The following is a 461,373-nucleotide window of genomic DNA, read 5'->3' as shown; positions in this document are numbered from 1 at the left end:
AATTCAATGCTTCGTGCTACTCTTCCATCAATAGGGCTTGAAAGATTATTGCTGGAGACCGATTCTCCATATCTTGCTCCGGTTCCCAGACGCGGCAAGCGGAACGAAAGTTCATATATGGTATATACTGCTCACGTTGTAGCAGATTCACTGGGGATTGATATTAACGAAGTTGCATCCGCTACTACCGCTAATGCGGAGAAACTGTTCTTAATGTAACGACTAATTTCTTATTGTCATCGTTTAATTGATATGAGAAACTATTTATTGTCATTGCTCTTTTCCCTGCCTTTATTGCTGAGTGCCCAACAGCAACAGGAGTGGGTGCTTGTTAATATACCGGTAGCCTGCATTAGAGAGGGGAGCAGTCATGCTTCAGAGATGTCGTCTCAATCCATAATGGGCACACCAATGAAAGTTCTTGAGGACAATGGCAGTGAATGGCTTAAGCTTGAAGGTCCGGACGGATACACTGGTTATATGAACATATCGAGTGTCAAAAGGCTCAGCGACACCGAGATGCAGAATTGGAAAAATTCATCAAGACTTGCTGTCACATCAATGTCAGAGGTCAAGGTTATCAGAGATACTTTAATTTCTTCTCCCAGGAATACAGTAACAGAACTGGTGAACGGCTCGATTGTAAACGGCAAAAAGAGTAGGGGACGGTTCAGTCATGTCACACTGCCTGACGGAAGGGATGGATGGGTATCTACGGACTGTGTAAGCAGTATTGAAGATTGGGCGTCACAACCATTCGAAGCTCAAAAGATACTTGACCGATGCTATTATCTATACGGAGCCCCTTATCTGTGGGGGGCATGCTCGACAAAATCGGTGGATTGCTCCGGACTTGTCAGGGTGGCTTACTATGGAAACGGAATCCTTACATTACGTGATGCACGCCAGCAGATAAATATCGGACGACGAATAGAGCCGGAGGATATTTCATCACTTCGTCCAGCCGATCTATTGTTCTTCAGTGCCACTCCTGACGGAAGAATATCACATGTTGCATTATATGATTCCGAAGGAAAATATATCCATTCCTCAGGCAGAGTAAAGTGTAATTATATGCGGGCTGATGACTCGGATTTTTCAGCAAGGGTGTATCGTGGAGCATCAAGAATCGAAGGAGAAATCTCGTCAGAAGGAATTTGGCAAATCATAAATCATCCATGGTACTTTTGATACAACGTTAAAATCCAAAAACAATGATAACTTTCATAATCTGCCTTTCACTTCTTATCATAGCATATTTTACATATGGCAGCTATCTTGAACGGCTCGCCGAAGCTGATGATGCAAATGTGACTCCTGCCATAAGAATGGAGGATGGTGTTGACTATATAAAGCTTCCGCGCTGGAGGGTATTTTTGATACAGTTGCTTAACATTGCCGGTACAGGACCGATATTTGGAGCCATACTCGGCGCATGTTTCGGTCCCGTAGCATTTTTATGGATCACTCTCGGTTGCATATTCTTCGGTGCCATGCATGATTATCTGTCGGGAATGCTGATACTCCGCCATGATGGAAAGAGTCTTCCGGAAGTCATAGGAGAGTATCTTGGAATGGGTACGCGAGCAGTGGTAAGAGTGTTTTCCATCGCACTTCTTGTTCTTGTCGGAGCTGTGTTTATCCTTAGCCCGGCACAACTTCTCTCTACGATGGTAAGCGACGTCACTCAGCAGGTATGGGTCTATATAATACTCGCGTATTACATAATAGCCACATTGCTTCCGGTGGATAAAGTCATTGGCAAGATTTACCCATTGTTCGGTGTTGCATTAGTCGCTATGGCTGCCGGACTTCTTGTTGTCCTTCTGTCAGGAGAATACGAAATTCCAGAACTTACCACTTTCCATAATTTCCAACTTGACCCTGAGGCACTTCCGATTATACCGACATTGTTTATTACCATAGCTTGCGGTGCCATATCCGGATTCCATGCCACACAGTCACCATTGATGGCAAGGTGTGTGGCAAGCGAGAAGAAATGCAAGTCGGTGTTCTACGGCTCGATGATTTCAGAAGGTATCATCGCCTTGATATGGGCGGCGATAGCCATGGCATTTTTTCATGGGCCGGCGGCACTTGGAGAACAATTGTCAGCACATGGAAATAATGCAGCTTGGGCTGTCGATGTGATATCCAATACCACTCTTGGCAAGGTGGGTGCAATTCTTGCCCTTCTCGGTGTTGTTGCAGCCCCGATAACATCGGGTGATACGGCTTTCCGTGGTGCAAGGCTTATAATTGCCGACATTTTCAGTTATAATCAACGTCCAATCCTTAACCGCATGATTGTATGCATACCTCTTTTTATAATCGGATTCGGAATCACTTTAGTCGAGTTCGGTGTGGTATGGAGATATTTTGCATGGGCTAATCAGACTCTTGCTGTATTCACACTGTGGACCATATATGTATGGCTTGTGCGCAGGAAGAAAAACTTTTGGGTAGCTTTGATCCCGGCTATTGTTATGACATTCATATCCACTTACTTTGTGTTTCTCTCACCTCAGTTCATGGGTGTCACCGATAAGTTGATATCAGCTCCTTTAGGAGTAATCTCGACAATTGTGATTACATTTTTCGCATATAAGAAAGCTTATAAAAATAATCCAGAATGACTATACTTAACACAACATATTACGTTCATGAAACTGTAGATGCTGAATTCCGCAGATGGGTGACAGATGTCTATTTCCCTTCAGCCCTCAATATCGGAGGACTTGTCAAGCCTGTTTTTGCGAGGATATCCATGCCGCCACAAGAGGGTATGTCAGGTTATGCTGTGCAACTGATGGCTGAAAATAAAGAGACTGCTGAACTGTGGCATGACAATCATGCTGCTGATCTGCGTGCAAAGCTCTCAGGTCTGATGGGAGAAAAAATGCTGTTTTTCACCACTTACATGGAGATTCTCAATCCGTAATGGACGTAAAGGATTTTGACAAAATCATCATAGGAATTGACCCCGGCACCAATGTCATGGGCTATGGTGTTCTTGGGATAAAAGGGAAGAAACCGATGCTTATTGCATTAGGTGTTATAAAGTTAAGCAATTTTGAAAGTCATTACCTGCGTCTGCGTAGGATTTATGATCGAGTATTGGGACTTGTCGAACAATATCTTCCTGATGAAATGGCAATTGAGGCTCCATTCTTTGGCAAGAATGTTCAATCGATGCTCAAGCTTGGACGAGCTCAGGGGGTCGCTATGGCAGCCGCCTTATCGCGTGATATTCCGATAGTAGAGTATGAGCCGAGAAAAATCAAGATGGCAATCACAGGCAACGGAGGTGCCTCAAAAGAACAAGTCAGAGAAATGCTTCGACGCATTCTTTCAATACCTCTATCACAGCTTGATGAACTTGAACTTGATGCGACAGATGGTCTTGCCGCCGCTCTCTGTCATTACTACGAATCCTCAAAGCCCGCAATAGCTGCCGGACCGAAGTCCTGGAAAGATTTTATAGCTAAGAATCCCGATAAAGTGAAGATGTGATTTATCTGACTCCTATCTTTTTGCCTATATGGGATATAACTTTCTTCATATGTATAAAAAGGGTAGGGAGGAGACCATAATAATGCGACATGATGTTGAATCTCTCAATAAGAGATGCGACATGATGTTGAGTTGTTGTCCCCCCATGCAGGAAATCGATTACAGTCTCATTCAGGTAATAGTTGCGGTGTGAACGTTGAAGGCATCTGATACACCACTCATAATCGGCAGAATACCTGATGCGAGTATCATAATTATTGGTGATTTTTCGAAGTACACAGAATGCCTGGTGACATACAAGCATTCCATCTTTAAAACTATCAAGGGTCAACACTTCAGGGGCTAGTAAATGTCGGTCGCCCAGGCGGTTGCGATCTTTGTCAACAATGTCGGTCTGACCATATACAATACCCGGATAATCATTATCCATAATGGCATCGGCAAGGTGTTCGAGAGTCTCTTTCGAATGAAACGAGTCTCCTGCATTAAGAAATATTACATAATCACCTTGAGCCAATCCAAGTCCTTTATTCATTGCATCATATATGCCACGGTCCTTTTCTGAAACAATTTCAGTGTTATTGATATTCGCGTCTTGAACTATCTTGACAGTTGCATCGGATGATTTACCATCTATAATGATCAATTCATAGAGATGACAAGTCTGTTCTTTAATGCTTTTGAGCGTTGCGGGAAGAACATCCTCAGCATTATATGTAACTGTGATGATAGAAAACAGCGGTTGCATATAGTAAATTTTTGAAATGATAAGTAACTTTCTGACAAAAATATATTAAATAATATAATTATCCAAATATTTGGATAATTATTCAGCCAATAGGAGTATCATTAAAAGAACGCATTTGACTTTCTCATAATCAGTATTATGTTAAATAGAATTTTAATATATTTATTCTGTCCGCCTATCCCACTGTGTCATTCGTTCTTAAAAAGACTTAATTTGAGGGTGCTGTATTGCATATTATTGTAAAATAGACTACCTTTGACCCAACTATTGTTTCGACTATTCATTATATATTATATATATAACAGCGCGTAATGGACGCACCAGAATTAGATTATACAGAAATAGCTCCGTATGACGATTCGCAATTTGCCGAGCGAGTTGCAGAGATGGTCAAGGAACCGGGATTTGAACATGCTGTCAGATGGGTCCTGCCCGATGTAGATTATGAACAGTTTGTCAGCCTTCTTCGCAGCACTCGCACCAAGAAGGATTTTCAGATAAATATAATGCAAAAGTTCCTTGAGGAGCTTGAAGCGCACACCTCTGCAGGAATAACAATGTCAGGACTTGAGAATGTCAAGCCGGAATTGTCGTATGCTTTTGTTTCCAATCATAGAGATATAGTACTTGATGCATCATTCATAAATCTCTGTTTCCTGAGACACGGAATGAGAACGTCAGAAGTAGCAATCGGTGATAACCTACTGATATACGACTGGATAACGCATCTGGTAAAACTTAACGGCAGTTTTATCGTCAAACGTAATCTGCCGGCTCGCCAAGCTCTTGAAGGAGCAAAACAACTTTCGGCATATATCCACTATGCAATCACCGGCAAACATGAGAGCATATGGATAGCCCAGCGTCAAGGCCGTGCAAAGGATTCGAGCGACCATACTCAGGAGAGTGTCATAAAGATGCTGGCACTTGGTGGTCAAGGCTCTGTGTCAGAGAGACTTGCTGAACTAAACATATTCCCGGTGTCTATATCCTATGAATATGACCCTAACGATTATTTAAAGACTCGCGAGTATCTGTTGAAGCATAGAGATCCAGCCTTTAAGAAAAGCCAGCATGATGATCTGTTCTCCATGGAGACTGGTCTTATGGGCTATAAGGGCCGGGTGCATATAGCATTTTCATCCTGCATATCCTCCCTTATTGAAAGTATTTCTGCCGATACCGATAAGCAGGAAGTATATCGCAGAGTGTGCCATAGTATCGATTGCGGAATACACGGAGGATACAAGATATTCCCTATCAACTATGTGTCCTATGATCGAGCTTTCGACAGTGATATGTACTCTGACAGATATTCTTCTGAGGAGGCCGCAAAAGTGACAGCTTATATAGAAGGACAGCTTGATAAGATAGATGTTCCTGATATAACTGTCCAGGAGCGGAACTTTATGCGCACTTATATGTATACAATGTATGCAAATCCTTTGCGCAATAAATTGATTGCTGCCGGATATTGCTGATGTTTTCATAACTCTCCCCTACTCCCCCTCTTTTGATTTCACTATGCGTATCCCTTGGATTCCACTCCTCTTCTTTTTAGTAATAAGTGTTTTTTCAGACGTATACATATATAGAAGTCTGTGCCAAAGATTACGGAACAGGCTTCTTGGCAGCGTCCAATTATGGTCATCAGTCTTTTTTTATATTCTGTTGATAAGTGCTGTCTCTCTTCCTCGCCGTGAAGGTGACAATTCAATGTTGCTTTCCGTAATGTGGATGATGTATGCGTTCCTATCAGTTTATTTCGCAAAATATATATTTGTTGCTATTGATCTGTTAGCCAATATCCCACGCCTTTTTAAAAAGAAGAGGATCAGGCTTGTATCCATGCTTGCAACATTGTTGGCAGTTGTTGCATTCGTGGCTATGTGGTGGGGGGCATTGATCAATCGATTCAATATTGATGTTAAAGAAGTGGATATCCCCACATCCGATCTTCCAAAAGGGTTTGATGGATACCGTATAGTGCAGATATCTGATTTTCATACAGGAACTTATGGCAATGATACGACATTTGTGGCAAAGGTTGTTGATACTATAAATTCGTTGGATGCCGATCTGGTAGTGTTCACAGGGGATATTGTAAACTCTCGTTCGTCGGAATTAGCTCCGCATGTCAAACCGCTTAGCCGATTGAAAGCTAAAGACGGTGTATTTTCCATAATGGGTAATCATGATTATGGAGACTATGCAGATTGGCCATCAAAAGCGGCAAAAGATTCAAGCATACAATATCTTAAGGATCTTCAGTCGTCAATGGGATGGCGTATGCTCAATAATTCATCTGTAAAAATATTTCATGGCGGAGACTCTATAGCAGTCATTGGGGTTGAAAATATCGGAGACCATCCGTTTCCGATATACGGATCGTTGACAAAGGCATATCCTACACCGGAAGATTCGGTTTTCAAAGTGCTTTTAAGCCATAATCCTGCGCATTGGAACGACTCTATATCAGGTAACAGTAGAATAAATATACCGTTGACTCTTTCCGGACACACACATGCCATGCAGATGGAGATTGCCGGTGTGTCTCCTGCCGTATGGCGTTATTCAACCTGGGGAGGGTTGTATGCCGACGCCGACTCTGTTCACCGTATGTATGTCAACATAGGTGTGGGCACAGTAGGATTTCCCTCCCGCATAGGGGCAAATCCTGAAATAACAGTTTTAAAGCTAATTAAAAAATAGGTCTTAACATAATCACACACACAATTACTCATTCCGATGGTAAACGTACATGCTAATATAATCACCAAAGAATTTGGCAGTTATCTGCGTAAACATATCGCAGCGTGCTTGCGACTGCTTGACGAAGGTGCTACTGTGCCATTTATATCCCGTTATCGCAAGGAGGCGACAGGAGGAATGGACGAGGTGACAGTATATAACATAAAGAAGCGACATGAAGCTCTTTTCGAGATAGAAAAGAGAAAAGAATATATTCTTCAAGTGATCCGGGAGCAGAACGCTCTGACAGCTGAAATGGAATCAAGAATCGAGGAGACTCTTGACCCGGTAGTACTTGAGGACATTTTTTTGCCATATAAGCCGAAACGCAACACCCGAGCACAGGCTGCAAGAGCTCTTGGACTGGAGCCTTTGGCTAAAATGATAATGTCACAATCGTCCGAATCATCTCCCGAAATTATGGCAATGAAATTTGTCAAGGGTGATGTCAAGGATACATCAGAGGCATTGTCAGGGGCTTCTGACATTATAGCGGAATGGGTTAGCGAAAGTGAGAAAGCAAGAAGCATAGTCAGGTCACGTTATCAGCGTTCTGCCACCATATCATCAAAAGTAGTCTCCGGAAAAGAGACCGAAGGAGCGAAATATCAGAACTATTTCAGCTTTTCCGAACCGCTCCGCACATGTAACTCTCATCGTTACCTTGCAATCAGAAGAGCTGAAGAGGAAGGCATACTTAAGGTGAGCATTTCTATCGACGATGATGAGATGATGGATCGTCTGAACCGGATGTTTGTGCGCAGCACTGCATCCGCAGCTGTAGCAGGAGTCGTGAAGGCTGCTGTAAAAGATGGCTACAGAAGGTTGATGCGTCCTTCGATAGAAAATGAGATAGCCGGTGTGACAAAGGAGAAAAGTGATGACGGAGCAATACAGATGTTTGCCAATAACGTGCATCAACTACTTATGTCTCCGCCACTTGGACGTAAGCGCGTTCTCGCCATTGATCCCGGTTATCGTACCGGATGTAAGGTCGTGGCCCTTGACGAGCAAGGCAATCTATTGTGTCATGATGTGGTCTACCCCACTCCACCTGCAAACGATTTCGTTGGCGCGGGTGATACATTATGTTATATGGTTGACCGGTATAGGATCGACGCCATAGCTGTAGGCACAGGCACCGGCGGCAGAGAGACAGAAAGATTCCTACGCGATGTGGTGTTCCCTCGCCGCGTGCAGATATACATGGTCAATGAGCAGGGAGCTTCGATATATTCAGCATCAGATGTGGCGCGAGAAGAATTCCCAAATGAAGACGTGACAGTGCGCGGAGCAGTATCGATAGGCCGACGTCTGCTTGACCCACTTGCCGAATTGGTAAAGATTGATCCAAAAAGCATTGGCGTAGGTCAGTATCAGCATGATGTAAACCAGAATCGGCTCAAGGAATCTCTTGATCATGTAGTTGAGTCATGTGTAAATTCTGTGGGGATCAATGTCAACACTGCATCACGCCAGTTATTGAGCTATGTGTCGGGTATAGGTCCTACTCTTGCTGCCAATATCGTTAAATACCGTGCTGAAAACGGACCTTTTGCAACACGTTCGGAGCTTATGAATGTACCTCGAATGGGCGATAAGGCATTCCAGCAATGCGCAGGCTTCCTGCGTATTCCTGACTCCAAGAATCCTCTCGACAATACAGCTGTTCATCCTGAACGATATGCATTGGTCGAGCAAATGGCTATGGATGTGAATGCTGATGTTGAACGTCTTACCCGCGACAGGAATCTGCTTCATAAAATCGAACTTGACAAATATATAACCAAGGAAACAGGACTGCCGACACTGACTGATATAATACTTGAGTTAGAGAAGCCTGGTCGCGATCCGAGAGAGGCTGTAGAAGAAACCGTTTATGACGATAATGTCAGGAAAATCGGTGATCTGCATATTGGTCAGGAACTCAGCGGAAAGGTAAACAATATAACCGCATTCGGAGTATTTGTGGATCTTGGCATGAAGGAAAACGGTCTAATACACATCTCTCAATTGAGTGACAAATATGTGTCATCACCGTCCGAATTGGTGTCGATAGGTCAAAGGATCAAAGTCAAGGTGATTGATATTGATGTGGCACGCGGACGCATAGCATTAACAATCAAAGGAGTAAGTCAATCATAAATAATACCGTAATATGGATTATCCAGCATCCTGCACTATCGGATTGGGGAGCAATACTCCTGACAGGGAGTCGCAAGTGAATCAGGCTATAGAACATCTGTGTGGCTATCTGTCAAAATGCAGTGTGTCATCTATATACGAATCGGAGGCTTTCAATGGCAAGGATGCACCGTATCTAAATGCTGTGATTCATGGGATCTCACCTGTAGGCAGTGCCGCTCTTATAAAATATCTGAAAGAATGGGAATTGCTTCAAGGTCGAAACAAAAACTCAAAAGCAGAGGGAGTGGTCACAATAGACCTCGACCTTGTGATATATGATATGAGAATACTCCGCCCGAAAGACTTTGAACGTCACTACTTCAATAAAGGATATCGTGAGCTGCTTGCCAACGGTTCATTCCAGGATGAATAAAATAAGAAACAGAATATGGCTGTAATACTTAATATCGAAACTTCAGCAGCTTCTACTTCTGTGGCTTTGACCGCAGAAGGGATGGTACTCGCCCATCAGGAAGATATGGATGGCCGTAATCAGGCTGCATTGCTTAGTGATTATGTAAAGTATTGTCTTGATTTCGCTGCTGAAAAGGAAATAGCTCTTGATGCTGTGGCAGTTTCCATCGGACCTGGAAGTTATACCGGACTTCGTATCGGATTGTCTGAGGCAAAGGGACTGGCTTATGCCCTTGATGTGCCATTGATCGGAATAGACACACTCAAATTGCTTGCATGCCAGGTGATGTTCACTAAAGAAAATCTTGTGGGTGATGAAATTTTTGTGCCTATGGTGGATGCTCGACGTATGGAGGTGTACACCTGTGCCTATAACTTCTCACTCGAACCATTGATGGAGAGAATGCCTTTGATTCTTGACGAAAACTCATATGAGAATATTCTTGAGATGGGCAGGACTGTCCTGTTTTTTGGAGACGGAAGTGACAAGGCAAGGACTGTTATCAATGCGGTGAATGCTGAATTCATTCCTGATATACGACCTCTTGCCATAGATATGATAGCACTCAGTGAGCAGGCTTTTGCTCGTCGTGATTTCATCGATACCGCTTATAGCACCCCATATTATATCAAGGATTTCCAGGCGACCAAACCCAAAAAGAATATTTTTGGTGAAAGTTGTTGATTGTTGTAACATTGTGTAAAGTTCACTTATGAGCGAGGATTTCAGCAGATTGAGACTGAAATATCACGGAGATAAACGGATGCTTCGGGAGATATTGCAGATGGAGTGTCGCCATAAGTGCAGCAAAAAACTGTCAGCCACCCTGTCGGAGCTCCCTGATTTTGAATTTCCCTCAATAGCATTGGCTGAGATGTCGACATCAGACGATGTTGCAGACGTACATTCCTCAATGGTGAGAGCCGGAGACCGTATCCTTGACATGACAGCCGGACTCGGAATTGATGCATTGCATTTTGCGAAAAAAGGATGCGATGTGACAGCTATAGAGATTGACAAGGATGCTGCTGATGCACTATGCAATAATATCCGCTCTTTAAAGCGTGGCAATATACAGGTCGTTCATGGCGATTCCGTAGAATGGCTGAAAACAACCCAAGAGCATTTTGATGTGATTTTTATAGATCCGGCACGCAGGGATAGTTCTGGAAGACATTTTCTTTTCAGCCAGTGTTCACCTGATATTACTGCAATTCTGCCTTGCATGTTCGCTCGATGTGACAGGATTATAGTAAAAGCCTCACCAATGATAGATATCAAGTCGGCAATAGGTGAATTAGGCATAGGTAATTGTAATATCGTCGTGATCGGCAATAACAAGGAATGTAAAGAGGTGGTATTTGATATAGACCGAAATAACGCCGTTTACAATACCGAATGCGTCACAATAGGCAGGCAGTGCTACACTCTATCTGGCAAAGATACAACCACCAACCTATACGTAGCTCCCGAGCCAGGAAAGGTTCTTATGCAGCCCTACCCTGCCGTGATGAAAGGAACAGGAGGAAATATTGCCGGGTATGACAAGATGCATCCATTTACGCATCTCTATATTTCCGATGAGTCTATTTCCGCTTTCCCTGGATTACAATATAAAATAAAAGATGTTCTCCTTTTTAATAAAGAGAACATCCGAAGATTCAGGAACGATTATCCAAAAGTCAATGTCGTGACCCGAAATTTCCCATTGTCAGCACCTGATCTGGTCAAGAAACTGAAAGTTCGTGAAGGAGGTGACATCACAGTGTTCGGGGCGACTGTGTTTGATGGGTCCAAGGTGTTGATTGTAACAGAATCGCCTATACAACTTCAAGGTTAGCGTTAAGACGCTGACGGACTACCTCGTATATAGCGACACCAGCTGCTACTGACACATTGAGAGATCCGATATTACCGAACATAGGTATACCTACGCGAGTTTCACATTGATCAAGAGTTGCTTCTGAGATACCGGTGTCCTCTGCACCCATTACGAGTGCTACAGGTCCGGTATAATCACCCTCCACATAGTTCATATCGGATTTCTCTGTCACGGCGGCGACATTATAACCATTCTCTTTAAGGAATTTTACAGCCCATGCTGTTGATCCGACTCGGCATACCGGGATATGATGTAATGCTCCGGCTGATGTCTTTATAGCGTCACCGCCAACTGACACACTGCCATGTTGCGGAATGACGATGGCATCAACTCCTGCACATTCGCAAGTCCTGGCGATCGCGCCGAAATTACGCACATCAGTTATGCCGTCAAGCACTACAATGAAAGGGAGCATGCCAGCTTCATACAGTTCCGGAACGAGATGTTCAAGACGATGATAAGTTATCGCCGACATCATTGCGATCACACCCTGATGATTCTTGCGTGTAATACGGTTGATACGCTCCAATGGCACGCGCTGCATCACCACATGGTTCTGCCTGGCAAGTCCGATTAATTCTGCGGCAAGCTCCCCTTGGAGATCCTTGGCTATGAATATCTTGTCAATCTCTTTACCGGCTTCGATAGCCTCCATCACGGCACGGATGCCATATATGTAATCTGATTTTTCCATCTTGATGTGATTTTAACTGTTTAATAATGAAATGGCTGCTTGACGTGCTGCGTCATCAACCGTTGCTCCGCCAAGCATCTCGGCAATAGCGTTTACACGCTGTTCAGGCGTAAGCTGGTTTATACGGGTGTGGGTTGCATGGTCATCATCCTCTTTGTACACTCTATATTGCGTATCACCCTTGGCTGCAACCTGAGGTAGATGAGTAATGGTGGTGACCTGTATAGATTTGGATATCTCTCGCATCATAAGAGCCATACGATTGGCTACATCACCGGAGACTCCGGTGTCAATCTCGTCAAACAAAATGCTCGGAAGTGACATACGCGATGCTATTATAGTCTTTATGGAGAGCATAAGACGAGATATCTCGCCTCCTGACGCTGTAGCACCAACAGGCATTAAATTCTGGTTCTTATTGAATGCGACCATGAACTGAACGGAGTCAATTCCGGTAGGTCCCATATCAGCGGGGTCGACAACGACATCGACTTGAAGATTCTTCATGCCCAAAGGCATTGCCGTATCTCTCAGATGTGCTGAAAACTTCTTGGCTTCCTCCTTTCTTGAGTTGGAGATTTCGACCGCAGTCTCTTTTGCAAGGGCTTTAGCGCGGCGTGCTTCCTTCTCAAGTTCAGCTACCATATCGTCACTGTTGTCAAGCTCGCGAAGCTTTGCACGAAGATTATCACGCAGGATCAACAACTCATCCCCATTGTTCAGATGATGCTTATGGCAAAGAGAATAGATACTGTTAAGACGCTCCTCGACAGCTTCAAGTCTTCCGGGATCAGCCGCGAGTCGCTCATTTACATTTTCAAGAGAAGATGCAATGTCAGATATCTCAATTTTAGCCGATTCCAGACGTGACGGCACGTCATCCTCTTCCGATAGAACTCCATCCAGCTCATCGCAAGCATCGATGGCTGTGTCAATAAGATCGACAGCATTAGTGTCATCGCCTGTAAGAGAGGCGATCGCCCTGTCAAGTGCATTCTTTATAGCAGTGAGGTTAGTAAGTACCTCACGTTCATTCTCCAATTCTTCCTGTTCACCTTGAGATAGCGCAAGCTCTTCGAGCTGCTCCAGTTGGTAACGTGTGAATTCTTCATCCTCTTTACTTTTCTCCACGCGCTGTCTCATAGCCTTGAGGCGACGAACAGCGTCACGCAAAGAATTGTATCTTGAGGAGTACTCTTTGAGACGGTGTTCATTCCCGGCAAGTGTGTCTATCACCATGAGCTGAAATTCAGGAGTAGCAAGGAGCTGATTCTGATGTTGTGAATGAATATCTATCAGCCGCATAGCTACTGCCTGCAGCTTGGAAAGCGGCACAGGAGAATCATTGACAAAGGCGCGTGACCGGCCTGCCGGAGCGACTTCTCTACGTAGGATGCAACGCTCGTCATCCCACTCTATATCAGTTTGCAGACAATAATCCTTCAATGCATCGTAACCATCCACCGTGAACACAGCTTCAATTATGCTCTTGCTGGATGGGTCAGCTACCACACGAGAATCAGCACGTCCGCCGAGTATCAGGGACAGTGCTCCGAGTATGATTGATTTACCGGCACCTGTTTCACCTGTAATGACGTTAAATCCTTCATGAAACAGGATGTCAATGCGGTCAATCAGCGCGTAATTTGATATGTGAAGAGATTCGAGCACAATTATATGAGGATTAGTTATTTTTCAGGTTCTTTGATTTTTTGCAGCCTGTCATGTTCGGTAGGATATATCTCGGATAGTAATCCGAAAGCATGACGCCGTTCTTCGGCTGTGGATTTTGAATAGATATTTACAAGCTCATCAAGTTTTGCATCCTTGAACATCGATAGCCCTACCGACATAGGCGAGATTCGGTATATCTCCGTCAATATGTCAAGCGAACGGTCAATGGAACTTCGTCCCTTATCAGGGCTTACCGACATCTGATCAAGTCCTTGCATATGATAGGTGTAGTACAACTCACGAATTCTACGGACTGACTGATCTGTGAATGATGCAAGCACGGCGGAACGATTTTTGGTGTTCTCAAACGCTTTCCATCCGCTCTCACCTGATGACTGAGCCTGATGAACTATTGTTGCCACCTTGTCGAAATAAGGGTCTCCGCCATGTAATGAAAAACTGTCAAAATCGACTGCCAGAATAAGGTAGACATAGAAATTCAATATCTGGGTGAGCTGATTTTCCATCTGGCTCTCATTGTACACAAGCGGATCATTCTCAATGTAATTGAAATCGATTTTTGTGTCTCGAAAGTTTATCAGTGTAGTAGTGTATGATGAGTTATACACTGGACGTATCGCCTGGATCTGTAGATCCCCCACCATCTTTCCATCTGATGGATTATATTCGGAGATGGTAAAGAACATTGAGCATTCAATTCTTTCATTCGGTGAGAATTGTGTGGCAGTCCACTTATTGGTGTTCACATACTCATTGACAGCATTTTGCAGAGCCTCGAATACCGACTTGTTAGTGCCCTCAATCTGAGACGCGTTCACTTCCACACGGCAATTCAACTCCTGTGCTGTTGACGCAAGAGAAAATGCTATGAGCAGAGAGGCTATAAGTGAACGCATCGTGATTGATCAGACCTTTCCGAGAATTTTCAATATTTCATCTATGATATCACCGGCGACTTCCGATTTGTCTTTTAGCGGGAAATCTGTGCGAGATTTGTCCGACCTGATTATAGACACTTTATTGGTGTCAGTTCCGAAGCAAGCTCCTTTATCTCGCAGAGAATTGAGAACTATCATGTCAAGATTCTTTCTTGTAAGTTTTTCTGATGCATTAACAGCCTCATTATCGGTCTCAAGAGCGAATCCTACAAGCACTTGTTCCGGGCGTTTCTCTTTTCCAAGAGTTGCTGCTATATCAGGATTCTTCACAAGGGTTATTGTGGGAACATCCTGTTTTTCGCGCTTGATCTTATGATCGGAAGGATTGGCAGGTGCATAGTCAGCAACAGCGGCACACATTATAGAAATGTCGGATGTCGGGAACACTTTTTGGCATTCATCAAGCATTTCACGAGCTGATTCGACGCTGACCACATTAATGTTAGAGGATTTGGCGGATAGTGCTACCGGACCGGACACCAATGTGACGTTGGCTCCGCGCGATGCGCATTCCTCTGCCAGAGCATACCCCATCTTGCCGGAAGAATAATTTCCAATAAAACGTACCGGATCTATTTTCTCATATGTAGGTCCTGCTGTTATCAGAACACTTTTTCCGGAAAGGTCGGATGTCCTATCAAAATAGCGTTCAAGATACGCTAATATATTCTCAGGCTCCTCCATTCGCCCTTTCCCTTCCAGTCCGCTTGCAAGATAGCCGCTTGCAGGTTCGATAATATTGTTGCCGTATGATTTCAGAAGCGACAAATTGGCTTGTGTTGAAGGATGGCACATCATATCCAGGTCCATTGCCGGAGCTAAGAATACAGGACTTTTGGCAGAAAGATAAGTGGTGACAAGCATGTTGTCGGCAATTCCATGTGCCATTTTGCCGATTGTAGAGGCTGTTGCCGGAGCTATCACCATACAGTCAGCCCACAATCCGAGATCGACATGAGAATGCCACTCTCCGGTATTGGCGGTAAAAAATTCACTGACAACAGGCTTTTGGCTCAATGCTGAAAGAGTTACAGGTGTGATAAACTCCTTCCCTGCCGGAGTGATCACTACCTGCACTTCTGCACCAGCCTTTATAAACAGTCTGAGAAGCGACACGCTTTTGTAGGCAGCTATGCCACCGCATATGCCTAATACGATATGTTTTCCTGCAAGTGAACTCATTTGATTCTAAGCCGTATGCGGGTGAAACAATCCTTGGTGTTCTGTGCAAAGTCACTCTTCATTATCCAGTCATAGTAGCTCGGTTCCTTACGTAGTATCTCCTCCGCTATTTTGCCTTTGTACTTACCGAAGTTGATCACCTCCTTATCATCATCATTATATATCAACCGCCCCATAAAGTCGACATTACGGTTCATCTGAGAGAATTTGCTTAATTCCTCAATATCATTTGGGAGATCATCATAATGGTCGAGCTGCGATTTAAGCACTTCGAGAGTAGCTCTGGTATCTGCATTGGCGGAATGTGCACCATCAAGTTCCTTTCCGCAATAGAAACGGTATGCCGCAACAAGGGTGCGCTGTTCTTTCTTGTGAAAGATCGTCTGAACATCCACAAATCGAGCCTTTGAGAAATCGAATTTAACACCTGCACGCTGAAACTCCTGATCCAACATAGGGATGTCAAATCTATTGGAATTGAATCCGGCAATGTCACATCCTGTCATCTCATTGGCAAGGGATCGGGCTATCTGACGGAACATAGGTTCATTGGCCACATCTGCATCAGTGATATGATGCACAGCTGTAGCCTCGGCAGGAATGGGTATACCAGGATTCACTCGCCTCGTTTTCTCAATTTCCTCTCCTGACGGAAGAACTTTTATCATAGATATCTCCACGATGCGATCGTGCATGATGTCTATGCCTGTGGTCTCAAGGTCAAAGAATATTATTGGCTTCTTTAAATTGAGCTGCATTGTTTTACCAAAATTAGAATTCCTGTACATTCATAGGCATGAGCAGCATTGTGAGCTTAGTGTCAGCCTTATCCTCGGTAGGAACAATCACAGCAGGTCGGGATGGATCCGCAAGACGGAAGATAATGTCGTCGGTCCAAAGCACTGATGCAAGTTCAGTAAGATAGCTTGAGCTGAAACCTACAATCATCTCATTGCCATTGAATTCTGCTTCAAGAGTCTCGTAGCCTGAGGTATTGTATTCGTTGTCGGATGCCTTGATGGTAAGTTTGTCAGGTGTTACGCGGAACTTTATGAGTCCATGACCCTCATCTACAAAAAGACTCACACGGCGAACCGCGGTTGTGAACTGATGACGATTGATAGATAAGGTGTAAGGATTGTTCTCAGGAATCACGCGTGTATAATCCGGGAAGCGACCCTTTACAAGACGGCTGTCAAATGTGAATGTATCAGTCTCGAAAGTCACTCCGCGCTCAACGTCAAGAGTAACTGTGACCTCTTCATCTTTACTGAACACTGAACGGAATACATTTGTGGACTTGTTTGGAAGGATGAACGACCCTTCCACTCCTGCCTGAATGCTCTGATCCTCAAATTTCACAAGTTTGTGAGTGTCAGTAGCAACAAACACAAGACGATCAGGCTTGATGTCCCAATACACACCTGTCATCTGGGGACGCAACATATCAGTACCTGCGGCAAATGCTGTGAATTCAAGTCCACGAAGAAGTGACGCTCCGGAAGTCTTGAATGTCATCGATCCTTCCTGAGGCGTCTTTTTAAGATTGGGGTATTCATTCCCGGGAAGACCCATGAACTTGTAGGAGCCATTAGGATGAGTCATCTCTATCGAGAGAGTGGAGTCGTTGACATTAAAATTGAGTTCCTGTTCAGGCATGACTCTCAGCAACTCTACCACTCGGCGAGCATCTATACAGAAATCACCTTCACCATCCACATCCATGATAGGGATTCTGGCACACAGGGTATTCTCTCCGTCACAAGCAGTGATAGTGAGCGTATTCCCTTTTATCGAAAAGAGAAAGTTGTTAAGGATAGTAATCGCATTCTTAGCATTGATCACCTTGCTCACTGCGGAAGCAAACGAATGAAGCGTCTTGCTTGGTACCGTAAATTTCATATTTCAGTAGTGTTATTATTGACAAAGCGTGAAAAAGGCATGCCTTTTAAATCACAAAGGTAGACATTTTTTAGATAATGTGCAATACGGTATTTTCAACACTTCGGAAATGCCCCGGAATAAGATAAAACAATAATGACAACACATCACATAACTAAAAAATTACCTCTATGCATTATTGTCAATAGTGATATTTTTTACTAATTTTGACGAAGAATCCGCCGAATGTGCAAATAATGTGAACTTATTGAGTCAAATGATGCAGGTTAATTGTTCCAATCATAATGACACATTTGGCGTCACTATCAATATGAAGCACTATATCACGATCATTATAATGCTGCTCGTTGCAGCTATGTCAACATCGGCTGCGACACGCAGACCAAAGAAAAGAAACAAGAAGGCACCCAAAGTCACTCGCGTGGTAAAAGCAGATCCACGGACATCCGGTCCATTTGTGGTGCGCACTGATGCCCCAGAGGCTCCTTATGGTCTTGACGGCATAAATATCGCATTGTGGCCAAGCCACGGACGCTATTATGATGTAAAGGAGGAACGCTGGATGTGGCAGCGTGGCAGGCTGATGGGTACAGTGGAGGACCTGTATTCCCAAAGCTATGTCTATCCATATCTTGTGCCTATGCTTGAAAATGCCGGGGCATATGTTATGTTGCCGCGAGAAAGAGACACATCCACAATCGAGGTCATAGTGGATGCTGATGGAGGTGAGGCTCAAAACGGATATTCCGAAAAGAATGGCAGCAAAATGTGGAGTGATGCTGTTGGAGTTAAAGGCTTTGGCTATGTTGACAAAATATTATCAGGCACTGATAACCCTTTCAAAAAAGGGACCTTAAGAAAAGCAGCTACAGTAAACGACATAAAAAAGGCTTCTTCTGCCTCTTGGACTGCTGATATTCCTGAGGAGGGAGAATATGCCTTATATATCAGCTATGCATCTCTTCCAGAAAGTGCGCGTGATGCCCATTATACAGTAAATTCGCTCCGCGGCTCAGAAGAATTTCAGGTCAACCAGACTATGGGTGGAGGAACATGGGTCTATTTAGGCACATTCCCATTTGCACAAGGCAAAACAACCGTAGTGGAACTGAATAACATTTCGAATGAGAACAACAAGGTAGTGACTGCCGATGCCATCAAGATTGGCGGTGGAATGGGCAATGTCAGACGCGGTAGCGGAATGTCAGCCGATATAAGCGGGTACCCTAGATTTACTGAAGGTGCGAGATACTGGTTGCAATGGGCTGGAATGCCTGAAAGTGTCTATTCCATAACCGGAGGAGAGAGTGACTACGAAGATGACTACAAAAGCCGTGGGATGTGGGTCAACTATCTTGCCGGAGGTTCTAAGTCATTGCCTGGACAGAAAGGGCTCGGGATACCTGTGGACCTTTCATTTGCTCTTCACACCGATGCCGGAACTACGTGTGATGATGTCACCACTGTAGGAACTCTCCCTATTGTTTCCACTGCCGGCTCACTGGGCAACGGTAAAAGCAAGAAAACGTCGATGACATATGCCAATATGGTTACCGATCAGATTATCGATGACATATGGCAACTGTACGATCCTCAATGGACACGCAGGAAACTACGCAACAGATCATACCATGAGGCACGTGAGCCATTGGTACCGGCTATGCTCCTGGAACTGTTGAGCCATCAGAACTTTGCAGACATGCGTTATGGTCTCGATCCGAACTTCAGGTTCGATGTGAGCCGAGCAATATATAAAGGGATGCTTAAGTATCTGCACAAGACCTCCGGGACTCCTTATATAGTGGAGCCTCTTCCTGTTAAGGATTTTTCAATCAAAGGTCAGGATGGGAACTACACTCTTTCCTGGATCCCGACCGATGATCCTCTGGAACCCACAGCAAAGGCTAAATATTATATTGTATATGAAAGGATAGATAACGGAGCATTTGTGGAGCTTGCCATAACCGATGACACTTATCTGTCTGTCACTCCGAACGACAATAGCATATACAGCTACAAAATTGTCGCAGCTAATGATGGGGGTCTTAGTTTCCCATCTGAAATACTTGCATTGTGCGATATTCCAGGTGGGAAAGACCAGGTGACAATAGTCAATGGTTTCACCAGAGTGTCCGGTCCTGCCGAAATATATCGTGACGGACATATCGGATTCGATTATGAAGAAGATTATGGTGTTCCATACATAAAGGATATACTTTTTACAGGTGCCCAGACCGAGTTCCGTCCTTCTGAGCCATGGAAGTCAAATGACGCTCCTGGTCATGGGGCAAGCAGGGCGGTATACGAGACAGAGATAATAGCCGGCAACACTTTCGATTTTGTGATGCTTCATGGAGAGGCTGTAAAGGCGGCAGGGCATTCATTCGTGTCATCGAGTGTAGGCGCATTCATAAAGTCGATAGATCATCCTCATATAATTGACCTAATACTTGGCAAGCAGAAAGAGATAACAGTAGGAGCCAATAGCAAGCTCCGATATAAACCTTTTTCATCGGAGCTAAAACAAAGGCTTCGTGAGATGTGTGATGCAGGGAGTTCATTGTTTGTCAGCGGAAGTTATATCGGCTCAGACCTCTTCGACAACAAATATAGCATGACGGCGGTTTCTCAATCAGACAGGGAATTCGGACACAGCATTCTCGGCATTGATTGGCGACAGGCTAAAGCGACAATAACCGGGCAGGTCACTGAAGTGAGATCGCGTTATCCCCAGTTCAACGGCAGGTTCAAATTCAACTTCAACCAGCAACTGTCATCCGACTGTTATGCCGTGGAATCACCGGAGTCATTCAATCCGGTGTCGACAAATGACGGAGCTGTGATATTACGCTATAGTGAAAATGATTATGCAGCCGGAACTGCTTATGCCACAAACTCGCATAAAGCCGTTGTGATCGGTTTCCCATTTGAGACAATTCTTGAAAAGGATGCTCGGGAAAAACTGATGCGACAGATACTTGACTTCTTCACAAATCAGACTGAAACCTTATCTGCCCGCGAAAAGCTAAAGATAGTTGTCGGCACATTGCTGGCTCCTGAAGAGGAATACTCATTGCTGCCTGGAGCATTCGGTGCTGAGGATTGGACCTCAGGGATCAAGGAGTCGGCTGAATTGGCAGAACGAAGCCCACACAGAACAAGAAAAAGAAAATCTTAAATATAATACCAACTCATTAGACACCTACTTCTTGCAATGGAAAAAGACAATATCAGGCATTCATTGTTGTCATCTTACCGGATGCGCCTACTGGCATCCGGTGATGAGGAATATATTATAATCCCATTGAGCAGTTGTGCATATGTTTTTAACCACAACGGTCTCGAAAGGATGCGAAAGGTTCTTGAACAGTCCAACGCTCCATTTATTTATAGCGACTATATCGAGCAAGGTGAGCTACGTCGACTCATACCATGGCAGGAAGGATCATTACGCGATGACTTTGATTTTGGAAAAATTGTATTGGTGAAATCAGTGGAAATGAGGAAGGCTATCGCACAAATGAGTGACGATTTCGAAGCAGCCGGATGGTATGACCTGCGTCTTCGTCTCACACGTAGGAATGCTCCGATATACTGTCCTGAGCCATTATACACAATCGAAGAAAAAACATTATCAGATGGGTCTGAGGAATCACATTTCGCATATGTAAATCCACGTAACCGGACATCGCAAATAGAGATGGAAAAGGCGGTCACCAACCATCTTAAGGCGATAGGAGGATATGTCAGCATAAAAGATAAAACCAAGGTTGACATAACCCAAGGAATATTCCCGGTCGAGGCAAGTGTGATAATCCCGGTAAAGAACCGCCAACGTACCATCGCTGACGCTATAGAATCAGCGTTAAGTCAAAATACCGATTTTTCATTTAATGTTATCGTTGTAGACAATCGCAGTGACGACGGCACGTCCGAAATACTTTCTGAATATGCTAAAAAGTCCCCAAAGGTAAAAACAATAAGCACATCTCGCCTGCCATATCATTACATTGGCATAGGAGGATGTTGGAATCTTGCGATAAGATCTGAATATTGTGGACGTTTTGCTGTTCAGCTCGACAGCGATGACGTATATAGCGGCACCGACACCTTGCAAAGAATCGTAGATACGTTCCGTTCGCAAGGATGCGCAATGGTTATCGGGTCGTACACGCTCACTGATTTCAATCGCAATATTCTGTCTCCCGGACTTATCGATCACTCCGAGTGGACAGATGAAAACGGAACCAACAATGCACTTCGTATCAATGGGCTCGGAGCTCCTCGTGCATTCTTCACGCCAATAGCACGTGAAATAGGTTTTCCAGACGTTTGTTATGGCGAAGACTATGCCATGGGATTGGCTATAAGTCGCAAATATCTTATAGGAAGAATATATGAATCCCTTTATTTATGCAGAAGATGGGAGGACAATACCGACCATGCATTAAGCCGTGACAGGATCAATAACAACAATTATTATAAGGATCACATCCGTACACTTGAACTTAAAGCACGACAGTCATGCCAGAGATAATAGCGGAAAACAGATTGGAGGAATCACCATGCGATCTGTTCAATAAACAGCTTGACGAATGGCAGCTGTTTATCGCCAATTATAATAAATACCGTGAAGCCTGTTTTGGTAAAATCATCTTCGATAATGTGCCATGGAAAGCAGGAAAGATTTTATTGAATTACAGGAAAGGATCCATAACTGCTGATCTAAAGGCAATAGGTAACGGCGAAAGACCATGTTTCCTATGCAAGTCGGCACGTCCTGAGCAGCAACGCTGGATTGACTGGGAAGATTACGAAATACTTGTGAACCCCTACCCTGTTTCATCTATTCATTTTACAATTGCATCCAAGAAGCATGCACCACAAATTCTTGATGACAGAATTGTGGATATGGTAAAGCTCACAAGAATATTCCAAAATGGATGTGTGTTTTACAATGGTGCAAAATGTGGTGCGTCAGCTCCTGATCATATGCACTTCCAGGTTGTTGACACAGCTATATCTGATAACTTCACTTCTGATCTGAAATGTTTTGATGAGGGACCAGCGATAGGTGACAGCAAGATATATATGCCTCACGAGGATACTACGCCATTTGGCTACTACCTTATGGAAATCAACTCTGACAAGGACATAATTCCGATATATAAAACAGTTGTTGACAGCCTACCTGTCAATGGTGATTCCCCTGAACCTATGATGAATGTAATCGCATTCAGGATGGGAGACACGACGCGTGTCGTGGTGATACCTCGTAAAAAGCATCGACCGTCAATCTACGGCTCAGAAGCTGGAATGATGCTGATCAGTCCGGCATCGATTGAAATGACCGGAACATTTATCACATCCCGACATGAAGACTTCGACCGTCTGGATAATGAATTAACACAAATGATCTATAATGAGGTCGGCTATACTCACGATGAATTTATGGATTTTAAAACTCGGTTGCAATCATGAATGAGCCATATGTATCAGTAGGGGTTTTGTCAGGTAAATCCATTAAATTCACATTAAAAGGTATATATTCAACCGATGATGTTGCGATTGTGACTGGCGAACAGGAAGCTACGCTGTCGGATTCCGGGATTGCCATTGTATGGAACGGGAAAAATTACACCTCAATAGAATTCACCCCGACATCATATGATGGTGACTCCTTTGAATTGGAGGATGTTGTAATCGGTGTGGATTTCCATTGGCAAAGGAAAGAGAGACAACAGTTCAGAGGCTCTATACGTCTAATAGTTTCTGATGGGAATCTCACAGCTGTAAATATAGTGAAAGTAGAGGATTATCTCATCTCAGTAATCTCAAGCGAAATGAGTTCAACCTCCTCTCTGCCGCTTTTACGTGCTCATGCTGTCATATCGCGGTCATGGTTGTTGGCTCAGATGAGACATCGCAGCACTCCTCGTGTTGACTCTTTTAGACGAAGTGACACAGAGATCACACGTTGGTGGGATCATGATGACCATAACGATTTTGATGTCTGTGCTGACGACCATTGCCAGCGTTATCAAGGTATATCCAGAGTAAAAGGCTCAGCTGCCCATGAAGCTGTTGATGACACCTGCGGAATGGTCCTGATGTTTAACGGCGAGTTGTGCGATGCGCGATTCTCTAAATGTTGCGGCGGGGTGTTCGAGGAATTTAAATCTTGCTGGGGGGATATACACCTGCCCTATCTTGTAGCGGGACGAGACACTGTCAACCCTGTTAAATATCCCGACCTTACAGAAGAGAATGAGGCAAGAGAATGGATATTATCTTGTCCGGCATCATTTTGCAGTAACAATGATGAGCACATCCTTTCGCAGGTCCTTAACAATTACGATCGTGAACGCAATGATTTTTACCGTTGGACAGAAGAGATTACTCAAGAAAAGATAATAAGGCTTCTAAATGAACGCAGTGGTATAAATGTCGGAGAAGTAATTGACCTTATACCGTTGCAGCGCGGCACGTCAGGACGCATAATCCGGTTACGAATTATCGGAACTGAAGGAGAAATCGTGATTGGAAAGGAACTTATGATAAGGCGTACTCTTTCTGAATCACACCTGCTCAGTTCGGCATTTGTTGTCGACCGGCATTTTAAAGATGGAGGCAATGTGCCTGATTCGTTTATCCTTCATGGAGCGGGATGGGGTCACGGAGTGGGTCTATGCCAGATCGGAGCTGCTGTAATGGGAGAAAAAGGCTACACATTCGATGAGATTCTACGGCATTATTATCCTGTGGCATCAATTGTAAAATTATACTGAAAATATGAGTAAATCAATCAATTCCACTTGCGCCAAGCGGTCACCATGGGCGTGGGTGCCTACACTATACTTTGCTCAAGGGCTTCCATATATCGCGGTGATGACCCTCTCTGTGATAATGTACAAAAGATTGGGTGTCTCCAATACCGACATAGCCCTTTATACAGGGTGGCTTTATCTGCCATGGGTTATAAAACCGTTCTGGAGTCCGTTTGTCGACATAATATCAACCAAACGCCAATGGGTCATCATTATGCAATGGTTTGTGGCAATAGCTTTTGCCGGGATAGCGTTTGCATTGCCAGTGCAGTTTTTCTTTAGTCTTACACTTGCTGTGTTTTGGCTCGTGGCATTCGTGTCGTCCACTCACGACATTGCTGCCGACGGCTACTATATGCTGGCACTTACGGAACATGAACAATCATTTTATGTGGGCATACGCTCCACATTCTATCGTATAGCATCAGTTGCCGGACAAGGAGCTCTTGTCGTGGTGGCAGGATGCATTGAAGAGAGCACCGGAGATATCCCTTTTGCATGGGGAGTGGTATTTTTTGTACTGTCTGCCATGTTTCTGTTTTTTGCCGTTTATCATTCCTGGGCTCTTCCCAAGGTGGAGATCAGAAACACAAAAAGGAATTACACTTTTAATGATGTGACAAAAGAATTCGTAAGAATTTTTGTCGCCTTTTTCAGAAAGAAGCAAGCCGGACTTGCGATCCTCTTCATGTTACTGTATCGGTTGCCTGAAGCGCAACTTATAAAGCTAATAAATCCTTTTCTTCTTGATGCAAGTTCCATCGGGGGGCTTGGCCTTTCCACATCAGAAGTAGGAATTGTGTATGGGACTGTAGGAATTATAGGATTGACGGCAGGAGGTATTATTGGTGGCATATTGGCTGCAAAAAAGGGATTGCATTATTGGCTTAAACCTATGGCATGGAGCATGTCGCTCACCTGCCTGACTTTTGTATATCTCAGTTGGGCAAGTGAGCCGAGCCTGCTGACAATAAATACATGTGTGTTCATCGAGCAGTTTGGTTACGGATTCGGATTTACAGCCTATATGCTCTATCTCATATATTTCTCAGAAGGAGAATTCTCTACGGCACACTACAGTATCTGCACAGGTTTCATGGCTCTTGGCATGATGCTGCCAGGTATGGCTGCCGGTTGGATACAGGAAACCATCGGATACCGTTATTTCTTTATTTGGACAATGATATGCTGCATTGCTACTATCGGCGTCACATATTTGCTGAAGATCAATCCGGAATTCGGGAAGAAACATTGAACGACTTAACTCATGCCGGTGTTATTCTATGATATACCAACGGCTTAAATACATATGAACATGATGTCTTTATTAATGGGCAGCGTTGCGCTCTTAGCTGTTGCAGGATCATGCTCCCAAGCTGTCTCTGAACCTACATCACCTGTGGCGGAAACAGTGCTGGCGACTGGCAATGCAATAGTGGTACGACCCGGAATTGAAGTGCTTGCCGAAAACGGATTCAAACAGTTGCAAGGCAAGCGTGTCGGACTGATCACAAATCCTACCGGAGTTGACAATAACCTGCGCTCTACCATAGATATTCTTGCTGAGGCACCAGGTGTAAGACTTACTGCGCTGTTTGCTCCGGAACATGGTGTGAGAGGTGACTATGTGGCAGGAGCTTCTGTTGCAAATGATGTTGACAAAAAGACTGGTGTACCGGTGTATTCTCTTCACGGCCGAACAAAGAAACCTACCCCAGAAATGTTGAGAAATGTCGATATTCTTGTATATGACATTCAGGATATAGGATGCCGCAGCTATACATTCATATCCACGATGGGATTGGCTATGGAGGCAGCCGCCAATGCAGGAAAAGAGTTTATGGTGCTTGATCGTCCGAATCCTCTTGGAGGAGTGCGAGTCGAAGGGAATCTTGTGGAGAAAGGAAGGGAATCTTTTGTAGGACAATACCCGATACCTTATATATATGGGCTCACTCCGGGAGAGCTTGCAGAGTATCTAAATAATGAAGGTCTTTTAGGTGCCGGTGTATCCGTTGATCTGACGGTGATACCGATGGATGGGTGGCAACGCAACATGACATTTTCTCAGACCGGGATGCCCTGGGTACTCCCCTCTCCTCATATACCGACTACAGATGCGGCTCTGCTTTATCCGGCTACAGGTATCATGGGCGAGTTGAGTTATGTGTCAATCGGTGTCGGATATACTCTTCCTTTCAGCCTTGCGGCCGCCCCATGGATCGATGCACAGAAACTATCCGAACGATTGAATGACATTGGCATTCCCGGAATCGAATTTCGACCGATATACTACAAGCCATTCTATGGTCAGTTCAAGAATGATAATGTTGCCGGAGTGCAGGTTTATATAAAAGATGCAGCCAATGCCCCTTTGAGTATAATCCAGTTCTATGTTATGCAGGAACTGGCTTCCATGTATCCTTCCCATAAGGCTTTTGCCACAGCCGCCCCTTCAAGGGTAAGAATGTTTGATCAGGTGTGCGGATCTGCCAAGGTCCGTCAACTTTTCACTAAACGTTACAAGGTTGACGATATGATCGATTTCTGGGAGCAGGATGCCCGACAATTCAAAGAAAAATCATCAAAATATTATATCTATAAATGATCCTGATATTTGACAGCGGGAGCACCAAGACTACGGTTGCAAAGGTCAGTGATTCCGACACCTTAGCCGAGTTTATACCTCTTTCAAGAGGCATCAATGCCATGACCGTAAAGAATGGGGAGCTAAAAGGCTTGATCTCAGAATGTGATGCGTTGCTCAGTGATGCTGAGCATGTGGGTGAGGTATATTACTATGGCGCAGGCTGTGCTACCGATGAGGCATGTGAAAGGATAAGGACAGACCTGTCATTGTTATTCCGTAATTCAAGGATTGAAGTCTCCTCCGATATGCTCGGTGCTGCCCGGGCTGCATGCGGTAATTCAGCAGGGATTGTTGGCATTCTCGGCACAGGTTCTAACTCCTGCCTGTATGACGGCAGGGATATAGTAGAGAATGTCTCCCCACTCGGATACATTCTCGGTGACGAAGGGAGCGGTGCCGTTCTTGGAAGATTGTTTTTAGGGAGATTACTAAAAGGTCAATTCTGTAATGATGTGTTAAAAGACTTTAAGAATGATTGTTCTTTCAGTATCCCTGAGATAATTACACAAGTTTACAGAGAGTCACGTCCCAACGCGTTTCTCGCTTCCTTCGCTCCATTCATTCTGAAATGTTGCCGCTATCAGGATGTCAACAGATTTGTTATCGATGAATTTCGAAGATATATACGGTACAATCTCTTGAATTACACCGGATTCGGCGTACTCCCTGTGAATTTTATAGGCTCTATTGCTGAAAATTTTCACTCTCAGTTGTCAGAAGCAATGCAGGCAGAGAAAGGTGTCATGGGGCGTGTGATACAGTCTCCGATATCAGCTCTTGCACATTTTCACAGCCACGCCCTCTGAACTAATTTTAACAAAAGATTTAATTGGGCTTGAATTCTGGCGAAAAAAACACTATCTTTGCATAGTTTTTGGGATGCAACAGAGCACTCGAAGATTCAAAGTTTATAAATTAATATCCTAATATATTATCCAATCAACACAATGAAAAGAGTTTATACGTTTGGAGATGGCAAGGCCGAGGGTAATGCCTCAATGCGCAATCTCCTTGGTGGCAAGGGTGCTAACCTTGCTGAAATGAACCTTTTGGGAATGCCTGTTCCCCCCGGTTTCACCATCACCACCGAAGTATGTACCGAATACACACAGTATGGACGTGACGAGGTTGTCAGCCGTCTTGAGGATGAAGTAAAGGCAGCCATCGCTCATGTTGAGAATCTTACCGGCAAGAAGTTCAATGATCCTGCCAATCCCCTTCTCGTATCAGTTCGTTCAGGCGCGCGCGCTTCAATGCCCGGTATGATGGACACCGTCCTCAACCTCGGCATGAATGACGAGACTGTGGCTTCTCTCGCAGAAAAGAGTGGCAATCCTCGTTTCGCATGGGACAGCTACCGCCGTTTCGTTCAGATGTATGGCGACGTGGTTCTCGGCATGAAGCCCAAAACCAAGACCGACATCGATCCTTTCGAGGAGATCATGGATAAGAAAAAAGAGGAAAAGGGCGTTAAGCTTGACACAGAACTTGACGTAGAGGATCTCAAAGACCTCGTTAAGCTCTTCAAGGCTGCTGTAAAGGAATATACAGGCAAAGACTTCCCCGATAATGCCTGGGAGCAGCTTTGGGGTGGCATCTGTGCTGTATTTGACAGCTGGATGAACGAGCGTGCAATCCTTTATCGTCGTATGAACCAGATCCCTGAGGAATGGGGAACTGCCGTTAACGTTCAGGCTATGGTGTATGGCAACATGGGTGATAACTCCGCTACTGGCGTTGCTTTCAGCCGTGATGCAGCAACTGGCGAAAACATGTTCAACGGTGAATACCTTATCAACGCTCAGGGCGAGGATGTCGTAGCCGGTATCCGTACTCCTCAGCAGATCACTGTTGAGGGCTCACGCCGTTGGGCTGCCCTTCAGGGTATCTCAGAGGATGTCCGTAAGGAAAAATATCCTTCTCTTGAAGAGGCAATGCCTGTATGTGCCGCTGAGCTCATTGCTATTGCTAACAAGCTTGAAAGCTATTATAAGGACATGCAGGATATGGAGTTCACTATCCAGGATGGAAAACTTTGGATGCTCCAGACTCGTAATGGCAAGCGTACAGGTGCCGCTATGGTGAAGATCGCCATGGACCTTTTCCGTGCAGGAGAGATTGACGACAAGACTGTCCTTATGCGCATGGAGCCTCAGAAGCTCGACGAACTTCTTCACCCTGTATTTGACAAGGCTGCCCTCAAGCGTGCCAATGTTGTAGCAAAGGGTCTCCCCGCTTCACCCGGTGCAGCTTCAGGTCAGATCGTATTCTCCGCAGAGGAGGCTGAATCATGGGCCGAGAAGAAACGTAAAGTCATCCTTGTCCGCATCGAGACCTCTCCCGAGGACCTTCGTGGCATGGCTGTTGCTCAGGGTATTCTCACAATGCGTGGCGGTATGACATCTCACGCTGCTGTGGTTGCTCGTGGTATGGGCAAGTGCTGTGTGTCAGGCGCAGGTGAAATCCGCGTTGACTACAAGGCCAAGACTGTAGAAATGGCAGGAAAGACCTATAATGAAGGTGACTGGATCTCTCTCAACGGTTCTACCGGCGAGGTTTACGACGGTCAGGTACCCACTGTTATGCCTGAACTTGGCGGTGACTTCGGTCAGGTAATGAACTTTGCCTCCAAATACACCCACACTCTCGTTCGCACAAATGCCGACACTCCACGCGATGCCAAGCAGGCTCGTTACTTCGGTGCTCAGGGTATCGGTCTGTGCCGTACAGAACACATGTTCTTCGAGGGCGACCGTATCAAAGCTGTTCGCGAAATGATCCTTGCAAGCGATGTAGAAGGTCGTCGTGCCGCTCTCGCTAAATTGCTCCCCATACAGCGTGGTGACTTTGAAGGCATATTTGAAGCTATGGACGGCTTCGGAGTTACCATCCGTCTCCTCGATCCCCCATTGCATGAGTTCGTGCCTCACCAGACAGCCACCCAAAAGGAGCTTGCCGAGCAGATGGGCATCACTCTTGAAGAGGTAAAGGCAAAGGTAGACTCTCTCGAAGAGTTCAACCCGATGCTCGGACACCGTGGTTGCCGTCTTGGCATCACCTATCCTGAGATCACTGAAATGCAGGCTCGCGCTATTATCGAGGCTGCTCTTGCAGTGAAGGCTCGCGGTATTGATGTTCATCCCGAAATCATGATCCCCCTTGTTGGCTCACTCAAGGAGATCCAGAATCAGGCAAACATCATCCACTCCACAGCTACTAAGGTATTCGAAGAAACCGGCAACACTGTAGCATACAAAGTCGGCACAATGATTGAAGTTCCTCGTGCTGCTCTTGTGGCAAATCAGATTGCTGAGGTTGCCGAATTCTTCTCATTCGGAACAAACGACCTCACACAGATGACATTCGGCTTCTCTCGTGACGACGCTCCCAAATTCCTTAAGTTCTATAAAGAGAACGGCATCATTAAGACAGATCCATTCGAAGTTCTTGATCAGGAAGGCGTAGGTCAGCTCGTAGAGATGGGTGTCAAGAAAGGTCGTGCTACCAACCCCGATCTCAAAGTCGGTATCTGTGGTGAACATGGCGGCGAACCTTCATCTGTTAAGTTCTGCGCTAAGCTTGGCATGAACTATGTATCTTGCTCACCTTTCCGTGTGCCCATCGCCCGCGTAGCAGCGGCCCAGGCAGCCATAGAAGATTAATCCTTAGTAACTGAAATCTAACAATTAGGTCGTAACGCCTTGCTTTGCAGGGGTTACGACCTAATTCACTATTAAACCTCTCGTTCATTTGTACACATAAATCGAGCAGAATAAACGGAAATGTTTAGAAATAGCTTAGACTTTTCACCCCCTCTGCTTAGAGCGTGTTTAGAGCAATGTTTAGAGTAAATAATCAGCCGTAAGTCTCTGATTAATAAAAAAAGCCCAAAGGCATTAAATATTAATCAAACATTAAATAAGAGAACTATGGCAACCCTAAGACCATGCGTTCAGAAGCAACGCTCAGACGGATTCTATCCAGTCTATATCTGGGTAATCCAAAACAGGAAACCCGGGTATATCAAAACCGACAAGATTGTAGAACCTTCAGCGGTCTCCAAGACTAAAGAAATTCGTGACAATGAAGTCCTGCGCTATTGCACCCAGCTCATATCCGAGTACAATCGTCGTCTAAATCTTCAGGACACCTCATTATGGAGTGTCAAGGAGGTCATTTCATTTCTCCAGACTCAGGAGAGTGACGCAAGTTTCACTGACTATGCCAAACTCCATATTGACCGCATGATCAACAGCGGTCACGACCGCAATGCCAAGAACTATAAAATGGCAGTCCAAAGTCTTAAAAGCCTGAAATGTTAAAATTCGAGCGGTTTTGTGTTTTCAGCCGCTTTTTTATGTGTTAAAAACAAATCAATCGGTTTGTTTTTCGGATTATTTCGCTAATTTTGGGGTCATGGAATCTATAGCCGGGAAATTATGGATAAGATACTAAAACAACGTGGCAGCATCGTCCTGCATAAAGACAGGTACAACGGTGAGGAGTGCATCCGGGTGGACTACACGGACAGCCAAGCCATAACCCTGCTGCTGGCACAGGACACCGACGTGGCTGCGGTCGTGGACGGCTCCGGCTACATTCCAGCCACCGTTTTCCGCCTTCTATGACCGCTATTCTCCGCACGCCTATATTGACTACAGCCGTGTATATGTACGCCATCCCAAGCCAAAACGGGAATATGTGCTGCCGAAAGGCTATCTTGAACTGCTGGAACAGAAGCGTTACAGCCCTTCGACCGTCAAGACCTACAAGGCTTATTTCAGCGACTTCATGGAATATCACAAGGGGCGTAACATCGACCGTCTGAAAGTGCCGGACATCAACAAGTACATACTCTATCTTGTGAACGAGAAGAAAATCTCGGTGTCGCAACAGAATATGCGCATCAACGCCATCAAGTTCTACTACGAGCAGGTGAAAGGCGGCAAACGGCAATACTACGGTGGCATCACCCGTGCCAAAGAGTACAAGAGCCTGCCCGAAGTGTTGAGCCGCAACGAGGTGCGGCGCATTCTTTCATGCCTTGCAAACCGCAAGCATCGCTGTATGATTTCGTTGATTTATTCCGCAGGATTGAGAAGGAGCGAGTTGCTTAACCTCACTCCGCAGGATATTATGAGCGAACGTATGCTGATTCGCATTATGGGCAAGGGCAAAAAATGCCGCTACTCGCTGCTGTCGGAGAAGGTATTGTGCGAACTTCGGGAATATTTCAAGGAATATCGCCCGCAAAAATGGCTGTTCGAGGGCGAAACACCCGGAGAGCAATATTCGGCAAGTGCATTGGTGAAAGTGTTGAAGGAAGCCGCCGATCGAGCCGGCATCAAGCACCGGGTACACGTACACATGCTGCGGCACTCTTTCGCCACCCATTTACTGGAGCAGGGTACGGACCTGAGAACCATACAGGAGCTTTTGGGACACAACGACATCAAGACTACGAGCATCTACCTTCATGTTACAAGTGCCCACAAGTCGAGCATACCGAATCCGCTTGATTCATTGGATAACACATAATGTGCAACTGTTAAATTGCAGAACCGGAAATGAAAAATAAAGGCAACATAACAAGACCGCCAGTCAGTAGTATGCAAATCTACTGTATATTGATATCCGCATTGTTGTCGGTAGTTCGGGTGTACGCTTCGACTACAGCAGACTCTGTGTATTTCCACATAAAGGCTGACACGATGCGGGAGATCCGTGCGGGACAAGTGGTGGAACTGACGTATGCGCTGGTCAATGCACAATTCGATTCGGTTTCTCCTCCGGTATTCAACAGCAGCATTGAAGTGATAGAAGGTCCGAAGTCACATGAAGGCAGTAGCTACGCCATTATAAACGGAGTGGGAAGAAAGAGCCGTGAAAGCGGATTCAGTTATATTGTGCAGTTCAGACAGAGCGGAGAGGTCGAACTCCCTTCCGCATCCGTAAAGGCAGGCAACCGGACATATACCACCCCGGAATGCCGTGTAACCGTACATCCTGCCGTAGTGGATATGAACAAACTGAAATGCAGTTTGAAGGTGGAACGTATGGCCGGCGGTTACGCAAAATACTGTGCCACGCTGACCTGCAATGCCTGTCCCGACCAGAACCCGCCACTGCTGTCCATCAACGGGAAAATATTCCGACCTACCCGCAAGTCCTTTTCAATTTCCAACGGCAAGGAAGAATACGTTTACGAGTATTTCTTTAACGATGACAGTTATGAGGTGTCCTGCGAGGAGCTGACCTTTGGTGGCAAACCATATTCCGTCAAACCGAAAAAAGGCAAATTAGCCGGTGCGGACTTCCTTATTGCCATCGTGGTTACAGGCGCATTGTTCGAGTTGGCATGGTGGCTTGCTTGCAGACGTCGCTACCGAGAGGATAAGGATGCCCTTCTTGCCGAATTCGTGTTGGAAAAGAAGGCTCTGCCTCTGACTGTAAGCTGGGCGTATACCCATTATGGCGTATCGCACACGCTATTGCTTTTTTCCGTGCTGTTTCTTGCCACAACGGGAGTTGCGATCTATACAGACAGTCTGTTCATGTCTGTCTTTTTCTGGCTCGGTATTGCGTTTGTGCCGCTTGCTTATCTGTCATATCGCCACCAGCGGCGCAAGCTGGATTTCCAAAGCATACCGACCACGCTGGACGAGCAGGCGATTTACGACAGGATATATAATCTGGCGGCAACTTATGACTGGGATGTTGATCATTACGGTGAGGACTGCATCGTGGCGCATACCAATCCCGCCATCTGGCATCTGACATGGGGAGAGCAGATTTTCATCGTGTTCGACAAAGGACAGGTATGGGTCAACAGTGTGAATGACCTGAACAAGCGTACTTCGCCATTCTCGTTCGGTTATGCCAAACGGAATGTTCGAAGAATAAGGGACGCACTGACACAGAGTGCAGCTATTAGAGATTAGGAAACACACCTGTCGGGTGTCGTTTACCAAAACAAACAACACCTATAGGTGATCTTATAAATACATTATAAGCAATAGTACACCAAATTATGAACGAACAAGTACAAGAACATTTTAGCTGTGCTGATTGGCTCCTAATACCTGCATCCGTTAGAAAAGATGTTGCAGACATATTGGGGCTAACCCTTTTGTCTGATAATGAGCAGTGGGATACCAACTCTATACTTTGTACTACTTATGAAAATGCAGACAATTATCTTAATGACCTTTTACCGAGGGTTGATAAGATATTGATTTCGCCTGTCATTAACGGATATTATATCATTGAAGGAAAATGTTTACGATATATTTACGAAACATTGGGTAAAAGGCTTTCGGCAAAATGTGGTGTCTATTACTTCTCGATAGATTTATGGGAATATCGTTACGCTTATGGCTATTATGAGAGTAGCCAAGAAAAGCGTTTCTATTGTGCCGAATTAGATGCTATCGGAAATCTACAAGAAGAAGACAGAGGGTGTGTATTGAGTTGTGAAAATGATGCAGAAAACCATATCCCAAAAGTAACGATTGAGGATGAGCAAATTCCTAACTCTTGGTTTCTTCCTTTAGGTATTATGTTCAACTTAGGGATAACGGATGCAGAGATACAGCAAGCTCTTAGTAAACTATGCAGCATTTATAGGCTGAATAGCACAGATGCTAAAATGATAAGGAATATAGTAACAGAAAAATTTAGCTTATAACAAGGTCGAGATAACAGCTAAACGCTGTTCCTCACCAACCCATTATTCGCAATAGCAAATGGAGAAAGAAGAAAACTACATATCAAATCTTGATTGCTCGCTTTGGCGAGTTGATGATTTGGGGCTATATGCCGCCAAATCCCCTATCCATATCAATTCTTTGGGCGGGAACTTCGATGTGTGGTTTGATATGGATGGCGAGAGTTTTCCTACCGACAAACAGCTTACTGCATGGACGGAATTTTGCAATGTAAATCCAATGGATATGAAAGAAATGATAATGAATGGTCTTATAAAATTGGCAGATAAAATGGATGCTCTGCCCAATGATGTAGAACTGGAGTATGGTCCAATATATAAGCCAATAGTAATTTCAAGAAATGTCAAACGCTCTGTTGAAGTCATTAAGCATAGTGAAAGACCATTAGGAAAAATGGCAAAATCCACCTTAAAATGCAGTTCGGTTGTTGTGCCGTTACAAGATAAAGCACCAGTTAGATTCATTGTAATGAACTTTGAAATTGGTCATCGTCCTTATGAAATGGAAGCTGTTTTTTGTAATGAAAAGATGCTTATGGTTGGTGAAAACTCTGGCGTTTGGACTCGCCTTGAATGGATAAATGAATTTAATATTCCAAAGTTTAATATTGAAACGGCATTACATCCATATTGGCGACCTGAATAATATGCGAATAACAAGCACCTGTTCCGCCTACGGCGGCAAGCTGCAAACCATTAACAACAAAAGAATTATGGGAATGTTAGGAGTTTACATGTTGGCTGATGAAGCAACAATAGAAAGGCTTTCAAATGATGAAGATTTATTTGAAGCTGTTGAAGAATATGGAGATGAGTCAACAACTATTGCCTATGATATTGATAAGTTATGGGATGGGCTTCATTTCTTACTAACTGGAGTGTCCGCACAAGAAACAATTGAAAATGATCCTTTAAGTGAAGCCATTGTAGGCACTAAAATTTTCGACTGTGAAGATTTTATAGCATATACATACCCTAATCATATTAAGGACATTGTTGATGCACTAAACAAGGCAGATATAGAGGTTCTTATAGAAAGTATGGATTTATCCAAGTTTAGAAAAGCTAAAATATATCCAAATATCTGGGTGAAAAAAGATGAAAAACAACTAAAAGCGGAATTGAAAAAAGAGTTTCTGAATTTGAAAGCCTTTTACGAAAACGCATTAAACTCCCAAACTGGAGTTTTAGTAAGTATTTACTAACGATGTTGTTAACGAGCACCTATTCCGCCTAAACGGCGGCAAGCTGCATCCCATTAGCTGTAATAGAAGCATGAAAAAGATTATTTTCTACATATCGGCAATTCTGTTTTGCTTGCCTATACAAGCACAACAGCCTTTCTTCGGTGTCATTCAGGATGCGGACGGATATGTAAATGTACGTGATACAAGTGGAACAGTAATAGGCAAATTATTGGATAATCATGTGTTTGTCGATTGGGATGCACAAAAGAGCCATAAAGAATGGCATAGCGTAGAATATGGAGCAGAAACGGGCATAACCAAGACTTGCCCGAATGGAAATACCCATACAGGAGAAATCCATAAAAGCCGCATCCGTTATTTGGCAGATTTGCCACAGTTGAAGAAACAGCCGCAAAGCACAGATAAATGCCTTGTATATGCCAACGACACATTAACCATAAAGATAATCTTCCAAAAGTTTAATCCACAAAAACATGCCATTGTTTATGATTTGGAAGCAGGCTTTGTTCGGAGTATTGACGGTTGTTCTGACTTGACAGGCATAGATGATAATATTCCGCATGAAGAATACGCATCTGTCACCGTCAAGCACCCTGCCGGAATATTGGAATTTCCAACAGCATACATAACACATCTATACGAACCGAGCCGAAACAATGTTGTCGTGGCATTGGGTAAAGGAAACTCACTGTTCATCAGCACGCAGAACAGTGACGGTGCAGGCGGATATTATGCCGTATGGACAGTAGAAAATTATCTTGTTAAAAGTCTGTTTGTGTTACATGACTTTTGACTAAAATACAGCTAACAACGCAGGATAACGGACAAGCCGTTCCCTGCTATCCCATTAGTCACAACTTGCGATAACTTATAAATGATAACAGCATGAACAAAGACATTATAGTAACAGAGGATGAAGATGTTAAAATCATCTTTCATTTCAAAGTGTTTTGCGAACTATTGAAAGAGTGCATATCTATATATGGAAATACTACCATAGAGAATGCACTGCAACTGGTTAAAGACTTTCATCCTTTACAACAGCCAATAAGCACAACTGATGATGTTGTTTTCTTTTCTCACGAAAACATTTATCATTGGGCAATGCTTGCTCTATATGGTGAAACGTATTGGCTTACACATCCCGAATGCGAAAAGCTTCTTGATAGTTATGAGAAATGGATAGAAAGTGCTTTAGCCCGATATGCTTTGGATGACTGTTATGAATTTATAAGCAAGAATAATAACGTGACTAACAAAGCGTGATAACGCCTAACGGCGTTCCCCGCTATCCCATTAGTTGTAATATGAGAACGATAATAATACTTTATATTTTATGCTTGCTTTCACCTTATACTTTCGCACAAAGCTGTAAGGCAACTATTCAAACAGAGATTGATGCAATAAACGAAATGCCTTTGTGGATTGCATACCTTGTGCCTTTGGATAGTTTGGGAGAGGTGATAAATAATGAATATATGGAATTTAATCAAGTTCATTCGTACAAAATCTTAGATGATGGTCAAATAAAGAATGCGAATGTATTGTTCACTATGTATTTCGATAGAGATAACAAAATAAGAAAAGTATTTAAGCGATGGGCTGACGGGGGTGCATTGCATAGTATCGCATATTATAATTCTAATGGGCGATTGATATATGGAGCATATAATAAAGGTGATGAAACTCACGGAAAGTTGTATGCTGACGCTTCGGGTTTTCACATAGAGCATTTTCCTGATGAAAACGAATGTAAGAATTGTTTTGAAACATACCTATTCTTATCCACAAAATGTATAGAAGCTCAATATAATATAATATTACAGAGCCTTCCAAATGCTAAAAGGACGAATTTTACGCCACAAGTTGGAGATAGTGCCATACTATGCAGTTCTTACATTTATTCTTTACCTAATGGAGAAAAAACTATCAAAGGCGAAGATGGCATAGCAGTCAAATTTGGAATGCCTGTTGTTATAAGCAAATTAACAAATGGCTGGTGCCGAATAAATTCCATTTTTAATGCTCCTATAGGTTATATACCTATTCAAGACATTGAAATCATTAAGTAAATATAGTAAACAACTAACAAGGTCGAGATAACAGCTAAACGCTGTTCCTCACCAACCCATTAACATCAATAACACTAATAAGTATGAGAACGAAAATTTATTTAAGAACGCTGCTGATAGCCTTTGTTACCATATTGGGACTGACAGCTTGCATGAATGAAGATGAGCCAAAGGACATCACAAAAGAAGTAACGATGTATGTTTCTTCTGAAACTGGAATTATGTATGATTTATTTGATTCGGAAGGAGAATTTCCGATAGAATGTATGCTCGTCAAGGAGCAGGGAGAGGATGAATATCGTCCTTTGGCATTCTGCGGTATTCAGGGCTTCGAATATGAGAAAGGCTATGAATACGATTTGCGTGTCAATAAGACAACTTTGGCAAATCCACCAGCAGACGGTAGCATATACAAATATCAGCTTGTTCGGGTCGTAGAGAAAAGACTGGTCGGTAACCCAAACGAAGCTGAATAATGCGTACAATATGATGTTAACGAAGCAGGGTAACGGCAAGCCGTTCCCTGCTAACCATTAGTAGCGAAAAATGAGACAATGAAATTAATAAAAGAAAAGATAAGAAATGATGGGTTCTATTCAGTCGGATTCAATCCATTAGTTAAACAATACATAATGACAGTCACTATCTGCCATTGGTTTTGGTATGAACGATATTATCTTATCAGTGAAGAAGAGTATGGATGGTTTGATAGTGCGATTCAAAAACTGGATGATTTAGCCAATGATTGTTATAAACAAGGAATTAATCATCCACGCTTCTATTGTTCTGAATTAGAACGAGAGAATACAACTGAACAAGCTATAACTCTTAAAACGCTACTAACAAGCGAATGAACTGCCCTAACGGTCAGTTATTCGCCAACCATTAGCATCGAAGAATAAGAAAAATATAATATGAAGATATTTAGTACAGCACCAGAAGGAAATGAACTTGCAGAAGCTGTTGGAGTTGATTATATAAAATTCTCCATTTCAATGATGGATGAATTTATTGATTGGATGAAAACAACCAAAGAGCCTTCTCAGCCAATATTGGCAATTATTGATATGCTGGTAATACTGGCAAAGAAATACCCCATTGATGCTAATCTGTTAATTAAAAAAGAGAAAGTTCAAGAATGGAAAAATGTTTTTAACGATTGGTTTGAACGTTGTAGCAGTAGAATTCCTGCCAAGTTTAGAAATGGAATTAAAGCAAATGGTGATGAACTTTTTAAAGAATTAGAACAATATGGACATTAATAATTTTGCAGCGGCTATTGAACCTTTCTTTTGGGTTGAACATGAATCAACAATTTCGGTATGTCTGACTGTTGGCGAGTATAAAACGGAAATCTTTCAATCAAGAGAAGATGAAGGATTTGAAGGTAATGGCTACGACTGGGAGTCACTGGCTCGTGTCTTTATTGACGAACAAGCACCAGAGCTATCCGAAAGCATTGACTTCGATTCGGAAGGAAGTATGTTCTGTGCTTATTCAAGTGATAAAGAGGCTTTAAGAAAGTTCATCTTACAGTTTAAAGAAGCATGTGAAAATAAAAAATTAATAATGGACTTATTCTCCCATGCTGAATTGGATTAAAAGAACGATGCTAACAAGCACCTGTGCCGCCTATAACGGCGGCAAGCTGCATCCCATTAGAAACAATTAGTGCGCATGAAATACAGCGAAGCCATAAAGTCATTGATAAGAAAGGGCTTGGATGAAGTCAACCATTCAAGTGCAGGGCATCTGTCCTTATCAACAAGACGTAAGATTCTACAAGCTATCAATGAACCCTGTATCATTGGAAGAATAAGTATTTTATGCGCATTGAAAGTATATCCGATATGGAATGACCTTTTCAGGGATGATACTGATATAATCGGACTGATTACAAAAACGGAGAAATATCTGCTTGGACAAACGAGTAAAAAGGATTTGTTGAAAGATGCCGACCATTTAGACATGTTTGCTGATTATTACATGGAAGATGATATAACAGCCTCGTTTGCTGCCAAGGTAGCTGTTCATGCAGCCTATGATGCCAGTTCAGATGAAGACATGGTTATTAGTGATTACGATTCCGATGAAGAAGTGGAAAACCCGGACGAATGGGATCCGGCATTCCTTGCAAGTTTAGTATATAATGACGGTATTGTTGATTTAGGTTTTATTGATGACGAACGCAATAAAGAGTTTTGGAGCTGGTATCTTACCGATTGCATCGAAACTGCTTGTGCGAATGACAGACTGCCATATCTTGCTTTCGCAAACAAAGCAACAGAAGTCATCTTGACTTTTTGAGTCTGTTAATGTGTTTAAGAAATATCACATGGAATGCCAGGAGATTCCACCCTTTCCAGCTGGAAACCGTTTTGTCGAAACGATTGAGCACGGATCGGAAAGAGTCCATCCAGGCATTTGTCCTCTCAATGCTATATCTGAGAGACAGGAGTTTTCTGTCCAAAAGATATTTCTCATCGTTTTTGGTATGATTGTTGAAATCTACATTAGCAATGACTCCGGCACTGTCACATTTTCTTCTGAAATCGTGACAGTCAAATCCGGCATCGGCATTGAGGAAAAGGCCGTCAATGGAAATTCCTGCGTTATCCATCATGCCAAAAATCTGGTCAAGCGACGTTCCAATCTCATGAACATCATGGTGCTTGCCGGATTTTGGCTCAGACATAGCCACCGGAATGCCCTGGCGGTCAGTAATAAATATGACATTGGTGGTCTGAGCCACTTTATGCGCTGCTCCACCTACTTCCTCTCCTCCGCGTCGTGCCACGGTATGGCTGCCGTCAAGGTCGGCACTGGAGAGGTCTATCATGTCGCGATTGCGTCCAAGCAGCGATTCCCAACTTTTTTGCCACGAACCGTCCTTGCACCACTGCCGAAACTTCCCAAAGATTGTTTTATAATGGAGGACTACTTCGGTGAATATCGCCATAGTGGGAATCATGTGCCATTGGCAGCCTGTCTTGAGCTTGTACAATATGCACTGGATGACCTCGCAAAGGTCTCCCTTGCATGTGTAGCCTCGTTTGGCGGTTGTCAGATACGGCAGGATTTCCATTCTTATGGTGTCTTTATCTATGAGTTCTATCAATTCAAGGAGTGTTTAGGTGTGTTTTTTCTCATTACACTTAACACTCCTTACTGTATTTTGTATGTTTAAAATAAGTCAAGATGACCTCACATTATCTGTCAAATACATTCCTTATCGTACACAACTATGCCCATTTTATAAAGGCTTGATTTGCATTAAACATCCGGAATCTCAATTCTTTCTCCAAGGAAATGCGGCTTTTTGCCAAACCATATATCAAGCATCATCTTGTCTCGTGCAAGCCATTCACGAAGAGCGAGACGAATACGGACCAATCGACCGGCTTTTATCGGAGCTGATATCGCAATAGCATCTATCCCATTGGACTCTGCCAAATACAATGCCCGGGAATTATGATCAGTCTGTGATATTATAGTCAATGAGTCGCAACCGAATATTTCCTTAGCCCTGACAACTGAGTCCAGAGTACGGAATCCGGCAAAGTCAAGAACAATCCTGTCGGAAGGAACGCCATTAGCGATAAGAGAATCACGCATAGCAGTCGGCTCATCATACCCCTTTGAGTGATTGTCTCCGCTGGCAAGAATATAGTCTGCTTTACCGGCACAATAAAGTTCTGCCGCAGTTTTTATTCGAGTGGAAAAATATGTGTTTGGACGCCCAAGTCTATTCAATGGATTTGTCCCAAGCAATAGCGCAACCTTGTTGCGAGGAATTAAACTGACATCAGTATATAGCCGATGCTGAGTAACTTTCTCAACTCTCACATTGACATATACAGTAAAGGCTATTCCTAAAAACATGAACACGGAAATGCTCAGCACAATCCGTTTGATCATAGTTCTTAGACAGGATTTATTGCCCATAAACGTTTATATTATAAGACCGGAATTAGTTGACTGATGGAAAACCCAGAGTCAGATGCCACCTGTGGACAAGATTGATTTGACCCCATCAGACAAACTCTTCAGAGAACAAAAATAAATTGTTTTCAGGGGGCAGATCAATCTTATCCACAGGTGGCATCCGACTTGGGTTTTAATATCATAAATTATATTCTATTCAAAATAAGAAAGCCGTACTACGCACAGCACACCATGCTTTAACTCCTCCATCCTCAGCCTCTGCATAAATAGTAGCGTCCCCGACTCCTACCGCTTCTATCCAACCGTCAGAGTCCACAGTTACCACATCTGGGTTAGAAGAATACCAAATGACATTTTTATTTGTTGCATTTTCAGGATGTACAGTGGCCTTAAGTTGATATTTATTCATTGGACGCATACCATATAAATAGTAGTTAGAAAGAGTTACACTAGTAACGGAAACCTCAGAGACACTAATATGGCATTTTTTTTAATCCATTAGACCCATTCGCAAATGAAATTGTGATACACGCTTCTCCCGCTCCAACTAGTTCTATAGGTATTTCACAATAAGAGTATTCAAACTTGTGGGTAAATTCGTTATGCTTAGTATGCCAATTCGTTTGGCCATCAGGATTCGGGGGAAAACATTCTATCAACTTAACTTGTGCGACTTCATCATTATCGCTCTCTACTGATAAATAAAACAAAGACGATGGTGTATAGTTAGTTGATGTTGCCATTAAATTATATTTTGATTGCGCCTTTAAGACAAATATACTTTGAGACGTATTCTGAAATGATAATTGTTCATCACTAATCTCAAAATCGACATCATCCGGGCCGAGGACTCTAACCCTACACATTGACAATGTCCCCCCTGTTGTCTCGTCTATAATCCGCACGTTTGTCTCTCCAGGAGAATAGCCTAGTATGTCGACTCTGCCATTTTCGTTGTTTAAAAATGCACCGACAACAGTGCCATCATCAGCTCGGCATATACAGTTGCTAAAATCCCCATAGCTATCATAAACAGAGATAATTGTCCCATCACTTGTTACTATTTGCACCTCACTTTGAGCAAACTGCACTACTCGCTCATCTTTACAGCCCGCTACTACCATCAGTACCATCATCAACCATATAAGTAAAAACTTTTTCATGTTGTTATTCAGATTTATATCCATCGTCCTTCTAATGCCATACTGTTATCTACATTAAAATGCCTCCTTTATGGGTGTGAGTATATTGATAGTTTTTCCCATTCCATGTGTAGTCTATGATAAACTTCCATCCGTCAGCCATAAAGGTGTTCCCATGTGAATTTCCATGATTGACTGTCACATATTTATTTGTATATTCAATACATGATATGTTTGGCGTTTCACCGAATTTAAGATAGTTATTTTCATCTACCAATAGGATTGAATTAATATAAATTTTTTGAGTAGAATTTGTATTAATATTGAGTCTTAGATAGCTATAAAATCCAGATGATGTGCTGCCTTCGGTTCCTTGTGATGAGAAAATTTTGATACATTGATCAATTCCAAACACTTCAACTGAACAGGAACCTTCAAATTCTCCATCAATAGTTTTGGCAACAATTATAGCAGTGCCTAAAGCTACACCTTTAACATTTCCACTACTATCTACATTGGCTATTTCAGGATTGAGTGAGGTCCAAACTATTGAGGTATTTGAGGCATCAATCGGCTTTACTGATGCTTTTATTTTTACAGTTTCACCTAAAAGCACACTTGCATTGCTTTGACACTCTATTCCTGTAACAGCTTTAGGATTAACAGTAATTTCGCATTTGTCTGAAATGTCTGTTCCTGGCACAACAGCTTTTATGGTAACACTTCCTATTGAGACAGCAGTTATTATCCCTTCGTCAGTGACAGTTGCCACTTTTTTATTAGAAGTTTCGGCTCAAATCGAAATGCCGGTGCATGAATTTTTGGAAAAGAGTTAAATTTGCGGTATGAAAACCGCAGATGCATTCTGGCAATTCCTGCCAGAAGGATTGGACGAACTGTTTGAGATGGTCAAGTTTGAAAAGACAGACCAGTCCTACGACATATGGCTTGACGAGAAGAAGAAACTGTCGGATGAGGATTTCCGCAATCCTAACATTGTGGCACGTGGATACACGGATTACGTTACAGTGCAGGACTATCCGATGCGCGGCAGACCGGTGTTCCTGCACATGCGCAAGAACAAATGGTGGGACAAAAAGACCAACGAGATATTCTCATATAACCTGGAACTGCCCAACGAGGAGAGGACACGACTCAGCGCCGAGTTCGTGGCTTTTTTAAAAGACGAAGGTGGAGACGACGGCATTGTCGATTAAGCATATAGCGCAGATGTACTGCGTCAACGGCAAATATTTTGCCGAACAGTATCGCAACAGGATAAGCGGTTATACCGAATGGCGTGAGGCCGAACTCGGTTGCGGCTTCTACTTCAACGCTAACAATATCGGCCCGTACATGAGTCTTGACGAAACCTGCCTGAGCAACGGCGAGGTATGGACTTTCCTCACGAACAAGGACGGACACGGCGGCCGTGGGACGCTGGCGGCGGCCATCCCCGGCACAAAGAGCGATGAGATAACCACAATCCTCATCGGAGCCATGGGTAAATCGGTCAGACGCAGGGTAAAAGAAGTGACCTGCGATCTGTCGCCCTCGATGATGCTGATAGCCGCCGAGGTATTCTACAACGCCCACGTCGTTAACGACCGCTTCCATGTGCAGCAGGTCTATAACGAGGCTGTCGACGAAATTCGCATAGACATCCGCCGACAGCTCATTGCCGAAGACAACAGCCGTGACAAATCAGAGCCTCCAATTACATATTCCAACGGCGAGACCATGCGCCAGATCCTTGCCCGCAGCAAGCACACCCTGATGATGTCGCAGAACAAATGGACTGACATACAGCGTCATCGCGCAAACATTCTGTTCAGACACTATCCGATACTGAAAGCTGCATACCATCTGGCTATGGAACTGCGCCAAATCTTCAACGCAAAGATATCACCCACCAAAGCAATGGGTCGGATGAACAAGTGGTATGAAAAAGTAATGGCATTGGGCAACAACAACTTCCGCTCTGTCATCAGGACGTTCAAGAACCACGCCCCGACTATCCTCAATTATTTCCGACGTCGCGCAACTAATGCCTCGGCCGAAGCCTTCAACTCCAAAGTGAAAATCTTCCGCTCGCAGATGCGTGGCGTAAGAGACCGAAACTTCTTCATCTTCCGTCTCGTCAAACTCTACGCCTAAACTTTAACATTTCAGCTCTCGAATTTTAACAAATGCACCGGAATTTCGGCTTGACCCGAAGTTTCCCATTTTTTTCTTTGTTTGTGGTGTTGAATGGTTCTATTGTCGCATAAAGTTCTACGCTCTCTCCGATGATCATATTTAGATTATGTTCACTTAATACAACAGAAGAGGCTTTTATTGGGGATACGGTAATTTTGCAAGATGCAACAAATTTACCATTGTATGAAAGTGATATATCTACCTTTCCAACAGACACAGCTGTCACAATTCCATTTGATACGGTTGCAACATCGTTATTAGAGCTTTTCCAAACAGCTTTATCCATTTCGATATTGCCACTCTCAATAACAACCTGTAAAACAGATGTTTCATCTACTCGTAGAATAATAGAGCTTTCTTTGAACTTTGCTCTTAATGGTTCTTTTGGTTCGTCATCGCTGCAAGCTGTGAATGCTATGGCAGGAAAGAGTATTGCCATAAGCAAGAAAAGTTTTTTGATTTTTTCCATTATTATTGATTTTATTGTTAAATCAAAACGCGCACGAATTTTTGTCCAAAAGTACGACATTTTTAGCTATTAACAGATGTTGATTAACAATATTAACATCAAAAGAGCAACAATCAAGCTATTTAACCACTTGATTATTACCCTTTTAACTTTGAGCCGCGAGCGGGGCTCGAACCCGCGACCTTTTCGTTACGAATGAAATGCTCTACCGACTGAGCTATTGCGGCTTTATTGCTTTCGGCAGTGCAAAGTTAAGCATTTTTTCTTAATTGTGTACTGCCGAAGCGATATTTTTAAATCGTCTGTTTGCTGAATGAGAAATCAATTTTGGCGTTCTCAAAATCAAGCTGCACCATCACAGGTTCGGTCACATATGGCGATATCGAACTTATACGGGCGGTTGATGCTGTTGAATATCCGTAATAATAGTACGAATAATAGTCTGAAGAGCTTGCCGACGGATAATAGGACACATTCACAGGACATATCACAAACTCTTCGTCGTCTGCCGTAACCTCTCCGCGCTTGATTATATCGTTGATGTAATTAAGCATTGAAGAGAAATCGTATTTCTTAGAGTTCGAATCATATGTGGCATAGAATGACGACATATTGTCGTTGACACTGAGTGCCGAGAAGAATTTCTCTTTCTGCGATTTCTTCACCATAAGAATATATGGAGGCGGTGCTATCCCATAGTCATTTTCAACCTCTACAGCCGGAATAGAGAACGACAGGGAGTTTACTATGGCAAGCTCTCCGGTCTGCTCCTTATATTTCTTCAATATCTCACGAGCAGGGAATTTGAATTCCACATCATAACCCAATGGTCCCACAAGTATCGATTTGCCGGAATTGGCAAGTGATGAGAGCTTAGGGCTCATTTTGTAGGAGATATTATTGTTGGTATATACCTCGGGGGTCACTGCCATATATGCACCTACATGTTTGATGATAGTATCGCGAGGATTATCAGTGCCCTCCCCTATGCGATGAGTGGAATGGTAATACACCTGGATAGAGTTGTTGCTTATTCTTGTTACTCGACCTGATCCGAACGATGTGGTGATATACAGGCCAGGAAACCATTTCGCAAACTCTTTTGGCGAAGACAGAGTCTGCGGAGACCTCTTATAAAGATTATACAGATCAATGCCTATCTGCCTGGGCAGATCCACTACAATCTGCTTGTACACACTCCCCTCCGAGTCAACGCCTCTGTCGGGTGAGCCATCAAGCAACGCCGAATAGGACACAGAACCTATCGGATTAGGATCATACATCCCGGCAGGATTGAAGTTACTTTCCATGTCGGTTGGCAATTGCTGCGTAAGCGGATATACTGAAAGACCCATGGGAACCACTGAATCACCTGCAAATCCTCCTTTATACATAAGGAGCAACAGTTTTACGGAATCAACATCATTTGCCGTAGTATTGGTGGTGTCAATATTAGCCGCAGGCATATACTGGCACACTATATCGGATGAGAATTCTCCATATCCTTCAGCGTTAAGCCTTCCGAGAAGCTGAAGGATAGTCCTTGAATGTACTGACGTGACCGGGTCCGAGACACCTGTCGTAGAGAATGACGAGTCATATACAATCTCCACTTCGTCCTCTACCAATGAGCTGCCAGCCTGAGTGGTGGAGTCCTCGCATGACTGTGCCATAATAGAAGCAAGCCCTACGGATATAAGCGGGAAAATGCGTTTCATGTTTCTGAGTATCGATCCGGGACTAATCCGGATCTGTTCTGTTCGTTGATTTCGTACTAAGTTAAAAGTCATCTTCACCGTCCCCTATTAGGCTTCGGTAAAACTCGACCTGTTTCTTTTTGCGTTCCTCCTCAGGGATGTATTCCAAAAATGGCTTACCTGACTGCTTAGCATATTCTATGAGTGCCGGATCAACATCTTCAGTGACCTGCATCACTGCATCAGAATAGTCTATTGCGAATTTGTTGAGGGTGATATAATCTACCGGAGCTCCGGATATAGCGGACAGATTTTCGGCAGAGAACTCGTTCTGTTCAAGCTTCTCCACAAAACGAGGGTCAAGAGCACCATCAAACTTCTCGGGCTGCAATGCATATACAATCTTGGCAGACCGGAATGTCGGATCGTCAGCATATTTGGTGCGCAGATACAACGGAGCAAGAGCCGATACCCATCCGCTGCAATGTATCACCGAAGGTTGCCAACGTAATTTCTTTACCGTCTCCATCACACCGGCAGTGAAGAACATAAGCCTCTCATCATTCTCCTCAGGGATAACTTCTGTCTCAAGCCCCTTCTCCGGAAGCGGATGGAAATAATCATCATTATCGATGAAGTATACCTGCATACGCGATGGTAATAGCGTAGCCACCTTAATTATTAAAGGGTGGTCGTTATCGTCAATCATTAGATTGAGGCCAGAAAGACGTATCACTTCGTGCAGCTGATTGCGTCGCTCATTGATGCACCCATATTTAGGAGTGAAGATCCTTACTTCGAATTCTCTGCCATGAATCGACTGCGGTATCTCGCATCCGAGCTTCGACATAGGTGTGTCAGGTACGTAAGGTGAAACCTCCTGTGAGATGAATAAAACTTTTTTTGCCTCCATTTGGATGGTTAATGCTGTTTAGAAAGGATGCGGGTATAATATTCCGCGTTACAAAGTTATAAAAAATTCCCGAAACGACAGCTATTTCAGCCGTCAAAAAGCTATGGGTTTCATGTTTATTAAAATTTATGCATTAATTTGGCTGTTTTTACGCAATATTTTATTAACTTTGCACGTTAATTGTGCGTTAAGTAAGACATGAGACAATTAAAGATCACCAAATCAATCACCAATCGTGAAAGTGCCTCGCTCGACAAATTTCTTCAGGAGATAGGTCGCGAGGAGCTCATCTCCGTTGAGGAGGAGGTAGAGCTGGCTCAACGCATTCACCAGGGTGACCAACGCGCTCTCGACAAGCTCGTTCGTGCCAACCTACGCTTCGTTGTATCAGTGGCAAAACAGTATCAGAATCAGGGACTAAGCCTCCCCGACCTCATCAACGAAGGCAATCTCGGCTTGATTAAAGCGGCACAGAAGTTCGACGAGACACGCGGTTTTAAATTTATTTCCTACGCTGTGTGGTGGATACGTCAGTCCATCCTCCAGGCATTGGCTGAGCAGAGTCGTATTGTGCGACTTCCTCTCAACCAGGTAGGGTCCCTCAACAAAATAAGCAAAGCTCTGTCAAAGTTCGAGCAGGAGAATGAACGCCGCCCCTCACCGGAGGAGCTTGCCGAGCGTCTCGACGTGCCTGTCGACAAGATTGCTGACACTCTTAAAGTATCCGGCCGCCACATATCGGTCGATGCTCCGTTTGTGGAAGGAGAGGACAACAGTCTCCTTGATGTGCTCACCAATGACGACTCCCCTATGGCTGACTCGACACTCACTCAGGAGTCGCTTGCCAAGGAGGTGGACCGCGCACTCAAGCAGCTCCACGACCGAGAGAGAGAGATTCTCAAGATGTTTTTTGGCATAGGCTGCCAGGAAATGACCCTTGAGGAGATCGGAGCCAAGTTCGATCTAACCCGTGAACGTGTGCGCCAGATCAAGGAGAAAGCCATACGTCGGCTTAAGGGTCAGAAGAGCCATTTGCTTAAAGCTTATCTCGGACAGTAATATATATTGTCCGGGAGTCATAAAGGCGCAAAACATCAATACTCTTTCTCTAAATTGAGGGGATATTGTGTTTTGTGCCTTTTATCATTTCAATGATTCATCACAATCGCCTTAGATACAATCACTATGATACCATCCTTAATCGCAGCCGTGCTCTCATCGCTTGCTGTGACAGTAACAAATCCACTGCCTGAGTCACGCCAGGATGTCCCTGTGGTAATTTCAATCCCATCTTCTGCCGGTGAAGTTCGTTCAATAACAGTTCCGGAAATGCCCGATGTACCATATCAGCTTGATGATATGAATGCCGACGGAATCCCCGATGAACTGGTGCTGCTTCTTGACATGAAACCCAGCGAGACACGTCGTTTCAAAGTGAGATTCTCTGCAAAGGATGCCGATACGGATCTCACGCCAGGGACCTATGCTTATATAAGACTTAACGACAAGAATAAAAAGTATCCCAAAATCTCATCCATAACATATCCCGGAGATGTCGATAACCGCCAGATGTACAGCAGCATCTATGGTCATGGAGCTGTGCTTGAAGGATTATACAATGCCATCAGAGTGTATATGGACAACCGTCAGAGCATAGATCTATATGCCAAGAACCATCCGCGTCTTGAACTTGACTCAACCGGTTTCTATACAACACGTAAACAGCTCGATCAGGGATACGGCAGAGATATTCTCTGGGCCGGCACATCGGTAGCAATGGGCTCATTCCGAGGATGGAACGGCTCAAGACCTGTGACAATCGACACAGTCACCACCCGCGGTCAGCGAGTAGTAACCACCGGACCGCTCCGTTCCGTGATAGAGGTACAGGATAAAGGCTGGATATATAATGGCACTCCAATTGATATGACCCAGCGGTATACAATATACAAGGGTCATCGCGACTATGATGTTGAAATAATTCTGAAAGGAGCACCCAAGGGGGCAGTATTTGCCACAGGCATACAGAAAATAATGAACAATAATAAAGGGTTCATCACCCCTCAGGGACTTGCAGGGAGCTGGGGCGACAATCTGCCCGACAAGAATATGCCAGAGGTGACCGACACATTGGGACTTGGAATTTCAGTTCGTGAGCCTTATCTGGCAAAAACTCTTGAGGACGATGTCAATTATCTAACCCTCCTCACTCCGGATACGAAAGGGAAAATCCGTTATACCATAACAGCCGCCGCACTCCGCGACGAGACATCACCACGCTCATCCAAGGAATGGTTCGCATACCTTAAAAAATGGCGTCGCGGGCTTGATGCTCCGGTAAAAGTAACTGTTGCCAAAACCACAAGAAAGAGATAAATAGTCATAACCATGAAACTTTTAACAACATTATTTATTACCACATGCCTGACTGTGATGCCGGCTGTCGCAGCAGAGCCCTCCGATACTGTAACAGTATTCATGATCGGAGATTCCACAATGGCAAACAAACCTCTTAAAAAAGAGAATCAGGAACGTGGCTGGGGGCAGATGCTTCCGGTATATCTGCAAGGAAAAATCAAAGTTGACAATCATGCGGTAAACGGACGCTCAAGCAAGAGTTTCATTGATGAAGGCCGATGGGACAATGTGATGTCATTAATCCGTCCGGGAGATTATGTAATAATCCAGTTCGGACATAATGATGAAAAAATAAAGAGCCCGGATCGTTATACCATTCCCGGGAGCACATTTGACGACAACCTGCGCCGATTCGTAAACGATACAAAAAGCAAAGGAGCGACACCTATCCTCATGAATTCCATTGTCAGACGTAATTTCCCTCCACAATCGATGATCGATGTGGCATCCGAAAGTGATGACAAGCAGAAAGAATGGAAAGGGAATTACCCACAGGAGGGAGTGATACTTATTGACACTCATGGGGCATATCTTGATTCACCCCGCAATGTGGCAAAAGAGACCGGAACGACATTCATCGACATGAACAAGCTCACTCATGAACTTGTGCAGAATTTAGGTCCCAACAATTCTCGCGACCTATTTATGTGGATACCTGCCGGCACATACGAATTCTGCCCCAAAGGGAAGATAGACAACACCCATCTCACTGTTATCGGCGGTCTTATGGTGTCACGTCTCGCAGTGAATGCTCTTGCCAAACAGGTGCCTGAGCTTCGCAGATACATCCGTCCCGAGATATATAACCTAAACAAGTAATCCATATATGAACAGACTCATAACATCTGTATCCCTGGCTATTTCATTTGCCTTGGCACAAGGGGTTTCTGCAAAGGACTACATCATCACATCTCATGGCGTAACAAACGACAGCACCAAGATTCAGACTGCTGCATTTCAGAAAGTAATCGATATGGCCGAGGCAGCAGGCGGCGGGCGCATAATTGTTCCGAAAGGAACATACCTCACCGGCGCGCTCTTCTTCAAGCCCGGCACAACACTACATATTGAAGATGGGGGATGCATAAAAGGCTCCGATGAGATAGAGAATTTCCCATTGATACCATCCCGAATGGAGGGACGAAGCATATACTACTATGCGGCTCTGATAAATGCCTATCATGTGGACGGCTTTGCAATCACAGGTCCTGGCATGATCAACGGCAACGGACTTAAATATTGGAAACAATTCTGGGCTCTTCGTGCCGAACGTGCCAAAATCAAAGAATCCTGCACCAATCTTGAGGTTCATCGTCCGAGGCTGGTGTTCCTATGGGGCTGTGACAACGTAAAACTCAGTGGTCCCACATTGTGCAACTCGCCATTCTGGACTACACATCTGTATCAGTGCAATGATGTAATTATTGAAAATTGCCGCATCACCGCTCCTCGCGAACCGGTAAGAGCCCCATCAAGCGATGCCATTGATCTTGATGTATGCTCCAATGTCATTGTCCGCGACTGCTATCTGGATTGTGATGATGACGGTGTGTGCATCAAAGGAGGGAAAGGAGTCTACGCCAATCGATCTGCCGAGAATGGTATTGTAGAGAATATTCTTGTGGAACGTTGCACATTCGGCCCTAACCTTCATGGCACTCTCACCCTTGGAAGCGAATGTGTTCATGCACGCAACATCGAAGTGCGAGACTGCCATGTAAATACCGGCACTGCAATACTTCGATTGAAAATGCGTCCCGACACATATCAGATATATGAGAACATTACAGTCAAAAATATAACCGGGTCAAGCGGCACCGTAATTGACATGAAGCCTTGGAAACAGTTCTTCAACCTTGAAGGGTCTTCCGAAAAGCCTTATGGCATTGTGCGAAACATCCTTATCGAAAATGTAGATGTCAAAGTAAAAACATTGGGTGTGATTGCCGGGAATCCATCGGACACTGTGAGCAATTTCATCATGCGAGATGTTAAGGTTGAAGCAAGCAATCCCGGATTCGAATGTATTTATCCTGGAGTAAAACTTGAAAATGTCACAATAAACGGAAAACAGATCGAAAATCCGACAAAATAAAAACATTCGCTACACCTGTAATGACAACAGCAGTTCAGCAGTTTATTAGAAAGCACCTCGCTCAGTCCTGCCGCATCCTTGTGGGATTGAGCGGAGGTGCTGATTCCGTAGCTCTGCTTCTCGCACTGAAGGAGGCTGGTGCACATTGCATAGCCGCACATTGCAACTTTCATCTTCGCGGAGAGGAAAGTGACCGCGACATGAAACACTGCATGGAGCTTTGCGACAGAATCGGGGTGAAACTCCTCATCAAACATTTCGATGTCACAGCACGCCGTGCCGCCACTGCTGAATCGCTCGAAATGGCATGCCGCGCCCTGCGTTACGATTGGTGGAACGAACTGATCGCCTCCGGCACATGTGATTACATTGCTGTAGGACATCACAGGGAAGACAATGTGGAAACATTCTTTATCAATCTGTTGCGTGGAAGCGGCATAAACGGACTGAAAGGGATGCTACCTGTCAACGGCAACATCATACGTCCGCTACTGAAAACATCCCGTGCCGATATAGAGAAATATGTGTCTAAAAAAGGGTTCTCATGGGTCGATGACCACACCAATTTTGAGAATGAGTACAAGCGCAACAAACTCAGGAATATCATTCTGCCTGAGATAGAAAGATTATTCCCCGGCGCGACTGATGCAATGGTGAAATCTCTTGATATTCTTCGTGACAACTACACTTTATATCGAACATATATTAATGAAAAAGCACGGAAATACATTCTTGCGAATGGAAGTATCGACGTGTCAGGAATAGTTAATTCCGAAGCGCAGCATTCCACTCTACTATATGAGATGCTTTCGCCAAAAGGGTTCACCCCTTCCCAGATAGAGAATCTCATAAAATGTTGTGACGGTACTTGTGTAAATGCTCAGTCGGGGCAACTCTTTGTAACCCCATCCTGTCCATTTGTTCTTGAGAGAGGAATACTCTCAGAATACTCCGAAAAACATAATATAAAAAAGGAGGAAAGATTTCGGGACCTTATATCACCGGCACTAAAGGTATCGACACTGACAACAAATGAATTCAATTCCCTAAAACAAAAAAGGCTACTGAAACCTGATTCTATATATCTGGATTCCAACGTCATGAACGGTTCTCCCGAATGGTGTCTACGCACATGGCATAAAGGCGATCGTCTATCCCCATTCGGCATGAAAGGCTCGCGCCTTGTCAGTGACATATTCAAGGATGCAAAATTCACACAAGCCCAGAAAGACTCCACTCTCCTACTCTTCCGCAACGACGAACTGATATGGATAGCTGGAGTACGTGCTTCAAGGCATTTTCCAATCACAGAACAGACCCAATCGGTAATACAAATAAAATTGCGCTGATAATGGAGATAATCATAAAAGGTATGGTCTGCCATCATTGTATCGAGGCTGTGGAGCGCGTACTGAAATCAGCCGGCCTTACCACAGAGAACATCACTTTAGGACGTGCGCAAATCAAAGAAAACCTGGATGGTGCAGCCCTTGACATGCTTGACAATCTGCTTGAACATGAAGGATTCTCACGTATACTCGATACAGAATCCCAATTGGTGGAACGCACAAAACAAGCTGTGATAAAGCATATCCGCGAGCCTCACGAATGCCGACTGAACCTGTCCAAGTGCCTTGAAGATACTCTTGCCGCGCCATATGACACTATAAGCCGAGTATTCTCCTCACATGAAGGCAGGACACTTGAAAAATACCAGATGGCACAACGTGTAGAGTGGGTGAAAGAGCTTCTTGGATATGGGCAGATGACAATCTCAGAGATTGCCGACCATACCGGATATTCCAGTGTGGCACATCTTTCCCGCCAATTCAAAAATATAACAGGGCTTACTCCCTCGGAGTACCTGCGCACTTCTATGAGCCGGAAGGGGCTAAATGAAGTATAGGCTTCTCATTGATTCTATTGGAGATATGTCACTCTCGTTATTCTTAGCACAGCGTTTGTCGCTCAAGTCATCCCGAAACAACGGATCGACCGGAATTCTGATTGCTATCATCGGTATCACTTTATCGGTGATAGTGATGATCGTATCCATATCGGTAATGATGGGGTTCCGCCATGAGATAAGACAAAAGGTAATAGGATTTGATTCACAGATGTCAATAGGAGTCAAGACTGGAGCAGACACCGATGCATCGGTACTTATTTCAAACGATGATCTGAAAACTACCCGCGAGATACTCCCCTCTTCAGCATCGGTCTCTCTCTCTGTACGCCAACCTGCCATAATCAAGACTCCGAAAAATTTTTCCGGCTCCATAATAAAGGGGGTTGACAATAATTACGACTGGTCTTTCCTGCGGTCCAATCTTGTCGAAGGAATTATACCTGACTACAGCTCTGATTCTACAATGTATCATATTATGGTATCAAGGACCTTGGCAAATACTTTGGAACTTGAACTCGGGCAGAAAGTCGATACATATTTCCTTGGCAATGGTGCCTATCGTGCACGACGGCTGAAAATCGCCGGAATATATGACACTCATTTCAGTGAGTATGACCGTAACATGGTGTTCGGCTCTCTTTCGATGCTACAGCAGGTGGCGTCTGTGCCTGACACATGCGCCACTATAGCCGAGATAAACGGTCTGCCTGACGATGAAACTATTGACAATCTGTCGGCAAAACTTTCGAAAGCCTATCTTGATCGACTGTATGCAGGAAGTACCGATCGTGTATATTCCATCGTGAATATACACGACACAGCAGCACTGTATTTCAACTGGCTTGCCCTCCTTGATACAAATGTTAAGGTGATATTGACACTCATGTCATTACTGACCATACTGACCCTTATTTCTTCATTATTTATACTTATATTGAGACGTGTCAGCATGATAGGCATTCTTAAAGCGATCGGTGCATCCAACAGACTGGTGCGCAGCACATTCATTCTTCTTGCTGTAAGAATACTCGCTCGCGGTTTGCTTTTTGGCAATATAATAGGCATCGGATTCCTGTACATTCAGAAAACGACAAGACTGATACCTCTGAATCCCGACTCATATTATCTTGATCATGTACCGGTAATGATTGACTGGACATCGATACTGCTTCTCAATGCCGGAATAATAGTGTTGTCTTTTATTGTATTGCTATTGCCTTCAGCAATTGTCACAACTATTCCTCCGTCAAAAGCAATCAACTATGAATAAAAATCTATAAAGGACAACACTCCTTATGAATGAGGCTCGCAGAGTGTTGTCCTTTATTTTTCGCGGTAGACAGTATGGTTACCGACTTGATTTTTTTGAAATGATCTTCTTTAGTTTGGAAGGAGTGAGAGTATCGGGATAGTCTGAGAAGTTAAGACGAAGAGCGCATCCTTCCCGGAATCTGCTGCAACCGAATGCTGTATGCCCTTTTATAATATGCCCATGATGACACATAGGACATTCCACCTGTTCGAATTTTGTAACGCGAGGTGCGCGAGGCTTGGTGGGTTTAGGAGCATTCCCAACTGATGATGCACCTCCGGAAGCTTTTCCGTTTTGAGAGTCAGCCACTCCGGTATTTATCTTACTGTTGGAATTGTCGCTCAGCACATTTATCACAATCTCATTCATCAAGGTCTTAAGTTCTTCAATAAACTGAGGTGCGGAGTAATCCCCCCGCTCGATCCGACGGAGCTTATTCTCCCATATGCCTGTAAGTTTGGCACTCTTTAGCAGTTCTTCCTTAATCGTATTTATAAGATCTATACCTGCCTGTGTTGCCATTATCGATTTGCGGGTTCGGCTGATATATCTGCGCTTGAACAAGGTCTCGATGATTGCTGCGCGTGTTGACGGACGTCCTATTCCGTTCTCTTTCATGGCATCACGCAACTCCTCATCATCAACTGTCTTTCCTGCCGATTCCATAGCTCGCAGAAGTGTTCCTTCCGTATAATATTTCGGCGGCTGGGTAGTCTTTTTCTGTAGCGACGGTTCCTGTGGACCAGACTCCCCTATTGTGAATTCGGGAAGCAGCTTGTCATCACCGTCATTTGCCTCATCCTTTTCATCTTTAGAACCTTCATATACGGCTCTCCATCCCGGAGAAGTTATCACTTTGCCTGTGGCCTTGAATCCCTGAGATTCTACCGAGCCCATAACAGTAGTTGTCATGAACTGGCAGTCCGGATAAAACACTGCAATAAATCTGAGAGCTATCAGATGATATAATTTTCTCTCGTCACCAACCAAAACAGATGGTGATTGCCCCGTAGGGATAATCGCATGATGGTCTGTAACTTTTGAATTATCAAAGACCTTTTTGTTTTTTGCAATCTTCCCTTGGAGCAGCGAAGAAGTAAGTGTGGCATAAGGAGTCATCTGCGAAAGAATGCCTGGCACCTTAGGATATATATCCTCGCTAAGATATGTAGTATCGACGCGCGGATAAGTTGTCACCTTCTTTTCATACAGGCTTTGTATGAGCCGGAGTGTCTGATCGGCAGTCCAGCCCCATTTCTTATTGGTCTCAACCTGTAAAGATGTCAGGTCAAAAAGACGAGGAGCCGATTCCCGACCCTGCTTCTGCTGTACATCCTGAATGGTCATTTCTTTGCCACACAATGCAGCAAGAGCCTCTTCCGCCTCTTCGATAGAACTGAAACGGCCGGCTGTGGAATTGAAAGTCACATCGCGATACAATGATTTCAATTCCCAAAAATCTTCCGGTTTGAAATTCTCTATCTCGAAATGACGCTGCACAATCAATGCAAGTGTCGGGGTCTGCACCCTGCCTATTGACAGGACATTCCCAGGAGAGGAGTACTTAAGGGAATAAAGCCTGGTCCCATTCATGCCCAATATCCAGTCGCCTACAGCACGAGAAAGCCCGGCATAATACAGATTGTCAAACTTCTGTTGTGGTTCAAGTCTGGAGAATCCCTCTCGTATAGCATCGTCAGTCAAAGATGATATCCACAGACGGCTCACCGGACATTTCACTCCAGCCTTCTGCATCACCCATCTCTGTATCAGTTCTCCCTCCTGTCCGGCGTCACCGCAGTTGATTATCTCATCAGCCTGAGCGGCAAGGGTCTCTATCACGTGAAACTGTCGTTCATAGGATGCTTCCGGAATAAGTTTTATCCCAAATTTCGCAGGGATCATCGGTAATGACCCAAGCGACCATCGTTTCCATCCGTCAGTATAGTCATGCGGTTCTTTTAGCTGACATAGGTGGCCGAAAGTCCAGGTGACACAATAGTCTCCACCTGAATAATACCCATCGTTACGCACATTCGCGCCAAGGATCTTAGCTATATCCTTGGCGACACTTGGTTTCTCCGTTATGCAGAGTTTCAATTATTTTCGTGTTAAGTTAGTAACTGATTCACCGCGAGGAGTGGCGAGGTGGAGGTGGGCAAACTTGAATTGTTTCATCGCCGGAAAGTCTATCTCAACAAGTATACATCCGTCATCCTCCCATTGAAAATAACGCTTGAAATCTACACCATCGATATCGTTTCCATTATAGATCTGTTTACCCGATTTGAGTATTGCGGAATCAACACGATTGGACGTGTGAGGTGTTCCTGTGAATTTTCCGTATATCCGTGTAAGATCATTACGGAAGTCTATGCTGTCAACCACAACGGCAAGCGTCGCATCCGGAGTTGATGCATACCTCTTTACTACCTTGGCGTTCAATGGCATAGCCAATGCCATTGCCCCTGCTATTATCATTGAAATACACTTCATAGTCGAAATCGCTTTATGTCAGAAAATTGACTGACAAATGCAAAGGTACTCAAAATAATTGAAGTTGTTTGCATAATCGGACACCTATTTTTCGTAAATATGCCGTAAAATCCGCTCTAAGAGGCTGAAATAACTGAACTTCAATAGGATTTGTTAGTAACCCTTTTCAAATCGGGTCATTTTTGACAATAGCCGACAATCGTCAAATTGACCCTTTGAGCTAAAAACATTTCCTAAAAATTGTCCGAAATATGGCAATCTTGAACGCAGTTATTGTGCCGGCGAAAGTCCTCAAGGGTGGTCGGCATAAGGTCAGAATCTCAGTGGCGCACAATGGAGAAACTCGCTACATAGTAACTGACATCACAATCGAATCCCTCAAAGAGTTTAAGAATGGCTCAATAGTCAAAAGACCGGATGCAGCCATTCTCAATACCAAACTCCGTGGTCTTCTACAACGCTATCAAGGCGTGATCGATGATTTGGCATACACAAACGGTCTGACCTGCTCGGAACTCGTTTACCAAATCAAAAACGCAGGAAATTATAAGCACCGCACCCTATTATCGATCTACGAGGAGTATATGGATAACGCCCACATCAAGCCGGGAACATACAAGGGCTATGTGAACATCTGGAAAACTATCAGCGGGCACCTCAGCGAGAAGATGCTTGTTGAGAACATTACACACGGGACAATCCTGGGACTCGACAAGTATCTCCGTGAACGCGGGCTGAAACCCACTACTGTTCGCAACTATCTCGTGTTCCTGATGGTCTTGCTAAACTATGCCAAGCGATGTGGCTATGTGCAGTTCCGAGTGGACCCCTTTGCCGGATATGAGTTGCCAAAGATGGAGGTTCGCCAATCTTGGCTTTCCGTAGATGAGGTAAGAAAAATCCGGGACATAGAGAGCGTTAAGCCTAACATCATGAAATGCCGGGACCTCTTCATGCTCTCATACTATCTTGGCGGTATCAACATGATTGATCTGCTCAACATCAATTTCAATGAGCAGACCGACACAATCCACTACGTTAGGACAAAGACCGAGAATCGCCCAAAGATGAACAAGTTTGTAGAGTTCCGTATTCCAGACGAGGCTAAGGATATTATTGCCCGTCACAAGGGCACCGATGGTTTCATCCGTGTAACGGAGTTTCAGAGAAAATCAAACTGTCATTACTTCTTCGATGTCAATATGCCCAAGTTGGCAGAGATAACGGGCATCAAACAACTCATATTCTACTCGGCGCGAAAATCATTCAGCCAGCACGCCTTTGACCTCGGCATCAGTGAGAGTGTCATTGACTATATCCTGGGCCATAGAGTTGACAAAGGCGGCACCTCTCTTTACGCCTATATCTCGGTAACGCCTGATAAAGCTACAAAAGCCGTGCGACAGGTGTTGGATAATCTGAAATAAAGTGTTAACTTTGCATTATCAATAAGTTCTTTCCATCTGAAAGGTCTTATTGGTTTGACTTTGGCGGAGGGGTGGTTCCCTCCGCTTTTTTATTAACCCATCAATTCAATCAGCCATGTTTGACACTCCCTCCACAAGCAATGAATTTGACAAATACGATGAGCCGAGGCTCCACATGGAGAGGTTGCTGAAAGCTCACCTTGTAGAGTTTGACATCTCCCTACGCATCCTTTGCCCTCTTGAAAAAGCAGGAATCAGAACACTCGGCGATTTGGTAAATCAAACCGCCAAAGGGTTGAGAAAAATTAATCAACTCGGCAGGATCTCAGTTGAGACGCTTGAAAAATTCCTCGCCTATCACGGTCTATCACTCGCCAAATAAAAAAGGGCTGCCATCTCGACAGCCCGGAGCGTCACACATCATCAATTTACATCATCAAAGACGCTCCACTACCAATTACTAACGACATTCTTAAAAGTTCGCATAGCAAAAGAGCCGCGTTTCACAACGTGGCTCTTTTCACACATAATCAAAATTGCTATAAGCATTTCCTAATGGCAGTAATCAAAGGCTTTCGTAGAATCCAGCCTAAAGAAATCAAAACTAATCCCACAAGATACCAGAACGCATCAAGCCGGAACGATTCCCATTTTGAGAAATCACGCTCGATATACACCGGCTCGGGATAAGGAACAGGCACCTCTCTGACTGTTGCCTCGGTGTTGTTGGTCTTTGTATCCTTGACAGGCACCGGCACATCGGCTTTCAGTTTCTGCTCCTTGTTCTTGATCGAGTGGCCGAGTGTACCATCTTCATTTATCCAAGCGTCGGACTCGGCGAGAGATGTTTCAAGGTGGCTCGTGCTATCCGGCACTACCTGCTTTGCTGATTCCATCGGAACCGGCACCTCAATGGTAACGGTATCAATCCTGACGGTCTCGATATATTCAATCCTGACGCTATCCGTATTGTTGACAATGACGGGCGTTGAGGGTAACATCTGCTTAGATGAGTGGCACCCGGAAAGCATGAGAGAGGCAAGTGATACCACGATTATAACAAGGTTCTTCATCGGCTCATACTTTGAAAAGATGTTTGTACTCCGGGATAGCGTCAAAGCACGGACAGCCTTTGATATACTCAAACGGCTCAATAACTCCATTGCCGTTGAGGTCGGGCGATGTATCGCGGTGCCCGATGATGCGCTTAATTGTCGGATACTCGGCAATCAGTCGCTTGCAGAGTGATAGGATTGCTGCTTTCTGGGCCGGTGTTCTTGTGTCCTTTATCTTCGTGCCGTTGGTGTCCGCTTTGTCAAGACCGCCGGCATAGCAGATGCCGATGGAGCGTGCATTATGATTGACCGCATGGCATCCGCGCACGTTTATGGGGCGGCACTCCTCTATTGTTCCGTCAAGACGGATATAGAAGTGATATCCGATGTAAAGTGTCTTCCCGGTCTTGGAATCAACATAGGTTGAGAACTTGCGCGCTTTGTGGGCGGCATTGACCGAGTCGCTTGTGAAGTTCACGCCCTCTTTGGTGGCGGAACAATGGAGAATAATCTCGTCGATGAGACGGGACATAGGCACCTCCGATGTTGAATAGCCCAACTTGCTCCAGGTCTTGGGGCCGGCTATCCCATCGGGAGTCAGTCCATATTTCCTTTGATAGTCCTTCAAAGCGGTTTCCGTTTTTGCACCGAAAACACCATCTTCGCTCAGACCGCAGTTGCAGGCTTTGTTCAATGCCTGCTGGAGCTTCTTCACATCATCGCCCCGGCTACCTTTCTTGATTGTAGTCATATTATTCAGTTTTAGATTTGATTTCGGACAGGTCTATGTCAAAGTGCCGCTCGGTCTTATCGACAACGATGCGCTGAAGAAGTTTCGCCCACTTTGCGCCGTTACAACTGGACTCGTTCTCAAGGATGGACCACAACTGCCAAAAGCATATCGCTCCGGCTGCCACTTTGGTAAGGTCGATAGGCAAACCATCGGTGATGTGCTTCTGCATGAGAAACGCCATGATGATAAGAGCCCATGCTTTCAACACCGTCATTATGACCTTGCCGAAATGTTGAGATTTGAATTTTTTGCCGTCGTCGCTCACTCTTTCGGGATGAGCTTTTCTGGCTCGTTTGGATAGTTGCCAGGCGGTGAAACAGTCGGCGAATATCATAAGGGTGCAAATGATGAGATATGGCAATGTTGGTTCAAGTATTGCTACTATGGCTCCAATAGCCGTGAACACCCAGCGGAGAAATTCAGAGATATGGTTCATGTCTTAAAGATTTAATGTTTCAGTAATGTGAAAAGGGAGCCAAGTGTCGCACCGACAACCGAACCGAGAGCATCGGCACCTATGTCTGACCAATCCCATTTGTTTCCTATGGCACATTTATCACCATACTCCTTGCCGACACCGATAGCCATGCCAGCGATAAAACCGGCGATCCATGCGTTGTGATATTCCGCATTAAACTCTATGGCTGATGCTGTGAATGATACTACGGCGCAAGCCGAGAAATGTTTGATTTTATCGTTGGCTATCTTCATAAGTCTTATTTTTGCCCAAAAGTAAGTGAATAAGCCACTCATTCAACGAATTGCCGAAAAACCGACATAAGCAAAACACCTTAAATCGCCCTATTTAAGCGACTTGCAAAAAAAGCGAGATGGCACGAACCTTTCGATTCGCACCATCTCATGCACATACTCACTAATATATTACACTAATTCAAAAATCAAGACATAGAATAAATTGACCAGCATCCCGACCTCAAAGGCATATACGAGATACCTCCGCTTGAATAGTCCTACAATCCCTCCGGTAATCCCGAAATATGGAAAATATCCCATTGCTATCACCCATGCCAATAGAGCAGCACACATAATTATGGCAGAGGTATAATGTACCGGGCCATCAAGACCATCACGATACTTAGGACTTGCGGCAACAAACATGGCACCTGCCATAAGCAGGAACACAAGGAACTGAAACCTCTCCGGCGTAATCTCAAACATCGGCGCGATAATGAGCCCGGCACAAACTCCGAGAGTAAGTGGGAACATCCACCCGTTTGCCATTCCGTAATAAATCGCGCTCAATGATTCGGGATGCTTATGCCTCAACGCATAGCCGATAATCAATGCCGCAAATAAGACAGCCGAAATAACGACACTGGCTATCATAACTCCGGCAGGCTTATGTTCGCAACCGGGAATAATGCCAACGCCTCGGCTTTGTACGCCCAACACTCGGCAAGACACTGCTTGATGAATCGGTAACAGCCCATATAGAAATCATCAATATCTTCAAATGTCTTGAAGTCGTAGAGGTACAAGTCGAAATCGCCGCCAAACTTGAATGTTTCCGGCAGAGATTCCCCGTTGGTATCACGGGCAATGTTCCGGGCTGTCTCGTAGTTGCTCTGATTCTCCTTAGACAACCACACGGGCATACCTTTGAATGTATGGCCGGAGAGGATTTTATCATCGCACATCTTGTTCAGAGCATCGAAGATGTCGCTGATAATCTCCTCATTTGTCGGCTTCTTGGTGTATTTTTTGCGGAGGTTGAAGCCGTTTTCATCTTCTTCATTGTCTTTCCAGAACCCGAAGAACACCTCCCATTTGTTGCGGCCGATAGAGTATAAGCCATCTTGCCGCTCTTTGGCGCCGTATATCTTTTTCATTGCAAAATGATTTTTGCGCTAATATACAACGAAAAACGGCAGGTTGAGCCAAATGACCGAAAAGCTGATTCTTAGGTAAACTTGTATTTTACTTTGTTTCCGTCAAATACCTCGCTTTGGATGATGGTCTCAAATGGAAATCCGTCAACGTCGCGAACTTTTTCGAGTATCTGTTTCATCTCTTCGGAGGAGGTGAAGAATTTCATCCAAGTTCCCGTCTGCGGGTCGCGGCACGATACGATATATCGGTCTTTGCCGTAGCCGGTTTCCTGCCCGGATACGAACTTGTGAACCTCGATGGTCTTATTCTGGAGGGCGGCGAGTCTTACGACATTGCCGGGGAGCATTTCCTTTCCGTTTGCGGGAGTATAGGAAATTCCCATCTCTGAAAATTTTTGCATTTGATGATGTGTTAATTTGAAATATAAATGCTTGCAGTCAGCATGGCAAGCCATACCCTTGAAAGAGCCTATGATTTTTTGTCGGCGCTTTCGAGATTTAACCTTAGCCAGCTTCCGGGCCGCATTTTGTTTCGTTCTCTTACGGAGCAGGGTGTGAGTCGGATAATGAACATAACCAACCATATCAAGACCATCCGTAAGCGGTCTAACCGCCTCGTTAGGTTTGACAGTCAAACCGAGTTTTGCCATCTCCTCAACATAGACATCCCGCAACTGCCAGAGCCGTTTCTTGTCATTGCCCCCGATTGCAGTATCATCGCAATAGTTGTAGTAGAGATATCTGACCTCGACACTCCCATCCTCATTTGATATGAAATATCGTTCTGCCATAGAGAGCATCTTATGGTGGACCGGCGAAATAAAGAGATTTCCGAAAGTCTGCGATGAACGCAATCCTTTTGAAAGTCCTTCGGGGAGCAGCGTTATGAAACTATCAAGAATCGGAAGCAGAACGGAGTCACTGATGTATTGCCGGATTACGCATTTCATCCGCTCCTGGCTTATACTGTCGTAATAATGGGAAATGTCATTTTTATAATAGTGGGTAAACAGTCCCGGCACCGCCTTAATATCATCCTCAATAATATGGTGCATCCAGTGCATACCCCTTCCTTTGATAGAGGCTCCCGTATTGTGAATCAGTGAGGGATAAGTGTATTTCTCAACCACCACCATTATACAATGGCATCCGACACGCTTTGGGACTTTAGGTGCCTGGCACTCCCGCTCTTTAGGTCCATCCTTAACCCGTAGTGTCTTTACATCTTTCAGCGTGATCCTAAAAGAGCCATCGGCAATCTGCCTTTTCAGAGTGCCGATTATAGCATCACGCACTTTCGCCGCATAAATCTGTTGTTCCAGATATGCGGCGTATTCTTCGGGAGTATTAAAATCATACTCCGTCTTTGGCTCCTTGTCGGGAGCATATTTGGCCCGTTGCTCTTTGCTCTCCAAATGGCTGATTACATAATCATAGCCACTATACATATTGGAGTCGCTGACAATCTCTGGGATAAGATTATCAATTGGATACTGAATCTCCATGACGCGCCTTCAGGGCTCTTCGTTATGTTCCGGCTTTCTGCTTGCGCGAGGGTTGCCGAGGCTCTAACCTCTCGTCTCTTTCATTGCCCAGCACGTGGACGTTGCAGTGTGGCGATTTATATAATAAGAGCGGTTAACCCGCCCATGATTATAGTCCTTAATGTCAGCCGCACGCCGTAGTTCGTGTTCGAGTTCGTCCCGGCGTTATTCGCATTCGAGTACGCGAGACCGCCATTCGCATTCGCGTTGTTGCTCGACCGCAGAGGGACACGGCATTGAGGTTATCTACCTTTTGGGTACAAAATTACTAAAAATCGGTCAATTAGAAAAATCAAAATTTATCGACCCGCCAGAGGCGGGATAAAGAGAGAGGGAGCAGCCTCCCGTTGGTCGGCTCTCCCTCTGTCGTTTTTTCGCAAAACGCGCTCTGCGTTTTACGCTGCCTCGTCGTCGAACACGCACTCGCCTCTGAAGGCCAGCCGCACGCCGCAGCTCGTGACCGAGACCGTCCCGGCGTAATTCGCAACCGAGTACGCGAGACCGCCACCCGCATTCGCGTTGTCGCTCGACCGCAGAGGGACACGGCATTGAGGTTATCTACCTTTTGGGTACAAAATTACTAAAAATCGGTCAATTAGAAAAATCAAAATTTATCGACCCGCCAGAGGCGGGATAAAGAGAGAGGGAGCAGCCTCCCGTTGGTCGGCTCTCCCTCTGTCGTTTTTTCGCAAAACGCGCTCTGCGTTTTACGCTGCCTCGTCGTCGAACACGCACTCGCCTCTGAAGGCCAGCCGCACGCCGCAGCTCACGCCCGAGTACGTCCCGGCGTTATTCGCAGCCGAGTCCGCGAGACCGCCATGCGCATACGCGCTGTAGCCCGACCGCAGAGGGACACGGCTTCGCCCGGCTGTGTACCAATGGCCGTCGGAATAGTTCTCGTTGTATTTGCTTGTGTCAGTGGTACAGCGAGAGGCTATCATGTCGCAATAGCGGCCATGTTTGACACGGGCGACACACATTCCGTTGGTATCCGTGATACCCTGCACGACACGCTCCGTCTTAGTGAGCGGATTATAGATATGCCACTTGGCGTCAATCGGGAACGCTGCAACCTCTGCATATCGCTGGCGGCGCATTTCTACAAAGCTCGGCACATTGACCGCTACATTGTCCTGCCACTCGGAGTTACAGCCGACATAGTTCTGAATGCCGAAGATGATATTGCCTGTGTTACCGCCATTCCAGCGTCTGGTCACGTTGCCGTAGGCGTTCATGCCGTTGGCACCGGTGGAATATCCGGAACCGCAACCATAACCGCACACTGCCTGAACATCGCGATCACCTATGATGCCGAGAACAAGGTTATCAATGTCAATTCTCATCTCGTAGTCGATGCTGTAAAAACCGGGGCCGCGCATACGACACAGATTGATGAGGTTGGCGGCGGAACCCGTCATAGTTGATGAGGGTACCGTGGCGTTGGTAAGATTACCATCGTTATCATACTGCCAATCGGGATTGATGGTATTGTTGTTCTCGCCTCGCTTGGTAACGGCACCGCTGATTGAGCGGGCGCGCATAAGAGAGTCAAGTGTCATACCATACACGCCTACGAGTTCACGGATGGCAGGGTTGTCAAGGGAGCCACCGATATACACCCAATCGGGTTCTATCGCCTCGACTGCCGAGCTGTCAACGGCTATCGCCTCCAGATTGTCAAATCCGACAGGTGATGTAAACACGATTTTGACCGCTCCGTTAGGAACATCCGTATAGACATACTCGCCGTTCACAAAGTCGAACAGTGCGGCACCGACGCTCATGTTGAACTTCTTGATAACCTTTCCATCTTCTCCGACAAACACGGCACCAATCATGGCGTTGTTGACTCCGGGCCAGCGGACTTGTTTCATACCCGCAACATCAAGTTCGTAGACATTCATGTTGGGGTTGTCGGTAATCTCATAATCTCCGCCGGCAACAACATTGTCGGTGAAGATTGCGGCAAGAGATTTTACCATAATATCGGCAAGATGCTTGCGGTTCACCCTTGTTGCGGTTGAGATGGGTTCATTCGGACATGAGCTGATGAAGGTGTGCTTCTCCTGAGTCTTGAAGTCGTTGACACCCTTACGCCAATGGGGGTAAATGTCTTTCATGATGTCGAAACCCTCACCTGCAAGGTCGGCCGGGTCATAATCCGTGCCGTCTTTCATCTTGCCATAATCGGCATCGCTGATTTGGCGGAGGTGCATTTTGCCATCACGGGAGTTGAACGTGGCTTTGTAGGCGTGGCTCAGTTCTTCGATTTTCGCCCAGTGGCCGGGAACGGTGTAAGCATTGCCGAACTTGTAGCCCGTGCTGTCATCCATGTTGGTTATATTCTCGGTGTCGTTCTCAAAATCTGAAAAGCAGATATGAGAATACTGTGAGTTGATAACCTCCAATTCGGGGAAGTAGCGGTTGAGGCTATTGAGTCCGGCGAGACCGTCGCTATCCTCTTCCTTGATGAGTTCTGTAAGAATCCATCGGCCGATCACACCTGAACACTGATTGCTTTCCTCATAGGCGGCGCCGGAGGCATCAAGACCTATGGCACCGGAATTGCGGAGCAGTCGCAGAACGGTAACGGATGCCGTTACGTTCACATCGGGTATTCGTACCTCTCGGATGGCACCGGCGCGGGCCACATCAAGCAGAAGTGTCTCGGTGTCGATATACTTGCTACCCTCAACCCAAAGGCGCGTGATACTGCCGACACTTTCAATGGTAAGACCGCCGGGGAAAGAGAGGTTAGGCAGGTTGACGAGTTCAAGCGATGTCATTGTAGCCGGGAGTGTCAGCGTCTCAATCGGGGAAGTCTGTGCAAGGTTACACGTTGTCAGCTCCGTATTGTTGGCGATGATGCTTTCAACACGAGGGCATCCGCTTGCGTCGATACTCGTAGCCGTTGTGAGGCTGACATCAAGCACACGCAAGAACGGCAAATCGCCAAGAACTATTGAACCGAGGGGGTTAAAGCCGTTAAGCGAGGTATTTGCCGAGTGTTTGTTACCGCCAAGGATAATCTCTTCGGCAAGTTCCAGCTTGCTCAAATCGTCAAAGTGGAACGCAAGCGACATCTCTGACAGGTCAATGCGACTCATTCGCCCGGGATTGTAGATGTAGAGCAGCGCACCCGAATCGTGTGCAAAATCAGTAAAAGCATGGCTCTGACCCGCCTCGAGATAGACGGTTTCAGACAACTGACCGCTCGCATCATTACCTATACCGAAGTAGCCCGTAGCGGCTGCCGTGATATAGATTTTGGATTTAGAGGAAATTGCCGACACACGACCGCTGAGGGGATTGGTGAAGAAATCGCCGGTCTGATAGTAACCGTCGCGGATTGCCCAACGCTGCTCGATGAATCGGGGTAGCGATGTCAAGCCGAGACCATGCAGGGCATAGAAGTATGGCATATTGGCAAAGTGTGTCTTGTCAATATACTTTGATTCGCAATCATAGGTCGCTATGGTCTTGGGCCAGAACATCAGACGGCTCTCTACAAAGAAATACATTGCGCCATCCGGTGAGAATGGAGCCATTGTCTTTCCGCCAATCTCGGCTGTCTGATTGCGCATTCGGTTCACAACGCTCTTTAAGGAGATTGTCGTTACTCCGAGATCGTTGCTATTCCAGCACTCTTGCTGACGGTCGATATTGTTGAACAGCACGGAGCCATAACCCATGTAGGGGTTAGTGTATCCGGTAGCCTCATCAGTCATCTTGTTGGGGTCAACCTCCGCATCAATATCGCGTCCACCGTCGTTGTCTGCTCCGTTGCAAGTATCGCAGTCATACACTTTATTGAGATACATTCGGGTTGGCTCCATGTTGCGGTAGCCGGAGTAAACGCCATTCTCAACAGAACACCCATCTTCAAGGAAGAACATAGGCTGCATATTCTTTGCACGCTGATCGACGGCGGCGAGATAGTCGGTGAACGCGGTGTATGCCATAGCCGACTCCAGCGACATATAGCGATAGGCGTTCTCCTTCCATATCTTCTCCCATCCCGTTACTTTAGAATAGTCGCATGAATCAAAGAACCTGAGCATATTGAACAGGTCGTAAGGAACCTTTTTGCCGAGTGCCAGGTCTTCCTGAAGCTGATCATCATCGACCATACACTCAAAGTAGTATGTCCAAGCCGGGTATTCAGTGGCAGCGAGTCCGAGTTTGTTCACCCATGAGGATTTCTGCGTAGTCGGTTTCATCATATCCTCGACAGTGTTTACACCCTGCCACCAGTCCATTCCGGCATACTGCAACAGTTCATAACCCGTCACGGGGTTAAGAACATCTCCAGTAACGACCCATTTCCCGTTTACTTGCTTCATTGAGCCGGTTGAACGAGTCCATGCTCCGTTCTTGTAGCGATATATTGCATAATCTCGACCGCAATACTGAGATATGAGATACACGTTTCCGTGTGCCTTTTCAGTATTGGTTTCGGGGTCTGCCTTGAATCGCGCCTCTGTCTGGGCAAGAGTCTCATCGGGTGTACCGAAATACTCCACAAAATCACCGTAGTTAAGACATCCGAGGTTGTAGCCGGGTGTGTCCTTGAATCCAAGAGCCACCTGCTCGCCCTTATCCTCTTTCCAATTACCACGAGCCTGAAACCAAGCATCCTGCAAGGTGTCTGTCGTTGCACGGAAATAAGCGATGGGGTGATTCTTTGTGGAGTGATCCATCTGAATACCCGTGAGTATATCACCGTCTCCGAGGTCTTGGGTACCGTCAAAGGCGCGTTGCGCCGGCGTGAGGTAAGATGAGCCGAGGGAGCGGAACGTGGCGTTCATGAGGTCGCAAACGCCACAGTCATTCGCCATCGAGCTGTCAGAGTAGTCTTTCTTTACTGTGATAACATCGACAAAATGCCCGGTCTCGTGAACGAATACTTTGTTATGCTTGGCGGCAAGTATCGCCTTACGGCCGAGTTCGGTGCTGTCATCGGGATTCAGCAGAGTTACAGTCGCCTTGAGTCCCGTGGTCTTGTTCTTCTTATTGAAGTTGAATCGGTCATTCTTCTCCGGGCGTTGTGCCGAGGTGGTACCCTGCCGACGCCAAAGAACATTTATCGCCTTAAAGTTACATTCCGGGTGCTGTGGATTGTAGTAGTAAAGCGTGCAGGCGAATTGGTCAGAGGTGGAAGTTCCGCCGTTGAGGGCATAGTCAAAGTTGTTGAACGTGGTCTGATCTGCAACAATGACATAGTAAGGCATACCTTTTGCCGCCATGAGCGACATAGAGGGTTTGCCGGTGGTATCAAGCACATTCTCTTTGTCATACTCGGCAATCATGGCGGTAACATTACTCAGTTTGCAGAGGTAGTTACGGAACGCCTGCAACCATTCCATGTAACTTGAATAAGGCATGATGTAGTTGAGGTTGAAATCGCCATTGGCAGAGTTGAACGTGATGTTCTTGCTTTGGCGGAGTGCGCTTGTACCGGGCTGATAACCGATGGCGGCACATTCCTCACCATTGACATACAGTTTGACAAAGGAATAGTTGATACCCTTGTAGGTAACATACTTTGTGCCGGGTTCCACAACAACGGCAACAGTGATCTTCTCACCACATTTGAATCCGACGCGCTGCTGCTTGGGTGTTCCGTTAAGGACACTGAGGACAATCTCATTGCCGCGAATATAGAAACCCACACCGGCTGTCGGGTCATAGCACTCACAGAGCATAGCGTTCTTATCCTTGATACTCTTTGTAGAGAACGCTAACTGGATTGCGGCTCCGGCAGTCTCCAAAGCGGCAGATGAGAACGGTGCATAAGGAATCTCAGCGGTTACATTCTCTGCAATACGGCATACCGTTTCGCCAAGAACATTGACAAAACCATTGGAGTTATAGTTACAGCCGTTCAGAGTCATCTCATAGCCGTTGTCAATGATTCTGTGGTCGGTCTCGGTGTTGCTTCTGGTGGAGAAATCAAACGAGAACAGCGCACCCTCTTTCAAAGATGCGTCGATAGCAGACCCCTCAACGGTAAGCGTGATAGTTTCACTTTTGCTTGCTCCGCTCCGGGCGTACACATCAAAGCTCTTTGAGCCGTCGGTGGCATATCCTTGTATCTGCTTGCTCACATTGTAAGGCTGACCGATGGGACAATTGACGGTGGTCGCAATATGCCCGTCAATCATCACCTCTACCGGAGTATTGGTCTTGCCGGGAGTATATGCCGCCACATCGACAGATATTGAATCGTACAGGCGCACTTTGCCCTCAGTGCGATCATCGTAACGCATTACGACAATAGGCGTGGCGTTGGTGGAATCAACACACATCACGGCGGTATACACCATATTGCCGACAACGCCGGACGCAAGGTCTTTGCCTTGAATACGGATTGGATATGCACCGTGTTCCAGACGCTCTCCACCTCCGAATACATTGCACGGATTGATGGATATGTTGTGGGAGTACGAATCAACAACAGTGGCCGTGCCGAGTGTACGCCACTCACCGTTGTAGAACATCTCGGTAGTAACGAGAATACCGAGGCGCGTTGACACGTTGTTCTCAAACTTATACATCGGCAGACTCTTGTCTCGGTTAACGCCTACTTCCAGTGCGGTTGATGTTGAATAGTTGAGGGTCTGTATGCAGGTGCAGGTAACATCGACAGCGGTAACGGTGATGGTCTTGGTTCGGCGGTTGCCATCGGCATCGGTAGCCTGAATGATGAAATCTCGGCTCGATGCTGATGTGATGAAGTCGGTGAAATCAAACTTGAATTTCAAGTCGGCGGCACTCGTTGATGAACGCTCGTTCTTAACCTCGCTCCAGAGTTCAATGTTGGTCACGGGGTCAATGATACTGATGGTTCGGATTGTTCCGAGAACCTCATCCTCGCCATCGTAACTTACGCTCTTGATAGCAACCATAAGTGAAACCTCACTGCCGAAAGCACCCCATACCGCCTGATCGCAGTAGATTGTAAGTGTGCTGCCGCTTGCTGTTCCGGCCCCGTTGCTCTTCGGAATCTTGATGCTGTCGCCTATGGGGTTGCCAGCTTTGCTCACACCCTGGATTATATAATCCGTCGGGTCGGGAACCATTTCAAGACCGGCGAACTGGTTTTGTTGAATCTCGTAGGCCCCGCCGGTGGATAGTGCGTCTTTGCCATCTTTCTCCGGCGTGTCTGAGGTTTCCACCTTACCGCCTCCGCCATTGCCGAAGTCAACCCATTGGGCCTCATTGGTTGCGGTAAGGTCGGTCAACGCACCTTGATATTGCTTGGTCTCCCAAACAAAGGGGTTGGAACTCCGGCGATAGGTTATGACCATACCCTCCTTACGATAGTCTATGCCTGTGGTCTCTTTGAGGTCGAGCAGAGCCTGAATCGCAAGTGAGAGGGTGTAATCCTTATCCTCACATACCGCATTGATGTTGACAAACGGCTCCGAGCCTGCCGACATTCCGGCAAGATCGAGCCAATTATCTTTGTCAAGAACATCGTTGGCATCAAGTGTAAGACCGATATATTTGTAGCTTTTCCATGAGCCTTTGGCTATGGCGAAAGTTATATCCATACCGATTTTTGCTTTGCCCTGGGCTAATACAGCGGCAGGGGCATAGTATTTATCGGTTGAATCGTTGAGGGTGTAGAAGATTTTTTCCGGGTCAGGTGTCGGCAGTTCGGCAGTAAGGTTATAGACATTGCCGACGGATGCGCCCCCGACCTTAACGAGATTCTCTCCATCAAAGCGGTAGAGGTCGTTTGCAAGACGGAAAATTCTATCTTCACGGATTTTTTGGAACCCGTGGAAAGTGGTGTTGTAGTCGGTAGGATGATACCCTTCTGGAAATTTGTTTGACCACATACAGCAGGTGCCTCCCTCATTGGCAGGATAACGGCGATACCAAACGCCGGTGCTTTGGTCAGGGTTGTCCTCATAGAATCCGTCAAAGGGTAATATACCGATATTATTGACACGCATGGACTCATTTTGAACTTCATCACGGGTGTCCTTTAAATCTTCTTGAAGCTGTGCGCCCTCATCACCGGGAAAAGCGGTGCTTGCAGTGTGTCCAAGTGCAAGGTCAGAGCCAATGGTTACGAGTTCAGAACCGCTCCAACGGAAGGTCTTGTTGTCCGAGGTGCAGGTGTAAATCTTGCCTCCTTCGGGCACACGACCTGCGGCTGTGCCTGTTCCATAGGCATCAGCGTCGAGCCAGTTGTTGTAGTATGTGAACTGCGTGAGAATGAGGCTTGCGCCACCGTTTTGAATCTGCCAGTAATCCGACACATTGATTTGCTGTTGGAGGGTTCCACCTTCAACAGCGGGAGTGGCGGCATTCAGATTCTTGATGGGGCGTTTGATAATTCCCCATTGAGTATTATCTGAAACAGCAACTTTCGACACTGCGAGAAGGAATACGTCGTTGTCGGTGTCATACACTACCATGCAACCTGCGTCGGTCGATTTATGGATTGAAGATGCCATTTGCGAAGTAACGCCACTTACCATAGCGTTAAACTCTACGACATCATCTACGAAGCCGGGAAGGTTGGCGGCAGGCACCTTTGCATTGGCATCAAGTGGAGCAATACCATTAGGGGCACCAATCTTATCGGATAGTGCCGTAACGCTTGACTGAGCGGACTCGGCCTTAGATTTGGCGGTATTGGCCGTATCTTTGGCTGCCTGGGCGGTGTCGTATGCGCTCTGTAACTTTACTTTGTCGGCGGCAGTCATCAATCCTGCTTTGCTTGTGGTCGCAATCGGGATCGATGTCGTGATGGCCTTGCCTACCGACGAGATAGAGAGTGTGGCGGTACTTTCGGCAACTGTTATAGATACCGATTTCAACTCACACTTGTTGATGAGGGTTTTGAGAGAGTCTTGTTCCGATGAGGATAAAGACGCTATCAAATCCCGGAGCACCTTGTACGTTACTCTCTTTCCTCCGTTTATCTCAAAACTATCGGTTTCGCTCAACGAGGTTACGGGCGTGAGCTGGTCGATAGTCCGTGAGTTGGTACGGATTGATGAAAGCACGGCACTGACGATGCTCTGCTGTTCGTCTGGAGTGATTGCCATACTTAATAAATTAATCTGTTAATAGTTGAAGAAGTTGCTCTATAATTGGTGTCATCAACGCGGCGCATGGCGGCGTGATTCCTTTGTTCGATTACGGGGTCAAGGTTGGTTGACTGCTGGAGAGTCTGATTGAACACAAAACTGTTCACGCCCTCCAACTGCACGGTCAGTTCCGGCACATTAGCCTCTTTTCGGCTGTACTTAATACCATCGAAATAGACATGGGAGCAGATGAGTATTCGGTTCAGCATTTCGCCAAACCATACGGGAACACCCATACTGCCTCCGAGAGTAAATCTTTTCTGCGTTGACTCCAGACCGAACAACTGCGATATGTCGGCCTGGGGGGTCACGAACTGCTCGCTCTCCACACCGAAAGTCCAATTGCTATCTTTGAATCCTCCTGGGACTCGGAAATCAAAGAAATACTGCATCCCGTCAATAAAGAACACTGCGTCTTGACGCTGGCGGTTGTTCCTCATCGAATACTGAATCAGTGTTGTCTTATCCAATATCAGAGGGTCATCGGTAACTCGAAACACCTCACTACGACCGACACCCATTATATTTACTGAATAATAGCCGGTCGACAATGAGATTGTTGTGAACCTCAGAGTAACAGTGTCGTTTATGTCCCACTGATTGAACTGAATTTGATGCAGGACCGCTCCGTCCGGCTCACTTATAATCTGGGCGACAACGGTATCATTACGCCCTCCTATGAGCTGCAAGAGTATCTGGTCAGTAGTGGCGAATGTCTGAATATATTCGCTATCTATCCCATCAGCCTTTCGTTTGATGAAAAACAGCGGAGTGAAAGGGCTTACTATCATAGCTCAATATCTTTTACGATTAGTTCGTATTTTACGGCCTCATTCGTGGCATATTTGAATGTGGCATCTTTTACAAATCCCCTATACAGGATACCATTACTTTCAATTTCTATGAGATTGTTTTCAGATGCCGGTTCATCAATTTCATCAGTTGTAAATGATACTCTACCACACGTCATCAAAGGAGCATCAAGATCTATATCTTCAGACATAGCTCGGCCATCTATAACAATAGAGCTATTCCCCATGCTCGAAGCAAATTCAAGATGAAGATGCTTTGCCTGTATTCCTATAAATCCGGCATTTGCCTGGATACAAGCTATTGGAGAAAATGCGCCATTGAATACCATATCAGATATAGTATTTTCTATTCTAATGGTTCTATCCGGAATAAGTAACCCATTCTCACTTTTAGAAAGCACAAAGAAAACATCCTTATCACTTGACGAGTCTGTAGTATCCTGCCCACGCTTCTGAACGGCGAACTCAATACCATAGCAATCTGCTCGATATTTACTGATGAGACTAAGTTTCTTATCGTTAACAGTATGGCCGGTGGAGTAAGTATTATTGAAGTTAAACTCATCACGCCCATTGAAGCCTTCATAATCCTGCTTTTCGTATCCGATAGTAATTGCCGAATAAATCGAACTTGAATCAACAGAATACGAGACATCCCGAACGTTGTTTATTCTCATAGTTGAGGCGTCAGATTTAAACAGCTCAGAACGGTGGATAAAATTGATTACTTGGTTATCACAAATAGCCATTTCAACATTTCCATCATATATGTGAAGATTATAATTACTGTCGAAATAACACCCTTCTTTATCTTCTCCTATAAAAATGGTGTCCAAACGAGCTTTACCGGTTTTCGGGTCGTTATACGCATCACTGCCTTCCCATTTAGTGTAGTAATTGTTGCCACCGTCAGAATTGTAATCACCCAAAACAGCGCAGTATGGAGTCCCCTGTATTATCACAACTTGGGTTCCTGGCTCGACCGGGCACATCGTATGCAGAAGATTATCATTTGCGGAAATCGGCCATGAATTGTAGAATATTGACTGCTTTCTTTTGAATTGTGCCTTTGTGCGCGGGCCAAGACAATATGTATAACCGAATACTGTTTGCATCCAGTCTACAAACTCTGTGAATGATGAGTATATCTTTGCATCACCAATTCCACGAACACTCTCAGCCGCTAAAAGATACGTATTGGCAAGGCGATTATCGAAATCACTAAATGTTACACCAACATTAACCTTACCCATGCTAATACGATTGAGAATTTTTTCGCAAAAATCAAGAGGCCGTATTACATCAATTTCAGCACTTTTTCCTATTCCGCCCCAAGAAATCTCAATTTTCTGGTCGAGCATTAAAATCCAAAAAGGCCCAGGGCGAGAACCTAAACCGGGATTCGCCTCAGCTCCAATCCAGATTTTATCACCTTCCTTCAAGTCAACCGAATAGGTGTATTCGGGAATTTGCCGCATATATTCATCTGAAGACATCTTTGAATCCATCCATATGAATAAATTATCCTCGGATGTAGACGCCTCATTGACCCACCATTTCCAGATAGTATTTGTTTGTTTAACAAATGCTGTTGCGCCAAGTGTAGCTGGCGTTAGTATTGGCAGGTCCCCAGGTTTATCATATTCGCCTCTATATGTTATCAAGAAACTTTGGCTGCATAATGGACCTATTTTAGTAGTCACATCATTACTTGTTTTGTAAATTGTTACTCCAAAGTTTGCGGGTTGACAAGCATTAATCATATCTATTGCAATACCTCCCTTTATTGTAATAGTGACATCTGTTTTTGCTGATACCATATAGCTACCATCATCTGTGGTTTGGTCATTATACAGTAACTTTTCGTTGACAAGCACATTTTCTGTAATAATGTTTACAGGTATCCTATAAACAACACCCAAAGCACCAGGAACAGATAACTTCATAGTTGAACTATCATCGATTGTTTCTCCAATAACCTGATATGATACAACTTCTGTCATAGGAATACGGTCATAGTTTAACTGCGATGCTATTGGAATATCACTACCGACTCCAAACTCATACTTGGTACTCTTGTTTGCTTTGATGAGAGCGGCAAGACTATTGTCTACGCAGTTGACTTTTAGGATATTGTTGTCCCATACTATGGTTGAGAAATCAATTGGAGCTGCAAATCGTTCTTCCCACACCCAACGGTCTGTAATGGTATAAAGATATAGAGTTGCAACAGCATTGAATCCATCTCGGAGATACAAGGCCATCAACATATCGTATGCATCGCCAACAAACTCAAACTGCGATGAGAACGAGCGAGTGACACCACTAAAATCTGCACGCTTGTAAGCACACCGAACCTCATCCCAATTCTTAATACATTCATTAGGAATCTCGGTCCTTTGGCCGTCTATTTCTATAAAATATTTCGTGAGCATAGTTTTGGTCTTTTCGCAAATGTAAGCCAAAACATCGCCGGCTCAGCCAAACGGCTCAAATTCTGCCAAATGACAAAAGCGCATAACTCACTTTAACTCTTTGAGTTTGTGAATTATGCGCCCGAAGTTGCCCTGAAAGCGACTTTTACTATGGGAGCATCGGAGAGGGGCAAATCACCACATTGCCGCAGATGTAATCGCCACTCCACAATGCTCGGTGGAGGTCGGCAATTCCGGTGGCTATCGGATTGTACTCTTTATCAAATTTGCCCTCTTCGTTGACAATCATAATCTGGTTTTTGGTGAGGTGTACGATCTCAATATAGCCCTCGACATGAGCCTGAGCCTCTTCAAGCTCAAAGGTTTCCCCGTTCTCGGGGAAGATTTCGTTTATATCTCCCCCGACGGTGATAAGGTAGGCTTTGGCAGGTTGCAGTTCCATCAGATTGCGCAGATTAGATTCTCTACTTTGAAACAGCGGAATCCGTTCTTTTCGGTGTCAAAGTAAGCCATAGTCTTGTAAGACGGTTTGGTTACTTTCTTACCACCGAGTGTGGCACCGGCAGGTACATTTCTGAGAGTGCCCACAGCCTTACGGATAGAGCCGTCGGCTTTGGTGTAGTAGAATGTTACCACGCCCTCGCGCATGGCTTTCGCGAGGCGGTAGAGCTGCCACGCTTTTATCATGCAGATGCGCCACGCCTGCTTGGTGGCTTTCCAGAGTTGCCATGCATACTTCATCACTCTCACGCGGAAATTATTTTTCTTTTCCATAATTAAGGGGTTTATTGGTTTGACTTTTAGTTGGTTATTGTTTTATTTTCTGATGTAAAGTTAGCCATTATTTACAAGAGACACAAACAGAATGACCACCATTTAGCGTCTGATTTTCACCATTTTACCACCTTAACATTTACTGACATTTTAGCCGTCAAGAGCCTCACGGAGCATCTTGCGCCCGGCTGAAACTCTGCTCTTGACAGTTCCGACAGGTATGCCGATTCTCTCGGCTATCTCATCATAACTATATCCTTTGGCATATAGAAGAACACACTCAATACAACATGACTTACGCCCGCAATCACGGACTATCGATAGGATGCTGTTCACAGAAGCTCTCTGGTCGGCATAATCATTCCCCGTGTATGGGTCATATTCATCATATCCGGTAAAGAGAACACAACGGCGGCGGTTGTACTGCGTAATGTAGGTGTTCTCCATAATGGCTAATGCCCACGGCTTAAAACTCATTCCGGGGTTAAACTTCCGGGCTTGGCTCAGACATTTGTAGATGGTCTCACTTGCGAGATCATCGGCATCAAACTCGTCGGCATAGTATCTTCGTGCTTTTCGTCGTATCCATCCGGCGTGTTTTACAACAAGGTCTTCGATGTTCATTACTCCGGGAATTTGGAGTTGAACATTCTTCTTGTTAAATCACGCTCTTGCTCGCATTGAGTTCTCAACTTGCGGGCGGTACGGTGGAGGCGTTCAATTGCCATATCCATATCCGGCCGACGGTTGAGCTGCTGGCGGATGATTAACAACTCGGACAGGATTCTGTCACATTTCCTTTCTACTCGGTCAAGCCTCGACGGGCGGCGCTTATAACATTGATTACGTTTCGTCATAACACTTTGCGGTTTTGCAAGGGGTTACTAACGAACCGTTCTAAAGTGCGGTCAACCTTGAAAAAAAGAGCCTGCTATTATGAATGACAAGCTCTCATTAGGTTACAGGGGGCGGTGCTTACTTCTTTTTCAAGGCTCCACGCATCGCCTTGACTTCTCTGTTATGTTGGTCAACAAGATGGGCATATACAGTGGCCTTCATAGTGGATGTATCAATCTGGAACTTGAAATGAGCCATCAACATGGCAGTCTGTGTGTCGAATACCCGGCGGAAATTGATTGACCCCGGCTTGTCTTTCTTGCTCTCGTTTTCGATTTTCTCGATAGTGCTTTTAGCTCTTTCAAGACGTGATTTTATTTCTGCTGTAACCCTTTGGTCATTCATAGAATTTGCATTAATACCATACTCTATTAACACCTCACGGGCGCGGTCATGTTCATTCAATGAAACAAGATTCCGGCACATCTGAAATACCACAACCGACATCTTAGCCTTTATTAGTTCCTCTATGGTGGAGAGGTAGGAACTAACTCCGGCTTTATCTACAATCTCCTTGTATTCAAACACTATGTTGCGCATTGCAACAACAAGCACCGCCTCATTTACGACTTCTCGCTTGCCAATCAGCACACTTGTATCTCCACAAACGAGATCGACGAACTGGCCGACGGTTAATTGTTCAAGTCTCTCTATCATATTTTACTCTTAAAAAATTCGTAGTTGGTAAGGTAAGAATCGCAGTGTTGCTGTCGTGTCTGGCACTTAATGAGGTAGATGAGTTCAGACACACCTCTACGGATAGCGGAATCATCATAGACCCGGGAGGTCGGAGTCTTGTCCGAACCCACGGGCATCATCAACAAACCTGCCGGATTATCATCATAGTCTGTTACACTTGGAATGACAATGGCTCCCTCTGGCATATTAACAAGTGTAGGTTTGTCGGGGGTCAGCCATGCACCACCGTTGAACAATACAACTTCTGAACGACCACCATCACCGACAATGGCTGGGCCACCTCGGTGATAGTCCGTACCTTTGGCATACTTGGGTATGGGTGTAGCAAGAATAGTCGCGATTTGGATGGCACCCATCGCACCGGCGATTGCGGCCAGTACCAAGTTGGGCAGTGCGTGGGTTATCGCCAAGGCCGTTGCGATTCCGGCCTGAGCCAAACTATTGGCCTTTTCCCATACTGCCTGTTTGTGTTTGAGCTGCTGTTTTTTCTTCTCCAGCTCTTCATTCTTTTTGGCTGTCTGGGCCTCGGCCGCTCTCTTGCGGGCCTCGCCCTCCTCTTGGGTGATCACCTTTTTATTGACAAGTTCGGTAATCCTCTCCTGTTCTTTCTCTCCGGCTTCCGTATTAGCCTCTTGCTCCTCCTCTAATTTTTCAATCTGCCCGTCGAACAGAGTGTTTACGAGGTCGCTGATGTTGCCGATTGCATCGGATGCAACTTGGAGCCAGTTCTGAAGATTGGCTTTGCGCTTTTCTCTCAACCTCTCATCATCGGCTATCTGCCTATCGACGCTCTCGGAATTGGCATCGGCTATCTGATTTGCCAAATCAATCTTAGCCTTTGCAAGTTCCTGCTCCCATTTCAGCCTATCCTCGGCCGATAAGTTTTCAAGGTTGAGGATTTCCTCTATCATCTTGATAGCAGCCTCGCCAGCCTTTTGAGAATACTCAACCTCCAGGGCGTACAAATCATTTTCAAGATTCCGCTTGATTTCCTCTTGTTTGGCGGCATTACCGGCGGCAAGAGCCATCTCCTTTGCATAGCGTTCTTTGAGCGCGTTTACAGCATTGGAATACTCCTGATTGCGTGTGATTTCCTCAACGCCATAGCGCTCGGTAATCTTATCAGCAAGATTGTTGGCATATTCCTCTTCAAGTTCAAGACGCTCCTTGTTGAACTTGTCATTGATGAGGGCAACATCGGCGCCGGTTTTCTCGGCGGCTTTGAGTTCGGCGGCGCGTGTAGCCTCCAATTGGGCCAACTTCAAATCAAGCTCCTCCTTACTGCCTTCCTCAACGGATGCGAGGCGGTTTTCAAGATTGATTTTAGCAAGTTCTGTCTGATACTTCAATTCACAGTCGGCTAACGCTTTCATCATCTGCTCGACAAGAGCCACTCGGAGTTGTTGTTCTTGTGCGCTATTGCCAGTGATCGCATCAATCTTTTTCTTGAAATTAAGACGTATTAATGCTAAATCCTTTTCGTGTCCATCCTCCATAGCCTGAATCTTTGCATCTTCCAAATCATGGAGAATCTTCAACTGTTCCTTTGCTGCCTTCTCAGCATCTTTAGCGACTTTTTCGCGTGCTTTCTTATCTTCGGCAGATTCTTTAGGCGTGTAGTTGGGATCACCTTTGGGCTTGCTGGCAGGGGTAGAAGATGTTTGCACATTGGCTTTAACATCAAGTGTAACCTCTTCCATCTGCCCGTCAAGGGTCTCCCGAACCGCGTCTTCGGTATTCTTGCGAATCTCCTTGACCATACTTACAAAGTTGTCTTTGAAAGCATTTAATCCTTTCTGGTATCCGGCTTTGATTTTATCCAAATCAAGATTGAACACACCCTCGATGATGTCTCCAAGAGCCTTGAATCCATCAATGATTTGAGTAAGGACAAACTTAACAGTAGCCCATATCGTTTTGAACGAGTTTACTATTGAGTTGAATATGGCCCGGACTGCGATGGATTTATTGTAGAGTCTGACAAACCAATTAACAATATCAACGCACCCTTCGATTATCTTGACTATGCCATTGTTGATGAAGATTTTCGCGCTTGTTGTCATTGACTCAAAGGAGCCACCGGTGGCATCAAATACCGAAGCGATAGCATTTTCAAGTTCTATCTGACTCTTCAACTGCTCATCCTGAAGTCGGCCGAGTTCTCCGGCACGGTCTTTTACATTGTCAAGATTGGTGTCAATGTCTTTAAGGGTTAATATATACTGCAAACCAGCATCCTCGCCGGGACCGCCGAAGATGTCTGCCAATGCGGTTCCGACTTCAGAAGATGATTCTGGAAACTCTGCAAGTTTCTCGGAAACCTCTTGCATGATGTCAAAGGTGGTCTTACTTCCATCTGCCAATGCTTTTTGTGCTTCTTTGGAAGAAATACCAATCGCATCAAGAGCCTCGGCAGTGGCCTTGGTCATCTCTCTTATGCGGAGATTACCCTCTTTTATGACATCAATACCCTTATCAGAATAAATACCCGCTTGATTGGCTTGCGTAGTAATGGCAACAAATTCGCTTGCCGAGATTCCCGCCTCCTTGAAATAAGCAGGGTATTCCTTGACGTTCTCCAAAAACTCTCCGTTGACATCGGCGCCGGCGGCAAATCCGTCTTCCATCAGTTTGAGTGATTCCTGAACGGAAATGCCGAATTGCTTTGACATAGCATTGGCCGCCTCAAGCACCTCTTTGAAATCTTTGTCATAGGATTCCGCTACTGCCTGAACCTCATTTCGCACGGCTTTCAGTTCTGAACCAGACAAACCGGTAAAATCCTTAGTCAACTTAGTTGCCTCAACAAGCCCTTTATTGTAGTCATACCACCATTTGAATCCGGCGGCAACTCCAACTATGCCGAGAAATGCAAGCACCCAAGGATTAGACAATAGCCCCATCAGAGTATTCCCAAGAGCCTTTGCTTTAGTTCCAAGTCCATCAATAACACCTCCGGCATTGGTTTTACTGAGACCTTGAAGAGACTCTCCGAAATTGGTATTTATACCAACAAGACCTAATAACTCGTCAGCAGCATCCTTGTTGGCTTTTGTCCTTTCTTCGGTGGCATTTGTCTGCTCTTGTATGGCGGGCGTATTTTCTCTGATAAGTTGAGTGTTGTCTGCTATCTTTTTATTGAGCCTTTCAATGGTTGCCTGAGCATCATCGCTTGAAAGATCGACATGCTTTAACGCCTCTTGAAGTCTTTTGTTTTGAGCTTCGGCTTCGGCTATTGATGTTGCATCTTTGTCAATAATATCGCTGACATCTGACAGGCTGCGTTTGTTCTCTTCAATCTTTTCGTTGAGTTGCGCTAAAGTCTGCTCATAGTTCTCATCAGAAGTATTCAACATCCTTTTAGCATCTTCCAAAATCTTAGTTTGGTCGATGAGGTCTTGCGTGGTACGTGCCTCCTGATTCATAGCCGCAATGAGACTGTCTGTGGCGACAACTCCATTTTGTCCGGCTATGGCATAGTTGCCGACATTCCTCTGAAACTCGCCCATATCTGCGGCAAGATCCTTTAGGTGTGCGTCGAGATTCTGTATCAATGCTTCAAGTTCCTTGCCATCTTCAGTATAACGAGCCTCAATGCTCATCTCCTTATATGCCTTTTTCATCAGTTCCAAACGCTGGGAGAGTTGAACATAACTTCCCTCTACCTGCGTGTTGGCTTTTTCCTCGGCAGTCATTATCTGATTTAGACGAGCCTTCTCCTGGCGCAATGCACGATGCTCGGCAACTAACTGCTCTTGTTTTTTCATAAGAGCGTCAATGTCGGCACCTTCTTTACGCATAGCCTTCTCGTTTTCCTTTTGCGCTGCTACATTGCTTTTTATTTGAGAATCAATTTTAACTAACTCCTCCAACTGTCGTTGGTAACTGCCGTGCATATGGTCAATAATGTTCTTGACCTTTTCATGTTCGGTGTATGCCGCACGCTGAGTCTTATTGACACGCTCCTGCTCCATCAACTGCCGGGAAATGGTGTTGGTGGTATTAGCCACTACCTGCCTCTGCTCGGCAAGAGCGGCATTAAGGCGTTCAGTGGCTAAAGTCGCCTCTTTGGTTTTCTCGACAAGCAGTTTCTCCAGCTTGTCAATATCCCCGACAACTTTCACGTTCACATCAACGCCTTTTGCCAATTCCTTTGCCGTATTGGTATAGGTCGTGAGCAGCGTCTGGATCTCGGTATTGAGTTCCTTGATTTTGTCGATTGTCTCCTGGGGGACAAGGTCGGTTATCTTTGTTTCGCTCATCAGAATGGCGTTATATATTCTACAATCGGTTTCCCAATCTCAGACTCTGCCGAGATTGACGCGAACCCATAGGTGCCGTCATCATTCTTGTAGATGATAGCGGTGTTACCCTCCATCTTGGCCCACGCTTTTGCTAATCTGCGGAATCGCTCTAACTCCTGACCCATCCGCTTATGTTCACACGCACAACTCATCGGTATCCACAATCTTTGAAAAATGAATCTATTGCCGGGAGCATATAGGTAGTGTTGAAATAACTGATGGCTGTCGGTCCCATATTCAGTATCTCATCACCATATTTGGCTACGATTGACGGGCCATCGCCATTGCCGGGATCTACTACAAGAACATCACCTTTGCGAGTGGCTGTAATCTCTGAATAGAATTTACCGTTGATGAAAAGGTTGGGAACATCATCAGGGCGCGGTGGTAATCCGAGCATGGTTCCGGCCACTGGCGGAGTTATGCTGTATTTCCACGCCTTGTAATCTTTGGCTCTGTGATACCATGTTCCCTCCTCCTCAAAGTATGGGTCATTGTCGTATGTCGGTGAGAGGTGCTTACCCTCCCCGTCAACACCGCTATACAACTGCTCCGTAACAGCACGGAGAACGATGCCGGAATTGTCATCAAGGCATTTGATACACGCCTCTTCAAACCCATCGGCAATCTTTCCGATTATCTTTGCTACTTCTTCAATGCCCATGTCCTGAAAGTAAGGGCGGAGATGATAACACCCCCGCCCGGTTGATTTGTTATTTATCGGCTTTATGCTTGGTCTGCTTGGCAGGCTTGTTGATGAGGTCGTAGACCTGACCGAGCATCTTCTTTCGGGTTGCCTCATCCCGATCGAGCCAAAAGAGATTGATGTGCCGGGACTCAAATTCATCCCGGCTCATCTTCTTTATCTCTTCTTCTACAAAATTGACACGCTCGAAAATCATGCTACCTGCTCGATTCCTTTGATGTCGTTCTCATACAGCACGGAGGGCGACTTGAGGCGGATGTCGGCGCCGCTTGTAGATGCGATTGTGAGAGTCTGCGTTGTATCGTCATAGGTCAGTGCGGAGGTGGCACCACTTACAACGGTGTTGCCGGCGGCGGCGATAAGGGGACCATAGATGCCAGTAACATCATATCCGCCCACATCTTCAAAGAGCTTGTAGGCATTGCCGGATGTAGCAGACTTCTCCATCCGGACATTGGTCAGACCGAGGACACACTTCTGGGGGTTGAAGTCGAGCTGCACGAAATCGAAGTCAGTGATAGCACGCTTGGCGTTCTCGTGCGCGAAAGTAACGGTCATGGTAGCCTTTGCCGATGAGGTGTTGAACGGCGTGGAATCGCCATAGACAGCGGTCATGGGATAACCGGCGAGTGTGTCGGTGCCGTCCTTCAGACCGAACAGCATATTGTTGTCGTCGAAGAAGTAGGCATCCCACTGCTGATTGTAGGTTCTGGTAAGAGCCGCCATCAGTTCCGGGAAGAACTTGTTAAGGGTGAATGTGTCCTTACGGGCACTTACGCCGGTGGGAGCCTCGCCGTCATAGCCGTTGGCTGCTGTCTGGATTTCGCCGCCGTTCTTGGCATATTCAGTGAAACGGACAATACCGAAGATACGGTCCGGGCGGTCGGCATGAACCATCTGCTCCAGCTTTTCGGCGGTGAGGTCGGCGGGCAACTTGGTGCCGGGGGGAACGAGGATGGCACCTTTCATGTTCTCGAAATCGGGCGGACACTTAGACACACCCGTGTTGAGTTGTGCGGAATCGCACGTTCTAAGTTTTCTCATTATTTTCTACAATTTGGGAGTTTGACTTTTAATTCAAGATTGCTGATATTAATGGCATCAATGGGTTCGCTCACTTCTTCCCCGGTGCCCGTGTGCGCCCCATATCTGCCATAAGAGTAGTTTTCAGAGTATTCATGTGCGACATGCTCATCATAGCCAAAATCAAATCTGCCATCTTCTTTGAGGGCTTCAAGGAATCTGTTATAAATCGGTCGAAGAATGTTCTTGAACGATGTCTCCAGACGCTGTTCATTGCTCCATTTTTTATCGGATGAACAGGCAATGAGTATCCTGACTTTCGCCTTGCTATGATAATCCGGGGTATTGCGCTGCTCATTGAACGGGCAGAACAAGGCGATCATCGGAAACTTCATCTCGGCTCCTCTCGGCGACTTGCTCAAATCATCGAGTTTGTCTTTGACATATTGGGCATTGCCGAAAACATAGTGAATGGGCGGACAAGGAATCTCTTTGACTACACCTCTCGGCATTACGACCGTGAGCGTGCAATCGACAGCGGTTTCCTTAACAACATCCGCAATTATCTCTATTATTTCCCGGCTCTTGCTCATAGATTGAACTGATTGATTTTGGTAAGCATTTCACTGTCGATGCTTATGCCGGCCATTGTGCAGTCGGAAGACGCACACCACTCGGCAAAGCGTCTGTGCTTATTCACCATCGTATTCCAGATATTAACCTGACGGACAATCGGTGCTACATACTCGTTGGCGCATTTGAGCCTGACAAGACCCGATACTGTGCCTTGCGTATTCGTGTCGCGGAGGATATGGAAGAAAACATAGTCTGCAAATGAATCGCGCAGACAATCACACACTGCATCTAACTTGTCGTTGTGTGTGGGCTTCTCATCCTCATCGAGACACACGAGATATGCGTTGACCTTATTGCCGATTGTCTTGCCGAGCATGGCAACAAGATAATCCTCCTGGTGCTCGGCTATAAAGGCTTCTATCGTGTCGTTGACCTCTGCCGCATTAGAATGTGGCAGAGTGCCAAGCGTGGCATTAGCGTTTAAGATATGCCTCGCTCCTTTGGTGAAATAAGAACAGTCTATAAGCATCTTTACTCTGATTTTTTAGATCGCTTGGATGTCTTTTTGGCGGGCGCTGCTTCCTTAGCATCATCCTCCGATACATCTTTGGTGTCATCGCTTACAGGGGTTTTATCATCTGCGTCGAGGTTCACCTCCTGCATATCTTCAACCTCAATGTGCTTGTTATCCATCGCGGCGGGTTCTGAATCTATGTTAGCGTTTTCCGGGGTGTTGGGAACGCTTTCCGTGAGATTTTCACCGATTTCAGCCGTATTTTCGGCTGTTTCGCTGATTTTGGGAACGATAATGCCGAATTCGGCAAGACGCCCGGCAATCTCTTCGGGGATGGTCTGACCACCCTCTACGGCTATCGACACAACAAGGCCGGCGAGTTCGGCAAGCCTATTCTTTTCGGCGATTAACTGAACACGCTCTTCGCCAAGTGCGCTGTGGCTTTCTATGAGAGTTTTGACGCTATACTCATCGAGAGCCGTTTCCGGCTCAGCCGGGGTGATGGAAATCACGCCTCGGCTGATACGGATACGGTTTTCGCGGAGTATCTTGTCAACTTCCTTAGATTCGCCTTTCAAGATATACGCTGGCATAGGCTTAGTCTTTGGCAAGTGCGGTGATGAGGTCGGCGATTTGGCCGAAAGAGAACGCCCAGGGACATTCGACGAGCAGGATGAGCTCTTCCTGGCAGATGAGAACCACCTGATTCTTGAGCTTGCAGTTCACGTCGTCGGCCCATTCAAGGGTCATGGTGGTGTAGTCAACAATCTTGGCTCCGTTGCGGAAGTCGCCGAGGAAGTAGTGCCCCATCGGGATGTCGGTGTTGGGGACAACGGTCAGGTTGCCGACGCGGAGGTTGCCGTTGGCATCGCGGACCACATCGAGGCGGTTGCCGTCGGTAGCCTTCTCGCAACAGATGGCGGTGATGGTAAGGGGGTTCAGCGCGAGGATGGTCGGGCGGAACTGGGCATAGGTCATGACGGCGACGGCTGCCTGAAGAGCATCCATGCTGTTGGGGGTCTCGATGCTCTTGTAGAGTCCGTTGCGCACATCTGCCTTCATCGCGGCGGCGTCTGCCTTGTTCTGCTCATCGGTGGCACCATCCTTGAGTTTGGCACCACGAAGCAGGAGCGTTGTGTCGTTCTGGCGGATCACGTCGAAAGTGCCGTTGAGGTCGGTGCTTGTTACGGCACCTGAAACGACAATCTTGAATCCGTCGCGGAGGAGGTCATAGGGCTTCTCCAGATGGATAAGAACGCCGTTGCCTACTGCTTCGATGGATTCGATACCGCCGGCCGGGATGCTGACGATGTTGTCGTTGAGGATATTCTCGACAGGTGTTACACCCTCGTAGGTTGTGATACCTTTGAGGTTGTCGCCGGAGCCGTCGCCGAAGAGCAGACCGAAGTCCTCGTTGTTGCGGACAGCCTCGACAGCCATGTTGAGAATGAACGAGCGGATGTAGACGCGGCTCTTGAGCATACGCTTGGAGATACGGAAGTGAGTACCGGCGCGCTTCACCTCGGCACTCTTCTCACGAATCTTGACCATAGATTCGGGGAGCATACCGTTCTCCGACACATAGCGGGCATTGCGGTCTACTTCGTAGATTTCCTGATAGGCGATTGAGGTCTGTTCGGGATCGCCGGTGAGAACAACTGCATAATCGCGGATATGAGCCTGCTTGTCGCGGGCCTGAGTAACTACATCGTTGCTCTGACCGGTGAGCATAACGTGGCTGTCGCCGGTGTAGTTCTGCGTGAGGGAAATGTCTTTGAGGACAAAGCCCTTTGCCGATGCGCCGTGCTGGAAAGCGAACTTCTGGAACGATTCGGAGTCATACATCTCATTGAACGACTCGTCGAACTTGGAAACGAAATCGGTACTGATTCCTTTCTCTTCCAGTTTCGCGATCTTCTCGCCGAGGCTCTTGGTGAGCGTCTGGAGTTCGGAGTTCTCCTTGATGAGTGACTGGATGGATTCGTTGTCGATTCCGGCAAACGGTTTGAGAGCGGTGTTCATCTTTTCCATGAACTGCTCATCGGTCAACTGACCCTCGTTGCTCTTGTTAACTACATTGACGACCATTTCGGCGCACTTGCGGAGAAATGCAGCCTGAGCCTCGGGCATGCCGTCAAATTTAAGGCCGAGGTCTTCTACTGTTACTTTCTTGCTCATATATATGAAGTATTGAAAATGTTAGATATACTTGTTGAGGTTCTCAAAGAAATCATCGCTTGATTTCTCGACAGTTTCGGGTGTAGTGCCTTTCTGCGATGTATCAGCGGCGGGCGCGGGCTCTTCTTTGATTTCGGGCGCGGGATTCATAAGCAGATTGTTGGCTGCATATACTTTGCCCCAGCAGTGGGGGCAACGTGCGTATGAGGCGAAATCGGCAACGCTCTTCTCGGTAATCTCCTGCTTGGTGGATTTAACCGCGTCGATGATGGAAAGCACCTCTGCACGAATGGATGGCTCCAGGGCGTGTATCTGCTCAGATACTATATCCTCGGCTATCCATCGAGTGTATTGGTTGGCATATCCCAACACTATCTGCTGGAATGTGGTCTGTTCGGCCTTGTCATAGTCGAACTGATAGCCACAATGGGGACAAACAACCATGTTGTTGCCCTCAAGTGCCTTGAAACAGGCATCAAGTTCTTGTTCGATGTTCATAAGTCGTTCGTCGCTATATCCTTTTTGCTTTAATGCCATCTTCAAAAGGTCCACAGCATCACGAACCTGCGAGGGTGTCGCACTCTTCAGCCCTACAAGGTAGGTGTTGGGATTGGCTCCCATCCATGTAAGGGTTGAATACTCATACATCTTCCATTGAAGAACCTTGCGCCGGTCCTCCTTGTCTCGCCGGATTGCTTTTACACCGATGGAGTGTTCAAGCGTTCTGCCAGCCTCGGCAAACAGTTTGTAGTCGGCGAGAATATCTCGGCCGATCTGCTTGGAAAGGTTGAGTTGCCCGGTTACGATGAGGTTGTCTGACTTCTCCTCACCATACAGCGGCACTCCTAAGAGTTGTGTGCTGTCATGGTTGAGGAACCAACGCATACGGTCCATATCGTGGGTTATGGTTTCCACAAACGAGCCGGGCATTGAGATGTCGTGCTGTGCATCCTCAATGCCTATACCGTTCACCGCAACGGTGACGATACCTTTTTCATCCACGTCAGCCGTTTTGGTCTGATACGGGATTCTTTTCAATGTTTCGTTCATTGCTTTCTTCTCCTGTTGAGGGTTTTGAATTATTTGATTTTATAATTGTATCTATCTTGGCAAGTTCTTCGGGAGTCATGTCAAATTTGACCTTGTTGTAAATGTCTCCCTCCAATGCGGTTTCATGAATCTGGGCGCGCCAGTCATTGTAGGTTATCAGACCATCGTTGAACTGACTCCGGCAACGCTCGTTCACGAGTTTCTTGACCTCTTCAGATTCTTTCAATCCGACTTGCAGGCAGTCAACATCATTGAAATTGCAGTCGATGTAGTAGCCCTCTTTGTCAAGACCTAAGAACAGGGTCAAATCTTCGCAGAACTGTTTAGCCATCGGAATGATAGTGCCACAATAGGCACTCTTCTCGGCTACTGCCTGATTGCTGAATGTCGAGTGGTCTTTACGCGGCACAAGCACATCGGGAATACCATACAGCCCTGCAATCGTGATCGCATCAAGCAATGTTTCCTCAAATGGCTGTAACTCGGATATTGATTGGTTGAGCCGGATAAACTCGATGGGGACATCTGTTACTCCGATAGGCATCTTGTTATCCCCGAACCCGTATTTGCCGTTCAACTCCTCTAATAGTTCTTCCTTCTCCTTTGGCTTCATTGCCTGGGTGCCGAGTTCGCCACCATCTTTCTTGGCTACGATAAAGCCGAGTGCGCCACGCTTGACATATATGACGTTTCGTGCCTCATATACCGCGATGAGGTTGCTGATTGCTCTATGGGCGGCTTTGAGTCGGCTCTCTGATTTGAGGAAATCTGCACCGGTACAGTTGAGGTATTGGGGCATCCCGTCTCGGTCGTGCCATACTTGGAAAGTCGGAATCCTTATAAGGGTATCATTGGAGCGTGCCAACTCATACCCTCCAACCAACTCTTCAAGTTTCGCTATTCCGAAAAGAGGAATCTTTGTGCCGGCAGGCACTACCTTAACCCAATTCGAGGGGATTGACCAGAAGTTGTCGCAATATTTCCACTTGGGCATATCCTTGAATGTGTCTGCCATAGCAGCACGCATAAAGGCGTTGCCCGTTACGAGTTTGAAAACATGGTGCATATACACCAATTCACGCCATCTTTGTATGCTGTTGGGAGCTTGCAATATCGCGTTGAGGCGGTCTGCTTTCTGCGATCGGCCGTTGCAATAGATTATGCTGTCATCTTTGTATGACCTAATCTCAAAGTGGGCTCCGGCAATGCGCCTGGCGATGAAATCTATTGGGAAGAATACCTCCGGGACTGTATGGAACAGCGTGAGGAAATTTCGGTCGGCGACATACGGCGAGGCTATCTCACTCATAAGATGTACGCGCCACGCCTCATCATCATAGTTGTTCAGCTCCGGCTTTGTCTTCTCAACCGGGGCTTCTGATGCTGATTTCTCAGTGGCGAACCATCCTTTTATTTTCTTTACTAGCTGCATTGTCGCTCTTTTGGAGCAAAAATAAGTTACATTGTTTTCGGTTGAGCCAAACAGCCGAAAAACTCAATTTTAGACAATGCACAAAATCGCTATTAAGGTTCAATATTACAAACACTTACAACCACCATCCACTACAAACCCAACTTTAACACCGCCTGAATGAATCCACTTAACACGGCGCTGCTCTCTATGTTCTCGTTGGCATCCTTGTTGTAGTCCAGAAGATTTGTCATAAACTCTCCATACTCCACATTGTCATTCATGCCGGATTCATTGAAACGGATATTGCTCTTGACATAATCGGAGGTGGCGGCAATACGCCGGGGCAGGTCGGTGCTTTCATGCACGACACGCACATCACCTGTAAGGCTGTCGCGGAGATCCCTTGCCATGAGGTAGTAGGATTTGGAACACTCCAGTATCACACGGCTGCTGTTGCACTCGGTCAATGCCGTTTTCATATTCTCGGTGGAGGTGGTCTCAATGAATCTCACATCGGTTATATGCCAACTATCGCCGCACTTCTTTCCGTCTGCGAGTACAAAACGCCCATTGATGTTAGGCATACAATAGACCAGGTTCTCGGTATAGGCGCACTCGGTAGATGGGTTATAGAATCGGATTGCCCCATCAACGGCATAGAGGTTGCGTTTACGACGGTTAGAGAACAATAGGAATTGCTCTCGGAGGATGTCAACAACAATATACCTCTTGCAGTCCGACAGGTGCCCGTGTTCCTCATACGTTTGCCCGGTAATCTTATTCTTTATCTTGGTCTTTGAGATTGCTCCATTGGCATCTTTCTGAACGCTCATGTAGTCCTCTATCGAGGTCTTGCAGTTTTCGCCTATCAATATGCCGAGTTCGGGCAGAGCCTCATCGTATATGGCGTTGATAAATTCGCCGGACATGGGCACACTCGGATTCTTGTTGCCGACACAATCGACAACCTCAAATCCCTCTTTCTGCAATACCCCGATGAACAGGTCCAGGAATGAACGTTTCTCATCGTCTATCGTGTTGGCTGCTTTCGTGGAGGCATCCCCATGTATATAAACCTTAGTTGCGTTCAACTCCCTCAGCCTATTGGCAACGAGTTTGGCGGCTTTGCGTGCTGAATTGTTGGGACTCTCGGCACATATCTCATCAAACTGCCGTATGCTGATAGTATCGCCGATATACGCTTGCCAGAACTGAACCGAGATATACGGCATCACGTTGCTGTCGATACTCAGATGAACAGGCAATTCGGGGTTATATGCAACCTCGGCGGTGTGCTTGCCACGATTGAACGAGCTGAAGAACTCGGAACCGGTGCGGATTACACCCCATTCGCCCAGGGCGTACACGTTGTAATAATCGGGATCATGTTCGCGGTCATACTCAAATGTGGCGATACACTGCTCATCATAGTAGCCGTATGTTCCATCCGGCGAACCGACAACCCAAAAGTTATTTAGGTAGGTGGTCTGGATAACAACAGTATCGGGCGAGTGCTCTATCATCTCGCCGGTTCTCTTGTGCATTATCACACGCGGCTCATTCATTTTTATGGACTTGACCCTCGTAAGTTCTTCTGGTATTGTCTGACTGCCTAACTTTACAGCCATAGGGACATCATGCCATTTCTGCTTGTCAAATACGTTCTTTTTAATCCAATGGGTCTCCTTGATGGGGTTGAAAGTATAGATGAGCTGCTGTCCCTCCATACCACGCAGACGCAAACGGATCTGCTTGTAGTCGGCTTCGTCAAACTCTGACCATTCATCAAGAACGACACGCTTAAAACTCGATAGACCTTTGATTTTCTCGGCATCATCGAGACCTTTGAACACGATTCTCGCTTTGTTCTGAATACAGGTTATAGTCTTGACTCCATCGGAGAATTTGAACAACTTACTTATTCCAAGTTGCTCGGCGGCTGTCTTGAAATCTTGATAGACGGTATCTTTGATTGACGCTCCGACCTTTCGCATTACAAGGTGATTCGTTCCCTCCCATAGTGTCAGTATGAGGATAGCCTGAGCCATGCTGTATGTCTTGCCGGATGAGGACCCTCCGAACATGATGATGTTACGGATGGTCTTATTCTGCAAGAACATCAGCAGGTAGAAGAACAGTGGGTTGAATAACTTATAATTCAGAATCATTGTTTTTGGCGGTTTTTGGGCGTATCGCTGACACTTTGCTACATTTCTCGGTATCTTGCTATTGGGGGAAGTTTACATTTTGCTACTTGGCGGTACTATATATGTTATATTGATGTTTGCTCTCAACATTATTGCTAAACTCTCAACACAACCTATCAACATAATCTCTCTAATCCTGATCATCGCCGAAGCCGATGCGGATTTCATTAGTCATGTTGCCCGTATTGTTGACATTAACCTCTTTGGGGGCATCCCAACCATTCCACGAGCCTAACAACCGGGCGGCTTCTACTCGCCCGTTCAACTCATACTCGACTACGCCTTTGTTGTTCTTTATCTTCTTCAAGGCGTTGCGCATACGCTTGGGCAGTTGGCTCGGTGTCTTCATCTTGATTCTGCCGGTCTTGGCATCCACTATATAGAGGTCGTTAGGGTCGGCTGTTACTATATCCATGAGAACCTGCTCGACCTTTTCGCGCTCGATGCGTGAGCGCGCTGCCCTCTCCGCTCTTATCTCGTTTATCCTTGTTGCAACCTTGCTACTTGCTAAAAGTCGGCTGGCATTGCTCCAGATTGTCTCCGGTTGCATATTCGATGTGTCATAAGCCATGCGGTACGCCTCAGATGCGTTGCCGTCAGTATCGAGATAGAACTGACAGAACCTTTCTTGCTTTTCCGTGAGCCGTCGCTCTTGGCTTATGCGCTGCTGTTTCTCTTTCTTTGCCATTGTGATGATGATATGATGAGGTGTTAATTATTCTATTGTTTCCTATTGTACCATTCAGATGAATCAAAAGAGAATCAAAAGAAGATACAATAGACTTTGACACTGACTTTGACAGATGTTTGTAAAAGTCTTTTGGCTTTAACCCGCCCCGAAAAAATTTTGTAGGAATCATACAAAAAAGCCCGTTTGAGGCGCGAAATATGCCCGTGAAAGCCGTTTTGCTGTATGAATGTGGTGGGGATTGGGTCAAATTCATAGCCGGGAGAGTGGATTTAACGGTTATTTATGCCGATGAGGTTGAGAACAAAATCACGATCGCTCAACAATTCGGCGGTTGCTGTCAGTGTGGTGCCAGTGGTGATGATGTCATCGTAGATTATAACCCGCCGCTCGGCAATGGGCCGGAGCAGATGAAAGTCGGGATCCAAGCGGTTGCGGTTGATACACTGAACGGCATCGGCATAGAACGGAATGCCGAGAGTGTCCGCTATGCGCTCACATACCGCAGTGGCGAAGTGGAACCCGTCTGCATGACGGCGCCGGGGCGTGGTGATGATACACCAATCTTCCGTATTGTTGACAAGACGCTGAATGAAGTTGCAGGCTGTCTCGGCAAACAAAGCGGCGGTATCGGCCGAGTGCTTTATCTCGCTGAATGGCGTTCCGCTCTTGGTACGCTTGAACTGGGCGAAATACACCAGGGAGCCGAGATGGTGCAGGACAGTCCGGGGCGACAAATCACAAAGAGGGATATTCCCACCCTTCAGCCGAGGCCGAGAGGTAGGAACATCCCAATTATCCATGCGTATTATCTTACTGCGTCTGCTCATAGTCCATGCTCTCAAATATGCGCCTTATGCCGTCTGCAACAGGCGTATATTGCAAAGGTACTGTATAAACCGCCTCGTTGACCGATTGCTCTTTGCGGTCAAAATCACGCTCTTCTGCAATCATTTCTATTTCAAGAGGTTTATATTGTTTTACCAATTCAGCGAAATGCAGAGTGGTTGTCTCCTCCGGATTCGCGGCATTGATGAGCTGATGGTTACACCCATAGGCATAAACAAGACTTTCAACAATGTCATCAATGTAGGTAAAGTGTCGCACGTTACGCCCCATGTTGTAGAGTTTCACCCGCTCCTGATTGAGCAGGTGCCAAAGAAGAGTACCCTGACGCGGTCGGGGACCGTACACGTTGTGAAACCTTACCCCCGTTGCTCTCGGATGATAACACCGGGCATAGTCCTCGTTGAAACGCTTGCTGATGCCGTAGATGGATGTTGTGTTGCCATCGGCCGCTGTCGATGATGAGGCATAGACTAACTTTATACCTCGACGGGCGCAGGCATCGCAAACGATTTTGAACACCTCAATGTTGTCGCGGATAATGTCGGTCTTGTTCACGTTGAAAACGGATGTCTGAGCGGCAAGATGATAAACACAATCAACGCCGGAGATGTCGGCGGATGTGAAAAAATCACCGGCCTCAATCCCGTTGAGGCGGTCGATACTGCACACCTCAATGCCTCGCTTTCTAAGCGCAACGGCGAGAGCCTTTCCAATAAAGCCCTCGCCGCCGGTGATGATTACTTTCATGTCTTATTTCTCGTTGAGTTTGTCTAACAGTTCCTCTGCCTCACGCCGGGCAAAGTCGGGATCCTCTTCATCCTTGAATTGTTTTACATCAATCCAAAGTCCCGGCCATGTGCGGACCTGAACGGAGTATGTTGGGCAATACAGATGCCGGTTGTGTGAGTGAACCCATTTGCAGGTTCTCCTGATACGATACTTTTTCTTCATTTGATAGGAATTGGTTTAAGGGTTGTGAGATCGAGAAAATAGAAACACGACTGATAGACTATTCGCTTGCCGTAGATTTCGGCGGCAGCGTGCTCCAGCCGACAGCCTTTGGAGTTGTGGAAACCATTGCCGAACACAACGGCGTCGATGTCTTCGGCTAACAGAGCCTCAATGTCTTTGCCCATGTAGTAGGCATAAGGCTTGCCTGATTCCGGGCAAACATCAAAGGGGGTTATGCACTCGTGGCCATGTTCGGTCAGTTTCGCCTTGATCCGCTCGGCTTGACACTTGGCATCAATGAGCGGTCTCCCGCTGATGGGAATTGATATATACGCTTTCATAGGCGGTGATTGATTGTTGGTTACAATTTTAATTCCCCCGAAATCGAGGGAATTAAAAAAGCCCGACTGACTTTGTAGGTCAATCGGGCCGGGGCGTCGGATTATGTAGATGAATGACGAAAAAAGGAACTACAAATTATCCGACAAAATTTGAATCTCGTATGCTATGGTATCGAGAGCGGCTTTCAGCTTCTTGCGCTCCTCTATGGTAAATCCCTCTCGCTTACCGTTCACTATGTCATTATTGAGTTTATGACACAGCCAGGACCGGGAACGCCCAAAGAAACGCTCTGCAATGTAGGACACTTTCAGCACTTTTGAAATGTCCTCTCTTTTGAGGTCTACCACTACTTTATCCGGGGCAACCTCTCCATTTTTCAAACGTGCCAGGACATCATCGGCTAACCGCTGACCCTCATCGGATTGAGCACGCTCCATAATCTCTTTAACTAATTCTTCGTCTGCCATAGTTTATTTTTTTAAGGGAACCGCTCCCCCTTTCGGGGGAGGGTTCTTTGTTTCGGGGAGTCTCTTAGACTAAGGTCAACTCTTTAACTACTGCTCTGATGTAGTCTCGGAGGATTCGCTTGTCGCTCTTGTCAGTCATTGTTCTGAACTTTATCAAGAGGGCGACTACCTCGATGATTCTTGATTTGAATTTTTCGTCATTCATTTTGAATCGGTTTTGGTTAAACAATCGGGTTAATTATCTCTTTGTCTTATTGACACTGCAAAGTTAATCAACTTTTGTTGAATAACCAAATTTTTGAGCACTTTTTTTCAAAAAAATCACTATTCCTCCGGAATAAACTTCACGCTCTCGCTCCATCCGTCGGGCAGTCGATCGGAACGTGGCCAGATTGCCGTGATAGAGTCCGGCGTCTCTACAAACCTCACTCCCCAAACGCTTTTGGCGCGGTCTTTCATCGCTTTCACGAGGTTGTTGTAAGTCCGGGGCGCGTCATCCATCGGGACACTGCAAACGGCTACATCTACGCTCCCTTGACGGTGTATTATCTTTGCTCTCCCTTTCATCAGAATGGCGGTTTTGATTTGGCATAGTTAGGACACTTTTCGCGATAGGCACATTTCCCGGCTTTTGCTTGGGCGAAACGCTCGTGCCATAGCTCTTCGTAGACATCAGTACCCATCTCTGCCTCTTCGTTGAGATATGATACGAGTTTCATGCAGAAGAACCCGTGATTAGTTTCCTTATCATCGTGGAGAGATATGATGCCGTTTCCGTTTGGTCTTGCCATGTCAATTTATTTATATGTTTACAACTATCGTCAGCTTACTCCCCTCGGGATAAGTGAGTGCTTTCTTAGATAATTTATGACATCTCGCCGGGATATTGCGTGTCCTTAGGTGCATCTCATTCCACATTATGCAGAGGCCGCGCTTCCCTCCTGGGGAGAAGTGCGTTGCTCCCGTCTTAAGACATGGGCAACTACCGCAACTCCCCGGCTCATCATAGAACCTGACCCCGTTTATCTCTATCATGCTAAAATGGTTTTTTGATTACTTTGTGGCCCGGCTTGAATTGATATGCCTCACCCTTTTGGAGATTGGGAGAGTAATAACCCTTTGCCGGATATGTGCCATTTTTGATGTGGCTCTCTTTGGCTCTTTTTGAGGTGTGTGCCTGGCACTCTTTCATGAATTGCTCGGTCTTTTGCAATCCGAGACGGCGCGCCTGCCGGACAACTGAACGATGGCTGATACCGAGTATAAGGGCGCATATCTCATTCGACATATGCGGCCAGTGTATCTTCATCCACAACTCTTGTTGAGGTGTGAGATGAATTTTGCACGGCTGATCCTTTTTCAGTCCCATCTTGTTGCACTTCTGATAAATTGCCCGATAGGTAGTGCCGAAACGAACTGCGAGAGCCTCGGCGGTCATTGTGCCGTAAAGCTCTCGCAGTTCATTCTCTTCTTCCGGGGTCCAGCGTTTCATGGCTCTTTTACATCTTCCTTATGGCACGGGCAGTCGGGATCGTGAGTTGCCGCACTTGTCCCGTGATTATAGAAATAAATGTAACTATGCCCACGATACTCTATTGTTGAACTGTATGCCTCATGGTCTTTGACCATATAGAAAATACAGATTCCCAACCACGCTGCACTTAGCGCAAGGCTTAGCATGAGAAGCACTTCTTTGATTCTTTTTTTCATTTTATTTGATTTAGTTCTTTAACCAGCAATGATGAGTTATGGCCAAACTCTTGCTCTTCATAACCTCTTCTGAGATACCATTCAAGTACCCATTGAGGGCTATCGAGTGAACACCATTCGAGATGCACTCTCTTATGCCCCTCCCGGGCGGCAATCTCTTCTGCTCTATCTAAGAGCCTCCCGGCGTGGCCGTGCTTGCGCTCTTCCTCATTTACCCATAGGCAACAAATGAAAGCGGTAACACCATCGGGGTCTTGAGGTTCTTTGTATAGTTCCAACTGCACTGTGGCAGCATTTTGCGTTACTATGAGATAGCGCGTCCGGCGGTGCCATACTTGTTTTTGTACCATCATTGTTTTATTTTTTGATTAGTTCGGTTTTATATGATTTTCTTAATCTACTAATTCAAAATCATAGACAAACACATAAGGGTTGCTATCCCATGTTCCTTTGCGGGATATTCGATCTATGAGAGCGGCAAAGGCTTTGCGGGGTGTATTGTACCACGTTTTTGACATCACACATCCATTTTGGTCTTTAATTATCTCAAAAGCGTAGCCATTAAAATGCGTTCTGCATTCGTCTTTGTAGATGCCCTCTTTGATGCAATCCTCATCGGAAATATCCTGCAAACGCTCTAACTGAATGTTCGTGATGCGGATATGGTGGGGCATAAGGTCGGCACGGACAAACATCTTGTTAGACCATCCATTTGTTTGTTCGGCAGGAAAATCGTAGCATCCGAACTCGTCATCCTCCTCGGGGAGAAATCTGACGCCAGCATCCTTATAACTTTGTGCTATGGCAACGACTTCGCCAATCTGGAACCTTGAATATTTCAATGTCTCGCTCCAATTACCTATCGGCGTATTATCGGGAGCAATGCGGCGCGTCTTTGTCTTGAGTCGATTCAAGACCGCTTCAGTGAGTCCGTATAGGTCATTGAACATTATCTTTTTCATGGCTTACCGTTAATTAATCCCATCACCCATGCCGTAGAGTGTTGAGCGTGAACAGTTCCGGGGTACCCGTTTAGCATTATCAAACAAGTTTCTCCATTGGGAATGATTGAAACGATATGATCAACATTGATGAGTATGTCGCCATCTTCTTTGTCGCACTCAAAGCGGAACACTTCCGGATTCTCGGCTCGTTTTACTTCGATGAATTTAGCCATTACTCTCACCATTTGTGGGCTCCTGAACTTTGCCGTGTTCGAGTCCAAGTTCATACGCGATTTTGAAAGCGGATGTCAATGCCCGATAATGGGCTAATGACATTTCACCACACTTCTCAAGGAAGAAGATTCTGGCCTTTTCTAACGCCTCGTTATATTCTTTTTCATCCATATTTATTTGGGGTTAATGTTAGTCGCTACTGTTTTAGGTTCATGCAGAGGGCAAGTGCCGGTCTTTTCATCGTAAAGGGGCATTGTCCATGTCAAGGTCTCTTTTACTTCGGTGTTGAAAGGTATGTGCCGTTTGCAATTCTCGCAGAGTGTCGGCCCCCCGAAGTAGTTGGGGCCGACACAATAGGCGTAGTCTTTATTCATCACTCACTCTTTTTTTGTAGTGCTTTGATAAGCGCATCTGCTTCTCTCACACAATCGGAGGCTGTCATGTCAAGTTCTCGATTGCAGAAGGCTCTCACGTCGCCATCTTCGTGCGATAGACAACGGGTATAAATGTCTTTTGCTATCTCATATCGACGCTGCTCCCAATCAATATGGTTGGCGTCTTTTGTTTTGCGGTTGAGTGATATGACCGCATCCATCATTTGTTGCTCTATTACTGTCATCTTCTTAGTACCAGGTTAGAACTACATAATCATTACGTTGGTCGCTTTTGGAAATCCAGCCCGCGATGATTCGAATAACATCATCGACGGACTCTTGGATGTCATAGAGTTTGAGCCACTTGTCGAAATCTTCGCGATCGGCAACAATCTTGCCGATGAGGTCAGCCAAATCGGAGCGTGGCACTTTGAGCTGTTCAGAGCACTCCACATCCTCGCCCATCCACGTTAAATCCGGGCAATTCTCGTGAAGCATTCTGTTGATTTCTGCGGAACGATTGCTGAAAGCATCGGATGAGTTATGACGCACCTGATACTCTTCTGCTACATGAAGTTTATATCCCATTGTTATCGGGTTTATTGGTTTGACTTGTTATCTCTTTGATGAGGTCAAGGCTCCGGCGATTGATATAGCACTGCCAACATCCTAATGTTTTTGACCAGTGGAAGCCGCCCCTCTTCATTTTTGTTCTTGTCTCCTCTCCGGGTTTGCCGGGGAAATAGATGCGGACACGGTTCTCAGAGTAGCACTCTTCGATTGTGATGTCATCAATGGTGTACTCTCTATCTTCCTTTGATGTCAGAGCCTCCGCTTTTGCAAGTTGCTTTTTGGCGGCATTGATTTTGGCATTGTTGTTTGTCAGCATATAGCCGGGGAAGATGATTTGTGAGCCGACCATCTTGTTTGCCTTTGGTCTTGAGATTCCGAGGTGAACAAGAGCATCAATCTTATCGACATCGCTCATGCTCTTGGCGCGGACTATCTTGTTGGCTCCTTTCATCTGCTCCTGAAGGGCTGTCAATTCAGCAATCTTCTTTTTGAGCCGTTCTACCGCATCATCATCGCCGATGTAGATGTTATCGTTATTCTCAACCGCCTCGGCTTTCTGACGGTAATAAGCCGCTTTCTCGGATTCGTGAACACTCCGCATCATTGAGCTATTGGAACGCTCCAGGGCGCGGCGGTGGGCTCGTTCTGAATGATGTCCCACGAGAATAGGCTGACCGAGGGGAATGTGTTCAACTGCGGCGCTGCTGGCATTAAAGGCGGCTGTTGCTCTTTTATCGGCATTATCGGCATACTCTCGGTAACGCTCCGCCCGGGCCTCTTGTCTCTCTTTTCGTGTCATTTCTTCTCGGTTCTGATAAGTTCAACACGGATAATGGAATGATATTCACTCCTGATTTCTCGCTCAGCCTCTTGGCGGCTGTTCCCGCTTGCCCAGGCATTGAAGCCATCCTCGGGGTCGTAGGTCGTATAGACTCTAAAAACGTACTTTGTCATTGTAAAAGGTTTATTGGTTTGACTTATTATGCTATATCTTTCAGCTCTTCATCAAGAGCAATCCAGAGTTTATTTACATCCTCTTCGCTGAACTCAGACTCTTCATCTATATCTTCATCGTAGTGGGTAGCGGTAATTTCAGTAACCTCGCCCCATGCTCTTCTAAGATCGCAGCTCGGTGGAGTCCAATAATCGCCGGGGTCATTATCCCACTCTCCACAGCACTCATAGGTTACTTCGATGAGCCAACCATCTTCCTCATAGCAGAGGTAGTTAGTGGTTGAGTCATCACATCTTCCCCATCCATCTTCATCTTGCTCATAGTAAGACTCTCCGATTTCGTGGTCATTGTTGCGAATGAGTTCCACGAGGGTAGGAATAAGAGCGTTGAGGTCAGCGATTGTTTTCATTGTTATCTTGGTTTTATTGGTTTGACTTTTAGTTTGTTATACTGTAAAGTTAACCATAAAAAGCGGATGTTGCAATCAGAATGAACACCATTTTATCACCTTAACATTTACTGACATTTTTCCTCTCCGATGATGAAATCAGCAAGGGTTGAGGCTCTATTTGCAAGCACTCCGATGTTCATATCAACAATGGGATCCGGCTCTAACTTGAACCCCCATGTGTCCTCAAACTCATAGCACATCGCAACGATGAGCTTCAGCATATCATCCTGCTTGCGACTGACAGGCGCTTTGACCTTATCGGCAATCACTTTATCCATTTTGCGGTCATACTCTTCGGCATAATCAATCAGTTTATGGATAATCGCAACGAGGGTGGCACCATCGCGGTCTCTATCTTTCGGAATCTGCCGGTTGACAACATTCCCGATGCTGCACCACATCTTGAAGCGGTCAACACTGACATATTCAAAGTACCGCTCAACATAGTTGGTGTACGCCTGAAATGCGTTGCCGTAGGACTTGGCAAGGCGGGCTGTATGCTCTTCTACACACAGTTTGATAAGGCGATTGTGTTTCTTAAACTCACTGATACGCTTATCCCGGCAATGATTCACAAACTGAGAGGCATAATCAAGGGCGAGGGCCACAAGCATCTGGGGGATGAAATTCATCTTTACTGCAAGCGACACTCCGAACATCTCGTTAGCCTCTGCGGTGCTGATTGCTTTGGGAGGTTTGGGATTCCTGGGCGGAATTTTGATGCCGTAATCTAATGCCGGGCGGATGGGCACCGCGTCCGGCGCAATGCCCATCTTTGCCAACATCTCTTTGTCTAAGGGTGGTAGATTCATGTTGATTAAAATTAAAGCGGCTCAGACTTCTGATCCGAACCGCTGAAAAGATTGCTTGATTGAGATGGCACAAGGTCATCGAACAGACCAGGCACCCGAGGCTGTAATGCCTCATATTCTTCACGAAAAAACTCTTCTTTCGTTCTGCCGTATTTCTTACCCTTTCGGGTGTGAACATCGAATGTATAAGGAGGTATGGGGATAGGATAATGTCTGACATCATCAAGCCACCGCTCTACATCCACATCGTTGCGGTCATAGACAAGGTTCTGGAGGTGGTCGGCATCCCTGCTTTTGCGACACTCACAAAGCAGGAGCACCGCTTTGCTTACGAAGATTCTGCCTTTCGGCTCGGTCTTATTCTTGTTGACTAACTCGTGCCCCTGCCAAAGAGCCTCTATCTCTTTCGTGATGAGTCCGTAGCAGTCCTCGGCACTGATGGTAAACAGGCGTTTCCATACATAGTCCCGATAGTTGCTGTGCCAGAGTTCCAGGGCGAAGAATCCGGCAACTCGGGCATCAGCCCGCCGGATTGCTTTCTGCATGGCAGAGCTCACCTCAAAGAAGTCATAGCCATTTATAGTTCTTATTATCATAACTCGCTATTATTTGGTTGTTTACTACTGTAAATTTAGCCAAAAATGACGATATGAGCAATCAGATTGAACACCATTTTTAGCGGATAATCAGCAGGTTAGAATTTGAACTTGCAGGAGATGTTATACTCCACGAGCTGCTTTGTCTTGTCTTTGCCGTTGTTGGTTGCGCCTTTGATATTGATGCTGTCCCCAAAGTGCTTTTTGATGAACAGTATCGAGCGGCGTTCCTCTTCCTGATTGCGGAACGCTGCCAGCCCTCCGGCATTTACAAACGTGCCCTTCTGGGCGAAGTTGTAGCGGAGGTCGGTAAGAATCCGGCGTTCTTTGAACTTCATGTAACATGAAATCCAAAAGTCTTCTTTGAGCCGGATTTCTTCATTCCACCAGACATTCTTGTTATACCTCACGCCATAGGCGCAACCGGTGATCATCTTCGAGAGGGAGTAATACCCCCATTCGTTATACATCACCGGCGAAATGGCTGAGGTGAACCCGAACAAATGAACATCGAGCAGACACGCCAACTCATACAAGGATTCTATGATATGGGTTATCTGGTCCGGATCGCGTATAACCCCGGTCTCGCCCTTCTCGCAAAAGAGGGTTTTGACAACGTGAACATCATCGTCGAGCATCATTAAATCGCCAAAGTGCCGGGCCATCCAATTGCGTTTGGGAATAAGCCCTATGACATCATCGGGATGAGTTACTATCTCACATTCGGGGTTGTATTGGCGGTAGAGGTCTGCCTGACTTTCAGCAACACAGATGATGGGGTTGTTAACGAGTTTCTTTGCGAAAACACGATCGTGCCGCTTGTGTGAGGGGATTACGATTTTGAGATTGCTCATTTCCTTTCGCCCTCCAATGCGACACGAACATCTTTAACGTCGATAACATTGCTCTTGCTCACTTTGCCGGTCTTATAGGAGCGCATACGCTGCATACCAAGACGCTCACGGAGCCAGTTGCTATCAACCTCGTTACCTGACTGAATGATGAACAACTCGTGCTTCTCATCGTATTTGGGGACCAGGGGATATATTGCGGTTTCATCAGTGATCGAATCAAACCGCTCTTTGAACTCATCGGTTTTCTTTTCCGGGGAAAATTCAACTCCCCAATCCTGCAACTCTGATTTGTCCCACTCGTTGATCATCACATCAACATCATTCTCGCCGAAACTCACATTGTCCTTTGTGGCATATTCGCGCAACTTCTTCACATCGGTTTCAGGGTTGAGAATCTTGCAGGGAAGCTCTTTGTAGCCGAGTTCCTTGCAGGCACGCAAACGCAGATTGCCACAAACGACTATGTACCGCCCCTCCGGATATGGATAGACGATTAGTTCACGGAGTTCAAGCATCTCGGGAGATTCCTCAATGCTCTTTTTCATCGCCTCATAGCGATAGTCCCGAAAGAACCGGGGATTCTTCGGGAGTCCTTGGAGTTGCCCCTTGTTGAAATCCAAGAGGCCGATTGCTAAAATTGTATTTTCGGTCATTGCTATTATACATCATCAATTTACATCATCAGAATAGCCATTAACGAAACCTACTCATTTTGCCGGGCGTGTCGCTCTATGGTGTCCTTGAGCAACTGTTCGATGTTCTTGCACCCAATGCGCTGAAGATAGGTCAGAGTGGAAATCATAACCTCGGCCGCCGCCTCTTCCTTTTCGCTCCAGGGACCGGGATTGTCGCTTTGAAAACTTGACGCATCAAGTAACTCACGCCAATTCCGCGATATGTCATAAAGCAATGGTCGAGCCGATGAGTTGGAGGTTATTTTACCACTGGCGATTGCTATCTCTTCGCATCGGATAGCACTTTTGTTCAGCGTTATTGCCATTGGTAAAGAATTGGGTTAAGTGAATGACTGGTGTTATCTCTTTCGCGATTGCCGGGAGGCGGTCTTATTATTGTCATCATAACAGATGAGGTTAGTTGCGTTTGCGTTTGCGTTTGTGTTTGAGGTAGCGGTAAGCGAACACCGCTACATAGAGAATCGTGATTGCCACTATCAGAGCGGCTACAATCCAGAGTGGCGATGTTACCCACCACCATGACCAGGAGATTACTCCGGCAAGGCGCAGGGTAAGGAACACCACGAAAACAATGACCGGCAGGCTCAAGCCCGTTGCGGTCTGGGCATCTTCTCGTTTCATATTACTTTTTATCTTGGAGTTCAAAAGGTAGAGGCTCTTCTTCATCCTCCGCCTGATCATCGAGGAAGTCAAAGAGTGATGGGGTCTCTTTCTTTGTGGAAGCTTGGGCGCAATATTGAGCACCATCAAGGAAGTACACCGGCGAGAGTTCTATGCCCCAGCCCTTACGACCTTTGAGCAGCGCGCAATAGGGAACCGTCATAAGTCCCCCGAATGGGTCAAGAACAATATCACCGGGATTGCTCATCTGGTCAATGACACGGTTCACGATGTCAAATTGCAGAGGGCAAAGATGCTGTTCTTTACCTTTTACCGACTGAATGGTGTTGAGTGTCCTCATTCTTGCGATGTCAGACCATACGTTGTCGGTCCAACTGCCGGGCTGCAAGAGCATGAATCCCGTAGGGAGTTTGCCGTGCAACTCCAACTCCTCGGCCACTCTTACAACATAGTCGTAATCCCATACCTCATTAAGAGAATACTTTTTGAAGAAGCGGTAGATAGATTTGTGGTCCATCTTTGCTATCTCTTCGGGGGTCATCAGCCTATCACCTGAAGAGCGTGTGTAGCCGTGTGCATCCATCTGCCAGCGGGCGCGGCTGTAACCATCGGGATTATCCCAACTTCTGGTCTGCTCATTCCACCACTTTTTGTCTTTGACAACAGGAATGTCGGCATAGGCATTTGTGCGATCGGTGGCAGGCTTTCGGAAGATGAGAAGATACTCCGGCATACCTACTCCCATTTTGGTGCCGTCTTTGCATTGTTCAGTCCAGCCGAGGCGGTAGGTCTGATTGTTTTCCCGGACCACATCCGTTACGATGGTCTTCATCCCCATGTAGGCAAAGCCGTGCTTGGTGTAGTGGCGTATGCAATCGCAGTGGAACGGATACACCGTCTGACAACCCATTCCGCTCAATCCCATCGGCACGATGCGGTCTTTGACATGGATGATAGCCATCCTGCCGGGCTGGAGCACTCGGAAGAGGTTTGGCGTGAGGAAATCCATCTGCTTGAAAAACTCCTCGTTGCTTTCAGAGTGGCCGAAGTCGGCGTAATTGGGAGAGTATTCGTATTGGGTTGCAAACGGAATAGAGGTTACAATAAGCCCCACTGAATTGTCCGGGTAGCGGTCGGTGTCCTGCAACTCAAGAACATTGTCATTGTTGGCTATGCGGTAGCCATCGCCGGAGACCTCGACACGTTCAACGCCCATTTTACGGGCGAGGTGTGCAGACATCTCTTTGTGAGATAGCCCGTATTTCTTAATAATTTCAGTCATGTTATTAATGAGTTTGTTGTGGTTCTGCCACTTTGTTTCAAGAGCCTTTCGCACTCCTCGCTCTGCCTCGGTATAGATGAGGTCAACCCGGACTTTCTTTGTCTGAAGGAATCGTTGCAGGCGGTGAATGGACTGTATAAAATCATTGAACTTGTAGCCGATACCGAGATATATTGCCCAGGAACAATAGCGTTGAAAGTTACAGCCGGAACCGGCGATAACAGGTTTAGCCGCCAACTCCTGAACTCGGCCATAAGAGAAATCAAGGATGTTTTTCTCTCTCTTCTCATAATCTTGTGAGCCATAGATGGATTTTATAGAGGGTATGGCTTTCTCTATGGCGTGGCGTTCTGCCTCAAGGTCGTGCCAAATGATGCGGTGGGCGTCGGGATCCTCGGCTCTCAACTCCATCATCTTGTCAATACGGGCCGGGAGGCTCTCTCGTTTTTCTTTTGCCGACTGTTGCAGTCCCATAGCCTCGGTAGCGAATAATACAGGATTGCCGTATTTGTCAACACTCGGCTTAGAATAGTCCGTCGGTATCTCGTGCCATCGCAGGTCGAGGTCAGGGAGAATGTAACCCTCATCGTCTGCCGTGTCGCCGGTGATGTCCGACGGTTTGCTGACAAACAAAGCCCACGAGGATATCCATAACCAGAACTCCTCTTCCTTGTGTGGGTGGAGTGTGAGATTGTCAGCGTGCGTTGAATCCCTCTTAAAGAACCTTGTTTTGGCTTGCGACACATCCATGATGCCCAAAAAGTCGGCATAAGCCAACAACTCGATATAGTCGTTTGGTGATGGGGTGGCAGTGGCGACATAGCGGAATTTGATACGCTCTGCCTGCCGGCGCACTTGCATGGGACCACCGTCGCCGGTGAACAGCCTCATAAATTCCCGGAATGTTTTTGAACCGCCGAGACCACGGAGGACGGAGGCCTCATCAAGACTTGCGACAACAAACAATTCTGGATCCAACTTGCCGTCTCGGATACTTTCGTAGTTTGTGAGGTAGATACCATCGCCATCCATCTCTTCGGCACGTCTGATGAACTTTGGGGGGCGCTCCCAGCCGAGTATGTTTTTGGAGTCCTCTACGAACTCCTGACGGACTGAGAGAGGACAGACTATCAAGCCGCTCCCTTTGCCGACTTTAGAGAGGGTAAGTCTTACCGCCTCCAACTGTGTAACAGTCTTATGTAATCCGAAAGATGCGAAACAGGCACGTTTGCCACCCTCAACGAGCCATTTTACCATCAGTTTGTTGTGAGGTTTCAACTTGGGGTTGATTTCCTCTATCTTGACAGTAAAGCCGAACTCCTCGGATATTTTTATCTTGGATTTAAGAAACTCTTGATATTCCATAGTAAAGCAAGCGGCACCACCCGTTTGATTGAGTAGTGCCGCGTTTGAGTTGATGATGTGATTTAAGGGAGATTCTTATTTCCCTTTGTTACTCTTCTTTTTCGGATCTTCAAGTTGCTCGCAGATTGCAACCTTATGTCCGGCTCTTATGAGTTTGGGAAGATAGGTGTCGAGAGCATGATGAGGGAAACCGGCAAGTTTGTTGCCTTTTGCGGTGGTAAGCGTCAGTTTGAGAGTCTTAGCTGCTTTCTCGGCATCTTCATCAAAGCACTCATAGAAGTCATTGACACGGAAGAGAAGAATAGTACCGGGATGCTTGGCTTTCATCTCCTTGAATTGCTTTTGTATGTTCTTCCCTTTGGGGATAGCGATTGTCTCTGCCTCAATCTTTGTCGAATCTACAACCGATTTGACAACCGATTCTTTAGGTTGAGGGAGCAACTTGCCGTCTATGCCATAACCAAGACCTTTCAGTTTCTCAGCATTTTTGGCGAGGTCTTTATCAAGTTTAACTCGATATTTGTCAATCATCTCTTTCCACTCTTTGGGCATCCATTCCTTCAGCACTTCTCCGGCGCAATACTGATAGAACCCATTGTGGGTTATATCAGCACTGGCAATTATCGTGCGGATAAACTCTCTTATCCACATTGACCAGTCTGCTCGATTCTGCTTGATTACGTCGATGAAAGAACGCTCAGACACCTTGCCCAAACCTTTATGCCCGTACCTTTTCAGCATATCAGATCCGCAGAGGGAGAATATTATACACTGAAATGCGAACATCTCTGCATCGCTCAACTCTCCTTTGCGCTTTGCCTCTGCGAGATTGCCGGCCATTGCTCGGGATTCGGCTGTGATTTTCTCGACAGCGATTTCCTTTATTCGGTTGCGCTGCTGTATGAGTTTCATCGCTTCTGCTGATTGAGTGGAGGTTGCCGGAGTTTTATCTTTGCCCTCATTTGCCTCAAGCATCTTGCCTTTTCCCTTGAAGTACCGCCACTGTGTCCCAAAGCTCACATTGTCGTATGTGAAGATTTTAAGACACTGATAGACATATCCCATCTCGATGTTACGGTCAAGTCTCTTGTCAGTGTAATGGCATTTGCCTTCAAATATCTCGTTAGCCTTGATTACCTCAAAGCCTGCCGCTCTAATCTTTTCATAGATGGCTTTCTTGAGTTCTTTCGTGGCTGGGCTGCACCATTCCTCATCATCTATTATGACAACGCTCCCGGTCTCAAGCGGTGAACCTTTCTTGATTACCGGGTGGTCAAAGCGATTTAACATATCTATGATGAACGCAGAGTGCTTGGCATAGAATTTATCCCGGTTGGTGCATTTCCCGGCATCTTCCGTCTTCATATCCCAAAATAAGCACCCATGATTGGCGGTGTTGAGTTGACACTCCGAACACTTACAACCACACCCTCCCTCATAATCTTCATCGGCTTGGTCATCGGTCTGATACCAGGGAGCCCCGTCGATAGACATAAAGAGAGATTTAGTGAAACTATCGGCGGTCTGTTTAGTGAATCCGCTGGAGTTGTTGGAGTAGGATGAATGATAACGACGCTGATGCTCATCATCGAGCTTGGCAATTATCATCGCCGCCGATATGCTCATTTTGTCATCTCTGACAGCAAGCATGAGTTCCGGGATGAGATTGTTGAGTTTGACGCGATCCTGAACAAATCTGATAGACTTGCCAAATCGAGCCGCTATTTCTTCAGCGGTCTTGCCTTTTTGGATAAGTTGACCAAAAGCAAAAGCCTCTTCAATGGGGTCAACATCTTTGCGCTGAAGATTTTCGGTTATCATCGCGTCAAATGCCTCTTCATCGTTCATTTCTCGCACAATAGCAGAGATTTCAGAGAAGCGGTCATATGTCTCTCCCTTAGGAGCCACACAATCCATTTCCCGCCACTTGTCAGATAGTTTGCAAAAGGCGCGGAAGCGGCGCTCTCCGCAGATGATTTCATACTCGGGGTGGAAGTCGGCGTTGCCATCTACAACGGCAAACTGTTTTTTGTCTGCAATGGGTCTGACGGTGATAGGCTGGAGTAACCCCTGCTTCTCGATGTTGTCCGCCAACTCTTGCAACTCATCCTCGTCAAATGTTTTGCGAGGGTTCATCGGTGATGGAGACACCAATGAGAGTGGAATTTTTCTAATTTCCATAATTGGTTTTATTGGTTTGACTTTTAGTTTGTTATACTGTAAAGTTAGCCATTATTTACGAGATGAAAAAATATATTGGCCACCATTTTTACACCATTTTTCGCGGATAATGCCAAAGAACCCTCGTCGGGCACATTCTTCAAACATATCCATATCTTCCGGCTTGATTTCAGCCGGTGTCCAGCCGTTAAGCGTGGTATAATTGGGCAGATTAAAATGCTTGCGAATGGCGGCAATGGCTTCTTCATCGCGTGTGGTCCATCTAACTATCACTCGGACTGGTTCGGTATGAGTCATTTTCAAAAATGATTGAGGTTAGCATTTCTCGGAAGCGGTCAGTGATACGCTCTCCATATTTCCCTTTGAGTTGGTCAACATCAAGGTTGGTCGTGATTATGGTCATCCGTTGGGCGGCATAACGCTCACTGATGATGTCAATGATTGGAGTGTGCGGCATACCATAGACCATGACCTCTTTTGGCTCTTCTCCGAGGTCATCAATTATCATCATAGGCTCGGTGAACAATCTCCCATACTCATCATACTGCTCTTTGAATTTCTCACTTGCGGCACATAGCCGGCAAATGTTCTTTGCAGTATAGAGCGGCATCCTCTTGCGGTTGGAATACCCCAACTCACGCTCCGAGAGGTATCCTATTAGCCATGCGATAGCCCTTGCAAGGGTAGTCTTGCCGTTGCCACACAACCCGCACAACAACAGACCTGGTGTGCTATTCGGATTGATGAGCCATTTGGCAGCCGTGAAGATATGGGAGCGAGTGTCAGCATCTAAATTGAATGTACCGCCACGATACTGAACCTCTGCTTTCATGGCGGAATACAGCCCGTTGGCACAATCCTTTTCGGAAATTTCAAGGCTAAAACGTTCCCTTGAAACCCTTTCGGCTTGTAGCATTTGGCTCAGTGCCTCTACGTTCTGAAAGTTTATCTGCTTGCTTAGTTTCATTAGGGGTTATCCTTTCTTTTTGCCGTTTCTCATCATCAAGAATCCATGAGTTAGCCCTGCTGTCCCATCTTGTGATCCGGCGGTTGAATTTATCTCTCCAGTCAACGGCGTTGAAGTTGTCAAAGAACCGCCTGGCGGATTCTTCCCAATTCTCAAGACGCTTGTCTGCATCTTGGCTTAGGAAATATTGCAAGACATCATCAAGCGTCGGCGGTGTAGATGGTGGGTCTTTGGATGCTTTTGGCTTTCGCCTGCCGGCTTTCTTTTCCTCTTCTGCAAACAACGATATTTCCGGTTGGGGCTGTCCCACACTATCTCCGTTAGGAGATTTATTTGTTTTAGTTTTAGTTTTATTATATGCGGGCGTGTTAACGGGTGTGTTTGCGGTAGTGTTTACGGTAGCGTTAGCGGGCGTGTTAACGGTAGTTTTAACGGTATTTTTTACCTCCAAAAAATTCCCCCAAGGAAAAACCCAACAACCATCATCAGTCTTTTCCGGGAAACAATACATCGGTGCGCTCTCCCTCTTCTTGCCTTTCCTGAACTCGATTAAACCGCGCCCGCCGAGCTTGTCTCTGATAGCACGAAAGGTCTTTTCATTCATCGCCATCAGCGCGACTGCCCGTGAGTTGGAGAGGGGGAACGGATTTTGCCATCCTAACCTGTTGCATATATCCAGAAGTCTGAAATATACGCAAGCCTCCGAGGGAAGAAAATCCTTCATCTCAACCTCCTGCCAAAAGCGGTTAATCATTTCGATGTAGTTGATCATCGGTAAAGAGGATATTTATTAAGAGCTTCGTCGATATACTTTGTTGAATTGATTTGGAGATAGTCGCAAACAGCCTTGATAAATTCGATGAGTCCATGACACACTACATAGGTGCTACCATATTTCTCAACGAGAGCCTGCCACTCTATCTGGTGCGGTTTCTGGGTTCCGGCGCTGCTACCTTTCTTCTTTGGTACTTTCATCTCAAGGCAGAGGCTTGACTTGCCTCCTGACGGATAAAGCAGGATGAGGTCAGCAACGCCCTTGACTTGTCCCTCATATACCATTTGGGCACCGGCGCGGGCTCCACGCCATCCGCCGTTAGGCACTGCAAAAAGAAGATTGCCGACATGGGGGAATGTCTGCCGGAACCAATTCACACATATATGCTGTATCTTGGATTCCGAATAACCCTGCTCACTTTTTATTATCTCTTGTTCTGTCATCGTTAGGGTGGTCTGTGTGCTTGTCGCACTCGTTCATAAGCCATATTATAGTCTTGCATCTTTCCAGATTTGAGTCTTTGTCATCAAACGTAGCCACAGCTTCCCAGTCGGGACCGAACAGCTTACCATCAGCCGCCCAATGCAAAATATGGACTTTGCCGGAGCGGTTGAGGAGTTTGAATCTCTTTTTCATATTCGGTCTTGGAACAGGTTCATTGTGATGTTGAGCATATCCTCTTCGATTTGGGTAGTGGTTCCCGTAACCTCGTTGGCAATGTCTTTCTTTGTCTGAATGACATTATACATATAGCGGTCAATGGTCTTGTCACCGAGGAAGTAGTAACAGTTGACAGCGTTCTTTTGTCCGTTGCGATGGGCGCGATCCTCTGCCTGCTCACAATCCGAATAGGTCCAGGGGAACTCGATAAACCCAACTCGGCTTGCAGCCGTAAGTGTTAGACCCGTTCCGCCGGACTTGTAGTTGAGGATTATGAGTTTGCACTCGGGGTCGTTCTGGAAGCGGTCAACTGCGTTCTGCTTGGCTTTGATGTCATCAGAACCCGTAACGGTTACTGCATCGGGGAACTCTTTTTTCAGAGCCTCCACAACCTCCTTCAGATATGCAAACATGATGAGTTTTTCCCCTCCGTCTATGACATCATGGATAAACTCGGAAACTGCTTTGATTTTACCTCTCGCCGCAATCTGTTTAAGTATGCCCATCTTTACCATCACTTGACCTCTCATGGCGCGTGCCACTCGGTCATCACTCGCATTCTTGTACTGACGGAGATATTTGATAACATCATTCTCTGCATCGTCATACTCCTTGCGGTTGGTAATGTCGCAAGTGATGTACTGGCGCATCTTGTCGGGCAACTGAGTAAGCACTTTAGCTTTCTCTCTACGAAAGAAACAGCACATCCAAAGGCGATAATTCAACTCTCGCAGATTGGAGGATTGTTTGGGTCCATCGCAGTAGCGGCCGACAAACTGCTTATAGCCGCCGAAGTCATCAAGCCTGCCGAGGATTTTGAGCTGCTGGATAAGGTCGGTATTATTATTGACAACAGGCGTACCCGTTAGAGCGAACACCCACTTTTTACCTTTGCAGATTCCCTCAACATACTTTGATTGCTGTGTCTTGCTTGATTTGCATTTATGGCTTTCATCTATGATGATGGACTTGAACAGTTTGATGCGTTCATCGAAGACTATGGAACGTAGAGTCATTCGTGCGTGGTCTTTGACATCACTCACAAAGAACTTTTTTAGGCTCTCATAATTTGTGATGAACACCGGGGCATAGGGGTCTCCATCACCACGCCTCAACTCATAAAAACGATGCCAACTATCGCGGTTTTTGTCATCGAGAATAACAGCGTTGATGCCGGCAAACTTTTTGAACTCACGCTGCCAGTTGACTTTGAGAGCAGCGGGGCAGATTACGAGTACAGGAAATGAATCCCCATAGACAGCGGCTTCCTTGTGAGCCTTGACTACTGAGCATATCGCCTGAAGAGTTTTACCCAAGCCGGGCTGGTCGCCAAAAATGCAACGCTTATGATCCAAGGCGTAGCGCACTCCCTCCAACTGATACTCGTATGGATTGAGGAGCATATAATGTTCGCCGGTGAAATTCTTCATCGGTGGAATCTCATATACTACATCGTGGGATTCGCTACGCCTTGAAATGTTAGTACAAAAGTGTTTGGCAACTGCCCATTGAGCGAAAGCCTCTACATACCACCGAGCATCACGCCCGGGAGGATAGCAGATACTTTCCTTTTTCACAATCCATTCTTTCTCTTGAGCATCCCATCGCGGGCCACTCGGCACACGCTTGATGGTTGTTACAAGTTCCTTGTTATACTCAAAGGAGAGGCGGAAAGTGTTGGGCGTTTCGGTAATATATATTGGTTTCATTCTTACGCTACATTTTCGGCAGGCTGTTCAACAGGGGGAGCGGCATCGGTCGGCTCGGCTCCGGCAAAGGGGTCATCGGGATCACCATCAAAGAGAGTTGCCTGAACAACCTCCCATTTGCGGTTTACGATGTACTCCTTGACCTCATAAATGAAAGCCTGCACCGCTAAGTCGAAGTCGTCGATGTGGCTCCACTCAAATGTCTCGGATTCCATCTCTACGCCGGGAGCGTTGAGATTAAGAACCCTTGATGTGATGAGGGTGCGCCGGCCTGTCATAGTGATGATGCGGTTGTTGTCATCACCGCCGATACTGAGACCCGTTACATCGAGTTTACGGAGGAGGTCAACATTCTCGGCACTTTCAAGGTCGCTCCAGTCGATGGTGTCTGCCTCCTTCTGTTCGGTAAGGTCGGCAAAGAATGGGACCAGAGCGGCAAGTGCCACTTTGAGGTCATTATGGCACTTGTTTTTACCCTTTAAAGTAATCTCGTTGCCGTCGGCATCAATATACGATGCCTCGACACAGCCGCCTTTGCTCAATTTGGCTTTTTTGATTTTGATTTCTTGGGTTTCCATTGTTTTGAAATTGTTAATAAAAAAGCCGGGCGGCCATTTCTGACCGTCCGACGTGTTATCTTATCCTATATTCAGATATGAACGCTTGATAGTTCCTATCTTCGGGAAGTGGGAGCATTATCCCAAATTCTGTTGCTGCGTCCGCCTTGACTTTTTCAAGATAGTTTGTCATCTGCAAGGTGTTGAGGTCGGTGGTACTGCCGGGAACCCGGTACCACCTTCTGCCAACGACTACATCACGGCTAAGATACTTGGCTTTATAATAATCATGAAAGTCCTCTTTGGGAGTCCCCGTTGCCTCTTCCATACACTTGTACCACATCCACATCAATGAGTTTTGCGATATGGTACGAGGTTGAGTCTTTCGTACTATCTTTACTGTGTATTCTCCGTTACGGAGTAGTGAACACATGAGGTCGAAATCCTTATCAATAGTCACTACTCCGTTGCGCTTAATGAGATTGGCTTCCATCAGTGCGGAAACGGCAAGTCATTCACACCCGGCGAGGATGGTGAACTGTATGGCCGCTGTGCAGGAGCCGTAACGGGCGCGGTTGCCGGTGCAGGTGATGGGGCATACTGTTGGGGTTGCTGAGGATAGGCAGGAGCGGCAGGCTGTTGAGGATAACCACTGGGCATAGGAGCGGCTTGATAGCCGGGAGCCTGCTGATATTGCGGTTGTTGAGGATAACCACTGGGCATAGGAGCGGCTTGATAGCCGGGAGCCTGCTGATATTGCGGTTGTTGAGGATAACTGCCGGGCATGGGTGCCGGGGCGGGCGCACTGGGCTGTTGAGCCTGATAAGGAGAAACCGACTGCCCACTGACGGTGTTGTAGATACGATTGTTATACTCTCGACCGCTCAGAAGTCCATCCACGTTCACACGCATACCGGGATAGATTCTGTCAAGTTGAGCCATCTTGTCGCCGGTGAACTCGATTGAAACGAAGTTAGTATAAAGTTTGCCATCCTTTTCCCAAGAGTCATCAATGATGAGTTCCCGTTTGCAGAACGGCTGACCGCCGGATCTGGACTCAATCTCAATCACCGGAGTAACCGAGTGAACCAGGGCGTTTGTTGCTGAAAATTTAATCATTGTCTTTGAGTTTTATTGTGAAACTGCCCTTTTTGGCTTTTGATGAGGCATATTTCTTGTATAGTTCGGGATGATCCTTTTTGAATGTTTTGGTGTCAAAGGAGGTTGAAACGCTGTCGGCCCCGATTGTGGCACTGAATGAACCAAAATCAAAAGACTTCACTTTATGCTCCGTCATGGCGGCTCTCAATGCTGTTTTAGCCTCTTCAAGTTTCGCCTCTGCCTCCTTATATGTTTTCAGTAGTGATGTGAAATAATCCACAACATCGGGTGCTACTATCGGAGTTTGCTCTTTGACTTCGGCAGGGAGAGTTGAGCCGATGCCGAACACCGACTGATCGGGATGGAAATAGACAGGTCCATTATCGCTGAAAAAATAGGTGGTTTTAAGGAGTTCCAAAACCAACTCGGATGGTTTGCGCTCTATAACCCAGAACGCATCAGCATCGGCTTTCAGCCAGTTGCAAGCCAGCCCCTCCACCTTTAGTCCGGGGTTCTCTGCCTCAAATAACTCTGCGTAGATTGAGAGCTGCCAGGAGAGGTATTCTTTGAGGGCATCTTCACCGCTATTGAAATAGTTGGCGTTGTAGTAGCCGCAAAGCGGATAGAGTTTGATGTTGTTAGTCTTGGTATCGACAAGCCATATACCACCCGTTTTCTCGTACTGCCAAACATTGTCTATCTGCGAGGCGTAGCGCACATTGTCGGAAACAGTTAACTCGTTGGCAAGAGGTTTGAACCCGTTGAGGTGTCGGATATATGCCTCAAGTTCTGAACTCACATCCCACGTCTCATCAACATAGGAAATGTTATCACGCTCCCGGCATCCGTAGCGAGTGTGGACTATCTGAGTAGTCTGCTTGATACCGAGTTGGTCATAGGTCTGAATGGCATGGTGAACGGCGGTGCCGCGACTTCCGGCTCTTGGAATGATGAAATCTTTGACGTGCTCACTTGCATCGGGATATACACCCAATCCGAGGATTGAGTGTATAAGTCCCGTGATGCCGAGCAATCTCTTGCCGTCGAGTTGATAGCTGTGGCTATCCTCGTCGAAGATTACAGGGGATTGTTTGAACTGCATCATTTTGCGGAGGGATTTTTGATAGAGTTGATTTTTGCACACGCGGCTTTGTAGAAGTCAGTGCCATTGCTTGTCAACGCAGGAGATATTTGTGCCCATTTCTGCCAGCAAGCCTGAAATTCTGCCTCAGTGGTGGTTGCGTTCATTTCCTGAATGGCTTGGTTGAGCTGTGCGCCGGTGAACGCCATCGCTGAGGTGCCTTGACTTTGCTGAGGATGTTGGTTCTGATTGGCATCTTCTCTTGTGGATGCCTCATACTTGCTCTCATTATGCCCTGACGCTTTGGGACCATACCAGATATTGCCTCCGATTCCGAGCGGCTTCATAGCGATTGAGAGTGCATCGGTAAGAGCCATCTTGTAGCCCTCATCATTCACATAAGCACCCTTGCTCTCCATTGATACGATGGCAGAACCTCCACTGCCGGGTATAGGCTCACTCCACTCTTTTGTTTCGGGATCGCGGACGAAGAGATTGACAACGCAGAAACACTTGACCTCGTTTCCGTAGGTCTCAGTCCACTGCTTTACAATTTCGTATTTCCAGCCGAATCCGATAGGACCGAAAATCTCGGTCATTCTCTTCATGCGCCACATCGGATTCACATCGGACATCCCTTTGAGTCGGCCTGCTCTGATTGGTTTGAGCGCGTCTGCCGGAACCTCGCATCCTTGCGAGTAGAAGCGGAGGTTGTTTTCGATGATTGCCTTAGCCTCTGCCTCGGTTTTCATCTGAGCATCGTTGACCTCTTGGTCTTGCTCAACTTTTGGTTGTTTTTCCTTTGCCATATAGGTAGGTTTTTATTGGTTTGACTTTTAATATCATTGTTTCTGATATACAGTAAAGTTAGTCATTTTTAACGAGTTACGCAAACGCATTGCCCGCCATTTTTACGCCTTAACATTTACTGACATTTGACTCCGAGACGAGGAGCATAGAAGCTGAAATTCTTACGCTCAACATCGGCATCTTGGGGATACCAGGTGGCTTGTGCCGCCCATTCATAAAAGCACTCCTTACAATACCAATGATTAAGGACTGCAATGTAGACCCCTTTATCAGAGGGGAGGTATGGTCTGCCGCACCAATCGCAGATGCAGATGTCGGAGCCGACAGCATTCATCAGCTCACCAGCGGTACATTCTATAAGGAGAAACTTGCCGCGTGTTATTTGTTTAGCTATCTTCTCTGATGTATTTAAGAATTGTGTTTGACAATGAGATTACTTTCCGGCACATATCCTCATCGAACATTCCTATGTGAGTTTGCTCTATCGGGAGTCCGAAAGCAACGGACAAGACCTCATAAGCGGCAGTGCGTGGGAGATAGCCGTCTTTCCAGATGGGGTCAAAAGCCTCGTGAGCCTGATGTTTCAGTTGTCGCAGTTCTTTGTTTGCGACTCTGCCGAGTGCTTTGTCCGAGTTCTTATGACAGCCGACCCATGCCCCACACGGTTTGCAGAGATAGCACTTGGTGCCGTATGATCGCCCGTAGATTTCCGTGTCGTCAACGAGTTTCGTTGGAGAACCACAATACGGGCAACTCCAGCCGAGAAGAACAATCGGGTCATCTTTGAGATTCATTCTTAATATGGTTTGCGACCTCGGCAAATGCCTGGGCGAATTGGTCCACGTTCTCTGCATGGAGGAAGATACGCTGCCTTTTCTTTTTGCCTGGCGATTTGTCGGTAGGTATTTCCGAAATGGAAATATACGGCTGACCTTTGCGGTCGTTGTGCGCGTCGATGTAATAGACGCGAGTTCCGGCGCTGATGCGCTTGGAGATTGTTGGCTTATCCATTTTGATGATGTGTTTTGATGATGTAGTTGAGAGAGCAGGAGTCGAACCTGCTTGTAGGCTATTTAGCGGCCGCGATTATTCACCTACGCCCGGTTCAACCCGGGGGACACTCACCAAATGTCAGTCTCTCATGTGAAAAAACCGGACTATCTTCACAGACCATCCGGCGTTAATGATATTATTCTAATTTGGGGTGTGGCCGGTATGGGAATCGAACCCATGAGGGCCGATGGCTCCATCGGTTATTTCGCTCCTCACGCCTCCAACACGTGAGCTTTACCGACCAAGTGGCCGAGATTACCCGCTCGGCTATCGGGGTTTGATTAAAGATGATGCCACGACCCTCACGGGCACTCAAGGCAATCTATTGATTCTTATAATGAAAAACACCCTCACGGGCTACTATGTGGTAAGTTCATTTGTTTCTCATATTCCGGCAATGTCGCAGAACTTGGGCGGCATTGCATTTCCATTTGCTGTTTTGGGCATTGCATCCCTTTTCAGCATCAATTTCGCCGGCGGCAATCAAGTCCTCTAACTTCTTCACACCGCCAACGATTTTCGCAGCTGTATCTTTGCAGAACGTCTCACGCTCCATGACGCGGAAGATATTCTCAAGCATGATCTCCGCAGGGTTTACCGAAGTTACAAGACATCTTCCCATAGTCTATGCGGTTCTGGTTACAAAGACACATTTGTTATCTATGTCTTTTCTTGTTTTCCACTTTCGCCCCTCCATTGTTTCGGCTACAAGTGTGGTGCCGGGGGAGGTGCGAATTGAATTGTAATTATACTTGGGGACAGGAAACTGAACGACATCGCCTATCTCCATATTTCTAAGCTCTTCAGCTATGCCGAGAGTGGCTACTTTAATAGTCTTTTCCATATAGGTTGTTAATTGAGTGAGGAACGATGGGCGGGCTCGAACCGCCGACGCATCTGTTTCACAGACCGCTCTACCAACTGAGCTACACCGTTCGATTTATAATCATTCACGTTCCTATCCTTGTCTCACCCGTCAACCATTTTCAGACGGTCATAAGGTATGCTACGTTTTGATTTCGGATTCAGACGTGCTATTGATTCAGTTTATACCGGTCCATTTGCCACGAGCGGACACGACTCAACTCGCCATCCGTCATTCTTCGGCATAAGCACGGATGGTTCTTTCTTACCGTAGCACCGACCCGTTTCAAAGTGTCTTTCACCTCTCGGCATACTCGACTGCTTCTTTATCGGCTACTACTCATCGCTGATGTTCCGGCGGTCTCCCGTCCGGGCGTGTCAGCGGAAATTCCAGACTTGTCAAGGTACTCTTCTTTGGTGGTGGGAGCAGGGGGAGTCGAACCCTCCGACTTAGGACTTTCGGTCCCGGCCTTAACCGCTTGGCGATACTCCCGATTAAAACCCCTTTCGGGGTCGGGGCTCTCTTGCCCCTGGGCTATGTGCTCACTCTTGAGCAGCCGTTATGGTTGGTTTGACTTTGGCGGGGGTTACTTCTCGGGGAAGATTTCGTTCAGCAGCAATGCTATTGCCTGAACCTGACCTTTGACGCGGTCTTCTCGGTTTGTGCTATCAGAATACCAGCGCATATACATGTCACGGTCTTTCTTCGCGCTGTCGCGCTGGGCGGTAATTTCGGCAAGAGCACCATTGTGGTGTTCTTCCATCGCGGAGCGCTCTCCCATCATGCGGTAGATGATTTTGCGGAGGGTGCCAGCATCGGTGGTCTCGCAGTCAATTACAGCACCGAGAGTCTCGTCATGAAACTCAATCGGGTTGATGTGGAAGTCAAGACCCTCTCTGTCGATGAACTTGCCAACCTCGTTGGCGTCGTCGCCGGTGATTACGATGGTAAGAAGTCCGGGGTGGAGGGTTACGGTTGCAGGAGTGGATACTGCAAAGGCGGCGAGGCTGTTGTAAGAGTCCTCGTTAAGTGCCTTGTACTGATAGGCTGTGTTCTGATCCATTGTTAAAAGGTTATTGGTTTGACTTTATTTATCGAGGTAGAGGTCTATGATGGTGGAGAGAGCCGAGATTGTGGCGTTTTGAGCAAGAGTGATTACACCTGCCTCACCGATTGTCTTGGTTTCAATCTGATGCTTGTGGAAGCGGATATAATTCTCGGTTGTTTTGTAGTCCGATTTTTCGGATACCTCTTTTGCCAGATTGAGATAGCCGAGGGTAAAGGCGGCTACGTTGAGGCTGACGGACTCTTTGCGGAAATCTTCGGGAGAGATATTGAACTTCTCCATCTCGCGGACGGATGATGAAATTGCCTCCCGATACTCCCCGATGAGGGTATCAAGGTAGTTGCGGAGGTTTTGGAGTTTAGTCTCGTTTGGGGTCATCTTGCTTATATTTTGTTGATTATGTTCTTGCTCATCTCAATCAAATTTGCTAATTTTGTAGTGTTTGATTGAAGATGATGCAAAGTTAGCCCATTTGAGCTAATAATGCAAATTATGTAGGCTCGTTTGGGCTAATTTTTAGAATTATTAACATTTAGGCAATATGGACATTCTTACCCGTCTAAAGGAAATCGTTGCATATAGCGGCATGTCGATTCGCGCACTTGCCATAAGAAGCGGAATACCTCAAAAGACCCTTGATAACCAGATTAAGGGTCTTAGAGGTATCAGTATCGAAACAGTTGTAAGCATTCTTCAGGCATATCCTGAAATCTCTGCTGAGTGGCTGCTAAGGGGCAACGGTGAAATGCTCATAAGAAAAGAAGACAACTCAGAGGACATAGCGCGTATAAATGGTCTTGTGGATACAATCACTACTCTAAACGATGCCCTCAAATCCAAATCAGAAACTATCGCCATGCTCAAAGAGCGTATTACTCAACTTGAAAAACAAATCGGAAAATGAAATACTTATATTGGACAATCGGGATATTAAGCATCTTTCTATATGGATGCTCTTCTGATGATCCAACGCCGATGGCACAAGACAAATGGCTTGTTGAATATCAAGCATCCGGAATATCTGTTAACCCCGAATGTATAAATGACTATTTACGATGGTGTCAAGAAAATGAGGAAATAATGACATATTCAATCCCAGTTCGCAATATGCCATCATTTTCGTATGAATCCACTTTAATTATAAAGTGGTTAGAATATGTAAATACCGAGGAGGAAGCAAAATTCAAAACTGAATCTTTCAATACTTTGATTGGCAAAGCAGATAACTCTACTTTAGGAGCATCGTATAGAAAATTCAATCCTCAATTTACAGGACCGTGGAGGATAGTGTATCTGGAATCTTTCTCTTATATACACAGTAATAGTGAAGATTTCAACAAATGGTATGATGAAAACATTCAGAATATGATAGATGCGTCATTTCTTGTATCCGAGCCGAATTATCACTGGGAATATCCTTCTCCCCAAGCAGCATCTGATTTCTATGGCAAGAGTATTTGTGGAACACTCCAATGGTCTGTTGTGATTCCTAAGGCATCAGAGCATGAACTCCAAGAATTAACCAAGCGATTTCAATCATTCTCAATAATTGGTAAAACTAAAAATCAATATGACACATTCGTAGCAGATTATGGACCTGTAACATCCTCAAAAACATTTCCGTAAAATTGTCGGCACGGAATTAAGACCTATTGAAATTACAAGATTTTCAGCCGACTACGCAGAAGTACGACAAATTTTTCGTAACTTTGCATTCTACCAATGTCTGATGAGAAGTCCGCGTACTATCCGACAGAAAATATTTACCTTGAATAGTAATACCTGGCAATAATGAGATTAAAGCTACTATTGTTATTGACAACCATATCAATATTCTCAATTAAAACATCCATAGAGACTTCTGCAAGAACAGTAATACCTCTTGACTTTGGATGGAGATTTCAACATCAGGATTCAGATTCCTCTGTAATTGTGAATCTGCCTCATGATTATCTTATAGGGCAACCATGGATAAAGCCGTCATCAGAAGAAATACCTGACAACAGAGACGGAGCCGCCAATATTAAGAGTCGCTTGAGCGCAAGAGCGTTCAAAGAACCAACAAAAGGTGTATATTCATTGAGATTCACTCCGCAAAACAGTTGGAAAGGGAAACGTATACTACTTGATTTTGAAGGCATAATGCTCGTAGGCGATGTATTCCTGAACGGCGAATATATTGGCGGGACCGATTATGGCTATCTCGGATTTGAGATCGACATCTCTAAAAAAATATGTCATAGCCAGGAGAATGAAATCATAGTCAAGACTGACACCGGGAAGCCTTCCAACTCCCGCTGGTACACCGGAGGCGGACTGTACCGACAGGTGAAAATCATAGTCACAGACCCTACATTGTATTTCAGCAGGCATGGGTTATGCGTACAAACTAATGTTACAGACACTTGCAAAGCGAAAATAAACATCAGTATAGAGACCGAGTCACGCAGCCGAGACCATCGGTTTATTGCAGAAACGGATATATTATCACCCGACGGAAACACGCTGATATCTCGTATCGACACTATTCCGGTGAATCTTAAATGGAGGCACAGGGAATATGCACTCCATCCATTCAGAATAGAAAATCCACAGCTATGGAGCTGCGAGACTCCGGCATTGTATACAGCGCATGTGAAACTAAGAAGGCCCGACAATTCCGCCATTACCGACAGCATGTCGGTAAAATTCGGAATAAGAGATATCAAATTCTCACCGGAATTCGGATTCAAGCTCAATGGCAAGAAAGTATTGCTTAAAGGTATAGCTAATCATCACACCCTCGGAGCTCTTGGAGCTGCGGCATATCCGAAAGCGATAGAAAAACGTCTGCGATTGATTAAGGATTTCGGGTTCAACCATGTTCGCACGTCTCATAACCCTTACAGCACTGATTTTCTTAACATCTGTGACAGCCTCGGCATACTCGTGGTTGATGAGCTGTACGACAAGTGGCTCAAACAATATTCCGGCGGAAGGAAGGACTGGACCGCTCAATGGCAGCATGATCTGCCCGAATGGATTAAACGCGACCGCAATCACCCATCTGTAATCATGTGGAGCCTTGGAAACGAGCTACAAGGTTACAGCAACCTGCCTTTTAACGATTGGGGTGTAACAGCATATCGATTGCAGAAAACGCTGCTTGAACGCTATGACACCACACGACAAGTGACAGTAGCCATGCATCCTCGATACCGTTCTCTTGAAACAGACTCATTACCTGCACCATTGGCTCGTGAGACCGACATTGCTTCTTATAACTATCGCTACATGTATTTTCCAGGCGATTCACGTCGATTTCCCGACATGATTTTTTATCAGAGCGAAGCAAACCGAAGCGGCATGGGCCCCAACTTTTATGAACCTGACAACGACCGTGTAATAGGACTTGCCTATTGGGGCATGATCGACTATCTCGGTGAGTCGGCTGGATGGCCGGCAAAAGGATGGGAACAGGGAGTGTTTGATATGTCATTACAGCCAAAACCTGAGGCCTGGTTCATTAAAAGTATGTTTTCCGATGAGCCAGTGGTACATATAGGCATACAGCAAAAGAGCAATGAATCATATCTATGGAATGATGTGGAAATGAAACGTTCAGAAATGGTGGATCATTGGAATTTCCGCAAAGGTGATGTTCATGATATCACGGTATTCAGCAATGCTGATGAAGTAGAACTAAGACTCAACGGCAAAAGCCTGAAAAGACGCATAAACAATCTTAGCAACACAAAGCTCCGAAATCGTTTTGAATGGAAGAACGTTGCATATTCACCCGGCATACTTGAAGCCACAGCATACAATAGCGGAAAAAAAGTAGCAATCCACAGAATAGAGACCGCAGGAAAAGCTGTGAAACTTGTTGCAGAACCCGAAAACGCCCCATGGCGTAATGACGGATATGACTTATGCCACGTGGTAATAAGAGCTGTGGATGCAAAAGGAAGAACAGTTCCTGGCATCTCTTCAGAGATTGAGATATCGCTTAGCGGCGATGCCAGTATTGTAGCCGTTGATAACGGAGATATGCATAGTAATGAACTGCACATCCCCTACTCTGAAAAATCAGCTCGACGCTCCCTATATCGTGGAAAAGCACTTGTGATATTACGTGCAGGAAAATCAAACACTCCTATAGAGCTTAAGGCAAAAACCGCAAACTTACACCCGGCAAAAATAAATATGCAATATGTCAAACGCTAAAAGACTGATATCTGGGTGCATAGTAAAATACTGTGTTTACTATGCGCCAATACAAATCGTTGAATTGCTGTCAACAGCGGTGACAAAATGGGGACAATAATATACAAGAAAATCCCATATGATTGAAATTCAATCATATGGGATTTTTCAAAAGTGTCCGAAATGAGACTCGAACTCACACGACATAACTGTCACTACCCCCTCAAAGTAGCGCGTCTACCAATTCCGCCATCCGGACATAAATGCGGTAACATCTTGGAAGCATTTGCCACCAAAATGAGAGACTTTCGGTCGAAAAAATACGAGGGAATATTAGAGCGAAAAACGGGACTCGAACCCGCGACCCCAACCTTGGCAAGGTTGTGCTCTACCAACTGAGCTATTTTCGCGAGTAGTGTTTAGACGACCTCGGTCTCAAATTTATTTTTAATGTTCTCTTTGAGCGAAAAACGGGACTCGAACCCGCGACCCCAACCTTGGCAAGGTTGTGCTCTACCAACTGAGCTATTTTCGCAAGTTTTATGGGTTTACTTATGTCGTTTTCCCTTTTTGCGATGCAAAGGTAGATGTTTTTTTTGTTACGTGCAAATACTACGCCCCATTTTAATAGTTATTAACATTTAATTTCAATTACATTTATATGGAAACTAACAATAAATATCCGAGATTTCACATATTTACATCCACACTTGCTATATTTATAAAACTTGAGAAATGATAGCCTACTTTAAAATAATGCTGCCTTTTTACCCAACTTTTTTGAATGGATGTTGTTCTAACAATAGAAGTTTATCAAAATACATATTTACTATTATGAATACAGCACCCCTTCAAGGAATCAAGGTGATTGACTTCACCGAAGTCCAGTCCGGTCCATCTTGCACTCAACTTCTCGCATGGCTTGGCGCGGAAGTAATCAAAATCGAACGCCCAGGCGTTGGTGACGCCACTCGTAATGAACTACAGTTTGATCCCGATTGTCCGAGCTACTACTTCCTTCAACTCAACTCCAACAAGAAATCCCTCACCCTTGATGCCAAGACACCTGATGGGAAAGAAATTCTCACGAAACTTATTCAATCCTGTGACATATTCATCGAGAACCTTCATCCCGGAGCAATCGACAAACTCGGGTTCGGATGGGATGCCGTTCACAAGCTCAACCCAAAATGCATCTACGGAACAATCAAAGGATTTCCTGTCGCCTCTCAGTACAGCAGTCTGAAGGCTTATGAACCTGTGGCACAAGTCACTGCCGGAGCTGCATCTACCACAGGATGGTACGAAGGCGATTACAATATCCCTACCCAGTCGGGAGCTGCACTTGGCGATTCAAATACCGGTATGCATTTGACTATAGGTGTCCTCGCTGCTCTTGCTCAGAGAGAAAAGACCGGCGAAGGCTGCTATGTGTATCAGTCCATGCACAATGCATGCCTCAATCTATGCCGCATCAAGACCCGCGACCAGCTCACACTTGACCGCATCGGTTATCTGACCCAGTTCCCACAGTATCCTGACGGAAAATTCGGAGATTGTGTTCCACGCTCCGGAAATACTGAAGGATCGGGAGTGCTCGGATGGACATATAAGTGCAAGAACTGGGCTAATGACCCGAACGATTATGTATACGTGATCCTCCAGCGCGGAGCCAAAGATTTTGAGCTTGCCTGTCATGCTCTTGGATTTGATGACTGGCTCACAAATCCCAACTTCAACACAGCCGACGCACGCGATAAACATAAAAATGAAGTGTGGGCGCGTATTCAGGAATTCTGTATCACCAAGACAAAATTTGAGGTTACAGAATTACTCTCCAAAGCAGGTGTTCCTGTAGGTCCTGTACTGAGCACAAAGGAGATAATGACTGATCCACACAATTATGACGGCAACACCCTCGTAAAGATCGATCAGGGTGGAAAGATCGGGGAATTTGTAACTGTAGGAGTTCCGTTCACTATGTCCAACTATCAGCCTGTATATGGACCGTGTCCAGACCTCGGTGGCAACACTGCGGAAGTGCTCAAATCATACGGCTATACCGACCAGCAGATTGCTGAATTTGCCAAAAACGGAACAACTTCACCAATGCCAAAAGAGACTTCAGCCCCTGATAAGAAGGCATAACAGCCTATGTTAAAATTCAACTAAACCAAGATATGAGAAAAGATGGGACAATCAGTCCAATTGTCTCGCAATTCGAGCAACAGAAGACGGTTGTCCCCTCTTTTTTCTTAACTATAAACGAACATCACAATGACAACAAATTCACAACCTACGAATACCCCTCACTATCCTGAACAGGTGACCGGAATGTATATTCTGGCACGAGCCCTTAAAAATGTAGGAATCGAGACTGTGTACGGTCTCGTCGGCATACCTATAACCGAAGCTGCTTATATGATACAAGGGCAGGGAATACGCTTTGTCGGATTCCGGCATGAACAGCAGGCCGGTATGGCAGCAGCGACCGACGGTTTTCTAACCAAGAAGCCGGGGGTCCTTATGACTGTATCCTCACTTGGATTCATGAACGGACTTACTGCCACAGCCAATGCCACAGTCAATTGCTACCCTATGATCCAGATTTCCGGAGCTTCTGATCCTGCCATGGTGGATATGAACATGGGGACATATGAGCAGCTCGACCAATTCAATACAGCCAAGCCGGTAGTGAAAGCTGCATTCAGATGCAGCAAGGCAGAGGACATACCTTCAGCTGTTGCCAGAGCTTACCGCGCCGCCGTGTCAGGTCGACCAGGTGGTGTATACATTGATATGACCACCCCGGCATTAGGTCAGGTAATGAATCGCGAGGATGCTGAAAAGCTGCTGTATCAACCTGTAGACATCTATTCTCCGGTTGCCCCAAATCAGGAATCAGTAGACCGTGCCGTGAAGCTCCTTGCTTCTGCAAAACGTCCTGCCATCCTTCTTGGTAAAGGCGCAGCATATGCACAGATCGATGACAAGATCAAAACACTCATTGAAAAACACAACATACCATATCTTCCCATGTCAATGGCAAAAGGTCTTATGCCGGATGCCGGACCGTTAAGCGCATTGTCATGTCGATCCACTATAATGCAGAAAGCCGATGTCGTAATGATCATCGGTGCTCGCCTCAACTGGATGCTATCATTCGGTAAAGGGAAATGGAATCCCGACATGAAGTTCATCCAACTTGATGTCGAGCCACAGGAGATGGATGTGAATGTTCCCATCGCGGCTCCTGTGGTGGGAGACATGGGACTCGCACTTGATGCAATTCTTGCCAAACTTTCGGTCGCCAGTATGAGTACCGATCCGGCATGGCTCTCTGCCCTACAGGCTGAGACAAAAGAAAAGAATGTCAAGTTTCAGGCGCGTCTTGCGGCCAATAAAGGGACCATGCCTATGGACCATTGGACCGCTATCGGCATAATCAAACCCATACTTGAGTCAAATCCTGACATAATCCTTGTAAACGAGGGAGCCAACACACTCGACGACACCCGAGTCGCTATCGACATGTCACTACCACGACACCGTATTGACTGTGCTACCTGGGCCATAATGGGTATGGGTATGGGATCTGTTGTCGGTGCTGCCGTAGCGTCCGGCAAACAAGTTGTTGCTATCGAGGGTGATTCTGCATTCGGATTCTCAGGTATGGACTTTTCCACCATATGTAGATTCAATCTGCCTGTAACCGTAGTGATTCTCAATAACGGAGGCATATACAACGGCATAGGAGTGCCTATGGATAAGACATCTGATCCGGCACCAACTACTCTTGACATCAATGCCAGGTATGACAAACTCGGTGAGGCGTTCGGCGCACAGACCTACTATGTACAGACTCCTGAAGAGCTCAAAAAAGCACTCACAGAAAGTATTGCAAGTAAGAAGCCTTGCCTGATCGATGTGCAGCTTGCAGCCGACTCAGGAAAAGAGTCGGGACATATAGGCTATCTCAACCCGGCACCTCTTCAGAATATAACTGTCTGAAAGATACTGGAGACGCACAGACCCGTGTGTCAATAAAACTTTTTTCACAACAACTTCACTTCCGATTTCTATGTTACACGTTATTTTATACGCAATTGTCCCGATTATTGTGGTGATGCTTGCGGGATTCATATCCGGAAAGAAAGGCATATTCACAGGTGATGATGCCAAGAAATTCAACAAGGTCGTCCTTGACTACGCATTACCGGCAGCCCTGTTCGTCTCCATTGTGCAGGCGTCTCGTGAGATGCTTGCTGCCGATTTGAAGCTATCGCTCATCGCTCTTTTCGGTATCATGGGGTGTTTCATGATAGTCTACTTTGTATTCCTTATGTTCAAAAAAAATACAGGAGCCGATGCCGCAGTCTCCGCTCTTATCAGTGGCTCGCCGACTATAGGTTTCCTCGGGTTTGCGGTTCTTGAACCGATATTCGGGACCACACCGGCAGTGGCTCTTGTAGTAGCCATCGTTGGCATTGTGGTGAATGCCGTAGGAATCCCTGTAGGACTTTCTCTCATGAATGCATCACTTGAAAAACAGAATCCGGGATCATCCAAAAAGGAGAGTGCTTGGGCACCTGTAATTCACGCGCTTGAACAGCCTGTTGCATGGGCTCCTATCCTTGCTGTGATATGGGTATTGGTCGGCATTCCATGGCCGGCATGGCTGAGCCCATCCTTTGATCTTATCAAAGGAGCCAATGCCTCTATGGCAGTATTCTCAGCCGGCATAACTCTTTCAGCTATCAAAATTCAGATCAACTGGCAGGCCATACTCGGGTCCATCATGAAGATGGTGCTCATGCCGGCAGTCATCCTCATTCTTGGGCTCATATTCCATATGGATGTTCTAAACCTGAAAATGCTTGTCGTAGCAGCAGCCCTTCCCCCGGCATTCTCCGGCATTATTATTGCTGACGAATATGACCAATATGTAGCCACCGGCACTACCTCTCTAACTCTGTCAGTGATTCTCTTCATAGGATTCTGTCCGTTGTGGCTTTGGATCACAGAATTATGTACCCATTCTTACGGATTCTAAAAGCAGTATTCCCATAAGAAAATAACTACCCGCCAAAACCGACTGAAGAATAAGGATAAGTTATCCTATGGCATTGACGAAAAAAATTGGATTTGCCGATTCTTCTGTCGGTTTTGTCATTTTGACAAATTCATAACGATCATTCTACCTGAATATGAAAAAAATACTCGATGGATGCACTGCGGCTGCACATGTTGCATATGCGCTCAGTGATGTCGCCACTATCTACCCTATCACTCCTGTCGCTTCTATGGGTCAGACCGCACAGAAGTGGGGCATGAACGGACGCCTTAACCTTATGGGGCAACCTCTTGAAGTGATCGAAATGGAAAGCGAGCTCGGGGCAGCAGGAGCTATGCACGGAGCTCTTGCTGCAGGCTCCCTTGCAACCACATTTACAGCATCCCAAGGACTGATGCTGATGATTCCAAACATGTACAAGATTGCAGGAGAAATGCTGCCTGCGGTGTTTCATGTAGGATGCCGGTCCATAGCCACTCATGCATTGTCAATATTCGGCGACCATCAGGATGTGATGGGGTGCCGTGCCACCGGTCTTTCAATGATAGCTTCGGTTTCCGTTCAAGAAACAATGGATCTCGGACTTGTAGCCCACCTTGCAGCCATTGACGGATCTCTACCTGTGATGCACTTCTTCGACGGATGGCGGACATCTTCCGAAATGGGGACTATTGACATGATCGACTATGAAACCATCCGACCGTTGGTGGATTGGTCCAAGGTGCTTGAATTCCGCCGGAGGTCAATGAATCCGGAGCATCCCTCCTTGAGAGGCTCCGCACAGAACCCTGATGTCTATTTCCAAAATGCAGAGGCTCGTAACCGTTATTACAATGCATTCCCTGGCATCGTGCAGGCAGCTATGGACCGTGTGGCACAGGCCACCGGCAGACAATACCATCTTGTCGACTACTATGGAGCACCTGATGCTGACCGGGTGATCGTAATAATGGGCTCGGGCGGAGATGTGGTGAGCGAGACTGTCGACTATCTTAACTGTGAAAAAGGTTATAGAACCGGGGTGGTGAAAGTTCGCCTATACCGCCCCTTCCCTGTTGAAACATTACGCACAGTACTTCCCAAAAGTGTAAGGATTATCGCGGTAATGGACCGGACCAAGGAGTCAGGCGCACAGCATGAGCCGTTATGCCAAGACGTGATTTCAGCTCTGTATAGCGGCTCTGTTTTCAAACCTGACCTTAAGATCATAGGCGGAAGATACGGATTGTCAAGCAAAGAGTTCAATCCGTCAATGGTCAAAGCCATATTCGATGAAATGGGAAAAGAAAATCCACGCGACTCGTTCACAGTAGGTATCAATGACGATGTGACTCACCTGTCACTCGATGTGACCGAATGCGTTGACACCACAGTGGCATCCGACACCTACCAGACGATACTATATGCCATAGGCAATGACGGCACAGTAGGCGGCACCAAACAGGTCGCATCCATACTTGGAAATACACCAGGACTCTATGCCCAGGCTTATTTCAGTTATTCTGCCAAGAAATCCGGAGGCTACACCATATCCCAGTTGCGCATCGGACATAAACCTGTGACATCGGCTTACGGTATTGAATCCGCTGACTATGTAGGGTGTCACAAAGCATCATATGTACATCGGTTCTCCATGCTACATAACATAAAGCCCGGAGGCATCTTTGTGCTGAATTCACCTTGGACACCAGAACAGATGGTGACCAAACTGCCTCTTTCAATGCGCAAGACTATTTCAGACAAAAAACTGCGCTTTTACAACATCAATGCCGATGCCATAGCTGCCAAAGTAGGACTGTCACCAAGAATCAACATGCCCATGGAGACTGTATTCCTATACCTCAGCAGAATTATACCTTTCGAGACAAGCCTGGCAGAACTCCAACAGAAAATCAAGGAAACATACATCCACGAAGGCGGAGAGGTGGTGAATAGAAACATCCAGGCCGTGTCTATGACCATTGATGCCCTGAAAGAGATAAATTATAACTCGATAAAAGGATGGGACACCATACCGGATACATCACCACAGCACTCCCCTATCTTCAAGGACTCCACAATAAAGAATTTTATAGAGAAAGTCCATACACCATGCATAAAAGGTTATGGGAACAATATACCTGTATCGGCATTCACCCCTGACGGGACCATGCCGATGGGGACAACTGCCTATGAACATCGGCGCATCGCCACAAGGGTACCTGTATGGGATGCCGACAAGTGTGTGGAGTGTACCGAATGTAGCCTTGTGTGTCCGCATGCTGCGATACGCCCATTTATGCTTAATACCGAAGAAGCGAATGCCGCACCAAAAGATATAGTGACAAAAGAAGCTGTAGGCTCTCCATCTTTAATCGGATACAGATTCAGAATACAGAATTTTACAGAGGATTGTCTCGGGTGCTCATCATGTTCACTGATATGTCCTGGACATGCATTGACCATGACCCCCATCGAAAATGTGATCGACTCAGAATTGCCAAAGCTTGAGTGGCTGAAAACGAATGTGTCACCCAAAGAGAATCTTATTCCGGCAGAAAGTATCAACGGCTCACAGCTGCGCACCCCATATCTGGAATTCTCAGGTGCATGCGCAGGTTGCGGGGAGACTCCGTATGTAAAGCTTCTCACCCAGCTTTTCGGCAAGAGGCTGCTGATTGCCAATGCCACAGGTTGCAGCTCCATTTGGGGCGCAAACTTCCCTTCCAACGCTTATTGTACAGACCGAAACGGACATGGTCCTGCTTGGGGGAATTCTCTTTTTGAAGATAATGCGGAATATGGCTTCGGAATGCTTGTGTCAATCCAGCAACGTAGAGCCCAAGTAGCTGACATGGTAAAAGATCTTATCGAATCACCATCCACAATGCCCTACCTCAAAGAACCACTTCAAGCATGGCTGACATCTAAAGACGACCCTGAGCTCTCCGCTTCTACAGCCTCACAACTCATAACCATGTTGTCGCCAGTCAGAGATGCATCGCCTAAATATGCAGAACTGCTTGAGGCGGCTGATATGCTCGCAAAGAAATCAGTATGGGCCATCGGTGGTGACGGATGGGCCTATGACATCGGATTCGGAGGTCTTGATCATGTGCTTGCCTCAGGAGAACCAATAAAGATGCTAATAATGGATACCGAATGCTATTCCAACACCGGAGGACAGACATCAAAAGCCACCCCGAGAGCCTGTGTGGCAAAATACTCTCCGACAGGCAAATCCACCCCAAAGAAAAACCTCGGAAGAATGATGATGACATACGGCAATGTTTATGTGGCATCCATATCGCTCGGTGCTAACTATCAGCAAGCAATCGACGCGCTTGTAGAGGCTGAACGATACCACGGACCTGCAATTGTAATAGCCTATTGTCCATGTATAAATCATGGGATACGTCCGGGGCTCGGTCACTCCATAATCGAGGAAAGGAGAGCTGTCGAGAGCGGCTACTGGCCTCTGTACCGATTTAATCCTGAGGCATATGAAAGAGGAGAAGAACCTCTGACCATCGACCATGCAATCCCAGGTCCTGACAACAGCGGGACAAACGGCTCGGACACCGAAACAACTTCTGCCGGATACTCTTCCTCTGAACCTTTAAATTATGTGGCGCAATATATACATGAGGAGGACAGATACATAGACCTCAATATGATTGCACCTGAACGGGCTAATACACTTCAACCAGAGCTCCAAAAGGATTGCGACAGAGAGAACGATGCGTTGAAAAAGATTTAAGTCCGTCGTCTCTTATAACATTGGGAAAGTCCGCACAGACCACAGGAATAATCGAGTTTCCGTACATCGGGACCGAGACCGATTACACCGCTTACCGACTTGATGGGAGTCATGAGGCTTGATGATGACAGCGTCACGCCACATGGCTTCCCGTCAGGAAACATCGGGAACAATTGCTGCTGTCCGCTCACATCCCAGCCGCAATAACCCGGACTGAAACGATTGGTATGCTTCCATCCTGATGGCAAAAGCAGTGCTTCAAGAGCCTCTTCCATTCGGTCGGCAGCCTTTTCGGCAATCACACTCCCTATGGAATCAGCGATGAAAACTTTTACCATATCCCCTGTAGCCATGAGCCGATGTTGATATTCCTCGAATTCATCTCCCGCAGTCGCCACGAAATATGCGTAACGCTTTGCCCCCCTTAGTTGCCTGGCTATGACCCTACCTATTCTGTGCTCTCTGCCCATCGAGATGATAACGGAGCTGCCTTCGTCCAACTCTCCATCTGAAATAAAGAAACAATATTGAGCATTAAGCCAAAATTTTATCTCGTTGAGAACAGATTCAGCCTCTCTGAGAGTCATTTCATCAGGGATAGAATCACCATACCCCATCTGAACATACAGGTCAGATGGGGTAATCTTTAAATCGGAATAAGATAGCGTGCCGGAAATCATCGGTTAAACTCGGCAAGAGCATCAAAAAATGCATCGATATTTTCCAATGATGTATGAGGAGGAGTATCGCAACCGCTTGACAACACAAAATTGGGGTATTGGCGCATCTTTTCAAGAAGATCGAGAGTGTCACGCCTCACATCCTCCGGAGTAGCGTCCTTGAATACCGACACCGGATCAAGATTACCCATTGACAGAGCTCCTTCAGGAACCTCGGCTGTCACTTCCGCCATGTCGCATTTGTTGCCGAAATGATACGCTCCGGCACCTGTCGCCACCATAGCCTTTGTGCAATGACCGGTGTTGCCGCAATTATGTAATATGACAGTGAAATAGTCGTCCTGCACCTGATCGACGATATCTTTTACATAGTCGGACGAGAAACGCTTGCAGTCATCATCAGACATCAGTCCTGCCGCCGGTTCAGCCATCATCACACCATTCACACCTGTCTCCTTGAGTGCCATGCATAATTTCAATATGAATTCACTGCACTTGGCAAGCAAGCGGTGTGCGGCAGCCGGGTCCTGATATATGAGCATCATTATCTCCGACATGTCATAAAGACGTCCGGCAAGAGAGAACGGACCGATACATCCGCCTATCACAGGACGGTCAGTTATTGTACGTGCAGCAAGAAGGTTGGCTTTGAGATATTGTGGCACACGACCGGAATGAAGTGAGGGGACCACCAATCGGTCGATATCCGCAGCAGAATCAAGAAGATGCCCTATGACCGCAGGCACCTCATTCTCACTGAATGCAATCTGCGCTCCGAAAGCCTCAGCCTCGACGGTCAGGTCCATAATGACTGTTGCAGCAGCCGTCGGATACTTCGCAGCCAAAGCCTCAATCGATTTGTGATGCACATGTCCGTCAGTAACAGCGTTGAGCACACTATTACCGGTTATTTCTATTCCCGGATGCGTCATTACAGGGATCGCCACAACATCTTTGCGAGATATGATGCCACGCATCCATTCGGTCATATTGATTTTCTTTTTCATGTGTATGAGATGTACTGGTCTGATACGATATTGTCGTTTTGGCGTGCAAATATAACTCTTTTTGTACAATTTTATCACATTCATTTTTACTTTTCGTACATTTTATGTAAATTTGCATCACCTTAAATCAAAGACTCATATAGGATATGCGTCCATTACAGCATTCATTACTATCAATTTTCATTTCGGCGGCTGCACTATCTGCGACATCCGGCAACATATATGTATCACCGGCAGGTGACGATAGAGCGGATGGCTCGCTCAATGCCCCCATAAAGACTCCGGCCGAAGCATTAAGAAGAGCACGCGAATGGCGCAGGCTTAAAAGCCCTGAAGCCGCCGATACAATACAGATAATTCTTGCAGATGGTAACTATACTCTGTCGGAATCTCTATTCATCAGACCCGAGGATAGCGGCACATCATCCTCACCGACCATATTCCGTTCAGCAAATGACAGCAAAGCTGTAATAAGCGGAGGAACGGAAATAAAAGGATGGGAAATCGTAAGGAATGATCCAAGAATACCAAATGCCCTTATCGGAAAGATATGGATGGCGGACGCTCCAACAAAGGGGCATCGCATTGTGGAGACCAGACAGTTGTATGTCGATGGTAAAAAAGCTCAAAGATCATCCCAATTCGCACCTGGCGTAATGGATCGCATGATTGACTTCAATACTTCCGATCGAACTATCACAGTCCCAAACACAGACTTCGACATTGCCGAAGCCAACTCTCTTGAGATGGTGGTTCATCAAAGATGGGCAATAGCAATACTCCGTGTCAAAGATATGAGGCACGATTCCAAAGGGAATCTTGTGGTAAGTTTCCATGATCCGGAAAGCCGCCTTGAATTTGAACATCCTTGGCCCCAGCCTGTGATCGGAGGAGAGAAGGGTAATTCATCCTATTATTTCACTAATGCATTACAACTTCTCGACACTCCCGGTGAATGGTACCAGGACTATCCATCCGGTAAAATATATTATTATCCTGAGGATGGCTCTGACCCTAATAAATCCAAAATCATAGCACCTGCTCTTGAGACTCTCGTTAGGATTGTCGGAAACCCCGAAAGAAAAGTGTGCAATGTCAAATTTGAAAACATATCATTCGAATATGCCTCATGGCTGCGTCCATCCATGGAAGGACATGTCACACTTCAGGGAGGATTCAGGCTCATTGATGCATATAAGCTCGCTGTCCCGGGACTGCCTGAGAAGGCCGAGCTTGAGAACCAGGCTTGGATTGCCAGACCTGAGGCTGCAATCACAGTCAGCAATTCCTCCGGAATAGATTTCCACAACTGCCTGTTTGCACATATCGCAGCCACAGGCCTTGATTATGTGGCAGGAGATTCGGATTGTAATGTGACAGAATGCACATTCACCGATATCGGCGGAACAGCCATACAGATAGGGACATTCCCGGACGGAGGATTTGAGACCCATATCCCATATCTGCCTGACAATGATCGTGACATATGCCACGACATCCTCGTGAAATCCAACACGATAACCAATGCTACCAACGAAGATTGGGGTTGTGTAGGCATCGGAGCGGGATATGTACACGACATAACTATAGCCGACAATGAGGTGGCGCACGTAAACTATTCAGGCATATGCATCGGATGGGGTTGGACTCCGCTTGTAAGCAGTATGCGAAACAACCGCATCACAGGCAATCATGTGCATCATTTCGGCGGCCAGTTATATGATACAGGAGGCATATACACACTATCCAATCAGCCTGGATCTATAATCAGAGACAACCGCATAGAGCATCTGATCAAAGCACCGTATGCAACTAACGACCGAGGTTTCTACATCTATTTTGATGAGGCAACCGACGGATTTACAGTAGAGAACAATTATTGTCCGGACGCTGAATTCGGCTATAACCGTCCAGGTCCGGCTATGATAATAAGGAATAACGGACCTCACGTAAAACTAAATTAAATGAAACCGACCAATTATCATTTATTTGATTTTCTTGATTTCGATCTTGACCTAAGCAAGAATGAATCTTTATGGAAAGCGTGTGCTCCATCATCTGTAGAGGAGAAGGATGGAGACATACACATCACTGTGCCTTTCCAAAAACAGATTCTCTCAAATGATATGGCAGCTGACACCACGGCTCCACGCGAAAACCATACCCTGATACTCCGACAGTATGGACCGAAGATAACGCGTGTATTCATGGGATTTGAGGAACTGGACATGAGTGACGAGTCCGAAATGCTCATTCTTACTGAACGCGTAAAGAAAATGCCTCTTAAATCCGTCCTAAAAGACGGAGAATGGATTATCTCAACAGCAGACGGCATAACACGTGCGGTAATAAATATGAGAGAGCCATTGCTCGACCGTTGGAGCACCCTTCTGCCTGACCCTCAGGAGACCATTGATCTACGTCTGTATCCCGACGGCAAGAGAGAGATCAGGCTTGCAGCCTACGATCACTTCTCCCCTCCTCGTTATGACGCACTTCCTATCGCTTATTGCAAGATGGACAGCGGCAATGAACGAGCAACACTCTCATTCGAATGCACACATGACGAATGTTTTGGAGGCACCGGAGAGCGTTTTGCCAAAATGGACCTTAGCGGAAGAACTTTCTTCCTCAAAAATCAGGACGGACAGGGTGTAAACAATGTCCGCACATACAAGAACATACCGTTCTATGTGTCAAGCCGACTTTACGGAACATTCTATCATACCACCTCTCACTGCAAGTTGTCACTTGCGGGGCACTCCACACGATCAGTTCAATTCATGAGCTATCAGCCGCTTATTGACGCATTCCTTATCGGAGGTGATTCGTTTGAGGAAATCATCCGCGGCTATCGTGACCTTACCGGCTATCCGTCGATGCCGCCATTGTGGAGTTTCGGAATATGGATGAGCAGAATGACATATTTCAGTGCCGATGAGGTTAACGGCATATGCGACCGTCTGCGTGAGGAGCACTACCCATGCGATGTAATACACATGGACACAGGATGGTTCCGCACTGACTGGCTGTGTGAATGGAAATTCAATGAAGAACGTTTTCCCGATCCTGAAGGATTTATACACAGCCTTAAAGACAGAGGATTCCGCGTCTCGCTCTGGCAGTTGCCTTATGTTGCAAAGGACGCAGCGCAGATCGACGAGGCTGTAGCCAACGACTATATTGCCCCTATCACCAAAATCCAGGAATCGGAAGGCTCCAATTTCTCCGCCCTGGACTATGCCGGAACAATTGACTTCACCTATCCTGCTGCAACAGAATGGTATAAAGGTCTGCTTAAGAATCTACTTGACATGGGAGTGGTATGTATAAAGACTGATTTCGGAGAGAACATCCATATGGATGCCATGTACAAAGGGATGAGTCCCGAACTCCTTAACAATCTGTATGCCCTGCTCTATCAGAAAGCAGCCTATGAGATAACCAAAGATGTAACAGGCGACGGTATTGTATGGGCCCGTGCAGCATGGGCAGGATGTCAGCGTTATCCTTTGCACTGGGGAGGAGACTCTTGCAGTTCGTGGGACGGACTGGCTGGTTCTCTGAAGGGAGGACTGCATTTCGGTCTTTCCGGATTCGCTTTCTGGAGCCATGATGTGCCGGGCTTCCATACACTTCCCAACTTCATGAACTCAGTGGTCAGTGACGATGTATATCTACGATGGACCCAGTTTGGCGTATTCTCTTCCCATATGCGATATCACGGCACCAATAAGCGAGAGCCTTGGCACTATCCGACAATCGCTCAATCGGTGAAAAAATGGTGGAAACTCCGCTATGCCCTAATTCCATATATCCTGCAAGAGAGCCGCAAAGCTACAGAAGGCGGGTCAACAATAGTACAGGCGATGATATTCCACAATGCTGATGACCCCACATGTTACCACATCGACGACCAATACTACTTCGGTGACAGTTTCCTTGTAGCACCGGTCATGAATTCGGAAAACCGTCGCGACATATATCTTCCCGAAGGTGAATGGGTCGACTTCTTCACTGCTGAAAAAGTCACAGGAGGCAGATGGCTTAAAAATAAGGATGTGACAATGGAAAATATGCCCGTATATGTACGTCCGGGCTCTATAATTCCATTCTATCCCGAGCCTGTAGACTGCACTGATGACATGGATCTCTCCAAAACTATAAATCTGACCATCGACGATTCATTCCGTGGCATATGGAATGAAAAGCTTTTCAACTAATATCATGAATACCTGGAAACCGAATCTTGAAGAGACCAAGCGTCATTATATAGACTGGTGGAACCACAAAGGAATTGTCCTCAATATGTGGGAACACTTTCAGACAGGTGTAAAGCCTCATGCCGAAGTGCAGGCCCCTCCCACCCCGAAATCACTTGATCAAAAGTGGTTCGACCCCAAATGGAGAGCTGATTATCTTGACTGGTATGTGGCACATAGCTCGCTTATGGCAGACATGCTTCCTGTGGCAAACACTCAGCTTGGTCCAGGATCACTTGCCGCAATACTGGGTGGCGTATTCGAGGGTGGCGAGGACACCATATGGATACACCCCGACCCCGCCTACACCGATGATATAACATTTGATCCACAGCATCCTAACTTCCTGCTTCATAAAGAGCTGCTAAGGACAGTAAAGGAAAAGGCAAACGGGAATTATTATGTAGGAATGCCCGACCTCATGGAAGGGCTTGACGTTCTTGCAGCAATAAAAGGAACTGACAAAGTACTTCTCGATACTGTGATTCAGCCTGATGTCCTTGAGCATCAGATGCAACAGATCAACGACATATATTTCAGAGTGTACGATGAACTGTATGACATAGTACGTGAAGGTGATGAAATGGCATTCTGTTATTTCTCTTCCTGGGCTCCGGGGAGGATGTCAAAACTACAGAGCGACATATCAACAATGATAAGCGAGGCGGACTATCGACGGTTTGTACAGCCATTTATCCGTGAACAATGCCAGAAGATAGATTACACTCTATACCATCTTGATGGCGTGGGAGCTATGCGCCACCTGCCGGCACTACTCGAAATAGAAGAACTCAATGCCATACAGTGGACACCAGGCGTAGGAGAGCCACAGGGCGGCTCCCCCAAATGGTACGATCTTTACCGACGTATATTAAACGGAGGCAAGAGCATCATGGCATGCTGGGTAACTATCGACGAACTGCGTCCGCTACTTGACAATATCGGGACTGATGGCGTGCATCTTGAGATGGACTTCCACAACGAAGCTGAAGTTGAAGAGGCTATGAAAATAGTTGATGAGTATCGTGAACGTCCAGGGATTGCACATGAATACACAGATGATGTGATCAGAATTGACACCCCCACTCCTCTCCGACCATTTGAAGCAAACCTCGAAATCAACCGTATTATCAGTAAGATCGAAGGGGATGAGGAGCGCAGACCCATATCTTCCCAAAGACTTAAGACATCAAGAATCCCCGGAGTTCCTGTCAAGCCATCAGTTATTCAGGCAAAAGATGATACACCTGTGGCGATGAGTGTGTTCGACGCCATAGTAGCCGGCAACGGTGATGCTGCAACTGCTGCGACTCGTAAAGCATTGGATGACGGACACAAGCCTCAGGACATTATCAACGGACAGATGATAAGTGCAATGAGCGAAGTGGGGCAAAGATTCCAGGACGGCAAAGCTTATGTGCCTCAACTGCTCATGGCAGGCAGAGCGATGAAATCAGCTCTTGAATTGCTCAAGCCTATGCTTTCCGGGACAAAATCGGCAACAGTCGGAAAGGTAGTTATAGGCACTGTAAAGGGTGATCTGCACGACATAGGCAAGAACCTTGTTGCCTCAATGCTTGAAGGTTGCGGCTTTGAAGTGATAAATATAGGAATAGATGTCCCTGCCTCGGATTTTGTCGATGCCATCCGCGAAAATGAGCCTGACATCCTATGCATGAGTGCTCTTCTCACCACTACAATGACATACATGAAGGATGTGATCAGTGCTCTTGAAGAGGAAGGCATACGAGATAAAGTGAAAGTGATGGTGGGAGGAGCCCCGGTGAGCCAGCACTTCGCAGAGGAGATCGGAGCTGACGGCTACAGCGACAATGCCAATTCGGCTGTAAAAGTAGCCCGGAAACTCGTAGGAGCAGAATAAACCTTTAATGACCTAAATCTAAACCGAACAGAGACATCAAATGGAAGATCTATCAATGCACACGATGGACTGGGTGGTACTTGCCTCCTATTTCATCATCCTTCTGGCTATAGGGCTATGGGCGAGCTCCAAAAGCAAAAAAGAAAGCAGCAAGTTCCTCGCTGGCAATTCTCTCCGCTGGCATCATATAGGGTTCTCAATGTGGGGCACCAATGTGGGACCGTCAATGCTTATAGCATCAGCCAGCGCAGGATTCACTGCCGGAATTGTGTCAGGCAACTACGCCTGGTATGCTTTCGTGTTCATCGCACTTCTTGCTTTTGTGTTCGCTCCGAGATATCTTGGTGAGAAGATAACGACACTCCCGGAATTCATGGGAAAACGTTTCGGAGAATCCACACGCAACATGCTTGCCTGGTACACGATAGTCACCGTACTCATCTCCTGGCTTGCTCTGACCTTATTTGCCGGCGGAATCATAATCCGGCAGGTGTTCGGCATTCCTATGTGGCTTTCGGCATTTATATTGCTCGCCATTTCAGCGTTCTTCACCATCATCGGAGGGCTTAAGGCAATCGCATATACAAATGTATATCAGATGGTCCTGCTCATTCTTGTGTCAGCCACGCTTACTATTGTAGGCATATGGCACTTAGGTGGAGAATCAGTGATCGGAGGCATCAATACACTTGCCGATCCTAACATTGTGCCTTCAGACTACTGGAATCTTTTCCAGCCCAATTCCGATAAGGAGTTTCCATGGCTTCCAATACTGCTCGGTTATCCGATATCAGGCCTATGGTTCTGGTGTACGGATCAGTCGATGGTACAGCCAGTTCTTGCTGCCCGGGACCTGAACGAAGGACAGAAGGGAGCAAACTTCACCGGATGGCTTAAGATTCTAGATGTAGCAATATACATCATTCCCGGAGTGGTGTGTTTCGCATTGTGGAAGACAGGTTTCTTCGGTGACCGCCTTATCGAGCCGGACAATGCCTACATGACTCTCGTTTCGAGCCTGTTTCCTGTAGGAATGGTAGGACTTGTAATTGCCGTGCTAACGGCAGCACTTGTCAGCACGATAGGTTCGGCACTTAATGCGCTAAGCACTGTATTTACAATGGATATCTACGTAAAGAGCATCAATCCTCAGGCTTCATCGGAGGAAATAGTCCGCACAGGGCATATTGTCACCATTTTTGGAGCCCTCGTCTCCATTATGATCACAGTTGCAGTCGACAATATAAAGGGGATGGACCTCTTCAATGTATTCCAGTCGGTGCTCAGCTTTATCGCTCCTCCCATGGCGGCTGTATTTGTAATGGGTGTGTTCTGGAAACGATGCACCACACTTGCAGCAAATGTCATTCTCACATTCGGCACTATATTCAGTATCGGCTGTGGCATCCTCTACCTTTGGATAATACCTCAAGCCACAGAACATGTACACTTTATGATGCTCTCGTTCCTCATATTTGTCGTGCTCATCATAAGCATGATAGCAGTAAGCTATTTTGACAAAGCAGTTGTGGAACGTGAACCTATGACAGTAATCAGAAACAGACTTTCAGTCAGTGTGACAGTAGCCTGGACCCTTCTTGCAGCTGTAATGATAGGGCTTTACATCTTCTTTAACGGAAATTAATCACATTAGTAATTCTAGTAATCGTATGAATACCAGTTTCAGATCACCCTTAAGCGGTATCATCCCTCCTCTCGTAACTCCCCTTCTTGACAACGACACTCTCGATGTGGCAAGTCTCGAAAACCTTATAGAACATCTCATAGCAGGAGGTGTGCACGGACTCTTCATCCTCGGCACCACTGGTGAAGAGCAGAGCCTCAGCTACCGTCTGCGCAAAGAGATGATACATGAGGCGTGCCGTATCAACAATGGCCGTCTCCCGCTGCTTGCCTGCATCACCGACACCTCAATTGTAGAGAGCATCAATCTTGCTAAGGTAGCTGCTGACTGCGGAGCCTCAGCAGTGGTGAGTGCCGCACCATACTACTTTGCGACAGGCCAGCCCGAGCTCGCTGAATTCTATGAGGACATGTTGCCTCATCTTCCGCTTCCCCTCTTCCTCTACAACATGCCAAGCCACGTGAAGGTAAACTTCTCGCCAGCCACGATACACAGAATTGCTGAAAACGAGAAAGTGATCGGCTTCAAGGATAGCTCCGCCAATCTTCCATACTTCCAGTCCGTAATGTATACAATGAAGGATCGTCCTGACTTCTCAATGCTTATGGGGCCGGAAGAGGTGACCGGAGAGTGTGTGATGCTCGGTGCCAACGGTGGTATAAACGGAGGTGCAAATATGTTCCCTGAACTGTATGTTGCAATGTACAATGCCGCCAAGGCATGCGACACCAAGGAAGTGTGGCGTCTCCAACAGCTCATAATGCAGATCAGCACTACAATCTACAGCGTAGGTCAGCACGGATCAAGCTACCTCAAGGGGTTGAAGTGTGCATGCTCTCTGCTCGGAGTGATCAAAGATGACTTCGTAGCAGCACCATTCCACAAGTTCAATGCTCCGGAACGCAACAAAATTCAGGAAGCACTCGGAAGACTTCCGATTGAAAACGGCAAACTCATTTTCTAATTTTCTCGATCTATTACCCATTCTCCTCTCCCCTATTTCTATATTTAAGTACCATGAATATCATCGACATTATTGTCTTTTTAATTTTTACTGTCGGCACAATTGTGTTCGGATATCTGTTCGGACGCAAAAAACAGAGCAGCGACGAGTTTACTCGTGGAAACGGGAAAGTGCCTGGCTGGATTGTCGGACTCTCCATCTTTGCTTCGTTCTGTAGTTCCATATCATTTCTTGGATACTGCTCATCAGCCTTTATGGGTAATTGGAATGCATTCGTATTCACACTCTCCATCCTTCCAGCCGGATTGTTGGCAATGTGGTATTTTGTGCCATTTTACCGTTCGCTCGGAAGCATCAGTGCCTACAGCTATTTTGAAAAACGGTTCGGAAGATGGGCACGGCTTTACGCCTCGGTGTTCTATCTTTTCACACAGATATGCCGGTCCGGAGCAATCCTGTTTCTGCTTGCGGTGCCAATGAATGTACTTATGGGCTGGAACATACCTATAGTAGTCACAATAACCGGACTCGGTATCGTGTTATATAGCCAAAAAGGTGGGCTCAAGTCAGTGATATGGACTGAAGCCTTGCAGGGAGCTATACTTGTAGGTGGTGCGTTGATATGTCTTATTGTCCTGTACTGGGGTATGCCGGAAGGTCCCGAACAAGCCATAAAGATATGCCTTGAACACAATAAGTTCTCTCTTGGGAGCTTTGATGGAAGTCTCGTGGAAAGCACATTCTGGGTATGTCTGATATACGGAATGTTCACCAATCTCAACAATTTTGCCATTGACCAAAGCTACACCCAGAGATACTGTGCTGCTCCATCGCTCAAAGAAGCACGTAAGAGCGCGTTCTGGGGATCTCTGCTCACCCTTCCTGTCAACTTTATACTCTTTCTCATCGGATCAGGACTCTTTGCATTTTACTATATAAACCCAGGAGATCTTCCCGAGGGAATAAAGAGTGATTTTGTATTCCCCTACTTCATTATCCATGAGATGCCTGTCGGTCTTGTGGGATTGCTTATAGCCTCAATTTTCTGTGCGGGCATGAGTACTGTAGCAACAAGTGTCACATCTTCTGGAACAATAATTCTCACAGATTTCTATTCCCATATGTTCCCCAATTCGAGCGATGAACGCAAAGTGACAGTACTGCGCGTGGCAAGCGTGGCAATAGGAATTCTCGGCATAGGAGTTGCGCTCTGCTTCCTTCTCGTGGATAACGCACTTGATGCATGGTGGGCATTGAGCAGTATATGTTCCGGTGGTGTTCTCGGTATGTTCCTTCTCGCCTATCTATGCCCGAAAGCAAAGAAAAACCACGTGGTGCCAGGAGTTATTGTAGGTGTGGCATCACTCATTCTAATCGCACTTCAGACCAAGCTCACCGACTGGTGGGACATACCCCAATTCGTCCACATCAATCTCAGTATCGTAATCAGCACTCTGCTCATATTCCTGATCGGATTCCTGCTCGTACAGCTATTAAATAGAAGAAACGAAAAACAGATTTAAATAGAAATTATAAGTGCCACAAAGAATTTTACTATATAACAACTGGCTTTAATAGCGAAATTTCTCTTAGATTCACAATAACCTTTAGTATAAGCGGGTTTGTCAAAATGAACTGCACCCCAAAAGTTAGACAAAAAACTTTTGGGGTGCAGTTCAATCTTATGGGATCCCCTTTTTCGATTCCGGATGTTGCCTATGACTATTCATCGTTAGTGAATGACCTTAATGGCAATTATGATATTGAAGAAGTTATGAAACGTGCTGCAATACGTACTATGAACTTATGGAATGAGTACACTACTGTCCACTAAAAATGGACAGATACCGCGAGTGTCGTTTTGATAAATTGACCGGATGGAGTAACTTATGCGAAAAACTCTTTGAATTTGAATCTTGTGAAACTGATTCGATGTGAATTATGTAAGTAACATAGCAAGCATCCGGGGAGCTGCTGTAAAAAACGGCTCTCCCCGGATACTTTTTTAATATAACTTAATAGCCTATCAGAATTCGCTGGAAAAATGGAAGCGAATTTTAGGGAAATCAGATTGCGCCATCTGAAGGACATAATTGGAGTCGGCAAGGAATACATCACGACCCTCTTTATCGGTTGCCATGAACTGGAATTTCCTTTTCTTGAATGCAGCCAATGCCTCTGCATCATCACTCTCTATCCAACATGCCTTATACAAGGATATCGGCTCCCAACGACACTGGGCACCATACTCGTGCTCAAGTCGATATTGTATCACTTCAAACTGAAGCTGACCTACAGTACCGATGATACGGCGTCCGTTGAACTGGTTGGTGAAAAGCTGAGCTACACCTTCATCCATAAGTTGCTGCACACCCTTGTCAAGCTGTTTTGACTTCATTGGGTCGGCATTCTCAATATACTTGAACATCTCGGGAGAGAATGACGGCAATCCTTTAAAATGCAGATTCTCTCCTGATGTGATGGTATCCCCTATCTTAAAGTTACCGGTATCCGGGATTCCGACAATATCTCCTGGATATGCCTCATCAACCACATTTTTCTTCTGTGCCATAAAAGCCGTAGGAGCTGCAAACTTGAGAGTCTTACCTAAACGGATATGTTTATATGGTGCATTTCGCTCAAACTTGCCTGAGCAAATCTTTACGAAAGCTATACAGGAACGATGATTGGGGTCCATATTGGCATGGATCTTGAACACAAACCCTGAGAACCCTTCCTCTTCTGGATTTATGACACGTTCCTCCGACTGAGTAGGACGTGGTGCCGGAGCAATCTGAACAAAGCAGTCAAGAAGCTCCTTTACCCCGAATGTGTTGAGCGCAGAACCAAAGAACACCGGTGCAACCTTTCCGTCAAGATACTCAGCAACATTAAATTCAGGGTATACCCCTTCGATCAACTCCAGATCCTCACGCAACTTGGATGCATCCGCCTCTCCTACAGCCACATCAATTCGGGGATCATCCACCGAATCAATCTCGACACGCTCGCTCACTCGCTGCTTATCAGGAGTAAAAAGGTCGAGAGACTGCTCGAAAATGTTATATACTCCCTTGAATTTCTCACCGATGTTTATAGGCCAGGACAATGGCCGCACCCTGATCTTCAATTCGCTTTCAAGCTCGTCAAGAATGTCAAACGGATCCCGACCCTCTCTATCAAGTTTGTTGACAAAAATTATCACCGGAGTGTTGCGCATACGGCACACCTCCATAAGTTTACGGGTCTGACGTTCCACACCTTTTGCGACATCCACAACAATGATAACACTGTCGACTGCTGTCAGAGTGCGGTAGGTGTCCTCGGCAAAGTCCTGGTGTCCCGGTGTATCAAGAATATTGATCTTGTAGTCACCATAATTGAACCCCATGACGGAGGTAGCCACAGAGATACCGCGCTGCTTCTCAATCTCCATCCAGTCGGATGTTGCGGTCTTTTTTATTTTATTCGACTTAACAGCTCCTGCCACATGGATCGCACCACCAAAAAGCAGCAGCTTCTCTGTTAGGGTAGTCTTGCCGGCGTCAGGATGAGATATGATTGCAAAGGTGCGTCTGCGCGCTATTTCTTCGTTTAGGCTCATAATAAAAATGCGACTGAAAAATTTTTCAGCCGCAAAATTACAAAAAATAGGAGAATTTTCCTAACAGAGTTTTTTCATCGGATTTATCATGGATGATCAATACGTCAAGACCGGTGGAAGTTCTTTTGCCTGCACTATCATCCTTTCAAGCTCAAATACAGAAGGGACACGATTGCATATATTCCTTGCATCATTGATCTCAACAAGCTTTATATGAAGATTGGATGCCACACGATGACGGAATTCTTTCACAGTGTCCACACCGGCAGCCTCAAGAAGTTCGGCAAACTGACCTGCCACACCTTTAATACGAAACAAGTCGGCATGGTTAGTCCATTTGAGAATAAGCTTCTCGCTTATACCGGTCTCATCAGCCAGAAGAGTTCTCCCCTTCTTGCTTGAACACTTTTCAAGGAGTTGCTCAACGGTATTCACACCGACAGCCTCAAGTTGTCGGGCATAAGCCTCGCCTATACCCTCAATCTGTGAAATCTTATATGACATATTTCGCTATTTAAGTTCGCCTGACACAATCAGGATTACCTAAATAACAACCATTCAGATCATACGGTTCAAAAGTCCAGACGCTTATACTTTTCACGAGCGATAGCCTTGCTGACAAGATTGAAGTGCCACCATTCGGTGCGTAACGGCTTGAATCCTGCATCCTTCATGACTTTACGCAACAACAATCGGTTCTGCCTGGCATATTCACTCATTACGCCCTTCTTGACCAACAGAGGCTCACGGTCAATGTTAGCTTCAGGACCCAAATGGTCCACAGGGGTACCCATGTCAAGTTCATTGCCTTGGGCATCCTCAATAGTCACATCCACAGCCAACCCATAGTTATGAAGCCCGCCACCTTTTGCCGGATTAGCCACATAGTTAGCTTTAGATGTTCCCTTAACGGCATTGAACATCCTCCTCTGCACACTCATCGGACGCGCGGCATCCTTGACAAGCAGACGATATCCAGGCATGATCTCCGACAATTTTTTCTGAGCTTTATCAACAGCCCGCGCGGCATCGGGATGCAGCCATGCCCTCGTGAGCCCTCCATAAAGAACTTGACCAGTGAAATTATCGTCTCCGGCATACATCAATTCCACCCTTACATCAGGGTTGAGTTCTGAAATGTCAATGAAACCAAGTTCCCGGAATTTCATCTCAATATCCTGGGCGCAGATAGCTAATGATGAGAGGAAAAGCATACCCAAAGTTATTATGTGTCTAATTTTCATGCCGCAAAATTATGAAAAAACCTTAAAACAAATAGATGTGTCATGTGAAAATTGTATTTTTGTAGTCGCGACACGTTCGCACTACATAAAGATACCAATCAAAATGCAAAGAATACTCCGGACAGTTCCGTTTATAATATTTCAAGCCATCGCATTATTATCCTCAGCACAGATCAACACTGATCAAGTGATGCGCATAGGAGCCAATAATCTCTATTTTGAAGACTATGTGCTATCCATCCAGTACTTCAATCAGGTGATCGATGTGAAGCCTTATCTTGCGAAGCCTTATTTTCTCAGATCGATAGCAAAACTTAATCTTGATGACTATCTGGGAGCAGAGAAGGATGCCACACTCGCCATAGAACGTAACCCTTTCATAGTGGATGCATGGGAAGTACGAGGCGTGGCTCGTCAGAACATGGGAAAAAACCGGGAGGCAATCCAGGATTATGACCAGGCCCTATCACTGCTGCCCGACAACCGTGGGCTTCTCTATAACAAAGCAATGGCACAACAGGACATCAAGGATCTTGATGGGGCAGCCGAGACTTATCTGACATTGCTGAAAAGATTCCCCAATTTTGACGGAGGATACATAGGCCGTGCTCGCCTGCGGCTTGAACAGAAGGACACCATAGCCGCCCTTTCTGATATCGAGAAAGCACTGGAGATCAACAGCAACTCGATCAACGGCTATCTTATGAGGGCTGATATAGCCATCAATTCCGATAAAAATTACGCCTCGGCACTCGAAGATATGAACCATGCCATAAAACTGCAACCAAAGTATGCCGGATATTTCATAAACAGAGCCTACCTGAAATACATGACTGATGATTTTCAGGGTGCATTTGCCGATTACGACTATGCTCTTCAGCTTGAGCCACACAATACAACAGCATTATTCAACCGTGGACTTCTACGAGCCGAAGTCCATGACACCAACAAAGCGATAGCCGACTTCTCGTCAGTGCTTGCCCTGAATGACAAAGACTACAAAACACTCTACAACCGTTCGATGCTGCTCGCCGAAATCGGGGACTTCGACTCTGCGCTCAAGGATCTAAATCAGGTGATCGACGCATTCCCTGATTTTGCAGCCGCTTACTTTATGAGATATGACATCAACCGAAGGAAAGGTGACATGACATCCGCAAAGGTTGATTATGACAAGTCGCTCGCCCTTGCAAAGACCAGGGTACAGATATCTCCACTAATTCCCAATGCAGATATCTCAGCCGATTCCATCGAAAATAATCCTGACTCAAATAGCAAAGAAGAACTTGCTGACAACAACTCTTATAGCCAGGAACAAGTGAAACGCCGTTTCACCACTCTGACAACCATCCAGGACAATTCATCTCCGGAACAGATATTCAACAACAAAAGCATAAAAGGAAAAGTACAGGATCGCAATATAGCCATAGAAATGGAACCTATATTCGCCATATCCTACTATACATCCCCAACAGAGCTAAAAATGAGCGGCGACTATATACGTGAGGTGGATGACATAAATTCCACACGCATGTTACGCTTCGTGCTCCAGGTCACCAACCATGAACCATCAATGACTGATGAGGAGACCGCTCAGAATCATTTCAATTCTATAAAATACTACAATTCATATATCGCTGGTCACGAACCGAGAGCCATTGATTATCTTGGCAGAGCCATGGATTACATGACCCTACGCGATTACGAACATGCAATCGCGGATCTTGACAAAGCCATTTCACTAACTCCAGATTTCACGCTCGCGTACCTCATACGAGCCAATGCACGCTACCTAAACACTAAGCTGTCGAACAATATCGGAGAGCAACACGCTCCGAAGATACAAGGCATAGCACTTCCCCATGCCGGACAACTGCGTGCAGCTATTGCCGACATCGATTCTGTGATAAGACTTTCCCCTTCAATGCCGATCGCCTATTATAACAAAGGTGTGATGCTGGCTGGAGAAGGTGACCACACGTCAGCTCTACAATGTTTCAACAAAGCTATTGAACTAAAGCCGGATTTCGGTGAGGCATATTACAATCGAGGCTATGTGTTCCTGTCACTTGGCAACAAAGATGCGGCATTTGCCGACCTGAGTCGCGCAGGAGGTCTTGGCATTGTGCCGTCTTACAATCTTCTGAAACGTATGTCATCAAAATAAATTGACAAAAAACAACAAAATTCAACATTTTATATTAACTTTGGAGCAAATTTCCAATATTTATCACGATATAAGATTGTACAAAGGATGAAAGTTTTAAAATTTGGTGGCACATCAGTTGGCTCTGCCGAGAGAATTCGCCACGTCGCTGACCTCGTGAGCACCCGAGGCAAAAACATCATAGTACTGTCTGCTATGGCAGGAACGACAAACACACTCGTAGAGATAGCCGGATACCTTTATAAACGTAATATCAATGGAGCCAAGGAGACAATCAATCTCCTTGAGTCAAAATATCTTAAGACACTCTCATCTCTGTACGACAAACATGAAAGCCGCGAACGAGCCCTAAAGGAGATAAAGGCTTGCTTCAATTATATCCGTTCATTCACCCAAAGAGAGTCATTCAGCGAAATCGAAGAAAAGATCATCCTCGCTCAAGGAGAAATCATGAGCGTAGCTATGATGACCATCCTGCTCAACGAACGCGGCCTCTATGCCGAATCACTCCCGGCTCTTGATTTCATGAAAACAGGAGCGAACTCCGAGCCCGATATGCAGCATATACAACTGCATCTCCAGCCGTTGCTCGACAAATATATGGATGCCGACATCTTCGTCACACAGGGATTCATATGTCGTAATTCAACCGGTGAGATCGACAATCTACAGCGTGGAGGAAGCGACTACACCGCATCGCTCATCGGTGCCGCCATCGAAGCTGACGAGATCGAAATATGGACCGACATTGATGGCATGCACAACAACGACCCACGTTTTGTCGAAAAGACCGATCCTGTAAGCGAGCTACATTACGAGGAAGCTGCCGAACTTGCTTATTTCGGAGCAAAGATACTTCATCCCACCTGCGTACTTCCCGCAAAGGTCAACAACATACCTGTACGCCTCCTCAATACCATGGACCCGGATGCTCACGGAACCCTCATCTACAATAATATATCCGACCCGAGCATCAAGGCTGTAGCAGCCAAGGATAATGTGGTAGCCATCAAGATCAAAAGCTCTCGCATGCTCCTCGCATACGGATTCCTTACGAAAGTGTTCGAGACATTCGAAAAATACAAGACTCCTATCGACATGATAGCCACAAGCGAAGTGGGCGTATCTCTTACAATCGACTCCGAACGCTTCCTTCCTGAAATAGCCGACGAACTCCAGAAATTCGGTACCGTCACCATCGACAAAGATATGGTGATCGTATGTGTGGTAGGTAATATGGAATGGACCAACACAGGATACGAAGCCCGAGCAGTAGAAGCACTCGCTGATATTCCTGTACGTATGATATCCTACGGAGGCTCCAATTATAATATCTCGTTCCTTATACGTAAGGAGGACAAAATCAAAGCCCTAAACCGCTTGAGCGAACGGCTATTTAACGATTAACAGCACCGAATTATATGGCACGATTCCCAATCGATGAATTCAAAGAGCTTGCCACACCGTTTTATTTCTACGACCTGACATTACTTGACAGGACTCTTGCTGAAATAAAACGCACATCGCGCGATGAACGTTTCAGAGTCCACTATGCCATCAAGGCAAACGCCAATCCGGGCATACTGAGGCGGATTCAGGCTTCCGGACTCGGAGTGGATGCCGTGAGCGGCGGTGAAATACTCGCCGCCATTGATGCCGGATTCCATGGCGAACAGATTGTGTATGCAGGAGTAGGCAAAACTGATGCAGAGATAAGGCTTGCTCTCAACAATGGTGTAGGATGCTTCAATGTCGAATCCGAGCCGGAGTTGGATATAATCGATGAGATAGCATCATCATTAGGATTGAAAGCCAACATAGCTCTCCGCATCAATCCCAATATAGATGCCCACACTCATGAATATATAACCACCGGACTTGCCGAAAACAAGTTTGGCATAAATCTTGACCAGCTCCCCGACATTATAGAAAAAGTTCTCAGGCTTGATCATATCAACCTTTCAGGACTGCATTTCCACATAGGCTCACAGATCACCGAGATCGAACCGTTCTTGATGCTTTGCGAGACCATAAACCGTATCCAGGACGAATGGACTGAAAGAGGGGTCGAGTTCAAGACTATAAATGTAGGAGGAGGCCTTGGCATCGACTATGCCGATCCCGACCGACATCCAATACCCGACTTCGAAGGCTACTTCAAGGCCTTCCGTAACCATCTCAGGCTTCGCCCGGAACAGGAGCTCCACTTCGAGCTTGGTCGTTCGGTAGTCGCCCAATGTGGCAGCCTCATCACCAGGGTACTGTATGTCAAGGAGGGCACCACCAAAAGATTTGCAATTGTGGATGCAGGCATGACCGATCTCATACGCCCTGCCCTATATAATGCACACCACCGCATCGAAAATATATCATCACCAAACGATGTGAAGCATCACTATGATGTGGTAGGCCCTATCTGCGAATCTTCCGACTGTTTCGGCAAGGATGAAATGCTCCCCGCCATACGTCGCGGCGACTTCCTCGCACTTCGTTCAGCAGGAGCCTACGGAGAGATAATGGCATCACAATATAACTGCCGCACTCTCCCCTCATCATATTTCTACGAGAAATAACCTTAACCTTAATATCATGTCGAAAAATCAGATTGACGAGGTCGTGTATCAGGATGCCGACCCCGTAGAAATGCCGGAAAATGCATTTCGTGAACTTGGCGAAGGAGAGCATTATCGCCCGATAATGCACCCTGCTCATGACTATCCCGAGGTGACCCCATATTCGGTCAGCATGGGACTAATCCTTGCCATCATCTTCAGTGCCGCAGCCGCATACCTCGGGCTGAAAGTGGGCCAAGTGTTTGAAGCCGCGATTCCCATTGCCATCATAGCAGTAGGATTCTCCGGCGCGCTCAAAAAGAAGAACCCTTTAGGACAGAATGTCATCATCCAGTCCATCGGAGCCTGTTCCGGTGTTATTGTCGCCGGAGCCATCTTCACTCTCCCGGCACTGTACATTCTTCAGGCAAAGTATCCCGACATTTCAGTCAACTTCTTCCAGATATTTCTCAGTTCACTGCTGGGAGGCATCCTTGGCATTCTCTTTTTCATTCCTTTCCGCAAATATTTCGTAAAGGATATGCATGGCAAATATCCTTTCCCTGAAGCTACAGCAACAACTCAAGTGCTTGCAAGCGGACTTGGAAAGGACTCAGCCAATGCCGGACAGGCTAAGACCCTGATATTCGCATCACTCATAGGTGGTATATACGACTATGTGGTGGAGACATTCGGATTCTGGGCAAATACCCTGAACACAATGGTTACATCGTGGGGACAGACTCTCGCTGAGAAAACCAAACTTGTGGTAAGCTGCAACACCACTGCCGCTGTACTCGGACTCGGATACATAATTGGCCTCAAATACTCCTTCATAATTTTTGCAGGCTCAATCTTCGTATGGTGGGTCATCATACCATTGATAGGCACCTACGGAGCAGCAGACATCACCTCGCTTAGTCCTGTTGAAATATTCAGTGACTATGCCCGCCTCATAGGCATCGGCGGTATCGCAATGGCAGGAATCATCGGAATTGTAAAATCCTGGGGCATCATACGCGAAGCTGTAGGACTCGCCTCCCGCGAATTCAAAGGCGGCACAGATGGAAAGAAAACTATCCGCTGGCAGACCGACATATCCATGAAGCATATAGTATTCTTCATCGCCATCGCGCTCATCGCTGTGTTTGTGTTCTTTTGGGCAGGTGTCATCAACACATTCTGGCAGGCTCTTGTGGCATGGATTGTAGTCACATTGATAGCATTCCTGTTCACCACAGTTGCAGCCAACGCAATTGCAATCGTAGGCTCCAACCCTGTATCAGGCATGACCCTCATGACCCTTATCATTGCATCAGCCATCTTTGTAGCTGTAGGACTCAACGGCACATCGGGCATCGCAGCATCCATGGTGATAGGCGGTGTAGTATGTACAGCTCTCTCTATGGCTGGCGGCTTCGTCACCGACCTCAAAGTAGGATATTGGCTCGGTTCCACACCCAAGAAACAGGAATCCTGGAAATTCCTCGGCACTCTTGTATCGGCTGCCACAGTGGGGGGGGTAATACTTCTCCTCAACCAAGTGTACGGATTCACTGGCGAGAACGCACTCGTTGCACCGCAGGCAAATGCAATGGCAAAAGTGATCGAACCACTCATGATGGGTGGTGATACACCATGGATACTATATATGGTGGGAGCGATCCTTGCCCTCATCCTAAACTGGCTTGGTGTGCCTGCCCTTGCTTTCTGCCTCGGAATGTTCATTCCACTGCAACTCAACACTCCCCTTCTTGTAGGCGGAGCCGTAGCATGGTTCATTAGTAGCCGATCCAAGGACAAGGCAGTCAATGCAGCACGCAACGAACGTGGCACACTAATCGCCTCCGGACTTATAGCCGGCGGAGCCCTCTTCGGAGTGTTCGCAGCTCTGACACGCTTCCTTGGATTCGAATACACCAATCCTATGACAGCCATCGCCACACAGTGGACCGGCCTTGCTGTTTACGCGCTTCTCATAATCTATCTGATATGGGATTCCATGCGTGCCAAAGCACTGAAGGATTAATCTGAATATGAAAGGTATCAACAGAGAGATCCTTTCATTAGCCATTCCGTCCATCATCACCAACATCACTACTCCATTGTTGGCGTTGATGGACGTGGCTATTGTAGGGCATATGGGAGATGCCTCCTATATAGCAGCAATCGCTGTAGGTGGCACAATATTCAATATGGTCTATTGGCTTTTCGCATTCCTTCGCATGGGCACAAGCGGGCTTTCGGCACAGGCCCACGGAGCACAGGATGAGCATGAGCTCAATCTTGTGCTTTCACGTGGAATACTTGTAGCTCTTTCCGCATCAGCAATCATAATATTGCTCTCCCCTCTCCTTGCAGAATTATCGTTTGCAGTCATGGATGTGGACGGCAATGTGAAGGATATGGCTGAGCGGTATTTCCGCATATTGGTATGGGGAGCCCCGGCAGTGCTATGCACCTACACTTTCTCAGGATGGGCATTAGGAAGAAAGAACCCCAAGGCCCCGATGTGGGTCTCATTTATAATAAACATAGCCAATATATTGGTCAGCCTGATACTTGTATTCGTATTCCGACTAAAAATAGAGGGTGTAGCATTCGGGACCCTTTCCGCACAATGGCTCGGAGCACTGTCGTTCATACTCATCATTCACAGGAAATATCATCCTGCAATGCCGTCATTCGGCAGAACTATCCAGAAAGGAGCCCTAAAGAGATTTTTCTCGGTGAATGCCGACATATTCCTTCGCACATGTTGCCTTATAGCTGTTACAGTATGGTTCACAAGGGTAGGATCACAACAGGGTACTGTAGTTCTTGCAGTGAACACCCTGCTAATGCAGTTCTTCATACTTTTCTCCTATTTCATGGACGGTTTTGCATTTGCCGGAGAATCCCTGTGCGGCAATTGTCTGGGAGCCCGAGACAAAAAACGGCTTGACCACAGTATCAGAGCGTTGCTATGGTGGGGAACCGTAGTCTCTGTGATATTCACTGTTCTGTACTTCACATGTGGAGAACGGATCATGACACTTCTTAGCGGAGACACAGAAGTGATAGAAGCATCCAAAGAATATTTCCATTGGGTGATACTTATTCCGATAGTCGGATTCGCAGCCTTCACATGGGATGGTGTGTACATCGGCATCACACGGACACGAGAGATGCTGCTTTCAATGGCTATAGCCACAGCCATATACTTCATCCTTTATTTCGTCCTGTTCCCCCACATGGGTAATGACGGTCTATGGATAGCCTTCCTAAGTTACCTGCTTTCGCGCGGCATAATACTCCATCTCGCAAGCAAAAGAGCAAGCCGTGATATTTTTTTGGAATAATTAGGATAAAGAGTTAACTTTGCAGCGACAAAGGGGTGCCGGATTCTATCGTGGAACGGCTGAGATAATACCCTCTGAACCTGATGCGGTTAGTACCGCCGAAGGGATTGGCTCATATTCCAATACGACCGTAAGATATACGGATCATCGCTTTGTCAAAACATAACAAATTCTATCCAAGCGATGAGAAAATATATCCCAGTGCTTTCCATAGCAGGCAGCGACCCATCCGGAGGAGCCGGCATCCAGGCTGACATAAAGACCATCTCCGCCCTGGGCTGCTATGCAATGACCGCAATAACATCTCTTACTGCCCAGAACACTACCGGCGTCCGTTCAATAATGCCATCTACAGGAGCCATAGTCGCCGACCAGATTGACATGATCATGGAGGACATACCTCCTATGGCGATAAAGACAGGTATGCTGTGCAATCTCAATGTTGTATCAACTGTAGCCGACAAATTAGAGCAATATCGTCCTGACAACATTGTTGTAGATCCTGTGATGGTATCCACTTCAGGTTCAAAACTTCTTGATGATGAAGCTATCGACCTTATTGTCAAAAGAATATTCCCTCTGTCAACAATCATAACTCCCAACAGGAGTGAGGCTAAAGTGCTGACAAGAGAGACAGACCCTGACCGCCAAGCCAAAATACTTATGGAGATGGGGTGCAGAAATGTACTGCTTAAAGGCGGAGACTCCGACCGAAAAGATTTTAAGATCGACTACCTTTACCTTGAAAACAAGCATACAGGGATAGAACTTCGTGCCGATGCTGTGAATACGGTCAACACCCATGGAACAGGGTGTACACTCTCATCAGCCATCGCATCTTATCTTGCACTCGGATATGACTTGGAGCAGGCAGTAAGGGCCGCAAAATTCTATATATCCAGAGCCCTTGAAGCAGGAGCATTCGTGACCACCGGAAGAGGGCATGGTCCTGTCAACCATTTCTATGCCCCAAGACGCCTGAAAAATTTCAATCCCAACCGACCAAAATAACACCAAACATGAACGTCACAATCAATGACATAAATCTCACTCTCCCCTCAGGAGCCACTCTGCTCCAGGCATTAGAAGTAAAGGATATCAAACCGCAAGGGATTGCAACCGCCCTAAACGGCACCGTAATACCTGCTTCAAAGCGAGAGAGCACCACTCTTAAAGACGGTGACAAAATTGTAATAATAAAGGCTTTCTATGGGGGCTGATCCAATGCTATTGATAGCCGTCACTCCCCATGACCCGGTCGATAACGAGTGGCACAAGGTTGAGGCATTGCTGCAATCAGGGTGGCACCGCGTGCATCTTCGTCACCCTGATTCGACCCTGGCCGATATGCGATGGATCATAGAAAGCATCGATCAGAAATACCACAACAGGATCGTGCTCCACGGACATTTCGATCTCATAAATGATTTCAATCTCGGCGGACTGCATCTGAATCACCGTTGCCCTTCAGCTCCGTCCTTGTACCACGGACCTCTGTCTCGCTCATGCCATTCTCTACAGGAGATCTATGATGCCGAGGATATGGAATATGTGACAATCAGCCCTATATTCGACAGCATATCCAAACAGGGATACCGTTCAGCATTCAATCACGAAGATCTGACCAAACTAAGTCATGCATCTGTTCCGCTGATAGCACTCGGAGGCATCTCGCCCGACAATATAGAAGAAATACGGCAATACAACTTTGCAGGTTTCGCCATGCTCGGAGCCATACCGTGGCACGGCACAGTGGAAGATGTAAATAAATTCGCAAAACAGGCTCTTTCAATATGTTAATGTTTATTACTCATCCCAGCGACCGATACAGCATCGCTGAGGAGGTGCAAATGGTCCTCGAAGGAGGATGCAAATGGATACAACTGAGAATCAAAGATATATCGGATGAGGAATTCCGACAGACAGCCCTTGAGATTATTCCTCTATGTAAAGAAAACGAGGCATTTCTCGTGTTTGACGACCGCGTAGAGCTTGCCATGGAAATGGGAGTTCACGGAGTGCATTTAGGCAAAAATGACATGAATCCTTTACAGGCTCGCGAGACAATGGGAGCAGAAGCGATAATAGGAGTGACAGCCAATACTGCCGACGATATACTCCGATTGAAAGGATGGGATGTCGACTATGTGGGTCTCGGTCCTTTCCGCTACACTACAACAAAGAAAAATCTGTCACCATTACTCGGACCCGACGGCTACCGCGAAGTGGTCAATAAAGTCCGTGAGGCAGACATCCCCCTGCCGATAGTGGCGATCGGAGGCATCACTCTTGAAGATATCCCTGAGATAATGGCTACAGGTGTAAACGGTGTGGCTGTAAGCGGTTCCATCATAAACGCTCCTAATCCTGTAAAGTATACACGCCAGTTGATTGAAACATTGAACTCAACCAAGAAACAGTAACAAACCCCATATAAGATAATGAAAGACATTCTAACTATCGGCGGAAAAGAATTCACCTCACGCCTGTTTGTAGGCACAGGAAAATTCGCATCCAACCGTCTGATGCTTGAATCCATCCTCGCTTCCGGCTCTCAGATGATAACAGTGGCAATGAAGCGCATTGATATGCAGCACGAGGAAGAGGATGACATGCTCGCACATATCAATCGCGAAAATGTACAGTTCCTCCCCAATACTTCAGGCGTGCGCAACGCCGATGAGGCTGTCCTCGCCGCCAACCTTGCCAGAGACTGTTTCGGGACCGATTTCATCAAGCTTGAGATCCATCCCGATCCAAAATATCTTCTCCCCGACCCCATCGAAACTCTCAAGGCAACTGAGATACTTGCAAAACAAGGTTTCAAGGTACTACCCTACATTCAGGCAGACCCTGTGCTGTGCAAACGCCTTGAGGAAGTCGGGACAGCAGCCGTCATGCCGCTCGGAGCACCCATAGGCACCAACAAAGGCCTCAAGACTCGCGACCTTCTTGAAATAATTATTGCTGAAAGCCGTGTGCCTGTAGTCATTGATGCCGGACTTGGCGCACCCTCGCATGCCGCCGATGCTATGGAAATCGGAGCAGATGCAGTACTCGTAAATACAGCTATCGCTGTGGCAGGAGACCCTGTGGAAATGGCAGTGGCATTCAGGCTCGCAGTAGAAGCCGGACGCAAAGCATATCTTGCCGGGCTTGGCTCAGTATCCGACTCAGCAAGTGCAACCAGCCCTCTCACTGCATTCCTTGATCTCTAAAATCCTAAGCAAACTCTACAATTATGACCATAGAAAATATAGACCTCAATTCATATCCCGGTTCCGAGAAAATATATATCGACGGAGAAATATTCCCTATCAAAGTGGCAATGCGCCGCGTCAACCTTACACCGACCGTTAAAATCGATAACGGGAAGAAGGTAATGACAGAGAATGCCCCGGTGTATATATATGACACAAGCGGCGTGTACACTGATCCGGCAGTCACAATAAATATAAATGAAGGTCTTCCCCGCATACGCGAGAAACTTACCGCCTCTCGCGAAGATCTTGAACAGCTCCCTGGCATAACGTCAGAATACGGTCGTATGCGCGAGACAGATAAGTCGCTCGACAACATACGTTTTGCTCATCGATATGCACCGCGACGAGCAAAAGAGGGCAAAGAAATCACCCAGATGGCTCTTGCAAGGCAAGGGGTCATCACCCCAGAAATGGAATATGTCGCCATCCGTGAAAACAACAATGCCAAGGCTATGGGGATTGACAGCCACATCACTCCTGAATTTGTACGTGATGAAATAGCTGCCGGACGTGCGGTACTCCCCGCCAACATAAATCATCCCGAGGCGGAACCAATGATCATAGGCAAGAATTTCCTTGTGAAGCTCAACACCAATATTGGAAATTCAGCCCTCTCTTCAGGCATCGAAGAGGAGGTGAGCAAAGCAGTGTGGAGCTGCTACTGGGGAGGAGACACTCTCATGGACCTTTCGACAGGTGACAATATACACGAGACACGCGAATGGATCATCCGTAATTGCCCTGTCCCGGTCGGGACTGTTCCTGTATATCAGGCTCTTGAAAAAGTCAATGGAAAAGTGGAGGATCTCACATGGGAGATATACCGTGATACGCTCATCGAACAGGCTGAACAGGGTGTGGATTATTTCACAATACATGCAGGAGCACTTAAAGCTCACGCCGATATGGTGCAGGAACGTCTGACAGGAATCGTATCCCGAGGCGGTTCTATAATGACACGTTGGGCGGTGATCCATAACGAAGAGAACTTCCTCTACACCCATTTTGATGAGATCTGCGAGATTCTCGCTGCATATGACGTAGCAGTATCGCTCGGTGACGGTCTGCGCCCAGGGTCGATACATGATGCCAACGACCGTTCACAGTTCCTGGAGCTTGATGTGCTCGGAGAGCTCACCGAAATAGCATGGAAGCATAATGTGCAGGTTCTCATCGAGGGACCGGGACATGTCCCCATGCACAAGATACGCGAAAATATGGATCGCCAGGTCGAGAAATGCCATGAGGCTCCATTCTATACACTCGGACCACTCACCACTGACATCGCACCCGGATATGACCACATCACATCGGCTATCGGTGCTGCCCAGATCGCATGGATGGGAACAGCCATGATATGCTATGTCACCCCTAAAGAACACCTTGCCCTGCCCAATCTTGAGGATGTCCGCAACGGCGTGATAACATATAAGATCGCAGCCCATGCAGCCGACATAGCCAAGGGGCACCCAGGAGCCCAGGTACGTGACGACGCCATGAGCAAAGCCCGCTTTGAATTCCGTTGGAAAGACCAGTTCAATCTCTCGCTTGATCCTGCCAGAGCAAAGCAATACTATGTAGAGAGCCACAAGGATGATGACCACTTCTGCACAATGTGCGGTCCTAATTTCTGTGCGATGCGCATCACCCGTCAGCTCGTCGACGATAAGGAAGCTGCAAAGATGGCAGAGGACTGTGTTAAATAGTTGACAAAATGTTTTCAGACGAATTAGAAAAATACGATTGGGATGAGACCGGACGGTTCATTGCCTCCCGAACAGCCTCCGATGTCCGTGCAGCCTTACGAAAGGAGCATCTTACTGTAGAGGACTTCATGGCCCTCATCTCACCTGCCGCTGAACCATTCCTTGAGGAGATGGCTCAACTGAGCCACCGATACACATTGGAGCGTTTCGGCAAGACCATCTCAATGTACATTCCGCTTTATGTGTCAAATGCTTGTGCCAACTGTTGCGTATATTGCGGTTTCAACCACAACAACCCTCTCACACGTGTCACCCTGACCATGGATCAGGTCAAAGCGGAGTGCGAAGCTATCCGTGAACTCGGACCTTTCGAGAATCTTCTCATCGTGTCAGGTGAGCACCCCAAAATCAATGGAGCCGACTATATCGAGCAGGTAATTCGGACTGCACGACCGTACTTCAACAACCTCACCATTGAGGTAGGTCCAATGAGTGCTGAAGATTACAAGCGTCTCACCCACAGCGGACTCAACGGAGTGGTATGTTTCCAGGAAACATACCATAAAGAAAACTACCGAAAATATCATCCGAAAGGGATGAAATCAATTTTCGACTGGCGTGTAAACGGATTCGACCGTATGGGTCAGGCAGGAGTGCACAAAATAGGCATGGGTGTACTGATCGGACTGGAGGACTGGCGCACCGATCTCACCATGCTTGCACGCCACCTCAGGTATCTGCGCAAGAACTACTGGCAGACCAAGTACAGCGTAAACTTCCCGCGCATGTGCCCAGCCGAAGGCGGTTACCAGCCGAAAGTGGTGATGAGCGACCGTGAACTCGCACAGGTGACATTCGCATTCCGCATATTTGACCATGATATCGACATATCATATTCAACACGAGAGAACCCTACCTTCCGCGCAAATATGATGAAACTCGGTGTCACATCAATGAGTGCCGGAAGCAAAACCGAACCTGGAGGCTACCGCTCGACTCCCGATGCCTTGGAACAGTTTGAGGTATCAGACCCCAGGTCTCCAAAAGCCGTAACCGACGAGATCAGACGCCTCGGTTACGAAGCCGTATGGAAAGACTGGGACAAAGTCTTTGACTAAGGAACCTTCTTGAACAAAGTGAACCCTAAAAGCAGCACACAAAACTTTTAGGGTTCACTTCATTTTGTCACAATCCGTATTTTTCGTAACTTTGGGGTCGCAAATTCAGGCACACTATTCGACTGCACATGAAAGATGAACCAAAGATAATATCAATCGGACAGATTGACATCTCTCCCGACGGCAAACAGGCATCACCAACGCTCGATGATCTTCCGGTCATACCATTGCGTGACATGGTGCTGTTCCCATTTATCACAGTGCCCATTATGATGGGCAGAGACCTTACAGTCAGGACCGTCAACGCTGCCGTTGAAAAGAAAATCCCTGTAGGAGTTTTCTGTCAGACCGATCCTGGCATAGAGACTCCATCTGTAAGCGATCTTAACACTTATGGTGTCATAGCTGATGTCGTAAAGGTGCTCGAACTTCCTGACGGCACAACTACAGCCATACTCAGCGCAAGAGGGAAAGTAAAGATATTAGGAGAAGGACCTGGAGAAACTATCCCCGGCGCCCTATCAGTAAGAGCCAAAGAATGCAGAGAGACCACACCACGCCCAACCGATAAGGAATTTGCAGTACTTATCGAGGATATACGCTCGACAACCCTTCGCATACTCGGTCAGAATGGAGACAACTCCAATGAACTGATTGTAAACATCAAAGACCTTAAAGCCCCAGGGCTTATGGTCAACATGATCTCTACTCATGCCGGATTCGATCTATCGGAGAAGATGGACCTCCTGCGTCATTCCCGCCTGAAGGACAGAGCCATGCAGCTGATGGCACTTATCGCACGTCAGGAGCAGTTCTTTGAAATTCGCTCCGAAATACGCCGGAAAGCGATGAAGAACATTGATGAGCAGCAACGCAATCATTTCCTTCAGCATGAATTTGAAGCATTACGAGAACAGCTCTACGGCAACGATGACGACAGCATAGCATTCGAGAAAAAAGCTGCTGCACTCAATATGCCTGAAAAGGTAAGGGCTGCATTCAATAAGGAACTTGAAAAGTTACGCCGACTCAACCCTCAAAGCCCCGACTACTCCGTTCAATACAGCTACCTTCAGGTACTCACTGATCTGCCATGGAATGTCGAAGACGCGATAAACGCCGATTTTTCAGAGGCAGAGCGCACCCTTGACCGTGACCATTATGGGTTGGAAAAGGTTAAAGAACGTATCCTGGAGCAATTGGCTGTAATGATGAATACCCCCCACGGACGTTCCCCCATAATATGTCTGGTAGGTGCACCCGGTGTAGGCAAGACTTCTCTCGGTCAGTCAATAGCACGAGCTCTCAACCGCAAATACCAGAGGGTGTCACTCGGAGGTCTGCATGATGAATCCGAAATACGCGGCCACCGCCGAACTTACATCGGAGCGATGCCAGGCAGAATCATCGATGCCGTACGCAGAGCTGGAAGTTCCAATCCGGTGCTGTTGCTTGACGAGATCGACAAGACAGGCAACGACTTCAAGGGGGACCCTTCAGCCGCTCTTCTTGAAGTGCTTGATCCGGAACAGAACAGCCACTTCCATGACAATTATGTGGATGTGGACTACGACCTGTCACATGTGCTGTTCATAGCTACAGCCAATACTCTTTCCACCATACCGCAGCCTTTGCTTGACCGCATGGAGATAATCGACATATCAGGATATCTCATGGAAGAGAAAATCGAGATCGCACGCCGTCATCTAATACCTCGTGTCAGCAAAGAGAACGGCTTCGGTGAAGATGAAATAAATTTCACGCCCGAGGCAATAACCAAGATGGTGGAAGGTTACACCAGCGAGAGCGGTGTGCGTCAACTCGAAAAGCAGATAGCCAAAGTGGTGCGTCGCATAGTGCTACGTAAAATGCGCGGAGAGGGATACTCCCTGAATGTAACACCCGAAACACTGCGCGAATATCTCGGAGTAGAACGTTTCACACCAGAACGATACGAGGCGAGTGATCATCCCGGCGTAGCAGTAGGACTTGCCTGGACAGCCGTTGGCGGAGAGATTCTATTTATTGAGTCATCTTTCTCCCAAGCCAAGAATGAGAAACTCACGCTCACCGGCAATCTTGGCGACGTAATGAAGGAGTCGGCCATCATTGCATCACAGATAGTGCGTTCATACAGTGACCGGTACGGCATCGACAGTGAATGGTTTGACACCCATGCACTGCACATCCATGTCCCGGAAGGAGCCATACCCAAGGACGGTCCGTCAGCCGGCATCACTCTATGTACTTCTATACTTTCCGCCCTTACAGGTCGTCCTGTACGCAACCGGCTGGCAATGACAGGAGAGATAACTCTACGTGGGAAAGTATTGCCTGTAGGCGGCATAAAGGAGAAAATACTCGCTGCCAAACGTGCCGGCATAACTGACATAATATTGTGTGCCGACAACCGTAAGGACATCGAGGATATTCGTCCGATATATCTCGAAGGTTTGACATTCCACTATGTTAAAAACATTGAGGATGTATTTGATATAGCCATAACGAAATAAAATGAGAACAATATTCATAAACATCGGGCTCATGATAGTCGCCGCATTGGTTATCGGATGGCTATCGATGCTATGGCTCGACTCCTGGACCCGGCATGGTGACACTATTTCGGTTCCGGCAGTACGTACCCTTGCCTACAACAAGGCAATGGATATCCTTAATGCGGAAGGACTGAAAGGGATCGTTGCAGACTCCGTATATGACAATCACACTGCACCAGGCACTGTGATTGAACAGAACCCAAAGGCAGGGACTATTGTGAAAGAAGGACGCGAGGTATTCCTCACCATACATGCCTTCTCCCCCAAGATGGTCACTCTACCGTCACTGACCGACATATCACTAAGGCAGGCACGTTCTATTCTTGAGGGGCTTGACATCAAAAATATCGTCGAACGCCGTGTGCCAAGCGAATTTAAGGATCTTGTTCTCGCAGTGAGATATAAAGGAGCACGACTACAGGCAGGAGCACGCGTACCTGCCGGAGCACGTATCGAGCTTGAAGTTGGAGAAGGCGTACAGGAACTGATACCTGACTCCGTATCGGCTGACACCGATGCTGTTGAAATCAATCCGGATCTATTTTAAATAACTTCTGTAATGGCACAGGATTTCGATGCCGAAGAGCTCGACTTGCTTGACAGCCTCGTTGAGACCCAAGAGGGCACCACTGAGTCTGGAGAAATATACGAGCATTTCAGATTCGTTGCCGACAAAGGTCAGCAGTTGCTGCGTGTCGACAAGTTTCTTGTCGCACGGCTTGAACACTCATCCCGCAACCGTGTGCAACAGGCTGCCGATGCAGGCTGCATACTTGTCAACGGTAAGGCAGTAAAGTCAAACTACCGTGTCAAACCATTGGATGTCATACAGATAGTAATGGACCGTCCACGCTATGAAATTGAGATCATAGCCCAGGACATTCCATTGGATATTGTATATGAGGACGAAGCCGTACTTGTGGTCAACAAACCTGCCGGACTTGTTGTGCATCCGGGCCACGGTAACTACTCAGGCACACTTGTGAATGCTCTTGCATGGCATTTCCGCGACAATCCTGAATATGATGTGTCCGACCCGCGCCTGGGTCTGGTGCACAGAATAGACAAAGACACGTCCGGACTTCTTGTGATAGCAAAAACTCCGGATGCAAAGACTCATCTCGGCAAACAGTTTTTCAACAAGACTACAAAACGAGAATACAATGCACTCGTATGGGGGGTGCCTGACCCTGCAAACGGCAGGATCGAGGGGAATATCGGACGCCATCCCAAGGACCGCCTGCAAATGACAGTCCTTCCACCCGACGATCCTACAGGCAAACACGCAGTCACCCACTATGAGACACTTGAGAATTTCGGGCACACAGCACTGGTTAAGTGCGTTCTTGAAACCGGACGCACACATCAGATACGTGTTCATATGACTCACATAGGACATCCTCTATTCAGCGATGCTCGATACGGAGGAGACAAGATACTCAGAGGCGAACGCACAGGTACATATCAAAAGTTCATATCCAACTGCTTCGAGATCTGTCCCCGCCAGGCTCTTCATGCCCGCACCCTCGGATTTGTGCATCCGGTCACAGGACAGGAAATGTTTTTCACAGCACCTATTCCTGCCGACATGACCGCACTTTTAGAGAAATGGCGCAATTATACGGCATCACATTAAGAGCGTAATATTTTTTCACAAATAAAGCACTCTTATAAGTTGTTTTTTCGTAATTTTGCACTATCAAAGCTTAAGGAAAGCCAAAAACTCTTCATTATCACACATTATGATTGACAATCTTCCACCAATCAAAGTATTTGCCGGTACGAAATCACAGTATATGGCTAAAGAGATCTGCCGTGAGCTCGGTTGCGAGCTTGGCAAGATGAACATCCAGTACTTTGCCGACGGCGAGTTTGAAGTATCCTTTGAGGAATCCATTCGTGGATGCGAGGTATACCTCGTGCAATCCACATTCCCGAATTCCGACAACCTCATGGAGCTTCTGCTTATGATTGACGCAGCAAAGCGAGCATCGGCAGCATCCATCATCGCTGTAATGCCCTATTTCGGCTGGGCGCGTCAGGACCGCAAGGATAAGCCGCGCGTATCCATAGCCGCAAAGCTTGTAGCCAATCTTCTCACCACAGCCGGAGTGGACCGCGTCATCGCAATGGATCTTCACGCCGACCAGATTCAGGGATTCTTTGATATCCCGGTGGATCACCTCTACGCATCGTCAGTATTCATCCCCTATATACAATCGCTTAATCTTAAGGACCTGGTCATCGCATCACCGGATGTGGGCGGAGCAAAACGCGCCAACAGTTACGCAAAGTACCTCAATGTACCCCTTGTACTTTGCCATAAGCAGCGCGCTAAAGCCAATGTGGTAGCCACAATGACCGTCATCGGCGATGTCAAGGACAAGGATGTGATTCTTGTAGACGACATGGTGGACACAGCAGGCACTATCACGAAAGCTGCCGACCTCATGATGCAGTCAGGAGCCCGCAGTGTGAGGGCATTATGCTCCCACGCCATCATGAGTGATCCGGCATCCGAGCGTGTGGACAACTCCGCTCTTGTCGAGATTATGTTCACCAATTCCATACCATTCACAAAGTCATGTCATAAGGTGACAATCCTTTCGGTAGCAAGGCTCTTTGCCGACACTATCCGTCGTGTGCACACCCACGAATCAATCTCCTCGCAATACCTTATCAAATAATAATCCATGAATCTCAAATCAATTATGACATCAACTGCTATCGCGACACTTCTTGCCGGATGTTCGGCTTCGTCAGATAGCAATGAGAAGATCATCGATAAGCCGGATTTCACATCCGCAACAGGTGTATTCGACATTGATGCCATCGAAGCTCTCGGCACTGTCGGAGCTCCGGTAGTATCACCTGATGGCTCCAAAGTGCTCTTCGGTATCTCTTACGAAAGCCTGGAAGAGAACCGCAGCAATATGGATCTCTATGTGATGAACACTGATGGGTCCGACATCAAGCGCATCACAAAGACCTCTAAGAGCGAGAGCTCTTACTGCTGGATTGACGGCGGCAATAAGATAGCATTCATATACGCCCCCGACAATGTAGCACAGGTATGGGTAATGAATGCCGACGGCTCCAACCGCAAACAGATCACCGACATGGAGAAAGGTGTCAACGGATTCCTATTCTCTCCTGATGAAAGCAAGGTGCTCCTTATATCCAACATCAAATATTCACGCGATGCCAAGGATATATATCCCGACCTACCAAAAGCCACAGGACGTGTCATTGACGACATGATGTACAAGCATTGGGACCAGTGGGTAAAGGAGATCCCCCACCCCTTTATCGCGGATTTCGATGGAGCCAAAGCCTCCAATCCTGTCGACATTATGGCAGACGAACCACGCTACGAAGCTCCCATGCTCCCATTCGGCGGTGCAGAATCATTTGCTTGGGCACCTGACTCAAAGAGCATAGTCTATACTTCCCGCAAGAAGGAAGGCAAAGAATATGCCATCTCCACCAATTCAGACTTGTATCTCTACAATCTTGCGGATTCTTCCACCCGCAATCTCACCGAGGGTATGATGGGATATGACACCAATCCTACATTCTCGCCCGATGGCACCAAACTTGCCTGGCTCTCTATGGAGCATGACGGATATGAGAGCGACAAGAACCGAATCTTCACACTCGACATGGCTTCTGGAGAAAAGACCGATCTTACAGACAATTGGGACTTCTCAGTCAATGAGATCGCCTGGGCTCCCGACGGCAAGACCATCAATTTCATTGCCCATAAGGGTGGTGTGACTCCGGTATTCACAATCGATGTTGCGTCTCATGAAGTAAAGGAGATTGCTTCAGGCATATGTGACTATGCCGGTCTCATGGTGGCTAAGGACGGCACCGTATATTCACGTCAGCATGCAATGACCTATCCCAACGAGATAGTGCGCATTGCCAACGGAGAGGTAAAACGTCTCACAAATGTCAATACCGAGCTTCTTGCCTCCCTCAAGATGCCGACTGTAAAGAAAGAGATGGTACCGACCACCGATGGCAAAGAGATGCTGGTATGGACACTTTATCCGGCAGACTTCGATTCCACCAAGACTTATCCCGCAATTCTTTACTGCCAGGGGGGTCCTCAGCAGGCTGTGAGCCAGTTCTGGAGCACACGCTGGAACCTTGCCCTCATGGCATCCAAAGGATACATAGTGATAGCACCCAATCGCCGAGGGCTCCCTGGTTTCGGCACAGAATGGAATGCTCAGATCTCCGGTGATTATCCCGGACAGAACATGCGCGACTATCTCGCGGCTGTTGATTACATGAAGCAATATCCATATGTAGACGATAAGCGCATCGGAGCCACCGGAGCATCCTACGGCGGATTCTCCATCTATTGGCTTGCCGGCAACCATAACCACCGATTTGCAGCCCTGCTTGCTCATGCAGGCATCTTCAATATGGAAGCCCAGTATCTTGAAACAGAAGAGATGTGGTTTGCCAACTGGGATATGGGTGGCGCATTCTGGGAAAAAGACAATGCTGTAGCACAACGCACTTTCGCATGCTCGCCTCATAAATATGTCGACAATTGGGATACCCCAATCATGATTTCTCATGGCGAATACGACTATCGCATCCTCTCATCTCAGGGTGAAATGGCATTCAACGCAGCTAAGCTCCGTGGCATTCCTGCTGAAATGGTGATCTTCCCCGATGAAAATCACTGGATACTGAAACCTCAGAACGCAGTAATGTGGCAGCGACTGTTCTTCCGCTGGTTCGACCGTTGGCTCAAGCCACAAGCTGACTCCTCCGATACAAAAGCAGAATAAAAGTTATATCAACATACAAATCCCAGTCGAGACAAAAATGTCTCGACTGGGATTTTTTATTTTTTTCTTGCAATTAGTATTTTGTATTTCAAACCATTCAGAGAATATTTGTTATAATTGAAAAAACGAAACGAGCAAAAGTTGGAGATACAACCGCAAATTTAGTTCACAAAATCAAGGCTATTTAAGTTGTTGAATTATAACCAATAAACCTATGGAGAGACCGGAGCATGCTGGGACAGCATGGGAGGCATAAAACAGTGCCGAAATCTGCATTTTAGAGCCGGAAGGCAGGATTGATTATCAGCTAATTGCGTCCTGAGTTCGGGGTCGACAGGCGTAAAAACCGGAGCATGCTGGGACAAATGGCCGAAAGCACGCCGCGCCGCGCAGAAAACCGGAGCATGCTGGGACAGTCGCTCTGACGCAAGTCTCTGGCTGTCGGGCGCCTGGCGCAAAAAACCGGAGCATGCTGGGACACTTTTGATGATTTTCAGCTATATTCCCATAAATAAGGAATATAGCCATGGCAACACAACCGATAAGCATGAATATCATCAAGCAGGTGCTGATACGCCTGTCGCAAAAGGAATCGATCCGTTCAATTGCTTCAGCGCTCCATATCAGCAAGAACACAGTCAGCCGCTACAAGTCGATAGCTGAGGCGGACCCTCTTACGACACGCGAACTTATAGCGCTGGAGGACACGGTTCTGAACCACCGTTTCAACGGGGGCAGCCCGGCGTATTGCGATGAGCGGATGGAAGTTCTGAAGGAACTTCTGCCCGCTTTGGAGAAAGAACTGAAAAAACCGCATGTCACATCGCAGCTGTTATGGGAGGAATACCGCAGAGATCACCCCGACGGCTACAGCCTGTCGCAGTTCCGCTATCACATATCCCAGCATATGAAAGCGGTCACTCCCTCGACGTTACTTCGCGACCTGTATCAGCCGGGACAGAAGATGCTGATTGACTTTGCCGGGGACCGTCTGTCGTATATTGACACTGACACAGGGGAGGAGGTGTTTGTGGAGACGTATGTGGCCATAATGCCGTACTCGGGCATGACTTTTGTCATGTGCGTGCGGTCACAGGGGATAGAGCAGTTTCTGATGGCCACGGTCAGGGCTCTGGAGTTTTTCGGAGGTGTCCCGAAGATACTGGTGCCTGACAATCTGAAATCGGCGGTCAAGAAGGCCGATTCCTACGAACCTGACCTGACTACAGGCATGAACGACCTTGCCAACCACTATCTGTGTGTGGCACAGCCCGCGAGAGTTCGCAAGCCCAAGGACAAGGCTCTGGTCGAGGATGCCGTCAACAAGGCCTACCGTCATATCTACGCCCCGCTGCGCAACCGCATCTTCCACTCTCTGGAAGAACTAAACGAGGCAGTCGCTGAGCTTGTCGACCGCTATAACCAGAAGCGGCTGACCGGCTGCGATTACTCGCGGCGTGAGTGCTTCCTGGCCTCCGAGAAACCGATGCTGGCTCCGCTACCGCAGGCTCCGTTCGAGTTCAAACGCCGCGCCACACTGAAGGTGGCCCCGAACAGCTTCATCACCTTCGGGGCGAACCGCAACTCATACTCCGTGCCTTACCGTCTGATCGGGCAGCAGGTGGATGTCACCTTCACAGCCACGCAGGTACGCGTATATCACTCGGGAGAATGCGTGGCCACACACATGCGCTCATACCGCCGCAACGACTACACCTATGTCGAGGAGCACCTTCCTCCAAAATCAAGGGAATACCGCGCATACAGCGCCGAGTACTTCATATCCAAAGCCGAACGCATCAGCCCCGAGTTCAAGACAATAATAGAGGCCATATTCGCCGGAGGACAGCCCGAACAGGTATACTTCCGCACTGCCCAGGGCTTCTTCAGTCTCCAACGCGACAGCGACCCGGCCCTGTTCCGTCAGGCATGTACCATAGCCGTCTGCCACGGCAATCTGCGCTACAGGTTCGTCAAGGCTCTCATCAAGACACAATGCGAGGGCTTCCGTGAGAACGCCGATGAACTGACGCCTCCCGGAAATCACTCCAACATCCGCGGAAAAGCGGCTTTCGCATAATAATCCACCATTTACATAAAAACAACACAATCAATGGAAAGAATCCTTTCTGAACTCCGACAGATGCGCCTTCCGGGAATGGCGCAGACATGGCAGAGCCTGATGGAAACACGTCAGGCAACTTCACTCAACATCGTGGACGGACTCCGTCTTCTCCTTCAGGGAGAACACGACATGCGCCGGGCAAACCGGAATGCCCGGCTTCTCAAAAACGCCCGGTTCCGCTATCAGGTGTCAGTCGACGAACTCGCATACGACTCTGCGCGTGGTCTTGACAAAGCATACATCACCCAGATGTGTGCCGGCGAATACATCAGGCGCGGCATTCCTGTGATCATAACCGGAGCCACCGGCACGGGCAAAAGCTGGCTCGCATCGGCCCTCGGACATCATGCCTGCATATCCGGCTTCAAGACCCGCTACTGGAGCATCCTCAAACTCATGGAAGACCTCGCCATGGCAAGAGTCGAGCGTCAGACCAAGAGGCTCTTCGAGAAGATAGCCTCTTACGACCTGATCATAATCGACGACTTCGGAATCAAGAAACTCAACAACGAGCAGATACTCGACCTTATGGAGATCATCGAGGACCGCCACGGCCGCAAGGCGACAATCATAGCCTCGCAAATCCCCGTCTCCGACTGGTACGACTGTCTGGAGACAAACACCACCGCCGCCGACGCCATACTCGACCGGATGGTGCACTCAGCGATACGTTTTGAGCTAAAAGGCGACAGTCTCAGAAAAAATCATTAACTTTGCAGCATCAAAAGTGTCCCAGTCTGCTCCGGCGCACTGTCCCAGTCTGCTCCGGTTTTTCCAAACCTATAAATTAGGCTTATTCGTGTTACTTGTGTAACAAAAAAAATAAATACGCTGTAAATCAATACATTATAAAAAGAACCTATCAAATAAAAACGAAAAGAGCACGAGTTTAGCGGCTCAAATGTTAAAAATCACCAGCGGCGGCCACATCGTTAAATGTGCCGCCGCTGGCTCGTCTGTATGTGTAGGATACGAAAAACCTAATCTATTGGCGTTTTTAAGTATGCCAAAAATGTAGGTAACAAATACCCATTTGGGGAACAACATAACGCCGCCAAACGGCCTTTAGGCTCTTTGATTGATTCCCACTTTCATAGTGCTTTGCGGCGATTGCTTGAGCCGCTTTCGTACGTGCTTTTGTGCTTGTGTGCATAGGCTCAATTTTAGCGGTTATTCGGTCACTATATCACTGACAATCGCGCCTATTCCTTTGCCACGTCCTAACGAGTGGGTTTTATCCAATGGCACAGGGCGAGGAAAACCCTCCGCATTGACCGATGCCAGCGTAACCTCTTTGCATTGGGAAAGAAGATGGATCGCTTTTTCAGTCAAACTTCTTTCATCTTTTTCTTTCCAGCGTTTGAGTGTTGGGAAGATTTGTTGCATTTGAGCCTTTGCCTGTTGGGGCGTCAGATTCCAACCCGTTTCCTTGTTAATCTGGTCGGTAAACTGAGTGCAGAACTCTATCATCTGGCTCATGTTGAAATCTTGGAGGAAAACACCTTCTTTGTAGCAGTAGCCACAATAGTCCTTACTTTTACTGCCGTCTGAATTTGTGCCGATGTTACCCTCTACAAGGGGCATACCGCAGCTTTGACAAAATCTTTGTTCCATATGTTCTATCATCGTTTTCAAATAATCAGTTCACTATCCCGTCATCTTTTTTTGAATTTCTCTTTTGCGTATTCGTAGGATTCAAGGATGTAAGGTTTTAATAATTCAAATGTCGCTTCAGATGGGGTTAAAGCGCAAATCCAGCCCATCCACGCATAAACCGGATGCGGCATAATGACATCCTTTGCGGTAAATTCATACGGCATATCTACAATGCAACCTTTACATGGACGTTTGGGCAGTTCTCCGAATAAAGTGCGGAAAGTCTGTTTTCTGACTCCTATATTTATTCGCCACACATCCTTGCGGTCAAGGTGGGAAGCTCGATCATTGTCGCCATCCTTTTCTTTTATCGTCAAGATATAAACCCCACGTTTCAACACTGCATCCGGATTGTAGAAAATCCCACGCTCGCCCCAACTGTTTACTTCGACCGTCCCTTCAAGGTTGTCAAGGCAATATTTCAAAATATCATCAGGTGCAATAGCCATCTTTAATCAAAACATTTAATTAACCTGTACATCGTTTCTATATCCTTCGATGCCATCTCGAATTTTGACTTTTCAATCAGAATGTTCTGGCCGGTCATAATGTAAGAGGACATAATGCGTATTCCATTATAGAAAATCTCAGTATTACGTAACTTGTAAGTAGATATACTTGGAACGGCATTTTTCTTGGTCGCCTTCTTGCATATCATATTAAAGGCTTTCTTTGCCACATCCCCCATAAGCATGATAACCTTGACGTTTGGAAACAAAGCAAGCTCTTTTTCCAGATAGGGCAGGCTATCCTCTATGCTCTCCTTTGAAACTGCATATTCGCTTTTAGGTGTCTTGACAGCATTGGTAATGTAAATTCCATGATCCAGAATGTCCTGTATTGAATTTACCTCTATCCCTGCTTTTCTGAACAATGGAATTGTCGTTGACATATACGCGGAATCCTGTTTCCCGTAGAAATCCTCCTCCGGACATGACGGGACAACCTCATTTATCATGATTGTCTGTATTGTTTCCGGCTCAATATTTACGTCATTAAGCCATAGATTTTGGGTATCCCCACAGAGTTGTTGTAGTTCCGACTTTATATTCATGATTTACTTTTAATTCAAATGTTAACCATTAAATAATCCTGCTCTCGCTCTGTTATAGTCTCAAATCCAAATTTGCAGCATATAATTATCTTGTTGACCTACGGTTCAACGTTTTCAATCGGTTTAAAGATTTCTTCAAAAAACATTGCAGATTCCTCCGACAAACGCCGGGTTGCAGCTATACTTTGAGCCAACACAACTCCTTTTGAATTGATTCGTAATGGCTTCTCTTTACTCTTCGGATAACCGAATCTAAGAAGTGGCACAACCTCATCAGGAATGAGGCGCGGTTGGATAACACTGCCATTTTCTCCCCATACTGCCCATTCGGCACAGCAATTAAACGGTTCCTGATGCTTGCAATGGGGTTTGTCGCCGGGAATAATCATCGTGAGATTCTCAGGCACACTCCGGAGACTTTTATAAGAAGCGTCTTTTGCACAAAAGAATGTGTCAGATGTCTTGACTACAACGCCTTCAGGGATAAGGGATCGATAATGGGCTCCAAGTTCTCTTACGCAATAGTCGAAGGCTCTTTCCTTATGAGTCACTTCCAGTCGTGCCATTATGTAGAGATGCCTGTCGAGCAATGAGACAGGAAATACGACATCTCCCTCTTTTATTGATGCTATTGACGGCATCCTTGAGTGGATGCTGCCAAACACTACTTTTATAGGCCCTGTGTCATTTGATTTTCTTAGTTCGTCCAACCAGTCCTGAGGCCAGTAAACAGTATAATATGCCATAATATGATGTTACTTGTTTCTATTCAAGAAAACGGTAGCCAGCTCGGGCTGTTCAGCGTCATTGCCGACGAGTCTTCGAGGTTTTCGGCGTCTTCATCGTCTGATATCGAGATGAATAGTGTGATTTCATCGGTGCGCTCTCCAAAGATTCCGGAATCTTTGACCTGCTTCATCGCCGAAATCATTGCGCTGAAGAAAAAGGCTTCTCCCGGCAACGTGTTGTGGTTTTCCCACAGCGATTTGCTGAGCTTCACCAGTTCGCTGCCATGCCCGTCGGAATATCCCCATTCGTCGGGATGCCATTTGGTTTCGTCGTCAGGCTCTTCGTTCTCACTTTCAAGGTACTCCAGGGTGTTCACTGCAAGAAACAGCGAGCAGCAATACCTGTCGGTGACCAAAGCGGCTGTGTAAATGCGCTCATCGTCTATGCGTCCAATAATTTCGCGCAGGTCAGCGGCAACCGCATCACTGATTTTTGCTGCCACGTCCTGCCAGTACGGAGCCACGGGAGTGGCCGGTTCTTCTTTTTTCCGCTCGTCGGCTTCATAGTCCGGTGAGTTGATGTAGCTGATATACTCTTTAGCTTCTTCCGAACCAAGTTTTGCAGCATCCTCAAGATATTGGTATCCCAGTTCTATATCCGTTTCGGTGCCACGACCGAAGGCATACGCCACGCCGAGTGCGGTGAGCACCTTGACGGTTATTGACTCCCATAGATTGTCGATGTCTTCCCCGGCTTCATGAAGATACTCGAATGCCACATCGTCGTCTTGAACTGTTCCCAGCCCCTCCTGATAGCATAAACCGAGGTAGGCGGCGGTCTGCGTCCGGGTGGTCTCGCTGCATTTCGGGTTTTGGTATGCCTTTTCAAACCATTCCACAGCCTTGGCGTAGTCCTGCTCCACATCACTGAAGCCTTCAAACAGATAATATCCTACCTCAAATTGTCCTGCGGAATGTCCGCATTTGGCAGCCATTTCATAGAGTTGATATGCAAGGTCGATATTCTCATCCACTTCTTCACCGGCTTCGTAGATATGCCCTGCATTGTATGCGGCTTGTGGGTCGCCCCTGCGGGCAGCCTCCACATATCGCAACAGCCCACCGTATGAGTCGCCCTTCTCGGTGCGGAGATAATAGCCGTAGTTGTTGCAAATTACGGGTGAAATATCCGCCAGCATCAAGTAATATTTCTCATAAACATCTTGCGCAATCTCGCAGAGGCCTGATTTGCGTATGTCGCAGTAATTGCCCCATCCGGCACAAAGCCCGCCGTCGAAACTGCGCTCGTACCACACCTTTGCTATCGGCCAGGCCCATGCGTTATAGTCGCTTTCGTCTTTGAATTGCTTGGCATAGTCTGGCTCGACACGCAGATAGTCGCCCCAATAATACACATTGCCGACCATGTAGCAACAGAAGGCGTCGCCACGCTCTGCCTGACCGAGAATCTCCTCAAACGCTTCCTTAAACGAGGCGAACGGCATTGCACGTTCCACCGAAGGGGTGAGGTTTGCGCTTCGCGCAGCACAAAGAACGCCCGTGGCACTGCCCATCATCGCGCTCTTCTGCATCAGCTTCGATGCGTTTTCATCGTCAGCTTTGAAGCCTGCCTGCGGCCACACATACGACTCACCCATGAAGCAGCGGGCTATGAATGCCAGCGCATCTGCATCGCCCTTTTGCGCCTCCAATATAAGTATTGAGTATCCCCGGCGTATTTCATCGCGGTCAAAACTTGACCAAATCAGCTTGACTGCCGTTTTCACCTGCCTGCTATATTTACCTTTCATCTTTCTCTTCGTCTAAAAATCTGAATACCAGTCTTCCAAAATAATCGTTTACGTCAAACTCCTCCCAACAGCTCAGAGGATCGGGCAATCTCTCGCCATCAATCAGACTCCACAGCCAATTCCGCAAGAGACCGACATCAAAAATAACACCTCTGTAACCAATAGGCACCGGCTCCGACCACCTTACATATTCAACTTTATATCCGGTGGTCGGAGCGGTATCATTGTCACGCCTGCTGATGTTGATATACCCGCCATCGCCTTTAGTGAAATCATAAAGCATCCATAGCGATTTGCCCTCTATGATATCTTCCAAAGCACAGAACACATCCGCCATATCAAAGTATCGGAAATCCTCGCCGTCAACACATAGTTTCGTCTCTGCCTTTTCTTGCTCGGGATGGATTTTCTGACAGTGCCAGCCGGTCATATCAGGAAGCGATGCGGTGCGGAAGAAGTCACACATGATATCGGCGGCCATGTCGCAATCAACGTCCGACCGCCACATTCGCAGCATATACCCGTTGACCATAAAACATACTGCTATACTGCTATCCTTAAAGTAATCAATTGAGTATGCCTTTGCATCGCTGACCAACACCACCGGCACGCATTTTTCAAGGTATACGCATTCATTATCCTCAATGTCGTCTATGGCATCAAGGATCTTTTCCTCGGTCACGTTTGATGTGCGTATATCCCCGTTCTTTGTGCCCAACACATATTGTGGCTTGCGGGCTTTAAGTCCGGAAAAGATGTCTCGTGTATCGTTGCTCATTTTCAATTAACGGTTTTTATGTTCAGCGGTCAGTTTGCCGCTCTCGATTGATATGTAGGCATCGTAATATGATTCCGTCAGAAATTAGATATTGACATCCCCTTGATTCCACATTTCATGACGTTACGTTTAACCTTTTCGATAGTTGCGTCCGTAACGCCATCTCCTACTGATATGTGAAGTTCAGATCCGTTTTTGAGTCGGTTTATCTGAACGGAATCCATTGATGCAAACCAATTGGATAGAAAATCCGTGAAAGCGGGATTACTTGTATCTAATATCAAAGGGTCACTGTCCTGCCCAGAGAAATTATTGTTGCAAGTTATCAGGCTGTCGCTTGAAATTTCAAGTACAACACCAAACGTCCTGTCAGCATCAGTATATTCAAATGGGGGTCTGTCACCACCTGCTAATGCAGAGTCTTGGCTATTATTCGCTGATTGGCTACATGATACAATTGTCATGGCACAACCTATAAACAAACATAAAAGATTCTTCTGTTTCATCTTGATGATTTACTCGGTTTAATTAGTACTCTTGTTAACTCTACTGAACACGTCTATTCAAGTACTTGCTGATAGCCATTGCTATCCAACCTATTGCAAGATATACTGTTGCATAGACGACAAACCATAATTCATGTATGTCAAAGAAAATCCATGTCCCGGCAAGAAACGCTACGGCTGACACCAATGGAAGATTCCACATTTTCTTTATGTCTTTCCCGCAGCGATAACCAAGAATCGCAGAATAAATAGGATTCACAATTAAGAAAAGCATCATGCACAGTGCCATTCCGGAACATTCAGACGCAAGCCGGGCAACGGCAAAAGGCAATGCTAACATCACAAGGATTGTGATTGCCAGCCAAATAATTATAGCTCTTTTATTAACCATCAGTATAATACTTATTTTAGTATGTCGGAAAGGCTCGATTCTACAAACATTGTCGGAGTAAACTCCACAATCCGGTAGTCGGCAATTCCGTTGATGTTGAACGGATCTTGAGCGATGATGGAGTCTACCAACGCGCGATTGTCAGACTTTATCATTATCACACCGCCAACGCGGGGAGTCTGCGGACCGGATGCGATGAAATCGCCAGCCGCATAGTGCTCGGCAAGATAGTCACGATGTGCCTGAAGGAAACGGTCGACTTCTTCAAGCGGTTTCTTATATGTCAGAATTGCAATAAACATGGCTGTCCGGTTTTTCCAGCGTTTGAGTTGTGGAAAGAATTGACGCATCATGTCTTTTGCCTGTTCCTGTGTCAAGGTCTGTCCTGACTCCTTGTTTATCTCGTCGGTAAACTGAGCGCAATGTTCAATCATCTGCTCCATAGTGAAGTCTTGTGTGAATCTGCCATCCTTATAGCAGTAGATACAGTAATCCTCGTTGCGACTGCCATCAGCATTAGTACCTTTGTTGTCTGTAGTCAGCGGCATTCCGCAGCTTTGACAAAATTTATGTTCCATATTCTTATCTTACAATGATTCGGTAAAAATTACCGAAGTAGTTGAAACTTAAGTTAATATATCGAATTGTCAAATACAAATGAATCGCCAAAGCGTTCATTATAGAAATCTTAGCGTATGAACGTATTGGCGATTCTCAAAGACTTCACCTTTCGGTGTAAGTCGGTATTTGAAAATACTACAACCAAGATGAGCAAAAGGTTCCTCAACTGGCTGATTTTAACAATACGCACTGTAGCGTTGATTCCGGGCAAAGTCAATTTTACCCGGCTGTCGCGCTATGGCGGTCGTACAGCCAAGACCTTTGCTTCCAATTTCAAAACATCCGTAGACTGGATGAAAGTCAACATAGGTATGGCGCAGGATTGTTTTGGGCCGGCCGATGACATGGCAGTGGCAATCGATCCGTCGTTCATTTCAAAAGCAGGCAGACTGACGTATGGCATAGGCCGTTTCTGGTCCGGGGTGGCACAACGTGTGAAACGCGGTCTGGAGATAATGGCGATCGGGGCAATAAGTCTGAGTAAACATACATGCGTGATGCTCGGTGCTGTCCAGTCACCGAACTTCAGGACTCTTGAATCTGAGAAACAAATGTCAATGCTTGGATGGTATGTGGCACTTGTCAGGTCAAAGGCGACAGAGCTGTTCTCACTGACGGATATTCTGGTTGCCGATGCCTTTTTCTCCAAATATGAGTTTGTAAATGAAGTGATTGGCATGGGATTTCGATTTGTCGGGAGATTACGTGCCAACTCATATCTGAGGTATCTGGCCATACCGGATTCCTCCGCCCCGCGAAGACGCGGCAGAAAGAAAAAGTATGGAGAGAAAGTGGATTTCTCCAACCTTGATATGTCCGTGTTCACTTCATTCATATATGAGGATTCCAAAGGAAACAAAACCCGATGTCACACGGCAGTCGTACATTCGAGGGCATTGAAACGCGACATCCGTATCGTGGTCTGTCCGTTTGAAAACGCAGAGCCTCTTCTTTACTTCTCTACCGACACCGACATGAGGCCTGAAAAGATCATCGGTTTCTACCGCACCCGCTTTCAGATTGAGTTCGGTATACGCGATGCCAAGTAGTTTACCGGACTTCAGTCACAGCAGACCCGCGACAGGGAGCGGCTTGACTTTGCGTTCAATCTTTCCTTCACAGCCCTCAATGTCTGCAAAGAGGTCATAAGGAAGGATTATCCGGATCTTTCGGTAGCGCAGTTCAAACGGCTTATGTTTGAATCTTATCTCGCCTCAACAATTATTTCGACTTGCGGAAAATCTCCGCATCTCAAAATAATTCAGAAAATAAATCATCGGTTGGCTCAGTTAGCGGCTTAGCCAAGGCTGAACAACCTCAAATTTTACCGAATCATTGATCTTATTTTTGTTTAATCAAACCTTCCAAGACAATCTTAGAAACCTCAGCAATGATGGCTGAGGTCGTTGCTATGTCGTAATTGGAATCAGCAACAAACACGGCAATAGAATATCTTGTACCATTAGGAAAATTCACATATCCACAATCATTTACTGCGGATATGCGACCTTCGGGTGTCGGAAATCCTGTACCTGTCTTATGTCCTATCAGGGCATTAGTAGGCAAAAGGGGGAAAGCAAGCCTGTCAAGCCCCGTGCGACACTGTTCAAGCATGACGGATATTTCAGAATATGACTGTGATGCGTTTCTCAATTCGTGGTAAAACCTATCAAATAGCTGCGCCATTGCCAAAGGTGTGGTACGGTTAAGATAGCTTAGGTATGGATCACGGTGCATATCTTCTTCCGAGGCTCCGATTACAATCTCATCAGAGATACCCATTTGCCTCATTATTGATGTTACTCCCGATGTTCCACCGACGCGATGCAGGAGTATGTCTGCCGCATTGTTGTCACTCTCAACCAAAGACCATTCAAGCAGTTCTCTTACAGTCATGGTATTTCGGCTCTTACCATACTTTTTGAGCATCGGGCTATAGGTATCCTCTTTCATAGCCTTCTCGCTGAATGTTACGGTATCGTTCAGGGACATACCGTTAGTATTTATCCAGTGCGCTACCGTCAGAGCCAGCGGAAATTTGACTACGCTCATCATAGGGAAATCCCGATTGCCGTTGACAGATACGGTGTCTTTGCCATTGATAATGACCGCGACACCTATCCGGGCATCTTTCCCTTTGATATACTCGTGCAAAGCATTCTCTATCGCCTTGTTTCCACCAGCGAAAGCAGGCGATATAAAAGACAAATATATAATTATAAACAGTAACTTTCTCATTTTGAATACAGTTTTGTCCCTCATATAAAATGACAGTCTAATGAACCTAAATCCCCGTCTTGAATAGCTTTGATTGAATTACGAATTATATCTGCGTCCCAGTTCCACCATTGGAGTTCTTGCAATCGGGCTATAATATCTGTAGAGAATCGTTTTCGTATTTCCTTTGCAGGAACACTGCCAACAATCGAGTATGGCTCGACATCCTTTGTGACAACAGCTCGTGTGCCAATTATAGCACCATCACCGATGGTCACTCCAGCCATTATTATAGCGTCATATCCAATCCACACATCATTGCCAATTACAATATCGCCCTTGTTATCCCAAGCAGAAACAACATCAGATTTCGGTAAGTCCCATTCCTCAAAGAAAAGCGGGAACGTGTATGTAGAAAGCGATTTCAGGGTATGGTTGGCGCAATTGAATATAAACTTTGCTCCGCAGGCTATTGAGCAAAACTTTCCGATAATCAAACGATCATGATTTATAGGATAATGATACAGCACGTTATTCTTCTCAAAGTCACGAGGGTCATTCACAAAATCATTGTAAATGGTAAAATCTCCGACTTCAATATTCTGGTGCGTTATGACTGATTTAAGATAGACAGTCTGATTATCACCAGAACGAGGATATATCTCTGTTTGGTTCATATCTAAAACTATTTGAGCCGTTCTATTTCATTTATATTCAATATGTGCAAATAATGATAAATATTGCCATCTTCCTGCGCATCACCATTAATGCCAATAACGCTCTTGACTTCCATATAATAATCAGTTCTATTCTTGGCGATTGCCTTCTATCACCTGATTTATCAACTCCAGGACTTCATCGTCTGACATTTTCCTGTCCCTTACAAGAGTGCTTATCACTCCACGAATGGAATTGTTGAAATATCGCTGAACGACATTTTTCAGATTGTTACCACAATACTCCTCTCTTTCTATAAGGGGATAGTAGATGAATCCGTTGTTTCCTGCCGGCTTGTGGTCTAAAAAGCCCTTATCAACAAGAAACCTCACGAATGTAGATATGGCGGTTCTGCTTGGACGAGGTTCGGGATAAGTGGCAATAATCTCCTTAACGGTAGCTTCGCCCTTCTCCCAAAACTTATTCATCACTTCTTCTTCACGCTTGGTAAGTTGTTCCATTATCTTCAACTTAAGATTTATAGTGCAAAGTTAGTCTAAATTCGTTAGACCGCAAAGATTTATATGCTTAAATTTAGAATCATTATATCTACTCTCCAATAAAAGAAAGAAATTTGAGATTCATGTACAGGTGTAATATATCTGTTAAATCAGGATAGGATTTACTTTCATGGTGGAGAGATTCAGGTACAGGCCGTGGTACTCTATCATGCCGTGACGGAACATTTTCCACAAAAGGTTGCAACCGAGTTGTGCCAATGTCGAGTTGATGAACAGATCCTGTTTTTCCAATGCTTCGGCAAGAGAGCAACTCGGACCAGAATCATTATCTTTCACTTTTGAGTACCGCACGAGGCGTGTCACCACTTTCAGAGAGCTTACCGTTTCATAAAGATGCGATTCCGGCTGCTTGATTTTTCTTGGCACGGTTCCCATTACAACCTGTCCGCTTGACTGCGAGTTTCCGAAGTCGAGCCAATATATCGGTGTGCCATGATTGGTGTAGTCTGATTCCGGTACAGCCTTCAACACTTTCCATAAATCCATACGTGATTTCACATTGTCGGTGCAGGTAATCGTTATGTTGGCCATATTGTCCCTTCGTGCATCCTTGGGACATACCGGATATAAGTCCGGGATTGCAGCCCAGTCATTCCCGAAGAAGTTGTTTATCCGTGTCACCAGACACTGCGCCTTGTTCAGCTCGATATCCGACCATCCGAAAAGCTGGCGCCCGATATTGGCCTCAGTAACTATATCAGGGTCATATACCGTTAAGAACAGACCGGGATGGTTCAATGCTCTCAGTGTCACATCAAGCCTGGAGAGATTTGTGAGGACCTGCGACCCTGTGCCGCCGGCACCTATGAGATTTACCGTAACCGGATGCTGTGGATTGAGCAGGTAGTTGTGAATATAATGTACACGTTTCATTTCATAAGGTCTTTTAGTTTAAGATTATTTAGAGGTATGGTTCATTGATTGAAAAAACATATTCTTATCATATTTAGTGTGAATATTTCTGGTTATTGCCTACGCTTATCCCTTGAAGAATTCTGCGAGAAGCCTGTTACGGTCAGGATGGCGGCTTATCTCATAGGATCCAGGATGGTGGAGATATGCACCGGTCCCCCTGTCCTGCGTGACGGGAACTTGATTCCGGGTCTTTCAATCCGGACGATTCTTTTCTTCGGCACCGGAATTGTCACCGCCGGTTGTGCCGCTGTCATGATAGCCTGTCTCATAGTCGTTTATTTTTTAATTAATTATTGAATATCCGGGCTTGGCAGCCCGATGAACTACAAGGGCATTACAGCGGCCGACTCCGGTAATGCAAGGCTTTCGGGAAAAATACCGGAGCGAAGCGAGGATGATTTTTCCCGAAACCGATAGGCCCGGCCTTGCAGTCCGAATGAGGCGGACGCTAATTTTGCCCGGTAGTTTCTTCGGGTCTGTCAGCCAGACTATTCCTCTCGACCCTGTTTCATACAGTCATTTTTCAATGGGGTTCTACTAATATCAAGTTTTGTTGTATGCTTTGTTTCAAATAAAATTCAATCCTCATGACGCATTATTAATTATGAACCATACAGCGGATACAGGTGTTGAAATTGGATAGTAAATATATGTAATATCATAGTTTATGACACAATATCAATTAAAACGGGATTACGAACCCGCTACTCCGGAAGACGGCTTCAGGGTATATATAGACAGACTTTGGCCGAGAGGTCTCTCGCACGAGACTTTCCATTATGATTTGTGGGATAAGGATATCGCGCCGTCCACAGAACTCCGCGAATGGTTTCATGCGGATCCCGATAACCGATGGTCTGAATTTGAGACTCGATATTCCAAAGAACTGGAGACCAGCCCTTCGTTCGGGGCATTGCGACATCTTCTTGCACAGAAATCTGTAGTGACATTACTTTATTCGTCTCATGATGAACGACATAACAATGCCATTGTGGTTTACAACTTATTGACAAAATAATCTCTTAACATATCCTCCACTTATGAAAATGTTCTGTTACCAGTGCCAGGAGACCGCACGCGGCAAAGGCTGCGAGATACAAGGTGTATGCGGAAAGAAACCCGAAACGTCTGCAAGAATGGATCAGCTGCTTTACATCGCCCGTGGCATGGCCATCGTAAACCGACAGTTGCGAGAGAAAGGCGCATCAAGCAAGGATGCATCCCGGTTCATCGTCGACGCACTGTTCACCACCATTACCAACGCGAACTTCGACAATGATATGCTCGACGGCTATATCACAAAAGCCCTCGACCTGAAAAACGAACTCGAAGGAGAGTCGAAAAAGCGCGGCATGGAGCCTCCTTTCATGCCTGAGGTGTCGTATCATATCCCAAAGGAGGAATATGGCGTACATGAGGTAATCGAACACAGCGGCACTCTTGAAGAAGAAATCACAAGTGTGCTCCATGAAAAGAACCCGAATATAAGAGGTCTCAAGCAGCTTGCCATGTACGGCTGCAAGGGTATGGCGGCCTATGCCCGCCACGCCTGTAACCTCGGTTATGAGGACGAAGACATATATGTCGTGATAGAGAACGCCCTTGCCGAGATAAGCCGTCCTGACATAAGCGTGGATGAGCTGTTTTCGCTCGTGCTCAATGTGGGTGACGGGGGTGTCAAGGCTATGGCTCTGCTTGACAAGGCAAACACATCGACCTACGGCAATCCCGAAATCACAAAGGTAAACATCGGAGTAAGGAACCGTCCGGGCATACTCGTGAGCGGTCACGACCTCAAGGATCTTGAGGAACTGCTCGAACAGTCAGCAGGCAAAGGGGTTGACATCTACACCCACTCGGAGATGCTCCCTGCCCAGAGCTATCCTTTCTTCAAGAAATTCCCCCACTTTGCAGGTAACTACGGCAACGCATGGTGGCGGCAGATTGACGAGTTCGAGACATTCAACGGCATGTTCCTCTTCACCTCCAACTGCATCGTGCCCCCGCGTCCGAAAACCACCTACATGGACCGCGTCTACACGACCGGTGTCGTCGGAATGCCCGGCACACATTTTATCCCCGAGGGGAAGGACGGCAAAAAGGATTTTTCCGAAATCATAGAGCGGGCGCAGACATGCCAGCCGCCGACAGAGATAGAGCACGGTGAGATTGTCGCCGGATTCGCCCATAACCAGGTGCTTGCTTTGGCGCCTAAGATTATCGACCTCATCAAAAGCGGTAAAATCCGCAAGTTTGTGGTCATGGCAGGCTGTGACGGCAGAATGCCCTCGCACAAATACTATACGGAATTTGCGGAAAGGCTTCCTAATGACTGCGTGATTCTCACCGCAGGCTGTGCCAAATACCGCTACAACAAGCTTCCGCTCGGTGATATCGAGGGTGTTCCGCGCGTGCTCGATGCCGGACAGTGTAACGACTCCTATTCGCTCGTCGTGATTGCCAATGCCCTCAAGGACGCTTTCGGCCTGGAGAGTGTCAACGATCTGCCGATTGTCTACAACATCGCATGGTATGAGCAGAAGGCGGTGATAGTGCTTCTGGCCCTGTTGAGCCTCGGAGTGAAGAATATCCACACCGGCCCGACGCTGCCGGCATTTTTCACCCCCCAAATTCTGAAAGTGCTTCAGGAGAAGTTCAATATAGGTACCATCGCCACCGTTGACGAAGATTTGGCTACCCTTATCGGTTGAAAGAAATGGACGGTCGGAATGTGAATCGGTTTATCCATAAATATGTGATAGCGGCGGCGCACGCCATCCTTTGGCTGGCGGCGCTGTCTCTTGCCGCATATTTCCATCTTGACCACGGATATTCGGCTGCCGAGGCGCTTCTCGGCTCCACGCTCATGGCATATTGTGCATATGTCTGTGAGTCCGGACTGGGCACATGGCGCGTGGCGGCCGCTGCCGGTGATTTTAGGATTGATTTCAGGAAGGCCGGATTGTGGGGATGGATTGTCGTGAACATAGCGGTAGCAATAACCCTGTCGTTGCTTTTTCTGAAATACCACGAATGGTGGATATTGCTCCTCATCATACTTAACGCCGGATGGCAGAAATATATGAACGGGCGAATACCCCCCCGTTTGCAGGAAACCTTCCAGTCTGTAAAGCTATGAAAATATCATCCGAACTGTTCCTCTGCCTCGGGCTTGTCTTTGCCGCTTTATATTTTCTGATATTCGGCATCGGCTTTGTCATCACTATGAAGATTCGCAAAAAAAGAAACCTCTAAATAAATTTACGACATGTTCAGATTAAAAGACAGAATTCCATACGCTGACGGCTCCATAGCGAAGGAGATTGTCATGCAGAACCATAGCGGGCTTTCGCTCCTTATGGCAGTTGACAAGGGACTTGAGATTCCCACACATACGGCTAATGCCGACGTGCTCGTCCAGGTAATAGATGGAAGCATGGAGTTCAACATTGAGGATAAAGTACTTGAGTTGAAAGAGGGTGATGCGCTCACTATGACACCGGGTGTGAAACATTCCTTAAAGGCTACGGAACGGTTCAAGGTTCTTGTCACAAAGCTCAACGCATGAGCACGGCATCGTTCGGTCTTCAGGCATCCTGAGGGTATGGACTCCCCGGATGCCTTTATTATTTCCCGATTAGATGTCGGATAGCCATTATCGGGTGATAAAAGAGCATCCTCGGGCCGGAAAAGCGCATGACCGTCTTTATTTTTTCTTTCATATCCGGACAGTAACAATGTATCCTGCATTTGCGGCAACTTCCTTTCGAATCGCTGAAAGGACAATGGCGCAGACGGCTTTCGGCATACCTCGCCAAATTCTCACACCCGGGACAAGTATCTCTATTTCCCTCTTTCAGGCGGCAATATAGACGGATCATCTCTCTTACGATCCTGATTTCGTATTCTATCTTCATTTATGGTTTGGATTTGCCGACCGGCGGTTCTGTGAGTGTTATTTTGACAACGGTTGTGCGGTCGAGGCTACGCTTGATCGCTTCATCAAAATTCCCCATGTAATTAGGTAAAAAGCGTTGGCAGAGCAGACGCAAAGCCATAATCTTTTCCGCGTTATCAGTCACAATCTCCGCCTCCCCTAAAGCGATGGCAGAGTCATAATACATAGTAAAATTCTTTTTCCCGGTCTCAAATTTCGGGGAGCATCGGCTGACGGCACTCAGGCTGACAATGGGATTGGCCCTTATGCAATCCATCTTCTCCCCCTCGTCGGCGCAATGGAAATAAAACGTGTGCCCCTCCCCCCGTATCAACGACAGCGGGAGTCCGTATGGCGTTCCGTCCGGTCGTATCATCGACATCGTTACAAAGGGAGCACGGTCAAACACATTAAGCGCCCAGTCCTCATCTTTCTGCCTTGCTGCTTTTCTCATCTGCTTCATATCGCAAATTTAAGAAAAAATAAAGGAATAACAATCTGATTGTTCCTGAAGCATCAAGAAGCATCCAGTCATATCGGATAGAGAGACAGCATTATCATATCCGATAAAATATTGTGATTAATATTTATAGGACATATGGCATTGTGACATTTCAGAAAATCAGACCGCTGATTATGGCGAACAGCAGAGCCGCCGCCACTATGATGCAGGCAATCTTATAGAGGAATCGGAGGAATCCTCTGAAAAACACTATTGCCAACGCCGCCCATACAGGTGATACGCCCCTTGTATAGAGGTATCCGAACACGGCGGCCAAAGCGAGTATCAGGAGCGCTTTCCACAGCCAACTCATGCCTGTGATCCTTATTTAGCACCCCATCTGACTCTCAAGGACAGGGGTCAAAATAAAAAAAGCGTGGAGAGTCTGTATCTGTTGCTCGTCCCACTCATCGAGGCTTCTCGCATTGCCCACCATCGTAGAACGAGCAACGCAGAAGCCCACGCCAGTATATGAACCACGTGTATCCGGCTTGATTACAAGCCGAACACTCATAAGATTACATACCTACGGGCATCTATCGTTGCTTCATTCCTGACGATGGCTGAAACTTTGCGAGAATTTCGATGGGTCAAGAATCAAGCGTCTGATAAACGCTGTCTATAATGTCATGCATCCCAACCCTCTATCCCACGACCGGGCTTCAGGGCGGTCTGCACCTGCAAATTTATAAATAATTTATTTCCTCTGCAAACTCTACTATGCAGCTTTACACTAATTCAAGTCTTCTTCCGGAGGAAAAAGCTTTTCTTCCCGGTCAAGATTGAAATCATTTGCAAGAATCGCAAGCAACTTTGATATCTGAGCAACAGCCTCCATGGTCTGCACAGAGATCTCTTTACCTTGCAGCCGGAGCATGAGCATTCCATACAATGCGATGAAACATGTCTCAATCTCTCCAGCAGGATTCTCACCCGCCTTTGCTCTGAGCTCAACGATATATGGAAGTGTCTTATAGAATTCAGCAGTATATTCCGGGAAACGCGGGTCCTTAAGCAATGCCAGATGAAGATCCGTGAGCTGAATTATCACATTCTTGTTGAGCTGGAGATGACCCGATTTCTCCACACCCTCACGACGCATCATATCAATCAGAGACTCGTACCATTCCTCCATCTCCTTTCGCTGCACATCAGTAAGCTCAAACTTGTCTATTACACTGCTCTTAATACGGTCTATATCAAGTCCGTTGGCACGTATGATATCCTCTATCTGCCACATGTACAACAGATATTCCGCTATATTTTCCTTATGTTTCCGAGATGCTATAATCATTATTTAATCTCAATTAGTATCACAAAATTAACAAAAATCTGACGGATTTGGTTAATTTTGTATTACTAAATATATTATGCCGAAATGTTATCCACGTCCCATCTGTCCTGTAATATTCTTGCCGACCTTCTGATAGCTCATGGGGTAAAGCATGTTGTGCTCTCGCCCGGAAGCAGGAACACACCTCTCATCATAGCGATTTCACGCAGAGAAGACCTGAAATGCCATGTGGTGATCGATGAGCGTTCAGCCGCATTCATCGCTCTCGGAATGAGCATTCAGTCAGGCTCCCCTGTGGCGATAGTCTGCACAAGCGGCACAGCACTCTTGAATTATGCTCCGGCTGTAGCCGAAGCATATTACCGCCACATTCCACTTGTAGTCATTTCGGCTGACCGACCTGAAGAGTGGATTGACCAAGACGATTCACAGACATTATGGCAGCAGGATGCACTCGCGCCATATGTAAAACGCAGCTGCGACATATGTGCCCGCATAGATTTCCCCAACGGCAAATGGTGGACCGAACGCATGATCAATGATGTGCTGCTCGAAGCTGTCAACAGCCGTCCAGGTCCGGTGCATATCAATGTGCGCCTTGACGCACCATTGAATACACAGACCGATTACGAAACGAGGTCAGCCAGAGTGATATCTATGGTGACCCCTCCTCAACTTTTACCTGTAGCTGATGTCAGGAATCTTGCCAACACCATCGCTGCTCCTCACAGAGTAATGATCGTGGCCGGATTTCATGAACCCGACTATAAGCTTAACCGCTCTATGATGCGCCTTGCATCGCTACCTAACGTAGTGGTTATGACAGAGAGCATATCCAATCTTCACTCACCTCTTTTCATGAACCGCATCGACTCCACCCTATGCCGCCTTTCGGAAACAGAGAAAGATTCCCTTCGACCTGACACGGTAATAACTCTGGGAGGAGCCATAGTGTCGCGGCACATAAAGGACTGGCTTAGAAACATACCAAAACTAAGCCATTGGCATATCGGGATAAGCCATACCACCATAGATTGTTTCAAGCATCTTACAATGCGTATCAATATGGATGCCGCCCCATTCCTGTCGCAACTCGCATCAGCAATGTCCCGACAAAAAGGAGTATCCGCCTACTCACAGCTATGGCATGATGCCTCAATGCGCGCTTCAGAGTTTCATGACAGTTATATAGAAAAAGCCCCATGGAGTGATATAAAGGCAATGGCTCACATATTCTCAAACATCCCTCGCTCATGGAATGTACATCTATCCAACGGAACCCCTGTGCGTTATGCCCAGTTAATGGATAACATGAACATCCATCGTTCGGAATGCAACCGTGGAGTAAGCGGAATAGACGGCTGCACATCTACTGCTCTTGGATCATCAGCAGTATTCAAAGGTGTCACTCTTCTCATATCCGGAGATATGAGTTTTCAATATGACATATCTGCGCTTTCATCCGAAATATTATCGCCGCGATTCAAGATGATAGTGATATGCAATGGAGGCGGAGGCATATTCCGTTTCATAAAAGCCACATCCGAGTTCCCGGAAACAGAAAAATACCTTGCAGTGGGGACCAATCTGCCACTCTCGGACCTATGCAAAGGCTATGGGATATCTTATTTCGAGGCTGACTCATGCGAATCGCTATCACATTCATTCAGTCAGTTCGTATCCGAATCAGAGCGTCCGGCTCTTCTTGCCATTCACACACCACCCAAATTATCGGCAGATGTCCTTAAGGGGTATTTCACAGGCATACTCCCTGAACAGAAATAGAATCACAATTAAAAAATCAACTTAAAAGCAGTTTGCTATTTGCTGAGAATTGCTTATTTTTGCAAAAAATATCACACATAAAACAACAAATCTCTTATCATGACAGTCGTAGATAGATTTCTGCAATATGTCAAGTTTGACACTCAGAGCGATGAGGAAACCAACATGACCCCGTCAACACCAGGGCAGATGATTTTCGCACAGCATCTTGAGAACGAACTCCGCACAATGGGGCTCAAGGACATATCGCTTGACGAAAACGGTTACCTTATGGCAACCCTACCCGGAAATATTGACAAAGAAGTACCGACAGTAGGCTTTATCGCACATCTGGATACCTCTCCTGACATGAGCGGTCGCCACGTCACTCCAAGAATAGTCCAGAGCTACGACGGTGGTGACATAACACTTAATCCGACCGAAAATATTGTCCTCTCGCCCAGACAATTCCCTGAATTGCTCGACTACAAAGGTGAAGATCTGATCGTAACCGATGGAAACACCCTTCTCGGTGCTGACGACAAGGCAGGCATCGCAGAGATCATTACTGCTGTAGACTACCTGAAATCCCATCCGGAAATCAAGCACGGAGACATCCGTATAGCGTTCAATCCTGACGAAGAAATCGGACTTGGAGCACATAAATTTGATGTTCAGCTCTTTGGTGCCGACTGGGCATACACTATGGATGGCGGAGCTATCGGCGAGCTCGAATATGAGAACTTCAACGCCGCAGTAGCCAAAGTGACATTCAAAGGATGCAATGTACATCCAGGATATGCAAAACACAAGATGCTCAACTCGATACGTGTAGCCAACCAGTTCGTAATAATGCTGCCACGCTGGGAGACCCCCGAGCACACTGAAGGATATGAAGGATTCTATCATCTTGTGTCATTCGATGGCTCTGTGGAACAGACAGTCCTCACCTATATAATCCGCGACCACGACCGTGACCGCTTTGAACGCCGCAAAAAAGAGTTGGAGCATCTTACCCGTAAGATCAATAATGAATTCCCAGGATGTGCATCCATTGAAATAAAAGACCAGTATTTCAATATGCGTGAGAAGATCGAACCTGTAATGCACATCATCGATATCGCTACGGAAGCCATGAAGGAGGCAGATGTCACTCCTAAGGTGCAGCCAATCAGAGGTGGCACTGACGGAGCTCAACTCTCTTTTAAAGGACTACCCTGCCCCAATATATTTGCAGGCGGATTGAACTTCCACGGACGATATGAGTTCATCCCCATACCTTCCATGGAGAAAGCCACAAAGGTTATTGTGGAGATAGCTCGTCTGGTCGCTGAAAAATCCTGAATACTATAAGTGAAAACCCTTGTAATAGTCACTGGTCCTACCGGAAGCGGAAAGACCGACTTAGCTATAGAACTTGCCGAGAGCCTCGACACAGAAATCGTGTCGGCCGACTCTCGGCAAATTTTTCGTGACATACCGATAGGTACTGCTGCCCCGACTGCCGATCAGATGGCACGTGTAAAACACCACTTCATAGGATGCCTCAATCTTGAACAATACTACAGTGCGGCATGCTATGAAGAGGATGCATTAAGAACGCTTGACGAGATATGGTCTACACGTGACTTTGCCGTGATGTGCGGAGGGTCCATGATGTATATCGATGCTGTCACCAACGGAATAGACCAGTTACCAACCATATCTCCTGAAATCAGAAAAAAAGCTCTTAAAATATATTCCGACGGAGGTCTGGATGCATTACACGACACTCTTCACTCTCTCGACCCCGAATATCTGGAACAATGCGACCGATATAACCACAGACGCCTCGTCCATGCCATAGAGATATGCCTTCAGTCCGGAGTGCCTTATTCATCACTGCGCAACGGAAAACCCAAAGAGAGACCATTCCAGATAATAAAAATTGCCATAAACCATCCTCGCGAGGCTCTTTTTGATCGTATAAACCGAAGAGTTGACGCCATGATTGACGCTGGATTAGAGGAGGAAGCAAGAAGAGTATATCCGCTACGACACCTTAATTCGCTTAACACTGTTGGCTACAAAGAGCTGTTTGCCATGTTTGATGGCACAATGCCTCGCGAGACAGCAATACCTCGCATAGCAAAAAACACTCGTGTATACGCAAAAAAACAGTTGCTCTGGCTGTCAAAAGATCCGTCAGTAGTGCTTCTCGATCCATTACAGCCACTATTACACCAGGCTCGTGAAGCCATCGTTAGCATTATTTAGTCCTCCGAATAATGGCGTAACACACGACGATAGGAATTAAATATCTTGGACTTTGACACAAAGCCCACATAACATCCGTCGGCATCAATCACTGGCAGATTCCAGGCTGCTGTGTCATCAAAAGCCTTCATAACCTCCTCCATGCTCTGACCTACTTTTACACATGCCGGAGGTATTGACATGAACTGATTGACATGCATCCGTTTATAGAGGTCAGGACGGAACATGATATTACGTATCTCATCAAGCAATACCACTCCGAGCAATCGACCCTCTCCGCTTACTACCGGGAAAAGATTACGCGTCGAACGAGATATGGCTCCAACCATCTCCTTAAGATTCATATCCGGACGAACTGACACAAAGTCAGTCTCTATGACATTCCCCATCTTCAGCAATGTCAGCACAGCACGGTCCTTGTGATGAGTCAGGAGCTTACCTTCCCGAGCAAGTCGCATAGTATAGATGCTGTAAGGCTCAAACATCTTGATAGTGCCATAGGATATGGTCGATGCCATAAGCAAAGGCAGAAACAGGTCGTAACCGCCTGTCAGCTCAGCAGTGAGGAATATGCCCATTAATGGAGCATGCATAACTCCCGACATCACGCCAGCCATTCCCATGAGGGCAAAATTTCGGCACGGCAGGTCAAGGTCAAAGAGTGTGTTAAGTCCGAAAGCGAAAAAATAGCCCGCCATACACCCTACAAAAAGCGATGGGGCAAAAGTTCCTCCCACGCCACCGCCACCATTAGTAGCAGATGTAGCAAACGCCTTAAGAAACACCAGCGCACCAATGAATCCAAGTATCCACCACACATTGGTGCGATCGTCATAGAATATAGAGTTGTTTACAATCGTTGACGCATTATCGTTAAGGAGATGAGTGATCGCAGTGTAACCTTCTCCGTATAGTGGAGGGAAAAGGAATACGAGAAGAGCCAGAATGACACCACCGACCATAATCTTCTTCCATGGAGTGTGAAGTTTGCGGAAGATGTTCTCCATCATGTTCATTGAACGAGTGAAGTACAGCGACACGAACCCAAGGAACACACCCATGATTATGACATATGGAATTTTCCAGGTCTGGAACGGCTCACTCTGCACAAAGAAAAATTCCACATCATATCCTGTAAATACATATGCCACAGTCGCAGCCGTGATTGAAGCGATAAGAAGAGGCATCACCGACACTGTTGTCAGGTCAATCATAAGCACCTCGATAGTGAAAAGCATGCCTGCAATAGGAGCCTTGAATATACCGGCTATACCTGCCGCAGCACCACAGCCGACAAGGATCATCAGGATACGTGGCGACATCCTGAACACTCTGCCGAGATTGCTTCCGATAGCTGCCCCTGTATACACAATCGGCCCCTCGGCTCCAACCGAACCGCCAAACCCGATGGTGATCGAAGATGCCAACACCGATGTATAAGTGTTATGCTTCTTTAAGCGTGATTTGTTCTGAGACAAAGCATACAGCACTCTTGTGACACCATGGGATATATTATCCCTGACCACATACTTGACATACAGGCTTGTGATGAGAATACCCACCAATGGCAACAACAGGTACAGATAGTTGCCCTGCGAGATTGACATATGAGCTGTCAAAAAGCCAGATATGGCATGAATGAGCCATTTAAGCACCAATGCGGCAATGCCTCCGAGTATCCCGACAGCAAGAGCCAGGATAATAACAAAAGTCTTTTCCTTTATATGGCGTTCTCGCCACACAAGGAGTTTCATAAAAGATGCCTCCAACGAAGACCTCAACTTCTCTATATGCAGTAAAATCATTGACATAATTTTTATTTACCTTCACCACGGATCACCGTGAACAACGTATGATATATGATTCTCAAATCAAGTGACAATGACATGTTCCTTAGATACAGAATGTCATATTTCAATCTCTCGACCATACCGCTCACATCGCAGGCATAGCCATATTTCACCATTCCCCACGAAGTTAATCCCGGACGGACCTGATGAATAAGAGTATAATGAGGAGCCTGTTTTATAATCTGATCTATATAATATTGACGTTCCGGACGTGGTCCCACGATTGACATTTCCCCCTTCATGACATTCCATAGATTAGGAATCTCGTCAAGACGATATTTTCTCATGAACCTCCCCACCGGAGTGACGCGTTCATCATTTGTCACTGTCAAAGACGGTCCGGCAGATTCGGCATCCATACGCATGGACCGCAGCTTGAAAAGCATGAACGGTCGTTTCCTGAATCCGATACGCTCCTGAGAGTATATTACCGGTCCGGAACTCTGAATCTTGATTGCACATGAAAGCACAGCCATAACAGGAAGACATATTACCAGACCTATGAATGATGCGATAATGTCCATGAACCGCTTAAGAGCAACCACTTTGTCAGGAAGTTCAAGACATGCCAAGTCCACAAGAGGCTCGGCTATGACATTATCATACCTGACAAGCCCCATGATCAACGCACGGTCGTCAGGTGAAACAAATATCGACACATCCAATGAATAGAGGCGGTTAAGCGAGCTTAAAATACCCTGTGAATTCATAGCTGTGTTACTCATCATAACGCAATCAACCTCCCCTTGAGAAACCATCCTGACCACATCATTCATTTCACCCAGGCTTACAACTCTCCTAATATATATCCCATGCCTTAATGCTATTGAAGAATAGCCTGAATTCTCTTCAGGAGTATTAGTATTACCGATTACCAGAACACCGCACCGATACGCCCCATCCTTTCCTCTTCTCTTAAGAAGGCAAGTAGTCAGACATACACGACCAATGAACACACTTACAAAAAGTATACCGCTGAAAAGAAGTATCAGCCCATAATTGAAGCGATAAACATATGATGCATCCTTCATGAAAAATAAGGCAAGAGAGAAAAATATCGCTCCGAGAATCACCCCTTCAAACGTCTTAGCCAACTCTTTTATGCGAGATTTGTCAGTCACATATACATAAAACCCTGTCAAAGAGTATATCAACAGCATGAAAAGAGGGAAAATCAATACGAATGCCACTACATGATGCAAAATCATAAAAGGCCATATGTCACCAGAAGCGGCACTTGCATCATGCTGGATATGAAGACGCAATACACTGAACATCACCACACCTATTAAAGTGCAGAGATAGTCCACGAGGACATAACCGATGCGCAGTCTACCCTCTCGTGTCATATCAGTCACGAAGAACAATTATCTCGCCGTCCTCCGTCAACTTCACAACCCTGGACGGACGCAAAGCCTCAACGGAATCTCTGCCTGAAAATGCGACATAATCCACACTGTCGAGTATTTTCTTGGAAATATCCCCATAAACTTTTGCTGCCGGCTCTCCGCTGATATTTGCAGATGTAGACACCACAGCACCTCCGAGCATGCGACACAGGTCATTTGAATAGCTATCACGTGTAATACGTATACCTATACTTCCATCCTCAGCAAGAAGCTCGCTCGCCACATTTCGACCCTTTGGATACACAATTGTTGTAGGACGGTCGGACTCTCTCAAATAATCAAGGCATGCCTGAGGAATCTCTCCTTCAATACATCCGGCAAGCATATCCTCATCCGCAACAAGGGTTATCAGAGCTTTACTGTCAGCTCTATGTTTAATCTCATATATGCGACGTACAGCAACTGCACATGCAGCATCACACCCTATCCCCCAGACTGTATCAGTAGGATAGGCTATGACTCCTCCACGGCGCATCACTTCGACGGCAGCCTCTATATCGTTATTATATTCGGAATGATGGTTCATTATAATGCAAATTTAGGTCTTTTTATCGACTTTTTAGCTATCTGTGAAGATATAAATTATCAATCACAGTATTTTTAAGCCTCCATAACTTCAAGCAAATTGAAATCCGTCAGCGATATCACACAAACATATTGACAACAAATATAAAACATTTTTATCATTTTGCTTGCATATTTAATCCCCGCAAAGTAACTTTGCAACATCATCAAAAAAATAATATCTTATTGTAAATTCCATCATCAACCAAAGACTCATAAAATATGCCACTGATAATCCCGCAAAAATATCGCCGCAAACTTCTTCCAGAGACTACCGAAGTTGCCATCAAAATGATCAAAGATGCATTCCAATCCACACTCGCCCAGGAACTCAATCTGCGCCGTGTCACAGCCCCGCTGTTTCTTCTTTCAGGAACAGGTCTTAATGATGATCTCAATGGAGTAGAGCATGCTGTGACATTCACAATAGACGCTATGAATTCCCAAAAGGCAGAAGTCGTACATTCTTTGGCAAAATGGAAAAGATATAAGCTTGGAGCATACGGAATACCGGCAGGATACGGACTGTACACCGACATGAACGCAATACGCACTTTCGAGGATCTTGACAATCTCCATTCCTTATATGTAGACCAGTGGGACTGGGAGAAAACAATCCGTCAGGAGGACAGAAATATAAAATACCTCAAGGATACTGTAAATAAAATCTATGCAGCTATACGCAAGGTGGAGCATCTTGTGTACGAACGCTTCCCCCACATCACCCCTACTCTACCCGAGGAAATCACATTCCTGTATGCCGATGAGCTTGCCCGCGACTATCCTGAATTGTCACCCAAGGAACGAGAAACAGTTATGGCAAAAAAATATGGTGCAATATTCATTATAGGTATAGGTGGCGACCTGTGTGACGGAAAACCACATGACGGACGCGCCCCGGATTATGACGACTGGAGCACTATTAATGAAGCCGGATATGCCGGACTAAATGGTGACATTATCGTATGGAACCACGTCCTTGATATTCCGGTTGAACTATCCTCCATGGGCATACGTGTCAGTCCGGAATCTCTGACACGGCAACTTGAAATGAGAGGCTGCCCCGAAAAAGCCCAACTCACATTCCACCGGATGCTACTGGAGGGAGAGCTCCCCTACACCATCGGTGGCGGAATCGGACAGAGCCGACTATGCATGCTACTCCTTCACAAAGCCCATGTAGGAGAAGTACAGGCATCCATATGGCCTGAAGAACATATAATGGATTGTGCTGCGGCAGGAATCGAACTTCTATAGAAAGAACATTTATACTCTCACTTACCTTTTTTGTCAGCATAATTCGGTCATATTGTCACGATATGACCGAATTCGCATTTCAGATATATGGTTAGTTTATAATATTTTAAGTATAGCAGCAACCTTTTTGGCATAAAATTTGTTTGATTATTGAATGCCGAGAGCGAACAATAGAATCGCCAATGGCAAAACAAATAGTAATCAATAAACAAATAAATATTATCAATTATGGGAAAAATTATCGGTATTGACCTCGGCACCACAAACTCCTGCGTGTCTGTACTTGAAGGCAATGACCCTGTAGTAATACCTAATAGCGAAGGACGCAACACCACTCCATCAATCGTAGCATTTGTTGACGGAGGTGAACGCAAAGTCGGAGACCCTGCCAAGCGTCAGGCAATAACCAACCCTAAGCGCACAATCAATTCAATCAAACGCTTCATGGGTGAAAGCTGCCAGCAGGTAGCAAAAGAGATCGACCGCGTACCCTACAAAGTAGTATGCGGAGCAAATGACACTCCTCGCGTCGACATCGACGGTCGTGAATATACTCCTCAGGAAATCTCAGCCATGATCCTTCAGAAAATGAAGAAAACCGCTGAAGACTACCTCGGACAGTCAGTGACAGAAGCTGTGATCACAGTACCCGCCTACTTCAACGACTCTCAAAGGCAGGCTACCAAGGAAGCTGGTGAGATTGCAGGACTCACAGTGAAGCGTATTGTCAACGAGCCCACAGCGGCTGCGCTCGCTTATGGACTCGACAAAAGCGACAAGGACCAGAAGATCGCAGTATTCGACCTTGGCGGCGGAACTTTCGATATTTCAATTCTCGAACTTGGCGATGGCGTGTTTGAAGTGAAATCGACCAATGGAGACACCCATCTTGGCGGAGACGACTTCGACCATGTGATCATCGACTGGCTTGCAAACGAATTCCAAAAAGAGGAAGGCATAGATCTCCGTCAGGACCCCATGGCACTCCAGCGTCTTAAGGAAGCTGCCGAAAAAGCCAAGATCGAGCTTTCATCCACAACAAGCACCGAGATCAATCTCCCATATATCACTGCTACCGCAACCGGTCCAAAGCACTTGGTAAGAACGCTCACACGCGCTCAGTTTGAACAGCTTGCCGACAATCTTATACAGGCAACTATCCGCCCCTGCGAACAGGCACTCAAGGATGCAGGCATGACACCCAAGGATATCGACGAAGTAATTCTCGTAGGAGGCTCCACTCGTATTCCTGCCATTCAGCAGATTGTAGAAAAATTCTTCGGCAAAGCACCATCCAAGGGAGTCAACCCTGACGAAGTTGTTGCCGTAGGCGCAGCCATCCAGGGAGGTGTACTCTCAGGAGATGTCAAGGATGTGCTTCTTCTCGACGTTGTTCCCCTCTCAATCGGCATAGAGACCCTCGGCGGAGTGATGACAAAAATGATTGAGGCAAACACCACAATACCTACCCGCAAGAGCGAGACATTCTCTACAGCAGCCGACAATCAGCCCTCGGTAGAAATACACGTTCTTCAGGGAGAACGTCCTATGGCTAAAGATGACAAGACCCTTGGAAAGTTCCACCTCGACGGCATAGCCCCCGCACCTCGTGGAATACCCCAGATCGAGGTTACATTTGAAGTTGACGCCAATGGCATCCTCAATGTGTCGGCTAAAGACAAAGCCACAGGTAAGGAGCAGAGCATCCGTATCGAAGCTTCAAGCGGACTCACCGATGCTGAGATCGAACGTATGAAGAAAGAAGCAGAGGCAAATGCCGCAGCTGACGCTAAGGAGAAGGAAAAGATTGACAAGCTCAATCAGGCTGACACAATCATCTTCCAGACAGAGAAGCAGATGCAGGAACTCGGCGACAAGATTCCTGCTGACAAGAAAGCTGCTATAGAAAACGATCTCAACCGACTCAAAGAAGCCCACAAGGCTCAGGACCTCGCCGGCATCGACAGCGCGATCAATGCAATTCAGACAACATTCGGTCAGATCCAGCAGGAAATCCTCAACGCCCAGCAGGCTGCAGGAGGTGCAGGAGCACCAGGCGCAGGATTTGGCGGTCAGCAGCCAGGCTCAGCCCCAGGCAACAACAGCAATGGCGGAGTCGACGATGTTGAATTCGAGGAAGTGAAGTAAACAATTCCGATATTATAATGAAGCAGGGTGTAGCTCAAAAAGCTACGCCCTGTTTCATTATCAAAATTTAATTTCATTGCTTGTTTTATTCAAGCATTTAGGTTATTTCTGCTCCTGTTTTACCTCAATCTAATAAAAAATCAATGATTCGGTAAAATTTGAGGTTGTTCAGCCTTGGCTCAGTTAGCGGCTTAGCCAAGGCTGAACAACCTCAAATTTTACCGAATCATTGTATTTAACTGGATATTATGAAAATATTGCTCTTTACACAAGCAACAGCCTAATGTCACAATGCTCTTATACACCTGATTTACAGCTCTGTATTAGAGCATTTTAATATACCTGTGATAAGACATAATCATACGGTAAACTGAGAATATTCCTTAGAAGCAAGGTTGAGAAAATGCTCTGTGCGACGGTCCCCTAACGGCGATAACTTGTCGTGCTCGGTATGATGATATTTGAATCCGCATTTTTCAGCAACACGCCTGGAACGATCATTGCCGTCATAATGGCCAATCCATACATTCGAACACCCCAAATCATCAAAACATCTCTTGACAAGAGCCTTGACAGCTTCTGTGATATAACCCTGCCCCCAATACGGAACACCTATCCAATAACCGATTTCAGCCTCACTTACCCGCATCTCAGCCGAATGAAGCCCGTCTCCAAACATTATTCCACATGCCCCCACAGGCTCGCCGGTAGATTTCAGCACCACCGCATACGTCTCGGGAGAGGAAAATATCGTACGAATTATCTCAAGACTATCCTCAACCGAACCATGAGGCATCCATCCTGCAACCGGACCGATAGCCGGGTCCTTGGCATATTTAAACAGTGACTCGGCATCATCCTCATGCCAAGGGCGCAAAATCAGTCTCTCTGTTTCAATCATATTCAAATGAGGTATTAAACAATACAGATGTGCAATCCTTTATTTCTGTAAAGTTAATGATATTTGCTGAGATATTCAACCTCCTATCAAAATTTTATACCCGACTTCTTAACCTGAAAATAATAATTGTACGATTCTTTCATACTTATTTGCTACTTTTGCGGTGCTGAATAAATACAAAAAACTATGGCAACCGACACTGACGACAATCAGGGCCCGATGAAACTGATATTCAACTACAATAATGTGTTCTACAGCTTCATCTACGATGATTTGAGCGGATGCATTCACCGTTCAAAGGAATACGCAATCAATTATGTATACTCCGGCGAGATGATTCTCGACAATGGTAATGAGAGGATACATGTCCGTAAAGGTCAATGCGTATTCATACCGCGCGACCATCATATAACGATGTATAAAAAGACTTTTGAGGGAGAAAAATACTGTGGCATATTCCTTATGTTCACCCGCAACTTCCTGCGTGAGATGTATGGCAAACTCGGATATAACCGCCGAAGCTCCAATGCACAGAAGCTCGACAATAGTGTGGTGATATTGCCTGACACTGTGGAACTAGCGTCACTGTTTGCCTCCATGACGCCATATCTAAATCCGGATATAAAACCTAAAGATGAATTTATGGAGCTGAAACTCCAGGAGGGGTTGATGACTTTGTTATCTATCGACAAACGTTTTGCCCCGACAATGTTTGATTTCAGCGATCCATGGAAAATCGATATACTCAACTTCATGGAGAATAACTACATGAGCGATCTGAGCATAGAGGAAATTGCGCACTACACAGGACGAAGCCTTGCGACATTCAAGCGCGACTTCAAAAAAATCAGTGACCTGACCCCGGAAAAATGGCTTATCAAGAAACGACTTGAAAAAGCGTATAACCTTATGAAACACAGCAAAAAGAAAGTGGTGGAAGTATATGCCGAAGTCGGATTCAGAAATCCATCACATTTCTCCACCGCTTTCAAGAAACACTTCGGTGTAGCACCTTCAGCCGTCACAGTTTAGACAGAATTTTTTATCTGAACTTTTCAGCAATGACAATTGAGCCTCTCAGCAATTACGCTGTGGGGCTTTAATCGTAATTTTGCAGAAAATAAGAATGCATAATGAAAAATATCAAACTAAGGACTATAATTCTGCTTTCCGGAATTCTAAGTATCCCGGGGCTAAATGCCAACAATGTCAAACAATCAAATAATAATGTCATGGAAACATTGAATCTAACCCAGGAATGGGACAAAACTTTCCCCAAAAGCGACAAGATCGACCATTGCAAGGTCACATTCATAAACCGTTATGGCATAACACTTGCTGCAGACATGTATAAACCACAAAATACCACAGGCAAGCTAAGTGCCATCGCCGTGTGCGGACCATTCGGTGCAGTCAAGGAACAGTCCTCAGGACTTTATGCACAGGAGATGGCTGAACGAGGCTTCCTGACAATAGCATTCGATCCGTCATTCACAGGCGAGAGCGGCGGCACTCCACGGTACATGACCTCTCCCGACATCAACACCGAGGATTTCAGTGCCGCGATAGATTTTCTCGTCACACACCCTGATGTCGATCCGGAAAAAGTAGGTGTCATAGGCATATGCGGATGGGGAGGACTCGCCATAAATGCCGCAGCATCCGATACACGTATCAAGGCCACTGTCGCCTCAACGATGTACGACATGAGCCGCGTAGAAGCCAACGGCTATTTCGATGCCTCCGACAGTGCAGAAGCACGCAACGAAACTCGCCGCAGATTATCGGAACAACGCACCAAGGATTACCTCAATGGCACTCCCCTGCTCGGAGGCGGCGTGCCTGATACGCTCCCTGAAAACGCACCACAATTCCTTCGTGATTATTACGACTACTATAAGACCGACCGCGGATATCACTCCCGATCACTAAACTCTAACGGAGGGCGCAATGCCACATCCCCGATACCATGGATCAACACCCCTCTGATGAGCCGTGCAGGAGAAATCGAAAATGCTGTCATGATAATACACGGAGAGAAAGCCCACTCGTTATATTTTGGAAGCGATGCCTACAAGAATATGACAGTCACTCCCGGCAAAGATAACAACAAGATCCTCATGATAATTCCCGGAGCAAGCCACACTGACCTGTATGACCGAAAAGAGATAATTCCATTCAGCGCAATGGAGACATTCTTCAATGAGCATTTAAAGTAGAATGTCATGCATCACAAAATCAAGGCATAATCTCATAATAAACTGATGGGGCGTAGAAAATTCTACGCCCCGTCAGTTTATTCACAATAACTTGCTATTTGGATGCCTTAAAATTGAATACCGGACGGATAATAGTGTCGATATTCACCGTAGGACCGATGTTGGCTATGATTTCGTCAGCAGGCTTGTATGCCATAGGTGATTCGTCGAGGGTGAAATTATTGACACTCTCGGAATATATCCCTTTCATAGCCGCCTCAAAATCCGCCATACTTATCTGCTCATAAGCAGCAGTACGACTTAGAACCCGCCCTGCACCATGAGGAGCCGAGTAATTCCAGTCGGAATTACCTTTTCCGGTACACAGCAATGAACCGTCACGCATGTTAAGCGGAATGATGCATCGTTCGCCCTTTACTGCGGAAATGGATCCTTTGCGTATGATATTATCGTCTGAAATATAATTATGCACACTCTCAAACTCCTCAATAATATCAACGCCGTGGAAAAATTTCATTAACAATTGTGCTATAAGCTTGCGGTTAAGCACAGCCCACTGCTGACACAGACGCATATCATGAAGATAATCCTCCCTCATAGCCCCCTCCACATAGCAGAGAACATGAGGCAGAGAGGGCTTTGCTTCAGAACGGTCCTTACGCATCTTTCTTATTACACCCTGTATCTCTGAGCGACGACCTGCCATTTTATATTCCTCTATGGTGCGTCTTATTGCCAGTTCAAACTCATCGGCTCCATCAGTGAGATGTGTGACCGCATGAGCCTGATATATCTCAGCCACCTGTTTGCCAAGATTACGCGACCCAGTATGAATCACAAGATAGGAATAACCGTCAGCATCACGGTCAAGTTCTATAAAGTGGTTGCCTCCACCGAGCGAACCGATCGACTTATAGATACGGTCGGAATATTTCAATTCCCTATAGCACCGCAGTCCTGTGACCAGACGCTTTGCCTCCCGATATATCTCCATATCCTCTCCTGCAAGCTGCTTGAACCCATGTTTCTCCTCTCGTATCCACATTCCTGATGGCACATTTGAGAGAATATGCTCATTAAAGGCATGAAAATCTATACTTTCATCGATCCTGAATTTCAACACCCGCATACCGCAACCGATGTCGACTCCTACAATATTAGGAATTACCTTATCGCCAAGATCACCTGTAAAGCCTATCACACATCCTGCTCCGGCATGAACATCGGGCATAATACGAATCTTCTTATCCGCAAAAACTTCAATTGACAATAACTCCTCAATCTGTTCCAAGGCTGAAGATTCTACATTATCCGTGAAAATTTTCACATCATATCCGTCAATCGTTCTCATATATCTCAAATTTTTTTATTTCGGCACAAAATTACAGATCCAATGCGCATTCTATTTGCGCACTCAAAAAATTTTTCTCTCATCAACAATGATTTTTTTAGAAAATCGCAATTATTCAAAAAATATGATTCAAAACATTATTTATTTCAAATGTATAAGGATTTAGGAGAAATAAGTGAATATAAATATCCGTTTGGTAATTAGTATTGATATCGAATGATGACTGACGGACATAGGGACAACAGTGTCGGTGAGCGCAAGCTCATCTGGGATGAGGAGAATCGTCTGCTTGCAGTTGACGACAACGGTTTCGTGTCCAACTATTGGTACGATGCCGACGGAGAGCGTACAGTCAAGACTTCGGGCGAAAGCGATCAGGTTTATGTCAACGGAGTATTCTCCGGCGGCTCTACCAACACCGCCAAATTCTCCCTCTATGTCAGCCCATACCTTGTGGCCAATCAGGGCGGTCGCTACACCAAGCATATCTACGCCGGTAGCCAGCGCATCGTGTCTAAGGTCGGCGATTTTGCCTCCTACGGCTCTGATCCGCGCCGCATAGAATATGCAGGTGCCAACACCGATGGTCTTTCGGTTGATTACAAGTCGAAGTATGCCGCACAGCAACAGGTAATCAAGGACAACTACAAATTCTTTGATGTACCCTACAACAGCACCGACAATGATAACTATGCAGATGATGAAGGTTTCTGCTGCAATGACGGCTCTATGGAGGCGGCGGTGGCACAGGTACGGAATGCTCAGGCCCGCGCGGTTTCGCGTTCGTTCAAAGACCCCGACAACTACGAGAACTTGCAGTTCTTCTATCATCCCGACCACCTCGGCAGCTCCAGCTTTATAAAAATATTGCCGATATGAGGGTGTGTCATAATGCCCAAATAGAAAGTTACCCCTGCTACAGTTTGTGTTGAGAACCAACTTCACTGGACCTTTGATGTCGCTTTCGGTGATGACGCATCACGTAAACGCAAGGACAATGCCGCTCAAAATTTCTCACTGCTCAACCGCTTAGGATTGAACATAATCAAGTACGCTAAGGTATCATCTATGGGTGTCAAAGGGCATCGAAAGAAATCCGGATGGGACAATGACTATCTGATTTATGCATTAAAAAGTTTTGACATTGTAAAATTTTAAGATGCGTCTGCCCTGGAGAAAACAATCATACGCATGTCAATAATGCAACGCTGAATGAGAATCTGCCGCTTTCAGGTACCAATATATCATTGCTCGGAATACATTTTTACGCATTTGCGGAATTGCCTGGCAAACTGCTCACGCAATTCCAATGGGGATATTACTTCCATATGCATCCCATAGCCCAGAATAAGGCGTTCGAGTTCGTAATTGATCACCACATTGAGCGACAACATAATGGCTCCGTCGCTTAATCTCTCCTCCACTTTCTGAGATGAGTGAAGCGGCTTGGTCTCTACATACGGTGCCTGGCTCCTGTCAACCTTTATGACCACGCGCCGAGGCTTATCATTGATAAGGCGTGTAACACCTATGGTATCATCAAAATAATGCAGCGGATCAAAATCAGAACTCCTTTTGAACGGATACCTGGTGTCGATCCTCACGCTTTTGATACGGTCAATAGCAAATATATTGACCTGAGGTACATGATTGGATTGCTTTTCACCGATAAGAAACCAACGGTTACGATACTCCTTAAGCAGATAAGGATACACCACAATATCCTCAGGATTCCGTGCCCTGAATGACTGATATGTGACAACCAATGTCCTCTCCCGACGCACAGCATCGTACAGCACTCCCAGATGCTCCATGCCACGATAGTCAGGATTACGCTCGATATCCATTGCCGGACGTGCGCCTACGGTGGTGCCTTGCACTATATGTTCGTTCAACTTGCTTATGATATCGATTGCCGGAGCAAGCTGCGGAAAGCCCTGAAGCTGACGCAACACATCCATTGCTGAATTCAATGCATCCAACCCCTCATCATTAAGCGGCAGATGCGTAATGCTGTAGTCAGGGTCATCATACATATAGTACTTATGGTCCTTTACTATTATTGGGGCATTATATCCCAGCCTGTCGCTCCGCATCAATGCGATGTCATTCTGAAAAGTACGTCGGCTAACAGGATTACACCTTCCCTCATATTCAGCAAGAGCCTCCGTACATGCTTCTATAAGATCATCGATGGTCCAGCGGCGATAATGATTTTGCAGGCATCGGTCAATTGTAGAGATACGTATGAGAGCAGATCGATTGATTGGCATGATAATATTTTTTCACAAAGAAAGCAATTTTATTGCTGCTGCGCAAGCTTATTGCGCATACGACCGGCAAATATTGAAACTATCAAGTAGAATCCATTATAAACTGAGGTTTTTTTCGTAATTTTGCACACAGAATCAGTGACGGCAAAGAGCCGTACCATCTCCGCGCACAGCGGTTCTGTTCAACATTTATTTATGAGAAATATCTATTGGCAATTATTCATATCATTCTTCAAGATAGGAGCATTCACCTTCGGCGGCGGCTGGGCAATGATATCACTTATCGAAAAAGAGATCGTAGACAAAAAGAAATGGATAGAGCGTGAAGAGTTCCTTGACCTGCTTGCTGTGGCACAGTCCTTGCCAGGCATCCTTGCCGTAAACATCTCGGTGGCTGTCGGCGACAAGCTTCGGGGGATGAAGGGTGCAATCACAGCCTCCATAGGCACAATCCTCCCCTCGTTCACCATAATTCTGGCAATTGCAATATTCCTGACACCCGATCTCATAAAGAACAACGAAACCCTCTCGAACATCTTTATGGGAATACGCCCTGCGGTGGTGGCATTGATTGTGGCTCCGGTCATATCATCAGCCAGAGCAGCCAACATAGGATGGAAAACTGCCGCCATACCCATATCAGTAGCATTGCTCATATGGTCAAAAATCCCTGTCCTGTCGAGCCCTATCTTATACATTGTACTCGGAGGTTTAGGCGGATGGCTATGGATGTCACATCACCGCAAGTCTCTCCGACAGATTGAAAACGACATGAGAAAGGAGGAAGAGAAACATCTATGATTTACCTCAGACTAATATGGGCATATCTGAAAATAGGGCTGTTCGGATTCGGAGGAGGATATGCAATGCTTGCCTTGATCGAACGTGAGATAGTAGGTCCGGGCTGGGTTACGGAGCAGATGTTTACCGACATCGTGGCTATATCCCAAATGACTCCCGGACCTATCGGCATAAACTCCGCAACCTACATAGGATATGTGGCCCCAGGGGAATACTCCACGGATTTCTCGTCACCGATATTCGGGATACTCGGATCTCTGGTGTGTACCCTTATGGTTGTCATTCCGTCATTTCTGCTTGTCGCATACACGAGCCATCTGATACACCGCCACAAGGACAGCGATGTTGTGAAAGGGATCTTTGCCGGCCTGCGTCCTGTTGTGGTAGGGCTTATAGCTTCAGCTGCATTACTTCTCATGAATTCCGCCAACTTCGGTGAGACCGATTACCAGATAATATGGAGCATCATCCTGTGCATGGCATCTTTTGTGATGGTATATTGGATGAAATGGCATCCTATTCTCATAATATGCCTCGCCGGAGCGGCAGGATGGTTAATCTACTGACGATAATCCATATGAACTACAACCAAGCCATAGAACTGCTGTACAATTCCCTTCCTGTGTTTCAGAACATAGGTCCCGGAGCCTACAAACCCGGTCTTGACACCTCAAGGCTCCTTGACGATATGGCAGGGAATCCTCACACCCATTATCCGACAGTCCATATTGCAGGAACAAACGGAAAAGGCTCCACAGCCCACTCTCTTGCCGCCATTCTTCAGGAAGCCGGATATCGTGTGGGGCTCTACACATCACCACACATATATGATTTCAGGGAGCGCATACGCATCAACGGTGAAAAGATCGCTGAAGAAGCTGTGGTCGACTTTGTGGAAAGATGGGTTAAAACCAGCAAAACACATCCGGAAATCACCCCAAGTTTCTTCGAACTGACCTCCACAATGGCCTTCGAATATTTCGCATTACAGAAGGTCGATGTCGCAATCATAGAGACCGGGCTCGGAGGACGTCTTGACTCCACCAACATAATCACCCCAATACTGAGCGTCATAACAAATATTTCACTCGACCATACAGCTCAACTGGGCTGTACATATACAGCCATCGCCCATGAGAAAGCAGGCATAATCAAGCCCGGGGTACCTGTAGTGATCGGAGAATGGCGCGACGACACGGCGGATGTGTTCCGTGAGGTCGCCTCCAAAACAGGCTCGCCAATACATTTCGCACCCCAAGTGGAAGGCATGGTGACCGAAGATGGAAACATCTATCCTGATACCCCATTCGGAACTGTAAACGGAGAATTGAAAGGTGAATGCCAGTTGCGCAATGCAGCCACAATCTTCACAGCAGTGAAGCTGCTTCAATCACAATTCAACATCACCAATGAAGCCGTAAGCCGCGGAATGGCAAACGTAACCGGGCTCACGCATCTCTTCGGACGATGGAGCACGATTGCTGAAAACCCTCTGACCATATGCGACACTGGTCACAATCAGGGCGGATGGGAACTGATAATCCGTGAAATCAAGAACACCAGATCCAGCAATAAGCATATAGTGATCGGATTTGTAGCAGATAAGGACCTGACCCATATATTCGAACTTCTTGGAGAAATCAAAGGAGAGGTCACATTCTGGTTCAGCAGCCCATCCTGTCAGCGTGGATTGGATGCAGACACACTATGTGATTTTGCATATAAAAACGGTATATACGGAAACTCCGAACAGGATGTCAACACAGCTGTCACAAAAGCTCGTGCAGCAGCCGGAAAAGATGGATTCATCCTTATCGCAGGGAGCAATTTCCTCATCGCCGATCTTAAAAATGTCGGCACAAAAGGATAATTCCTATCCAAATTTACCTATATTCTTTATAGTATAGAAAAATTATTACTAATTTTGATTTTATTTTCATAGACTATGAAAATCGCAGATATAGATCTCGGCAACCGTCCGGTAATGCTCGCTCCGATGGAAGATGTCACCGACCGCTCGTTCCGCCTCATATGCAAGGAACAGGGCGCATCAATGGTGTACACCGAATTCGTAAGTGCCGACGCTCTTATTCGCGACATCCCAGCCACAGTCCGTAAACTCGCCATTGATCCCGGAGAACGTCCTACAGCTATTCAGATATATGGCAGAGAGGTCGAGCCTATGGTCCAGGCCGCCAAGATTGTAGAACAGGCATGTCCTGACATAATAGACATCAATTTCGGATGTCCGGTCAAGAAAGTAGCAGGCAAAGGAGCAGGAGCAGGAATGCTGCGAAACATCCCCAAGATGCTTGAGATCACACGCGCGGTAGTGGATGCGGTCAAGCTCCCTGTCACTGTCAAGACCCGCCTCGGATGGGATCATGAGTCAAAAATAATCGTGGAACTTGCCGAGCAGCTCCAGGATTGCGGCATCAGTGCACTCACCGTGCATGGCAGAACACGCTCACAGATGTACACCGGATCGGCTGACTGGGAAATGATAGCCAAGGTAAAAGAAAATCCAAGGCTCACAGTACCTGTGATCGGCAACGGCGATATAACTTCGCCGGAGATGGCACTCGAAGCTTTCGACCGTTACGGAGTTGACGGAGTGATGGTGGGACGTGCCAGCATAGGCGCACCATGGATATTCCACGACATCATGCAGGCAATACATGGCGAAGAGGCAAAACCGCTGCCTATGGAAGATCGTTTCAATCTGCTGCGCCGTCAGATACGTGAGAGCGTCGACCGCATTGACGAATACCGTGGCATACTACATATACGCCGGCATCTTGCCGCCTCTCCCCTATTCAAAGGGATCTCACATTTCCGCGAAACACGTATACGCATGCTACAGGCATCTACCCTTGATGAACTGATGGGTGTGCTGAGCGAAGTAGAGGAAATGATAAGCCGGCAATCGGAATAATAATCGACCTGACAAACCTGAAAATTCATCCTTAAGATATGAAGACAACAATAATATCCGCAATACTCCTTATAGCCTCAGCCGTGTCGGCATCTGCTCAAAGCTACAACAACTACGACCTGAATGTAGGAGAATTCAGCGAACTGAGAGTGCTTGACGGCATAAATGTCGACTACACCTGTGATGCCGACTCGGCAGGCAGAGCGTTTTTCGACTGTCCGTCAGATCTTGCATCCGCCTTTATATTCACCAACAAGGGGGGTAAGCTCACAATACAGCTTTCCGAGGAAAATATCAAGACACATGACCTGCCAAGACTTAAAGTATGCTCCAAGTTTCTTACTAAGATCGAGAACTCGGGCGACTCGACTCTCCGTGTACTCTCGGTCAAGGAATCACCTAAGTTTGAAGCCAAACTCGAAGGCAACGGACGTCTGATAGTCCGGCACATAGAGGCAAACGAAGTGAAAGGCACTATGCGGCTCGGCAACGGCACACTGATAATCTCAGGCAGATGCGATGAGGCAAAACTCAATCTCACCGGCACAGGCGTGATACAGGCTGATGACCTTATAGCAGAAAACGCGTCAGTCAGTGCCAAAGGGACCGGGTCAGTAGGCGTGCATGCCACAAAGGACCTTGGAGTGTTCGGCATGGGGTCCACTTCCATATATTACAAAGGGAATCCAACAATCAAGAATCGGTCGGTAGGACTGAAGCTTATGCAGATGAAATAGCAGCCTATGTCTGACTCAAAACATAGCAACTGCGAAGAATCAGGAGACGCGACCGAAAATCTGAAGCTATCGGTAGCCCGCACCCTCAAATGGAACGTCATCGATAAGGTATCATCACAGATACTCTATGCGGTGACCGGTGTTGTTCTTGCCCAAAAACTCTCACAGGAGGAATTCGGACTTGTAGGGGCAATTATGGTATTCCAGATGTTTGCTGAGCGGTTCATTGAAAGCGGTTTCGCATCAGCCCTGCTGCAAAGGAAATCGCCAAGCCGCCTCGATTATTCCACAGTGCTATGGTTCAATCTGTCTATGGCATTGGCTCTTTACCTGCTGCTTTTCATTCTTGCACCATGGATTGCCGACATATTTCAGGGGAACACACGCCTGATACCATTGTCGCGCGTAATGTTCCTAACATTCATCATCAACTCACTCTCCATAGTTCAGTCCAACCGCCTGATAAAAAGGATGGAGACCCGCATGGTGGCTGTAAGCAACTCTCTTGGACTCATTGCAGGAGCTGTGACAGGAATTTATCTTGCAGTCAGCGGATATGGGGCATGGGCTCTCGTATGGCAATCCATAACTGTAGCCACAGTCAAGACAATCATCCTATGGTTCTCAAGCGGATGGACCCCGATGCTTGCATTCTCGTTTCCTGTTCTGAAGAGCTTTTTCAGAATAGGATCAGTGGTCATGTTTACTTCCCTGCTCAACACAGCGTTCCAATCCATGGGCTCCTTCCTAATTGGCTCAAAAGTCAATCTCAGTTCTTTAGGATATTACACCCAGGCTGACAAATGGAGTAAAATGGCAGTAGTATCTATATCACAGGTCTTTGCATCATCATTTGTCCCGCTGTTATCCAAAGTCCAGGATGACCCTGAACGATACGCACATATGTGCGGAAAGACCCATCGTTTTGCCGCTTATCTGCTTTTTCCAGGCATGTGTCTGCTTGCAGTGATGGCAACTCCGATATTCCACACTCTTTTCGGCACCAAATGGGATCCCTCAATAATACTTTTCCAACTAATGCTGATACGAGGAATATTTTTTACCCTTTCCAATCTTTACGGCAATTTCCTCCTGTCGGTAGCACGTTCCAAAAGACTTATCGCCAATGAGGTCATACGCGATACGGCATCCATCATAGCGATACTCATCACTCTACCCTACATAGCCATCACTGCTCCCGGCAATCCGGTCCGTGGAGTGGAAATATTCCTTTGGGGACAACTTGCTGCCACAATAGTAACCTGGATAACGTCTCTCATACTGGTGATACGAATCTCAGGACGCACACTTCTCAGCTATCTTGGCGATCTGCTCCCCTACTTTGCACTCACCTGCCTGTCGCTTATACCATGCATTATGCTGCTCAATGCTAATCTTCATCCGCTGCTGATATGTGTACTGCAAAGCCTGGCGTTCATGGCGATATATCTGGGGATCAATGCGCTGATGAAATCACGCATCCAATCCGATATGCTCGGATACCTGTTCGGCAGATTCCGAAAAGCACACTGATACCACCTAATGTAATCCACAATGCGCAGCAATATTGCAGCATTTTTGCAACACTTTTTAACCTTTAATATTTCAGTATATCACACCAATTTGCTACCTTTGCACACGCAAAGCAGAAAGCAATGCAAGGAGTGATGCTCGAGTGGCTGAAGAGGCACGCCTGGAAAGCGTGTATACGCCAAAAGCGTATCGCGAGTTCGAATCTCGCTCACTCCGCTTAAATAAGCCTTGGAAATCTGATGATTTTCAAGGCTTATTTCTTTATTCATTTCAAAATATAGGCGAACTGACTCAATATTTTGCATCATATAAGATACAAATAGAGATATGTTCAACATAAAGTGGAGAGAGGACACTGACTGGTAAGCTGTTTATATCTGCCTTATGGCTCAGGATTATTGCTCCGAGGGAGATATCGTAGAGTGTGCTTTTTATTAATCACCAATAATGGGAGATATAAAATTATACAGATTAACGACATTAGCAATCCACCCATCGTGCCTATTGCCAAAGGATACCAAAAAGACTCCTTTGTTTCACCTATAATAAATGGGATGAAACCAAGTATTGTCGAAAGCACTGTAAGAAGTATGGGGACGATCTTGATGCGGAATGCCTTGATGTATATTTTGCAACGGTCAACAGTCGGAAATTTCCGACATTGCGAATTATACTCATTAAGGATATATATCGCAGCGTTTACAGTGATGCCGGCAAGAAGTATGAAAGAAGCAAAACCTCCTTGGTCAAAATTTAACTTAAACAGATAGAACACAGCAAACACTCCGATAAAAGACATCGGAATTATAAATATTATCGCAAACGGCTGTCGCAAAGAATTGAACAGTATCGAAGCTGTAAAAAAGATTATTGCCACTACGAGAAGCAGAAGCCAATATTTTCCGCTTTCATCCTTATCCCTCCATTGCAGTCTTTCACTCTCAGCCCTATAACCTACAGGCATAAGGGCATTTATGGTCTCAAGATCTCTTTCAAGCACTTTATTGCCTTGCATGCCTGAACCTATATACTCGTATTGCAGACACATGATATATTCCTGATTCGTTTTCACTATATCCTGCGGAGCATTTCGTTTCTCTATCCTGCCGATATCCGAAAGTTTGAATGTCTTTCCTCCGATAGTGAAAGGCTGCTGCATGAGTGCGAAGATATCATATGTATCAGACTTCAATGAATATAGATTGATGCGTTGAGCACTGCGGTCGACAACGATCTGACCGCAGTTAATTTCACGCCCGAACGTAGGTTCGATCGCTCGGAACAGCTGAGAAGCATTGATCCCATATTTGGCAAGTCGGTCACGGTCAATGGCAAGATGAAACTCGGTGTAGTCATCTTTCCAGTGAGAGAACTCCGAAGCAACGGTAACTTCCTTTATACGACGGTGAGTCAGAAGAGTGTCGCGCATACGATAAGCCCAATCCGAAAGTTCATCGTAATTATATCCTGTAAGCTTCACGCGATAGCTCCCGGCATTCTCTCTCACATCATTACTGAAGCCCTGATCCTGAAGCCCATAAACGTTCCATGAGCCTCCGCCAAGAGTAAGAGCCTTCGATATGACATCACCCTTGAGCCGATAGGGAAAACCGCTGTGCTGACTTTGTTTGTCAAAATACACTGAAATAGAAGCCCGACGAGGACCTGAAACCGAGGTCTGGAACTGACGCACTTCCGAGAAGCCTCTCAAATACATCTCCATCTTCCTGACAAGCGCGTCCATCTGCTCGACTGTAGCTCCATTGGGCAGAGTTGCATTAATATACAGCACCGGTTCCCCTGTATCACGATCCCAATATGAGCCATTGTAGACCTTTTCCACAAACAAACGGAGAGTCCCTCCCAATACGACATCGGTGACAGGCTTGATTTTCTCCTTGTATACCGAACTTCCGAATACAGCATTATAACGTTCCACCCATCTACTATCCCCTTCTATCTTTTCAGGAATAATGAATACAGGCAATCCAAAAGACAGTATCATAATTACAATGAAAGCAACCCTGAATCTTACGACAGAATTTACGATATTTGCATAGATGCGAGAGAGGAACAATGACAAACGCCGACGCAAATTCCGGAATCCCTGTTCTTCTATCCTGCGCCGGACTCCAAGCCTGTCAACCAATGCCGGAACAAGGAAAAGAGCCACCGCAAGCGAAACAACAAGATTTATTATCACAACCGTAACAAAATCCTCAAGACTGAGCCTTGTCCTCTCATCCATGAAATATACCACTGAAAGTGCTCCGATAGTGGTCAGGGTTGCAGCAAGTATGGCAGTGAACACCCCGAGATCACGCCGACGAGTGTAATGATCGGTCATGACAATAAGATTATCTATTATGAGATTGAGTGATATGGTGATACCAGCGAGAGAATACAGCTGAATCTCAATACCAGTCAGATAATAGAACACCGCAGCCACAGCAAGATTCATTGCAAGCCCGATTGTTATAAGCAATACATAACGAATATTCAGCGATATCAATCCTACAAACAGCAGCAATATGACAACTGTGAGTCCCGAGCGAAAATATATTTTGTCAAGCTCTTCACGGATATTTTCTGTGGCATCATAGGCAGAATCTATCATATACCCCTGCGGCATAGACTTCTCAAAAAGGCTGACTGTTTCCTTTATTCGATCCGACAGTGCAAGCTGATTGGCATCCTCCTCTGAAGTAATGTTGACATATATCGAGTTGAGTCCGTTTATACGGAAATGGTGCTTAGCACGTGCTTCAATGTGAGACACCACAACAAGCTTATCAAGACTGACTACCTCGCCAGAATTCATCAGGATTGATATTTCAGATGGGACAAAAGCTTCGGGATTGCCTCCTGACTTCAGAGACAGACGCATCCACTCCTCTCGCTCTTTACCTCCTGAAATCTTTGCCATGCCAAGAAACTCACTGCCATAGTGCTCGGATATGGCTTTTCTCAGATCAGCAGCAGTAAGACCGAGCGACGACAACCTGTCGATATCATATCTCAATTGCCATTCCATCGGTTGCGCCCCGCTAAGTTCCACTTTATACACCCCCGGTATACGAGACAGCAGAGGCTTAAGATTCTCCTCCCCATAGGCCTGTATTTCAGACGGATTTGAAGGAGCATTGAGCGTAAATGTCATGAACGGACGAGAACTCTCCTTCTCGACGGATCGAGGAGAAATCGACGGATATGTGACCCCATCAGGCATATCACCCCATGCCTGGCGCACAAGAGCCGACACTTCAAACCTTACCATGTCAAGATCAGCATGACGGTCAAGGTCTATTGACACCCTTCCGCCACCGTTATACGATTTGGAATTGATCGACTTCACTCCACTGACACGAGCCAATATGGATTCAAGGCGCGACGTGACCTCAGCCTCAACTGTCCTCGCAGAATTGTTTGGCATCGAGAAGCTGACTGTCAGTGACGGTAAATTTCGCGAAGGGGCAAGCTTCACCGGAAGGAGCGGCACAAGAGCGCATCCGACCAATGAAATTGCAATGAAAGCAACAATTATGGTAAATGAACTTGCCTTCATTCTCAATTCTCTATTTTCAAGTCAAATTCATCAGAAAGCGATCTGCCGGTTTCGAAATCGTGAAGAGTAAGCCTGCGAATCTTATAATGACTGAGCCAAAAATTCTGTAATGCCGAGATATAATTTTTTGAAGCCTCCTGCCTACGATTGAGAGATAGAGTAATCGAATTGATGTCAGCCTTACCTATTATGAATCGCTGCTGGGTCTGGGCATACGCCATGTCAGCAAGGTCAAGAGCTTCGGACGCAGAAGCTATCAGTCTTTGGCGCACATCATAGTCACTTACTGTCATTATTATATCCTCTTCAACTGACAGTTCATCCTGGCGGGCAGCAATACGCGATACATTGAGATTGTTACGAGCCATATTCACTCTGCCTTTTCTCACCCCCCAATCTATTATCGGGACCGAAATTGACACCGATACAAGATCCTGGCGCAATGGCGAACGGTATGCGCCGGACAAATCGTCGGCAACCTGATTGAACCCGACAGAGGCATTCACAGAGGCATTGAAGCGAGATTCCACTTTTGCCTTGTTCAAATCACGCTCACCCTCCAATATCGCCTGCCTGTGGCCAAGAAGAGTCGGGTTATTCCCTTTTGCCATAGCAAGAGCCATATCGACCGGAATGTCGACAGTCATCGGTCTGCCAGGCATCACTATCTCGATCTCGGTGTTCTTATCCATACCAAGAAACGAAGCAAGAGAAAACATCGCCCGCTTCAAAGCTATACGACAATTTTCAAGTGTATTTCGGGCGTTCACTTTGTCAAGTTCAAGCGTAAGAAGATCGGCTCGTGAAATCGAAGCAATCCTGAAGCGTCGCTGACCGATGACATACATAGTGTCGCATGACGCCACATTCTCTTCAGCAAGTCGATATTCAGCCTGTGCAAGGGCAAGAGCGAAGAAATAGGTAACCGCCTGTTCGCTGACACTTTCCATGTTATACAGCAACTCCTTTTTAGCTTTCTCATAACGCAGAGGCTCGATTTTTCGCTCCCATTTGAACGGATTGAATCCGAGTAGGCTCTGACGATATCCGATTCTGACCGGGATAGATGAATACTGCGTGTATTTGTTCTCTCCGAAATTGCGCAGATACTCAATATCAGTCTCCATATAGAAGGTTCCTCCGAGAAGGTCAAAATTCTGCTCCACCTCAAGCCCCCGGACGCACGAAACATCTGCTGCTCACGGAACACATCGATATTATGTTCCGAGTCATAGCGTTGTGTCATATACCTGTTGTAACTTGCAGGCATAAGCGACAGCGAGAGGCTCGGCAACCGTCCGGCTCGATAGCTCACATACTGCCAATAGCTCGACTGGTACATGTTGCGGTACCTAAACGCCATTAAAGAAGAATCATTGGCAAGTTCGATTGTCCGCTCCAATGACAGTGTGACTGAAAACGCAGCCGAAGGGATGAGAAAAGATATGAGAAAAAAAAGAAGTTTACTTGCTTTCATGTTTACGATAGATTGACCAGTAGAACAACGGTATGATAAATATGCTGACAAGTGTTCCCACCACCATAGAGCCTATCATGGCTATGGCAAGGGGACGCTGAAGCTCCGAACCCATATCGGAAGTGAAAAGGACCGGCAACATGGCGAATATTGTGGTCAGCGATGTCATGATTATTGCTCTGAGGCGTCGACGTCCGGCAGTATGTATTGCCTCGACAAGAGGCATGCCGTCTTTTCGCAATTCATTGATCGCATCAAGTTTCAGAATGGAATCGTTCACAACAATGCCACAAGTGACAATTATGCCTATCGCCGACATGAGATTGAGTGTCTGTCCGAAAATCATGAGTGCCAGCAGGGCAAAAGCCGTATCCACCGGTATTTCAAGCAGCACAATCAGCGGCTGAAGAAAACTCTCGAACTGGGCACAAAGAATAAAATACATCAGCATAACCGACACAAGGAGTATCACGGTCAGCTCATTCATCATTTTTGCATTTGAGAAGAAACTTCCTTCAAAATCCACATCATAATTCCCGTCATCATACGCAACCTCCCTGACCTTTTGCATCACCTCATTCTCATGACCGGCGACATTTAACCCGACAGGGACATATTCACCGGCACTTCCTGCGGTTATTGTCTTTAGATCACGACTGCTCTCGGTTGTGAGAAGGCTCCTCAACGGAATGTCCGTACTGACACCATTCCTATCAGCCCTTGATCGGACAAAGCTTCCCGCAAGCACATCATTGATCGACATTTCACTCCCCACAATCTCAATAGGGATATATTCGTTATAAGACCTCAGAGTAGAGACGGAATTGCCCTTAAACGCTGTTCGCAGTACACGCTGAACCTCGGAATATTCCACATTGTAAAGGGCAAGCCTTTCACGGTCAATAATTATATCGATCTGCTCACGCAGAGGCACCGGTGTCATGGATATGCCTGTCGAATGCGACATGGATTGATGCAACGACAGCAGATCGCCGATATCGTATTTACCGCCACCCGCAGAATGTATCCTGACTTCTATATCGGCTTCATCAGAAGAAAATATCTTTTCAAATATATTTTCGGTTTTGGAGAATGAGAATGTCGCATTGGGATATTGATTATGCAGCCTGTCAGACACTCGCTCTTGAAGCGGAGCAATACTGTCGGATGAATCGGTAAGGAAATACAATTCCGCCTCAGCCGATGAAAAATCCAAGTCGGAAGCAAGCAGGAAATCCTGAGGTCCGATATAGGCGGAATTCATCACTGCCGACGAATCCTTTAACAGCCCTACCCTACGGCGATTCTCATCAAGGCTGATATTTTCGTTCCAGTCGATCCTTACAAGAGTCTCATTGCTGTCTATCTCCGGCATACGTTCATGGCGCATGAACATAAACAGGAGTACACAAATAGGAATCATCAGCATAGTCAGTATCATCAATACCCACTTATGACGAAAACAAAGATCTATACCTCGGTCATAAAGCCTAAGATATCCGGCTGATTCATTTTCCACTCTTTTACGGACAGTTGTTTTCTTGGAAAAAATATGGTACAGTACAGGCAACAGCGTGATTCCTACCACATAGCTTGAAGCTAATCCAGCCGTGATTGAAAAAGCCTGGTCAGAAAATATTGCTCCCGCAATCCCACTCATGAACACAAGCGGGACAAACACCGCGACAGTCGTCAACGATGAGGACAACATGGGTGTTATCATCTCGTTCGTACCACTGACACACGCCTGCATCAGAGATGCCCCACGATGGCGATATTGAGTTATATTCTCAGTCACTATGACCGAATTATCAATCATCATACCCACTGCAAGAATAAGTCCTGACATGGATATAATATTTATCGATACATGGAACAGATAGAACAACAGGAACGTGAGAATAACTCCCACTATGATGCTCAGCCCTATAATGAATGATGACCGCACTCCCCCCATGAATAAAGCACAGACAAAGAATACAAGGATCAGACCGAGGATGAGATTCTGCTCAAGGTTAGAGATAGTGAAATCAAGCAGTTCTGTCTGACTTCTTGTCTGAGAGAATTCAATATCCGGATAGCGAGACGAGAAGTAGCCGAGAGCCGAGTCGAGAGCCTTCTTCATGGCGTCCATGCTCTCCTCGCTATGCTTTATGATGGCGAGTGTCACTGCGCGTTTGCCATTATGCACTGAGTATCCGTCAGGTGTACGAGCCATGAGCTGCACATCAGCAAAATCTCCGAGATCGAACATCCTGTCACTTTTGCGGATCTTTATTTTCCTGATATCCGAAGCAGAACGCAACAGATTGGCAACATGTATATTGTATTCATAATATCCGTCACGGACTGTCATTGAGCCCGGCTCGACATTGTTTGCCGTCAGTGCCGACTCCAGCTCCTCAACAGATATACCAGCCTGGGTCAATTTGTCAAGATCAGGTGTCACACGCAGCATTCTTCCCGGCACTCCTGTCATATCGACCATAGCAACCTCGGGGAGCTGTTCAAGCCTGCGTCGGACAATATTCTCAGCCACAGTGGCAACATCCATGAAATCCTCATCCCTATCTGTGCGAGATGTCATCTGAATATACAGCACAGGGATATCGGTAGCACTTGCCTTCACCGCTTTAGGACGGCTTACAGACCTTGGCAATAAGTTCATTGCTCCGTCAATCTTCTCATTGACCTCGATGAACGCAAGATCAGTGTTGACACCATAGTCCATGGTCAGATATATGACAGCAGATCCATCACGAGTCTCGCTCTTTATCTCGCTGAGACCGCCTACCTGCATGAGCTGCCTGCGCAGAGGGGTGACTACCGTATTTTCAAGCTCACGTGCCGACACATTCTCCTCGGACACCTGAACTGTGATATGAGGTATAGCAATGTCAGGCAAAAGCGAGACCGGCAAAGTAACATATGTCACACACCCGAGTATCACCAAAGCAAGAAACGCCATGATGACCGCAATACGGTGATTAAGCAAATACCTTACCATAAAGATTTCAGTTTACTACCTTTACAGGAGCTTCGTGGGCGAGATTGACGTTGCCCGACGTGATCACTGTCATCCCTGACGTGAGCCCATCAGTGACAGTGTATTCATTGAGATTCTCAAGACCTGTGGTAACATAGTTCCACATAGCCTTGTTGCCATCAAGGGTAAACACCACCTGCCTGCCGGAACGAAGCACAACTGAGCTTTTAGGCACAACAAGAGCTTCACCCACCTGACGCATCACACTGACACGCACATTCATACCGTCAATAAGTCCGTTGCCGCCATTGACCGATGCCCACACTTTGACCATTCCGTTTTCATCGACCATGGGATTTATCTCCGTGATGCGCCCTGAATGACTGCGGGTATCCGAAAAAGGAGCTACGGATACATTGTCGCCAGGCTTCACCATAGGCAATTCGCTTTCAAGCACCGAAAACTCCACGTCCATGCCACTATCGTTGATGATGCGGCATATGGGAGTTGATGATGACATATTATGAGGCTTAGCCGACAGATTGGCGATCACTCCACTCACTGGAGCCACCAAAGTGGCATCCTGAAGATCTTTCTGGGTTGCGGCGAGAGTGAGTTCAGCCTGCTGAAGACCACTACGCAGACGAGCGAGCCTCATGACCTCATCGGGAACTTTTTCAGAGAGTTCCGGATCATAGCCTTGTCCGATGAGCACATCCTGCATCTCCAATCGGGCGGAAGCTACGGCATGACGATCTTTTTCGAGCTGATTGGCAAGCTTGTAGGTGTCAAGTGTAGCAATGCGCTGCCCCTTTGCAACACGCTGTCCGTTTTTCACAAAGATTTCCGATATGAGACCAGGTGACTGAAAATTCACATCAACCTTTTCGCGAGCAGTCAAGCGACCGTTACTCACAATCTCGTGATTAAATACCGAAAGCTTCAGTTGGATTACAGTCACTTCCGCCACTTTGTCGACAACAGTATCAGTAGTGATCTCATCAGAAATCCTACTGTCCGTTTCCTTCATCGAGGAACCGCTACAAGAACCCAGCAGACAAAGGAGTGAAAATGTGATAAAAGGTTTGGTCATGTGCTTGCTGTATGGTTTATTAAATTTCAAATAATCATTGCAAATGTAATCAAAAAGATGAATTTATGTAGCAAAAATCATGTATTATATTTATGTTTTTAAGCATAACATTTACGTTGGATATAGTATTTATAATATTCCGCTGTAAAAATAGACTGATTTTCACATTTATGATTATACTGAGCTGGTCGAAATAAGTTTGGCATATGACTAATTAATAATAGTAAATATACGTCTGTGATCGTGGGATTTCCAAAGGATTCCGGCAGTTCCGACTATAAATTTCTCAGGAATGAGTCCGAAATAACGTGAGTCCTTTGAATCTATCACATGGTCTCCGGCTGCAAAACAGTAGTTTTCAGTAAAAGTATAGCTTTTTAGCGGCTTCCCATCAAGGACGGCAACAGAATCGAGCCACATTAATTTGCTTTTTGATTCCCATTCTATGTATTTACGGTAAAGAATACAGTTTTTTCTATCAAGATTTACTATAGTACCTTTGCCAGGTATCAGTATGGGACCCATATCGCGAACACTCCAATTAAACAAGGTGTCATATGGCGCACATCTCATCCACCATTGATATTCAGTGTTATGCTTTAAGAAATAATCTATGTGATTTTGCAACTGCTTCTGTTCGGATGCCACACCTATTGTATCAGCATGTCCTTTCACATGATAAAAACAATTACGTATTTCCAACGAATCTCCTGCAACAGCTATGGCTCTCTTACAATAATACATGCGTAGATTCATAGCTATGCTATCCTCTGTTTTATCCTGATACGGATAGTTGAACACTATCACATCCCCTCTCTCCAATTGCCCATATCCCGGGAGACGTTTAATCGTATATGGTTTACCTTCCACAGCATCAACAATATTGAATATACGTGCACCGAGTTTCCATTTATTAACCAAGCCACTTTCGTCCGGAAGAAGAGTCGGAGACATTGAACCGGACGGCGTATGAAACGAGCAGGCTGTGGTAATCTGTATAAACCAATACAGGATAAAGACTACAGCTGACACCGTTATCGCTGTCAGGATAAAATTAATGATTTTGACTATAATTCTTTTATTATTCATTCAAAACAGAGTGGGGTCGATTTCCATACAATGATTCCAATATATTACGAGCTTCAGTACGCATCTCATCAATTGCCGGAGATGGAATTTTCTCCTTTGTTTCAATGACTATCGACAATTCCCTCATCAGTGCATCATGATTATGATATGCCGAGTCATTATATAACTGCATTAACAGATAATGCGGGTATATACGGTTGGGGCACCGATGGGTTGAGCGCGTGAAATAATGCTCTGCACTATCAGGCATTCCCAACGAGCAATAATTTTTACCTATGACATTCAGTATCATAGGGTCGCCTGAGTAGCCAACGAGTTCCAACAGGCATTCATTCGACTCCTTATAGTTATACGAGCGATGCAACAAAAGCCCTTCAGCAAACCGTGAGCCAACATCCACTGTAGAATTATACGTAAGGAAAAGAGCACACAATGATAATGTCACAATTGATCCGCAAATCCTTACAATGGGATATGCTGACGACCACCACGCCCCTAACATTATCATAGTTATAGTGATTACAAATATCGCGAATTGAAACGGATAGGATGCAAACATCACCACTGCTGCGGATATAGCACAACCGGCAATGCCACGAGACTTATTATTTAAAGCCACATTTATGCCCCCCAACATCACACCGACAACACAAAAAGCTGCTATCGGTCCGAAAGCTATAGCTATCTGAAGATACTCATTGAAAACAAACATTGGCGCATCAGCCACAAGTCTTTCATCGTCAGTACCCTCTCCTGATGCAAAATATTGCTCCTGAGCATTACCGTAACATCCGGCGACATGCTCCCAACCTACACCGTTCACCGGCACATCAGCTACCGCCGTCATTGCAATCTTCCACATCAGGAACCTACCTTTAGCAGAATCTTTTTTTACACATATGGCACCAGCTGCAATCATTGTGATAATTACCAAAATTATCACAAGCCGTTTCGGTGTCCGATGATAAATCGCGGAAATATTGTCCCATGTCGCGCACACGCCTCCTATGGCACCGGCTATCAATGCCGTACGGCTTAATGAAGCCGGGATGAGTATGGCGCATGCAGCCACCATACTCATCCCGAGTGTTTTTTGAAGCTTATTACCAGCGTGTATCGATACATTCAATGCCAATGGCATAACTATAGCAAGAAAACAGGCATAAGGTCCCGGGTTATAGAAACTGCCGGAAAAGGCATATCTGAAATGACCGCTTGAGACTATTCCAAACAGTTGCAATAATCCCCATGCTGCCTCGAATAGACCTACCAAAAGGATCACGAGGACTAATAACCGATGTGCCTTTTCATTAAATACCTGTATTGTCTGTCCCATAGTTATCTCATGATGACTCCATAACGCTGATTTGGTCCAATAATCAACGATGCAACTCAGATGATTTCCGACAGCGACAGTTCTCCAAACTGCATTTCGTCGTCAAATCCTATCAGCAAACGTCCCTTTGCAGGACTATATGACATATTAATGATTTTTCGTCCGAGGTCAAGAGTCTTTATATAATCCCCCTTTTTGTCGAACACTACAATATATGGGCCGAAATACTCTTTGCCTGTAGTATCTCCAGAATAAGAACACAACAGATAATCACCTGCAAATACAGCCCCGGTAAAATATGTAGCATCACGGTTGACATCAGAAGAATAAAGAGGCCCCTCAAATCGATTTATCACATTGCCATCAAAATCATATATAATCACAAGGTCCTGTGTGCTGCATGCCTCTGCCACCATATTCGTCTCAGGTGAAACAGCAAACATCGAACGATTCTCATAGCATTTGAGAGCCGGATCGCCAAAAGGAACAACTGTTCCGCTGTCAAGATTGTAACGACACAATGACTGAACAAAGCCCTTGGTCTTGCCTGGCGAGATGTGACGGGCAAAACCAAGACTGTCATTTATATGAACATATCTGTCGGGGAAAGCTTTAGCCGTGGTAAAACGCAGCTTCACATACGGACGATATTCAGGATCAGACACCACACTGTCGATATTGAATGCCATAACACGTTGCTGTCCATAATCGAACACATACGCCTCACCTTTATCGTGATCAAATGCGAACTGCCCAGCCCTGGCAATCTCATCAGGTCCCTGCCCGAATTTACCGAAGCTTTTGATGTGCCTGTCCGTAAAGGCATCAAACATGTGGATAATAGAATCCGTTGACGTATGATCCAATACGAACAACAATGAATCGGTAGTATGTATCGTCGAACTCCTTCCGATCAGCACATCTTCAGTCTTAAACTCCTTAACAAGTTCCTTACAGGAATCAGCATCAGCCATATAATCGCGCATCCCACAGGAATTAAGCGATATGGCAAGCACAAAGGACATGCCGATAAACAAATTACACTTCATGGCTATTCAATTTCTCCGTTTATCTCAAAATAGGATGGCTTGGTCACACCTTTGGTATATACATTAAGTCCGCATGAGAACGGACCTTTCTCTTGCGGCACTGTCAGTTCTATACCGAGAGCCACCACCATTCCGGCAATCACAGAGTCACGCGAAATCGCGGGTCTACAGTACGGTAACGTAGCCTCAATATGATCAATGGATATTGCAAACGTATCTATATTCTGCATAGAGAAAAACAGTGCTGTATCGCTACCTGCTCTCAGACGGCCTTTATCGACAATTGACGACACGATCATTGTTTTGGGAGGCACAACTCTCACAAGCCGTACAGTGTCACGAGCCGAATCAGTAGGCTCATTACTTTTTGCAGAGTGGGCACATGATAGCATCATAAGCCCCGCCACAATTGAAATAACATACAATAAACTCTTCATTACCCAATATAATTTATTTTCAGTGTTTGAAATGATGGAAAAACAGTACTTGTGACGACTCCTCGGTCAGACCTTTTGATGAAAATTCAGTCGTTCCCAATGACCGCTCTATTGAGAGGACATTGAATGATTCCATAAGCGAAACATAGTTCCCGTCATAAATCAAAACAGCAGGAGTGCGGAGATATGGGAAATCCTCAAACGACTCAAGTCCGATCCTCAAGGTCTTTCCATCCTGGTCCTGCCGGGACATATCAAATTTGTAGACATATGGGAAATATCCGAGTTTGAAGAACACGGACAAGGTCTGATAGACCTGGCTGCCACTTACATATGCAATACCTGGATACTTTATGACAGGCTTGTTGCTCGTCTCCTCAAATAGCTTGGTATATGGCAGGTCACGGTCAAAATCCGAAAGCTGCATGGGGGTATTGAAGTTATAACGCCACACCGTCTTTATTCCGTCTCCTTTTCTCAGGCTATAGACACTATTATCGAACTGCCGCACCACAAGGATGTCATCGGCGGTGTCGCTGATGAACGGACGGAATTGAGCCGGAGTGAAACTTTCATTCCTGTCGAACGGCATACAAGACTCCACTGACTCCTTTTTGTCCTTGTCATAGAATGAGAATTCATATCCGGAGTTATTGGAGGTTTCCGAGGCGAGCCAGAACCCACCATCTGTGGGACAGAATGCCGTATAATAGTCAGCAAGAGGATATGACTCCACAAAGGTGCCGTCAGGCTCATAAACATAGATCTTCTTTGTCTGGCAGCTCAAAAGATTTATGTTTCCGTCCACAAGGTGTATGTCGCTTATATCCATATACTCCTCCGGACCTTGACCAACATGCGAGAATACACTGACTATCTGACCGTCCCTCTTATACACATGAACATCGCCACGGCTACTTGCAACTATATGCTCTTCGTCAATGTCGATACGAGATATGGTCCCGAGAGGAGAGTCGGACGGGGTACGAAGAATCACATAGCTGTAGCTATCGAAGAAGTCCGACACTCCTGACAGATGGTCAATATCAACATTGACATCCCCTATCTCCTGAATGGAGCCAGAGGTCTGATTACATGAGACTGCGACAAGTCCCATAACAAACATTAGAAAAAATCCGTATGTTTTCATAGCCTTATATATTTGCATTAGTCGTATGAATCGGTATTATTCAGATTACTTCGCAAAAATAGTGACGACACGCACGAAAATACAAACTTTGACGTAACATATCTGTTCCATTTCGTAACATCCTATGCATTTGTCACCCTAAAATGAAAATCATCGCAAATAGCACGATGGAACAAACATATTATCCATTCATGGCAGTGTGATCTGCTTGAGTTTTTCAAAGTCATCAAACGCATCCCAATAGAATATCCTATGTCGGTTATCATCAAGAAATATCCTATTGAAATCGCTTTGTGGATCGTACTGAATTATCGGCGACAGAGACTTGTCATATACCTCTATCTTGAATTTCAAATTTTGACCTTCAAGATTAACCGGGAACGGCTGCGTCAACCGTTGCGGGAATCCATAATACTGAGCAACAATCCTGTCATCACCCATGGTAACGGATGTGTAATAAATAGTACGGTCAGCCTTCTTATCGTTATTTAAAGCATTTGTGTCGAGCAATTCCGGAGTTTCGATATTTATGCTGAAATCTTCTCCAATCTTTCCGAGGATAAGACGTGGCCAGTATCGCAAAGCAATAACTATATCCTCTCCGCGACATGCGAAATGAAACCCGCCAATATCTTTGAGATCGTCCTGTGAACAATCCGTCATTATTTCCGAAACGCAGAACCTATCCACGATTCGTTGTGACTTTGTGTTGTAAGTCAACAACTCGCGGCCAAGCGTACTGAAGATGATTATCGAATCATTGACCCAATATGTCTCTTGTAATGGCCCCATGTTAGGCAACTCTAAAAATGTGTCGTCAAGTAAGTCTGCTGCATTAGGGTTCAGAATATATGTCAGATGTCTATAATTTGCCTGGTCAATCAGATCAAGCGTATCTCCCCTGGCATTTTTCATGACATCCAAAGCCACTGTCTCAGCCGGACCTTGTCCTCGTTTTGCAAAATCATACTTAAAACCAAAGGTGTCAGCATCATACACATATATCTGATTCCCTGACGACTTCTCTTCATGCAGGATACATATGTAATTGTCAGTGGTAATTATATCCAAAGGCTTCAACACTTCATTTACAGTCAGCTCCTCAATTTTAGGAGATTCTGCAGCTAATGCAAATTTATTTTCAACACGTTTATCATGACTGCAACCTGTCTCAATCAACAGTATCGACGAGATTACTGAAAAATATATAATTCTTTTCATGGTCAAATTAAATTAGCGAATTATTGATATTAGAACATTTCACAGACTGACACTTCAACGAAGTTTATAATGGACCATAATAGGATTGGACTCTTCATCAAGGTCTTTACCTAAATATATTCAAGACCATTGAAGCATCGTCGTATCCGATGAAATATCAAGCGCAAATATATGGACTCAACAATCGCATATACAAACTCAAATGTATCATATTTATATCCTACCGTAACATTTGCTGTCATTTTTCACAAAAATCCACAAAACAGTAAGAAAAATCATCAGATAGTATCCTCAGATGCCTGGAGGCTGGTTTAGCCAACTCGTATATTCCCATTGTGGAACATAAGTAAAATCAAGTTTGAATTGTAAATGTCAGGCATTACAATAATACACCTGTCAATCACTACGCTGTCAAATAGTCAAAGTGTCGATTTCTTTCTGTAACATATCCAGGAAACATGCGGCATGCGCGCCATCCATCTGAGTGTGATGGAACTGGAATGAAATGGTCAAAGTGGTCCTAAACCACCTCCTGCGATATCTGCCCCATATCAAAAACGGATTATTAAATATTCCGCTGTACATGCCTACAGCTCCGTCAATATCGAAACTCGCCAATACAGATGTTCCGACCACCATACTATCCGTAATATCATGGTTAGAGCATGACTCAGCAACCTGACCGGTAAGACGAAGATAATCATCGTTGAACACCAATAAATGGCTGGAAAAAGGTATATCACATGAGCTGACCTCTCCCCTTCTGTTTGCCACAATGGTATTCACCGCAATACTGTCATACTGAATCAGCTTACCATCAACCGGAAGCATATAAAATTCTTTCACCTGACTTGCCGCCTTGCCGATACACCAGACCATCAGCATATTGAACTTCAATCCGCGTCGCCGGCTAATGCGTACGAGACGAGACACATCAAGCGTCTTGAAAAACGTGACAATCGGCATCGGAGCCTTCATCCACATATCGAAAGCATAGGCACGAGTAGTGTCACAGGGATTTACCTCTCTCACAACATTCTTTTTTGCCGCAAAATTAAGGCATAATCTTCATACCAAATAGAAGAAAAGAGACATTCAGCATGACATCACACAGGTTGAGTGAACAGGTCAGAGTAAGGGGAACACTCATCCCTCAATCTCCCGGGCGTACATCCTGTGAACATCTTAAACTCACGGATGAAATGTGACTGATCGGCATAACCGGTATCATATGCTATGCCTGTATTATCCTGACCATTCTGCATAAGCCACAATGACTTTTGAAAGCGGACAATACGAGAATACTCTTTAGGCATCATCCCCACACAGTTACTGAAAACACGCTCAAACTGCTTCTTGCCGAGACATGATATACCCGCAAGCTCTGTTATTGGTGTTGACGGAAATGCAATCATTCTTTTCACCACAGAACCGATACGCGAAAATTTAGTGGAGTGGATGTCTCTTAGCCTCATGAGCAACCAGCGTTCAATCAATCTCACACATCTGCCACTATCCCCGCAGTCCAATACACGTGAAGCAAGTTCGTTCAGACTCCTGTCATTGATATCATACCCTGAAATCTCACAGTTATAGAACGATATTGGCGGTGTGCTTATAAAAGCTCCGACAGCATGTGGATGAAACACAGTCACAATCATCTCTGTATCCCCATCGGAACGAATATGAGCGGGAAAATTGACCTGCCCGCTGATGGTAAAGACATCCTGCCGAGTATCAAGTTCAGGAATAAACAGAGGGGACTGTCTATGAAATATAATCTGAGGACAGCCAATGGGAAAAGTAAGGGTACTGAACCGATCATGACTCTTCAGCACCCAATAATATCGCACATAAGGCTGCAACAACTCGCAAGGACGAAAGAAAACTATATCTGTCTCCCCCATATACCCTATTCATTGGCATTGGCATTTTCATTCTCTTTTCTCAAATCCTCAAGGATTTTTCCATTGTAAGAGAAATATTTTGATCCTTGATATGCTCCTGAAGAATTACGCATGTCATCAGGCATGAATGTGCCGACAAACGGAGACAATTTATATATCCGTCCTTCATATTCTATGGAATCATCCGTTGCTATTTTCACTACCAGACCGGATGGAACAAATGTTATTGATTCTCCGATCTTTATGTTGCACATGCTGAATTTAAAACGAGAACGTTTGACCTCTCTTTTGACAGGAGTCACAACACTCTCACCCAATATCGGCTTATTCTCCTTATACAAAATGACCTCGGCATCATCAATAGTCATCGCAATATCTCTGAATATGTCAAGAGCTACCTGGGGAGCGACATTAAAAAACTCCCTGTTCTGGCGTATACGAAGATCCGTCAACCGGTCAATGGTTTTGTGCACCAATTTCTCAACTTCATTATACTTGCATGTCTTAATCGCAGCAAATATCTCAAAAGGCAACGGCACAGCAGTGTTGTCAAGTTCTTTCGACCTTATATCCACAGGGCGAGCACTCTTTCCGATCTTAACCCAATCCTCTTTAAAGCTTGGATTAGTCAATATGTATACATATCCTTGTTCAGAAATTTTCATAGTAAATCTTCGTCATATTGCAAAAGTACAGATAAAATTCAACAAATTCAATTTTCTGCCATCGAATTAACTATTTCAGAATCTTGCTTGTCTGTTTCCCTCATGCCAAAGTCAATGCTTGCGGATTTGATAAGTGAATAGATCGAACCGGGTAAAGCCGAGAGCCTCAATAACAGCCCGACTCGATATGCGATCGGCATCATTATTGTATCCTGGAATCAGCGGAAGCCTCACCACACAATCCATCTGCCTGGCTTGGTCCGCTATAAGTTTCAGATTATCCACAACTCGCACATTGTCACGCCCAGTATAGTCACAATAAACAGCAGGATTAATATCCTTGACATCAATAATCAGAGTGTCCACTATCGGGAGCAAGGATTTAATATTCTCAGAGGGAACATTGAGCGATGTTTCAAGATTGATTCTCCAATCACAGCCACACTGTTCGCGGAAACGACCGATGAAATCGGGACGCAGACACGGCTCCCCACCTCCAAAAGTAACACCTCCATTTGTGGCAAGGAAATAAAGCTCATCAATACGAGTCTCGGCATAAAGTTCTTCCGGTGAATATTCCCTGAACCTGCTGCCATCACCGATCGAATGGGGATTGAGGCAATACCGACAACTGAGCGGACATCCATGAAAAGCCACAAGCGTAGTCACTCCATCGCCGTCCGTCGAAAGACGATGCCTGGATATGCCTATTATCTTTGCCTTTTCATTTTTCATAGGTCATTATTAATATGTCAGTACGCAAATTTACAAATAACAAATTGATTATAACCCTCATTTTTCTAAAAAAATATAACATCTTATAATCTGATACCATATTTCAGAATATGTTCATCAATCATACTTTTAGGGACAAATGTAACCAACGCTTCAACAATGCTGTTGAGCATACGCTCCCTTATAAAATCTGCCCTTACATATATCGAGACTCTTCGCTGCGACAAATAATCTCCTTCGATACGACGGACATTGATACGCTGCACATCAGTCAGCATAGGCAAATGCATCTCCGGAATTATGGTGAAGCCTCCGTTTTCATCCACTATACGTATAAGCGTCTCGATACTTCCAGCCTCATAAATACGCCTTCCGACACCTCTGGCTTTACAAAAACTGAAAGCACTGTCACGCAGACATTGAGATTCTTTCATTATCCACATCTGCTCATGTTCAAGATTTTCAGGCTTAAATACCGGCAACTTGCGCCAGCAACTCTCAGAGATGTACACCCAAAAAGGCTCCGTATACAACGGTATCTCCAATATGCCCTCCTCTGCCTGACCGCTAATGGCGATACCCAGATCAAGCTGACCTATATGCAGGGCTCTTATCATCGTTTCAGCTTTCATTTCTACTATGGACAATGTGACATGTGGAAACATTTTCGTATATGTCTTTATGAAACGAGGCAGGATATATGGTGCTATTGTCGGACCTGCCGACAAATTAAGCATACCAGTCACCAGTCCTTTCTCCTCTGTCACCAATTCCACGATACGTTCCGCCTCATTCACAATCCTCTCCGCCTGTCGCAAAATTTTGGATCCGATAGCTGTCGGACTTACATTCTTATTGGAACGGTCGAATATCCTGACATCCAGCTCACTCTCAAGTTTCTGAAGAAGAGAGCTAAGCGTAGGCTGTGTAATGCCCGATTCGGCTGCGGCTCGGGCAAAATTCCTATGGCGGTCAATTGATATAATATATTTAAGCTGTTGGAGTGTCATCCTGTTTATGATAGATAAATTCAATGCAAAGATAGGTAATATCATTTGTAAATCAATTGTTGCATTGTTACTTTTGCATCATAAAAAAATAATCGTATGCCAACAAAAAGATTTCACAGACATCTCCCATCCAATGGTTATGCTTTGTATTGGATATTGCTAATCTATCTCGTCTTAGGATTTTTCTATCCCATAATCGGACTCCTCGCACTGATATGCATGATAGCTCCGGTAGCCTTTGCCGTGAAACGCGGAAGATGGTGGTGTGGAAACGCCTGTCCTCGTGGCAATTTTTATGACAGGGTTCTTTCAAAATATTCACCACACCGCCCTATACCTAAATTCGTGCGCTCATTCGGTTTTCGTCTTTTCATGGTGATGTTCATATTCGCTATGTTTGGAGTGCAGATGTATTCTGCATGGGGCGACTGGAACGCCATGGGACGAGTGTTTTGGACAATAATCCTGGCCACAACCATTGTAGGGGTGTCACTATCGTTCATCTACGCGCCTCGAACATGGTGCTCATTCTGCCCCATGGGCACATTGTCATCATGGGTATCCCCGACAAACACTCCACTGCCTGACGGATTCATCAACATACATGTCAATGACTCTTGCCAGATGAAATGCAAAAGTTGCGCCAGGGTATGCCCCATGCAACTCACTCCTTATGACAGTCGTGGCGATAAAAACGGCTATCTCCATGCCGACTGCATAAAATGCGGCAAATGTGTCACCGCCTGCCCTATCAAAATAATGAAACTCAAGCACAATACCCCAATCAGTAATATATAGCCCCTCCTGTCAGACTGAAAACACAATGATTTCACTACATCCCAATAAGTGGAGACAAGCACCCAGGCATTGTTTTTATCCTGAATTTCAGTCCACATTCACACGGCAGACGCATCTTAAATAAACTTAACGGCTGTTTACCAATATAAATAGGCATACAGCCGTTAATCTTATATGACAAATCCTAACTCACCCATAGATTTCTTTTCATCCATCAGCGATCCTCGTGTGGAGCGCACACAGAAACACAGCCTTGACTCCATCCTGTTCATATCGCTTTGCGCAGTCATCTGCGGAGCGGAGGGCTGGAATGAAATCGAGGACTATGGTAATGCCAAGATTGATTGGCTTGAGAAGTTCCTGCACCTTCCCAACGGCATACCCTCGCACGATACGTTCAACCGAGTAATCAGTATGTTAGACCCAAAAGAATTGAACGGTTCCTTTGTGGCATGGACGAAAAGCATTGCCGAACTGACCGACGGGGAAGTTGTCGCCATTGACGGCAAATGTATGCGCGGGAGCAGCGATGACGGCTCCGGGACATACACCCATCTTGTCAGCGCATGGGCTTCGGCGAACAACCTGTTGCTCGCGCAGGAAAAGGTCGCCGGAAAGAGCAACGAGATTACTGCGATACCCCGGCTGCTGCGCATCCTGGAGTTGAAAAACTGCATAGTCACAATCGATGCCATGGGCTGTCAGAGAGAGATTGCCAAGACAATAATCGAGCGCGGAGCCGACTATATCCTTGCCCTGAAAGGGAATCAGCCCGAAATGCTTGACCGTGTCAGCCGTTCTTTCACATATATTAAGCCGTCATCTGAGCATACGATGGACGGGAAGGCTCATGGGCGGGAAGAAACAAGGGCCTGTTCGGTCATAACCAATCTCGACAACATCATCGACAGGGACAGATGGCCCGGTCTTAAAAGCATCGTGAGAATAGAATCCCGTACCCGGGATGTCAAGTCTGGACAAATCCACAAGGAGACCAGATATTACCTGTCGAGCCTTGAGGCTGACGCTCAATATATTAATCATTCTATCAGGACACACTGGAGCGTGGAGAATCAACTGCATTGGACATTGAACGTCGCTTTTGGAGATGATGCCTCGCGTAAGCAAAAGGATAATGCAGCTCAAAATTTCTCTCTGCTCAACCGTATCGGACTGAACATAATCAAGAACGCCAAGGTGTCATCAATGGGTGTCAAAGGACATAGGAAGAAAGCCGGTTGGGATAACGACTACTTACTTTATGCCTTAAAAAGTTTTGATGTTGTAAAAAATTAAGATGCGTCAGCCCTGTCCACATTCATGATAGCTATTGCGAAACAATTGAATTATTAGTAATTTTGTGGCTATGAAATCGTTGAGTTTATATTTTTCACCGACCGGTGGCGGAGAAAAAATCGCAAAAGCCATACAGAATGGCATTGACCAGAATGACTATGATTATCAGTTCTCTCTTAATCTCAATAAGAGACCTGTATCAGCAGAGACAGGCGAGATCGAAACATTGCCTGTAATCTTTACAATTCCTGTATATGGAGGTCACATGCCAAAAGTTGCCATGGAACGGCTCAATACGCTACGCAGCGAATGCAATCAACCTGCCATTCTTGTAGCAGTCTATGGCAACCGTGCTTTTGAAAAGGCACTTATCGATCTGGAAGCATTCGTTCGTGAACGCGGATTCAATCCGATTGCAGCAGGAGCCTTCCCTTGCGAGCACTCCTACAGCACTGACGAAACACCGATCGCAGCCGGTCGCCCTGACAACACGGATCTGAAAATGGCTGAGGAGTTCGGACGGTTGGTGCGTGAAAAGATATTACACAATGATTTCTCATCCGTCAACACATCCGACCTGCAAGACGAGCCGTCGCCGGAAGCCTCTCTAAAAAACTTCATCAAATTCGTTAAGGCATACCAGACTCAACAGGCTACTGAGCCAAAGATCTATATCCCGCTTGTTGACACTGAAAAATGTACGGAATGCGGTGAATGTGCAGATGCATGCCCAACAGCCGCTATCCGCGAAGACTTCACCACTGACGCAACCCGATGCATCAAGTGCTGCGCATGTGTAAAAATCTGTCCTGCTCAAGCCAGAGCATTCCATACACCATTTGCACGACCTCTTTCAGAGAATTTCTCAGAAAGGAAATCACCATGTTGGATACTCTGATAACACATGCCTAACAACCTTTTGAAAAGCATCCCATAGTGGCATTGATAACGATTATAAAGCACAGCAGCCCAATCTCTTATTAACATGTCGCACCATTTATGAGCACATAGTCATTCTGAGCTCGTTGGATATTGAGGCTAATGAATTATGGCGTATAGATATTTTTGCACTACATTCACAAAAATCTCGCAATTTTTCATTACTTTTGCAGAGTAATCCATTTATCATATGAACATTGCGATTGTTGGCACTGGGTATGTAGGACTTGTCTCGGGAACATGTTTTGCCGAGGTCGGTTTCGATGTCACCTGTGTTGATATTGACGAAAAAAAAATTGACGATCTCCGGCATGGCATCATCCCGATATACGAGCCACGCCTCGATGAGATGGTGAAGAAGAATGTCGAAGCAGGCAGGCTGCATTTCTCGACTTCCCTGGCAGATGTTATAGACGTTGTTGAGGTGGTGTTCTCTGCTGTAGGCACGCCCCCCGATGAGGATGGATCAGCCGATCTGAAATATGTCCTTTCCGTGGCAAAAACCTTTGGTGAAAACATCAGGAAATACACTATACTTGTCACAAAATCCACCGTTCCTGTAGGCACTGCTGCAAAAGTAAAAGAAGCTGTGCAGACCGCGTTGGACCGCAGAGGCGAAAACATCCCATTCGATGTTGCCTCCAATCCGGAATTCCTTAAAGAAGGGGCTGCCATCAAGGACTTCATGTCGCCGGACCGCGTGGTGATAGGCACGGAAAGCGAACGTGCACGGACAGTGATATCACGACTGTACAAGCCGTTCATGCTTAAAGACGAACGCATGATATATACCGACATCCCATCGGCTGAAATGATAAAATATGCAGCCAATTCGATGCTCGCCACACGCATATCGTTCATGAACGATATAGCCAATCTCTGCGAACTCGTAGGTGCCAACGTCAATATGGTAAGGAAAGGGATCGGCACAGACACCCGCATAGGGAAAAAATTCCTCTACCCGGGATGCGGATACGGCGGGTCATGCTTTCCGAAAGATGTCAAAGCCCTAATAAAAACCGCCGAACAGAACGGCTACAGAATGGAGGTGCTCCAGGCTGTCGAGAATGTGAACGAACGCCAGAAATCAATTCTGTTTGACAAACTGATGCGTCACTTCAACGGAGACCTTAAAGGGCGCACTATAGCATTGTGGGGATTGGCATTCAAGCCTGAGACCGATGACATGCGTGAAGCTCCATCGCTGATTCTTATTGACAAGATCTCTGACGCCGGAGGCTCAGTAAAAGTATATGACCCTGTGGCAATGAACGAATGCCGCCGACGTCTCGGCGACAAGGTAACATACTGCAAGGACATGTATGAGGCTGCCATCGATGCCGACGCCATTATGCTGGTGACAGAATGGAACGAATTTAGAGTTCCATCCTACGCTGCCCTTGAACGCATTATGGCAGAGAAGGTCATACTTGACGGACGAAACATATATGACCCCGATGAAGCTGCCGAGCATGGGTTCACCTACATGTGCATAGGCAGGTAATCCCAACCATGTAATAATCCCGAATAACACCCGAACACCAAAATAAGCTATGAAAGGTATTGTTCTTGCCGGCGGCTCCGGCACCAGATTGTATCCCATCACCAAAGGTGTGAGCAAACAACTTCTCCCCATTTTTGACAAACCGATGGTCTATTATCCCATATCCACGCTTATGCTTGCCGGAATCAGGGATATACTTATAATCTCCACCCCTTTTGACCTGCCAATGTTCAAGCATCTTCTCGGCGACGGCAGCGATTATGGGGTCAGATTCTCTTATGCGGAGCAACCTTCGCCGGATGGACTGGCTCAGGCATTCATAATCGGTAAAGAGTTCATTGGCAATGACTCTGCATGTCTCGTGCTTGGTGACAACATTTTTCATGGAGCCGGATTCTCTCAGCTATTGAAGGAATCGGTAGAGACTGCCGAAAAAGATGGGAAAGCCACCGTATTCGGTTATTGGGTAGATGACCCGGAGCGTTATGGAGTGGCAGAGTTCGACAAAGAGGGCAATTGCCTCTCGATTGAAGAAAAACCAGAGCAGCCTAAGAGCAACTATGCTGTAGTAGGACTATATTTTTATCCTAACAAAGTGGTGGATGTTGCCGCCGGGATCAAGCCGTCAGCCCGAGGCGAACTTGAAATCACCACCGTGAACCAGCAGTTCCTCAAAGACGGCGAACTGAAAGTACGGACTCTCCCACGCGGATTTGCATGGCTTGACACAGGAACGCACGACTCACTTGCCGAAGCATCGATCTATGTCGAAGTGCTCGAAAAACGACAGGGACTTAAAATTGCATGCCTCGAAGGGATCGCATACCGCCAGGGATGGATTTCTGAGGACAAGATGCGTGAACTCGCTCAGCCTATGCTCAAAAACAACTACGGTAAATATCTCCTCAAAGTCATTGATGAGGTAAAAAGAACCGGCATAAAGAACTTGGACTAAAACTGTTTATGGAAGTAATCAAGACCGATATAGATGGCGTAGTGATCATCGAGCCTCGTGTATTCAAGGATGCACGCGGATATTTCTTTGAGAGTTATAACAAAAAGGAATTTGATGAGAAAGTACGCCCCGTCAACTTCGTTCAGGACAATGAATCGATGTCGACCAAAGGGGTGATGCGCGGACTTCATTTCCAGCTTCCACCCTTCACTCAATCCAAACTTGTACGGTGTGTCAAAGGTGCCGTACTGGATGTTGCTGTCGATATCCGCAAAGGCTCCCCCACCTACGGCAGGCATGTCGCTGTTGAGCTTACTGAGGATAATCATCGGCAATTCTTCGTTCCCAGAGGTTTCGCACACGGATTTGCAGTGCTTTCCGACATTGCGATATTCCAGTATAAATGTGACAATTTCTATGCCCCTCAGGCCGACGGCGGGATATCGATAGCCGATCCGTCTCTCGAAATCGACTGGCTAATTGATCCTGCCTACGCCATATTGTCAGACAAAGACTCCTGCCATCCCCTCCTGGCAGACTTCGAGTCACCTTTTGACTTCAACATTGATTTATACAGGTAATCCGGCAGAAAAGCATTACAGGCATAACTGAAAAAGTCAGCCCATTTTCATAATCTACTATCCAGATCCCATTTATGAAAATATTAGTTACCGGAGCCAACGGACAACTTGGCAATTGTTTACGCAATTGCTCGGAACGAGGCTCAAAAGACAATTATATATTCACCGATGTAGCAGAACTCGACATCACCAATGCCGAAGCTGTGAAACGTATGGTGAAAGACAACGATATCGAATTGATCATCAACTGCGCCGCATACACAAATGTCGATAAGGCAGAGGATGATGCCGAATTTGCCGAGACCTTGAATTCCGACGCAGTGCGTAATCTTGCCGAAGCAATAAAAGATAACGACGGAACACTGATACATATATCCACTGATTATGTATTCGGCAAAGAACCATACAATGTCCCTTGCAGAGAAGACCAAAAAGGAACACCGACAGGAGTTTACGGCATGACCAAACTTCATGGCGAACAGGCTATCGCCGCAAGTGGAGTGAAATCTCTCATATTCCGCACAGCATGGCTCTATTCGGAATACGGCAAAAATTTTGTCAAAACCATGCTCAGCCTCACATCCACAAAACCAACCCTTAAAGTTGTATTCGACCAGACAGGCACGCCTACATATGCCCAGGACCTTGCCGACACTATTTTCGATATCATAGAAAACCGTCGATACAAGGACAACGAGGGCATATATCATTACTCCAATGAGGGAGTGTGCTCATGGTATGACTTCACAAAAATGATTGCCGAAATCGCAGGAAACGACACGTGCGACATACAACCGTGCCACTCGGACGAATTCCCGTCAAAAGTGACACGTCCCTCCTACTCGGTGCTCGACAAAACTAAAATCAAGGAAACTTTTGGAATAAAAGTCCCATACTGGACCGATTCTCTCAAAACCTGTATCAAAAATATCAAAGCAAATGAAGCGTAATATCATAATAACAGGCGGTGCCGGTTTTATCGGCTCTCATGTTGTAAGACTTTTTGTCAACAAATACCCGGACTACCATATAATAAATGTTGACAAGCTCACCTATGCCGGCAATCTCGCCAATCTTGCTGATATCGAAAACAAGCCAAACTACACTTTCATCAAAGCTGACATCTGCGACTTTGACAGGATGCTTGAACTTATCAGACAGCACAACGTCGACGGTATAATCCACCTGGCGGCAGAGAGCCATGTAGACCGATCAATCAAAGATCCGTTCACATTTGCCAAGACCAATGTGATGGGCACACTTTCTCTGCTGCAGGCTGCCAAAGTGCATTGGGAATCGCTTCCTGAAAAATACGAAGGGAAAAGATTCTACCATATATCCACCGATGAGGTATACGGAGCACTTGAACTAACCAATCCGGAAGGGATTGAATCGCCGTTCACTACCACAGCCTCATCCAAGGAGCATCACCATGCCTACGGCTCTGAATTCTTCCTCGAAACCACAAAATACAATCCTCACTCCCCATACAGCGCATCAAAAGCATCAAGCGACCATTTCGTACGTGCCTATCACGACACCTATGGAATGCCAACGATTGTGACCAACTGCTCCAACAATTACGGTCCATACCAATTCCCTGAAAAGCTCATACCGCTATTCATCAACAACATACGTCATCGCAAGCCACTGCCAGTATACGGCAAAGGTGAAAATGTACGCGACTGGCTATACGTTGTGGACCACGCACGTGCCATCGATCTGATATTCCACAAAGGGAATGTAGCTGAGACTTACAACATCGGAGGCTTCAATGAATGGAAAAATATTGATATCATAAAAGTGGTGATCAGGACCGTGGACCGCCTGCTCGGAAATCCGGAAGGACATTCCGATGAGCTTATCACCTATGTGACCGACCGTGCCGGTCATGACCTGCGTTATGCCATAGACTCACGCAAACTTCAGAAAGAACTTGGCTGGGAACCCTCACTGCAATTTGAGGAAGGCATAGAGAAAACCGTCCGCTGGTATCTCGACAACCAGGCATGGATGGACAACATAACATCCGGAGAATACGAGCGTTATTACGACGACATGTACAAGAACCGTTAAAACCGTTCAATATCCCAAAAGCGGCAAGCGGGTCCGACTTTATAAGTCGGACCCGCTTGCCATATGTCCTCATCAGACAATAATCACACAAGCTTTATTCCGTCAGGTGTAATCTCTATGATCCTGTCGCGGTACAGATTGCCAATGGCTTTTTTGAAATCCTTTTTTGAGCAGTTGAACATATCCCTGATCACATCCGGGCTTGAACTGTCACTGACAGGAATGAACTTGTCGGACGATTGGAGTAACTTTTCCCTGATACCATCAACCAACGAATCGATACGGCCATCCTTTCCTCCATGCAGCAAAAGGTCAATCTTGCCATCCTCTCTTACTCGCTTCACATAAGCAGTCACGGTGTCGCCAACCTTCAACTGACCATAAAGCTCATTGTCATACAACATTCCGTGAAACAGATTGTCAACGATTGCCTTATAGCCAATTTCAGCATGTTTATACACGAGTGCCGTAACTTTTTCTCCAAGAAAATATTTAGGCACCTTGTTGCCCAGGAACTGTTCTATCTTGGCAGACGCCACTATTCTCTGTGACGCATCATCAAGGTACACATATACCGGAACCACCATCCCCTTTGACAATTTCATACGCTGTTCGCTGAACGGGACCAGCAATTGCTTCATAAGTCCCCAGTCAAGAAACGCCCCCATACGGTTCACGTCATTGACTCGCAGGAAAGCAAACTCACCCACCTGGGCATAAGGATGCTCAGTAGTCGCGATAAGTCTCCCTTCATTATCTCTATATATGAATACTTCGATCTCGTCATCCTTATGCAAAGGTGTCTCGATATATCTGGCAGGCAACAGAATTTCCACTCCGTCCCCACCATCAAGATAAGCTCCGAAATCGACATTCTTAACGATTCTAAGCCTGTTATACTTTCCTATTTTTACCATCGTATAAAAGTTTTGAGCAAAATTAGTCAATTTTTCACATATAAAGGCTACTTTTGCAGTAGTAATCATCATTATTTGAGATCGGACCGATATACAATCTGGCTTCCGCCTCACTGAAATTCCAAATAGACATATGGACGAAATACTAAAATACTTCCCTGATCTCACTCCAAAACAGATCGAGCAACTGACCCAGTTAGGGACACTTTATCCCGAATGGAACCAAAAAATCAACGTCATATCACGAAAAGACATTGACAATCTTTACACCCATCATATACTGCATTCACTCTCAATCGGTAAATTCATAACCCCTGTTGCCGGCACTAAATTCCTGGACCTCGGGACAGGAGGCGGGTTCCCGGGCATACCATTGGCGATATTGTGGCCTGATTGCTCATTTCACCTGATCGACCGTATCGGAAAAAAAATCAAAGTGGCACAGTCTATCGCAGAAGAAGTTGGGCTCACAAATGTCTCATTTCAACATGGCGACAGCGGCGAATGCCATAATAAATTTGACTTCGTGATATCACGAGCCGTGATGCAACTCGATGAACTCGTAAAACTCATACAACGCAATATATCCCCCAAGTCGGCCAACAAGCTCCCCAATGGTCTAATCTGCCTGAAAGGTGGTGACCTGCGAGCCGAACTCGGACGTGAGAAGCACCCGCTCATAGATGTCCCGCTGAGCGATTATTTTCCTCACGAGTATTTCGCAGAAAAGGATCTAATATATGTAGAGCTATGAAAGTAAGCCGTTTTATAGTCAATCCTTTCGGTGTAAACACATATGTTATATGGGAGCCGGACAGTCATGAAGCCGCCATTATAGATCCTGGCATGACTGACATAGCCGAATTAAACGCAGTCGACTCATTCATTGAACGAGAGCACCTCTCAATAAGGCATCTCATCAATACACATATGCACCTTGACCACATATTCGGCAATCTATATATAAAGGATAAATATGGTATTGACATTGCGGCACATCAGGCTGACGAATTTCTCGGGCTTACCCTATCCGAACAGACCCGACGATTCCATATCCCGGTACATGTCACGGATCATGGTCCGGACATATTATTAAAGGACAACGACCGCCTCTATCTTGGCAAGGAACCTATCGACATCCTTTGTGTGCCCGGACACTCTCCAGGCAGCATCGCGCTATATTGTCCGGAATCTGGATTCGTAATCACAGGTGATGCCCTGTTCAAAGGATCAATAGGACGCACCGATCTGCCTCGCGGCGACTATGGGCAACTGATAGACTCCATACAACAACGCATCCTCACACTGCCCCACGACACAGTGATACTCCCGGGGCATGGTCCGGAGACAACAGTCGGAAAAGAAATTTCATCTAATCCGTACATCAATTAAAGAAAAATTTCATTAATACAAAAATTCCACTTATCTTTGCGATACGTTTCAAACATCACACCTCGTTGAATATGGCAAAAATTACACGTCCAATTCTGAAAATCCGTGACTTGACCCTTCGTGACGGTCAGCAATCGCTATTCGCTACCCGTATGAACCAAGCCACAATCGACAAACTGCTCCCCTACTACGAGGATGCAAATTTCTACATCATGGAAGTATGGGGCGGTGCAGTACCCGACTCGGTGATGCGCTATCTTGACGAATCCCCATGGGACCGTCTGCGCATTGTCTCAAAGGCAATGGACTCCAAAAGCGGACATCCAAAGTCACTCCTTTCTGCCCTGTCACGCGGACGCAACCTTTTTGGCTACGTTCCCTACCCCAATTCCGTTCTTGAGGGCTTCTACAAGGAAGCTATCGACAACGGTCTCAATGTGATGAGAATATTTGATGCGCTCAATGACATCGATAATGTAAAGGAATCCATCAGACTTATCAACTCTCTTGGCGGAATTGCCGATGGTGCCGTGTGCTATACCGTAGACCCAAAACAGGAAGTCAAAGAGGAGCCAAGCGGATTCATGGGCAAACTGAAGTCAATGTTTGGCAGCAAACCGGCAGAGCCTGAGAAAATCTTTACCGACAATTATTTCGTAGAGAAAGCCAAGGCTATGGAAGCTCTCGGTGCCAAGATCATAACCCTTAAGGATATGGCCGGGCTTGTGAATCCATCACGTGCGGCATCCATCATATCGGCTCTTAAAGCCAACGTGAAAGTCCCTGTTGATTTCCACACACATTGCACTCCCGGCTACGGTCTGGCATCAGCTCTCATGGCAATCATCAACGGAGTCGACATCCTTGACACCAACATTTGGTGGTTTGGAGGAGGCTCTGCAGCCCCAGCCATTGAACTTATATACATATTCTGTCAGCGTCTCGGCGTAGAGGTTGAAGTGAATATGGAAGCTGTTGGACGCATACGCAAAGAGCTCTTCAACGCACGTAAGGCTCTTGCCGATTTCGACCTCAACCGCGATAAAATGCCGATCGATTTCGATCCTCTCAACGATACTCTCCCTGCCGAAATCGCAGCCCTGTTCGACACAGCTATCAGTTTTGCATTTGCCGGTGATGAAGAAGGCCTGCTTGAGACATGCCATAAGATCGAGGCATATTTCCATTTCCCCAAACCCAACGAACTTGTCAAGACAGCGGAAGTGCCCGGAGGCATGTACTCCAATATGGTAGCACAGCTCAAACAGCTCAAGAGCGAGGACCTTCTCGAAGATGCCATGAGACTGATCCCGATGGTGCGCCGTGACGCAGGTCTGATACCACTTGTGACACCTACAAGCCAGATTGTCGGCAGCCAGGCTGTACTTGTTGCTCTTGACCGTAAGAACGGCAAGCCTGACTACACCACTACCAACAACCAGTTCATCTCACTTGTAAAGGGCGAATACGGCAAAACTCCTGTTCCTGTCGACCCAGCTTTCCGCGAAAAAATCACAGGCTCACCTATAGAAAAAGCCTACGATGTATCATCCTACAAGAAGCCTGAGAACCCCACCCTCAGTGATATGGGAGGAATGCCTCTTGCATCCAACAATGAAGAGATGCTGCTTCTTGAGCTCCTGCCGTCGGTAGCCAACGGATTCCTGCGCAAACGTCGTTCAGAGGAATATAATGCTCAGAAAGCCGAAGAGGTTGTCGAGACAGTTGCAGAGGTTGCTCCAAAAGAGGAAAGCGAACCGATCACCGGTCCAACACTTGTTGCCCCAATGGGTGGACGTATCATATCAGTCAATGTAAAAGACGGTCAGACTGTCAAGAAAGGTGAACTACTCCTCGTGTATGAGGCAATGAAAATGGAGAACGATGTTGAAGCAAGCAACGATGCCGTAATCAAACGTGTCCTCGTATCTGAGGGTGACGTAGTCAACACCGACTCCCCATTAATAGAATTTCAGGATTAACCCCCTGAGCAAGTTGAACTAAACAGAACCCTTAATGGAGCTTACAACCCCATTAAAATACCATCAACGTGATATATCGGTATTCCAGTCTTTGGCTGAAATACCATATATCACGTTTCCTACGCGTCTCGAACGGATGCTTCTCGTAGTGTGCATATCCGGTCATATCTCCGCTTACATTGACATGGAGTCGAGGACTGTAGGTCCGAACGACATCCTTGTGCTACGCCCCGGGCATATGATCACCGATTGTGTCACTGACGAAAATTTCTCAGGATTTTTCATTACAGCCACACAGGAGAAGATCAATCAGCTACTTCCGTCCCTGAGATATGTAGTGCCCTACAGCCTCTTCTTCTACGACAATCCGATAATAAATATCACTGACGAGGAACTTGAATCGCTCAAGCTCATCTACAATATGCTGAGCAAGCAGCTGTCATCAACCCCTCGACCATATCATAACATGGCGTTGGGCGCGATGTGCGAAGTGCTGTTTTTCAATACGCTTGGCATATATGCATCTCGACTTAAGACCTCAGTCCACAAATCCCGCAAAGAGGACCTGCTCATAAAGTTCATACAGATACTTGAGGATAATTTCATGACCGAACGCTCAGTGACATTTTATGCCGACAAACTGTTTGTAACGCCCAAACATCTGTCAGCCGTCCTGAAGGAGATCAGTGAAAAGACTGCCGGAGAATGGATTGACCTGCGTGTAATCCTCGAAGCAAAACTTCTGCTCCGTTCCACCGGGCTTAACATTCAAGAAATCAGCACGAAGCTCAACTTTGCCAACCAGTCGTTCTTTGGCAAATACTTCAAGCATCTCACCGGTATGTCGCCACGTGACTACCGAGCAAAACTCTCCGAAGCATGAAGCTAAACCGCCATCTCCTCATCATCGTATACATATTTATTTCTTGCGCCGTCTACTCCTATGCCGACACTCCATATATGGAACTGGTCGACAAGGCTGATAAAGCATGTAACGACGGCAAATGGAGCGAAGCAGCAAAAATCCTACAGGATGCAATAAAGGAGGAGCCTGACAATCCGGGCAATGTGCTCCTGCTCAGCAACCTGGGCCTGGTGCGTTACAACCTCGGGCTTGATTCGCTCGCAATTGATGCATTTGACCAGGCTCTTGACATCGCTCCGTCAAGTGTAACCATAATTGCCAACAGGGCTAAGGTCTATGCGGCAATGGGACTTGAGCAGGAAGCATTCAATGACTATAGCCGCATAATGATGCTCGATTCCACATATATCACCGCTCGATTTCATCATGGGCTGATAGCACTCAGGCATAGGATGTTTGACGTAGCCAAAGAGGATTTCGAATATCTCAAAACTCACTATCCGGCTTCCGATGAGGCCCTCATCGGTGAGGCGACAATGCACAGCCTTGTGGGAGAATACAACGAAGCAATACCTCTGTACACCGAAATTCTGCGAAAAATAAAAGAGCCTGAATACTTCGGAGCACGAGCCTACTGCTATCTTATGACAGACGATCTACAGGCCGCAGCCGAAGATATAGCCCAAGCCTTGGAGCTTGACCCGAACGATGGAGAACTCTATCTCTACCGTGCCGCTCTTAATAAAATGCACTACCGTCCGGAGGATGCAAAAAAAGATGCAGAGCGGGCAATCCAACTCGGGGTCGACCCGGCACGCGCACAGGAATTCATGACCAAATAGCCGGCATGATAGCACCATCCTTAACGGCTCATCTCTCCTCACCACTCATCACATTGTTCTCTCATTAATATGGAACGGAATCAATACAAATTCGACACTATAAAGGCATATTGCGATCATCACAATATACCGGTAAAGCATCCTCTTGTAGCTGTAGTCGACTTTGAAAGCATTTCCGAGCTCCAGTCCTACACCTCCAAATGGGGACTGTATGCAATCATGTTGAAGGACACAAAGTGCTGTGATATAAACTATGGGAAGACTCGCTACGATTATGACGACATGTCTATTGTAAGCTTTGCCCCAGGCCAGGTAACACATATCGATATACCTGAAGGAGTGGCTTCACCAAGCGGTAAAGGAGTGTTGTTTCACCCTGATTTCCTCTTCCGCACACCACTCGCACAAGGTATCAAGAAATACTCATACTTTTCTTATGACTCTTCCGAGGCACTGCACCTGTCAGCTGAAGAACGTCAGACCATAGTCGATACAATCGAACGAATACGCGCCGAAATTGACCATCACGCCGATAAATTCTCCAAAAGACTTATCATATCCAACATAGAGCTCCTTCTCGACTATTGCATGCGTTACTACAGCCGTCAGTTCATAGTAAGAGAAGAAATGAACTATGGTATAATCGCAAAGTTCGAAAACCTTCTTGACAGCTATCTGTCGGACGGCAAAGGAGCGGAAGATGGGATTCCCAGCGTGAAATATTTTGCCGACAAAGTAGCCCTCTCTCCCAATTATTTCGGAGACCTGGTAAAACGAGAGACCGGTGTCACAGCCCAGGACTATATACATGAGAAAGTGCTTAATCAAGCCAAAATGCGTCTGCTCAGCGGTGATAAAAATGTGAGCCAGGTAGCCTACTCATTAGGCTTTCAATATCCACAACACTTCATCAGATTCTTCAAACGCAAAGCAGGTGTGACACCTAAAGAATTTATCAACATGAATTAATCATCAAATCCAAATACACCGTGAAACAAGTAACTGACTTCATCATAATAAGCGTGACGCGCTACAATGACATGTATTCGCGTCTGACACTTGCTCCGGCCGATGGCTCAAAATTGCCTGAAATCCTTCCTGGTCAATTTGTACAAGTGGCTGCCGAGACACCGGGAGTGTTTCTGAGGAGACCGATCTCGATCAATGATGTCGACTACGACAAAAACACTATTGATCTTCTGATCCGCAAAGCAGGCACAGGCACTGCCGCCCTCTTATCTCTGAAAGAGAACGACACCGTAAATATATTGCTCCCTCTCGGAAACGGCTTCTCCACTACAGCAGAACCGGCCTCACGGCTCATGCTCATTGGTGGAGGCGTAGGTGTAGCCCCCTTGCTCTATCTTGGAAGAAAACTAAAGGAGACCGGACATTGCGTAGAGTTTCTGCTCGGAGCTCGTTCAGGAGCCGACATACTCGAAATGGAGCAATTCGAGGAAGTGGGACGCGTACATATCTCCACCGAGGATGGCTCTCTGGGGGAAAAGGGACTTGTCACACAGCACTCGGCTCTTAACGAAAACATCGACAACATATACTGCTGCGGTCCGGCACCAATGATGAAAGCAGTAGCACACATAGCCAAGGAAAGAAACATCGAATGTGAGGTGTCATTGGAAAACATGATGGCTTGCGGACTCGGAGCCTGCCTATGCTGTGTGGAAAACACTGTGAAAGGCAATGTATGCGTATGCACCGAAGGACCTGTCTTTAATATAAACCTCCTCAATTGGTAACCGTTATGGCAAAACTATCAGTAAATATAGGCTCTCTGTCACTCAAGAACCCTGTACTCACAGCATCAGGAACATTTGGCTATGGTGAGGAATTCACTCCATTCATCGACCTCAACCGACTCGGAGGATACATCATCAAGGGCACAACTCTCGAACACAGGGAGGGGAACCCATATCCGCGCATGGTGGAAACACCATCTGGCATGCTAAATGCCGTAGGACTGCAAAACAAAGGGGTGGATTATTTCATCAATAATATATATCCCCGCATAAAGGAGTATGACTCCGAACTTATAGTCAACGTATCAGGAGCCAAGGTGGAGGATTATGTTGAGACTGCACGCAGGCTTTCATCGCTCGACAAAGTAAATGCTATAGAAGTAAATATCTCATGCCCCAATGTCAAGGAGGGCGGTATGGCGTTCGGCACCACCACCAAAGGAGCTGCAGAGGTCACTAAAGCCATTCGTTCAGTATATCCCAAGACCCTGATAGTAAAACTGTCACCTAACGTGACCTCCATTGCCGATATAGCCAAAGCCGCGGAAGCAGAAGGAGCCGATTCAGTATCACTCATCAACACCATCATGGGAATGTCGATCGACGTGGAACGACGTCGCCCACACCTTTCCACCATTACAGGCGGCCTCTCCGGACCTGCCGTACGACCGGTGGCAGTAAGAATGGTGTGGCAAGTTGCCAAAGCCGTAAAAATCCCTGTGATAGGTCTCGGAGGCATCATGAACGGACGTGATGCCATAGAGTTCATGCTCGCAGGTGCAACTGCTGTCGAAATAGGAACAGCCAACTTTATCGACCCAGCCGTGACCATGAAAGTCATTGACTACATGGAGGACTACTGTTCTCGCCACGGCATAAACGATATAAACGAAATAATCGGCGAAATATAGTCAATAATACACCGATGGGGCTGTATCAAAGCTCTCTTTTTGAAGAAATTACCCTTGCCACAGGTAGCTGTGACAAGGGTAAATCTTTATAATTGTGCATAATGACACGCCATCATAATCCTCATAATCAAACCCAAACATTCGTTTTCGTATTTTTTTTACAAAAACAATTGCAATCTAAGAAAAAAAGCATTACCTTTGCACTGTCAAAATGACAATACGACACTTGCCCAAGTGGCGGAATGGTAGACGCGCTCGTTTCAGGTGCGAGTGCTGAGAGGCGTGCAGGTTCGAGTCCTGTCTTGGGCACTACAAAAGCGACTTAACAAAGTGTTAATCACCAAGTTGAGTCGCTTCTTTTATTTTCTACAGGCAAATTACAGGCAAACCTCCTATTTCCATGAAACAATCAATCGTCCACATCTTTCTTTTCATTACTGTTTCAATGCTGAAGCAAGAGGCAAGTGGCAGCAAATAGGGCTCGATTTCAATGCCGGAATAATACACACACATGCAAATGCACCACAACTTAACAGCCACTACAAAGTGACATCTTCATCAAGCATTGATGGATGTTTCGGATTTGGAATTACTGTCTACAATGTGTATGCCGACATCGTATACAAGCCTCGTAAATATTCAAAAGATATAAGCGTGAAAAAATGGAACGACACTCGCGAACTGCTTGCGCATATCGGCTACCGTATACCAATACAAAAGTTTTATGTAACACCGCTTATCGGTTTTATCAGAACTCAATTTGGAAAAACCGACGGAAGCGACTGGACTATCAATTCAAATGGCATCCACAATAGTTTTCATGCCCATACAACAAAAGTTGAATTTGATGCTGGAGCCAAGGTTGGCTATAAAGGCAATACGACACTATGGCTCTTGATTTGAACATCACAGGTACATTCCACGAAGCAATGATCGGATTCGGTATCACTATATAATTGTCAAAATACAACAACCCAAATCCTTTTATAATCTCATTAGAAACACTCTACCCACTGTTGCATGTTCAGTTGCATCAGTGGGTAGAGTGTTTCTAATGACTACATTTTCATATCTGGCTTAGTATTGAAGGGTCCTTGATTTTATCGTCCTCCGCAAACAACAGAATCTTCGATATGATTTCTGCTGTCTTCGGGTCCTCGTCAAGAAACGGAAGAAATATTCTTCCACGACTTTGAGAGTGAACCGGAAGCACGGCTATATGCGCACCACCCTCCTTATGGATCACGCCGCTACCAAGATGTATATTATAGTTGCCAAGCTTCCCACTGACTTTTGCAAAGTTGCCGGCAACCTTGACATTTGAAATTCCGAACATAGGCATAGCATGCTCTACTATCACACGACGCATCTCAATGGTAGAATGACTTGCCTCAGGATCTACTCCGCCGGCATGAGCTACACTCACAGCAAGATCAACATCGCGCATTATCTCTGAGAACACAACCGGAAGCACATCGGCAATCCTTTTATCCTTGAAACTTCTGCGATCATAGAAAGCAACATACTCCAATGTCGGAGCTTCAATATCGGACGGAGAGAACCAATCTGCCAGAGCATACATCACAGCAGTAACATCGCCATGGAAACAGACTTTCTGCAAACCGTTTTCATAATCAACAGTCCACTGCCGCTTTTTCAGTATACCCACTGCGCGTGCAGGCATAATCTGATTTCCGGAATAGCGCATTGACACAGATTTTTCCTTTTCCTCTTCAGTAGGCACATAAAGTTCTCGGAACACCTGCTTAAACGGCTGTCGCCACTGTCGGTCAAACAAGGCTGACTGATATTCACTCCACACGCCTGCCATAAAGAAGTCATGAGGATGTGCGATACGTACAATATCTCCACCTAAGATTTCCACCACCTCTCCATGAGCCGACACAAGAGAGTGCCCGTCATCACCCGGGAAACCGAACACTCCTCCATCCTTTACCAAAACCAGACGAGAGAACAACTTCCATATCACCGGATTCTCACTCAATTGAGAAATCTCTTCACCTGTAAACCAGGAAGACTCCACCATAGCTTTCTCAAGCAGACTTCTGCCTCGCACATGCTGCTCCTTAAGCTGCTTGTGGACCTCCCTCATACGTTCGATATATTTATCCTTTTTCAAGCGTGACGGTATGCTCTGCAGGCGTTTACCCTTGCTCTCCAACACAATCTCAGGCATATCCTCTCCAATGGAGATATATGCTGTGACACCGTCAACCACCTGTGGAGAAAGATATTCTGCCGCTTCCTTCACAAGATCAGCCTCCATGCTCCATGTTAGTCGTGTGGAATCACCGAATCCTGCTGTACGTGCAAGATTGTCAAGAGCGAGCTTCACAGCCCTTGATTCACTTGCCTGACGCTGAGCCCCAAACTGTTTGCTCTCTTTCAGGAACTTGTTGAGGAATGCATAACGTTGCCTCAAATCCTTGATACGGTTGCGTCCAAGAGGAATCAAACCATAAGCCACCACAAGATCCTTGTTCCGCTTATCTGTGATTTCCTTCATCACATCCTTTGCTTTCAGAATGCCAAGCACCGCATCGGACAACTTACGTGCCCTGGTATGACGATTGCCTTCCGCAATATATTTGGCGGCATCATACACTATCTCGAAACGCTTCTTGCCAAGCTGCCTGTATATTTCATGGAACCAAACAGTATCAAATGCACCATCTGAGAAATCCTCCGGAGCCACAGATGTGTAACGTGATATGTGGGATTTCACATTGTTGTCAAGATTCTCACCTGTATGAGCAAGAAAATAGTAAGCCGCACTTGTAAGACCCTTCCATCCGATAGCCTGCTCCACCATTTCAAGCCAGCGTGGCGAAAACATAGCAGCCTCGACAAGACGCTCATCACTGATGCCTGCCTCCTCTGCCTTTTTCTTCAATTGCAAGGGTGTGTCCTCCTCCGTCGGACAACATACTCGCAACAACCTACTGAACATGCTTCGTTTGCTGTCTCCAATTGAATATAGATTGTTAGTCGGTTTGTCTTTGCCAAGCCCAACGAGTATCTTTATCAGATAGTCAATACCGGTTATGACATTTATTTCCTTGGCAAGTTCCGACACCACTGTCGGGGTGTCACCTCGTTTAAGCTCTATTTCAAGGATGCGGTCCACTGCCGTATTAACGAGCGTGCACTCTTCCGGTAAGAGCAGAGGCTTTTCCTTATCGGCAGCATAACGCTTAGGAGCAAGTGGCAGATGACATGTAAGCCCATCCACCATACTTGGCGAGTCCTCCCGTCCGATCATCTCACGCCAGAAATCATTATCACTCATTAAGCCGAGCCCCCATAGCTTGACATACTCCATCGGCTTCAATGGATTAAACGCCTTTTTATATCCAATCTTACGATATATTTCATATCGCGATTTGAATGATTTTACAAACAGGTCATCGGGACATTGATTCCATATATATTCGAGCTGTTCATACAAAGGTCTGACAGGCCATATATCATAGATAGCATAATGTTTTTCATATTCCCAATATGAATTTCCGCACTTATATTTATGGACCAATTCATCAGCGGAAACATGAAGCGCAATTTCCGACATCACATCCGCCGCGATCCTCCACGTGGATTCGCTATGTCCGAACTCATCATACAGGCACTGACGCACCTCACAGGCAAGCCCATAAAATGGATTTTGACATATATCCTTCATTGCATCAAGATGAAACGCACTGCCCAAAATCCTTTTCAGGGCAGGAAAAAACAATTCATCACAACTATTGGTATTTATCGTAGAGAGCTGAAGTCGAAGCATATCCACCGGATTCCCTATTTCATGCTCGTAAAATTCCCGCCACATATCAGGTTTGGCAAGAGCCTGAAGATTGCGGCCGTAAGGCTTTATCCTGACACTATTTCCAAGCCGCTTTGTCTCTCCGTAGGTGTCCGTAAATTCATAATCAGCATTCTCCTCGATAATACTGATAATTTTTCGCATCAGAGTCTCAGCTCGGTCTTTATCCTCGAAAACCAACACTTTCCCAACTGTTGAATCACCAGTGACATTATCCAGCTCCAGACATAGCTCTTCATCAGGATTATACAATCCGAATCCATTCCCCTCATTGTAACTCTCTTCATTGCTGCCGGAAGAAGCAATGATACTGTCAATGAGTATTCTTTCCTTTGATGACGGACGAGATATTGACTCAACTACCTGGAGCAATGACTCCACAAGCAATTTACGTTCGCCTTTGTCACACCAGTTCTTTATGATATCAAGTCCGGCAAGGCGTCGTTCGGCAGACTTGTCGGAAAGCAGTCTACGGACCGATGCTACTGCCTCATTATCGGGCAACACTCCAAGGATACCAATGATAGCGATACGCATCCCGGAGGCTTTGAGGCGCAAATGACTCTCCATGGCAAGATAGTCGTCAGCCGTAAGTCTTCCCTCCTTGCTAAGTGTCGCCACTATATCGCATGCCACAATACGCGCTTCAGAGCCACGATCGGACATGGCATTTACAACAAACTCTATCTGAGTGCGTGTAGTTGGGTTTATAAGCATATATTTCATAAACCGAGCACGGTCATACGCATCCATAGTGTCAATATATGCGAGAGCCCGCTCTATATATTCCGGCGTATCGATCAATAGGGCGATCTTGCATATCTTGGTTGCCACTTCTCCTCGTGACAATTCTACACACATCCATGGGAATACATAGGGATCAAATGTCTCTTTTGATGATTTCATCGACTCAATTAGTCCGACAAAAATATCAAAATCACGTTTGGCATCTTCTACGGACTGGAAAAATTTCTCCAACGGAGGCACCGGGTTCTCCTTCGGATTCCCATACCACCCGATATGAAACTCCTGGTCATTAAGATACAATGGCATCGCTCCTGCAATTATGCCATGATCACTCCAACGAGCATGCAGTGCTGACGATACAAGCTCCCTTGACATTGAGGGAAACTGTATGCACTGGAGCATAAGCATCGCCGCCTCTACACGATATGCCGGAGCTGAGGCTATAAGTGATTTTACAGGCTCAACAATATTCTCAACATTGTAAAAAGCAATAGCCCAAAGTCCGAGATACACTTCCATTGGATCGTTGCTCATCACCGCTTTAGTGGCTTCCTCAGGCTCGGTCACATATCGGAATACACGCTCTACAAACTTCTCAGTGATACGCTCCGGAGCCTCTATTTCTCCGAGCCCAGTGGAAACGGCAAGACCACGCTTCACAGCCGAGAATCGCTGTAGATTGTTATCCATGATCACCCTGAGCATATATATGAAACTTTCGGTGCGGCCCTCATCCATAGTCTCGATTATTGCCTGACGAAGCCCCTCCTGCAAACGAGCGGCAAGAAGCAATCTCCCTTCCGTTTCAAGGAGCTCCATGTTGCCACTTTTGGCAATAGCTCTGAAATGCGCAAAAGTCAGGCGATTGGAATTGTTTTCCGAAGTCATAGCATCCTTGACGTAGTCGATGCATTCACGATCGCCGGCATCAATCATTGAAGCAAGCCAAGGAAATATATTCAACTTATCGGATAATTCCTGTGACTCTTCGTATGTACGCCCGCAACGTAATATATGGGCTGTGGAAAATCCTGTAGCACGCAGCATCACAAAGCTATCTATCACGGATTTTAGATTGCGTCTCACATGGACTTCTGTACGAGGACAACGTATAGAGCGTCGGACATATCCTATCGTATAGGGCGACTCCGACTCTATCCTCATATACCGTTGAAGTAAATCAGACCATTCTCTGCCAATAAGATACTCAGCTACAGGCTTAAGCTTGCCATCAAAGAGTTCTGCAACATTTGAAATGCCATGCTCTTCAGCATACTTTTCCACCATGGCTTCAAAATTGGCATTACCATGATATTCATAATTAAGTTCAAGCAGATAACAGTTGATGATTTCACGTGCCTCACAAGTCAGCCCCTTAGCTTTATCCAATCCTTCGACAAGCTTATCGACATAAGCTCCGCAAAGATCGTTGACAATTCCGTACCAGGATATTTTCATGAGATATATTTATTTAAGGATTAATCATTTTTTCACCACATTCGTCCCGCAAGCAACGTCAGACGCACTACCGACAGGCAATCACCCTCCATTACTTCAACAGGAGTGCATATGTCCCCTAACGGACACCCATTAAGAAACATTCTGAAAATACCGTCCTCATAGCATTGCAAGGCGTTGGCCACAGCATGGTCAGCATCAGCCTGTCGATTGTCATATACGATTCCGAATGCCACACGTCCTGTCTCTGCAAGATCGCTTATGCTCTGTTCATCAAGAACCTTATCGGCATTATCAATATCAATGTCAGGGTCTTCAGGCGATGATGCAGCTCTCTTGTTGAAAGCAGCTACACAAGCGCGCACAGTAGCTTCAATAAGAGCCCCTACCGATGCCGGACATCCGTCAATCTCTACAGCAACAGGCTCAATTGTCTGCCTTGTTCGTCCAGGCTTTTTCTGTTCAAAAAAAATTTTCATCTATTATTCAACTCTGGCTTATGGTTACATTTTAGATTCATGACATGAAACAATAGCCACACTCCGGCATGCTACTGTTTCAGTATAAAATTCGGATCCATCTACTGTGCCTATGCTATAATTTTATTTACAATAGAGTTTATTCCAGGCAAATTTTTAGCATCATAAAACGATATTAGCATTTTAGAATCCGATTCATTAATATCATAAATATTAGGCACTTTCAGTTTTTTGATGTACTGACTTTGCCATCGTGGATACCCTCCATTCATATTGTTGGATAATCGTGACAGTTGAGACACGATGAAATCAGACATCAAAAAAGCACTCAATATCTTGAGATTATCAATATCACCACCTGTGATATAATATAAATTATGATGAGGGTAAAAATGACCGGCATCAATCAAAATTTGATTATTGGCAGAGATATCTGGTAATAATATTTTAGGTTGAAACAAAAGATGTTTATACACCTTATCAATAGTTCGATACCAATAGGTTGGATTTTTCCGGGACACATGCCTGTTTTGCAACCGTTCTTTGTGAAGTTCCATATATGCACGCGCTTTTGGATACATCGAAAGGTCTATGATGTTACCATCTTTATCAAAAGGATTGAATAGATAATTACCACTCCATTTTAGATTATTATTTTTAATATCTTTTGATATAAGGATCGGAAGTAATAAGTCTTCTTCTACAGAATCAATCAAATGTTTGCCAATAAAAATTTTATCAGCTCCTGTAGCAACACCGATACCTATTTTAAAACCAAGTTCTTCAATAGATGTCAACTTTAAATGATTCGAAATAACATTAAACGTATCATACCAGTCTCCATTATGAGGCATCTTATGCTCTTCTCCATCAAATACATGAGGGAATGACAAAGAATCTAAATTCTCAACATCAATATACCTGAAAGTATCCCCCGCCGGATTATTAGTAATCAGGCTTATTGCTGGATATGCAATCACTTCTTCTTGGAAAGGATTAAACTTCTCCAAGTTCACAATTACCCGAAGATCAAAAGTTGAAGAAATCATATTTCTCAGGTTGTAACCATACTGATTTTTCAACCATCTATTGGAACAAATAAAACAATGCTTTCCTCTTGGTTTTAAAAGACTCAAAGACTTTTCAAAAAATGGAATATATAAATCAGCCCTATGTCTAAAAGTAAAAAATAGCTGTCGATATATGTCTTTTTTACTCTTTGGTATTTGCTCTTGACGAACATATGGAGGATTACCTATTATTAAATCAGCTTTCTCCACATCTGCCAGTAAGAAATCTTCGAGCCTGAATGTACATGTGTCTAATTCTATTGTTGGGTCGAACTTATGAATTTTATGTATACATTTTTCAATCTTTGCTTCATCAATATCAAAACAAACTAAACAACGCTTTATCGCTTCATTTAAATTGAATTTGTATTTTTTGGCAGATTGAGATAATCGATAAATAATCTCCAGAACGAACTCTCCTTCTCCACAAGAAGGCTCAATAACGGTAATAGAGGATAAATCACGGTCTGAAGTATATTCAGACAAATCTAACATATACTTTGTTATGTTCGGTGATGTAAACACATCTCCGTGTTTTTTACCATTCAACCTATTTCCATACATGTTATTCAAATTCGTTAGCGACTCCCTGCAAATAACCAGAGAACGCAGACAAAAATGTATTTATTGAAATATCCTCTGCAACATCTCCATATGCATCGGAGTCCGATGTCCAAAGTAAAGCAGTAGACGTGTAATATCGTTCCAAAATTAATTTTCGGCACAGAATAGAGTATCGGTCAAGATATGATGTGTTTTTGAATTCGTCCAACACCCCAAAGTGAGGTTCGGCAACCCTAACTACTGACATCGACTTTGCACAACGTTCAACGGTCATTAAGTAACCAACCCACGGTGCGTTCTGATTCGGAAACACATTCTCTCGAAATGCAGTCCAAAGATCGACAGCAGAACCCAATGCTTCTTCTGTCCTATTGTTAAAATTATTTCCGAACGACCCGACTTGTGATTTGAACTCAATAACGGCTATAAGTTTCTTTGTAGGAGAAATAATTAAAAAATCCCAATCCTTCGTTGGTCTGAAATATCCAGGCAGTTGGTTGTTACGTGTATAGATGCACTCTTGAGGAATACCTGAATCCAATGCAATTTTTGTAAGAAGTGCAACAAAACCATCCATTTGTTTGCCACCAGTTACCGCTCCACGATTACCAGCATCTTGGACATCTCGATTAATTTGATCATTCAATTGCTTATTTCTTGTATTCCAAAAATACGCAATAGCATTTTGAATTAAATCAGCATATTTATCTATTTTAAAAGACATATTTACCCAATGTATTTTATAATATTACAAAGTTACTACAAAAAATGAAATGCGGAAAGATATTATGATAGAATGTAGAGTGTTTCTGAACACTGATATACCTACTTGTATAAATGCAGGTCCAACTGTCAATTCCAATCCAACAATCGGGTATTTTTTCCAAAAGCGGGACATGAATACCGGAAAAAATCGTATTTTTGCACATTCGTTATAACACTAAACAAACTATTATTGACAATGCTGGACTTTGCAGCAATAGATTTTGAGACAGCCAACGGACAACGCTCAAGCGTATGCAGTGTTGGCATTGTTATAGTTCGTAACGGACAGATTGTTGATGAATTTTACAGCCTCATACAGCCTGCCCCCAACTACTATACTTATTGGACCACCGAAATCCATGGACTTACACGCCTTGACACTGACGGACAACCTGACTTCCCTCAGGTATGGGCGCAAATAGAAGATAAAATAAAAGGATTGCCACTTGTGGCTCACAACCGCCCATTTGATGAAAGCTGCCTTAAAGCTGTATTTGAAGAATACGGCATGGAATATCCTGGCTATGAATTTCATTGCACACTTGCCGCATCACGCCGAACACTCAAGCTCCCAAGCCATCAGCTCCATCTTGTGGCAGCCGAATGCGGCTACGAAATGGAAAACCATCATAATGCGCTTGCCGACGCAGAAGCATGTGCAGCAATCGCACTAAAGATATTGTAACTCTACAATAACCGGTTGTCTGTATTCACACATGTGCAACCGACTGAATCAGACAGCCATTCAACAACGCGCAGGAGACTTTTCTGACGTTTTCTTCGGCTTTTCCAGAGATTTTTCTTAACTTTGCAACTTGAATTATTCATGATAGATGACAGCAATCGCTACAAAGACACGCGAACGCCTTCTTGACGTGGCACGCCAGCTCTTCGCCAGCAATGGTGTGGAGCGTACCACCATGAACGACATCGCCACAGCCTCTGACAAGGGGAGACGCACCATATACACCTACTTTAAAAACAAAAAGGAGATATATGATGCCGTTATAGAACGCGAAGCAGATGCCATAGTCAAAAGGTTTCGTGACATAGTATACTCCGACCTTGAACCTGTGGAGATGCTGCGGGCATATATACGTGCCCGGTTCGATGTTGTAGACGAGACAATCAAGGCGTCAGCTACAAGCCAGCTCATATCTTACTTGACCCTTGACTATAAAAGGCTTGAAAGAATCCGCCGTCTTGCTGTCGAGAAAGAGCGAGGTCTGTACAAAGCAATGATCGACAAAGGCATCGAACGCGGTGTGTTCGACCCGCATCAAGGCTCCATTATTCCGGCTATACATCAGATGCTGTTCCAAGGAGTGGATTACTGCCACCTGCGTGGAGACTACAAGGACATAGGCACTGACCCTGCCTCTTTCCGGGAGGACACGATAGAATTCATCACCAAGACCCTCGTAATCCGGCACGATTAATCAATTCTAATTAACACAATACTTAAAACTATTCTTGATATGAAATTACTTGAAGGAAAAGTCGCACTCATCACCGGTGCCTCACGCGGTATCGGAAAAGGCATCGCACTTAAATTTGCCTCAGAGGGCGCAGATATAGCTTTCACCGACCTATTCGACGATGAAAACATGGCAAACACCGTAAAGGAGATCGAGGCTCTCGGTGTACGTGCTAAGGGTTATGCATCCAATGCTGCTGACTTCGCTCAGACCGAGGAAGTCGTTGCTAAAGTGAAAGAAGATTTCGGACACATCGACGTGCTTGTAAACAACGCAGGAATCACCAAGGACGGCCTTATGCTTAAGATGAGCGAGGCTCAATGGGACGCTGTGATCGATGTGAACCTCAAGAGCGCGTTCAACTACATCCACGCCATCGTGCCCATAATGATGCGTCAGCGTCAAGGATCTATCATCAACATGGCTTCTGTCGTAGGCGTACACGGCAACGCTGGTCAGGCAAACTATGCTGCATCCAAGGCAGGTCTTATCGCCCTTGCCAAGAGCATCGCCCAGGAGGTGGGCTCACGCGGCATCCGCGCCAATGCCATCGCCCCAGGCTTCATTGAGACAGCCATGACTGCGGCTCTCTCCGACGAAGTTCGCAAGGAATGGGCACAGAAGATCCCCCTGCGTCGTGCAGGCCAGGTTGAGGATATCGCCAATGTCGCAACTTTCCTTGCTTCCGACATGTCAAGCTACGTGTCAGGACAGGTGATCGAAGTGGACGGCGGCATGAATATGTAATCCACACCTGTTACTGAATGCTGACTTACAACACCCATCGTCCGCGTCTCGCCTTGCCCGAATATGGTCGTGCCGTGCAACGTATGGTCGACCACTGTCTGACCATAGAGGATCGTGAAGAGCGCACACGTTGCGCCTACTCGATCATCAGTACCATGTCGCGCGTGCAACCCAAGGTGAAAGAACAGGAGGATTGGAAGCAGATACTTTGGGATCATCTGGCATACATGAGCGGATATAAGCTCGACATAGATTATCCAGTCGAAGTGTCCGCACCTGACAAATACTCGTCACAGCCCGACAAGGTGCCTTATCCACGCCGCCACATACGTTACCGTCATTACGGCAAGGATATAGAGCTTATCATAGCAAAAGCTATCGAGATGCCTGAAGGACGCGAAAGGGACGAGCTCGTGATGCTCGTGGCAAACCATATGAAGAAACTGCTTCTCGCCGTCAACAAAGACAGCATAGATGACACAAAGATCTTCAAGGACCTCGCCGAGTATTCCCATGGCATGCTCCGGATCGACCCGGAGAACATGCGCCTGCATGAATTCAAAATCGTAGCACCACCTGCAACTGGCAAGAAAAAGAAGAAACGCTGATGATACTGCGCACTGATATAACCGAAGCCGGAGTGTTCAATAAACCTCACGGCATAAAAGGAGAAATATCCGCCACTCTCGACTATGACACAGACCTCTCGGATGTGAAATGCATAGTAATAGAGATCGAGGGTATTTTCGTACCGTTTTTCATAGTGTCAGTGCGTCCAAAGACGGCTGAAACCTGCCTTCTCACCATCGATGGCATCGACTCGGAAGAGAAAGCCCGCACACTCACAGGGCGGGCGTTCTACCTGCTTAACAGTGATCTTCCTGTCGATGACCCTGATGGCGAGGAGGGGTTTTATGCCTCTGATATGGTGGGATATACAGTAACCGATTCCGAACTCGGAACAATAGGCGAAATAACCGACTACAACGATTCCACCGACAACCTGCTTTTTATAGTAACAACTCCCGACGAAAAAGAGGTATACATCCCTGTGGCTGATGACTTCATAAATGAAATCGACCAGGACACACACACGCTCCATACCACTCTTCCGCAAGGAATAGTAGATCTGAACAACTAACCCAATAAAGCTCCACCCATCATGAAAGAATTTGATGAAAAAGAGGCTGTAAAAGCGATGCGTCAGGCACTCCCACCAGAAGCATCATCCCGATGCAATGATGACGAACTACTCAACATCATCGACATAATATGGGACTGGTACGAGGATCAGGGGCTACTCGACATAGATGCCGAAGCTGACGATGACGACGTGAATGTCGATGCCCTTGTAGCACATGTGCGAAAAATGATCGCCAAAGACAAACTCTCCCCCATTCACCCCGACGAGATAGAACCAATCGTCGCTGCTGAACTCCAGTACGAACAATCCCTCATATGAAAAGACTACTTTCACTACTCACGCTCGCAATCCTCGTGATCCAGTCCACGACTGCCGGACCTAAGGACAAATACACTGACCCCTACAAAGGATATGAGGAGTCAGCATTCATGGATATGGATCTTGAGCAGAATATCATAACTCCCGCTGTAGCATCAAGCGAGCATCAGGCCATAAGCCGATATATGAAAAATATAGGCCAGCAGCTTGCAAACAAAGGTTACATCGTCGACATAATGCGTGATGATGAAGTAGTGGTAGTAACACTCCCCACCGATGAGCTGTTCCATCCCAACGACACATTGCTCTCTCCGGCAGCCCCTGCAAAATTCGGTCCGATAATATCCATACTACGTGACCCCGAGATGTTCAAGCTGGTATATGCCGTGCACACTGACAACACCGGGTCGTCACAATACAATATGTATCTCTCCCACGAGCGCAACAATTCGGTCTACGACTGGCTCCTCGGACAAGTGAGCGAGGATCTTATCGTCATTCCCTACGAGATGGGTGACACAGATCCCATCAAGCCAAATGATTCACGTGCCGGACGCGCTGCCAACCGACGTGTTGAGTTCTTTCTCATCCCCGGTCCAAAAATGATTACACTCGCACATAAAAAGCAATTAAAATAAGAACATCATAGAGCAATGGCTAAAGAACTTAAAGACCTCACCAAGCGTAGCGAGAACTACTCGCAGTGGTATAATGACCTCGTGGTAAAAGCTGACCTCGCTGAGCAGTCAGCAGTGAGAGGTTGCATGGTAATAAAGCCATATGGCTATGCCATATGGGAGAAAATGCAGCAGGAACTTGACCGCATGTTCAAGGAGACCGGTCATCAGAATGCATATTTCCCACTACTGATCCCCAAGTCATTCCTATCCAGGGAAGCCGACCATGTGGAAGGTTTCGCCAAAGAGTGTGCCGTCGTGACTCACTACCGTCTCAAAAATGCCGAGGACGGAAGCGGTGTAGTTGTCGATCCTGCTGCACGTCTTGAAGAAGAACTCATCATACGTCCGACATCTGAAACCATCATCTGGAACACATACCGCAACTGGATACACTCCTATCGCGACCTGCCTATACTCATCAACCAGTGGGCAAACGTGATGCGCTGGGAGATGCGTACACGCATGTTCCTCCGCACGGCAGAATTCCTTTGGCAAGAAGGACACACAGCCCATGCTACCGAACAGGAAGCATGGGAAGAAGCCCGCAGAATGCTTGATATCTATGCAGAATTTGCTGAAAAATACATGGCTGTGCCTGTAATCAAGGGTGTCAAGAGCGCGAACGAGCGTTTTGCCGGAGCTATCGAGACACTTTGTATCGAAGCTATGATGCAGGACGGAAAAGCCCTTCAGGCAGGAACATCACACTTCCTTGGTCAGAACTTCGCCAAAGCGTTTGATGTCACATACGTCAACAAAAACAATCAGCCTGAATATGTATGGGCAACATCATGGGGTGTATCGACCCGACTCATGGGCGCACTCATCATGACCCATTCCGATGACAACGGTCTCGTGCTCCCTCCTCACCTCGCCCCGATACAGGTAGTGATAGTGCCCATCTATAAGAATGATGACCAGAAGTCGGTAATCGCTGATGCAGTAGCCCCAATTGTCAAAGAACTTCGCGCCATGGGTGTAAGCGTCAAGTTTGATGATGCCGACAACAAACGCCCAGGCTTCAAATTTGCCGACTACGAACTTAAGGGTGTGCCCGTACGACTCGCCATAGGTGCCCGCGACATCGAGAACGGCACTGTAGAAGTAATGCGTCGCGACACACTCGAAAAGCACGAGACATCTCTTGAAGGAATTGCGCAATACTGCAAAGATCTCCTTGAAGATATACAGAACAACATATTCAAAAAAGCACTCGACCATCGCGCCTCACTCACACGCACTGTCGACACCTACGAAGAGTTCAAGGAAGAGATCGAAAAGGGCGGCTTCATACTTGCCCATTGGGACGGAACCACCGAGACCGAAGAGAAGATCAAGGAGGAAACAAAGGCAACCATCCGTTGCATACCATTCGAGGGCGACAAGACCCCGGGAGTATGTATGGTTACCGGAAAGCCCTCGGCTCAGCGTGTAATATTCGCACGTAATTACTAACGACATTCCGACATGGATAACAAGGCATTTAACTCACGTTTAGCCAAAACGATCAATCGTGATCCTGAGGAGACCGCGACGCTCATTGACGCATTGGGCAAACTCATGGCTGAGATCGGAACAGGGCTCGATTCGGTTGCTGTGCCTGGATTCGGCACATTCATAACCATAAAGAATGATGAAAATGTGATCACCGACACTGAGTCAGGTCGTCGCACCATAGTCCCCCCGAGCATAAAGATGCACTTCCAGCCAAGTGTCGTACTGCGTAAAAAACTCTCACGATGAACCGTAAAATACCATTCCACGAACTGGCATCCCTATTAGCTGCCAACTGCAACATTTCGTCGGAGGAGGCTGAAGAATTCATCAAAAGTTTCTTTGATCTCACCACGCAGGCTCTCAGTGAGGGGGAATCACTCAGAATCAAAGGTATAGGAGCTTTTGAACTTTCAGATGACAAAGATGACCCTATCATCTTTACGCCTGACGAATCAATTGCCGAAACCATAAACGCACCTTTCGCTCTTTTTGAGCCGGAAGAGATATGTGACAACATATCGGAAGAAACTCTTGCTGAAATCATGGAGGACGGAACCATGGGTGCAATTTCCCAATCCGAGTCTGAGCCACAGGTTGAAAGCACCACCGAACCACTTGAAGAAACAATGGTGGAAGCAACTGAGATTGACAATCCTGTAGAGGGCCCGTCAAGCAAACCTGAGGAAGAGACTGAAACCACTATCGAAGCAGAAGCGGAAACTATAACGGATGAACCATTAGTACCCGAAACCACTGATGAACCAGAACCGAAACACGAAATTGAATCAGAAATAGCTCCTAATGTTGTGGCTGAAGATACAAATGAGGTCGCAGCAGCAACAACGGAAACGGCTGTAGCAACCAAATCGGAAGCTGTCACTGTGACAAAACCTGAAACCACAATAACTGTAGGCGCAACAGAAAAACCGACATATCCCACTCAGGTTATCACTCCCTTCCCGGAGGAAGAGCCTGAAGAGTATATCGAACCTGCACGTGGAAAATCAGGAGGAAGTTTCGGATGGGGATTCCTGGTTGGCATACTCGTAGGACTCGCCATCGGTGCCTGCGGAGTGTATTTGGCAATCGACTATCTGGTTCCCACAAATACACCGTCTGAAAATGTCGAGGAAGTTGCCGCTGACGATATCGCATCCGAAGAAGAGGTCCAGGCATTGATCGCCGAAGCGGAAGCAGTCCTGAGCGATACCATCGCTGCTGCTCCGATAGTAAGCCCCGAGCAGGCTCAGATTATAGCAGAAGCAAATCCGCAGGCAAATGAAACCATAAGCGAACCTGCACCTCAAAAAGAAGATGTAGAACAAAAAAAGGGACCGGCTCCTCAACCACAAAATAAGATTGTTAAAGATAAAGTTCGTTCCGGATATCTTCTACATGATATGGCAAAGAAACACTATGGCAACAAATGTTTCTGGGTATATATCTACGAAGAGAACAAGTCAAAAATCACAAATCCCAACCGTGTGAGTCCAGGACTTGAGCTTGTGATCCCGGCTGCTGAAAAATACGGCATCAATGCATCCAGCTCTGCCAGTGTCAATGCCGCAAATGCCAAGGCAAGCAAGATTCTGACAAAATATCCGCGATAGGAGGATTTACACTTTATCACATATGGCAAAGATTCATTAAGCTATTTTAATTAAAAATGCCATCTTCAGCACCAGTCTGAAGATGGCATTTTTTGTAAAATTAACACACCTTTTTCACACTTTGTTTGTTATAATATATAATTTTGTATTACAAATAAAGATAATATACAACTCAAAAACACCATAACTATTACACCTCGTATTATGAGCGAAACGGTTAATATAAGAGAGCTCAACGACCTCGTTGCAGGCAAGAGCAACTTTATCAGTCTGGTCACACAAGGAATGGACCAGACTATCGTAGGTCAGAAACATCTCGTAGACTCCCTGCTCATCGCCCTCCTGTCCAACGGACATGTACTTCTTGAGGGTGTGCCCGGTCTTGCCAAAACTCTTGCCATCAAGACCCTCGCACAAGTCATCGATGCAAAATACAGCCGTATACAGTTTACTCCTGACCTCCTCCCTGCCGATGTGACAGGCACCATGATCTACAGTATACAGAAAGAGCAATTCCAGATAAAGAAAGGTCCGATATTCGCCAACTTCGTGCTTGCTGACGAGATCAACCGAGCTCCGGCGAAAGTGCAGAGCGCGCTGCTCGAAGCCATGCAGGAACGTCAGGTAACCATCGGTGATGACACCTTCCAGCTTGATGAACCGTTCCTGGTTATGGCTACACAGAACCCTATCGAACAGGAAGGCACCTATCCCCTGCCTGAAGCCCAGGTTGACCGTTTCCTTCTCAAAGTCATTATAGGCTATCCCACCAAAGAGGAGGAAAAGATAATAATCCGTCAGAACATCAGCGGCGAACGCAAAAAGGTTATGCCTTTGCTTCATCCATCTGAAATCACCGAAGTACAGAAGATCGTACAGAAGATCTATCTTGACGAGAAGATCGAGAGGTACATAGTCGACATAGTGTTCGCTACCCGTAATCCTCAGGACCACGGTCTGAAGGATCTTGCCGGAATGATCAGTTTCGGAGCCTCTCCCCGAGCTTCTATAGGCCTTGCACGAGCATCACGCGCTTATGCATTCCTCCGTGGCAGAGGCTATGTGATACCCGAAGATGTTAGGGCTGTGTGTCATGATGTGCTCCGCCATCGTATCGGTCTCACTTACGAAGCCGAGGCCAACAACATTACCACTGACCAGATCATCTCCGAGATACTTGACAAGGTTGAAGTGCCCTAATTGAGTAATGTGTAATATCGCAGACTGATGGAAGCAAACGAACTGCTAAAGAAAGTAAGGAAAATCGACATAAAGACTCGTGGTCTCTCCCAGAATATATTTGCGGGAGAGTACCACACGGCCTTTAAGGGAAGAGGTATGACGTTTGCCGAGGTCAGGGAATACCAGTATGGTGACGATGTACGCGACATTGACTGGAATGTCACTGCTCGCCATAACCGCCCATACATCAAGGTATATGAGGAGGAACGCGAGCTTACTGTGATGCTTCTAATCGACGTGTCACGAAGCCGTCTCTTCGGAGCTGTCGGAGAGGACAAGCGTGAGATGATTGCCGAGATTGCTGCGACAATAGCCTACTCTGCCATCACCAACAATGATAAGATCGGCGTAATCTTCTTTTCCGACAAAATCGAGAAGTTCATCCCACCCAAGAAGGGTAAGAAACACATCCTGTTGATCATACGTGAACTTATCGACTTCACACCTGAAAACCCAGGCACCGACATCGGTGTGGCTCTTCGCTATATGACTGATGCCCTCAAGAAAAGATGTACGACATTCCTCATCTCTGACTTCATCGACAAACACGACTACACACGCCAGCTACAGGTGGCATCCAACAAGCACGATATCATAGCCATACAGGTCTATGACAAGCGTGACACCACACTTCCCGATATTGGGCTCATGCGTGTGACAGACCTCGAAAACGGTAAGACAGGATGGATCGACACCTCTTCAAAGTCAACACGTAAAGCCTACAGCAAATGGTGGTACGAGCGTCAGCAGGCTATGACCGAAGCTCTCAGCAAAAGCCGCGTAGACCTCGCATCCATTGCTACCGATGAGGATTTCGCCCGCGCCTTAATGGCTCTCTTCAAGAACCGTGGCGTCAGATAATGACGCCGCGCATCGTAAGATTAACGTTCAAAAGTATGATCCGACACATACGCATATTATTTGCCATCCTCGCATTGTCGATAACATCGGCAGCAACGGTATCAGCGCAGACTTCTCTGAAGGTTTCGCTTGACTCTGCTTACCTTCTTATGGGCAAAGCCACACCGATGCATGTCGAACTGATAACATCATCCTCAACCCAAGGGCAGCTTCTTGTCCCCAAGGACACCATTTGCGACAAGGTAGAGATACTCAACGCTCTCAAAGCCGACACCTCCGATATAGGCAACGGCCGTATACAGATCAATCAGGAACTGCTGCTGCAATCGTTCGACTCAGGCACCTACGTACTCAATCCTATACGTTATGTACAGGGCAACGAGACAGTGGCATCCAACCGACTTGTATTAAAAGTGATGCCGGTTCCCGTAGATACCCTCACTACCATACATGACTACGCTGATGTCGAAAACGTAGACCGCAAGTTTATAGATTATCTTCCGGATTTCCTGGTAGATTACGGACTGTGGATATTTGCTCTCATAATCATCCTCGGCGCAGGTTACTACCTGTTCAGACGTATGTCACGCAACAAGGGTGAGACAAAGGAGAAAGCCATAGTAATCCCCCTTACGAACTTGCATTGCAGGAACTTGACTCACTTCGTTCCGACAAGCTATGTGAACAGGGGCGTGAACGTGAATTCTACACCCGACTCACCGACATTCTGCGTCAATATCTCCAGGGTCGCTTCGGCATAAATGCCATGGAGATGACATCGACACAGATACGCCATATGCTGCAAGCCAATGATGAGACACGACTGAGCAAACGCAATATGGAACAGGTGCTTGAGACAGCTGACTTCGTGAAGTTCGCCAAGGTTCGACCTCTTCCCGAGGACAACACTCGCTCCTTCAATTCGGCAATGCAATTTGTCGAGGACACCAAACCTCTACCACCGGTCGATCAGGATAAATCCGACAGCCCGGCAGCTCCGGCAGAAAAAACATCAACATCTGAAACTGAAAAATAAATAAATATGCAACTGGCTCATCCACATTACCTATGGCTGCTACTTGTGTTAGTGCCGCTTATAGCGTGGTACATCTATAAGCACCGCTCGTTGCATCCGTCACTCGCGATATCATCTACGAAGCCATTCGCCAAGCTTCGCACACCGCTACGTGCATGGCTTATCCACCTTGTATTCCTGCTCCAGCTCGCGACAATCGCATGCGTCATAGTGATCCTAGCACGACCCCAGACTCGTGACTCATGGAACACATCGAGTGTAGAAGGCACAGATATTGTCCTTGCCCTAGATATCTCCACATCAATGCTAGCACGCGATTTCAAGCCCGACCGTTTCGAGGCGGCCAAAGAAGTAGCAGCTAAGTTCGTGTCAGGGAGAGAGGGTGACAACATCGGACTTGTTATATTTGCCGCAGAAAGCTTCACTTCACTGCCGATGACCACCGACCGATCAATGATTGCCAACTACATCAACGACATAAAGATGGGGATGCTTCAGGACGGCACAGCTATCGGTGACGGACTTGCCACATCCATAAATCGAATCAAGGAGGGGAAAGCCAAATCAAAAAGCATCATACTCCTCACCGACGGTTCCAACAACACTGGTAATGTCGCACCAATAACAGCGTCAGAGATAGCCAAGCAACTTGGCATCAAGGTATACACAATAGGAATTGGCACAAACGGCACAGCTCCTTACCCACAGGAGAATGAATTCGGACGCATCGTATACACCCCGCTCCCGGTCGTGATCGACGAGGCAACCCTCAAGACCATTGCTGAGAACACCGGTGGCAAATATTTCCGTGCAACAGGCAATAATGTGCTCAAGGATATATTTGCTGAAATAGACAGGCTTGAAAAGACCAAAATGGATCTACGCAATTTCTCGTCCACCGAGGATGACTATATGCCTTGGGCGATTGCCGCACTCAGTCTTTTCGGTCTTGCAGTATTATTGCGTTACACTCTCCTTCGCACAATTCCCTAAGCTCTATTTTAGGTATGATTACATTTGCCTATCCCCATCTGTTATATCTCCTGTTACTGCTGCCAGTAGTTGCAGGCCTATATCTGTGGTCACGTATCGCACGCAAGCGTAAGCTGCGCCGATTCGGAAATCCCGAGACTCTCGCTCATCTCATGCCTGAGGTGTCACGCTATATGCCATGGGTAAAACTCATATTCTCTTTACTCATTATTGCAGTGCTCGTGATAATGCTCGCCCGCCCGCGAGCTACATCAGGACTCGATGCCGATGTAGCCGAGACCGAGACATCGCGAGGCATAGAAGTGATGGTGTGTCTTGACGTCTCCAACTCAATGCTTGCCTCATCCACCGACGATGAGGCAGGAGTGAGCCGTCTGCAACGAGCAAAGTTCATCCTCGAAAAACTGATCGACAAGATGACCAACGACAAGGTAGGACTTATAGTCTTTGCCGGAGACGCCTATACGCAGCTTCCCATCACATCCGACTATATCTCTGCAAAAATGTTTGTCAACTCCATCACCACTGACATGGTGCCCACCCAAGGAACTGCCATAGGGGCAGCACTTGAAATGGCAATGAACTCATTCACTCCTACCGAAGATATGGGTAAGGCAATCGTCCTGCTGACCGATGCGGAGAACTTCGAGGACAATGCCGTTGACGCAGCCAAGCGAGCTTCGGGAGCAGGCATACAGGTGGACGTGATCGGACTCGGCACATCCCGCGGAGCACGCATCCCATTAGGCAATGGCAGGTACATGATCAATCCAATGACCGGTGAAGAGGTTGTGACCCGCCATGATGAATCGACAGGTGCCGAGATAGCCAAAGCCGGGGACGGCATATACGTCAACGGCGCATCCACTTCGGCGATAAATGCTGTCGACACAAAGATGGACGAACTTAAACAGGCTGAATTCGAACGAAAATCGTTCTCGCCTCAGAGTGAACAATTCCCAATAGTAGCCTGGATAGCACTGCTACTTCTTGTAGCCGACATATTCGTGGTTACACGCAAGATCTCCTGGCTCAAAAAATATCGTTTCTTCACCAAAGAGGAAGGAGGCGAAAAATGAAAAGACTACATATCTTAATATTGGCTTCCATATTTGTTATGCCTGCCGTAAGCCTGCATGCTGAGGACAATTCAACCCGCATGGAGCGCAATCTAATAGTCGAAGGCAACAAACTGTACCACGACAAGAAGTATGCGGATGCAGAAGTCGCATACCGGAAGGCTCTTGAAATTGATGCTATGAATGAGATAGCCCAGTTCAACCTTGCAGCTTCCCTGCTTCGTCAGGGGACATCGACCGGAGAGAACGAAAAGCAGGCATCACAGATACTCGGCAAGCTCGCAAGCGATGCCGAAAATATGTCTGTAGCTGAAAAAGCGTTTTACAACCTTGGCAACATCGCATTCAACGGTCAGGACTATGCCAAAAGTATCGAACTTTACAAGAATGCCCTTAGACGCAATCCTGACAATGATCAGGCTCGTGAGAATCTTCGCTTAGCTCAGAAACGACTCGAAGAACAGCAGAATCAGGACCAGAATCAGGACCAGAATCAGGACCAGAATCAGGATCAGAACAAGGATCAGAACAAGGATCAGAACAAGGACGAAAATAAAGAACAGAACAAAGACCAGAATAAGGATCAGAACCAAGATCAAAAGGATCAAAATCAAGACCAGAACAAGGACCAAGACCAAAACAAAGATCAGCAACAGCCTCAGCAGGACCAGCAACAGCAGCCTCAGCAACAACGCCAGCAGTCCGGTATAAGCAAAGAGAATGCCGAAAAAATTCTCAAGGCTATGGAAAATGAGGAAAATGCCACCCGCCAACGCGTCAATGCAGAACGGCAGAAGAATGGCGCTCCCGGTCGACGTCAGGTCACCAACCCATGGTAACATAAGCCTTGTCAGTCAGGCTATATTCAGGTCAATCCAATATCCGCAAATGAAACGTTTCTCCATACTATTTATAATATTAGCCATATTCACCGTCTCAATAGCAGCCGGAAATGTGAGCTTCACTGTCAAAGCCCCCGGAAGAATATATGAGGGTGACAAATTTCCTGTGACATTCCGTCTCACCAACGCCGACGGCTCCGACCTAAAAGTATCTGCAATCGACGGATGCACACTGCTGTTCGGTCCATCCACATCACAGTCTCAGAGCTACAGTGTGGTGAACGGACGCGCCGAGTCATCGTCAGCCATAGAATACACCTACTATTACAGGGCTGACAAGGCAGGACAGTTCACCATACCTGCCGCATCAGTGCTCGCTGACGGCAAAAGGCTTACCACTGCACCTGCCAACTTCACCGTTCATGAACGTGCAGAGCGCGATACTCCAGGCTCACAACGCCCGGTGGCAGTGGACGACGTAGACACCCAGACAGCAGGGCGCAAGGTGAATGCCGACGACGTGTTTGTCCGTATCATACTGTCACGCAACTCAGCATATGAACAAGAGGCTATCGGATGTACCATCAAACTGTACACCAAATACTCCATATCCTCATTCATGCCTACCCGCCAGCCATCATTTGACGGATTTCTCATTCAGGAACTTGATGTACAGCCAGCTCTCAATGAAATCGAGAATTACCGCGGACAGGACTACATGACTGCAATCCTCAAACATTGTATCATATTTCCGCAGAAGAGCGGCAAGCTCACCATCAATTCGGGCAACTATGACATCTCCGTCATACAGTATGACAATGTCAATATGGGAATGTTCCAGGTACGCCAGCCACGAGAGACCAAAATCAAGGTCAGCTCCAACACCGGTTCAATCGACATCCAGCCCCTACCCTCTCCAAAGCCCGAAGGCTTCAACGGAGCCGTAGGCGAATTCAAGGTGGAATCCCGTCTTGTCGGGAATTCATTCCGCACCAATGACCCTGCCACCCTATTCTACACCATCTCCGGAACAGGCAACATCAAGTACCTCAAGGAGCCTCAGATAGATTTCCCGACCGAATTTGAACAGTACACTCCAAAGAGTGACATCCAAACAAGTGTCAGCGGCAACGAGGTTTCAGGCACAATGACTGTAGAATACACCTTTGTACCGCAGAGTGTGGGGGAATTCACTATCGGAAGCGACAAATTCGTTTACTTTGATCCAGCCAAGCGGGACTATGTGACCCTCAGCACTCCCACTTATCCGATCAAGGTAGCCAAAGGACTTTCCACCCCTGCTCCAACCGAGGACCAGAAAGCCATAGAAAACAAAAATTCCGACATCCGACACATCTATCTTGGCGACAAGAATCCATCAAAAAGCCACTCAATAGTAGTGACAACTACAGGCTACTGGATGCTCTATCTCGGACTGCTCATTGCAGCTGCTGCCATAATCATTGCCAACCGGACGCGTGCACGCCGTAATGCAGACGTAACTCGCATGCGCACAGCCAAGGCTAACAAGGTAGCGACCAAACGTCTCAAACTTGCCGGCAAATATCTCTCGGCAGGGGACAATGACAAGTTCTATGAAGAGATGCTCCATGCATTATGGGGATATCTATCCGACAAACTTTCCATACCCCTGTCACAGCTCAATCGTCAGAACATAGTGGAAAGACTCTCCGAAAAAGAATATTCCGAGGAAACCATATCGTCAATAGTCAACGTTCTTGACGAATGCGAGATGGCACGTTACACACCTGACAGCTCCACCCGCATGGATTCAATATATGAGGAAGGAGCAAAAGCAATCAACAATCTTGAAAAACGATGAAAAAACTTCTGTTCGCCATATTAATGCTGCTCGGCACTTTTGCCGCAAGCCGCGCCGAATCACCACTGATATCTCAGGCAGATTCAGCCTACAATGCCGATAACTTCCGCCTGGCTGCCGACATCTATCTTAATGTAATCCAAGAGGAAGGACCGTCAGCCAAACTTTACTACAATCTCGGCAACTCATATTACCGACTTGGCGAGATGGGCAATGCCATCCTTTCCTACGAACGTGCCCTGCGCCTTGACCCTGCCGACGAGGATGCACGCAACAATCTTGCATTCGTCAACGCCAGGATCACCGACCGCCCAGGCGAACGAGGCACATTTCTCGGAAACGCACTTGACGCCATGTCGGCTTATGCTCATTCCAACGTATGGGCATGGATGGCATTCACATGTTTCATCCTCACACTTGTTGCCCTTATAGCATACCTCTTCTCTCAGGTAGTAAAGATCAGAAAGATAGGATTCTTTGGAGGGATATTCACATTCATAGCCACCTGTGTATGCCTCTTTTTCTCATTCAGGGCAGCAGCAATAGCCACTGACAGCAATGCGGCGATCATCACTGTGCCATCGACCATACTAAGCACCACTCCGAGAGTGCCACAGGACCGAAACCAGGAAGCCATGCTGCTACATGAAGGCACCAAGGTGACCATCCTTGACTCGGTACGCTCCACAACCGACTCCATCCATTCACTATGGTATGACGTAGAGGTTGACAACGCTCATCGCGCATGGATCAATGCTAATGCTGTGCAGAAAATTTGAAATTCAACAGATTACCATAAAAGATGTTTAAAAACATCTTTTATTTCTCAACAAAATATTTGCTTTTGTCATTTTATAGTCATAACTTAGTGACGTGTTAATAAAACAACACACTAAAACTAAACTTTTATAAATACATATTTACTCACCCCCCAAACCGATACTAAATCATGACAAAAACCATCACTTTCAACGACCTGCGCCGCATCAAGGACAGTCTGCCCGATGGATCGATCCGCCAGATTGCTGACCGGCTGAATGTCACTCCCCAGACTGTGCGCAACTATTTCGGCGGCACCAATTACGAGTTTGGAAAGAACTGTGGAGTCCACATAGAGCCAGGACCTGACGGAGGCATCGTGGTACTTGACGATACCACAATCTACGATATGGCTGTGGAGATTCTTCAGGGCCTAAATAAAGAGGCGTAACCCATACTGCGGGAAATCACGTCTCTTCTTTTTTCATTACACGGGAGGACAAAAAGTAATGGTTAAAACCAACTTTTTGCCCTCCTGTCCGTTAAATCTATTATATCGATAATTATTAACAGAATGCTCTCAGACCGACTCATCACCGTAGCCATACACACTTATGAGCGTGCCCACCGCCTCAAATCCATCCTCGAAAGGGAAGGCATATCCGTCACGCTCCATAATGTGAATCTGACCAACCCCTCGATATCATCAGGCGTGAGAGTGCGCATTAAAGAATGCGACCTGCCACAAGCCCTAAGAATTATCGAGAACATAGAGATTCTGACTCAGTCCTATTCTGTCGAATCAGGCGACAGTCAGAAAGGCACGATACTGGTTCCTGTGGATTATTCCGAGAATTCACTCAAAGCAGCACTTGTGGCATTCCGTATGGCATCGGCTCTGAACACAAATATCCATATATTGCACTCCTATATCGGACCGTCATTCTCAAGACAGGCAGTTATGCAGCTATCCGATTCACTAACATTCGACAATCACACCGATCCTACAGGAGAGATCGAAGCGGACAAGAGCATAGCAGGCATAGCCAACAAGTCGATGAAAAATTTTGAGGAGAAACTGCGCGACAAAATACGTTCCGGCGTGATACCTGGAGTGCCGTTCTCAACAGAGACCACCGAAGGTCTTCCTGAAGAAGCTGTTGACGACTACCTGTCGGCCCACAAGAACATACTTACTGTCATGGGGACACACGGAGCCGACAACCACAACAGAAACATTGTAGGAAGCGTCACAGCCGAGGTGCTCGACAGCTGCAGAACCTCAGTCCTCACAATCCCTGAAAACTGCACATGGGCATCATCAGGAATGCCTGTACACACGGTGTTCTTCACCACACTATCCCAAGAGGACATACTTGCGCTCGACACCTTATACCGACTGTTTCCCGAATGCACACTCAATATCACATTGGTGGCACTCCCTCCAAGCCGATTCTCCAAGCCACAGCCCGATGATCTTGACCGTCTGCTGAAATATTGCCGCAACAATTATCCGGCATTCTCTTTCAAGGCATCCCCACTTTCCCTCGCCAATCCGGTAGAGGATTTCGAGATGATAACAACAGCCCACCAGGTAGACATGATAGCAGTCGGAAGCCGAAGAAAAAACATATTCTCACGCCTGTTCAACCCAACACTTGCCCACAGGCTACTGTTTCATGCCGATATCCCGCTGATGTCCATACCTGTAAAAGGATAAGAGATTTAATATTGATTCTTCATCCATTTTTTCGTAACTTTGCCGGAAAGTTTCAACTATTGACAACAATAAACTGACAACCCCATGAGCGACCAGCGTTACAACCTGCGTGGAGTATCCGCATCCAAAGAAGATGTACACAACGCCATAAAAAATGTCGACAAAGGCATTTTCCCCCAAGCTTTCTGCAAAATAATACCCGATATCCTCGGGGGAGATCCTGAATGGTGCAACATCATGCATGCTGACGGAGCCGGCACCAAATCATCACTCGCTTATGCCTATTGGCGAGAGACCGGCGACTTGAGTGTATGGAAAGGAATCGCCCAGGATGCTATCGTAATGAACACCGACGACCTTCTCTGTGTGGGTGCCACCGACAATATTCTCGTGTCATCGACAATAGGACGAAATAAGAACCTCATTCCAGGAGAGGTCATATCAGCCATCATCAACGGCACTGAGGATCTCCTTGCTCAGCTCCGGGAAATGGGTGTGGGCATATATTCCACCGGAGGAGAGACTGCCGATGTCGGCGATCTCGTGCGCACTATCATCGTCGATTCGACAGTGACATGCCGTATGCGCCGCGCCGATGTAATCAACAATGCAAACATCAAAGACGGTGATGTGATAGTAGGTCTCGCTTCATTCGGGCAAGCCACATACGAAGACCGATATAACGGAGGTATGGGAAGCAACGGACTCACATCAGCGCGTCATGATGTTTTCGCAAAATATCTTGCTGAAAAATATCCGGAAACTTTCGATGCCGCAGTTCCCGATGAACTCGTCTATTCCGGATCAAAGCACCTGTCAGACCCAGTGCCAGGCACCAAGCTTACAGCCGGACAGCTTGTCCTCTCCCCTACCCGGACATATGCACCTGTCATAAAAAAACTCCTCACAGAGATGCGTCCAGCCATAGACGGCATGATACACTGCACAGGAGGAGCCCAGACCAAAGTGATGCACTTTGTCAACAACAAACATGTAATAAAGGATAATCTTTTCCCAATTCCCCCGCTCTTCGACCTCATACAGAAAGAGAGCGGCACACCGTGGAGCGAAATGTTCAAAGTGTTCAACATGGGACATCGAATGGAAATCTATGTGGCACCCGAACACGCTCAGGAAGTCATCGACATCTCCAGAAGCTTCAACATTGATGCCCGCATAGTCGGACGCGTTGAGGACGCTCAGTCCAACCGTCTCACTATCACAACCGAAGCCGGGACCTTCGAGTACTAACCCATAGGACGGCAGCATGAAACGTATATGAAATGCTGCCGCCCCCTACTCTCTTCTCTACACAATGAAACGATCCCTCACCATCCTACCGACAATTGCAACAGCTCTGATACTCATATGTGGTGCCATCTCATGCCACAACGGCAAACAGTGGCAAAAAAAGCAAGAAACAACTTTCCACAAGATACCAGACACCCTTCATGTAGTCACACTCTACAGCCCTGCATCCTATTTCATATACAAAGGGCAAGAAATGGGCTATGACTACGAACTGATCACGGCAATTGCTATAGACCGCGGACTGACCCTGAAAGTCAATATCGCCCCTTCGCTATCCCGAGCCATCGAGATGCTTGATTCAGGCAAGGTCGACCTTATCGCATATGAGGTTCCCATCACAGCCGAGTATAAAGAGAAAGTCGTAGCCTGCGGCCCTGAGAACATCACTACCCAGGTGCTTGTACAGCCCAAACTCGGTGAAGAAGAACTGATAACAGATGTCACGGATCTTGTAGGCAAAGATGTGTATGTCGAGGCTGACTCAAAATATGAGGCCCGAATGAACAATCTCAACCAGGAACTTGGAGGAGGCATCCGTATACATCCTGTCAGCAGGGATACAATGATCACTGAGGATCTCATAGCCATGGTAAGTGAAGGCAAGATACCGTTGACGGTAGTAGACAGCGATATCGCCCTAATCAATAAGACGTATTACAATGATCTCGATATCAACATGCCTTTGAGCTTCGAACAGAGATCAGGATGGGCTGTTGCTCCCGACAAGAAATGGCTCGGTGACAGCATCGATGCATGGCTTAACACAGATGTCAACCGAGGAGAGCAGGCGCGCCTTCTGAAACGGTATTTTGAATTAAGCAAGAATGAATCCGGCACCAAGTTCGTATCCACAGCCGGAAGGGTCTCCCCTTTCGACCATCTGTTCAAACGTTATGCAAACAAATACAATTGGGACTGGAAGCTACTCGCATCACAGGCATATGTGGAGAGCAAATTCGACTCCACGGCCGTATCATGGGCGGGCGCGCGTGGACTCATGCAGATAATGCCACGCACAGCAAAGGGATACGGACAGACTGCCAAAAGCGTTATGAAGAATGATGTGGCAGTTGAGACATCACTGAAATTGCTCAACGACCTTGACAAACAGCTCGCCAAACGTGTTCCGGATGAACAGGAGAGAAAAAAGTTTGTCATAGCATCCTACAATTCAGGCCTCGCCCACGTGCTTGATGCAATAGCACTCGCCGACAAATACGGACTCGATCCTCAGAAATGGGACGATAACGTCGCAAAGGCGATACTATGGAAATCCAATCCTCGCTACTATAAAGATCCGGTAGTCAAATTCGGATACTCGCGAGGCAGAGAGACTTTCGACTATGTCAACCGCGTATATTCATATTATGCCAAATCAAAAGTTCACGGTTAGAAGAAATAATTAATCTCCACTAATTAAAAATACATTTCTAATGAAAAAACGTTTAATTCCGGTGGCTCTTGTAGCCGCAATCTCAATCCCAGTGTTCACATCCTGTATCGGAAGTTTCGCTCTCACTAACAAGCTTCTTTCATGGAACAGATCAATCGGCAGCAAGATTGTCAACGAACTCGTATTCATCGGTTTCTGGATTCTTCCTGTGTATGAGGTTTCCGCACTTGCCGACGTACTTGTGATCAACTCGATTGAATTCTGGAGCGGCTCGAATCCTATGGCATCAGGCAAAAAAGTCATTGACGGTCAGGACGGCCGCTATATCGTGGAATGTGACGGCAAAGGCTACACCATCACTTCTGAGAACGACGGATCCGAAGTGCGTCTTGATTTCGACATGGCACAACAGACATGGTCAGTAGCCATGCCTTCAGGCGAAAGCATGGAATTCATGACATTTGTCGATGACAGCCACGTGAAGATGCCTACTGCCGATGGAAAAGGTATGGTAGTGGAGCTCTCCGACGACGGACTGCTCGCATATCGTGCTCAAGCAGACAACTCATTGTGGGCTGCCCGATAATCCGCAATATACCACGCTATCAGCCCACCATGGTGGTGCTGATAGCTATTCTTTATCTCACCCTCTTTCCACAGCCTTTAGGCGACGAAGGTATACATATGTTTGAGGGTGCAGACAAAGTGGTACACTTCATAATGTTCGGAGGCCTCACAGGGACATTCTTATTTGATCGTTGGCGCATGGAACGCCCACTAAGCATGGGAGCAGCTCTCTTAGTGGCACTAATTTCAACCATTATCGGTGCCGCTGTCGAATACCTGCAATATGCCATGCAATTGGGACGCACGGGAAACGACTTATTCGACGCGCTTGCCAACACGCTTGGAGCCTTCACAGCTGTCCCAGCGTGCCGATGGCTACATTGGATCAACGTCGTAATAGACAATCGCACCTGACAACCGTCCGGCATTAGTCATCTCTATCCTCACATCATTAAGCAACTGCTTTACTTTAGAGATCGAGGCATTCGTCTCGACCTTAAGCATTATGCGGCGTATGTATAGAGTCTGTACTCTCGCCACGGTCGGTTCTTCAGGTCCTGATATACGATTGCCGAGCAGGGTCCTCAGTTTTGAAGCAAGGTCATTGGCTATCGATCCCACCGCCACAGGATCTTTATGCTTTATATATATATATATCACGCGCACAAACGGAGGATAATTGAATCTGCGACGCTCATCTATCTCATTGGCATAGAATCCGTGATAATCGTGAGAGAGCAGAAACCTAAATAATGGATGGGACGGACTATAGGTCTGAATAGCGACCTTACCTTCCGAATTCTTCCTGCCAGCACGTCCTGCCACTTGTTCTATCATATTAAAAGCCCTTTCAGCCGAACGGAAATCAGGGAAATTGATTATCGCATCTGCATTAACCACACCCACCACACTGACATTCCCGAAGTCAAGCCCTTTTGTCACCATCTGTGTACCCACAAGAATCTGCGACTTACCACGAGAGAAATCCTCTATAATATTCTCGTAACTGTCCTTATTCCTTGTGGTATCAAGATCAAGACGTGCAATGGCAACTCCAGGGAAACAGGAATCAACCTCCTCCTCGATACGTTCCGTGCCATAACCAAGCACCTCAATCCCAGGTTCCTTGCAGGCCGGGCATACATCAGGAACCGCATAAGGAGTGCCGCAATAATGACATAGCAGTTTGTCGATACGTCGATGATAAGTGAGCGATACGTCACAATGATCGCACTTTGGCACAAAGCCACACATCTTGCAACGTGCCACCGGAGCATAACCACGCCTGTTAAGGAAAAGTATCGACTGCATACCACGACCCAATGCACCGGAAACATCCTCGCGCAACTCATCAGAGAATATCCCCTTGACTTCACCCTTCTTCCTGGCAAGTGTCATATCGACAAGACGCATTTCCGGCAACTGTCCCCCCTCGTATCTTTCCAACAACTCCACAAGTCCATATCTTCCATTCACAGCTTTCCAGAATGTCTCCACCGAAGGGGTAGCACTACCCAAAAGTGTCTTCGCCCCATGCATAGAAGCAAGCACCACAGCGGCATCTCTGGCATTATATCTTGGAGCCGGGTCCTGTTGCTTATAAGCAGATTCATGCTCCTCATCCACTATGACAAGCCCCAGAGAACCGAATGGCAGGAACACTGATGATCTCGCACCGATAACCACACACGGAGACGGATCATCAAGAAGCCTGTTCCATATCTCCACACGTTCATTATCGGAAAATCGGGAATGGTATATCAGCACCTTGTCGCCAAACACCCTCTGCAACCGAGATGTCAACTGAGTTGTCAAAGCGATCTCGGGCACAAGATACAAGGCCTGTCGGCCACGACGCATCACATAATCAATAAGATGGATATAAAGTTCGGTCTTACCGCTCGACGTAACTCCATGAAGGAGTGTTATATCCTTTTCAAGCCATGATTTATGCACCTTGTCAAGAGCGGCACCCTGAATATCAGTTAGTTTAGGAAGCCCCCCTCCGGACACACCAAAATAGGAAAACCGGCTCACCTTGCGAGTATACACTTCCACTATCCCTTTTTTTGCCATAGCGGCTATTACAGTAGAAGTCGCCCCCGAACGCTCCATCAGAGCGGTGCGAGTCACCTCATTCAGCTCGGCAAGACCCTGCCTCATGAATCCTGACAGTTCTATGAGAGCAAGAAGTGCGGACTCCTGTTTAGAACCTTTCTTCACCGCATCGAATGCGGCATGTAGCGCATCACTGTCACCACGAGCAGCCGAAAGCCTGACATAAGTCTCTTTACGAGCATGGTATCGTTCCACAAGATTCTCTGAGACCATCACGGCATTACGTGCAAGGAGAGAATTCACAACAGGACCGACAGTAGTGATTCCGGTTTTTCGTGCGAGCGAGTCAAGCGACACTCGTTTTTCTCCGGTAGCAAGTAATCCTTCAAGCAGAGCAAGCTCCCTGGTGGAAAGTCTGTAATTCTCATCCTCCTCAAATCCAGGGACAGGAGATATGAACGTCTCACTCTCTATCTTAAGTCCGGCGGGGACAGCCGCCTTGTACACCTCTCCAGGTGTACAAAGATAATAATCAGCAACCCAATTCCAGAATTTCAGTTGCGGATGGCGCACTATCGGACGGTCATCGATACGCATTGCAATCTCCTTGACTTCATAACCTATTGGCTCAAGCGGAGTCAACGCACTGACAATCCCGGTATAGGATTTTCTTCTGCCGAAAGGCACTATAACCCTATGCCCCACTCCCAATGAATTCTCCATTTCGGCAGGCACACGATACGTAAAAGTCCCTGCAATCGGGACCGGCAAGAGGATTTCGGCATATAACATACCCCAAATTTAGTAAAAATCCTCCATAAATGAAAATAAAGTCGATCTCTAAAAATGCAGAACACAAAAAAGACAAAAGCATCAAATGAAACCGTTGAATACAGCCCATTTTGATGCTTTTGTCCTAATTTTCTATATTTTCAGAAAAAAGAATTATCGTATAAACAAGAGCTCTCGATACTTGGGCAATGGCCACATCTCATTGTCGACCAATAGTTCAAGCTTATCGATATGATAACGGATAGTCTCAAGGCACGGAGCTACATGAAGAGAATAAGCTATAGCCTTTTCTCTCTCATTTTCAATCCGGTTAGCATCCTTGCGGGAATTTACCATCTTAGCTACTTCCTCCTTTATCACAGAGCAATGCCCCATAATCTTCTCTACTGTCACTGCATCCTGCGATGAAAGCTCAACCCCTTTATTGCCTGGGAAAAGATCACGTATCTTCACCATATTGTCAAGAAGGATTGAGAGATATCGTGTTGCCACTGGCACTATATGGTTGATAGCAATGTCACCGAGCACACGAGCCTCTATCTGAACTTTCTTAGTATACATCTCCCATTTGACCTCATTGCGGGCCTCAAGCTCAACATGAGTCATCACACCGGTCTTACTGAACATCTCCACTGACGACGGACGCAGATATGCGTCAAATATCAACGCCGGATTGGTCTCACAGTCGAGACCTCGCCTGGACGCTTCCTCTTTCCACTCATCGGAATATCCATTGCCGTCGAAATGAATCGGTTCGGAGTACAGAAGCAGACTCTTGATTTCGGCAAGAAGGGCATGCTGTAGCTCCTCACCTGCTTCAAGACGAGAATCAACTTTCGATTTAAAGTCGGTAAGCTGCTCAGCCATAGCAGCATTAAGTGCAATCATAGCTGAGGCACAATTGGCACTTGACCCTACAGCACGAAACTCAAAACGGTTACCGGTAAATGCAAATGGCGATGTACGATTACGGTCAGTATTGTCAATCATCAGTTCAGGAATCTGCGCTACGCCGAGATTAATCTCATCTTTACCTGAAAGCTCGATAAGTTCATCCTTATCGGAATTCTTAATCTTGTTGAGCACCTCGGCAAGCTGTGTCCCCGTGAATATCGAGATGATTGCAGGTGGAGCCTCATTGGCACCAAGGCGATGGCAATTGGTAGCCGACATTATGGACGCCTTCAGAAGACCGTTATGGCGATGCACTGCTGCCATAACATTTGCCACAAAGGTTATAAATTGAAGATTTTCAATAGGGGTCTTGCCTGGAGCAAAAAGAAGTGTACCTGTATCAGTGCCAAGACTCCAGTTGTTATGCTTGCCGGAACCGTTGATTCCCGCAAACGGTTTCTCATGCAGAAGCACCCGGAAATTATGACGCCGCGCCACCTCATTCATCACCGACATAAGAAGCATATTGTGGTCATTGGCAAGATTTGTCTCCTCGAATATCGGGGCAAGTTCGAACTGATTGGGAGCAACCTCGTTGTGGCGTGTCTTACAAGGTATGCCGAGTTTGTGAGCCTCTATTTCAAGATCGAGCATAAATGCCTCTACCCTCCTGGGGATTGCTCCGAAATAATGGTCCTCAAGCTGTTGATTCTTAGCCGACTCATGCCCCATCAGAGTGCGCCCGGTGAGCACAAGATCCGGACGTGCCGTATAGAGAGCCTCATCCACAAGAAAATACTCCTGTTCCCAACCGAGATTTGAGATCACATGTTGTACATCCTGATCAAAATAACGAGCCACGGCTGTTCCTGCTTTATCCACAGCCGACAGGGCTCGCAACAATGGGGTCTTGTAGTCAAGCGATTCTCCTGTATAAGATATAAAGATGGTGGGGATACACAATGTATTGTCAATGATAAAAGCAGGCGAGGATATATCCCATGCCGAATAACCTCGTGCCTCAAACGTGTTGCGTATACCACCATTTGGGAAACTTGACGCATCAGGCTCCTGCTGTACGAGCAGTTTTCCGGAGAATTTCTCTACCATGCCCCCTTTTCCGTCATGCTCAACGAAACTATCGTGCTTCTCAGCCGTAGTCTCAGTCAAAGGCTGAAACCAATGGGTGTAATGGCGTACACCATTGTCAATAGCCCACTGCTTCATACCTGCCGCAACACTGTCAGCCAAGCTGCGCGACAATGGCTCCTTGTTGTCTATGGCATAAATCAACGCTTTGTAAGTCTCAATCGGAAGATACTCAAACATCTTTTTCCTATTGAAAACCTTGCTGGCGTAGTACTCCTGCGGACGCTCCTTAGGAATTTCCACAGTAACCGGCTTGCGATTGGATGCCTCCTCAACGACTTTGAATCTTAAACTTGACATAAAGACGTAAGTTTTTGTTTATATATGATAATGATTTGTTTTCTATTTGTTTGACTCCATAAGGCGAGCCATTGCTTTAATGGTATTCTCTCGGGTATTAAACGCAGTGAGCCGGAAATATCCCTCACCTGACGGTCCGAATCCGCTTCCAGGAGTGCCAACTATGTGGAACTCCTCAAGCAGATAATCGAAAAACTCCCAAGATGTCATTCCCTCTGGAGTTCTGATCCATATATATGGGGAATTAACACCTCCTACACATTCATATCCTGCATCAAGGAGGCTCTTCCGCATTATATCGGCATTCCCGAGATAATAATCTATTGTCTCACGTAACTGACGCTGCCCATCCTCGCTATAAAGAGCTTCTGCTCCACGCTGGGTCAGATAGCTTGCTCCGTTAAACTTGGTGGTCTGTCGGCGTCGCCACAATTGATTCAATGACACTTTCTCTCCATCAGCCCCATATCCCAAAAGAGTCTTGGGAACAACAGTATAGCCCAGACGAATACCGGTAAATCCAGCTGTCTTTGAGAAACTTCTGAACTCTATAGCGACATCCTTTGCTCCCTCAATCTCATAGATAGAGTGTGGCACATCATCCTCTCGTATAAATGCTTCATAGGCTGCATCAAATAGCAATAATGCACCTTTTTCCCTGCAATACCTCACCCATTTTGCCAGTTCGCCACGCGTAAGAGTGGTTCCTGTCGGATTATTAGGATAGCATAAATATATCATATCAGGCTCTTCTGATGGAAGGTCAGGTGAGAAGCCATTCTCTGCAGTACATGGGAGGTATTCTATCTCACTCCATCGTCCGTCGGACATAAGCGAGCCAGCTCTCCCAGCCATGACATTGGTATCTATATACACCGGATATACCGGATCGGTCACTGCAACACGGTTGGCAGTGGAAAGTATGTCACCTATATTTCCGGTGTCGCTCTTGGCTCCATCGCTTATGAAAATCTCGTCATTCGCGATATCTATGCCACGACGGCGGTAATCACACTCGACAATTCTGGATATGAGGAATTCATATCCCTGCTCAGGACCATAACCATGGAACGATTGTGCACGAGACTCATCGTCCACTGCCTTGTGAAGAGCATCGGTAACTATAGGACACAGCGGACGTGTCACATCTCCGATGCCCATGCGTATCACCTCGGCTTCAGGATGAGCCTCCATAAAAACCTTTACTTTACGAGCTACCTCACTGAACAGATAGGAGGACGGCAATTTGATAAAATTATCATTAATCCTGACCATATTATTTTTAGAATATTAGATAATACTTGTATTAAAGCCTGACATAATCCGGTCTCCTCACAATCAACATTGCCTGCGATATACACCTTGAAATACTTCGGTAGCAGCACCGGTCATCATAACATGCCCATCGGCCATCCACTCTATATCCAGGTCTCCACCACGGAGTTTGAGTGTTGCCATACGTCCGGTACGACCAGTTATCGCAGATGCAACCAATGTAGCACAGGCGCCGGTCCCACATGCAAGCGTCTCACCTGTCCCTCGTTCCCACACTCTCATCTTTATCACTCCCGATGAAAGCACTTGAGCGAATTCTATATTTGCTCTGTCACGCCATATGGGATGATTTTCCATATATGGTCCCAGATTTTCAAACGGAATATCTTCAAGATTATCGACAAAGATCACCCCATGAGGATTTCCCATTGACACAGCCGTGACATTATATTCTCCATACGGAGTCACAACACTCTTTTCAATCATGCATCTCTCCCCATCATCGTTAACAACCGGTATATCATCCTTATTCAAGGATGGCTCTCCCATATCGACTGTCACAGATTTCACGTTGTCACCTGCCATATTAAGTGACAAAACCTTGATACCCGAGAGGGTTTCAAGGTTTATAGGGTTATTGTGTGAAAGATTGTGGTCATGAACATACTTGGCTATACATCGGGAGGCATTGCCACACATACGGGCTTCGGAGCCATCGCTATTGAACATCCTCATTCGGAAATCCGCGATTTCCGAAGGGCAGATCAGGACTATTCCGTCTCCCCCTACTCCCATGTGGCGGTCGCTCATCTCCCGCGCCAACTCCGGGAGGCGGTCAGGCATTGACTCCATACAGTCAATATATATGTAGTCGTTGCCTATGCCATGCATTTTGGTGAATCTTATCTCCTCAGCCGGTCCTTTTGTGAAATTATTCACATTTTTCTCTTTGGCAGTTGTTATCATTTTGTCCAATTAATGCCGTTTAGGATGGATGTTTGGTCCATATCCGCGACAAAGTTAGTCATTATGCCATAAACCGCCAACAGATTCGCATATTTTTCACAAAAAAACTTTAACAAATACTCTTATATCATTTAAACACAAGTGTTCCGACATCCTGCAATTGCATCTGCATGTTCGGGGACTGAATGTTTTCAAAAACCAGACCTTCGATCGGTTGTTCGGGGAGTCCTTTAGCATTTATCAGTGCCGGACATTCTTTTATTATAATATCTTTGAATGTCATGTTCCCAAACTTTGGTGTCAGCACCCCGACAGTTCGGGCTGGGAATCTCTCGGCAAGTTCACCTATCCATTCCACCGACCCGAGCATATCGAACTTAAATACAGTCTTACGGCTTTTCTCAACCACTACCCTCTCAACAAGCACATTCTCAGCACCGCCACCACGAGGCCGACGAGTCTTCACATAGAATGGGAATGAAGGATTTTCCATGACACAATCATGCATATACACGTTCCTGATACCGGCGGCAGTCTCGGTACCCATAGTGACACCTCCGACTCCACGTCTGACAACACAATAGCGTATTACCACATTCTCTGTCGGGCGCGCTCGCTTTACACCGTCGATTCCACGCCCTGACTTAAGTGTGAAGCAATCATCTCCACAATCGAGAGTGGTATACTCTATGAGGGCATTCGCTGACGAGTCTATATCTATGCCGTCAGTCCTGCCTCTGCCGAAACTGTTGACCGTCACTCCACGTATTATTATGTTCTCACAATAAGTCGGAACAATATTCCAAAATATAGAATGTTCAAACGTAACCCCTTCAACAAGTATATTCCTACTATTCATCGGCCCGAAGAACACTGGCAGGAACACCTTAGCACCATTGCCGCCATCATAAATGCGCTGTTCAACCGGTGTTTTCCCTACATCTTCACTGATTCCTCCCTCCTGACGCTGACATATCTCGCAATCATAATCAGGACCTACCAGCTTGCCTTCTCCTGTAATAGCTATATTCTCTGCATCAGCGGCATATATCATTGCTCCAAGTGAATAAACGTCAATCCCTTCATTGCGCGACAACACTACAGGAAGATAATCCTTTATATCACCGCTGAAATGCAATTCCGCACCCTTCTCAAGCCTCAGACAAATATTACTACGAAGCACAATACGCCCTGTAAGCCATTTGCCTTCAGGGATTACAACAGTGCCGCCACCTTTCTGCGACAACCGGTCAATGGCTTTCTGTATATGCTCGGTTGATAGCACCTCCTGCCTGGCACCTGTTTTTACAATACTCAATGTCCGGTCAGGGATAACAGGTCTTGATAACTTAGGCATATCAAATGGGGCTACCACCGCTTCTATATCAGAGGGAATTGACTGAGCCACTGCCGCATTCCCACTGATCATAAACAGCAACACCAGTATCAACCAAATTTTCTTGTCTATGGATTTCATTATAAATCTAAGGTTTTGAATGTCTTTTAATACCGATCGGAGGCATCCTGTGCCCACCAAATACAGGAACAAAATTAATGTTTTTAATGCGCATTATCAAATGCACTATTGATTTTGGTTATTATTTCTGTTATTTTTATACATTATATTTACGCAAAAATGGGTAACTTCGCGAATTGAAACATAATCACTTACAAGCAATGAAAAAAACAATCTTAGCTCTTGCTTTTGGAGCTGCTTTAGCATCGCTTACAGCCTCATGCAGCGGCGCAAAAGCCAATGCTGAAACATCAGCCACAAACACCGACACCACATCCGCAAACGAGATTGCCACAGTTTACTACATCAAGGATATCACACCTGAGAACATGGTGAAAATTTATGAAGCACTCGGTCGCAAACCGCAAGGAAAAGTGGGCATAAAGATCTCAACAGGTGAATCAAAAAAGTCAAACCAACTTGACACAGCCTTGATATCCGACTTCGTGAGAGCCATAGGCGGTAATTTCATTGAGTGCAACACAGCCTATGCAGGCAACCGAAACACCACCGAAAAGCATTATCAGACTGCAAAAGAACACGGATATGTCGATCTTGCCGGAGTAGATATAATGGATGGCGAAGGTGAAGTTGATATCCCTGTGGAGGGAGGTAAATATCTTAATAAGGACATCGTAGGCAAGAATTTCCTAAACTACGATTTTATAGCTGTGCTATCCCACTTCAAGGGACATCAGATGGGTGGATTCGGAGGAGCATTAAAAAATATCTCCATTGGTATCGCTTCATCCAACGGAAAGGCATACATCCATAGCGCAGGAAAGACCCAGAATGCCGATAGCATATGGAGTTGCGTAGCCGAACAGGATGCCTTCCTTGAGTCAATGGCTGATGCCTGCAAGGGTGTGATCGATCATATAGGCAAGGATAAGATGATATATATCAATGTTGCCAACAATCTCTCCATCGACTGTGACTGTAACGGCAATCCTGCTGCTCCGGAAATGAAGGACCTTGGTATCCTCGCATCCCTTGATCCAGTGGCTCTTGACCGCGCTTGTGTAGACATGGTGCTCAACTCCGATGATCCTGGGAAAGCCCATCTCATTGAACGAATGAACAAGATGCATGGACCTCTCATCCTTGATGCCGCCGAACTTCTCGGTATCGGATCTCAGAAATATAATCTTGTAGAGTTAAAATGATAATGTTTCTCTAAGAAACTGTTTAAATTTGATTCAATAAAATTTTTATGGCAGCCAAATCAATCATTTCTTCAGCGACCTCGGTTGATTCTTCATAATTGCGTGAAAGGCGACGGAACCAGTCAAGCCATGAGAAAGTTCTCTCGACCACCCATCTGAGAGGTTTCGGTATGAATCCCTTAGTCCCGTTTGGAGTATTGGAAACCTCAAGGCTGATTGCAAAATCTTTTTCAATATCTTTAGCAATCTCCCCTCGGTAACCCCGGTCAACAAGAACCTTTTCAAGCCGTTCCCACTCTCTGTCTGCTGCATTACACAATGGGTGAGCCTGATGGGAATCATGAACCGATGCACTGCATACTGTCCGGGCAAGAATAAAGCCATTGCGGTCAACCACTATGTTACGTTTGATGCCCTTGACTTTCTTGTTTGCGTCAAATCCATTGTCACTCTTACGGTTGCCCCATTTAACGCTTTGTGCGTCCAATGCTCCTACAGAGGGACTTTCTGATTGATTTCGTTTCTTCCTCACCTTTCGTACAAGTTTGTTGAGCAAATGTTCGATTCTACCTTCTTTGGACCACTTTCGGAAGTAATAGTACACCAGTTGCCACTTGGGATAATCGTGCGGAAGCATCCTCCACTGACATCCTGTGACCAGTAGGTATAATACCGCTTCGAATAGGCTCCGTAGTGAATTTTTACGTTTGCGACAATCATTTTCGAAGAATACTTTGTTTATATAAGACCATTGACCCTCGGTCAAAAGTGTCTGATAGAGATTGATTCTATGCATGTGAACAATGTTTTTCTCCTTCAACACTTTGGCTGAGGGTTTGTTATGCCCTATAACATTTTTTCAATTCTAATTTTAAACAGTTTCTAAATCCTAATAGCGAGGCTGTGTCAAAAAGCCGGACTACGGTACATGATACAGCCTCCTATCTTTATAACCCCATAATCATGGAATCCTGTCGCACTGAACGACTCCTTCTATATATAATTGATACACAACCGACAACTATTATCAAGAAATAATCTCAACTTTTTTAATTTAACTTTTTATATAAAAAGCACCTTTGACATTTGTATAATTCAAAAAAAGGTCTTACCTTTGCAGTGCAAAAACCAAAAAGCCTATGGTTCCTTGGCCGAGTGGTTAGGCACCGGTCTGCAAAACCGTTTACAGCAGTTCGAATCTGCTAGGAACCTCAATAACCTCCGGAATCTTTAAATAGATTCCGGAGGTTTATTTATATCCTCCTGCGCTGTACACTTCTCTCAATGGTTCACCCGATATATGAAAAGAGAGTGTATTCTGAATGCCAAAACGATCTGGACACAAAAAAGCCCACCAAAAATGGGCAGGCTGAGAACAGAAGCAGCGTCTTCACAGATGCCATATCCTGTTTCGATAGGCTTTCAGTTCCGTTTCAGGAAACCGGGCTATCGCTTCGTCAAATTCACGGAGTATTGCGGCTTTGTCGCCCGGCAATGCACCTGTAATTGGCACCGTATTGGAAATATGGTGACCGAGCAGATTGACTTTGATGTCCAACCTATCAATGAGTGTCCGCATCTCCATCAGACGCTCTATCTCCGGCTCCTCGATATATGTGCCGTCCAACACGTCCTGATGCAGTTGAGACTCCGGAAATACGGTCAGCGAAACAATGTTTATGATGCAAGGATGGAGCCGGTTCAGAACATCGGCAGTGGCTATCGCACTCACCTCACCGTTACCTTTGCCTCCGAGACCGTTTAAGTAAAACACATTGTAGCGTATTCCCGCCTCGTCAAGCTTCGACAGCTGTTCAAGAATATCAGAGGCGTGATAGCCTTTGTCCATTCGGTCCAATGTAGGGTCGTGGGCAGTCTCTATACCGATGTTTATACTGTCAAGTTTCATATGGCGTAGATTCTTAAGCTCCGCCACAGATTTTGGCGCGATATCTGTGACGCGGGCAAACATCCCGAACGAAACCATGTGCGTAAGATACTTTCTCAAAAGAATTGCAACATCCATAAGTTTATCGTAACTCAACGCAAAGGGATTCGCACCTGTGAGATAAACCCTTCGGGCGCGTGGCTGCCACTGCCGGATCACTTTCAGGTCAGCCTCCACTTCAGAAAGCGGCGACACCCTGAACGGAGTGCCGTGATAGAGACTGCAAAACCTGCATTTGTGCCAAGTGCAGCCGGAAGTCAATTGCAGGAGCTGCGAATTTGCCTCGTATGGCGGTCGCCACACCTGCCCTGTGAAATGTAACTCTGGATATATCATATCTCAATATTTTTACCTAATTTTGTGATGCAAAATTAAGTGATTGTCAGAGCAGAAGCAATAACTTACTATCAGGTTTGACCCTTACCGTAAAGTCAGTTTCGCTCGTTATCAACCTATTTTGCATTACTGAAAATGGCAAAAAAATTAGACTACGAATACTGCAAGGCAGCCCCGATGCTCGAATGGCTCGGCAACAAGTGGACATTGGTGGTTCTCGTTAAGATCTCCGAGAACGGACCGATACGCTTCAACGAGCTGTATCGCAACATCCCATCGATATCAGAGAAAGTGCTGGCGCAGGTACTCAGACAGCTTACCGCCGACGGCTTAATCCGCCGTGAGTTGTTCGCCGATGTGCCACCACGGACCGAATATTCTGTGACCGACTTCGGCAGAACTCTTCTCCCACATGTGACGGGACTCATAAACTGGGGACGAGACAATTTCGACACAATAATGTCAAACCGACAAAAAGAATGAGAAAGCTACATGATGCAATAAACAATTAAAACATAAACACCAGACTACTAAACGAATATACAACAATGAGCAACGAAATTTTATATATCCTATTGCCAGACTATGCCGCACACGAAGCAGTGTATCTTTCTCAAGCTATTGCCTCTGATGAATTTGCACTGAAACAAAATCCGAAATACATCAATAAGACCGTAGCTCCGACATTCGAACCGATTAAGTCCATAGGTGGATTCACTACCCTACCCGATTATTCATTTGAAACCATGCCAGGCGATTACGCCGCATTGGTGCTTATCGGCGGGTTCGGATGGAGTACGCCTGTTGCAGAACAGATCGTGCCTATTATTAGGCAAGCCATTGAAAAGGGCAAGATTATCGGTGCGATATGCAACGGGGCTTCATTCATGGCAAAACACGGATTCCTCAATTCCGTCAAGCACACAGGCAACGGTCCGGAACAACTGAAACTCTGGGGCGGCGACAATTACACCAATCCCGACGGATATATCCACGCCCAGGCAATCAAAGATAAGAATATCGTGACAGCAAACGGCTCGGCAGCCCTTGAATTTGCAAAAGAGTTGCTACTGTTGCTTGAAAACGATTCTCCGGAGCGCGTTGAAATGTACTATCAGTTCAACAAGCAAGGTCTTTGTTCACTTCTTTACAATTAAAAAACGGTGCAAACCTTGATTTTGAAATGACCTCCACACCTGTTAACACACGAGGCATCGCAGAAACCTCTGCTCCTTATTCACTTTCAGATGAGATCATACAGTTTTTTGACAAAACAGAAAAAAATCAGCCATTTAGCCACACCCTAAATGGCTGATTGCTGTATTTGTGATAAACACACCCTTTGTATAGAATTCTTGCCATTATTACAACTCACCCAAATTATATTGCCCACTGCACATCCACCACTTAATTATTTCGACCAATGCTCGAAACCGACCGACTCATTCTACGCCAATGGTCTGATAACGACCTTGCCCCTTTTTCTGAAATCAACAGGAACAAGGAAGTTATGGAACACTTCCCCAGCATCCTAACTCACGAAGAAACAGTAAAGTTCTATAAACGCATTGTTTCAGAATTTTCCGAATTCGGAATCGGATTATATGCGCTGGAATTGAAATCAGATGGCAAATTCATCGGTTATACCGGATTCCACCATTTTGATTTTGATGCAGAATTCGCTCCCGGCATAGAGATCGGATGGAGGCTCGACAGCAGATATTGGAATCACGGATATGCCACCGAGGCAGCAAAAGCCTGTCTTGATTATGCTCGGAAAAGGAGACTGTTCAGTCTCGTCTACTCATTCACAGCATTATGCAATCACAGGTCAGAACGAGTCATGCAGAAAATCGGAATGCAGCCCATAGGCAGATTCCAGCATCCCGCCCTCCCTGACGGACATCATCTGAAGGAGCACATTCTGTATAATATAGAATTGTGAAACACGCAGCCGGCTAAACAAATCAGCCACACATCTCACGGATTATAGAGATCAGGATTGAAGAATCCGGCAATATCCCGGGCCTGTTCAAGAGCTTTTATCGCCGGGCTTGACGGATCAAGCTCCGATGCATAAGCATAATCCGTCATCGCTCTGCTATGCTCACCGATGCGCCACAGCAGCTTGCCGCGAAGAAAATACAATTCAGCTTTATCATTACAATCCCCTCCTGCCACTGTATCATTAATCTGCTCCGTAAGCATTCCTATTGCTTCGGCAAACTTTTTATTGTCTATTAATTGTTGTATTATCTGGAGGGAATTCATCTTTGATCTAACTATAGAGATAGGATTTTCGATACAAAACTAAGCAAAAATTAAATAAATGACAATGCTGAAACGATATTTTATTATATTCACAGCCTTCTTAGGGTTGTCACACTATGCGTCAGCCGCCGCATCCACCACATATAGTTATACGGAATGTGAAGGTTCAGCCATGCCCTACCCTGTCCCCGATATGGCACTGCGTGCCATACCCGACTCCCTCACCCCGGTATACGTCAACCACATTGGACGTCACGGAGCTCGCTTCCTGTCGTCAGGCGACTACACAGTATCGCTGCTGCGTTACCTTCACCGTGCCGACAGTCTTGGCACCATCACACCGGCAGGGCGCAGGCTTATGAACTTGTGCCATCTCGTGACAGAACGTACCGACGGACGCTGGGGCGCACTCGACTCACTCGGCATGGCAGAGCAACGCGGGATAGCATCTCGGCTCTATTCGCTTGCTCCGGCTCTGTTTCACAACACCGATATCAACGCCATATCATCCTATGTCCCGCGCTGCATAGCCTCCATGGACGAGTTCACCCACCAGCTCTCACGTCTTGACAACAGAATTGAAATCACAACTGCTTCCGGACGACAAAACTCGCCGCTTCTTCGACCATGGACCGGAGATGAGAGTTACAAGTCATACATCGACAGCGACAAATGGCATAAAGTCTACAGCGAATACGTCGACACCACAGTCCCCACAAATGTTGCGATAAAAATAATGGGAGCCGGCTACCCCTTCTCTAAAAATGAAAAGAAGGATATAGCGATGGCTGTGTATAAGGTTGTTGCCGGATGCAGGGCCATGTCTATCGACCCCGAGGCAGAACAGTTCATGACCCTTCCGGAATACAACTCACTCTGGAGCATCATGAATATGCACCATTATCTCACGCATTCAGCCTCCTCTCTCTCCTCTGCACCTATGGATATGTCAGCCGCTCTGCTCAACGAACTCATCACCACAATGGACTCTGCCGTCAACGGCACCAACCGTTACAGTGCAATGTTACGGTTCGGGCATGCTGAAACACTCATGCCGCTTTTCGCTCTGATGCGTCTGCCGGGATGCTACTATATCACCGACAATTTCGATACAGTAGCACTTCACTGGCTCGACTTCCAGGTTGTGCCCATGGCTGCAAACCTCCAGATGATTCTATTGCGGGCAAAATCCGGCAAACACTATGTGAGATTCGATCTTAACGAACGCCCTGTCCCACTTCTCCCTGGCGAACCGACACTCTACATCATCCCATGGGATTCAGTCCGAGAATATCTCACCCAATGCCTCCCCTCCGGTTTTCTTGACCGGAGAGGCTCGTGACCGCCACAGCTCTTTTCTCTATTATTTTGTATTGTTGTGATTGTCGTTTATTATTGATACCAATACCAAACATCAATAACACAATGGCATCAATAAAAGTGAAATTCAGACATTCCTCCATTGCCGGGAAAGAAGGCTCTATCTACTATCAGATCATTCACCAACGACATGTGCTTCAGGTGAACGCCAACTACAGAATCCTTTCTGAAGAATGGGACGAAAAAAGATCTATGATAATATGCCGTACAGGCTCAGATCGTTACGACCAACTATCCTCCACAAGAGAAAAGATACGTCTTGACATCGAACGTCTAAGCAAAATAATACGTGAACTTGATCTCAGAGGCATATCATACACAGCCGAAGATATCGTTGATAATTTCGAGCACTATTCGCGCGAATACAGCCTGTTCAACTATATGCTCACACAGATATCCACTCTGAAACAACGTGGCAAAGTACGCACAGCCGAAACATATAAAGCCGCATTCAACAGCCTAAGAAAATTCTGTAATGACGACTGCATAATGCTTGATGCCATTACATCCGAGATGATGGAAGCATACGAATCCAGCCTACAGGCAAACGGCAATACACCAAACACCACATCATTATACATGCGCATACTGCGTGCCGTCTACAACCGCGCTGTGGAAAACGAAATCATCGAAAACCGCCATCCGTTCCGCCACGTCTATACTGGGGTGGAAAAAACCACTAAGCGTGCGCTCCCTATCCACATCATGAAAAAGATCAGATCTCTTGACCTCAGCAGATATCCTCAGACCGACTATGCCAGAGACATGTTCTTGATGAGTTTCTTCCTAAGAGGCATGAGCTTTATCGATATGGCATTTCTGCGCAAGACAGATCTCAACCACGGATACATATCCTACCGTCGCCACAAGACAGGACAGGCTCTAAAGATCAAATGGACCAAGGACATGCAACACCTACTGGAAAAATATCCTGAAAATCCTACCGATTACCTCCTACCGATACTCACAAAAACAGGAATTGACGAAAGGCGCGCCTACCGCAACATATCCTACAATATCAATCATCAGCTTAAGAAAATTGCAGAATTGGTCAAAGCCGACATCCCTCTCACACTCTACGTAGCTCGGCACAGTTGGGCTTCAGCTGCCAAAGCTAAAGGTATACCCCTATCAGTGATCAGTGAGGGTATGGGGCACGACTCGGAGACCACCACCCAGATATACCTCGCAAGCCTCGACACCTCAGTCATTGACAAAGCCAACTCCATTATTATCAAATCATTATAATAGATAAAATCCACTGACAGTTCATCCTTAGGACGATTCAAAGATAAGTGTATGGATGACTCCGGTCTCCATCAGAAAAAAGAATCAATAATCATGAGACAGATAACTAAAAGCACCCTATTTGGCATATAAATATTCTGCTGAATAGGATGCTTTTAGTGGCTCAAATCGAAATGCCGGTGCATGAATTTTAGGAAAAGTGTTAAATTTGCGGTATGAAAACCGCAGATGCATTTTGGCAATTCCTGCCAGAAGGATTGGACGAACTGTTTGAGATGGTCAAGTTTGAAAAGACAGACCAGTCCTACGACATATGGCTTGACGAGAAGAAGAAACTGTCGGATGAGGATTTCCGCAATCCGAACATTGTGGCACGTGGATACACGGATTACGTTACAGTGCAGGACTATCCGATGCGCGGCAGACCGGTGTTCCTGCACATGCGCAAGAACAAATGGTGGGACAAAAAGACCAACGAGATATTCTCATATAACCTGGAACTGCCCAACGAGGAGAGGACACGACTCAGCGCCGAGTTCGTGGCTTTTTTAAAAGACGAAGGTGGAGACGACGGCATTGTCGATTAAGCATATATCGCAGATGTACTGCGTCAACGGCAAATATTTTGCCGAACAGTATCGCAACAGGATAAGCGGTTATACCGAATGGCGTGAGGCCGAACTCGGTTGCGGCTTCTACTTCAACGCTAACAATATCGGCCCGTACATGAGTCTTGACGAAACCTGCCTGAGCAACGGCGAGGTATGGACTTTCCTCACGAACAAGGACGGACACGGTGGCCGTGGGACGCTGGCGGCGGCCATCCCCGGCACAAAGAGCGATGAGATAACCACAATCCTCATCGGAGCCATGGGTAAATCGGTCAGACGCCGGGTAAAAGAAGTGACCTGCGATCTGTCGCCCTCGATGATGCTGATAGCCGCCGAGGTATTCTACAACGCCCACGTCGTTAACGACCGCTTCCATGTGCAGCAGGTCTATAACGAGGCTGTCGACGAAATTCGCATAGACATCCGCCGACAGCTCATTGCCAAAGACAACAGCCGTGACAAATCAGAGCCTCCAATTACATATTCCAACGGCGAGACCATGCGCCAGATCCTTGCCCGCAGCAAGCACACACTGATGATGTCGCAGAACAAATGGACTGACATACAGCGTCATCGCGCAAACATTCTGTTCAGACACTATCCGATACTGAAAGCTGCATACCATCTGGCTATGGAACTGCGCCAAATCTTCAACGCAAAGATATCACCCACCAAAGCAATGGGTCGGATGAACAAGTGGTATGAAAAAGTAATGGCATTGGGCAACAACAACTTCCGCTCTGTCATCAAGACGTTCAAGAACCACGCCCCGACTATCCTCAATTATTTCCGACGTCGCGCAACTAATGCCTCGGCCGAAGCATTCAACTCCAAAGTCAAAATCTTCCGTTCGCAGATGCGTGGGGTCCGTGACCGTGATTTCTTTATCTTCCGACTCGTCAAGCTATACGCCTGAATCTTTAACACTCTATTCTAATTGTTTTAACAAATGCACCGGAATTTCGGCTTGTGCCCTATTTTGAGCGAAGGCTCACAAATGCCTCGGCAGAATCCTTCAATGCCAAAATCAAGGCGTTCAGAACACAGTTCCGGGGAGTCGGAGACATCAAATTCTTTATGTTCAGACTGGCCACACTATACTCTTGACATCACCTCCCCGCCCACCGGAAAAATCCGCTGACCCCATATTAGAACACCCAACACAGATTGGCTACTGCTCGGTTTTAGGGACAAAATGGGGACAATAATATAAAATAAAAATACCAAGTGATTGAAATTCAATCACTTGGTATTTTCAAAAGTGTCCGAAATGAGACTCGAACTCACACGACATAACTGTCACTACCCCCTCAAAGTAGCGCGTCTACCAATTCCGCCATCCGGACATAGATGATGCGAGGGATTGCATTTGAGCGAAAAACGGGACTCGAACCCGCGACCCCAACCTTGGCAAGGTTGTGCTCTACCAACTGAGCTATTTTCGCGATTCTCAAGAGGAAGTCTTTCTAGACTCTCTTGACGGAGGGGTTTCTCCGTTTTTGCAGTGCAAAGGTAGAGACTTTTTTTGAGTTTTGCAAATATTTTGTGATTTTTATTTAACAAAATTTGAAGAACCATACCTGCATTCATATTGTTATATGTACAAATCACTAATTTATAAGCACTTTACAAAAATGATTTACGAACTTCCCGAACTACCCTATTCAAGCGATGCGCTTGCCCCGATCATATCTCGCGAAACCATAGAATATCATTATGGTAAACATGAGCGCACCTATATTGATAATCTCAACCGTCTTATAAAAGATACGGAATACGAGGATATGGAATTAGAGGACATTATCAGGTCCGCTTCCGGTCCATTGTTCAACAACGCGTCCCAGGCGTGGAACCATATATTTTATTTCTTCTCGTTCTCTCCTGACGGCAATCATGAACCGGAAGGCCACCTCAAAAAAGCAATTGAAGAGCAATTCGGGTCAGTCGAGGACTTCAAGAAGGAATTCGAGGCTGCCGGAGTGTCAGTATTCGGCTCCGGATGGGTATGGCTGTCAAAAGACAAAGACGGCAAACTGTTCATAACCAAAGCTTCAAATGCAGAGAACCCTATGACGCAGGGACTGACACCACTGCTGACATTCGATGTGTGGGAACACGCATACTATATAGACTACCGCAACCGCAGGGCTGATGCTCTCAAGGAACTGTGGAAGATCGTTGACTGGGATATCGTTGCCAGCAGGTATATCTGACCTAAAATGTTAAGCTTGTTAAAAAACTGCTAAAGCTGAGGTTTACTCAAAAATTATATTGAACAATATGAGCTAAAAAGACATTAGATTATAGACAATATAGCATATAAGCATAATGTGATGAATGGAGAGTGAGGCTGTCGTGATGACCCCCTCACTTTTTTCATTGATATAATCTTCCAATAACCTAACTCCTGTAAAGACGTCCGACAGGAAGAATGGCTCCTGACGTCAATCTCACAGATTGCTTGGTGTAGCTGTCAATCTTTGATTTAGATACTATATATGAGCGGTGTATCCTTTGGAATTCATCCGCAGGAAGCATTGCAGCAATATTCTTAAGCAGCAAACGCGAAAGCACATATCCACCCGAAACACGGAATATCTTGCAATACCCCTCCATGGCCTCTATATACAGTATATCATCAAGAGGGATGTTTACATTATTATATTCCTGCTTTACTACTATCATCCTCTGAACTGCCTGAGAGGATGATGAAGACCGCTGATACCCGATTCGCCTCGTAGCCTTTTCGACAGCTGTCTTAAAACGCTCAAATGAAAAAGGCTTGTGGAGATAATCGACTGCATCAAGATTGAAACCATCAAGTGCGTAGTTGAGATATGCCGTAGTGAAAATGAAACATGTCTCGTCAGGCAATCTCGATGCTATGGACAGACCGGTCACATTCTCCATCTCAATATCAAGAAATACGAGGTCTGGCTTTGAACTCAGTATATGTTCAAGACCTTCTTCAGGATCGGAGTAAACGGACAAACTCAAAAATCCCAATCGATCACAGAATTTTCTTATCACCTCCAATGCCAACGGCTCATCATCAATAGCTATACATCTTATGTTATTCTCCATAAATGAATCCGATAATTAAATTCAACGTTTAAGGCTGATCCTCAGAGCCACATGATAAACACCATCCTTCTCCTCTGTATCAAGGCTGAACCGTCCTGGATAAAGTGCCGACAGACGAGCACGGCAGTTCTCAATCCCCACCGGCTCTTCGGTGCGAAATTCGTCGGCATGTTTCATCAACCGGTTTCTGGTCTCGAACAACAGGACTCCTTTATGCACCGACAAACTTATCTCCACCATGCAATCCCGACTTGTGGACGCGCCATATTTGAAAGCATTCTCAACAAAGGTAAGAAAAATCATTGGCGGTATCATCACCTTGCCATCCTCGATATCATGTCGCCAGTCCACTCGCGTATGAGAATTCAATCTTATGTTCTGTAGATCTATATAATTCTGGATATATGCCACCTCATCATCAAGAGCGACCTTTTCATTCTCGATGGTGACATAAGTGTATTTCAATATCTCGGTAAATTTTATGAATGCATCCTCAGCTTTCTGTGAGGTGCCTATCACAAGGCTATACAAAGTATTGAGGGTATTGAACATAAAATGAGGGCTTATCTGAGCCCTAAACATCGCTAACTCAGCCTTGTCACGCTCATTCTCTATCCTACGTTTAAGAAGTAGCTGTTCATATAAACCTTTGACAAGAGATGTCGTCACTGAATAACCCAGAACAAGCGAGAACATCATCCAAAGACTCAACGACACACTATAGTCCCTGACTTGAGTCTGATATTCGCTCATAGCCGGGGTAACAAACTCCATTTGCGGCAACGGATACCACGACAATAGATAATTGACAATCACAAGCACACCGAACACCCATGCAATCAGTCTGTAATTCTTTGCCAGAAGCATATCTGGGACATGGATTCGTGTTATCACAAAATAACATGCATAAAAGAATCCGAACACAAGCACACAAAACAACGGCCATGACGTGATCCAATACCACGCCGGACCAAGTACAATTATCAGTGGCATAAATACCAGACAAAAAAACAGGTCGAATGCCAATGCCGAATCCTTCTTTGTTTTCATACAGCAAAGTTAGGAAATCCGCGACAACGCGTCAATAGCACACCGTGCCGTTGATTGACACTTTCATGCAATATATTTACACATTCATGATTTTCGGAAAAGATTACGTAAATTCGCATCATATTTCAGGACAACAACCCGAATCATTATGCCGCAAGTGAAATTATCTGCAATAATACTACTGACAGTCATAGTCTTGCAGGGCTGCAAAGGCAAGCCTGACACAAGCAGCCAACAAGCCCTGATGGAAGCCTCCAAAATGGAGCTTGCCACAGCTGTGAACGAACGTGACCGCCTAATAAGCCTGATAGGAGAAATAACTTCCGGGATGGATCAAATAAAACATCTTGAAAACATTCTCACCGTCACAGCGTCCCAACCCGAACAGGCATCCCAACGTCAGCAGATATTGGCTGACATATCATCGATACGCAGCACCCTACGCCAGCGTCGCGAACAACTCACAGAACTGGAGGCAAAACTCAAAGAGTCCGCATTGTACAATGACAAGCTACAGTACACAATTGATGCCATGCGAACCCAGATTGAAAATCAAGCCAAAGAGATCGACAACCTGAATTCGCAACTCATGTCAGCCAACGAGCAGATAGGCAACCTCTCCGTTGCAGTGGATTCACTTAACAGGACTGTAACCATGGTAAGCGGAGAACGCGACTCAACAATCTCCGCATACACTGACCTTGAGAATGAAGCCAACACATGCTACTACACCGTTGCGACAAAATCAGAGCTAAAGAAGCACAAAATCATAGAAACCGGCTTCTTGCGCAAGACCATACTGATGAAAGGTGATTTTGACCGCGGATTCTTTGTGATCAGCGACAAGCGCAACCTTGATTCACTCAACCTCACTCATAAAGCACGCATCCTGACCAACCATCCCGAAGGCTCATACAATATAAAGAAAGGTGACAATATAAAAACACTTATTATCAATAATCCCGATCAGTTCTGGAGTATCTCTAATTTCCTTGTCATCCAGTCCGATTAGGGAATGTTCAAGTCGAAACCCCATCATAAAAACACTTTTTTTAGATTAGTAAACTCGATGATTGACGAGCGGGCACCTGAGGCTGCGAAGCCTTGTGTACCCGCTCGTCATTTTTCAAAACAGATAGATCTCACGAATTCAATCAAGCCGATCATACTCCTCATCAGTGACCTGTTCCAGCCACTCATTTGACACACCATCACCAGGGATACTGAATGCGAGATGGGAAAACCAACTGTCAGATGCGGCTCCGTGCCAATGCTTGACATTTGCAGGAATATGAATTACCATACCGGAATATCTCCACTGCCGGACTACCCTCCTCCTGATGCCATCCGCGCCCGGCTATACCGACGAGCATCTGACCGCCTCCACTCCGCGCATGATGGATATGCCAATTATTGCGACAACGAGGCTCGAATGTCACATTGGCAAAAGTGATTTGCGAATCAGAAATATCAGCAATATAACTGTTGCTGATAAAATACTTTGCATAGACGGCATTAGGCTCCCCTATCATGCCACATCCGGCATATTACAGGGGTTAACAGAATTTTTCGTACCTTTGCAGTCATGATATTTCCAGATAAAATAGAAGAAAAAATAGGGTTTGACGGCGTAAGGGCACAGATATCAAAACGATGCCATTGCCAAGGAGCACACGACCTGTGTGCGGAGATGTCTATGATGACTGATTTCCAGTCGATAAGAGCAGCTCTTCAAGCCACAGCAGAAATGTCGTCCGCCCTCCATTCCGATGAGACAGTCCCCCTCGCAGGACTGCACGATATAGACACACCCCTCTCACTTATAAGGGTCCCAGGAACATTCCTTGAAACAAAAGAGCTGTTGAAGGTGCGTCGTATGCTTCAGTGCTTCGCTGAAGTATCATCATTTTTCTCTCGTCACTCCACAGATGAAGGGCACACCCCCTACCCTCGCCTCACAAGTCTGTCGGAAGGACTGAACGATATTTCGCCTGACATATCCCGAAGCATCGATAAAGTAATCGACGAGACCACATCTTCAATCAAAGACAATGCATCCCCGGCTCTCGCAGATATACGAAGCCGGCTGCGAGGGATGTCAGGACGTGTCAACTCGATACTCCGCAGAGTGCTTTCAAATGCCATCTCACAAGGACTGCTTGAGCCTGACACCGTACCATCGATGCGAGAGGGACGACTCGTAATTCCGGTGCCTCCCATGCACAAACGCCAGATCCAAGGCATAGTGCATGACGAATCCGCGTCAGGCAAGACTGTATTCATCGAGCCTGCGGAAGTCGTAGAGGCAAACAATCTCACACGCAAACTCCAGATGGAAGAGCATCGTGAGATAATAAGAATCCTCACCACAATTGCTGATTCACTACGTCCATCCATACCTCAGATCACTGAGGCGGCAAAGATAATATACCATCTCGACTTCATTCAGGCAAAAGCCCTTTATGCCGATGCCGTGGGCGGACTCATGCCACATCTCCACGATCGAGAGGAACTGGAATGGTATCATGCATGCCACCCGGGACTAAAACTTTCACTTGAAAAACATGGACGAGAGATAGTACCTATAGATGTGACTCTTACATCCAAACAGAGGATACTTGTCATATCCGGTCCAAATGCAGGTGGCAAGTCTGTATGCCTTAAGACTGTAGGGACACTTCAATACATGGCTCAGTGCGGCATACTCCCGCCTGTCTATGAGAACTCCCATTTCGGAGTGTTCAATGACATATTCGTAGACATAGGTGACGATCAGTCGCTTGAGGATGACCTGTCGACCTACAGCTCCCATCTGCGCAATATGAAATTCATGTTGCAGCGCGGACGCAAAAGCACTCTTTTCCTGATTGACGAGATGGGATCAGGCACCGAGCCACAGATAGGCGGTGCACTCGCACAGGCAATACTCGCACAAATGAATGCCGAGGGCTTATGGGGCATAGTGACCACCCACTATCAGAACCTCAAACAGATGGCCGACGACACACCCGGCCTCGTAAATGGATCTATGCTATATGACCGCCAGCTTATGCAACCGCTATTCAAGCTTTCAATAGGAAATCCGGGCAGTTCTTTTGCTGTGGAGATTGCCCGCAAAATAGGATTGCCTAAAGATATCATAGACTCTGCCGAACAGATAGTAGGAAGCGACTATATCAACCTCGACAAATATCTTCTCGACATAACCCGCGACAAAAGATATTGGGAAAACAAACGAGCTGACATACGCCGAAAAGAAAAAATGCTTGATGAAAAGCTCGAAAGATACACCGACGATGCAGAGACTCTTAGGGCACGCCGCCGGGAAATCCTGGATGGGGCAAAAGCCGAAGCGAAAAGAATACTCGAATCCTCCAATGCCGCCATCGAACGCACAATAGCCGAGATAAAAAAGGCAAATGCAGAACGTGAACTCACACTTGAGGCTCGACGCCGGCTCAAAGAGGAGCGTCTTGCACTTGAAAGCAACACTGACGGACAAGAGAACTCTGTGCTCGCACGTGCACCAAAAAAGAAAAAGACCAAACACTCCATACATTCATCGACATCCTCAGGAATCACACGTCAGGTAGAGGCAGGATGCAATGTGAAGCTTGACGGACAAGGAACTGTAGGAACTGTTCTTGAAGTGAGCGGAAAAAACGCGATAGTTGCTTTCGGAAACATAAAGACAACTGTAAAAACTGAGCGGCTTACAGTAACAGACGCCAAGCCTAAAGAGCCAAAGAAGAGCGGCATAAGCATGGCAACAATCGATGCCGGACATCAGAGGCAACTGCAATTCAAACATGAAATAGATGTGAGAGGATTCAGGGCTGACGAGGCAGTACAAGCTGTCACATATTTTATTGACGATGCCATACGCTTCAACGCCCCGAGAGTACGCATACTTCACGGAACAGGCACAGGTGTGCTCCGTCAGGTGATACGCGACTATCTCTCCACCGTGCCGGGAGTAATGTCATCACGTGATGAGGATGTACGTTTCGGAGGAGCCGGAATCACTGTAGTGGAACTTCAATAAGTATAGTTGCATTAAACGAAAATCTTTCGTACATTTGCCTTCACAAAAACATGTCAACGACATAATCATTCCAACAATAGCATATCTATAGATCATGGCTACAAAACCATTCAAATATCAGGAAATGTTCCCATTAGGACCTGATACCACCGAGTACTACAAGCTCACATCCGACTATGTGAAAGTTGAGAACTGGGGCGGACACGAATTTCTCGTTGTAGACCCTCAGGCTCTCACCGTTTTAGCTCGTGCCTGTACCCACGACAACGCATTCATGCTCCGTCGTGAACATAATGAGATGGTCGCTAAGATCCTCAATGATCCCGAAGCCTCTGAGAACGACAAATTTGTAGCCCTCACCATGCTCCGGAATGCTGAAGTTTCAGCCAAGGGTCAGCTTCCATTCTGCCAGGACACAGGCACAGCCATCTGCCACGGAGAGAAAGGACAGCGCGTATTCACCGGATGCAATGACGAAGAGCGTATCTCAGAAGGTGTATACATCACATATACAACCGACAATCTCCGCTACTCACAAAATGCCCCTCTCACCATGTATGACGAGGTAAATACAGGATGTAATCTTCCGGCTCAGATCGACATTCATGCCTCTGAGGGTGACGAATACAAGTTCCTGTTTGTTGCCAAGGGTGGAGGTTCAGCCAACAAGACTTATCTCTATCAGGAGACCAAAGCCATCCTCAATCCCAAGACACTCATCCCATTCCTCGTGGAGAAGATGAAGAGCCTTGGCACCGCAGCCTGTCCCCCCTACCATATAGCAATTGTAGTAGGCGGAACATCAGCAGAAAAGAATCTTGAAGTAGTCAAGAAAGCATCCGTTAAATATCTCGACGCACTCCCTGACCACGGCAATGAGCTCGGACATGCATTCCGCGACCGCGAACTTGAAAAACAACTGAAGGCTGAGGCTGAGAATCTTGGACTCGGCGCACAGTTCGGCGGTAAATATTTCGCCCATGACATCCGTGTGATACGCCTACCGCGCCATGGTGCATCATGCCCTGTAGGTATCGGTGTGTCATGTTCAGCTGACCGCAATATCAAGGCAAAGATCAACCGCGAGGGACTCTGGATAGAAAAACTCGATTCAAATCCCGGCGAACTTATACCGGAAGAATACCGCAAACAAGGTGAAGGGGCTGTGGTAAGAATCGATCTCAACCGCCCGATGAAAGAGATACTTGAGGAACTCACCAAATATCCGGTAGCCACACGCCTGTCACTCAACGGCACTATAATCGTAGGTCGCGACATCGCACATGCCAAGATCAAGGAGCGTCTTGACAAAGGCGAACCCATGCCTCAGTACCTCAAGGATCACCCCATATACTATGCCGGTCCTGCCAAGACACCGGAAGGAATGCCCTCAGGATCATTCGGACCTACGACTGCCGGACGCATGGACTCATACGTCGACCAGTTCCAGGAAGCAGGAGGCTCTATGGTCATGATCGCCAAGGGCAACCGCAGCAAGCAGGTCACCGATGCCTGCCACAAGCATGGAGGCTTCTATCTCGGATCCATAGGTGGTCCGGCTGCTATCCTTGCTCAGAACAGCATCAAGAAAGTAGAACTGCTCGAATATCCTGAACTCGGCATGGAGGCAATCTGGAAGATCGAGGTAGAGGACTTCCCGGCATTTATTCTTGTTGACGACAAGGGCAACGATTTCTTCACCGAAATTTCGGAGAAGTGCAAGGGTTGCGCATTAGGGAAATAAGCCTCAATCCTTAAGCTCTCTGATGACGAGCAATATATACGAACTACGCCGCTATGGCATTATCATATTTATGATAGTGTCATTAGCGGTTGTAGTTGTTTTTTTATCCTACTCCGACACTCTTGTCAAGGATCTGTCCAGACAGGAACGAAACCGGATGCAGATATGGGCTGACGCTACACGCGAAATCGTAAAGTCGGCAAACGAAATCGAATCCTCCTCGTCCAACTCCTCAATGGATTTCCTACTTTCAATCATTGAAGGCAACAGCAATATACCTGTATTGCTCACCGACAGCGAAGGCACCATACTTATGCACCGAAATTTCAGTCTGCCTGAATCAGTCGATTCACTATCCCCATTAGAAATAAGCGACCGAAACCTTGAATTTCTCCGCAATAAGCTTGCTGACATGCGAGAGACCAGCAACATCATCGAAATCAATATGGGCGATGCCGGCAGCCAGTATCTCTATTACGAGGATTCCCGATTACTAAAGGCTCTCAGCTACTATCCCTACATACAGATAGTTGTTCTTGTCACATTCATTCTAATAGTATATTATGCAGTCTCATCCACTCAACGGGCAGAACAGAACAAAGTGTGGATAGGACTGTCGAAAGAGACAGCCCATCAGCTTGGCACACCGATATCCTCTCTCATGGCATGGATGGAGCTACTTGATAACATGGGAATCGACAAGGACGCTGTAGCCGAAATGAACAAAGATGTCACACGCCTTTCAACCATAGCAGCCAGATTCTCCAAAATAGGCTCTCGCCCATCAATGGAGCCTGGCGATCTGAATGACATAGCTATCCGCTCCGCAGAATATATGGCAACCCGCATGTCGCGTCGCATCACCCTCTCGGTATCCCCTTCTAACAAACCTCTACCTGTAAAGATATCGGCACCTCTTACCGAGTGGGTAATGGAAAACCTCATAAAAAACGCCGTAGATGCCATGGATGGAAGCGGATCAATCGACGTGAACATATATTCTACAAAAAGCCACGGCATAATCGACATCACAGATACAGGAAAAGGCATTTCACGCAAGCATCATAAAGCATTATTCAACCCAGGATTCACCACTAAAAGCCGCGGGTGGGGACTCGGACTTACTCTTGCAAAAAGAATCATTGAGGATTATCATGGAGGACACATATATGTGAAACGTTCCGAAATAGGTGTAGGGACCACTTTCACAATCGAGATTCCGCTATCACTAAAAGAGGCGTAACACACGATTCATACATACTCCGTGACCTGAAAAATATCCAATATGTTTATGACACTCAACAGCTACATAAAAAGCAACATCACCCGACTGGCTCCTGTTTATGACACAAGCGAGTCCCGATGGCTGATACGCATTATTCTTGAAAAACTAAAAGGATGGTCACAGACCGACATTATGATCAAGGGCGATCAAGATGTGTCAGCGGAACTTCAATTCAGCATCGATGCTATAATAGCGAGACTGCTCCGCAACGAGCCAATACAATATATACTCGGTGAAACATATTGGCATGGTTTGACACTTAAAGTCACCCCTGCTGTACTCATACCGAGAGTCGAGACATCAGAACTGGTGGATATCATAGTAAACGAAAATAAAAGCAAGGACCTTGCTGTGCTTGACATGTGCACCGGGTCGGGGTGCATAGCCATAGCACTGGCACGCACACTGCCATTCCCTACCGTGACAGGAGTAGACATATCCGAAGATGCCCTGCATATAGCCGGTGAGAATGCTGCACTATGCAAGGTTAAAATACACTTCCTTAAATCAGATGTCCTGAAACCGATAAACCTTCCTGAAAAAAGTTATGACATTATCGTATCCAATCCTCCTTACATAGCCCTCAGCGAGATGAGTGTCATGGATGCCAATGTTCTTGACTATGAACCTCATTCGGCTCTTTTTGTGCCGGACGATAATCCATTGGAATTTTACCGAGCAATTTCCTCATCCTCACTTAGACTTGCGAAACCAGGCGGAAAAATGTATCTTGAAATCAATCCTCTTTTCTCAGGGCAATTAAGAGATATGCTCAAATCAGATGGATGGGAAGATGTGACCATCATAAAAGATATGCATGGAAAAGACCGTTTTATATCAGCCCACACAGCCTTATGAGAAATTCAAGATCTCTTAATTATGAACAGGCTCTGTCACGCACAGCCGAACTCTGTTCACGATGCGAGCAATGCACCCCTGACCTGAGGAAAAAAATGTCGACATGGGGAGTGCCGGCAGGAGATGCCGACAGGGTTATCCGCAAACTTGAAGAACTGAATTTTGTGGATGACTTCCGATATGCACGTGCCTATGCATACGACAAACTTGAATACTCCGGCTGGGGGCGCAACAAAATCATACAAGGACTTTGGGCAAAACGGCTCTCGCGCGCTGCCATAGAACAATCTTTATCGGAAATCGAGGATGAACAATACGTTGACATAGCCAGACGTGTAATCAAAGCTAAGATACGCCAATCCAAAGAAGGGGTGTCGACTTTTGACTCTCGTATGAAAATACTCCGATTCGCCATGCAACGCGGATTTGAAGCCAGGATTGCATCATCATTACTCAAAGATATAATCCGGGAGATGGATGATACGGATACTGACAACGAAACATGGGATGAACAATGAACAGGTCATTCAGGCATTGGGGCAACAGCTTCATCAATCTGCTATTCCCAAAAGTATGTACCGTATGCCGCAACACATTGGTAGAAGGTGAGGATATAATGTGTCTTGACTGTTTGCTCAAACTGCCAAAGACAACTTTCGCATCTTATTATTCAAATGAGCTGACCGACCGTCTGGTGTCACTAAAAGCACCCGTGACAAAAGCCAACTCACTATATTATTATGTCGCAGGTACACCTTACGTCCGACTAATACATGACGCCAAATACAACCGCCGTCCTATAGTGGCACGCAATCTTGCCGAAACACACGCAAAGGAGATGTCTGCAAAAGGATTCTTCGACGATATCGATGTAATCATCCCTATCCCGCTTCACTTCACCAAACAATGGATGCGAGGCTACAATCAGTCACATGAAATCGCCATAGGTCTGAGCCGGGCAACAGGCATACCGACAGGCGACAATCTCATAGCTCCACACAGCCATCCCACACAGACCAGAAAAAACGCTACCGAACGAAGACTCAATCCGATAGGCTCTTTCACTGTAAAATATCCTGAAGAGCTTGAGAATCTGCACATTCTTATAGTCGATGATGTGATCACAACCGGCTCAACCATTCTCTCCGGACTTGAAGAAATACATTCCGCATCACCATCTTCACGCCTCAGCGTGTACTCGTTAGCAATTTCCAAAATGGTATAAACAAGAGCGATGCCGGTCACAAATATGCTATATGACCGACATCGCTGTTATTATAATGATTTCTTAAGCAATCATTTCAAGTTGGGATTGATAGATGACCACTCACTGATAGGCGGAATGATGCCGAGAGAGATCACCTCATCACGGAGCTTGCAGAGATGATGATAACTTTGATCAAGCTCCTTGCGTTCCTCAGGAGTACCGTCTACAGGATGCATTGTCACACCGTTCTTATCAAGAGTGGTCTCCATTGCCATCATAATATGATTGTATGTGCCATTATTGACATAGGTACCGACTGGCCAGGGGAAAGGCTTGCCTCCCATTGCAGCCGCTACCATCTCAATAGATAGGTAGGCGGGGCTTTGGAACGAAGAGCGTCCACGAAGCTCGATAATATTCTTGCCTCCCTGGATAACGCGCTGCTTCATCTGCTCCCATTCTTTCTCGGGAAGTGCCTGAGTCCCTATTATCTCTGACAGCGGCTGACCTGCGACAGTAGTCGTTGACGCAAACACCGCCATCTGCTCGCCATGACCACCATATGTGCGGGAGTTGACTATCTCATCAGCCGGAATGCGGAAATATTGTGCAAGCTCGCTACGCAGACGTGTACTGTCAAGGGCTGCAAGAGTAGATACCTGAGACGGCTTAAGCCCTGAATATATCAGAGTAACAAGACCTGTTATATCAGCAGGATTGAACACCACTACCACATGCCTTACATCAGGACAATATGCCTTTATGTCCTTTCCAAGCTGTTCAGCAATCTCGGAATTGCCTCGCAATAGATCCTCACGAGTCATTCCAGCCTTACGGGCAGCACCTCCTGAGGATACAATATACTTGGCACCTTTAAAAGCCTCTGCCACATCGGAAGTGTAAGTAAAGTTTATGCCACTGAATCCGCAGTGCCTCAACTCCTCAACCACCCCCTTCAGACCTGGAGCATAGGTGTCAAAAAGACAGATATCAGGTGTCAGACGCATCATAGCCGCAGTCTGAGCCATATTGGAGCCAATCATACCGGCAGCTCCGACAATCACAAGCTTCTCGTCAGTTAAGAATTCCATAATTTGTGTTTATTGTTTTCAATGCCATACGACATTATTACTGTATTTTTACATTGATAACACCAACTCACACAAATTAGTTCTGCACAAAAAGCCACCGAAAGTTAAATAGTCAAAAAAACACGCTAATCGACACCGAATCCATCCTCCCAATATACAGGAACACCAACAGTGGAACGTGCAATATCAATGAGCCGCTGATTGGATGAGCCACGGAACACAAGACTTGTGTCACGCAGCGACTCCACAAACGGACCGTCAACCAATACCTCAAAGCACTCAAGCAGAGGAGCCACTTCGGTCTTCTCCGCTATATCCTCATACTTATAGCCTGTGAAGCACCATATGGTATATCCTCTGCTACGAATCTCCCGAGCCAAAGGCAGTATGGCATCAGCCTGAAAAATAGGATCTCCTCCGGTAAAGGTAACATCAAATCCGTTATACTCCACCACCTCAAGGATTTCGTCAATCGACATTTCGCGTCCGGCATCCGCATCCCACGACTGCGGATTATGGCAACCGGGACACCGGTGAGTACATCCGGCAAAATATATAGCTGTACGCAATCCGGGGCCATCAACAGATGTCCCCGGAACTATATCCATTACTCTCATTTGTGAACCACTCGGTCTTTGAGTTCTGCAAGCTTGGCATTATTCCATCGGTCGGTAGTCCCTACCAGATAACCTGTGATACGCTGTATATTGTCAATATTATGCCCATGACATTTCGGACACTCCGTAAGACCTTCCTGGGCATCCTCATAACCGCAGTCCATACAACGGTTACGGTTATGGTTTACAGACCCATACCCAATATTGTACTTATCCATCAAGTCGACAATATCACTGATGGCTTTGGGGTTATGTGTGGCATCGCCATCAATCTCCACATAGAATATATGACCTCCGCCTGTAAGTTCATGATAAGGAGCCTCCACCTCCGCCTTATGGCGTGGAGAACACTTATAGTACACAGGGATATGGTTGGAATTAGTATAATATATCTTGTCGGTAATGCCGGGTATCACGCCAAACGAACGACGGTCACGTGATGTGAACTTGCCTGACAGACCCTCGGCAGGAGTGGCAAGAACCGAGAAATTATGCTGATAACGCTCCGAGAAATCATTGACGCGCGAACGCATATGCGAGATAATGCGCAAGCCGAGTTTCTGTGACATCTCACACTCCCCATGATGCTTGCCAGTAAGAGCTATCAGACATTCTGCAAGACCTATAAAACCTATTCCGAGTGTGCCCTGATTTATCACACTCTCTATGGTGTCATTTGGATCAAGATTCTCGGCTCCGGTCCAAAGACGCGACATGAGCAACGGGAACTGCTTTACAAGCGCGGTCTTTTGGAAATCGAATCGTTCATTGAGCTGCATAGCCGCAATGTCGAGAATTTCATCCAACCTTTGGAAAAAACGTCTGATACGCTCATCCTGATCAACGATGTTCATGCACTCTATTGCTATGCGTACAATATTGACAGTGGTGAAACTGATGTTGCCGCGCCCGATAGAGGTCTTATCTCCGAAACGGTTCTCAAATACACGTGTGCGGCATCCCATAGTAGCCACCTCGTATTTATAACGCTCTGGATCGTTTGCATCCCACTTCTCATGCTGATTGAATGTCGCGTCAAGATTAACAAAGTTAGGGAAGAAACGACGTGCAGTCACCTTGCATGCAAGCTGGTAAAGGTCATAATTCGGGTCCTCAGGAAGATAGCTCACCCCTCTCTTCTTTTTCCATATCTGAATCGGGAAGATAGCAGTGGCTCCATTACCCACACCCTCATATGTGCTGTTAAGAAGCTCCCTGATTATACATCTGCCTTCTGCCGAAGTGTCTGTGCCGTAATTAATTGAGCTGAACACCACCTGGTTTCCTCCTCGGGAATGAATAGTGTTCATATTGTGGATAAAAGCCTCCATTGACTGATGCACGCGTGCCACAGTCTGATTGACAGCATGCTGGCGGTAACGGTCATCGCCTGTCAGCCCATCAAGGTCCTTTTTTATATAATCCTTTATCTCTGCATCATACAGATGTGCCAGAGATGTGCCGGAAAGATTCTCAAGGTGCTTTATCTCCTCTATATAAGAATAGCGAACATAAGGGGCAAGATAGAAGTCAAAAGCAGGTATTGCCTGACCGCCATGCATCTCGTTCTGAGCTGTCTCAAGAGAGATGCATCCTATTATACTTGCAGTCTCGATACGTTTGGCGGGACGAGATTCTCCATGACCTGCCACAAATCCGTATCTGAGAATACGGTCAAGAGGATGCTGCACGCAAGTAAGACTCTTTGTGGGATAATAATCCTTGTCATGAATATGTATATAGCCATTATTTACAGCCTCTCTGACTGCCGGAGAAAGAAGATAGTCGTCAACAAACGGTTTTGTGGTCTCGCTGGCAAATTTCATCATCATTCCCGCAGGAGAATCCGTATTCATATTGGCATTCTCTCTGGTAATGTCATTGCTCTTTGCCTCAATTATCTCAAGGAACATATCTCGTGTCTTGGCGCGTCGGGCTATCGATCTTTGGTCGCGATAGGCGATATAACGCTTGGCAACCTCCTTGCGCGGAGAATTCATCAATTCAAGCTCCACTCGATCCTGTATCTGCTCTACAGTCATCTGTTCGCCGCCTGTCATAGTGATGATATCCGCTATGCGGGCAATTAGAGACTCATCCTCACCCATCTCTGTAGTGAGCATGGCCTTACGAATTGCAGCCTTGATTTTCTCTTCATTATAACCGACGATTCTGCCGTCGCGCTTGACCACTGTATGTATCATTTGTTAGTATTGTATTTTTCGACAAAGTTACTCCCTAAAAACAGGAAATCCAAATAAAAAAACATTATTTTTTATTTGGATTTCCTGTTTTGGCAAACTTACAAAGCTGTCATAATTTATACTATAACTGATATACAAATAATTATGTTTCAGACTTGGACAACTTTAAAATATACAAGTAAATCAATGTTGCCCAAAGTGATCAACAATAATAATCTACACAAGCACGCGATTCCTTAAGTCCGGCAATTAATGATGCCGCAGCCACGTGGGCTGGATGCTTGGCATACACCTCAACCGAAGGCATATCAGGAACAATAGCCGTAAGAACTACATCCCAATCCTCTGAAGGATTTTCATTAATTCCTACCTCCATCGACTGTAGCACATCGATCTGCTCGGGAAGAGCCATCAGAGCATCACGGAACGATTCAGCTACCAGACGACGTTCTTCCGGAGAACCTGCAAGCTTGAATGTCACAATATGCTTTACCATAATAAGTATATATTTGCTATTTGACTATTACTGATCACATCAGAGACTGACGAAGCGTTTCAATCGCCACGGAAAGCCCATCGGTATCCTTACCGCCAGCCTGAGCAAATCCGGGCTGACCACCGCCACCGCCTTTGATGGCCTTAGCGGCTTCACGCACCATTGTAGAGGCATTGACACCTTTCTTTACAAGGTCATCAGTAAGAGCGACCGTAAGAAGCGGCTTACCGGAAATATCGGAAGTAGCGGCAATGAAAGCAGTAGCTTCAGGTGAAAGCTGACGCACAAGGAAAGCAACATTCTTGACCATCTCAGGAGCGCGGACACCTATCATTGACACTACCTTGCATCCGTTCACTCCAACGGCAGCGGCTACAAGTTCGGCTGCAATCGAGCGTGTGCGCTCCTTCATAAACTCCTCCGCCTGCTTTCTCAGCTCGACATTCTCATCAATAGCCTTGCGTATAGCCTGACGTATATCCGGAGCATTATGGAACATCTCGCCCACAGCACGAAGCGTATCGGAAATGTCATCGATAAAACTCTCAGTAGCCTCTCCTGTTATAGCTTCAATACGACGGATACCGGCTGCAATGCTCGACTCGGATATAATACGGATCATACCGATGTTTCCAGTGTTGGGCACATGCGTGCCGCCACATAATTCAATGGAATCACCGTATTTGATGACACGTACTTCCTCACCATACTTTTCTCCGAAAAGAGCCATCGCACCTAACTCACGAGCCTCGGAAATAGGCATCGAACGACGCTCATCAAGAGGAATAGCCTTTCTTACATTTGCATTGGCAATATGCTCTACCTTACGGATCTCTTCAGGTGTGAGCTTCTGGAAATGGCTGAAATCAAAACGAAGAAGTTTGGGAGACACATAGGAGCCTTTCTGTTCAACATGCGAACCAAGCACCTCACGCAGTGCGGCATGGAGCAGATGTGTAGCAGAGTGGTTGCACTCTGTAGCTCTACGAGCCTTAGCGTCTATAACAGCCTCAAACTCAGCAGTTACATCGGCAGGAAGCCTCTTGGCAAGATGTACCGCCTGACCATTTTCACGTTTTGTATCGTATATCTCTATCTTATCGTCACCATTCACAAGCCAGCCGCTGTCGCCGACCTGACCGCCCATCTCAGCATAGAAAGGAGTGACAGAGAGTACTATCTGATAGAACTCCTTGCCTTTCTGCTTTACATTCCTATAGCGCAATATACGGGTTGGAGCCGATGTTGAATCATATCCGACAAACTCTGTCTCACCCTCACTGACAACAACCCAGTCAGTAGCCTCAACCGCCGCAGCATTGCGAGCACGAGTCTTCTGAGCATCCATCTCCTTATCGAACTCCACCTTATCCAAAGTCATGCCGTTCTCCTTAAGGATCAACTCAGTAAGGTCGAGAGGGAATCCATAAGTGTCATAAAGCACAAACGCATCTTTACCGGAAATCTCATTTTTCCCCTCCTTGCGAGCAACCTTAATAGCCTCGTCAAGTATGGAGATGCCCTTGTCAAGTGTACGCAGGAATGCATCCTCTTCCTCCTTTATGACCTTCATGATCAGCTCACGCTGAGCAGCGATTTCAGGATAAGCCTCACCCATCAAGTCAATCAAAGTATTAACAAGCTTATACATGAAAGCCTGCTTCTGATCAAGGAATGTATAAGCATAACGCACGGCGCGACGGAGGATACGGCGTATCACATATCCGGCCTTGGCATTGCCAGGGAGCTGTGAATCAGCTATAGAGAACGAAATAGTACGTACATGGTCGGCAATAACCCTCATGGCTATATCCACTTGCCTGTCCTCGCCATATTTCTTGCCTGAAAGACGGGATATAGTATCTATCAGAGGGGTAAACACATCGGTATCATAGTTGGATCGCTTACCCTGTAGGGCCATGCAAAGACGCTCAAAGCCCATTCCGGTATCTATAACCTTTGCGGGAAGAGCCTCAAGAGATCCGTCTGCTTTACGGTTGTACTGCATGAACACGAGATTCCATATCTCTATCACGAGGGGGTCGTCATGATTGACCAGCGAGGCACCATCCACTTTGGCACGCTCCTCGTCGGAACGAAGGTCAATATGTATCTCCGAACAAGGACCGCAAGGACCTGTGTCACCCATTTCCCAGAAATTATCATGCTTATTGCCATTTATGATATGTGACACAGGCAGATGTTTTTCCCAATATCCGGCAGCTTCATCGTCACGCGAAAGACCCTCTTCAGGAGAGCCCTCAAAAACAGTGGCATACAGCCTGTCGGGAGAAAGTCCGAGAACATCCACAAGATATTCCCATGCCCAGTCAATAGCCTCTTTCTTGAAGTAATCGCCAAAACTCCAGTTGCCAAGCATCTCGAACATGGTGTGGTGATATGTATCCATTCCCACCTCCTCAAGGTCGTTATGCTTGCCGGAAACTCGCAGACATTTCTGTGAATCAGCCACACGCTGATACTTTGCCGCCTTATTGCCAAGTATTATATCCTTGAACTGATTCATACCGGCGTTGGTGAACATCAACGTGGGATCATCCTTTACCACCATAGGAGCGGATGGCACTATATGATGACCTTTGGAACGGAAAAACTCCTTGAATGACTCGCGTATCTCCTTTGCTGTCAACATGATTATGATTGTTTTATTGTTGTCGTGTAGATTGAAAAATTTCGGGCACAAAGTTACGCATTTTTTCTTTTACAGCCAAAGAGTCGATACAATTCCCCAGCCCACAACACTACAGATGTACCACCTATTATAATAAGCCAGTCCGTGAAATTAAGAGGCACCACATTGAAGAACTCGCGCCCAAGCTCCACTATAGCGATCTGACCGGCAAGAATAAATCCCGCAATCATCACAAACTCCGAGCACCCTTTGAAATGCAATGCCGAACGACCTGTAGCAAAAGCCTTCGCATTAAAAAGATTCCAGAACTGCAAGAACACGAATATAGTGAAGAACATCGACAACTCATAAGAAGAGAACCCCTTGTTCTCGACAATGAATGTGGCACGCCACATGTCTGTGAGCGAATCAAGAGCTGTGTGCTGGAAGTACCACATGAGCCCGAACAGGAAGAAAAAGAACATAAGCCCTACCGACACTATCATCCACCCCATCGGGCGATTGATGATGAATGCCGTGCGTGATCGCGGAGCCTCGTGCATCACTGACTCGGAAGGGGGCAATGTGGCAAGAGCCATCGCCGCAAAAGTATCCATAATAAGATTCACCCACAGCATCTGAGTGACTGTGAGAGGAGACTGCATGCCCATGAATGCCCCGGCGAGCACAATGAACGATGCCGCAACATTGACCGTCATCTGGAAAAGTATGAACCTCTGGATGTTACGGTACAGAGACCTACCCCACATTACAGCTCTGCCTATTGATGTGAACGAATTATCGACAATTGTTATATCCGAAGCCTCCTTTGCCACAGATGTGCCGTCGCCCATCGACAGCCCGACATGTGCCGCCTTGAGAGCCGGGGCGTCATTTGTGCCGTCACCAGTCACAGCAACCACTTCATTGTTGGACTGAAGAGCCTCCACAAGCCTCTTTTTATCCATCGGTCGTGCACGAGCTATTATCTTCAGATCGCCGACCCGCTCGCGAAGCTCATCATCGGACAATCCGGCAAACTCCGTGCCTGTGATAATATTGCGGTCTGTGTCATTCTCATTCCAAAGCCCTATCTGACGACCTATCTCTCTGGCTGTGGCAGGAGTGTCACCGGTGACAATCTTGACATTAATCCCCGCTGCCAGAACCTCGTCCACAGCCTGAGGGACATCAGGACGCACCGGATCTGCAATGGCAACAATGCCAAGAAAATGCAACGCATCACCAAGCGATGACATATCCTTAAGATCAACATTATTACCAGAAGGAATCTCTGCACAAGCAAACCCGAGGGTACGCATAGCCTGATTCTGATAGCCCATAAGAGAACTGTCAATGGAGCTACGAGTCACACCTTCAGGAAAAACGGAACAAAGTGCTGCTACAATCTCAGGAGCTCCCTTCACATACACAACACGCTTTCCGCACTCATTATCAATCATCGTTGCCATATACTTGCGTTCTGTAGTAAACGGCAACTCATCAACAAGCACAACCGACTCTTTCAACTTAAGGTAATCGATTCCTTGTGAATGCAGCCACAGCAACAACGCGCCTTCTGTCGGGTTGCCAAGCGCCACCGGATGATCTTTGGATGAGAGATCAAGCTGGGCAGTACTGTTTACAGCAATGCCCTCGGCAATTGTGTGCGCCAACAACGATGCCCCCAGTTTCTGCCCCTCAAGCCCATAGAAACAGGTGTCGCTCACCTGCATCTGATTCTGTGTGAGCGTACCGGTCTTATCGGTGCATATCACGGTGGTCGCCCCCATAGTCTCACATGCATGCATCTTCCTCACAAGATTGTTGGTCTTAAGCATCCTGCGCATAGAATAGGCAAGCGAAAGTGTCACAGCCATAGGCAACCCCTCCGGTACAGAAACCACCACAAGGGTAACAGCTATCATTATGGTCTGCAAGAAATAAGCCAGGAAATGCACCCACTCAAACTCAATAGCCGGATTCGTGAAATACATCACTGTGCGACCAGCTACAATCAGAACGGCAAAAGCATAGCTGACTATCGATATAAGTCTTCCGAGCCCCTCAAGCTGCTCGTTAAGCGGGGTCTTTACACTATCATCTATCTGCGCAGCAACAAACACCTTGCCGTTCTCAGTGTTGTCACCCACTGCGAGCACCTTCATCACCCCATGCCCTTCCATAATCTTGGTACCGCGCATCACATGGTCAGACGCAAATGTGGCATCCGGATCAAAATCATCAGGATTAGTGGTCTTATGCGCCACCGGCTCCCCTGTCAGTGTTGATTCATCCACATTCAGCGACACAGCCTCAAGCAATTGTCCGTCAGCAGGGATCTCTTCTCCGGTGTTCAGTAACACTATATCACCCGTAACTACATCACGTTTAGGAATCTCAATGGTCAAGCCATTACGTATCACCTGCACCGGGACATCATCGTTGACCTGGTTAAGTATTGCAAACTCCCTGTCGGCTTTCTGCTCGAAATAGAAACCAAGGCCTGTCGCCAGAATGATTGCCAGAAAAATACCTATAGGCTCAAAGAAAACTTTGAATCCCTCGTTCAGAACAGCATACTCATATATAGATATGGCTACCGACAGTACCCCTGCCACCATAAGGATTATAATCAGGGGATCAGAAAACTTTTCAAGAAATTTCTTCCATACCGGCTCCTTCTCAGGAGGAGTCAGTATATTCATACCATTCACCCTACGGCTTTCGGCAACCTGGGCATCGTTAAGACCTGAGTATCGATGATGTTTACTCATAAGGCACAAGCAGTTTTGACAATTTGCACAAGAAAAAGAAATGGAGATCAAATAAAAGAAACTCCAGATAAAAAGAATAAAGCTGGTCACTCGTAATCGGTACGGGTAATCAGCTTAATACCTTCGAAGAGTCCGGCTTTTCATTTCATCCAGACCTTCTGTGTTAAGTTGGCAACTAAATTAGTTGGCAGCTACTACGGTGTCGGCGGGAGCTACTACGCTGTCAGCTGCAACTGTATCAACAGTAACAACCTCTTCAACAACAGCCTCCTCAACAGCTACAGTATCGGTAGCTTCCTGGGCAGCCTTCTCAGAAGAACCGCAAGAGAAAAGAGATGCGCTGAATGCGACAGCGGCTACTAAAACTAACTTTTTCATTTTCTTTTTTTCTCGTTAAATTATTGAACAATATTTAAGCTTCAAAAACGATGCAAAGGTAAAACAAAAAACTGACATACCAAACTTTTTTTATGCTTTTTTTGGCGGAACGCCGCTTTTTTGTGAAAAAAATTAAATTTTCGTAAAACCCAAGCTCATTTTTTAACAAGGAACTAACTTTAGGTGGATTTTTGCCACTTTATTATTACCTTTGCATCGGGTGAATTCAAATCCGTTTATTATGGAACAAATTACCAACAAGAGATACTATAAAATAAGCGAAGTGGCTGAGATAATCAATGTGGCTGCTTCCACCCTCCGGTTTTGGGAAACCCAGTTCCATATTCTGAAACCGAAGCGCAACGACAGGGGCACACGGTTCTACACCCCAGCTGACCTGGAGAATGCAAGAATGATAAAATACCTTGTTCATGACAAAGGACTAAAGATCGAAGCCGCATTGGAGCAGATAAGGGTCAACAAGGATGGCGTGTCACGGAAAGCCGAAGCCCTGAACAGACTCTCAGATGTTCGGAACAGGCTTCAGGACCTCATTGATTCCCTCCACAAACTCCGCTAAATAGAAATATGGCAACAGTAAAAAAAAGAAAGAAAAAAGGCAATGAATCATGGCTTACCCGGCACTCACTGGGAGTAATGACAGCTGTCATAGCAATAATCGTAGCCATCGGGGCTGTATTCGCATTTGCATTCATCCCATACACAGGAGGCAATGACAAGGAAGGCGACTGGGTATATATCCCACACGGAGCATCCACAGCGCAAGTAAGGGACAGCCTAAAGAATTCGCTCGGATCATCAATGGGCACACGCATATATATAATGTGGAAACTGATGGGCAATAATCCAGCCAAAACCGAAGGTGCCTACCGCATGGACCCGGGACAGACCGCACTTGGCATAGCCAGAAGAATGGCTACAGGACGCCAGACACCTGTCACAGTGACCTTCAACAGCACCCGCACAATGCAACAGCTTGCCGACAGGATAGCATCTCAACTCCAATGCTCACCAGAGGAATTCATGGATGCCTGTGCAGAAGTGCTCCCTGAACATGGATTCAAACGTGCCACATATCCGGCAGCATTCATTCCGGACACATATGAATTCTATTGGAGCGCAACCCCCGAAAACGTCGTGAAACGCCTGTTGGATTATCGCGACAATTTCTGGAACGAGGAAAGGACAAAAAAGGCAAAGTCTCTTGGGCTCAGCAAGGTTGAAGTAGCCACAGTTGCCTCTATAATTGAAGAAGAGACCGCAAAGAAAGATGAAAGACCGCTCGTTGCAAGACTTTATCTCAATCGACTGAACAAAGGGATGCGCCTGCAAGCCGACCCTACAGTAAAATTCGCGGTAGGAGACTTCAAATTAAGACGCATTCGCGGTGAACATCTAAGGGTGTCTTCTCCTTATAATACATATAAAGTGGAAGGACTGCCGCCGGGACCTATACGAGTGCCGACCGCCTCGGCTTTAGATGATGTGCTCAATGCCCCACACCATAATTATATATATATGTGTGCCAAGGAGGACTTTTCCGGCTATCATAACTTCGCTACTGACTATGCCACCCATCAAGCCAATGCCAGGAGATATCAGAAAGCCCTTAACCAAAGGAACATAATGTGACGGATATTCCGGATTATATAAAAACTAAACAAATATCAACCAACGTTTCAATTAAACATTTATGAAAAGCGTAAAATCTATCATCCTAACGCTGTTGCTCGTGATGAGCGCATCAGCCGCACATGCAGGCGGACTTTTCCGTTTCGGTCCCAAAGTCGGCCTAACTGTCAACGAACTTCACTTCAACAGCAGCACGTTTGACGGAAGCAACAAGACAGGTTGGACCGCCGGTGTCATGACCGAGTTTAAAGTGCCTGTAATCGGTATCGGAGCAGACCTTTCAATGATGTATGTACGCCGCAATTCAGACTTCATGGCTAAGAACTCCAGCAGCAACAACACATCCGACAACCGAGACTACATCGAAATCCCCCTCAACCTCCGCTACAATCTCTCTCTGCCTGTAATCAACAATGTGATTATGCCTTACATTGCAGCTGGTCCAAGCGTGTCATTCCTCACAAGCCGTCGCTCGGTGGAAAACGCATTCCGCAACAAGTCGGTCGACTGGGCCCTTAACTTCGGCATCGGCGTACAGCTCGTGAAACATATCGATATCAGCGCTCGTTACGGTCTCGGTCTCACCAAAGCCGTGAAAGCGATATCCGACTATGAGGATGCCGGAATCCAAGGGAAAAACCGCTATTGGACGATCTCTGTAGCATACCTTTTCTAAAATATTCAAGCCAGGATATTATCGTGGCAAAAAAACTAGCCCTTATAGGCGGAGGCGGGCACGCCCTGTCTCTGCTTGACATACTCCAGCCGCCATTAATGGTGGCTGGATATGTCGACTTTGGCATATCACCCAAAATGCCTATACCCTTTTTAGGTAACGACAGCGAATTCATCTCCCCAAATACCAGAGATGAATTCGATATCCTCATCACAATGGTAAGCGGTCCTGATTGCAATCTGGACACAAGGGCAAAAGTGATAGAATGCTATTCCGGATATACATCACCGTCAATTATAGCCCCTACGGCAATTGTATCAAGCTCGTCCCATATAGGGGTCGGGGCTATTGTGTTTCACAGAGCTGTGGTAAACACAGGGTCTGACATAGGCTGCCACTCCATAATCAACACCGGAGCTATAATAGAACACGAATGCCGGATCGGAAATAATGTGTTTATCGGACCCGGTGCCATAGTATGCGGAGGAGCCATCATAGGCGACAACACATACATCGGGGCAGGAGCCATAATAAAACCGGGGGCACACATCTGTCACAGCACCATAATCGGGGCCGGAGCCGTAGTGATACAGGACATCTCTATCCCAGGAACCTACAAAGGGGTTCCTGCTAAATAAAACGCACACACCGCCATATGCAGCTACATCCTCACACAATAATCATCGCAGAGGCCGGAGTCAACCACAACGGCTCACTGGAAACAGCAATCGAGATGGTCCGCCGGGCAGCGGATGCAGGGGTTGACTATGTTAAATTCCAGACATTCAAAGCCGAATCACTGGTCTCTGCAACAGCCCCCCAAGCCAAATACCAGAAGGACAACTGCGGTGGCGACGGCACACAGCTCACAATGCTCCGGGCACTTGAGCTCAATGAGAATGACTTCATGATTCTTGCCGAAGAATGCAACCGATGCGGAGTTGGGTTCATGAGTACCCCTTTCGACATGCAGTCCATCGACTTCCTGTCCTCCGTCAACATGGATTATTGGAAAATCCCTTCAGGAGAAATCACCAACCTACCCTACCTGCGCAAAATAGCATCCAAAGGCGGACGCATCATTCTTTCCACTGGAATGTCAACAATTGACGAGGTAAAAGATGCCGTAACAGCACTTTCACTCGGAGGGGTTGACAAGAAAGACATCTATCTGCTCCACTGCACAACCCAATACCCTACCCCACACGAGGCAGTCAACCTACGTGCAATGGACTCACTGAAAGAGTTAGGATGCGCAGGAGTAGGATACAGTGACCATACCAGAGGGATACTGGTCCCGATCGCCGCTGTAGCCCGCGGAGCTGAAATAATAGAAAAACATTTCACCCTTGACCATGATATGCCGGGACCGGACCACAAGGCATCACTATCCACCGATGAGCTCAAGGAGATGGTGTCGTCTATAAGAGAAGTCGAAAAAATCCTCGGATCTGAAATAAAGGAAGTAACAGCGACCGAACAGCCCAACATTACTGTTGCACGAAAAAGCATTGTGGCATCACGCTCTATACGCAAAGGAGAACCTCTCACTGACCACAACATAACAACCAAACGACCGGGATCAGGCATAAGCCCTATGCTATGGGATTCTGTCATTGGCTCACATGCCATAAGAGACTTCCTTGCCGACGAACCGATTGAGATATAAGACACTATGGCATTTCCTATATCCAGGCATTCTGACGCTCTTTCACAGCCATAGACTCGCTTAGGAGCCTCACAAATTCCTGCATAGACCGTTTGCGGTAAGAGCCCTTAAGAGTATGCACACATCCTGCCATCTCATTGTCAGGAATATCAAGCGGAATAGCTTTCACCCCTTTCTCATTATGTATCGTAGCCTCAGCGAGCACCGACACGAGCTGGCTACAACGTATAAGTTTCAGAAGAATATTCACCTCATTTAGCTCTATACGTATGCGGAACTTATTATATGGGGTGACTATGTGGTCAAATGCATTGCGAGCCTGTAGCCCTTTGGATGGCAACGCCAGATCGTAGCGTTCGAGTTGCGATAATGTCACAGCCCTACATGTAGCAAGAGGATGGTACTCAGCCACCACTGCCGACAGGCAATTCTGAAATAAAATATGGGACTCCACCCCATCGACAGGCAATGTTGGCCTGAAAGCAAGCACAAAATCCACTTCTCGCTTACGAAGCAGCTCCATCAGCTCAGCCATAGGCTTATAGAAAATGGTAAGCCTCACCTTAGGGTACATTTTCATAAAAGTGAGCAATGTCTCAGTAAGTATAGGGCTGAATGAATAGGTCACACCGATATTAATGGTGCCTATAGATATCTTGTTAAGATCATTCACCCTGTCGATACATATCTCTGCATCATGCAGTGTCTTTTGCGCATAAGGAAGCATCTCAGCCCCGGCCTCTGTGAGCATAACACTATGGCTGCTGCGCATAAGCAGTTGGGTGCCAAACTCATTCTCCAACTGTTTAATCTGCTGAGAGAGGGTGCTCTGAGTGACGTTAAGCATCTTGGATGCTTCGGAAAAATTCAAAGTCTCGGCAACCTTTACAAAATATTTCAATTGGCGCAGTTCCATCTGTCAATATTTTACCTAAGCGATATACGCTAAAATTTAAATGCAAAATTACGTATTATAAATCTATCTTGTAGCCTGGAAAGACACTTTTTTGAATATAAAGATCGGGAGCGTGGCACCCACCACCATACACAATATTATACATCCACACATCATACCGTTTCGGGCAAAAAGATAGAAATAATGCTCAAATGCCCCTTGCTCACTACTGAGCAGACACATTGCAAGCCCGCCAAACGACCGGTAGGCATACATACCGGGTATCATCGGCAGCAATGCCGGGAAAAAACATGCCTCAGCAGGTGTACGAGCCACAGGCGAAAGATACACCGATAGAACCCCTACGGCGAATGACGCCACCGCTGTCGACAATATTATATTGATGTAAAGACAATCCATGAGTACAAAACGCAACGAATGGCCTACCGCCGCGATCAATGCGCAATAGACATAAGCCCTACGCGGAGGTCGGCTTATAGCCGCAAAACCGATAGCTGCTATCGCAGCAAACAATGCATCCTGAAATATTTTTTCAACCATAGCTCACTTTTTTCTAAAACATTCCTACATTCATAAACATCATCCCACCGCAAAGACCTATTGACAGGCAGCACGTAAGCACCACAGCATCCACAAAACGGCTGAAAGCACATACGTAATGGCGATACAACATATCACTGAAAGAATTAAGCAATGGGATGCCTGGTACAAGATACAGCACACTCGTACCCAAAGCTATGAATGGAGTATTGCCCAACGAAAACAATATCCCTGTGGCTCCGAGCACCGAAGACACAAAAGAACATGCCATAAACACGGCTCTGACATCCCACCCCTTGTCAAGTAAAATCTGCTTAAGATAATATCCTGCAAGAGTGGCAATGAACACAACCACCATAGCCACAGCATCCCCGCCAAACAATCGACAAAACGACGCATTGGCAACAGAAGCGAGCAAAAGAACCAACCATTCGTTCTGACTGTCACCTTCAACTATATCAGCCATCTCCGCATGCGCATCCTCAAAGCCTATCCTGCCGTCAGCAATAGCCCAGCTCAACTCGCTCAACCTTGTGTTCATGTCAAAACTCACAGGCACACACCTCACCGACACCACAGCAGTCACCGCATCTTCATTCCTATTGTCCCATACCGACACATGTATATGCCTTGGCATGATCGACAATTCCACACGTGTCCCATAGGCTGCCGCTATGCGTTGCACATTCTTTTCAAGCCTGATACAAGTGGCACCACATCCATAAAGCCACGCACTATACTGCGATATGAACATACATACCTCCCTTGCCGAAGGACACACCTCACTCTTCACAGTCGTCATCATATTCCTCAGGTTTAACAGGATCTCCCGGAATAAAAAACACTTCCCTCTCACTACCAAGCTCAAAGAGCTTATGACCGCCCTTCGCATTAACGCGAAATCCATGAGCCAAACGCACAAAAACAATCAAAATAAACAAGCCTACCACACAGCTCCATGTAAGCATAGGAATATCCATAATCATAAAAGTTTATAAATTCTTTTATGCAAAGGAACAAACTTTAAGTTGAGCCAGCCACACCTGACATATGTATTTGTCGATAGCAACTATCGTTAAACGAAAAAACCGTCTGCCACAAGCAATGTGACCGACGGCCTAACAAACAAAAAATGAACGAACAAATAGTACCTCGGAGGGGAATCGAACCCCTATCTGAAAATTAGGAATTTCCCATTCTATCCATTGAACTACCAAGGCATCCATGCTCTGATAAAGCTTTGCAAAGTTACTCATTATTCAAGAATTCTCCAAATCCAAGTGTCAACTTTATCATTTGAAACACATAAAAAGCATCCACTTTTCACATTTAAATCTAATGAGAGTATCTAAATTATAAATTGTAATACAACAACTCTTGGTTTAATATTATTTAACTCAGGCTACGGATTTTCTTTGATTAAATTTAAGTAATTTTGCGTGTTATAAAACATAGTTTCACAGCACGCCTCATGATTAAAAGCACGATAGAGCAACTATTAACTGATGATTTTGCCGAAATTTGGCGTTTATTGAGCACTGATGAAAAGCATTTGCTCGCCGAAAATTTCACAATTCATCACTATAGAAAGAACCAGGTGATATATGCCGAAAAGGAGGAACCTGAGTTCTTATGGTGCCTTATTGAAGGTAAAGTAAAGAAATACAAAGACGGAATAGGCGGAAGATGCCAGATAATCAGGCTCATAAAGCCTATTGAATACTTCGGCTACCGCGCATATTTTGCAGGAGAACATTATGTGTCAAGCGCAGCAACCCTTGAGCCGTCCACCCTGGCAACCATCCCAATGTCTCTTGTGGAAAGCCTGATTGCCAACAACAACAAGCTTGCCATGTTCTTCATTCATGAGCTGTCGCGCAACCTCGGATCATCCGACACCAAGATTGTAAACCTCACACAGAAACACATCCGTGGCCGACTCGCTGAAGCCCTCATCGTACTTCTTGACAATTACGGTGTTGAGGAAGACGACAATATGACCCTGAAAATATATCTTGGCAGAGAGGACTTGGCGAACCTGTCCAATATGACCACATCCAATGCCATAAGGACCTTGAGTCAATTTGTCAACGATCATCTGATAGTTGTTGACGGACGCAAGATAAAGATACTAAACGAACCTCAGCTCCGTAAGATCTCAAAACACGGATAATCAGCTCTCGAAGACACCCTTTCCGATATATGGCAAGCACCCCTAAATTCGCATCCAAGATAGGTCTTATCGCCGCCACAGTAGGATCTGCCGTAGGCTTAGGCAACGTATGGAGGTTTCCGGCCGAAGTACAGAGCAACGGCGGAGCAGCGTTCTTGCTGATATACATCATATGCATATTCCTGTTAGGCATCCCTGTCATGACTGCCGAATTTGCTCTCGGAAGGGGTGGCGAGTCCGATGCTGCCGGAGTGTATGCGCGAGTTACACCCGGGCGTAAAGGGTGGTGGCTCGCCGGAGTGCTCGCAATAACGGCATCCTACCTTATATTGTCTTTCTATATGGTAGTGTCCGGATGGACGTTTGAATATCTCGTACAGTCAATAACAGGCGACCTGTACTCCTCACCCTCCATCGGAGAAGAGGCATTCAAGGAACGTATGGGAAGCTACATCACCGGCACCTATCGCCCCATAGTCATGACTGTCATAATGATAGCTGCAAACATATATGTTCTGCTGCGAGGCGTGCAGGCAGGCATAGAAAAGATGTCGAACGTCATGATGCCTGTGCTTTTTTTATTGCTACTGATATTCTGTGGCGTATCTCTGTCGCTCGACAAGGCACCCGAGGGTCTTGAATTCTTCCTTAAGCCTGATTTTTCAGTAATAACACCCGGCACAGTAGTCAATGCTTTGGGCCAGGCATTCTTCTCGCTGAGCCTTGCAATGGGAATCCTTGTGACATATGCCAGCTACTATCCTGCTGAAGCCAGACTCACCCGCACAGCCGTCACAGTGTCACTTCTGGATCTCATGGTTGCATTCTTTATGGGCATAATCATCTTTCCGGCAGTCATGACGTTCGGTTTGCAGGACAGCAATCTTGCCGGTTCAGCCCTTGTATTCATCACATTGCCCGAGATATTCGCACAGATGGGAGGCACACGCCTTTGGTCATCACTGTTCTTCCTGCTCCTGACACTTGCTGCATTCACTTCCACCATATCACTTGCAGAAGTATCCGTAGCCTTCATGCAGAAACGTGCCGGGATGTCACGTACAGCGGCTGTACTTACTGTTACAGCTCCTCTTCTGCTCCTAAGCCCGATATGCTCACTATCGGTAGGTCCATGGAGCGGATACACTATAGCCGGACTCACTATATTCGACTTCCTTGACACCATCACCACCAATTTCATGCTCCCCATAGGCGGGATACTCATATGCGCATACATGGGATGGATAGCCCCGAAATCGTTTTTCCAAAAAGAGCTCACCAATGATGGCAAGCTCCGTTCGAGAGCACTCGGACTGATTCATTTCATTGTCAAATGGATAGCACCGGTGCTAATTACCGCGATACTTATAGGGCAGCTAATCTGACCTCCTGGACATCTTTCCGTCTTTAGCCCCTGGGTAAGTGATCTTTCCGGTTGCACGGTCGTAAGTTATCACCGTGTCGAGCATCGTGAGTTTATAGTAATGTTTATCCCTCTTCATTTCATATACATCGGACTGCTGTTCGGTAGCCTGAAGATACTCATACAGATCAGTAGGCAATTGGTCATACATCAATACCTGAGGGAGCACCGACCCGTTACCATCAATCTCTTTCCACATATCATCGCCGTCAAATGTAATAGTCGGACCACCTGAAAGCTGCACCATACAGCCACCATCCTTAAGCTCCTGAAAACTCTTAACACCAAGCCCAGGGAAATACTGCGTTGTAAACTTTGACACCGCCGATGGCATTTCCTCGGATGCATCACTCGAACATGCACCAAACACCACAAAGATGCCAAGCACCATAAACAGAAGTATGTTATAAGTCTTTTTCATGATGATCGAAAAGAATTATTAATATCCTTAATCACTTTTCACTAAAACGCCCGAGAGGGTTAATTTGTTGTAATTTCGAGTAATAAGTTTTAACTATATCAACCTTACAAGATAAAGTGAAGTTATTATTTCAGAATCAAGTTTCATGATTATATAACTTCTTTATATGGATAGAACAATCAAACCCTCAGAGATAAAGGCTGTTGTCGAAACCGCCTATAATAAGTATAAGGATTTCAAAGTAGCAGGGGCAGCCCCCGACCCACGTGTATCGGCAATGAATCCCGGGAAGATGAGCGTGTCGGTATGCCTGACGGACGGCACACGTTTCGGCTACGGTGACACCGAAGCTGCATTTGCCATAGGATCAATGATGCGCATACCTATGTACATACAGCTTTACAGCCAAATGAGCCCTCACGACCTTGTTCACAAGATGGGGAAATGTGGGATATCGTGCCACTCATCAAACGTTGAAAAGCCTACAGGACTACACGCCAAAAGCCTGCGTCTCGCAAGCCTAATCGAACCCACCGGCGACAGTGATGGTAAAATGGCAATACTATCCGACTTGATGATATCACTTATGGGCTCTTCACCGGTGCTGGACGATGCAATGTATAAGGCTAATGTCAAAGCCAATATCGATAACCGCATCGAAAACAGACTTGCAGAAGCAGGCTACGAACTATACGACAATGCAACTGTGGCAATTGACATAGTTAACAAACTAAATTCAATGCTGGTAACCACTGCACAGCTTGCAGAGATGGGTGCTACAATTGCATCCGACGGAATGAATCCGGCATCCCAAGAGCATGTGTTTGACAGCAAAATTTCTGAGTCAATTGTGGCCATGATAGCCGCAAAAGGACCAAAAAGCATAAGAAGACCATGGCTTATGATCACCGGAGTGCCAGCCATATCGAGCTTCGGCGGAGGCCTACTCGCTGTAATCCCCGGATTCGGAGCAATAGCCACATTCTCGCCTGAACTGGTCAACGGTACTATTCCATATAAGGCGGCATTTGCCATGAAAGAGATTGTGACTTCGCTCGATCTGAATGTATTCGCTTCATCCAGAGTGAGGGTGGCTGAATGAGCAATGAAAAAGTGATACACATATCACTTTAAGATCGATATCACCGCATCATTTTTACTGAGTTCAAGTAACTGGACCTAAAAATGATGCGGCTTTTATTTGGTCAGATTAACGATTCTTGGTAACTTTGTTTCAAATTTGAAAAGAATAAATCAACCGATGCTCGCAGATCGTGTATCAGACATTCTCAGCCTTACAGGACAGTCACTGAAAAGCCTTGTAAAACTTGCCATACAGTCGCAGCAACCATCCATAAAAAACTCTGACCATAATGGCAAGCGACTGATAATCCTTGGCAACGGACCGTCACTTGCCGACAATCTGGCAAACGATATGGACATACTGCTTTCCAACGACACCCTATCTGTTAATTTTGCCGCCAACACCCCCGAGTTCATAAGCCTCCGACCCAAATACTATCTGCTTATGGACCCGCATTTTTTTCAGAGTCCACCATCTGATCCTAATGTCACAAAACTCTTCCGAAACCTCAACAATGAGGTGGATTGGGACATGACATTATACCTTCCTGTAAAATACTCCGCAACATCCATAGGACTTAGCAATCCTCATATACATATCGAGAACTTCAATACAGTAGGTATCGACGGATTCAACAAGCTAAAAGATATAGCCTTTGACGCCGGAAGAGGACTCCCCCGCCCCCGCAACGTGCTCATCCCATCAATAATGGCAGGGATATGGGCAGGATATAAAGAAATAATACTTCTCGGAGCTGACCATAGCTGGCTCAAGACCCTTGAGGTAAATGACGACAACTATGTGGTGAGCATACAGCCTCATTTCTATAAAGACGGCGAGGAGGAACTCAAAAGGGTCGCAACCCTATACCGGGATATACATCTTCATGAACTCCTGCTAAGATTCCAGATTGCGTTTAAGAGCCATCACGAAGTCAAAAGATACGCCGATGCTCGCAATATAGAAATTTACAACGCAACACCAGGTTCGTACATAGATGCATTTCCACGCAAGGACCTAAGAACAATTACAGCATACAACAAGTGAGCACACACCATCAGCCTCACATTAAACCGCACAAATTAAGATTATGGAAATAGGCTCCAGGATTCCCGACATGCTCGGAATTGACCAGAACGGCAATGAAGTAAAATTAAGCGACTACCCCGGCCGTAGCATCGCACTATATTTCTATCCAAAGGACTCGACATCGGGCTGCACCGCCCAGGCATGCAACCTTCGCGATAACTATCAGGCACTCATCGATGCCGGATACCAGGTGATAGGTGTAAGCGTCGACAGCGCGGATTCCCACAAAAAGTTCATAGCCAAAAATTCACTCCCATTCCCACTCATAACCGATTCCGACCATAAACTCGTAAACGAATTTGGAGTATGGGGAGAAAAATCCATGTACGGACGCAAATATATGGGCACATTCCGCACCACTTTTATCATATCACCAGAGGGCACAGTCACTCGAATCATATCGCCAAAAGAAGTGAAGACCAAGAATCACGCCGAACAGATACTTAACACCCGATAATACTTAAAGAATAGGGAAAAGAGTTGAACAGTTAACGGAAAATGCCTACCTTTGCACCGTAATCTGAAACAACCTTTATGGATCTTTCCGGTAAGCAAGAAATTCTTGACAAGCGTTATCTGCGCATGGCGCGGATATGGGCTGAAAACTCCTATTGCGAACGTCGAAAGGTAGGTGCGCTTCTTGTGAAGGACCGCACCATCATTTCTGACGGTTTCAACGGCACCCCCGCAGGATTTGAAAACATCTGTGAGGATGCTGACGGTGTTACCAAAACCTACGTGTTACATGCCGAGGCAAATGCTATAACCAAGGTGGCTCGCTCCAATAATTCAAGCGAAGGAGCCACCCTGTATATCACCGCATCACCATGCCTGGATTGCGCCAAACTGATCATACAGGCGGGCATACGCAGAGTTGTATTCAACGAGCTCTATCGTATAACCGACGGAATCGACCTTCTCAACCGTGCAGGCATAGAATGTCGACACATACCTGATACTCATTAACATTAGTTTTTTAGACCCGCTCTAACACTCTTATGAACAATCGCCTTAAGAACCCCGGAGTCTGGATGCCCCTGGCACTGGCGTTAGCCCTTGTAGGAGGGATGTGGATAGGCAAAACCTTCTTCAACAACTACCACGGATGGGACTCCCGCTCAAAGCTTGACACCATCCTTGAGCTTATCAACAAGAATTACGTCGATGAAATCGACACGGACAGCATTCTTGAAGTTTCATTTCCAGAAATAATATCCCATCTCGATCCACACTCTGTATATATACCCGCATCAGATCTACAAAGTGTCAACGAAGAGCTTGAAGGCTCATTCTCAGGCATAGGCATATCATTCAATATGCTTGGCGACACCATCAACGTGCTTGAAGTGATATCCGGCGGACCGTCCGAAAAAGTGGGTATACTGCCTGGCGACCGTATCATCACTATCAACGATTCTCTTGTTGCAGGACAGAAATGGACTAACAGCAAAGTGATGAGCAATCTTCGAGGCCCCAAAGGCTCGACCGTGCGTCTCGGCATAAAAAGACCTACCGCCAAGGAGCTATTGCCATATGATGTGAAGCGCGATGACATACCTGTGACGTCAATCGATGCCTCCTACTTCATCGACGACGAAGTGGGATACATCAAGATCAATAAGTTCGGAGCCACAACCTACAGTGAGTTCCTTACATCCATGGTGACACTGATGGCTGACGGAGCTAAAAGATTCATAATCGACCTTCGCGGAAACGGAGGTGGATTCATGGACCATGCTGTACTTATGGCAAATGAGTTTCTTCCGTCAGGGAGCCCTATTGTAGCCATCAAAGGGAAAAACAGATCTCGCGACAATGCCACAATGAGCGATGGGTCAGGCTCTTTTAAAGATAAAGAATTAGTGGTGCTCCTTGACGAGATATCGGCAAGCGCAAGCGAGATCTTCGCCGGTGCCATGCAGGACAACGACCGCGGACTCATCATCGGACGCCGTTCATTCGGAAAAGGACTTGTCCAGAATCAGCTTGAGCTCCCTGACAGCAGCGCCCTCCGCCTCACAATAGCTCGCTACTACACCCCCTCAGGCAGATGCATCCAGAAAACATATGCCCCAGGAGTGGACTACGAGCGTGAACTGCTCAACCGTTTCGAGCATGGCGAGCTCTATAGCGCAGACTCCATCAAACAGGATAAGTCCCTTGAATTCACCACACTCCACGGCAGGACTGTATATGGCGGAGGCGGAATCACTCCCGACATATTCGTCCCAAACGATTCAACCGGAATCACATCCTATTATATAAATGTGATAAATGCTGGGCTCATACCGAAATACACCTTTGAATACACAGATGCAAACCGTGCAAACCTGTCAAAAAGCAAAGACGGCCATGAGCTCCTGACAATGCTGCCTGATGACGACACTCTACTCCAGAACTTCGTGAACTACGCACAGAAAAACGGAGTAGCACCACGGTGGTATTACATAAACCTTTCACGCGACCTGCTTGTTAATAGCTTAAAAGCAATGATTGCCCGCAACATACATGGCGTGCAGGGATACTACGAAGTGATGAACGATTCAGATCCGACTGTCCTTGCAGCACTTGAAGCCTTGAATTCAGGCAAATCAGCTTTCCCTATAACCGACAGCAACGCGAAGAAGGACAATGAATAAGGACGATATACGACGCAGGATCAAGGCCCGCAAAACTATGCTTGATGCAGCTGAAAAAAATTCAGCTGCTGAGAAAGTGTTCTCCATACTGGAAAAGACGGCAGCGTTCATGCTTGCCGACAGAATACTCATGTACCACTCTCTTCCTGACGAGCTATCAACCCATAAGTTCATAGACCGCTGGGCATCGAAGAAGCACTTCTATCTGCCACGTGTCAACGGTGTAAACCTCGACATACTCCCTTACGACGAGACTCGACTGTCATTAGGCTCATTTCAGATAGAGGAGCCTACAGGCGACGACACTACCGACATCAACGATATTGAACTGATAATAGTGCCAGCAGTCGCATACGACCGTCAAGGCAACCGCGTAGGCAGGGGCAAAGGGTATTATGACCGATTGCTTACAGGAAGCAAAGCCACAAAAATAGGGGTCGGCTACGACTTCCAGCTTATAGAAGAAGGCATAGACACCGACCCCCATGATGTACGCATGGATGTGGTGATAACCGAATCCCACCACATAGTCATCCGTCGGAAATAGAAAACTCTTTGTGCATATCCATAAACCGCTCCAGCGTATCAGGTGAGAACCTTTCCATCGACCTGATCACTCTGTCGAGCGGTTTTCTTTTCATATCTCCACCTTTTGAGTAAAACTTATCGGCATAACACACCAGTCGCTCAAGGGTACTCTCAGGGACATAATCTCCAATCGGTAACGGCAAACCCTGCTGACGGATATCGGCAGCAGTAATACCGGCTCCTGTGTGACGCTCCGCCACACGTGCATACTGTTCGCTCACCCCTTCCTTTCTCAGAAGTTCAGCCCCCAACACTCCATGCATTATATATGGCTCATCTCCGTCACAACCTATGTCAACAGCTGATGTCAGGAATATACCTATGTCATGAAGCATTGCCGCCTCGCGTATATCCTCAGGCGGCAATCTAAGACACTTCTTACATGCAATCTCAAGCGCGAGATCAGCCACCTGGCTACAATGGCGCATAAGTATTACCCGCCGGGAAGTCCCCGGCGGGTAATACTTATCTATGATTTCCTGATAGCTCAAAGCCATATGGGACCTTATTCGACAATGGTACACCATCCGTGCCTGTCCTCGATCTCTCCGAGTCGAATGGCATTAAGCGTCTCATACAGACGAGTGGTTATCGGACCTGGCTCTCCATTCTTTGACACCACATATTTCTTACCGGTGTCAAGATCGTCAATCTCACCTACCGGTGATGCAACGGCAGCTGTGCCGACAGCTGCTGCCTCATCTATATCGGCAAGCTCATCCACTGTGATGTGGCGACGCTCCACCTTTATACCCATATCTTCGGCAAGCTGCATAAGACTCTTGTTGGTTATGGAGGGAAGAATCGAATCGGAAGCCGGAGTGATGTACACACCATTCTTTATAGCCATAAAATTGGCCGGACCGCACTCGTCAAGATATTTCTTCTCTTTAGGATCGAGATAAAGGACAGCTGAGTATCCGAGCTCATGCGCATGCTCTCCAGCCGTGAGCGATGCAGCATAGTTTCCACCAACTTTCCACATGCCTGTACCGTTAGGTGCCACACGGTCATACTGTCGCATTATACATATATTGGTCGGCTTGAAGCCGGTCTTGAAGTAAGGGCCCACAGGAGTGACAAGAATCATAAACAGATATTCTTTGGCAGGCTTTACCCCTACCTGAGCCGAGATACCAAGTTCAATCGGACGAATGTAGAGAGACGCACCCGAACCATAAGGCGGGACAAAACGCTCATTAAGCTCAACTGCCTTGACCACCATCTCCCTGAATTTCTCTTCAGGGAGAGGCTCCATAAGGATCCCCTTTGCCGATTCCTGTAGACGACGGGCATTCTCCTCAAGACGGAAAATACGTATCTTGCCGTCTTTTCCACGGAAAGCCTTTAGCCCCTCGAAGATTTCCTGTCCGTAATGCAGACAGGTCGCCGCTATATGAAGATTGACTTCCTCACTCTGCGAAACTTCAATTTCGCCCCATTTGCCGTCACGGAAATAACACCGGACATTGTAATCTGTTGGGATGTAACCGAATGAAAGGTTACCCCAGTCTAATTCCTTATCCATAGTTCTGAATGAATATACGTTATATACTACAAATTTACACATTTTTATTATAATGATCAGTCATTTTGTGACATTTTTTAATGCAATCATATTTTTTCATTCTCTGCATCCAATTTATCAAGATAATATCACACTATTTAAAGAAAATAATCGTACCTTTGCACCTCGAAAACAACACCTCTCCTACCAAGCCTTAGGAAATAGTAAAAAAGATTGATATTCACTGATTTATGGAATGGTTAATTAACCTTATCGGTCCAGGTCACACAGAACTTGCCAGCACACTGGTACTGTATTCGTTTGTGATAGCGGCAGGGATCTTCCTGGGAAAGCTCAAGATAGGAGGCATCTCACTGGGAGTAACATTTGTACTTTTTGTAGGTATAATCATGGGGCATTTCGGATACATCGTGAATCCCGAAGTCCTCAAGTTTGTACGAGAATTCGGCCTCATTCTGTTCATCTTTGCAATCGGTATTCAGGTCGGCCCAGGATTTTTCTCCTCTTTCAAAAAAGGAGGAGTCCTTCTAAACGGTCTTGCCGTGTTGATCATCGCGCTGAATGTGGCTATCGTGCTTGCCATATTCTTCATTGACGGTGACACCAGCATCTCTGCACTCGTAGGTGTGATGTCGGGTGCTGTGACCAATACCCCAGGACTTGCGGCCGCCCAGCAGACTGCAGGCACCACCGAAGCCATCAACATCATGTCAATGGGTTATGCCGCCGCCTACCCTCTTGGCGTCATTGGCATTATACTCTCAATGCTTATCCTCAAAGCTGTGTACCGCATCAACATTGATGATGAGATCAGAAAGATTGAGGAAGAGATCGAAGGTTCACAGCAGAAACCGCTCGTTCTGTCGTTCGAAGTCACCAATAAGCTCATTAACGGAAAGACCCTTTATCAGCTGCACCAGATTCTCGAATGTGATTTTGTGGTGTCTCGACTTATGGGGGCGGACGGTAAAGTAGTAATTCCTACATCCAAAACAGAGCTTCATGTAGGGGATAAGATAATTGCAGTGCTAAGCCCTAACGATGAAATGAAATTCCAGGGAGTCATCGGTCACGAAATCCAGATGGACTGGGAAGATGTTCAGAGCACAGTAGTTTCTCGACGCATAGTTGTTACACAAAGTAAGTATAATGGTGTGGCACTCGGATCACTCCGTCTGCACACAGCCTATTCCCTCAACTGCACTCGTGTCAACCGAGCCGGTGTCGACCTGCTTGCATCACCTTCACTCAGGCTCCAGGTTGGCGACCGTCTCACAGTGGTAGGCGACCCCAACGATATAGAGCGGCTCGGCACCCGCCTCGGCAATTCGATGAAGCGTCTCAACCAGCCTAACCTTATCACTATTTTCGTAGGCATAATGTTCGGTATTATCGTTGGATCAATAAATGTGGGATTCGGGATGAAGCTCGGTCTTGCCGGTGGTCCATTGGTTGTCGCCATTCTTCTCAGCCGTTTCGGCTACAAGTTCAAACTTGTCACCTACACATCCTCTTCCGCATCTCTGCTCATGCGTGAACTCGGAATATGTCTGTTCCTTGCATCCGTAGGAATCTCTTCCGGAAAAGGATTTGCCGAAACAGTATTCAACACCACCGGAATGTGGTGGGTGATATGGGGCTTCATAATCACCATACTCCCTCTGATAATAGTATCGTTCATCGCACGCGGAGTATACAAAATCAATTATCTCACAATAATGGGACTTATCTCCGGAGGGTGCACCGATCCCCCTGCCCTCGCCTATGCAAACAACTCCACCGGCAGTGATGCTCCGGCAGTAGCCTATTCTACAGTCTACCCGCTGACAATGTTCCTCCGAGTGGTTTCTGCTCAGGCACTTATACTTTGCTTCTTCTAAGCAACGTTTCAAAATAATATATATACATCAAGAGCTCGTGTGTCACACGAGCTCTTTTCTGTTTAAGAATATATAATTTATTCTGATCACATGATTCCACGCTCACGAAGCTTGAGCTGCCATGCCCACGCCGAACGCATCGTATCGGCAAGCGAAGAAGAGGCTTTCCATCCGAGAACATCATTGGCATAAGCAGGATTCGCCCAAACCTTCTCGATATCTCCGGCACGACGACCTACTATCCTGTGAGGGACTTTTACTCCTGTTGCCTCCTCGAAAGTATTGATAAGTTCAAGGACCGACACACCATTACCTGTGCCGAGGTTGAAAGTCTCGATCTTGGCATCGCTCTTGTCGGTGAGCATACGCTCAACAGCTATGACATGAGCCTTTGCAAGATCAACCACATTGATATAATCACGTATGCATGATCCGTCAGGAGTATTATAGTCATCACCAAATACACTAAGTTCGCTACGTATACCTATTGCCGTCTGTGTGAGATAAGGGATCAGATTTTGGGGCACCCCATTAGGGAGTTCACCGATTTCAGCCGAGGGGTGCGCTCCAACCGGATTGAAGTACCGAAGTATAACACTCTTGAACGGAGCTCCCGCATTTATCACATCCGTGATAATCTCTTCGGAGATCTGCTTGGTATTGCCATAAGGTGATGTGGCTTTCTTAATTGGAGCTGCCTCTGTCACAGGGTTCTCATCTGGCTCACCATAAACGGTACATGAGGAAGAGAACACTATGCCTTTGACCCCGTTTGGTCCCATGAGGTCCAAAAGATTGAGGAGGGTGTTCAGATTGTTGCGGTAATAAAGTATAGGCTTTTGCACACTCTCACCCACCGCCTTGGAGGCAGCAAAGTTAATAATGCCTTTGATATCAGGATAGTCGGCAAAAAGTGCTTTGACCGTATTTATGTCAGTGCAATCACCTTTTACGAAATCAGGACGCACTCCTGTTATTCGCTCAATTCCGTCCACAACATCGGCACTTGAATTGGACAGGTTGTCAATTATAACCACAGGATACCCTGCCTGCTGAAGCTCTACTACTGTATGAGATCCAATGTAACCGGTCCCTCCGGTCACAAGGATGCGATCTTTTTTAATAGTCATATTTTTGTGATTGTGTGGTATGCTGCTATACTGATGTATCGGGATGATAGGTCCCTATATGCCTTTTTTTCTTCTCTTCGAATATCTCGGAGATAGCAAAGAATATACCGCTCTCCTCCACATTGCCGAACTCATCATTTATAGCAGTCCCAAACATTTTCATTGTCGGCGACAGGCTCATATAAGAATTCACGAGAGGAGGTATGTTGAATCCATGATTGCGCACCTCATGATTTAATATCTTATAATCATCCTTAAAGGAGTTTCCAGTAAACAGGCTCTCCATCGTCGCGATGTCAATTGATGTGTCAAGAGCGTGTATCGGACGCACAAGACAGTCTGGATCTGGGAAATGCTTCTGAAGGAAATACAATATCATATCGCGGCATTTACGGTCATAGCCGGGATACATAGTCATCTTTCCGAACAGATATTTTATCTCCGGATGCACCACTGTAAGAGCACCGAGTCCGTCCCACAGGTTGTCAAGGGCAAAAAGTGCTTTGGCTCCTGCCTGGGATGATTGATAGTTAAGACGGACAAACGAACGTCCAAGCTCAATGGTCTGTGGAAGAAACTCAGAAATAAATCTGTCCGAAAAACGGAACATATGGCTTGTAGCTATACGCGGACATCCCGACTCATCCATTCGGATATCGCTACCTTTAATATAACGGTATCCACCGAGGATCAACCGTGACTGAGGGTCCCATACAACAAGCTGACGGCACGGAGGGTCCATCATATCGAACTCATCGATATCCACACTCTTGCCGGTACCTCCGCCAGCGGCTCTGAATGATTCCTCTCGCAGTCTGCCTACTTCCTGCATTGCTGACGGACACTCACGTCCGTCAAAAGTATAAATGAGATTTCCTCCTTTATTGGACGGTCGCAACAAGCGGTCGGGAGTGAGCTCTCTTTCTATAAGTTCAGGAGCAATCGGATCTATGATGGGGTGTGTCATATACTATTTTTGACAAGGCAATTGATACACTATTGATCTCAGCCGATCAGCTTGCAGTTCAGCATTCCTACCACCTTCAAGCGACCGCCAGGATATTGGGGAGCCGAACGTCACAGTGAAATGAGAACCTTCGCTGAGGAATATCTCTTTCGGAAGGCGTATCATCTCAATATTGAAACGAAGCCCCAACCGAGACCTAAGATGTGCAAATTTATAAAAAAACTGTGAATTTTCACCACTAAAATGTACAGGAATTATATCCCTGTGCGATGAAATGGCCTTAACTACTGCCATCTTGCGCCATGGCATATCGGCAATCACCCCTCCCTGCCTACGCCTGGACACCAGTCCGGCAGGGAACATGAGTATAGGTGAATCACCATCAAAAGCCCTGTCTATCCTCTCGACACTCGCACGAGACTGGGTGCCATGCTTGTTGACACCAAGGAATATCGGACGTAAAGGCTCTACAAAATCAAGCAGATCATTGACCACAAACTTCGCATCAGCCTCCTTTCCATAAACGTCCTCGGCTACACACGCAAGCACCAGACCGTCAAGTCCACCCAACGGATGATTTGAAACAAGTATCACACGCCTGTCCTTTCCATCGGGGATATTACCAGCCAAAGAGTAACTGACCGACAGATCTTTAATGACTCCCCGGGCAAAATCAGCACCCTCACATTGGGCATTATGTTCAAGAAGCGTGTTCAGTCGGTCCTGACATATGATACGCTCAAGCCATCTTACCGCCCACCCCGGGATATACCGGTAATGGCGGGGAGCCCTTTGCCTAAGTACATTCCCGACATCAATCCTCATCATTATATGTCACCGTTTTGCACCGCCACAGATCCATCGGCATCTGCGGAAACAGATGCCTTAGCATCATTCTCACTTACAATCCCGACAAAAGCCTGCCATAAAGGATCGGCAGGGAGCGGAGCGGCAACATCAATCAATTTTCCCGACACAGGATGCTCAAACCTTACTCTATGAGCCTGTAGAGATATCGATCCGTCAGGATTTGATCTCTTGTCACCATATTTAAGATCACCTTTCACCGGACATCCTATGGAGGATAGCTGCACTCGTATCTGATGCTTTCTTCCTGTCTCAAGGTTCACTTCAAGCAGATGATAACGGTCAGACGCCCCAAGATAGCGATATGACAAGGCTGCCTCCTTTGCCCCATTGCGTGGAGTGGAGGAAATATAGCTCTTGTTATTCTTTTCGACCGAATAAATATATCCGGTCAGTCTCTCAGAGTCCTTCGGAGGATGATTTCGGCTCAATGCAAGATAAGTCTTGTCGACCTTTCCGTCACGAAACATTTCATTCATACGTGCCAGTGCTTTGGAAGTCTTTGCAAAAACGACAACACCTCCTACCGGACGGTCGAGACGATGGACTACCCCACAAAACACATTGCCCGGCTTAGAATATTTCTCCTTTATCCAATGCTTCAGGGTCTCTACGAGCGGCTCATCACCAGTCTTGTCACCCTGCACAATTTCCCCGGGAGCCTTATTGACTATGATTATATGATTATCTTCGTATAGTATCTCCATATTTACTTTTTTCTAAGGCAAAGTTAATCTTTTTTGAGCAAAAATAGCGTGTTATTGGTGAAATGTTTGGTGACAGCGACATTTATTAACGATTATGATACATTATAAAACGGGCTCTTATGGAAGTTGTTCATAACTTTGCGAACGATATATTTAACCAAAACCAATATAAACCAATCAATGAATCTACGTTTCTTTCTAACATTTACACCGGCAGTCATTTCTTCAATGGCAGCTATTGCTGACGTACCTGAATTGAACATGCCCATCATTCAGACAAAATACACAGCCGACCCCTCTCCAATGCTCCATAACGACACAATATTCCTTTACACATCGCATGATGAAAGCGATGCCGAGGGATTCAAAATGTACGACTGGCTGCTATACACCACAACCGATATGGTCAACTGGCAGGACCGCGGAGCTGTAGCATCTCTCGACAATTTCAAATGGCATGACGGAAAGAACGGAGCCTGGGCCCAGCAGGTGGTGGAACGCAACGGCAAATACTATATGTATTGTCCTATACACGGACATGGCATAGGTGTACTCACCGCAGATTCCCCATACGGTCCTTTCACTGACCCTATAGGCAAACCGCTGGTGTGGCAGAAAGAACACTGGTATGACATAGACCCAACCGTTTTCATCGACGATGACGGACAGGCATACATGTACTGGGGCAACCCCAACCTGTATTGCGTAAAGCTCAACGAGGACATGATTTCATACTCAGGAGAGATTCTGTTCTTCCCAAAGATCACCGACTATCAGGAAGGCCCATGGTTCTACAAGCGAAACGGACACTATTACCTGGCATTTGCATCGACATGCTGCCCCGAAGGTATAGGATATGCAATGAGCGATTCCCCTCTCGGCCCATGGGAATACAAAGGACATATCATGGACCACACTCCAAGGACCAGAGGCAATCACCCAGGAATTGTCGACTACAAAGGCAAGTCATATTGCTTCGGGCAGAACTATGACGTGTTCAGGCTCAAAGAGCACCGCCATGCCGAACGCAGATCCGTATCAGTAGCCGAAATGGAATATAACCCTGACGGAACCATAAAAGAGCTACCCTATTTCCTGGACTGCAAAGTAGCACAGATTGAGCCGTTCAACCCATACCGAAAAGTAGAAGCCGAAACCATGGCATGGAGTGAAGGATTGCAGACCATCCAGAAAAATCCTTGGGGAAAAGAGAAGTGGAACCAGCTCGTCACCGGCATTGACGACGGAGATTACCTGCTCGTGAAAGGAGTCGACTTCGGAAAGGGTGCAAAGGACTTTTCAATATGGGCATCATCCCACCTTTACGGAGGCATAATAGAGATACACGTCGACAGCATGGACAATGCGCCAATCGGCACCGTCAAAATAGGTCACACAAAAGATGAGCTGAGAGAATTCACAACCCCTGTAAAGAAAACCACAGGAATCCATGACCTCTACTTTGTGTTCAGAGGCACAAAGAAACAGACAGGCAATCTTTTCAACCTCGACTGCTGGTCATTCAACCCGCTGTAAATTATAACAACTGAGTCTCACAACAACACTATAAACATCAGCCATAACCACTGCTGTAATATCCATGTGGCTATGGCTGATATTTATATTATAATATGTTAAATACACCTATCCGTTCACGAAACTCTATCAACTATAGCGGCAATCGCACCGTCGCCGGTCACGTTACATGCCGTGCCGAATGAATCCATTGCAATATAAAGGGCTATCATAAGGGCTATGACCTCCTGATCAAAACCAAGTATGGACTGCAACACTCCGAGTGATGCCATGATCGCTCCTCCCGGAATTCCCGGAGCTGCCACCATTGTTATGCCAAGCATCATCACAAAATGTATAAACAGAGGCAGGTCATGAGGCTGGTTATGCATGATCATTATAGCTAACGCACACGCAACGATCTTAAGAGTGCTTCCGCTAAGATGTATCGTGGCGCAAAGCGGTATCACAAAACCTGCCACATCCTCTCTGACTCCCATCCTGATCGACTGGCGCAATGTGACAGGAATCGTAGCAGCGGATGACTGTGTGCCAAGAGCCGTGAAATAAGCCGGAAGCATTGTGTAAAGCATCCTGAACGGGTTACGGCGGGCAAACGGTGCCGCTATGCAGTATTGGACCACAAGCACAAACACATGCAAGAGGAATATAATCCCGATGATCTTAATAAAACTCTTTAGTATCATCCCTACCTCGCCTTCGACTGTCATACATAGGAAAATACCAAAAATATACACCGGAAGCAACGGCAATATGGCAGTATTTATAGTCTTGCTCACTATGTCGCGGAACTCCCCCATGCCTTTTCGCAATGCATTGCCTGACGAAAAAGCTATGCCGAGACCAAGCAAAAACGAGAGTACGAGAGCTGTGGTAACCCCCATCAGTGGAGGCATCTCGACGGTAAACCATGGCGACAGCTTACCGGCACTCTCGGCAACAGCAACCTCAGCCTCTCCGGCTATAAGCCCCGGAAATATGATTGAACCTGTGGTGTACGACACGAGTCCCGCAAACACAGTGAAGCCATAAGCCAAAAGAGCCGTCACGACAAGCAGTCTGCCTGCCCTCGCGCCAATATCACCGATGGCAGGGACCACAAAACCTATGATAATCATAGGGATCATAAATCCAAGGAACTGACCGTAAATGGCATTGAAAGTAGCACAGAGCTCGCCAAGACACTGCGGAGCTATGAAACCGATAAGAATGCCGAGTACAATGGCGATAGCGATACGCGGGAGAAGTCCTAATTTTTTCATGGTATATAAACGTATCTATTTTCTCCAAATAGCCGACGACGCATCCGATGGCATACGCCAGTCCCCACGAGGTGAAAGGCACACCGAGCCGACCTTAGGTCCGTCAGGAAGGCATGAACGCTTGAACTGCTGTTGGAAAAAACGCTTCATAAACGTATCAAGCCATTTTCGGATTGTCGCATCGTCATAATCATACTCCTTAAACGCATGACGAGCAAGGAAATATATACGTTCTGGAGTAAAGCCATAACGGAGCATGTAATACAGAAAGAAGTCATGCAGTTCATATGGACCGACAAGGTCCTCGGTCCTCTGCAAAATCTCCCCGTCAGCCGCAGCAGGGATCAACTCAGGACTGATAGGTGTGTCAATTATATCAAGAAGCAAACCGCGCACACTGTCAGAAGTCGATTGCTGATGCGCATAATAGTTCACAAGATGTCTGACAAGAGTCTTCGGCACTCCGGCATTAACACCATACATCGACATATGGTCACCATTGTATGTAGCCCATCCGAGAGCCAGTTCGGAAAGGTCTCCGGTCCCGAGGACAATTCCGCCGAGACGATTTGACATATCCATTAGTATCTGAGTGCGTTCGCGAGCCTGACAATTCTCATATGTGACATCATGCACTGCCGGATCATGTCCGATATCCGAGAAATGCTGATTGACCGATGCTGCAATAGGAATTTCCATAGATGTCACACCAAGACCTTCCATCAATGCTGTAGCATTATTGTGCGTGCGGTCAGTAGTGCCGAATCCAGGCATTGTGATACCGACAATCCCTCTGCGGTCAAGACCGAGGCGGTCAAAGGTCCTTACGGCAACAAGCAAAGCAAGTGTGGAATCAAGCCCTCCGGAAATACCCACAACAAGAGTACGGCAACCTATGGCATCAAGACGCTTTGCCAGACCTGCGACCTGTATGTTCAATATCTCATCGCAACGCTCATCCATAACAGCAGGATCAGAAGGGACAAACGGATGCGGATCGATATGTCTCAACAATTTATCATCATCGCTCCAATCATATCCTGATGCATGATGCGATATATGGCTATCCGCTACACTTATACCCACAGCCTCATTGACAGCACAGTCTGCAAATGTGGAAGTGTGCATTCGGTCGCGGTCAATAGCCTGTATATCAATGTCGGCAACCACAGTGTTGTGATCCGGTTCCCAACGTCGGTTGCTGGCAATTATCGAGCCGTTCTCTGCTATAACAGCTTTCCCGTCAAACACCAGATCGGTAGAGGACTCACCCCACCCCGCTCCGGCATATGCATATGCACACAAGCATCGGGCTGACTGCTGAGATATCAGTTTCTTAAGATAATCATATTTGCCTATAAGATCATCGGATGCCGAGAGATTGAGTATCACCTGAGCCCCAGCCATAGCCAACCTACACGATGGTGGTATAGGCACCCACAAATCCTCGCAGATCTCGATACCTATCTGTGCGCCATGGCTCCTGAAGATATTGCAATTAGTCAGCCGGCACTTCACATCGCCTACCATAACTTCCCTTTCAGTTGGAAACGGTAACGGACGCCACCATCGACGTTCATAAAATTCATTATAATTCGGGATATAGCTTTTAGCCACGAGCGAGACCTCTCCTTGCTGAACCAATGCCGCACAATTGTACATGGCACCATCCACTCTAACAGGCAATCCTACCACAAAGTCAATCACCCTTACTTCTCTGGAGTAGTCGACAAGACGCGCCAATGCCGCCGCCGCGGCATCAATAAGCATGAAATTATGAAACAAGTCGGCACAGGTATAGCCTGTGAGTGACATCTCGGGAAATACTGCAAGCTCTGTCTTCTGCTTGACCAAGCCATCGAGTTTCTCGATTATACGGCTTATATTGTAGTCCACGTCAGCCACTTTTACATGAGGAGCACATGCGGCAACTCGAAGAAAACCGTTTCTCATCTTAACAGCTAAATTATTTCAAAATTTCTCCAAAGTTAGAGATTTTTTTGCGATATTTGCGATTGTAATCCAATTTTTATGACCCAATACTGTCATTTTCCTCTGCTTTTCGCTTATGGCAGCATATTGCTGTGGACATTGGTGGCGGCCTATGCTCTCATGATCACCACATTGATTGTAGCAGTGCTGAGCGAAAACCGCAATCCTCTCAAGGCCTTGGGGTGGGTAATGGCTCTACTGTTGTTTCCCATTGGAGGGACCATCCTGTATTTTGTATTCGGACGCAGCATGCGTAACGTAAAAATGATTTCACGACGCAACCGCCGCAAGCTGCTCAACTCCGACTCACACCGTCCGCTACCGAAACTAAGCAAGGAACTCTCACCTGACAACCGTCAGCGCGCGATGCTCGGATACTCCGTAGCCGAAGCGATGGTCTATCCGTCCAACAGTGTAAGGATATTCAATGACGGAGGAGAGATGTTCAATACAATGTTTTCCGACATCTCTTCAGCAAAAAAATACATCAACCTACAATTCTATATCATTTCCAACGACAATCTCGGACAGAAACTCGCCGACATACTCATTGAACGTGCACGCGCCGGGATCAGAATCCGCATCATATACGATTATGTAGGATCATTCGGATCTCAGACAGCTCAACTCTTCAACCGTTTAAGGTCAAATGGCATTGAAGTCCACTCATTCTTCCGCATACAATTCCCGGAGAAACTTGGCAGGCTCAATTGGCGCAACCATCGCAAAGCTGTCATAATAGACGGCAGAATCGGGTACATAGGCGGAATAAACGTGGCGCAGAGATATGTCGACGGTGGCATGTTCGGACGATGGCGCGACATGGCCGCACGAATCACCGGTCCCGGAGTTGTAGCATTGCAACACAACTTTGCCATAGACTGGAAATTCATGGGGCATGAACTGCTTACCGATGAAGTGGCTGAATGCGATTGCGACACTGACCATAGAGACACCATCAAGGATGTGATGGTGCAGATCGTAGCCTCAGGGCCCACCAACCGATGGGGGAACACCCATATGCTCTTCATCAAGGCAATATCCGGCGCAAAGAAACGAATCTTTATCCAGACTCCTTATTTCCTTCCGAGCGAAGGACTCCTCACAGCCCTGCAATGTGCTGCGCTTTCCGGAGTAGATGTCAGGCTGATGCTCCCAAGAAAATCCGATTCAGCAGTCCTGACCCATGCATCAGGAAGTTACGTGGAAGAGAGCCTTCTTGCGGGAATAAAGATATATTTCTATGAAGCCGGTATGCTTCACGGCAAGCTCCTGCTTGTTGATGACGATTTTGTGACACTCGGCTCCACCAATTTCGACTACCGGAGTTTCGAGCACAACTTTGAAGAGAATATCGTAATGTATTCCCGTGATGTGAACAATGCAATCGCCGATCTTTACAAGAAAGACATGGAGGACTGCTCCCAGATAAAGCTGAACGAATGGAACCGCAGACCTTCAATGCGAAAAGGAAGAGAGTCTCTCTGCCGTCTGCTCAGCCCGATACTCTAATCAGATAGTCATTTGACATAAAAGTCTATAAGGCGGTCGATGGCACGGATGCAGACCGGGCAGAATGCCGGGGATGTGTTGGTGCGCATACGGCAATCGTTAGCCGGACGGAAAACTCCGCGCGACTGGTATCCCCCACCCTCATATACACCTACAGGATAGCTGGATGACTCCGCCGGAGATGTCGGTATCCTGACGCCTGGAGGAAGCATATCCTTCCATTTTGAATCGAAATCAGTAAGAGTGGTGATATTCTGTTCCCAAGGCTCTACCCCTTTATGGTACAACCCCGCTGCCGGATCATCATAGGAATAGAAATACTCATCGGCAAGCCCTCCGAAACTGTGTCCGAACTCGTGTACAACAACCGGGCGGAAACTTGCATGTCCAGCTGTTGTCAGCGTATAGAAATTGTATATCCCGCCGCCACCGTACTCAGTGGTGTTGGCAAGAATAATGATATGTTCGTAAGGCACGTTTATCAGGCAATCATGCACACGTTTCACATTACGGGTAGTAAGATAGCGGTCAGAATAGAATGTGCTGAAATTCGAACCTGCGGCAGTCGATTTCCACTCCCCAAGTCTGGGCACACTTACTCCGCTGTCAGACGACGGCACGCCTACTGCCACAAAGTTGAACTCATCGGCACGTGACCGGAAAGGCTCATGAGACAGAATCGCATCCACAGCAATCTCAGCAGCCTTATAAAATGAATCCATCTCGGTAGCAGAGTAACCCTCCGAAAGAATCGCAACGTCTATAGCTCTTTCAGGATGGGTGCTTCTGTGAATATAACGGTTAGGATTAGGATTGACATTGCTCCTGTCTACAATAAGAATATCGGAAGGATTGACATTGTGGGACATCTCCACTACTTTTTTCCGATTACTGTCATAAAGCTCCACATCAATTGTCGCAAGCCTCCTTGGCATAGGGACAAGAAAACTATTCTCAAACGAGCGTGCCACCTCTCTGCTCTCAGGCATAGCGAGCCATTCCTGAAACAGTGTTGAAAAAGTTGTGACATAAATAGTGTCGCCCGACTCCTTGTCCCTGACAGTCACACGTCCGTTGCCGGCAAGAGGCATGGACACAAGATTGTTCCTGCGACCCGACCAACCAGGAGTGCGGACCAATCCATCCAATAACACCTGACACTCCGGCTTACCGTCGCAAGAGACTTTTCCACCGAATATATAATCCAGTCGTAAAGTGGAGTCAGCAAAATGCTTCCCAAACTCCTGGGCAAAAGAACTGATGGCTATACAATTTATTATAGCCACAATGATTATTGTTTTTTTCATGGCTGTGAGGGTAAGAGTCAATATATACATTGAGGATGAACCTCACAAAAGCGAAATTCATCCTCAAGTTGTTTTTAACATCGTAATGTTACGAGCAGTTTTTACTCTGCTGCGGGAGCCTCAGCTTCAGCAGCGGGAGCTTCCTCGGTAGCAGCCTCGGCCTCAGCAGCGGCAGCAGCGAGTTCAGCCTTCTTCTTGGCTACCTCTTCAGCCTTAGCTTTGTTCTTGGCCTGCTCAGCCTCAAGGCGAGCCTTGGCATCCTGCTCTTTCTTGTCAGCCATAGAAGCGCGGAACTTGTTGACTGACTCATTCTTCTGGGCTTTCCAGGCATCGAAACGACGCTGAGCCTCAGCTTCGTCGAATGCACCTTTCTTAACACCGCCCTGAAGATGCTTCATGAGCATCACACCCTCGTTAGAGAGAATAGTGCGAACTGTGTCAGTAGGCTGTGCGCCGACGTTTACCCAATACAAAGCACGCTCGAAGTTCAAAGTTACTGTAGCAGGATTAGTGTTCGGATTATAAGAACCTATCCTTTCAATAAATCTACCATCTCGTGGTGCCCTGCTATCGGCGATAACAATAGGATAGAACGCATAGTTCTTGCGACCATGGCGTTGCAGTCTGATTTTTGTTGCCATTAATTAGTGATTTGTATTAGAATTCGGGTGCAAAGGTACAATTTTTCCATCAAGGATACAAGCAAAAGTAAAAGATTTTTCACTAATTTTGCAGACAAAAATAGACATATCCCCCAATTCATTATGAAAAGAGAATGGACAAAGATAAAGGAGTACGATGACATACTCTTTGAAAGATACGGCAAGATTGCAAAAATAACGATAAACAGGCCGCAGGTGTATAATGCGTTCCGTCCTCACACAAATTTTGAGATGCTTGACGCCATGGCTTATTGCCGTGAGGCAAGTGACATAGGCGTGATCATTCTCACAGGTGCCGGCGACAAAGCATTCTGCTCGGGTGGCGACCAGAAAGTAAAGGGCATAGGAGGCTACATTGATGACAATGGGGTACCTCGGCTGAATGTGCTCGACCTCCACAAAGCTATCCGCTCAATACCCAAACCGGTGATCGCGATGGTCAACGGCTATGCTATCGGCGGCGGTCATGTGCTACATGTGGTGTGCGACCTCACCATTGCCTCCGAAAATGCGAGATTCGGCCAGACCGGACCCAAGGTCGGGAGTTTCGATGCCGGCTTCGGATCAAGTTACCTCGCACGCTGCGTGGGACAAAAGAAAGCCAGAGAGATATGGTTCCTATGCCGTCAGTACACGGCAAAGGAGGCGGAAGACATGGGTATGGTCAACAAAGTGGTGCCTTTTGACCGTCTGGAAGATGAGACTGTGGAATGGTGCGAAACCATACTGAGCCGTTCTCCGATGGCTATACGCATGATCAAGAGAGCCCTGAATGCTGAACTCGACGGACAACGCGGCATGATGGAATTCGCTGGAGACGCTACACTTATGTACTATCTCATGGCAGAGGCTCAGGAAGGGAAAAACGCATTCCTTGAGAAACGCACCCCCGACTTTGACCAATTTCCAAAATTTCCAGGATAATGAGAGCCGAATGGCTTAAATACCGTCTCAGCTTCCGCTTCACAGCCATTACCTCTCGTGAGCGGCTTTCCTATAAGGACACCTATTACATAAAGGCGTGGAATGAGTCGTGTCCTGAGGTAATAGGCATAGGTGAGGCAGGGCTGTTCAGAGGATTAAGCTCTGACGACACCCCGGAATACGAAAACATCCTTACGGATATATGCAAAGGCATCAACAGATATGCCAACAACACTGAATCGCTATCAGAGTATCCGTCAATACGATTCGGCATCGAGTCAGCCATCAGGGATCTCATGAACGGCGGCAACCGCTGTCTGTTCCCCTCGGAATGGACTTCCGGGAAAATCCCAATGACGATCAACGGCTTGATATGGATGGGTGATAAAGCGACAATGCGCTCACGCATTGACCAAAAACTCAAAGAAGGCTTCTCTTGCATAAAGGTGAAAATAGGAGGCATAGACTTCAATCAGGAACTTGAATTGCTCTCCTATATCCGCAATCAAGCTCCCGACATAGAGATAAGGCTTGATGCCAACGGGGCTTTCAGAGCAGAAGACGCGCTCAGCCGACTCGACAGCCTATCCCGATTCCGCATCCATTCAATAGAGCAACCGATCCGTCAGGGACAATATGACAAAATGTCACACATCTGCTCACAAAGCCCCATTCCAATCGCTCTTGATGAAGAGCTTATAGGGCTGAACGACAACGACTCACGCATAAAGATGCTTGAGACAATCCGGCCTCACTATATAATCCTGAAGCCTACCCTTACAGGAGGATTCACGGCATCGGACGAGTGGATAGATCTCGCAAAAGAACGAGGCATAGGATGGTGGGCTACATCGGCACTCGAATCCAACATAGGACTGAACGCCATCGCACAATGGATTGCCAGCCACAAACCCGAAATGCCTCAGGGATTAGGCACCGGACAGCTGTATGACAACAACATACCCTCTCCCCTGACACTGAACGGAGAAAAACTGTGGTACGACCCCGACAACAACTGGGACATGCAACACATCATGCATCTATGAGCCATACACTTCACCACGAAAGCATTCTAACCAACGAGGCGGCAGAATTCATTAATGAGTGGAACAACAGCTCCAGATACGTAAAAGCCCACACATCTGGAACAACCGGGACACCCAAAGATATTCTCCTCCTAAAAGATGACATGCGGGCATCAGCCAGAGCCACCATCAAATTCTTCGGCATCAATTCAGGCTCCACCATCATGCTTCCGCTCTCCCCCGATTATATCGCAGGCAAAATGCAGATAGTGCGAGCCATTGAAGCAGGATGCAAACTGATCACCGAACGCCCGTCCTCACATCCATTCCAGTCACTTGAGATCGATAACTGCGATCTGATCCCGATTGTCCCTTCCCAGATTGAAGGGCTGCTTAAGTCACCTATCGCCAATAAGACCCGAAATATAATAATCGGTGGTGCGCCATTATCACCACTTCAGGAGCACACCATGTCTCGCTCAGGCATAAGAGCATTCGCCACTTATGGCATGACTGAGACTTGCAGCCATGTTGCCTTACGGCTCATCGGCTACAACACATACCGCAGCCTCCCGGGATTCATATTTTCCATTGACAGCCGTGGATGTCTTGTGATTGACTCCTCTACCCTATCCTGTGGGAGACTGACCACCAACGATATGGTAAAGCTCATTTCCACTGGTGAGTTTGAATGGCTCGGAAGATACGACAATGTGATCAATTCAGGAGGGATAAAAATACATCCTGAAAAAATCGAAAGAATCCTACAATCAATCTTACCTACCGGAGTAACAGCCTACGTCACATCACGTAAAAGCCAACAATGGGGAGAAGAAGCCGTAATAGTGACCGACAACTGCGCGTTAACAAGCGAACTGCTACAGCGGCTGAGGCCGCTGCTGCCGCAACATCACACACCACATGACATAATACATGTCACTAAAATACAGCACACAACGTCAGGGAAAATAATACGTCAGCGATTCCCCTGACACCATAATTCCTGATAACTAAACCGCGGGCGACGTGAACATAAAAAATCCATTTGTGTTTTTAATATTGACAACCGACTTTAACTGTATTTGTCGAAAGTTCACTTAATTAAAAATCTTTGATTGCAAATTATGTTTACAGAAAAAAGGAGTAGCATGCTTCATGGCATACTGCTGATTGCTCTATTCTCATGCGCCGCTTTCTACATCGGAGAAGCACAAATATTTAAGGAGATATCATTCAGTCCGATGATCATAGGCATCATACTCGGTATGCTTTATGCCAACAGCCTCAGAAACCACCTGCCTGAAACATGGGTGCCTGGAATACAATTCTGCGCCAAGAAGATATTGCGCCTTGGAATCATACTCTATGGTTTCCGACTCACATTCCAGGATATAATCGATGTAGGAGTCGCAGGGATACTGATTGATGTCATAATAGTGTTCGTGACTATTATCGGAGGCGTATATCTCGGCAAACTGTTGAAAATGGACCGCGACATAGCCCTTCTCACATCCATCGGAAGCGGGATATGCGGTGCGGCAGCAGTGCTCGGAGCCGAATCGACAATACAGACAAAACCTTACAAGACTGCTGTAGCAGTAGCAACAGTTGTGATATTCGGCACAATATCAATGTTCATCTATCCTATAGCCTACCGTTCAGGGTTTCTGGGACTGACACCGGATGAAATGGGGATATATGCCGGGGCCACTCTTCATGAAGTGGCACACACCGTAGGCGCAGGCAATGCCATGGGTACAGAGATCTCCAATGTGGCAATCATTGTGAAGATGATACGCGTGATGCTGCTCGTCCCTGTGCTTTTCAGTCTCGGATACTGGATAGCACTACAAGCACCAAAGGCAGGCAACGCATCTGCCTCCAAAGGCAAAGTCGCCGTCCCTTGGTTTGCGCTTGGATTCCTTGCCGTCATCGGATTCAACTCCCTGAACCTATTGCCCCAGGCAGCTGTCGATACCATAAACTACATCGACACATTCCTCCTCACAATGGCAATGGTAGCCCTCGGAGCCGAGACAAGCATTGACAAATTCAAAAAAGCAGGTGCAAAACCCTTTATACTCGCATTCCTGCTATATATATGGCTCCTTGCCGGAGGTTGGGCGTTATCGAAATATATCGCTCCACTATTTTTATAAGCCACATTTCAGCTATTTTTAAGCGTCTGACATATCTGATCTCGAATCCATAGCATGTTTTTCCTGCAATTTTAGTTACATGTTTCGCGATAAATGCTTAATTTTGTAACATTATGGCAAAATTTCAGGTCAACATACTTGGCTGCGGATCAGCTACACCATCGGCACGACATCAACAGTCGTGCCAGGTGGTGGATTTTCGTGATAAATTATTCATGATTGACTGCGGAGAGGGAGCACAATCGGGATTCCGACGCATGGGTCTGAAATTTTCAAGACTAAGCCACATCTTCATATCCCATCTTCACGGCGATCATGTGTTCGGGCTTCCAGGATTGCTTTCCACAATGTCGCTACACGATATTCAAGGGACTGTCACCATACACATATTCCGCGAAGGAGCCGAACTTCTCAAATCATGGATGGATTTCTTCAACCGCCAATGCTCCTTCAATATTGTCTATGACATCATTGAGCCGGGAGAACGCCGAGTGATATATGAGGATTCAGGACTGACTGTAGAAACATTCCCACTGTATCACCGACTTCCATGCTCAGGATTTATATTCCGCGAAAAGCCCAAACTGAGGCATCTCAGAGGTGATATGGTAAAATTTCTCTCCATACCCATATCACTCCTGCAAGGCATTAAGGAAGGAGCCGACTATGTGAAACCCGACGGCATTGTGATTCCCAACGACCGCCTCACAACCCCTCCTGACCCGAGCGTGAGCTATGCCTATTGCAGCGACACCATGTACAACCCTCGTGTCGTCAAGGATATTGCCGGAGTCAACACAGTGTACCACGAAGCTACCTACCACTCCTCACTCACATCCACAGCCAAAGAGAGAGGACATTCCACTGCCTCAGAGGCAGCAACTGTAGCACGCGATGCCGGAGCGTCACGCCTTATTATAGGTCACTTTTCCAAACGCTACATACAAGGCGAGAAACCTCTTCTCGATGAGGCTGCCGCAATATTTCCATCGACAATCCTTGCCAATGAAGGTCTGAGAATAGATCTCGAATAAGACACATATGCTCTGAACCCAACAACAGTTTTAATCATTATTTTTCACAATTTTAAAGGCGTGCCTGCGTTAATAAACTATAAACATTATCCGCAGAAGCATTAGATGACACGCCTCACACCTCTGATAATATATACAGCCCTGTCAGCAGCGTTATTGCTGGCTGCATGTTCCGGTGCAAAAATAAGTGTTGCCGACGAACAATTGTCAAGGGGAGAATATTTTGACGCGGCAAAGACCTATAGAAAGATATACAATAAGCTCAGCCCTCGCAAACAACGTGAACAGCGCGCAGATGTCGCCTACAAGATGGCTGAATGCCACCGCCTATTAGGACAGGATGCACGTGCTGCCACCGCCTATCAGAATGCTCTACGTTACGGATATCCCGACAGCTCAATAATTCTGCGTCTGGCACAGGCACAACATGGGCAGGGAGCATATGCCAAAGCAATCGATTCATATGAGGAATATCTCAGGCTTTTTCCCGGTGACAACAATGCCTCCCGTCAATTGTCAGGAGCGAGAAAAGCCGCAGAACTGAAAAAGAACAGGACAAGGTATGTGGTGCGCAATGCCACGACCTTCAATTCGCGCAGATCCGATTTCGCCCCGATGTTCAACGGTGAGACGCTCTACCTCTCAACAACCAATGAAAAGGTACAGGGCACGGCCCGAAGCGAAATCACCGGCATGAAGCGCAGCGACATATGGATGGCACGAAAAAACGAACATGGGGCATGGCAACGTCCTGAACCGGTAGAGGGGGACCTGAATTCGGAATGGGATGAGGGCATATGCTCTTTCTCCCCCGACGGCTCCACAATGTATCTGACACGAGCAGAGCGCAACCCCTCAGCCGATACCGGCACTGCAATATACACATCCTCACGCCAAGACGCACAATGGAGCGCACCGGTGAAATTTGATATCACCGCCGACACATTGTCCTCCTACGGACACCCTGCCGTCAGCCCATCAGGGGAATGGCTCTATTTCACGTCAGATATGCCGGGATATGGAGGCAAAGACCTCTGGAGAATAAACCTCAAGGAACGGTCCGGAAGCCTTGAAAACCTCGGGGAAGCCATCAATACCCCGGGCGATGAGATGTTCCCCTACATGCTCACAGACTCCATAATGATGTTTGCGTCCGACGGACATCCAGGGCTCGGAGGACTGGACATATTCCGCGCGACACTGACCCCATCAGGAGGCTGGCTCGTTGAGAATATGGGAAGCCCCATTAATTCAGAAAGTGACGATTTCGGCATAACCTATGCCTCCCCAGGACGCGAAGCCGGATATTTCAGTTCTAATCGTGGCGACTCTCGCGGATATGACCACCTGTACTCATTCGAACTGCCTGACCTCAGGATACTCATTTCCGGATGGGTGCTTGACAATGATGAAGAGCCTGTGCCGAACGCAATCATACGCATAGTCGGAAATGACGGCTCCAACCAGAAAGCCTATGCAAAACCCGACGGCTCTTTTTCGTTCCAGCTACAAAGAGGCGTAAACTATGTGATGCTTGCCGGAGCAAAAGGACACCTCAATGCCAAACAGCAGTTCACATCTGACACCGCAGAGGAAGACGCCGAATACGGTATAGACTTCATACTTGCCTCGGTGACAAAACCGAATATACTTGAAAACATATTCTATGACTTTGACAAAGCGTCTCTTCGTCCGGAATCCCGGAAAGCCCTTGATGAACTGGCAGCAAAACTCCGTGACAACCCCAATATAACCATTGAGATGGCATCGCACACTGACAGGCATGGGCCTGAAGAATACAACATATCACTCTCTCAACGCAGAGCAAAAAGCGTTGTGGACTATCTGACCGAGGCTGGCATTGCCCCTGACAGGATGCGAGCCCAAGGATACGGCAAAAGCACACCCAAAACCGTCAGCAAACGAATAGCTCGTGAATATCCCCAATTCCTGGAAGGACAACTGCTTGACGAGACATATGTACTCACTCTGCCTGAAACTGACAGGGAAATAGCCGACCAGATAAACCGCCGCACGGAATTCCAGGTCCTCACAACCGATTACCAGATGTACTGACCATTATTTTCAATACCCTATGTCAACGTAAAAAAAATACTTTCACAATTTACAGAAAAGTCGTAACTTTGCATCCTGAAAATTTTGAAGAAAGATGCAGAAAATCCGAAACATTGCCATTATAGCACACGTTGACCATGGCAAGACCACACTCGTAGACAAAATGCTGCTCGCCGGCAAACTGTTTCGCGACAACCAGTCCACAGGCGAACTTATACTCGACAACAACGACCTTGAGCGCGAGCGTGGTATAACAATTCTTTCCAAGAATGTATCTATCACCTACAAGGACTACAAGATCAATATCATCGACACTCCGGGACACGCTGACTTCGGAGGTGAAGTGGAACGAGTTCTCAACATGGCAGACGGCTGCCTGCTACTCGTAGACGCTTTCGAAGGGCCGATGCCACAGACCCGCTTTGTACTTCAGAAAGCAATCCAGATGGGACTCAAGCCTGTAGTAGTGATCAATAAGGTGGACAAACCCAACTGCCGCCCTGATGAAGTACAGGAGATGGTGTTTGACCTGATGTGCAACCTTGATGCCACAGAGGAACAGCTCGATTTCCCCACCATATACGGCTCTGCCAAGCAGGGATGGATGAGCACCGACTTCAACAACCCCACCGAGGACATCACAGCCGTGCTCGATGCCATCATAGAGTACATACCCGAACCACAGATACACGAAGGCGATGCACAGATGCTAATCACCTCGCTTGACTACAGCAATTATGTAGGACGTATCGCCATTGGTCGTGTGCACAGAGGCGAAATCCGTGAAGGAATGGATATCGCACTTTGCAAAAAAGACGGCTCTGTGGTGAAGCAACGCATCAAGGAGCTGCACACATTCGAAGGCATGGGCCGCAAGAAGGTCGATAGCGTAAAGAGCGGGGACATATGCGCGCTTGTTGGCATTGATGGATTTGAGATCGGAGACACAGTGGCTGACATAAACAATCCCGAGCCACTTCCTCGCATAGCCATCGATGAGCCCACCATGTCGATGACATTCACCATAAACGACTCTCCTTTCTTCGGCAAGGACGGCAAGTTTGTTACCTCACGCCACATTGCTGACCGTCTCACCAAAGAGCTTGACCGAAATCTTGCTCTCCGAGTCACAAAAAGCGACAACGAGGATGTATGGATTGTGTTCGGACGCGGTGTGCTCCACCTTTCAGTGCTTATAGAGACCATGCGTCGCGAGGGATTCGAGCTACAGGTAGGACAACCTCAGGTAATCATAAAAGAGATTGACGGCAAAAAATGCGAGCCAATCGAGATGCTTACAGTGAACGTCCCGGAAGAATTCTCGTCCAAGATCATCGACATGGTAACACGCCGCAAGGGCGAGATGATCACCATGAGCACACAGAACGACCGAGTCCATCTGGAATTCCTCATCCCCTCTCGTGGCATCATCGGACTACGCAACAATGTGCTCACAGCGTCAGCAGGAGAGGCAATTATGGCTCACCGATTCCATGAATACCAGCCATGGAAAGGAGACATCGAACGCCGCACCAACGGTTCTCTGATTGCGATGGAAGCCGGCACAGCCTACGCCTATGCCATAGACAAGCTTCAGGACCGCGGACGTTTCTTCATATTCCCGCAAGAAGAAGTCTATGCCGGACAGGTTGTAGGTGAAAACGCCAAGGACAATGACATTGTAGTCAATGTCACCAAATCCAAGAAACTCACTAATATGCGCGCCAGCGGAGCTGACGACAAAGCGCGCATTGTTCCTCCGGTAGTATTCTCTCTTGAAGAAGCCCTGGAATATATCAAAGAAGATGAATATGTGGAAGTGACACCTCACCATCTGCGCCTGCGCAAAATCATTCTTGATGAGATCGAACGCAAACGCGCAAACAAGTAACCCCACATCATCACGATACAAATAAAAACCAGTAGGATCCGGATTGGATCCTACTGGTTTTTTTGACATTACATGATTTTCATATTTAGCACCGCTAAAGCAATGCTTTAACAGAGTGGAGCTAAATGACAAATGCATGCATTAAAGCTGCACTTTGCATAAATTTATTTTCATATTATCTATCAGCTTGTTATAAATCAAAATGGTGATGGGGTCGGATTTTTAGTTTGCCTGAACAGGAAAAAATGCTTAACTTTGCAACATGATTGACTTGACCGCTCACATAGAATATCTGCTCATGAACCATGACTGTGTTGTGGCTCCCGGACTCGGTGCATTCTTAGCGCATGAGACCCCAGCCCGCTATGATTCGGAGTCAGGTCAGTTTATGCCACCGACACGTTCTCTCGGATTCAATCAGGCACTCACCATCAACGATGGTTTACTTGCCGAAAGCGTGGCGCGGCGTTGCGGAATATCCCTCGACTCAGCTCGTGCAGAGATAGATACTGCAATATCATCATTCCGCAACCAACTCGAAGAAGTCAAAACGCTCCCATTAGGCAATCTGGGCGAAATGTCGATATCCGAAGGATCGCTCGTGTTCGAACCATCCGCATCGTCGGCTGTATCATTCCGATATGGAGGCTTCTCACCAATAGCCATAACCCCTATTATTGAAGATGCATCTTTGGAAAGAACATCTGAAGATATTCACGAATCGAAAATCATATCCATTCCCACACCTCTTAAGGTGGCAGCATCAATGATCATACTGATTGTTGTATGCGGACTTTTCCTTACAACAGGCAATCTGCTTGGAAATCGCCACACCAATTTCGCATCTCTTGACTCCGGTCTACGCAACAGCAATATTGAGGCATCAAATATCGCTCCAATAAATAATGAGGAAACCATACAGATATCAAGAGAAATCGAACTTAACATCTCTGTTCCGAAAGAGGATATATGCAGCACAGCGCATGTAACCGCACAACCCTCAGATCTACCCGGACGTTACATACTCGTGGTAGGGTCTTTCCCATCGAAAAAACTGGCTATTAAGCATATCGGAGACGACTCCACCCTCTCCATCATAGAGATGGGAGACAAATTTAGAGTATATGCTGCTTCAGCATCCTCTATGGATGAAGCTTCTGTCCATGCAAATACACTGCGTGACAAATATCCTACTGTATGGATATGCCGCAGATAAATCCTTATTACCACACATACATCTCTTACCGCCTCAAACAAAACTGCTATGGATTTTCACGAACTGATAATCAATAGGCGTTCAATACGTAAATACACCGACGAACCAATAGCCCAAGAGGATGTCAGACTCATCCTGGAGGCAGCCTTGCTATCCCCTACCTCCAAGAGTGCCAGAGCATGGCAATTAGTTGCAATCGAGGACAAGTCAACACTCGAACAGCTTGCAGCATGCAAGCCGGCAGGAGCCATGTCAGTGGCAGGTTGCCCATTGGCAATTGCTGTGACTGTTGATTCTACAAAATCAGAAGCCTGGGTTGAAGATGCTTCAGTAGCAGCTTCATATATGCAACTCCAGGCGGCAGCTCTCGGACTCGGATCTTGTTGGGTACAGGTATATGGCAGATTTGCAGCCGATGGAACCCCTTCCGACCAGTACGTACAGGAGATACTCGGCATACCAGAAGAATGCTCGGTGCTATGCATTATTTCATTCGGACACCCGAATGAAATACGCAAGCCACAGGACACAGAAAAACTAAAGTGGGAGAATGTCCATATCGGCAAATGGTGATATGATCCCACAGACCACCGGACACCCACTTTCCATTGTATTTATAGGGGCCGGGAACGTTGCTACCCATCTCGCTCAGGCATTTGAGAAATCGGATGTCGGGAATGTGGTGCAGGTATTTTCCAGGTCCATAGATTCCGCTAAAGAATTAGCGCATAAATTACATGCAGCTGAATTTGTGAACGATCCATCCGAGATAGTCCACGATGCCGACGTGTATGTGGTAAGCCTTGTCGACCATGCTGTGGATAATGTCATAAAAGAAATCCCACGCAACAATGCCCTCTGGCTTCATACCTCAGGCTCCCTGCCTATTGAGGCATTGACAGGGAAATCCGACAGGACCGGTGTTTTCTATCCATTACAGACATTCTCAAAGCAGGTGCCTGTAGATATGACAGAAGTGCCGATATTCATCGAGGGATGCAATCCTGGTATAACGGATGAAATACGACATATGGCAGAGAAAATGTCGGAAAAGGTGTATTATGCCGACGGAGATCTGCGCAGACGTATGCATGTTGCAGCAGTGTTCGCCTGCAATTTTTCCAATCACATGTTTACCATTGCTGATGACCTCCTGAGGCGTGACGGTCTGACACTTGAAGTGCTGCATCCCCTATTGCGTGAGACCGTTCGCAAAGCAATTGACGGCTGCCCGGCTGACGGACAGACCGGTCCGGCAGTCAGAGGAGATAAGGCTGTGATGGAAAAGCACCAGTCAATGCTGACACGTGAACTCGCTGATATCTATTCTATTATATCCAAGTCAATCTATTCACGGCACAATCCTGATTAGCACATAATATTCTTCCATTCTGCCCTATTCTATTTCCCGCTGCATAAGCAAAACAGTGTATTTTTTTATAGCAGTGTTGAATTGTAAGGATTTTTGCCTAATTTTGCATACAAAAATCGCTCGCAGAGTGTAAATTAATCACTTTTAAAATCATTCCCCAATAAATGGAAGCACGCGAAAGCCTCAACGAATATTTCAGAGACTCTATACGTCGCAATTGGAATCTACCGGCATTCACCGATCTTGGTGCCACGACAATGACCTATAAAGACGTGGCTCGCAAGATTGCAAAGTTACATATACTGTATAAAGAGATAGGTATTGTACCTGGCGACAAAGTAGCTCTCTGCGGAAAAAACTCATCCCAATGGTGTGTGGCATTTTTGGCTACAGTTACTTACGGAGCTGTTATTGTACCTATACTTGCCGACTTCAAGCCCGACAATATCCAGCATCTTATAAACCATTCCGATGCTAAACTTGCAATAATTGACGAAGCTGTATGGGAAGCCCTCAATCCCGATGGCATGACCAGGATTTCCGGAGCATTGTGTACACGTGACTTCTCACTGATCCACTCCAATGATGAAAAACTGACCCATACACGTGCTCATCTTAATGAACTTTTCGGTCAAGCATACCCTGACCGTTTCACACCTGAGGATGTCAACTACTACAAAGAGGACAATGATGAACTGTGCCTGATATCATATACATCCGGATCGACAGGCTTTTCCAAAGGAGTCATGCTCCCCTACCGTTCACTTTGGTCCAACGTGCGCTACTGCATGGACTATCTGCCATCCGACCCGGGAGACGGCGTAGTGTGCATGCTCCCATTGGCACACATGTATGGCCTCACCATTGATATGCTCCGTCCATTCGTATCAGGCAACCATATACATGTGCTCACCCGCACACCATCACCACGCATATTGGTGGAGGCATTCGCACAGGTGCGCCCGCGCTATATAGTAGCCGTGCCCCTGATTATAGAGAAGATTATACGCACACGAGTATTCCCGCTTCTTGAGAAACCATTGATGAAACTGATGCTGATGGTTCCGTTTGTCGACGACCGTCTGCTCGCACGCATCCTCGATCGGCTCAAAGAGACATTTGGAGGCAACCTACAGGAAATCATCATCGGAGGAGCCGCCCTCAACAAAGATGTGGAACGTTTCCTACGCCGATGCAACTTTCCGTACACTGTGGGCTACGGCATGACTGAATGCGGACCGCTAATCGCTTATGCCCCTTGCACCAACAACCGCATGGCATCCTGCGGACGCATCGTCGATCGCATCGAAGCCAAAGTTTCGTCCCCCAATCCGGCATCAGTCCCCGGCATACTTTACGTGAAAGGCACAAATGTAATGCTCGGATATTATAAGAACCCGGAAGCGACAGCCGAGGCTATCGATGATGACGGATGGCTTTGCACTGGTGACATATGCAACCTTGACGAGGAAGGATTCCTCTATGTGCGCGGCCGCGACAAAAACATGATTCTCGGACCGTCAGGACAGAACATCTATCCTGAAGAGATTGAGGACAAGCTCAATAACCTCCCTTACGTCTCCGAATCACTCATCGTCGACTCCGGAGCCGGACGCCTGGTAGCACTCATATTCCCCGACCTCGAAGCAGCCCAGTCACAAGGCTTCACCGATTCGGATATCGAAAAGATAATGGACGAGAACATTCGCACACTAAATGAAAGCCTCCCCGGATACTCACAAGTGCAATCGTACCGCATACAGCAGGAGGAATTCGAAAAGACCCCGAAACGCTCTATCAAGCGTTACCTCTACAAATAAACACAATTCTGAATAATTCACAAAAGAGGGTGTGTCAAAACTCCCTTTTTGAAGAAATTACCCTTGCCACAGGTAGCTGTAGCAGGGGTAAATCTTTATAATTGTGCATTATGACTCACCATCTTTTATGCGTTACAACTGCTTATGAGCCGCAAGCACCGAGTTATAGTATCGCGGATCTCCTGTCACCTCATCACCGATGAACGGAGGAAGGACAAAGCTATCAGAGGCAGACGAAAGCTCAATCTCAGCAAGGACAAGACCGTCATGCCTTCCGTGAAACACATCCACCTCCCAGCGAGCTCCTTCATATATCACCACATAACGCGTCTTATCAATATTCCATCCACCCGCCAGTCTTTCAGCCATCTCCATTGCATCATTAACCGGTATCGCATACTCCCATTCATCACGCACCGCCCCATCATTCTTACCTTTCACCGTGATCCAGGCATGATCGTCACACACACGGATTCGGACTGTCGCCTCAGGCTTGTCTGATATATAAGTCTGACATATATGAAGCAACTCGGTGGTCATTTGGATGAAACTATTGTCCTTTACAAGAAATTTTCGTTCTATTTCCTTTCCCATAACATCATTTAATAACATATGAGGAGAGATGTTCTCAGGATTTTCCGTAATTTTGCAAAATTAAATAAAATAGAGTTTCTAAAATAGGATTTTTATCAAAATTTTTCGATTACAAATGCGCTTGCGCACCATCATATTCATTCTTATTGCAAACCCTATAAAGGTACATGCCGATAATGTGACAGTCACCGGAGTGGTGAGGGATTCTCTCACACATGAACCGATACCATTCGCTACAGTCCTTCTAAAAGGAACCGACCGTGGCACACTCACTGACGACAATGGCAAATACACGATAACCACAGCTCTAAGATGGGATTCCATACAGGCTGCATCTATGGGATATGACACCAAACAGCTGCCAGCCAAGAAAGGGAACAAAATAATCATAGACTTCGATCTGCATTCCACAGGTGTACTGCTCAACACTGTGATAGCCAAACCAAAGAAGGAGCATTACACTAAGAAAAACAATCCAGCAGTGGCATTCATGGAGCGTATCCGTGCCACACAGGACATTGGAGATCCCCGACGGAAACCTGACTACAATTACGACAAATACGAACGCATAACTCTTGCGATCAACAACTACCAGTTCAATGACTCGGCAAAAAGAGGATTTGACAAAAAATTCTCTTTCATAAAAGAATACATTGACACTTCAGCTCTGACCGGAGAACCCATCCTCAATGTAGCCTTACGGGAAAAAGCCTCTGAGGTCAACTATCGCAACACTCCTCAGAGCGAAAAGGAATATGTGAAAGGCCTACGCCAGTCAGGAATGGACAATTTTCTTGACCAAGAGAGCATGAAGACATTCTATGAGGATGTGATGCGCGAAGTCGATGTCTACAATAATGACATCAACATCCTTCAGAACCGCTTCGTCAGCCCCCTGTCACGTATCGCACCGGATTTCTATAAATTCTATCTCACCGATACCGTGCCTGTTGACTCGGTGGAATGCGTGGAGCTTACCTTTGTGCCAAGAAATTCTGCCTCATTCGGATTCACAGGGCGTTTCTATGTCCCGGTAGGAGACTCCACCATGTTCATAAAGCGAATAGTGATGCATGTGCCCCACAACATAAACCTTAATTTCATCAATAACATGCTCATTTCACAGGATTATGAGCAGCTACCCGACGGTACACGCCTAAAGACAAAGGATGATATGATAATAGAGGCATCCATAATACCAGGTATGCCGGAAATGTACGCACGACGCAACACCGTATATACCGGACATAATTTTGACCGTCTCACCGATCAATCAATATTTGATCGCGGACAATCCCAGGTGTATGCACAAGGGGTATATGACCGTGACTCGATTTTCTGGAAAGAGAATCGGACTACACGGATTGCACATGGAGAGAACTCTATGGAAAATATGATAAAGAGAATGCGATCCGTTCCTTTATATTATTGGGGAGAAAAGGCACTAAAGACTTTCACTTCAGGATATATCACCACAGGAAACCCATCAAAATTTGACATCGGGCCACTCACTTCGACTTTCTCGACCAATACAATCGAAGGATTCCGCCTAAGAGCCGGAGGAATGACCACTGCCGCATTGTCACCAAGATGGTTTGCCAGAGGATATGTGGCAAGAGGCTTCCGTGATCATAAATGGAAATACAGCGGCGAAGTGGAGTATTCATTCCGCGACAAGCGTCAGCATTCAAGAGAATTCCCTGTTCACTCTCTACGCTTCACCCAGCTATATGACATGGATATGCTCGGACAGAATTTCACACTCAATAATCAGGACAATATGTTCATGTCCGCCAAGCGTATGGAGGATATACAGATGACCTATCACCGAGTGAGCAAACTGGAATACACGCTTGAGATGGAGAACAATTTCACAATCAAAGCCAAGCTGGAGAGCGAAAGGCAGGAACCGACAAGATATATGCAATTCGTCAACGGAATGGGGAATTCATTCCATCACTATACGATGAATTCAGCAACCATAGAACTGCGGTATGCCCCAGGCGAAAAGTTTTATCAGATGAGATCCGGCCGTGTGCCTATCAATTTTGACGCTCCGGTGTTCACGCTCAGCCACACATGGGCACCGAAAGGAGTGTTCGGAAATCCGTTCGCATTATTCTCAACCGAGGCATCATTCAGTAAAAGATTCTGGTTCTCGGCATTCGGGTATATGGACGTATTTCTTAAGGGCGGTCATGTATGGACAAGATCACCCTATCCGAATCTGCTTATACCAAATGCCAACCTGTCATACTTCCTTCAGGCAGAATCATTCTCATGCCTCAACCCAATGGAGTTCATCAATGACAGTTATGCGCAATGGGACCTCACTTACTGGGCTAACGGAGCGATACTCAACTACATACCCTTATTAAAGAAACTCAAACTACGCGAAGCCATAGTTTTCCGCGGACTTTACGGACATCTGAGCCATCGCAACCGCCCTTGGGAAAATCCGTCACTGTTCGTTTTCCCTACCGATGCCCACACCCAGCTTATGAGCTCTACCCCCTACATGGAAGCCGGTATAGGTATCGACAATGTATTCAAGGTTCTTCGTATCGATTACACATGGCGACTCACCTATCGCAACAATCCTCAGGCATGCCGCGGCGGTCTACGGTTCATGTTCCATTTCACATTCTAAGAAATGTAACCTGCCATACGGATCTCATTTTGATACAAACTTCCTTATAGCTTTCCTGTTGATCTTCACTTTATACTTCGAACGAAGTGATTTCACCCAGTCAGCTTCAAGCTGCTGCTGAAGGTCAGAAACAAGAACCGACTTAACATCAGATGCCTCCTCCGGTACATCGATTATCTTGTAGGCGTATGGAAACCATGCCACCCACTTCCCTTCCGGTGACACTTCGGCTCCACCAAAGGCTATATTGTCTATTATCTTATTTTCACCCTTGGCAGCAAGGATATGCTCGACCTTAACATCCGCACCAAACCGATCTTCAAGCGATACAGAAAGCATATCCTTATTTATCGGATTCTTTGCAAGGAATCCTTGTATCTCAGATGCGACAGAATCGCTCATAGCTGAAATCACGTAGCCCTTGAAGTGAGGGACATCCCATGAATAGGCTGTACGATTCTGACGGAAAAAACTGTTCTGTGCTTCAACATCGACACTTGACCGCTCCCATACATTCCTGTTGCTTATCTCAAACAGCAATATACCGTCACGGTACTCGTTAACAAGGTTGCGATAATCGGTATTGGTTTCAGCAAGGCGCGCCTTAGCCAACTCTATGGTTTCATTATCAATACACTCATCCACATAATAGCTGAACAAGATCCCAAGGTCCACTTCTGGCAGTTCAGGCATCCTCTCCACAACATCCGACACCTTGAGCTTCCTGGATGGGAACTCTGCAAGAACCAAAGACGAAACCCTAAGAGCCTTAAGGGCAGCAGAACGGTCATGGCTTCCCTCAACAATCGAACGGACGGCATTCATAGCTTCACTCGAAACATCAATGCCATGCTCAGCTCTCACTTTTGAAAGGAATTCTTTCTGTGGCAATACGGATCTCTCATCTCTGCTCATCATCTCAAGAATATGACTGCGAGATTCATTCAATGTAGGCAAAGGCTTGCGCTCAAGGGTCTGTACTATATGATAGCCATAGGCTGTACTGAACGGTTCGGACATCTCTCCAGGCTTAAGCGAGAATGCAGCCTGCTCAAATTCCGGCACCATCATCCCTCTGCCAAAGAATCCGAGATTCCCTCCACGTATCGCCGAACCGGGATCCTCACTCTCCCGGCGAGCAAGGTCTTCAAAATCCGCTCCGTTCTTAAGCAATGTCGCTATGGAATCGATCTGAGCTTTTTTTGCCGCCGCATCATCAGGGGAAAGTCCTTTAGTCAGTTTAAGTATATGACGAGCCGACACATCTCCTTCCACTTGTCGTTCATCCGTAACTTTTATAATATGAAATCCATACGGCGCATCCTCAAACACAGGAGATATCTCCCCCACAGGTGTGTCATAAGCAACTTTTTCAAACGGATAAGGGAGCATACCGGACCGAATATATCCCATATTCCCAAAATTCCTTGCTGCCGATCGATCATATGAATACTTGATAGCCATCTCTCCGAAATCAGCACCGTCCATAATAACCGAACGTATTGAATCAAGACGTGCCCGATTAGCCTCCCTCTCGGCAAGAGTCTTACCATACGGAAGCAATATATGGCTGACACAACGCTCACGGTGCATACGGTCATACGCCTCCGCCACAAGACGCTGCTCCACAAGCGAATCTCTCAGATAAGGAGCTGACAACTCAGCACAATACCCATTGAACTCGTCACGGAAAGCCTTGGTAGTGTCAATTCCTGCGACCTCAGCATCAGCGACCTTAAGTTTATATACAACAAACATATCCACATAATCATCTATCGAAAGCGGGGCTGCCTGCTGTAGATTGTTCTTTTTATACAGATATTCGAATTCGCTAAGCTTTATCTCCTTGCCGTTGACAGTCATAACAACCGGATCAGAATTACGAGGAGAGGCTGAGACTGTTAATATCGCTGCAAACACTGTTGCTATCGGTATGAGATACTTTTTCATTGCAAATTAATCTAAATACTCTTTAATAACGAACATCAATGTACAATATTGTACACAAAAAGACCGGGACCCGCAATGCAGACCCCGGTTCATTATACGTTCAAATTATCAGTTACGGCTGGTGGCACTATAGTTGGGAGCCTCACTGGTGATGGCAACATCATGAGGATGGCTTTCAGCAACACCGGCATTGGTGATACGCGCAAACTTCGCCTCATGCAGACGCTCTATATCAGCTGCTCCACAATAGCCCATTCCGGCACGCAGACCGCCGAGCATCTGATAGATCACTTCATAAAGCATTCCCTTGTAAGGCACACGAGCTGCGATACCTTCCGGAACGAGCTTCTTGGCATCGCTGACATTACCCTGGAAGTAACGGTCCTTAGAGCCTTTTTCCATAGCCTCAAGCGATCCCATGCCACGGTATGACTTGTACTTTCTGCCATTGTAGATTATGGTATCGCCGGGTGATTCCTCAACTCCGGCAAGCATACCGCCAAGCATAACGGCATACGCACCTGCCGCAAGAGCCTTTACGATATCTCCAGAATAGCGGATTCCGCCATCGGCAATCAAAGGTACACCAGTGCCTTTGAGGGCCTTTGCCACGTCGTAGACCGCACTGAGCTGCGGCACACCTACTCCGGCGATAATGCGGGTGGTGCATATCGAACCAGGACCAATGCCAACCTTGACTCCATCGGCACCATTGTCAACAAGATATCGGGCTGCCTCGCCTGTTGCGATATTACCAACAACAACATCCACCTGAGGATATTTCTCCTTGATAGCACGGAGAACACCTATCACCCCGCGCGAGTGTCCGTGAGCAGTATCAATCACAAGAGCATCGACACCGGCCTCGACAAGAGCATCGACACGCTCCATAGTGTCAGGTGTCACACCCACACCGGCAGCCACTCTTAGACGACCGAGACGGTCCTTGCATGCATTAGGCTTATCCTTTGCCTTAGTTATATCCTTATATGTCACAAGACCTACAAGATGATTGTCACTATCGACAACCGGAAGCTTTTCAATCTTATGCTGCTGAAGTATCTGTGCCGCCTCCTCAAGATCGGTTGACTGATTGGTGGTGATAAGATTCTCACTTGTCATCACCTCGTCAATAGGACGGTTGAGATCCTGCTCAAATCTGAGGTCTCGATTGGTGACAATGCCAACAAGCTTGCGGTCATCATCAACCACAGGTATACCACCTATGTGATACTCCTTCATCATAGCAAGAGCGTCAGCCACAGAAGAGCCTCGACGGATAGTCACAGGATCGTATATCATTCCGTTCTCAGCGCGTTTCACAGCATGCACCTGACGAGCCTGCTCGGCAACCGGCATATTCTTGTGAATGACACCGATACCACCTTCACGGGCTATAGCTATGGCAAGAGCCGCCTCAGTGACGGTATCCATTGCAGCCGACACAATAGGCACATTAAGCGTAATGTTGCGTGAAAAACGTGTGGTAAGATTTACTTCGCGGGGTAATACTTCCGAATAAGCCGGAATAAGGAGGACATCATCAAATGTGAGCCCGTCCATTTTTACTCTATCAGCAATAAATGACATAAAGACTAAGTTTATTGCGTGCAAAGGTAATTATTTTTCGCAAAATATGAACAATGTTTTTAACCAATTTTGTCAAAAGATACGTACATTTGCACTATGAAATTGCTTTTATCACTGCTATGCCTCTTTTCACCAACCCTCACTTTAGCTGACACTATCGATGAGGAGTATGAACTGTCACCTCAAGTGACGGCATTGGTTATGGGCTACAAAGGAACCTCCACACCTTGCATACCTGATCCTGACGAGGAGCAATGGACCATTCTCGATTCGCCTTCATCATCAGCCCCGGGCAGGATGAGACTACCCAAACATATTGTTGTCGACAAGCCTCACACACGGCTGTATGTGATCAACATGTTCGGCGATACATTATGCCGTTACAGGGTATGCGCATCACTTAAAAGGGGGCAGAAGCAAAAAATGGATGACTGGCGCACACCGGAAGGCACATTCGGACTGATGGGTGTATACAACTCCACCGACTGGACCTATAAGGATACCCAGGACAAATGTTACGGTCCATACTTCGTGTCACTCATTACGCCAAGATTTTGGGGCATAGGCATACACGGCACTAACTCACCTTATTCCGTGCCTGGTCGGCGCAGCCACGGATGCATGCGTATGCACAACGAGGACATACTGATAGTGCGCCAAATGGTTGACAAGGACTCCAAAGTGACCATATTGCCTGATCCTGTCCCTGATGTCGACTGACAATCACAGCCTCATGCCTATACCGAAAAGCGCGTAATCATAAATCACCGGATCTGACGGATTGAACCTGCGCAGATGCCCTGTCAGTTCGAGGACCGCTCGTTTGTCGTCGCTCTTACGTGAAAGCAAACCCAACTCGCGTGATACATCGCCGACATGCACATCCAACGGAATGAAGAGCTGCGAAGGCTTGATCACATCCCATATGCCCATATCCACAATACCGTCATCCCTGACAAGCCATCGTAGTGCCATATTGACGCGCTTAAGTGCTGTAGTAGAAAGATTCTGTGGCAGACATCGTGAGGCAACAGCTGTATCGGCATTCTCTCCATTAGCAATAGCAAGCTCTCTATTCAGAGACTCCACAAGAGTCCATGACGGAAGTTCGGCTGATGCCACTCCTTCCTTACGTGCAAACTCCTGAAGAGAACCCGATGACACATACACACGACGCAGCCCTCTAAGAAAATACTTGAAATGACGATTGAAAAAAGTGCGATGTATGTTACTTTCGTCATCAAGATCCTCATAACCCTCATCCATCATATATGAATAAGGCTTGTTTTCCATAAGAGAAAGCATCCTATCGCAATCTCGACATATCATACGACGATTCCCCCAAGCTATTGCAGACGTAAGCATCGCAGAAATCTCTATATCCCGCGGATCATCAAAACGTCTTGGAAACTGCACAGGGTCCTCCCATATAAATGAAGGAGCATTGATTCTTGACGCCTCGGAGTCAAGAAGCTCCCTAAGGTCATTTTCAGTCATAATATATCTAACCGACTATAAAAAAGAAATTATACGGATATCCCATAAAGTATCCATATAATTTCCTTGTATTAAAATAAGTTCTTATTTTATCTATCAGAAAGCTGCTACAGTATCAGCAAGCTCCTCAGCAGCAGGAACTACAGCAGCCATAGGCTTATATGCAGCCATCACTTCGTCAACATCCTTGACAAGAGCTTCGCTTTGCTTGTCACGTGATACTATTATACCTTCGGAATTGATTACAATAATGCAAGGAATGCCCTGGATACCATAGAGATCTGTCGGGATCGTCTGCGCATTCACAATACAAGGCCAAGGCAGCTCATGACTCTTTATAGCCTTTTCCGTGTCCTCAGGCTTGTCCCAGACAGCGACTCCCACAACATTGAGCCCTCTGTCCTTATACTTTGCATAAAGCTCTTTCAGCACCTTGAGCTGACGCACACATGGTCCGCACCAGCTTGCCCAGAAATCAACTATAGTCACTTGTCCGGGTTTGACATAGTCACTGAGAGCCTCCTTCTTGCCATTGTACTCAACTACGAAATCCTTATAGTGCTTACCCTCTCCAGTCTCTGACTGAATCTTTAGAGTCTTGTGCAGAGCCTGTAGCTGTTTTGAAGAAGCGAGCATCTTGTTCTGAGCCATATCGGACTCTACCTGAGCCAAAGGCAGCTCATATGCTCCCTGCATATACATGTACAGGCCGAACACATTGTCCTTATTAGCTGCATATGCATTTACAGGCATAGCATTATAGTCGGAAATTATCGCCTTGCCTCGTGCAGCCTGCACAGAATCGTTCTGGTCAAGCTTCTTATACTCATCTGAGAGAGCAGCCATCTTGCCGCGATACTCTACAAACTTGTCATTGAGGGGTGTACCTGACGATTCGCCACGCTCATTGATAGTGACATCGCCTTTCTCTATAAAGAAAACAGGACCACGCTTGCCTCCTACCATAATGCGACCGATAGAAGGAGCGTCAACCTTACCTTCAAATCTGACAGTCCCATTGCTGACAATGACCGAATCAATCTTTTGAGCAGAATCCCAGTCAACGAGATAAGCCATTGTGTTATCAGCCTTAGCTCCCACCGGGAAAGTGACTGAATAATTGGACTGAGCCTCAATGGCACAAGCACTCAGTGCAAGTAATGCGCCAGTGAGCATAACTGATGTTTTTGACATATATAATGGTGTTTTAAACATTATTCTTAGGATTTCTTCATACGCAGTACCTGCGCAGACCTTGGAGGCAAATAAAGCCGTAGCCACTCTCGTCCCACAGGCGCATAGACAGGATCATGCTGAGTGAGATGATGCACATTCTCATCAATATTGCCATAACCTCCATATTTCGGAGAGTCAGTGGACAGCACAACCTCATACTCTCCGGCAGGAGCAAGAATACCATACCCTGTAAACGCCTTGACTGGAGAGAAGTTAAACACAAAAACCAGATCGCCACGCATGTATGCGAGCACCTGATCGTCATCCTTCTCCCAAAGCTTGACAACAGGCAATGACTGGAAATTATATACTCCCGAAATAATATTGATCATGTCATTATCAAAAGCATTCAGGAACATATATTTAAGATCCTCACGATCGACAAGATCCCATTGACGGCGTGCATACTTGTAGCTCCAGCCGTTCCCTTCCCTTGGGAAGTCGATCCATTCCGGATGACCGAATTCATTGCCCATAAAGTTGAGGTAACCTCCATTGATGGTAGAAGCTGTGACGAGACGTATCATCTTATGGAGTGCCATACCTCGTGCAACCGCCATATTGTCATCATCCTTCATCATATGCCAGTACATATCCTTGTCTATCAGACGGAATATGACAGTCTTATCTCCGACAAGAGCCTGATCATGGCTCTCGACATACGATATTGTCTTCTCATCAGCACGGCGATTGGTCAGCTCCCAGAATATTGATGTAGGCTTCCAGTCCTCATCCTTGCGCTCCTTAAGGGTCTTTATCCAATAGTCTGGAATGCCCATTGCCATACGATAGTCAAATCCTATGCCTCCATCCTTGAAAGGAACTGCTATGCCAGGCATTCCGCTCATCTCCTCCGCAATAGTTATTGCTGAAGGGTTGATTTCATGAATCAGTTTATTGGCAAGGGTAAGATAGGTTATGGCATTGGCATCCTGACCACCGTTATAGTAGTCATCATACGATCCGAACGCCTGACCAAGACCATGATTGTAATAAAGCATCGAGGTCACCCCGTCAAAGCGGAATCCGTCAAAACGGAACTCCTGAAGCCAGTATTTGCAATTGGATAGCAGGAAATTGATCACATCATTCTTGCCGTAATCAAAACATAATGAATCCCATGCAGGATGCTCTCGACGGCTGTCGCCATAGAAATACTGATTGTATGAACCGTCCAGTCGTCCAAGTCCCTCCGCTTCATTCTTCACTGCATGACTGTGCACAATATCCATAATCACGGCAATACCGAGTTCATGAGCACGGTCAATCAGGCTCTTCAGCTCTTCAGGGGTTCCGAACCGGCTTGAAGGAGCATAAAAGCTTGACACATGATAACCGAAAGAGCCGTAATATGGATGTTCCTGTATCGCCATTATCTGAATGGCGTTATAACCGTCGGCTGCTATACGCGGGAGCACAAGGTCACGGAACTCTGTGTAGCTCCCTATCCCCTCCTTCTCCTGAGCCATGCCTATATGGCATTCATATATAAGCAGCGGGCGTGTATCAGGGCGGAAGCGTCTCACTTTCCATTTATATGGAGCCGGAGACCACACCTGCGCGGAAAACAGATGAGTGTTCTCATCCTGCACGACACGTGTCGCATAAGCCGGTATACGTTCTCCGCTTCCTCCTTCCCAGGAGACTATCATCTTATAGAAATCGCCGTGATGTATGTCGTCAGGCTTGAATTTCAGTTCCCACACGCCATTTTTCTTTGGCTTGAGGGCATATTTCTTCATCACCTTCCATCTCGAAAAATCGCCAATCAGAGTTATTGCTGTGGCGTTAGGAGCCCATTCACGGAACACCCATCCGTCAGCAGTACGATGAATACCGAAATAGTTGTGGGCATTGGCGAAAGTGTCCAGTTTCCCATCAGGCCCGCAAAGCTCGATCTCCTTATTTACAGCATCATTGTGACGCCCGACGATAGCTCCGGCATACGGCTCAAGCCAAGGGTCATTCTTGAGGATGTTGAGAGTCTTTTTTTTCATATTGACGATTATAAAACTTGATGCATTGCCTGTTCTATGAAAGGCCATAGCACCTGTATTAATTCACAAACTTACGAAAAATCCTCGACTTTGCACAAAAACGACGCAGATATTTAAGCCATCGAGGAGTCTTTTTATCCTGAGACATCTCATCAATGAGTGTGCGTGCTTGCGAAAGAGCGGATCGCTGGAATGCCCCAAGCTCCTCACGGAACTTAGGGACCGTTGAAGTACGGACACTTTGGTCGGGGTACAGCGCGTTAAGAAGCGCGGATACAATAGTCTCCGGAATCGTAGGCGGCAACGTCTCTCTTACCATCTCCTCTGTCAGCTTGCGCGAGTCAGGAAGAATGTTACCTGACAAGCAGAACACCACCATTGAGGCAAGCGCATATATATCGATCTGAGGACAGAAATGGTCTATGGCATTATACTGCTCGGGGGGAGCGAACCCTTCTTCACATGTCATTGGAGGGAGATCCCAACGCATCACTCCCCTGTCACTGAAATGCATCGTTGCATACAGACTGAAAAGCACCGGTATCTTCTCTCTCTCTCGCTTCACAAAACGCACATGACGGGGATGTATATCGGCATGCACAGCTCTATGATTATGCAATGCTATCACTGCATCAAAGATTGGCGACAGCACCTTGCGTGTCTGTTCGAAAGTGAGCCGGCCTCCCATATCCCGAACATACTCCTCAAGTGTGTCTCCATCAAGATACTCAACCACATAATAATATGTATTGTTGGCATGAAATGTCTCTATGACATTTATAATCCAAGGACAACCGCGCGACAGATTGATACGTTCACGGCATGCACGTATGAATGCCTCAAGACAACTGTTGACCGTAGGAGCGATATCATCCGGGGTTATTACGGTCATGCCGTCTGCTCCACGGCTGGAACATCTCACCATCATCTGTTCTCTGACCACCACCGGCACCTCGACAACAGAGCCGGAACGACACACAGAGACGACAGTCTTATAAGTGAAACCTTGACCGTCACTGCGCAATACCCCCACGACACGGTAAGAATGTTTTACGCCCTTTATCACTGTGCCGGGCGCAAGCGATTTTTCAGACACCATACAACCGATACGCTTATATTCCTAACTTACTATCTATATATCCTTAACTCGGTCCACATCGCATACCATCCACAACACATCTCCTGGCGCAAATACCGTGACAGCATCAGCCTGGATATAACAGTCGCTTCGCTGCACAGCAACCAGGAGTGCTTCATATGTCTCCCGGAGCCGGGATGTGACGACTGTCTTGCCAACCATAGGCGAATCCTCTCGCAGACGCACACTCGTCAGGCGCACATTGTCGACAGCAGGCGGAGCCTCCGTGTCATTGTCGGCCTCAACTACCGGAAGTAGAGCCTGTATCTCCTCATCACTACCTATGACACCAAGTATATCACCCGGAAACACTCTTGCCTCAGCCGCCGGAACCATTATCATGTTGTTGCCTCGTTGAATAGAGGACACCGAGACTCCGTAACGCGAACGGAGTCCTGAATTCTTCAGCTGTTCGCCCACAAACGGACAATCATAACCGACTGTCATGTATGCAAGATGCATATTCGGCACAAGAGAATTCTTGGCTCCTGAACGGCGCAGCTCACGCTCATTGAGATTGTCGATAAAACGAGTCTCTATCTTTGACAGACGCGCCTTCACCGTCTTGGAATAGGACATGAGAAGAGCTATGAAAAGAAGCACCCCGAGGGTCCACCCCACTGCCATAGAATAGACCGAGCTGAGAAGATATACTATAATCATCATAGCGATCAGCAACCTAACAACTGTCATGATGATCAGAGGCACATCAAACTTTGCATTGCACTCCCTCAGACGCTTACGTTCAGTATTCTTGGATGCCGGATAAGTCAGTGCCATAAGGAACGGTGTCATAAGGAACAATGCCACCACTGTGCCCAACAGGCGACCCCAATTAGGGAACACACCCAACGCGAAAGGTATCAGATAACGCTGAGTGATGATGCACATAGCTATAAGGACCATAGAATAAAGCACCACCCTCCATAGATAACGTTTCAGAAGACTACGCCACAACTCCTTCACAACGCTCTGTTCGGCTGTCGCACTTTCGGAATAACGGTCAATAAGGAAATGAAGTTTCTGCGGCAGATGGCTCTCTACCCATCTGGCAGCCGGAGGTGCCATCCTTATAAAATAAGGAGTGGTGAATGTGGTCACTACCGACACAGCCACTACTATAGGATATATCTGTGCGTCAAGCACTCCAAGACCCATACCGAGAGATGCGATAATAAAGGCGAACTCACCTATCTGGGTCAGTGAAAAGCCGCTCTCTATCGCCACTCTGAGCGACTGCCCTGTAAGCAGCATTCCGAAAGTGCCGAAGAATATCATACCCACTATCACAACTCCCGACAATATAAGTATCGGCATCCAATAATCCGCGATTATTGTAGGATTGACCATCATACCTACAGATATAAAGAACACGGAACCGAAAAGATCCTTGACCGGTACTGTGATACGTTCTATGCGTTCGGCAAAACTCGTTCCTGCAAGGATAGAGCCCATCACAAAAGCTCCGAGCGCAAGGGAAAATCCGCAAGCCACAGAGAACACCGCCATACCAAGGCAAAGCCCCATCGAGACTATGAGCAAAGTCTCGGAATTCAGGAATCTTCTCTGCCAGTTAAGCAACGACGGCAAGAGAAAAACTCCCACCACAAACCATATGATAAGGAAAAACACAAGTTTGCTCACGCTATAAAGCATCTCACCCCCCTCCACACTGTTGTTAATGGCTATCGAAGAAAGAATCACCATCATCAACACAGCAAACAGGTCCTCAACAATCAACACAGCGAAAACAAGCGATGCAAACTTACGGTGCCTAAGATTCAGATCGGTAAACGCCTTTATTATGATTGTGGTAGATGACATGGAAAGCATACCGCCAAGAAACAGGCTGTTGATTCTTGAGAATCCCAATATACTGCCGGCAGCAAACCCTGCGACCATCATTCCGCACACTATAAACAATGCTGTCACAACAGCCGAGCCTCCCGCATTGACAAGCTTTCGGAAACTGAATTCCAGTCCTAATGAAAAAAGCAGAACTATTATCCCTATCTGAGCCCAGAAATCAATATTAGCCTCAGTAGTCACCGAAGGAAGATATGTGAAATGAGGACTGGCAAGGAAACCGGCAACAATATATCCGAGCACTACAGGCTGTTTCATCCACTTGAACAGCAGAGTGGTCACAGCACCAAGAATAAGTATGAATGCAAGATCACTGATGAGACCGTTTATATCAAAAGCCTCTGTAGCAGCCTGCACATTAGCCAGAATCAGATTCAATGTCATCATGACAAGTCAGCTTGATTGGATAGCGAAATATTTATAGTAGGATATACCTCATGCAATGCATCAAAGACATCAATGAAGTCGCTATGCTCACGTATGAGTATCAGCAGATTGAGCCTGGTCACATCCGAATCGTAGTCATACTCCACATACACCTTCGAAAGATGTATGCCAAAACGCCCGAGCACATCCTCATAAGGCTTTATCGACTTCACTATCCCTCTTACTTTCAGACGTATTGTACGAGCCTCGTTACCTACATTGACACGATGCTCAAGACGCTCCAAAAGAGTCAATATGAACAGCACAAGAAGTGTGGCGACTATGGAGATTAGGTACAGTCCGCACCCCACAGCCATACCTATGGTAGCTATGATCCATATGCCGGCAGCCGTAGTGAGACCTCTCACAGACCCCTTCATCTGAATAATGGTTCCGGCACCAAGAAAACCTATGCCTGATATCACTTGTGCAGCAATGCGTGAAGGGTCCCCGCGAAGAAGTCCCACAGTCTCCTGACACACATATATGGAAAGCATCATGGCTATACAAGCACCCATCGATATCAGCGAAAAGGTACGCAACCCAGCCATCTGCCCTTTACGCTTACGCTCTATGCCTATAAGCGAGCCAAGCACAAGGCTAAGGACTATACGCACTATCGCTGTAGTCGACGTGAGTTCTACCCCATTGATGATTTCCCAAAAATTTTGCATATATCAAGCAGATCTACCTCCCTTTGACGGAAGATGAATTATTTCTTAAGAGTGAATCTTCTTGAAGTAAGACGGTAACCGTCGGTGAACAGTTCCACGGTGTACTCCCCGGGAGTCAAAGCTGTGTTAACATCCCAATATATAGTTATACCTGTTATCTCATCACCTGAATATTCAATATTCTTGCGTGCTGTACATGGCACGGACTTGCCTTCGAATGGAAATGATCCTCCACCGCCGAGCAACTGACCTTCAGGACTCACGAGACGCATGTATATTGTCTTTTCTCCTACAGGAGTGGAATTGTTCTGCGGAATCGTGAACTTTACCATAAGCTGCTTGGCTTTTGTCACATTCTTCTCTGTCTTGCCGTTTTTCTTAAGAGGGGTCAGTGTCACTCCTGTCACATTAAGTTTTTCGGCAAGAGTCATGCGCTCGCTAAGATTCTCATTCTTACGAGTCTCCTCCCTTACACGAGAACTTAACTGCTCGTTTTGAGCCTTAATTTCACTGTTCTCAGCCTTTAATCCGGCATTCTCCCTGTTGAGTGAATCAATCTGAGCTATATAATGGCGCAAAAGCCCCTTTAAGGTTGCTATTTCGTTCTGTAATTCCTTTATACGTGCCTGCGACTTCACTTTCTCGCTCTTCAGCTCATTCATGAGCTGTTCCACCTTAGCCTTGGCAGCCGTATACTTGGCAAGAATAGTATCATTGGCAAGACGCTGAGCCTGATCCTCATACTGCTGGAATTCCGAATTCAGGACACCAAACTCATTGGATAGCTGTAACTGCTCGTTATCAAGACGCAATTCCTCGTTCTGCAACTGTGCCTGCTGCACCTGAGACTTCAGTGATGCAACCTGAGTGACACCGAACCCTACGGCAACGAGAAGCAACACAGCCAGCACAACGGCAACAATCATAAGTGGAGATTTATTCTTCATTTCCTTCGTACTATATTTCTTATTTTCTAATATATGTGCAAAATTACTAAACACTCCCGTATCTCGCAAATTTCTTTCCTCTAAAGAAAAAATATCGTACCTTTGCATACGCAATGAGAAACTGGCTCAATAACGCTTTAGTAACCGCCGGCATTGCTGTATCGCTCTTGCTGGAGGGGTGCAGTGCGGTGCGTCATGTCCCGGAAGGAAGATACCTGCTCGACAAGGTGAATATAAGTGTCGAGGGTGACAAGGATATACCTTCAGCGGACCTTTACAATTACCTTCGCCAGACACCTAACCATAAAGTGTTAGGCTTTTGGAAACTTCAGCTCGGCACATACAATCTGTCGGGCAACGACTCCACAAAATGGTATAACCGATGGGTGCGCCGTATGGGACAACCGCCTGTAATATACGAACAGGCTCTCACTGACGCCTCTGCTCGCCAATTGCATCTCGCGATGATCAATCGCGGATACTTAAACGCCCATGTAGAAGTTGACACAACAATAAGAACCGAAAAAAGGAGGATCGATGTCAGATACAACATATTTACAGGCGAACCTCATGTGATACGCTCCGTCACCTACGATATCCCTGATTCGGCTGTGGCCTCTGTGATAATGGCTGACTCAACTAAATTCACCGTAAAGACTGGCGATAAATTCGATCGCGACAACCTTGATTCGGAACGCACACTTATAACACGACGTCTTCGCAACCGCGGTTATTATGCTTTCAACAAGGATTATATAACATATTATGCCGACACGGCTGCAAACTCCTGTTCCGTAGACCTCACCATGGCTGTGAGACCTCCACGCCGACCCAATGGGGCTGACACAGCAGCCGACTCGGCTGCAATACATACTCTATACCGTATCGGCAAGGTATATTTCATTACCGACTCGGATGGTGACCGCTCAAACCTTGACACAGTAAGCTACAAGGGGGTAGATATAGTGTACGGACGCGACCGATATCTTAAGCCCGGAGCTCTCGAAGAGAAGTGCTTCCTGATCCCAGGACAACTCTACAGCCCCCACAACGTAGACCGCACATATGAGTCCATAGCCCGGCTCGGTATCCTTAAGTCAATCAACATCGAACTTGTCCCTGAGGCTACCCTTGATAACGGAGACAGACTGCTCGATGCCTATATACGGCTCTCACGTAACAAAAAGCAATCCATAACTCTCGACATTGAGGGGACAAATTCAGAAGGGGATCTTGGCTTCGGCGTGGGAGCCACCTACCAGCACAGGAATCTCGCCAAAGGCTCGCAATTGTTCACCGGCCGACTACGCATGAACTACGAGAGCCTTTCCGGTTCATTCAACGGGCTCATTAACGACCGATACACAGAATATGCCGGAGAAGTAGGCATCACATTCCCGCGCTTTGAATTCCCATTTGCCCCTCTGAGCATGAGGCAGAGATTCAACGTATCATCCGAATTCGCTCTCTCTTTCAATTACCAGGAACGACCGGAATATACCCGCATTATCTCAGGAGCAGCGTGGAGATACAAATGGGTGAACCGCACCAACACCCGACGGCACGAATTTGACCTTATTGACATAAACTACGTATATCTGCCTGCCCGTACAAACGGATTCCTTGATGCTATAGCCCCCGACAATCCATTGCTCCGTTACAGCTACGAAGACCACTTCATCATGAGTATGGGATACAGATACTATCACACCAACAAGAGGATAGCATCAGCTGTAGGGAGAGCGCGAGGCATACAGCCGATAGTCTATACAATCAGAGCCTCAGCCGAGACTGCCGGCAATCTGCTTTATCTCGGATCGAAGGCTTTCGGTAAACGCTCTGAGAGCGGAGTGTATGAAGTGTTCAACACCCAGTTCTCGCAATACATAAAAGGGGAAGTCGACTACGCCATAACCCGCAACTTCGACCACCGTCACTCACTGGCATTCCATATAGGAGGAGGCATAGGATATCCATATGGCAACTCAAGGGTTCTTCCTTTCGAGAAAAGGTTCTATGCCGGAGGTGCCAACGGAGTAAGAGGCTGGGGTGTGCGCACTCTTGGTCCAGGACGATACAACTCACACAATTCCGTGTCCTACTTCATCAACCAATGTGGCGACATAAGGCTCGATATGAGCCTTGAATACAGAGCAAAGCTTTTCTGGGTGCTCGAAGGCGGAGCATTCATCGACGCCGGAAACATATGGACCATACACAACTATGAGAACCAGCCTGGAGGAATGTTTCACTTCAACACATTCTGGAAAGAGATAGCCTGGGCCTACGGACTCGGACTGCGCATGGACTTCAACTATTTCCTGCTGCGTCTCGACCTCGGTGTCAAAGCCTACAATCCGGCACAAGGACAGGAAAGATGGCCCCTATTCCACTTCGACTGGCACAGAGACACCGCAGTGCATTTCTCAGTCGGATACCCATTCTGAACCGAACAACATAACAGCACAATGAAACATCTCGTAATATTCGATCTGGACGGCACATTGCTCAACACTATAGCAGATCTCGGAGCTGCCACAAACTATGCGCTCAGAAACAGTGGCTACCCTGAACACAGCATCTCAGCATACCCGATGTTTGTTGGGAACGGTGTGACAAGGCTTATCGAACGCGCTCTTCCTGAAGATGAACGTTCTCCGGAAAATGTAACCGCACTTCGCGAAAAATTCCGCGAATACTACGACGAACATCTTGCTGATGCGACTGTCCCCTACCCTGGAATACCGGAAATGCTACATGAGCTCAACGACATGGGGGTAAAAATGGCAGTAGCATCCAATAAATACCAGAATGCGGTAGAGACACTGATCCAGCGTTTTTTCCCTGACATACCATGGGCTGCCGTAGAGGGACAGAAAGAAGGTGTCCCTGTAAAACCTGACCCGTCAATAGTGTTCGAAATTCTCGGCAAAGTCCCCACTCGCAAATCAAAAGTGTTATATGTCGGTGACTCAGGAGTGGATATGGAGACCGCACGCAGGGCCTGTGTGGACTCATGTGGTGTCACATGGGGCTTCCGCCCGCTCAAGGAACTAAAAGAGACCCATGCCGACAACATCACCGACACCCCTGACGGCATCATCAAGATAGTACGCCGCCCAGGGCTTGAATTGGATATTTAAGCCAACAAATCTCATAATCGCAAAGCCAATCCACTATATCATCACTACAATCCTAATATGCCCCAAAGATTTCTTTCCATAATCATCACTATAATAGCCTTATCGGTAAGCTGTATAAAGACTCATGCGACATCAGGAACAATGTTTGTCATTGACTCCCTGCGCACAGAACTACATGGAGCAAAAACCCCGACCGACTCTCTCCCTATAATGCTGAATCTCTATGATGTGCTTCCTCGTGAGAAATCCAACAAGATAGGCGACAGCCTGTACTACACAGCAATGCGTGCGCATGATTACAATTCGGCACTCGACATTATCCGCAATCAGGCAAATCGATATATGCGACGCGACTCCATGCTCCGCGATCTCACAGAAAAAGCCCTGAAATGCCCTGAAAGCAACGATCGGAAAGAGACTGTAACATTCATTCGATTCATGCAGAATATGCGTAGAGCCTACTACAGCGACACAGAAGAACGCAAGGAGGCTTTGAAGGAAAGAATGGAAGAGATCATGCTCAATCCACCTTCCGATCTCTATGACCGAGCCGCTCTCACACATGGGATATGCCTGTTGCTGTCCGATATCCCCAACAGCAATCTACTGGTGTCCTATATGGATTCACTCAAAAATATCATCAACAGGCTTCCCTCAAATGCCTATTCGCTAAGAAATGCATACAACGTGCACGCAGCATCCATATACTCCTTCACCAATCCAGAGCGGTCGATGGAAGCCGACTTAAATACCCTGAGGAACATCGAACTGCTAAAAAAGCAGTATTCAGCCAAAGGAAGAAAATTCCGCAACTATCATCCGTCATTTTACACGATATACACCCGACTCCTTTCCAACTTTGAAATTCTTGACACAGCAAAGGTAAACGAATATTACTCAAAAGCCATTGTCCAATTGCCATTCGATCCGGCAATACACGAAACCTACAGTAACTCACAGCTCCCTGACATCTATTACTCTATGTTCTACAAGGACTATTCCAGGGCATTGCCTCTCATAAAAGAGGCAATAAATCAACCTATGACACAAGCACGCTACAAACTCCTACTTCAATTGGAGATAGAATGCGCCGAAGCCCTCGGAGACAAGGAAATCCTGCTCAAAGCCTCAAGTGATTACATAAAGGTACTCAAAGACGAGATAGAAGAACAATCCCACAGTTCATACCGTGAACTACAGACAGCATATGCCATCTACGACATGAAGTACCGCGTCACACAGATGGCAAAGGAGAAAAGTGAATCAGTGGCATCACTCCAGCACACAATAATACTTGTATCCATATGTGCTGTAATCATACTGATAATACTTGCCATATTCCTTTTCCTCCAATTCAGAAAAAACCGCATGCTCATACGCAATCTATCCGAGACAAACCAAAAACTGTTGTCGGAAAGCGAAAACCTCAAGCAATCACGAGCGGAACTGATACGAGCACGAGACACAGCTCAGAAAGCCAATAATCTCAAGACCGATTTCATAAAAAACATGAGCTACGAAGTGAGAGTGCCGTTACAAGCCATCAACGAGTACTCCCATCTGATAGCTGACTGTGTAGGCAACGCATCGTCGGACGACATGGAAAGGATATCCCAACGGCATCTGACACACTTCGCCGACCTTCTGGAACTAAACAGTGAATTGCTCAGCACAATCATCAACGATGTGCTGAGACTGTCGGAGATTGACAGTTCACCCATATCAGTGCAACCGGTGGTGATAAATATCAAACTCCTATGTGAGGCAACTCTCGACAGTGTACGTCACCGTGTAAAACCAGGTGTCACCTTATCGCTCGCCCCCGAATGCGGACCGATAGAGATCTTCTCCGATCCGACACGCCTGCAACAGATCCTGAACAATCTGCTCACAAATGCCGCCAAGTTCACCGATAAAGGTTCAATTGTTCTGTCCTATAGGACAAACGACTCCGACTCAAAGATTATATTTACTGTCACGGATACCGGCATAGGCATAAATGCCAAAAACAAGGACAAGATCTTCGACAGATTCTTCAAGATTGACCGTGACTCGCAGGGTGCAGGTCTCGGACTCACCATCGCCCGGCTGATCGCCCAAAGGCTCGAAGGAGATGTTGAGCTTGACACATCCTACACATCAGGAGCACGCTTCTCAGTCACGCTCCCCAAAAATTAGAGCAGGCGGAGATGGATATTGCTGAAAAATTTTATAACTTTGCAATTGCATTTTAAAATGAGGACATACACACCAGAACGAAGAAGTCGGTTCAACACAGTGATTGACCCTGAGCTTGTGGAGCGCGTGAAGCAGTTGTTGCTTTGTGCGCGCAGCATAGTTATCACCTGCCACGTAAGCCCTGACGGAGACGCCTTAGGTTCAAGTTCTGCTCTATGCTCTGTGTTGCGGGCTCTCGGAAAGGATGCCTCAGTAGTCACAGCTGACTGTCCACCAAAAGCATTGCAGTTTTTGCCAGGTGTCCGCGACATTGTCACATCCACACGTACACCAGAGAAAGCACAGGAACTCATCGCAAAAGCCGATCTGCTCTTCTGTCTTGACTTCAACGATATGAAACGTGTTGACCGCCTGAGTGAAGCTTTGGAAAAGTCAGCGGCACGACGTATTGTCATAGACCATCATCTCGCCCCAGTAATCAGTTGTGATGTCCTGATTTCCCGACCGGAAGTGTCATCTACATCTGCCCTACTCTATATCCTCCTTTGGCAAGCCGGATGGGCGCGCTACCTAAACCGCAGTTCGGCAGCGTGCATATACACCGGAATGATGACCGACACCGGCAATTTCGCATACAATTCCAACGATCCCGATCTCTACCTCATTGTCCACGACCTATTGCGTAAAGGCATTGACAAAGACAACCTTTACAAACTCGTACACAATAATGCCTCGCAGTCGAGCATACGCCTCAACGGCTATGCCCAGTACCGTACAGAATATATGTGTGGAGGGCGCATGGCACTCATATCACTAAGCAGTGACGAGCTACGTGATTTTGATTACTCCAAAGGTGACACAGAAGGGCTGGTCAATATCCCGCTCACAATCCCCGAAGTGCAATGGTCGATATTCATGCGTGAGGACAGCAAGGATCTCGTGAAAGTATCCATGCGTTCCAAAGGGGTATTCCCTGTCAATCTGGTATGTGAAGAAAAATTTGGAGGAGGAGGGCATATCAATGCTTCCGGCGGCGAATACCACGGACCACTTACTGATGCCCTCTCCTATCTACTTCAGATAATTCCCGATTATGAAAGCCTATTGGAATAGGTCTCACCAATAAATACTTATAATACAGATCACATTCACAACATACAACAGAATGAAACGTCAAATTTTATCCATATTCCCTATTCTGGCCCTCCTGCTTGCCGCAACATCATGCAGCGATTCCAAAAGCTATGCCGATCTTCTAAACGAGGAGAACCAACTGGTCAATGCGTTCCTTGCCGAGCACCGAGTGATCGAGGAGATTCCTGCTGACAATAATTTTGAGGTAGGCGAAGACGCTCCATATTATTGTGTGGACGATGAAGGATATGTGTATATGCAGGTCATAAACAAAGGGAGCGGTGAGATACCAGAAAAAGGCGACCGTGTATACTTCCGATACATGCGTTACGACCTAAACTACTATGTGGTAGGCAGCGACGACAACATCGGTGCAGGAAATATGGACAACATGAACACCGAACCTACATATTTCCTGTTTGACGATTATGAGATACAGCAGTCGGCACAATACGGAACAGGTCTACAGATCCCTGTGAAGCTTCTCGGATATGGCTGCAAGGTCAATGTTGTCATAAAGTCACAAGCCGGACCATCATCGGATATGAGCTACGTCGTGCCATTCCTTTATGATGTCTCATACAACAAACCGGCAATGTAACACCATCCATATACACATACACTTGCGATAACAGTATTATAATTAAGATATATGTCTCTCATAAAGTCCATATCCGGCATACGCGGCACCATTGGAGGCGTACCCGGCGAAGGCCTCTCCCCTCTTGATATCGTAAAGTTCACAGCTGCCTACGCAACATTCATGAATCGCAACAGCAGCTGCAATTCCCGCACCATAGTAGTAGGGCGTGACGCTCGCCTGAGCGGTCCGATGGTGAGCGATATAGTAATAGGCACGCTCACTGCCATGGGAATGGATGTGGTCAACATAGGTCCGGCATCCACCCCAACCACTGAGATCGCTGTGGTAGAGGAGAAGGCTTGTGGCGGCATCATACTCACTGCAAGCCATAACCCTAAAGAGTGGAACGCATTGAAACTCCTCAATGAGAATGGGGAATTCCTTAATGACGCTCAAGGCAAGGAGGTGCTACGCATAGCTGAAGCCGGTGAATACTCTTTCGCTTCAGTTGACGATCTCGGACACGTATACCATAACGACACATACAACCGTCGTCATATAGAAAAGGTCCTTTCCCTTGATCTCGTTGATACGGAAGCTATAGCAAAGGCTGATTTTACAGTGGCTGTCGATGCGGTCAATTCTGTAGGAGGAACAATTATCCCACAGTTATTGCGAGCTTTGGGCGTAAAGAATATCATTGAGCTTAATTGTGAAGCCACAGGCAGATTTGCCCATACCCCCGAGCCTATACCGCAGAACCTGACCCAAATATCCGAACTTATGGCTGATGGGAAAGCAGATGTAGGATTTGTAGTAGATCCCGACGTTGACCGTCTTGCCATAGTAATGGAAGATGGAAGAATGTTTGTCGAGGAATACACCCTTGTATCCATTGCAGATTATGTACTGTCACATACGCCCGGAGCTACCGTATCGAATCTCAGTTCCTCACGCGCACTTCGCGATGTCACCGAACGCCATGGCTGTTCCTACTCTGCCGCAGCGGTCGGAGAGGTGAATGTCACAACCAAAATGAAAGAGACAGGAGCCGTGATAGGGGGCGAAGGCAACGGAGGTGTCATATATCCGGAATCACACTATGGCAGAGACGCTCTTGTAGGCGTAGCACTCTTCTTGTCGCTGCTTGCAAAAAGCGGCAAGAAAGTGAGTGAACTGCGTGCCACATATCCTGCTTACGAGATAGCAAAAAACAAGATAGAACTCACACCTGAGATCGATGTCGACGCAATTCTTGAAGCAGTAAAGAAGCGTTTCGCAGGAGAGAGGATCTCTGACATAGACGGAGTGAAGATCGATTTCGCCGATTCATGGGTACATCTTCGCAAATCCAACACCGAGCCTATAATCCGCATCTACAGCGAAGCTCACACCATGAAAGAAGCCGATGACCTCGCCGACAGCATCAAAGCTGTCATAGCCGAGATGGTATAAAACCTCACACTCTTCTCAAAATATCACACCATAATATTAAGGCTCGAACCGATGTTTGGTTCGAGCCTTAATATTATGGTGTGATAACTATTTTACACTCCTTTGAATGGAGGCGGTGTGGCAACTGATGAGTCATCGTTATCATCCTGAGGCTTAGTCTCCTCTACCGGATTCACCTCTACAGCAACTACATCCTGCGGCTCAGAGGAGTTTTCCTTCTCTTCCTCTACATCGGATTTACTCTCTGCGGCTTTAGCTGCCTCGCGGGCGGCATCACGCTCTGCCTGGAGAAGCATTATCTCCTCAGTGCGAGAACGCCACTGACGCTCACCGAATATTTCCTTGAGATCCTCGGAGTACATCACCTCTTTCGTGAGAAGAGTCTCAGCAAGCCTGGCATGACCTTCCTTATGATCTCTGATAATCTGTTTTGCCCGCTCATACTGCTCGCTAATGATTCGTGACACCTCCTCGTCAATCTGCTTGGCTCGCTCTCCGCCATAGGGCTTGGAGAAACCGTAAGACTGACCTGTGGAATCATAATAACATACATTAGGGAGCTTCTCGCTCATGCCATAATACACTACAATAGCATATGCCATCTTGGTGACTTTCTCAAGATCGTTGAGCGCACCTGTAGAAATCTCTCCGAGAGAAAGCTCCTCGGCAGCACGCCCGCCCAATGTCATGCACATCTGATCAAGCAGAGCCTGAAGAGGCGTGATCTGACGTTCCTCCGGCATATACCATGCAGCACCAAGAGCCATGCCGCGTGGAACAATCGACACCTTGACCATCTCGTTGGAGTACTCAAGAAACCAAGACACCGTGGCGTGTCCTGCCTCATGGATCGCGATAGCTTTCTTCTCCTCAGGAGATATGATCTTGGAACTGTGTTCAAGACCGCATATTATACGGTCGATAGCCGACATGAAGCTGTCGCGGTCGACTGTCTTCTTATTATTGCGGGCTGCGATAAGCGCAGCCTCGTTACACACATTGGCAATATCAGCACCTGAGAATCCGGCTGTCTGACGAGCCATCACCTCTACGTCCACCGTATCATCCTTCTTTATGTTGCGCAGATGGACATTGAAGATCTCGACACGATCCTTTAGTTCAGGAAGGTCCACTGTTATCTGACGGTCGAAACGTCCGGCACGCAGAAGAGCCTTATCAAGAATATCGGCACGGTTGGTAGCAGCAAGAATTATCACTCCGCTATTGGACCCGAAGCCGTCCATCTCAGTGAGAAGCTGATTGAGGGTGTTCTCACGTTCGTCATTGGCACCCATATTAGGATTCTTGCCACGAGCACGACCCACAGCATCGATCTCATCTATAAACACTATGCACGGAGCTTTTTCCTTTGCCTGACGGAACAGGTCTCGCACACGCGATGCACCCACACCTACAAACATCTCGACAAAATCCGAGCCTGACATAGAGAAGAACGGCACATTTGCCTCACCTGCCACAGCTTTTGCAAGAAGGGTCTTTCCTGTTCCGGGAGGTCCTACAAGAAGCGCGCCCTTAGGTATCTTACCTCCAAGATCGGTGTAACGCTGAGGGTTGCGCAGGAATTCCACAATCTCCTGAATCTCAGTCTTAGGTTCGGTAAGACCCGCCACATCCTTGAAAGTGACATTGGTTGCCTCCCCTTTCTCAAATACTTTTGCTTTGGATTTCCCGACATTGAATACACCGCCTGGACCGCCACCATTGGCACCGCCCGACATTCGCCGCATCATAAAGAACCAGAAAGCCACCAAAAGCACGATAGGACCGAAAGTCCACAGCATGGAGGTATAATCCGATGATTTCTCATAATTTACCTCGCCATTGAACTTTCCTGCCTCGCTCCAGGCATCAATCTGATCCTTCATCTTATCGGCAGAAGGGATGTCAGTGATGATATGGGCTACAGTACCGCTTCCAGGCTTGAACTGCGCCTCATGGAATATGGTGCTTGCCAGCGAATCGGAGACTTCAGCCTCAGCCCTGTTAGTATTGGTGAAGACCGTAATCTTCTTGACACCTCCCGACTCGACATATTGCTCGAACTTGGAGTAGCTCACATCTTTTGTCAGAGAGTTATCATCAATATAGAGCATCCCGAGAAGGAACACTATTATTATGGCATACGCCCAGTACATACTGAAACGTATACCAGATTTCTTAGGTTTATTGTTAGGAGTATCCATTTGAGGTATATTGGTTTATGCCTTAGTCAAGATCAGGGACATCTGTGATGGACGCATCGCTCCAAAGCCCTTCAAGATCGTAGAGTCGACGCATCTCAGGAACAAAAATGTGCACAAGCGTATCATCGTAATCTATGACTATCCATTGTGAATTTCCATATCCGTCATAATTGTAAGGCTTGATACGGGACTTGTCAAAAATGTATTCGCGGATGCTGTCAGCAACAGCGGCTACATGCTGAGTGGAGGTGCCCTCACATATAACGAAGCGGGAAGCAGCCGCACTCTCTATGCTGCTGAGATCAACCACAGTGATGTTTTTTCCTTTGCGTTCTTGTATTCCCTCGATAATCATCGGGAGCAGATCTTTGCTGTTGTCGGTGGTCATTGATTGAAGTTGTTATAACTTTCAGTGTGAGAATTTGTGATGAAGAAATGAGGAGATATCGATTGACAAAGATACTGAATTTTCAGCAGACTATATGTCAATAAGCCTTAAATTCCTCATTCGATATAGTAACAATATTGGAGGTTTAATAGTTTAATGACGTTCCGGAAATACTGTCAAGTCGGCTGGCAAGCTCTTCAAGAACGTCAAGCGGGAGTGATAGGGTGATTGTACATGTATTGTCAAACTCCTGCCCGGTAATCCTTACACAATCACGAGGATGAGCACCCTTTACGACACGCATCACATCATTCATGGCAAGATAGGGAAATGTCACCGACAGTGTTGTCATCTCGCGTCCCTCCACTACTCCGGCATCATCAAGTGCCATGCGCGCGGCTTCACGATAAGCGACAATCAGACCGGATGTCCCAAGCTTTATACCTCCGAAGTATCTCACCACAATCACTACGACATTGGTAAGACCGAGAGAATTTATCTGCCCCAGGATCGGTTTGCCTGCTGTACCCGATGGCTCTCCATTATCGCTTGACAGAAAAGTAAGACGGTCAGCACCGATCATGTATGCCCAGCATACATGACGTGCGTCGTGATACTCGTTGGCATAAAGAGCTATGCACTCCCTGGCATCATCGACTGACGACACCGGGAGTGCAAATGCGAGGAAACGGCTCATCTTTTCACGATAGATCCCTTCCCCGGTTTTAGGTATTGTAAGAAATTTAGCCAATTAGATGATAAGCATTGAATCGCCGTAGACGCCAAACTTATAACCCTCCTTGACCGCCTTCTTATAAGCCTCCATCACGAGGTCATAACCGCCGAAAGCGGCAACCATCATGAGCATTGTAGAATACGGAAGATGGAAATTTGACACCAGGGCATCAGTGACAGTAAAATCATAAGGAGGGAATATGAACTTATTGGTCCATCCAGAATAAGTTTTCATATGACCGCCCATGCTCACGGCACTTGCTATACCACGCAGCACCTGAGTACCTACGGCACATACCTTACGACCGGCATCCTTGGTGGCATTCACCTTGTCAACAAGCACCTGTGATGCCTCCATCTCCTCTGAGTCCATACGATGCTTGGTAAGATCCTCGACATCGATCTCACGATAATTGCCAAGACCGCTGTGAATGGTAATGAAGGCCTCACCAACACCCTTGATTTCAAGGCGTTTCATAAGTTCACGCGAGAAGTGAAGTCCGGCTCCTGAAGCCACAACAGCACCCTCGTTACGAGCATATATCGTCTGATAACGCTCGGTATCTTCCTGAGCGGAATCACGATTGATATAGAATGGCAAAGGTGTTGACCCGAGCTTGTAAAGCTCCTCCTTGAACTCCTCATGCGATCCGTCATAGAGGAAACGCAGTGTGCGTCCACGCGAGGTGGTATTGTCGATTACCTCAGCCACCATAGACTCATCGTCGCCAAAGTACAGCTTGTTGCCTATACGGATCTTGCGAGCCGGTTCCACCAGAACATCCCACAGCTTATTCTCCGCACTAAGTTCCCTGAGCAGGAACACTTCGATGCGGGCACCGGTCTTTTCCTTATTGCCATAGAGAAGAGCCGGGAACACCATAGAATCATTGTAGACAAACAAGTCTCCCTCATCAAAATAATTGATGATCTCCTTAAATGAGTGGTCCTCGATCGTCCCATCCTTACGATTCACCACCATCAGTCGAGCTTCGTCTCGTTCCCCAACAGGATGCTGCGCTATAAGCTCTTCAGGGAGCTTGAATTTAAATTGTGAAAGTTTCATCCTCTTTCAGTCAGTTATATACGATAAATAGTATTGATCAGTTATTGTTTTCCTCATCAGGAATTATGATGTCAGTAGTGCGTATCAGTTCAACAGCCTGCTCTACTGTCAGACAGTCCTCCACTCTCATGTCACCTACACGAGTGCGCCGCAGAGCTATCAGATGACCTCCGCTGTTGAGGGCTTTGCCGATATCCCGGGCAAGAGCGCGGATATATGTTCCCTTGCTGCACACTATGCGTAGCCGGAGTGTCATTTTATCAGAGTCGAATTCCTCAACCTCTATTTCATCAATCACAAGTATCTTGGGTTTGAGCTCGACCTCTTTGCCTTTGCGTGCCATATCATAAGCACGCTTACCATCGACCTTACATGCCGAGAATGCCGGAGGCACCTGCTCAATGCGCCCAATGAAATCAGGCAGAATCGCATCAACAGCCTCTCGTGTGATATGCTCAGTAGGATAAGTGGCATCGATCTCAGTCTCAAGATCATAAGACGGAGTCGTGGCTCCAAGCTGGATTGTAGCCACATACTCTTTAACCCCGGCCTGAAGCTGCTCTATAAGTTTAGTTGATTTTCCTGTCACTACAACCATGACTCCTGTAGCAAGAGGATCGAGGGTCCCGGCATGTCCGACCTTCATCTTCTTACGGTGAAGACGATGCAATAACACCCCGCGAACACGCTTGACAACATCAAACGAAGTCCATTCAAGAGGCTTGTCAATATATAGAATCTCTCCTGTGATAAAATCCATAGATTTAATAGCTTACCATATAAGACAAAGCACTCCGACACATGCACAATAAAGTGCGAACCAAATCAATTTGCCTTTCTTGACAATCTCAATCATCCATTTGCAGGCAATGCATCCAACAATGAAAGAGGCAAAAAAACCGATCAGCAACGGTCCGGCACCTACTGTCTCGCCCATGCCTTCGCCAGCAAGAATATCCTTCATCCCCAACAGTGCCTCCCCAAGAATGGGGATTATCACCATAAAGAATGAGAATTGAGCGATCCTGTCACGCCTGTCACCCAAAAGAAGACCTGTAGCGATGGTTGTGCCTGAACGGCTGAGCCCGGGAAGGACCGCTACCGCCTGAGCGCAACCTATCACAATAGCATCAAGCCATGTGATATCATGTCCCATAGTGTGATATCGAGCCTCTCGCTCCGGATTACGGAAATAATAGGCAAAACTGAGCAGGCAAGCTGTAACAAGAAGGCATATACCGACTATTGTCAGACCGCTACCGAAAAAGCTCTCCACAGTATCCTTGAAGCATAGCCCTACTATCGCAATGGGAATGCAAGATAAAAGAATCTTACATACATAGAAAAACTTATCGTCCCTCGCTATAGTAAAAAACGATTTGCACAACGGCATGAACTCCTTCCAAAGCACCACAATCGTGCTCAGTACAGTGGCAACATGGAGAGTCACATCAAACTCCAAAGCATCCTCCCCTGAAATATCAAGACCGAGGATTTCACGAAATATCTCAAGATGTCCGCTACTGCTTATAGGTAGATATTCGGCAAGCCCCTGTACTATGCCAAGGATAAGCGCATCAATCCAATCCATATCCGCACCGTTTACTTTTTATTACGTGAGAACATAATCCCTACTCCCATGAATATGAATCCGAGGAAAGCGATTGTCGGGCCCACTACAATCCTGCGAGTCGAAAATATATCAGGATTGAATGCACCCCAGTCACTTGACCCTCCCGCCATAAGCAGAAACCCAAGCACTATCATGATCCCGGCGATTGCCATGAGTATAAAATTGATACGGAGAAAGGGCATTTCGCGCTCGCTCTGTTTGTCGAGAACATCATTCTCTGACCTGCGGCGTTCGTTCTTATATGCCATAATTTTTATGATGATTATTTATAAAGTTCGTCGTAACTTAAAGAGAGATATCTGTTGCATGCGAAAACAGCTGCCACAAGGCATATCACCATACCGATAATTATCATAGCGACCATGACCATTACGGCGTCTCTCCACTCAAGCACTGATTTCACGGATGGCGCAAACATCTGACAATAATAGAGCATAGCAGCGACTATCCCTGACGCAAACACCCCTGCCACAGCACCATTGACAACACTTTCCATAAGGAAAGGACGGCGTATGAACCCGGAAGTAGCTCCGACAAGCTGCATTGTATTAATAAGAAAACGCTTGGAATACACCGAAAGTCTCACTGTATTGAATATCAACACAAAGGAGACCACAAGCAATGCCACTGCAATGCACACAAGCGTAAGAGACACACTATGCAGGGTATGGTTGACACTATCAATCAGCTCATTGTGCACCTTCACATCACTCACTTGCGGCATAAGATTTATTGGTGCCACAAGCATCTGTATACTATCGGCACAGGCATACTCCTTAGTCACCTTCACCTCAAGTTCAGGAGTGAAAGGATTCACTCCTGCAAGACTCATTATGTTCTCATCCTCGCCGACCATTTTCTGCCAGCGTTCGAGGATATCATCGGGTGATGAATATACGGTGGAACTTACAGAATTACATTTTTTCAGTCCGTCAGTTATCTTGGAGATGTCATCGGCGGTCACACCGTCATTAAAGATTATTACAAATCCCATATTGTCCCTTACTGACTGAGTAAGAACATGGGCAGCAATGCCTACAAGAGCAGCAATGCCGAGAATCACTAGCACAAGAGCCACTGACACTGTTGCCGTAGCCCGGGTGCTGAACAATGGGATATGATGAAAACGCTTCTTAGGCATATTATAATAAAAACGTCACAAAATTACTATCATTATAGCCTCCTGTCAAGAGTTTTAACTAAACTTTAACAATTATCCGGTATCAGTTATTAAAAATACCAAGTAAATTTGCAGACTGTAATACCTTATATCATCATACTTACTTTCCTAAAAATGAACAAAACATCCATTGCCACGCGCTACATCTGTGTAATAATGCTGGCTTCGATGGTCACTGAACTACTGAATGCAGAGTCCATTAGCACCACTACCATTCAAGGACGGAATGTTGTTGTATCGGCACTCACCCCCGACATTATCCGAGTAGAGAATTTCGCACCAGGCGAAACTCCTTCAGCGACATTGCCACCAATGGCCCAAGCCTCACCTGACTGTTCAGTAACCACTGTCGGAGACATGCAACTGTTCACCACTTCAACAGGGGTAACCGTAAGGGTCAATACCGTCACCGGTGCAGTTGACATCACAGCCGGGCATGATCGTTCGATAAGCGACAATGGCATAAGGGAAATATCCGACGGACAACAATCCATCCGTCTGTCAACGATGGGGAGCGGTTCTTTCTACGGAGCAGGCGAACGAGGCTACAGCTTCAACCTCGCAGGCGATACCCTCGTGATGTACAACAAACAGAACTATGGCTACACAGCCGGCGATCCTCGCATCAAGCAGATGAACATAACCATGCCGCTATTTCTAAGTTCCAACGGCTATGCCGTAGTGTTCGATGACTATGCGGCTGCCAACATGGTAATGTCAAATCCTATCGTATACACCACAGAAGCCAAAGAACCGGTCTCATACTACTTCATAAATTCCGCCGGCACGCTTGCGTCACTAATGCCAAAACTGACAACCCTGACCGGGCATCAGCCGCTCCCACCACTGTGGTCACTTGGCTACATAACATCAAAATACGGCTACAGGACACAGGATGAGACCATCGGAGTCGTCGACACCCTGAAACGCTCAGGCTACCCTCTCGACGGCATAGTGCTTGACCTATACTGGTACGGCAAAGAGCAGGATATGGGCAGACTCTCATGGGAACCGTCACAATGGCGCGACCATCGCAGAATGCTATCCGACCTCAAGAAAAGAGGAGTCAACACTGTAATAATATCTCAGCCATATATCCTACGTAACGGCAAAGGCCTTGACAACTACAACTATCTGCGTGACAACGGCCTACTACTCAAAGACTCAACAGGAGCCCCACAGGAAGTGACCATATGGGTAGGCGAAGGAGGGATGTTTGATGTATCCAATCCCAATACCAGGAAATGGCTAAAAGAACGATACAAACAGCTCACTCTTGATGGTGTAGGAGGATGGTGGGGAGACCTCGGCGAACCGGAAGTGCACCCTGAAAGCGGACTGCACGCAAACGGACTCACCACACGCCAATACCATAATAAATATGGCAATGACTGGAGCAAGATAATCTATGATCTGTACAAAGAGGAATTCCCTGACCGCCGACTCATGACAATGATGCGTGGAGGCACCACCGGGCTTCAGCAATACAGCGTGTTTCCATGGTCGACCGATGTGTCACGCTCATGGGGCGGACTGCAACCTCAGATCACAATCATGCTCAACTCCGGACTGAGCGGACTGGGATATATGAGCCACGATGTCGGAGGATTCGCGATTGACGAATCTGCCCCATACGACCCCGAACTGTATGTCCGCTGGCTACAGCTCGGCACATTTTCACCGGTACTACGCACTCACGCACAGCGCACCGCCGAACCATACAACTATCCGGAGCAGCAGCACATAATACTACCGCTCATAAAGGAGCGATACCGATGGCTCCCTTACAACTATACTCTTGCCTATGAAAATGCCACTGACGGACTGCCGCTCGTACGTCCCCTCAATTTCTATAGTCACGGAAGTGCGAAGTACGATGACATTGCCGACGAGTACCTCTGGGGGCGTGATGTCCTCGTTGCTCCGGTTCTTACAAAGGGGGCGACTAAACGCAGAATAATATTCCCTGAAGGTGAATGGATAGACATTACAAACCCCGAAACGACATATCATGAGGGCGACACCATATCGTATGCCGCACCTCTTGAAACCCTACCTCTGTTCGTACGTGCGGGATCATTCATACCCACTGCCGATTACCCGATGGATAACACAGGCGACTACCGCACTGACCGGTACACGATCAACTACTATCCCGCCGAAGGGGAATCATCCTATACGCTCTATGAGGACAACCCAGGCTCAACCTCCTCACTATCCGACAAAGAATACCGCTTAGTGACTTTCACAGGCGAAACCACACCTTCCTCAATAAATATTAAAATAAAAGCCACAGGGAGCTACCCGGAAAGCAAGAAAACAAAAAAACTCTCATTTGTGATTCATCGTACAGGGTTTACTCCCACTTCCGTGACTGTTGACGATCGCAAAATCAGGAACTACAAATACGACCCCACAGAAAAGACCCTTCGTTTTGAAATAACACTTGACAACGATAAGGAAACCCCTTCTGAAATAAGGGTACAATAACATTTGATAAAATCATTCCCCCAATGACAATTTTTTTTGCCATTGGGGGAAATTGTTTGTAACTTTGCCGATGAATAAATTTGTACCAACAACAATCATCAATTCATCCGACAAAATCAACAACCAAATTATAATACCTGAATACAGTTATGGGATTATTTGAAAAACTTACTGCGAAAGCCAAGGCCTCACGCCAGCGCATCGTGCTCCCGGAAGGGACCGAGCCCCGTACACTCACAGCCGCCGACCGCATCATAGCGGAAGGCATTGCCGACATCATCCTGATTGGCGACCCAAAGGAGATCAACACGATGGCATCGGAGCTCAAACTCACCAACATCGACAAGGCAACGATAGTCAACCCTACTGACGAGGCTATCATTGACAAATACGCTCCGCTGTTCTACGAACTCCGCAAGAAAAAAGGTATCTCAATGGAAGAGGCCCGCACCACCACAGCCAACCCGCTGTATCTCGGCTGCCTCATGATAAAGAGCGGCGATGCCGACGGACAGGTGGCAGGTGCACTCAACACCACCGGCAATGTGCTCCGCGCAGCATTTCAGGTAATCAAGACAATGCCAGGCATAAACGTAGTGTCAGGCGCATTCGTAATGGTGCTCCCCGAAGGCTCGTCCTTCGGCACAAACGGACTCCTTATCTTTGCCGATTGTGCAGTAATCCCCGATCCAACAGCCACAGAGCTCGCACAGATAGCCGTATCCGCAGCACAGACCGCCCGCGACATCGCAGGCATGGAACCCCGCGTGGCAATCCTCAGCTTCTCAACTAAGGGAAGTGCCAAGCACGAGCGCATCGATAAAGTGATTGAAGCGACACAGATCGCTCACCGCATGGCTCCCGAACTACAGCTCGACGGAGAACTTCAGGCTGATGCCGCACTCGTACCCAGCGTAGCCAACAGCAAAGCCCCCAACAGTCCGCTCGCAGGTCGCGCCAACGTCCTCGTGTTCCCGTCTCTCGAAGTAGGCAACATTGCTTACAAGCTCGTTCAGCGTCTTGGCGGTGTTGAGGCTGTAGGTCCTGTTCTACAGGGTCTTGCCGCTCCGGTCAACGACCTTTCCCGCGGATGCTTCCCCGAGGATATCTACAAAACAATCATCATCACCTGCAACCAGGCAATCGGTCTAAAAGAAAACAAATAAACCATGAAAATATTAGTCCTCAACTGCGGAAGCAGTTCCGTAAAATACAAGCTCATTGATACATCATCCGACGCTGTTCTCGCTGAAGGTGGAGCAGAGAAAATCGGTCTTGCCGACGGATTCCTCAAATACAAAAAAGCCGATGGTTCAAAAGCCATTATCGAGCTTGGCCAGACCGACCATAACGGTGCGGTAAAAGCTATTCTCAACCTCCTCTCTGATCCTGTTGAAGGATGCATAAAGAATTATGCTGAGATCGATGCTGTAGGACATCGTGTGGTACACGGAGCAGAAAAGTTCAGCCAAAGCGTACTTATCACCGATGAGGTCAAGGACATGATCAAACAGTGCTATGACCTTGCCCCCCTCCACAACCCCGCCAACATGACCGGTATCGACGCAATCACTGCCCTCATGCCTGAAGTGCCTCAGGTAGCAGTGTTTGACACAGCATTCCATCAGACCATGCCCGCAAAGTCGTTCATGTATGCCCTCCCCTACAAATACTATACAGAGGACGGTGTGCGCCGCTACGGTTTCCATGGCACAAGCCACCGCTATGTGTCACAGCGCGTGTGTGAATTCCTTGGGATCTCTCCTGTCGGACAGAAAATCATCACCTGCCACATCGGCAACGGCGGTTCCATAACAGCTGTAGTCGACGGAAAAAGCGTGGATACATCCATGGGGCTCACTCCCACTGAAGGTCTCATGATGGGAACACGAGTAGGCGACGTTGACCCGGGCGCGCTCGTTTACCTTATGCTCAAGCATAACCTGTCGGCAACAGAACTCCAGAAGATCATCAACAAGGAGAGCGGCATGCTCGGCACCAGCGAGATATCAAGCGACATGCGTGAGATAGAAGCAGCCGTAGACGCCAAAAACCCTCGCGCTTGCCTCGGGCTGGACATGTATGAGCAGCGCATCACAAAATATATCGGAGCCTATGCAGCCGAAATGGGAGGCGTCGATATCATAGTATTCACAGGAGGTGTCGGCGAGAACCAGTGTTCACTCCGCTCTAATGTCTGTGCTCCGCTCGCATTCATGGGTGTAGAGATCGACATGGAAGTCAACAAGGTACGTGGCGAAGAGAAAGTAATCTCCACCCCGGCATCCAAGGTGAAAGTAGTGGTAATACCCACTGACGAGGAGCTGATGATCGCCCGCGATACAGAAGCTATCGTCAAGAAATAAACATATAAACTAATTCGACCATTTATGACTAAAATCCGTGCAGCAGTTGTCGGTTATGGCAACATAGGTAAATTCACAATTCAGGCTCTCGAAGCCGCTCCTGATATGGAGATAGCCGGCGTAGTACGCCGTAACCTCGGAGAGAAACCCCTCGAACTGACACCCTATCCAGTCGTAACCGATATCCGCGAGCTCGGACATGTCGATGTGGCAATTCTCTGCACACCCACGCGTGAAGTCGAGAAATACGCTCTCGAATTCCTTGCCTTGGGAATCAATACTGTCGACAGTTTTGACATCCACACCCAGATCACCGCGCTCCGCCGCTCCCTCAACGAAGCTGCGGTAAAAGCCGGAAAAGTGTCAGTCATATCAGCAGGCTGGGACCCGGGAAGCGATTCCATAATAAGGACCCTTCTTGAAGCAGCTGCCCCTAAAGGCATCACTTATACCAACTTCGGACCCGGCATGAGCATGGGACACACAGTATGTGTCAAATCAAAGCCAGGAGTGAAGAACGCCCTTTCCATGACCATGCCTAAGGGTGACGGAATGCACCGCCGTATGGTGTATGTGGAACTCCTGCCCGGAGCAACTCTCGAAGAGGTAGCCAAAGCTGTAAAGGAGGACCCCTATTTTGCTTCCGACGAAACACACGTTATGGCAGTGGAGAGTGTGGATGCAGTAAAGGATATGGGCCACGGTGTGCATATGGTGCGCAAGGGTGTTTCAGGGCAGACTCAGAACCAGCGTTTTGAGTTCACTATGAGCATCAACAATCCCGCGCTCACAGCCCAGCTCCTTGTAGCTGTGGCACGAGCCGCAATGCGTCTTGCACCAGGAGCATACACAATGGTCGAGATCCCTGTGATAGACCTACTGCCTGGTGACCGCGAATCACTCATCGCGCATCTGGTGTAAGTCCACAATAAACTTTAGCAACTCCACAAAGCTTGGGAAAGGCTCTAAATTTTAGAGCCTTTCCCAAGCTTTTTTGGTATTTTTTCACTATTTTTGCAGAAACAAATAAATCCGACAATGAAGAACCTATTGAAACGCTCCCTGACAGGCGTAATATACGTTGCACTCATCGTTGCTGCCGTTCTTGCCGGCGGATGGTGGTTCGTATCGCTATTCGCATTGTTTGCCATACTCGCCATAAATGAGTTCGCCAATCTCACCATAGCAAAAAACGGTGGTGAAAATGTCATCACTCTGATCTCTGACATAGCAGGAACTCTCATACTCTTTGTAGGGCTCAGTTGCGTAAATATAGGACTCCTCACCCCCCACACCACAGCAGTACTCGGAGGCACATTTTTTATCATGTATCTTCTTTATATGGTGATACGTCTTGTGATGCAGCTCTACAGCCAGGAACCATCCCCCCTTGCCAGCCTCGCATACTCTTATATGGGGCAGATGTACATAGCATTGCCACTCGGCATCATGTCAATGTACTACACGCTATCTGACGGGGCAGCTCTCCTGCTTGCAATGTTCATCATGATCTGGCTCAGCGACACCGGAGCATTTCTTGTAGGCTCAATGATAGGAAAGCACAAACTGTTCCCACGCATATCCCCCGGGAAAACATGGGAGGGATTCTTCGGCGGAATACTCTTCGCAACAGCATCGGCATTCGTTATGAAATACGGATTCGGAATTTATTTTGAATCAATCCCTCTCGCCGCGCTCTGCGGAATGGGCGTGACTGTAGCCATCTTCGCCACCTGGGGCGATCTTGTGGAATCACTAATAAAACGCACTCTTGGAGTCAAGGACTCAGGCAATCTACTTCCTGGCCATGGCGGAATCCTTGACCGTATTGACTCGCTGCTGCTCGTGATTCCTGCATCCCTCATATATCTTATCACAATCACTCTCTATATATGAATCAGGGGGCTTAAGAGAGTAGCCAAAGCCCCGATTACCAATTCTTTTCCGGCTAATATCATACTTACATATAATTCCATCTATGAAAAAAATTTTATTCCTCGCTATGGCAGGGAGCATTATAGCTACATCTTGCCATAAAACGGATCAGGCTCCCGAAGCCGACACCAACGATGAGGTGATACTTCATGCCTGGTCATGGTCATTCGACACAATCGCAGCAAACATGAAAGATATAGCAGAGGCTGGATATGCTTATGTGCAGACATCCCCGGCTAACACTTGTTTTGTGGGTGAGGATGGCGGCATGGCACTATACTCTCAGCCAGGCGACTCGATCAAAGGAAAATGGTACTACTACTATCAGCCTACCGACTGGAAAATAGGCAACTATCTGCTGGGCTCACGCGACCAATTCAAGTCCATGATGGACAGTGCTTCAAAATACAATGTAAAAATCATTGTCGATGTACTCCCCAACCATACAGCAGTCGATCACTCGGCAGTATTGCCTGACCTCGACAATGCCGTAGGCGGACATGACAAACTGTTCCATGCCAACGGACTCACTGACATAATCGACTACAATGACCGATACCAGTGCACCACCGGCAAGATGGGCGGGCTACCTGATGTCAATACCGAAAATCCCGATTTCCAGGCTTACTACATGAATTATGTAAACGATCTGCTCAGCCTCGGAGTGAAAGGCTTCCGTTACGACACTGCCAAGCACATAGGATTGCCGTCCGATCCACTGGACTCACTCGCCGAACGCAACAATTTCTGGGATGTCGCTACCGGCCGGGAAGAGGTCAAGGGCGTAAGGCTCGCTGTGCCACGCGATTCACTCTTCATATATGGAGAAGTCCTTCAGGACCGCAACGTAAAGGAGGCGGAGTACGGTGAATACATGGATCTTGTGGCAAGCAACTATGGGCACGCACTGCGCAACGTGCTTGAGAAAGCTGACTTCAATGCCGACTCACTCCTCACATGGCACCACCCTGTCGACGGCAAACACCTTGTGACATGGGTAGAATCACACGATACATACTGCAACCAGCATGAGTCAGCCGACCTTACCGATGAACAGGTAAGAATGGGATATGTATTCCTTGCAGCTCGTCAGAACGGCACACCTCTGTTCTATAGCCGCCCGGCAGGAAGCACCCGCGAAAACTATTGGGGAAACAACCGTGTAGGTGCTCGCGGGAATGATGAATTCAAACACCCGGAAGTAGTGGCAATCAACAAGTTCCGCCGTGCAATGCACGGACAGCCCGAAAAAGTGACATCATCCGACAACGGAGCTGTGATTTCTGTTGAACGCGGAAAAGCAGGTCTCGTCATAATCAATATCTCCGGACAGCCACAGGCAATAGACATTGCAACAACTCTCCCTGACGGAACATACTCCGACAGTTTACACGGCACATCTTTTGAAGTGAAATCCGGTAAAATAACAGGCTCTGTCGCACCATATACTTCATCAATACTCACACGGTAAAACAAGCTATATATCGTTGCCCTATCGCTTAGATGTAAGGGTTTGACAATAAAATTTTTAGCTTTTTGAACTAAACGTCAGCCATTTTTGTTTCAAAGATGACTGACGTTTAACAATTTTTTATTAAATTTGCGCGTCGCATTGCTTAAATACTTGATATTCACTTTATCATTAAAGGCAATCTATTTTTAACCAATTAATACATACTTAACAATGAACATTGAAACTATCGGGCTGAATGCCGGTCTCGTATGGGCTGCCCTAAATGAAGCTGAAACTGTTGACACAAAACAGCTTAAGAAGATGGCTAAAATTAAAACTGAAAAAGAACTTTATGCTGCTCTCGGATGGCTTGCCCGCGAAGGTAAGCTCATGTTCCAGAGCACTGAGGACGGCAAGGGGCTCCTTGTATCTCTTGCCCAGTAATGGCGCACACTATATACAACACTGTACGGCTATTACTGTCAGTCCAATAAACAGATTCAAAGACTCTCGCTCCTAATAGCCAATCCGGCAGTTGTCAGCGAGAGTTTTTTATATCTATCTTACAAAACTTTTTGGCTGCATTAAGGGTTGTTAAAATATAACCGTTGATAAACACTTCCCACCAAGAGTGAATATCAGGTTTCTTATATACAATTCATCAAGTTTCAACAATTCTAATATTCTCACATTTTGGTCCGTAGGGTTTGCAAAATATTACTTTGGATTATTCTGGTACCGGTTATATTAGTGGTGCTCGTCCCGATACTGCTATATATCCCTCCTATCCAGAACTGGGCTGTAGGCTTTGCCACTGAAAAGGTAAGCCAATCCACCGGTATGAATATTCAGGCAGAACACCTGCGACTAAGTTTTCCTCTGAGGCTTAAAGCGGGTGGCATAAACGTGATTCAGGCAGGTGGCGACACCATGCTCACAGCACGCCAGGCCTCTCTCTCTCTAAAAATAATGCCTCTTTTGCGCGGACATGTGACAGTAGACGGTATCACAATTGATTCAGCCTTCTACCAGCTTGGAAATTCCGATTCCATAATGTGGCTTCGTGCCAACATAACCCACGGTGACATCTCTGCGACCGATATCATACTCAATGAAAATATAGTAAATCTCGACCGTGCTGACATATCGGGAGTACGCGTCAGATTGCGTATGCTTGAAGACACCACTGCCACCCCAGTCGACACAGCTGCATCAGCTCCATGGCTTGTACGAGCCGGACTGATCAACATCAGCGATGTTGACTATTCAATGGAAATGCTACCCACAATCGATTCTCTCGGATGTCATGTAGGGAATGCCTCTCTGCGACTTGCAACAGTGGATATGCGCTCAAAAAAGATATTCGGGCAAAGCCTTCGGATTGACAGCGTAGCAGCTGCATACATATATCCAAAAGTTGATTCGGTCCCCTCGCCTACATCTGTCGACACCATAATACCACCCTCGTCCGACATGTGGACAATCACTGCCGACACCCTGCGTCTAACATCCGATTATGCATTGTACGCTGAACGAGGAGCAATCCCTCAACCCGGATTCGACCCATCCTATATAGGAGTCTCAGGCATTGAGATAGAGATAGATTCATTCTACAATCAAGGCACTGACATACGTGTGCCATTACGTAAATTCACAGCTGTAGAACGGAGCGGGCTATCACTTCGTGCCGATGGAGTTTTCAGCATGGACTCCACAAGCATGTCAGCCGAGAAATTCAGTATATCCACACTCCGATCAATGCTCAGGTTTGACGCCCGTATGGGGAATGGGAATATCTCTTCCGACCCTGACATACCACTATATATTAAAGGAAACGGTGCGATCTCGCCATCCGATATTGCAACGGCATTCCCCGATATGAAAGCCATGCTCGCACCAATGGGCCTCCTTACATTCTCCACGGATGTTAATGGAACGGCAAGCCGGCTCAATATACGCGAACTGAATATGTCGATGCCCGACGTGTTCAGACTCAAAGGTAACGGAACTGTCGACAACCCTTTCAATCCCGATAAAATAGGCGGTAAGATAATAATGGATGGAGCACTTGCCTCACTCTCTGACCGTAAATTCTCATTCCTACCGATACCTGTAGTCCCTGCACTACAGCTTAAAGCCAACGTGGACTATCATCCCGGCAAGGCATCAGGCAAACTCGCAGTCACCACACGTGGAGGCAGACTCGCTGCCGACGGCTCATGGCTGGCACTTCCTGAAAAATACAATGCCAGCATATCTCTTGACAATTTTCCGGTGGACGCATTCATGCCATCACTCGGTGTAGGCAACATCACAGCACACACCACTCTGAATGGCAAAGGATATAACCCGATGTCAAAGGACACATCGGTGGACGCAGATGTGAGACTTTCTCAGGTTACATATCTCAATGAAACATACCGTGACATCAACCTTAACACCTCGCTCCATGCCGGCGAGGCTACAGGAACACTTGTGAGTCATAATCCCGGAGCTGACGCGACCATCAATTTCGACGCCCGACTCTACAACGACTCCGTGCTCTACAATATCAACGGTGACCTCAAAGACATAAATCTTCAGTCTCTTCACCTCTCCGATTCCATCAACGGAGGTCGTCTCGGCATAACCTCATCCGGCTTCTACAATATAAGCACGCAAGGCATGGATGTCAGAGCTGATGTAAATTCACTGTCATGGCATCTACCAGGCATAACCATTGCACCAAAAGAGCCTATATCACTCACAGCACGCTCAGAAGATAACGGCTCACGCACATCTCTTAGAAACGGTGACCTTGACATCCTTCTCACTACTCCGGGATCAATCTTCTCATTCATATCCGGACTCACTCCGGCTATGACCATGGTGCAGCAACAGATTGATAGCATGCGTGTCGATGTGAAAGCCCTAAACAACGCCATACCCGACTTCTCATTACAGGCCGATATGGGCAGATCCAATTTCGCAGCACAGTACCTCGAATCATCCGGCATAAAATTAGGCTCGGCATCCGCTGTCCTTTCCAGTGACTCATTACTCACATTAAACTCAACTGTTACAAATATCGTGTCAGGCTCGACCCGTATTGACACCGTACGACTCAATGCCATACAGCATGGTGAATACCTCGTGTATCATGCATCCATGGATAACCGTCCTGGCACATTCGATGATTTTGCACATGTCACACTGAATGGTTTTGCAGGATTCAACCGCGCATCTGTTTTCTTCAAACAGAAAAACATCAAGGGTGAAAAAGGCTTCAATCTCGGCATGAACGCCGACATTGCTGACAGCATAGTGACAGTGCGACTCGTGCCAGTCAAACCAACAATAGCATATAAGCCCTGGACTCTAAACAAAGATAATTTCATAAGTTTCGATCTTACCAACAAGCATCTTGACGCCAATCTGAAACTTTCAGGCGACAACAGCTTCATACGTATATTCACCGCCCACGAAGAAGCCCATCACGACAATGACTCTACCGACACTATTCACAAGCATTACTCCGGATCTCAGGAGGATCTAAAAGTACAGATCTCTCGTATACGCATACAGGACTGGCTGTCGATCAATCCGTTTGCTCCGCCGGTAAAAGGAGATCTGTCAGCTGACCTAAGCTTCAGATACGAAAATCCTATTCTCACCGGCAATGGTATAGTATCACTGTCCGACCTTTACTATGGGCGTGACCGTGTGGGAGATTTTGACCTTGATGTAAATGTCGAAAACTCACCCGGAGGAAAACTGATGGCAGATGTCGCACTGATGGTAGACTCCGTACGTACCATCACAGCACGCGGTGTGCTTAACGATTCGACCCTTGCCTCACCGTTCATGCTCGACTTCAACATGATACGGTTCCCGCTCCACGTGGTAAATCCATTCATACCAAATAAGACAGCAACCCTTTCAGGACTTCTTAACGGCTCTATGAAGATCACCGGAGACATGGCTCACCCTATCTTTGACGGATACATCGATTTTGACACCACAGCTGTCAAGGTCACTATGCTCGGCACATCCTTCAAATTCTCTGAGGAGAAGATCCCTGTCGACAGCAATGTTATCACATTCAAGGATTTCAGCATCCTTGGCTGCAACAGCAATCCGCTCAGCATAAACGGCACCGTCGATGCAAGATCGCTATCCGATATGAAGCTCGACCTCCATATGGCAGCAAGAAACATACAGGTTGTCAAGAGCGACCGTGCACGAGGAGGGTCCGATGTGTACGGCAAAGCATTCCTCGACTTCTTTGCCGGAGTCAAAGGCAATATGCATATGCTGAATGTCAACGCCGATATCTCGCTGCTCGAAGGCACTAATGTCACATACGTTCTTCCGGAAGTGAGCGAGACTGTAACCACCCAGTCCACACAGGACATGGTGCACTTTGTCCAATTCAACGACACTACATCCACGCTGAGAGCCGACAGCATATCATCAACCGACATGGCTCTCAACATCAATGCCGACCTGCATCTTAGAGAAGGTGCGACCGTCAATGTAGACCTTTCATCCAACGGCTCCAACCGTATACAGGTACTCCCTTCAGGCGACCTCGACTTCACGATGTCACCACTCAACGGAGAACGTCTGACCGGACGCGTCAACATTAACAGCGGATTTGTCCGCTACACCCCTCCGCTGATGAGCGAGAAGAACTTCGCATTCCAGGATGGGTCCTACATAGCATTCAACGGCAACATGATGAATCCTGTACTAAATATACATGCCGTGGATGTGGTAAGAGCAAACGTCACTCAGGACGGACAGAACTCTCGTGTAGTCAACTTTGATGTGATGCTCGCCGTCACAAACACATTCGATAATATGAACGTGTCGTTCGATCTTTCCACCAACGATGACATAACCGTCCAGAATGAGCTGACATCAATGTCAGCTGAACAGCGAGCCAACCAGGCCATGAACCTGCTGCTCTACAACGTCTACACAGGAGCAGGAACCAAAGGCACATCGCTTTCAGGCAACCCGCTTTTCTCGTTCCTGACCTCACAGCTCAATTCCTGGGCGGCAAACAATATACGAGGTGTCGACATATCCTTCGGCATAGACCAATATGACCGCACATATGAGGGGAACACATCGACAGCTACATCCTACAGCTATAAAGTATCGAAGAGCCTGTTCAATGACCGGTTCAAGATTGTGGTAGGAGGGAACTATTCAACTGATGCCGACAGCGATGAGAACTTCTCTCAGAATCTCATCAACGACATATCGTTTGAATACATGCTCAACCGGTCAGGCTCGATGTATGTCAAGATATTCCGTCACACAGGTTTCGAGAGCATACTCGAAGGAGAAATCACTCAGACTGGCGTAGGTTTTGTACTCAAAAGAAAACTCAACACCCTTTGGGAACTATTCGGTATTAAACGTGATTGATCAAGATGAAAAACTACACCATCATACTCAGCGCACTCCTCACCGCAATGATGTGGAGCTGCTCCACCACCCGACGCATTCCGAATGACGAAATCCTGTATACCGGACTGAAGGGGGTAAAAGTCAATACCCCTGATCCTAAAGAGACGTTTCCGTCAGGTGTACATGAATCTCTCACCGAGGCGGTCTCCGTGAAGCCAAACAATCCACTGTTAGGTTCGGCATCGGTGCGCACACCGTTCCCCATCGGACTGTGGGTCTACAACAACTGGCCTAACCCACCGAAAGGATTCAAACATTGGATCTACAATAAACTTGCGTCCGAACCGGTGCTCGTAAGCGATGTGCGCCCCGAAGTCAGAGTACACATGCTCGACCGTATCCTTGACGACAACGGATACTTCTCAGGCAGCACATCCTATGAGCTGGTACAGAAAAAAAATAAAAAGAAAGCCTCCATTCTCTATACAATCAACTCCGGGGAGCCTTATCTCATCGACTCCATACGTCTGCTCCCCGACACTACCCATCTGTTTCACATCATCGACTCGGTTGTTGACCGCTCTACATATTTCAAGACAGGCTCACGTTATTCCACCGACTCACTGTCGGTTCTGCGGGTACAGATAGCCAATGCCGTGCGCAACCGCGGATACTATTATTTCCGTCCTGAGTTCATACAATATCTTGCTGATTCCACCATCACCCATGGCAGGATAGCAATGAGAATGGAACTCGCGGACAATCTGCATCCATGGGCTCTTGACCGTTTCACCACAGGAACCATCACAACCACAGTCAAACGCAATAACGGAGGCGGCACACCCGACACAATACATACATCCAAAGGGGATGTGATACAATACAAACCATCAAAATTGCGCAAATCATTAATCCCCTCTTGTATAGCATTCCGTCCCGGCAGAACATTCTCTGTCCGGCAAATGGATCTCACCCAGTCACGCCTCTCACGGCTCGGCATATTCAACAACATCAACATGTCAGTCACACCTGACACCACCCATCACGACAAACGACTGCTGAACGTAGAGATCGACTGTACCTTCGACCGCCCATGGGAAGCATCCATTGAGGCTAATGTCTCCTCAAAATCCAATTCGTATCTCGGACCAGGACTCTCGTTTGGGCTCACCAACCGCAATATATTCGGAGGGGGCGAACAGCTTTCAATATCCCTTACCGGATCATACGAATGGCAGACAGGCGCAGGGCGTAGCAATCTGTTCAACTCATATGAGGCAGGACTGAATGCCACTCTCGCTTTCCCGCGACTCCTCGCACCAAGATTCGTCCCGCGCAGCCGTCGGGACCTCAACTGGACTCGGCTGTCACTTGGCATCGATGTGCTCAACCGTCCGCATTATTTCAAAATGGAACAGTTCAACACCGGCATATCATATGACTGGCGTTCATCCCGCTACATCAACAATTCATTCACTCTATTCAAACTCACATACACAAAACTACAGAACACTACCGAAGTGTTCGATTCCATAATGGGAGCCAATCCGGCAATCGCGCTCAGTTTCCAGAACCAGTTCATACCGCAAATGTCCTACTCCATAACTTACGACCGCGCAATGAACCGCGACAATACTATCAACGTTCAGGCAAGCGTCCAACAGGCAGGCAACATATTCTGGTCAATATATGAACTATGCGGCAGACATGGCGAGAAAAAACTTCTCGGCACACCCTTCTCACAATTTGTCAAAGGTTATGCCCAGGTGGTCTACGGTCGCCGACTCGCAGGAAAGATATGGCTTGTAAATCGCCTGGCAACCGGAGCTGCCTATGCTTACGGCAACTCAAAACAGGTACCATACAGCGAGCAATTCTATGCAGGAGGTGCCAACTCGGTAAGAGCATTCACAGTACGGTCCATCGGACCTGGCTCATATCGTGCTCCAGCTGACCAGATCAACGGATACTTCGACCAGACTGGCACATTCATATTCCTTGCCAACAGCGAACTCCGGTTTCCTATCCTCGGACCGCTTGAGGGTGCCATGTTCCTTGACGCAGGAAATGTATGGACACTCAAGGCAGAGGAAAGCCGTCCTGGAGGTCAGCTTAAAGCATCCAATTTCCTTAAGGATCTCGCCCTCGGAACAGGTGTCGGACTACGTTTCAATATCTCCATGCTCGTCATCCGAGCCGATCTCGGTATTGGTATACATGCCCCCTATAAGACATCCAAACGCGGATATTACAATATGGAATCGTTCCGAAAGTCGCTTGCCTTCCATCTCGCTATCGGATATCCATTCTAAAATCCAATGCACTGAACCGAACGATTCTACCCTGCTACAACATTCACACAATGAACTGCACCCCAAAAGTTTTCATATCTAACTTTTGGGGTGCAGTTCATGTCTTTATATGACTAATTCTTCAAAGAAGAAAATGTCTTTCTGTTCCTGATATAATAATCAAATAAAATGTTGGTATCGACATTGAGCAGATTCTGCTTAGGATGCACATTGTAACACTTGCGCATGCGTCGGAAATCATTATGAGCTTTTATAATAGCTGAAGCATTTTCGCCATCGCCGGTAAGCAGAAATTTCAACCATGCCACAGTATCGAGAAGCCTGCGACGGAACAGAAGTCCGCGACGCACTCCGTCAGGAAGATTCTTATGGAGCATCAGAAGATTATTTCGGAAATTGAGATACGTCTTTTTAGGATTGGAAGCAGGAAGAGAACCGCCGCCAAGGTGATACACATGTCCTGAAGGGACTGCCCATATCTCACGACCGCTCAGACGGATGCGCCAGCACAGGTCAATCTCCTCCATGTGAGCAAAAAACTCCTTATCAAGTCCGCCACATTCAAGATACACACTGTTAACAACCATAAGAGCCGCCCCGCTTGCCCAAAACACTTGCATAGGGGTGTCATACTGCCCCTCGTCAGGTTCTACAGTATCGAATATCCGTCCACGGCAATAAGGGTAGCCATGCCTGTCGAGAAATCCACCCGCAGCCCCGGCATACTCAAATTTACAGGGCTCTTTTAGCGACCGTATCACAGGCTGGCATGCACCCGCATGCGGATGCTCCTCCATAAACCGCCACAACGGAGTGAGCCAGTCATCCTTGACCTCCACATCCGAGTTGAGAAGCACACTGTATTTGTATCTTTTAGAAATACACTCCAAAGCTCGATTATAGCCCTCTGCAAACCCATGATTCTCACTGAATTCAATAACTTCAACTCCAGGGAAGTCACGTTGCAATAATTCCACCGATCCGTCAGTAGAACCATTGTCAGCAACAATCACATCGGCAATCTCACTATTGGTATGCTCGACAACCGACGGCAGATAGTCACGCAGGAAATGTTCTCCATTCCAGTTAAGTATCACTACTGCCACACGATTACCGCAATATTCCATAAGATACTATAATCTTAAATTGATCAATCATATTTAAGCCCTATTGCCTCATTCAGACACAGATCTCTCCGACACACTCCTCGGGATTCTCGGGAGAAATCCCTGTTATCCTCACAGGGACGACCGTATTAGCCATTTCAGAATTAGGATTGACAAGATTGACACGTAAATAATTATCGGTAAATGCCGACATTGAGCCATCCTTGCGAGGATGCTCCACAAGAGCTGGACGCACCGAGCCAATATACTTTTCAGTAAATTCAGCAAGCTTGCGCTCCGACACATCAAGCATGACGTGAGTACGCTGATGCTTCTCTTCCTGGCTAACCACAGGCGTTATATCAAGAGCACGAGTGCCCGGACGCTCACTATAAGTGAACACATGGAGGCGGGATATCGGCAAACTTTCCACAAACGCCCTTGACTCCTCAAAAAACTCTGGAGTCTCCCCTCTCACACCGACGATAAGATCGACACCGATGAATGCATCGGGCATCTCTTCGCGTATCCTCTCTATCTTGTGACGGAATAGCTCTGAATCATACCTACGCCGCATAAGCTTCAACACCGCATCACTACCATTCTGCAATGGGATATGGAAATGCGGCATAAACCTTTTGGAACGAGCAACAAAGCTTATCAGCTCATCACTCAACAGGTTAGGTTCAATCGATGAGATGCGGTACCGTTCTATTCCGTCAATCTCGTCAAGAGCTACACAAAGGTCATAGAAAGTCTCTCCTGTAAGCTTACCGAAATCTCCGATATTAACTCCGGTTATCACTATCTCCTTTCCACCCTCTGACGCTACCCGGCAAGCCTGCTCCACAATCTCGGCTATAGATCCAGAACGGCTCCGGCCACGAGCCATAGGTATGGTGCAATAGGAGCAATAATAATCACATCCGTCCTGAACCTTAAGAAAATACCGGGTACGGTCCCCTCGCGAACACGACGGAGAGAACTCACGTATATCCTTGGTTGCGGTATGGTGCACCGAAGCACAATGACAGGAAGAATCATCGCCTGACGGTGACTTTAGTTCCTGCTCGCGCAGATATTCAATAATCTTTAGCTTCCTGTCATTACCTGCCAGTACCGCCACTCCTGGGAGAGCGGCAGCCTCCTCGGGCTTCAGCTGGGCATAGCATCCGGTAACAATTATACGTGCATTAGGGTATCGACGCGCAAATGAACGTATCGCCTGACGGCATTTCTTGTCGGCAATCTCCGTCACGCTACACGTATTCACCACTATATAATCGGGCTCCTCTCCATCCTGCACGCGACGTATCCCCTCGTCAGCCATCATACGGGCCACAGTGGATGTCTCGGCAAAATTAAGTTTACAACCGAATGTGTGAAAGAGGGCTTTACGCCCTCCGAAAATACTGTTGTCTATCAAGATTTGAGTGATTTACTCCTTGTTATTCAAGATTTTCCGACACAATGGGCACCGGACGCTTGAACACCTCCTTGAACGAAATGAGGGTCTCGGTACGTCCGAGCCCAAGGCTCAGTCTCTTATGAATGATCTCAAGGAGATGGGCATTGTTTCGGGCATATATCCTTGCAAATATATCATATGTACCGGTTGTGAAATGACAGTCGACCACTTCGGGTATCTCACGCAGGCGAGCCACCACCTCATCAAACTTTGTCGGATCATTCAGAATGAATCCGATATAGGCACATGTCTGATATCCAACAGCCGCCGGATCGATTTCTGTACGAAAACCGAGAATAACACCTGCCGAAGTAAGTTTCTGTATGCGCTGATGTATGGCTGCTCCGGAAATATGAGTCTCACGCGCAATCTCAAGGAATGGTTTGCGCGCATTGTTGGAGAGCATTTCAAGGATTTTAATATCCAATGAGTCAAAGTGTTGGCGTGGCATTGGTGTATTAAGTGTAGAGTTTGGTATTAATTAAATCTTTGGTTAATTCTTTCACATGAGAGAATCTCACCACAAAATTACTAAAAAAACTGACATTTACACACTCTCGATAACATATTTTACTATAATATTCACTATCACCACTTATTTTTTCTATATACCGAAACGTCTAATCTAATCACTTCAACGTGCCATCTTGTCATAATAAACCATCCAACACAGTATTCTCATTAATGATACCCACAAATTATAGAGAAGCGCAAGGTATGGGACCGAAATGCATTAACACTATTTTATATGGATGGTTTCCATGTTACCTTTGGCTATTTGGCGAGAAAGTTATAACTTTGCAGAGAAATATAACACCCGCGCAAGAATTCATCCATTACTTGCAGGTTTATTTATTCTGAGACTTTTGAGGCATACTCAACCATACATTATAATAATAGTGCTGCTTTGCGCCCTATCGGTAGGCGCATTTTCCAGACCTGACAACAGTGACGCGACCTTTCCTCGCGCCACCGTAGAGTCATCACTGAGCGACTCTGCCATAACAGGCATCGACAGTTCACTTAGCAAATCTGCCACCCCCGCCCCATCCATAGATGACAATTTTATAGCCGTAGAGCCAGAGAGCGACGACACGCTATCAGCACTACCGATGGCAACAACAGTCAGCCATGACTCTATCATTACTGACACTATTGCCACACCCGCCGATTCATTATCAAATGATTCGATTGCAGCCACTCAGCCACGCTCGATGTTGCAACGTCACTCGGCAATGACCTCCGATTCAACCCGACGTCCACGCCTGAGCCGCACTCGCATATCCGCAGGCAGAAGCGACACAACAAAGATAGTGCGCACAAAAGTCGATCTCGACAACACTGTAGACTTCTCCGCCAAGGACTCGATGGTGCTCACAGGAAGAAACAAAGCATACATGTATGGCGATGGGAAAATAGTGTACGGAAGCATCAAGCTTGATGCCAATGAAATACTGATGGATATGGACTCCACCACCGTATATGCGGTAGGCACACCTGACTCAATCGGCGAAATCATAGGCAACCCCATATTCGATGACAATGGCACGTCATATGAGGCAAAGACCATGCGATACAATTTCAAGACCGAGAAAGGCTTCATAACAGATGTCATCACACAGCAGGGAGAAGGATACCTAACAGGCGGACAATCAAAAAAAATTGATGAGAACACCATATACGTGCAGAATGCCAGATACACCACGTGTGACGACCACGAATGCCCTCACTTCTATATGCAGCTCACAAAAGCCAAAGTGCGCCCGGGTAAGGATGCTGTGACAGGTCCCGCCTACATGGTTCTCGCCGGACTGCCACTGCCTCTTGCTGTGCCATTCGGATATTTCCCTTTCTCTGAAAAATACTCGTCAGGTATAATATTCCCGACCTTCGGCGATGATTATAACCGTGGATATTATCTGAGCAACGGCGGCTACTACTTCGCCATCAGTCAAAACATGGACCTTGCTCTGACAGGAGAGATATACACTCTGGGATCATGGGGACTCAGAGCTCAGTCATCTTATCTGAAACGCTACAAATATTCAGGCAACTTCAACATATCCTATCTCAAGACCATAACCGGTGACAAGGGGATGCCTGACTATTCCAAGTCAACCAACTTCCAAGTGCTCTGGAGCCATTCGCAGGACTCCAAGGCAAATCCCAACATGAGCCTGTCGGCAAGTGTCAACTTCACGACCAGCGGATACACTCGAAATGACCTGAATTCATATTACTCAAACGCATTCACCGAGAACACCAAGAGTTCAACCGTCAATATGACCTACCGGTTCCCCAACTCAAAATGGTCACTCTCGACAACTGCCAACGTGTCGCAACGTTCACAGGACTCAACACTTGCAGTATCATTCCCCAACGTCACAATCACAATGTCACAGCTCTACCCTTTCAAGCGCAAAAGGGCTGTCGGCGATGAAAAATGGTACGAGAAAATCAAGATTTCCTACTCCGGACAGTTCAACAACTCGCTGACTGCCAAACAGGATGAATTCTTCAAAAAGAGTCTTATCAAGGATTGGCGCAATGGCATGAAACACTCGGTTCCGGTGTCAGCAACATTCAATGTATTCAAGTATATCAACATCACTCCGTCAATCAATCTCACCGACCGTATGTACACCACCAAAGTGCGACGTGAGTGGGACCCGATTGCAGGTAATGAAAAGCTCGACACTACCTATAGTTTCTATAATGTATGGGACTTCTCGGGCTCAGTGTCGTTCGACACCAAAGTTTACGGCTTCTTCCAACCGCTTCCGTTCCTTGGCAACAAAGTGAAGATGATACGCCACGTCATCACACCTACCATATCGTTCACAGGCTCTCCTGACTTTGCTTCGCCATTCTTCGGATATTACGGCTCCTACGAGTACAACGACTCACAAGGCAGACTGCAAAAGAAAGAATATTCCATGTTCCCAAACAGCCTTTTCGGTGTTCCCGGGCGCGGAAAGACAGGCTCGATATCATTTTCACTTGCCAACAACCTGGAGATGAAGGTTCGTGACGACAATGACTCCATAGGCGAAAGGAAGATATCTCTAATCGAAAACCTGACACTCTCTCAAAGCTACAATTTTGCAGCCGACTCTATGAGATGGTCCAACCTCAACACCTCCGTGATGCTGAGGCTTATGAAGAATTTCAACCTTAACCTTTCTGCCACATGGGATGTGTACACCTACGCACTAAACTCATCAGGCAATCCGGTGCGTGTCAACAAACTGCGCCTTTCGGAAGGGAAAGGATGGGGCAAGCTCATGAGCACAGGCACATCTTTCAGCTATACATTCAACAACGACACCTTCAAAAAATGGTTTGGAGGCGGAGACGACAAGGATAAAGAAAAGAAAAATACCGACAATAATACCCCTGACACTCCTATTGACGACGACATGTCGCCACAACAAGGAGGTCCGCGACGGACAAACAATAAGAAGAACGGCATACAGATAGGCGAAAACGGATATATGGCATGGAATGTGCCATGGAATCTTACATTCAACTATTCTGTGAACTACGGCTACGGAGACTTCGATTACAAAAAGCTCGAATATAAAGGGAAAATAACCCAAAACCTCTCTGTATCCGGCAACATACGCCCTACCTCCAATTGGAACTTCGGCTTCTCGGCAAGCTACAACTTTGACCGCCACAAGATAGCGTATATGAACTGTAACATATCGCGAGATATGCACTGCTTCACCATGCGTGCCAGCTTCGTGCCCGTAGGTCCCTACAAGAGTTACAATTTCCACATTTCAGTGAAATCATCACTCCTTGCCGACCTCAAATACGACAAACGCTCCTCCATGAGCAATGGCGTACGCTGGTAGGACAATGCGCTTCTTAAGGACCTGCTGAGATGAACCATTTCATAACTTTTAGTGTTTATTAGATGAAATTCTCATATTGCACTAAAAAACTATTTGGTTATGAAAAAATTCCTACTTGTCATGTGCGCAGTCATCGGTCTTGCCTTTGGAGCAAGCGCACAGCGTGCCCAGTTACAGATCGGATATGGCGGCTACACACAGATGGATGCCTCCGACATGCATGATTACGGAGCTGTCAACAATGCCTGGGGTGCGCTCACCGCAGGTGTAAATTTCAAGATCCTCCCATCATTCAGCCTCGGACTCAGTTACACATTCTCCTCCACCTCCTACAAACATATCGACGACGCCAACGCTTATTACCATGTGTTCATGCTCAATGGAAAGTATGACTATTGGCGCAACTCTATTGTAAGACTTTATGCACATGCCGGTGTAGGTGTGGATGTCACCCATATGGCAGCAGGCGACTGGCATAAAAACAAGACATACTTCGCATTTCAGGCATCACCAATCGGAGCTGAGGTGGGATTGTCAAGAGTAGCCACAATGTTTGGCGAAGTTGGCTATGGAGCACAAGGTCTCCTCCAGGTCGGCTTCAGATTAAACCTTTAGCAAGCTATGAACGACCGTATAACTTATGAGGAGCGCAAAGAGCTGCCCGACAGCGTCTACGGACTTCCGGAACGTAGGGAATACCCCATGCCTGATGCCGCACACGTAAGAGCAGCCGAGGCATATTTCAGATATTGCCCTGAAGAGCTCAAGCCTAAACTTGCACGTGCAATCCTCAACCGGGCTGAAGAATATGGCGTAAATGTGGAAAGCCCGACTGTGCTCAACTACGCTAAGCAATAAAGAACATATTATATATCAAAAACCGCACTCCAAAAAGATATCTGATAATTCTGGAGTGCGGTTAAAATATTTTATCATCGATCTACAGCAATCGATAAAACAGTGTACGTATTGTTATTATAATCCATACTGACATAACGAATGGAGCTGTCAAGGTTATAATCCCCAAATTCATCCCTATAATCTGCAATCCAGTGGACAGCAATACTGCACACACCGCCGAAACCAAGCTTTTCCAGTCGGTTCCTCCTAAAGCTATGGCACATAACACACCATTATACCCCATCATTCCTGCATTTATGCTTGCAGAATCCACTGCTAAAAGAATGGATAGAGGAATAGGGATAAGTGCTCCCAAAGCAGCATAGAAAGCATCTTTTCGGGAATTAATCAAAATGCCCAAAAGAAAACATAATCCAGCTAAAACCGTACGTCCCTGAAACATCACCTGACCTATACCAAGACAGAAAGCCTGAAAATAATGATACGTATCGTCAATGACTGCATCAGGCATAAGCATCAAATATGGCATGAACAGTAGGCAAATACCAAGAATTGCCCACACTGCAAGAATGAAAGGAGCCGTGAATCCGGGTAGAAAACGTTGCCTACTGAAAAGACCGGCTATCCATGTGGAACCGGCAGAGGCTATGACCAATAGGATAAAACTTTCAACCGACAGTTGCAAAAATGCACCGACTGCTATACCGACCAATGTTCCATTAAATCCATATAAGCCGTTTTTAATGTCATCCTGCTTGTATCCTGAAAAATAGGCTGCCATATTACTAATCACATTGCCTAATAATGCAAGCAGCCCCATTTGCCATGAGTTCAAAAATATGCAGATCAGCATAAACAATCCTGATAACGCATTATTTTGAAACATCACCTGACCTATCCCTCGACCTATGATGAGCAATAAATTATACATAACCGAAGTTTATTACATGATAACAGACTGCAAAATTACAATTTAATTTTGGAACAAGACAAAACATAACATCAGGGCAAGCTATTAAAAAGCAGCCCACAAATAAAAACTACGAGATTAACATAGTCATCCCAGCCATTAACTATTATATCGTTAATACAGACTTATACCATCAGAATAGATGCTGCCATAAGCATCATTCCGAGTATTACACAGATTATGGTGATATGATGGTGACCATAACTCTCGGCACCCGGGAGAAGCTCGTCAATGGCGATATACACCATTACTCCGGCTACTGCTGCAAGAAGCACTGCATTAAGCACAGGACTCCACACATTAATGAGAAACAACATCCCCACAACCGCACCCAAAGGTTCGGCAAATCCTGACAGCACACTCCACACCAAAGCCTTCCGATGGCTACCGGTAGCATTATACACAGGGATTGCCACAGCTATACCTTCCGGTATATTATGCAGCATTATGGCTATTACTATAGGTATTGCCACTGTGGCTCCGTCAAGGGCAGATATGAATGTAGCCATACCCTCAGGAAAATTGTGTATTCCTATTGCAAGCGCAAGCATCATCCCTGTATGCCCTGATCGCGGCTTGGATACAGGTGTGATCTCGACATGGTTGTATTCATGCGGATTGTCCTTCTCAGGAACAAGAAAATCTATCAACGCGATAAGCAACACTCCTCCGAAGAATGCAAGAATCGAATACATATTTGCATAATGCGGAGTAAATTCACCTGTCATTTCAGCAATTGCCTGAGGCATGAGATCAAGAAACGACACATAGAGCATGACCCCGGCAGAAAATCCGAGAGCTCCAGCCAAAAATCGTCCCTCACGAGCTTGTGGCAAAAGAGACATAAACGCACCCAGCCCGGTACCCATTCCGGCGATTAATGTAAGAAGCAACGCGATAAGCAATGATTGTGTTGAAATATTTTCCATATATCTACAACAATCAACAACATGAAATTGTGCACAGTCACAAACAACAATCCTCCATATGAATAACTCCGTCGGCTATCAAATATTATTGATAACCGACGGAGGGTTAACAAACCAATTGTCGATATTGACTACACAATAAGTGTACTCTGTCAGTACATCAATGCGTTACGGACTGTCTCGGAAAGTGTGGGATGGGCATGTATTGTACCAGCTATTGCCTCAACTGTCAATGAGGAAGACATTGCAAGAGCTGCTTCTGTGACCAGATCTGCGGCATGAGGTCCACATATATGACATCCGAGGAGCCTGCCTGTAGATGTTTCCGATATTATTTTCACCATTCCATCGGTCTCTCCCATTGCCACAGCCTTACCGTTGGCCCTGAATGTGGATTTGTTTATACAGAAATCAAGACCCTGAGCCTTGCACTGCTCTTCAGTCAGACCGACCATAGCACACTCAGGCATGGTGAACACAGCGGAAGGGATCACATCAAGATTGCGTTTATGACCAAGCACAATTTCACCCTGAGCCGAAGCGGCATGAGCAAGCATACAACGACCGTTGACATCACCTATAGCATAAATGGTGCCGCCTTCAGGATCATTGCCACTCTCCCACTCCACTTCCATAGAGTCATTCACCACTACAGCTCCACGATTGAGCTTTACACCCAATTCCACAAGACCGTCAGGTATAACAGGCCGACGGCCTACAGCCATAAGCACAGCTTCCGCCTCGACTGTCTTCTCCTTTCCTTTGGCAAGACATTTCACCGTCATTCCAGGAGAGACTTCGGTCACTTGAGTGTCAGTAAGTATATTTATACCTCTACATTTGAGTGACATGCGCAGACGCTTTGCCACTTCGGCATCAAACGGAGGAAGAATCTCCTTGCAATACTCTATCACCGTGACATCCACACCGAAAGCATTGAGTATCGATGCAAACTCCAGTCCTATCACACCTGCACCTATTATGGCAACAGAATTAGGAAGGGTTTCAAGTGCAAGAAAATCGTCACTCGTCATAGCCAGTTCTGCTCCAGGAATAGGCAGTAAAGCCGGACGTGAACCTGTGGCTATAATGATACGAGGTGCAGTATGAATGTCTCCATTCACCTCGACCCCGCATGTCGAAACAAAGCGAGCCTCTCCGGATATCACTTCGACACCCTTGAGCAATTCGGCAACCCCTTCACGCAACTGAGCCACTACGGCATCTTTGCGTCCGGCAATAGCCCGATAATCTATATTAATTTCAGATGTCGAAAGCCCTATTCCGAAATCACCAGCCTCACGCATGCTCACAGCCATCTCGGCACTCCGGCAGAGAGCCTTAGTGGGGATGCACCCTCGGTTAAGACAAGTGCCTCCAAGACGGTCGCGCTCTATGAGTGCAACCTTATTTCCTGCTGAAGCGGCAGCCATAGCGGTCTCATAACCGCCGGGCCCCGCACCAATTATAATAAGGTCATGTGTCATGCCTGTTGAAGCTGAAAATATGTCACAACAGGATTGAGCGCAGCTGCTGTATCGTCAGGCTTACGCACAGGTGTCAGATGCGGTGCGTCCTTTACTACATCAGGTGTCTCACGAGCCTCACGAGCGATATCACGCATCACTTCTATAAAACTGTCAAGAGTTTCTATGCTCTCAGTCTCCGTAGGCTCTATCATCAACGATTCATGGAACAGAAGCGGGAAATAGATGGTGGGAGCATGGAAACCATGATCAAGGAGACGCTTGGCTATATTGAGAGTCGTTATTCCGGTAGACTTGTCAACCAGACCGTCAAATACAAACTCATGCTTGCACACGCGATCAATAGGTAGCAGATACAGGTCTCTCAACGACTCCTTGATATAGTTGGCATTCAATGTGGCAAGAGGTCCTGCCATCTTCAAACCCTCTTTTCCAAGCGAAAGAATATAGGCAAGAGCACGAAGCTCGACTGCAAAGTTACCCAGCCAGGATGATATTCTTCCGAGTGATGACTCCTCATCAGTGAGGTAATAGAGCTTCTGCCCCTCATGTTCTACAACCTTTATGCGCGGGTTAGGCAAAAACTCCTCAAGCCCGGCTCTAACACCTACAGGACCGGAACCGGGTCCGCCACCGCCATGCGGAGTTGAGAATGTCTTATGAAGATTGATATGCATCACATCAAAACCCATATCGCCAGGACGTGCTACTCCAAGCATAGGATTAAGATTGGCACCGTCATAATATAAAAGAGCACCACAGGCATGTACCATTTCTGCTATCACAGGTATATTGTGCTCAAAGATACCCACCGTGTTAGGATTGGTCATCATGACAGCTGCAACAGTCTCGTCAAGCAACGGACGCAGAGCCTCAACATCCACAGTGCCGTCAGGGAGTGACTTCACCTGTACAACCTGAAGCCCTGCCACAGCAGCAGATGCCGGATTAGTGCCATGCGCTGAATCAGGGACAATCACCTTGACACGAGCCTTGTCATTACGGCTGTCATGGTAAGCTCTGATCACCATCAGACCTGTAAGCTCCCCATGCGCACCAGCATAAGGATTAAGTGTGAATTCCGACATTCCTCCAATCTCTGACAGAAGTCCCTGCAATTCATGATAAGCCTTAAGGGCTCCCTGTACCGAGAAAATGGGTTGGAAAGGATGCAATCCTGCAAACTCAGCCAATGAAGCCATCTCCTCATTGATTTTAGGATTGTATTTCATCGTACATGACCCGAGAGGATAGAATCCGGTATCAACTCCGAAATTGTTGGTCGACATATTTGTATAATGACGCACAACAGCAGGCTCATCAACCTCAGGGAGACGTAGTGGACGCTGACGCATAAGTCCTGATGGGATTGAGGAGATCGCATCCTCACAACCTGCCGGCGACATATAATAGCCTCTACGTCCAGGCTTGGAAAGGTCAAATATCACTTCTCCGTATAATTCTCTGTTCATAACGGTATCAGTTTTGTGAGTTGATGTCTTTCAAGTCATTGTGTGCGGAAACGAACGCCTCGGCAAGAGCATCGATCTCTTCTACAGTACGTTTCTCGGTAGCACAAAGCACTACACAATCATCATCGGTCTGCACTCCGGCAAGCACTCCGTAATCAACGCACAATGTCTGCAAAAGTATATCAAGATCGACAGTCCCATTGTATCGCATAGCAACTTCACAGAGATACGGACGCTCAGGGAACATAGGCTCAAACAACCCGGTCTCCTCAAGCTTACGCACCATATAATGAGTACGCGCACAAGATATCTCATTGACCTCACGCAACCCTTCGGGTCCCATTAGAGAGAGATAGACCGCAGCATACAGAGCCATGAGTCCCTGATTGGAGCAGATGTTGGATGTTGCCTTTTCACGGCGTATATGCTGCTCGCGCGCCTGAAGGGTGAGCACAAATGTGCGCTTGCCGTCTGCATCGGTAGTAGCACCTACGATGCGTCCTGGAAGTTTACGGATAAGAGACTTGACACAGCACATGTATCCTAGATTAGGCCCGCCGAAGTTAAGCGGCATACCGAGCGACTGTGCTTCTCCGGCTGCTATATCCGCACCCCATTCCCCAGGGCTCTTGATCACACCGAGTGCCGACGCCGGAGCTGTGATAATAAGCAGCGACTTTGCAGCATGTACTTTATCGGCAACTCCGGTATAGTCCTCAAGTATACCATAGCAGTTTGGAGACGGCAATACGACTCCTGCAACATCCCCCGATGCCAACATCTGTTCCATGGCATCAAGGTCCGTAACACCATCTTTCTCGGGTATCATATCGACCACAATACCATGGTAGCGGGCATACGTGTTGATGACATCAACATAAAGATAATTCAAAGTAGAGCTCACAAGCACCCTGTTACGCTTGCGTGCATTGGCTACAGCCATCATCACAGCCTCAGCCACAGCCGTAGTGCCATCATACATCGAGGCGTTTGACACATCAAGCCCTGTAAGCTCCGTCATCATGGTCTGATACTCAAAAATGTACTGGAGCGTACCCTGGGATATCTCCGGCTGATAAGGGGTGTAGGCTGTGAGAAACTCCGATCGCGATATGATATGATTAATCACCGCAGGAGCATAATGATCATAGAAACCATATCCGGCAAAACATGTGGACTGGAGATTGCTCTCGGCAAGCTCCTTGAAATAACGGCGCACCTCATCCTCGCTCATCTGCGACGGGACATCATAGTCCCTCCTCAGCATGAGCGATTCCGGAACATCGGCATAGAGATCATCAAGATTCTCTATGCCGCATCTCCCGAGCATCTTGGCAATATCCTCGGGAGTATGCGGAAAATATCTGTGAATCATGGTAAGGTTCAAACTTGACAGACAGGAATTTTAATGGGTCTCGGATTCGCAGTAAGCAGCATAAGCAGCCTCATCCATAAGCCCTTCAAGTTCGGAAAGATCTGTCATTTCGACCTCCATAATCCAATTGCCCATCGGGTCCTCATTGAGCAGACGCGGGTTGTCGATCAGAGCCTCGTTGATGTTGAGCACAGCACCGCTTACCGGAGAGAGAAGATCCTCGGCAGCCTTGACACTCTCGACAGCACCAAACTCTTCACCGGCGGTGACATCATCACCCTGTTCAGGCATATCGACATATACGATGTTGCCGAGTGCCTTCTGCGCATAGTCGCTGATACCTACATGACCGATGTTACCGTCAACCATTACATACTCGTGAGAGGGGGCATAATATATCTTGCTCATAATTGTGTAGATTTTATTGTGATTTAATGTTTGTTTTATTTTTATAATGTTTCGCTATTCTGACCCAGGAGGCTAAACAGCTCTATTTTTTATACGACTTTTTATAGAATTTCTTTGCGGTGACACGTGCCGGGAAAGTCTTGCGGCGTATGCGCACTTTCAGTTCCGAATCCTTCGCATTGTAAGGCACATCCACAAGCGCAACGGCTATGCTCTTGTCAACCGATATTCCACGATATCCAGTAGTGACATACCCAACAACCTCATCGTCAGCATTGAGCACCTCATAGCCGTGACGAGGTATAGCGCGGTCAGCAAGTTCAAGCCCCACAAGCTTACGGGTTGTCCCCTCCGCTTTCTGACGCTCAACGACCTCCTTGCCTATAAATTCAGGTTTCTCCAACTTGACAAACATTGACAGACCCGCCTCGATGGGTGAAATATCATCAGCCAGCTCATCGCCGTAAAGAGGAAGCCCCACCTCGAAACGAAGAGTGTCGCGGCAACCGAGTCCACAAGGCTTGACTCTGTCCGAGTCCATGAGGGCATCCCAAAGGCTGCATATCGCATCATGATCAGCATAGACCTCAAATCCATCCTCTCCGGTGTATCCGGTGCGACTCACGAGAATATGTCTGCCGTCAAGCAAAGACTCCTTGAAGGTATAAAACTCCAACTCACTGCAAGCGATCCCAAGCACCTGCTCCATTACAGCCTCAGCGTCAGGACCCTGTATGGCAAGCTCGGATAGTTCATCGCTGAGATTTGTTATCTCCACATCATACCCCTCGGCATTACCCTTTATCCAGGCAACATCCTTATCGATATTGGCGGCATTTATCACCAGGAAGAAATCATTGTCGGCGCGCTTGTAAACGAGAAGATCATCGACAGTCCCACCCTGCTCATTAAGCATCATACCATACAGAATCTTTCCGGCAGGAAGCTCACGGACATCATTAGTGAATATGTGACCTACATATTTCTCTGCGTCCGGACCGGTGATTAGCACCTCACCCATATGAGACACGTCAAACACTCCGCAGGCATTGCGGACAGCATTATGCTCCTCTACAATACCTTCATACTGAATGGGCATGTCAAAGCCTCCGAAAGGGGTCATCTGCGCACCCATGGCAACATGACGACCGTGCAGACAGGTTTTCTTGATTTCTTCCATGATATTATATTATGATATTCATTAAATCTTTGGTTGATAATCCGGGAATAAGTCCCGGCAAGTCAGCGGCATTGAGAACCGATTCGATTGAATCACGCTCATATGGGGTGCCTACAAGGCGCGATGAAACAACCGAAGATGCATCAGCCGTCTCAAGATAGTCACCGGAGATGGTCACATCTCTTACAACACCGTGTGAAACCATAAGATGCACTGTAACAGTGCCAACTCCATCTATACGAGAAGTGGCACATAATGAACCTTTAGGATTCTTTCCGGCAAGCCATTCCGGGCGGTAGTATTCACGTTCTATCGCCTCAATCTCCTTCACATCTTCAGTTGAGAGTGTCAGTGTATCAGTCCCATCCGGTATGGTAGCAAGAATATGTTTCTTGAATTCGGCTAATGACAGATCCGGTAACTGCTCGCGAATAGTAGTTACACGTGACCTGACCGATGTCACGCCATGCGAACGAAGCTTCAGTGACGGTGGTGTGAGAGCGTTGCTCATCATCTCCTCATCGAAATCGTACAGCATAGTGCCATGGACTATGCTCCTTCCCGGCATATGATAATAAGAGTTGCCTGACACCTTACGGTCGCCTATGAGCACATCATTCCGTGAATTATCCGATGCATCCAGACCAAGAAGCCTGAGCGAACGAGCCACCATAGAGGTGTATCCAGAAAATGTGGTTGCGACATCCGAGGAGGAAGTGATGTAAGAGAACATTATGTTGTTCATGTCAGCCAGGACTGCTCCTCCCCCACTTTTCCTCCTGACCAGCCTGATACCGTTCTCTCTGCAATACCTTACATTAACCTCACTGTCGAGAAGCTGGTTGCGACCTATAATCACTGTAGGCTCTACCTGCCATATAAAGAAGAAATCACGATGCGGAAATCTCCTTGCAAGCCACTCCTCCTCAGCAAGATAGAAAGGAAGCGGCTTGACCGTATCATCATATGGCAGGACAAGGTCCATAATTCTTCAGAACGGATAAAATGATTTATTCAAGGTATTGCTTAACCATCGCAAAGTAACGATTTAAATGTGAGAATTCCAAGAAAGCCGTTCGTGAAAATAGTATGTTTTTCAACATATTTCCAATCACCCAATCCCACCTGGTTCAACGTGCAAGCATATGACCGACGTGCACCATAAGCATGCCGACAAGAAAACTCACCGATGCATACAGAGCCATTTGAAGGAAACGTCCTTCAGTAATCGAAGCATAGTTCTCATGAATGAAGGTTGAGAATGTGGTGAATCCTCCACAGAAACCAACAGTGAGGAACAAACGCCAATGTTCACTCATAATATTATAACGCTCAAAAATTCCATAGAACAGCCCTATCAAAAAACACCCCATGATATTAGCAGCCATCGTGCCCCAAAACGATGAAATTCCGGCTAAATCCACCGCCGCTCTTGACAACCCATACCTTGCTACGCCACCCAGGAAGCTGCCAAGTCCGATAAAAGTGATAACCTTCAACATTTGTATATATGATTAAGGGGGCGTCATGACATACAATGTCAAAACGCCCCCTTGATATCAATGCTATTTCACTATACCTTTTTCAAGATATTCTACAAGATTGGTCCGAACCTGTTCGCCAGCCCTTTCGATGGCAACCTTTGCCATATCGGCATCCACCATTATATTGACAAGCTCCTCGAATGACGTTTTCTTTGAAGGGTCCCAACCAAGTTTCCCTTTAGCCTTCGTTGGATCTCCCCAAAGATTCACAACATCGGTCGGACGATAAAAGTCTGAGGACACCTCTATGACCACCTTGCCGGTAGCTACATCAATACCTACCTCATCGGCTCCCTCTCCTTCGAAACGCAATTCTATGCCTGCACGGCGGAATGCCAAAAGACAAAACTCACGCACGGAATGCTGCTCTCCTGTGGCTATCACATAATCCTCAGGCTTTTGCTGCTGAAGTATCAGCCACATACATTCCACATAGTCCTTGGCATAGCCCCAGTCACGGAGCGACGAAAGATTACCGAGATACAGTTTCTCCTGCTTTCCCTGTGCTATGCGGGCTGCGGCAAGAGTTATCTTTCTTGTAACGAAAGTCTCTCCTCGACGTTCGCTCTCATGATTGAAAAGTATGCCTGAACAACAATACATGCCATAAGCCTCACGATACTCCTTCACGATCCAGAATCCGTACAACTTAGCAACAGCATAAGGGGAATACGGATGGAACGGAGTATTCTCGTTCTGAGGCACCTCCTCAACCTTTCCATAAAGCTCGGAAGTCGAAGCCTGATAAATACGACAGGAATGTGTGAGCCCGCACTGACGTACAGCCTCAAGAATACGCAGCACACCTGTAGCGTCTACATCAGCTGTAAACTCCGGGGCATCAAACGACACCTGCACATGGCTTTGGGCAGCAAGATTATAGATCTCGTCGGGTCGCACCTTGCCTATTACCTGAAGGAGCGACATCGAATCACCAAGGTCAGCATAGTGAAGGTGAAAATTCTTATGTCCCTCAAGATGAGCTATGCGCTCACGATAATCAACTGACGAACGGCGTATGGTACCATGAACATCATAGCCCTTATCCAAAAGCAATTCGGCAAGGAATGATCCGTCCTGACCGGTGACACCGGTAATCAAAGCAGTCCTCATAAATCTATCTGTTTAATAAGCAAGATCAATAAATAATAAATTGAATGAGTGTAATCTCAAATATGGTGCAAAGTTATTACATATAACCGAGGAAAGCAACACCCTTTTAAACCTTATAGCAACAAATCATGTTATTGAGATGTATTCTAACTTAATCACAATCACTATGAATTATAATGAAATCATCAAATCATCCCCTGTAGTACTTGTAGAATTCTACGCCTCATGGTGTCCCCACTGCCAACGCATGACTCCTATCGTTGATCAAGTCAAGTCACAGCTCCAGAATCGCGTACCACTCTATCAGTATGACATTGACAAGAATGAGGCGGAATCCACTGAAGCTGATATACAATCGGTTCCGACATTCATAATCTACAGTAACGGCGTAGAGAGATGGCGTCACAGCGGAGAGATTGAAAGCAAAGATCTGCTGAAAAAAGTAGAGGAATACATGTAACAGACATGTATCCACTATTTATAATTTAGGTTAAATTATATTAATCCTATGCCAAAAAGCATAGGATTTTTTAATTTTGCAAATGCATTCGATAAATAGCAATAGAATATAATATTTAGGTAATGGGCCGTGATACTTTGTGAAAAGCGTCGCGGTTTTTCTTTAATACAACATATCACATAATATTTCACCGGTCATGACGTTTTTAAATAGGAACCGCCATGCTACGGTGTCCGTAACACTATGAGCATATTCAGATTCAAGCAATTTACGGTTGATGATTCAAGGTGCGGAATGAAAATCGGCACCGACGGAGTACTTCTTGGCTCATGGGCTCATGCCGATGGTGCCGGATGTATCATAGACGCAGGAACGGGGTCAGGACTGATAGCACTGATGATGGCACAAAGATACCCTAAGACACATGTGACAGGCATCGACATCGATGAACCGGCGACACTTGATGCAATGCACAATGTCTCCCTATCCCCATGGTCCGGAAGAATAGATATCATCAATACCGACCTGCTCAACTGGTCCCCCGGCAATCATATACCGGAGATCGAACATCCCATATGCATAGTGTCCAATCCGCCGTTCTTCACAGAGGCTCTTCATTCCCCCGATGCCGCCCGCTCACTTGCCCGCCACGGCACCGGATTTGGAGTGGAAACATTGATACAATGGGCAGCAGAAATCATGACCCGACCTGGCGACACACTCTCTTTCATATCCCCTATGGACCGGGACGATGATGTGCAATATCATCTGTCTCTATCACGACTTGCTGCTACAAGAATCGCAGACGTGTCACCTCGTCAGGACAAGAATCCCATCCGCCGTCTATATGAGGTGACTCGCGAATGCGATGTCCATTCTCCTTGCCATACAGAACATATATGCATCCGGAATCTCGACGGATCATATACCAGCCAATACTCCTCGCTCACCAGCCAATTCTACCTTGACAAATGATATCAAACGAACCATCCTTGAATCCTCTCCCATCACTGCGCTACAGTTATCTTATGAGGATATTTTATTTCCTCCTGATAACATTTGTGTCACTCATAATAACTGTTGTGACCATGTCCTCGATAATCCGCGGAGGACACACCACAGAATTAGTCCGGATTGCTACAGTAGTCCAGGATGTAGCTCTCTTCATTCTTCCTGCAATCATAACAGCAGTAATAGTGTCACCACTGCCGGCACGCCTGCTGTGCATTGACCGCAAACCATCAGCCTCAATTACCATTCTTGCATTTGTTGCCCTGATGTGTTCGATACCGGCAATGAACATGATTGTGGAATGGAACGAGAACATCACGCTTCCACAGTCGCTTGAGGCCTTAGAGGAATGGATGCGCAAGAGTGAGGAGACAGCAAGGGCTCAGGTCGAAATTCTTCTCGGAGGGGCATCGGTCGCAGATCTCATAATCAACATTCTCATAGTAGGAGTGCTCGCAGGATTCAGCGAAGAGATTTTCTTCCGTGGAGCTATGCAAAGGCTCCTGTCGTCAGGGTCCATAAACTACCATGCCGCAATATGGCTCACTGCATTCCTGTTCAGCGCATTCCATATCCAATTCTTCGGATTTTTTCCACGCTTGTTGCTTGGAGCGTTTTTCGGCTATCTTCTTTATTGGTCAGGCTCGATATTGCTCCCGGCATTAATGCATGCCATCAACAACAGCATTGTGGTCTATTCAATGTGGCAGTCCAATATATCCCCTGAAGTAAACGATACCGATATAAACTCATGGGGATCAGACTCAATAATAATAGTTATGAGCTCCATATTGCTTACATCGGTGGCTATATATCTCCTCAAGAATATAAACAAAACCCGAAATGGTGTAACGCGATAATGGAATATGTTCAGTAACTTTGCTGTGTAGAATCTCAAACACAGCAAAGTTAAGATATGCAATTACAATATTTCTTCCAATCGCTCTGGGGCATCATAAACGAGATGTCACCATACATATTGCTCGGATTCCTCATCGCAGGATTCCTGCATGTGTTCATAAAACCGGCTGCCATGTCGCGTCATCTTGCAGGAAGCGGGATTATGCCGGTAGTAAAGGCTGCACTTTTCGGTATACCACTGCCGCTATGCTCCTGTGGAGTGCTCCCGACTGCTGTAGCGTTGCGCAGACAGGGGGCCTCAAAAGGTGCCACCACTTCATTCCTTATAGCCACACCTCAGACCGGCGTTGACTCCATAGCGGCGACATACTCTCTGCTTGGTCTGCCGTTTGCAATCCTGCGACCGATAGCCGCCCTCATAGGATCAGTGATCGGAGGTGGGGCCGTGAACAAACTTGCCCAAGATGAAGACTCCATTCCCGATACAATGCCTGCCTCATGCTGTGCATCAACTCGTAAAGATGAGTACGCAGGATTGAGCCTGCCACGAAAAATTGTCGAAGCTGTACGTTACGGACTTGTTGATATGGTGGCAAGCGTGGGCAAATGGCTGGTGATAGGTCTGGTCATAGCCGCCCTGATCACCGTACTTGTCCCTGACCAACTGTTCTTAAGCCTTAACCGATATCCCCTCCTGGCAATGGGCGTCATGATACTTGTGGCAGTACCCATGTACGTATGCGCCACCGGATCAATCCCTATCGCAATGTCACTAATGCTCAAAGGCCTGAGCCCAGGTGTCGCATTCGTTTTGCTTATGGCGGGACCGGCTGCCAACTTTGCATCCGTAATGGTACTGTCTCGCACAATGGGACGCAGAGCCACGCTCATATATGTCGGCTCAGTTGTAGCTACAGCAATTGGATTCGGCCTTATGATAGACTATCTCCTTCCCTCCGGCTGGTTTATCCCACAGACATCACACCTGATGTCATGCCATGACGGACACAGCGGAACACCACTATTTCCAACAGTATGTTCAATACTTCTTGGATTGCTTCTTATATACACGGCAATAAAATCCCACAGCCATAACAATACACATACACATAACCCCAACAAAAACACAATGAGAAGAGAATACATCATTGAGGGAATGTCCTGCCCTCACTGCCAGGCAACTGTAACCAAAGCAATCTCAGCTCTCAGCGGAGCTGAAAATGTGACTACCGATCTATCCACCGGCACAGCCATAGTGGAAGGGGAAGTGTCACCTGAAGCCGTAAAAGAGGCCGTATATAACGCAGGTTTCACAATAAGATAACTCGTATAAACAAAAATTGGGACAACCGGATTTTTCAATATATCGGTTGTCCCTTTTTGTGTGCCTAAAAATACGGATTAATCTTCTTTCTGCACGGACGCAGCAAGCTGCTTGGATGATTTTATACCAAGAGCCTTAAGATCCTGGGCTCGCTTAACAAGATTCCCGGTGCCTGTCGAAAGTTTGTTCATAGCTTCAGCATGAGCCTTGGATGCCGAAGCAATTCCCGAAGCGATCCTATCCATATCCTTAGTAAAGTCTGCAAACTTGTCGTACATCTTTCCGGCATCTTCAGCTATCTTTATGGCATTTTTTGTGACCTTGTCACGGCTCCACAACTGCTCTATAAGCCGCAGTCCCGACACAAGATGTGTCGGGGACACAATAAGGACCTTTCGGTCGTACGCCTCCTGCCATAAATTGGAATCAAGACGCATTGCTGCAATATAAGCAGGCTCATTAGGGATAAACATCATCACAAAATCGAGCTTTGCCTCTCCGATATAATTCTGATAGCTCTTGCGTGCAAGCTCATCGACATGGCTTCGCACAGACTTGACATGACGCACAGATGCATCTCCCTTGACTCTGTCATCCTCGGCATTTATATATTCGACAAATGCTGTCAGAGACACTTTTGAGTCAATTATCACACAGCGACCATCAGGGTATTTAACCACAACGTCAGGACGTAGTTTAACACCCTCCTCATTCCTTATCGCACATCCGTTAGGCTCACTCGTCATCTGAAGGAAGTATTCCTCACCCTCCTGAAGTCCGCTGCGCTCCAGTATCGACTCAAGCACCATCTCTCCCCAATCACCTTGCACCTGATTATTGCCGCGCAGAGCCAATGTGAGTTCACGAGCCTCACGCGAAATGGTGTTGTTGAGATCTACAAGCTCACGTATGCGCTCTGTGAGCGAAAATCGTTCTCGCGCCTCATTATTATATGTCTCTGTCACCGTCTTGCGGAACTCATCAAGATTGTTCCGCAATGGGGACAATATCTCCTCAAGCCTCTGTTCATTCTGTGCCTTGAAGTCCGAGGAATTCTGCCTGAGTATATCATTTGCAAGATTTCTGAACCTCAGTTCAAGCTGCTTCTCATGACTCTCTCGTTCAGCCTCGATATGCGACAAAGAAGTGTTAAGCCTGGCATTCTCTTCACGTGCTTTAGCAAGCGATTCCTGTAGCACTCGAAGTTCCGAGGTTAGCTCAGATATCCTTTGACCTGCTGTCGACTCGGACACGTCAAGCCGTTTATAGGCCGATTCAAGTTCCTGACGCACTGTGGCAAGCTCTACTGCCGAGGAGTTCACAGCCCTCTCCACATCAAGCTTGGATTTTTCTGATTCAACCTTCAAAGCTACGTTCTCAGCATTCGCTGAGTCAAGTGACCGCCTGATTGACACTACCAGGCATATTGCTGCAACAGCTATAAGTGCCACAGCAAGCGTAATTATATACGACATTACCTACAAATGAATCAGTTAAGCACAAATCCACCAAACTGAGACGTCTGTGGGAACGATGTGTACACGCGGGCAAACTGGCGTATACTTTCAAGGATGAATTCCGATGGTGAAGGCTCCGCCGACTCAATATTATGTAAAGGATGTGATTGGTTAGAAGTTTTATCCATAGGCAAAAGATGATAAATTATGATTCTATAACGTGACTGCAATTAACCTTATTGCAGGAATAAAATAAATTTTATCATCTCCAGCACTCCGTTTCATCCGCTATTGACGGCATGGTGTCCGAACTGTACACAGGATCAATCCCCTTCATAAGCTGCGAACGGTAATCGGCAAGCAACATCAAGGCATACTTTCCAAGCGCAACTATGGCAGCAAGATTACAAAGCGTCATGAGAGCCATAGTTATATCGGCAAAGCCCCATACTATATCAAGCGATGTTATTGATCCGAAATATACAATAGCACCGACTGCCAGACGGTACACACTGATAACCCTTTCATTGTTAAGTATAAACCGGATATTGGTTTCACCATAGTAATAGTTGGCTATTATGCTTGTGAAGGCAAAGAAAAATATAGCCACGCACACAAATATTGAGCCATACTGATGTCCGCCACCAAGCTCGGCATCAATAGCCCGCTGTGTAAGGACAATGCCATCGTGACCATCAACAGACACACCGCTGCATAGTATTATAAAAGCCGTTGCAGTACATACAAGCAACGTGTCAGTGTACACACCGAGAGTCTGGATCAATCCCTGTTTGACAGGATGTGTCACAGATGCAGTGGCAGCGGCATTGGGAGTAGACCCCTCGCCTGCCTCATTACTGAACAATCCACGCTTGACTCCCATCACCATTGCAGAACCTACAGTGCCACCTAAAGCAGAATCAAAACCAAAAGCATTACTGAATATCATGGCAAATATCTCAGGTATACGCTGGATATTCATGCATATTATCACTCCAGCCAAAACCAGATAAGCCACAGCCATAACAGGGACTACAATTTCACTGAAACGTGACACTCTTTGGACCCCTCCCCATATGATTACAAGAGTCATGGCAGTGAGAATCACAGCCATCCATTCCACAGAGAATCCGAAACAGGAATGAAATGCCGATGAAATGGTATTGGACTGAACGGAATTGAATGCAAACCCGAATGTCAGCGTAATGAGAATGGCAAATGTCACTGCCCACCAACGGCAATGGAGACCTTTCTGTATATAATAAGCAGGTCCTCCCATAAACGATTTATCCCCCTTGACCTTAAAGAGCTGGGCAAGAGTCGATTCAACAAATGCACTTGATGCTCCCACCAAGGCAATGACCCACATCCAAAACACCGCGCCAGGACCACCCAAAGCAATGGCTATGGCTACTCCAGCCATATTTCCGGTGCCCACGCGCGAAGCTATGGATAAGGCAAAAGCCTGAAATGAACTGATGGTACCATGATGCGGCTCATCAGTCTTACGAGTGTCATTGTCACGCTTTCCCGACCTTATGAGAAGACGACACATCTCCCCTATCATCCTGAACTGCACCCCACGAGTGGCAAAAGTAAAATATATGGCGATGACAAGAAGCACCGTGACCATAACATAATCGGTGAGCACTCCGCTCACTGCACTTATAGCACCCTCAAGAGTGACTCGTAAAAGCAGGGGATAAATCATGGGATGAAACGTGAGATATAATTAGATAACGTGAAAATCCCTAATGTGTTGTATGCATATTATAACTGACTGCAATTTATATACTGTCTATTTTATCAAGCAGCCGACTGGCATGAGCGGAACATCGCTCAGGGGAAGGATTCATCATTCCATATGAACCCACATATCCAGCCCAATGCATACTGCAATAATGTGCCAATGCTGAAATAGGTGGCATAAACTCATCCATTGTATAACCCTCTGCCCCGGTAGCACTGTAAGCATCCTCAGGGGCTCCGGCTGTAAAGGATACAATAAACTGTTTACCTTTCAGATTATCGCCACCTTTGCCATAGGCAAAACCATAAGTGAACACCTCTTCCATGTATTTATGCATAAGAGATGGGGCTCCGAACCACATGATAGGGAACTGGAACACCACAACATCAGCGTCAAGAAGCTTTTTCTGTTCTGCATCGACATCTATATCCCCCTCAGGATAAAGTTCCTTAATATTGCTGAATACAATATTACGGTCAAGACCGCCAAGTGATTCCACGATGCCTTTGTTGGCTACTGACCGGCTCCAATAGGGATGCCCGATTACTATAAGTACTCTTTTCATTTTGTTTTAATATTTTCACCTATCATTTTAAGATACATTAAACACAACAAAATGACAACATCGTAAGTTTTCCTGTTTATTTATTTTATGCTAATTTTGCGGTATATATTCCTAATTTATGCATATGTGGAATCCGTGGCACGGCTGCCACAAGATAAGCGAAGGATGCAGGCATTGTTACGTATACCGTGAGGATGCCGCATTCGGCACAACTACACCATCCGATCTTGTCAGAAAGACATCTTCATTCCTTCTGCCTCTCAAGCTTGACCGCAAAAAGAATTGGAAATACCCATCAGGTACGACATTCGGGCTGTGTTTCACATCCGATATGCTGATCGAAGAGGCTGACGGATGGCGCGATGACATATGGAATATCATTCGACAGAGAAGCGATTGCTCATTCGTATTTTTCACCAAAAGAATCGACAGGTTGAACAAATGCCTCCCAGATGACTGGGGTGACGGATACGATAATGTAGCCGTCGGATGCACTGCCGAAACTCAGCAGCGAGCGGACCTTCGTCTCCCTATATTCCTGGATATGCCCATCAAGCACCGCCTTATCATTGTGGCACCGATGATAGGAAGAATTGACCTGCGAAAGTACCTCAACCCAAGGCTTGTCGAAGAGGTATCGGCAGGGGGAGAATCAGGGAAATATGCCAGGGCTCTCGATTTTGAATGGGTCAAAGAACTGCAACAGCAATGTGCCGACAGCAAGGTCCCATTTACATTTCATCAGACAGGCTCGCACCTTATCAAAGACGGCAAACTGTATCATATCCCACGCGAACACCAGTATTCACAAGCAAAAAAAGCAGGACTGAACACCCTCTAATAATCCAGAAGCCGTCCATTATCATTCCAGTCACCAAACATCTCCCCTCTTTCACTGGCATCAATCAATTTTTCCAACCGGCTATAGAAAATTTCCTGATTAGCCTTATTTCTCTGTATGGTATCGATTCTTACTCTTCGATACAAAGGATGGAAAGTTGAAAAAATAGCCCTTGCAACAGGATTTGACTCAAACGCCGCGACTATATCGGAATCCACTACAAACTCTGCAGAAAAATCAGGACACACCTCCCGACCGCTATCTGTCATAAGCCCCAAAGACTCCAGCCTCCTGCACCGATCTTTGTTAAGTTCTGTCCAGTTGCTATGTCTACTTCGTCTGCTGAAACGTTGAAGATATGAAGTATGTTCATTGGTATCATACGCCATTTATTTTAACACATCCACAGCCATCAATCACCTTTCAAGATGTAGAATAGGATATGGCATCCCCTCTCGGTCAAAAGCATCACGCCCTGTTACGCGAAATCCATGCTTTTGATAGAATCCAAGTGCGCGTTGGTTCTGCTCGTTGACATCTACTTTACTTACACCCTTATGCTCTACTGCAAATCTCAGTAACCTGTAACCGTACCCTTTACCTATCACGTCAGGATGAGAGAACAGCATTTCAATCATATCATCCCCAAAAGTCGTGAGTTGCTCTGACCGACGCTAACCACACCTTTGTCAAAGCTGCATAATCATGACATCTTTCTATATCATTCATACCTTAAATATTACCGGTTCAATATAAAATCTGTTGCAAGGGACACCGACTCTCCGAAAGCTTTATCCTGACCTGGAACAGTGATAAAGAGGTGAACAGCATCCGGAAATTCAATACGTATGATTCTGGACCCTACCTTGGCTGCAAATTCCTTCCCCTGATCGCACAATATGTCTCGTCCGGCGGCAACAAGAAGAGTACGCGGAATTCTTTCAAGCATCTTACTGTCACACATCCCGACACTTATACGCTCATCATACGGATCTACATCTCCGGCATAAGCCCTGTTGAACACATCCATGATCTCCGCATCAAGTCCATAACCTTCACCATATTTTTTCCATGACAAAGAATTATCGGCAAAAGCTTTAGTGACAGGATAGAACAATACAAGCGATTCAATCATGCCTACACACCTGTCCGACAAAGCAGACGCTATGGCAAGGTTACCTCCGGAAGAATCTCCTCCGACTGAAATATGTGCCGGATCTATATTTAAACGATTAGAGTTCCTTACAGCATACTCTATCGCATCCACACAATCATCAAGACCTTTCGGGAAAGGATGTTCAGGCGCAAGACGATAGTCAACCGCAAGGACCTTCATCTTACCGGAAGCAGCCATGGCATCACAGAAACGGCCGCAACTGTTAAGACTTCCGAAAGTCCATCCCCCGCCATGAAAATATATCAGCAGAGGAAGCTGTTTAGAATCCGAACAGACAATCGGCTCATAAAGACGTAATGACGGCGTCAGCATAACGGTCCTGACATTATCTGACAGCTGAGGTACAGCATTGCGTGAACTCCTTACCGATTGCAGGTCGCGACTATCTCCGGCTATGGCTTTACGGATTGCAGCTGCCTGTCTCTGTTGCATACCTGAAGGCATCCCTTCAAGAAAACGATCGGCCTGCATTCCCATTGACTCTTTATCGGAATCCTGGGCATATGCATAACCCGAGAAACAGGAAAGCAATACTGCGGCTGTGACAATCCTACAGACAGCCACAACCGCAGACATAAATTTTATGGGATGATAATGCATCGTCGATGATTATAAGACCTGTAATGTCATGCATCACAATGCCGACTCATAGATTGCTGTTGTATCCTGAGCGACAAGAGGCACATAAGCACCTATCACAGCCCCCTTGTTCTCATGAAGTCGACGTACCATCACAGGTATATCCGAAGCTTTCACACCAAGAGATGTCAGAGAGGCAGGCAGACCGAGAGAAGTAAAGAATTCACGCAGTCGTTCAATCCCATTATTGGCAGCTCTGAGATCATCTGCCTCAGTGACACCTAACACCCTGCGTGCAAACTGTGCCACTTTTGCCGGATTACGCTTAGCCACATAACTCATCCATGCAGGCACCATTACGGCAAGCCCTGCCCCATGAGCCACTTCCGGATAAAGCGCGCTGACTTCATGCTCCATAAAGTGTGAAGTCCAGTCCTCTGCACGTCCGGTACCACACAATCCGTTGTGGGCAAGTGTCCCGCTCCACATTATATTGGCACGTGCCTCGTAATCCACAGGTGAAGACATTACCTTGGGGGCTTCAGTCATTATCGCCATAATCAACCCCTCTGCTACCCTATCGGTGACCTCCACACCTGATGTCGGAGAGAAATAACGTTCAAATATATGAATCATCATATCACATATTCCACAGGCTGTCTGATAAGGAGGCAATGTGAAAGTCAGCTCCGGATTAAGACACGAAAACTTTGGGCGGAGAGACATATCGGTACGAAGAGAAATCTTTTTACCGTCATGACTCGTAATCACTGAATTGCCACTCCCCTCACTTCCGGCAGCAGGAATAGTAAGTACCACACCTATTGGAAGAGCCTCTTCCACGATCGCCTTCCCGGCGTAGAAATCCCAGAAATCGCCATCATAAAGTATACCTCCGGCAATTGCCTTGGCTGTGTCGATAGCAGACCCGCCACCCACAGCAATAACTCCGTCAACGTGTTCCTTACGCCCCAAATTTATACCTTCATAGACCTTATCGTCAGTCGGATTTGGCTGTACGCCACCAAGCTCCACATAGCTCACTCCTGCATCAGCAAGGGCAGCCTTCACTCTGTCAAGAAGCCCGCTGCGCACCACACTCCCCTTGCCATACACAAGAAGAACGTTCGACATACCATTGACAACAGCCTGTTTGCCTACCTTTTCCTCGGCTCCGTGCCCGAAAATATAGCGTGTAGGGGTAATATATGAAAAATCGTTCATAATATACTTTTGGATTTAAAAGATTAAAAAGGAGGACATAAGAAAACCCAAGAGTCTCTTATGTCCCCATTCTAAATTATTTAATACTCGGATTACTCAATAATGAGATGATTATTCACCTTCAAGGATCTCAAGCATCTTGATAGCCGAGAGAGGAATGCGGGTACCGGGACCGAATATCGCGGCAACACCTGCTTTATAAAGGAAATCATAATCCTGAGCAGGGATCACACCTCCGGCTGTCACGAGAATATCCTCACGGCCAAGTTTCTTAAGTTCTTCTATTACCTGTGGGATAAGAGTCTTGTGACCGGCAGCAAGAGATGAAACACCAAGAATGTGAACGTCATTCTCTACAGCCATACGGGCAGCCTCGGCAGGAGTCTGGAAGAGGGGACCCATATCGACATCGAATCCACAGTCGGCATAGCCGGTGGCAACCACCTTGGCACCACGGTCATGACCGTCCTGTCCCATCTTGGCAATCATAATACGTGGTTGACGACCCTCGCGCTTAGCAAACTCCTCGCACATCTGCTGTGCCTTGATGAAGTCGGGGTCCTGCTTGGTTTCTGATGAGTACACGCCTGAAATAGTTCTGATTACTGCTTTGTAACGACCTACGACATCCTCGCAGGCATCGGAGATTTCGCCGAGTGTGGCACGGAGTCCGGCAGCCTTGACAGCAAGATCGAGAAGATTGCCTTCCTTTGTGCGAACACATTCGGTGATAGCTTCGAGAGCCTTCTTCACAGCCTCCTCATCACGATGTCCCTTAAGGTCAACGAGACGTGCCACCTGATCCTTACGAACCTCAGTATTATCAATCTCAAGGATATCAATCGGATCCTCGTGGTCAAGACGATACTTGTTGATACCTACGATGGTCTGGCGTCCTGAGTCAATGCGTGCCTGAGTGCGTGCTGACGCCTCCTCGATACGCATTTTGGGTAGACCGCTTTCGATAGCCTTAGCCATGCCTCCGAGCTTCTCGATCTCCTGTATATGGGCCCAGGCGCGATGAGCGATCTCGTTGGTAAGAGCCTCGACGTAATATGAACCGCCCCATGGGTCTACCTGCTTGGTGACCATTGTCTCCTCCTGGATATAGATCTGGGTGTTACGTGCAATACGTGCGGAGAAGTCGGTGGGAAGAGCGATAGCCTCGTCAAGAGCGTTTGTGTGCAGACTCTGAGTGTGACCGAGAGCGGCACCCATAGCCTCAATACAGGTACGTCCGACATTATTGAAGGGGTCCTGCTCGGTGAGTGACCATCCTGAAGTCTGAGAGTGTGTGCGGAGTGCAAGCGATTTGGGGTTCTTGGGATTGAACTGCTTCACAATCTTGGCCCAAAGAAGACGTGCGGCACGCATCTTTGCAACCTCCATAAAGTAATTCATACCGATAGCCCAGAAGAAAGATAGACGCGGTGCGAACGCATCAATGTCGATACCGGCGTTGACTCCGGCACGTAGATACTCCAGACCGTCACACAGGGTGTAGGCAAGCTCAATATCGCAAGTAGCACCTGCCTCCTGCATATGATATCCCGAGATGGAGATGGAGTTGAACTTAGGCATGTTCTGCGAGGTGTACTCGAAGATATCGGCGATGATACGCATCGAGAATTCCGGCGGATAGATATAGGTGTTACGCACCATGAACTCCTTAAGGATATCGTTCTGTATCGTACCAGCCATCTCCTCAAGCTTGGCTCCCTGCTCCAGACCCGCATTGATGTAGAATGCAAGCACAGGAAGTACGGCACCGTTCATAGTCATCGATACCGACATCTTATTCAAGGGTATACCCTCGAAGAGAACCTTCATATCCTCAAGCGAGCAGATCGATACACCAGCCTTGCCTACGTCACCAACAACACGCTCATGATCAGCGTCATAACCACGATGAGTAGCGAGGTCGAACGCAACTGAAAGACCTTTCTGTCCGGCAGCAAGATTGCGGCGGTAGAATGCATTGGATTCAGCTGCTGTAGAGAATCCCGCATACTGACGTATGGTCCATGGACGCAGAGGGTACATGGCACTGTACGGTCCGCGCAGGAATGGAGGAATACCCGAAACATAATCGAGGTGTTCCAGACCTTCAAGATCCTCCTTAGTGTATATGGGTTTAACGGGGATAAGCTCGGGGGTGAGCCATTCTTCCCCCTTGGTTTCGGGGACGTGACGGTCGCCGAAAGCGTCTTTTACAATGTCAATGTCTTTGAAATTGGGTTTCATATCTATATGGGGATGAATGGTTTACTTTTTAAGCAGACGGTTGTTGAAATCGCGCAGGGTATCAAGCACGTTACAACGCACGTGTACATAGTCATTTATGCCCTGAGCCTTGAGGTCATCCATGCAAGCGGGTGCACCGGCAACAACAAACTCGGCACGACCGTTGAGATATTTGAAGGCTGCGGGAGCATACTCTGCATACTCATCATCACTTGAGCAGAGGACCACGATATCGGCACCCTTGGCGAGAGCGGCATCAACACCTTCTTCGACTGATTCAAAGCCAAGGTTGTCAATGATCTCATAACCTGCACATCCGAAGAAGTTGGTGGAGAACTGGGCGCGTGCAAGACGCATTGCAAGGTTACCGATTGTAAGCATAAACACTTTGGGACGGTTGCTTGCAGCTTCAGTGGCAAGACGAAGAGCCTCAAAATCACTTGCAGCACGCTTGGTGGGGAGACCGGCTTCGCAATCGCAGGCATCAGCCTCCGGATGGCAAGAGCAGGAGAAAGCACCCTGAAGATTGACAATCTTGTCGGCTGCCATCTCATTGACATTTGGATACTGGTTTGTGCCAAGGAGTATATCTTTGCGACGAGCCACATCAATGTGACGTTTCTCGGCACTTTCACGAACTGCCTTCTGCACTTCTCCGGCATTGCAGAGAGCAAGGAAACCACCCTTGTCCTCGACATCGATAAAGAGCTTCCATGCTTCCTTGGCAATAGCCACAGTGATGGTCTCCACATAGTAGGAACCACCGGCTGGGTCGATCACTTTATCAAGGTGGCTTTCTTCCTTAAGGAGATGCTGCTGATTGCGGGCTATGCGCTCAGAGAATTCATCGGGAGTCTTATAGGGAGTGTCAAACGGAGTGACAGTTATTGAGTCAACACCTGCAAGGGCAGCCGACATAGTCTCGGTCTGGCTGCGGAGAAGGTTGACATGAGCGTCATATAGAGTCTGATTGAAACGGGATGTTGTAGCATGCGCCACCATCTTAGGAGCACATTCGCATTCCGGTTTGTATTGAGCTACAACCTGAGCCCACATCATGCGGGCAGCACGGAACTTTGCAAGCTCCATAAAGAAGTTGCTTGACACACCCATATTGAACTTGATGCGGCATGCAACCTCTGTAGCCGAACGGCCAGCCTCTGTGAGAAGAGTCATCCAGTCAGCTCCCCATGCAAGAGCATATCCGAGTTCCTGATAGATATATGAGCCGGCATTGCTGAGCATGTCGCTGTCAACAGAGAGCACTCTCAGACCCTTTACATCCTTAACGGCGTCAAGGAGCTCACATGCCATATTGACGAGCTGAGATGCTTCAAAGCTAACACCTTTGCGCAGAGGCTTCTTGAAGGGATTGAAATCAATTGAACCGTTGAAAGACTCGGCACAACCACACTCTTTAACATAAGCCACAAGAGCCTGGGCCAAAGGAAGAGCCTTCTTTACACAGCATGAGAAATTGACTTCGACCTTAGCTAGATCAATTCCATTGAGAAGTGTCCCAAGGGTATCGGCAGTCGGCTCCTGAACATGGAAGCCGAGAGAATTAACTCCCTTGGTAAGCACATCCAAAGCTATACGGTTAGCCTCTTCGGAGGTCTCTGCAATAATCTCCTGACGCACTTTCCAGTCATTGTCGGTACGTGTGCCACGGAGATAAGGGAATTCACCGGGAAGAGAGTTTGTGGTAGCGAAGTCCTCGATGTCCTCCATCCGGTACATAGGCTGAACATTGAATCCCTCGTTGGTGCGCCACACCAGTTTCTTATCAAACGGTGCGCCCTTCAGGTCAGCTTCCACCTTGGCACGCCACTCAGCAGCGGACACAGGAGGAAACTGTTCAAATAATTTTTCTTTTTTTTCTGCCATGATTTATGGTATTAATTCTCAGTCATATAGAATAGCAGGACAAATGTGAATTGCCCCACATCTTATTTCACTTTGCAAAGATAATGGATAATTTTTTAATTAAAGAAATTTTTCCGTAAAAAAGAAATTGAGGATGTGTCATAATTCGTTAAAAACATGACACATCCTCATATATCTATTATCTATTTAAATCCTCACAATTACTTCACCTGTTCGCGAAGCCATTTTTCGAGTTCTCCGGTCCATTCTCTCTTATACTTGAAACTGTCACGGAATCCCCATCCATGCCCACCTACAGGATATATATGCATTGTGGCAGGCACTCCATTGGCTATCAATGACGAGTAATAGTTGACTGAATTGGCAGGGGGCACCGTACGGTCATCCGAAGAAAGCACTATGAATGCCTGAGGAGTGGAAGGCGTGACTTGAAGCTCGTTTGAAAACCTCTTCTCCTGTTCCTCCGAGGCATTCTTGCCAAGAAGATTGTCACGAGATCCCTTATGTGTATAAGACCGGTCCATAGTCACTACCGGATACAGCAACACCTGGAAATCCGGACGCGAAGCCGAGTCGGAATAATGGGTTGAAAGCATCGATGCAAGATGTCCGCCTGCCGATGCTCCCATAATGCCTATTCTTGAGGGATCTATACCCCACTCTTCAGCATGGCTGCGCACGGTCCGCACCGCTTGTTCGGCATCTGAGAGCGGACGCCTGAAATCACCCTCGGGAATACGGTATTTGAGCACCACATATGTCACCCCTTGCGCATTGAACCATTGAGCCATATCATGCCCCTCGTGCCTGAATGCCTGATGGGAATAGCCTCCACCCGGACACATTATGACCGCAATTCCATTAGGATTAGCCGGACGATACACAGTGATACCGGGGTCTCGTGTGAGATCCGACATGTCAATGTGCACATCTTTAGCTTCCGGTGACGAAAACAGCATCTCTATTTTCTCCTGTGCTGCGGCTGACAGGGAAAGGAGAACGGCTGACAATAGGAAAATCTTTCTCATAACTAATATTTTACTGTGTTATTTTTCGACGCGGCTTGAGCTTCAGCTTATCGAACCCGTTGCCCCACACCCCTCTCACATTACTGTCAGTGATATAGGCTTCCGGATCTACCTCATGGACAATATGGAAAATGTCCGGAGCATCATAAAGACGACACCACACAAGAAGCAATGTCCGCTCCTGATCGGTCCAGTATCCGCGTGTATCTATCGTAGTGACTCCACGCCCTGTCTCATGGCTGATGCGATAGGCTATATCACGCCATCTGTCGGAAAGTATAAAGAACTGTATTGTCTGACGCCCTGCGCCTATAAACCTGTCGGCAATATATGAGTATACAAATATCGATATCCATCCATATATGATGGTCTGGGTACGTGCCTGGATACGCATCTCCATATCACCGTCAAACGGAAGGAAAAAGGACACTGCAACGATACTCATGTCGACAATCATCATAGTGCGCCCTACGCTCATCGAGCTCACGCGCTCCATGACCGCAGCAACAATGTCGGTACCGCCCGATGTGCCGTGATGGCTGAAGTACACACCTATACCTACCCCGCACAGCATAGCTCCCATAAGCACACTGAGAGTCATATCTGTCACCAGAGGAGGGCGTGACGTGAAATAGGTGTTCATCATACCTATAAGCAACGACAGCAACGACGCACCGAAAACAGTCTTATACACAAACGCTTTACCAAGATACCTGTAGGCACACAGCAGCAACAGTATATTGGTGCCATACATGGCGGCAGCCACTGGGATGCGCTCTCCGGAGAAATAATATACCAATGTACCGAAACCCGACATCCCCCCTATCACCACTTGATGAGGGAGGATGAATACGGTAAACCCTACAGCATACACAATCATGCCAAGGATTATGAAAAAATAGTCGCGGCCCGACAATACGAGCCGGCGACAAGCATGAGTGAAATTCATTATTCCTGAGGATGACGTATTTCAGTAGTAAGAGCCTCCGCCCCTGGCGTATATGACACATAGATCTCATCGCCCGGCTTCACGGAATCGTCTATGATCAGTTCAGCGAGCGAGTCCTCAAGATACTTCTGAATGGCACGTTTAAGAGGGCGTGCCCCGAACTGGGAATCATAACCCTTGTCAGCCACAAAATCACGCGCCTCGTCAGTGAGGGTGAGAATGTAACCGAGCTGGGCAACCCGCTTGTAGAATCCGGCAAGCTCGATATCTATAATCTTGAAGATCGCATCACGGCTCAGTGACTCGAACATCACGATATCATCGATACGGTTAAGGAACTCCGGAGCAAAAGCCTTGTTCAGAGCCTTGCGTATCACACCCTGGCTCACATCCTTGTCCTCAGCCGAACGAGCATTGAAACCTATCCCTCCGCCGAAATCCTTAAGCTGACGCGAACCAATGTTGGATGTCATTATAATTATGGTGTTCTTGAAGTCGATACGACGCCCAAGCGAATCGGTCAACCGCCCCTCATCCATCACCTGGAGCAGAAGGTTGAACACATCGGGATGCGCTTTCTCAATCTCGTCCAGAAGCACTATCGAGTATGGATGACGGCGCACTTTCTCGGTAAGCTGTCCACCCTCCTCATAGCCTACATATCCCGGAGGCGCACCCACAAGACGCGACACAGTAAACTTCTCCATATACTCGCTCATATCTATACGTATGAGAGAATCGGATGTGTCAAACATGTACTCTGCCAGCTTCTTTGCAAGATGGGTCTTGCCGACACCTGTCGGACCTAGGAAAAGGAATGTACCGATAGGCTTCGACGGGTCCTTAAGACCGATACGGTTGCGCTGTATCGCCTTTACGATCTTCTCGATGGCATTGTCCTGACCTATTATCTGACCTTTCAGCGTGGGAGCCATCACCTTAAGACGCTTCCCCTCCGCCTGAGCTATGCGTTGCACAGGCACCCCTGTCATCATAGCCACAACCTCAGCCACCTTCTCCTCGTCGACAGTCTCGCGCATCGATGCAAGCTTCTCCTGCCACTCGGCATTAGCGGAATCAAGCTGAGCTTTGAGCTGCTGCTCCCGGTCGCGGTAGGACGCCGCTTTCTCGAAATTCTGGGCCTGTGCGGCTCTCAGCTTCTCAGCTGCCGCCTCATTGATCTCCTTCTCAAGCTCCTCGATAGCAGCAGGCACTGCGATATTGGTGACATGCACACGGCTTCCTGCCTCGTCCATGGCATCAATAGCCTTGTCAGGGAAATTACGGTCACTGATATAACGTTCGGTGAGTGACACACAGGCGTCAAGAGCCTCAGATGTGTATATCACATTATGATGCGCCTCATACTTCTCGCGTATGTTATCAAGAATCACGCGTGTCTCCTCTGGTGTTGTGGGTTCCACCATCACTTTCTGGAAACGGCGTTCGAGAGCACCGTCGTTCTCTATATTCTTGCGATACTCATCGAGTGTTGTAGCTCCGATACACTGGATCTCCCCTCGGGCAAGCGCAGGCTTCAGAAGATTGGCTGCATCCATCGAGCCGGCAGCATTCCCTGCTCCGACAATGGTGTGCAGCTCATCAATGAACAAAATTATGTCCTTATTCTTTGCAAGCTCATCAAGAATCCCCTTGACACGCTCCTCGAACTGTCCGCGATACTTCGTCCCGGCTACGAGCGATGCCATATCAAGCGACACAACGCGTTTGTCGAAAAGTATACGCGACACCTTGCGTTTCACTATTCGCAACGCAAGCCCTTCGACAATGGCAGATTTTCCGACACCGGGCTCACCGATGAGCACAGGGTTGTTCTTCTTGCGGCGGCTGAGGATCTGTGCAAGACGCTCTATCTCCACATCTCTGCCGACCACAGGGTCCAGACGGTTCTCCTCGGCTGCCTGTGTCATGTCATAGCCATATTTATCGAGCATCGGTGTATCGGAATTTCCTCGGCTGCCACCGCCATGCGACTGCCGTGACGCAGATGCACCCTGCCGACCGGATGGGGCCCCTGCCGACGGAGTGGCCTCATCTTCATCCTCCTCATCGTCGTCATCACCGTCACGCTGAAGGCTCATGGGCTTGTCGGAATCCGCTGCGAGAAGCCGGTAAAGGGATTCATAAGTAACCCCTGCGCGACGGAACGGCTCCATAAATGAGGAGTTCTGAGCATCGGAGTTGTGAAATATAGCGAGAATCAGATGGATCGTATCCACCACATTGCTCTTGAGCATACGCGCCTCAAGCACACTGAGCTTTATGATGCGCCCGGTGAGGTCGCTCACCGATACATCCGACAGCGACACTGTGCCTGAGTAACCGCTCTCGGCTGCCGCATTGAAGAGCTCATTATCCAGGTTCTCGTGCAGTTGCTTTGAGGTGCTGCCGCGCGAAGCCCGCTCCACAAGCTTGGAGGCATCGGATGCAGGATCGGATATGAGAGCCAGCAAAAGATGTTCTGGCATCACATAGCGGCTGTTATGACGAGCTGCCAGAGCAGGAGTGGAATTTACTATCTCCTTGAATTTTGTTGTATATACTGTTTCCATTTATTCAAATATATCTTTGAAAGATAACAAAAACCGTGCCAAAAAAGTTAAAGCTTCAATAAAAATTTGTCAAAAAAGCTTTAATGCCTCATACAGCCGATGGACCGGCAAACCCATGACATTATAGAAGCTCCCTGATATACCCTTTATTGCAGCCGCTCCTATCCACTCCTGTATACCATAGGCTCCGGCCTTGTCAAACGGACGGTAACGGTTTATGTAATACCCTATCTCCTCATCGGCAAGCGTGGCGAACTCCACTGTGGAAGTCGCGCTAAGCGACATGCTCCGCTCTGCGGTGCGTACAGTCACACCGGTTACTACCGTCTGTATATTTCCGGAAAGTTTCCGGAGCATACCCATAGCATCTTCCTCGCCATGAGGCTTGCCAAGAACCTCACCGTCGAGTATCACCACCGTATCGGCTGTTATAACGAGTCTGTCATCTCCGGGCAAAAGGGTGAATGCATCGGCCTTGAGTTGCGACAGATATTCCGGGACCATTTCAGGAGACATTCCGTCAGGGACTATTTCATCAACAGGATGGGATGTATCGACAGTAAAATCTATGTCAAGGAGCCCGAGCAGCTCTCGCCGGCGTGGTGAACCGCTCCCCAGCACTACTCTATATGCTGTCAGATTATTAAGTGGACTATTCATATAAATGTCAATTTTAATGCAAATGTAAGCATTATTTATGATATTGGCACCAAAAGAGAACCCATGAATAAGTGTAATACTAACACTTTTCTTTTGAAACAGCATTTATTCTTTCCTCAAAGTGGTGTTTTAACAGATTTTTATTCTAAAAAAACATCACACCGGAAAATTTTGCATCATTTTCTTGTTTTTTACATTTTTTATCCATTAATTTGCGAAAACATAAATTTTGTACACAAAAAACTACAGTGTCATACAGCAATAGAATACACTACTTAACAGAACTGTATTTAACCAATTTAATTTATCACATTATAAATCAATCCAAAAAAATCACAAGCATGAGTAAAATCGGAATGCGATTTGCAGCACCCTTAGCTGTTATGTGTCTGATATTGGGGGGGGGTAAAACCTGCTGAAGCTCAGACTATTACAGGAACAGGGACTGAAAACACGAAAATCAGTGTGTACCGCGGCGTCGTGATTGACGATGAGGGCGAACCTCTACCGGGTGTATCTGTTACCGTAGTAGGACAAAAAGGCTTAGGAGCTGCTACCAATATAGAGGGTGAGTTCTCGCTACGCTACGAAAAGTCCAAATGCGTACTCAAATTCTCCTATGTGGGCATGAAGACCCAGGAAGTCAGAGCCAACGCAGGAAAACGAATGACCGTTCAGCTTGAGACTGATGCCACAGTCCTCGGCACAGCAGTTGCCAACGGTATATACACTCGTAATATCGAAAGCTTCACAGGATCAGTCTCCACATTCAACAAGGATGATCTCAAAATGATCAGTGCCAACAATATCCTAAAAGGATTGTCGGCACTCGATCCTTCTATCATCATGCCTGAGAACACATTGATGGGATCGGACCCCAACACACTCCCCTCTCTCACCATCAACGGCGAAATGAACCCTCAGGCTCTTGCTCAGGAATATGAGACAGACCCCAACCAGCCACTGTTCATCCTTGACGGATTTGAAAGCTCACTACAGGCAATCAACGACCTCAATATGGACCGCATCGAGAGCATCTCTATCCTCAAGGATGCCTCAGCAACAGCCATATACGGCTCCAAGGCTGCTAACGGTGTGATTGTTGTCGAGACTAAAAAACCCGAAGCAGGACGTCTGCAATTGAGCTACAACGGATCACTACAGGTAGCATGGGCCGACCTCAGCGACTATAACCTGATGAACTCTGAACAGAAACTTCAGTTTGAGCTTCTTTCCGGAGAATACGGAGCTCTTGACAGTAATGGTCTCCCAATCGGAGAATCACAGCGCAACAGCTATTTCAACCGTCGTAGACTTGTTGACATGGGCCATGACACATACTGGATGAACGAGCCTCTGCAAAATGCAGTATCACATACTCATAACCTATATATTCAAGGTGGCGACCAGTCGTTCCGTTATGGCGCAGGTCTGTCATACAACAAAAATGAAGGTGTGATGAAAGGATCTAAACGTGATGTCATCAACGGCAATGTAAACCTCACCTATCGTGTGGACAACTTTAATTTCACCAACCAGACCATCATCAACAATGTTAGCTCCAATAACGAGACCGTACCATTCAGCAGATTCTCGGAAATGAATCCGTTTTACGTCAAATATGATGAAGCAACAGGTACTCCTCCCAAATATGTATTCCATGAAAACACCACTTATATATGGAATCCGGTATGGGACATGCAACAAAACAGTTTCAAGAAGGGTGATATAACAACCATTACTGACAACTTCCAATTTGAATGGCGCGCCTCACGTCAATTACGAATCAGAGGTAATCTGCAATATCAACTTCAAAAGTCAACAAACGAGTCATACACATCTCCTAATGAGACAAGCCAGACTAAATTAGAAGACAAAAAACGAGGCAGCTACTCCAACAGCAACACTACCAACAACAGTTACAGCGGACGAATCAACGCTACTTATGGAACTGCAATCGGTGCACACACCATAAACGCTGTAGGCGGCATGCAATTCTCCGAAAAAAATAATCGTTCCTACTCTTTTGCTGCGTCAGGTTACACCAGCGACACATTCTGGAACCCAAACTTCTCCAGTGGTTACCCTGAAGGCACCAAACCTACATCAACTGACTCCAAAACTCGTAACGTCAGTTACTATGCCAATGGCAACTACTCATACGACATGAGATATCTACTTGATTTCAACTGGACCATGAGTGGAGCTTCTCAGTTCGGCATTGATGATCCATTCACCACAACATGGTCGGTAGGTGTAGGCTGGAACATTCATAATGAAAAATGGTTCAAGAGTTCTGAAACAATAAATTTCCTTAAGCTCAGAGCATCATACGGTAATCCAGGCAACCAGAACTATGATGCCAAGCTCGCTGCCTCAATATATGATTTCTACACCATTTACGACAATCCGTTTGGAATAGCCAATATTATCCAACAGTGGGGCAACAACGGTCTGAAGTGGCAAAAGACAAATACATATAATGTTGGTATAACAGCCACCATGTTCAATAACCGTTTGTCATTCAATGCCGACTATCAGATCCGCAAGACCGATCCGCAGCTTGTACGAATCGACCTGCCAGGCTCCACCGGCGTGACATCTGCACCAATGAATGTCGGAGGCACCGACAACCGCTCCATCAGTGTTACTGCAACATATTACATCCTGAAGAAATATGATTTCAACTGGTATATCAGTGGAAATGTGAACCATTACACCACCAAATACTACGGTATCGGCAATCTTCTTGAACAATACAATGAACAGGGACGCGTAAGCTCATCACTCTTGCGCATGTATGACGGAGCAAGCACCTCAGGACTTTATGCGGTACGCTCTCTTGGCATAGACCCTGCCACTGGTAACGAACTACTCCTAAAGAAAAACGGAACTCCAACTTATGAATGGAATTCCGATGACGAAGTGCTCGTAGGAGATTCCAATCCCGATTTCCAAGGCAACTTCTCCACATCGTTCCTATACAAAGGTTTCTCATTCGGAGCATCATTCTCATTTAAAATGGGAGGAGATGTATCTCTCAATACTCTAATGAGTAAAGTGGAAAACATTTCCGGAGAAGCACGCAAAAAGAATCAGGACATCCGCGCTCTTACCGACCGATGGAAAAAGCCTGGCGACATAGCTAAGTACAAACGCATCGATGACACAACCACCTCTCACATAACTACACGATTCATCAAGACTGAAAACACATTCAGCTGTGGTTCCATCAATGTTGGTTACCGCACGTCGAATGCTAAATTCCTGAACACTATCGGAGCCTCATCTATAGACATCCGCTTCTACATGAACGATATTTTCAGAATCTCTAATATAAAAGAGGAACGCGGTCTTAGCTACCCATTCCAGCGTTCATGCACCATGTCATTCGGCCTGAGTTTCTAACGCACCTAAATACAACAAACGACATTCTTTATGAAAAATATATTTATAAAGGCTATAGCCTCAATAATGTTACCCATCTCATTAGCCTCCTGCTCTGATTGGCTTGAGGTGGAGATGCAGGACAAAATCATGGAGCCTGTACTATTCGGAAACTATTCAGGATATGTCTCGGCCATGAATGGTGTCTATCTCAGCCTCAATGATTACTATACTGATGGTCAACTCATGGATATCCTTGACGTAATGGCACAGTATTATTATGTCACCGACGATAACAATCATAAATTCCGTCTATATCAGTCATTCGATTTTAAAGACAGTGATATCGAGTCAAAAAACTCATTTCTTTGGAACAAGGGATATACACTCATAGCGTACACAAACACCATTCTCAATCACCTTAGTTCAATAGAAGATACTCCGTTGACTCAGAATCAGTTCAATATCTTGCGTGGTGAGGCTTTGGCGATGAGAGCAATGCTGCACTTCGATATCCTTCGTCGTCATGGGGTCAATTACTCGGCAGATCCAAATGCCGAATCTATACCTTATCAGGATGATACAAGCCGAGAAATCAAACCATTCCTTTCCAATAAGGTTGTAATGGAGAAAATCATCGGTGACCTCACCGAAGCAGCAAACCTGCTGAAAGATCATGACCCCATCATCACAGAAGGTATCAAGGATACCCAGACAGAGGACAACGGCGTGGCAAGTTATGATATGTCATTTCGCCAGTTACGCCTTAACTATTATGCTGTGCAAGGACTTCTTGCCAGAGCTTACCTTTGGATGGGCGACAAGACAAACGCTTACAAAACCGCTAAAAATGAGATTATCGATAAGGCAAACACCGAAACCCTCGAAGTATTCCCATGGGTAACTTCTGAGCAAGTTGTTGCCGATGGAAAGCCCGATCTGATTTTCTCTCCGGAAGTAATGTTTGCAATGTACAATAGCAAACGCTCATCATATCACACTAATACATTCGCTCAGGCTCTATCAATGCCCAATCGTCTCACATTCTATGGCGAGACCAAAGATGACTCCAAAGTATCCATCTTGTATGACTATCCGAATGATTATCGACGTAACCAATGGGAAATGGCTGATCCTCTCCAAGGAGGTGGCGATGACGAAGATCCTGTAACCACTCTTGTATTCAACAAATATGCCGATTTCAAGAATGGAGCCACAGAATCCACATATCGTTACATGATACCAATGATCCGTATGAGCGAAATATATATGATTGCTGCTGAAGCCACAACTGATCGCAATGAAGCATACGAACTGCTTAATGCCATACGTAGCCACCGAAACAGTCCGGATCTTGACAGCAACGATAATTTTGACATCAGTCTTGTATATGAGTTCGCACGAGAAATGGTAGGTGAAGGACAATTGTATTTCTTCTATAAGCGTAGACAAGAGTCGCTCATCATAAGTCGTACTGGATCCTATGATTTTAATATGCTGCAATCTAACTACGTATGGCCAATTCCTGAATCGGAAATCGACAAACGCATTCATACTGAAAAATAACTAATATTTTATACTATAATTATATGAATAAGCTTATATATCTTACATGTATTTTGTCCATATCCATCTTGTGGGCAAGCTGCACCAAAGAGGATATCGACATATACAGCGGTGACGATGCGCTGTTCTTTGCTCAACAATGGGGAGTCGCTCATTTTGAAAATCATATCAATCCGTCAAATGCTTCAAAGAACAGCCATCAGGCATATTCCAAGATAGGATTCGGAGGAATGCTTGAGGAAGACTCTCTCCTGTTGCTCAATGTCCAAATCTCTGGATTTATCAAAGACTATGACCGTCCTTTTGGGATTGAGGTTGTAAACGACAGCACTACAGCCATCAATGGCACGGAATTTGAGTTGGTTGATCCTGTCGCAGATGCAGTCATTCCGGCAGGCGGTTCGAACGCCCTCATCAGAATACTGTTCCACAAAACAGAACGAATGGATAATGAGAATCTGCAACTCCAAGTACGGATTATTCCAGGAGAGCATTTTGTCCTTCCATTTGATAATGAAGGATACGGAAGAATGCCTATTATTCCGAGCACCAACACCATTTTAAATGAATACAACAATCTTAATTTAGATCCATCGATTCACAATATATTCATAAATAATTTCCTTACAATGCCTCCAGGCTGGGTTAATAATTTTATGGGAATATGGTCTGAAAATAAATTCCGCCTACTTTTGGATTTCACCAATGAAAGACTCGGATGGACAATCGCCACATGGAATGATAAAGAAAATATGTGGCCACCGGCTACTCGTTATAAGATGCCACAAGCCTTGCTTGCAGAATATCTTTTAGAGCAATACAAAAAGGGTCGTGAACATTGGGTCCTGGATCCGGATGGCACTATGATGTGGGTACCGGACCAAAATCTGCCTTGGGGCGAGGATGCGCGTCCCGAAAACATGGAAGGAAACTAATAGTCATCATTAAATCATACTCTAAGTAATGAAAACCAAACTATATATATTGCTCTGTACTATAGGCTGCATTTTGCCTGCTTGTGTAGAGGATGAAGGTAATTATAGCTATAGGCCTGTCAATGAGATAATCATTGATGGCATTGAAGAATCATACCCAGGCATGGCATATAGCGATATAATTGAAATAAGGCCCGAAATCACTGGCTCTGTAAATGGCGATGACCTTTCCAACTATGAATACACTTGGTATCGTTGCCGAGGATCTCATGTCCATGACACAATAAGTCACGAAAAGGACCTGGTATGGAAAGCAAATGCAGCTCCAGGAAACCACACATTCTATCTTTCTGTAAAGGATAAAGAAACAGGTTATGAAAAGAATTATTCCACCACAGTAAGTCTTTCCTCTCCGTTCACTCGTGGATTCCTTATATTAGGCAGTCGGCCTCACACCGACAATCTGGTCGGTCTTGATATGCTTTCCATGGTCAATGGTCGTAACGACACGATTTATGCAAAAGATGTGTTTGATAATTCTGAACGCAAATTAAGAAATCCAAAAAATCTGATACTTACAGGCAGTTCTCGTATGAATCGCCTATATCTACAGACTGAGGATGCAACCTACAATCCGGTATTCACATCTCAATTTGAAACCTTAGGTGATGAATTCAATGACATGGGACTGATTGAGTGCCTGGAACCACACAAAGTGCCGATGAAACTGATGGATGTAGCTATGCGCCAAGGAGTTCACACATTAATGCCACTAAGCACCGCTCCACGTGTATACCTCACTGAGGATCTTGCTTTTGCCCACAAAGGCACAGAAAAGATGAACCAGGCATTAAACAGATATGGAATAACTTCAAAAACATATTTCAAATTCTATCCATATATTTTCTACAACACACGTAAGAGACTTAGTCATATTATAAATGACTATAGCGGCTCACTGTCTCCAATAGTTATATATGACCGTGATTATGATTGTTTCTCATATATCCAAGGAACCGCTTTGAGCTTTACACATTCCGTTCAAATCCAAAACACGGCAATATTAATGCAAACAGGCATATATATGATGAATCAGCCCAACGGTCGTACAATTGTATATGGAGAGAATGACTACTATCCGTCAAATGCTCGTTGCAATGCCATCATGAAAGATAATGATGACAAATACTATCTGTACCGTTTCGTATTGGGATGCCCTGGTATGGGTATGGCAACTCAGCCTAAAATAACAGATCCATTTTTCAAGGTCCTTGATCTATCCAAGATGACAAACTTCATGCAGCGAGAGCATATTTTTTTCGCTTCAGGAGCATCTTCATTGATATATTACTCAGTTGGGAACACATTATATGCCTATGATTACGTAAGTGAGAAACTTGCCAGCAAGCAATTTGACAGTAAAATCACATATCTTGCACCAGAAGTATCCAGCACTCGTAACTATAATCACTACTGGGTAGCTACATTCGATGGAGAAAAAGGTCACCTCTATAAAATGCAGACCATTGATAATACATCCGGTCCGACATTCAATCACCTGACCAACCAAGATTGGGAAATAGACCTAGAGATCAAGTCCGTACTATGGAAATCTGGTCAGATTTACTAATCCTCCATATTAAAAGAATGAAAAGAGCAAAACAACACTCCTTTCATACATGACAATGAATCCACT

At 46.4% G+C, this 461,373-nt stretch carries 417 protein-coding genes, 12 tRNA genes, 12 pseudogenes and 1 riboswitch (1 of these 442 running past the window's edge); of the genes and pseudogenes, 214 read left to right on the top strand and 227 right to left on the bottom strand.

Annotated features, from left to right (window positions below):
* The 5 genes in view from EZ315_RS12620 to ruvC are tightly spaced (at most 33 nt apart) and all read left to right on the top strand, a layout consistent with a single transcriptional unit that may run on beyond the window.
* On the top strand, positions 1-219 hold the final stretch of the coding sequence (locus tag EZ315_RS12620) for a TatD family hydrolase (protein ID WP_135472388.1). Its footprint begins 549 nt before the window's first position; the window shows 219 of its 768 coding nt (coding positions 550-768); the start codon falls outside the window, past its left edge; the stop codon is at positions 217-219.
* A 33-nt stretch (positions 220-252) separates the two neighbouring features.
* Positions 253-1,191, top strand: a complete 939-nt coding sequence (locus tag EZ315_RS12615; protein ID WP_135472387.1) for a C40 family peptidase — start codon at positions 253-255, stop codon at positions 1,189-1,191.
* Between the two features lie 23 nt (positions 1,192-1,214).
* Entirely contained in the window at positions 1,215-2,636 is a 1,422-nt protein-coding gene (locus EZ315_RS12610; RefSeq protein ID WP_135472386.1) for a carbon starvation CstA family protein, read from the top strand.
* Positions 2,633-2,941 (top strand): DUF4286 family protein, encoded by a 309-nt coding sequence (locus EZ315_RS12605; RefSeq protein WP_135472385.1) that lies wholly within the window; start codon positions 2,633-2,635, stop codon positions 2,939-2,941. The genes EZ315_RS12610 and EZ315_RS12605 overlap by 4 nt, the downstream gene beginning before the upstream one ends.
* Entirely contained in the window at positions 2,941-3,513 is a 573-nt protein-coding gene (gene ruvC / locus EZ315_RS12600) for a crossover junction endodeoxyribonuclease RuvC (RefSeq protein ID WP_135472384.1), read from the top strand. The genes EZ315_RS12605 and ruvC overlap by 1 nt, the downstream gene beginning before the upstream one ends.
* A 1-nt stretch (position 3,514) precedes the next feature.
* On the opposite strand, the gene EZ315_RS12595 is transcribed toward ruvC, so the two are convergent.
* A complete protein-coding gene (locus EZ315_RS12595; RefSeq protein ID WP_135472383.1) occupies positions 3,515-4,261 on the bottom strand; it encodes a glycosyltransferase family 2 protein in 747 nt (248 codons plus the stop codon).
* A 311-nt stretch (positions 4,262-4,572) separates the two neighbouring features.
* On the opposite strand from EZ315_RS12595, the gene EZ315_RS12590 reads away from it, so the two are divergent.
* The 6 genes from EZ315_RS12590 to EZ315_RS12565 all read left to right on the top strand — a co-directional run bounded on the left by EZ315_RS12590 (position 4,573) and on the right by EZ315_RS12565 (position 11,454).
* Positions 4,573-5,742, top strand: coding sequence for an acyltransferase (locus EZ315_RS12590; protein ID WP_135472382.1), 1,170 nt, complete (start codon positions 4,573-4,575; stop codon positions 5,740-5,742).
* A gap of 367 nt (positions 5,743-6,109) precedes the next feature.
* Entirely contained in the window at positions 6,110-6,973 is an 864-nt protein-coding gene (locus EZ315_RS12585; protein WP_170957544.1) for a metallophosphoesterase, read from the top strand.
* Between the two features lie 36 nt (positions 6,974-7,009).
* Positions 7,010-9,157, top strand: coding sequence for a Tex family protein (locus EZ315_RS12580; protein ID WP_135472380.1), 2,148 nt, complete (start codon positions 7,010-7,012; stop codon positions 9,155-9,157).
* A gap of 13 nt (positions 9,158-9,170) precedes the next feature.
* Complete coding sequence (locus EZ315_RS12575) at positions 9,171-9,572, top strand: 2-amino-4-hydroxy-6-hydroxymethyldihydropteridine diphosphokinase (protein WP_135472379.1); 402 nt, start codon at positions 9,171-9,173, stop codon at positions 9,570-9,572.
* Between the two features lie 15 nt (positions 9,573-9,587).
* The gene (gene tsaB / locus EZ315_RS12570) at positions 9,588-10,298 is read left to right on the top strand and encodes a tRNA (adenosine(37)-N6)-threonylcarbamoyltransferase complex dimerization subunit type 1 TsaB (RefSeq protein ID WP_135472378.1); all 711 of its coding nucleotides are present in this window, start codon (positions 9,588-9,590) and stop codon (positions 10,296-10,298) included.
* A 28-nt stretch (positions 10,299-10,326) separates the two neighbouring features.
* Positions 10,327-11,454: a class I SAM-dependent methyltransferase gene (locus EZ315_RS12565; RefSeq protein ID WP_135472377.1), complete on the top strand. Its 1,128-nt coding sequence runs from the start codon at positions 10,327-10,329 to the stop codon at positions 11,452-11,454.
* Here the strand turns inward: EZ315_RS12565 and rlmB are convergent.
* From rlmB to dnaN, 6 genes are read right to left on the bottom strand one after another with little or no spacing between them, the layout of a single operon-like run.
* Positions 11,435-12,190: a 23S rRNA (guanosine(2251)-2'-O)-methyltransferase RlmB gene (gene rlmB / locus EZ315_RS12560; RefSeq protein WP_135472376.1), complete on the bottom strand. Its 756-nt coding sequence runs from the start codon at positions 12,188-12,190 to the stop codon at positions 11,435-11,437. The genes EZ315_RS12565 and rlmB overlap by 20 nt on opposite strands.
* Before the next feature lie 12 nt (positions 12,191-12,202).
* Positions 12,203-13,861, bottom strand: a complete 1,659-nt coding sequence (gene recN, locus EZ315_RS12555) for a DNA repair protein RecN (RefSeq protein WP_170957543.1) — start codon at positions 13,859-13,861, stop codon at positions 12,203-12,205.
* Between the two features lie 17 nt (positions 13,862-13,878).
* A complete protein-coding gene (gene porD, locus EZ315_RS12550) occupies positions 13,879-14,781 on the bottom strand; it encodes a type IX secretion system protein PorD (RefSeq protein ID WP_135472374.1) in 903 nt (300 codons plus the stop codon).
* Between the two features lie 9 nt (positions 14,782-14,790).
* Positions 14,791-16,005: a bifunctional phosphopantothenoylcysteine decarboxylase/phosphopantothenate--cysteine ligase CoaBC gene (coaBC, locus tag EZ315_RS12545; protein WP_135472373.1), complete on the bottom strand. Its 1,215-nt coding sequence runs from the start codon at positions 16,003-16,005 to the stop codon at positions 14,791-14,793.
* Positions 16,002-16,763, bottom strand: a complete 762-nt coding sequence (locus EZ315_RS12540; protein WP_135472372.1) for a 3'-5' exonuclease — start codon at positions 16,761-16,763, stop codon at positions 16,002-16,004. The genes coaBC and EZ315_RS12540 overlap by 4 nt, the downstream gene beginning before the upstream one ends.
* 13 nt (positions 16,764-16,776) lie before the next feature.
* Positions 16,777-17,907 (bottom strand): DNA polymerase III subunit beta, encoded by a 1,131-nt coding sequence (gene dnaN, locus EZ315_RS12535; protein WP_135472371.1) that lies wholly within the window; start codon positions 17,905-17,907, stop codon positions 16,777-16,779.
* A 310-nt stretch (positions 17,908-18,217) separates the two neighbouring features.
* Between dnaN and EZ315_RS12530 the strand changes: the two genes are divergently transcribed.
* The 22 genes and pseudogenes from EZ315_RS12530 to EZ315_RS12425 all read left to right on the top strand — a co-directional run bounded on the left by EZ315_RS12530 (position 18,218) and on the right by EZ315_RS12425 (position 40,697).
* Positions 18,218-21,085, top strand: a complete 2,868-nt coding sequence (locus tag EZ315_RS12530) for a golvesin C-terminal-like domain-containing protein (protein WP_135472370.1) — start codon at positions 18,218-18,220, stop codon at positions 21,083-21,085.
* Positions 21,086-21,121: 36 nt separating this feature from the next.
* Positions 21,122-22,444, top strand: coding sequence for a glycosyltransferase family 2 protein (locus tag EZ315_RS12525; RefSeq protein WP_135472369.1), 1,323 nt, complete (start codon positions 21,122-21,124; stop codon positions 22,442-22,444).
* Positions 22,432-23,388, top strand: a complete 957-nt coding sequence (locus EZ315_RS12520) for a DUF4922 domain-containing protein (protein ID WP_135472368.1) — start codon at positions 22,432-22,434, stop codon at positions 23,386-23,388. Before EZ315_RS12525 ends, EZ315_RS12520 begins: the two co-directional genes overlap by 13 nt.
* Complete coding sequence (locus tag EZ315_RS12515; protein ID WP_135472367.1) at positions 23,385-24,695, top strand: SpoIID/LytB domain-containing protein; 1,311 nt, start codon at positions 23,385-23,387, stop codon at positions 24,693-24,695. The genes EZ315_RS12520 and EZ315_RS12515 overlap by 4 nt, the downstream gene beginning before the upstream one ends.
* 4 nt (positions 24,696-24,699) lie before the next feature.
* A complete protein-coding gene (locus tag EZ315_RS12510) occupies positions 24,700-25,989 on the top strand; it encodes an MFS transporter (protein ID WP_135472366.1) in 1,290 nt (429 codons plus the stop codon).
* A gap of 60 nt (positions 25,990-26,049) precedes the next feature.
* Entirely contained in the window at positions 26,050-27,342 is a 1,293-nt protein-coding gene (locus tag EZ315_RS12505) for an exo-beta-N-acetylmuramidase NamZ family protein (protein WP_242452600.1), read from the top strand.
* Complete coding sequence (locus EZ315_RS12500; RefSeq protein ID WP_135472365.1) at positions 27,339-28,190, top strand: ATPase; 852 nt, start codon at positions 27,339-27,341, stop codon at positions 28,188-28,190. Before EZ315_RS12505 ends, EZ315_RS12500 begins: the two co-directional genes overlap by 4 nt.
* Before the next feature lie 141 nt (positions 28,191-28,331).
* A complete protein-coding gene (gene ppdK, locus EZ315_RS12495; protein ID WP_135472364.1) occupies positions 28,332-31,046 on the top strand; it encodes a pyruvate, phosphate dikinase in 2,715 nt (904 codons plus the stop codon).
* Positions 31,047-31,313: 267 nt separating this feature from the next.
* Entirely contained in the window at positions 31,314-31,706 is a 393-nt protein-coding gene (locus tag EZ315_RS12490; protein ID WP_135472363.1) for a hypothetical protein, read from the top strand.
* Positions 31,707-31,823: 117 nt separating this feature from the next.
* A pseudogene (locus EZ315_RS12485) lies at positions 31,824-32,922 on the top strand (tyrosine-type recombinase/integrase).
* A 71-nt stretch (positions 32,923-32,993) separates the two neighbouring features.
* The gene (locus tag EZ315_RS12480) at positions 32,994-34,325 is read left to right on the top strand and encodes a BatD family protein (RefSeq protein ID WP_242452599.1); all 1,332 of its coding nucleotides are present in this window, start codon (positions 32,994-32,996) and stop codon (positions 34,323-34,325) included.
* A gap of 89 nt (positions 34,326-34,414) precedes the next feature.
* Positions 34,415-35,071 (top strand): hypothetical protein, encoded by a 657-nt coding sequence (locus EZ315_RS12475; RefSeq protein ID WP_135472361.1) that lies wholly within the window; start codon positions 34,415-34,417, stop codon positions 35,069-35,071.
* A 58-nt stretch (positions 35,072-35,129) separates the two neighbouring features.
* Positions 35,130-35,756, top strand: a complete 627-nt coding sequence (locus EZ315_RS12470; RefSeq protein WP_135472360.1) for a hypothetical protein — start codon at positions 35,130-35,132, stop codon at positions 35,754-35,756.
* A 67-nt stretch (positions 35,757-35,823) separates the two neighbouring features.
* Positions 35,824-36,315, top strand: a complete 492-nt coding sequence (locus EZ315_RS12465) for a YfbM family protein (protein ID WP_035458071.1) — start codon at positions 35,824-35,826, stop codon at positions 36,313-36,315.
* 70 nt (positions 36,316-36,385) lie between these two features.
* Positions 36,386-37,111, top strand: coding sequence for a hypothetical protein (locus EZ315_RS12460; protein WP_135472359.1), 726 nt, complete (start codon positions 36,386-36,388; stop codon positions 37,109-37,111).
* Positions 37,112-37,203: 92 nt separating this feature from the next.
* Positions 37,204-37,584 carry a hypothetical protein gene (locus EZ315_RS12455; protein WP_135472358.1) on the top strand — a complete coding sequence of 127 codons (381 nt, stop codon included), beginning with the start codon at positions 37,204-37,206 and terminating at the stop codon, positions 37,582-37,584.
* A 41-nt stretch (positions 37,585-37,625) separates the two neighbouring features.
* Positions 37,626-38,390, top strand: coding sequence for a hypothetical protein (locus EZ315_RS12450; protein WP_135472357.1), 765 nt, complete (start codon positions 37,626-37,628; stop codon positions 38,388-38,390).
* 83 nt (positions 38,391-38,473) lie between these two features.
* Complete coding sequence (locus tag EZ315_RS12445) at positions 38,474-38,866, top strand: DUF4377 domain-containing protein (protein ID WP_135472356.1); 393 nt, start codon at positions 38,474-38,476, stop codon at positions 38,864-38,866.
* A gap of 78 nt (positions 38,867-38,944) precedes the next feature.
* Positions 38,945-39,244: a hypothetical protein gene (locus EZ315_RS12440; RefSeq protein ID WP_135472355.1), complete on the top strand. Its 300-nt coding sequence runs from the start codon at positions 38,945-38,947 to the stop codon at positions 39,242-39,244.
* Between the two features lie 60 nt (positions 39,245-39,304).
* On the top strand, positions 39,305-39,652 hold the full coding sequence (locus EZ315_RS12435) for a hypothetical protein (protein WP_068960251.1): 348 nt from the start codon (positions 39,305-39,307) through the stop codon (positions 39,650-39,652).
* A complete protein-coding gene (locus EZ315_RS12430; protein ID WP_123613416.1) occupies positions 39,642-39,992 on the top strand; it encodes an immunity 51 family protein in 351 nt (116 codons plus the stop codon). The genes EZ315_RS12435 and EZ315_RS12430 overlap by 11 nt, the downstream gene beginning before the upstream one ends.
* 75 nt (positions 39,993-40,067) lie before the next feature.
* Complete coding sequence (locus EZ315_RS12425) at positions 40,068-40,697, top strand: Imm5 family immunity protein (RefSeq protein WP_135472354.1); 630 nt, start codon at positions 40,068-40,070, stop codon at positions 40,695-40,697.
* Here the strand turns inward: EZ315_RS12425 and EZ315_RS12420 are convergent.
* The 6 genes and pseudogenes from EZ315_RS12420 to EZ315_RS16995 form a co-directional block, all read right to left on the bottom strand.
* Entirely contained in the window at positions 40,681-41,475 is a 795-nt protein-coding gene (locus EZ315_RS12420) for an IS5 family transposase (protein WP_242452598.1), read from the bottom strand. The genes EZ315_RS12425 and EZ315_RS12420 overlap by 17 nt on opposite strands.
* A 188-nt stretch (positions 41,476-41,663) precedes the next feature.
* Entirely contained in the window at positions 41,664-42,308 is a 645-nt protein-coding gene (locus tag EZ315_RS12415) for a SanA/YdcF family protein (RefSeq protein WP_135472352.1), read from the bottom strand.
* Positions 42,309-42,531: 223 nt separating this feature from the next.
* Positions 42,532-42,744, bottom strand: coding sequence for an Ig-like domain-containing protein (locus EZ315_RS12410; RefSeq protein WP_170957542.1), 213 nt, complete (start codon positions 42,742-42,744; stop codon positions 42,532-42,534).
* A 64-nt stretch (positions 42,745-42,808) separates the two neighbouring features.
* Positions 42,809-43,498, bottom strand: a complete 690-nt coding sequence (locus EZ315_RS12405) for a hypothetical protein (RefSeq protein WP_135472350.1) — start codon at positions 43,496-43,498, stop codon at positions 42,809-42,811.
* Positions 43,499-43,547: 49 nt separating this feature from the next.
* Positions 43,548-44,180: an Ig-like domain-containing protein gene (locus tag EZ315_RS12400; protein WP_347294113.1), complete on the bottom strand. Its 633-nt coding sequence runs from the start codon at positions 44,178-44,180 to the stop codon at positions 43,548-43,550.
* Positions 44,181-44,189: 9 nt separating this feature from the next.
* Positions 44,190-44,255 (bottom strand): annotated as a pseudogene (locus tag EZ315_RS16995) (hypothetical protein); the annotation flags it as partial.
* Positions 44,256-44,322: 67 nt separating this feature from the next.
* Between EZ315_RS16995 and EZ315_RS12395 the strand changes: the two are divergent.
* Complete coding sequence (locus EZ315_RS12395) at positions 44,323-44,694, top strand: ISAon1 family transposase N-terminal region protein (RefSeq protein WP_123612966.1); 372 nt, start codon at positions 44,323-44,325, stop codon at positions 44,692-44,694.
* Positions 44,669-45,634: an ISAon1 family transposase gene (locus EZ315_RS12390; protein WP_242452597.1), complete on the top strand. Its 966-nt coding sequence runs from the start codon at positions 44,669-44,671 to the stop codon at positions 45,632-45,634. Before EZ315_RS12395 ends, EZ315_RS12390 begins: the two co-directional genes overlap by 26 nt.
* 25 nt (positions 45,635-45,659) lie before the next feature.
* Here EZ315_RS12390 and EZ315_RS12385 read toward each other — a convergent pair whose 3' ends face one another.
* From EZ315_RS12385 to EZ315_RS12370, 4 genes are all read right to left on the bottom strand, one after another.
* On the bottom strand, positions 45,660-46,145 hold the full coding sequence (locus EZ315_RS12385; RefSeq protein ID WP_170957541.1) for an Ig-like domain-containing protein: 486 nt from the start codon (positions 46,143-46,145) through the stop codon (positions 45,660-45,662).
* A gap of 154 nt (positions 46,146-46,299) precedes the next feature.
* A tRNA-Thr gene (locus EZ315_RS12380) sits at positions 46,300-46,372 on the bottom strand.
* A 66-nt stretch (positions 46,373-46,438) separates the two neighbouring features.
* A complete protein-coding gene (locus EZ315_RS12375; protein ID WP_170957540.1) occupies positions 46,439-47,863 on the bottom strand; it encodes a DUF4270 family protein in 1,425 nt (474 codons plus the stop codon).
* Positions 47,864-47,924: 61 nt separating this feature from the next.
* On the bottom strand, positions 47,925-48,755 hold the full coding sequence (locus EZ315_RS12370) for a glycogen/starch synthase (RefSeq protein ID WP_135472346.1): 831 nt from the start codon (positions 48,753-48,755) through the stop codon (positions 47,925-47,927).
* Positions 48,756-48,953: 198 nt separating this feature from the next.
* Between EZ315_RS12370 and EZ315_RS12365 the strand changes: the two genes are divergently transcribed.
* The 7 genes and pseudogenes from EZ315_RS12365 (at position 48,954) to EZ315_RS12335 (ending at position 56,447) form a co-directional block, all read left to right on the top strand.
* On the top strand, positions 48,954-49,814 hold the full coding sequence (locus tag EZ315_RS12365) for a sigma-70 family RNA polymerase sigma factor (protein WP_135472345.1): 861 nt from the start codon (positions 48,954-48,956) through the stop codon (positions 49,812-49,814).
* Positions 49,815-49,940: 126 nt separating this feature from the next.
* Positions 49,941-51,131, top strand: coding sequence for a DUF4861 domain-containing protein (locus EZ315_RS12360; RefSeq protein WP_135472344.1), 1,191 nt, complete (start codon positions 49,941-49,943; stop codon positions 51,129-51,131).
* Between the two features lie 57 nt (positions 51,132-51,188).
* Positions 51,189-51,989 (top strand): annotated as a pseudogene (locus tag EZ315_RS12355) (rhamnogalacturonan acetylesterase); the annotation flags it as partial.
* 10 nt (positions 51,990-51,999) lie between these two features.
* Positions 52,000-53,268: a glycoside hydrolase family 28 protein gene (locus tag EZ315_RS12350; RefSeq protein WP_135472342.1), complete on the top strand. Its 1,269-nt coding sequence runs from the start codon at positions 52,000-52,002 to the stop codon at positions 53,266-53,268.
* 20 nt (positions 53,269-53,288) lie between these two features.
* On the top strand, positions 53,289-54,617 hold the full coding sequence (gene tilS, locus EZ315_RS12345) for a tRNA lysidine(34) synthetase TilS (protein ID WP_135472341.1): 1,329 nt from the start codon (positions 53,289-53,291) through the stop codon (positions 54,615-54,617).
* A gap of 2 nt (positions 54,618-54,619) precedes the next feature.
* Positions 54,620-55,174: a helix-turn-helix domain-containing protein gene (locus tag EZ315_RS12340; RefSeq protein ID WP_160658659.1), complete on the top strand. Its 555-nt coding sequence runs from the start codon at positions 54,620-54,622 to the stop codon at positions 55,172-55,174.
* Positions 55,175-55,199: 25 nt separating this feature from the next.
* On the top strand, positions 55,200-56,447 hold the full coding sequence (locus EZ315_RS12335; RefSeq protein WP_170957539.1) for an ABC transporter permease: 1,248 nt from the start codon (positions 55,200-55,202) through the stop codon (positions 56,445-56,447).
* A gap of 78 nt (positions 56,448-56,525) precedes the next feature.
* On the opposite strand, the gene EZ315_RS12330 is transcribed toward EZ315_RS12335, so the two are convergent.
* The gene (locus EZ315_RS12330) at positions 56,526-58,589 is read right to left on the bottom strand and encodes a DNA topoisomerase 3 (RefSeq protein WP_135472338.1); all 2,064 of its coding nucleotides are present in this window, start codon (positions 58,587-58,589) and stop codon (positions 56,526-56,528) included.
* Positions 58,590-58,985: a hypothetical protein gene (locus EZ315_RS12325; protein ID WP_135472337.1), complete on the bottom strand. Its 396-nt coding sequence runs from the start codon at positions 58,983-58,985 to the stop codon at positions 58,590-58,592.
* A gap of 251 nt (positions 58,986-59,236) precedes the next feature.
* On the opposite strand from EZ315_RS12325, the gene EZ315_RS12320 reads away from it, so the two are divergent.
* Together EZ315_RS12320 and EZ315_RS12315 are read left to right on the top strand one after the other, a co-directional pair.
* Positions 59,237-60,412, top strand: coding sequence for a phage integrase SAM-like domain-containing protein (locus tag EZ315_RS12320; protein ID WP_135472336.1), 1,176 nt, complete (start codon positions 59,237-59,239; stop codon positions 60,410-60,412).
* 115 nt (positions 60,413-60,527) lie between these two features.
* Entirely contained in the window at positions 60,528-60,794 is a 267-nt protein-coding gene (locus tag EZ315_RS12315) for a DNA-directed RNA polymerase subunit alpha C-terminal domain-containing protein (RefSeq protein ID WP_135472335.1), read from the top strand.
* 157 nt (positions 60,795-60,951) lie between these two features.
* On the opposite strand, the gene EZ315_RS12310 is transcribed toward EZ315_RS12315, so the two are convergent.
* The 76 genes and pseudogenes from EZ315_RS12310 to EZ315_RS11955 form a co-directional block, all read right to left on the bottom strand.
* Positions 60,952-61,485 (bottom strand): YajG family lipoprotein, encoded by a 534-nt coding sequence (locus EZ315_RS12310; RefSeq protein WP_135472334.1) that lies wholly within the window; start codon positions 61,483-61,485, stop codon positions 60,952-60,954.
* A 4-nt stretch (positions 61,486-61,489) separates the two neighbouring features.
* On the bottom strand, positions 61,490-61,999 hold the full coding sequence (locus EZ315_RS12305; protein ID WP_168182182.1) for an N-acetylmuramoyl-L-alanine amidase: 510 nt from the start codon (positions 61,997-61,999) through the stop codon (positions 61,490-61,492).
* Positions 62,000-62,035: 36 nt separating this feature from the next.
* Positions 62,036-62,218, bottom strand: a pseudogene (locus tag EZ315_RS16395) (peptidoglycan-binding domain-containing protein); the annotation flags it as partial.
* Position 62,219: 1 nt separating this feature from the next.
* The gene (locus EZ315_RS12300) at positions 62,220-62,696 is read right to left on the bottom strand and encodes a phage holin family protein (RefSeq protein WP_135472332.1); all 477 of its coding nucleotides are present in this window, start codon (positions 62,694-62,696) and stop codon (positions 62,220-62,222) included.
* A gap of 11 nt (positions 62,697-62,707) precedes the next feature.
* Positions 62,708-62,971, bottom strand: a complete 264-nt coding sequence (locus tag EZ315_RS12295) for a hypothetical protein (protein ID WP_135472331.1) — start codon at positions 62,969-62,971, stop codon at positions 62,708-62,710.
* Between the two features lie 171 nt (positions 62,972-63,142).
* On the bottom strand, positions 63,143-63,607 hold the full coding sequence (locus EZ315_RS12290) for a hypothetical protein (RefSeq protein WP_124076641.1): 465 nt from the start codon (positions 63,605-63,607) through the stop codon (positions 63,143-63,145).
* The gene (locus EZ315_RS12285) at positions 63,604-64,110 is read right to left on the bottom strand and encodes a hypothetical protein (protein WP_135472330.1); all 507 of its coding nucleotides are present in this window, start codon (positions 64,108-64,110) and stop codon (positions 63,604-63,606) included. Before EZ315_RS12285 ends, EZ315_RS12290 begins: the two co-directional genes overlap by 4 nt.
* Before the next feature lie 71 nt (positions 64,111-64,181).
* Positions 64,182-65,615 carry an RNA-dependent RNA polymerase family protein gene (locus tag EZ315_RS12280; RefSeq protein ID WP_135472329.1) on the bottom strand — a complete coding sequence of 478 codons (1,434 nt, stop codon included), beginning with the start codon at positions 65,613-65,615 and terminating at the stop codon, positions 64,182-64,184.
* 746 nt (positions 65,616-66,361) lie between these two features.
* A complete protein-coding gene (locus EZ315_RS12275) occupies positions 66,362-74,722 on the bottom strand; it encodes a hypothetical protein (protein ID WP_135472328.1) in 8,361 nt (2,786 codons plus the stop codon).
* 2 nt (positions 74,723-74,724) lie between these two features.
* On the bottom strand, positions 74,725-75,555 hold the full coding sequence (locus EZ315_RS12270; RefSeq protein ID WP_135472327.1) for a hypothetical protein: 831 nt from the start codon (positions 75,553-75,555) through the stop codon (positions 74,725-74,727).
* Complete coding sequence (locus tag EZ315_RS12265) at positions 75,552-78,011, bottom strand: hypothetical protein (RefSeq protein ID WP_135472326.1); 2,460 nt, start codon at positions 78,009-78,011, stop codon at positions 75,552-75,554. The genes EZ315_RS12270 and EZ315_RS12265 overlap by 4 nt, the downstream gene beginning before the upstream one ends.
* Before the next feature lie 148 nt (positions 78,012-78,159).
* A complete protein-coding gene (locus EZ315_RS12260; RefSeq protein ID WP_135472325.1) occupies positions 78,160-78,453 on the bottom strand; it encodes a DUF3846 domain-containing protein in 294 nt (97 codons plus the stop codon).
* Complete coding sequence (locus tag EZ315_RS12255; RefSeq protein ID WP_135472324.1) at positions 78,453-78,785, bottom strand: SH3 beta-barrel fold-containing protein; 333 nt, start codon at positions 78,783-78,785, stop codon at positions 78,453-78,455. Before EZ315_RS12255 ends, EZ315_RS12260 begins: the two co-directional genes overlap by 1 nt.
* Before the next feature lie 150 nt (positions 78,786-78,935).
* Complete coding sequence (locus EZ315_RS12250; protein ID WP_135472323.1) at positions 78,936-79,409, bottom strand: RNA polymerase sigma factor; 474 nt, start codon at positions 79,407-79,409, stop codon at positions 78,936-78,938.
* Positions 79,409-79,642 (bottom strand): hypothetical protein, encoded by a 234-nt coding sequence (locus EZ315_RS12245; protein ID WP_135472322.1) that lies wholly within the window; start codon positions 79,640-79,642, stop codon positions 79,409-79,411. The genes EZ315_RS12250 and EZ315_RS12245 overlap by 1 nt, the downstream gene beginning before the upstream one ends.
* 118 nt (positions 79,643-79,760) lie before the next feature.
* On the bottom strand, positions 79,761-80,339 hold the full coding sequence (locus tag EZ315_RS12240; RefSeq protein ID WP_135472321.1) for a hypothetical protein: 579 nt from the start codon (positions 80,337-80,339) through the stop codon (positions 79,761-79,763).
* The gene (locus EZ315_RS12235; protein WP_135472320.1) at positions 80,336-84,643 is read right to left on the bottom strand and encodes a phage tail tape measure protein; all 4,308 of its coding nucleotides are present in this window, start codon (positions 84,641-84,643) and stop codon (positions 80,336-80,338) included. Before EZ315_RS12235 ends, EZ315_RS12240 begins: the two co-directional genes overlap by 4 nt.
* Complete coding sequence (locus EZ315_RS16390; protein WP_170957538.1) at positions 84,643-84,810, bottom strand: hypothetical protein; 168 nt, start codon at positions 84,808-84,810, stop codon at positions 84,643-84,645. The genes EZ315_RS12235 and EZ315_RS16390 overlap by 1 nt, the downstream gene beginning before the upstream one ends.
* A gap of 23 nt (positions 84,811-84,833) precedes the next feature.
* The gene (locus EZ315_RS12230) at positions 84,834-85,349 is read right to left on the bottom strand and encodes a hypothetical protein (protein WP_135472319.1); all 516 of its coding nucleotides are present in this window, start codon (positions 85,347-85,349) and stop codon (positions 84,834-84,836) included.
* 49 nt (positions 85,350-85,398) lie between these two features.
* Positions 85,399-85,587, bottom strand: a complete 189-nt coding sequence (locus EZ315_RS12225) for a hypothetical protein (protein ID WP_135472318.1) — start codon at positions 85,585-85,587, stop codon at positions 85,399-85,401.
* Complete coding sequence (locus EZ315_RS12220; protein WP_135472317.1) at positions 85,584-86,435, bottom strand: hypothetical protein; 852 nt, start codon at positions 86,433-86,435, stop codon at positions 85,584-85,586. The genes EZ315_RS12225 and EZ315_RS12220 overlap by 4 nt, the downstream gene beginning before the upstream one ends.
* Positions 86,435-87,007 (bottom strand): hypothetical protein, encoded by a 573-nt coding sequence (locus EZ315_RS12215; protein ID WP_242452596.1) that lies wholly within the window; start codon positions 87,005-87,007, stop codon positions 86,435-86,437. The genes EZ315_RS12220 and EZ315_RS12215 overlap by 1 nt, the downstream gene beginning before the upstream one ends.
* Positions 87,004-87,519, bottom strand: a complete 516-nt coding sequence (locus EZ315_RS12210) for a hypothetical protein (RefSeq protein WP_124076447.1) — start codon at positions 87,517-87,519, stop codon at positions 87,004-87,006. Before EZ315_RS12210 ends, EZ315_RS12215 begins: the two co-directional genes overlap by 4 nt.
* 2 nt (positions 87,520-87,521) lie before the next feature.
* A complete protein-coding gene (locus tag EZ315_RS12205; protein ID WP_124076449.1) occupies positions 87,522-88,097 on the bottom strand; it encodes a hypothetical protein in 576 nt (191 codons plus the stop codon).
* 4 nt (positions 88,098-88,101) lie between these two features.
* Positions 88,102-89,682 carry a phage major capsid protein gene (locus EZ315_RS12200; protein ID WP_135472316.1) on the bottom strand — a complete coding sequence of 527 codons (1,581 nt, stop codon included), beginning with the start codon at positions 89,680-89,682 and terminating at the stop codon, positions 88,102-88,104.
* A gap of 21 nt (positions 89,683-89,703) precedes the next feature.
* Entirely contained in the window at positions 89,704-90,732 is a 1,029-nt protein-coding gene (locus EZ315_RS12195) for an HK97 family phage prohead protease (RefSeq protein WP_135472315.1), read from the bottom strand.
* The gene (locus tag EZ315_RS12190) at positions 90,686-92,164 is read right to left on the bottom strand and encodes a phage portal protein (protein WP_135472314.1); all 1,479 of its coding nucleotides are present in this window, start codon (positions 92,162-92,164) and stop codon (positions 90,686-90,688) included. Before EZ315_RS12190 ends, EZ315_RS12195 begins: the two co-directional genes overlap by 47 nt.
* A 131-nt stretch (positions 92,165-92,295) precedes the next feature.
* Entirely contained in the window at positions 92,296-94,314 is a 2,019-nt protein-coding gene (locus EZ315_RS12185) for a PBSX family phage terminase large subunit (protein ID WP_135472313.1), read from the bottom strand.
* A gap of 169 nt (positions 94,315-94,483) precedes the next feature.
* A complete protein-coding gene (locus tag EZ315_RS12180; protein WP_135472312.1) occupies positions 94,484-95,041 on the bottom strand; it encodes a terminase small subunit in 558 nt (185 codons plus the stop codon).
* Positions 95,042-95,313: 272 nt separating this feature from the next.
* Positions 95,314-95,871 (bottom strand): phosphoribosyltransferase, encoded by a 558-nt coding sequence (locus tag EZ315_RS12175; RefSeq protein WP_123611626.1) that lies wholly within the window; start codon positions 95,869-95,871, stop codon positions 95,314-95,316.
* A complete protein-coding gene (locus EZ315_RS12170; RefSeq protein WP_123611625.1) occupies positions 95,855-96,637 on the bottom strand; it encodes an NAD-dependent epimerase/dehydratase family protein in 783 nt (260 codons plus the stop codon). The genes EZ315_RS12175 and EZ315_RS12170 overlap by 17 nt, the downstream gene beginning before the upstream one ends.
* A 3-nt stretch (positions 96,638-96,640) precedes the next feature.
* A complete protein-coding gene (locus EZ315_RS12165) occupies positions 96,641-96,841 on the bottom strand; it encodes a hypothetical protein (RefSeq protein ID WP_123611624.1) in 201 nt (66 codons plus the stop codon).
* On the bottom strand, positions 96,838-97,182 hold the full coding sequence (locus EZ315_RS12160; RefSeq protein WP_123611623.1) for a DUF4406 domain-containing protein: 345 nt from the start codon (positions 97,180-97,182) through the stop codon (positions 96,838-96,840). Before EZ315_RS12160 ends, EZ315_RS12165 begins: the two co-directional genes overlap by 4 nt.
* Before the next feature lie 129 nt (positions 97,183-97,311).
* On the bottom strand, positions 97,312-97,650 hold the full coding sequence (locus EZ315_RS12155) for a DUF5053 domain-containing protein (protein WP_123611622.1): 339 nt from the start codon (positions 97,648-97,650) through the stop codon (positions 97,312-97,314).
* Positions 97,651-97,974: 324 nt separating this feature from the next.
* Positions 97,975-98,217 carry a hypothetical protein gene (locus EZ315_RS12150; protein WP_123611621.1) on the bottom strand — a complete coding sequence of 81 codons (243 nt, stop codon included), beginning with the start codon at positions 98,215-98,217 and terminating at the stop codon, positions 97,975-97,977.
* Positions 98,217-98,441: a hypothetical protein gene (locus tag EZ315_RS12145; RefSeq protein ID WP_128712283.1), complete on the bottom strand. Its 225-nt coding sequence runs from the start codon at positions 98,439-98,441 to the stop codon at positions 98,217-98,219. Before EZ315_RS12145 ends, EZ315_RS12150 begins: the two co-directional genes overlap by 1 nt.
* 245 nt (positions 98,442-98,686) lie before the next feature.
* A complete protein-coding gene (locus tag EZ315_RS12140; protein WP_135472311.1) occupies positions 98,687-99,142 on the bottom strand; it encodes a hypothetical protein in 456 nt (151 codons plus the stop codon).
* Between the two features lie 214 nt (positions 99,143-99,356).
* Entirely contained in the window at positions 99,357-99,713 is a 357-nt protein-coding gene (locus EZ315_RS12135) for a GNAT family N-acetyltransferase (RefSeq protein ID WP_135472310.1), read from the bottom strand.
* Positions 99,714-99,752: 39 nt separating this feature from the next.
* Positions 99,753-100,322: a hypothetical protein gene (locus EZ315_RS12130; RefSeq protein ID WP_135472309.1), complete on the bottom strand. Its 570-nt coding sequence runs from the start codon at positions 100,320-100,322 to the stop codon at positions 99,753-99,755.
* A complete protein-coding gene (locus EZ315_RS12125) occupies positions 100,319-100,537 on the bottom strand; it encodes a hypothetical protein (protein WP_135472308.1) in 219 nt (72 codons plus the stop codon). Before EZ315_RS12125 ends, EZ315_RS12130 begins: the two co-directional genes overlap by 4 nt.
* Positions 100,530-100,709, bottom strand: coding sequence for a hypothetical protein (locus EZ315_RS12120; RefSeq protein ID WP_135472307.1), 180 nt, complete (start codon positions 100,707-100,709; stop codon positions 100,530-100,532). The genes EZ315_RS12125 and EZ315_RS12120 overlap by 8 nt, the downstream gene beginning before the upstream one ends.
* A gap of 2 nt (positions 100,710-100,711) precedes the next feature.
* Complete coding sequence (locus EZ315_RS12115; RefSeq protein ID WP_123611613.1) at positions 100,712-100,912, bottom strand: hypothetical protein; 201 nt, start codon at positions 100,910-100,912, stop codon at positions 100,712-100,714.
* Positions 100,912-101,157 (bottom strand): hypothetical protein, encoded by a 246-nt coding sequence (locus EZ315_RS12110; protein WP_123611612.1) that lies wholly within the window; start codon positions 101,155-101,157, stop codon positions 100,912-100,914. Before EZ315_RS12110 ends, EZ315_RS12115 begins: the two co-directional genes overlap by 1 nt.
* Positions 101,158-101,161: 4 nt before the next feature.
* Positions 101,162-101,500 (bottom strand): hypothetical protein, encoded by a 339-nt coding sequence (locus tag EZ315_RS12105; protein WP_123611611.1) that lies wholly within the window; start codon positions 101,498-101,500, stop codon positions 101,162-101,164.
* Positions 101,490-102,284 (bottom strand): DUF3560 domain-containing protein, encoded by a 795-nt coding sequence (locus EZ315_RS12100; RefSeq protein ID WP_123611610.1) that lies wholly within the window; start codon positions 102,282-102,284, stop codon positions 101,490-101,492. The genes EZ315_RS12105 and EZ315_RS12100 overlap by 11 nt, the downstream gene beginning before the upstream one ends.
* Entirely contained in the window at positions 102,281-102,439 is a 159-nt protein-coding gene (locus EZ315_RS16385) for a hypothetical protein (RefSeq protein WP_164915760.1), read from the bottom strand. The genes EZ315_RS12100 and EZ315_RS16385 overlap by 4 nt, the downstream gene beginning before the upstream one ends.
* A 26-nt stretch (positions 102,440-102,465) precedes the next feature.
* Entirely contained in the window at positions 102,466-102,849 is a 384-nt protein-coding gene (locus tag EZ315_RS12095) for a hypothetical protein (RefSeq protein ID WP_124076596.1), read from the bottom strand.
* 107 nt (positions 102,850-102,956) lie between these two features.
* Positions 102,957-103,703, bottom strand: a complete 747-nt coding sequence (locus EZ315_RS12090; protein WP_135472306.1) for a hypothetical protein — start codon at positions 103,701-103,703, stop codon at positions 102,957-102,959.
* Between the two features lie 11 nt (positions 103,704-103,714).
* Positions 103,715-104,299 carry a hypothetical protein gene (locus EZ315_RS12085; RefSeq protein ID WP_135472305.1) on the bottom strand — a complete coding sequence of 195 codons (585 nt, stop codon included), beginning with the start codon at positions 104,297-104,299 and terminating at the stop codon, positions 103,715-103,717.
* Positions 104,300-104,397: 98 nt separating this feature from the next.
* Positions 104,398-105,153 (bottom strand): GREB1-related protein, encoded by a 756-nt coding sequence (locus tag EZ315_RS12080; protein ID WP_135472304.1) that lies wholly within the window; start codon positions 105,151-105,153, stop codon positions 104,398-104,400.
* Positions 105,150-105,806 (bottom strand): ParB/RepB/Spo0J family partition protein, encoded by a 657-nt coding sequence (locus EZ315_RS12075; RefSeq protein WP_135472303.1) that lies wholly within the window; start codon positions 105,804-105,806, stop codon positions 105,150-105,152. Before EZ315_RS12075 ends, EZ315_RS12080 begins: the two co-directional genes overlap by 4 nt.
* A gap of 50 nt (positions 105,807-105,856) precedes the next feature.
* Positions 105,857-106,153 carry a hypothetical protein gene (locus EZ315_RS12070; protein WP_240740283.1) on the bottom strand — a complete coding sequence of 99 codons (297 nt, stop codon included), beginning with the start codon at positions 106,151-106,153 and terminating at the stop codon, positions 105,857-105,859.
* A 91-nt stretch (positions 106,154-106,244) separates the two neighbouring features.
* Positions 106,245-106,469 (bottom strand): hypothetical protein, encoded by a 225-nt coding sequence (locus EZ315_RS12065; RefSeq protein ID WP_135472302.1) that lies wholly within the window; start codon positions 106,467-106,469, stop codon positions 106,245-106,247.
* A 1-nt stretch (position 106,470) separates the two neighbouring features.
* A complete protein-coding gene (locus tag EZ315_RS12060; protein WP_135472301.1) occupies positions 106,471-109,116 on the bottom strand; it encodes a DNA methyltransferase in 2,646 nt (881 codons plus the stop codon).
* 78 nt (positions 109,117-109,194) lie between these two features.
* Positions 109,195-109,488, bottom strand: a pseudogene (locus tag EZ315_RS16690) (MutS N-terminal domain-containing protein); the annotation flags it as partial.
* Between the two features lie 1,209 nt (positions 109,489-110,697).
* Positions 110,698-111,297: pseudogene (locus EZ315_RS17045) on the bottom strand (ParB/RepB/Spo0J family partition protein); the annotation flags it as partial.
* Between the two features lie 51 nt (positions 111,298-111,348).
* A complete protein-coding gene (locus EZ315_RS12050; protein ID WP_175577980.1) occupies positions 111,349-111,594 on the bottom strand; it encodes a hypothetical protein in 246 nt (81 codons plus the stop codon).
* Positions 111,560-112,213: a P-loop NTPase family protein gene (locus EZ315_RS12045; RefSeq protein ID WP_170957537.1), complete on the bottom strand. Its 654-nt coding sequence runs from the start codon at positions 112,211-112,213 to the stop codon at positions 111,560-111,562. Before EZ315_RS12045 ends, EZ315_RS12050 begins: the two co-directional genes overlap by 35 nt.
* Entirely contained in the window at positions 112,176-113,018 is an 843-nt protein-coding gene (locus EZ315_RS12040) for a hypothetical protein (protein WP_137070943.1), read from the bottom strand. The genes EZ315_RS12045 and EZ315_RS12040 overlap by 38 nt, the downstream gene beginning before the upstream one ends.
* 14 nt (positions 113,019-113,032) lie before the next feature.
* Positions 113,033-113,482 carry a VRR-NUC domain-containing protein gene (locus tag EZ315_RS12035; RefSeq protein ID WP_135472297.1) on the bottom strand — a complete coding sequence of 150 codons (450 nt, stop codon included), beginning with the start codon at positions 113,480-113,482 and terminating at the stop codon, positions 113,033-113,035.
* Positions 113,454-113,675, bottom strand: a complete 222-nt coding sequence (locus EZ315_RS12030) for a hypothetical protein (RefSeq protein WP_135472296.1) — start codon at positions 113,673-113,675, stop codon at positions 113,454-113,456. Before EZ315_RS12030 ends, EZ315_RS12035 begins: the two co-directional genes overlap by 29 nt.
* Positions 113,672-115,408 carry a DEAD/DEAH box helicase gene (locus tag EZ315_RS12025; RefSeq protein ID WP_135472295.1) on the bottom strand — a complete coding sequence of 579 codons (1,737 nt, stop codon included), beginning with the start codon at positions 115,406-115,408 and terminating at the stop codon, positions 113,672-113,674. The genes EZ315_RS12030 and EZ315_RS12025 overlap by 4 nt, the downstream gene beginning before the upstream one ends.
* Before the next feature lie 2 nt (positions 115,409-115,410).
* Positions 115,411-115,986, bottom strand: a complete 576-nt coding sequence (locus EZ315_RS12020; protein WP_135472294.1) for a hypothetical protein — start codon at positions 115,984-115,986, stop codon at positions 115,411-115,413.
* Positions 115,987-116,041: 55 nt separating this feature from the next.
* Positions 116,042-116,458: a NinB/YbcN family protein gene (locus EZ315_RS12015; RefSeq protein ID WP_135472293.1), complete on the bottom strand. Its 417-nt coding sequence runs from the start codon at positions 116,456-116,458 to the stop codon at positions 116,042-116,044.
* Entirely contained in the window at positions 116,458-117,084 is a 627-nt protein-coding gene (locus tag EZ315_RS12010) for a DUF3127 domain-containing protein (protein WP_135472292.1), read from the bottom strand. The genes EZ315_RS12015 and EZ315_RS12010 overlap by 1 nt, the downstream gene beginning before the upstream one ends.
* Positions 117,077-118,171, bottom strand: coding sequence for a hypothetical protein (locus EZ315_RS12005; protein WP_135472291.1), 1,095 nt, complete (start codon positions 118,169-118,171; stop codon positions 117,077-117,079). Before EZ315_RS12005 ends, EZ315_RS12010 begins: the two co-directional genes overlap by 8 nt.
* Positions 118,168-118,956, bottom strand: a complete 789-nt coding sequence (locus tag EZ315_RS12000) for a hypothetical protein (RefSeq protein ID WP_135472290.1) — start codon at positions 118,954-118,956, stop codon at positions 118,168-118,170. The genes EZ315_RS12005 and EZ315_RS12000 overlap by 4 nt, the downstream gene beginning before the upstream one ends.
* 116 nt (positions 118,957-119,072) lie before the next feature.
* Complete coding sequence (locus EZ315_RS11995; RefSeq protein WP_135472289.1) at positions 119,073-119,291, bottom strand: hypothetical protein; 219 nt, start codon at positions 119,289-119,291, stop codon at positions 119,073-119,075.
* Positions 119,292-119,343: 52 nt separating this feature from the next.
* Positions 119,344-119,751 (bottom strand): zinc-finger-containing protein, encoded by a 408-nt coding sequence (locus EZ315_RS11990; protein WP_135472288.1) that lies wholly within the window; start codon positions 119,749-119,751, stop codon positions 119,344-119,346.
* Positions 119,735-119,968: a DUF3276 family protein gene (locus tag EZ315_RS11985; RefSeq protein ID WP_135472287.1), complete on the bottom strand. Its 234-nt coding sequence runs from the start codon at positions 119,966-119,968 to the stop codon at positions 119,735-119,737. The genes EZ315_RS11990 and EZ315_RS11985 overlap by 17 nt, the downstream gene beginning before the upstream one ends.
* A gap of 415 nt (positions 119,969-120,383) precedes the next feature.
* The gene (locus EZ315_RS11980) at positions 120,384-120,632 is read right to left on the bottom strand and encodes a hypothetical protein (protein ID WP_124076702.1); all 249 of its coding nucleotides are present in this window, start codon (positions 120,630-120,632) and stop codon (positions 120,384-120,386) included.
* Between the two features lie 3 nt (positions 120,633-120,635).
* Positions 120,636-120,854: a hypothetical protein gene (locus EZ315_RS11975; protein ID WP_135472286.1), complete on the bottom strand. Its 219-nt coding sequence runs from the start codon at positions 120,852-120,854 to the stop codon at positions 120,636-120,638.
* Between the two features lie 21 nt (positions 120,855-120,875).
* A tRNA-His gene (locus tag EZ315_RS11970) sits at positions 120,876-120,946 on the bottom strand.
* A gap of 346 nt (positions 120,947-121,292) precedes the next feature.
* Positions 121,293-121,367: transfer RNA gene (locus tag EZ315_RS11965), tRNA-Phe, on the bottom strand.
* Between the two features lie 94 nt (positions 121,368-121,461).
* On the bottom strand, positions 121,462-121,938 hold the full coding sequence (locus EZ315_RS11960; RefSeq protein WP_135472285.1) for a hypothetical protein: 477 nt from the start codon (positions 121,936-121,938) through the stop codon (positions 121,462-121,464).
* A gap of 24 nt (positions 121,939-121,962) precedes the next feature.
* The gene (locus EZ315_RS11955; RefSeq protein ID WP_135472284.1) at positions 121,963-122,319 is read right to left on the bottom strand and encodes a hypothetical protein; all 357 of its coding nucleotides are present in this window, start codon (positions 122,317-122,319) and stop codon (positions 121,963-121,965) included.
* Between the two features lie 163 nt (positions 122,320-122,482).
* Between EZ315_RS11955 and EZ315_RS11950 the strand changes: the two genes are divergently transcribed.
* The 3 genes from EZ315_RS11950 to EZ315_RS11940 all read left to right on the top strand — a co-directional run bounded on the left by EZ315_RS11950 (position 122,483) and on the right by EZ315_RS11940 (position 126,147).
* Positions 122,483-122,845, top strand: a complete 363-nt coding sequence (locus tag EZ315_RS11950; RefSeq protein ID WP_135472283.1) for a helix-turn-helix domain-containing protein — start codon at positions 122,483-122,485, stop codon at positions 122,843-122,845.
* A 71-nt stretch (positions 122,846-122,916) separates the two neighbouring features.
* A complete protein-coding gene (locus EZ315_RS11945; protein WP_135472282.1) occupies positions 122,917-123,567 on the top strand; it encodes a hypothetical protein in 651 nt (216 codons plus the stop codon).
* A 306-nt stretch (positions 123,568-123,873) separates the two neighbouring features.
* Positions 123,874-126,147 (top strand): glycoside hydrolase family 2 TIM barrel-domain containing protein, encoded by a 2,274-nt coding sequence (locus tag EZ315_RS11940; protein WP_242452595.1) that lies wholly within the window; start codon positions 123,874-123,876, stop codon positions 126,145-126,147.
* Between the two features lie 154 nt (positions 126,148-126,301).
* Here the strand turns inward: EZ315_RS11940 and EZ315_RS11935 are convergent.
* From EZ315_RS11935 to EZ315_RS11925, 3 genes are all read right to left on the bottom strand, one after another.
* Positions 126,302-126,385, bottom strand: a tRNA-Leu gene (locus EZ315_RS11935).
* Positions 126,386-126,463: 78 nt separating this feature from the next.
* Positions 126,464-126,536: transfer RNA gene (locus EZ315_RS11930), tRNA-Gly, on the bottom strand.
* A 52-nt stretch (positions 126,537-126,588) separates the two neighbouring features.
* Positions 126,589-126,661, bottom strand: a tRNA-Gly gene (locus EZ315_RS11925).
* A 299-nt stretch (positions 126,662-126,960) separates the two neighbouring features.
* On the opposite strand from EZ315_RS11925, the gene frc reads away from it, so the two are divergent.
* The 4 genes from frc (at position 126,961) to nifJ (ending at position 134,939) form a co-directional block, all read left to right on the top strand.
* Positions 126,961-128,274 carry a formyl-CoA transferase gene (frc, locus tag EZ315_RS11920; protein ID WP_135472280.1) on the top strand — a complete coding sequence of 438 codons (1,314 nt, stop codon included), beginning with the start codon at positions 126,961-126,963 and terminating at the stop codon, positions 128,272-128,274.
* Positions 128,275-128,403: 129 nt separating this feature from the next.
* Positions 128,404-130,137: an oxalyl-CoA decarboxylase gene (gene oxc / locus EZ315_RS11915; RefSeq protein ID WP_135472279.1), complete on the top strand. Its 1,734-nt coding sequence runs from the start codon at positions 128,404-128,406 to the stop codon at positions 130,135-130,137.
* A gap of 70 nt (positions 130,138-130,207) precedes the next feature.
* A complete protein-coding gene (locus EZ315_RS11910; RefSeq protein WP_135472278.1) occupies positions 130,208-131,179 on the top strand; it encodes an AEC family transporter in 972 nt (323 codons plus the stop codon).
* Positions 131,180-131,333: 154 nt separating this feature from the next.
* A complete protein-coding gene (nifJ, locus tag EZ315_RS11905; protein WP_135472277.1) occupies positions 131,334-134,939 on the top strand; it encodes a pyruvate:ferredoxin (flavodoxin) oxidoreductase in 3,606 nt (1,201 codons plus the stop codon).
* Here nifJ and EZ315_RS11900 read toward each other — a convergent pair.
* Together EZ315_RS11900 and EZ315_RS11895 are read right to left on the bottom strand one after the other, a co-directional pair.
* Positions 134,936-135,619 (bottom strand): vitamin B12 dependent-methionine synthase activation domain-containing protein, encoded by a 684-nt coding sequence (locus EZ315_RS11900; protein ID WP_135472276.1) that lies wholly within the window; start codon positions 135,617-135,619, stop codon positions 134,936-134,938. The genes nifJ and EZ315_RS11900 overlap by 4 nt on opposite strands.
* The gene (locus EZ315_RS11895) at positions 135,616-136,626 is read right to left on the bottom strand and encodes a uroporphyrinogen decarboxylase family protein (protein ID WP_135472275.1); all 1,011 of its coding nucleotides are present in this window, start codon (positions 136,624-136,626) and stop codon (positions 135,616-135,618) included. The genes EZ315_RS11900 and EZ315_RS11895 overlap by 4 nt, the downstream gene beginning before the upstream one ends.
* Positions 136,627-136,772: 146 nt before the next feature.
* Here EZ315_RS11895 and EZ315_RS11890 point away from each other — a divergent pair, with 146 nt between their 5' ends.
* The 7 genes from EZ315_RS11890 (at position 136,773) to EZ315_RS16380 (ending at position 147,213) form a co-directional block, all read left to right on the top strand.
* Complete coding sequence (locus EZ315_RS11890; RefSeq protein WP_135472274.1) at positions 136,773-138,590, top strand: right-handed parallel beta-helix repeat-containing protein; 1,818 nt, start codon at positions 136,773-136,775, stop codon at positions 138,588-138,590.
* A complete protein-coding gene (locus tag EZ315_RS11885) occupies positions 138,591-140,849 on the top strand; it encodes a glycoside hydrolase family 31 protein (RefSeq protein WP_135472273.1) in 2,259 nt (752 codons plus the stop codon).
* Between the two features lie 4 nt (positions 140,850-140,853).
* On the top strand, positions 140,854-142,770 hold the full coding sequence (locus EZ315_RS11880) for a corrinoid protein (RefSeq protein WP_135472272.1): 1,917 nt from the start codon (positions 140,854-140,856) through the stop codon (positions 142,768-142,770).
* Between the two features lie 40 nt (positions 142,771-142,810).
* Positions 142,811-144,415 carry a sodium:solute symporter family transporter gene (locus EZ315_RS11875; RefSeq protein ID WP_135472271.1) on the top strand — a complete coding sequence of 535 codons (1,605 nt, stop codon included), beginning with the start codon at positions 142,811-142,813 and terminating at the stop codon, positions 144,413-144,415.
* A gap of 25 nt (positions 144,416-144,440) precedes the next feature.
* Positions 144,441-145,379, top strand: coding sequence for a dihydrodipicolinate synthase family protein (locus EZ315_RS11870; RefSeq protein WP_135472270.1), 939 nt, complete (start codon positions 144,441-144,443; stop codon positions 145,377-145,379).
* 104 nt (positions 145,380-145,483) lie between these two features.
* Entirely contained in the window at positions 145,484-146,902 is a 1,419-nt protein-coding gene (locus tag EZ315_RS11865; protein ID WP_242452594.1) for a sodium:solute symporter family protein, read from the top strand.
* A 161-nt stretch (positions 146,903-147,063) separates the two neighbouring features.
* Positions 147,064-147,213: a hypothetical protein gene (locus EZ315_RS16380; protein WP_170957536.1), complete on the top strand. Its 150-nt coding sequence runs from the start codon at positions 147,064-147,066 to the stop codon at positions 147,211-147,213.
* A gap of 192 nt (positions 147,214-147,405) precedes the next feature.
* Here the strand turns inward: EZ315_RS16380 and EZ315_RS11860 are convergent, their stop codons facing one another.
* The 3 genes from EZ315_RS11860 to EZ315_RS11850 form a co-directional block, all read right to left on the bottom strand.
* Positions 147,406-148,983 carry a peptide chain release factor 3 gene (locus EZ315_RS11860; RefSeq protein WP_369699086.1) on the bottom strand — a complete coding sequence of 526 codons (1,578 nt, stop codon included), beginning with the start codon at positions 148,981-148,983 and terminating at the stop codon, positions 147,406-147,408.
* 96 nt (positions 148,984-149,079) lie between these two features.
* Complete coding sequence (locus EZ315_RS11855; protein WP_135472267.1) at positions 149,080-149,487, bottom strand: DUF4332 domain-containing protein; 408 nt, start codon at positions 149,485-149,487, stop codon at positions 149,080-149,082.
* A 68-nt stretch (positions 149,488-149,555) separates the two neighbouring features.
* Positions 149,556-150,197, bottom strand: a complete 642-nt coding sequence (locus EZ315_RS11850) for a M15 family metallopeptidase (protein ID WP_242452627.1) — start codon at positions 150,195-150,197, stop codon at positions 149,556-149,558.
* Between the two features lie 133 nt (positions 150,198-150,330).
* Here EZ315_RS11850 and EZ315_RS11845 point away from each other — a divergent pair, with 133 nt between their 5' ends.
* The 19 genes from EZ315_RS11845 (at position 150,331) to istB (ending at position 174,576) form a co-directional block, all read left to right on the top strand.
* Positions 150,331-152,394, top strand: coding sequence for a tetratricopeptide repeat protein (locus tag EZ315_RS11845; protein ID WP_160653971.1), 2,064 nt, complete (start codon positions 150,331-150,333; stop codon positions 152,392-152,394).
* An 87-nt stretch (positions 152,395-152,481) separates the two neighbouring features.
* Positions 152,482-153,801 carry an aspartate kinase gene (locus EZ315_RS11840; RefSeq protein ID WP_135472264.1) on the top strand — a complete coding sequence of 440 codons (1,320 nt, stop codon included), beginning with the start codon at positions 152,482-152,484 and terminating at the stop codon, positions 153,799-153,801.
* Between the two features lie 14 nt (positions 153,802-153,815).
* Positions 153,816-154,967, top strand: coding sequence for a diaminopimelate decarboxylase (gene lysA / locus EZ315_RS11835; RefSeq protein WP_135472263.1), 1,152 nt, complete (start codon positions 153,816-153,818; stop codon positions 154,965-154,967).
* A 16-nt stretch (positions 154,968-154,983) separates the two neighbouring features.
* Positions 154,984-156,975: an OPT family oligopeptide transporter gene (locus EZ315_RS11830; protein WP_135472262.1), complete on the top strand. Its 1,992-nt coding sequence runs from the start codon at positions 154,984-154,986 to the stop codon at positions 156,973-156,975.
* A gap of 7 nt (positions 156,976-156,982) precedes the next feature.
* Complete coding sequence (locus tag EZ315_RS11825) at positions 156,983-158,287, top strand: MATE family efflux transporter (protein WP_242452593.1); 1,305 nt, start codon at positions 156,983-156,985, stop codon at positions 158,285-158,287.
* A gap of 21 nt (positions 158,288-158,308) precedes the next feature.
* A riboswitch (TPP riboswitch) is annotated at positions 158,309-158,411 on the top strand.
* A 59-nt stretch (positions 158,412-158,470) separates the two neighbouring features.
* Positions 158,471-159,298, top strand: a complete 828-nt coding sequence (gene thiD, locus EZ315_RS11820; RefSeq protein WP_135472261.1) for a bifunctional hydroxymethylpyrimidine kinase/phosphomethylpyrimidine kinase — start codon at positions 158,471-158,473, stop codon at positions 159,296-159,298.
* Between the two features lie 8 nt (positions 159,299-159,306).
* Positions 159,307-159,507: a sulfur carrier protein ThiS gene (thiS, locus tag EZ315_RS11815; RefSeq protein ID WP_135472260.1), complete on the top strand. Its 201-nt coding sequence runs from the start codon at positions 159,307-159,309 to the stop codon at positions 159,505-159,507.
* Positions 159,497-160,087 (top strand): thiamine phosphate synthase, encoded by a 591-nt coding sequence (locus EZ315_RS11810; RefSeq protein WP_135472259.1) that lies wholly within the window; start codon positions 159,497-159,499, stop codon positions 160,085-160,087. The genes thiS and EZ315_RS11810 overlap by 11 nt, the downstream gene beginning before the upstream one ends.
* Positions 160,081-160,710, top strand: coding sequence for a thiamine phosphate synthase (locus EZ315_RS11805; RefSeq protein ID WP_135472258.1), 630 nt, complete (start codon positions 160,081-160,083; stop codon positions 160,708-160,710). The genes EZ315_RS11810 and EZ315_RS11805 overlap by 7 nt, the downstream gene beginning before the upstream one ends.
* An 18-nt stretch (positions 160,711-160,728) precedes the next feature.
* Positions 160,729-161,505, top strand: coding sequence for a thiazole synthase (locus EZ315_RS11800; RefSeq protein WP_161903515.1), 777 nt, complete (start codon positions 160,729-160,731; stop codon positions 161,503-161,505).
* 23 nt (positions 161,506-161,528) lie between these two features.
* Positions 161,529-163,256: a phosphomethylpyrimidine synthase ThiC gene (thiC, locus tag EZ315_RS11795; protein WP_135472257.1), complete on the top strand. Its 1,728-nt coding sequence runs from the start codon at positions 161,529-161,531 to the stop codon at positions 163,254-163,256.
* 8 nt (positions 163,257-163,264) lie between these two features.
* Entirely contained in the window at positions 163,265-164,374 is a 1,110-nt protein-coding gene (gene thiH, locus EZ315_RS11790) for a 2-iminoacetate synthase ThiH (protein WP_135472256.1), read from the top strand.
* Positions 164,375-164,502: 128 nt separating this feature from the next.
* Positions 164,503-166,887: an endopeptidase La gene (lon, locus tag EZ315_RS11785; protein ID WP_135472255.1), complete on the top strand. Its 2,385-nt coding sequence runs from the start codon at positions 164,503-164,505 to the stop codon at positions 166,885-166,887.
* Position 166,888: 1 nt separating this feature from the next.
* Positions 166,889-167,476, top strand: a complete 588-nt coding sequence (locus EZ315_RS11780) for a PASTA domain-containing protein (protein ID WP_135472254.1) — start codon at positions 166,889-166,891, stop codon at positions 167,474-167,476.
* A gap of 12 nt (positions 167,477-167,488) precedes the next feature.
* On the top strand, positions 167,489-168,565 hold the full coding sequence (locus EZ315_RS11775; protein ID WP_135472253.1) for an RluA family pseudouridine synthase: 1,077 nt from the start codon (positions 167,489-167,491) through the stop codon (positions 168,563-168,565).
* A 106-nt stretch (positions 168,566-168,671) separates the two neighbouring features.
* Positions 168,672-169,616: a ribose-phosphate pyrophosphokinase gene (locus EZ315_RS11770; RefSeq protein WP_135472252.1), complete on the top strand. Its 945-nt coding sequence runs from the start codon at positions 168,672-168,674 to the stop codon at positions 169,614-169,616.
* Between the two features lie 6 nt (positions 169,617-169,622).
* A complete protein-coding gene (locus tag EZ315_RS11765) occupies positions 169,623-171,740 on the top strand; it encodes a S9 family peptidase (protein WP_135472251.1) in 2,118 nt (705 codons plus the stop codon).
* A 526-nt stretch (positions 171,741-172,266) separates the two neighbouring features.
* Positions 172,267-173,820: an IS21 family transposase gene (istA, locus tag EZ315_RS11760; RefSeq protein WP_135471434.1), complete on the top strand. Its 1,554-nt coding sequence runs from the start codon at positions 172,267-172,269 to the stop codon at positions 173,818-173,820.
* A 33-nt stretch (positions 173,821-173,853) separates the two neighbouring features.
* Positions 173,854-174,576, top strand: coding sequence for an IS21-like element helper ATPase IstB (gene istB / locus EZ315_RS11755; RefSeq protein ID WP_135471433.1), 723 nt, complete (start codon positions 173,854-173,856; stop codon positions 174,574-174,576).
* Between the two features lie 507 nt (positions 174,577-175,083).
* Here istB and EZ315_RS11750 read toward each other — a convergent pair.
* The 9 genes and pseudogenes from EZ315_RS11750 to EZ315_RS16990 all read right to left on the bottom strand — a co-directional run.
* Positions 175,084-175,479, bottom strand: a pseudogene (locus tag EZ315_RS11750) (zinc ribbon domain-containing protein); the annotation flags it as partial.
* A 41-nt stretch (positions 175,480-175,520) separates the two neighbouring features.
* Positions 175,521-175,970 (bottom strand): DUF6194 family protein, encoded by a 450-nt coding sequence (locus tag EZ315_RS11745; RefSeq protein WP_240597814.1) that lies wholly within the window; start codon positions 175,968-175,970, stop codon positions 175,521-175,523.
* Between the two features lie 2 nt (positions 175,971-175,972).
* Entirely contained in the window at positions 175,973-176,575 is a 603-nt protein-coding gene (locus EZ315_RS11740) for a uracil-DNA glycosylase family protein (protein ID WP_135472250.1), read from the bottom strand.
* Positions 176,576-176,673: 98 nt separating this feature from the next.
* Positions 176,674-177,321, bottom strand: a complete 648-nt coding sequence (locus EZ315_RS11735) for a hypothetical protein (protein WP_135472249.1) — start codon at positions 177,319-177,321, stop codon at positions 176,674-176,676.
* A gap of 23 nt (positions 177,322-177,344) precedes the next feature.
* Positions 177,345-179,114 carry a DUF4303 domain-containing protein gene (locus EZ315_RS11730; RefSeq protein WP_135472248.1) on the bottom strand — a complete coding sequence of 590 codons (1,770 nt, stop codon included), beginning with the start codon at positions 179,112-179,114 and terminating at the stop codon, positions 177,345-177,347.
* Positions 179,104-179,892, bottom strand: a complete 789-nt coding sequence (locus tag EZ315_RS11725; protein ID WP_135472247.1) for a hypothetical protein — start codon at positions 179,890-179,892, stop codon at positions 179,104-179,106. Before EZ315_RS11725 ends, EZ315_RS11730 begins: the two co-directional genes overlap by 11 nt.
* A 77-nt stretch (positions 179,893-179,969) precedes the next feature.
* Positions 179,970-180,398 carry a hypothetical protein gene (locus EZ315_RS11720; protein WP_135472246.1) on the bottom strand — a complete coding sequence of 143 codons (429 nt, stop codon included), beginning with the start codon at positions 180,396-180,398 and terminating at the stop codon, positions 179,970-179,972.
* Between the two features lie 40 nt (positions 180,399-180,438).
* Positions 180,439-180,789 carry a hypothetical protein gene (locus tag EZ315_RS11715; protein WP_070099403.1) on the bottom strand — a complete coding sequence of 117 codons (351 nt, stop codon included), beginning with the start codon at positions 180,787-180,789 and terminating at the stop codon, positions 180,439-180,441.
* Between the two features lie 11 nt (positions 180,790-180,800).
* On the bottom strand, positions 180,801-181,367 hold the full coding sequence (locus EZ315_RS16990; RefSeq protein WP_135472245.1) for a zinc ribbon domain-containing protein: 567 nt from the start codon (positions 181,365-181,367) through the stop codon (positions 180,801-180,803).
* A 117-nt stretch (positions 181,368-181,484) separates the two neighbouring features.
* Here EZ315_RS16990 and EZ315_RS11705 point away from each other — a divergent pair, with 117 nt between their 5' ends.
* Positions 181,485-182,459 (top strand): transposase, encoded by a 975-nt coding sequence (locus tag EZ315_RS11705; protein ID WP_135472244.1) that lies wholly within the window; start codon positions 181,485-181,487, stop codon positions 182,457-182,459.
* A gap of 292 nt (positions 182,460-182,751) precedes the next feature.
* Here EZ315_RS11705 and bla read toward each other — a convergent pair whose 3' ends face one another.
* The 5 genes and pseudogenes from bla to EZ315_RS16680 form a co-directional block, all read right to left on the bottom strand.
* Entirely contained in the window at positions 182,752-183,648 is an 897-nt protein-coding gene (gene bla / locus EZ315_RS11700) for a class A beta-lactamase (protein WP_135472243.1), read from the bottom strand.
* A gap of 20 nt (positions 183,649-183,668) precedes the next feature.
* Positions 183,669-184,304, bottom strand: a complete 636-nt coding sequence (locus EZ315_RS11695; protein ID WP_135472242.1) for a CatB-related O-acetyltransferase — start codon at positions 184,302-184,304, stop codon at positions 183,669-183,671.
* A gap of 129 nt (positions 184,305-184,433) precedes the next feature.
* The gene (locus EZ315_RS11690; RefSeq protein WP_135472241.1) at positions 184,434-184,805 is read right to left on the bottom strand and encodes a BlaI/MecI/CopY family transcriptional regulator; all 372 of its coding nucleotides are present in this window, start codon (positions 184,803-184,805) and stop codon (positions 184,434-184,436) included.
* 144 nt (positions 184,806-184,949) lie between these two features.
* Entirely contained in the window at positions 184,950-185,738 is a 789-nt protein-coding gene (locus tag EZ315_RS11685) for a PRTRC system ThiF family protein (RefSeq protein WP_135472240.1), read from the bottom strand.
* 105 nt (positions 185,739-185,843) lie between these two features.
* Positions 185,844-186,049 (bottom strand): annotated as a pseudogene (locus EZ315_RS16680) (hypothetical protein).
* Positions 186,050-186,447: 398 nt separating this feature from the next.
* On the opposite strand from EZ315_RS16680, the gene EZ315_RS11675 reads away from it, so the two are divergent.
* From EZ315_RS11675 to EZ315_RS11660, 4 genes are all read left to right on the top strand, one after another.
* Positions 186,448-186,798: a DUF488 domain-containing protein gene (locus EZ315_RS11675; RefSeq protein ID WP_135472239.1), complete on the top strand. Its 351-nt coding sequence runs from the start codon at positions 186,448-186,450 to the stop codon at positions 186,796-186,798.
* Between the two features lie 22 nt (positions 186,799-186,820).
* Positions 186,821-188,491, top strand: coding sequence for a hydroxylamine reductase (hcp, locus tag EZ315_RS11670; RefSeq protein WP_135472238.1), 1,671 nt, complete (start codon positions 186,821-186,823; stop codon positions 188,489-188,491).
* A gap of 5 nt (positions 188,492-188,496) precedes the next feature.
* Positions 188,497-188,919 (top strand): hypothetical protein, encoded by a 423-nt coding sequence (locus EZ315_RS11665; protein ID WP_135472237.1) that lies wholly within the window; start codon positions 188,497-188,499, stop codon positions 188,917-188,919.
* 129 nt (positions 188,920-189,048) lie between these two features.
* Positions 189,049-189,348, top strand: coding sequence for a cupin domain-containing protein (locus EZ315_RS11660; RefSeq protein WP_016274757.1), 300 nt, complete (start codon positions 189,049-189,051; stop codon positions 189,346-189,348).
* A gap of 58 nt (positions 189,349-189,406) precedes the next feature.
* Here the strand turns inward: EZ315_RS11660 and EZ315_RS11655 are convergent, their stop codons facing one another.
* The 4 genes from EZ315_RS11655 to EZ315_RS11640 all read right to left on the bottom strand — a co-directional run bounded on the left by EZ315_RS11655 (position 189,407) and on the right by EZ315_RS11640 (position 191,513).
* A complete protein-coding gene (locus tag EZ315_RS11655) occupies positions 189,407-189,697 on the bottom strand; it encodes a nitrous oxide-stimulated promoter family protein (protein WP_135472236.1) in 291 nt (96 codons plus the stop codon).
* Positions 189,698-190,180 carry a pyridoxamine 5'-phosphate oxidase family protein gene (locus tag EZ315_RS11650; protein ID WP_232321460.1) on the bottom strand — a complete coding sequence of 161 codons (483 nt, stop codon included), beginning with the start codon at positions 190,178-190,180 and terminating at the stop codon, positions 189,698-189,700.
* Between the two features lie 151 nt (positions 190,181-190,331).
* The gene (locus EZ315_RS11645) at positions 190,332-190,532 is read right to left on the bottom strand and encodes a hypothetical protein (protein WP_135472235.1); all 201 of its coding nucleotides are present in this window, start codon (positions 190,530-190,532) and stop codon (positions 190,332-190,334) included.
* Positions 190,533-190,952: 420 nt separating this feature from the next.
* Entirely contained in the window at positions 190,953-191,513 is a 561-nt protein-coding gene (locus EZ315_RS11640) for a DUF4924 family protein (RefSeq protein WP_135472234.1), read from the bottom strand.
* A gap of 84 nt (positions 191,514-191,597) precedes the next feature.
* Between EZ315_RS11640 and menD the strand changes: the two genes are divergently transcribed.
* The 3 genes from menD to miaA all read left to right on the top strand — a co-directional run bounded on the left by menD (position 191,598) and on the right by miaA (position 195,533).
* On the top strand, positions 191,598-193,298 hold the full coding sequence (menD, locus tag EZ315_RS11635; RefSeq protein ID WP_135472233.1) for a 2-succinyl-5-enolpyruvyl-6-hydroxy-3-cyclohexene-1-carboxylic-acid synthase: 1,701 nt from the start codon (positions 191,598-191,600) through the stop codon (positions 193,296-193,298).
* Positions 193,299-193,397: 99 nt separating this feature from the next.
* Entirely contained in the window at positions 193,398-194,621 is a 1,224-nt protein-coding gene (gene pepT / locus EZ315_RS11630) for a peptidase T (protein WP_135472232.1), read from the top strand.
* Positions 194,622-194,630: 9 nt separating this feature from the next.
* Positions 194,631-195,533, top strand: coding sequence for a tRNA (adenosine(37)-N6)-dimethylallyltransferase MiaA (gene miaA / locus EZ315_RS11625; RefSeq protein ID WP_135472231.1), 903 nt, complete (start codon positions 194,631-194,633; stop codon positions 195,531-195,533).
* Here miaA and EZ315_RS11620 read toward each other — a convergent pair.
* The 3 genes from EZ315_RS11620 to EZ315_RS11610 are packed head-to-tail and all read right to left on the bottom strand — an operon-like array spanning position 195,530 to position 199,318.
* Positions 195,530-197,344, bottom strand: a complete 1,815-nt coding sequence (locus EZ315_RS11620; protein ID WP_242452592.1) for a chloride channel protein — start codon at positions 197,342-197,344, stop codon at positions 195,530-195,532. The two genes, miaA and EZ315_RS11620, sit on opposite strands and share 4 nt — an antisense overlap.
* A gap of 5 nt (positions 197,345-197,349) precedes the next feature.
* Positions 197,350-198,732: a sugar transferase gene (locus tag EZ315_RS11615; RefSeq protein ID WP_135472230.1), complete on the bottom strand. Its 1,383-nt coding sequence runs from the start codon at positions 198,730-198,732 to the stop codon at positions 197,350-197,352.
* A 1-nt stretch (position 198,733) separates the two neighbouring features.
* The gene (locus EZ315_RS11610; RefSeq protein WP_135472229.1) at positions 198,734-199,318 is read right to left on the bottom strand and encodes an L-threonylcarbamoyladenylate synthase; all 585 of its coding nucleotides are present in this window, start codon (positions 199,316-199,318) and stop codon (positions 198,734-198,736) included.
* A gap of 260 nt (positions 199,319-199,578) precedes the next feature.
* Between EZ315_RS11610 and asnA the strand changes: the two genes are divergently transcribed.
* Both asnA and dnaK read left to right on the top strand, forming a co-directional pair.
* Complete coding sequence (asnA, locus tag EZ315_RS11605) at positions 199,579-200,613, top strand: aspartate--ammonia ligase (RefSeq protein WP_135472228.1); 1,035 nt, start codon at positions 199,579-199,581, stop codon at positions 200,611-200,613.
* 228 nt (positions 200,614-200,841) lie between these two features.
* Positions 200,842-202,761 carry a molecular chaperone DnaK gene (gene dnaK, locus EZ315_RS11600; RefSeq protein ID WP_135472227.1) on the top strand — a complete coding sequence of 640 codons (1,920 nt, stop codon included), beginning with the start codon at positions 200,842-200,844 and terminating at the stop codon, positions 202,759-202,761.
* A 358-nt stretch (positions 202,762-203,119) separates the two neighbouring features.
* Here the strand turns inward: dnaK and EZ315_RS11595 are convergent, their stop codons facing one another.
* Positions 203,120-203,662, bottom strand: a complete 543-nt coding sequence (locus EZ315_RS11595) for a GNAT family N-acetyltransferase (RefSeq protein ID WP_370640290.1) — start codon at positions 203,660-203,662, stop codon at positions 203,120-203,122.
* 219 nt (positions 203,663-203,881) lie between these two features.
* Here EZ315_RS11595 and EZ315_RS11590 point away from each other — a divergent pair, with 219 nt between their 5' ends.
* Positions 203,882-204,694, top strand: coding sequence for a helix-turn-helix domain-containing protein (locus tag EZ315_RS11590; protein ID WP_135472822.1), 813 nt, complete (start codon positions 203,882-203,884; stop codon positions 204,692-204,694).
* 101 nt (positions 204,695-204,795) lie between these two features.
* Positions 204,796-205,881, top strand: a complete 1,086-nt coding sequence (locus EZ315_RS11585) for an alpha/beta hydrolase (RefSeq protein ID WP_135472225.1) — start codon at positions 204,796-204,798, stop codon at positions 205,879-205,881.
* A 94-nt stretch (positions 205,882-205,975) separates the two neighbouring features.
* Here EZ315_RS11585 and EZ315_RS11580 read toward each other — a convergent pair whose 3' ends face one another.
* Entirely contained in the window at positions 205,976-207,232 is a 1,257-nt protein-coding gene (locus EZ315_RS11580; protein WP_135472224.1) for an RtcB family protein, read from the bottom strand.
* A 213-nt stretch (positions 207,233-207,445) separates the two neighbouring features.
* Between EZ315_RS11580 and EZ315_RS11575 the strand changes: the two are divergent.
* Positions 207,446-208,093, top strand: a pseudogene (locus EZ315_RS11575) (hypothetical protein); the annotation flags it as partial.
* Positions 208,094-208,476: 383 nt separating this feature from the next.
* Here the strand turns inward: EZ315_RS11575 and EZ315_RS11570 are convergent.
* Complete coding sequence (locus EZ315_RS11570) at positions 208,477-209,505, bottom strand: helix-turn-helix transcriptional regulator (RefSeq protein WP_135472223.1); 1,029 nt, start codon at positions 209,503-209,505, stop codon at positions 208,477-208,479.
* A 195-nt stretch (positions 209,506-209,700) separates the two neighbouring features.
* Between EZ315_RS11570 and EZ315_RS11565 the strand changes: the two genes are divergently transcribed.
* From EZ315_RS11565 to EZ315_RS11535, 7 genes are all read left to right on the top strand, one after another.
* Positions 209,701-210,306, top strand: coding sequence for a chromate transporter (locus EZ315_RS11565; protein ID WP_135472222.1), 606 nt, complete (start codon positions 209,701-209,703; stop codon positions 210,304-210,306).
* On the top strand, positions 210,303-210,872 hold the full coding sequence (locus EZ315_RS11560) for a chromate transporter (RefSeq protein ID WP_135472221.1): 570 nt from the start codon (positions 210,303-210,305) through the stop codon (positions 210,870-210,872). Before EZ315_RS11565 ends, EZ315_RS11560 begins: the two co-directional genes overlap by 4 nt.
* Before the next feature lie 11 nt (positions 210,873-210,883).
* Positions 210,884-212,176 (top strand): bifunctional folylpolyglutamate synthase/dihydrofolate synthase, encoded by a 1,293-nt coding sequence (locus EZ315_RS11555; RefSeq protein WP_135472220.1) that lies wholly within the window; start codon positions 210,884-210,886, stop codon positions 212,174-212,176.
* A gap of 75 nt (positions 212,177-212,251) precedes the next feature.
* Complete coding sequence (gene dusB, locus EZ315_RS11550) at positions 212,252-213,241, top strand: tRNA dihydrouridine synthase DusB (RefSeq protein WP_135472219.1); 990 nt, start codon at positions 212,252-212,254, stop codon at positions 213,239-213,241.
* Between the two features lie 38 nt (positions 213,242-213,279).
* On the top strand, positions 213,280-213,978 hold the full coding sequence (locus EZ315_RS11545) for a head GIN domain-containing protein (protein ID WP_135472218.1): 699 nt from the start codon (positions 213,280-213,282) through the stop codon (positions 213,976-213,978).
* Between the two features lie 6 nt (positions 213,979-213,984).
* The gene (locus tag EZ315_RS11540; protein ID WP_135472217.1) at positions 213,985-215,511 is read left to right on the top strand and encodes a lipopolysaccharide biosynthesis protein; all 1,527 of its coding nucleotides are present in this window, start codon (positions 213,985-213,987) and stop codon (positions 215,509-215,511) included.
* Between the two features lie 128 nt (positions 215,512-215,639).
* A tRNA-Ser gene (locus EZ315_RS11535) sits at positions 215,640-215,727 on the top strand.
* Positions 215,728-215,893: 166 nt separating this feature from the next.
* Here the strand turns inward: EZ315_RS11535 and EZ315_RS11530 are convergent.
* From EZ315_RS11530 to EZ315_RS11460, 15 genes and pseudogenes are all read right to left on the bottom strand, one after another.
* On the bottom strand, positions 215,894-219,076 hold the full coding sequence (locus tag EZ315_RS11530; RefSeq protein WP_135472216.1) for an efflux RND transporter permease subunit: 3,183 nt from the start codon (positions 219,074-219,076) through the stop codon (positions 215,894-215,896).
* Positions 219,077-219,078: 2 nt separating this feature from the next.
* Positions 219,079-220,553, bottom strand: a pseudogene (locus EZ315_RS11525) (TolC family protein).
* Positions 220,540-223,560 carry an efflux RND transporter permease subunit gene (locus EZ315_RS11520; RefSeq protein ID WP_135472215.1) on the bottom strand — a complete coding sequence of 1,007 codons (3,021 nt, stop codon included), beginning with the start codon at positions 223,558-223,560 and terminating at the stop codon, positions 220,540-220,542. The pseudogene EZ315_RS11525 and the gene EZ315_RS11520 overlap by 14 nt, the downstream one beginning before the upstream one ends.
* 7 nt (positions 223,561-223,567) lie before the next feature.
* Positions 223,568-224,632, bottom strand: coding sequence for an efflux RND transporter periplasmic adaptor subunit (locus tag EZ315_RS11515; protein ID WP_135472214.1), 1,065 nt, complete (start codon positions 224,630-224,632; stop codon positions 223,568-223,570).
* Between the two features lie 210 nt (positions 224,633-224,842).
* Entirely contained in the window at positions 224,843-225,721 is an 879-nt protein-coding gene (gene lepB, locus EZ315_RS11510; RefSeq protein WP_135472213.1) for a signal peptidase I, read from the bottom strand.
* A complete protein-coding gene (locus EZ315_RS11505) occupies positions 225,714-227,057 on the bottom strand; it encodes an O-antigen ligase family protein (protein WP_135472212.1) in 1,344 nt (447 codons plus the stop codon). Before EZ315_RS11505 ends, lepB begins: the two co-directional genes overlap by 8 nt.
* Before the next feature lie 56 nt (positions 227,058-227,113).
* Positions 227,114-228,106, bottom strand: coding sequence for a BF3164 family lipoprotein (locus EZ315_RS11500; protein ID WP_135472211.1), 993 nt, complete (start codon positions 228,104-228,106; stop codon positions 227,114-227,116).
* A gap of 2 nt (positions 228,107-228,108) precedes the next feature.
* Positions 228,109-228,501, bottom strand: a complete 393-nt coding sequence (locus tag EZ315_RS11495) for a hypothetical protein (RefSeq protein WP_207104620.1) — start codon at positions 228,499-228,501, stop codon at positions 228,109-228,111.
* 61 nt (positions 228,502-228,562) lie between these two features.
* Entirely contained in the window at positions 228,563-229,693 is a 1,131-nt protein-coding gene (locus EZ315_RS11490) for a 6-bladed beta-propeller (protein WP_170957535.1), read from the bottom strand.
* A gap of 189 nt (positions 229,694-229,882) precedes the next feature.
* Positions 229,883-230,914, bottom strand: a complete 1,032-nt coding sequence (locus EZ315_RS11485; protein ID WP_135472208.1) for a hypothetical protein — start codon at positions 230,912-230,914, stop codon at positions 229,883-229,885.
* A gap of 411 nt (positions 230,915-231,325) precedes the next feature.
* Complete coding sequence (locus tag EZ315_RS11480) at positions 231,326-231,946, bottom strand: CatA-like O-acetyltransferase, family 2 (RefSeq protein WP_135472207.1); 621 nt, start codon at positions 231,944-231,946, stop codon at positions 231,326-231,328.
* A 74-nt stretch (positions 231,947-232,020) separates the two neighbouring features.
* A complete protein-coding gene (locus tag EZ315_RS11475; RefSeq protein WP_135472206.1) occupies positions 232,021-232,821 on the bottom strand; it encodes a helix-turn-helix domain-containing protein in 801 nt (266 codons plus the stop codon).
* A 5-nt stretch (positions 232,822-232,826) separates the two neighbouring features.
* Complete coding sequence (locus EZ315_RS11470; RefSeq protein ID WP_135472205.1) at positions 232,827-233,486, bottom strand: GIY-YIG nuclease family protein; 660 nt, start codon at positions 233,484-233,486, stop codon at positions 232,827-232,829.
* A 111-nt stretch (positions 233,487-233,597) separates the two neighbouring features.
* Positions 233,598-234,221 carry a radical SAM protein gene (locus tag EZ315_RS11465; protein WP_135472204.1) on the bottom strand — a complete coding sequence of 208 codons (624 nt, stop codon included), beginning with the start codon at positions 234,219-234,221 and terminating at the stop codon, positions 233,598-233,600.
* 83 nt (positions 234,222-234,304) lie between these two features.
* Entirely contained in the window at positions 234,305-235,231 is a 927-nt protein-coding gene (locus EZ315_RS11460; protein ID WP_135472203.1) for a LysR family transcriptional regulator, read from the bottom strand.
* Between the two features lie 96 nt (positions 235,232-235,327).
* Between EZ315_RS11460 and EZ315_RS11455 the strand changes: the two genes are divergently transcribed.
* The 8 genes from EZ315_RS11455 to EZ315_RS11420 all read left to right on the top strand — a co-directional run bounded on the left by EZ315_RS11455 (position 235,328) and on the right by EZ315_RS11420 (position 243,380).
* The gene (locus EZ315_RS11455; RefSeq protein WP_135472202.1) at positions 235,328-236,029 is read left to right on the top strand and encodes a 4Fe-4S binding protein; all 702 of its coding nucleotides are present in this window, start codon (positions 235,328-235,330) and stop codon (positions 236,027-236,029) included.
* Positions 236,030-236,203: 174 nt separating this feature from the next.
* Entirely contained in the window at positions 236,204-237,325 is a 1,122-nt protein-coding gene (locus tag EZ315_RS11450; RefSeq protein WP_135472201.1) for an ISAs1 family transposase, read from the top strand.
* Between the two features lie 70 nt (positions 237,326-237,395).
* Positions 237,396-238,223 (top strand): 4Fe-4S binding protein, encoded by an 828-nt coding sequence (locus tag EZ315_RS11445; RefSeq protein ID WP_135472200.1) that lies wholly within the window; start codon positions 237,396-237,398, stop codon positions 238,221-238,223.
* Positions 238,224-238,454: 231 nt separating this feature from the next.
* Positions 238,455-239,768, top strand: coding sequence for a UDP-glucose dehydrogenase family protein (locus EZ315_RS11440; RefSeq protein WP_135472199.1), 1,314 nt, complete (start codon positions 238,455-238,457; stop codon positions 239,766-239,768).
* 49 nt (positions 239,769-239,817) lie between these two features.
* Positions 239,818-240,723 (top strand): glucose-1-phosphate thymidylyltransferase RfbA, encoded by a 906-nt coding sequence (rfbA, locus tag EZ315_RS11435; RefSeq protein ID WP_135472198.1) that lies wholly within the window; start codon positions 239,818-239,820, stop codon positions 240,721-240,723.
* An 8-nt stretch (positions 240,724-240,731) separates the two neighbouring features.
* Positions 240,732-241,304: a dTDP-4-dehydrorhamnose 3,5-epimerase gene (rfbC, locus tag EZ315_RS11430; RefSeq protein WP_135472197.1), complete on the top strand. Its 573-nt coding sequence runs from the start codon at positions 240,732-240,734 to the stop codon at positions 241,302-241,304.
* Between the two features lie 74 nt (positions 241,305-241,378).
* Positions 241,379-242,254 (top strand): dTDP-4-dehydrorhamnose reductase, encoded by an 876-nt coding sequence (gene rfbD, locus EZ315_RS11425; RefSeq protein ID WP_135472196.1) that lies wholly within the window; start codon positions 241,379-241,381, stop codon positions 242,252-242,254.
* A complete protein-coding gene (locus tag EZ315_RS11420) occupies positions 242,244-243,380 on the top strand; it encodes a dTDP-glucose 4,6-dehydratase (protein WP_135472195.1) in 1,137 nt (378 codons plus the stop codon). Before rfbD ends, EZ315_RS11420 begins: the two co-directional genes overlap by 11 nt.
* An 83-nt stretch (positions 243,381-243,463) precedes the next feature.
* Here EZ315_RS11420 and EZ315_RS11415 read toward each other — a convergent pair whose 3' ends face one another.
* A complete protein-coding gene (locus tag EZ315_RS11415) occupies positions 243,464-244,297 on the bottom strand; it encodes a CvfB family protein (RefSeq protein WP_135472194.1) in 834 nt (277 codons plus the stop codon).
* A 133-nt stretch (positions 244,298-244,430) separates the two neighbouring features.
* Between EZ315_RS11415 and rsmG the strand changes: the two genes are divergently transcribed.
* The 10 genes from rsmG (at position 244,431) to EZ315_RS11365 (ending at position 252,949) form a co-directional block, all read left to right on the top strand.
* Positions 244,431-245,051, top strand: a complete 621-nt coding sequence (gene rsmG / locus EZ315_RS11410; protein WP_135472193.1) for a 16S rRNA (guanine(527)-N(7))-methyltransferase RsmG — start codon at positions 244,431-244,433, stop codon at positions 245,049-245,051.
* Complete coding sequence (locus EZ315_RS11405; RefSeq protein WP_135472192.1) at positions 245,048-245,689, top strand: MBL fold metallo-hydrolase; 642 nt, start codon at positions 245,048-245,050, stop codon at positions 245,687-245,689. The genes rsmG and EZ315_RS11405 overlap by 4 nt, the downstream gene beginning before the upstream one ends.
* 71 nt (positions 245,690-245,760) lie before the next feature.
* Positions 245,761-247,671, top strand: a complete 1,911-nt coding sequence (locus tag EZ315_RS11400; RefSeq protein ID WP_135472191.1) for a biotin/lipoyl-containing protein — start codon at positions 245,761-245,763, stop codon at positions 247,669-247,671.
* A gap of 34 nt (positions 247,672-247,705) precedes the next feature.
* A complete protein-coding gene (locus EZ315_RS11395; RefSeq protein ID WP_135472190.1) occupies positions 247,706-248,554 on the top strand; it encodes a helix-turn-helix domain-containing protein in 849 nt (282 codons plus the stop codon).
* The gene (locus EZ315_RS11390; protein WP_135472189.1) at positions 248,551-249,378 is read left to right on the top strand and encodes a tetratricopeptide repeat protein; all 828 of its coding nucleotides are present in this window, start codon (positions 248,551-248,553) and stop codon (positions 249,376-249,378) included. The genes EZ315_RS11395 and EZ315_RS11390 overlap by 4 nt, the downstream gene beginning before the upstream one ends.
* Before the next feature lie 69 nt (positions 249,379-249,447).
* The gene (locus EZ315_RS11385; protein WP_135472188.1) at positions 249,448-250,347 is read left to right on the top strand and encodes a helix-turn-helix domain-containing protein; all 900 of its coding nucleotides are present in this window, start codon (positions 249,448-249,450) and stop codon (positions 250,345-250,347) included.
* A gap of 71 nt (positions 250,348-250,418) precedes the next feature.
* Positions 250,419-251,135 carry a dihydroorotate dehydrogenase electron transfer subunit gene (locus EZ315_RS11380; RefSeq protein ID WP_135472821.1) on the top strand — a complete coding sequence of 239 codons (717 nt, stop codon included), beginning with the start codon at positions 250,419-250,421 and terminating at the stop codon, positions 251,133-251,135.
* Positions 251,136-251,140: 5 nt separating this feature from the next.
* Positions 251,141-252,046 carry a dihydroorotate dehydrogenase gene (locus EZ315_RS11375; RefSeq protein ID WP_135472187.1) on the top strand — a complete coding sequence of 302 codons (906 nt, stop codon included), beginning with the start codon at positions 251,141-251,143 and terminating at the stop codon, positions 252,044-252,046.
* Between the two features lie 228 nt (positions 252,047-252,274).
* Positions 252,275-252,355 (top strand) — tRNA-Leu (locus EZ315_RS11370).
* A gap of 21 nt (positions 252,356-252,376) precedes the next feature.
* On the top strand, positions 252,377-252,949 hold the full coding sequence (locus EZ315_RS11365) for a hypothetical protein (protein ID WP_135472186.1): 573 nt from the start codon (positions 252,377-252,379) through the stop codon (positions 252,947-252,949).
* Between the two features lie 163 nt (positions 252,950-253,112).
* Here the strand turns inward: EZ315_RS11365 and EZ315_RS11360 are convergent, their stop codons facing one another.
* From EZ315_RS11360 to EZ315_RS11345, 4 genes are all read right to left on the bottom strand, one after another.
* Positions 253,113-258,092 (bottom strand): DUF4132 domain-containing protein, encoded by a 4,980-nt coding sequence (locus tag EZ315_RS11360; protein WP_135472185.1) that lies wholly within the window; start codon positions 258,090-258,092, stop codon positions 253,113-253,115.
* Positions 258,093-258,124: 32 nt separating this feature from the next.
* Entirely contained in the window at positions 258,125-258,571 is a 447-nt protein-coding gene (locus EZ315_RS11355) for a hypothetical protein (RefSeq protein ID WP_135472184.1), read from the bottom strand.
* A 110-nt stretch (positions 258,572-258,681) separates the two neighbouring features.
* The gene (locus tag EZ315_RS11350; protein WP_262709759.1) at positions 258,682-260,205 is read right to left on the bottom strand and encodes an Eco57I restriction-modification methylase domain-containing protein; all 1,524 of its coding nucleotides are present in this window, start codon (positions 260,203-260,205) and stop codon (positions 258,682-258,684) included.
* Position 260,206: 1 nt separating this feature from the next.
* Positions 260,207-260,929 carry a PaeR7I family type II restriction endonuclease gene (locus EZ315_RS11345; protein ID WP_135472182.1) on the bottom strand — a complete coding sequence of 241 codons (723 nt, stop codon included), beginning with the start codon at positions 260,927-260,929 and terminating at the stop codon, positions 260,207-260,209.
* Positions 260,930-261,166: 237 nt separating this feature from the next.
* On the opposite strand from EZ315_RS11345, the gene EZ315_RS11340 reads away from it, so the two are divergent.
* From EZ315_RS11340 to EZ315_RS11220, 25 genes are all read left to right on the top strand, one after another.
* Positions 261,167-261,655: a 3'-5' exonuclease gene (locus EZ315_RS11340; RefSeq protein WP_135472181.1), complete on the top strand. Its 489-nt coding sequence runs from the start codon at positions 261,167-261,169 to the stop codon at positions 261,653-261,655.
* Between the two features lie 148 nt (positions 261,656-261,803).
* Positions 261,804-262,409, top strand: coding sequence for a TetR/AcrR family transcriptional regulator (locus EZ315_RS11335; RefSeq protein WP_135472180.1), 606 nt, complete (start codon positions 261,804-261,806; stop codon positions 262,407-262,409).
* Between the two features lie 39 nt (positions 262,410-262,448).
* The gene (gene fabG, locus EZ315_RS11330; RefSeq protein WP_135472179.1) at positions 262,449-263,195 is read left to right on the top strand and encodes a 3-oxoacyl-[acyl-carrier-protein] reductase; all 747 of its coding nucleotides are present in this window, start codon (positions 262,449-262,451) and stop codon (positions 263,193-263,195) included.
* A 17-nt stretch (positions 263,196-263,212) separates the two neighbouring features.
* The gene (locus EZ315_RS11325) at positions 263,213-263,803 is read left to right on the top strand and encodes a DUF4290 domain-containing protein (RefSeq protein ID WP_242452589.1); all 591 of its coding nucleotides are present in this window, start codon (positions 263,213-263,215) and stop codon (positions 263,801-263,803) included.
* Positions 263,803-264,336 carry a ribosome maturation factor RimM gene (gene rimM / locus EZ315_RS11320; protein WP_135472178.1) on the top strand — a complete coding sequence of 178 codons (534 nt, stop codon included), beginning with the start codon at positions 263,803-263,805 and terminating at the stop codon, positions 264,334-264,336. The genes EZ315_RS11325 and rimM overlap by 1 nt, the downstream gene beginning before the upstream one ends.
* Before the next feature lie 21 nt (positions 264,337-264,357).
* A complete protein-coding gene (locus EZ315_RS11315; protein WP_135472177.1) occupies positions 264,358-264,657 on the top strand; it encodes a hypothetical protein in 300 nt (99 codons plus the stop codon).
* Positions 264,654-265,295 (top strand): OmpA family protein, encoded by a 642-nt coding sequence (locus tag EZ315_RS11310; protein ID WP_135472176.1) that lies wholly within the window; start codon positions 264,654-264,656, stop codon positions 265,293-265,295. The genes EZ315_RS11315 and EZ315_RS11310 overlap by 4 nt, the downstream gene beginning before the upstream one ends.
* 15 nt (positions 265,296-265,310) lie before the next feature.
* On the top strand, positions 265,311-266,792 hold the full coding sequence (gene proS / locus EZ315_RS11305; RefSeq protein WP_135472175.1) for a proline--tRNA ligase: 1,482 nt from the start codon (positions 265,311-265,313) through the stop codon (positions 266,790-266,792).
* A gap of 12 nt (positions 266,793-266,804) precedes the next feature.
* Entirely contained in the window at positions 266,805-267,080 is a 276-nt protein-coding gene (locus EZ315_RS11300; RefSeq protein WP_135472174.1) for an HU family DNA-binding protein, read from the top strand.
* Positions 267,077-268,444, top strand: coding sequence for an HU family DNA-binding protein (locus EZ315_RS11295; RefSeq protein WP_135472173.1), 1,368 nt, complete (start codon positions 267,077-267,079; stop codon positions 268,442-268,444). Before EZ315_RS11300 ends, EZ315_RS11295 begins: the two co-directional genes overlap by 4 nt.
* A 204-nt stretch (positions 268,445-268,648) precedes the next feature.
* Positions 268,649-269,644, top strand: coding sequence for an AAA family ATPase (locus EZ315_RS11290; RefSeq protein WP_135472172.1), 996 nt, complete (start codon positions 268,649-268,651; stop codon positions 269,642-269,644).
* Positions 269,645-269,671: 27 nt separating this feature from the next.
* Positions 269,672-270,547, top strand: coding sequence for a DUF58 domain-containing protein (locus EZ315_RS11285; protein ID WP_135472171.1), 876 nt, complete (start codon positions 269,672-269,674; stop codon positions 270,545-270,547).
* A gap of 35 nt (positions 270,548-270,582) precedes the next feature.
* Positions 270,583-271,308: a hypothetical protein gene (locus tag EZ315_RS11280; protein ID WP_135472170.1), complete on the top strand. Its 726-nt coding sequence runs from the start codon at positions 270,583-270,585 to the stop codon at positions 271,306-271,308.
* On the top strand, positions 271,191-271,583 hold the full coding sequence (locus EZ315_RS11275) for a hypothetical protein (protein ID WP_135472169.1): 393 nt from the start codon (positions 271,191-271,193) through the stop codon (positions 271,581-271,583). The genes EZ315_RS11280 and EZ315_RS11275 overlap by 118 nt, the downstream gene beginning before the upstream one ends.
* Before the next feature lie 6 nt (positions 271,584-271,589).
* A complete protein-coding gene (locus EZ315_RS11270) occupies positions 271,590-272,576 on the top strand; it encodes a vWA domain-containing protein (protein WP_135472168.1) in 987 nt (328 codons plus the stop codon).
* 14 nt (positions 272,577-272,590) lie between these two features.
* On the top strand, positions 272,591-273,655 hold the full coding sequence (locus EZ315_RS11265) for a vWA domain-containing protein (protein ID WP_135472167.1): 1,065 nt from the start codon (positions 272,591-272,593) through the stop codon (positions 273,653-273,655).
* Positions 273,652-274,494, top strand: coding sequence for a tetratricopeptide repeat protein (locus EZ315_RS11260; RefSeq protein WP_135472166.1), 843 nt, complete (start codon positions 273,652-273,654; stop codon positions 274,492-274,494). The genes EZ315_RS11265 and EZ315_RS11260 overlap by 4 nt, the downstream gene beginning before the upstream one ends.
* Positions 274,415-276,340 (top strand): BatD family protein, encoded by a 1,926-nt coding sequence (locus tag EZ315_RS11255; protein ID WP_170957533.1) that lies wholly within the window; start codon positions 274,415-274,417, stop codon positions 276,338-276,340. The genes EZ315_RS11260 and EZ315_RS11255 overlap by 80 nt, the downstream gene beginning before the upstream one ends.
* Complete coding sequence (locus EZ315_RS11250) at positions 276,337-277,119, top strand: tetratricopeptide repeat protein (protein ID WP_135472164.1); 783 nt, start codon at positions 276,337-276,339, stop codon at positions 277,117-277,119. The genes EZ315_RS11255 and EZ315_RS11250 overlap by 4 nt, the downstream gene beginning before the upstream one ends.
* Before the next feature lie 170 nt (positions 277,120-277,289).
* On the top strand, positions 277,290-277,550 hold the full coding sequence (locus tag EZ315_RS11245; RefSeq protein ID WP_135472163.1) for a helix-turn-helix domain-containing protein: 261 nt from the start codon (positions 277,290-277,292) through the stop codon (positions 277,548-277,550).
* Between the two features lie 123 nt (positions 277,551-277,673).
* Positions 277,674-278,819 (top strand): universal stress protein, encoded by a 1,146-nt coding sequence (locus EZ315_RS11240; protein WP_135472162.1) that lies wholly within the window; start codon positions 277,674-277,676, stop codon positions 278,817-278,819.
* Between the two features lie 84 nt (positions 278,820-278,903).
* On the top strand, positions 278,904-280,070 hold the full coding sequence (locus EZ315_RS11235; RefSeq protein ID WP_135472161.1) for an AIR synthase related protein: 1,167 nt from the start codon (positions 278,904-278,906) through the stop codon (positions 280,068-280,070).
* Positions 280,071-280,134: 64 nt separating this feature from the next.
* On the top strand, positions 280,135-281,523 hold the full coding sequence (locus tag EZ315_RS11230) for an MltF family protein (protein ID WP_135472160.1): 1,389 nt from the start codon (positions 280,135-280,137) through the stop codon (positions 281,521-281,523).
* Between the two features lie 40 nt (positions 281,524-281,563).
* Positions 281,564-282,109 (top strand): DUF3332 domain-containing protein, encoded by a 546-nt coding sequence (locus EZ315_RS11225; RefSeq protein WP_135472159.1) that lies wholly within the window; start codon positions 281,564-281,566, stop codon positions 282,107-282,109.
* Positions 282,094-282,504 (top strand): VanZ family protein, encoded by a 411-nt coding sequence (locus EZ315_RS11220; RefSeq protein WP_135472158.1) that lies wholly within the window; start codon positions 282,094-282,096, stop codon positions 282,502-282,504. The genes EZ315_RS11225 and EZ315_RS11220 overlap by 16 nt, the downstream gene beginning before the upstream one ends.
* Here EZ315_RS11220 and priA read toward each other — a convergent pair.
* The 5 genes from priA to EZ315_RS11195 all read right to left on the bottom strand — a co-directional run bounded on the left by priA (position 282,466) and on the right by EZ315_RS11195 (position 291,001).
* Positions 282,466-284,940, bottom strand: a complete 2,475-nt coding sequence (gene priA / locus EZ315_RS11215) for a replication restart helicase PriA (RefSeq protein WP_135472157.1) — start codon at positions 284,938-284,940, stop codon at positions 282,466-282,468. The genes EZ315_RS11220 and priA overlap by 39 nt on opposite strands.
* Positions 284,941-285,093: 153 nt before the next feature.
* Positions 285,094-287,283, bottom strand: coding sequence for a glutamine synthetase III family protein (locus EZ315_RS11210; protein WP_135472156.1), 2,190 nt, complete (start codon positions 287,281-287,283; stop codon positions 285,094-285,096).
* 42 nt (positions 287,284-287,325) lie between these two features.
* On the bottom strand, positions 287,326-288,558 hold the full coding sequence (locus tag EZ315_RS11205) for an LL-diaminopimelate aminotransferase (RefSeq protein ID WP_135472155.1): 1,233 nt from the start codon (positions 288,556-288,558) through the stop codon (positions 287,326-287,328).
* A gap of 63 nt (positions 288,559-288,621) precedes the next feature.
* Positions 288,622-289,524, bottom strand: a complete 903-nt coding sequence (dapF, locus tag EZ315_RS11200; protein WP_197731915.1) for a diaminopimelate epimerase — start codon at positions 289,522-289,524, stop codon at positions 288,622-288,624.
* A 127-nt stretch (positions 289,525-289,651) separates the two neighbouring features.
* Positions 289,652-291,001, bottom strand: a complete 1,350-nt coding sequence (locus tag EZ315_RS11195; protein ID WP_242452587.1) for a glycoside hydrolase family 28 protein — start codon at positions 290,999-291,001, stop codon at positions 289,652-289,654.
* A gap of 200 nt (positions 291,002-291,201) precedes the next feature.
* On the opposite strand from EZ315_RS11195, the gene EZ315_RS11190 reads away from it, so the two are divergent.
* The gene (locus tag EZ315_RS11190; protein WP_135472154.1) at positions 291,202-292,206 is read left to right on the top strand and encodes a DUF362 domain-containing protein; all 1,005 of its coding nucleotides are present in this window, start codon (positions 291,202-291,204) and stop codon (positions 292,204-292,206) included.
* Between the two features lie 22 nt (positions 292,207-292,228).
* Here EZ315_RS11190 and EZ315_RS11185 read toward each other — a convergent pair whose 3' ends face one another.
* Positions 292,229-293,002, bottom strand: coding sequence for an IS5 family transposase (locus EZ315_RS11185; protein ID WP_135471221.1), 774 nt, complete (start codon positions 293,000-293,002; stop codon positions 292,229-292,231).
* Positions 293,003-293,347: 345 nt separating this feature from the next.
* Between EZ315_RS11185 and EZ315_RS11180 the strand changes: the two genes are divergently transcribed.
* Positions 293,348-293,418, top strand: a tRNA-Cys gene (locus tag EZ315_RS11180).
* A gap of 178 nt (positions 293,419-293,596) precedes the next feature.
* Here the strand turns inward: EZ315_RS11180 and EZ315_RS11175 are convergent.
* Complete coding sequence (locus EZ315_RS11175; protein ID WP_135472153.1) at positions 293,597-294,490, bottom strand: radical SAM protein; 894 nt, start codon at positions 294,488-294,490, stop codon at positions 293,597-293,599.
* Positions 294,491-294,625: 135 nt separating this feature from the next.
* Here EZ315_RS11175 and EZ315_RS11170 point away from each other — a divergent pair, with 135 nt between their 5' ends.
* From EZ315_RS11170 to EZ315_RS11160, 3 genes are all read left to right on the top strand, one after another.
* The gene (locus tag EZ315_RS11170; protein WP_135472152.1) at positions 294,626-294,973 is read left to right on the top strand and encodes a winged helix-turn-helix transcriptional regulator; all 348 of its coding nucleotides are present in this window, start codon (positions 294,626-294,628) and stop codon (positions 294,971-294,973) included.
* Positions 294,974-295,038: 65 nt separating this feature from the next.
* Positions 295,039-295,647 carry a DJ-1/PfpI family protein gene (locus EZ315_RS11165; protein WP_135472151.1) on the top strand — a complete coding sequence of 203 codons (609 nt, stop codon included), beginning with the start codon at positions 295,039-295,041 and terminating at the stop codon, positions 295,645-295,647.
* A 266-nt stretch (positions 295,648-295,913) separates the two neighbouring features.
* Positions 295,914-296,435, top strand: a complete 522-nt coding sequence (locus EZ315_RS11160) for a GNAT family N-acetyltransferase (RefSeq protein ID WP_135472150.1) — start codon at positions 295,914-295,916, stop codon at positions 296,433-296,435.
* Positions 296,436-296,470: 35 nt separating this feature from the next.
* On the opposite strand, the gene EZ315_RS11155 is transcribed toward EZ315_RS11160, so the two are convergent.
* Positions 296,471-296,761, bottom strand: a complete 291-nt coding sequence (locus EZ315_RS11155; protein WP_135472149.1) for a hypothetical protein — start codon at positions 296,759-296,761, stop codon at positions 296,471-296,473.
* A 64-nt stretch (positions 296,762-296,825) separates the two neighbouring features.
* Here EZ315_RS11155 and EZ315_RS11150 point away from each other — a divergent pair, with 64 nt between their 5' ends.
* From EZ315_RS11150 to EZ315_RS11130, 5 genes and pseudogenes are all read left to right on the top strand, one after another.
* Entirely contained in the window at positions 296,826-298,103 is a 1,278-nt protein-coding gene (locus EZ315_RS11150; protein ID WP_135472148.1) for a histidine phosphatase family protein, read from the top strand.
* Positions 298,104-298,186: 83 nt separating this feature from the next.
* Entirely contained in the window at positions 298,187-299,389 is a 1,203-nt protein-coding gene (locus EZ315_RS11145) for a site-specific integrase (protein WP_135472147.1), read from the top strand.
* 215 nt (positions 299,390-299,604) lie between these two features.
* Positions 299,605-299,976: an ISAon1 family transposase N-terminal region protein gene (locus EZ315_RS11140; RefSeq protein ID WP_123612966.1), complete on the top strand. Its 372-nt coding sequence runs from the start codon at positions 299,605-299,607 to the stop codon at positions 299,974-299,976.
* Positions 299,951-300,916: an ISAon1 family transposase gene (locus EZ315_RS11135; RefSeq protein ID WP_242452586.1), complete on the top strand. Its 966-nt coding sequence runs from the start codon at positions 299,951-299,953 to the stop codon at positions 300,914-300,916. The genes EZ315_RS11140 and EZ315_RS11135 overlap by 26 nt, the downstream gene beginning before the upstream one ends.
* 50 nt (positions 300,917-300,966) lie before the next feature.
* Positions 300,967-301,107: pseudogene (locus EZ315_RS11130) on the top strand (transposase); the annotation flags it as partial.
* Between the two features lie 155 nt (positions 301,108-301,262).
* Here the strand turns inward: EZ315_RS11130 and EZ315_RS11125 are convergent.
* Together EZ315_RS11125 and EZ315_RS11120 are read right to left on the bottom strand one after the other, a co-directional pair.
* A tRNA-Leu gene (locus EZ315_RS11125) sits at positions 301,263-301,346 on the bottom strand.
* 26 nt (positions 301,347-301,372) lie between these two features.
* Positions 301,373-301,445: transfer RNA gene (locus EZ315_RS11120), tRNA-Gly, on the bottom strand.
* Between the two features lie 189 nt (positions 301,446-301,634).
* On the opposite strand from EZ315_RS11120, the gene EZ315_RS11115 reads away from it, so the two are divergent.
* The gene (locus tag EZ315_RS11115) at positions 301,635-302,213 is read left to right on the top strand and encodes a superoxide dismutase (RefSeq protein WP_135472146.1); all 579 of its coding nucleotides are present in this window, start codon (positions 301,635-301,637) and stop codon (positions 302,211-302,213) included.
* A gap of 187 nt (positions 302,214-302,400) precedes the next feature.
* Here EZ315_RS11115 and EZ315_RS11110 read toward each other — a convergent pair whose 3' ends face one another.
* On the bottom strand, positions 302,401-303,084 hold the full coding sequence (locus EZ315_RS11110) for a LytR/AlgR family response regulator transcription factor (protein ID WP_135472145.1): 684 nt from the start codon (positions 303,082-303,084) through the stop codon (positions 302,401-302,403).
* A gap of 21 nt (positions 303,085-303,105) precedes the next feature.
* Positions 303,106-304,134: a sensor histidine kinase gene (locus EZ315_RS11105; protein WP_135472144.1), complete on the bottom strand. Its 1,029-nt coding sequence runs from the start codon at positions 304,132-304,134 to the stop codon at positions 303,106-303,108.
* Positions 304,135-304,282: 148 nt separating this feature from the next.
* On the opposite strand from EZ315_RS11105, the gene EZ315_RS11100 reads away from it, so the two are divergent.
* Positions 304,283-305,146, top strand: coding sequence for a Cbp1 family collagen-binding glycoprotein adhesin (locus EZ315_RS11100; protein WP_135472143.1), 864 nt, complete (start codon positions 304,283-304,285; stop codon positions 305,144-305,146).
* Between the two features lie 138 nt (positions 305,147-305,284).
* On the opposite strand, the pseudogene EZ315_RS16675 reads toward EZ315_RS11100, so the two are convergent.
* Positions 305,285-305,663: pseudogene (locus EZ315_RS16675) on the bottom strand (cupin domain-containing protein); the annotation flags it as partial.
* Between the two features lie 56 nt (positions 305,664-305,719).
* On the opposite strand from EZ315_RS16675, the gene EZ315_RS11090 reads away from it, so the two are divergent.
* From EZ315_RS11090 to EZ315_RS11065, 6 genes are all read left to right on the top strand, one after another.
* Complete coding sequence (locus EZ315_RS11090; RefSeq protein WP_135472142.1) at positions 305,720-308,179, top strand: endonuclease MutS2; 2,460 nt, start codon at positions 305,720-305,722, stop codon at positions 308,177-308,179.
* 94 nt (positions 308,180-308,273) lie between these two features.
* Positions 308,274-309,923, top strand: a complete 1,650-nt coding sequence (locus tag EZ315_RS11085) for a fumarate hydratase (protein WP_135472141.1) — start codon at positions 308,274-308,276, stop codon at positions 309,921-309,923.
* Between the two features lie 22 nt (positions 309,924-309,945).
* Positions 309,946-311,166: a sensor histidine kinase gene (locus EZ315_RS11080; protein ID WP_135472140.1), complete on the top strand. Its 1,221-nt coding sequence runs from the start codon at positions 309,946-309,948 to the stop codon at positions 311,164-311,166.
* 48 nt (positions 311,167-311,214) lie between these two features.
* Positions 311,215-312,066: a peptide chain release factor N(5)-glutamine methyltransferase gene (prmC, locus tag EZ315_RS11075; RefSeq protein ID WP_135472816.1), complete on the top strand. Its 852-nt coding sequence runs from the start codon at positions 311,215-311,217 to the stop codon at positions 312,064-312,066.
* The gene (locus EZ315_RS11070) at positions 312,063-312,584 is read left to right on the top strand and encodes a regulatory protein RecX (protein ID WP_170957532.1); all 522 of its coding nucleotides are present in this window, start codon (positions 312,063-312,065) and stop codon (positions 312,582-312,584) included. Before prmC ends, EZ315_RS11070 begins: the two co-directional genes overlap by 4 nt.
* Positions 312,581-313,291, top strand: a complete 711-nt coding sequence (locus tag EZ315_RS11065; protein ID WP_135472138.1) for a ComF family protein — start codon at positions 312,581-312,583, stop codon at positions 313,289-313,291. Before EZ315_RS11070 ends, EZ315_RS11065 begins: the two co-directional genes overlap by 4 nt.
* A 71-nt stretch (positions 313,292-313,362) precedes the next feature.
* Here the strand turns inward: EZ315_RS11065 and EZ315_RS11060 are convergent, their stop codons facing one another.
* From EZ315_RS11060 to EZ315_RS11030, 7 genes are all read right to left on the bottom strand, one after another.
* Positions 313,363-314,364, bottom strand: coding sequence for a malate dehydrogenase (locus EZ315_RS11060; RefSeq protein ID WP_135472137.1), 1,002 nt, complete (start codon positions 314,362-314,364; stop codon positions 313,363-313,365).
* A 125-nt stretch (positions 314,365-314,489) separates the two neighbouring features.
* Positions 314,490-314,981, bottom strand: a complete 492-nt coding sequence (gene nrdG / locus EZ315_RS11055; protein ID WP_135472136.1) for an anaerobic ribonucleoside-triphosphate reductase activating protein — start codon at positions 314,979-314,981, stop codon at positions 314,490-314,492.
* The gene (locus EZ315_RS11050; protein ID WP_135472135.1) at positions 314,978-317,185 is read right to left on the bottom strand and encodes an anaerobic ribonucleoside triphosphate reductase; all 2,208 of its coding nucleotides are present in this window, start codon (positions 317,183-317,185) and stop codon (positions 314,978-314,980) included. The genes nrdG and EZ315_RS11050 overlap by 4 nt, the downstream gene beginning before the upstream one ends.
* A gap of 202 nt (positions 317,186-317,387) precedes the next feature.
* Positions 317,388-317,681, bottom strand: a complete 294-nt coding sequence (locus tag EZ315_RS11045) for a Dabb family protein (RefSeq protein ID WP_135472134.1) — start codon at positions 317,679-317,681, stop codon at positions 317,388-317,390.
* A 34-nt stretch (positions 317,682-317,715) separates the two neighbouring features.
* Positions 317,716-320,334 carry an alanine--tRNA ligase gene (gene alaS / locus EZ315_RS11040; RefSeq protein ID WP_135472133.1) on the bottom strand — a complete coding sequence of 873 codons (2,619 nt, stop codon included), beginning with the start codon at positions 320,332-320,334 and terminating at the stop codon, positions 317,716-317,718.
* Positions 320,335-320,387: 53 nt separating this feature from the next.
* The gene (locus EZ315_RS11035) at positions 320,388-323,090 is read right to left on the bottom strand and encodes a calcium-translocating P-type ATPase, PMCA-type (RefSeq protein ID WP_135472132.1); all 2,703 of its coding nucleotides are present in this window, start codon (positions 323,088-323,090) and stop codon (positions 320,388-320,390) included.
* Positions 323,091-323,270: 180 nt separating this feature from the next.
* On the bottom strand, positions 323,271-323,468 hold the full coding sequence (locus EZ315_RS11030; protein WP_135472131.1) for a hypothetical protein: 198 nt from the start codon (positions 323,466-323,468) through the stop codon (positions 323,271-323,273).
* A 241-nt stretch (positions 323,469-323,709) separates the two neighbouring features.
* Here EZ315_RS11030 and EZ315_RS11025 point away from each other — a divergent pair, with 241 nt between their 5' ends.
* From EZ315_RS11025 to neuB, 5 genes are all read left to right on the top strand, one after another.
* Positions 323,710-324,048, top strand: a complete 339-nt coding sequence (locus EZ315_RS11025; RefSeq protein WP_135472130.1) for a MerR family transcriptional regulator — start codon at positions 323,710-323,712, stop codon at positions 324,046-324,048.
* An 8-nt stretch (positions 324,049-324,056) separates the two neighbouring features.
* Positions 324,057-325,121: an endolytic transglycosylase MltG gene (gene mltG / locus EZ315_RS11020; RefSeq protein WP_135472129.1), complete on the top strand. Its 1,065-nt coding sequence runs from the start codon at positions 324,057-324,059 to the stop codon at positions 325,119-325,121.
* Between the two features lie 61 nt (positions 325,122-325,182).
* Positions 325,183-325,797 (top strand): porin family protein, encoded by a 615-nt coding sequence (locus tag EZ315_RS11015; RefSeq protein WP_135472128.1) that lies wholly within the window; start codon positions 325,183-325,185, stop codon positions 325,795-325,797.
* A gap of 23 nt (positions 325,798-325,820) precedes the next feature.
* On the top strand, positions 325,821-326,435 hold the full coding sequence (locus EZ315_RS11010) for a DapH/DapD/GlmU-related protein (RefSeq protein WP_135472127.1): 615 nt from the start codon (positions 325,821-325,823) through the stop codon (positions 326,433-326,435).
* A gap of 17 nt (positions 326,436-326,452) precedes the next feature.
* A complete protein-coding gene (neuB, locus tag EZ315_RS11005; protein ID WP_135472126.1) occupies positions 326,453-327,466 on the top strand; it encodes an N-acetylneuraminate synthase in 1,014 nt (337 codons plus the stop codon).
* A 16-nt stretch (positions 327,467-327,482) separates the two neighbouring features.
* On the opposite strand, the gene EZ315_RS11000 is transcribed toward neuB, so the two are convergent.
* The 5 genes from EZ315_RS11000 to EZ315_RS10980 all read right to left on the bottom strand — a co-directional run bounded on the left by EZ315_RS11000 (position 327,483) and on the right by EZ315_RS10980 (position 330,142).
* Positions 327,483-328,382: a LysR substrate-binding domain-containing protein gene (locus tag EZ315_RS11000; RefSeq protein ID WP_135472125.1), complete on the bottom strand. Its 900-nt coding sequence runs from the start codon at positions 328,380-328,382 to the stop codon at positions 327,483-327,485.
* A gap of 63 nt (positions 328,383-328,445) precedes the next feature.
* On the bottom strand, positions 328,446-328,922 hold the full coding sequence (locus EZ315_RS10995) for a threonine/serine exporter family protein (protein ID WP_135472124.1): 477 nt from the start codon (positions 328,920-328,922) through the stop codon (positions 328,446-328,448).
* 13 nt (positions 328,923-328,935) lie between these two features.
* Positions 328,936-329,727, bottom strand: a complete 792-nt coding sequence (locus EZ315_RS10990; protein WP_135472123.1) for a threonine/serine exporter family protein — start codon at positions 329,725-329,727, stop codon at positions 328,936-328,938.
* Positions 329,705-329,902 (bottom strand): hypothetical protein, encoded by a 198-nt coding sequence (locus EZ315_RS10985; RefSeq protein WP_135472122.1) that lies wholly within the window; start codon positions 329,900-329,902, stop codon positions 329,705-329,707. The genes EZ315_RS10990 and EZ315_RS10985 overlap by 23 nt, the downstream gene beginning before the upstream one ends.
* Before the next feature lie 168 nt (positions 329,903-330,070).
* A tRNA-Arg gene (locus EZ315_RS10980) sits at positions 330,071-330,142 on the bottom strand.
* Between the two features lie 251 nt (positions 330,143-330,393).
* Here EZ315_RS10980 and EZ315_RS10975 point away from each other — a divergent pair.
* Both EZ315_RS10975 and EZ315_RS10970 read left to right on the top strand, forming a co-directional pair.
* A complete protein-coding gene (locus EZ315_RS10975) occupies positions 330,394-331,095 on the top strand; it encodes a Crp/Fnr family transcriptional regulator (protein WP_135472121.1) in 702 nt (233 codons plus the stop codon).
* A gap of 29 nt (positions 331,096-331,124) precedes the next feature.
* Positions 331,125-332,480, top strand: coding sequence for a sodium-dependent transporter (locus tag EZ315_RS10970; RefSeq protein WP_135472120.1), 1,356 nt, complete (start codon positions 331,125-331,127; stop codon positions 332,478-332,480).
* On the opposite strand, the gene EZ315_RS10965 is transcribed toward EZ315_RS10970, so the two are convergent.
* Positions 332,472-332,939: a hypothetical protein gene (locus EZ315_RS10965; RefSeq protein ID WP_135472119.1), complete on the bottom strand. Its 468-nt coding sequence runs from the start codon at positions 332,937-332,939 to the stop codon at positions 332,472-332,474. The two genes, EZ315_RS10970 and EZ315_RS10965, sit on opposite strands and share 9 nt — an antisense overlap.
* Positions 332,940-333,105: 166 nt before the next feature.
* On the opposite strand from EZ315_RS10965, the gene EZ315_RS10960 reads away from it, so the two are divergent.
* From EZ315_RS10960 to EZ315_RS10935, 6 genes are all read left to right on the top strand, one after another.
* Positions 333,106-334,041: a glutaminase gene (locus tag EZ315_RS10960; RefSeq protein ID WP_135472118.1), complete on the top strand. Its 936-nt coding sequence runs from the start codon at positions 333,106-333,108 to the stop codon at positions 334,039-334,041.
* 138 nt (positions 334,042-334,179) lie between these two features.
* Positions 334,180-335,070 (top strand): hypothetical protein, encoded by an 891-nt coding sequence (locus EZ315_RS10955; protein ID WP_135472117.1) that lies wholly within the window; start codon positions 334,180-334,182, stop codon positions 335,068-335,070.
* 43 nt (positions 335,071-335,113) lie between these two features.
* Entirely contained in the window at positions 335,114-335,569 is a 456-nt protein-coding gene (gene bcp, locus EZ315_RS10950; protein ID WP_135472116.1) for a thioredoxin-dependent thiol peroxidase, read from the top strand.
* 77 nt (positions 335,570-335,646) lie between these two features.
* Positions 335,647-336,078 (top strand): deoxycytidylate deaminase, encoded by a 432-nt coding sequence (locus tag EZ315_RS10945; RefSeq protein ID WP_135472115.1) that lies wholly within the window; start codon positions 335,647-335,649, stop codon positions 336,076-336,078.
* Positions 336,079-336,110: 32 nt separating this feature from the next.
* On the top strand, positions 336,111-337,751 hold the full coding sequence (locus EZ315_RS10940) for a S41 family peptidase (protein ID WP_135472114.1): 1,641 nt from the start codon (positions 336,111-336,113) through the stop codon (positions 337,749-337,751).
* Positions 337,744-338,298: a 5-formyltetrahydrofolate cyclo-ligase gene (locus EZ315_RS10935; protein ID WP_135472113.1), complete on the top strand. Its 555-nt coding sequence runs from the start codon at positions 337,744-337,746 to the stop codon at positions 338,296-338,298. Before EZ315_RS10940 ends, EZ315_RS10935 begins: the two co-directional genes overlap by 8 nt.
* Here EZ315_RS10935 and EZ315_RS10930 read toward each other — a convergent pair.
* Positions 338,282-338,767 carry an HDIG domain-containing metalloprotein gene (locus tag EZ315_RS10930; protein WP_289769896.1) on the bottom strand — a complete coding sequence of 162 codons (486 nt, stop codon included), beginning with the start codon at positions 338,765-338,767 and terminating at the stop codon, positions 338,282-338,284. The two genes, EZ315_RS10935 and EZ315_RS10930, sit on opposite strands and share 17 nt — an antisense overlap.
* 77 nt (positions 338,768-338,844) lie before the next feature.
* Positions 338,845-339,867: a branched-chain amino acid aminotransferase gene (locus EZ315_RS10925; RefSeq protein ID WP_135472111.1), complete on the bottom strand. Its 1,023-nt coding sequence runs from the start codon at positions 339,865-339,867 to the stop codon at positions 338,845-338,847.
* A 230-nt stretch (positions 339,868-340,097) separates the two neighbouring features.
* Here EZ315_RS10925 and EZ315_RS10920 point away from each other — a divergent pair, with 230 nt between their 5' ends.
* A complete protein-coding gene (locus EZ315_RS10920; protein ID WP_135472110.1) occupies positions 340,098-341,747 on the top strand; it encodes a putative transporter in 1,650 nt (549 codons plus the stop codon).
* 86 nt (positions 341,748-341,833) lie between these two features.
* Here EZ315_RS10920 and galE read toward each other — a convergent pair whose 3' ends face one another.
* Genes galE through EZ315_RS10900 form a run of 4 tightly spaced genes read right to left on the bottom strand, consistent with a single transcriptional unit; the run spans position 341,834 to position 345,418 of the window.
* Complete coding sequence (gene galE / locus EZ315_RS10915; RefSeq protein ID WP_135472109.1) at positions 341,834-342,877, bottom strand: UDP-glucose 4-epimerase GalE; 1,044 nt, start codon at positions 342,875-342,877, stop codon at positions 341,834-341,836.
* Between the two features lie 25 nt (positions 342,878-342,902).
* Positions 342,903-343,844, bottom strand: a complete 942-nt coding sequence (locus EZ315_RS10910) for a GNAT family N-acetyltransferase (RefSeq protein WP_135472108.1) — start codon at positions 343,842-343,844, stop codon at positions 342,903-342,905.
* Positions 343,845-343,847: 3 nt separating this feature from the next.
* On the bottom strand, positions 343,848-344,672 hold the full coding sequence (locus EZ315_RS10905; RefSeq protein ID WP_135472107.1) for a 1-acyl-sn-glycerol-3-phosphate acyltransferase: 825 nt from the start codon (positions 344,670-344,672) through the stop codon (positions 343,848-343,850).
* On the bottom strand, positions 344,672-345,418 hold the full coding sequence (locus EZ315_RS10900; RefSeq protein ID WP_135472106.1) for an RluA family pseudouridine synthase: 747 nt from the start codon (positions 345,416-345,418) through the stop codon (positions 344,672-344,674). Before EZ315_RS10900 ends, EZ315_RS10905 begins: the two co-directional genes overlap by 1 nt.
* 228 nt (positions 345,419-345,646) lie before the next feature.
* Between EZ315_RS10900 and EZ315_RS10895 the strand changes: the two genes are divergently transcribed.
* Positions 345,647-346,954, top strand: a complete 1,308-nt coding sequence (locus tag EZ315_RS10895) for a glycoside hydrolase family 43 protein (RefSeq protein WP_242452585.1) — start codon at positions 345,647-345,649, stop codon at positions 346,952-346,954.
* A 116-nt stretch (positions 346,955-347,070) separates the two neighbouring features.
* On the opposite strand, the gene EZ315_RS10890 is transcribed toward EZ315_RS10895, so the two are convergent.
* A complete protein-coding gene (locus EZ315_RS10890) occupies positions 347,071-348,216 on the bottom strand; it encodes a dicarboxylate/amino acid:cation symporter (RefSeq protein WP_135472105.1) in 1,146 nt (381 codons plus the stop codon).
* Between the two features lie 15 nt (positions 348,217-348,231).
* Positions 348,232-350,169, bottom strand: coding sequence for an NAD(+) synthase (locus EZ315_RS10885; RefSeq protein ID WP_135472104.1), 1,938 nt, complete (start codon positions 350,167-350,169; stop codon positions 348,232-348,234).
* A 78-nt stretch (positions 350,170-350,247) separates the two neighbouring features.
* Between EZ315_RS10885 and cls the strand changes: the two genes are divergently transcribed.
* On the top strand, positions 350,248-351,720 hold the full coding sequence (cls, locus tag EZ315_RS10880) for a cardiolipin synthase (RefSeq protein ID WP_135472103.1): 1,473 nt from the start codon (positions 350,248-350,250) through the stop codon (positions 351,718-351,720).
* 8 nt (positions 351,721-351,728) lie between these two features.
* Here the strand turns inward: cls and EZ315_RS10875 are convergent, their stop codons facing one another.
* Positions 351,729-353,027 (bottom strand): M64 family metallopeptidase, encoded by a 1,299-nt coding sequence (locus EZ315_RS10875; protein WP_135472102.1) that lies wholly within the window; start codon positions 353,025-353,027, stop codon positions 351,729-351,731.
* A 101-nt stretch (positions 353,028-353,128) separates the two neighbouring features.
* On the bottom strand, positions 353,129-353,668 hold the full coding sequence (locus EZ315_RS10870) for a 30S ribosomal protein S16 (RefSeq protein WP_135472101.1): 540 nt from the start codon (positions 353,666-353,668) through the stop codon (positions 353,129-353,131).
* Between the two features lie 120 nt (positions 353,669-353,788).
* On the opposite strand from EZ315_RS10870, the gene menB reads away from it, so the two are divergent.
* The 11 genes from menB to EZ315_RS10815 all read left to right on the top strand — a co-directional run bounded on the left by menB (position 353,789) and on the right by EZ315_RS10815 (position 367,206).
* Positions 353,789-354,613, top strand: a complete 825-nt coding sequence (gene menB, locus EZ315_RS10865; protein ID WP_135472814.1) for a 1,4-dihydroxy-2-naphthoyl-CoA synthase — start codon at positions 353,789-353,791, stop codon at positions 354,611-354,613.
* Positions 354,613-355,659 (top strand): o-succinylbenzoate synthase, encoded by a 1,047-nt coding sequence (locus EZ315_RS10860; protein ID WP_135472100.1) that lies wholly within the window; start codon positions 354,613-354,615, stop codon positions 355,657-355,659. The genes menB and EZ315_RS10860 overlap by 1 nt, the downstream gene beginning before the upstream one ends.
* Entirely contained in the window at positions 355,656-356,630 is a 975-nt protein-coding gene (locus EZ315_RS10855) for an AMP-binding protein (protein ID WP_135472099.1), read from the top strand. Before EZ315_RS10860 ends, EZ315_RS10855 begins: the two co-directional genes overlap by 4 nt.
* Before the next feature lie 132 nt (positions 356,631-356,762).
* Positions 356,763-357,797 carry a YeiH family protein gene (locus EZ315_RS10850; protein ID WP_161903522.1) on the top strand — a complete coding sequence of 345 codons (1,035 nt, stop codon included), beginning with the start codon at positions 356,763-356,765 and terminating at the stop codon, positions 357,795-357,797.
* Between the two features lie 113 nt (positions 357,798-357,910).
* Positions 357,911-358,831, top strand: a complete 921-nt coding sequence (locus EZ315_RS10845) for a ribonuclease Z (protein ID WP_135472098.1) — start codon at positions 357,911-357,913, stop codon at positions 358,829-358,831.
* A 105-nt stretch (positions 358,832-358,936) separates the two neighbouring features.
* Positions 358,937-360,907, top strand: coding sequence for a PorE family type IX secretion system protein (gene porE, locus EZ315_RS10840; protein ID WP_135472097.1), 1,971 nt, complete (start codon positions 358,937-358,939; stop codon positions 360,905-360,907).
* A 94-nt stretch (positions 360,908-361,001) separates the two neighbouring features.
* Positions 361,002-362,798, top strand: coding sequence for a translational GTPase TypA (typA, locus tag EZ315_RS10835; RefSeq protein WP_135472096.1), 1,797 nt, complete (start codon positions 361,002-361,004; stop codon positions 362,796-362,798).
* 262 nt (positions 362,799-363,060) lie between these two features.
* Positions 363,061-364,014 (top strand): HU domain-containing protein, encoded by a 954-nt coding sequence (locus tag EZ315_RS10830; RefSeq protein WP_135472095.1) that lies wholly within the window; start codon positions 363,061-363,063, stop codon positions 364,012-364,014.
* A gap of 48 nt (positions 364,015-364,062) precedes the next feature.
* A complete protein-coding gene (locus EZ315_RS10825; RefSeq protein ID WP_135472094.1) occupies positions 364,063-364,587 on the top strand; it encodes a nitroreductase family protein in 525 nt (174 codons plus the stop codon).
* Positions 364,565-365,386, top strand: coding sequence for a Rossmann-like and DUF2520 domain-containing protein (locus EZ315_RS10820; protein ID WP_135472093.1), 822 nt, complete (start codon positions 364,565-364,567; stop codon positions 365,384-365,386). Before EZ315_RS10825 ends, EZ315_RS10820 begins: the two co-directional genes overlap by 23 nt.
* Before the next feature lie 164 nt (positions 365,387-365,550).
* Positions 365,551-367,206 carry an AMP-binding protein gene (locus tag EZ315_RS10815; RefSeq protein WP_135472092.1) on the top strand — a complete coding sequence of 552 codons (1,656 nt, stop codon included), beginning with the start codon at positions 365,551-365,553 and terminating at the stop codon, positions 367,204-367,206.
* Between the two features lie 132 nt (positions 367,207-367,338).
* Here EZ315_RS10815 and EZ315_RS10810 read toward each other — a convergent pair whose 3' ends face one another.
* On the bottom strand, positions 367,339-367,800 hold the full coding sequence (locus tag EZ315_RS10810; RefSeq protein WP_135472091.1) for a CYTH domain-containing protein: 462 nt from the start codon (positions 367,798-367,800) through the stop codon (positions 367,339-367,341).
* Between the two features lie 115 nt (positions 367,801-367,915).
* Here EZ315_RS10810 and EZ315_RS10805 point away from each other — a divergent pair, with 115 nt between their 5' ends.
* Positions 367,916-370,450, top strand: a complete 2,535-nt coding sequence (locus tag EZ315_RS10805; RefSeq protein ID WP_135472090.1) for a DUF5686 and carboxypeptidase-like regulatory domain-containing protein — start codon at positions 367,916-367,918, stop codon at positions 370,448-370,450.
* A gap of 24 nt (positions 370,451-370,474) precedes the next feature.
* Here EZ315_RS10805 and EZ315_RS10800 read toward each other — a convergent pair whose 3' ends face one another.
* Entirely contained in the window at positions 370,475-372,400 is a 1,926-nt protein-coding gene (locus EZ315_RS10800; protein WP_135472089.1) for a peptidylprolyl isomerase, read from the bottom strand.
* Positions 372,401-372,508: 108 nt separating this feature from the next.
* Positions 372,509-373,990, bottom strand: coding sequence for an IMP dehydrogenase (gene guaB, locus EZ315_RS10795; RefSeq protein ID WP_135472088.1), 1,482 nt, complete (start codon positions 373,988-373,990; stop codon positions 372,509-372,511).
* A gap of 96 nt (positions 373,991-374,086) precedes the next feature.
* On the opposite strand from guaB, the gene EZ315_RS10790 reads away from it, so the two are divergent.
* Positions 374,087-374,710, top strand: a complete 624-nt coding sequence (locus tag EZ315_RS10790) for a L,D-transpeptidase (protein WP_135472087.1) — start codon at positions 374,087-374,089, stop codon at positions 374,708-374,710.
* Positions 374,711-374,713: 3 nt separating this feature from the next.
* Here the strand turns inward: EZ315_RS10790 and EZ315_RS10785 are convergent, their stop codons facing one another.
* From EZ315_RS10785 to EZ315_RS10755, 7 genes are all read right to left on the bottom strand, one after another.
* On the bottom strand, positions 374,714-375,487 hold the full coding sequence (locus EZ315_RS10785; protein ID WP_135472086.1) for a TIGR02757 family protein: 774 nt from the start codon (positions 375,485-375,487) through the stop codon (positions 374,714-374,716).
* A 96-nt stretch (positions 375,488-375,583) separates the two neighbouring features.
* A complete protein-coding gene (locus tag EZ315_RS10780) occupies positions 375,584-376,681 on the bottom strand; it encodes a TlpA disulfide reductase family protein (RefSeq protein ID WP_160651888.1) in 1,098 nt (365 codons plus the stop codon).
* Between the two features lie 26 nt (positions 376,682-376,707).
* Positions 376,708-378,720 (bottom strand): alpha amylase C-terminal domain-containing protein, encoded by a 2,013-nt coding sequence (locus EZ315_RS10775; RefSeq protein WP_135472084.1) that lies wholly within the window; start codon positions 378,718-378,720, stop codon positions 376,708-376,710.
* Between the two features lie 58 nt (positions 378,721-378,778).
* Entirely contained in the window at positions 378,779-379,819 is a 1,041-nt protein-coding gene (locus EZ315_RS10770) for a protein kinase domain-containing protein (protein WP_135472083.1), read from the bottom strand.
* Between the two features lie 33 nt (positions 379,820-379,852).
* Positions 379,853-382,111, bottom strand: a complete 2,259-nt coding sequence (locus EZ315_RS10765; protein ID WP_242452584.1) for a cation:proton antiporter — start codon at positions 382,109-382,111, stop codon at positions 379,853-379,855.
* Entirely contained in the window at positions 382,108-382,824 is a 717-nt protein-coding gene (locus EZ315_RS10760) for an MgtC/SapB family protein (RefSeq protein WP_135472082.1), read from the bottom strand. Before EZ315_RS10760 ends, EZ315_RS10765 begins: the two co-directional genes overlap by 4 nt.
* A 38-nt stretch (positions 382,825-382,862) precedes the next feature.
* Positions 382,863-383,771, bottom strand: a complete 909-nt coding sequence (locus tag EZ315_RS10755; protein WP_135472081.1) for a hypothetical protein — start codon at positions 383,769-383,771, stop codon at positions 382,863-382,865.
* Positions 383,772-383,884: 113 nt separating this feature from the next.
* Here EZ315_RS10755 and tamL (EZ315_RS10750) point away from each other — a divergent pair, with 113 nt between their 5' ends.
* Genes tamL (EZ315_RS10750) through glmM form a run of 6 tightly spaced genes read left to right on the top strand, consistent with a single transcriptional unit; the run spans position 383,885 to position 392,264 of the window.
* Positions 383,885-386,218 (top strand): translocation and assembly module lipoprotein TamL, encoded by a 2,334-nt coding sequence (tamL, locus tag EZ315_RS10750; protein WP_135472080.1) that lies wholly within the window; start codon positions 383,885-383,887, stop codon positions 386,216-386,218.
* Between the two features lie 21 nt (positions 386,219-386,239).
* The gene (locus EZ315_RS10745) at positions 386,240-386,914 is read left to right on the top strand and encodes an HAD family hydrolase (protein WP_135472079.1); all 675 of its coding nucleotides are present in this window, start codon (positions 386,240-386,242) and stop codon (positions 386,912-386,914) included.
* A gap of 57 nt (positions 386,915-386,971) precedes the next feature.
* Positions 386,972-389,092, top strand: coding sequence for a sensor histidine kinase (locus EZ315_RS10740; RefSeq protein WP_135472078.1), 2,121 nt, complete (start codon positions 386,972-386,974; stop codon positions 389,090-389,092).
* 57 nt (positions 389,093-389,149) lie between these two features.
* A complete protein-coding gene (locus EZ315_RS10735; RefSeq protein ID WP_135472077.1) occupies positions 389,150-390,205 on the top strand; it encodes a DHH family phosphoesterase in 1,056 nt (351 codons plus the stop codon).
* 52 nt (positions 390,206-390,257) lie between these two features.
* A complete protein-coding gene (locus EZ315_RS10730) occupies positions 390,258-390,827 on the top strand; it encodes a DUF4827 family protein (RefSeq protein WP_135472076.1) in 570 nt (189 codons plus the stop codon).
* A 51-nt stretch (positions 390,828-390,878) separates the two neighbouring features.
* Positions 390,879-392,264 carry a phosphoglucosamine mutase gene (gene glmM, locus EZ315_RS10725; protein WP_135472075.1) on the top strand — a complete coding sequence of 462 codons (1,386 nt, stop codon included), beginning with the start codon at positions 390,879-390,881 and terminating at the stop codon, positions 392,262-392,264.
* 92 nt (positions 392,265-392,356) lie between these two features.
* Here the strand turns inward: glmM and ftsH are convergent, their stop codons facing one another.
* From ftsH to EZ315_RS10685, 8 genes are all read right to left on the bottom strand, one after another.
* A complete protein-coding gene (gene ftsH, locus EZ315_RS10720; RefSeq protein WP_135472074.1) occupies positions 392,357-394,468 on the bottom strand; it encodes an ATP-dependent zinc metalloprotease FtsH in 2,112 nt (703 codons plus the stop codon).
* Between the two features lie 22 nt (positions 394,469-394,490).
* Entirely contained in the window at positions 394,491-394,856 is a 366-nt protein-coding gene (rsfS, locus tag EZ315_RS10715; RefSeq protein WP_135472073.1) for a ribosome silencing factor, read from the bottom strand.
* Positions 394,857-395,001: 145 nt separating this feature from the next.
* Entirely contained in the window at positions 395,002-395,607 is a 606-nt protein-coding gene (locus EZ315_RS10710; RefSeq protein ID WP_370463745.1) for an IMPACT family protein, read from the bottom strand.
* Entirely contained in the window at positions 395,608-396,657 is a 1,050-nt protein-coding gene (queA, locus tag EZ315_RS10705) for a tRNA preQ1(34) S-adenosylmethionine ribosyltransferase-isomerase QueA (protein ID WP_135472072.1), read from the bottom strand.
* Between the two features lie 37 nt (positions 396,658-396,694).
* Positions 396,695-397,417 carry a tRNA pseudouridine(55) synthase TruB gene (truB, locus tag EZ315_RS10700; RefSeq protein ID WP_135472071.1) on the bottom strand — a complete coding sequence of 241 codons (723 nt, stop codon included), beginning with the start codon at positions 397,415-397,417 and terminating at the stop codon, positions 396,695-396,697.
* A gap of 12 nt (positions 397,418-397,429) precedes the next feature.
* Complete coding sequence (locus tag EZ315_RS10695) at positions 397,430-398,248, bottom strand: undecaprenyl-diphosphate phosphatase (protein ID WP_135472070.1); 819 nt, start codon at positions 398,246-398,248, stop codon at positions 397,430-397,432.
* A gap of 11 nt (positions 398,249-398,259) precedes the next feature.
* Positions 398,260-398,538: a DUF3098 domain-containing protein gene (locus tag EZ315_RS10690; RefSeq protein WP_135472069.1), complete on the bottom strand. Its 279-nt coding sequence runs from the start codon at positions 398,536-398,538 to the stop codon at positions 398,260-398,262.
* A 14-nt stretch (positions 398,539-398,552) separates the two neighbouring features.
* The gene (locus EZ315_RS10685; RefSeq protein ID WP_135472068.1) at positions 398,553-399,431 is read right to left on the bottom strand and encodes a cell division protein FtsX; all 879 of its coding nucleotides are present in this window, start codon (positions 399,429-399,431) and stop codon (positions 398,553-398,555) included.
* A gap of 153 nt (positions 399,432-399,584) precedes the next feature.
* Here EZ315_RS10685 and EZ315_RS10680 point away from each other — a divergent pair, with 153 nt between their 5' ends.
* The 9 genes from EZ315_RS10680 to tamL (EZ315_RS10640) all read left to right on the top strand — a co-directional run bounded on the left by EZ315_RS10680 (position 399,585) and on the right by tamL (EZ315_RS10640) (position 415,426).
* Complete coding sequence (locus tag EZ315_RS10680; protein ID WP_135472067.1) at positions 399,585-401,960, top strand: TIM-barrel domain-containing protein; 2,376 nt, start codon at positions 399,585-399,587, stop codon at positions 401,958-401,960.
* 149 nt (positions 401,961-402,109) lie between these two features.
* The gene (gene pta / locus EZ315_RS10675) at positions 402,110-403,126 is read left to right on the top strand and encodes a phosphate acetyltransferase (RefSeq protein WP_135472066.1); all 1,017 of its coding nucleotides are present in this window, start codon (positions 402,110-402,112) and stop codon (positions 403,124-403,126) included.
* A 3-nt stretch (positions 403,127-403,129) separates the two neighbouring features.
* Positions 403,130-404,326: an acetate/propionate family kinase gene (locus tag EZ315_RS10670; protein ID WP_135472065.1), complete on the top strand. Its 1,197-nt coding sequence runs from the start codon at positions 403,130-403,132 to the stop codon at positions 404,324-404,326.
* A 24-nt stretch (positions 404,327-404,350) separates the two neighbouring features.
* Positions 404,351-405,247: a diaminopimelate dehydrogenase gene (locus tag EZ315_RS10665; protein ID WP_135472064.1), complete on the top strand. Its 897-nt coding sequence runs from the start codon at positions 404,351-404,353 to the stop codon at positions 405,245-405,247.
* Between the two features lie 117 nt (positions 405,248-405,364).
* Entirely contained in the window at positions 405,365-406,222 is an 858-nt protein-coding gene (locus EZ315_RS10660; protein WP_135472063.1) for a phosphatidate cytidylyltransferase, read from the top strand.
* Positions 406,223-406,304: 82 nt separating this feature from the next.
* Positions 406,305-407,732 (top strand): alpha-amylase family glycosyl hydrolase, encoded by a 1,428-nt coding sequence (locus tag EZ315_RS10655; protein WP_242452583.1) that lies wholly within the window; start codon positions 406,305-406,307, stop codon positions 407,730-407,732.
* Positions 407,733-407,945: 213 nt separating this feature from the next.
* On the top strand, positions 407,946-408,158 hold the full coding sequence (locus EZ315_RS10650) for a winged helix-turn-helix domain-containing protein (protein ID WP_135472061.1): 213 nt from the start codon (positions 407,946-407,948) through the stop codon (positions 408,156-408,158).
* A 309-nt stretch (positions 408,159-408,467) separates the two neighbouring features.
* Positions 408,468-413,132: a translocation/assembly module TamB domain-containing protein gene (locus EZ315_RS10645; RefSeq protein WP_135472060.1), complete on the top strand. Its 4,665-nt coding sequence runs from the start codon at positions 408,468-408,470 to the stop codon at positions 413,130-413,132.
* Positions 413,133-413,137: 5 nt separating this feature from the next.
* On the top strand, positions 413,138-415,426 hold the full coding sequence (gene tamL, locus EZ315_RS10640; protein WP_135472059.1) for a translocation and assembly module lipoprotein TamL: 2,289 nt from the start codon (positions 413,138-413,140) through the stop codon (positions 415,424-415,426).
* Between the two features lie 113 nt (positions 415,427-415,539).
* Here the strand turns inward: tamL (EZ315_RS10640) and EZ315_RS10635 are convergent, their stop codons facing one another.
* From EZ315_RS10635 to EZ315_RS10625, 3 genes are read right to left on the bottom strand one after another with little or no spacing between them, the layout of a single operon-like run.
* Positions 415,540-416,553, bottom strand: a complete 1,014-nt coding sequence (locus EZ315_RS10635) for a glycosyltransferase family 2 protein (RefSeq protein WP_135472058.1) — start codon at positions 416,551-416,553, stop codon at positions 415,540-415,542.
* A 52-nt stretch (positions 416,554-416,605) separates the two neighbouring features.
* A complete protein-coding gene (gene mtaB / locus EZ315_RS10630) occupies positions 416,606-417,958 on the bottom strand; it encodes a tRNA (N(6)-L-threonylcarbamoyladenosine(37)-C(2))-methylthiotransferase MtaB (RefSeq protein WP_135472057.1) in 1,353 nt (450 codons plus the stop codon).
* 22 nt (positions 417,959-417,980) lie between these two features.
* Positions 417,981-418,451 (bottom strand): Lrp/AsnC family transcriptional regulator, encoded by a 471-nt coding sequence (locus EZ315_RS10625; RefSeq protein WP_135472056.1) that lies wholly within the window; start codon positions 418,449-418,451, stop codon positions 417,981-417,983.
* 415 nt (positions 418,452-418,866) lie between these two features.
* On the opposite strand from EZ315_RS10625, the gene EZ315_RS10620 reads away from it, so the two are divergent.
* From EZ315_RS10620 to EZ315_RS10610, 3 genes are all read left to right on the top strand, one after another.
* Entirely contained in the window at positions 418,867-421,860 is a 2,994-nt protein-coding gene (locus tag EZ315_RS10620) for a putative LPS assembly protein LptD (RefSeq protein ID WP_242452582.1), read from the top strand.
* Positions 421,861-421,959: 99 nt separating this feature from the next.
* Complete coding sequence (locus tag EZ315_RS10615; protein ID WP_135472055.1) at positions 421,960-422,475, top strand: porin family protein; 516 nt, start codon at positions 421,960-421,962, stop codon at positions 422,473-422,475.
* 6 nt (positions 422,476-422,481) lie between these two features.
* Positions 422,482-422,718, top strand: coding sequence for a hypothetical protein (locus EZ315_RS10610; RefSeq protein ID WP_135472054.1), 237 nt, complete (start codon positions 422,482-422,484; stop codon positions 422,716-422,718).
* 82 nt (positions 422,719-422,800) lie between these two features.
* Here the strand turns inward: EZ315_RS10610 and EZ315_RS10605 are convergent, their stop codons facing one another.
* The 10 genes from EZ315_RS10605 to gmd form a co-directional block, all read right to left on the bottom strand.
* A complete protein-coding gene (locus tag EZ315_RS10605) occupies positions 422,801-423,652 on the bottom strand; it encodes an urea transporter (RefSeq protein ID WP_135472053.1) in 852 nt (283 codons plus the stop codon).
* A gap of 164 nt (positions 423,653-423,816) precedes the next feature.
* Positions 423,817-424,620 carry a zinc transporter ZupT gene (zupT, locus tag EZ315_RS10600; protein ID WP_242452581.1) on the bottom strand — a complete coding sequence of 268 codons (804 nt, stop codon included), beginning with the start codon at positions 424,618-424,620 and terminating at the stop codon, positions 423,817-423,819.
* 152 nt (positions 424,621-424,772) lie between these two features.
* Positions 424,773-426,107, bottom strand: coding sequence for a dihydrolipoyl dehydrogenase (lpdA, locus tag EZ315_RS10595; RefSeq protein ID WP_135472052.1), 1,335 nt, complete (start codon positions 426,105-426,107; stop codon positions 424,773-424,775).
* Complete coding sequence (gcvPB, locus tag EZ315_RS10590; RefSeq protein WP_135472051.1) at positions 426,104-427,579, bottom strand: aminomethyl-transferring glycine dehydrogenase subunit GcvPB; 1,476 nt, start codon at positions 427,577-427,579, stop codon at positions 426,104-426,106. Before gcvPB ends, lpdA begins: the two co-directional genes overlap by 4 nt.
* A gap of 7 nt (positions 427,580-427,586) precedes the next feature.
* Positions 427,587-428,954 carry an aminomethyl-transferring glycine dehydrogenase subunit GcvPA gene (gene gcvPA, locus EZ315_RS10585; RefSeq protein WP_135472050.1) on the bottom strand — a complete coding sequence of 456 codons (1,368 nt, stop codon included), beginning with the start codon at positions 428,952-428,954 and terminating at the stop codon, positions 427,587-427,589.
* Positions 428,955-428,984: 30 nt separating this feature from the next.
* On the bottom strand, positions 428,985-429,362 hold the full coding sequence (gene gcvH, locus EZ315_RS10580) for a glycine cleavage system protein GcvH (RefSeq protein ID WP_135472049.1): 378 nt from the start codon (positions 429,360-429,362) through the stop codon (positions 428,985-428,987).
* 82 nt (positions 429,363-429,444) lie between these two features.
* Positions 429,445-430,542: a glycine cleavage system aminomethyltransferase GcvT gene (gene gcvT / locus EZ315_RS10575; protein ID WP_135472048.1), complete on the bottom strand. Its 1,098-nt coding sequence runs from the start codon at positions 430,540-430,542 to the stop codon at positions 429,445-429,447.
* 4 nt (positions 430,543-430,546) lie between these two features.
* Positions 430,547-431,527, bottom strand: a complete 981-nt coding sequence (locus EZ315_RS10570) for a lipoate--protein ligase (protein WP_135472047.1) — start codon at positions 431,525-431,527, stop codon at positions 430,547-430,549.
* Positions 431,528-431,672: 145 nt separating this feature from the next.
* The gene (gene crcB / locus EZ315_RS10565) at positions 431,673-432,044 is read right to left on the bottom strand and encodes a fluoride efflux transporter CrcB (protein WP_135472046.1); all 372 of its coding nucleotides are present in this window, start codon (positions 432,042-432,044) and stop codon (positions 431,673-431,675) included.
* A gap of 63 nt (positions 432,045-432,107) precedes the next feature.
* Positions 432,108-433,199 carry a GDP-mannose 4,6-dehydratase gene (gene gmd, locus EZ315_RS10560; protein ID WP_135472045.1) on the bottom strand — a complete coding sequence of 364 codons (1,092 nt, stop codon included), beginning with the start codon at positions 433,197-433,199 and terminating at the stop codon, positions 432,108-432,110.
* A 166-nt stretch (positions 433,200-433,365) separates the two neighbouring features.
* Here gmd and EZ315_RS10555 point away from each other — a divergent pair, with 166 nt between their 5' ends.
* The 4 genes from EZ315_RS10555 (at position 433,366) to EZ315_RS10540 (ending at position 436,855) form a co-directional block, all read left to right on the top strand.
* The gene (locus EZ315_RS10555; RefSeq protein WP_170957530.1) at positions 433,366-433,659 is read left to right on the top strand and encodes a thioredoxin family protein; all 294 of its coding nucleotides are present in this window, start codon (positions 433,366-433,368) and stop codon (positions 433,657-433,659) included.
* Positions 433,660-433,902: 243 nt separating this feature from the next.
* Positions 433,903-434,634, top strand: a complete 732-nt coding sequence (locus tag EZ315_RS10550) for a tRNA1(Val) (adenine(37)-N6)-methyltransferase (RefSeq protein ID WP_135472043.1) — start codon at positions 433,903-433,905, stop codon at positions 434,632-434,634.
* Positions 434,631-435,530, top strand: coding sequence for a CPBP family intramembrane glutamic endopeptidase (locus EZ315_RS10545; protein ID WP_135472042.1), 900 nt, complete (start codon positions 434,631-434,633; stop codon positions 435,528-435,530). Before EZ315_RS10550 ends, EZ315_RS10545 begins: the two co-directional genes overlap by 4 nt.
* A 56-nt stretch (positions 435,531-435,586) precedes the next feature.
* Complete coding sequence (locus tag EZ315_RS10540; RefSeq protein ID WP_135472041.1) at positions 435,587-436,855, top strand: SO_0444 family Cu/Zn efflux transporter; 1,269 nt, start codon at positions 435,587-435,589, stop codon at positions 436,853-436,855.
* Between the two features lie 77 nt (positions 436,856-436,932).
* On the opposite strand, the gene EZ315_RS10535 is transcribed toward EZ315_RS10540, so the two are convergent.
* The 3 genes from EZ315_RS10535 to EZ315_RS10525 all read right to left on the bottom strand — a co-directional run bounded on the left by EZ315_RS10535 (position 436,933) and on the right by EZ315_RS10525 (position 440,627).
* Positions 436,933-438,330 carry a DNA recombination protein RmuC gene (locus EZ315_RS10535; RefSeq protein WP_135472040.1) on the bottom strand — a complete coding sequence of 466 codons (1,398 nt, stop codon included), beginning with the start codon at positions 438,328-438,330 and terminating at the stop codon, positions 436,933-436,935.
* Between the two features lie 244 nt (positions 438,331-438,574).
* Positions 438,575-440,023, bottom strand: coding sequence for an alanine/glycine:cation symporter family protein (locus tag EZ315_RS10530; protein ID WP_135472039.1), 1,449 nt, complete (start codon positions 440,021-440,023; stop codon positions 438,575-438,577).
* A 76-nt stretch (positions 440,024-440,099) separates the two neighbouring features.
* Positions 440,100-440,627: an NAD(P)H-dependent oxidoreductase gene (locus EZ315_RS10525; RefSeq protein WP_135472038.1), complete on the bottom strand. Its 528-nt coding sequence runs from the start codon at positions 440,625-440,627 to the stop codon at positions 440,100-440,102.
* A gap of 124 nt (positions 440,628-440,751) precedes the next feature.
* On the opposite strand from EZ315_RS10525, the gene EZ315_RS10520 reads away from it, so the two are divergent.
* Complete coding sequence (locus EZ315_RS10520) at positions 440,752-441,468, top strand: DUF5131 family protein (RefSeq protein WP_370640289.1); 717 nt, start codon at positions 440,752-440,754, stop codon at positions 441,466-441,468.
* Here EZ315_RS10520 and EZ315_RS10515 read toward each other — a convergent pair.
* From EZ315_RS10515 to EZ315_RS10470, 10 genes are all read right to left on the bottom strand, one after another.
* Positions 441,465-441,737: a YdeI/OmpD-associated family protein gene (locus tag EZ315_RS10515; RefSeq protein ID WP_242452580.1), complete on the bottom strand. Its 273-nt coding sequence runs from the start codon at positions 441,735-441,737 to the stop codon at positions 441,465-441,467. The genes EZ315_RS10520 and EZ315_RS10515 overlap by 4 nt on opposite strands.
* Before the next feature lie 147 nt (positions 441,738-441,884).
* Positions 441,885-442,106, bottom strand: a complete 222-nt coding sequence (locus EZ315_RS10510; protein ID WP_135472035.1) for a GNAT family N-acetyltransferase — start codon at positions 442,104-442,106, stop codon at positions 441,885-441,887.
* A 101-nt stretch (positions 442,107-442,207) separates the two neighbouring features.
* Positions 442,208-443,209 carry an alpha/beta hydrolase gene (locus EZ315_RS10505; RefSeq protein WP_242452579.1) on the bottom strand — a complete coding sequence of 334 codons (1,002 nt, stop codon included), beginning with the start codon at positions 443,207-443,209 and terminating at the stop codon, positions 442,208-442,210.
* Positions 443,210-443,278: 69 nt separating this feature from the next.
* Entirely contained in the window at positions 443,279-444,448 is a 1,170-nt protein-coding gene (locus EZ315_RS10500) for an iron-containing alcohol dehydrogenase (protein WP_135472033.1), read from the bottom strand.
* A gap of 111 nt (positions 444,449-444,559) precedes the next feature.
* A complete protein-coding gene (scpA, locus tag EZ315_RS10495; RefSeq protein WP_135472032.1) occupies positions 444,560-446,692 on the bottom strand; it encodes a methylmalonyl-CoA mutase in 2,133 nt (710 codons plus the stop codon).
* Positions 446,693-446,713: 21 nt separating this feature from the next.
* Complete coding sequence (gene mutA / locus EZ315_RS10490; protein ID WP_135472031.1) at positions 446,714-448,579, bottom strand: methylmalonyl-CoA mutase small subunit; 1,866 nt, start codon at positions 448,577-448,579, stop codon at positions 446,714-446,716.
* 200 nt (positions 448,580-448,779) lie between these two features.
* Positions 448,780-449,607 carry an alpha/beta hydrolase gene (locus tag EZ315_RS10485; RefSeq protein ID WP_135472030.1) on the bottom strand — a complete coding sequence of 276 codons (828 nt, stop codon included), beginning with the start codon at positions 449,605-449,607 and terminating at the stop codon, positions 448,780-448,782.
* Between the two features lie 10 nt (positions 449,608-449,617).
* Positions 449,618-450,556: a YitT family protein gene (locus EZ315_RS10480; RefSeq protein WP_135472029.1), complete on the bottom strand. Its 939-nt coding sequence runs from the start codon at positions 450,554-450,556 to the stop codon at positions 449,618-449,620.
* Positions 450,556-453,129 carry an ATP-dependent Clp protease ATP-binding subunit gene (locus EZ315_RS10475; RefSeq protein WP_135472028.1) on the bottom strand — a complete coding sequence of 858 codons (2,574 nt, stop codon included), beginning with the start codon at positions 453,127-453,129 and terminating at the stop codon, positions 450,556-450,558. The genes EZ315_RS10480 and EZ315_RS10475 overlap by 1 nt, the downstream gene beginning before the upstream one ends.
* A gap of 69 nt (positions 453,130-453,198) precedes the next feature.
* Complete coding sequence (locus tag EZ315_RS10470; RefSeq protein WP_135472027.1) at positions 453,199-453,789, bottom strand: Maf family nucleotide pyrophosphatase; 591 nt, start codon at positions 453,787-453,789, stop codon at positions 453,199-453,201.
* A gap of 465 nt (positions 453,790-454,254) precedes the next feature.
* On the opposite strand from EZ315_RS10470, the gene EZ315_RS10465 reads away from it, so the two are divergent.
* The 4 genes from EZ315_RS10465 to EZ315_RS10450 are packed head-to-tail and all read left to right on the top strand — an operon-like array spanning position 454,255 to position 461,307.
* Positions 454,255-457,197: a SusC/RagA family TonB-linked outer membrane protein gene (locus tag EZ315_RS10465; RefSeq protein WP_170957529.1), complete on the top strand. Its 2,943-nt coding sequence runs from the start codon at positions 454,255-454,257 to the stop codon at positions 457,195-457,197.
* Between the two features lie 30 nt (positions 457,198-457,227).
* Positions 457,228-458,742, top strand: a complete 1,515-nt coding sequence (locus EZ315_RS10460) for a RagB/SusD family nutrient uptake outer membrane protein (protein ID WP_135472025.1) — start codon at positions 457,228-457,230, stop codon at positions 458,740-458,742.
* A gap of 23 nt (positions 458,743-458,765) precedes the next feature.
* On the top strand, positions 458,766-459,677 hold the full coding sequence (locus tag EZ315_RS10455) for a DUF4843 domain-containing protein (protein ID WP_135472024.1): 912 nt from the start codon (positions 458,766-458,768) through the stop codon (positions 459,675-459,677).
* Between the two features lie 28 nt (positions 459,678-459,705).
* Positions 459,706-461,307: a PKD-like family lipoprotein gene (locus tag EZ315_RS10450; RefSeq protein WP_135472023.1), complete on the top strand. Its 1,602-nt coding sequence runs from the start codon at positions 459,706-459,708 to the stop codon at positions 461,305-461,307.
* Positions 461,308-461,373: the final 66 nt, after the last annotated feature.

The sequence above is a fragment of the Duncaniella freteri genome, from assembly GCF_004766125.1.
GTDB classification, from domain to species: domain Bacteria; phylum Bacteroidota; class Bacteroidia; order Bacteroidales; family Muribaculaceae; genus Duncaniella; species Duncaniella freteri.
This window is presented reverse-complemented; position numbering and strand designations above follow the sequence as displayed.

What these genes read in the sequence shown, in the direction of transcription:
- EZ315_RS12615 (WP_135472387.1), top strand. Translation starts at nt 253, where the DNA reads ATGAGAAACTATTTATTGTCATTGCTCTTTTCCCTGCCTTTATTGCTG.
- EZ315_RS12610 (WP_135472386.1), top strand. Translation starts at nt 1,215, where the DNA reads ATGATAACTTTCATAATCTGCCTTTCACTTCTTATCATAGCATATTTT.
- EZ315_RS12605 (WP_135472385.1), top strand. Translation starts at nt 2,633, where the DNA reads ATGACTATACTTAACACAACATATTACGTTCATGAAACTGTAGATGCT.
- ruvC (WP_135472384.1), top strand. Translation starts at nt 2,941, where the DNA reads ATGGACGTAAAGGATTTTGACAAAATCATCATAGGAATTGACCCCGGC.
- EZ315_RS12595 (WP_135472383.1), bottom strand. Translation starts at nt 4,261, where the DNA reads ATGCAACCGCTGTTTTCTATCATCACAGTTACATATAATGCTGAGGAT.
- EZ315_RS12590 (WP_135472382.1), top strand. Translation starts at nt 4,573, where the DNA reads ATGGACGCACCAGAATTAGATTATACAGAAATAGCTCCGTATGACGAT.
- EZ315_RS12585 (WP_170957544.1), top strand. Translation starts at nt 6,110, where the DNA reads ATGCTTGCAACATTGTTGGCAGTTGTTGCATTCGTGGCTATGTGGTGG.
- EZ315_RS12580 (WP_135472380.1), top strand. Translation starts at nt 7,010, where the DNA reads ATGGTAAACGTACATGCTAATATAATCACCAAAGAATTTGGCAGTTAT.
- EZ315_RS12575 (WP_135472379.1), top strand. Translation starts at nt 9,171, where the DNA reads ATGGATTATCCAGCATCCTGCACTATCGGATTGGGGAGCAATACTCCT.
- tsaB (WP_135472378.1), top strand. Translation starts at nt 9,588, where the DNA reads ATGGCTGTAATACTTAATATCGAAACTTCAGCAGCTTCTACTTCTGTG.
- EZ315_RS12565 (WP_135472377.1), top strand. Translation starts at nt 10,327, where the DNA reads ATGAGCGAGGATTTCAGCAGATTGAGACTGAAATATCACGGAGATAAA.
- rlmB (WP_135472376.1), bottom strand. Translation starts at nt 12,190, where the DNA reads ATGGAAAAATCAGATTACATATATGGCATCCGTGCCGTGATGGAGGCT.
- porD (WP_135472374.1), bottom strand. Translation starts at nt 14,781, where the DNA reads ATGCGTTCACTTATAGCCTCTCTGCTCATAGCATTTTCTCTTGCGTCA.
- coaBC (WP_135472373.1), bottom strand. Translation starts at nt 16,005, where the DNA reads ATGAGTTCACTTGCAGGAAAACATATCGTATTAGGCATATGCGGTGGC.
- EZ315_RS12540 (WP_135472372.1), bottom strand. Translation starts at nt 16,763, where the DNA reads ATGCAGCTCAATTTAAAGAAGCCAATAATATTCTTTGACCTTGAGACC.
- dnaN (WP_135472371.1), bottom strand. Translation starts at nt 17,907, where the DNA reads ATGAAATTTACGGTACCAAGCAAGACGCTTCATTCGTTTGCTTCCGCA.
- EZ315_RS12530 (WP_135472370.1), top strand. Translation starts at nt 18,218, where the DNA reads ATGAAGCACTATATCACGATCATTATAATGCTGCTCGTTGCAGCTATG.
- EZ315_RS12525 (WP_135472369.1), top strand. Translation starts at nt 21,122, where the DNA reads ATGGAAAAAGACAATATCAGGCATTCATTGTTGTCATCTTACCGGATG.
- EZ315_RS12520 (WP_135472368.1), top strand. Translation starts at nt 22,432, where the DNA reads ATGCCAGAGATAATAGCGGAAAACAGATTGGAGGAATCACCATGCGAT.
- EZ315_RS12515 (WP_135472367.1), top strand. Translation starts at nt 23,385, where the DNA reads ATGAATGAGCCATATGTATCAGTAGGGGTTTTGTCAGGTAAATCCATT.
- EZ315_RS12510 (WP_135472366.1), top strand. Translation starts at nt 24,700, where the DNA reads ATGAGTAAATCAATCAATTCCACTTGCGCCAAGCGGTCACCATGGGCG.
- EZ315_RS12505 (WP_242452600.1), top strand. Translation starts at nt 26,050, where the DNA reads ATGATGTCTTTATTAATGGGCAGCGTTGCGCTCTTAGCTGTTGCAGGA.
- EZ315_RS12500 (WP_135472365.1), top strand. Translation starts at nt 27,339, where the DNA reads ATGATCCTGATATTTGACAGCGGGAGCACCAAGACTACGGTTGCAAAG.
- ppdK (WP_135472364.1), top strand. Translation starts at nt 28,332, where the DNA reads ATGAAAAGAGTTTATACGTTTGGAGATGGCAAGGCCGAGGGTAATGCC.
- EZ315_RS12490 (WP_135472363.1), top strand. Translation starts at nt 31,314, where the DNA reads ATGGCAACCCTAAGACCATGCGTTCAGAAGCAACGCTCAGACGGATTC.
- EZ315_RS12480 (WP_242452599.1), top strand. Translation starts at nt 32,994, where the DNA reads ATGCAAATCTACTGTATATTGATATCCGCATTGTTGTCGGTAGTTCGG.
- EZ315_RS12475 (WP_135472361.1), top strand. Translation starts at nt 34,415, where the DNA reads ATGAACGAACAAGTACAAGAACATTTTAGCTGTGCTGATTGGCTCCTA.
- EZ315_RS12470 (WP_135472360.1), top strand. Translation starts at nt 35,130, where the DNA reads ATGGAGAAAGAAGAAAACTACATATCAAATCTTGATTGCTCGCTTTGG.
- EZ315_RS12465 (WP_035458071.1), top strand. Translation starts at nt 35,824, where the DNA reads ATGGGAATGTTAGGAGTTTACATGTTGGCTGATGAAGCAACAATAGAA.
- EZ315_RS12460 (WP_135472359.1), top strand. Translation starts at nt 36,386, where the DNA reads ATGAAAAAGATTATTTTCTACATATCGGCAATTCTGTTTTGCTTGCCT.
- EZ315_RS12455 (WP_135472358.1), top strand. Translation starts at nt 37,204, where the DNA reads ATGAACAAAGACATTATAGTAACAGAGGATGAAGATGTTAAAATCATC.
- EZ315_RS12450 (WP_135472357.1), top strand. Translation starts at nt 37,626, where the DNA reads ATGAGAACGATAATAATACTTTATATTTTATGCTTGCTTTCACCTTAT.
- EZ315_RS12445 (WP_135472356.1), top strand. Translation starts at nt 38,474, where the DNA reads ATGAGAACGAAAATTTATTTAAGAACGCTGCTGATAGCCTTTGTTACC.
- EZ315_RS12440 (WP_135472355.1), top strand. Translation starts at nt 38,945, where the DNA reads ATGAAATTAATAAAAGAAAAGATAAGAAATGATGGGTTCTATTCAGTC.
- EZ315_RS12435 (WP_068960251.1), top strand. Translation starts at nt 39,305, where the DNA reads ATGAAGATATTTAGTACAGCACCAGAAGGAAATGAACTTGCAGAAGCT.
- EZ315_RS12430 (WP_123613416.1), top strand. Translation starts at nt 39,642, where the DNA reads ATGGACATTAATAATTTTGCAGCGGCTATTGAACCTTTCTTTTGGGTT.
- EZ315_RS12425 (WP_135472354.1), top strand. Translation starts at nt 40,068, where the DNA reads ATGAAATACAGCGAAGCCATAAAGTCATTGATAAGAAAGGGCTTGGAT.
- EZ315_RS12420 (WP_242452598.1), bottom strand. Translation starts at nt 41,475, where the DNA reads ATGGAAATCCTGCCGTATCTGACAACCGCCAAACGAGGCTACACATGC.
- EZ315_RS12415 (WP_135472352.1), bottom strand. Translation starts at nt 42,308, where the DNA reads ATGATCAAACGGATTGTGCTGAGCATTTCCGTGTTCATGTTTTTAGGA.
- EZ315_RS12410 (WP_170957542.1), bottom strand. Translation starts at nt 42,744, where the DNA reads ATGAATAAATATCAACTTAAGGCCACTGTACATCCTGAAAATGCAACA.
- EZ315_RS12405 (WP_135472350.1), bottom strand. Translation starts at nt 43,498, where the DNA reads ATGAAAAAGTTTTTACTTATATGGTTGATGATGGTACTGATGGTAGTA.
- EZ315_RS12395 (WP_123612966.1), top strand. Translation starts at nt 44,323, where the DNA reads ATGAAAACCGCAGATGCATTCTGGCAATTCCTGCCAGAAGGATTGGAC.
- EZ315_RS12385 (WP_170957541.1), bottom strand. Translation starts at nt 46,145, where the DNA reads ATGGAAAAAATCAAAAAACTTTTCTTGCTTATGGCAATACTCTTTCCT.
- EZ315_RS12375 (WP_170957540.1), bottom strand. Translation starts at nt 47,863, where the DNA reads ATGAAACGCATTTTCCCGCTTATATCCGTAGGGCTTGCTTCTATTATG.
- EZ315_RS12370 (WP_135472346.1), bottom strand. Translation starts at nt 48,755, where the DNA reads ATGGAGGCAAAAAAAGTTTTATTCATCTCACAGGAGGTTTCACCTTAC.
- EZ315_RS12365 (WP_135472345.1), top strand. Translation starts at nt 48,954, where the DNA reads ATGAGACAATTAAAGATCACCAAATCAATCACCAATCGTGAAAGTGCC.
- EZ315_RS12360 (WP_135472344.1), top strand. Translation starts at nt 49,941, where the DNA reads ATGATACCATCCTTAATCGCAGCCGTGCTCTCATCGCTTGCTGTGACA.
- EZ315_RS12350 (WP_135472342.1), top strand. Translation starts at nt 52,000, where the DNA reads ATGAACAGACTCATAACATCTGTATCCCTGGCTATTTCATTTGCCTTG.
- tilS (WP_135472341.1), top strand. Translation starts at nt 53,289, where the DNA reads ATGACAACAGCAGTTCAGCAGTTTATTAGAAAGCACCTCGCTCAGTCC.
- EZ315_RS12340 (WP_160658659.1), top strand. Translation starts at nt 54,620, where the DNA reads ATGGAGATAATCATAAAAGGTATGGTCTGCCATCATTGTATCGAGGCT.
- EZ315_RS12335 (WP_170957539.1), top strand. Translation starts at nt 55,200, where the DNA reads ATGTCACTCTCGTTATTCTTAGCACAGCGTTTGTCGCTCAAGTCATCC.
- EZ315_RS12325 (WP_135472337.1), bottom strand. Translation starts at nt 58,985, where the DNA reads ATGAAGTGTATTTCAATGATAATAGCAGGGGCAATGGCATTGGCTATG.
- EZ315_RS12320 (WP_135472336.1), top strand. Translation starts at nt 59,237, where the DNA reads ATGGCAATCTTGAACGCAGTTATTGTGCCGGCGAAAGTCCTCAAGGGT.
- EZ315_RS12315 (WP_135472335.1), top strand. Translation starts at nt 60,528, where the DNA reads ATGTTTGACACTCCCTCCACAAGCAATGAATTTGACAAATACGATGAG.
- EZ315_RS12310 (WP_135472334.1), bottom strand. Translation starts at nt 61,485, where the DNA reads ATGAAGAACCTTGTTATAATCGTGGTATCACTTGCCTCTCTCATGCTT.
- EZ315_RS12305 (WP_168182182.1), bottom strand. Translation starts at nt 61,999, where the DNA reads ATGTCCCGTCTCATCGACGAGATTATTCTCCATTGTTCCGCCACCAAA.
- EZ315_RS12300 (WP_135472332.1), bottom strand. Translation starts at nt 62,696, where the DNA reads ATGAACCATATCTCTGAATTTCTCCGCTGGGTGTTCACGGCTATTGGA.
- EZ315_RS12295 (WP_135472331.1), bottom strand. Translation starts at nt 62,971, where the DNA reads ATGAAGATAGCCAACGATAAAATCAAACATTTCTCGGCTTGCGCCGTA.
- EZ315_RS12290 (WP_124076641.1), bottom strand. Translation starts at nt 63,607, where the DNA reads ATGATAGCCAGTGTCGTTATTTCGGCTGTCTTATTTGCGGCATTGATT.
- EZ315_RS12285 (WP_135472330.1), bottom strand. Translation starts at nt 64,110, where the DNA reads ATGAAAAAGATATACGGCGCCAAAGAGCGGCAAGATGGCTTATACTCT.
- EZ315_RS12280 (WP_135472329.1), bottom strand. Translation starts at nt 65,615, where the DNA reads ATGGAGATTCAGTATCCAATTGATAATCTTATCCCAGAGATTGTCAGC.
- EZ315_RS12275 (WP_135472328.1), bottom strand. Translation starts at nt 74,722, where the DNA reads ATGGCAATCACTCCAGACGAACAGCAGAGCATCGTCAGTGCCGTGCTT.
- EZ315_RS12270 (WP_135472327.1), bottom strand. Translation starts at nt 75,555, where the DNA reads ATGATAGTAAGCCCTTTCACTCCGCTGTTTTTCATCAAACGAAAGGCT.
- EZ315_RS12265 (WP_135472326.1), bottom strand. Translation starts at nt 78,011, where the DNA reads ATGCTCACGAAATATTTTATAGAAATAGACGGCCAAAGGACCGAGATT.
- EZ315_RS12260 (WP_135472325.1), bottom strand. Translation starts at nt 78,453, where the DNA reads ATGGAACTGCAACCTGCCAAAGCCTACCTTATCACCGTCGGGGGAGAT.
- EZ315_RS12255 (WP_135472324.1), bottom strand. Translation starts at nt 78,785, where the DNA reads ATGGAAAAGAAAAATAATTTCCGCGTGAGAGTGATGAAGTATGCATGG.
- EZ315_RS12250 (WP_135472323.1), bottom strand. Translation starts at nt 79,409, where the DNA reads ATGAACATCGAAGACCTTGTTGTAAAACACGCCGGATGGATACGACGA.
- EZ315_RS12245 (WP_135472322.1), bottom strand. Translation starts at nt 79,642, where the DNA reads ATGACGAAACGTAATCAATGTTATAAGCGCCGCCCGTCGAGGCTTGAC.
- EZ315_RS12240 (WP_135472321.1), bottom strand. Translation starts at nt 80,339, where the DNA reads ATGATAGAGAGACTTGAACAATTAACCGTCGGCCAGTTCGTCGATCTC.
- EZ315_RS12235 (WP_135472320.1), bottom strand. Translation starts at nt 84,643, where the DNA reads ATGAGCGAAACAAAGATAACCGACCTTGTCCCCCAGGAGACAATCGAC.
- EZ315_RS16390 (WP_170957538.1), bottom strand. Translation starts at nt 84,810, where the DNA reads ATGGGTCAGGAGTTAGAGCGATTCCGCAGATTAGCAAAAGCGTGGGCC.
- EZ315_RS12230 (WP_135472319.1), bottom strand. Translation starts at nt 85,349, where the DNA reads ATGGGCATTGAAGAAGTAGCAAAGATAATCGGAAAGATTGCCGATGGG.
- EZ315_RS12225 (WP_135472318.1), bottom strand. Translation starts at nt 85,587, where the DNA reads ATGATTTTCGAGCGTGTCAATTTTGTAGAAGAAGAGATAAAGAAGATG.
- EZ315_RS12220 (WP_135472317.1), bottom strand. Translation starts at nt 86,435, where the DNA reads ATGAGAAAACTTAGAACGTGCGATTCCGCACAACTCAACACGGGTGTG.
- EZ315_RS12215 (WP_242452596.1), bottom strand. Translation starts at nt 87,007, where the DNA reads ATGAGCAAGAGCCGGGAAATAATAGAGATAATTGCGGATGTTGTTAAG.
- EZ315_RS12210 (WP_124076447.1), bottom strand. Translation starts at nt 87,519, where the DNA reads ATGCTTATAGACTGTTCTTATTTCACCAAAGGAGCGAGGCATATCTTA.
- EZ315_RS12205 (WP_124076449.1), bottom strand. Translation starts at nt 88,097, where the DNA reads ATGCCAGCGTATATCTTGAAAGGCGAATCTAAGGAAGTTGACAAGATA.
- EZ315_RS12200 (WP_135472316.1), bottom strand. Translation starts at nt 89,682, where the DNA reads ATGAGCAAGAAAGTAACAGTAGAAGACCTCGGCCTTAAATTTGACGGC.
- EZ315_RS12195 (WP_135472315.1), bottom strand. Translation starts at nt 90,732, where the DNA reads ATGAACGAAACATTGAAAAGAATCCCGTATCAGACCAAAACGGCTGAC.
- EZ315_RS12190 (WP_135472314.1), bottom strand. Translation starts at nt 92,164, where the DNA reads ATGCAGCTAGTAAAGAAAATAAAAGGATGGTTCGCCACTGAGAAATCA.
- EZ315_RS12185 (WP_135472313.1), bottom strand. Translation starts at nt 94,314, where the DNA reads ATGATTCTGAATTATAAGTTATTCAACCCACTGTTCTTCTACCTGCTG.
- EZ315_RS12180 (WP_135472312.1), bottom strand. Translation starts at nt 95,041, where the DNA reads ATGGCAAAGAAAGAGAAACAGCAGCGCATAAGCCAAGAGCGACGGCTC.
- EZ315_RS12175 (WP_123611626.1), bottom strand. Translation starts at nt 95,871, where the DNA reads ATGAGCAGACGCAGTAAGATAATACGCATGGATAATTGGGATGTTCCT.
- EZ315_RS12170 (WP_123611625.1), bottom strand. Translation starts at nt 96,637, where the DNA reads ATGAAAGTAATCATCACCGGCGGCGAGGGCTTTATTGGAAAGGCTCTC.
- EZ315_RS12165 (WP_123611624.1), bottom strand. Translation starts at nt 96,841, where the DNA reads ATGAAGAAAAAGTATCGTATCAGGAGAACCTGCAAATGGGTTCACTCA.
- EZ315_RS12160 (WP_123611623.1), bottom strand. Translation starts at nt 97,182, where the DNA reads ATGAAAGCGTATATATCAATTCCCATCAGCGGGAGACCGCTCATTGAT.
- EZ315_RS12155 (WP_123611622.1), bottom strand. Translation starts at nt 97,650, where the DNA reads ATGGCAGACGAAGAATTAGTTAAAGAGATTATGGAGCGTGCTCAATCC.
- EZ315_RS12150 (WP_123611621.1), bottom strand. Translation starts at nt 98,217, where the DNA reads ATGAAAGGGAGAGCAAAGATAATACACCGTCAAGGGAGCGTAGATGTA.
- EZ315_RS12145 (WP_128712283.1), bottom strand. Translation starts at nt 98,441, where the DNA reads ATGGCAAGACCAAACGGAAACGGCATCATATCTCTCCACGATGATAAG.
- EZ315_RS12140 (WP_135472311.1), bottom strand. Translation starts at nt 99,142, where the DNA reads ATGAAACGCTGGACCCCGGAAGAAGAGAATGAACTGCGAGAGCTTTAC.
- EZ315_RS12135 (WP_135472310.1), bottom strand. Translation starts at nt 99,713, where the DNA reads ATGATGGTACAAAAACAAGTATGGCACCGCCGGACGCGCTATCTCATA.
- EZ315_RS12130 (WP_135472309.1), bottom strand. Translation starts at nt 100,322, where the DNA reads ATGAAAAAGATAATGTTCAATGACCTATACGGACTCACTGAAGCGGTC.
- EZ315_RS12125 (WP_135472308.1), bottom strand. Translation starts at nt 100,537, where the DNA reads ATGGCTAAATTCATCGAAGTAAAACGAGCCGAGAATCCGGAAGTGTTC.
- EZ315_RS12120 (WP_135472307.1), bottom strand. Translation starts at nt 100,709, where the DNA reads ATGGATGAAAAAGAATATAACGAGGCGTTAGAAAAGGCCAGAATCTTC.
- EZ315_RS12115 (WP_123611613.1), bottom strand. Translation starts at nt 100,912, where the DNA reads ATGAATAAAGACTACGCCTATTGTGTCGGCCCCAACTACTTCGGGGGG.
- EZ315_RS12110 (WP_123611612.1), bottom strand. Translation starts at nt 101,157, where the DNA reads ATGACAGTAATAGAGCAACAAATGATGGATGCGGTCATATCACTCAAC.
- EZ315_RS12105 (WP_123611611.1), bottom strand. Translation starts at nt 101,500, where the DNA reads ATGGGATATAAACTTCATGTAGCAGAAGAGTATCAGGTGCGTCATAAC.
- EZ315_RS12100 (WP_123611610.1), bottom strand. Translation starts at nt 102,284, where the DNA reads ATGACACGAAAAGAGAGACAAGAGGCCCGGGCGGAGCGTTACCGAGAG.
- EZ315_RS16385 (WP_164915760.1), bottom strand. Translation starts at nt 102,439, where the DNA reads ATGACAAAGTACGTTTTTAGAGTCTATACGACCTACGACCCCGAGGAT.
- EZ315_RS12095 (WP_124076596.1), bottom strand. Translation starts at nt 102,849, where the DNA reads ATGAAAACAATCGCTGACCTCAACGCTCTTATTCCTACCCTCGTGGAA.
- EZ315_RS12090 (WP_135472306.1), bottom strand. Translation starts at nt 103,703, where the DNA reads ATGAATCTACCACCCTTAGACAAAGAGATGTTGGCAAAGATGGGCATT.
- EZ315_RS12085 (WP_135472305.1), bottom strand. Translation starts at nt 104,299, where the DNA reads ATGATAATAAGAACTATAAATGGCTATGACTTCTTTGAGGTGAGCTCT.
- EZ315_RS12080 (WP_135472304.1), bottom strand. Translation starts at nt 105,153, where the DNA reads ATGAGCAATCTCAAAATCGTAATCCCCTCACACAAGCGGCACGATCGT.
- EZ315_RS12075 (WP_135472303.1), bottom strand. Translation starts at nt 105,806, where the DNA reads ATGACCGAAAATACAATTTTAGCAATCGGCCTCTTGGATTTCAACAAG.
- EZ315_RS12070 (WP_240740283.1), bottom strand. Translation starts at nt 106,153, where the DNA reads ATGGCAATAACGCTGAACAAAAGTGCTATCCGATGCGAAGAGATAGCA.
- EZ315_RS12065 (WP_135472302.1), bottom strand. Translation starts at nt 106,469, where the DNA reads ATGAAACGAGAAGATGCCCAGACCGCAACGGGCTTGAGCCTGCCGGTC.
- EZ315_RS12060 (WP_135472301.1), bottom strand. Translation starts at nt 109,116, where the DNA reads ATGGAATATCAAGAGTTTCTTAAATCCAAGATAAAAATATCCGAGGAG.
- EZ315_RS12050 (WP_175577980.1), bottom strand. Translation starts at nt 111,594, where the DNA reads ATGACTCATACCGAACCAGTCCGAGTGATAGTTAGATGGACCACACGC.
- EZ315_RS12045 (WP_170957537.1), bottom strand. Translation starts at nt 112,213, where the DNA reads ATGCTACAAGCCGAAAGGGTTTCAAGGGAACGTTTTAGCCTTGAAATT.
- EZ315_RS12040 (WP_137070943.1), bottom strand. Translation starts at nt 113,018, where the DNA reads ATGATTAACCGCTTTTGGCAGGAGGTTGAGATGAAGGATTTTCTTCCC.
- EZ315_RS12035 (WP_135472297.1), bottom strand. Translation starts at nt 113,482, where the DNA reads ATGACAGAACAAGAGATAATAAAAAGTGAGCAGGGTTATTCGGAATCC.
- EZ315_RS12030 (WP_135472296.1), bottom strand. Translation starts at nt 113,675, where the DNA reads ATGAAAAAGAGATTCAAACTCCTCAACCGCTCCGGCAAAGTCCATATT.
- EZ315_RS12025 (WP_135472295.1), bottom strand. Translation starts at nt 115,408, where the DNA reads ATGAAACCAATATATATTACCGAAACGCCCAACACTTTCCGCCTCTCC.
- EZ315_RS12020 (WP_135472294.1), bottom strand. Translation starts at nt 115,986, where the DNA reads ATGGAAACCCAAGAAATCAAAATCAAAAAAGCCAAATTGAGCAAAGGC.
- EZ315_RS12015 (WP_135472293.1), bottom strand. Translation starts at nt 116,458, where the DNA reads ATGGAAGCCAATCTCATTAAGCGCAACGGAGTAGTGACTATTGATAAG.
- EZ315_RS12010 (WP_135472292.1), bottom strand. Translation starts at nt 117,084, where the DNA reads ATGATTAAATTTTCAGCAACAAACGCCCTGGTTCACTCGGTTACTCCG.
- EZ315_RS12005 (WP_135472291.1), bottom strand. Translation starts at nt 118,171, where the DNA reads ATGATGCAGTTCAAACAATCCCCTGTAATCTTCGACGAGGATAGCCAC.
- EZ315_RS12000 (WP_135472290.1), bottom strand. Translation starts at nt 118,956, where the DNA reads ATGGCAAAGGAAAAACAACCAAAAGTTGAGCAAGACCAAGAGGTCAAC.
- EZ315_RS11995 (WP_135472289.1), bottom strand. Translation starts at nt 119,291, where the DNA reads ATGAATGCTGTCGGCTCCGACATCTGCATCTGCGATTGGTGCGGCAGA.
- EZ315_RS11990 (WP_135472288.1), bottom strand. Translation starts at nt 119,751, where the DNA reads ATGAATCTCAAAGATGACCCGATTGTTCTTCTCGGCTGGAGTTGCCCG.
- EZ315_RS11985 (WP_135472287.1), bottom strand. Translation starts at nt 119,968, where the DNA reads ATGGATAAGCCAACAATCTCCAAGCGCATCAGCGCCGGAACTCGCGTC.
- EZ315_RS11980 (WP_124076702.1), bottom strand. Translation starts at nt 120,632, where the DNA reads ATGGGAAGATGTCTTGTAACTTCGGTAAACCCTGCGGAGATCATGCTT.
- EZ315_RS11975 (WP_135472286.1), bottom strand. Translation starts at nt 120,854, where the DNA reads ATGGAAAAGACTATTAAAGTAGCCACTCTCGGCATAGCTGAAGAGCTT.
- EZ315_RS11960 (WP_135472285.1), bottom strand. Translation starts at nt 121,938, where the DNA reads ATGGATCAGAACACAGCCTATCAGTACAAGGCACTTAACGAGGACTCT.
- EZ315_RS11955 (WP_135472284.1), bottom strand. Translation starts at nt 122,319, where the DNA reads ATGACCCCAAACGAGACTAAACTCCAAAACCTCCGCAACTACCTTGAT.
- EZ315_RS11950 (WP_135472283.1), top strand. Translation starts at nt 122,483, where the DNA reads ATGGACATTCTTACCCGTCTAAAGGAAATCGTTGCATATAGCGGCATG.
- EZ315_RS11945 (WP_135472282.1), top strand. Translation starts at nt 122,917, where the DNA reads ATGGCACAAGACAAATGGCTTGTTGAATATCAAGCATCCGGAATATCT.
- frc (WP_135472280.1), top strand. Translation starts at nt 126,961, where the DNA reads ATGAATACAGCACCCCTTCAAGGAATCAAGGTGATTGACTTCACCGAA.
- oxc (WP_135472279.1), top strand. Translation starts at nt 128,404, where the DNA reads ATGACAACAAATTCACAACCTACGAATACCCCTCACTATCCTGAACAG.
- EZ315_RS11910 (WP_135472278.1), top strand. Translation starts at nt 130,208, where the DNA reads ATGTTACACGTTATTTTATACGCAATTGTCCCGATTATTGTGGTGATG.
- nifJ (WP_135472277.1), top strand. Translation starts at nt 131,334, where the DNA reads ATGAAAAAAATACTCGATGGATGCACTGCGGCTGCACATGTTGCATAT.
- EZ315_RS11900 (WP_135472276.1), bottom strand. Translation starts at nt 135,619, where the DNA reads ATGATTTCCGGCACGCTATCTTATTCCGATTTAAAGATTACCCCATCT.
- EZ315_RS11895 (WP_135472275.1), bottom strand. Translation starts at nt 136,626, where the DNA reads ATGAAAAAGAAAATCAATATGACCGAATGGATGCGTGGCATCATATCT.
- EZ315_RS11890 (WP_135472274.1), top strand. Translation starts at nt 136,773, where the DNA reads ATGCGTCCATTACAGCATTCATTACTATCAATTTTCATTTCGGCGGCT.
- EZ315_RS11885 (WP_135472273.1), top strand. Translation starts at nt 138,591, where the DNA reads ATGAAACCGACCAATTATCATTTATTTGATTTTCTTGATTTCGATCTT.
- EZ315_RS11880 (WP_135472272.1), top strand. Translation starts at nt 140,854, where the DNA reads ATGAATACCTGGAAACCGAATCTTGAAGAGACCAAGCGTCATTATATA.
- EZ315_RS11875 (WP_135472271.1), top strand. Translation starts at nt 142,811, where the DNA reads ATGGAAGATCTATCAATGCACACGATGGACTGGGTGGTACTTGCCTCC.
- EZ315_RS11870 (WP_135472270.1), top strand. Translation starts at nt 144,441, where the DNA reads ATGAATACCAGTTTCAGATCACCCTTAAGCGGTATCATCCCTCCTCTC.
- EZ315_RS16380 (WP_170957536.1), top strand. Translation starts at nt 147,064, where the DNA reads ATGGGATCCCCTTTTTCGATTCCGGATGTTGCCTATGACTATTCATCG.
- EZ315_RS11860 (WP_369699086.1), bottom strand. Translation starts at nt 148,983, where the DNA reads ATGAGCCTAAACGAAGAAATAGCGCGCAGACGCACCTTTGCAATCATA.
- EZ315_RS11855 (WP_135472267.1), bottom strand. Translation starts at nt 149,487, where the DNA reads ATGTCATATAAGATTTCACAGATTGAGGGTATAGGCGAGGCTTATGCC.
- EZ315_RS11850 (WP_242452627.1), bottom strand. Translation starts at nt 150,197, where the DNA reads ATGCTTTTCCTCTCATCATTAGCTATCTGCGCCCAGGATATTGAGATG.
- EZ315_RS11845 (WP_160653971.1), top strand. Translation starts at nt 150,331, where the DNA reads ATGCAAAGAATACTCCGGACAGTTCCGTTTATAATATTTCAAGCCATC.
- EZ315_RS11840 (WP_135472264.1), top strand. Translation starts at nt 152,482, where the DNA reads ATGAAAGTTTTAAAATTTGGTGGCACATCAGTTGGCTCTGCCGAGAGA.
- lysA (WP_135472263.1), top strand. Translation starts at nt 153,816, where the DNA reads ATGGCACGATTCCCAATCGATGAATTCAAAGAGCTTGCCACACCGTTT.
- EZ315_RS11830 (WP_135472262.1), top strand. Translation starts at nt 154,984, where the DNA reads ATGTCGAAAAATCAGATTGACGAGGTCGTGTATCAGGATGCCGACCCC.
- EZ315_RS11825 (WP_242452593.1), top strand. Translation starts at nt 156,983, where the DNA reads ATGAAAGGTATCAACAGAGAGATCCTTTCATTAGCCATTCCGTCCATC.
- thiD (WP_135472261.1), top strand. Translation starts at nt 158,471, where the DNA reads ATGAGAAAATATATCCCAGTGCTTTCCATAGCAGGCAGCGACCCATCC.
- thiS (WP_135472260.1), top strand. Translation starts at nt 159,307, where the DNA reads ATGAACGTCACAATCAATGACATAAATCTCACTCTCCCCTCAGGAGCC.
- EZ315_RS11810 (WP_135472259.1), top strand. Translation starts at nt 159,497, where the DNA reads ATGGGGGCTGATCCAATGCTATTGATAGCCGTCACTCCCCATGACCCG.
- EZ315_RS11805 (WP_135472258.1), top strand. Translation starts at nt 160,081, where the DNA reads ATGTTAATGTTTATTACTCATCCCAGCGACCGATACAGCATCGCTGAG.
- EZ315_RS11800 (WP_161903515.1), top strand. Translation starts at nt 160,729, where the DNA reads ATGAAAGACATTCTAACTATCGGCGGAAAAGAATTCACCTCACGCCTG.
- thiC (WP_135472257.1), top strand. Translation starts at nt 161,529, where the DNA reads ATGACCATAGAAAATATAGACCTCAATTCATATCCCGGTTCCGAGAAA.
- thiH (WP_135472256.1), top strand. Translation starts at nt 163,265, where the DNA reads ATGTTTTCAGACGAATTAGAAAAATACGATTGGGATGAGACCGGACGG.
- lon (WP_135472255.1), top strand. Translation starts at nt 164,503, where the DNA reads ATGAAAGATGAACCAAAGATAATATCAATCGGACAGATTGACATCTCT.
- EZ315_RS11780 (WP_135472254.1), top strand. Translation starts at nt 166,889, where the DNA reads ATGAGAACAATATTCATAAACATCGGGCTCATGATAGTCGCCGCATTG.
- EZ315_RS11775 (WP_135472253.1), top strand. Translation starts at nt 167,489, where the DNA reads ATGGCACAGGATTTCGATGCCGAAGAGCTCGACTTGCTTGACAGCCTC.
- EZ315_RS11770 (WP_135472252.1), top strand. Translation starts at nt 168,672, where the DNA reads ATGATTGACAATCTTCCACCAATCAAAGTATTTGCCGGTACGAAATCA.
- EZ315_RS11765 (WP_135472251.1), top strand. Translation starts at nt 169,623, where the DNA reads ATGAATCTCAAATCAATTATGACATCAACTGCTATCGCGACACTTCTT.
- istA (WP_135471434.1), top strand. Translation starts at nt 172,267, where the DNA reads ATGGCAACACAACCGATAAGCATGAATATCATCAAGCAGGTGCTGATA.
- istB (WP_135471433.1), top strand. Translation starts at nt 173,854, where the DNA reads ATGGAAAGAATCCTTTCTGAACTCCGACAGATGCGCCTTCCGGGAATG.
- EZ315_RS11745 (WP_240597814.1), bottom strand. Translation starts at nt 175,970, where the DNA reads ATGGCTATTGCACCTGATGATATTTTGAAATATTGCCTTGACAACCTT.
- EZ315_RS11740 (WP_135472250.1), bottom strand. Translation starts at nt 176,575, where the DNA reads ATGAATATAAAGTCGGAACTACAACAACTCTGTGGGGATACCCAAAAT.
- EZ315_RS11735 (WP_135472249.1), bottom strand. Translation starts at nt 177,321, where the DNA reads ATGGCATATTATACTGTTTACTGGCCTCAGGACTGGTTGGACGAACTA.
- EZ315_RS11730 (WP_135472248.1), bottom strand. Translation starts at nt 179,114, where the DNA reads ATGAAAGGTAAATATAGCAGGCAGGTGAAAACGGCAGTCAAGCTGATT.
- EZ315_RS11725 (WP_135472247.1), bottom strand. Translation starts at nt 179,892, where the DNA reads ATGAGCAACGATACACGAGACATCTTTTCCGGACTTAAAGCCCGCAAG.
- EZ315_RS11720 (WP_135472246.1), bottom strand. Translation starts at nt 180,398, where the DNA reads ATGAAACAGAAGAATCTTTTATGTTTGTTTATAGGTTGTGCCATGACA.
- EZ315_RS11715 (WP_070099403.1), bottom strand. Translation starts at nt 180,789, where the DNA reads ATGGTTAATAAAAGAGCTATAATTATTTGGCTGGCAATCACAATCCTT.
- EZ315_RS16990 (WP_135472245.1), bottom strand. Translation starts at nt 181,367, where the DNA reads ATGGAACATAAATTTTGTCAAAGCTGCGGAATGCCGCTGACTACAGAC.
- EZ315_RS11705 (WP_135472244.1), top strand. Translation starts at nt 181,485, where the DNA reads ATGAACGTATTGGCGATTCTCAAAGACTTCACCTTTCGGTGTAAGTCG.
- bla (WP_135472243.1), bottom strand. Translation starts at nt 183,648, where the DNA reads ATGAGAAAGTTACTGTTTATAATTATATATTTGTCTTTTATATCGCCT.
- EZ315_RS11695 (WP_135472242.1), bottom strand. Translation starts at nt 184,304, where the DNA reads ATGAACCAAACAGAGATATATCCTCGTTCTGGTGATAATCAGACTGTC.
- EZ315_RS11690 (WP_135472241.1), bottom strand. Translation starts at nt 184,805, where the DNA reads ATGGAACAACTTACCAAGCGTGAAGAAGAAGTGATGAATAAGTTTTGG.
- EZ315_RS11685 (WP_135472240.1), bottom strand. Translation starts at nt 185,738, where the DNA reads ATGAAACGTGTACATTATATTCACAACTACCTGCTCAATCCACAGCAT.
- EZ315_RS11675 (WP_135472239.1), top strand. Translation starts at nt 186,448, where the DNA reads ATGACACAATATCAATTAAAACGGGATTACGAACCCGCTACTCCGGAA.
- hcp (WP_135472238.1), top strand. Translation starts at nt 186,821, where the DNA reads ATGAAAATGTTCTGTTACCAGTGCCAGGAGACCGCACGCGGCAAAGGC.
- EZ315_RS11665 (WP_135472237.1), top strand. Translation starts at nt 188,497, where the DNA reads ATGGACGGTCGGAATGTGAATCGGTTTATCCATAAATATGTGATAGCG.
- EZ315_RS11660 (WP_016274757.1), top strand. Translation starts at nt 189,049, where the DNA reads ATGTTCAGATTAAAAGACAGAATTCCATACGCTGACGGCTCCATAGCG.
- EZ315_RS11655 (WP_135472236.1), bottom strand. Translation starts at nt 189,697, where the DNA reads ATGAAGATAGAATACGAAATCAGGATCGTAAGAGAGATGATCCGTCTA.
- EZ315_RS11650 (WP_232321460.1), bottom strand. Translation starts at nt 190,180, where the DNA reads ATGAAGCAGATGAGAAAAGCAGCAAGGCAGAAAGATGAGGACTGGGCG.
- EZ315_RS11645 (WP_135472235.1), bottom strand. Translation starts at nt 190,532, where the DNA reads ATGAGTTGGCTGTGGAAAGCGCTCCTGATACTCGCTTTGGCCGCCGTG.
- EZ315_RS11640 (WP_135472234.1), bottom strand. Translation starts at nt 191,513, where the DNA reads ATGATTATAGCATCTCGGAAACATAAGGAAAATATAGCGGAATATCTG.
- menD (WP_135472233.1), top strand. Translation starts at nt 191,598, where the DNA reads ATGTTATCCACGTCCCATCTGTCCTGTAATATTCTTGCCGACCTTCTG.
- pepT (WP_135472232.1), top strand. Translation starts at nt 193,398, where the DNA reads ATGACAGTCGTAGATAGATTTCTGCAATATGTCAAGTTTGACACTCAG.
- EZ315_RS11620 (WP_242452592.1), bottom strand. Translation starts at nt 197,344, where the DNA reads ATGTCAATGATTTTACTGCATATAGAGAAGTTGAGGTCTTCGTTGGAG.
- EZ315_RS11615 (WP_135472230.1), bottom strand. Translation starts at nt 198,732, where the DNA reads ATGACACGAGAGGGTAGACTGCGCATCGGTTATGTCCTCGTGGACTAT.
- EZ315_RS11610 (WP_135472229.1), bottom strand. Translation starts at nt 199,318, where the DNA reads ATGAACCATCATTCCGAATATAATAACGATATAGAGGCTGCCGTCGAA.
- asnA (WP_135472228.1), top strand. Translation starts at nt 199,579, where the DNA reads ATGCCACTGATAATCCCGCAAAAATATCGCCGCAAACTTCTTCCAGAG.
- dnaK (WP_135472227.1), top strand. Translation starts at nt 200,842, where the DNA reads ATGGGAAAAATTATCGGTATTGACCTCGGCACCACAAACTCCTGCGTG.
- EZ315_RS11595 (WP_370640290.1), bottom strand. Translation starts at nt 203,662, where the DNA reads ATGATTGAAACAGAGAGACTGATTTTGCGCCCTTGGCATGAGGATGAT.
- EZ315_RS11590 (WP_135472822.1), top strand. Translation starts at nt 203,882, where the DNA reads ATGAAACTGATATTCAACTACAATAATGTGTTCTACAGCTTCATCTAC.
- EZ315_RS11585 (WP_135472225.1), top strand. Translation starts at nt 204,796, where the DNA reads ATGAAAAATATCAAACTAAGGACTATAATTCTGCTTTCCGGAATTCTA.
- EZ315_RS11580 (WP_135472224.1), bottom strand. Translation starts at nt 207,232, where the DNA reads ATGAGAACGATTGACGGATATGATGTGAAAATTTTCACGGATAATGTA.
- EZ315_RS11570 (WP_135472223.1), bottom strand. Translation starts at nt 209,505, where the DNA reads ATGCCAATCAATCGATCTGCTCTCATACGTATCTCTACAATTGACCGA.
- EZ315_RS11565 (WP_135472222.1), top strand. Translation starts at nt 209,701, where the DNA reads ATGAGAAATATCTATTGGCAATTATTCATATCATTCTTCAAGATAGGA.
- EZ315_RS11560 (WP_135472221.1), top strand. Translation starts at nt 210,303, where the DNA reads ATGATTTACCTCAGACTAATATGGGCATATCTGAAAATAGGGCTGTTC.
- EZ315_RS11555 (WP_135472220.1), top strand. Translation starts at nt 210,884, where the DNA reads ATGAACTACAACCAAGCCATAGAACTGCTGTACAATTCCCTTCCTGTG.
- dusB (WP_135472219.1), top strand. Translation starts at nt 212,252, where the DNA reads ATGAAAATCGCAGATATAGATCTCGGCAACCGTCCGGTAATGCTCGCT.
- EZ315_RS11545 (WP_135472218.1), top strand. Translation starts at nt 213,280, where the DNA reads ATGAAGACAACAATAATATCCGCAATACTCCTTATAGCCTCAGCCGTG.
- EZ315_RS11540 (WP_135472217.1), top strand. Translation starts at nt 213,985, where the DNA reads ATGTCTGACTCAAAACATAGCAACTGCGAAGAATCAGGAGACGCGACC.
- EZ315_RS11530 (WP_135472216.1), bottom strand. Translation starts at nt 219,076, where the DNA reads ATGAAGGCAAGTTCATTTACCATAATTGTTGCTTTCATTGCAATTTCA.
- EZ315_RS11520 (WP_135472215.1), bottom strand. Translation starts at nt 223,560, where the DNA reads ATGGTAAGGTATTTGCTTAATCACCGTATTGCGGTCATCATGGCGTTT.
- EZ315_RS11515 (WP_135472214.1), bottom strand. Translation starts at nt 224,632, where the DNA reads ATGACCAAACCTTTTATCACATTTTCACTCCTTTGTCTGCTGGGTTCT.
- lepB (WP_135472213.1), bottom strand. Translation starts at nt 225,721, where the DNA reads ATGAATAATAAAAGAATTATAGTCAAAATCATTAATTTTATCCTGACA.
- EZ315_RS11505 (WP_135472212.1), bottom strand. Translation starts at nt 227,057, where the DNA reads ATGGGACAGACAATACAGGTATTTAATGAAAAGGCACATCGGTTATTA.
- EZ315_RS11500 (WP_135472211.1), bottom strand. Translation starts at nt 228,106, where the DNA reads ATGAAGTGTAATTTGTTTATCGGCATGTCCTTTGTGCTTGCCATATCG.
- EZ315_RS11495 (WP_207104620.1), bottom strand. Translation starts at nt 228,501, where the DNA reads ATGATGCTATCATGTGCCCACTCTGCAAAAAGTAATGAGCCTACTGAT.
- EZ315_RS11490 (WP_170957535.1), bottom strand. Translation starts at nt 229,693, where the DNA reads ATGAAAACATACGGATTTTTTCTAATGTTTGTTATGGGACTTGTCGCA.
- EZ315_RS11485 (WP_135472208.1), bottom strand. Translation starts at nt 230,914, where the DNA reads ATGAAAAGAATTATATATTTTTCAGTAATCTCGTCGATACTGTTGATT.
- EZ315_RS11475 (WP_135472206.1), bottom strand. Translation starts at nt 232,821, where the DNA reads ATGGGGGAGACAGATATAGTTTTCTTTCGTCCTTGCGAGTTGTTGCAG.
- EZ315_RS11470 (WP_135472205.1), bottom strand. Translation starts at nt 233,486, where the DNA reads ATGAAAATTTCTGAACAAGGATATGTATACATATTGACTAATCCAAGC.
- EZ315_RS11465 (WP_135472204.1), bottom strand. Translation starts at nt 234,221, where the DNA reads ATGAAAAATGAAAAGGCAAAGATAATAGGCATATCCAGGCATCGTCTT.
- EZ315_RS11460 (WP_135472203.1), bottom strand. Translation starts at nt 235,231, where the DNA reads ATGACACTCCAACAGCTTAAATATATTATATCAATTGACCGCCATAGG.
- EZ315_RS11455 (WP_135472202.1), top strand. Translation starts at nt 235,328, where the DNA reads ATGCCAACAAAAAGATTTCACAGACATCTCCCATCCAATGGTTATGCT.
- EZ315_RS11450 (WP_135472201.1), top strand. Translation starts at nt 236,204, where the DNA reads ATGACAAATCCTAACTCACCCATAGATTTCTTTTCATCCATCAGCGAT.
- EZ315_RS11445 (WP_135472200.1), top strand. Translation starts at nt 237,396, where the DNA reads ATGAAATCGTTGAGTTTATATTTTTCACCGACCGGTGGCGGAGAAAAA.
- EZ315_RS11440 (WP_135472199.1), top strand. Translation starts at nt 238,455, where the DNA reads ATGAACATTGCGATTGTTGGCACTGGGTATGTAGGACTTGTCTCGGGA.
- rfbA (WP_135472198.1), top strand. Translation starts at nt 239,818, where the DNA reads ATGAAAGGTATTGTTCTTGCCGGCGGCTCCGGCACCAGATTGTATCCC.
- rfbC (WP_135472197.1), top strand. Translation starts at nt 240,732, where the DNA reads ATGGAAGTAATCAAGACCGATATAGATGGCGTAGTGATCATCGAGCCT.
- rfbD (WP_135472196.1), top strand. Translation starts at nt 241,379, where the DNA reads ATGAAAATATTAGTTACCGGAGCCAACGGACAACTTGGCAATTGTTTA.
- EZ315_RS11420 (WP_135472195.1), top strand. Translation starts at nt 242,244, where the DNA reads ATGAAGCGTAATATCATAATAACAGGCGGTGCCGGTTTTATCGGCTCT.
- EZ315_RS11415 (WP_135472194.1), bottom strand. Translation starts at nt 244,297, where the DNA reads ATGGTAAAAATAGGAAAGTATAACAGGCTTAGAATCGTTAAGAATGTC.
- rsmG (WP_135472193.1), top strand. Translation starts at nt 244,431, where the DNA reads ATGGACGAAATACTAAAATACTTCCCTGATCTCACTCCAAAACAGATC.
- EZ315_RS11405 (WP_135472192.1), top strand. Translation starts at nt 245,048, where the DNA reads ATGAAAGTAAGCCGTTTTATAGTCAATCCTTTCGGTGTAAACACATAT.
- EZ315_RS11400 (WP_135472191.1), top strand. Translation starts at nt 245,761, where the DNA reads ATGGCAAAAATTACACGTCCAATTCTGAAAATCCGTGACTTGACCCTT.
- EZ315_RS11395 (WP_135472190.1), top strand. Translation starts at nt 247,706, where the DNA reads ATGGAGCTTACAACCCCATTAAAATACCATCAACGTGATATATCGGTA.
- EZ315_RS11390 (WP_135472189.1), top strand. Translation starts at nt 248,551, where the DNA reads ATGAAGCTAAACCGCCATCTCCTCATCATCGTATACATATTTATTTCT.
- EZ315_RS11385 (WP_135472188.1), top strand. Translation starts at nt 249,448, where the DNA reads ATGGAACGGAATCAATACAAATTCGACACTATAAAGGCATATTGCGAT.
- EZ315_RS11380 (WP_135472821.1), top strand. Translation starts at nt 250,419, where the DNA reads ATGTATTCGCGTCTGACACTTGCTCCGGCCGATGGCTCAAAATTGCCT.
- EZ315_RS11375 (WP_135472187.1), top strand. Translation starts at nt 251,141, where the DNA reads ATGGCAAAACTATCAGTAAATATAGGCTCTCTGTCACTCAAGAACCCT.
- EZ315_RS11360 (WP_135472185.1), bottom strand. Translation starts at nt 258,092, where the DNA reads ATGAAAATATCCTGGTACGGAATTGTCAACGATCTTTGCGGAGCTTAT.
- EZ315_RS11355 (WP_135472184.1), bottom strand. Translation starts at nt 258,571, where the DNA reads ATGAAAATTTTTTTTGAACAGAAAAAGCCTGGACGAACAAGGCAGACA.
- EZ315_RS11350 (WP_262709759.1), bottom strand. Translation starts at nt 260,205, where the DNA reads ATGTATGGAAATAGGTTGAATGGTAAAAAACACGGAGATGTGTTTACA.
- EZ315_RS11345 (WP_135472182.1), bottom strand. Translation starts at nt 260,929, where the DNA reads ATGTCTTTTAAAATAGATAAATATGCTGATTTAATTCAAAATGCTATT.
- EZ315_RS11340 (WP_135472181.1), top strand. Translation starts at nt 261,167, where the DNA reads ATGCTGGACTTTGCAGCAATAGATTTTGAGACAGCCAACGGACAACGC.
- EZ315_RS11335 (WP_135472180.1), top strand. Translation starts at nt 261,804, where the DNA reads ATGACAGCAATCGCTACAAAGACACGCGAACGCCTTCTTGACGTGGCA.
- fabG (WP_135472179.1), top strand. Translation starts at nt 262,449, where the DNA reads ATGAAATTACTTGAAGGAAAAGTCGCACTCATCACCGGTGCCTCACGC.
- EZ315_RS11325 (WP_242452589.1), top strand. Translation starts at nt 263,213, where the DNA reads ATGCTGACTTACAACACCCATCGTCCGCGTCTCGCCTTGCCCGAATAT.
- rimM (WP_135472178.1), top strand. Translation starts at nt 263,803, where the DNA reads ATGATACTGCGCACTGATATAACCGAAGCCGGAGTGTTCAATAAACCT.
- EZ315_RS11315 (WP_135472177.1), top strand. Translation starts at nt 264,358, where the DNA reads ATGAAAGAATTTGATGAAAAAGAGGCTGTAAAAGCGATGCGTCAGGCA.
- EZ315_RS11310 (WP_135472176.1), top strand. Translation starts at nt 264,654, where the DNA reads ATGAAAAGACTACTTTCACTACTCACGCTCGCAATCCTCGTGATCCAG.
- proS (WP_135472175.1), top strand. Translation starts at nt 265,311, where the DNA reads ATGGCTAAAGAACTTAAAGACCTCACCAAGCGTAGCGAGAACTACTCG.
- EZ315_RS11300 (WP_135472174.1), top strand. Translation starts at nt 266,805, where the DNA reads ATGGATAACAAGGCATTTAACTCACGTTTAGCCAAAACGATCAATCGT.
- EZ315_RS11295 (WP_135472173.1), top strand. Translation starts at nt 267,077, where the DNA reads ATGAACCGTAAAATACCATTCCACGAACTGGCATCCCTATTAGCTGCC.
- EZ315_RS11290 (WP_135472172.1), top strand. Translation starts at nt 268,649, where the DNA reads ATGAGCGAAACGGTTAATATAAGAGAGCTCAACGACCTCGTTGCAGGC.
- EZ315_RS11285 (WP_135472171.1), top strand. Translation starts at nt 269,672, where the DNA reads ATGGAAGCAAACGAACTGCTAAAGAAAGTAAGGAAAATCGACATAAAG.
- EZ315_RS11280 (WP_135472170.1), top strand. Translation starts at nt 270,583, where the DNA reads ATGATCCGACACATACGCATATTATTTGCCATCCTCGCATTGTCGATA.
- EZ315_RS11270 (WP_135472168.1), top strand. Translation starts at nt 271,590, where the DNA reads ATGCAACTGGCTCATCCACATTACCTATGGCTGCTACTTGTGTTAGTG.
- EZ315_RS11265 (WP_135472167.1), top strand. Translation starts at nt 272,591, where the DNA reads ATGATTACATTTGCCTATCCCCATCTGTTATATCTCCTGTTACTGCTG.
- EZ315_RS11260 (WP_135472166.1), top strand. Translation starts at nt 273,652, where the DNA reads ATGAAAAGACTACATATCTTAATATTGGCTTCCATATTTGTTATGCCT.
- EZ315_RS11255 (WP_170957533.1), top strand. Translation starts at nt 274,415, where the DNA reads ATGCCACCCGCCAACGCGTCAATGCAGAACGGCAGAAGAATGGCGCTC.
- EZ315_RS11250 (WP_135472164.1), top strand. Translation starts at nt 276,337, where the DNA reads ATGAAAAAACTTCTGTTCGCCATATTAATGCTGCTCGGCACTTTTGCC.
- EZ315_RS11245 (WP_135472163.1), top strand. Translation starts at nt 277,290, where the DNA reads ATGACAAAAACCATCACTTTCAACGACCTGCGCCGCATCAAGGACAGT.
- EZ315_RS11240 (WP_135472162.1), top strand. Translation starts at nt 277,674, where the DNA reads ATGCTCTCAGACCGACTCATCACCGTAGCCATACACACTTATGAGCGT.
- EZ315_RS11235 (WP_135472161.1), top strand. Translation starts at nt 278,904, where the DNA reads ATGAGCGACCAGCGTTACAACCTGCGTGGAGTATCCGCATCCAAAGAA.
- EZ315_RS11230 (WP_135472160.1), top strand. Translation starts at nt 280,135, where the DNA reads ATGAAACGATCCCTCACCATCCTACCGACAATTGCAACAGCTCTGATA.
- EZ315_RS11225 (WP_135472159.1), top strand. Translation starts at nt 281,564, where the DNA reads ATGAAAAAACGTTTAATTCCGGTGGCTCTTGTAGCCGCAATCTCAATC.
- priA (WP_135472157.1), bottom strand. Translation starts at nt 284,940, where the DNA reads ATGTTATATGCCGAAATCCTCTTGCCGGTCCCGATTGCAGGGACTTTT.
- EZ315_RS11210 (WP_135472156.1), bottom strand. Translation starts at nt 287,283, where the DNA reads ATGTCAAGTTTAAGATTCAAAGTCGTTGAGGAGGCATCCAATCGCAAG.
- EZ315_RS11205 (WP_135472155.1), bottom strand. Translation starts at nt 288,558, where the DNA reads ATGGTCAGGATTAATGATAATTTTATCAAATTGCCGTCCTCCTATCTG.
- dapF (WP_197731915.1), bottom strand. Translation starts at nt 289,524, where the DNA reads ATGATAACAACTGCCAAAGAGAAAAATGTGAATAATTTCACAAAAGGA.
- EZ315_RS11195 (WP_242452587.1), bottom strand. Translation starts at nt 291,001, where the DNA reads ATGAAATCCATAGACAAGAAAATTTGGTTGATACTGGTGTTGCTGTTT.
- EZ315_RS11190 (WP_135472154.1), top strand. Translation starts at nt 291,202, where the DNA reads ATGAAAAAAACAATCTTAGCTCTTGCTTTTGGAGCTGCTTTAGCATCG.
- EZ315_RS11185 (WP_135471221.1), bottom strand. Translation starts at nt 293,002, where the DNA reads ATGCATAGAATCAATCTCTATCAGACACTTTTGACCGAGGGTCAATGG.
- EZ315_RS11175 (WP_135472153.1), bottom strand. Translation starts at nt 294,490, where the DNA reads ATGATATATCCAGAGTTACATTTCACAGGGCAGGTGTGGCGACCGCCA.
- EZ315_RS11170 (WP_135472152.1), top strand. Translation starts at nt 294,626, where the DNA reads ATGGCAAAAAAATTAGACTACGAATACTGCAAGGCAGCCCCGATGCTC.
- EZ315_RS11165 (WP_135472151.1), top strand. Translation starts at nt 295,039, where the DNA reads ATGAGCAACGAAATTTTATATATCCTATTGCCAGACTATGCCGCACAC.
- EZ315_RS11160 (WP_135472150.1), top strand. Translation starts at nt 295,914, where the DNA reads ATGCTCGAAACCGACCGACTCATTCTACGCCAATGGTCTGATAACGAC.
- EZ315_RS11155 (WP_135472149.1), bottom strand. Translation starts at nt 296,761, where the DNA reads ATGAATTCCCTCCAGATAATACAACAATTAATAGACAATAAAAAGTTT.
- EZ315_RS11150 (WP_135472148.1), top strand. Translation starts at nt 296,826, where the DNA reads ATGCTGAAACGATATTTTATTATATTCACAGCCTTCTTAGGGTTGTCA.
- EZ315_RS11145 (WP_135472147.1), top strand. Translation starts at nt 298,187, where the DNA reads ATGGCATCAATAAAAGTGAAATTCAGACATTCCTCCATTGCCGGGAAA.
- EZ315_RS11140 (WP_123612966.1), top strand. Translation starts at nt 299,605, where the DNA reads ATGAAAACCGCAGATGCATTTTGGCAATTCCTGCCAGAAGGATTGGAC.
- EZ315_RS11115 (WP_135472146.1), top strand. Translation starts at nt 301,635, where the DNA reads ATGATTTACGAACTTCCCGAACTACCCTATTCAAGCGATGCGCTTGCC.
- EZ315_RS11110 (WP_135472145.1), bottom strand. Translation starts at nt 303,084, where the DNA reads ATGGAGAATAACATAAGATGTATAGCTATTGATGATGAGCCGTTGGCA.
- EZ315_RS11105 (WP_135472144.1), bottom strand. Translation starts at nt 304,134, where the DNA reads ATGAAAACAAAGAAGGATTCGGCATTGGCATTCGACCTGTTTTTTTGT.
- EZ315_RS11100 (WP_135472143.1), top strand. Translation starts at nt 304,283, where the DNA reads ATGCCGCAAGTGAAATTATCTGCAATAATACTACTGACAGTCATAGTC.
- EZ315_RS11090 (WP_135472142.1), top strand. Translation starts at nt 305,720, where the DNA reads ATGATATTTCCAGATAAAATAGAAGAAAAAATAGGGTTTGACGGCGTA.
- EZ315_RS11085 (WP_135472141.1), top strand. Translation starts at nt 308,274, where the DNA reads ATGGCTACAAAACCATTCAAATATCAGGAAATGTTCCCATTAGGACCT.
- EZ315_RS11080 (WP_135472140.1), top strand. Translation starts at nt 309,946, where the DNA reads ATGACGAGCAATATATACGAACTACGCCGCTATGGCATTATCATATTT.
- prmC (WP_135472816.1), top strand. Translation starts at nt 311,215, where the DNA reads ATGACACTCAACAGCTACATAAAAAGCAACATCACCCGACTGGCTCCT.
- EZ315_RS11070 (WP_170957532.1), top strand. Translation starts at nt 312,063, where the DNA reads ATGAGAAATTCAAGATCTCTTAATTATGAACAGGCTCTGTCACGCACA.
- EZ315_RS11065 (WP_135472138.1), top strand. Translation starts at nt 312,581, where the DNA reads ATGAACAGGTCATTCAGGCATTGGGGCAACAGCTTCATCAATCTGCTA.
- EZ315_RS11060 (WP_135472137.1), bottom strand. Translation starts at nt 314,364, where the DNA reads ATGGAATTCTTAACTGACGAGAAGCTTGTGATTGTCGGAGCTGCCGGT.
- nrdG (WP_135472136.1), bottom strand. Translation starts at nt 314,981, where the DNA reads ATGAGAGTAATGGATATAGTTCCGGGGACATCTGTTGATGGCCCCGGA.
- EZ315_RS11050 (WP_135472135.1), bottom strand. Translation starts at nt 317,185, where the DNA reads ATGATACATACAGTGGTCAAGCGCGACGGCAGAATCGTCGGTTATAAT.
- EZ315_RS11045 (WP_135472134.1), bottom strand. Translation starts at nt 317,681, where the DNA reads ATGGTAAAGCATATTGTGACATTCAAGCTTGCAGGTTCTCCGGAAGAA.
- alaS (WP_135472133.1), bottom strand. Translation starts at nt 320,334, where the DNA reads ATGTTGACAGCAAAGGAGATACGCGAGTCATTCAAGGAGTTTTTCCGT.
- EZ315_RS11035 (WP_135472132.1), bottom strand. Translation starts at nt 323,090, where the DNA reads ATGAGTAAACATCATCGATACTCAGGTCTTAACGATGCCCAGGTTGCC.
- EZ315_RS11030 (WP_135472131.1), bottom strand. Translation starts at nt 323,468, where the DNA reads ATGAAAAAGTTAGTTTTAGTAGCCGCTGTCGCATTCAGCGCATCTCTT.
- EZ315_RS11025 (WP_135472130.1), top strand. Translation starts at nt 323,710, where the DNA reads ATGGAACAAATTACCAACAAGAGATACTATAAAATAAGCGAAGTGGCT.
- mltG (WP_135472129.1), top strand. Translation starts at nt 324,057, where the DNA reads ATGGCAACAGTAAAAAAAAGAAAGAAAAAAGGCAATGAATCATGGCTT.
- EZ315_RS11015 (WP_135472128.1), top strand. Translation starts at nt 325,183, where the DNA reads ATGAAAAGCGTAAAATCTATCATCCTAACGCTGTTGCTCGTGATGAGC.
- neuB (WP_135472126.1), top strand. Translation starts at nt 326,453, where the DNA reads ATGCAGCTACATCCTCACACAATAATCATCGCAGAGGCCGGAGTCAAC.
- EZ315_RS11000 (WP_135472125.1), bottom strand. Translation starts at nt 328,382, where the DNA reads ATGGAACTGCGCCAATTGAAATATTTTGTAAAGGTTGCCGAGACTTTG.
- EZ315_RS10995 (WP_135472124.1), bottom strand. Translation starts at nt 328,922, where the DNA reads ATGGTTGAAAAAATATTTCAGGATGCATTGTTTGCTGCGATAGCAGCT.
- EZ315_RS10990 (WP_135472123.1), bottom strand. Translation starts at nt 329,727, where the DNA reads ATGATGACGACTGTGAAGAGTGAGGTGTGTCCTTCGGCAAGGGAGGTA.
- EZ315_RS10985 (WP_135472122.1), bottom strand. Translation starts at nt 329,902, where the DNA reads ATGGATATTCCTATGCTTACATGGAGCTGTGTGGTAGGCTTGTTTATT.
- EZ315_RS10975 (WP_135472121.1), top strand. Translation starts at nt 330,394, where the DNA reads ATGATTAAAAGCACGATAGAGCAACTATTAACTGATGATTTTGCCGAA.
- EZ315_RS10970 (WP_135472120.1), top strand. Translation starts at nt 331,125, where the DNA reads ATGGCAAGCACCCCTAAATTCGCATCCAAGATAGGTCTTATCGCCGCC.
- EZ315_RS10965 (WP_135472119.1), bottom strand. Translation starts at nt 332,939, where the DNA reads ATGAAAAAGACTTATAACATACTTCTGTTTATGGTGCTTGGCATCTTT.
- EZ315_RS10960 (WP_135472118.1), top strand. Translation starts at nt 333,106, where the DNA reads ATGGATAGAACAATCAAACCCTCAGAGATAAAGGCTGTTGTCGAAACC.
- bcp (WP_135472116.1), top strand. Translation starts at nt 335,114, where the DNA reads ATGGAAATAGGCTCCAGGATTCCCGACATGCTCGGAATTGACCAGAAC.
- EZ315_RS10945 (WP_135472115.1), top strand. Translation starts at nt 335,647, where the DNA reads ATGGATCTTTCCGGTAAGCAAGAAATTCTTGACAAGCGTTATCTGCGC.
- EZ315_RS10940 (WP_135472114.1), top strand. Translation starts at nt 336,111, where the DNA reads ATGAACAATCGCCTTAAGAACCCCGGAGTCTGGATGCCCCTGGCACTG.
- EZ315_RS10935 (WP_135472113.1), top strand. Translation starts at nt 337,744, where the DNA reads ATGAATAAGGACGATATACGACGCAGGATCAAGGCCCGCAAAACTATG.
- EZ315_RS10930 (WP_289769896.1), bottom strand. Translation starts at nt 338,767, where the DNA reads ATGCGCCATTGTAGCCAGGTGGCTGATCTCGCGCTTGAGATTGCATGT.
- EZ315_RS10925 (WP_135472111.1), bottom strand. Translation starts at nt 339,867, where the DNA reads ATGGATAAGGAATTAGACTGGGGTAACCTTTCATTCGGTTACATCCCA.
- EZ315_RS10920 (WP_135472110.1), top strand. Translation starts at nt 340,098, where the DNA reads ATGGAATGGTTAATTAACCTTATCGGTCCAGGTCACACAGAACTTGCC.
- galE (WP_135472109.1), bottom strand. Translation starts at nt 342,877, where the DNA reads ATGACTATTAAAAAAGATCGCATCCTTGTGACCGGAGGGACCGGTTAC.
- EZ315_RS10910 (WP_135472108.1), bottom strand. Translation starts at nt 343,844, where the DNA reads ATGACACACCCCATCATAGATCCGATTGCTCCTGAACTTATAGAAAGA.
- EZ315_RS10905 (WP_135472107.1), bottom strand. Translation starts at nt 344,672, where the DNA reads ATGATGAGGATTGATGTCGGGAATGTACTTAGGCAAAGGGCTCCCCGC.
- EZ315_RS10900 (WP_135472106.1), bottom strand. Translation starts at nt 345,418, where the DNA reads ATGGAGATACTATACGAAGATAATCATATAATCATAGTCAATAAGGCT.
- EZ315_RS10895 (WP_242452585.1), top strand. Translation starts at nt 345,647, where the DNA reads ATGGCAGCTATTGCTGACGTACCTGAATTGAACATGCCCATCATTCAG.
- EZ315_RS10890 (WP_135472105.1), bottom strand. Translation starts at nt 348,216, where the DNA reads ATGAAAAAATTAGGACTTCTCCCGCGTATCGCTATCGCCATTGTACTC.
- EZ315_RS10885 (WP_135472104.1), bottom strand. Translation starts at nt 350,169, where the DNA reads ATGAGAAACGGTTTTCTTCGAGTTGCCGCATGTGCTCCTCATGTAAAA.
- cls (WP_135472103.1), top strand. Translation starts at nt 350,248, where the DNA reads ATGACCCAATACTGTCATTTTCCTCTGCTTTTCGCTTATGGCAGCATA.
- EZ315_RS10875 (WP_135472102.1), bottom strand. Translation starts at nt 353,027, where the DNA reads ATGAAAAAAACAATAATCATTGTGGCTATAATAAATTGTATAGCCATC.
- EZ315_RS10870 (WP_135472101.1), bottom strand. Translation starts at nt 353,668, where the DNA reads ATGGCAACAAAAATCAGACTGCAACGCCATGGTCGCAAGAACTATGCG.
- EZ315_RS10860 (WP_135472100.1), top strand. Translation starts at nt 354,613, where the DNA reads ATGAGAGCCGAATGGCTTAAATACCGTCTCAGCTTCCGCTTCACAGCC.
- EZ315_RS10855 (WP_135472099.1), top strand. Translation starts at nt 355,656, where the DNA reads ATGAGCCATACACTTCACCACGAAAGCATTCTAACCAACGAGGCGGCA.
- EZ315_RS10850 (WP_161903522.1), top strand. Translation starts at nt 356,763, where the DNA reads ATGTTTACAGAAAAAAGGAGTAGCATGCTTCATGGCATACTGCTGATT.
- EZ315_RS10845 (WP_135472098.1), top strand. Translation starts at nt 357,911, where the DNA reads ATGGCAAAATTTCAGGTCAACATACTTGGCTGCGGATCAGCTACACCA.
- porE (WP_135472097.1), top strand. Translation starts at nt 358,937, where the DNA reads ATGACACGCCTCACACCTCTGATAATATATACAGCCCTGTCAGCAGCG.
- typA (WP_135472096.1), top strand. Translation starts at nt 361,002, where the DNA reads ATGCAGAAAATCCGAAACATTGCCATTATAGCACACGTTGACCATGGC.
- EZ315_RS10830 (WP_135472095.1), top strand. Translation starts at nt 363,061, where the DNA reads ATGATTGACTTGACCGCTCACATAGAATATCTGCTCATGAACCATGAC.
- EZ315_RS10825 (WP_135472094.1), top strand. Translation starts at nt 364,063, where the DNA reads ATGGATTTTCACGAACTGATAATCAATAGGCGTTCAATACGTAAATAC.
- EZ315_RS10820 (WP_135472093.1), top strand. Translation starts at nt 364,565, where the DNA reads ATGTCCATATCGGCAAATGGTGATATGATCCCACAGACCACCGGACAC.
- EZ315_RS10815 (WP_135472092.1), top strand. Translation starts at nt 365,551, where the DNA reads ATGGAAGCACGCGAAAGCCTCAACGAATATTTCAGAGACTCTATACGT.
- EZ315_RS10810 (WP_135472091.1), bottom strand. Translation starts at nt 367,800, where the DNA reads ATGGGAAAGGAAATAGAACGAAAATTTCTTGTAAAGGACAATAGTTTC.
- EZ315_RS10805 (WP_135472090.1), top strand. Translation starts at nt 367,916, where the DNA reads ATGCGCTTGCGCACCATCATATTCATTCTTATTGCAAACCCTATAAAG.
- EZ315_RS10800 (WP_135472089.1), bottom strand. Translation starts at nt 372,400, where the DNA reads ATGAAAAAGTATCTCATACCGATAGCAACAGTGTTTGCAGCGATATTA.
- guaB (WP_135472088.1), bottom strand. Translation starts at nt 373,990, where the DNA reads ATGTCATTTATTGCTGATAGAGTAAAAATGGACGGGCTCACATTTGAT.
- EZ315_RS10790 (WP_135472087.1), top strand. Translation starts at nt 374,087, where the DNA reads ATGAAATTGCTTTTATCACTGCTATGCCTCTTTTCACCAACCCTCACT.
- EZ315_RS10785 (WP_135472086.1), bottom strand. Translation starts at nt 375,487, where the DNA reads ATGACTGAAAATGACCTTAGGGAGCTTCTTGACTCCGAGGCGTCAAGA.
- EZ315_RS10780 (WP_160651888.1), bottom strand. Translation starts at nt 376,681, where the DNA reads ATGTCAAAAACATCAGTTATGCTCACTGGCGCATTACTTGCACTGAGT.
- EZ315_RS10775 (WP_135472084.1), bottom strand. Translation starts at nt 378,720, where the DNA reads ATGAAAAAAAAGACTCTCAACATCCTCAAGAATGACCCTTGGCTTGAG.
- EZ315_RS10770 (WP_135472083.1), bottom strand. Translation starts at nt 379,819, where the DNA reads ATGGTGTCTGAAAAATCGCTTGCGCCCGGCACAGTGATAAAGGGCGTA.
- EZ315_RS10765 (WP_242452584.1), bottom strand. Translation starts at nt 382,111, where the DNA reads ATGATGACATTGAATCTGATTCTGGCTAATGTGCAGGCTGCTACAGAG.
- EZ315_RS10760 (WP_135472082.1), bottom strand. Translation starts at nt 382,824, where the DNA reads ATGCAAAATTTTTGGGAAATCATCAATGGGGTAGAACTCACGTCGACT.
- EZ315_RS10755 (WP_135472081.1), bottom strand. Translation starts at nt 383,771, where the DNA reads ATGAAGAATAAATCTCCACTTATGATTGTTGCCGTTGTGCTGGCTGTG.
- tamL (WP_135472080.1), top strand. Translation starts at nt 383,885, where the DNA reads ATGAGAAACTGGCTCAATAACGCTTTAGTAACCGCCGGCATTGCTGTA.
- EZ315_RS10745 (WP_135472079.1), top strand. Translation starts at nt 386,240, where the DNA reads ATGAAACATCTCGTAATATTCGATCTGGACGGCACATTGCTCAACACT.
- EZ315_RS10740 (WP_135472078.1), top strand. Translation starts at nt 386,972, where the DNA reads ATGCCCCAAAGATTTCTTTCCATAATCATCACTATAATAGCCTTATCG.
- EZ315_RS10735 (WP_135472077.1), top strand. Translation starts at nt 389,150, where the DNA reads ATGAGGACATACACACCAGAACGAAGAAGTCGGTTCAACACAGTGATT.
- EZ315_RS10730 (WP_135472076.1), top strand. Translation starts at nt 390,258, where the DNA reads ATGAAACGTCAAATTTTATCCATATTCCCTATTCTGGCCCTCCTGCTT.
- glmM (WP_135472075.1), top strand. Translation starts at nt 390,879, where the DNA reads ATGTCTCTCATAAAGTCCATATCCGGCATACGCGGCACCATTGGAGGC.
- ftsH (WP_135472074.1), bottom strand. Translation starts at nt 394,468, where the DNA reads ATGGATACTCCTAACAATAAACCTAAGAAATCTGGTATACGTTTCAGT.
- rsfS (WP_135472073.1), bottom strand. Translation starts at nt 394,856, where the DNA reads ATGACCACCGACAACAGCAAAGATCTGCTCCCGATGATTATCGAGGGA.
- queA (WP_135472072.1), bottom strand. Translation starts at nt 396,657, where the DNA reads ATGAAACTTTCACAATTTAAATTCAAGCTCCCTGAAGAGCTTATAGCG.
- truB (WP_135472071.1), bottom strand. Translation starts at nt 397,417, where the DNA reads ATGGATTTTATCACAGGAGAGATTCTATATATTGACAAGCCTCTTGAA.
- EZ315_RS10695 (WP_135472070.1), bottom strand. Translation starts at nt 398,248, where the DNA reads ATGGATTGGATTGATGCGCTTATCCTTGGCATAGTACAGGGGCTTGCC.
- EZ315_RS10690 (WP_135472069.1), bottom strand. Translation starts at nt 398,538, where the DNA reads ATGGCATATAAGAACGAACGCCGCAGGTCAGAGAATGATGTTCTCGAC.
- EZ315_RS10685 (WP_135472068.1), bottom strand. Translation starts at nt 399,431, where the DNA reads ATGCCTAAGAAGCGTTTTCATCATATCCCATTGTTCAGCACCCGGGCT.
- EZ315_RS10680 (WP_135472067.1), top strand. Translation starts at nt 399,585, where the DNA reads ATGAACAAAACATCCATTGCCACGCGCTACATCTGTGTAATAATGCTG.
- pta (WP_135472066.1), top strand. Translation starts at nt 402,110, where the DNA reads ATGGGATTATTTGAAAAACTTACTGCGAAAGCCAAGGCCTCACGCCAG.
- EZ315_RS10670 (WP_135472065.1), top strand. Translation starts at nt 403,130, where the DNA reads ATGAAAATATTAGTCCTCAACTGCGGAAGCAGTTCCGTAAAATACAAG.
- EZ315_RS10665 (WP_135472064.1), top strand. Translation starts at nt 404,351, where the DNA reads ATGACTAAAATCCGTGCAGCAGTTGTCGGTTATGGCAACATAGGTAAA.
- EZ315_RS10660 (WP_135472063.1), top strand. Translation starts at nt 405,365, where the DNA reads ATGAAGAACCTATTGAAACGCTCCCTGACAGGCGTAATATACGTTGCA.
- EZ315_RS10655 (WP_242452583.1), top strand. Translation starts at nt 406,305, where the DNA reads ATGAAAAAAATTTTATTCCTCGCTATGGCAGGGAGCATTATAGCTACA.
- EZ315_RS10650 (WP_135472061.1), top strand. Translation starts at nt 407,946, where the DNA reads ATGAACATTGAAACTATCGGGCTGAATGCCGGTCTCGTATGGGCTGCC.
- tamL (WP_135472059.1), top strand. Translation starts at nt 413,138, where the DNA reads ATGAAAAACTACACCATCATACTCAGCGCACTCCTCACCGCAATGATG.
- EZ315_RS10635 (WP_135472058.1), bottom strand. Translation starts at nt 416,553, where the DNA reads ATGGAATATTGCGGTAATCGTGTGGCAGTAGTGATACTTAACTGGAAT.
- EZ315_RS10625 (WP_135472056.1), bottom strand. Translation starts at nt 418,451, where the DNA reads ATGCCACGCCAACACTTTGACTCATTGGATATTAAAATCCTTGAAATG.
- EZ315_RS10615 (WP_135472055.1), top strand. Translation starts at nt 421,960, where the DNA reads ATGAAAAAATTCCTACTTGTCATGTGCGCAGTCATCGGTCTTGCCTTT.
- EZ315_RS10610 (WP_135472054.1), top strand. Translation starts at nt 422,482, where the DNA reads ATGAACGACCGTATAACTTATGAGGAGCGCAAAGAGCTGCCCGACAGC.
- EZ315_RS10605 (WP_135472053.1), bottom strand. Translation starts at nt 423,652, where the DNA reads ATGTATAATTTATTGCTCATCATAGGTCGAGGGATAGGTCAGGTGATG.
- zupT (WP_242452581.1), bottom strand. Translation starts at nt 424,620, where the DNA reads ATGGAAAATATTTCAACACAATCATTGCTTATCGCGTTGCTTCTTACA.
- lpdA (WP_135472052.1), bottom strand. Translation starts at nt 426,107, where the DNA reads ATGACACATGACCTTATTATAATTGGTGCGGGGCCCGGCGGTTATGAG.
- gcvPB (WP_135472051.1), bottom strand. Translation starts at nt 427,579, where the DNA reads ATGAACAGAGAATTATACGGAGAAGTGATATTTGACCTTTCCAAGCCT.
- gcvPA (WP_135472050.1), bottom strand. Translation starts at nt 428,954, where the DNA reads ATGATTCACAGATATTTTCCGCATACTCCCGAGGATATTGCCAAGATG.
- gcvH (WP_135472049.1), bottom strand. Translation starts at nt 429,362, where the DNA reads ATGAGCAAGATATATTATGCCCCCTCTCACGAGTATGTAATGGTTGAC.
- gcvT (WP_135472048.1), bottom strand. Translation starts at nt 430,542, where the DNA reads ATGGAAGAAATCAAGAAAACCTGTCTGCACGGTCGTCATGTTGCCATG.
- EZ315_RS10570 (WP_135472047.1), bottom strand. Translation starts at nt 431,527, where the DNA reads ATGGACCTTGTCCTGCCATATGATGATACGGTCAAGCCGCTTCCTTTC.
- crcB (WP_135472046.1), bottom strand. Translation starts at nt 432,044, where the DNA reads ATGTTGAAGGTTATCACTTTTATCGGACTTGGCAGCTTCCTGGGTGGC.
- gmd (WP_135472045.1), bottom strand. Translation starts at nt 433,199, where the DNA reads ATGAGGACTGCTTTGATTACCGGTGTCACCGGTCAGGACGGATCATTC.
- EZ315_RS10555 (WP_170957530.1), top strand. Translation starts at nt 433,366, where the DNA reads ATGAATTATAATGAAATCATCAAATCATCCCCTGTAGTACTTGTAGAA.
- EZ315_RS10550 (WP_135472043.1), top strand. Translation starts at nt 433,903, where the DNA reads ATGAGCATATTCAGATTCAAGCAATTTACGGTTGATGATTCAAGGTGC.
- EZ315_RS10545 (WP_135472042.1), top strand. Translation starts at nt 434,631, where the DNA reads ATGATATCAAACGAACCATCCTTGAATCCTCTCCCATCACTGCGCTAC.
- EZ315_RS10540 (WP_135472041.1), top strand. Translation starts at nt 435,587, where the DNA reads ATGCAATTACAATATTTCTTCCAATCGCTCTGGGGCATCATAAACGAG.
- EZ315_RS10535 (WP_135472040.1), bottom strand. Translation starts at nt 438,330, where the DNA reads ATGTCGTATATAATTACGCTTGCTGTGGCACTTATAGCTGTTGCAGCA.
- EZ315_RS10530 (WP_135472039.1), bottom strand. Translation starts at nt 440,023, where the DNA reads ATGATTTATCCCCTGCTTTTACGAGTCACTCTTGAGGGTGCTATAAGT.
- EZ315_RS10525 (WP_135472038.1), bottom strand. Translation starts at nt 440,627, where the DNA reads ATGAAAAGAGTACTTATAGTAATCGGGCATCCCTATTGGAGCCGGTCA.
- EZ315_RS10520 (WP_370640289.1), top strand. Translation starts at nt 440,752, where the DNA reads ATGTGGAATCCGTGGCACGGCTGCCACAAGATAAGCGAAGGATGCAGG.
- EZ315_RS10515 (WP_242452580.1), bottom strand. Translation starts at nt 441,737, where the DNA reads ATGACAGATAGCGGTCGGGAGGTGTGTCCTGATTTTTCTGCAGAGTTT.
- EZ315_RS10510 (WP_135472035.1), bottom strand. Translation starts at nt 442,106, where the DNA reads ATGATTGAAATGCTGTTCTCTCATCCTGACGTGATAGGTAAAGGGTAC.
- EZ315_RS10500 (WP_135472033.1), bottom strand. Translation starts at nt 444,448, where the DNA reads ATGAACGATTTTTCATATATTACCCCTACACGCTATATTTTCGGGCAC.
- scpA (WP_135472032.1), bottom strand. Translation starts at nt 446,692, where the DNA reads ATGAAACCCAATTTCAAAGACATTGACATTGTAAAAGACGCTTTCGGC.
- mutA (WP_135472031.1), bottom strand. Translation starts at nt 448,579, where the DNA reads ATGGCAGAAAAAAAAGAAAAATTATTTGAACAGTTTCCTCCTGTGTCC.
- EZ315_RS10485 (WP_135472030.1), bottom strand. Translation starts at nt 449,607, where the DNA reads ATGAGAAAGATTTTCCTATTGTCAGCCGTTCTCCTTTCCCTGTCAGCC.
- EZ315_RS10480 (WP_135472029.1), bottom strand. Translation starts at nt 450,556, where the DNA reads ATGAATTTCACTCATGCTTGTCGCCGGCTCGTATTGTCGGGCCGCGAC.
- EZ315_RS10475 (WP_135472028.1), bottom strand. Translation starts at nt 453,129, where the DNA reads ATGGAAACAGTATATACAACAAAATTCAAGGAGATAGTAAATTCCACT.
- EZ315_RS10470 (WP_135472027.1), bottom strand. Translation starts at nt 453,789, where the DNA reads ATGAATAGTCCACTTAATAATCTGACAGCATATAGAGTAGTGCTGGGG.
- EZ315_RS10460 (WP_135472025.1), top strand. Translation starts at nt 457,228, where the DNA reads ATGAAAAATATATTTATAAAGGCTATAGCCTCAATAATGTTACCCATC.
- EZ315_RS10455 (WP_135472024.1), top strand. Translation starts at nt 458,766, where the DNA reads ATGAATAAGCTTATATATCTTACATGTATTTTGTCCATATCCATCTTG.
- EZ315_RS10450 (WP_135472023.1), top strand. Translation starts at nt 459,706, where the DNA reads ATGAAAACCAAACTATATATATTGCTCTGTACTATAGGCTGCATTTTG.